We start from the raw sequence: 461373 nt of genomic DNA, 5'->3' as shown, positions 1-461373 counted from the left end.
GCCAACTTCGGCGTGCAGTGGCAGAGCGCGCTCGGCAACAACGCGGTCATCGGCACCAATTCGAGCCTCTCGAGCGCCAACATCCTCGCGCTCACGCAGGCGCTGGCCACGCGCGACGTGGCCAACGTGCGGCCCTCGGCGGGCCTGAACCTCGGCATCGCGGGCAAGATCGGCGGCCAGTACATCCTTGGCGCGATCGCCAACTTCTTCAACAGCGACGGCGATGCCAACGTGCTCTCCACGCCCAACCTGCTGACGCTCGACAACGAGGAGGCCAAGATCGTCATCGGCCAGAACGTGCCCTTCGTCACCGGCCAGTACGCGAGCACCTCGGGCTCGGTGGGCATCAACCCCTTCACCACCGTGGAACGCAAGGACGTCGGCCTGACGCTGCGCGTGCGCCCGACGATCAACGAGAGCGGCACGGTGAAGATGACGATCTTCCAGGAGACCTCGACGGTCGACCAGAACACGGTCAACAACCCGAATGGCCCGACCACCAACAAGCGCTCGATCGAATCGAGCGTGCTGGTGGAGGACGGCGGCCTCGTCATGCTGGGCGGCCTGCTCTCGGACGACTACAACAACACCATCGAGAAGGTGCCCGTGGCCGGCGACATCCCGGTGCTCGGCAACCTGTTCAAGAACGAAGTGCGCTCGCGCAGCAAGAGCAACCTCATGATGTTCCTGCGCCCGGTGGTCATGCGCGACGGCGCCTCGACCGAAGCCTTCGCCTACGACCGCTACGACGAGATCCGCGGCATGCAGCAGCGCGCCCAGCCCACCACCGACAACATCATGCTGCGCGGCGTCGATTCGTCGCCCGTGCTGCCGGCGGCGCCGCTGCCGCGCTCGGGTGCCCGCAGCAGCAGCAACGACAGCGGCGAACGCATCGAGGGCACGCGGCTGATCCCGCCGCCCGCGCCGGCCAGCCCCGCCGCCGACCGCCGCAGCGGCCAGCCGCAGCGCGCATCGGGCACCCTGCGCGGGGCGCTGCCGCCCACGGCCGATCCGAGCACCGCCCGCGAACTGCCCTGAAGCCGAAGCGACCGCCATGCGCCATCCCCTGCCCTACGCATTCGCCCGCAGCCAGCAGCTGCTGCTCGAGGAGGCCGACGACGGCCGCTGCACGCTGTGGATGTCGAGCCAGCCCTCCCGCAGTGCGCTCGGCGAAGTCACGCGCAAGTACGGCGTGCATGCCTTCGAGGTGCTGGATGCGGGTCCGCTCGCGCAGCGCATCAGCGCCGCCTATGCGCAGGGCGAATCGAGCGCCGCCGCGGTCGTGAGCGAGGTGCAGAGCGACGCCGACCTCTCGCGCATGATGCAGGAGCTGCCCGCCGTGGAAGACCTGCTCGAAAGCGCCGGCGACGCGCCGATCATCCGCATGCTCAACGCCCTGCTTACGCAGGCCGCGCGCGACGGCGCGAGCGACATCCACATCGAGCCCTACGAGCGCACTTCGTCCGTGCGCTTCCGCATCGACGGCACGCTGCGCGAGGTGGTGCAGCCCAACCGCGCGCTGCATGCGGCGCTGATCTCGCGCCTGAAGATCATGGCCGACCTCGACATCTCGGAGAAGCGGCTGCCGCAGGACGGCCGCATCTCGCTGCGCATCGGCACGCGCGCGGTCGACGTGCGCGTCTCCACGCTGCCGAGCGCGCACGGCGAGCGCGCGGTGCTGCGCCTGCTCGACAAGACCGAATCGAAGCTCACGCTCGAATCGGTGGGCATGCAGGGCGACACGCTCGAGCGTTTCGAGAAGCTCATTGCGCAGCCGCACGGCATCATCCTCGTGACCGGCCCCACCGGTTCGGGCAAGACCACCACGCTGTATGCGGCGCTGGCGCGGCTCGACGCCAGCCGCAGCAACATCATGACGGTGGAGGACCCGATCGAGTACGAGCTGCCAGGCGTGGGCCAGACCCAGATCAACGCCAAGATCGAGCTCACCTTCGCGAAGGCACTGCGCGCGATCCTGCGGCAGGACCCCGACGTCATCATGATCGGCGAGATCCGCGACTTCGAGACCGCGCAGATCGCGATCCAGGCCTCGCTCACCGGCCACCTCGTGCTCGCCACGCTGCACACCAACGACTCGGTCAGCGCCGTCACGCGCCTCACCGACATGGGCGTGGAGCCCTTCCTGCTGAGCTCGTCGCTGCTCGGCGTGCTCGCGCAGCGGCTGGTGCGCAAGGTCTGCACCACCTGCGGCGGCGCCGGCTGCGACGCCTGCGGCCAGACCGGCTACCAGGGCCGCACCGGCATCTTCGAACTGCTGGTCGCGAACGACGAAGTCCAGGCGCTGATCCACGGCAGGGCCGCCGAGAGCCAGCTGTTCGAGGCCGGCACGCGCGGCGGCCTGCGCTCGATGCGCGACGACGGCGAACGGCTGGTGCAGGCCGGCATCACCTCCCGTGCCGAGCTGCTGCGCGTCACGCGTGAATAGCCGCCGCCGCTGACATGCCCGCCTATTCCTTCGAAGCCATCGATGCCAGCGGCCAGTCGCGCGAAGGCGTGCTCGAGGCCGACACCGCGCGCAGCGCGCGCAGCATGCTGCGCGCACAGGCGCTGATTCCGCTGTCGGTCAAGCCGGTCGGCAGCGAACAGCTCGACGCCAGCGGCCGGCCCACGGGGCTGGCGCGCTGGCTCGGCGGCGGCAAGCGGGTCTTCAATTCCACCGGCCTCGCGGTCTGGACGCGTCAGCTCGCGGGCCTCGTATCCTCGGGCCTTCCGCTCGAACGCGCGCTGACCGCGCTCACCGACGAAGCCGAGTCCGAGCCGCAGCGCAACCTCGTCGCCTCGCTGCGCGCAGAGGTGAACGCGGGCTCGCCCTTCGCGCGTGCGCTTTCCGCGCATCCGCGCGAGTTCTCGCCCATCTACACGGCGGTCATCGGTGCGGGCGAGCAGAGCGGCAACCTGGGCCTCGTGCTCGACCGACTGGCCGACGACCTCGAGGCGCGCCAGGCGCTGCAGCAGAAGCTCGTGGGCGCGGCGCTCTATCCGGCCATCGTCACGCTGGTGGCGATCGTGATCGTCATCTTCCTCGTGAGCTACGTGGTGCCGCAGGTGGCGCAGGTGTTCGCGGGCACCAAGCGGTCGCTGCCCTTCCTGACCACCGTGATGCTCTCGCTGAGCGCCGCGGTGCGCAACTACGGCTGGTGGATGCTCGGCGGCGTGGTGTTCGCGGCCGTCGCCGCGCGCATCGCGCTCGCGCAGGAGGCCTTCCGGCTGAAGTTCGACGCGGCGTGGCTGCGGCTGCCGCTGGTCGGCAAGCTCGCGCGCGGCTACAACGCGGCGCGCTTCGCCAGCACGCTGGCCATGCTCGCGACCGCCGGCGTGCCGATCCTGCGTGCGCTGCAGGCCGCCTCGGAAACGCTCGGCAACCGCGCCATGCGCGCCGATGCGCTCGATGCGTTGGTGCTGGTGCGCGAAGGCGCGCCGCTCGCCTCCGCGCTCGCGCAGAAGAAGCGCTTTCCGGGTCTGGTCTCGATGTTCGCGCGTCTCGGCGAGCAGACCGGCACGCTGCCATTGATGCTGCAGCGCGCCGCCAACCAGCTGGGCGCCGAAGTGCAGCGCCGCGCGATGCATCTCGCCACCATCCTCGAGCCGCTCCTGATCGTCGCGATGGGCGGCGTGGTGATGCTGATCGTCCTGGCGGTGATGCTCCCCATCATCCAGCTCAATCAGTTCGTGAAGTGAGGCAAGGAAACCTGCCATGCCGGTAACCCTCGAAGACAAGCTCGTGGTCGCGATCTCCTCGCGTGCCCTATTCAACCTCGAAGAGGAGAACCTCGTCTTCGAGTCGGGGGACGACGCAGGCTACATGAAGCTGCAGCTCGAGCGGCTCGACGTGCCCGCCGCGCCCGGCATCGCGTACTCGCTGATCCGCAAGCTGCTGCGCTTCAACGACGACGGCGTGCAGCGCGTCGAGGTCGTGATCCTTTCGCGCAACGACCCGGTCTCGGGCATGCGCATCTTCCGCTCGAGCGCCGCGGCCGACATCAAGCTGCAGCGCGGCGTGTTCACGCAGGGCCGGCCGCCCTTCGGCTACCTGCGGCCGCTGCGGGCGCACCTGTTCCTCTCGGTCAATGCGCAGGACGTGCGCGAGGCGCTCAGCGCCGGCTTCCCGGCCGCGCGCGTGCTGGTCGAATCGGTCAAGGCCAGCGACGCCTGGCCCAACGAAGTGCGCATCGCCTTCGACGGCGACGCGGTGCTGTTCTCCGACGAAGCCGAGCGCATCTACCAGGCCCAGGGCCTCGACGCCTTCCAGGCGCACGAACTCAGCAAGGCCGACCTGCCGCTGCCCGAAGGCCCGTTCAAGCCGCTGCTGGCCGCGCTGCACCGCCTGCAGATGGCGGGCAACGCGCAGATGCGCATCCGCACCGCCCTCGTCACCGCGCGCAGCGCGCCGGCGCACGAGCGCGCGATCCGCACGCTGATGAAGTGGAACATCAAGGTCGACGAAGCCATGTTCCTCGGCGGCCTGCCCAAGGGCGAGTTCCTGCGCGAGTTCGAGCCAGACTTCTTCTTCGACGACCAGACCGGCCACGTCGACGCCGCGGCTCGCCATGTGCCGGCGGGGCACGTGTCGAGCGGCATCAGCAACGAAGCGTAGGGGCTTCGCCCGCGGAAGCGGCCGCGCCGCTTCGCTCGCTGCTTGAACACTGGCGCTGTCATGCGCCTGCCGTCGCGATGTCACGGGTGATTCACCGTGACGTCATCGCTTCTCCCTAATCTTCGCCAACGCCGCGCACGTGCCCTTCGGGCACTTTTTTTTGCGCGCGAGGGCCCGTGCCCGCTCTGCCCACGACACCCACCAGAACTCCGATGCGACTGCACCCTCTATCGTCCCCGGCGCTTCCTCGCCGTCTGCTTTCCTGCGCATTTCTGCCACTCGCCGCATCCCTGATGCTCGCCGCATGCGGTGGCGGTGGCGGCGGTGGCGCGGGCTTTGCGCCCATCGCCGTGCCGCCCCCATCGGGCAACAACACCGGCGGCGGAAGCAGCCCGCCTCCAGCGACCTACCAGGGCAAGAGCGGGCCGAAGGCACTCCTGGTCGAGGTCGACGGGCTCACGCACGCCGCGCTCGCCGAGGCGATTGCGCAGAACAGGGCACCCGGCCTGCAGGCGCTGCAGCTCGCGCCAGCCTGGACCGGCGGCGCCAACGGCACGCCGAGCGAACAGCGCACGACGGACCTGCCGGGTTGGGCTTCGCTGGTGACCGGCACCTGGGCCCAGCGGCACACGGTGCGCTGGGACACGGCCGACCAGCGCATCGACGCCACGCTCGCGCCCTCGGTCTTCGCCTACGCGAAGCAGAAGGCCGACGCGGCCTATCTGACCGGCTCGGTCACCACGAACACCGCCTACCCCACGCTGCTCGCGCGTGAGAACGGCACGCTCGATGCCGCGGTCGACTGCGCGGGCGCCGATGCCTGCGTGACCGAGCGAACGGGTCAGCTCATCGACCAGGGCTACGACCTGCTGCTCGCGCAGTACGGCGCACCCGCGGCGGCCGCAGCGGACGGCCTGCGCAGCGAAGGCTACCGGCGCGCGGTGGCCGGCACCGCCGCGGCGGTCGGCGAACTGCTCGCACGCGTCGCGCGGCGCAGCGCCCACGATGCGAAGGAGGACTGGCTGGTGGTGCTCACCACCGGTCACGGCCTCGATGCCTTCGGCGCCGCCACCGGTCTGCAGAACGCCGGGAACAAGACCGTCTTCATCGCGAGCAACAAGGCGCTCGCCGCCCTTCCCGCCGTCGGAGAAGCCGCGCCCGCGGACGTGGCCGCGCTCACGAAACTCGCCGCCGCGACCGACGTCGCGCCCACCGTGCTGCGCCACCTGAATGCCTTGCCCGCCGACGCGGACTACCGCTTCAACGGCCAGGCGCTGCAGGCGCCCACCGCGCTGCGCGGTCTCGTCGCGAAGACCGGTGCCGACAGAAACAGCATCGAACTCTCATGGTCGCTCGCGGGCCAGGCAGACGTGCCGGTGAAGGTGCTGCGCGACGGCAAGCTGGTGGCCACGCTGGCGGCCGGCGCCACCCGCTACGCCGACCCGATCGAGGCCGCGAGCGACGGCCTCTACACCTTCGACTACACCGTGCAGGCGGGCGAAGCCAGCCTTGCGCTGCAGGCACGCATCGCCTACCTGAAGCCCGCGACGCTCGCGCCGACGCTGCGCAACGGCCTGGTCGACTACTACCCGCTCGATGCGCTGCCCGCCGTCGACCGCATGGGCGCTTCGACGCTGGCCCCTTGGGCGGCGGATGCCGACGGCGGCAGCCTCGTCGACGACGGCTTCAAGGCACCCTATAAGGCCAAGGCGCTGCGCGTGGACAGCACCTTGAAGAATGCCGACGGCACTGCCGGCTACCGCCTGCTGCAGACCAACGACGTCGCGACCGCGACCGCGGTCACCGCCTACACCATTGGCTTCTGGATGCGCACCGACGCCACCTGCAGCCAGGGCGTGAGCAACGGCGCCTCGGTGATCGCCAACAAGAACTACACCACCGGCGGCAATGCCGGCCTCGCCATCGGCCTGTTCGGCAGCTGCGAGCTCCGCTTCAACGTCGGCACCGGCAGCGCGCGCGCCGACAGCAACGGCTACCGCATCAGCGCCGGCCAGTGGGCCTATGTGGCGCTGGTGATCGACAAGGCCAACCTGCGCATGACGCCCTACGTGTTCGACGCGACGCGCGCCACGCAGACCGGCAGCGCGACGCTCACCCCGGATCTCGTCGCCAAGCTCGGCGGCCTGAACAACGGCATCGGCCTCAACGAGGACGGCACGGGCCAGTACTACAAGCGCGAAACCAGCTCGCCGCGCGGCGCGATGGATTTCAACGACTTCGCGATCTGGAACCGCGCCCTCACGGCCGACGAGCTCGCCAGCATCTTCAAGTCGGGCCAGCCGCTCTCGGCACTCGCGCCCTGAGCTGCGGCCCCGCCTCTCGACACACAACAACTCCCTGAAAAGAAAGGAATCCCCATGCAACGTTCGCAACACCCGCACCTTCGCCTGCCGCGCCTCGCGCCCGCGCTCCTGCTGGCCTGCCTGCTGTCCGCCTGTGGCGGCGGCAGCGGCAGCGGCGGCGGTTTCTTCGGCGGCCTGCCTGTCGTCGGCAATCCCGGCGCCGGCACGCCCACCTCGCCCGAGCCGACGCCCGAGCCGCCCGCCACCACCGCGCCGGTGATGCGCTGCGCGCCCTGAGTGCTCCCTGGAACGCCCGCACGAAAACACCAAGGACGCACGCGATGACCATGAACTCCCGCCGCCACTTCCTCACCGGCGCCGCCACCACCGGTGCCGCCGCACTCGCGCTCTCGGCCTTTCCGCCGAGCATCCGCCGCGCACTCGCCATTCCGGCCAACAACAAGACCGGCACCATCAAAGACGTCGAGCACATCGTGATCCTGATGCAGGAGAACCGTTCGTTCGACCACTACTTCGGCACGCTCATGGGCGTGCGCGGCTTCGGCGACCGCTTCACCATTCCGCTGCCTAAGGGCATGAACGTGTGGCAGCAGAGCGATGCCAGCGGCAAGGCGATCCTTCCCTACCATCTCGACAGTTCCAGGGGCAACGCCCAGCGCGTGAGCGGCACGCCGCACTCGTGGAGCGACGGCCAGAACGCCTGGGACGGCGGCCGCACCTACCAATGGGCGCGCTACAAGACCAATGCCGCGATGGGCTACTTCAAGGAAGCCGAGCTGCCGTTCCAGTTCGCGCTGGCCAATGCCTTCACGCTGTGCGACGGCTACCACTGCAGCATGCACACCGGCACCAACTCGAACCGCATGTTCCTCTGGGCCGGCACCAACGGTCCGACCGGCGCGGGCGTGGCCACGGTGAACAACGAATGGGACTCGATCGACAGCTCGGCCAAGGGCTACGAATGGAAGACCTACCCCGAGCGCCTGCAGGAGGCCAAGGTCAGCTGGATCGTCTACCAGAACATGCCTGAGAACTTCGGCGACAACCCGCTCGCAGGCTTCAAGCAGTACCGGCTCGCCAACGAGGCCTCCGGCAAGCCCGTGAGCAACGACACGGCCTCCCCGGCCTACGATCCGGCGAGCGACGACGCGGGCAATCCGCTCTACAAGGGCATCGCCAACACCATGAGCGACGGCGGGTTCCTCGAGCAGTTCCGCCAGGACATCAAGAACGGCAAGCTGCCGCAGGTCTCGTGGATCATCGCGCCCGCCACCTACTCGGAGCACCCGGGCCCGTCGAGCCCGGTCCAGGGCGGCTGGTACATCCAGGAGACGCTCGACGCACTCACCGCGGTGCCCGAGGTCTGGAGCAAGACCGTGCTCTTCATCAACTTCGACGAAAACGACGGCTACTTCGACCACTACCCGTCGCCCGCCGCGCCGTCGATCAACCCCGACGGCACGCCCGCCGGCAAGACCACGCTGCCGGTCGAGGCGCTCGCGCCCGAGTACTTCAACCACCCCAAGCCGCCGGGGACCACGAGCCAGCCGGCGCCCGATGGCCGCGTCTACGGTCCCGGCGTACGCGTGCCGATGTACGTGGTCTCGCCCTGGAGCCGCGGCGGCTGGGTCAACTCGCAGGCCTTCGACCACACCTCGGTGCTGCGCTTCATCGAGGCGCGCTTCGGCGTCCAGGAGCCGCAGATCAGCGCGTTCCGCCGCGCGGTGTGCGGCGACCTGACCAGCGCGTTCAATTTCGCGAACCCGAACAACGAGGTGCTGCCCACGCTCGCGGGGCGCACCACGCGCAGCGCCGCCGACCAGTTGCGCAGCGACCAGGAGAAGCTGGCGCAGGTGCCGCTGCCGGTCGATCCGCAACTGCCGCGCCAGGCGACCGGCACACGGCCTTCGCGCGCGCTGCCCTACGAGCTGCATGCCAGTGCGCGCAGCGACCTGGGCACGGGCCAGGTGCGGCTGATCTTCGCGAACACCGGCCGCGCGGCCGCGGTGTTCCACGTCTACGACAAGCTGCACCTCGACCGCCTCCCGCGCCGCTTCATGGTGGAGCCCGGAAAGACGCTCGACGACGCCTGGAACGCGATGAGCGACGACAGCGGCTTCTACGACCTCTGGGTGCTCGGGCCCAACGGCTTCCATCGCCATTTCAAGGGCGACCTCAACCGGCTGCGCGCCGGCGACGCGGCGGTGCCCGAGGTGCGCGTGTGCTACGACATCGCCAACGGCAACGTCTACCTCGAAATGCTCAACGGCGGCAAGAACGGCGCGAAGTTCACGGTGCGCGCCAAGGCCTACCGCGACGACGGCCCCTGGACCGCGACCGTGCAAGGCGGCGCCAAGGCCGAGCTCCACTGGGAGCTCGCCGGGAGCGGCGCGTGGTACGACTTCGTCGTCAGCTGCGATGCCGACGCCAGCTGGCAGCGCCGCTTTGCGGGCCGCGTCGAGACCGGCCGCCACGGCGTGAGCGACCCGGCCCTGGGCATGGTCGACCTGTGAGGCGCACGACCGACATGAACTCCCGTCGCAAGTTTCTGACCGGCGCCGCCACCACGGGCGCCAGCGCACTCGCGCTCTCGGCCTTCCCGCCCAGCATCCGCCGCGCACTCGCCATTCCGGCCAACAACAAGACCGGCACCATCAACGACGTCGAGCACATCGTCATCCTGATGCAGGAAAACCGCTCGTTCGACCACTACTTCGGCACGCTCATGGGCGTGCGCGGCTTCGGAGACCGCTTCACCATTCCGCTGCCCAAGGGCATGAACGTGTGGCAGCAGAGCGATGCCACCGGCAAGGTCATCCTGCCCTACCACCTCGACAGCTCCAAGGGCAACGCCCAGCGCGACGGCGGCACGCCGCACGACTGGGCCGACAGCCAGAACGCCTGGGACGGCGGGCGCCTGTACCAGTGGCCGCGCTACAAGACGAGCAAGGCCATGGGCTACCACAAGCAAGCGGAGATCCCGTTCCAGTTCGCGCTCGCGAATGCCTTCACGCTCTGCGATGCCTACCACTGCAGCATGCACACGGGCACCGATGCGAACCGCGCGTTCCATCTCACCGGCACCAACGGACCGACGGCGAGCAACACCGCCTTCGTCACCAACGAGTGGGACTGGATCAGCGGCCAGCCGGATTCGCCGAACACCGGCTACACCTGGAAGACCTATGCCGAGCGCCTCGAGGCGGCGGGCGTGCGCTGGATCAGCTACCAGAACATGCCCGACGAATGGGGCGACAACATGCTCGGTGCGTTCCGGCAGTTCCGCCAGGCCAACCTCGACTCGGGCTATCCGGTGTCGAGCGGCGGCAAGCCCAACGAGCCCTATGCCAACACCGGGCAGGCGCTGCCCTACAAGGCCTACGACCGCGCCACCGACGACGCGAAGAGCCCGCTCTACAAGGGCGTGGCCAACACGCTGCCGGGCACGAAGCCCGAGGACTACCTCGAGGCCTTCAAGCGCGACATCCGCGAAGGCACGCTGCCGCAGGTCGCGTGGATGAACGCGCCCTCGATCTACTGCGAGCACCCCGGCCCGTCGAGCCCGGTGCAGGGCGCCTGGTTCCTGCAGGAAGTGCTGGACGCGCTCACCGCCGTGCCCGAGGTGTGGAGCAAGACGGTGCTCTTCGTCAACTTCGACGAGAACGACGGCTACTTCGACCACCTGCCCTCGCCTTCCCCGCCGTCGAAGAACGCCGACGGCAGCTACGCCGGCAAGACCACGCTGCCGGCCGATGCGATGGCGCACGAATACTTCAACCAGCCCGCGCCGCCCGGCAGCACCAAGCAGCCCGCGCCGGACGGCCGCGTGTACGGCCCCGGCCCGCGCGTGCCGATGTACGTGATCTCGCCCTGGAGCCGCGGCGGCTGGGTGAACTCCGAGGCCTTCGACCACACCTCGGTGCTGCGCTTCATCGAGGCGCGCTTCGGCGTTCAGGAGCCGAACATCGGCCCGTTCCGGCGCGCGGTCTGCGGCGACCTCACGAGCGCCTTCAACTTCAAGAACCCCAACGACGAAGCGCTGCCCACGCTCGCCGGCCGCGCCACGCGCGCGGAGGCCGACCAGATCCGGCGCAACCAGGAAGCGCTGGCCCAGGTGCCGCTGCCGCTCGATCCGCAGCTGCCGCGCCAGGCCACCGGCACGCGGCCCTCGCGCGCGCTGCCCTACGAGCTGCACACGAGCGCGCGCGTGGCGCCGCTCGACGGCAAGGTGCAGCTGCTGTTCGCGAACACCGGCAGCACGGGCGCGGTGTTCCACGTCTACGACAGGCTCAACCTCGGCCGCCTGCCGCGCCGCTACATGCTCGAGGCCGGCAAGACGCTCGACGACACCTGGAACGCAGCGGCCGACAACAGCGGCTTCTACGATCTGTGGGTGCTCGGACCCAATGGCTTCCACCGGCACTTCAAGGGGGACCTCGGCAGCCTGCGCGCCGCCGATGCGCCGAACCCCGAAGTGCGCGTGTGCTACGACATCGCTAACGGCAACGTCTACCTCGAAATGCTCAACACCGGTTCGAAGGCCTGCAGCTTCACGGTGCGCGCCAAGGCCTACCGCGACGACGGTCCGTGGACCGCGACCGTGCAGCCCGGCGGCAAGGCCGAGCTGCACTGGGAACTGGCATCGAGCGGCGCGTGGTACGACTTCGCCGTCGCCTGCGATGCGGACACCAGCTATGCGCGCCGCTTCGCGGGCCGCGTGGAGACCGGCCGGCATTCGGTGAGCGATCCCGCGATGGGCATGCCCGATCTCTGAGGACCCAGGATGCGCCGCGCGGCGTTGCAGCCTATGCCGTCGCGCGGCGCCTGCCGAAGCCCGTCACCCGGTACAGCAGGAAACTCGCGATCGACACGTTGACGAGGTTCCACGCAATGCCGTTCACGAAGGCCGCGTGGTAGCTGCCCGTGAGGTCGAACACCTTGCCCGACATCCAGCCGCCCAGCGCCATACCGAACAGCGTGAACATCAGCACCGTGCCCACGCGCGCGCCGGCCTCCGAGGCCGGGAAGTGCTCGCGCACGATGATTGCGTAGGACGGCACGATGCCGCCCTGGAACAGCCCGAACAGCGCCGACACCACGTAGAGCGGCACCAGCCCGTCGAAGGGCAGGAACAACAGCAGCGCCACGCACTGCAGCGCACCGCCGAGCAGCAGCGTGCGCAGCCCGCCGATGCGGTCGCAGATCGCGCCCGACACCAGCCGGCTCACCACGCCGAAGGCGAGCATCAGCGAGAGCATCTGCGCGCCGCGCGCCGGTCCATAGCCGAGGTCGCTGCAATAGGCCACGATGTGCACCTGCGGCATCGCCATCGCCACGCAGCAGGCGACGCCCGCCACGCACAGAAGGCCCTGCGCGGTGCCGGTGGACAGGCCGAAGGGCCGCGCGAGATTGCGCACCGTGGCGCCGGCGTTGCCTGCGACGGGTTGAGCGACGACGACCGCGGGCGGCCGGGCGCGGAAGAACAGCGCCAGCAGCGCCATCACGACGCCGCAGAACAGGCCCATGCCGATGTAGGTCTGGCGCCAGCCGACCGTCTCGATGAAGTGCTGCACGATCGGCGGCCACACCGCGCCCGCCACGTAGTTGCCGCTGGCGCACACGGCCACTGCGATGCCGCGGCGCTTGACGAACCACAGCGAGGTGTCGGCCACCAGCGGCGCGAAGGCCACCGAGCTGCCGAGCAGCCCGACGAGCAGCGTCTGCGCGATGGTGAACGACACGATGCCGCCCGCCAGGCCCGAGGCGACGTAGCCGAGCCCGAGGCACACCGCCCCGCCGAGCAGCGGCCACATCACGCCGAAGCGGTCGGCCAGCTTGCCCATCAGCACGCCGCCCACGCCGAAACCGAGCATCAGCAGCGTGTAGGGCAGCGAGGCGTCGGCGCGTGCGATGCCGAACTCGGCCTGCACCGACGGCAGCATCACGGAGACCACGTACATGCCGCTGCTGCCGACCGTCATGACGAGCAGCGTGAGCGCGAGCCGCGCCATGGCGTAGCGGGAGTCGGGCTGGTGTCGGGCGGGGGATGTCTCCATCGTTCCTTCTTCTTGCGCGCCGGGCGCCGGGCGCCGGGAGGGTGGCGTCGAGCATACAAGGCATCGCGCGATGGCGCAGCGAAGCGCCGCGCCGTCGCCTGGACGGCGCTGGCCCTGCCGGGCGAATCAGGCCGCCGAGGGCACAACGACAGCCTGCGCGGCCTTGGGCATCGGCCCGCCGGGCTTCGGCTTGTCGTTGCAGCCTGCGGCCATCAGCCCGAGGCAGCAGAGGAACGCGACGAATGTGCTTCGCATGAGGCGCATGCTAGGCCCGCGGCGCCCGCGGTCAAGTCGGACGTGGCGCCGAGGGCGCTTCAGCGGGCATCGAGCCCATCGAGGCAGGCAGCGGACGAGACCATCGAGCCGCCGCTCAACGCTGCCGCCATTGCTGCGTGCGCGCCAGCGCCCAGTGCCCGGCCAGCGCGAACAAACCGCGGCCGATGGCGGCCGTGAGCATGATCAGCGAAGCCATCGCGGCGGCGGGCGCCACGTCGCCCGCGTCGTCCATGTTGAGCACGGCGATGGCCGCCAGCGTGGTCTGCGGCGAATACAGGAACACGACGGCCGAGACGGTGGTCATCGCGTTCACGAAGAAGTAGCCGGCCACGTGGAGCACCGTCGGCAGCGCAACGGGCAGATGGATGCGCCAGAGCGTGTGCCAGAACGGAATACCCATCGATTCCGACACCAGCTCGTACTCGCGGTCGAGCTGGCGCAGCGCGCTCAGCGAGGTGAGGTGCGCCACCGAGAAGAAGTGCGCCACGGTGCAGACGACCAGGATCGTCATGCTGCCGTAGATGGCGCGCAGCGGATTCGAGGGCGAGATGAAGAAGAAGATGTAGCCCACGCCGAGCACCAGCCCCGGCACCGCGAGCGGCAGGTTCGCCAGAAGGTTCAGCAGCTCGCGCGCCAGGCCGAAGTGGCGCGGCTTCTCGACCAGGTAGGCCGAGACGAAGGTGGCGAGCGCACCCGCCACCGCGGCACAGGCCGCGAGCCGGAGCGAATTGAAGTAGCTGCCCCAGCCGCCGCCGTCCATGTTGCCGAAGTCGTAGTTCTTGAGCGACGGCGTGAGCTTGTAGGGCCAGTAGGTGGCGAGCGATGCGAACACGGCCATGCCGATCATCACGAGGATGGCGCAGGCGACCAGCGCGCAGAAGGCGAGCAGCGCGCGGTCGCGCGCCTTCACCGGCTCGGGCCGGTAGGGCGTGGCGCGCGCCGAGAGCGCGGCGGCCTGCCGGCTGCGCACGTGGCGCTCGACCAGGAACGAGAGCACCGCGGGCAGCAGCAGCACCAGGCCGACCACCGCGCCCATCTGGAAGTTCTGCTGCCCGACGACCTGCTTGTAGATGTCGGTCGCCAGCACGCCGGTCTGGCCGCCCACGACCTTGGGCACGCCGAAATCGGTGATGACGAGCACGAACACGACCATCCCGGCCACGATGAGCCCGTAGCGCGTGGACGGCAGCGTGACGGTGCGGAACATCCGCCAGCGCGAGGCGCCCAGGGTCTGCGCGGCCTCGTAGAGCCGGCCGTCGGAGGTGGCCATGGCGGTGGTCAGGATCAGCAGCGCATGCGGCAGCGTCCAGAACACCGAGCCCAGCACAATGCCGAGCGGCCCGTAGATCGAGGCATCGCCGAGCAGCCCCTTGAACAGGCCTTGGTTGCCGAAGAGATAGACCAGGCTGATGGCCGGCAGCAGCGAAGGCGCGAGCAGCGGCACCAGCGCCACCGCGCGCAGCACGCCCTTGGCCGGCATGCACGACAGCATGAGGCCGTAGGCATACACGTAGGCGATGGCGGTGCAGACGACGGCGCTGAGCGCGGCCAGCCAGAGGCTGTTGAACGCCGACTGCACCAGCGCGGGATTGTCGAGGTAGCGCGCGAAGTTGGCGAGGCCGACGAAGCTGCCCGCGCGGTCGAAGAAGCTCTGCCCGACGAGCGCGCCGACGGGCAGCGCCACCGTCACGAGCAGCAGCGCCACCATCAGCAGCACGGCCGCACCGGTCAGCCAGCGCTCACGGTCGAAGGGACTGGCGGGAACAGCCCTGGCCGGTATCACGGCCAGCGCTTCCATGGTGCTGCTCATGCAGTCCTTCCCGCGGTCCGAAGGCAAAGCCTTATGCCGTTCAATGCGCAAGCACCGACAGCGCGTGCAGCGGCAGCTGGATGTGCACCATGCTGCTCGGCACCAGCGGCGCGTCCGGCGGCAGCTCGGCCTCGATCTCGATGCCGAGCGGCTCGCAGGCCAGCCGCGCCGAGGTGCGGTTGCCGAAGAACTCGGTGTCGAGCAGCCGCGCCGGGAAGCTGTTGGCCCCCATCTCCGCGCCGAAGCGCCTGACCACCACGTGCTCCGGGCGGATGCCCACGGTCGCCGTCGCGCCGACGCTGAGCGGGCCCGGCGCGCAGAAGAGCTCGCTGTCACGCACGCGCACCTTGCCGTCGGCCATCACCGTGGCCGGCAGCATGTTCATGCGCCCGACGAAGCCCGCGACGAAGCGCGTGCGCGGCCGGCGGTAGAGCTCGTCGGGCGTGCCGGCCTGCTCGATGCGCCCGTGGTGCATCAGCACCACGCGGTCGGCCATCGACAGGGCTTCCTCCTGGTCGTGCGTGACCATGATGGTGACGACGCCCAGGCGCTTCTGCAGCGCGCGGATCTCGCTGCGCAGGCTCGCGCGCACCTGCGCATCGAGCGCGGAGAGCGGCTCGTCGAGCAGCAGCAGCCGCGGGTTGGGTGCGAGCGCACGCGCCAGCGCCACGCGCTGCTGCTGGCCGCCCGAGAGCTGCACCGGGTACTTGTCGGCGTGCGCGGCAAGGCCCACGAGGTCGAGCATCTCGCGCGAGCGCTTGGCCATCTCGCGCGCGAGCGCACCGGTGGGATGCAGCCCGTACGCGATGTTCTGCGCCGCCGTGAGGTTGGGAAAGAGCGCATACGACTGGAACACCACGCCGAAGCCGCGCGCCGCAGGCGGCAGGCCCGCGATGTCCTGGCCGCCGAGCAGGAGCTGGCCCCGGTCGGCGCGCTCGATGCCGCAGACGATGCGCAGCAGCGTGGTCTTGCCGCAGCCCGAAGGCCCGAGCAGGCAGACGAATTCGCCGGGTTCGATGTCGAGGTCGATGCCGTCGAGCACGCGGCTGGCACCGAAGGATTTCTCGATGCCCCGCAGGGACAGGAAGCTGGTCATGTCAGTGGTCGTCAGGCTGGGTCGAATGCGGATACCGAACGCAGAGGACGCGAAGGTTTCGCGAAAGTCGCAGAAGTCTTGCGAAGGGAACAGCCCAAAGACATGGATCCCTTCTGCGACCTTTGCGCTCTTTTGTCTTCCTTCTGCGTTCGGCTGTCCGTATTCAGATTCACATCGGCTTCTTTTCCGACTTCGATTCGTAGCGCTTGGACCACTCGGTCAGGATGCGCTCGCGGTTCGCGGCGGCCCAGGTGAAGTCGTTCTTCGCGAGCAGCTTCTCGACGTCGCCCGGCACGAATTCGAGCTTCTCCTGGATGCCCGGCAGCGCGAGCACGGCGAAGTTCTTGGCATAGAGCTCGTTGGCCTGCCGGGTCACGGCCCAGTCGGCGAGTGCCTTGGCGGCCTCCTGCTTCTTGCTGGTCTTGAGGATGCCGGTGGCTTCCATGTCCCAGCCCAGGCCTTCCTTCGGCAGCACGATGTCGATCGGCGCACCGTCGCGCTTGGTCTTGTTGGCGCGGTATTCGAAGGACATGCCGAGCGCGAACTCGCCGGCGCCGGCCTGGCGGCAGGGCTTGCTGCCCGACTGGCTGTAGATGCCGATGTTCTGGTGCAGCGCGTCCATGTACTTCCACGCCTTCTCTTCACCCATCATCTGGATCCAGCCCGAGACCATCAGGTAGCCGGTGCCCGAGGCGGCCGGGTTCGGCATGGTGATCTGGCCCTTGTAGACGGGGTTGGTCAGGTCGGCCCAGCTCGTGGGCTTCGGCAGGTTCTTCTTCTGCGCCTCGGCGGTGTTGAAGCAGAGGGCCGAGGACCACACGTCCATGCCCACCCACTTGGGCGGGTTCGCGGGGTCGCGCATGGTGGGCTTGACCGCATCGAGGCCCTTGGGTGCGTAGGGCTGCAGCATGCCTTCCTTGTCGAGCAGCATCAGCGAGGTGGCGGCCAGGCCCCACACCACGTCGGCCTGCGGATTGGCCTTCTCGGCCAGCAGCTTGGCGGTGACGATGCCGGTGGAGTCGCGCACGAACTTCAGTTCGATCGACGGGTTCTCCTTCTCGAAGGCGGCCTTGTAGGCCTGCACCTGGTCGGCTTCGAGCGCGGTGTAGACCAGCAGCTCGGTACGGCCCTGCGCCGAAGCGGCGAAGGCGAGCGAGAGCAGGGCAGCCGGCACGGCGGCCCAGCGGATGAAACGACGCGACATGGGAATCCTTGAAGGAGGAAGAGAAAGAAGGAAAGAAAGGAAGAAAAGCAGAAGAAAGCGGCACGTGCACGCGACCGTAAACGGGGGCGATGCTCGCAGCCCCGTGTGACAGGCATTTGTCATGGGGCGCGTGCGTTCGTCATGCACATGTCATCGCCGCCGCCCGATGGGCGCCGCCTTTCGGCTTGCGCCCCGTGCTTGTTTCGCTTCCGTGACGGTCGGTGCGGTCCAGCCGCGCACCGCTTCAGGCCCGCTTAAGGAATTTGTCTAGGATGGCTTCCTCACGATCGATCCCCGCGCGCGAGCGCCTTCGAGGAACCCCGCATGTCTTCTCCTTCCGTCAACGAACGCGCCAAGACCTTCGTCCAGGTGCTGCGCCGCGTCCTCCGGCTCGCGGCGCCCTACTTCCAGTCGGAGGAGAAATGGCGGGCACGGATCATGTTCGCGGCGATCGTCGCGCTGAATCTGGCCTACGTGTATGCGCTCGTGCTCTTCAACCAGTGGTACGGGCGCTTCTACGACGGACTGCAGAACAAGGACGCCACCGTGTTCTGGCGCGAGATCCGCGTGTTCTGCGTGCTCGCCTTCTTCAATATCGCGCTGCAGGTGCTCAAGTTCTATGTGACGCAATTGCTGCAGCTGCGCTGGCGCGCCTGGATCACGCGCAACTATCTCGGCCGCTGGATGGCCAACCGCACCTTCTACGAACTGGAGCTCGCGCGCTACGCCGGCAACGACGGCACCACGCCCGACAATCCCGACCAGCGCATCCAGGAGGACATGCACCTCTTCACGAGCGCGACCATGACGCTGTCGATGGGCCTCCTGAATGCCGTGGTCACGCTGGTCAGCTTCGTGGGCATTCTCTGGGGCCTGTCGGGCACGGTGGCGCTGCCGATCGGCGGCAGCACGTATGAGATCGCCGGCTCCATGGTCTGGCTCGCACTCGTCTACTGCGTGATCGGCACGATCATCACGCACTACATCGGCCGGCCGCTGATCGGGCTCAACTTCCGCCAGCAGCGCTTTGAGGCCGACTTCCGGCACCACCTGGTGCGCGTGCGCGAGTACAGCGAGGCGATCGCGCTCGACCGCGGCGAAACGGTGGAACGCGGTCAGCTCGACCTGCGCTTCGGTGCGGTGCTGCGCAACTACCTCGCGCTCATCAAGCAGCAGAAGAACCTCGTGACCTTCACTGCCTTCTTCGGGCAGGCCGCGGTGATCTTTCCCTTCGTGGTCGCGGCACCGCGCTTCTTCAGCGGCGCGATCCAGCTGGGCCAGCTGATGCAGATCTCGACGGCCTTCGGCCGGGTGCAGGATTCGCTGAGTTGGTTCGTCGACAACTATGACAACGTGGCCGCATGGCGCGCCACCGCCGACCGCCTGACCAGCTTCGACGACGCGATCCGCGCGCGCACCGCGCAGGCGCGGGCGCTCGAACGCAGCGACGCCGAGGCCCTCCGCACCGACAGCCTGTCGCTGAGCCTGCCCAACGGCCGGCCGCTGCTCGCTGATGCGGCGCTCTCGGCCGCTGCCGGCGAGAGCGTGCTGGTGCAGGGGCCCTCGGGCAGCGGCAAGTCGACGCTGTTCCGCGCCTTCGCGGGCATCTGGCCGTTCGCGCGCGGACGCGTGCAGGTGCCGGCCGATGCGATGTTCATGCCGCAGCGGCCCTACGTGCCCGACGGGCCGCTGCGCCAGGCGCTGGCCTATCCGGAAGACGCCTCGAAGTACAGCGACGCGCAGCTGCGCCAAGCGCTCGATGACGCGCTGCTGCCCGATCTGGCCGCACGCCTCGACGACAGCGACGCCTGGAGCCAGAAGCTCTCGGGCGGCGAACAGCAGCGCCTCGCGATCGCGCGCGTGCTGCTGAAGAAGCCGAGCTGGATCTTCGCCGACGAGATCAGCAGTGCGCTGGACGCCCCGGCCGAGCGCACGCTCTACCAGCGGCTCTCGGAGATGGTGCGTGGCAAGGGCGGCGCGATGGTGTCGATCGCGCACCGCGCGGCGGTCGGCGAGTTCCACACCCAGCGCTGGACGCTGGTGCCCGACACCGCCGAGGGCGCCGCCGCGCGCTACCGCGTGGAGGTCGCATCGGCGGGCGCGGCCGCCACATAGCGCTCCCACCCCTTCGCGCGCAGCTCGCACGCCGGGCAGCTGCCGCAGCCATAGCCCCAGGCCTGCCGGTGGCTGCGGTCGCCGAGGTAGCAGGTGTGGGTTTCTTCCACGATCAGGTCGACCAGCGGTGCGCCACCGAGCCGGCGTGCCATCTGCCAGGTCTCGGCCTTGTCGATCCACATCAGCGGGGTCTCGATGACCAGGCGGCGCTCCAGCCCGAGCGAGAGCGCGAGCTGCATCGCCTTCATCGTGTCGTCGCGGCAGTCGGGATAGCCGGAGAAGTCAGTCTCGCAGACGCCGGTGACGATCACCTGCAGCCCGCGCCGGTATGCGAGCGCGCCCGCGAGCGTGAGGAACAGCAGGTTGCGCCCGGGCACGAAGGTGTTCGGCAGGCCGTCGGCCTGCATCTCGAAAGCCACTTCCTCGGTGAGCGAGGAGCCGCCGAGCTGGGCCAGGGCCGCGAGCGTGAGCACGTGGTCGGGGCCGAGCCGCGGCGCCCAGTCGGGAAAGCGCTCGCGCATCTTCGCGAGGATGCTGCCGCGCACGTCGAGCTCGACCCGGTGGCGCTGGCCGTAGTCGAAGCCCAGGGTCTCGACCCGCTGGTACTTGGAAAGCGCATCGGCGAGGCAGGTGGTCGAATCCTGGCCGCCGGAGAAGAGGACGAGCGCGGTGGTGTGCAGGGGCATGTCAGTCCGCCGAGGACAACGGCCGGGTAGTTCAAGGGGTCGGCGATTTTCGCCGGCGAAGGCATGCGATGTGGCGTTTATGCCACCAAGTTGTAACGCAATTGCCGTATGTCGGGCAAAATCCTGCGCCTCACACACACAAGGACACGGCCGCGGGGACAGGATGAGCGAGCGCGCGACAGCGATCAGCTTCGAGGCATACCGCGCCACGCGCAACTTCGCGGCGCTCGACGGGCTGCGCGCCGTCTCGGTGTTCCTCGTCTTCAGCGAGCATTTCGGCGGCATCGGCTGGACGCGCTTCTCGGGCTGGCTCGGCGTGCACGCCTTCTTCGTGCTCTCGGGCTTTCTCATCACCACGCTGCTGCTGCGGGAGCGCGACGCCACGGGCCGCATCTCGCTGCAGGCCTTCTACATCCGCCGCGCAACGCGCCTGCTGCCGCTCTACCTGCTGGTCTTCCTCGCGGTGCTGGGCCTGAGCTGGCTCGCGGGCGACGGCAGCTGGGCGCAGATGAAGGCCGCGGCGCCCTACTACCTGAGCCTGCAGAACGAACTCGCCGAACTCGCGCCGCTGCACATGACCTGGACGCTGGCCGTGGAGTGGAAGTACTACCTGGTCTGGCCGGCGCTGCTCGTGGTGTTCGGCACCACGCCGCGCTCGGCGCTGGCGGCCGTCGGCTTCTGCATCGCGGCGCTGGCGATGATCGGCATCGGCGGCCACGAGTGGAAGCTGCTGCTGCCGCAGAACTACATCGGCATGCTGCTTGGCACGGGGCTCGCCATCGCGCTGCATTCGCGCCGCGGCTTCGCGCTGCTCGGCGGGTTGATGAACCACGGCGTGGCGCTCGCGCTGGTCCTGCTGCTGCTCCTGTGGCAGCGCCGCTTTCCGCTCGTGGCCGACCGCATCGGCACGGCCAGCGCCATCGCGGTCTACAGCCTGCTCGTGACGCTGCTGATCCCGGCGCTGGTCGCCCCGCGCACCTGGCTGGCGCGCGGGCTGGCGTCGAAGTGGCTGGTGTTCGTCGGGCATCGCTCGTATGCGATGTACCTGGTGCAGTACGTGGCCGCGAACGCGGTGATCGCGGCGCTGCCGGGGCTGGTGGTCGGCACGCCGCTGCTGCTGCTCTCGTTCGGGCTGGCGCTGCTGCTCTCGCACGGACTGCACCGCGGCTTCGAGAAGCCCATCACCGCCTGGGGCCACCGCCGGGCCGCGGCGGTCAAGCGGTCACCCGCGCCCGCACTGGCCGGCGCTGGCGCCGCGCTGCGGGCCGAGACCGGCCACAGCCCGCTTCTCTAGGGCCTGTTCACAGGCCCTAGAGGAAGCGCTCGAGCAGCTTGCGCGAGGCGCGGTCGAGCGCCTTCGTGTCGGGAATGCGGAACTGCACGCCGTGCGCGCTCGCGATCAGCAGCGCGCCGCCTTCGAGCCGCCGGATGTCTTCCTCGGCCTTGAGCACGAAGCTGGTCTCGCCGCGGTCGGTGCTCACGGTCCAGGTGCTCGGCACGCCGAAGCTCGAGACGCTGTGCAGCTTCAGCAGCGTGGGCGCGAAGTCACGCACCGCGAGTTCCTCTTCGAGCAGCGCGCGCGCAGGCGCCGGCAGTTGCTCGGCGCGGTCGATCCAGACCAGCTCGCGGCCGTCGCCGCCGACCAGCGAAACGCCCTCGCCGGGCGCGCTGAGCGGAAAGGCGCGCACCGGCGTGACGCCGGCATGCTGCTCGCCGTGCGGATCGGTCAGCACGAGCCGGCCGAAACCGTCGCGTGCCAGCGCAAAGCCCTCGAAGGGGGTGATGGTGCTCGTCGCGTTCATTGTTTTTCAGACCTCTCCGGCGGGATGGGCCGCGTGGCTGACCGCCAGCGCCGCCTGGGCGCCCGCGCGCTCCTGGACCGCGCCCTCGCTCGCATCGTCGTCGCCCTGGCGCAGCTGGGCCTGGTAGAGCCGCCAGTAGGCGCCCTGCTTCGCCATCAGCGCGTCGTGCGGGCCGACCTCGACCACCTCGCCGCGGTCCATGACCACGAGCCGGTCGGCCTTGCGCAGGGTCGAGAGCCGGTGCGCAATCGCGATCGTGGTGCGGCCCTGCACGAGGTTGTCGAGCGCCTTCTGGATCTCCTTCTCGGTCTCGGTGTCGACGGCCGAGGTGGCTTCGTCGAGGATCAGGATGCGCGGGTCGATCAACAGCGCGCGCGCGATGCTGATGCGCTGCCGCTCGCCGCCCGAGAGCCCCTGCCCGCGCTCGCCCACGAGCGAGTCGTAGCCGTGCGGCAGCCGCAGGATGAAGTCGTGCGCATGCGCGGCGCGCGCGGCGGCGACGATCTCCTCGCGCGTGGCGTCGGGCTTGCCGTAGGCGATGTTCTGCGCGATGGTGCCGAAGAAGAGGAAAGGCTCCTGCAGCACCAACCCGACGTGGCGCCGGTAGTCGGCCACCGCGAAGCGGCGGATGTCGGTGCCGTCGACCTTGATCGCGCCGTCGGTCACGTCGTAGAAGCGGCAGATCAGGTTGACCAGCGTGCTCTTGCCCGAGCCGCTGTGGCCCACGAGGCCGATCATCTCGCCCGGCTCGATCACGAGGTCGAGGTCGTGGATCACCGCGCGCGAGCCGTAGCGGAAGCCCAGCCCGCTCATCTCGATGCGGCCCTGCACGCGCTCCACCTTCACCGGAATTCGCGGGCTCGGGCACGTTGCTCACATGGTCGAGGATGTCGAAGATGCGCTTGGCGCCCGCCGCGGCCTTCTGCGTGACCGAGACGATGCGGCTCATCGAGTCGAGCCGCGTGTAGAAGCGCCCGATGTAGGCGATGAAGGCCGTCAGCACGCCCACCGTGATGCTGCCGCGCGCCACCTGCCAGATGCCGAAGGCCCAGACCACGAGCAGGCCGATCTCGGTCAAGAGCGAGACGGTCGGCGTGAACAGCGACCAGGTGCGGTTGAGCTTGTCGTTGACCTGCAGGTTGTAGGCGTTGGCGGCGCGGAAGCGCTCGGCCTCGCGGCGCTCCTGCGCGAAGGCCTTGACCACGCGGATGCCGGGAATGGTGTCGGCCAGCACGTTCGTCACTTCGGACCAGACGCGGTCGATCTTCTCGAAGCCGGTGCGCAGCCGGTCGCGCACCACGTGGATCATCCACGCGATGAAGGGCAGCGGCACCAGCGTGACCACCGCGAGCAGCGGGTTGATCGAGAACAGGATGAACGCGGTCATCACGATCATCAGCACGTCGTTGGCGAAGTCGAGCGCGTGCAGCGAGAGGAAGACGTTGATGCGGTCGGTCTCGGAGCCGATGCGCGCCATCAGGTCGCCGGTGCGCTTGCCGCCGAAGTAGTCGAGCGGCAGGGTCAGCAGGTGCTCGTAGGTCGTGGTGCGCAGGTCGGCGCCGATGCGTTCCGAGACCAGCGCGAGCAGGTAGGTGCGCGCCCAGCCCAGCCCCCAGCCGACCAGCGCCGCGCCGAGCAGGCCGCCGAGGTACAGCGCCACGTGCGCGGGGTCGATCTTCTGTCCGTTCTGGAACGGAATCAGGATGTCGTCCATCAGCGGAATGGTCAGGTACGGCGGCACCAGGCTCGCGGCGGTCGAAATCAGGGTCAGGATGAAACCGGCGATCAGCTGCTTGCGGTAGGGCCGGGCAAAGCGGCCGAGCCGCAGCAGCACCCAGGTGGACGGGGGGGTCTGCAGTTCGCTGTCGGTCAGCAGGTCGTCACCGTCGGGCTCGGCTGTCGCCTCGGCGACAGCCGGGCCGCCGCTGCGCTGCCCGAAGAGCTTGAGCAGCTTGAGCGCCGCCGGCTGGCCCGCGAGCGTGTAGCGCCAGCGCGCGAGCAGGCCGCCGGGGGCCGTCAGGTCGAGGGTTCCGACGCCGGCATGGTCGTTCAGGTGCAGCTCGAGATCGGCGTCTGATAGTGACCACTCACGCCACTGCCCTTGCTGGCCCAGCGCGACCAGGCGCCGGTCGGTCAGCGCCACCAGCCCCGAGGTAAACCGAAGTTCTTCGTCGAGGTCAACCGGCAATGTGATCAGAACGTTTTCCGCGGCTGCGAGGCGGCTTTTCAGGGCGTCTGAAGCCGCCGCTGCTTTTTCGCCCTCCCGGGTGCCGACTGGATCGTGATGTTGCATTGTGTTTCTTTGACTCTTGCCCGTCGCGGGCCGCAGGGACCGCGCCATGGCGCCCCGTGTCGGGCGCCGATTCTGACCGATCGCCATGGGCGCGCTTGAAGGCGCCGCGGTACTCGGCCAAAGCACATCGAACGTTTGCATGACCCGTTTCGACGACATCCGCCTGTTGCGCATCAACTATTTGCGCGGCCCCAACCTCTGGACCTACCGGCCCGTGCTGGAAGTCTGGCTCGACCTCGGCGAGCTCGAAGACTACCCCTCGAACAAGATCGAGGGCTTCACCGACCGGCTGACCGGCCTGCTGCCCGCGCTCATCGAGCACCACTGCGGCGTGGGCGAGCGCGGCGGCTTCATCCAGCGCCTGACCGAAGGCACCTGGTCGGGCCACGTGCTCGAGCACGTGGTGATCGAGCTGCTCAACCTCGCCGGCATGCCGACGGGCTTCGGCCAGACGCGCAGCACCTCGGCGCACGGCGTCTACCGCATGGTGTTCCGCGCGCGCGACGAGCAGGTCGCGCGGGTGGCGCTGGCCGAGGGCCACCGCCTGCTGATGGCGGCCATCAACAACGACCCGTTCACCGCCGCCGACGTGCAGAAGGCCGTGGACGCAGTCAAGGCCAAGGTGGAAGACTGCTACCTCGGCCCGAGCACCGCCGCCATCGTGGCCGCCGCCACCGACCGCGGCATTCCGCACATGCGGCTCAACAGCGGCAACCTGGTCCAGCTCGGCTATGGCGCGAACCAGCAGCGCATCTGGACCGCCGAGACCGACTACACCAGCGCCATCGGCGAATCGATCGCTTCCGACAAGGAGCTCACCAAGTCGCTGCTCGCGAGCTGCGGCGTGCCGGTGCCCGAGGGCCAGGTGGTCGAGAGCGCCGAAGAAGCCTGGGAAGCCGCCGAGGACATCGGCGTGCCGGTGGTGGTGAAGCCCTCCGACGCCAACCACGGCCGCGGCGTGTCGCTCGAACTGACGACGCGCGAGGAAGTGATGGCCGCCTTCGCCGTCGCCGAGCCCGAGGGCAGCGACGTGATGGTCGAGCGCTTCATCCGCGGCCACGAGCACCGCCTGCTGGTGGTGGGCGGCGAAGTGGTGGCCGCCGCGCGCGGCGAGATCATCACGGTGACCGGCGACGGCCAGAGCACCGTGGCCGAGCTGATCGACAAGCAGCTCAACAGCGACCCGCGCCGCGGCGCCGAGGAAGAATTCCCGCTCGACGTGATCGTGCTGGCCACCGACGCCAAGCTGCAGCTCGAACTCAAGCGCCAGGACCTCGACGGCAGCTCGGTGCCGGCCGCCGGCCGCGTGGTGACGATCCAGCGCAACGGCAACATGGCGAACGACTGCACCGATCAGGTCCACCCCGAAGTCGCGCACGCCGCCGTGCTGGCCGCGCGCGTGGTCGGGCTCGACATCGCCGGCATCGACCTCGTGGCGCAGGACATCGGCCGGCCGCTCGGCCCGCAGGGCGGCGCGATCGTCGAAGTCAACGCCGGCCCCGGCCTGCTGATGCACCTGAAGCCCGCCGTCGGCTCGCCGCGCCCCGTGGGCCGCGCGATCTGCGACCACCTGTTCCCGAACGACGCGCCGGGCCGCATTCCCGTGGTCGGCGTCGCCGGTTCGCGCGACACCGCGGTGCTCGCGCGGCTCGTGGCCTGGCTCATCAACCTCGGCGGACGCCACACCGGCCTCGCCTGCCGCGACGGCCTGTTCCTCGAGCGCCGCCGCGTCGACGCGCGCGACAGCGCCAACTGGGACGCCGGCCACCGTCTGCTGATGAACCGCGCCGTGCAGGCCGTGGTGATCGAGAACGGCGCCGAAACCATCCTGCGCGACGGCCTGCCCTACGACCGCTGCCAGATCGGCATCGTGACCGACCTCGACGGCGCCGAGGCGCTGACCGACTACGACATCACCGAGAGCGACCAGATGGTCAAGGTGCTGCGCACGCAGGTCGACGTGGTGCTGCCCGAGGGCACGGCCGTGCTCAACGGGGGCGACGAACGCGTGGCCGGCCTCGCGCCGCTGTGCGACGGCGGCGTCATCCTCTATGCCGCCGACGCGCAGTCTCCCGCGCTCGCCGCGCACCAGGCCGCCGGCGGCAAGGCCGTGCTGGTGCGGCAGGACCGCGTGGTGCTGGCCAACGGCAGCAGCGAATCCTTCCTGCCGGGCCTCGGCCGCCTCACGGTGTGGCGTGCCACGCATGCGGGCGTCAGCCTCGAGAGCCTGCTGGCCGCCGTGGCCGCGGCCTGGGCCATGGGCATTCCGCTGAACCTGATCGGCGCCGGCGTGGAGGCCTTCGAGGCCGACCTGCAGGCCGCCCTGGCGTCGCTGCAGCTGTCGCAGACGCCGCCGCTTTCCCTGCAACCCCAACTTGCCTGATGCGCCGCGCCGCCCCATGAAAGTGACCCGCACCCGCGCCCTGCGCGGCCCCAACCTCTGGAGCCGCCACACCGCCATCGAGGCCGTCGTGGCCTGCGAAGGCGACGAGAACGCCATCAGCCGCCTGCCCGGCTTCGAAGCCCGCCTGCGGGCGCGCTTTCCCACCATCGGCGAACTGCATCCGATGGTGCTCGGCCAGCCGATGGCGCTGGCCCACGTGCTCGAGAACGCCGCCGTTGCGCTGCAGGCCCAGGCCGGCTGCGCGGTGAATTTCGGCCACACCTCGCCCACGATGGAGGAAGGCGTCTACCAGGTCGTCGTCCAGTACTCGGAGGAAGAAGTCGGCCGCCGCGCGCTCGCGCTGGCCGAGGCGCTGATCGCCGCCGCGCAGAACGACACCCCCTTCGACGCCACCGCCGCCATCACCGAGCTGCGCGACCTCGACGAATCCGAGCGCCTGGGCCCGAGCACCGGCTCCATCGTCGATGCCGCCGTGGTGCGCGGCATTCCGTACCGCCGGCTCACGAGCGGCAGCCTGGTGCAGTTCGGCTGGGGCTCGCGCCAGCGCCGCATCCAGGCGGCCGAGGTCGACAGCACCAGCGGCGTGGCCGAATCGATCGCGCAGGACAAGGAACTCACCAAGCAGCTGCTCAATGCCGCCGGCGTGCCGGTGCCGCTGGGGCGCCCCGTCGCCGATGCCGACGACGGCTGGGCCGCCGCGATGGAGATCGGCCTGCCCGTGGTGGTGAAGCCGCAGGACGGCAACCAGGGCAAGGGCGTGACGGTCAACATCACCACGCGCGAGCAGCTCGCGGCGGCCTACGAATCGGCCGCGGCCTACGGCGAGGTGATGGTCGAGAAATTCCTGCCCGGCTTCGACTTCCGCCTGCTGGTGGTCGGCGACCGGCTCGTGGCCGCGGCGCGGCGCGACCCGCCGCACGTGATCGGCGACGGCAGCGCCACCGTGCGCCAGCTCGTCGATGCGGTGAACCTCGATCCGCGGCGCGGCGAAGGCCACGCGACCTCGCTCACCAAGATCCGGCTCGACGACATCGCGATCGGCCGGCTCGAGGCCCAGGGCCTCACGCCCGACAGCGTGCCCGAGCGCGGCCAGCGCGTGGTGCTGCGCAACAACGCGAACCTCTCCACCGGCGGCACCGCCACCGACGTGACCGACACCGTGCACCCCGAAGTGGCCGCGCGCGCGGTCGATGCGGCGCAGATGGTCGGCCTGCACATCTGCGGCGTCGACATGGTGTGCGAGAACGTGCTGCGTCCGCTCGAGGAGCAGCACGGCGGCGTGGTCGAGGTGAATGCGGCCCCGGGGCTGCGCATGCACATCTCGCCCTCGTTCGGCCGCGGCCGCGCCGTGGGCGAGGCGATCATGGACACCCTCTTCGCCCCCGGCGACGACGGCCGCATTCCGGTGGTGGCCGTGACCGGCACCAACGGCAAGACCACCACCGCGCGCCTGATCAACCACCTGCTCGCATCGAGCGGCCTGCGCACCGGCATGACCAACACCGACGGCGTGTACGTCGACGGCCGCCAGACCGACAGCGGCGACTGCAGCGGACCGAAGAGCGCGCGCAACGTGCTGATGCACCCCGACGTCGACGCCGCGGTGTTCGAGGTCGCGCGCGGCGGCATCCTGCGCGAGGGCCTGGGCTTCGACCGCTGCCAGGTGGCCGTGGTCACCAACATCGGCAGCGGCGACCACCTGGGGCTGAACTACATCACCACGGTGGAAGACCTGGCCGTGCTCAAGCGCGTGATCGTGCGCAACGTGGCGCCCGACGGCTATGCGGTGCTCAACGCGGCCGACGTGAACGTCGCCGCCATGGCCGCGGGCTGCCCCGGCCACGTGATCTTCTTCGCCGCCGACCGCCAGCATCCGGTGATGGCCACGCACCGCGCGCAGGGCAAGCGCACGGTCTACATCGACAACGACACGCTGGTCGCGGCCGAAGGCTCGTGGCGCGAGCGCATCGCATTGCGCGACGTGCCGATCACGCGCGGCGGCACCATCGGCTTCCAGGTCGACAACGTGATGGCCGCGGTGGCCGCCGCGTGGGGCGTGGGCCTGGACTGGGACACCATCCGCAGCGGCCTCGCGAGCTTCATGAACGACGCGGCCGGCGTGCCGGGCCGCTTCAACGTGATGGACTACCGCGGCGCCACCGTGATCGCCGACTACGGCCACAACACCGACGCGATGCGCGCGCTGGTGTCGGCCGTCGACACCATGCCGGCGCGGAAGCGCTCGGTGGTCATCAGCGGCGCGGGCGACCGGCGCGATTCCGACATCCGCGACCAGACCGCGATCCTCGGCCAGGCCTTCGACGACGTGATCCTCTACCAGGACGCCGCGCAGCGCGGCCGTGCCGACGGCGAAGTGATGGCACTGCTGCGCCAGGGCCTGCAGGGCGCCGCGCGCACGCGCTACATCGACGAGATCCGGGGCGAATTCATCGCCATCGACACCGCGCTCGCGCGCCTGCAGCCGGGCGATCTGTCGCTGATCCTCGTCGATCAGGTCGACGAAGCGCTCGCGCACCTCGCCCAGCGCATCTCCGAGGGCTGAGCCGGCGCTGCCGGATCAGTCCCACACGGATCGGCGAGTCCGGCCGGGGCGGGTGTCTGTGCCGTCCCACAGGCCGCGGGCGGGTCGTGCGCCCACACTGGCGCTCCGGTCGTGCTCCTCGGAGGGTGCGGCCCAACCAGGAGCACCCGATGAGAAGAACAGCCACTGTCCGTTCCCGATCGCCTCTTGCCGCTGCCACCTTTTTCGCGGCATGCGTCTTTCTCGCCGCCGGCGCCTCGGTCGTGCGCGCACAGCCTGCGCAGCAACCAAGCGCCGCGGCTGAGCGCGCCGCCTGCGACGGCGTGCAGCAGGACCGCGCCGCCTGCCTGCGCGAAGCCGGCGCCGCGCGCCAGGAAGCCGCACGCAACGGCCTGACCAGCGCCAGCCCCGGCCGCTACGACGCCAATGCCATGGCGCGCTGCCGCGAACAGCCCGCGGCCGACCGTGCCGACTGCGAGGCGCGCCTGCAGGGCGGCGCCCGCACGAGCACCGAAGGCAGCGTGATGGGCGGCGGCGTGATCCGCAAGACCGTCGCGCCGCTGCCGCCGCAGCCGGCCGCACCCACACGCTGAGCCCCGTCGCGGCCCTGCCGGAGCGGAACCGCCGAGGCCCGGCCGCGTTCCAATCTTTTCCCTCGTTTCAGGTCACTCCAAGGAGCACACCATGAACAGCCTTCGCACCCGTTCGATGATTGCCGCCCTCGTTGCCGCGGGCGGCCTGGCCGCCGTCCTCGCGCCCGCCTCGGCCCAGACGCGCCGCGGCGATTCCACCTACCAGCAGGAGCTCTCGGTCTGCGGACACAATCAGCAGGACCGCGCCGCCTGCATCCGTGAAGCCGGCGCCGCGCGCCAGGAAGCCGCACGCGGCGGCCTGACCAGCGCGCCCGACTACCGCGCCAATGCGCTCGCGCGCTGCAACCTGCAGCCTCCGGCCGACCGCGCCGACTGCGAAGCGCGCGTGCTCGGCAGTGCCGGCAACACCACCGGCGCCGTCGACGGCAGCGTGATGGGCGGCGGCGTGATCCGCGAATCGGTCACCACCGTCGTCATGCCCGCGCCCGCCGCGATGCCGGCTCCGATGCCGGCGCCCTCGCGCGCGCCGGCGCCGATCGTGGCGCCCGTCGAGCGCATGCCGGCGCCGATGCCGGCGCCGGTCCCGGTGCGCTGAGCGGCACAGCGAAGACCAACCCGCCACCTTGCCATCGCCCGCCGCCCGCGGCGGCGATGGCCTTGCATGTCATATTTCTGTCACAAAGCCTGAGAGGCTGATAGCTATAGTTCCCGGTCTCTGCCTACCGAGGAACACTTTCCAATGAATGCCATCAAGGTCGCCCGCCGGTTCATCGAAACGGACCCGGCCAATGAATCGGCCAAGATCCTTGCCCAGCTCGTGCTGGCGCTCGAATCGGAGCGCAGCTTCGAACTGGTCACGCTCTACAACCTCGACTACAAGAGCTTCGAACTCGCGATCGACATCCTGAAGGAATGGCGGCTCGACCGCTACTACGCAAGCAAGTCGAAGCTGTTCGACCTGTCGCTGCAGGTCAGCGAGCTCGAGAAGAGCTGAAGACCTTCCGCTCTCCTCCTCTTCTTTTTTCTTCCTTCAGCGTCCCCAGCGCAGCACCAGCGGATCGAGGCGCTTCGCGGTCTCGATCAGCCCGGCGCGCGTTTCGGGATGCAGCGCCGGCAGCGGATGCCGCGGCGCCTCGCAGGCGATCACACCGCCCTCCTTCATCAGCGCCTTGCATGCGAGCAGCCCCGCCTGGCGGTTCTCGTAGTTGATCAGCGGCAGCCACTGCTGGTAGAGCGCGAAGGCCTTGTCGCGGTCACCGGCGCGGTGCGCTTCGATGATCGGGCGGATGCCGTCCGGATAGCCGCCACCCGTCATCGAGCCGGTGGCACCGGCATCGAGGTCGGGCATCAGCGTGATCGCCTCCTCGCCGTCCCACGGGCCCTCGATCGCATCGCCGCCGAGCCGGATCAGCTCGCGCAGCTTCGAGGCCGCGCCCGCGGTCTCGATCTTGAAGTACGCAACCTGCTCGATCTCGCGCGCCATGCGCGCGAGGAAGGCGGCCGACAGCACGGTGCCGCTCGCGGGCGCGTCCTGGATCATGATCGGAATGCGCACCGCGTCCGAGAGGCCTGCATAGAACTCGTAGATCTGCGGCTCGGGCACGCGGAAGGTCGCGCCATGGTAGGGCGGCATCACCATCAGCATCGCCGCGCCCATGTCCTGCGCGCGCCGGCTGCGCTCGGCGCAGACCCGGGTGCTGTAGTGCGTGGTCGTCACGATCACAGGCACCCGGCCCGCCACATGCTCGAGCACCGTGCGCGTGAGCACTTCGCGCTCTTCGTCGGACAGCACGAACTGCTCCGAGAAATTGGCGAGGATGCACAGGCCGTCGGAGCCGGCGTCGATCATGAAGTCGACGCAGCGCTTCTGGCTTTCGAGGTCGAGCGCGCCCTGTTCAGTGAAGGTGGTGGGCACCACCGGGAAGATGCCGCGGTATCTGGGGGTCATGGTGTGTCGAAGATGTCAGTTCGGGAGCGGGAGCGGATTGCCGGACGCAGAGGACGCGAAGATTCCGCGAAGGACGCGAAAGGGAACAGAAAATTTTGATTTTCTTTTTCGCGCCTTTCGCGAATCCTTCGCGTCCTCTGCGTCCGGCTGTCCGCCTTCATTTCAGTGCGAATGGCGCGGCACGGCCGAGCCTCTGCAGCCGACCAGGAAATCGAAGTCGCAGCCCTCGTCGGCCTGCAGCACGTGGTTGACGTAGAGCTTCTGGTAGCCGCCGCCGCGCGTGCTCATCGGCTGGGTGTCCGAAGCCGACAGCGAAGCGAGGCGCGACGCCAGCTCTTCATCGCTGATGTCCAGATGCAGGCGGCCGGCATCGCAGTCGAGCTCGATCCAGTCGCCGTCGCGCACCGCCGCCAGCGGACCGCGGTCGGCGGCCTCGGGCGCCACGTGCAGCACCACGGTGCCATAGGCGGTGCCGCTCATGCGCGCGTCGGAGATGCGCACCATGTCCTTGATGCCCTGGCGCAGCAGCTTGGGCGGCAGGCCCATGTTGCCGACCTCGGCCATGCCGGGGTAGCCCTTGGGGCCGCAGTTCTTCATCACCAGCACGGAGCTCGCATCGACCTCGAGCGATTCGTCGACGATGCGTTCCTTGTAGTGCTCGAGGTTCTCGAACACCACCGCCCGGCCCCGGTGCTTCAGCAGCTCCGGCGAGGCGGCCGAGGGCTTGAGCACCGCGCCGCGCGGCGACAGGTTGCCGCGCAGGATGCGGATGCCGCCGTCGGCGATCAGCGGCTTGTCGAGCGGGCGGATCACCTCGTCGTCGAGGCTCGGCGCATCGCGCACGTTGTCCCAGAGCGAGCGTCCGTTGACCGTGAGTGCATCGGGATGCGGCAGCAGGCCGTTCTCGCCCAGACGGCGCAGCACCGCGGGCAGGCCGCCCGCGTAGTAGAACTCCTCCATCAGGAAGCGGCCCGAAGGCATCAGGTCGACGATGGTCGGCGTGTGGCTGCCGATGCGGGTCCAGTCCTCGAGTTCGAGCGGCACGCCGATACGGCCCGCGATCGCCTTCAGGTGGATCACCGCATTGGTCGAGCCGCCGATCGCCGCGTTGACGCGGATCGCGTTCTCGAAGGCCTCGCGCGTCAGGATCTTCGACAGCGTGAGCCCCTCCTTCGCCATCTCGACCGCGCGCATGCCCGACATCTGCGCCAGCACGTAGCGCCGCGCGTCGACCGCCGGAATCGCCGCGTTGTGCGGCAGCGAGGTGCCGAGCGCCTCGGCCATGCAGGCCATGGTCGAGGCCGTGCCCATGGTGTTGCAGGTGCCGGCCGAGCGCGACATGCCGGCCTCGGCCGAAAGGAACTGGTGCAGGCCGATCTCGCCGGCCTTGAGCGATTCGTGCAGCTGCCACACGGCCGTGCCGGAGCCGATGTTCTTGCCGTCGAGCTTGCCGTTGAGCATCGGCCCGCCCGTGACCACGATGGCCGGGATGTCGCAGCTCGCCGCGCCCATCAGCAGTGCCGGCGTGGTCTTGTCGCAGCCCGTGAGCAGCACCACCGCATCCACCGGGTTGCCGCGGATCGCCTCTTCCACGTCCATGCTCGCGAGGTTGCGCGTGAGCATCGCGGTGGGCCGCAGGTTCGACTCGCCGTTCGAGAACACCGGGAACTCCACCGGGAAGCCGCCGGCCTCCGAGATGCCGCGCTTCACATGCTCCGCGATCTTGCGGAAGTGCGCGTTGCACGGCGTGAGCTCCGACCAGGTGTTGCAGATGCCGATGATCGGGCGGCCGTCGAACTCGTGGTCCGGGATGCCCTGGTTCTTCATCCAGCTACGGTACATGAAGCCGTTCTTGTCGGCGGAGCCGAACCATTCGGTCGAGCGCAATTTCTTTGTCATGGGATATCAGCGGCGCGGTGCGCGCGAGGTGAAGAAGCGTTGCAGCAGGCAGAAGACGAAGAGCAGCGCGCCGACGACGATGCGCGTCCACCACGAGCTCAGCGTGCCGTCGAACGAGATGAGGGTCTGGATGATCCCGAGCATCAGCACGCCGAACAGCGTGCCGGCCACGTAGCCCACGCCGCCCGTGAGCAGCGTGCCGCCGATCACCACCGCCGCGATGGCGTCGAGCTCGAGGCCCAGCGCATGCAGGCCGTAGCCCGAGAGCATGTAGAAGGTGAAGATCACGCCCGCGAGCGCCGAGCAGAAGCCCGAGAGCGTGTAGACCCCGACCAGCGTGCGCCGCACCGGCAGGCCCATCAGCATCGCCGAATGCTCGCTGCCGCCGATCGCGTAGACCGTGCGACCGAAGGGCGTGCAGTGGGCGATGAAGATCGCCGCGAGCAGCACCGCGACCGCGATCACCGCGCTGATCGAGAGCGAGGCCTCGCCCCAGACCGGGATGCGGACCTGCGAGACCTGGGCATAGAACTCGTTCGTGATGCTGATCGAGTCGATGCTGATGAGATAGCACAGCCCGCGCGCGAGGAACATGCCCGCGAGCGTGACGATGAAAGGCTGCAGCCGGAAGCGCTCGATCAGGAAGCCCATGAAGGCGCCGAAGGCCGTGCCCATCGCGAGCACGAGCGGAATCACGACCGCCGGGCTCCAGCCGTGCTTCTCGACCAGCGCGGCCGACACCATGGTGGTGAGCGCGATCACCGAGCCCACCGACAGGTCGATTCCCCCCGAGAGGATCACGAAGGTCATGCCCACCGCCACCACGATCAGGAAGGCGTTGTCGATGAGCAGGTTCAGGAACACCTGGGCCGAGAAGAAGCCGTCGTAGAACACCGAGCCGAGCGTGGCCATCAGCACGAACAGCGACACCGTGGCCGCGAGCGGCAGGTACTTGGGGTTGAGCCCCTTCCGCCCCGCACCGGGCGCGGACGTGGGCTTTGGCGCCGACGCGCTCTGCATCACGGCGCTCATGCGGCACCTCCGTCGTGCACCGGCCGCTGCACCAGCACGCGCAGCTGCGTGCGGAACTCGGGCGACTGCAGCAGCATCACCGCGAACACCACCACCGCCTTGACCACGAGGTTGATCTCGGGCGGCACGCCCATCGAGTAGATCGCGTAGGTCAGCGTCTGGATGATCAGCGCGCCGATCACGCTGCCCATGAGGCTGAAGCGCCCGCCGGTGAGCGCGGTGCCGCCGAGCGTGACCGCGAGGATCGCGTCGAGTTCGAGCAACTGGCCGGCGTTGTTGCCGTCCGCGCTCTTGACGTTGGAACTGATCAGCAGCCCCGCGACGCCCGCGCAGGCGCCGCAGAAGGCATAGGCGCCGACGACGAGCCGCCGCGACTGCACGCCCGCCACGCGCGCCGCGGTCGGATTGATGCCCACCGCCTGGATGAACAGGCCGAGCGCGGTGCGCGTGATCGCGAGGTACAGCAGCACGAACACCGCCGCCACGATGAAGAGCGAGAACGGCAGCCCAAGCAGGTAACCGCTGCCGAGGAAGAAGAAAGGCTTGTAGTAGATGGTGATGATCTGCCCGTCGGTCACGAGCTGCGCGATGCCGCGGCCCGCCACCATCAGGATCAGCGTCGCGATGATCGGCTGCATGCCCACCTTCGCGACCAGCAGGCCGTTCCAGAGCCCGCAGGCCAGCGCGACGCCGATCGCCGCCAGGATCGCCAGCCACATCGGATAGCGGCTGGTGTCGCCGCCCACCGCGCCGCCGATCATCCACGCGGCCACCGCCGCCGCGATCGCCACCACAGCCCCCACCGAGATGTCGATGCCGCGCGTCGCGATCACCAGCGTCATGCCGAGCGACACCAGCACCAGCGGCGCGGCGCGGTTGACGATGTCGATCAGGCTGCCGTAGAGATGGCCGTCGCGCCATTCGAGGTGCAGGAAGCTCGCGTTGAAGGCGGTGTTGACCGCGAGCAGCAGCAACAGCGTGATGAGCGGCCAGGCGAGGCGATGGCGCATGAGGGATGCAAAGAGGCTCATGTCTTCTGCCTTGCTCCTTCCCCCGCCGGGGGAAGGCTGGGATGGGGGCATGCGGCCTCGAAGACCGCGCGGTAGTGAAGGCCGTGCGCCCCCACCCCTGCCCTCCCCCGGAAGGGGAGGGAGAAAGAAAAGAGATCGCTCGGGTTCATGCGGCGGCAATCATTTCGTAGACCTCGTCTTCCGTCGCGCCGCCCGGCAGTTCGCCCACCTTCTGCCGATCCCGCAGCACCACGATGCGATGCGCCACGCGCACCACCTCGCTCATCTCCGACGAGATGAAGATCACCGCCATGCCCGCGCGCGCGAGCTGCAGGATCTCTTCCATGATCTCCTGCTTCGCCGCCACGTCGATGCCGCGCGTGGGCTCGTCGAGGATCAGCAGCCGCGGCTCGGTCGCGAGCCAGCGCGCGATCATCGCCTTCTGCTGGTTGCCGCCCGAGAGCAGGCCGATCGGCGTCTCGATGCTCGCGGTCTTGATGCCGAGCGCGGCCACGAATCGCTCGGCCATCGTCGCCTGCTCGGCGCGCGAGAGAAAGCGCCGCGTGCCGAGCCGGGCCTGCAGCGCGAGCGCGATGTTCTCGCGCACCGAGAGTTCGGCCACGATGCCGTCGGTCTTGCGCTCCTCGGGACAGAGCGCGAGCCCTTCGCGGATCGCATCCGCGGGGCTCGAGAAGTTCAGCGTCCGGCCGTCGATCCGCAGCACGCCGCGGTCGGGCGATTCGAGTCCGAACAGCAGGCGCGCGAGTTCGGTGCGCCCCGCACCCAGCAGGCCCGCGATGCCGACCACCTCGCCGGCGCGTACGCGCAGGTCGGTCGCCTGCAGCTGGCCGGCCTGCCCCAGCCCTTCGGCTTCGAGCAGCGCCGGCGCGGCCTCGTCGAACGCGGGCAGCGCCGCCGGCCGCGCCGACTGCGCCGCGAGCTCGCGCCCGAGCATCGCCGCGATCAGCGCCTGCGGGCCGAGTTCGGCCGTGCGCCATTCGCCCACCCACTGGCCGTTGCGCAGCACGGTGATGCGGTCGGACACTGCATAGACCTGGTTGAAGAAATGCGTGACGAAGACGATCGCCAGCCCTTCGCCGCGCAGGCGCCGCAGCACCTCGAACAGCTTCTCCACCTCGTCGTCGTCGAGGCTGGAGGTCGGCTCGTCGAGGATCAGCACCTTCGACGACACGCCGAGCGCGCGCGCGATCGCCACCATCTGCTGCACCGCCACCGAATAGCTCGACAGCAGCCGCGTCACGTCGATCGACAGGCCGATGCGCGCGAGCAGTTCCTCGGCGCGCCGGTTCACCGCCGTCCAGTCGATGCGGAAGCCCTGCGCCGCGCCGCGGCGCGGATAGCGGCCCGCGAACACGTTCTCGGCCACCGAGAGGTTCGGGCACAGGTTCACTTCCTGGTAGACGGTGCTGATGCCGAGCTTCTGCGCCTCGAGCGGCGAGCCGGGCGCGATCGTTTTCCCCGCGAGCCGCATCTCGCCGCCGTTCGACGCGAGCACGCCCGTGAGCACCTTGATCAGCGTGGACTTGCCCGCGCCGTTCTGCCCCATGAGCGCATGGATCTCGCCCGCGCGCAGCGTGAGCTGCACGTCGCGCAGCACGGCGATGCCGCCGAACTGCTTGTGGATGCCGCGCAGTTCGAGCACGGGCGGGGCGCTGCCGTCGCTCATGGCCTACTTGTTCTTGTTGTAGACGTCGACGAACACGGCCGCGAGCAGCACCAGGCCCTTGATGACCTGCTGGTAGTCGATGCCGATGCCCATGATCGACATGCCGTTGTTCATCACGCCCATGATGAAGGCGCCGATCACCGCCCCCATGACCTTGCCCACGCCGCCCGAGGCCGAGGCGCCGCCGATGAAGCAGGCCGCGATCACGTCGAGCTCGAAGCCGAGGCCGGCCTTCGGCGTGGCGGTGTTGAGCCGGGCCGCGAACACCAGGCCCGCGAGCGCCGCGAGCGCACCCATGTTCACGAAGGTCAGGAAGGCCAGGCGCTGCGTCTTCACGCCCGACAGCCGCGCCGCCTTCTCGTTGCCGCCGAGCGCGTAGATGCGCCGGCCGACGGTCGTGCGGTTGGTGACGAAGTCGTAGGCCACGATCAGCACCGCCATCACGATCAGCACGTTGGGCAGGCCCCGGTAGGTCGACAGCAGGTAGCTGAAGAACAGGATGATGGCCGCGAAGAACAGGTTCTTCACGAGGAAGAAGGCGAAGGGCTCCGTCTCCATGCCGTGCGCCGCGAGCTTCGAGCGACCGCGCAGCTTGAAGAAGATCAGCGCCGCCGCCGCGACCGCGCCGAGGATCAGCGAGGTGGTGCGCAGGCCGCCGCCCTCGCCGCCCAGCGGATCGGGGATGAAGCCCGAGCTCAGGCGCTGGAAGGCCTCGGGGAACGGTCCGACCGACTGCCCCGCGAGCAGCGCGAGCGTCAGCCCCTTGAACACCAGCATGCCCGCGAGCGTGACGATGAACGACGGAATCTTGCGGTACGCCACGAACCAGCCCTGCGCGGCGCCGATCAGCGCACCGGCCAGGATGCCGACCAGCGCCGCCGGCACGAAGTGCCATTCGTACTCGACCATCAGCACCGCCGCCAGCGCGCCGATGAAGCCGCAGACCGAACCCACCGACAGGTCGATGTGCCCCGCCACGATCACCAGCAGCATGCCCAGCGCCATGATCACGACGTAGCTGTTCTGCAGCAGCAGGTTGGTCAGGTTCAGCGGCCGCAGCAAGGTGCCGTCGGTCAGCACCTGGAACAGCACCATAATCGCGACCAGCGAGATCAGCATGCCGTACTCGCGCAGGTTGTTCTTCAGGAAGCCGGCATGCAGCTTCGGAGGCGTCACCGCCGCGTCGACGGGGGTCATGCCGATGGCTCCACGGGCAGATGGACCGAACTCCCCGCGCTCACGATGGCGTGCATGATGCGCTCCTGCGAGGCCTCGGCCGCCGGAAACTCGGCCACGAAGCGGCCCTCGTTCATCACGTAGATGCGGTCGCACATCCCGAGCAGCTCGGGAAGTTCGGAAGAAATCATGAGAATGCCTTTGCCCTCGCTCGCGAGCTGGTCGATGATGGTGTAGATCTCGTACTTGGCGCCCACGTCGATGCCGCGCGTGGGCTCGTCGAGGATCAGCAGTTCGGGCTGCGTGAAGAGCCATTTGCTCAGCACCACCTTCTGCTGGTTGCCGCCCGACAGGTTGACCACCAGCTGCTCCACGCCCGAACAGCGGATGCGCAGCGCCTTGCGGTAGTCGTTCGCCACCTTGAACTCGCGCGCATCGTCGATCACCGACGAGCGCGACACTGCATCCAGATTGGCGAGGCTCACGTTCTTCTGGATGTTCTCCTCGAGCACCAGCCCCAGGCCCTTGCGGTCCTCGGTCACGTAGGCGATGCCGTGGTCGATGGCCTTGCGCACCGTGCCCACGTCGACCGGCTGGCCGTGCATCAACACCGTGCCGCTGATGCGCTGGCCGTAGGAGCGGCCGAAGATGCTCATCGCGAGTTCGGTGCGCCCCGCGCCCATCAGGCCCGCGATGCCGACGATCTCGCCGCGGCGCACGTGCAGGTCCACGCCCTTGATCTGCTCGCGGTCGGCATGCAGCGCATGGTGCACGCGCCAGTCGCGCACCTCGAACACGGTCTCGCCGATCTTCGGCGTGCGCTGCGGATAGCGGTGCGCCATGTCGCGCCCGACCATGCCGCGGATGATGCGGTCCTCGCTGATCGGCTGCGTGCGGCAGTCCATGGTCTCGACCGTGGCGCCGTCGCGCAGCACCGTGATCGAGTCGGCCACCTTGGCGATCTCGTTGAGCTTGTGCGAGATCAGGATCGAGGCGATGCCCTGGCGCTTGAGTTCGAGCAGCAGCATGAGCAGCGCATCGCTGTCGTTCTCGTTCAGGCTTGCGGTGGGCTCGTCGAGGATCAGCAGCTTCACCTCCTTCGCGAGCGCCTTGGCGATCTCCACCAGTTGCTGCTTGCCCACGCCGAGGTCGGTCACGAGCGTGGTGGGCGATTCGGCCAGGCCCACCTTGGCGAGCAGCTCGCGCGTCTTCGCGTAGGCGGCGAACCAGTCGATCACGCCGCCGCTGGCGATCTCGTTGCCGAGGAAGATGTTCTCGGCGATCGAGAGCAGCGGCACCAGCGCCAGCTCCTGGTGGATGATGATGATGCCGAGCCGCTCGCTGTCGGCGATGCCGCGGAACCGGCGCTGCTCGCCCTCGAAGTGGATCTCGCCGGTGTAGGAGTCGCACGGGTAGACGCCGCTCAGCACCTTCATGAGCGTCGACTTGCCCGCGCCGTTCTCGCCGACCACGGCATGGATCTCGCCCGCGCGCACCGCCAGGTTCACGTTCGAGAGCGCCTTCACGCCCGGGAACGTCTTGGTGATGCCGCGCATCTCGAGGATGCAGGCGGGCCGCTCCGCTGCCATGTCGGTGCTCACTTGACCTGGTTTTCCTTGTAGTAGCCGCTGTCGACCAGCACCTGCTTCCAGTTGCCGCCATCCACGCTGACGGGCTTGAGCAGGTACGAGGGCACCACCTTGACGCCGTTGTTGTAGGTCTTGGTGTCGTTCACCTCGGGCGTCTTGCCCGAGAGCATCGCGTCGACCATGGCCACCGTGACCTTGGCGAGCTCGCGCGTGTCCTTGAACACGGTCGAGGTCTGCTCCTTGCGCAGGATCGACTTGACCGAGGGGATCTCGGCGTCCTGGCCCGAGACCACCGGCATCGGCTGCGAGGCCGAGCCGTAGCCCACGCCCTTGAGCGAGGAGATGATGCCGATCGAGAGCCCGTCGTAGGGCGAGAGCACCGCATCCACGCGGTCCTTGGTGTAGAAGGCCGACAGCAGGTTGTCCATGCGCGCCTGCGCCACCGCGCCGTCCCAGCGCAGCGTGCCCACCTTGTCCATGCCCATCTGCTTGCTGCGCACCACGAGCTTGCCGCTCTTGATGTAGGGGTCGAGCACCGACATCGCGCCGTTGTAGAAGAAGAAGGCGTTGTTGTCGTCGGGCGAGCCGCCGAACAGCTCGATGTTGAACGGGCCCTTGCCGCTCTTCAGGCCCAGCGCCGCCTCGATCGACTGCGCCTGCAGCACGCCGACCTGGAAGTTGTCGAAGGTGGCGTAGTAGTCGACGTTCTTCGAGCCCTTGATGAGCCGGTCGTAGGCGATGACCTTCACGCCCTTGTCGGCCGCCTTCTGCAGCACGTCCGACAGCGTGGAGCCGTCGATCGCCGCGATGACCAGCACCTTGGAGCCCTTGGTCACCATGTTCTCGATCTGCGCGAGCTGGTTCGGGATGTCGTCGTCGGCGTACTGCAGGTCGGTCTTGTAGCCCTTCTCCTTGAAGTACTTGACCATGTTGGCGCCGTCGGCGATCCAGCGTGCCGACGACTTGGTCGGCATCGAGATCGCGATCAGGCCCTTGTCCTGCGCCTGCGCGAGCGGCGCGAGACCCGCGGCGGCGAGCGCGACGACGGCCATCGAGGCCTTGAGGAAGTTGCTACGTTTCATGGCGGGTGCTCGCTCTCGATCAGTACTTTCGGTTGGGGAATTCCTTGGCGGCGACTTCCATCGGGAAGATGCCTTCCTCGGTCACGATGCGCTTGGGCAGCGTCTTGCCGGCCTTGATGTCCTTGACCGCGCTCATGAGCTGCGGCCCGAGCAGCGGGCTGCATTCGACCGACACGTTGAGCTTGCCGGCGATCATGGCCTCGAAGGCGCCCTTGACGGCGTCGATCGAGATGATGGTGATGTCCTTCGCGGGCTTCAGGCCCGCTTCCTCGATGGCCTGGATCGCGCCGATCGCCATGTCGTCGTTGTGCGCGTAGAGCACGTTGATCTTCTTCCCCTCGGCCTTGAGGAAGGCTTCCATCACCTCCTTGCCCTTGGCGCGCGTGAAGTCGCCGGTCTGCGAGCGCAGGATCTTGAACTTGGGGTCGGCCTTGATGATCTCCTCGAAGCCCTTCTTGCGGTCGATCGCGGGCGCCGAGCCCACGGTGCCCTGCAGCTCGACGATGTTGACCTCGCCCTTCTGGTCCTTCATCTTCTCGACCAGCCAGCGGCCGGCCTTGCGGCCTTCCTCGACGAAGTCGGAGCCCATGAAGGTCACGTAGAGCGAATCGTCCTTGGTGTTGACGGCGCGGTCGGTCAGCACCACCGGGATCTTGGCGGCCTTGGCCTCGCGCAGCACCGTCTCCCAGCCCGACTCGACCACCGGCGAGAAGGCGATCACGTCGACCTTCTGCGCGATGAAGGAGCGGATGGCCTTGATCTGGTTCTCCTGCTTCTGCTGCGCATCGGAGAACTTGAGCTCGATGCCGGCCTCCTTGGCCGACGACTTGATCGACTCGGTGTTGGCGGTGCGCCATTCGCTTTCGGCGCCGACCTGGCTGAAGCCCAGGACGATCTTCTTCTGCTGCGCGAGCGCGGCGGCCGGCAGCAGGCTGCCGAGCGAGGCGGCGGCGAGCGCGATGTTGAGTGTGCGGCGGTTGAGTTTCATGGAATGTCTCCTTCGTTATGTCGGCCAGCTGAAAAACATCGATGAGGTGGTCAGGCCCGCATGTAGCCGGTCTTGACCGTCGTGTAGAACTCCGCGGCGTGGCGCCCTTGTTCGCGCGGCCCGTAGCCCGACCCCTTGCGGCCGCCGAAGGGCACGTGGAAGTCCACCCCCGCGGTCGGCAGATTGACCATCGTCATGCCCACTTCGGCATGGCGCCTGAAATGCATCGCGTGCTTGAGCGAGTTGGTGCAGATGCCCGCGCTCAGGCCCGAGGGCGTGTCGTTGCACAGCGCCAGCGCCTCGTCGTAGTCGGCCGCGCGCAGCACGCAGGCCAGGGGGCCGAAGATCTCCTCGCGCGCGATGCGGTGCGCGGGCCGCGCGAGGAAGAGCGCCGGGCTCATGTAATGGCCGGTGGTGGCGCGCACGAGCGGCTCGCCGCCCCAGACGTGCTCGGCGCCCTCCTCGCGCGCGATCTCGACCCAGGCCAGGCTGCGCGCGAGCCGCACCTCGTCGGCCAGCGGGCCGATGTCGACGCCGCGTTCGAGCGCATGGCCGATCTTCAGCGTCTTGAGCCGGTCGCGCAGCTTCGCGACGAAGGCGTCGTGCACCGCGGCCTCGACGATCAGCCGGCTCGATGCGGTGCAGCGCTGGCCGTTCGAGAAGTAGGCGCCCTGCACCGCGCAATCGACCGCATGGTCGAGGTCGGCATCGGCCAGCACCACGAGCGCGTTCTTGCCGCCCATCTCGAGCTGCACCTTGGCGCGACGCGCGGCCGCCGCCTGCAGGATGCGCTCGCCGTTGCGCGCCGAGCCGGTGAAGCTCAGCGCATCGACCAGCGGGCTGTCGACCATGGCCTGGCCGGCCTCGCGGCCGCTGCCCATCACGAGGTTGAACACGCCCGCGGGCAATGCGGCGCGGCTGATGATCTCGGCCAGGGTCCAGCCGCAGGCCGGCACCAGTTCGGCCGGCTTGAAGACCACGCTGTTGCCGTGCGCGAGCGCCGGCGCGATCTTGGTCGCGGGCACCGCGAGCGGCGAGTTCCAGGGCGTGATGAGCCCGGTCACGCCCACGGGTTCGCGCGTCACGTCGACCTGCACGCCGGCGCGCACGGACGCCATGTTCTCGCCGCCCGCGCGCAGCGCCTCGCCCGCGAAGAACTTGAAGATCTGGCCCGCGCGCGTGGCCTCGGCCACCGCCTCGGGCAGGGTCTTGCCGACCTCGCGCGCCAGCAGCAGGCCCAGCTCGTCGCGGCGCGCGAGCAGCTCGGTGCCGATGCGGTCGAGCACGTCGGCGCGGCGCTGCGGCGTGCTGTGGCTCCAGTGGCCGAAGGCGTCGGCCGCGGCGCGGATCGCCGAATCGACCTGCCGCCGGTCGGCCCGTGCGTACTCCGCCACCACTTCGCTGGTGTCCGAGGGATTGGCGCTCACACCCGTGGTCGCGCTGGTTTCCCAGCGGCCATTGATGTACTGCCGCACGTTCTGATGGAGCTCGCCGTGGATCACGGAGCGTTGACCTTGTCTCTCGTTTTTGGAGTGGCGAGAGTCTAGGAACGAATTTGATATCGATCCAATCATTTTTTCGACAAAATGGATATCAATCGCCGGATTCTGGAAAACCCGCGCAGCCCAAAGTTCCAACCCCTTGTCATGAACAACTACAACCACTGGTTCATCCGTGCGCGCCTCAAGACGCGGCAATTGCTGCTGCTCGTGGCGCTGGCGGAGGAAGGCAACATCCACCGCGCCGCGCAGGTGCTCAACATGACGCAGCCCGCGGCGTCCAAGCTGCTCAAGGACCTGGAGGACGTGCTGGAGGTGCCGCTGTTCGAGCGGCTGCCGCGCGGCATGCGGCCGACCTGGTACGGCGAGACCATGATCCGCCATGCGCGCGTGGCGCTCGCGAGCCTGAACCAGGCGCACGACGAGCTCACCGCGCTCAAGGCCGGCCGCTTCGGGCAGGTGAACGTGGGCGCGATCACCGCGCCGGGCCTCACGCTGATGCCGCCCGCGGTGGCGATGGTGAAGCGCGAACAGCCCGACCTGCGCGTCTCGCTCGAGATCGAGACCAGCCCGGTGCTGCTGGAGCGGCTGGAACAGGGCACGCTCGACATCCTGGTGGCCCGGCTCTTCGCCGAGCACGACAAGTCGCAGCTGCGCTACGAGGCGCTGACCGAGGAGCCGGTGTGCGCGCTGGTGCGGCCCGGCCATCCGCTGCTGGGCGTGAGCGGCCTCACGCTGCGCGACGTGGTGGGCGCGGGCTGGATCGTGCCGCCCGCGGGCAGCGTGCTGCGCCACCGCTTCGACCTGATGTTCCAGGAGGAAGGCCTCGCGCCCCCCGCCAACATCATCGAGAGCCCGGCGCTGCTCTTCATCACCCGCATGCTGCAGCAGAGCGACATGGTGGCGGTGCTCGCGACCGACGTGGCGCGCTACTACGCGGCGCACGGCATCGTGTCGCTGCTGCCACTCGACATGCCCTGCCACATGGACGCCTTCGGCATCATCACGCGCACCGACCGGCTGCTGTCGCCCGCGGCCAAGGTGATGATGAAGGCGCTGAAGACGGCGAGCCTGAGCGTGTATGGGCGGAAGCTGGAGATCGATTGAATTCGGGAGCGGGTTTCCGGACGCAGAGGGCGCGAAGGTTTCGCGAAGGACGCGAAAGGAAGACCAATTTTTTGATTCTCTTTTTCGCGCCCTTCGCGAAACCTTCGCGTCCTTCGCGTACGGCTGCCCGACCCCGGCTTCAGAATTTCAAGTCCAGCCCGCGTCCACCGTGAACTCCTGCGCCGTGCACATCCTGGCGTCGTCGGAGGCGAGGAACAGCACCATGTGCGCGATGTCTTCGGGCATCAGCTTGTCGGGCAGGCACTGGTTGCGCTGCAGGGCCTGTTCGCCCTCGGCATCGAGCCACAGGTTGACCTGCCGCTCGGTCATCACCCAGCCGGGCGAGACGGTGTTGATGCGGATGCGGTGCTTGCCCAGCTCCACCGCCAGGCCGCGCGTGAGGCCGTTGACCGAGGACTTCGCGATCGCGTAGCAGGGATAGCCCGAGCCCTTGGTCTGCCAGCCCGTGGAGCCGAGGTTGACGACGGAGCCGAAGCCCAGCCGCTTCATGCCCGGCACCACCGACTGGATCGCGAACAGCGCGGGGCGCTCGTTGATGGCCATGCGGTTGTCGTAGTAGTCCGGCGTGACCGATTCGAGCGTGTGGCGGTCGTCGCTCGCGACGTTGTTGACCAGCACCGCGAAGTCGCCGAGCTCGGCGGCCGCGTCGGCAATGGCCTTCTGCAGCGCCGCGATGTCGCGCACGTCGCAGGTGCGCCACCACGGCGCGGCATGGCCCGCCGCAGCGATGCGCTGCGCGAGCGCGGCGCTCTCGGCCTCGGCGATGTCGACGAAGGCGACGCGCGCGCCCTGCGCCGCGAACGCGGCCACAATGGCCGCGCCGATGCCGCTGCCGCCGCCGGTCACGAAGACCGTGCGCCCCGCGAGGCTGGGATGGATCGCGTGCTGCTGCTGCCGCTGCTGCGAAGAGGCGTTTTCTGTCATTGCAAAATCCATATCAATAGATGCCGAGAATGCTGATTTCTATTATCAATATGCCTTGATACGATCCGCCGCGTCAAGGACGATTCGCCAACAACAACGAAGGAGACAACGCCCATGGCCCTCAGTGCCCCCACCATCCTCGGCACGCCCGAATGCCTCTGGCCCGCCGATGCCGCCCTCGGCGAAGGCACGGTCTGGTCGCAGCGCGAACAGGTGCTCTACTGGATCGACATCCTCGAAGGCCGGCTCCATCGCCACGACCCGCGCGGCGGCGAGCGCCGCAGCTGGCAGTTCGACGAGGAGATCACCGCGCTGGCCGAACGCGCCGAGGCGCCCGGGCTGATCGTCACCATGCGCCGCGGCTTCGCGCTGTTCGATCCGGCGCTGGATGCGGCGCCGCGCTACCTGCACCGGCCCGAGCCCGAGCGCGCCGGCAACCGCTTCAACGACGGCAAGTGCGACCGGCAGGGCCGCTTCTGGGCCGGCAGCATGGACTTCGACTGCCAGGCCCCCACGGGCGCGCTCTACCGCTTCGATGCCGACGGCAGCTGCACGCGCCACGACGACGGCTTCGCGGTGACGAACGGGCCGACTTGGTCGCTCGACGAGCGCACGATGTACTTCAACGCCACGGTCGAGGGCTGCATCTACGCCTATGACTTCGACGCCGCGGCCGGCACGGTGCGCAACAAGCGCGTGTGGCTGCGCTTCGGCGAGGGCGAGGGCCTGCCCGACGGCATGACCACCGACGCGGCCGGCCGGCTCTGGATCGCGCGCTGGGGCGGCCACTGCGTGAGCTGCCACGACCCCGAGAGCGGCGCCGAGCTGGCGCGCATCACGCTGCCCGCCAGCCAGGTGACCGACTGCGCCTTCGGCGGCGAAGACCTCTGCACGCTCTACATCAGCACCGCGCGCACCGGCCTGTCGGACCCAGCGCTCGCGGCCGAGCCGCTCGCGGGCGGCCTGTTCAGCGTGCGCATCGGCAGCCCGGGTCTGCCGGCCGCGCTGTTCGCGGGCTGACGCGCGGCGGCGCGCCGCTCAGAGCGGCGGCAGGTGCTCCGCCGCGAAATCGGCGAACAGCTTCGCGCGCGCGAAACTGCCGCGCGCCGCCGGCCACACCGCATGCAGCGGGAGCGGCGGCGCTTCGAACCCGGTGAGCACCAGCTCGGCCTGCCCGCTGTCGAGCAGCGGCCGGATCTGCCACAGCGGCGTGCGGAACAGGCCCATGCCGGCGGTGACCGCGGCATAGAGCGCGCTCGTGCTGTCGGCGCGGAACCGCCCCGACACCTTCACGCGCGCGAGCCGGCCGTCGACGCTGAAGGGCCAGTGCGCATCGTTGCCGTGCGTGGTGCGCACCAGGCACTGGTGCGATGCCAGGTCTTCCGGGCGCTCGGGCCGGCCGTGCCGCGCGAAGTACGCGGGTGCGCCGAACACCACCAGCCGCAGCGCGCCGAGCCGGCGGGCCGCGAGCTCCGAATCCGGCAGCTCGCCGGCGCGGATCGCAAGGTCGATGTCGCCCTCGATCAGGTCCACGAAGCGGTCGGACGCGGTGAGGTCCACCTCCATGCCCGGATAGCGCTGCATGAACGCCGCCACCAGCGGCACCACGTACGACGCCGCGAACTGCACCGGCGCCGCCACGCGCAGCAGGCCGCGCGGCGCATCGAGCTGGCTGCTGGCCTCGGCGCCCGCCGCGTCGAGTTCGGCCAGCGCGGCCTGCACGCGGCGGTAGTAGCTGCGCCCCACCTCGGTGGTCGACGAACGCCGCGTGGTGCGCCGGATCAGCTGGACCCCGAGGCTGCGCTCGAGCACGCCCAGCGAGCGGCTGATGGACTGCACCGAGCGCCCGAGTTGGCGCGCCGCCGCGCTCTGGCTGCCCAGGTCGACGATGGCGACGAAGGCGCGGATGTCCTGCAGCTGGTCCATGGATTCTCCCGATCTGGATGAAGGTTCTTGGCGCCGCGCACGGATTCTCCGAAGCGGCGGCTTTTTCTATCTTTGGGCTGTCGCGGCAAGGCCGCATTCAAGCAAGCCAGAAAGGAATCATCCATGGAAACAACCACACCCGCCTCCACCGCCATGCGCACGCGCCGGCTGCCGGCGCGCTATGCGGGCATCCTGATGCCGCTGCTGCTCTCGGTCTTCATGTCCTGCATCGTCGCGGGCATCTCCACGCTCAAGAGCGTGGGCTTCCATCCCGGTCTGCTGCCGCAGTGGATGGCGGCCTGGGGCGTCTCGTGGCTGGTGGCCTTTCCCTCGCTGCTCGTGGTGCTGCCGCTGGTGCGTCGGCTCGTGGCGGCGATGGTGCAACCGGCGCCGCGCTGAGCCGCGTCAGCCCAGCACGTCGAAGCGGTGCTCGGTCGCGCTGTGGAAGCGCTCGCCCGGCCGCAGCACGGTGGAGGGAAACTCCGGCCGGTTCGGCGCGTCGGGATGGTGCTGCGTCTCCAGGCACAGGCCCGCGCCGCGGCGCAGCGGCTCGCCGTCCGCGCCGCGCAGGCTGCCGTCCAGGAAGTTGCCCGAATAGAACTGCACCGCCGGCTCGGTGGTGTGCACTTCCATCACGCGGCCGGTGGCCTCGTGTTCGAGCCGCGCAGCGAGCGCCAGGCCGTCCGGCGCCGGCCGATCGAGCACCCAGTTGTGGTCGTAGCCGCCGGCGGCAAGCAGCTGCTCGTGCCGATCGGCCATGCGTTCGCCGATCGGCATGGGCGCGCGGAAGTCGAAGGGCGTTCCCGCCACCGCTGCCGTGCCGAGCGGTATCAGGCCCGCATCCACCGGGCAGAAGCGGCTGGCCGGGATGGTCAGCCGGTGGTCGAGCACCGCACCCTCGCCCGCGAGATTGAAATAGTCGTGGTGGCTCAGGTTCAGCACCGTGGCCCGGTCGGTCTCGGCCCGGTAGTCGATGCGCCAGGTGTTCGCGCGCGTGCTCAGCGCGTAGCGCACCGCGAGCCGCAGCTCGCCCGGGAAGCCCTCTTCGCCGTCCGCGCTGGTGTAGCGCAGCTCGACGGCCACCGCATCCGGCGCGTCGTCCACCGGCGCGATCTCCCAGAAGCGCGTGCCGAAGCCGTGCGTGCCCCCATGCAGCGAATGCACGCCGTTGTTGATCGTCAGCTGGTGCGGCGTGCCGTCGAGCGTGAAGCGGCCGTGCGCGATGCGGTTGGCATAGCGTCCGACGATGGTGCCGAAATGCGGATGCGGCTGCAGGTACTCGGCCAGCGTCGGCAGGCCCAGCACGATGTTCCCGGCCCGGCCGTCGCGGCCCGGCACCCGCAGCGCGGTCACGATGCCGCCGAGGTTGATGGTGCTGAGGCTCAGGCCGCGGCCGTTGTCGAGGGTGTATTCGGTCACGGGGCGGCCGTCGGGCATGTGGCCGAATTCGCGCGTGGCGATGCCGCGGGCGGTCGTGGTCGTGGCTGTCGTGGTGGTCGTCATGGTGTTCATGGGTGCATCGCCTCTTGCGCGCACTGCGCGGCGGTGCGCAGGCCGATGCGGTCCTGCAGGTCGTGGTATTCGGGCGGGTCGGCCGCGTGGGTGCGGATCTCGACGCGGTGGCCCGCGCGCGCGCGACCGCATCGGCGAAGCGCTGCTGCAGGTCGAAGGGCGTGTTGCGGTCCTCGCGGCTGCCGATCAGCACGATGCGTCGCGCGGGGTCGGGCACGATGCCGTCGACGTGCGCGAGCGGGTCGTAGAACTGCGTGCTTCCGGTGGTGTCGCTGCGGCCGCCGCGCGACTTGCCGAGCCGGCGCGCGCGCTCCAGCAGCCCGTAGGCGCCCGAGGTCAGCACCGCGCAGGCGATGCGCTGGCGGCCCAGCGTGAGCAGCGCCGCGCCCGCGGTGGCCCCGCCGCTGTGGCCGAGGATCACGATGCGCTGCAGCCGGTGGCGCTGCATCAGCGCGTCGAGCGCGGCGTCGAGCGCGTGGAACTCGGCAATCTCGCGCCGCCTGCCGTGGTCGCCCGACGACCCATACGTGCCGGGCCGCGCCACGAACACCCACGGCACGCCCGCGCGATCGCGGCTGCGCTGGGCGTCGCGCGTGCGCAGCGCCTCGGTGTTGCCCGGGATCTGCGCGGGCGGCCGCTCCATCAGGCTGTCGCGGTCGCCCGAGAACTGCACGATCGCGAGCCGCGCGCCGTCGAGGTCGCTGCTCGCGAAGTAGCGGACGCAGGCCGGACCTTCGGGCGGCTGCACCCAGAGGTAGCCGGGGCGGTCGGGGCAGGCGGCGCGCGTGGCGGGCTGGTTCCATGCGAGGGGCGCGTCGGCGCTGCGGGCCGCAGGCGTCGGAGCGTCCAGCCCGGCACGCTGCGCGCAGGCGGCTTGCGACAGCGCAAGCAGCAGCACCCATGCGAGCCGGCCCCCGGTGCGGTGGGCGTGGCGTTCGATCATGCGGAGGGGCCGGCGGCAGCCGGGTGCGCCGCGACGCGCCGGATCACGATCGCCGGCGGCTGCTGTTGCTGTTGTTGTTGCTCGTGCAGCTTCGTCATCGCCTTCACGATCCGCCAGAGCTGCATGCCGTTCGACCCCTTGAGCAGCAGCAGGTCGCCGTTGCCGATGGCCTCGAGCAGCATGCCTTCGAGTTCCGCGAGGGTGGCGGGTGCGTGCACCGGCGTGCCCGGCAGGGCCGCCGCGAGCCGTTCGCGCAGGGCCTGCATCTGCGGCCCACGCAGGAAGACCTGCGCGGGGTGGCATTGGGCGATCGATGCGACGAGCGCTTCGTGGTAGCGCGCCGCATCGCGGCCGAGTTCGAGCATGTCGCCGAGCACGAGCAGCTTGCGGCCGCCTTCGGCGCAAGGCTCCTCGGCCACCATGGCGAGCGCCATGGCCATCGACAGCGGATTGGCGTTGTACGTTTCGTCGATGAGCCGAAAGCCGCGTCCGGCGAGCGCGAGGTGCAGCAGCCGTCCGCGCCCGGCCACGGCCGCGAAGGACGCGAGCTGCGCGGGCACCTTCGCCGGGTCGAGCCCGAGCGCATGCGCGACTGCGAAGCACACGAGGCTGTTGACCGCCATGTGCCGCCCCTTCGCACCCAGCAGGTAGGAGAAGCGCCGGCCGCCGTGGCTCGCCGTGACCTGCCCCGTCGCCGCATCGTGCGCCTCGAGCCGGATGTCCGCCGAATCGGCCGTGCCGTAGGTCAGCACTTCGAGCCGTCGCGCGCGTGCGCGCCTGCGCAGATAGTCGAAATGCTCGGTGTCGGTGCAGAGCACCGCGATGCCGCCCGGACACATGCCTTCGAAGATGTTGGCCTTGCGCCGCGCGATGTCGAGCACCGTCTGCCCCTCGGCCAAGTGGGAAGGCGCGATGTTGGTCACGATGGCCAGATCGGGCTGCACCAGTTTGATGTTCTGGAAATCCGGTGCGTTGATACCGCTCACGGCGGTCTCGAGCACGACGAGGTCGGTGTCGGCCGAGACGTTCGCCAGCATCGCGAGCATGCCCACGCGCGAGTTGTAGTTCTCCAGCGTGGAGAAGACCTTGTGCGAGGCCGCGAAGGCGTGCGCCAGCATCCGGCACACGGAGGTCTTGCCCGCGCTGCCGGTGATCGCCACCACGCGGCCGCGCATGCGCTGGCGTGCGGTGGCGCCGAGTTCGATCAGCGCGTGGATCGGGTCGGCGACCTGCAGCACCGGGAAATCGGGCGGAAGCCCGTCGACGGGCTCCGACAGCACGGCACCGGCCAGCCGCGGCTGGAGCCGGGCGAGATGTTGTGACCAGTCCCACTTCAGGCGTTCCCGCGCGACGGCATAGCGTTCGTGCAGCGCACGCACCGGCTCGCCGGAGACGACGAACAGCGAAGGCCCGGGCAGCAGGTCGAGAAAGGTCTCGCTGCGCGGCACCGAGCGCACGAACCAGCCGGGCGGCGGCTCGACCAGCCACGTTCCGCCGGTGGCGGCAGCGACCTGCGCGGCATTCCACACCTGCCCCGCAACGCCGGGCAGGTCGGGCGGCAGGGCTTGGGGCGGTATCGCCCGGTAGCGCGGCGGCGGCGGAAAGCTCTCCAGCGGCTGCGCCGTGGGCCTGCCCTTGCGCGCGGCGAACGAGATCGGCGCACCCACCGGCACGCGCCGGGTGCGGCCCGGCGCCCCGACCAGGCCGACCACGAGCTGCAGCTGCGCGTCGTGCAGCGTCTTGCCGGCGGGCGGGCGCAGGCCGTAGCGGTCGCGGTAGATCACGCCCGGCTGCCACCGGCGGGTGGGCCACATCCAGTCGCAGGGGTCGTGGTCCATGGCGGCGCCCCATGAGGGCATGGTGGCGGGCGGCACCGGCACGGCGCGGATGTCGAGCCGCCAGTCGGTGTCGACCGGCGCATCGATCTGCCAGAAGGTCTCGACGAACAGCAGCCGCCGGCCCACGACGGCATCCGGCGTGGCGCGCAGGCCGAGCAGGCGAAGCGGACCCAATGCGACTGGCGCCGGGAGCCGCGCGTCGGGCGGCACGGCATCCACCTGCCATTCGTCGCGCGGCATCACGACGGGCTGGATCGCATCGGGGCGGAGCGCCGCCTCGGGCACGGGCGGCAGCGTCCGCGGCGCGCGCGGCGGCGGCTGCAGATCGAGCACGCACTGGCCGCCTGGCGCCATGGTGAAGCTCGAACCGAGGTCCGCGGATTTCTGCATGAAGCGGCGCGCCGCGGCGATGCCGCGCTCGCCTTCGAGCTGCACCGTCTGTCCGAAGCCGGTGCCGATGGGCGTGAACATCACGCGCCGGACGCCTTCCTCGCCGAGCTGCAGCGAGAACACGCCGCCTTCGTCGTCGTCGCGCTGGACCGCATCGAACAGGAAGTCGCCGGCGTCGTGGACGATCGGCCGCCCCTGGTGGATTTCGACGCCCTGCAGCATGTGCGCGGACGCGCCCAGCACCGCGTCGGCGCCGGCTTCGATGATGGCGTGGCCGACGGCGATCTCCTCGCCGCCGGGCGCGGGTTCCTGGTTCCGGCCCCAGTGCACGGCCACCAGCACCACGTGCGCCCGGTCGCGCACGGCGGCGATGCGCGGCGCGAGGACATCGAACCATGCCGACGGCGCCGAGAGCGACAGGTACGCGCTGCCGCCGGCGGTCTGCGTGGCGGCGAAGTGCGGCTGGGTCGCGTCGATCGCGAACAGCGCTACGTTGAGCGCACCCACGCGGCGCAGGACCGGCCTGAGCGCGTCGTCGAGCGTGGCGCCGGTGCCGGAGTGGCCGATGCCGGCGGCATCGAGCAGCCGTGCCTGCTCCATCAACGCCTCGACACCGTAGTCGCCGCTGTGGTTGTTGGCGGTGGCGACCACCTCAATGCGGGCCTCGGCCAGGACGCGCAGCATCTCGGGCCGCGCACGGTAGTAGTAGGGCGTGGCCTCGCCCTTCTCGACGCCCTGTGCGCCGACGGTGGCGACCACGCATTCGAGATTGACGATGCGCAGATCCGCCTCGGCGAGCACCGGCACGCCGCCGAGCACGGCAGGCAGGCCCAGTTCCTCGGTGCGGTAGTGCTGCCGGCGGCCGAGGTTCACGTCGCCGCCCCAGGCGACCACCGGCCCCGCGTCGCGCGCCAGCAGCGGCGCGGCAGCGGCCTTCGGCGTCGCCGACGCTGCGATGCGGTCGCCGGGCGCGTCCTTCCCGCCCTGCAGGAACTTGAGGTACGCGACATACCCCGAGAGGTAGTGCTCCACGTCGTCGATGCGCACGCGGAAGCTGTGATGCTTGATGAAGAACGACCCCGTGATGCGGTCGGGGTGGCGGAAGAACATCGCGAGCTCCGGCCAGAAGTACCCGTTGGCGAGGTAGCGCGCGCGGTGTTCGAGTGCGCGGTCGAACTTGGCGCGGTCGAAGCCGTCGAGCAGCACGCGCAGCGCCGGGTCGGCTTCGAGCCGCACCAGCATCTCGCGCGCGGCCATCATCAACTCGAGCAGCGTCGGGAAGGTGGTGATGCGCTCGAGCACGAAGTCGAGGTAGCCCGCCACGTTCTGCAGTCCAAACTCGTAGTAGCGCGTCTCGGGCCGCCAGCGCGTGAGCTCGTTCACGCAGTAGCTCAGCCAGTGGTCGTGCGCCTGCCAGTGCTTCGCGGCGATGAAGTGCTCGAAGGCCTTCTCGACCACCGCGAGCCAGCGGGGATCGCGCGTGAGGCCGTACAGGCGCATCAGGCCGAAGGCCGCTTCGCCGTCGTAGTAGATGACGCGGAAGGCGCTCTTCACGTCGAGCGCCGGGTGATTCAGCACGTGCACGAAGCGGCCGCTCGCCGGGTCCTGCATCGCGCGGATGCCGAGCGCGAGCCGCTCCAGCAGCGGCAGGTACCGGCGGTCGTCCGTGAGCTCGGTGTATTTGACGAAGGCCAGCAGACACACCGCATTGCCGCCGAGCTTGATCTCGTTGCCGACATCGAGCAGGTAGGCGGCGCGCGTGCCGTCGGCGAGCGTCGCCTCGCGGATCAGGCGCTCGGCCACGAAGGCGAGCGAGCGGTCGATCGCCGCCTTCTGGCCGTCGCTGCGCGTCAGTTCCCAGGCTTCGAGCAGCGCATAGGTCGAACTCACATGGCGCAGCGTGTTGTAGGTCGGAATCGGGCGGTCGAAGCAGGGAAACCAGCCGTAATGGAACTCGCCCGTGGGCTTGACCTGCGCCGCGAGGTAGTCGCTCGCGCTGTCGACGAGGCCACGCACCTGCGGTGCGCCCCAGTCCGCAAGCACGCGGTAGCCCGCGGCCTGCCCCTCGGGCGTGATCGGCCAGGCGCCCTCGGCATCCGCATAGGCGGCGCGGGTGGTGAAGCACCACACGGGCGCCGCGTCATCGGCCGGAAACCCGATCTCGCGGCCGAAACGCCGCTTCGCATGCAGGCCCAGGTTGCCCGCGTTCGGCTCGGCATGGTCGACGGTGCCGTTGTAGAAGATCGCGCTGCCGTTGATCTCCTGCGCGAGCAGCGCGGTCTCGAAGCGCACATCGAAGGACACGCCGAGGTGGAAGTAGTTGCGCTTGGTGCGCGCGAGCCGCGCCTTGAGCGCGCCCCAGGTCATCGGCTCCACCCGGTCGACCAGTTCCGCGCGCAGGCGCACGGGCTGCATGCCGATGCGCTTCGCCAGTGCCATCGCCGCGTCGCAGGCGGCGCGCCAGGCTTCCTCGGCGCCGGACCCGCGGCCGCAGACGACACGTGCGCGGCTGGTGCCGTCGCCCAGCGCGATGAGGACCACGCAGCCCGCCTCGTGGGTGGCGGCGGCAGTCGGGAGGGCACCGTCCGTAGCGGTCAGGACCCGCCGTGCGCGCGCGAGCAGTTCCGCGGGAAATGTAAGTTCTTGGCTCATGCAGGCGCGAATGATGACAGGCCGCGCCGACTCCGCAAGTCGTGCGCGCCCGCCTCGCGCTCAGGCCCAGGCTTCCAGCACCGCGCCGCGCACCGCATCCACCGCCGCCGCGTGCCGCCCCTCCCCCGCGAGCCAGCACAGCCAGGTGCGCGAACGCCAGCCTTCCCAGATGGCGAGCTCGCCGTTGCGCCGTCCCTGTTCGGCCTGGTCGAGCCGCATCAGGCCGGCGCCCATGCCGCTGGCGACCATGCTACGGATGGCGCTCTCGTTGTCGGCGGTGCGGCCCTGCCGGTAGGGGCGGCCTGCGCCCGCGAACAGCTTTTCGAGGTGGGTGCGCAGGATGCACGAGGGCGGCGTTCCCACCCAGGGCATCTGCGTGAGTTCTTCGAGCGTGAGGCCGGGCCGCGAGACCGGTGCGGGCAGCGCGACCACGAGTTCCACCGGCACGAGGCGGCGCAGTTCGAGGCCGTCGACCTCCTCGTCGTCGCTGAGGGCATAGGCGCAGTTGAGCTCGCCGTGCTGCACGGCCGCGAGCGTCTCGTACGACAGGCCCTGGCGCAGCTGCAGCGTGACCTGCGGATGCCGCTCGGCCAGCTTGACCAGCACGTCGCCGAGCCGCAGCGCCACCGGGTCGACCACGGTGCCGAAGCGCACCACGCCCTGCGCCGCGCCGCGGATCTGCTCGGCGGCGGAGCGCATGCGCATGGCCGAGTCGAGCGTGCGCTCGGCCTCTTCGCGCAGGCTGCGGCCGGCCGGGGTGAGCACCATGCCGCGGGGCGTGCGTTCGAAGAGCTTGACGCCGAGTTCGTCCTCGAGCGCCTTGAGCTGCGCGCTGACGGCCGGCGCGCTGGTGAACACGCGCTCGGCCGCGCGCGTGAGGCTGCCCTCCTTCGCGATCGCGACGAAGGTCTTGAGTTGGTAGAGCTCCATGCCGCGGATTGTGGGCGCGCGGGTGGATTCCGTCCGTTCGCTTTTTCGGAGCCCCCTGTCCAAAGAAGCGAATGGCCTCGCGCCGCACGAAGGTCGATGCTTCGAGCCATCGACTGATTCCACGCGAGAGGCTTCAAGCACCATGTCCCACACGCATCCACGTCCGCTCGGCATCGCCGCGCTGCTCTTCGCCACCGCCGGCTGGGGTTCCATGTTCCTGGTCGGCAAGGCTGTGCTGCCGCAGGTCGGGCCGGTCTGGCTCACCTTCATCCGCTACAGCGTGTCGGCGCTGCTGTTCGCCGCGCTGCTGCTGCCGCGCGGCGCGGGGCCGTGGCGCAAGTTGCGGCTGCATGCGGGGCCGCTCGCGCTGCGCGGCGGTGCGGGCTTCGGCGTCTTCAGCGTGCTGCTGTTCGTCGGGCTCGCGCACTCGGTGCCTTCGCACGGCGCGGTGATCGTCGCCACCACGCCGATGACCACGCAGCTCGTGCGCTGGGCGGTCGACGGCGTGCGGCCCGCGCGGCTCGGGCTGCTGGCGACGGCGATTGCGCTCGCGGGGGTGGCGATGGTGTCGGGCCTGCTTTTCGGCGCGCCCGCCGCGGCCGGCACCGGCGCGCTCGCGGGCGATGCCATCGCCTTCGTCGGCACCCTCGGATGGATCTGGTACACGCGCGGCGCGGCGCGCCTGCCGGGACTCGACGTGCTCGAATACTCGGCGCTCACGGTGCTCGCCGCGTGGCCGCTGCTGCTGGCCGCCGCACTGCTCGCCAACGCCTTCGGCGTCAGCCATGCGCCGAGCGCCGAAGGGCTGCGCCTCACCTGGCATGCCCTCCTCTTCGTCGGTCTGGTGCCTTCGGCGCTGTGCGTGCTGGCCTTCAACTACGGCGTGCGCACCCTCGGCGCGGTGACCGGCACGGCCTTCCTGAACTTCGTGCCGGTCTCTGCGCTGCTGATGGGCATGGCGCTCGGCAAGCTGCCCTCGGCCAACGAGGCGGCCGGCATGGCGATGGTGGTGGGGGCGCTGCTGCTTCACACCGCGGTGAACCGCGGCACCGCGACAGTCGCCGCCGCACCGGGCCGCCACGGCGCCAAGGCTTGCGGCGCTACAGCAGCATGAAGGCCGCGGCGGCCACGATCGTCGGGCCGAGCGCGCCGAGCAGCAGGCCGCCCGCGCCGATGGTCTCGTCGGAGAAGCCGCGCTTGAGCAGCGCCACGCCCGCGGGGTTCGGCGCGTTGGCGATCACGGTCAGGCCGCCGCCGGCCACCGCGCCCGCGACGAGCATGTACTTGGATTGGTCGGAGATGTTCGCGATCAGCGAGCCGAGGTAGGTGAGCGCGGCGTTGTCGGTGATCGCCGTCAGCCCGAGCGCGCCGAAGAACAGGGCGAGCGGCTCCAGGCCCGAGACGACCGGCTCCAGCCACCAGCGCTGCATGCCGCCCAGCACCACGAGGCCGGCCAGGAAGAAGCCCACGAGCAGCGCCTCCTTGATGATCAGCGGGCTCTGGTGGCGCTCGTAGGCCTGGGTGAAGCCGAGGAACATCAGGAACAGGCCGAGAAAGGCCACCGGATGGTGCGCGAAGAGCACGATGCCCGCGAGCAGCACCAGGTGCGTGGCCGCCACCGTGGCCGGCACGGGCGCCCCGGTCGCGTGGCCTGCCGCCGCCGACGCGGCGGGCAGGTGCCGGCGCAGCACGAAGGTGGCGACGGTGGCGTTGACGACCACGGCCACCGCGGCCTTCCAGCCGAAGGTGGCGAGCATGAAGGCGCTGTCCCACTGCCAGGTCGTGGCCACCATCAGCACCGGCGGCGCGGCATACGAGGTGAGCGTGCCGCCGATCGACACATTGACGAACAGCACGCCGAGCGCGAAGTACTTCACCGCCTCGGGCACCTGCGGCCGGAAGATCTGCGGCGCCAGCATCAGCGCGGCGATGGTCATGGCCGCGGGCTCGGTGACGAGCGAGCCGAGCAGCGGCACCGCCGCCAGGCCGAGCCATGCGGTCGCCATCGGCGTGGGCAGCGGCACCAGCCGCGCGATGGTGTTCACGCCCGACATCACGGTGGCGAGCACCGGCCGCGAGGCCGCCACCACCATGACGACGAAGACGAACAGCGGCTCGGTGTAGTTGCGCGATTCGGCATAGCCGAGCGCCTCCTGGCCGCCGACGAGCAGCGCCATCGCGAGCACGAGCACGATGGCCCAGAAGCCGAAGACGACCTCGACCTCGCCGAGCAGATGGAACAGGCCGGCGTGGCGGGGAAAGCGGTGCGACAGCCGCTCGAACTGCTTGGCGGCGAAGGTGTGGATGAGCGCGATGGCGAACAGGGCCGCGGCGACGTACTGGATGGTGGGCTCTTGCATGGGGAAACAGGCGTGACGGAACTGCGTGGCGGCCCGACCAGCGCATGAACCTGCGAGGCCCTCCCCGGCCTCGCACCCGGGGCCAGTTTAACGGACCCGTGTGCCGGGTCCGCGGCTTCAGGGCTGCTGCAGCCGCTGCAGCAGGTCCAGGCTCGGATAGCCGTCGGCGGGCAGGCCGACGCTGCGCTGGTAGCGGCGCAGCGCATCGCGCGTGGCCGGCCCCATGATGCCGTCGGCCGCGCCGGCCGCGAAGCCGCGCTGGCTCAGCGCGGTCTGCAACTCGACCGTCTGGCTGCGCGAGAGCGCCGCGAGCTCGCGCGGCCATGCGGCCTGCACCCCCGGTCCGCCGCCGAGGCGCTGCGACAGCAGGCCCACCGCGAGCGCGTAGTTGGTCGAGTTGTTGTAGCGCAGGATGGTGCGGAAGTTCGGCCCCACCAGAAAGGCCGGGCCGCGTGCGCCCGCGGGCAGCAGGATGGCGCCGTCGGCCAGGGCCGGCAGCGGCTGGCCGTCGACGGCCGTCACGCCCTCCGCCGCCCATTGCGCCGCGGACTGGCGCACCGCCATGTCGGCGCGGCCGAGGTCGAAGCCAGCGGGCAGCCGGACCTCCACGCCCCAGGGCTGGCCGGCCTGCCAGCCCGAGCGCGCGAGGAAGTTGGCGGTCGAGGCCACGACGTCGGCCATGCTGCCCCAGATGTCGCGCCGGCCGTCGCCGTCGGCATCGACCGCATAGGCGAGGAAGTTCGAAGGCAGGAACTGCGTCTGCCCCATCGCGCCGGCCCAGGAGCCGATCATGCGGTCGCGTGCGATGTCGCCGCTCTCGAGGATCCTGAGCGCCGCGAGCAGTTCGCGCTTCGCCCAGTCCTCGCGCCGGCCGTCGAAGCCGAGCGTCGCGAGCGCATCGATCACCGGGGTGCTGCCGTAATTGCCGCCGTAGTTGCTTTCCATGCCCCAGATGGCGACCACCACGGCGGGCGGCACGCCGTAGCGCGCGGCGGCGGCATCGGCTTCGGCGCGCACCTGCTGCAGCCGCTCCTGGCCCGCGGCCACGCGCTGCGGCGTGACGGTGTTGTCGAGGTACTCCCACACGGTGCGCGTGAACTCCGGCTGGGCGCGGTCGAGCTCGACCACGCGCGGCAGGTACTGCACGCCGGCGAACGCGCTCTGCAGCGTGGCCTCGGCGATGCCAGCGGCGCGCGCGCTGGCGCGGAAGTCCGCCACCCAGGCCGCGAAGCGCTGTTCGACGGCGGCGGCGTCCTGCGCCGCGGGCGCGGGCGCGGCCGGCCGCACCGTCGGCACGGCCGCGGGCGGCGGCTTGGGCGAAGGCGTCGCCGCGGGATCGGACGCGCAGCCGGCGAGGAACACGGCCGCGGCCGCCGCCATCAGCGAAAGCCTGCAGGAAACTGCGAAGGGGAAGCGTGCGGGATGTGGAAGGCGCATGCCTCGATTCTCACCCGGGCGCCGCGGCCGCTCGCCGCGCCCGGCGCGCCACCACGGGACGCACGAACTCGGGATGGAAGCAGCGCTCGCTGCCGTCGGCGAATTCGATCGTGACCGAGACCGCATCGGCGCTGGACACGCTGCCCACGCCGTAGCGCGGCACGCGCACCGCGGCGCCGCGCGCGAAGGCGGTGCGCGGGGCGGCCGCCTTCGCGGCCTCGGGCGACGGCGCGGCACCGGCTTCCGCGGCGGTCGGCTGTTGCTGCTGCTGCTCGCGCTCGTGCTTCGCCAGGCGCACGCAGTTGTCGCAAGCGCCGCAGCGCTGCGCGATCTCGTCTTCGCTGCCGAGGCCGGCGAGCAGCACCTGCCAGCGGCACATGCCGGTGCTCGCGTAGAAGGTCATGCGTTCCAGCGCCGCGCGCTCCTGCTCGCGCTTCTCGCGGTGCGTGCCGAGCAGCGCCTCGAGCCCCGCATCGTCGAGCGGCGGCTTGCGACCCCAGCGCAGCCGGCCTTCGTCGTCGCGGGCGAGCAGCCGCGCCTGCGCGAGCAGGTTCAGCAGCACGCGCAGCTTGCCGCGCGGCAGGCGTGCGCGCTGCGGCAGCTCGGCGGGCTCCCAGCGCGTCTCGGGCGCGGCCGACAGAAGCTGCTGCAGTGCGCGCAGTTCCGCCAGTTCGGGCAGCCAGCCCGCCAGGAAGAACTGCTGCACCGCCTTGTCGCGGCGCAGGTACAGCAGCACGCAGTCGGCGCGCTCGCCGTCGCGGCCGGCGCGGCCCGACTCCTGGTAGTAGGCGTCGAGGCTCGACGGCATCTGGTAGTGCAGCACGAAGCGGATGTCCGGCTTGTCGATGCCCATGCCGAAGGCGTTGGTCGCGACCATCACGCGCAGTTCGCCGGCCATGAAGCGGTCCTGCGCGTCGCGCCGGTCGGCCGCGCGCTGGCGGCCGTGGTAGAGGCCCGCCGATTCGCCCGCGTCCGCGAGCGCGGCGAACAGCGCCTCGGCCGCCTTCACCGTCGCGGTGTAGACGATGCCGCTGCCCTGCAGGCCCGCCACCAGCGCGAGCGCGCGCTGCAGCTTGTCTTCCTCGCGCAGGAAGGGCTCGACGGCATAGTGCAGGTTCGGCCGGTAGGCGCCGGTGTCGACCAGGCCGGCGCGCGGGATGCCGAGCCTTTCCATGATCTCCGCGGCCACCTCGTCGTTCGCGGTGGCGGTGAGCGCCAGCACCACCGGCTGGCCCAGCGCGCGCAGCGCGGCGCCGATTTCGAGGAAAGCGGGCCGGAAGTCGTGCCCCCACTGCGAGATGCAGTGCGCCTCGTCCACCACCAGCAGCGACACCGGCCGCTGCTGCAGCAGCTTGACGAAGCCGGCATCGGCGAGCCGCTCGGGCGTGCTGAAGATCACCCGCGCGCTGCCGTCCGTGATGGCGGCTTCGGCGGCGGCGATCTCGTCGGCGCTGCACTGGCTGTTCAACTGCACGGCGCGCACGCCGAGCGCGTCGAGCTTCTCGCACTGGTCCTTCATGAGCGCGATCAGCGGCGAGACCACCACCGTGCGGCCGCCGGCCAGCACCGCCGGCACCTGGTAGCAGAGCGACTTGCCCGCGCCCGTGGGCATCACCGCGAGCGTCGATTCGCCGGCCACCACGCGGTCGATCACGTGGCGCTGGCCGGGACGCAGCTGCCGGTGGCCGAAGACCTCGCGCAGCACCCGGTCCACGCCCGGGCGGGCACGCGGACGCTGGCGCGGCGCGCTGCGGGCGCTGCCGGCCGGCCGCGCCGCCTGCGACGACGCCCGCGGCCTCATCCGCGCAGGCGGCGCGCGCGTTTGCGCGGCTTCAGGACCATGCAGAGCACGGCCACCGCCGCGATGCCGATCGCGGCCTTGCGCGCCGCGCCCATCGGGTTGTGGCGCAGCTCGGCGCGCCCGCCCATCTCGGCATAGAGGTTCGGCACATGGCCGCGCGCGAGGTCGCTGCACAGCGCCTCGCCCATCTGCACGCGGTCGGCCAGGAGCAGCATCATCCAGTGGCGGATGTCGTTCTCCGAATGCCGGAAGGCCGCGCGCCGCAGCCGGCCGCTCAGGCCCGAGGGCGGCAGCGTGGTGCCGAAGACCGGCGTGATGCCGGGCCGCTCGGTCGAATGCAGCACCTCCACATCGGCGTGCTGCTGCTGCGGCGGCTCGACGGGGTGCGGCAGGCGCGGCGGCGTGCGCTCCTTCGGCACGCCGGGGCGCATGGCGCGGTCGAGGTCGGCGCCCCAGCCGACGATGTGCGCAAAGCGCGCGCGGGATGCGGCGCGGTCTTCGTCGCCGGGCGTGGTGAATGACGTGTTCATGGTGGCGCGCTCCGGAGTTCGGTCATTGCATGGCCGCGGTCGCCGTCGCGACGCGCGGCGCGCCGGGCGGGATCAGCACGGTCTTGATGCAGTTGTCGAGCTTGCTCGAGAACAGGTGGTAGGCGTCGGCCACGTCCGCCAGGTCGACGTGGTGCGTGATCACGCGGCGCGGCTCGATGCGCCCGGCCTGGATGTGCTCGATGAGACGCGGCAGGTGCCGCTTCACGCTGGCCTGGTTCATGCGCAGCGTGAGTCCCTTGTTGACCGCGTTGCCGATCGGAATGGCGTTGAAGGTCGGCCCGTAGACGCCCACGATCGACACCGTGCCGCCCTTGCGGACCGAGTTGATGCACCAGTGCAGCACCGTCGCCGCGCCGCCCTGCAGCTTGAGCTTGATGCCCAGCAGCGTCTGCGCGAAGTTGCCCGCGGCCTCGCAGCCCACGCAGTCGATGCACACGTCGGCGCCCAGGCCGTCGGTGATCTTCTTGATGTGCATCGCCATGTCGCCGACCTGCTTGAAGTCGATGGTCTCGCACTGCGCGTAGGTGCGCACGAAGTCCAGCCGGTATTCGAGGTGGTCCACCACGATCACGCGGCCCGCGCCCAGCAGCCACGCGGACTTGGCCGCGAAGATGCCGATCGGGCCCGCGCCGAAGATCACCACCGTGTCGCCCTCGTCGATGCCGCCCATCTCGGCGGCCTGGTAGCCGGTGGGCAGCGCGTCGGTGAGCAGCACCGCGTCGTCCAGGTGCATGTCGGCCGGGATGACCGTGGGCCCCACGTCGGCCATCGGCACGCGCACGTACTCGGCCTGACCGCCGTCGTAGCCGCCCGCGGTGTGCGAATAGCCGAAGATGCCGCCCACCGCGGTGGCCTCGGGGTTGGTCGCGTGGCAGTTGCTGTAGAGCTCCTTCTGGCAGAAGTAGCAGCTGCCGCAGAAGATGTTGAAGGGCACCAGCACGTGGTCGCCCGGTTTCAGGTGCTGCACGGCCGGGCCGACCGCTTCCACCACGCCGGTGAACTCGTGGCCGAAGGTCGAGCCGATGCGGGTGTCGGGCACCAAGCCGTGGTAGAGGTGCAGGTCCGAGCCGCAGATGCACGAGCGCGTGACCCGCACGATCGCATCGCCGGGATGCTCGATCTCGGGCTCCTGCTTCTGCACGGCGCGGATGCGGTACGGACCGCGGTAGTTCATTGCCAGCATCGCTTGTTGCTCCTTGGAAACAGGAGTCCAAGCATCGGCACGCCGAACCGGCGGCGCGCAAGCACAGACCCCCAGGGCTCGTCGGACAGCGCCCCATCCGGCCCGCCGGCGGCGACAGGCCCTGCTCACGTCCGCATGCGCGCCGCTCCTACACGCGTCGCACACGAGAGGTGGAGCGTTTCAAGAGCCACCCCACGGAGAAAACACATGCCCCACGAAAGCTACGCCGCCTGCATCGAAGCCTGCAATCGCTGCGCCACCGCGTGCAACCACTGTGCCGCGGCCTGCCTGCAGGAAGAGGACGTCGGCATGATGGCGCGCTGCATCGCGCTCGACATGGACTGCGCGGCCGCATGCCAGTTCGCCGCCGCCGCCATGGCGCGCGGCAGCGGGTTTGCCAAGGCCGTCTGCGCGCTGTGCGCGGACGTCTGCGAAGCCTGCGCGCAGGAATGCGGCAAGCATCGCCACGATCACTGCCAGGCCTGCGCCAAGGCGTGCAGCGACTGCGCGCAGGCTTGCCGCGCGATGGCGGGCTGAGCCGCGCCGTATCGCTTCGCCGGCGCGATCAGAGCCTGAACACGCTCACCGCCTGCGAGAGGCCGCCGGCCTGCGCCTGCAGCGAACCCGCCGCGGCGCCCGCCTGCTGCACCAGCGCGGCGTTCTGCTGCGTGACCTGGTCGATCTGCGCGATCGCCTGGTTCACCTGCTCGATGCCGTCGGTCTGCTCGCGGCTCGCGACGGTGATCTGGCCGATGATCTCGGTGACGCGCTGCACGCTCGCCACGATCTCGCGCATCGTGCGGCCGGCCTGGTCCACCAGCGCACTGCCCGCCTCCACGCGACCGACCGAGTCGCCGATCAGGTCCTTGATCTCCTTGGCCGCCGCGGCCGAGCGCTGCGCCAGGCTGCGCACCTCCGAGGCCACCACCGCGAAGCCGCGGCCCTGCTCGCCGGCGCGCGCCGCCTCGACCGCCGCATTGAGCGCGAGGATGTTGGTCTGAAACGCGATGCCGTCGATCACGCCGATGATGTCGACGATCTTCTTCGACGAGCCGTCGATGGCCGCCATGGTGTCGATCACCTGGCTGACGATCGTGCCGCCCTCTGCCGCCACCGACGACGCGGACACCGCGAGCTGGTTGGCCTGGCGGGCGTTCTCCGCGTTCTGCTTGACGGTGGAGGTGAGCTCCTCCATCGACGCCGCGGTCTGTTCGAGCGAGCTCGCCTGATGCTCGGTGCGCGAGGAGAGGTCGCGGTTGCCCGCGGAAATCTGCGCCGATGCTTCGCCGATGCTCGCCGCGCCGCGATGCACCTCGCCCACGAGCCGCGAGAGGCTGGTGTTCATCTCGTGCAGCGCCTGCATCAGCAGGCCGGCCTCGTCGCGGCTGGTGGCCGTCACCTGCGTGCCGAGGTTGCCCGCGGCGACCGACTGCGCCACGCGCACCGCCTCGTTGAGCGGCCGCGTGATCGAACGGGTCAGCCACAGCGCGATGCCGATGCCCAGCGCCAGCGAGAGGCCGCTCAGCACCAGCATCAGCCAGCGCGCCGTCTGGTAGGCCTGCGCTGCCTCGACCGCGGTGCGGTCGGCCCCCTCCTTGAGCGCTTGCTCGAAGCTGCCCACATGCGCGATCACGCGCGTCAGGAGCGGCATGCATTCCTGCGTCAGCGCACGCACGGCCTCTTCGGTCTTGCCGCCGGTCGCGAGCGACACCACCTTGCCCGCGATCACCAGGTACTGCGCCTCGAGCGCCTGCAGCTGCGCGAGCAGGCGCTCCTCTTCTTCCACGGCGCCCGAGCGCGGGTCTTTCAGGATCGCGGCGAGCGACTTCATGCCCTCGTCGATCTCCGACTGCGAGGACCGCACCAGTTCGAGGTCCTTCTTCTGCAACTGCGCATCGCTCACCAGCGCCAGATTGCGCGCCGCGATCGCCCGCGTGCCGATCGCGAAGCGGACCCGGTTGAGCGCGTAGAGCTTGCCGCCGGCCACCTCGTTGACGATGCGGATCTCGTCCGAGAGCCTGCCCATCTGCTGCAGGCCGATCGCGCCGATGGCGAGCAAAAGGAGCAGCAGCAGTGTGAAGCCCATCCCGAGACGGGTGCCGATCTTGAGGTGTCGCATGGAATGTCCGGGAGGAATCAATCTTCGATTTTCCCGGGGGGAGCCGGTTGGCCGATCGGCGGAACAGAGGGGGGAAAGGGGGTCAGTTCGGAGCTTGGTCGAGCTTGATCCCGGCAGCCCGGATCACCTTGCCCCACATGGCGCGGTCGGCGTTGATGAACGCGGTGAACTCCGCGGGTGTGTTGCAGCGCAGCTCGCCGCCGTAGTCACGCCACCTCTTGGCCAGTTCCTGCGACTGGCAGACCTTGCCCATCGCGCCGCTCAGCTTCTCGAGGATGGCGGGCGAACTCCCGGCCGGCGCCAGCAAGCCCTGCCAGGCGATCGGCGTGTAGTCGGGAAGCCCCTGCTCCGCGAAGGTCGGAACGTTGGGGAAGCTGGGATGGCGCTCCTTGCCCGTGATGCCCAGCAGCCGGAGCTTGCCCGCCTGAACGTTGGTGGCCGCGGCGGGCAGCCCGTCGAACATGAGCTGGATCTGCCCGGCCAGCAGGTCTGCATAGGGACTGTTGCTGTTGTAGGGAACGAGGCTGGACTGAACGCCCGCCGCCCGGTTGAACCACACCGCCGAAAGATGCGAGTAGCTGCCGATGCCCTGGGTGGCCACGGTGACGGAATCCGGCCTGGCCTTGAGCTGCGCGATCAGTTCCCTGGCATCCCGGGCCGGGGTGCCCGGGGTGGCGATGAGGCCCGTGTTGAGCACGCCCATCAGGCTGATGGGTGCGAAGTCGCGCTCCGCGTTGAAGGGCGGCTTGGCGTAGAGGTGCGGCACCACCGACAGCGAACTGGTGGTGCCGATGTACAGCGTGTAGCCATCGTTCGGTGCCTTGGCGGCGACTTCCGTTCCGATGATGTTCGAGGCGCCCGGGCGGTTCTCCACATAGAACGGCTGTCCAAGGATCTTCGTGAGTTCGCTCGCCAGTTCCCGCGCATTGGCGTCCGGGCCGCTGCCCGCGGGGAAGGGGGCAACGATCCGCACCGGCTTGGTGGGGTAGGCGATCTGGGCGGCCGCATCGCCCATGGGCCATGCGATCCCGACGGCCGCAGCCAGCGCGGCGGAATGACAGAAGAGTCTTCTGAAGAACGTCATGAATGTCTCCTTATGCGATCACGTGCAAATTGCACGGGTCGAATCATACGAAAATGGCGCCTATTGTCAAAATACGATAATTTGATAGATAATCAAGTCAGACACGCATCGTTCGACGCGAAAATTCTCGATAGGAGAGACAGTGATGCAAATTGATCATCCCTCGGACCTGCGGTTCAGCCACATCGGCCTGTACGTCACGGATCTGCCGCGCATGGCGCGCTTCTACAAGGCGGCGCTGCGCTTCACCCAGACCGACGAAGGCGCGCTGGGCCCCGTGCAGCTGGTCTTCCTGAGCCGCGATCCGGGCGAGCACCATCAATTGGTCCTGGCCACCGGCCGGCCGGCCGACATGGCCTTCAACGTCGTCAACCAGATCTCCTTCCGGGTGCCCGACCTGCAGGCTCTGCGCCGCTTCCACGACCGGTTGCTGACCGAGGGCGCGACGGACATGCACCCCGTGACGCACGGCAACGCCATCTCGGTGTACTGCCGCGACCCGGAGGGAAACCGGCTGGAGCTGTTCATGGACACGCCCTGGTACTGCGACCAGCCGCTGCGCGAGCCGGTCGACCTGGCGCAACCGGACGAGGCCATCCTGGCGCAGGCGGAGGCCATCGCGAAGCGGCTGCCCAGGTTCATGGGCCGCGCGCAATGGCAGGCCGAGATCGCGCGCCGCATGCAGGAGGACCAGAATGCCTGAGCGCGCCGACGCCTACGACGTCGTCATCGTCGGCCTGGGCCCCACCGGAGCCACGCTGGCCAACCTGCTGGGCGCTGCCGGGCGTTCGGTGCTGGTGATCGAGAAGGAGGCAGGCATCTTTCCGCTGCCGCGGGCCATCCACTTCGATGGCGAAGTGCTGCGCATCTTCCAGGCGGCGGGACTGCGCGAGCAGGTACTGGCCATCTCGCGCCCCGGTACGCAGGGCATGCATTTCGTCAACGGCGCCAGCGAGACGATGCTCATCCGCGGCGGCTCCGCCGCCGCCGGCCCGCACGGCTGTGCCAACAACTACTACTTTCACCAGCCTCGGCTGGAAGCCGTGCTGCGCGAAGGCCTGGCGCGCTTCCCCCGGGTGCACGTGCAACTGCGCCACGCGTTGACGGCGGTGGCGCAGGACGCGGAGGCCGCCACCGTGACCTACCGTTCGCTGGAATCCGGGCAGGATCACGTCGCGCGCGCCCGCTACGTCGTGGGCTGCGACGGCGCACGCTCGCCGGTGCGCCAGGCCATCGGCAGCACGATGGTGGACCTGGGCCTGCGCCAGCCCTGGCTGGTGTTCGACGTGCTGCTCGAGCAGGCGGTGGACCTGCCCCCCTACACGGTGCAGTACTGCGACCCGCGCCGGCCGATGACCTACTGCAACGTGGTGGGCGAGCGCCGGCGCTGGGAGATCATGGTGCTGCCCGACGACGACCGCGAAGCGCTCGTGCAGCCCGACAACCTGTGGCGGCTGGTGGCCCCATGGGTGCGGCCGGCGCAGGCGCGCCTGGAGCGGGCGGCCATCTACACCTTCCAGTCGGTGGTGGCCGATGGCTGGCGCGACAAGCGCCTGTTCCTGGCCGGCGATGCCTGCCACCAGACGCCGCCCTTCCTCGGCCAAGGCATGTGCGCCGGCATCCGGGACGCATCGAATCTGGCGTGGAAGCTCGATGCGGTGCTGGCGGGACGCGCCTGCGACACGCTGCTCGAAACCTACGAGTCCGAGCGCAAGCCGCATGTGCGCGCGCTCATCGACCTGGCGGTGCGGCTGGGCAACATCATCCAGACCACCGACCCGGCACTGGCGGCCGAACGCGATGCGAAGTTCGCGGCCGGGCAGCCGGAGGTCTTCGAGTTGCCGCCGCAGCTGCTCGGCGCCGGCGCGTTCGACCCCAGCACGCCCGACCTGGCCGGGCGGCCCTTTCCCCAGCCGCAACTGGACGACGGACGCCTGCTCGACGAACGCCTCGGGCGCCGCAGCGCGGTGATCGGCAGCCGGCAGGTCCTCGACGCGGCAGCGCCTGCCACCGCATCGCGCTGGCGGCACAGCGAGGCCGTCGTCATCGATGCGCCCGATGCGAGCCTGCGCGACTGGCTGCGCTCGCACGACGCCGCTGCCGTGATACTTCGCCCTGACCGCTATATCGTCGGCGTGGCGCGCTCGGGGGCTGATCTGGATCGCATTTCGCAATACCTCCCCGTCGCGCCATGAACCATTCATCGGGGAATCTTCTTGTCAGAATCTTCAACCTCCAGCCTGGAGCGGATGCTCGGGGTGCTCGACCTCTTCGACGACACCCACCTGATGCGAACGGCGGAGGACATCGCCACCGCGCTGGACGTGTCGCTTCCCACCAGCTATCGCTATGTGCGGCTGCTGCTGCAGGCCGGGCTGCTGCAGCGCGTGGAGGACTCGCACTACGCGCTGGGGCCGCGCATCATCATGCTGGACCACTACATCCGGCGGGCCGATCCGGTGCTCAACGCAGGGCTCCCGGTGCTGCGCGAGCTGGTCGCGGCGACCGGCTTCGACTGCGTGCTGACCAGCGTCTTCGGCGTGCAGGTGCTCGACATCTACCGCGAGATGGGCAGTTCGCCGGCCAGCCTCGCCTATGGGCGCGGCCGGCCGAGGCCGCTGTTCCTGGGCGCCGCGCCCAAGGTGCTGCTCGCTTCGTTCGGCTCGACGCAACTGAAGAAGGTCTTTGCATCGCACCACGACGAGCTCGTGCGCTGCGGCCTTCCCGCGGAGTGGCCCGAGTTCCGCCGCCACTACGCGGCCATCCGCAAGGCGGGCCACTACGTCTCCAAGGGCGAGCTGGAGCCGCAACTGGCGGCGGTGGCGGCGCCCATCCCCAAGTCCGATGGCGGTGCATGGGCCGCCATCTCGCTGGTGTTCGATACCTCGCGTCTCGCGATCGTCGACCTTGAAAAGATGGTCCACCTGATCACCGAGTCCGCCATGCGCATCGGGGGTCGGCTGGGCTAGCTCCAACCCGTTCCCCAACCCGCTCCAAGGCATTCTCATGAAACTCATCAGCTATCAATACAACGGCCAAGACAGCTTCGGCGCCGTGATCGGCGACCGCGTGGTCGACCTGGGCGAGATCTACGGCGCACGGGCGCCGGACCTCAAGTCCTTCATCGCCGCAGACCTGATCGCGGACGCCTCGACGAAGATCGCGGCGGCGAAGGCCACACTGCCCTTCAGCGAAGTGAAGCTGCAGCCCGTCATCCCGAACCCCGGCAAGATCTTCTGCATCGGCCTGAACTACGGCGAGCACATCCGCGAAACAGGCAAGGAAGTGACCGAAAAGCCGGTGATCTTCCTGCGCCTGGCCGATTCGCAGCTGGCGCACGGCGAGGACATCGTGCGCCCCAGGGTGTCCGAGCGCCTGGACTACGAAGGCGAGATCGCCATCGTCATCGGCAAGGGGGGTCGGCACATCTCCGAGGCCGATTCGTGGTCGCACATCGCCGGCTACAGCTGCTACAACGATGGCTCGGTGCGGGACTGGCAGCTCCACACCTCGCAGTGGGGCCCTGGAAAGAACTTCTGGAAGACCGGCGCCTTCGGGCCCTGGATGGTCACCGCCGACGAGATCGCGCCCGGCCGGACGATGACGCTCGTCACGCGCCTGAACGGCCAGGAGATGCAGCGCACCACCACCGACAAGATGGTCCACAGCATTCCGCGCCAGATCGCCTACATCTCGGCTTTCCTTCCGCTGGCGGCGGGCGACGTCATCGTGACCGGCACGCCCGGTGGCGTGGGCAACAAGCGCACGCCGCAGGTCTTCATGAAGCCGGGTGACGTCTGCGAGATCGAGGTGGATGCCATCGGCGTGCTGCGCAACGGCATTCGCGACGAATGAGCCGTTGTTGAGCGCCGCCGTCCCTCCCTACTCCACCGTCACGCTCTTCGCCAGATTCCGCGGCTTGTCCACGTCGGTTCCGCGCGCGCAGGCCGTGTGATACGCCAGCAGCTGCAGCGGCACCACGTGCAGCAGCGGCGACAGCGCGCCGTAGTGCTCGGGCATGCGGATCACGTGCAGGCCTTCGCTGCCCTTGATCTGGGTGTCGCCGTCGGCGAGCACGTAGAGCACGCCGCCGCGCGCGCGCACTTCCTGCAGGTTGCTCTTGAGCTTCTCGAGCAGGGTGTCGTTGGGCGCCACCGCCACCACCGGCATCTCGCTCGTGACGAGCGCGAGCGGGCCGTGCTTGAGTTCGCCGGCGGCGTAGGCCTCGGCGTGGATGTAGGTGACTTCCTTGAGCTTGAGCGCGCCTTCGAGCGCGATCGGGTAGTGCAGGCCGCGGCCGAGGAAGAGGGCGTTGTCCTTGCGCGCGAAGTCCTCGGCCCAGCCGATGATCTGCGGCTCGAGCGCGAGCACCGACTGCAGCGCGACGGGCAGGTGGCGCATCTCCTTGAGGTAGCGCGCCTCGTCGGCCTCGCTCAGGCGGCCCTTGCTCTGCGCGAGGGCGAGGGTGAGCAGGAACAGGCCGGCCAGCTGGGTGGTGAAGGCCTTGGTCGAAGCCACGCCGATCTCGACGCCTGCGCGCGTGATGTAGGCGAGCTTGCACTCGCGCACCATCGCGCTGGTGGCGACGTTGCAGATGGTCAGCGTCTGTTCCATGCCGAGCGAGCGCGCATGCTTGAGCGCGGCCAGGGTGTCGGCGGTCTCGCCCGACTGGCTGATGGTGACCACCAGCGTCTTCGGGTCGGGCACGGACTCGCGGTAGCGGTACTCGCTCGCGATCTCGACCTGGGTCGAGATCTTCGCGATGCCTTCGAGCCAGTACTTGGCGGTGCAGCCGCTGTAGTAGCTGGTACCGCAGGCGAGGATCAGGATCTTGTCGATTTCCTTGAAGACGCGGTGCGCGCTGGCGCCGGTGGCGCCGTCCTGCCCGATGCCGTCGAACAGCTCGGGCGCGATGCCGACCACGCCCTCGAGCGTGTCGCCGATGGCGCGCGGCTGCTCGAAGATTTCCTTCTGCATGTAGTGCCGGTACGGGCCGAGCTCGGCCGCGCCGCTGTGCGCCTGCACGGTGCGCACGGTGCGCTGCACCGGCTTGTGCTGGCGGTCGACGATCCAGTACTTGCCGGGCTGCAGATCGACCACGTCGCCCTCCTCCAGGTAGACGATCTGGTCGGTCACGCCCGCGAGCGCCATGGCATCGCTCGCGAGGAAGTTCTCGCCGGCGCCGTCCTTGCCCGCGCCCAGCACCAGCGGCGAGCCGGCGCGCGCACCCACCACGCGCTGCGGCTCGTCGCGCGAGATCACGGCGATGGCATAGGCACCGTGCAGCTGCAGCACGGCGGCCTTGACCGCCTCGAACAGGTCGCCGTCGTAGAGGCTGTCGACGAGGTGGGCGATGACCTCGGTGTCGGTCTGGCTCTCGAACACGTAGCCCTTGGCCTCGAGCGCGGCGCGCAGCGGCTCGTGGTTCTCGATGATGCCGTTGTGCACGAGCGCGATGCGGCCCGGCCGCGCGCCCTGGGCATCGGCGCCGGGGCCGTGGCTGAAGTGCGGATGCGCGTTGTGCACCGCGGGCGCGCCGTGCGTGGCCCAGCGCGTGTGGGCGATGCCGGTCAGGCCCTCGACGCGGTCCTCGCGCACCTGCGTTTCGAGGTCGGCCACGCGCGAGGTGGTGCGCGCCCGCGTGAGGCCGCCCGCGTGCACCGCCACGCCGCAGGAGTCATAGCCGCGGTATTCGAGCCGCTGCAGGCCCTGGACGAGGACCGGGACGATGTTGCGATGGGATGCCGCGCCGACGATGCCGCACATGGGGTTGCCTTTGGAGAGAAGAGGAAGGAACGGGAAAGGGCTCGATGGTAGGCAGGGAGCAAAGAAATATGCAGTCGAAATTCCGATCGATTTGGCTTTTTATTCCATGCAATCATCCATATGGAGTTTTATTCCATAATTCCGCAATTCATGGAATCCTTATCGCTCGATCCCACCGACCTGCGCCTGCTGGACGCCCTCCAGCACGACGCCTCTCAGACCAACCAGCGCCTCGCCGCCGAGGTCGGGATCTCACCGCCCACCTGCCTGCGGCGGGTGCAGCGGCTGCGCGAGGCGGGGCTCATCGAGCGCCAGGTCGCGCTGCTCTCGCCCGACCGGCTCGCGGCGGTGCTGGGCCACGGCCTGCAGGCGGTGGTGGAGATATCGCTCGACCGTCAGGATGCCGCGGCGCTCGACGCCTTCGAGGCGCGCGTGATCGCCGACGAGGCCGTGCAGCAATGCTGGCGCGTCTCGCCCGGGCCGGATTTCGTGCTGGTGGTGGCCGCGCGCGACATGCCGGGCTATGGCGCGCTCGCGCAGCGGCTCTTCACGGCCGACGCGAACGTGCGCAACGTCAAGGCCTTCTTCAGTCTGAAGCGCGCGAAGTTCGAGCCCCGGCTGCCTATTTCTTCTTCTGCGGGCGCTGCCAGTTCGGATAGCTGACCGGCTTGCTGCGCGCGACGGTGAGCGCACCGGGTTCGGTGGACTTGTTGACCGTCGAGCCGCCGCCGATGGTGCCGCCGGCGCCGATGGTCACCGGCGCCACCAGCACGCAGTTGCTGCCCACGTGCACGTCGTCCTCGATCACGGTGCGGTGCTTGTTGGCGCCGTCGTAGTTGGCCGTGATGCTGCCCGCGCCGTAATTGACGCGCCGGCCCACGGTGGCGTCGCCGAGGTAGGCCAGGTGGTTGGCCTTGGCGCCGTCGGCCAGGGTCGAGTTCTTGACCTCGACGAAGTTGCCGATGTGCACCTCGGCGCCCAGCTGGGCCCCGGGGCGCAGGCGCGCGAAGGGCCCGACCAGCGCCTTCTCGCCCACCGTCACGCCGGCCTTCTCGCCGTCGATGTGGGTGAAGGGATGGATCACCGCGCCGGCTTCGATGCGGGCGTTGGCGATCACGCAGTTGGCGCCGATGCGCACGCCTTCGCCGAGGAACACCGCGCCCTCGAACACGCAGTTGACGTCGATCTCGACGTCGGCCTCGCAAGCCAGCGTGCCGCGCAGGTCGAAGCGCGCCGGATCGGCAAGCCGCACCCCCTGCGCCATGAGCGCCTCGGCCTGCCGCAGCTGCCATGCGCGTTCGAGCCCGGCGAGTTGCGCGGGGCTGTTGATGCCGGCCACCTGCAGCGCGTCGTCCGTGACGTGCGCAACCACCGGCACGCCGTCGGCGGCCGCGAGCTTGACGACATCGGTCAGGTAGTACTCGCCCTGCGCGTTGCGGTTGTCTAGCCGGCCGAGCCAGCCCTTCAGCCGCGCCGCGGGCACGGCCATCATGCCGCTGTAGACCTCGCGGATGGCGCGCTGCGCATCGGTGGCGTCCTTCTGCTCGACGATGGCCGTCACCGCCCCGCCCTCCGCCTCGGCACGCACGATGCGCCCGTAGCCGGTCGGATCGTCGACCTCGATGGTCAGCAGCGCGAGCCGCTCGCCCGCGCCGGCGGCGATCAGCGCGCGCAGCGTGTCCTCGGCGATCAGCGGCACGTCGCCCGAGAGCACGAGCACCACCCCGTCGTCGGGCAGCAGCGGCATGGCCTGCTGCACCGCATGGCCCGTGCCGAGCTGCGGCTCCTGGCGCGCGAACTGCAGCGGCCGGCCGTGCATCGCCGCCTCGACCTCCGCCGCGCCGTGGCCGGTGACCACCACCACATGGCGCGCGCCGAGCCGCGCCGCGGTGTCGGTCACATGCGCGAGCAGCGCACGGCCGGCCAAACGATGCAACACTTTGGGCAGCCGGCTCTTCATGCGCGTGCCCTTGCCGGCGGCCATGATGACCACGTCGACCGGGGCCTGGTCCTGTTGGGAAATCTGATCCATGCTTCTTTCTCACCGAATGCGTTGCGTCAATCTGGCGCGGATTATCGGCCTGCTGCTCGCGGCGGCCGCGCTGGGCGCCTGCAGCACGGTGCGGCTGGCCTACAACAACCTGCCCGAATTGAGCTACTGGTGGCTCGACGGCTACCTCGACCTCGACGGCGCGCAGACGCCCAAGGTGCGCGACGAACTGGCCCAGCTGCTCGCCTGGCACCGCCGGAACGAGCTGCCCCGCGTGGCCACGCTGCTGCAGGAAGCCGAGGCGCTGGCGCCGCGCGACGTGACCGCGACGGAGGCCTGCCGCATGGCCGACCGGATCCGCGAACGCCTGCTCGCGGTGGCCGAGCAGGCCGAGCCGGCGGGCACCGAACTCGCGCTGAGCCTGGGCGAGGCGCAGTTGCAGCAGCTCGAACGCAAGTACGCCAAGAACAACGCCGAATACCGCAAGGAATGGCTGGACCGCAGCGCGGCCCAGGTGCAGGAGCGGCGCTACGACAAGTTCGTCGAGCGGCTGGAGGACTTCTACGGCCGCCTGACGCCCGAACAGCGCGCGCTGGTGCGGCAACAGGTGGCGCAGTCGGTGTTCGATCCGCGCCTGGCCGATGCCGAGCGCCGCCAGCGCCAGCAGGAGGCGCTGGCGCTGCTGCGCGGCTTCCAGTCCGCCCGGCCGCCGGCCGCGGAGGCGCGCGCGGCGATCCATGCCTACGTGATGCGCGTCGCCGATCCGCCGCCCGGCCCCTGGCGCGAACACCAGCAGGCGCTGCTGCAGGAGGGCTGCCGCAACCTCGCGGCGCTGCACAACATCACCGCCCCGGGCCAGCGCGAGCAGGCGCTGCGGCGGCTGCAGGCCTACCGGGACGACGTGCGGCAGCTGGTGGCGGCGCGCTGAACGCGGCCTGGGGGCTCAGATCAGCGGCATCGGGCGCATCGGGCGCTCGAAGTAGTCGCCCAGCCGCTCGAGCGCATGCGGCTCGAGGATGCGCAGCCAGCCCGCATCGAGCTTGTAGAAGCCCAGGCTCTGGAGCTTGCGCAGGGTCTTGTTGGTGTGCACCAGCGACAGCCCGAGCGCATCGGCGATGTGCTGCTGGTTGAACGGAAACTCCACCCAGTCGTCGCGCACCATGCCCACGCGCTGGGCGCGGCGGAACAGGTGCATCAGCAGCATGGCGACGCGCTCGACCGCATTGCGGCGGCCGGCGGTCACGAGGTTGTCGTCGACGTGCTTTTCCTCGCGCGCGGCCAGCCAGGTGATGTCGTAGCCGAGCTTGGGCTGCGCATGGAAGAGCTCCCACAGCCGGCCGCGCGAGAAGGCGCAGAGCGTGGCGTCGGTCACGGCCTCGACGCCGTGCGTCTGGCCGTCGGCGAATTCGTCCTGCAGGCCGATGAAGTCGCCGGGCAAGAGGAAGTTCAGGATCTGGCGCCGGCCGTCGCTCAGCGTCTTGTAGCGAAAGGCCCACCCGGCATAGAGGGTGAAGAGCTCGGCGCTCGGCCGGTGCTCATGGACGATCGTTCCGCCTGCCGCCACCCGGCGCGTGCCGATGCGGAACGACTTGATGGTCTGGATTTCCTCGGGTGTGGCCGGCAGGAAGGCCTCGAGCCGGCGCAGCGCGCAGTCGTCGCACGGGTTCGCGCCCGCCGGGGGCGGCGCGGGGTTGGCGTAGTCGTCGAATCTCACGCGCCACTATAGGCTTTTCGGATGTGTCTTTTTACATTTCGTGCGGCGGGCGGATTTCCTAAACTTTGCGGGCCTTTCGCTTCCGCACGCATGACAGAACAACAAGCTCTTCACGAAGTCTTCTACTGCAGCATCCTCACGCAAGACCTGCCGCCGGCCACCGTCGGCGCGATCGTGACCCAGGCCCGCATCCGCAATGCCCAGAGCCAGATCACCGGTCTGCTGGTCTTCGACGGCATGCGCTTCTGCCACCATCTCGAAGGGCCGCAAGCCTCGCTGGAAGCGTTGATGCAGCGCATCGCGCAGGATCCGCGGCACATGGAAGTGCGGGTGCTCTACCAGGGGCCGCTCACCGCGCGCCGCTACAGCGGCTTCGGCATGGGCCTGGCCGAGAGCGAAGGGCCCGATCTGATGGCGGGCGTGCATGCGCTGGAGGGCGAGGCCGCGCTGAAGCACTTCCTGGCGCTGCGGCCGAGCTTCGACATCAACGGCTGAGCCGGCGCAGCGCCAAAACGGAACAGGCAAGAAAAAAGGCGGCCGAAGCCGCCTTCCGTCCGTGGGAAGCGTTGTGCCGCAGGCCGGCGCTCAGGCCGCCGGGTCCCACGAGTACGTGGCGCCGTAGCCGTCCCACGCTTCCATCACGATGCGCTGGCCGGCGGGCACCGCCAGCGACTCGCCCGGGGCGAGCACCAGGTCCTCGCTCGGGGCGGCGGTGCCGGCATCGGCGGTGACCCAGACCCGGCCCTGGCGGACGCGCAGCATGCTGGCCGTCCGCGCCTTCAGGCTCATCGCCTCGCCGGGGGCGATCTGCCAGGCGCCGCGGCGCACGGCCGGCGGGACGGCGGCGGCGGTGGTGGTGCGGGCGGATGCGGGCAGGGATGCGAGCGACGGATTGGTGCAGACGGCGGTGGACATGATCAGACTCCTAGGCTTGGCCGATGCGCGATGACAGGACGGGGCGGTTGCGCAGTTCGGGAATGAATGATCGTTTTTGCGCCGTTGGCAGTCCAATGAAAACGAGGTAGCCTACTGATTCCGGTTCCGCATCAATCGATCCGCAGCCCCGGACCCCTCTCCTCCTCGTCATGCAGCATTCGCAAACCCACCTGCGCTCGCGCCCGATCTCGGCCGGCCACCTGCGCGCCTTCGAGGCCGTGGCACGCCACCTCAATTTCCGCGCCGCGGCCGAGGAGATGGCGCTCACCCAGTCGGCCGTGAGCCGCCAGATCCAGTCGCTCGAAGAAGAAGTGGGCGTGGCGCTGTTCCTGCGCCACACGCGCGCGGTCGAGCTCACCAGCGCCGGCGCCCAGCTGCTGCTCGCGGTGCAGCAGTCGCTGCCGCGCATCGACACGGCCGTGCGGCAGATCCGCCAGAGCGCGGGGCGCAAGAGCGTGTCGCTGACCACTTTTGCGTCTTTTGCATCGATGTGGCTGATTCCGCGGCTCGAGGCCTTCCAGCGCGACAACCCGGAGATCGACATCCGCATCGACGCCAGCGACGTGGCGGTCGACCTCGAGGTGGCCGACGTCGACATCGCGCTGCGCTACGGCCCGCGCGAATCGATGCCCGATGGCGCCGTGCGCCTGTTCGGCGAGACGCTGACGCCGGTGGCGAGCCCCTGGCTGATCAAGAGCAGCCCGCCGATCCGCACGCCGGAGGACATCACGCGCTTCACGCTGATCGAGGCCGGCGACGCGCACCGCACGCACCTCGAATGGCTGACCTGGCGGCGCTGGTTCGAGGTCAACGGGCTGGAGCGCGCGCAGCCGAGGCGCTGGCTCTACTTCAACTACGCCTACCAGATGGTGCAGGCCGCGCTCACCGGCCAGGGCGTGGTGCTGGCGCGCAGCTCGCTGATCGCCGAGAGCCTCGCCAACGGCGACCTGGTCGAGGTGCTGCCGCAGCACCGCATGGATTCGCCGATGGGCTACTGGCTCATCGCGGGGCCGCGGCTGGCGCTGCGGCCGGAGATCAAGGCCTTTTCGGAGTGGCTGCAGGCCCAGGCCGTGACGACACGCGAAACCATCGGGGAAGTGCCCGACCCCGACACCGTCGACAACATCGACTGAAGCCGGTTCCGCGGTGTCCCTGGGCTCTAACCGCACCCTATCCAGGGGATCGGGCTAGCCAACAGGCCAGACCACGCCGTTGTCGTTCAGGATCGCGTCGAGCGGCAGGTCGTGCGCCTCGGGCTGGTACTCGTCGAGAAAGCCGTGGGTGAAGCCCAGGCCCACGGTGAACGGCCGCGGTTCGAGGGCCGCCAGCGTGCGGTCGTAGAAGCCGCCGCCGTAGCCCAGCCGGTAGCCGCCGGCGCTGTAGCCCACGCAGGGCACGAACAGCAGCGTGGGCACGATGAGCTCGGTGTCCTTGGGCTTGGGGATGCCGTAGGCGTCTTCCTCCATCTGGCAGCCGGGATACCAGGCATGGAAGGTCAGGGTCTTGTGGACCTTGTCGATCACCGGCAGGCCGATGCGGCGGCGCTGCGGTTCGTCCATCAGTTCGCCGTCTTCCTTCCAGCGGTGCAGCGCGGGCAGCGGATCGAACTCGCCCTTGATCGGCCAGTAGGCGCCGATCACGGTGTCGGGCCGGCCCACCAGCCAGATCCGCATCACGCGCTGCAGCTGGTCGGCGCGGGCCAGCCGGTCGGGCATGGCCAGGCGCTGTTCGACGAGCGCCTTGCGCAGCTGTTCCTTGAGAAAACTTGCGGTCGCCGAGGTGCCGGCATCCTTTGACTTGTCCATAATCCCCCGATGCAGTTCCCGAGCATTTTGGCACCCATGCACCGACGCCCGCGCCAAAGGGCCTCCGCGCTGGTGTTCTCCACCCTTCTTGCCGCCGCCGCGGCATTGCTCGCGCCGCAGCCCGCACGCGCGCAATCCGGCACCGGCGACGACGTGCTGATCCAGATGAAGCAGGCCTTCCAGCGCGGCGACAAGGCGCGGCTGGCCGCGCTGCTGCCGCAGGCGCGCGGCCATGCGCTCGAACCCTGGGCCGCCTACTGGGAACTGAAGGCCCGGCTGCAGGAAGCCCTGCCGAACGAAGTGCAGGACTTCTTCTCCCGCTACGCCGGCACCTACCAGGAAGACCGGCTGCGCAACGACTGGCTGCTGCTGCTCGGCCAGCGCCGCGACTGGGACGGCTTTGCCGCCGCCCTGCCCGGCTTCCGCATGAACGACGACCCGCAGGTGCGCTGCTACGCGATCCTGGTCGAGGCGCTGCGCACCGGCAGCGCCACCCAGGCGCAGGCCGACGAGGTCCGCCGCAACTGGCTGGCGCAGCGGGACGCCGACGACGGCTGCCTGACCGCGGCCGACCGCATGGTCGCGGCCCGGCTGATGTCGCCCAACGACGCCTGGAAGAAGGCGCGCCTCGCGATGGAAGCCAACCGCGCCCAGGCCGCACGCGGCGCCGTGACCATCGCCGCGCCCGACGCGCTGCCGCTGTTCGACGAAGTCAACGCCAGCGCCGCCAAGTTCCTCGCCGGCCGCGCCTTCGTCGCCGCCAAGTCGCGCAAGGAGATCGTGGTGCTCGCGCTGATCCGCATCGCCATGGCCGATCCGGAGCAGGCCGCCACGCAGCTCGACGGCAAGTGGGGCCCGATGCTTTCGGCCGAGGAGCGCAACTGGCTCTGGGGCACCATCGGGCGCCAGGCCGCGAGCAAGCTCTCGCCGATGGCGGGCAGCTACTTCGCCAACGTCACCAGGAACGGCGACCTGTCGGACGACATGCTCGGCTGGCGCGTGCGCGCCGCGCTGCGCGCCGGCCAGTGGAAGGAAGTGGCGCCCGCGATCAACGCGATGAGCGAGACCGCCCAGCTCGACCCCACCTGGGTCTACTGGAAGGCGCGCGCGCTCGCCGCGCGCGGGGGGCGACGAACGCCGCGCCCAGGCGCGCGAGCTCTACCAGAGCATCGCCGGCACGCGCGGCTTCTACGAAATGCTCGCGCTCGAGGAGCTCGGCCAGCGCATCGTGGTGCCGACGCGTCCCGCGCCGCTCACGCCCGAGGAAAAGAACGCCGCGCGCACCAACCCCTCGCTCAACCGCGCGCTCTACGCCATCGGCATCGGCCTGCGCTCCGAAGGCACGCGCGAGTGGAACTACGCCACCAACCTGCACGACAAGGGCGGCATGGACGACCGGGCGCTGCTCGCCGCGGCCGACCTCGCCTGCCAGCGCGAGGTGTGGGACCGCTGCATCAACACCAGCGAACGCACCAAGGGCACGATCGACGCCGAGCAGCGCTTTCCCATGCCCTTCCACGACACGGTGCTGCGCAAGAGCCAGGACATCGGCCTCGACCCGGCCTACGTCTACGGCCTGATCCGCCAGGAAAGCCGCTTCATCATGGATGCGCGCTCGGGCGTCGGCGCCTCGGGCCTGATGCAGGTCATGCCCGCCACCGCGCGCTGGACCGCGCGCAAGATCGGCATGACCGACTTCTCGCCCGGGCAGATCAACGACCGCGAAACCAACATCACCATCGGCACCAACTACCTGAAGCTCGCGCTCGACGACTTCGACGGTTCGATGGCGCTCGCCGCGGCCGCCTACAACGCCGGCCCGGGCCGGCCGCGCAGCTGGCGCAACGGGCCGTTGCTCGACGCCGCGATCTGGGCCGAGAACGTGCCCTTCAACGAGACGCGCGACTACGTCAAGAAGGTGCTCGCCAACACCACCAACTACGCCGCGCTGATCAGCGGCCGGCCGCAGTCGCTGAAGGAGCGCCTCGGCCGCGTGGGGCCGCGCGACGCCGCGCTGCCCGAACCCAACAAGGACCTGCCTTGAGATGAGCTGGACCGCCGAGGTCCTCGACACCGTCGCGGCCGAGTTCTCGGACGTGGGCGACGTCGCCCAGCTCACGCGCATCGTCGTGCGGCTGATGCTCGCGGCGGTGCTCGGCTTCATGCTCGGCTTCGAGCGCGAGCAGCACGGCAAGGCCGCCGGCGTGCGCACCCACATGCTGGTGGCGATCGGGTCGGCGATGTTCGTGCTGATCCCGCAGCAGTCGGGCATCGAGCCGGCCGACATGAGCCGGGTGATACAGGGCCTGGTCGCGGGCGTGGGTTTTCTCTGCGCGGGCACCATCCTCAAGCAGGTCAGGGACGAACAGCAGGTGCAGGGCCTCACCACCGCCGCCGGCCTGTGGATGACCGCGGCCATCGGCATGGCCTGCGGGCTCGGCCGCGAGGTGACGGCGGTGCTGAGCGCGCTGCTCGCCTTGGCGGTGCTCGCGGTGGTGCCGCGCCTCGTCGCATTGATCGAACGGCTGGTGGGCCCGCCGCGCGACGAAGGCGGCCCCGGCAGTTCACCGCGCGTGATCGCTTCGCCCGAAGACCCGCCGCCGCACTGAACGCAGCGCGCCCTGCGAGCCCGGGGGGCGCATCAATCGGCGCGCGTTTCGGCATCAATCCGGGCCGCGGCGGCGGCTAGCATCGAGGGCTTTCCGTTTCCATCCCATCTTCCGACCCGCAGGATCACACGATGCGCAAGCTCTACATCGGCAACAAGAACTACTCCTCCTGGTCCATGCGGCCCTGGGTGCTCATGAAGCAGGCCGGCATTCCGTTCGAGGAAGTGAAGCTGCGCTTCGACTCCTTCGCGGCCGATTCGCAGTTCAAGCAGGCCATCGCCAAGCTCAACCCGATCGCCAAGGTGCCGGTGCTCGTCGACGACGAACTCGTGATCTGGGACAGCCTCGCGATCGCCGAATACCTCGCCGAGACCTTCCCCGACAAGCAGCTCTGGCCGCGCGCGGCGGCCGACCGCGCCCGTGCGCGCAGCATCTGCGCCGAGATGCACGCCGGCTTCGGCAACCTGCGCACCCTCTGCGGCATGAACATCGAGGCCCGGCTCCCGGATGTGGGCGCGAAGCTGCTCCAGGAGCATCCCGCGCTCGGCGGCGAGGTCGAGCGCATCGTGCAGATGTGGGGCGACCTGCTCGCCGCGCATGGCGGGCCGATGCTGTTCGGCGAGTTCGGCATTGCCGACGCGTACTTCGCACCCGTCGGCACCCGCATCAAGACCTACGGCCTGCCGGTGCCGGCCGCCATCACCGCCTACATCGAGCGGGTGCAGGCGCTGCCCGGCGTGAAGGCGTGGATCGACGACGCCCTGGCCGAGAACGACTTCCTTCCGTTCGAGGAACACTACCGCCAGCAGCGCTGACGCGCCGCCGGCGCGCGCTCAGAACCGGTACGTGGCCGACAGGTAGGTCACGATCGGGTTGAGCTTCAGCCGCGCCTCGCTGGTCGCGATCGGCAGGCCGGTGACCGAGGTGGTCGTGAGCTTGGCCTTGGTCTTGAGCGGGATGTACGAGACCGAGAACGAGATGCCCCAGTTCTTGTCGAGCTGGTAGGAGGCGCCGATGTTGAACACCGGTGCGAAGGAGCTGTCGAGTTCGGCCGTGGTCGAGGTGGACAGCGGCCGCTGGCGCAGCTGGCTGCCGAGCGCGCCCTGCAGACCCGGCGTGAGCTTGATGTCGCTGTACCAGACGTAGGTCGCGCCCAGGCCCACGAACGGGCGGAAGGCGTCGGTGCCCTCGTTGAAGTAGTACTTGCCGAGGATGGTCGGGCTCCACTGCCGCGCCTCGCCGAGTTCGCCCACGCGCGCCAGCGTGCCCTCGCCGTCGAGCTTGAACTTCGGCGGCACGCCGAGCACGCCCTCGACCGCCCAGTGGCTGTCGATGAAGTACACCGCGCTCAGCCCGAGCGTGTCCGAGTTGCCGACCGAGGCGCCCGAGCCCGCGACCACGCTGCGCACCGGCGCTGTCAGCGTCAGCGGCTTGCTCGAATCCTGCGGCGCCAGGTGGATCCATCCGGTACCGATGACCCAGTCTCCGGCCTTCTGCGCCCATGCACTCCCGGACGCGAGCGCACCCAGGGCCGCCAGCGCAAACACTGTTTTCTTCATGGTTTGATTGCTCCTTTGGATAAGAAATTGGTAGTACGCAGCCTCCGCTGTGACAGCGTCTACTTTTGGCGCGGATTGGCGAGGATTCGTCCGATCCGCGCGTGAATTATCGAACGGTCGTTCTATTTTTCCAGTTGGGATATCCCTACCTACACTCGGCGCATGGAAACCTATCTCGTCGGCGGCGCATTGCGCGACCGGTTGCTCGGACGCCCGGTGTCCGACCATGACTGGCTGGTGGTCGGCGCCACGCCGGAGGAAATGACGGCGCGCGGCTACCTGCCCGTGGGGCGCGACTTCCCGGTGTTCCTGCATCCCCGCACGCGCGAGGAATACGCGCTGGCCCGCACCGAGCGCAAGAGCGCCCCCGGCTACCGCGGCTTCACCATCCATGCCGCACCCGACGTCACGCTCGAGCAGGACCTCGCGCGGCGCGACCTCACCGTCAACGCGATCGCGATGCCGGCCGAGTTCGTCGGACCCGACGGGCAGTTCGAGCCCACGCCCGAGCGCCTGGCCGATCCCTTCCACGGCCGCCGCGACCTCGCGCAGAAGCTGCTGCGCCACGTGACCGACGCCTTCCGCGAGGACCCGGTGCGCATCCTGCGCGTGGCGCGCTTCGCCGCGCGCTTCGACGACTTCACGGTCGCGGCCGAGACCATGGCGCTGATGCGGGAGATGGTCGCGGCCGGCGAAGCCGATGCGCTGGTGCCCGAGCGCGTCTGGCAGGAGCTCTCGCGCGGGCTCATGGAGGTGCGCCCCTCGCGCATGTTCGAGGTGCTGCGCGCCTGCGGCGCGCTCGCGGTGCTGCTGCCCGAGGTCGACCGGCTCTGGGGCGTGCCGCAGCCCGAGGCGCACCACCCGGAGGTGGACACCGGCGTGCACCTGATGATGGTGATCGACACCAGCGCGCGGCTCCAGGCGCCGCTGGCCGTGCGCTTCGCCTGCCTGATGCACGACCTCGGCAAGGGCACCACCGACCCCGAAGCGCTGCCGCGCCACATCGGCCACGAGCAGCGCAGCGCCGAACTGCTGCAGGCGGTGTGCGAGCGCTGGCGCGTGCCGGTGGAGATCCGCGAACTGGCCGAGGTGGTGGCGCGCGAGCACGGCAACATCCACCGCAGCGGCGAACTGGGCGCGGCCGCGCTGGTGCGGCTGCTGGAGCGCTGCGACGCCTTCCGCAAGCCCGCGCGCTTCGCCGACGCGCTGCTGGCCTGCGAGTGCGATGCGCGCGGGCGCCTCGGCTTCGAGGACCGCGCCTATCCGCAGCGCGAGCGGCTGCTCGGCGCGCTCGCGGCCGCGGCCGGCGTGGCGACCGACGCCGTCGCGCGCGCCGCGCAGCAGTCGGGCGCCACCGGGCCGCGCATCGGCGAGGCGATCCACCGCGCGCGGGTGCAGGCCGTGGCGGCTTCGATGCGATAGCGGCTTGTCGACACGCGGGCGGCGTTGCCGCGCACGTCCGACTTTGGCCGACACGGGAAACGAAATGCGCGTGGTAAGGTCTTCACCAGATGCCAATGTCTTCCCAGTTGCCTCCTCCGTTGGGCCGAGACAGCGCCCTCTTCCTCGATTTCGACGGCACCCTCGTCGCGCTCGCGCCCACCCCCGAAGCGATCGAGATTCCTTCCGCGCTGCGCCCGTTGCTCGAGGATCTGCGCGACTTGCTCGGCGGGGCCCTCGCCGTGGTCTCGGGCCGCCAGATCGACGCCATCGACCGCTTCCTCGCGCCGCTGCGCCTGCCCGCGGGCGGCGAGCACGGCGTGCAGCGCCGCGACGCCAAGGGCCGCATGCAGGAGCAGCGCGCGCCCGACCTGCTGCCCATCCTCGATGCGGCCAATGAACTCGCCCGCGTGCACGAGGGCCTGCTGGTCGAGCGCAAGCATGCGGCCATCGCGCTGCACTATCGGCTCGCGCCGCAGCTCGAGGCGGTGTGCCGCGACGCCATGTCGCGCGCGATCGCCGGCCGGCCGCAGCTCGAACTGATGCACGGCAAGTTCGTGTTCGAGATCAAGCCCTCGGGCGTCAACAAGGGCATCGCGATCGAGGCCTTCATGAACGAGGAACCGTTCGCGGGACGCGTGCCGTTCTTCGCCGGCGACGACACCACCGACGAGAGCGGCTTCGCGGTGGTGCAGCCGCGCGGCGGCATCGGCATCAAGGTGGGCTCAGGGCCGAGCCTCGCGCTGCACCGGCTCGAATCGCCGCGCGCCGTCTTCGAATGGCTGGTGCAGATGCGCGACCTGCTCGCCGCGTCCCCCGCGCCAAGGAAAGAAGAAAAAGCGAACCGAGGAGAGGTGGATGAGTGAACTGCAGCTGTCGAAGGCGCCCGAGCAACGCGCGGGCACTTCGATCTCGGGCGCGGCCGGCCCTGCCGACCACGCGCCGGTCGACCCGCGCGCCGCCGCGTCGGCCGTGCCGCGCGGCTTCGCGCCGCCGGCCGAGCCCTCGCTCGACGTCGGCGTGATCGGCAACTGCGCGTTCAGCGCGCTCGTCGATGCCCGTGCGCGCATCGTCTGGTGCTGCCTGCCGCGCTTCGACGGCGACCCGGTCTTCAACGCCCTGCTGCACCCCGGCGAGGAAGCCGGCGCCTGGGCCATCGAGATCGAGGACTTCGCCTCCAGCAAGCAGTGGTACGAGCCCAATACCGCGGTGCTGCGCACCCAGCTGTTCGACAGCGCGGGCCAGGGCATCGAGATCACCGACTTCGCGCCGCGCTTCTACAGCCGCTCGCGCTACTTCCGGCCGCTGATGCTGGTGCGCCGCGTGCGGCCGATCGCGGGCGCGCCGCGCGTGCGCGTGGCGCTCGATCCGCGCTTCCAGTGGGGCGCCTCGGCGCCGCTCGAGGTCACGCGCGGCAGCAACCACATCCGCTACGTCGGCCCCGACGTCACCTTGCGGCTCAACACCGACGCCTCGATCTCGCACATCCTCGCGCGCCAGCCCTTCGTGCTCTCGCGCGAGTACAACTTCATGTTCGGCGTGGACGAGACCCTGCTCGACGGCATCGCCGACACCGCGCGCAGCTTCGAGCAGGAGACCATCGCCTACTGGCGCGTCTGGAGCAAGCGGCTCGCGATCCCGTTCGAGTACCAGGACGCGGTGATCCGCGCCGCGATCACGCTCAAGCTCTCGCTCTACGAGGACACGGGTGCGATCGTCGCGGCCATGACCACCAGCATCCCCGAGGCCCCGGGCAGCCAGCGCAACTGGGACTACCGCTACTGCTGGCTGCGCGATGCCTTCTTCGTGGTGCGCGCGCTCAACTCGCTGAGCGAGGTGGGCACGATGGAGGACTACCTGCGCTGGCTCGGCAACGTGGTGATCGGCTCGCACGGCGAGCACATCCAGCCGCTCTACGGCATCGGGCTCGAACGCGAGCTGCCCGAGTCCATCGTCGACCATCTGCCGGGCTACCGCGGCATGGGACCGGTGCGCGTGGGCAACCAGGCGCAGGAGCACTTCCAGCACGACGTCTACGGCAACATCGTGCTCGGCGCGGCGCAGGCCTTCCACGACCACCGGCTGCTGAGCCGCGCGGGGCTGGCGGAGTTTCCGCACCTCGAGGCGGTCGGCGAGCAGGCGATCCGCGTCTACGGCACGCCCGACGCCGGCATGTGGGAGCTGCGCACCCGCGCGCGCGTGCACACGAGTTCCGCGCTGATGAGCTGGGCCGCCTGCGACCGGCTCGCGAAGATCGCGCGCGCGCTCGACCTGCCCGAGCGCGCCGCCTACTGGCACGGCCATGCCGCGCGCATGAAGGAGGAGATCCTCGCCAAGTCCTGGTGCGAGGAGCGCCAGGCCTTCGCCGAGAGCTTCGGCGGCCACGAGCTCGATGCGAGCATCCTGCTGATGGTCGAGGTCGGGCTGATCGATGCGCGCGACCCGCGCTTCATCTCCACCGTCGATGCGATGGAGAAGACGCTCTGCGACGGCCCCTACATGCGCCGCTACGAGGCCGCCGACGACTTCGGCAAGCCCGAGACGGCGTTCAACATCTGCACCTTCTGGCGCATCGACGCGCTCGCCAAGATCGGCCGCAAGGCCGAGGCACGGCAGATCTTCGAGACCATGCTCGCGGCCCGCAATCCGCTCGGCCTGCTCTCGGAGGACACGCATCCCGTCACCGGCGAGATGTGGGGCAACTTTCCGCAGACCTATTCGATGGTCGGCATCATCAACGCGGCGATGCGGCTCTCGGCGCCCTGGGACTCCGCCATATGAGCAGACTCGTCGTCGTTTCCAATCGCGTGGCCGACCCCCGCAAACCCGCGGCCGGCGGCCTGGCGGTGGCGCTCGGCGAAAGCCTGCAGCAGAGCGGCGGTCTCTGGTTCGGCTGGAGCGGCCAGATCGTGGAGGAAGGCCCGACCGGCGAGGGCGAGCTGCACATGCAGCAGGCCGGCAAGGTCCGGCTCGCCACCATCGACCTGAGCCGCGAGGACCACGACAGCTACTACCTCGGCTACAGCAACGACGTGCTGTGGCCGGTGTTCCACAACCGGCTCGACCTGGCGCATTTCGACGCCGGCTTCATCGGCGGCTACCGGCGCGTGAACCAGCTGTTCGCGCGCAAGCTCAAGCCGCTGCTGAACGACGACGACGTCATCTGGATCCACGACTACCACCTGATCCCGCTCGCGGCCGAGCTGCGCGCGATGGGCTGCCGCCAGCGCATCGGCTTCTTCCTGCACATTCCGCTGCCGCCGCAGATCATCATCGCGGCCGTGCCGCAGCACGAATGGCTGATGCGCTCGCTGTTCTCGTACGACCTGATCGGCTTCCAGGCGCAGCAGGACGTGCAGCACTTCGAGCACTACGTGCGCAACGAGGCGCATGGCGAGTACCTCGGCGACGAGATGTACCGCGCCTACGGCCAGACGGTGCGCTGCGCCGCGTTCCCGATCGGCATCGACGTGGACGAGTTCGCGGCGCTCACGCATGCGAAGGAATCGCGCGACATGTTCGAGACCATGAAGCGCGAATACTCGCAGCGGCGGCTGCTGCTGGGCATCGACCGGCTCGACTATTCCAAGGGCATCCCGCAGCGCGTGCGCGCCTTCCGCGAGCTGCTCGCCAACTATCCGGAGAACCGCCGCAGCGCCACGCTGATCCAGATCGCCTCGCCCACGCGCGAGACGGTCGACGCCTACGGCGACATCCGGCGCGAGCTCGAATCGCTGTGCGGCGCGATCAACGGCGACTACGGCGAGCTCGACTGGATGCCGGTGCGCTACATCCACCGCATGGTGGCGCGCAAGCGCGTGCCGGGGCTGTGCCGCGCGGCCGCGGTGGGACTGGTGACGCCGCTGCGCGACGGCATGAACCTGGTCGCCAAGGAATACATCGCGGCGCAGGACCCGGCCGATCCCGGCGTGCTGGTGCTCTCGCGCTTCGCGGGCGCGGCCGAGCAATTGAAGGAAGCGCTGCTGGTCAACCCCTACGACACGCACGGCACCGCCGAGACGGTGCAGCAGGCGCTGCAGATGCCGCTCGAGGAGCGCCGCGAGCGGCACCAGAAGCTGCTCTCGCGCATCCGCGAGCAGGACATCCACTGGTGGCGGCGCAGCTTCCTCGACGCGCTGCGCCACGCGGCAAGCCAGCGCTAGATAGAGGCTAGCTGCCGGTCAGAAGCCGCACCAGCCGCATCACCGGCCGCGGCTCGGCGCGCGCGGACGGCAACGGCGCCGCGGCATGCATCGAGGGCGCATGGATGCGCAGCCGCACCGGCGTCAGCGCGCGCAGCTCGATCCAGCCGCCGCGTTCCAGCCGATGCACCTCACCTTCTTCGAGCATCGTCTTCGCAGTGAACACGGCCTCGCCGAACCACGCGGGCGGTTCCACGAGCTGCGCGCGGCCCTGCTCGATCTGAAGCCAGCTCGCGGGATCGAGCGCGGCGCGCAGGGTGTCGCCCGGCTGCAGGGCGATGGCGGGAGGCGGAGGGTCGAGCGTGATCGGGGGCATGGCGGCTTCCTGGAGTGATGCAGCCATCGTAGGAAAGCCGGCGCCTGCAAAACAGGCACACGGCGGGGCGATTCGCACCGGAACAGCGGCCGTTGCGGGCCATCTGTTATGGTCGTTTTCTCCCGCAACTGCATCTGTTTCCGGATGCGCGATCGAGGGAGCATCGACGCCATGGACTCGCTACCGCTCTACCGCCAGCTCGCCGCGCACTACGTGGACGCGATCCACACCGGCTCGCTCAAGCAGGGCGACAAGCTGCCCTCGCTGCGCCACCTCATGCGCCTGCACGACATCAGCCTGTCGACCGCGCTGCAGCTGTGCCGCACGATGGAGAGCGACGGCTGGGTCGAGGCGCGCGACCGCTCGGGCTACTTCGTGCGCCGGCCCAAGCGGCTCGCGATCGCGCCGATGGAGGAGCCCGCGGCCGGGGTGCCGCCCGATCCGGCGCAGTACGTGGGCATCCATGCCAAGGTGTCGGACTTCGTGGCGCGCCGCCGCCAATTGCCCGAGAAGCTCAACCTCTCGATCGCGCGCGGCGCGCCCGAGCTCTATCCCGCCGAGGCGCTGCGCAATGCGATGACGCGCATGCTGCGCCAGCAGCCCGAGATGCTCACGGTGGCGGCGCAACTCAAGGGCCATCGGCAGTTCCGCGACGTGGTGGCGCAGCGCGCCCTGCGCGTCGGCATGGCGATCTCGCCCGAAGAGGTGCTGGTCACCAACGGCTGCATCGAGGCGCTCAATCTCGCGCTGCGTGCCGTCGCGCAGCCCGGCGACACGGTGGCGGTGGAATCGCCCACCTTCTACGGCCTGCTGCAGATCCTCGAAAGCCTGGGCATGCGCGCGCTCGAGATCCCGACCAGCCCGCAGACCGGGCTGTCGATCGAGGCGCTGGAGCTCGCGATCCGCACCTACGACAACATCAAGGCCGTGGTGGTGGTGCCGCATCTGCAGAACCCGCTCGGGAGCGTGATGCCCGACGCCCACAAGGCCCGGCTCGCGCACCTGTGCGAGCGGCATGCGATTCCGCTGATCGAGGACGACACCTACAGCGAGCTGGTCGATGCGCCGGCCCCGCCGCGCGCGCTCAAGTCATGGGACACCAGCGGCAACGTGATCCACTGCGCCTCGCTGCACAAGATCCTGGCGCCCGGGCTGCGCCTGGGCTGGATCACGGCGGGGCGCTGGCAGGCGCGGGTGGAAATGCTCAAGTACGCGCAGACGCGCAACAACGAGGGCCTGTCGCAGAGCGCGGCCGGGCTCTACATGGGCACCGGCGCCTACGACCGCCACCTGCGCCACCTGCGTGCCTGCCTGAAGACGCAGCGCGAGCAGACCGCCGATGCGATCGCGAGCCACTTTCCGCCGGGCACGCGCATCAACCTGCCGCCCGGCGGGCTGCAGCTGTGGATCGAGCTGCCCGAGCGGCTGTCCTCGCTGCGCGTGTTCGACGCGGCGCTCGCGGAGCGCATCGTGGTGGCGCCCGGCACGCTGTTCTCCAACTCCTCGCGCTTCGACCACTACCTGCGCATCAACTGCGGCTGGCCGTACGGCGAGGCGATCGGCAACGGCCTGCGCCGGCTGGGCCAGATCACCGAAGCGCTGCTGCGCGGCGGCGCGGCCGCGCAGGGCGCCCCACGCCGGCTTCAGTCGAGCAGCGCGAGCGCCGCGTAGTCGCCGATCCTGTCGCCGAGCCCCGCGGGCACCAGCGTCACGCCGCGCGTCAGCGGCTTGAGCCTGCCGTCGATCTGCGCCTGCAGCCGCGGCAGCAGGAAGTCGCCGTGGTGCAGGAACACGCTGCCGCCGAGGCTGATGCGCTGCAGGTCGAGCGTGACCACGAGGTTGTAGAGCATGCGGCCCATCACCCGGCACAGCGCATCGACGATCTCGACCGCATGCGGCTCGCCGCCCGAGGCCGCCGCGAACAGGTCGGGCGCAGGCTGCCCGAAGCGCCGCGCGATCGAGTTGCCGGCCACCAGCGCCTCCACGTCGCCGAGGTTGCCGCAGCCGCAGAGCGCGCCGCTCGCATCGTCGGCCACGAAGCTGTGGCCCGCATGGCCCGCGTTGCCGTTCTTGCCGCGCAGCGCACGGCCGTCCACGCACAGGCCCACGCCCACGCCGGTGCTCCAGGTCACGTAGGCGCAGTGGTCCAGGCCTTGCAGCGCGCCCCACTGGCGCTCGGCCTCGAGCGCGGCGACGGCGTCGTTCTCGACCCGCACGCGGGCGAAGCGCTGCGCGAGCGGCGCCTCGACGATGGCCGTCATCCAGTCGTTGGGCAGGCCGCGCGCGGGGCCGGCGATGCCGCCGCAAATGTTGGGCGTGGCGAGCTCGACCATGCCGTCGCGCAATTCGAAAGGCCCGGTGGACGAGACGCCCACGCGATCGATGTCGGCGGCGGTGATGCCCTGCTCGGCGCAGACCTCGTCGATCATGCGCAGGATCTGCACGGCCACCGCATCGTTGTTGCCGGTCTTGGCGGTCGGCTCGCTGCGGCGGCCGATGAGCGGCGCGTCGCTCGACGCGGAAAGACTCACGGCCACCTTGGTGCCGCCGATGTCTACGCAGGCTCTCATTGCTTCTTCCCTTTCTTCCTTCTGTCTGTCTTGTGTCTCTTGTTCTAGAGCAGGCGCGCCACCAGCGCCGCGATCATGCTGAGCACCACGGTGCTCGCGACGGGCAGCTGCCAGTCGCGGCCGAAGGCGCGGAATTCGAAATCGCCGGGCAGCCGCCCGAAGCCGAAGCGGCGCAGCCAGGCGGTGAGGCCGCTCATGAGCACCAGGGCCAGGACGACGACGATCAGCCAGCGCAGCATGGGAACAGTCTAGAACCTCGTGCCGGGCGCGGCTCAGGCGCCCGCGAGGATGGCCATGGCCTGCCTGTGGAGTTCGGGCGTGGCCGCGGCGATCACGCGGCAGTCGGCGGTGAGCCCGAGCGGCCGGCCCTCCCAGTCGGTGATGACGCCGCCCGCCGCCTCGATCAGGCCGGCGGGGCCCAGGTAGTCGTAGGGCTGCAGCCCGGTCTCGACCACGAGGTCGACGGTGCCGCCCGCGAGCTGGGCATAGCCGTAGCAGTCGCCGCCGAAACGGCGCATCGCGCACTGCCGGCTCAGGCGGTCGAAGGCCTGCCAGTCGGCGGGCGCGAAGATGTCGGGCGAGGTGGTGACGATGCGCGCCTTCGCCACCTCGGTGCAGCCGCTCGTGCGGACCGGCTGGCCGTCGCGCGCGGCGCCCCGGCCGGCCCGGCCGACCCAGCGCTCTCCGAGCACCGGCATGTCGATCATGCCGAGCACGACCCGCCCCGACTCCACCACGCCGATCAGCGTGCCCCAGAGCGGCGAGCCGGTGATGAAGCTGCGCGTGCCGTCGATCGGGTCGAGCACCCAGATGCGGCCGGCATCGAGCCGCTCCTGGCCGTGCTCCTCGCCGAAGATGCCGTCCGCCGCCGCGCGTGCCGCGAGAATCTCGCGCATCGCCGTTTCGGCCGCGCGGTCCGCGAGCGTCACGGGGCTCTCGTCGGCCTTGGTGATGATGTCCAGCGGCGTGCGGAAGTGGCGCATCGACTGCGCCGCGGCGGCATCGGCCAGCGCGTTGGCGATCGACAGCAGATCGGGGGTGGAGGAGCTCATGAGGGGATGCGACGCAAGCGGAAAACTGCGATTAGACCCGAGCCGGCACCGGTTTGACACGCACGGAGCCATCCCTCTAGCATGGGCCGACCATTCCAGACTGTTCGCATGGCCCTCTTCCAAGTCTTTCGCACCGCCCTGCTGGCGCTCCTGTTCGGCACCGCGGCCCTGCTGGCGCAGGCCACGCCGTCCGCTTCGGAGCAGAAGCTCATCGACGGGCTGATCCTGCGCGTCTCGCAAATGAGCAACGTGACCTTCATGCGCAACGGCAAGCCACACGGCGCCGCCGAAGCCGCGAAGCACATGCGCGCCAAGTACGAGCACTTCAAGGAGGAACTCGTCACCGCCGAGGACTTCATCGACCGGTGCGCCTCGCGCTCCGAGATGACGGGGAAGCCCTACAAGGTGAAGCTCGCCAACGGCACGGAGAAGGAGGCGAACGCGTTCCTGAACGGCGAGCTGCGCGCGATGCGGCAGCAACCGCAGAAGCAACAGCAGCCGAAGACGGGCCGCTGAACCGCCATCTCGGGCCCGAAGGTTCAGAAAGGCTCGTCGCCCACGATCGTGGTGCGGTTCAGCCGGCGGCGCAGGTGGTCGGGCGTGCCGGCCGCGAGATGCATCAGCGAGCGGTTGTCCCAGAACACCAGGTCGTGCGGCGCCCAGCGGTGGCGGTAGACGAACTCCGGCTTGACGCTGTGCGCGAACAGCTCGGCCAGCAGGGCATCGCTCTCGGCCTGCGGCAGGCCGACGATGCGCGTGGTGAAGTGCTCGCTGACGAACAGCGCCTTGCGCCCGGTCTCCGGATGCGTGCGCACCACCGGCTGCACGGCGGGCGCGACCTGGTCGATCTGCGCCTGCGACAGCCTGGGCCGCCAGGGGTTCTTGGCACGCAGTTCCTCGTACTTCGCGAGGTAGCTGTGCTCGGCCTTGAGCGGCAGGATGCGCTGCTGCAGTTCGGGGTCGAGCGCTTCCCACGCGAGATGCTGGTCCGCGAACAGCGTGTCGCCGCCTTCGCTCGGCAGCTCCTGCGCATGCAGCAGCGAACCGAGGCTGGGCCTGGGCTTGTACGAGATGTCGGAATGCCAGTAGACGCCCGCATCGCCGAGGCCGATGGGCTCGCCGTTCTCCTTGATGTTCGAGACGATCAGGATCTCCGGATGACCCGCGAGATGGAACTGGTGCAGCACGTGGATCTCGAGCGGGCCGAAGCGGCGGCTGAAGTCGATGTGCTGCTGCGGCGTGATGCGCTGGTCGCGGAAGACCAGCACATGGTGGTCGAGGTGGGCGCGGTGGATGCGCGCAAAGTCGTCGCCGTCGATCGGCTTCGAGAGGTCGAGGCCGAGGATCTCGGCGCCGACCGGGGCGTCGAAGGGGCGGACTTCGAAGTGCTGTGCGGACGCGGCGGCGGGAGTCATGGCAGCGACTGTAGGCGCGGGGGGCGCTTTCGCCAACGAACTCTTCGTTGCTTGCTTATGACCGGGTTCGGCGCCGGCGAAGTCAGAGCGTATGGCTGCGGTCGCCCTCGCGGAAGCCCATCGCCGCCCAGCCCTCGCCCACGGCGAAGCCGACCACCTTGAACAGTTCGCCCATCTCGTGTTCATGGATGAGCCGCGCGGCCATGGCCCGCTCCGCCACCGAGCCCGCCTCCATCCGGGCCAGCAGCCCGCAGTTCAGCAGGAAGCGCGCCTGGCTCGTGTAGCCGAGCACCGACAGCCCCGCATCCTGGCCGGCGAGCGCGATGCCGGTGAAGTCGACGTGTGCGGTGATGTCCTTGTGGCCCACGTCCGAGAGCGGGTCGCCGTCGGCCTGGTGGGCCCGGTGGCACATCACCGTGCCCATGTGGCGCTGCGGGTGGTAGTACTCGGCTTCGGGGAAGCCGTAGTCGATGAAGAACGCGGCCCCCTTCTTCATGCGGTCCGCGAGCGTGGCGACGAAGGCCCGGGCCTGCGGATGGATCTCGGTGAGGTAGTCGTGCGAACCATCCACTTCGACGGGCGGGCGCAGATCGGTCGCGCGGTCGGCCCAGGCCCAGCCGTCGCCGGCGGCGTTGCGGACCACGCCGCGCTCGAACCACTGGCCGCCCGCGCGCGCGAGCAACTGCACCGGCATCGCGTCGAGCACCTCGTTGCCGACCACCACGCCCTCCATGGCCTCCGGCAGCTCGCCGAGCCACTCGACCTGGCCCGCATGGCCCGCGAGCGCCTGCTGCTGGCGCTCGCGCAGCGTGCCGGAGAGATCGACGATGCGGTAGCGCACGTGGCGGTGCCCCGCGGCTTCGAGCCCGTGCAGCAGCTGCACCGCCAGCGCACCCGATCCGGCGCCGAATTCCCACACCGTGTCGGTGCCGGTCTTCTCGAGCGCCTCGGCCACCTGCGCGGCCAGGGTCGCGCCGAACATCGGCGTCAGTTCGGGCGCGGTCACGAAGTCGCTGCCCGAGGACGGCATGTGGCCGAACTTCGCGAGCGTGTTGGCGTAGTAGCCCAGGCCGGGCGCGTACAGCGCAAGCGCCATGAAGCGGTCGAAGCCGATCCAGCCGCCCGCGCGTTCGACGGAACGCGCGATCAGGTGGTCGAGTGCGGTGGGTAAACTGCCGGGGGTCGTGGTCTTCGTCGTCACGGCGCCATTCTCCCCCCAGCCGCACATTCCCTTCCGCCGCATGCGCCCTTCGCCGCCATCCTCCGACCGCCGCACCGTCCTCGTCACGGGCGCGGGCCGCCGGCTGGGCCGCGAGATCGCGCTGGCGCTGGCGGCGGGCGGCTGGCAGGTGGCGGTGCACTACCGCCATTCGCAGGTGGAGGCCGAGCGCACGGTCGCCGACTGCGCGGCGCTCGCGGGCGACTCGGCCCTGTTCGCGGCCGACCTCGAGGACGAGCAGGCCACGCGCGCGCTGCTGCCGCGCGTGGTGGCGCGCTTCCGCGGCGTGGACGCGGTGGTCCACAGCGCCGCGCTGTTCGAACACGACGAGGCCGCCAGCTTCAGCTATGCGCTGATGGAGCGCCATGCGCGCAGCAACACCGGCGCGGCCATCGTGCTCGCGCAGGCGCTGTGCGCGCACGTGGCGGCGCGCGGCGCGCAGGGCGCGGTGGTGCACATGCTCGACCAGAAGCTCTGGAACCCGAACCCCGACTTCCTCAGCTACACGCTCTCGAAGGCCGCGCTCGAAGCCGCCACGCCGATGCTGGCGCAGGCGCTCGCGCCGCACGTGCGCGTGGTGGGCGTGGCGCCGGGCCTCACGCTGCCGAGCCACATGCTCGACGACGCCAGGTTCGCGCAGCTGCACAAGCTTTCGCCGCTCGGCCGCTCGTCCACGCCCGAGGACGTGGTGGCGGCGGTGAAGTTCGCGCTCGAGAACCGCTCGATCACCGGCACCACGCTGCTGGTGGACGGCGGCCAACACCTGATGAAATTCGAGCGCGATTTCTCGCTCATGTGAGGCCCACCATGTCCACCCCCTCGCCATCGACGCCGCCCGCGCAGCAGGGCCGCCAGACGCTCACGCTCCAGGGCCTGCGCTTCGACGCCAACCTCGGCATCCTCGACCAGGAGAAGACCGCGCCGCAGCCGATCCAGGTCGACGCCGAGCTCAACCTCGGCGCCCAGCCGCTGCTGCCGCAGGACGACGACATCTTCCACGTGCTCGACTACCGCAAGGTGCGCCGGATCATCATCGACGAGTGCACCGCCGAGCATGTGAACCTGCTCGAGAGCCTGATCGGCAAGCTGGTGCAGCGCCTGCTGCAGCTGCCCGGCGTGCACGGGGTGCGCGTGAAGATCGCCAAGCTCGAGATCTTCGACGACTGCGAAGTGGCGATCCGCATGGAAGCCGGCGAGTGGTGAACCCCGCCGCCTGAGTCCTCAGCAGGCCGCCGAGCCGCAGGCCCCGGCCGGCCGCGCGGCCACGGGCCACAGGCGCACCGCGAGCGCACCGAGCCCCGACAGCACGCCCAGCAGCGCCACGCCCGACCAGCCCCACTGCGCGAGCACCAGCGCGCCGAGCGCCGATCCGGTGGCCATGCCGATGAACACCCCCGTGAAGAACACCGCATTGAGCCGGCCGCGCGCCGCCGGGTCGATGCCGTAGACCACGGTCTGGTGCGCGATCAGCGCCGCCTGCAGGCCGAAGTCGAAGCCGACGGCGCTGGCAACGATCAGCCCGAGGCGTGCGCCCGGCGCCATCAGCGGCGCGAACAGCATGGCCGCGAACGACAGCGCCGCGAGCGCGGCACCGAGCCGGATCACCAGCTCCGGGCCGCGGCGGTCGGCCAGGCGGCCGGCCAGCGGCGCGGCCAGCGCGCCGGCGGCACCGGCCAGGCCGAAGGCGCCGGCCGCCGCACTGCCCAGGTGGAAGGGCGCGCCATGCAGCATCACCGCCAGCGTCGACCAGAAGGCGCTGAAGCCCACCGAGAGCGAGGCCTGCGCGAAGGTCGCGCGGCGCAGCGCGCCGTGGCGCTGCCAGAGCCTCGCGAGGGAGCCGAGCAGCGCGCCGTAGCCCAGCTGCGTGGTCGGACGCAGATGCGGCAGGCCGCGCGCCGCGGCGGCGCCGATCAGCGCGATGCTGGCGGCGGCCACCACGAACATCGTGCGCCAGCCGAAGTGCTCGGCCACGAAGCCGCTGAGCACGCGCGACAGCAGGATGCCGAGCAGCAGCCCCGTCATCACCGTGCCGACGATGCGGCCGCGGTGCGCCTCGGGCGCCAGGGTGGCGGCGGCCGGCACCACGTCCTGCGCCATCGTCGCGGCCAGGCCGATGACCAGGCTGGCGGCCAGCAGCGGGCCGACCGAGGGCGAGAAGGCGGCGCCGAGCAGCGCGAGCACCAGCACCGTCGCCTTGGCGAGGATGATGCGGCGGCGGTCGTAGCGGTCGCCGAGCGGCGCGAGCAGCAGGATGCCGAGCGCATAGCCGAGCTGCGTCAGCGTCGGCACGAAGCCCACGCTGCGCGCCGAGGCGCCGATGTCGGGCCCGAGCACGCCGAGCATCGGCTGGCTGTAGTAGAGCGCCGCCACCGCGAAGCCTGCGCTGGCGGCGAGCAGCAGGATCAGCGTGCCGGGCAACCGATCATGCGTGGACTGAATGGATGACATGGTAGAAACCCTTAGATTCGAAACGGATGGCCGGAGTGTGCAGGCGGAAGGGCTCGACAGGTAGCCCCGCGGCATGAAGAACTGATATACGCTCCGCGCATGAGCAAGCCCGCACCGCCACCACGTGCCACGCCCGCCCCGGCCGACCGGATTGAACTGATGCAGACCTTCGTGCGCATCGTCGAGGCCGGCAGCCTCTCGGCCGCGGCCGCCCAGATGGGCACCACCCAGCCCACCGTGAGCCGGCGGCTGCAGGCGCTCGAACGCTCGCTCGGCGTGCGGCTGCTGCAGCGCTCCACCCATGCGATGAAGCTCACCGAGGACGGCGAGCGCTGCTTCGAGCGCGCCAAGGACCTGATCCTCGGGTGGAGCGCCTTCGAGGCCGAGCTGCGCGGCGCCGGCGACCAGCCCGAGGGCCGGCTGCGCGTGGTGGCGCCGCATGCCTTCGGCCAGCAATTGCTGGTGGGCCCGCTCGCGGCCTACCTGCACCGGCATCCGCAGGTCACGGTCGAATGGCTGATGCACGATGCGCCGCAGGACAGCACGCCCGATTTCATTGCCGAGGGCGTGGACTGCGCGATCCGCGTCGGCGAGGTGACCGACCCCGCGCTGGTGGCGATCAAGCTGTCGCAGGTGCCGCGCATCGCGATCGCGGCGCCCGCGCTGTTCGAGGGCGCATCGGCGCCGGCCGTGCCCGCCCACCCGCGCGAACTCGAGGCGCTGCCCTGGCTCGCGGCGCGCAACTTCTACCGCACCGAGGTGGCCATGACCCATGAACGCACCGGCGAGGTGGTGCGGGTGCCGATCCGCCCGCGCCTCCTGACCGACAGCCTCTACGCGCTGCGCAGCGCCGCCGTGCTCGGCGTGGGCGCGGGCGTGGTCTCGGCCTGGATGGCGACCGAGGAGATCGCCGCCGGCCGGCTGCTGCACCTGGTGCCGCAGTGGCGCGCGATGTCCGCGCCGGTCTACCTGGCCTACCCCTATGCGCGCTTCTATCCGGCCAAGCTGCGGCTCTTCGTCGAGGCGATGCGCAGCGCCTTCCCGTCCGACTGAAAGGCACCCGGATGGCGGGTGCAACGGGGATCGGGGACAATCGGGGCCTTCCCCCGACTCCCGAAATCAGCCAGCCCATGAACGCCGTCTGGATCGACGATGCGCCCGCCGCCGTCGCCAATTCCCTGAAGATCGAGCGCGAGACGCACAAGCTCGAGAAGCGCCTGTGCCGCGAGGTGGGCCGCGCCATCGTCGACTACAACATGATCGAGGAAGGCGACAAGGTCATGGTCTGCGTCTCGGGCGGCAAGGACAGCTACGGCCTGCTCGACATCCTGCTCAAGCTCAAGGCGCGCGCGCCGATCCACTTCGACATCGTCGCGGTCAACCTCGACCAGAAGCAGCCCGGCTTCCCCGAGGAAGTGCTGCCCAAGTACCTGAGCGAGCTCGGCGTGGCCTTCCACATCGAGAACCAGGACACCTACAGCATCGTCAAGCGCGTGATCCCCGAGGGCAAGACCACCTGCGGCCTGTGCAGCCGGCTGCGCCGCGGCATCCTCTACCGCGTGGCCGACGAGCTCGGCGCCACCAAGGTCGCGCTCGGCCACCACCGCGACGACATGCTGCAGACCTTCTTCCTCAACATGTTCTTCGCGGGCAAGCTCAAGAGCATGCCGCCCAAGCTCGTGAGCGACGACGGCCGGCACATCGTGATCCGCCCGCTCGCCTACGTGGCCGAGAAGGACCTGGTGCGCTGGGCGCAGCACCGCGAGTTCCCGATCATCCCGTGCACGCTCTGCGGCAGCCAGGAGAACCTGCAGCGCAAGCAGGTCGGCGAGATGCTGCGCGAATGGGACCGGAAGTTCCCGGGCCGGCTCGAGAACATGTTCAACGCCATGCAGAACGTGGTGCCTTCGCACCTGCTCGACGGAACGCTGCACGACTTCAAGGGTCTGAAGGCGACGGGCGTGGCCGACGAAGACGGCGACAAGGCCTTCGACCCGCCCGCGTTCGACTTGCTCTCCCAGGCACCTGCTGCCCTGCGCATCGCACAGGGCTGAACCGGGCAACCCAGGGGAATTTGGGGCCGGCAGGCCCGGAGACCCTTTCATGAAGAAAGCTGCATTCCTTGCTTCCGTTCTCGTCCTGACCACGGCCCTGAGCGGCTGCGCCACCCGCTGGGTGGTCGACAGCGACGTGAAGAGCTTCTCCTCGCTCGGCGCCGTGCCGGCGGGGGCCACCTACCGCTTCGAGCGCCTGCCTTCGCAGCAGGCCGATGCCGAGCGGCAGGCCTCGCTCGAAGCCATGGCGGCCGCGGCGCTCGAGAAGGTGGGGCTGCGCCGCGACGAGGCGCGCCCCGCCTACAGCGCCCAGATCTCGGCCCGCGTCACCCTGGGCCTCTCGCCCTGGGCCGACCCGTGGTATTTCGACGGGCCCTGGGGCGGCTACGGCTACGGCTATCCCGGCTACGCGCGCCGCCTCCACAGCCCCTACGGCTACGGCGGCGGCTGGTGGAGTGGCCCGGTCTTCGCGCCGCCCGCCAATCCCTGGTACGAGCGCGAGGTCGGCATCGTGCTGCGCGAGACCGGCTCGAACCGCGTGGTGTACGAAACGCGCGCCCGCAACGACGGGCCGTACAGCAACAGCGCGGCGGTCCTGCCCGTGATGTTCGATGCCGCGCTGCAGGGCTTTCCGAACCCGCCGCAGGGCGAGCGCCGCGTGAACATCGAGCTCGCGCCGGCGAAGAAGAACTGATCGACCGCCTCCTACAATCCGCCCGATGGAAGACATGACCCGCCTGATCGCCGTGCGCCATGGCGAGACCGCCTGGAACGTCGACACGCGCATCCAGGGGCAGCTCGACATCGGCCTCAACGCCACGGGCCTGTGGCAGGCCCGGCGCGTGGGCCAGGCGCTCGCCGACGAGGACATCGGCGCGATCTACGCGAGCGACCTGTCGCGCGCCTGGCAGACCGCGCTCGAGATCGCGAAGCCGCACGGCCTGGTGGTGCAGCCCGAGCCCGGCCTGCGCGAGCGCGCCTTCGGCCGCTTCGAGGGCATGAGCTTCGCCGAGATCGAGGCCACGCTGCCCGAAGAGGCGCGGCGCTGGCGCGAGCGCGATCCCGAATTCGAACCCGAGGGCGGCGAGAGCCTGCTGGTGTTCCGCGAGCGCGTGACGCGCGTGGCATCGGCACTAGCGGCGCGCCACCCGGGACAGCTCGTGGCGCTGGTGGCGCACGGCGGCGTGATGGACGTGCTCTACCGCGCCGCCACGCGCCAGGAACTGCAGGCGCCGCGCACCTGGCAGCTCGGCAACGCGGCCATCAACCGCATGCTCTGGACGCCCGAGGGCTTCAGCCTCGTGGGCTGGAGCGACACGGCGCACCTGGTGGGCGACGCGCTGGACGAAACGACGAGCTGAGGGAGCGGGTTCAGAACGCAGAAGTCGCGAAGGTTTCGCAGAAGTCGCAGAAGGAAAAACCAAAAAATTGATTGGATTCTTCTGCGACTTCTGCGCGACTTTTGTATTTCTTCTGCGTTCGGCTGCCCGCTCCCGCATTCAGGCGTGCGAGTGCGACGCCACCTCCGCCTGCGCCTCCTTCGGCAGATCGACCATCGGCCCCGTGCCGCTGTAGCGGTCGAGCGCGAGGTAGATCGCGGGCGTGATGTAGAGCGTGATCACCTGCGAGAAGATCAGGCCGCCGACCACCGCCACGCCGAGCGGCTGGCGCAGTTCGGCGCCGGCGCCGAGGCCCAGCGCGAGCGGCAGCGCGCCCATCAGCGCGGCCAGGGTGGTCATGAGGATCGGGCGGAAGCGCAGCCGGCAGGCTTCGCGGATCGCGTCGACCGGCTTCATGCCCTCGGTGCGCTGCGCGTCGAGCGCGAAGTCGATCATCATGATCGCGTTCTTCTTCACGATGCCGATCAGCAGCAGGATGCCGATGGTCGCGATCAGCGTCAGGTCGAAGCCGAAGATCTTGAGCGACACCAGCGCGCCCACGGCCGCCGAGGGCAGGCCCGCGAGGATGGTGATCGGATGGATGTAGCTCTCGTAGAGCACGCCCAGCAGCACGTAGATCACGAGCACCGCGAGCACCAGCAGCACCGCCTGGCTCGACTGCGAGCTCTGGAACACCGCCGCATCGCCGCCGTAGGTGGTGATGATCGACGGCGGCATGCTCAGTTCCTTCTTAAACTGGTCGATCTTCGCGGTCGCGTTGCCGAGCGGCACGTCGGGCGCGAGGTTGAACGACACCGTCACCGCCTGCAGCTGCCCCTGGTGGTTGACCGAGGTCGGCCCCACGGTGCGCTTCACGGTCGAGAAGGCCGACAGCGGCACCAGCCGCCCGCTGGTGCTGCGCACCGAGAGGCGCGACACGTCGTCCTCGAACTGGCGGTCGTTGTCGGCCGCCGACAGGATCACCTGGTAGGTGTTGCTGCTGCCGTAGATGCTGCCGATCTGGCGGTCGCCGTAGGCGTTGTAGAGCGCGGTGCGCAGGTCGCCCACCGCCACGCCGAGCACGCCCGCCTTGTCGCGGTCGATCTCGAGCGTGGCCTGCAGGCCGCGGCTCTGCGAATCGCTGGTCACGTCGCGGAAGATCGGATCGGCGCGCATGCGCTCCATCAGCCGCGTGGCCCAGGGCAGCATCTCGCCCGCGTTCACGCTCTGCAGCGTGTACTGGAAGCGCGCCTTGCTCTGGCGCCCGCCCAGGCGCAGGTTCTGCACCGGCTGCATGTAGACCGCGATGCCCGGAATCTCGCGGAAGCGCTGGCGCAGCGACTCGAGCACCTTCGACATCGCGGGCCGTTCGCTGCGCGGCTTGAGCACCGCGAACAGCCGGCCGGCGTTCTGCGTGGCCGTGGGGCCGCCGACGCCGACGAAGGAGCTCACGTAGTCCACGCTCGGGTCGGCCTTGAGCGATTCGGCCACGCGGTCCTGCAGCGCCTTCATCGCGGTGAAGGAGATGTCCTCGGCGGCCTCGGTGGTGATCTGGATCTGGCCGATGTCCTCCTCGGGGAAGAAGCCCTTGGGGATCGACACGAACAGCCAGGCCGTGACGACGAAGGTGGCGCCCGCCATCAGCAGCATCAGCGTGCGGTGGGCCAGCGTCCAGTCGAGGGTGCGCATGTAGCTGCCGTGCACCCAGCGGTAGCCGCGCTCGAAGGCGCGGCCGATCGCGGTGCCGGGCTCGGGATGCTCCTCCTCGTGGTCGAGCGCGCCTTCCTTGCGCGGCACCTGCTTGAGCAGGCGGCTCGCGAGCATCGGCACCAGCGTGAGCGAGACCACCGCCGACACCAGCACCGCCAGCGCCACCACCACCGCGAACTCGTGGAACAGCAGGCCGATCACGCCCGGCATGAAGAAGATCGGGATGAACACCGCCACCAGCGAGATCGAGATCGAGACGATGGTGAAGCCCACCTCGCGCGCGCCGCGCAGCGCCGCGGCCATCGGCTCCATGCCCTTCTCGACGTAGCGCATGATGTTCTCGAGCACCACGATCGCGTCGTCCACCACCAGCCCCACGGCCAGCGTGATGCCGAGCAGCGAGACGTTGTCGAGGCTGTAGCCGAAGGCATAGAGCAGCGCCACCGCGCCGATCAGCGAGATCGGGATGGTGGCGGCCGGGATCAGCGTGGCGACCAGCCGGTGCAGGAACAGGAAGATCACCAGCACCACGAGCGCGATGGTGCCCAGCAGCGTGAGCTGCACGTCGTGCACCGCCTCGCGGATCGAGACCGAGCGGTCGTTCACCATGTGGATCTCGACCGACTGCGGCAGCTCGGCCTTGAAGCGCGGGATCAGCGCGCGCACCGCATCCACGACCTGCACGGTGTTGGCGTCGGGCTGGCGCTGCACCGCCAGCGTGATCGAGCTCTGGCCGTTGAAGCTGCTCGCGGTCTTGACCGATTCGAAGCTGTTCTCGATGGTCGCCACCTCGTCGAGCCGCACCGGCGCGCCGTTGCGCTGGCCGACGATCAGCTTGGCGAAGTCCTCGGCCTTGGTGAGCTGGCGGTTGGCCTGGATGGTGAGCGTCTGGCGCGGGCCGTCGAGCACGCCGACGGGCGTGTTGGCGTTGGCCGAGTTCACCGCGCGCGCGAGTTCGTCGAGCGTGATGTTGCGCGCGTTGAGCAGGTCGGCGTTGGCCTTGATGCGCACCGCGAAGGCCTTGCGCCCGTACACCGCCACCTGCGCCACGCCGTCGATGGTCGAGAGCGTGGGCGAGATCAGGTTCTCGGCGTAGTCGTTGAGTTCCGACGGGTTCATCGACGGCGAGATCAGCGCGATGAACAGCACCGGCGCATCGGCCGGGTTGACCTTGCGGTACGAGGGCAGCTGCGTGAGCTCCTGCGGCAGCTGGCGCTGCGCGCGCAAGAGCGCGGCCTGCACGTCGACCGCCGCATCGTCGATGTTGCGGCTGCTGACGAACTCCAGCGTGATCGAGCTCACGCCCTGTGTGTTGACCGAACTGATCGTCTGCAGGCCCGGGATGGTGGAGAACTGCTTCTCGAGCGGCAGCGCCACCGACGAGGCCATGGTGTCGGGACTCGCGCCGGGCAATTGCGCGTTCACGTTGATGACCGGCGTGTTGTAGCTCGGCAGCGCGGCGACGGGAATGCTGAAGTAGGCGAAGATGCCGGCCACCACCACCGCGGCCGACAGCAGCACCGTCATCGCGGGACGACGGATGCAGAGCTCCGAGATGTTCATGCGCGTTCCCGCGGGGCCGGGGTGTCCGAGGAGGCGGCGCTGCCGGGCGTCACGCCGGTGGTGCCGGGCGGCGCGGCCTTGGCGTCGACGCGCACCTTGCCGCCGGGTCGCACGTTCTGGCTGCCTTCGATGACCACGCGCTCGCCGGCCTCGAGGCCGCTCACCGCCACCTTGGTGCCGAAGGTGTGCAGCACCTGCACCTTGCGCCGCGTGGCGGTGCCGGCCTGGTCGACCACGTAGAGTGTCGCGCCCTCGGGCAGCATCATGAGCGCGGCCGCCGGCACCACGGTGACGCCGGCGAGCGTGCGCACCGTGACGCGCGTGGCGACGAACTGGCCCGGCCACAGCGCCTGGTCGGCATTGGCGAACACCGCCTTGGCGCGCACCGTGCCGATCTGCGGATCGACGGTGTTGTCGACGAAGTTCAGCACCCCCGTGAGCGGCTCCTTGCGGCCGGGCACCAGCGCCTCGATGCGCGCACCGCCGCGCGCGGCGGCCAGCAGGTCCTGCAGGTTCGATTCGGGCACCGGGAAGCTCACGGCGATCGGGTCGAGCTGCGTGATCGTCACCAGCGAAAGCGTGGGCTGCACCAGCGTGCCCGGGTAGATGTTGACGGCGCCGATGCGGCCCGCGATCGGCGCGCGCAGCGTGGCATAGCCCAGCGCCACCTGGGCCGACTGCACCGCGGCGCGATCGGCCGCCACCGCGGCGCGCTGCGCCTCGAGCTGCGAGAGCGTGGCGTCCATCGCGCTCTTGGAGATGAAGTTCTGCGCCACCAGTTCCTGGCTGCGCTTGTACTGGCGCTCGAGGTCGGCCATCGTGGCCTCGTCGCGCTTCTGCTGCGCGCTGGCGCGCGCGAGGTTGGCCTGGTCGGCGCGGTCGTCGAGCGTGAAGAGCAACTGGCCCGCCTTGACGAACTGGCCTTCCTTCACGTGCACCGCCTTCACCGTGTTCGTCACCTGCGGGCGCAGGTCCACGCTGTTGAGCGAGACCACGCTGCCGTTGACCTGCACCGTGACCGGCACGTCCTGCCGCTCGGCGGTGGCCAGCGTCACGAGCGCCGCCGGGGCGCCGTCGGCCGGTGCGCGGCCCGCGGCCGGGGCCTTGGCGGCCTGCGATGCGGCACGGTCGCCCGACCCGCTCCACCACCATCCCGCGACAGCGACGATCAGCACACCGGCGAGGGCGAGAACGAGTTTTTTCTTCATGGGGGTTTGAGCACTTTGGGCTGACAGCGGCTATTGGAGCAGTGGCCGCCCCGCAGTGTCCACGAGTGCCGTAAAGAAAAGTAAAGATGACATGCAATACCCCCTACGCCTTAACAAGCCGCCAGCCCCCTCGTCGGTAGAATCCCTCGTCCACAGCCTCTGGATATAACCCATGAACCGCTGCAAGAAACAACCCACGAACGCTCTCACTTTCATAGCAGCCTGCACGCTGGCAGCGAGCCTCCTGCCGGCCGTTGCCGCCGCCCAGTCCGAGGTGCCCCGGCCCCAGACGCAGAACGAGTCGCTGGTCGGCGGCCGGACCTTCCCCATCGGCACGCTGCGCGGCAAGTTCATGGTCGTCGACGGCGTCGACGTGGAACTCGACGGCAAGCCCGACCGCCTCGCGCCCGGCGCCCGCATCCGCAGCGCGCAGAACATGCTGGTCATGGCCGGCGCGATCACCGGGCAGAAGTACCTCGTCAACTACACGCGCGATGCCGCCGGCATGCTGCGCGAGGTCTGGATCCTCACGCCGGAAGAAGCCGTCGCCCGGCGCGAGTCGCTCGACAAGCCGTTCCTGAACATCTGGCCGTTCACCTCGAACGACACCCTCAACACGCAATAAGAGTGCCAGTGGGCGCCCGCCCGCTGCGCCGCCGCCGCCCGCGCCGCCGGGCCGCACCCGCCTTCGCCCCACCGAAGGCCAGGAGAGTTCCATGAGCAAGAAAGTCTTTATCAAAACCTTCGGCTGCCAGATGAACGAGTACGACTCGGACAAGATGGCCGACGTGCTAAACGCCGCCGAGGGCTACGAACCCACGCAAAACGTCGACGAAGCCGACCTGATCCTGTTCAACACCTGCTCGGTGCGCGAGAAGGCCCAGGAGAAGGTGTTCTCCGACCTCGGCCGCGTGAAGCACCTGAAGGCGCGCGGCGTGAAGATCGGCGTCGGCGGCTGCGTCGCGAGCCAGGAGGGCGAGGCGATCATCGCGCGCGCGCCCTACGTCGACGTGGTGTTCGGCCCGCAGACGCTGCACCGCCTGCCCGAGATGCTCGCCGAGCGCGAGCGCCAGGACCGGCCGCAGGTGGACATCCGCTTTCCCGAGATCGAGAAGTTCGACCACCTGCCACCCGCCCGCGTCGAAGGCGTGACGGCCTTCGTCTCGATCATGGAGGGCTGCTCCAAGTACTGCAGCTACTGCGTGGTGCCCTACACCCGCGGCGAGGAAGTGAACCGGCCGCTCGACGACGTGCTGGTCGAGATCGCCGGCCTCGCGGACCAGGGCGTGCGCGAGGTCACGCTGCTGGGCCAGAACGTGAACGCCTACCGCGGCCGCATGGGCGACACGGCCGAGATCGCCGACTTCGCGCTGCTGATCGAGTACGTCGCAGAGATCCCCGGCATCGAGCGCATCCGCTACACCACCAGCCATCCGAACGAGTTCACGCCGCGGCTGATCGAGGCCTACGCGAAGGTGCCGCAGCTCGTGAGCCACCTGCACCTGCCGGTGCAGCACGGCAGCGACCGCATCCTGATGGCGATGAAGCGCGGCTACACCGCCATGGAATACAAGAGCACGGTGCGCAAGCTGCGCGCGATCCGTCCGGAACTGGCGCTCAGCAGCGACTTCATCGTCGGCTTCCCGGGCGAGACCGAGGACGACTTCCAGAAGATGATGAAGCTCATCGAGGACTGCGCGTTCGACAACAGCTTCAGCTTCATCTTCAGCCCGCGCCCCGGCACGCCCGCGGCCGCGCTGCACGACGACACGCCGCACGAGGTCAAGCTCGCGCGGCTGCAGACGCTGCAGAAGGCGATCGACGCCAACGTGCGCCGCTTCGGCGACGCGCTGGTCGGCAGCACCCAGCGCGTGCTGGTCGAGGGTGCGTCGCGCAAGAACGCGAACGAGCTCATGGGCCGCACCGCCTGCAACCGCGTGGTCAATTTCGAGGGCGATGCCCGGCTGGTCGGCCGGATGGTCGACCTGCACATCACGCGCTCGCTGGCCTACACGTTGCGCGGCGAGGTGCCGACGCGCGAATCGTCGGCCGCGCCGGACTCCGCCGCGCCCAGCGCGGTGGCCGCCTGATGGCGAAGCGGCCGTCGAATCGGGGCTCGTTCCAGCAGCTCCTGCTGTTCGCGTTCTTGCTCATCACCGCGCTGCTGGTGGGCGTGGCGCTGCGCTCGGTGTTCCAGTACGACGCGCTCATGACGCAGAGCCGCGACGCGGCCGCGCGCGCGCTGCGGCTGTCGGGCGCGGCCCAGTCGCTGGCCGAGCGCAGCGCCGCGATGGAGCGCGCCGGACGCCAGTCGCTGGTGCTCAACGACGCGGTGCTCAGGCGCCGCTTCGACGACGCCGCGCGCGAGGCGAACCAGGTGCTCGAACGCATGGAGCGCAACGGCCTCGCGCCCGCGGGCATCGAGATGTGGCGCGCGCAGCTCGGCGTGATCGAGGGCCTGATGAGCGGCAGCGCCGACAGCGCGCTCGCGCGCGAGAGCAGCATGGCGATGCAGTTCCGCGAACTCGACTCGCTCAACACCAACCTCGCGCAGCAGGCCCAGTTCCTGATCGAGCTGCAGAACGACGCGCTCGCCAAGCGCATCGAGAATGCGCGCCGCCGGCTGATGCGCGAGGTGGTGGCGGCCAGCGTGCTCGCGGTGTCGCTGGCGCTGGCCTTCGGGATCTGGCTGGCGCGGCCCTTCAAGCGGCTCGAGCATGCGATCGTCGGCCTGGGCCAGAACCGGCTCGACGAGCCGATCGACATCCGCGGCCCGGCCGACGTGCGGCGCCTGTCGCAGCAGCTCGAATGGCTGCGGCTGCGGCTGACCGAGCTCGATGCCGACAAGGCGCGCTTCCTGCGCCACGTGTCGCACGAGCTCAAGACGCCCCTGGCCGCGCTGCGCGAGGGCGTGTCGCTGCTGGAGGACGGCGTGACCGGTCCGCTGAATCCCGCGCAGCTCGAGGTGGCGCAGATCCTGAACCAGAACACCGTGGCGCTGCAGGGGCAGATCGAGGCGCTGCTGCGCTTCAACGCGGCCGCCTTCGAGGCACGCGAGCTGCGCCGCGAGCGCACCGAGCTGCTGCCGCTGATCGAGGAGCAGATCGAGGCCCAGCGCCTGCAGTGGCAGGCCCACGGGCTGCGCGTCCAGGCCGAGGGCGAACCGATCGCGCTCACCGTCGACCGCACGAAGCTCGGCACGGCCATCGCCAACCTGCTGTCGAACGCGATCCGGTATTCGGCGCGCGGCGGCACGATCACGATCGCGGTCTCGGGCACGCCGTCGGCCGCGTACATCGATGTCAACGACGCCGGTCCGGGTATTGCCGAAGGCGACCGCGACCGCATTTTCGAGCCCTTCTACCGGGGCGAGCGCCAGCCCGAGCATGCCGTCAAGGGCACGGGCATCGGTCTTTCCATCGTGCAGGAGTACATTGCGGCCCATGGGGGACGCATCGCCCTGCAGCCGGACGGGCCCGGCGCGCGCTTTCGCATCGAATTGCCGCGCACGGCCTGAGCCCTCTCCCGTCGAGCCCTCGGCATCATCCAGAAACACCGCCTCTTTTGTCCTTTTTCCGTCGATCCATGCCCTTTCCGTTCGTCCGCAGTTCGACCCGCTCCGCGGCGGTGGCCCTGCCCTTCGCGCTGCTGCTGGCCGCCTGCGCGACGCCGCCCGCGCCGCCCGCCGAGGCCGAGGCGCTGCCGCCGCCGCCCGCCGTGCCGCGCGTGATGCCGGTCGAGGCCGAACCCAAGGCGCCCGCCACGCAGCCGGCCTCGCTGTTCACGCTGCTGACGCAGGGCCCGGTCGCGGCCATGCTGGCCTATGCCGACAAGGTGCGCCCGCTCGGCGGCACCGAGCTCAATGCCGAGATCGCGCGCGCGGGCGACCCGGGCGATTCGCCCACCGCGCAGATGCAGCTTGCGCTGCTGCTCGCGCAGACGCGCGTGCCGGCCGACCTGGCGCGCGCGCTGGGCCTGCTGCAGCGCGTGATATCGAACCCCTCGCCCGAGGCGCAGGCGCTGCACCCGCTCGCACGCGCGCTCGCGGCGCGCTACGTGGAGCAGCGCCGCGTGGAGGACGACCGCGACAAGCAGGTGCAGCAGTTGCGCGAGAGCCAGCGCCGCATCGACCAGCTCAACGACCGCATCGAAGCACTGCGCGCCATCGAGCGCAGCTTCGCGCGGCCCAACACCGCACCGGCGCCGGTCCTGCCCGCACCCGCCGCCCGGCCGACGCCATGAACATCCGACGATCGCGCAAGGAGGATTCCCGATGAGCGTGACCGGCGCGCGCCTGCTGGTGGTCGACGACGATCCGGACATGCTGCGGCTGCTCTCGATGCGGCTCAGCTCGGCCGGCTACCAGGTCACGGCCGTGACCTCGGCCGAGACCGCGCTCACGCAACTCGAGATCGAGCATCCGCAGCTGGTGCTCAGCGACGTGCGGCTGCCCGGGCGCGACGGGCTGCAGCTCTTCGACGAGATCCGCAAGCGCCATCCCACGCTGCCGGTGATCCTGCTCACGGCCCACGGCACCATCCCCGACGCGGTGGAGGCCACGGCGCGCGGCGTGTTCACCTACCTCACCAAGCCCTACGACGGCCGCGAGCTGCTCGACAAGATCTCGCAGGCGCTCGCGCTCGGCGCGCCGTCCAGCACGCCCGCCAAGTCGGGCGACGACAGCTGGCGCGCCGAGATCGTGAGCCGCAGCAACCGCATGTCGGAGTTGCTGGCCGAGGCGCGCATGGTCGCCAAGTCCGATGCCTCGGTGCTGCTGCGCGGCGACTCGGGCGCCGGCAAGGAACTGCTGGCGCGCGCCATCCACCGCGCCAGCGCGCGCGCGGACAAGCCCTTCGTGGCAGTCAACTGCGGCGCCATCCCGGAAGCGCTGCTCGAATCCGAGCTGTTCGGCCACATGAAGGGCGCCTTCACCGACGCCCATGCCAACCACAAGGGCCTGTTCCAGCAGGCCGACGGCGGCACGCTGCTGCTCGACGAGATCGGCGACATGCCGCCCGCGCTGCAGGTCAAGCTGCTGCGCGTGCTGCAGGAGCGTGCGGTGCGCCCGCTCGGCGCCAGCCAGTCGATCGAAGTCGACGTGCGCATCATCTCGGCCACCCACCGCGACCTCGACGCGGCGATGCAGGCCGGCCAGTTCCGCGAGGACCTGTATTACCGGCTCAACGTGGTCACGCTCACGCTGCCGCCGCTGTCGGCGCGGCGCGAGGACATTCCGCTCCTGGCCAACCACTTCCTGCAGAAGCTCTCGACCAAGTACGGCAAGCGGCTCTCGGGCTTCGCGCCCGAGGCGCTCAAGGCGCTCGCGACCGCGGCCTGGCCCGGCAACGTGCGGCAGCTCTACAACGTGGTGGAGCAGGTCTGCGCGCTGTCGAGTTCGCCGCTGGTGCCGCTCGCGCTGGTTCAGCGCGCACTGCGCGTGCCCTCCGTCGAGGTGCTGACCTATGCCGAGGCCAAGCAGCGCTTCGAGCGCGACTACCTGGTCGGGCTGCTCAAGCTGACCGACGGCAACGTCGCCGACGCGGCCCGGCTGGCGGACCGCAACCGCACCGAGTTCTACCGCCTGCTGCAGAAGCACGAACTCACGCCGGGCCACTTCAAGGCCGACGCTGTCGCTCCCGGCGGGGAGCCCGTCGCTGACTAGCGACAGGGCCAAGTCCTTGATTTAAAAGGACATTTTTTCTACGCCGTTGACACTTGTCGGGATTCGGCGACAAAAACGGCGGTTTTGCGGGGGTTTGGCCGGCCCCGCACCCGGAAATGCCCGGCGGATCCTGCTAAGTCGTTGATCTGCAAGCGTTTTTTCAGCCTGGCACAGGGTTTGCCCCTGTACTGGCATGACAGCACTCCACAGCCCATCTTTCGCACTGCGTCCGCAGCGCGACGGCCTGCGTCAAAAGCAGTTTTCCCCCGTGCGGCCCCGTGCCGCCGGGCATTCGCCGGCCGCACTCGCCGGCGCGGGCGGCGCCGAACCGGATTGCGTGGTCAAGCGCTTTCCTGCCATTGGCGACACCCCCTCCACCCTCGACAAGCAACGTTGGTAAATCACATGAAGCCGAACGACTTCTCCCAACTGAACGTGCTGGCCGACACCGATTTCTCGCGCCGCAGCCCGGTGCGCGAAGAGCGCCACCCGAATTCCGTCACCGCACCGCCGGTCAACCGCGGTTCGATGGCGCCCCGCCCCTGGCGCGGCTTCTGGAACAGCATCGGCACCGCCCTGCTCGTGAAGCTCGGCGCCGGCGGCAAGCGCGACAGCGCCGCGCCGGCCGCGGCGCCGCTGCCCTGGGAGCGTGCCGCCGCGCGCCGCCGCAACGCCTTCATGCTGCTCACCGTGCTCAGCACCGTGATCGCCTCGACGCTGTTCGCGGGCGTGCAGCCCGACTACGACAACGTCTGGCTGGAATACGGCCAGATCGGCCTCTACGGCCTGCTCTCGGGCTGGGTCGTCACCGGCTTCGTGACCGCGCTGATGGGCTTCTACGTCTCGCTGCGCGGTGACAAGCACTCGCTCTCGGCCAAGCAGGTGGCGCACCACCCGATGAACCCCGAGGCCCGCACCGCGATCATCATGCCGATCTGCAACGAGGACGTGGCCACGGTGTTCGCCGGCCTGCGCGCCACCTGCGAATCGGTCGCGGCCACCGGCCATGCGAAGCAGTTCGACGTGTTCGTGCTGTCCGACAGCTACAACCCCGAGACGGCCGCCGCCGAGCGCGCCGCCTGGGAAGACCTGCGCGCCGCGCTGGCCGAGAGCCCGAACCAGCCGCAGGTCGAGGTCTACTACCGCCTGCGCACCCGCCGCACGCACCGCAAGGCCGGCAACGTGGCCGACTTCTGCCGGCGCTGGGGCAAGGACTACCGCTACATGGTCGTGCTCGACGCCGACTCCGTGATGAGCGGCGACTGCCTGACCTCGATGGTCAAGCTGATGGAAGCCAATCCGAACGCCGGCATCATCCAGACCGCCACGCAGGCCATCGGCCACGTGACGCTGCATGCCCGCGCGCAGCAATTCGCCTCCCGCGTGACGGGCCGCCTGTTCACGCTGGGCATGCAGTTCTGGCAACTGGGCGAATCGCACTACTGGGGCCACAACGCGATCATCCGCGTCGAGCCCTTCATGAAGCACTGCGCGCTGGCGCCGATCAAGGGCACCGGCGGCATGTCGGGCGGCATCATGTCGCATGACTTCGTCGAGGCCGCGCTGATGCGCCGCGCCGGCTACAACGTCTGGCTCTGCGCCGACCTGGTCGGCAGCTACGAGCAGCAGCCGCCGGACCTGCTGGCCGAACTCCAGCGCGACCGCCGCTGGTGCCAGGGCAACCTGCAGAACGCCCGCCTGATGGCCGAGCCCGGCATCCACCCGGTGCACCGCGCGATGTTCGTGACCGGCACCATGGCCTACGTCTCGGCGCCGCTGTGGCTCGCGTTCCTGACGCTCGGCACCGCGCTCTGGCTCAACGGTTCGAGCCTGATCTCGAGCTGGAGCGTGCTGCCCGCGGAACTCGCCGGCCTCTGGGTCTGGACCCTGTGCCTGCTGTTCCTGCCGCGCGTGCTCGGCATCATCGCCGTGCTGATGCGCAAGGAGCAGCGCCAGTTCGGCGGCCTCTGGGGCCTGGTGAAGAGCTCGGTGCTCGAAAGCGCCCTCGCCATCGTGCAGGCACCGGTGCGCATGCTGGCCCACTCGCTGTTCGTGCTGGTCGCCCTCACCGGCATCAAGCTCGACTGGAAGTCGCCTCCCCGCGAAGCCGCCGCCGTGCCGTGGAAGATCGCTGCCTCCCAGCTCGCACCCATGAGCCTGGTGGTCGGCGCGCTGGCCCTCGGCGTCGCGATGATCGATGCAAGCGCCCTGATGTGGCTCATGCCGGTCGGCCTGCCGCTGCTGCTGGCGATCCCGCTCACGGTGCTCACCAGCCAGATCGCGCTCGGCACCTCGCTGCGCGACCGCGGCTTCCTGCTGATCCCCGAGGAATCGCGCTCGCCCGCCGTGCTGCGCCGCGCCTGGATGCATGCGCTGCGCCTCGCGCGCCCCGCGGCGCTGGCGACGGCCTGATGCGCTGACAGCGGCGCATCCGCTTCATGAAGCCGGCCTCTGCGCCGGCTTTTTTACGGCTGTCGTTCGGGAACGGGAACGGGAGCGGACAGCCGAACGCAGAAGTCGCGAAGGTTTCGCAGAAGTCGCAGAACGATTCCGAGGATTTTTCTTCGGGTTCTTCTGCGACTTCTGCGTCGCTTGTGTCTTCCTTCTGCGTTCGGCTGTTCGCTTTCCGGAACGTCTAGAACGGCAGCTTCGGCCCACCGGGGCCGCCGAGCCCGCCCATGCCCTTCATGCCGCCCATGCGCTTCATCATCTTCATGAGGCCGCCGCCCTTCATCTTCTTCATCATCCCCTGCATCTGCTCGAACTCGTTGAGCAGGCGGTTCACTTCCTGAACCTGCACGCCCGCGCCGGCCGCGATGCGGCGCTTGCGCGTGGCCTTGAGCAGCTCGGGCTTGCGGCGCTCGAGCGGGGTCATGCTGTTGATGATGCCTTCCTTGCGGCGGATGTCGCGCTCGGCGCGGCTCAGGTCGGCCTCGCTGGCCTTGGCGGCCATCTGCGTCGGCAGCTTGTCCATCAGGCTCGACAGGCCGCCCATCTGCTTCATCTGCTGCAGTTGGCCGAGGAAGTCGTTGAGGTCGAAGCCCGCGCCGCTCTTGACCTTGGCCGCGAGCTTCTGCGCCGCCGCCACGTCGACGCCGGCCGTGACCTGCTCGACCAGCGCGACGATGTCGCCCATGCCGAGGATACGGCCCGCGTGGCGCTCGGCGTCGAACACCTCGAGGCCGTCGATCTTCTCGCTCGTGCCGGCGAACTTGATCGGCACGCCCGTGACCTGCCGCACCGACAGTGCCGCACCACCGCGCGAATCGCCGTCGGTCTTGGTCAGGATGATGCCGGTGAGCGGCAGCGCCTCCTTGAACGCCCGGGCGGTGTTGATCGCATCCTGGCCCTGCATCGCATCGACCACGAACAGCGTCTCGACCGGATCGAGCGCGCCGTGGAGCTGCTTGATCTCGTTCATCAGCACTTCGTCGATCGCGAGGCGGCCGGCGGTGTCGACCAGCAGCACGTCGAAGAAGTGGCGCTTGGCGTGGTCGAGGGCGGCGCGCGCGATGTCGAGCGGCTTCTGCTCGGGCGAGCTCGGGAACCATTCGGCGCCGGCCTGCTTCGTCACCATCTTGAGCTGCTCGATGGCGGCCGGGCGGTAGACGTCGCCCGAGACCGTGAGCACCTTCTTCTTGCGCTTCTCGATCAGGTGCTTGGCGAGCTTGGCGGTGGTGGTGGTCTTGCCGGCGCCCTGCAGGCCGGCCATGAGGATCACCGCGGGCGGCTGGGCCGCGAGGTTGATGTCGGAGACGCCCTCGCCCATGGTGGCGGCGAGTTCGCGGTTGACGATGCCGACCAGCGCCTGGCCCGGCTTGAGCGAGCCCAGCACTTCCTGGCCGAGCGCCTTCTCCTTCACGCGGGCGACGAAGTCGCGCACCACCGGCAGCGCCACGTCGGCCTCGAGCAGCGCCATGCGCACTTCGCGCAGCATGTCCTGCACGTTGCTTTCGGTGATGCGCGCCTGGCCGCTCATCGTCTTGACGAGGCGGGAGAACTTTTCTGTGAGGGCGGTGGCCATGAACGGGGTGCCTTGCTGCCCGCTGCGGCGGGCATTGAAGAAAATCGTGAGGGGCGGTGCGGCACGCAGTGCGCACGCCGGAGGGAGATAAACTCCACCTATGATTTTAGCGATCCCCTCCCCACTTGCCGTGGCGCTGGGCATCGCCACCGCGGCCGCCTACGGTTTCGCGGCCGCCGCGGGCGCCCGGCTCAGCCGCCGTGGCACCCAATGGGCGCTCGGGCTCGCGTGGCTGCTGCATGCCGCGGTGCTGGCCCAGGGGCTCGTCGCCGGCCAGCCGCGCTTCGGCTTCGCGCCGGCGCTCTCGGTCACCGCCTGGCTGGTGCTCACGGTCTACGGCATCGAAAGCAGCATGTATCCGCAGCTCAAGGTGCGGCGCGTGCTGGCCTGGCTCGGCGCGGCCGCGGTGCTGCTCGCCCTGGCATTCCCGGGCACGCCGCTGCATGTCTCGGCCTCGCCCTGGCTGCCGCTGCATCTGGCGCTCGGCATCGCGTCGTACGGGCTGTTCGGCGCCGCGGTCGTGCATGCCTGGCTCATCACCCGCGCCGAAAAACAGATCCGGCTCGCGGCCGAGCCGCAGGGCGGCGTGCCGCTGCTCACGCTCGAGCGGCTGACCTTCCGCTTCGTCACCGCGGGCTTCGTGCTGCTGTCGGCCACGCTGCTCGCGGGCCTGCTGTTCAGCGAAACCCTCTACGGCGCTGCGGTGCGCAGCTGGAAGTGGGACCACAAGACGGTGTTCTCGGTGCTCGCATGGCTGAGCTTCGCGGTACTGCTCGGCGGCCGCGCGCGCTTCGGCTGGCGCGGGCGCACGGCCAGGCGCGTGCTGTATGCGGGCTCGGCCCTGCTGCTGCTCGCCTACGTGGGGTCGCGCTTCGTGCTCGAAGTGGTGCTGGCGCGCGGCACGGCATGAAGTACCTGCTGGTCTTCCTGGTGGTCGCGGTGGCGATCTGGCTCTGGCGCAAGAACCGTCGCGAAGAAATGCGCGATGCCCGGCGCGAACAGGCGGCGCGCGCCAGGCCGCGGCCGGAGGCCGGGCCGGCCACGCCGCAGGCCATGCTGCGCTGCGCCCACTGCGGCCTGCACCTGCCCGCGGCCGATGCGATCGCCGGACCCGGCGGCGCGATGTATTGCACCGCCGCGCACCGCCAGGCCGCCGAGCGCGGCTGAGACGCGGGCCGCCTGCGAAACGACGTCGCACCGATGAGCGCTTCCCTGCGGTCGCGAGCCGAGCCCGTCACCGACTGGGACGAGCTCGATCCCGCGCAAGGCCAGAGCGCCGCGCTGCTGCGCCTCTGGCGCGGCTTCATGGCGGCGCGCTGCTTCGTCGCGGCCGTGCTGGTGCTGCTGCAGGGCGTGGCCTTCGCGCTCGGGCAGGCGATGCAGCCGCTCGCGATGGCGCTGTCCGCCGGCTATTTGATCCTGACCTGCCTCGGCGCGCGCTACACCCGCTTCACCCCGCCGATCCGCGCCTTCGCGACGCTCTGGTTCCTGACCATCGGCATCGACCTCGGCACCTTCACCGCGCTGCAGGTGCTGCAGGGCGGCAACATCAACTACACGCCGCTGTTCGCGCTGCCGGTGCTCATGAGCGCGGTGCTCGGTACGGTGACGGTGGGCCTGGGCACCACGGCCGCGGTCACGCTGCTGCTGCTCGCCGACGCGGGCTGGCACTGGCTGCAGCAGCCCGGCGATCCCTCCGCCCGCTTCGTGCAGGCCGCGCTCACGGGGACCGGGCTCTTCGTGGTGGCGCTGCTCGCGCACGAGCTCGCACGCCGGCTCGCGCGCGAGGAAGCCACCGCGCAGCGCAACCGCAGCAGCGCGCAGATGCAGGCGCAGGTCAACGATCTGGTGATCGAGACGCTGAGCGAAGGCGTGCTGGTGATCGACGCCGAAGGCATGGTGCATGCCGCGAACCCCGCGGCCGACGCGATCCTCGGCCAGGGGCTCGCCAAGCGCAGCCTGCCGTTCGCGCTGCACGCGCAGCCCGCCTGGCATGCGCTCGCGGCGCTGGCGCGCCAGACCTTCTCGCGCCGCGCGCCGCAGAGCGAGGAGATCCCGGTCGCGCAGGCACGCGGCGCCGCGCGCGAGGTGCGCGTGCGCACGCGGCTCACGCCCACGAGCGACCAGCGCGGCTACAGCCTCTGCGTGATGTTCCTGCAGGACCTGCGCGAACTCGAGGCGCGCATCCGCACCGAGAAGCTCGCAGCCATGGGCCGCATGTCGGCGGCGGTGGCGCACGAGATCCGCAACCCGCTGGCCGCGATCACCCAGGCCAGCGCGCTGCTCAACGAGGACCTCACCGATCCCGCGCACCGGCAGCTGACGACGATGGTGCAGCACAACGCACAGCGGCTCGCGCGCATCGTGGACGACGTGCTCGACGTGTCCCGGGCGCGCCAGCAGCGCGTGCTGTCGCTCGGCGAGCAGGTGGTGCTCGACCCGGCGGTGCAGGCGCTGGCCGAGGAATGGGTGCGCCAGACCCAGCGCCAGGGCGTGCTGATCGCGCTCGATGCGGCCGAGAGCGAGGTGCGCTTCGACGTCGAGCACCTGCGCCGCCTGCTCGTGAACCTGCTCGACAACGCGGCGCGCTACGCCAGCAACCGCGACGGCGCGATCCAGGTCGTGACCACCACCCAGCGCGGCAGCTCGGGCCGGCCGACGCTGCTGGTGTGGAGCGACGGCGCGCCGCTCGAGCCCGCGGTGCAGCGCCATCTGTTCGAGCCCTTCTTCTCCTCCGAAAGCCGGTCGAGCGGGCTCGGCCTCTTCCTCTGCCGCGAGCTGTGCCGGCGCCATGGCGCGACCATCGGCTACGAGCGGCGCGCGCTGGTCGCGGGCGGCCCGGAGGGGAACGAATTCTTCGTCCGGTTCGCACCCAGCGAGAACCGGCTGACACAATAGCGCCGTGAGCACGACCCCTTCTTCCACGCAGCGTCCGGGCAACATCCTGGTCATCGACGACGAACCGGACCTGCGCACCCTGTACGAACTGACCCTGCTGCGCGAGGGCTATCGCGTCGAGGCCGCCGGCAGCGTGTCGGAAGCCTGGCAGCACCTCGAGGCCACGCAGTTCGATGCGGTGATCACCGACATGCGGCTGCCCGACGGCCAGGGCATGGAGATCATCCAGCGCATCCAGAAGAACCAGCGCAGCGAACGCTGCGTCGTGATGACCGCCTACGGATCGGCCGAGAACGCGGTCGAGGCGCTGAAGGCCGGCGCCTTCGACTACCTGACCAAGCCCGTCGACCTGAAGCAGTTCCGTGCGGTGGTCGCGTCCGCCGTGCAGGCGCAGCAGGCGCAGCCGGTCAAGGCGACGCGCACCGCGCCCGCCGAACCGAGCGAACGCGTCGATGCACCAGCGATTCCGGGCAGCGGCGTGGCCGCGCTCGAGCGGCTGGTCGGCGACTCGGAGCCGATGCGGCTCGTCAAGTCGCGCATCGCCAAGGTCGCGCGCGGCATGGCGCCGGTGCTGGTGCGCGGCGAGTCGGGCACCGGCAAGGAACTCGTGGCGCGCGCGGTGCACGCCTGCAGCCAGCGCAGCGAGGGGCCGTTCATCGCGGTCAACTGCGGCGCCATTCCCGAGAACCTGCTCGAGGCCGAATTCTTCGGCGCGCGCAAGGGCTCGTACACCGGCTCGTCGCAGGACCGGGACGGCTACTTCCAGGCCGCGCGCGGCGGCACGCTGTTCCTCGACGAGATCGGCGACCTGCCGCTCGCGATGCAGTCGAAGCTGCTGCGCGCGATCCAGGAGCGCAGCGTGCGCTCGATCGGCTCCACGCAGGAAGATGCGGTCGACGTGCGCATCGTGAGCGCCACCCACAAGGACCTGCATGCCGAGGTGCAGGCCGGCCGTTTCCGGCAGGACCTGTTCTACCGGCTCAACGTGATCGAGATCGCGGTGCCCGCGCTGCGCGAGCGGCGCGAGGACCTGCCGGCGCTCTGCCATGCGCTGCTCGCGCGCATCGCGCAGGACGGCGGCCTGCCGGTGCCGCACCTGTCCGACGAACTGCTGCGCCGGCTCGCGCAGCATCCGCTCGCGGGCAACGTGCGCGAACTCGAGAACCTGCTGCACCGCGCGGTGGCGCTCAACGACGGCGACGAACTGCACCTCGACCTGATGGGCGCCGGCCCCGGCCAGGCCGGTGCGCCGCCCGAGGCCGCCGCAGCGCCCGCGCCCCCCGCGCCCGCACCTGCCGCGCCCGAAGCCGAACCGCGCCCCGCGCCGGCCGCCGAAGCCCGGCCCGCGCCACCGCTGCCTTCCGACCTGCAGGCCTGGCTCGACCAGCAGGAGCGCGAGATGCTCGTGCGCGCGCTGCACGAGAGCGGCTTCAACCGCACCGCCGCCGCCGCGCGGCTCGGCATGAGCCTGCGCCAGATCCGCTACCGCATCGCGCGGCTCGGCATCACCACGCCCAGCGGCGACGAAAGCGCCGCGCCCCATGGCAGCGACGACTGAATCACCGTCGTCGCCGGCGCCCGCCGACGACGGGCTCTGGCAGTCCGGCTGGTACCGCTTCGCGAAGGCGCTGCGCTCACCGAACTTCGGCCCCCGGCCCGGGCTCGCGCCGACCGACCTGATCGTGCTGCACTCGATCAGCCTGCCGCCCGGCGAATACGGCGGCGAGGCGGTGCAGCAGCTGTTCACCAACCGGCTCGACTGGGATGCGCACCCGTACTTCCAGTCGATCCGCGGGCTCGAGGTGTCCTCGCATTTCTACGTGCGCCGCAACGGCGAGCTCTGGCAGTTCGTGAGCTGCGACGACCGGGCCTGGCACGCGGGCGTCTCGTCGTGGCGCGGGCGCTCCAACTGCAACGACGATTCCATCGGCATCGAGCTCGAGGGCCTCGAAGGCGCGCCCTTCGAGGCGGCGCAGTACGAGACGCTCGCCAGCCTCTGCGCCGCCCTTGCGCAGCACTACCCGATCGCCCACGTCGCAGGCCACGAGCACATCGCGCCGGGCCGCAAGCAGGATCCGGGCGCCGGGTTCGACTGGCGGCAGCTGCGCGACGAACTGGGCTGGGACCGCGCCATGTTCCCTGCGCAGACGATGGGCCGCTAATTTTTTCAATCGCGTCGCCATTCGCGATGCGCGGCGCCGGCGGCGGAGCGAATTCACCATTGCAAACGCCGCGTTCAGCAACCATGCGCCCTGCAAGCCCAAATCGGCCCGCAAGCCACGCGCCATGCGGGTTGCGAGACCATGAACCACTGTTCATGCGGCACCGACGGCCACGGCGCCTTCCGGACCAAAAAACGACGGTGCTTGCAACCACTGGAAAACGCTACATCTAGTGGGTTGTAGCCCCCTCGCACCCTAGATATAGTGTCTCCCTACCGGCCGCCGGCACCGCGCAACGCCCGGCCCGCGCTGCCACCCAACAAGAATTGCCAACCGAGAGGAAGCGAATGCAAACATCCCTGAACACCCCTTCGACCCCGCGTGCCGTCCCCTCCACGCTGCCGCTGCAGCCGCAGGACACCGCCGGCTCGCCCTCCAGCCAGAACCTCGCGAACTACCAGATCATCCGCCGCAACGGCGCGGTGGTGCCGTTCGAGCCGAACAAGATCGCGATCGCGATGATGAAGGCCTTCCTCGCGGTGCACGGCACGCAGGGCGCGGCCTCGGCCAGCGTGCGCGAGACGGTCGATGCGCTGACCCAGGGCGTGATCCGCGCGCTGATGCGTTCGCGTCCGGGCGGCGGCACCTTCCACATCGAGGACGTGCAGGACCAGGTCGAACTCGGCCTGATGCGCGGCGGCCACCACGAGATCGCGCGTGCCTACGTGCTCTACCGCGAGCGCCGCACGCAGGAGCGCTCCAAGCAGGGCGAGCAGCAGGCCCCGGCCGTGCCGGCACTGCACGTGCTGGACCGCGGCGAACGCGTGGCGCTCGACCTGAACGAACTCAAGGGCCTGATCGAATCGGCCTGCCAGGGCCTGGGCGATGGCATCACGGCCGAGCCGATCGTCGCCGAGACGATGCGCAACCTGTACGACGGCGTGCCGCTCGACGAGGTCTACAAGGCCTCGATCCTGGCCGCCCGCACGCTGATCGAGAAGGATCCCGACTACACCTTCGCGACCGCCCGCCTGCTGCTGCACACGATCTTCAAGGAGATCGTCGGCCGCGAGGTCATGCCCGCCGAGCGCGCGCAGACCTATGCCGACTACTTCCCGCAGTTCGTCAAGAAAGGCGTCGAGAACGAGCTGCTCGACGAGAAGCTGCTGCAGTACGACCTGCCCCGCCTCGGCGCCGCGCTCAAGGCCGAGCGCGACAACCAGTTCGACTACCTCGGCCTGCAGACGCTGTACGACCGCTACTTCCTGCACGTGCGCAAGTCGCGCATCGAGCTGCCGCAGGCCTTCTTCATGCGCGTGGCCATGGGCCTGGCGCTCAACGAGATCGACCGCGAGGCGCGCGCCATCGAGTTCTACGAGGTGCTGTCGTCCTTCGACTTCATGTCGTCGACGCCGACGCTGTTCAACAGCGGCACGCTGCGCTCGCAGCTGTCGAGCTGCTACCTGACGACCGTGCCCGACGACCTCGACGGCATCTACGAGTCGATCAAGGAGAACGCGCTGCTGTCGAAGTTCGCCGGCGGCCTGGGCAACGACTGGACCCGCGTGCGCGCGCTCGGCAGCCACATCAAGGGCACGAACGGCGAATCGCAGGGCGTGGTGCCCTTCCTCAAGGTGGTCAACGACACGGCCGTGGCCGTGAACCAGGGCGGCAAGCGCAAGGGCGCGGTCTGCACCTACCTCGAGACCTGGCACCTCGACATCGAGGAGTTCCTGGAGCTGCGCAAGAACACCGGCGACGACCGCCGCCGCACGCACGACATGAACACCGCCAACTGGATCCCCGACCTGTTCATGCGCCGCGTGATGGAAAAGGGCACCTGGACGCTGTTCTCGCCCTCGAACGTGCCCGACCTGCACGACCTGTTCGGCGCCGACTTCGAGCGCGCCTACGTCGCCTATGAAGAAAAGGCCGCGCGCGGCGAGATCAAGCCGAGCCGCACGGTGCAGGCCACCGACCTGTGGCGCAAGATGCTCACGATGCTGTTCGAGACCGGCCATCCCTGGATCACGTTCAAGGACGCCTGCAACGTGCGCTCGCCCCAGCAGCACGCCGGCGTGGTGCACTCGTCGAACCTCTGCACCGAGATCACGCTGAACACCAGCGACACCGAGACCGCGGTCTGCAACCTGGGTTCGGTGAACCTGCTGCAGCACCTGAAGGACGGCAAGATCGACCAGGAAAAGCTCAAGAAGACGATCTCGACCGCGATGCGCATGCTCGACAACGTGATCGACATCAACTACTACGCCGTGAAGAAGGCGCGCGACTCGAACCTGCGCCACCGTCCGGTCGGCCTGGGTCTGATGGGCTTCCAGGACGCGCTGTACGAACTGCGCATCCCCTACGCCTCGCAGGAAGCGGTGCAGTTCGCCGACGAGTCGATGGAAGCGATCTGCTACCACGCCTACTGGGCCTCGACCGAGCTCGCCCGCGAGCGCGGCAAGTACTCGAGCTACAAGGGCTCGCTGTGGGACAAGGGCGTCCTGCCGATCGACACGCTCGACCTGCTCGAGAAGGCGCGCGGCGGCTACGTCGAGGTCGACCGCTCGGCCACGCTCGACTGGGACGCGCTGCGCCAGAAGATCAAGGCCGACGGCATGCGCAACTCCAACTGCGTGGCGATCGCGCCGACCGCGACGATCTCGAACATCATCGGCGTCGACGCCTCGATCGAACCCTGCTTCGGCAACCTCTCGGTCAAGTCGAACCTGTCCGGCGAGTTCACCGTGATCAACCACTACCTGGTGCGCGACCTCAAGCGCCTCGGCCTGTGGGACGACGTGATGGTCATGGACCTGAAGCACTTCGACGGCTCGCTGCGTCCGATCGACCGCGTGCCGCAGGACGTGAAGGCGCTCTACGCGACCGCATTCGAGATCGAGACCACCTGGCTCGTCGAGGCCGCGGCGCGCCGCCAGAAGTGGATCGACCAGGCGCAGTCGCTCAACATCTACATGGCCGGTGCATCGGGCAAGAAGCTCGACGACACCTACAAGCTCGCATGGCTGCGCGGTCTGAAGACCACCTACTACCTGCGCACGCAGAGCGCGACGCACGCGGAGAAGTCCACCGTGCAGTCGGGCCGCCTCAACGCGGTGTCCTCGGGCAGCGGCAGCGATGCGCCCTCGGGCATGAGCGCACTCGAGGCCGCGGCCGCTGCGGCGAAGGCGCAGATGAGTGCGATTCCCGCGACCGACATCGCGTTCTGCGGCGTCGACGATCCGACCTGCGAAGCCTGCCAGTGATGCGTCGCTGAACGCAGCGAAGCGATGCAGAGCACGCGCGAACCCTCAGTCGATCACGGCATCGACTGACATCGCGCGATGCATGAGAGCAACATAACAACCACATAAATGGAGCGCGGCGTGGGCGGGCACTTTGCAACTCACATCGTTGCTCCGATAATTGAGCATTGGATTTTTCTATGTTGACCTGGGACGAAGAAGTCAAGCCCTCCTTGCCAAAGGATATGCAACAAGGATTGCAGCAGCACCACGCATCGACCAGCGGCCTGTCCGTCGGCCGACCGGTGGATGCTCCGACTTCGTCGATCGCGCAGCACACCGTCGCAACGCCCGTTGCCACGCAGCGCGTCAAGGCTTCCGACAAGCGCATCATCAACGGCCAGACCGACGTCAACCAGCTGGTGCCGTTCAAGTACAAGTGGGCGTGGGAGAAGTACCTCGCCACCTGCGCCAACCACTGGATGCCGCAAGAGGTGAACATGACGCGCGACATCGCGTTGTGGAAGGACCCGAACGGCCTCACCGAAGACGAGCGCCGCATCGTCAAGCGCAACCTCGGCTTCTTCGTGACCGCCGATTCGCTGGCCGCCAACAACATCGTGCTGGGCACCTACCGCCACATCACGGCCCCCGAATGCCGCCAGTTCCTGCTGCGCCAGGCCTTCGAGGAAGCGATCCACACGCACGCCTACCAGTACATCGTCGAGTCGCTCGGCCTGGACGAGAGCGAGATCTTCAACGCCTACAACGAGGTGCCGTCGATCCGCGAGAAGGACCAGTTCCTGATTCCGTTCATCGACGCCATCAGCGATCCGAACTTCAAGACCGGCACGCACGAAACCGACCAGACGCTGCTCAAGTCGCTGATCGTGTTCGCCTGCCTGATGGAAGGCCTCTTCTTCTACGTCGGCTTCACGCAGATCCTTGCGCTGGGTCGCCAGAACAAGATGACCGGCGCCGCCGAGCAGTACCAATACATCCTGCGCGACGAGTCGATGCACTGCAATTTCGGCATCGACCTGATCAACCAGCTCAAGCTCGAGAACCCCGGCCTCTGGACCCCCGAGTTCAAGGCCGAGATCAAGGCCCTGTTCCTCAAGGCCGTCGAGCTCGAATACCGATACGCCGAAGACACCATGCCGCGCGGTGTGCTCGGCATGAATGCCTCCATGTTCAAGGGCTACCTGCGGTACATCGCCAACCGGCGTGCGCAGCAGATCGGCCTCGAAACGCTCTTCCCGAACGAGGAAAACCCGTTCCCCTGGATGAGCGAAATGATTGACCTGAAGAAAGAACGCAATTTCTTCGAGACCCGCGTCATCGAGTACCAATCGGGTGGCGCACTCTCCTGGGATTGAGGTTTTTCGACAAGAATCGATGAATTCAAGAATTGCCCTTGCCACCGACCGCGCCGAAGAGCGCGGCATGGACGAGGGCTCAGGTGTTCATGGTGCTGGAGCCTGGTCTCCAACCCCATGAATCGCTTCACGCTACGACGGTGCGAGAAGCGCTTCAATAGGTTGATTTTTTCAACTTGATCAAGGAGAAAACAGAAATGGCAACTGCAAAGAAAGCGCCGGCTAAGAAAGCCGCAGCAAAGAAGGCTCCGGCCAAGAAGGTCGCAGCGAAGAAGGCTCCTGCCAAGAAGGTAGCAGCCAAGAAGGCACCGGCGAAGAAGGTCGCTGCCAAGAAGGTCGCCGCCAAGAAGGCGCCCGCGAAGAAGGTAGCCGCCAAGAAGGCAGCACCGGCCAAGAAGGCCGCTGCGAAGAAGGCGCCTGCGAAGAAGGCTCCTGCCAAGAAGGCCGCGGCGAAGAAGGCGCCGGCCAAGAAGGCCGCTGCCAAGAAGGCGCCTGCGAAGAAGGCTGCCGCCAAGAAGGCGCCTGCGAAAAAGGCTGCGGCCAAGAAAGCCGCGAAGAAGCCCGCTGCCAAGCCTGCCGCTGCTGCCAAGAAGCCGGCTGCGAAGAAGGCTGCCAAGGCACCCGCTGCGGCGCCTGCGCCTGCTGCGCAAACCACGCTGAACCCGCAGGCAGCCTGGCCGTTCCCCACGGCCAGCAAGCCCTGAGTTCCCTCAGCGGCCTTGAAGGCAAAAGCCCGGCACCTCACGGTGTCGGGCTTTTTTCATGGGCGCCGGAGCGCCGGTGGCCTCAGAGGCCCAGCGCCTTGCGGTCGATCTGGTAGTTCTGCGGCCCGCGCTGCGCGATCTTGAGCGCGCCCACGCGATTGCCCAGCGCCGCGCACTGCGCGAGCGGCCAGTCCTTCTCGAGCCCGAACAGCAGCGCGCCGCGCCATGCGTCGCCGCAGCCCGTGGGTTCGACCACCGCCGTCGGCTCCACGCCCGGAACGTGCTCGCGCTCGCCGTCGATCCAGACTTCGCAGCCGTCGGCCGCGAGCGTGACGACCAGGCCGCGCACATGCCGCGAGATCTCGGCGAGGCTCCAGCCGGTGCGCTGCGACAGCATCTTGCCTTCGTAGTCGTTGACCACCACCCAGCTCGCCAGCTCGATGAAGTGCCGGAGCGCCTCGCCGTCGAACATCGGCAGGCCCTGGCCCGGATCGAACACGAACGGAATGCCGGCGGCGGCGAACTGCTCGGCATGCTGCAGCATCGCCTCGCGGCCGTCGGGCGCGATGATGCCGACGCGGATGTCGTCGCGCGCAGCGATCTTCGTCAGGTGCGCCTGCTGCATCGCACCGGGGTGGAAGGCCGTGATCTGGTTGTTGTCGACGTCGTTCATGATCATCGCCTGCGCGGTGAAGGTGTCGTCGAGCTGGCGCACGAACTCGGTGCTGATGCCCAGCGTGCGCATGCGCTCGAGGTAGTCGGCGCCGTCGCTGCCGAGCGTGGCCATCGGCAGTGCCGTACCGCCGAGCGCGTTGAGGCTGTAGGCGATGTTGCCCGCGCAGCCGCCGAAGTCGCGCCGAAGGCCCGGCACCAGGAACGACACATTGAGGATGTGCAGCTGGTCGGGAAGGATCTGGTCGGCGAACCGGCCCTCGAAAGTCATGATGGTGTCGAACGCGAGGGAACCGCAAATCACTGCTGCCATGGTGAGCCCGTTGGGTGAGGGAAGAAGAAAAGGAAAGAAAGACGATGAGCGGGCGGGGCCGGCTCAGGGATAGAACGCTTCCACGCGATAACCTGCGATCGGCGGCAGCGCCGCCGCTTCGCTCGCCGAGAGGCTCAGCGGCAGCGACGCCGCCTGGTCCGCACGCGCCGCAAGCACCGGGGGTGCGCCATAGTCCGCGGCCATCAGCACGCGCCGCACCACGGCACGCTCCTGCGTGTCGAGCAGCGAGAGTTCGATCGCCGGCATCGCGAGCGGCACGGTGGCGCCGTTGCGCAGGGTGAAGCTGAGCCGGTAGTCGCTGCTGCCGGTCTTCTCGCGCGTGAAGGCCGCGCCTTCGATCACGATGTCGCCGATCTGGCGCAGCGCCGTGAGTTCGCAGCCCGTCCATCGGCACAGCGTGGCGAAGGCGGGGCGAAGATTCGGCTGGCGCGCCACGATGCCGTCGCGCTCGTGGCGCAGCACCTGCAGCACGAGCAGCAGCACCGCGAGTACGGACAGCAGCCACATCGCGCGCCGCAGTGCCGGCCGCTGCCAGACACCTGCGCCCTGGCGCTTCGCGCCGTCGTTCTCGAACAGCGGAAGACGCTCGGAATCGGCGTCGTCGTCCTCGCGCAGCGACGGCGGCGGAAGCGGCGACTCGGCGGATTCGGGCTCGCTGGCCTGGCGCACCATCGAGGAAGCGGCCAACTTCTCGGCGGCGCGTTCCTCGCGCGCCTTCGCATGCGCGACCTTGGCCGACTTGATGCGCGCGCGGCGCAGGGCCTTCTGCATCTGCACCTGGTCGCGGTCCTGCGCGAGCTCCTGCGTCTCCGTCTCTTCGCTGGCTGACTCCGCGAGCGCGCGGGCCTTGAGGCGCAGTGCCGGCAACGGCGGCGGTGGTGGTGGCGGCGGCGAAGGCGGTGCCGCGAGGTTCAGATCGATGTTCGGAAACGGCGGCAGCGAACTCGGCGGCGGACGCCACTCGGGCGGGTTGGCATCGAAGTCGGACCACAACGCGTCGGCGAGGATGCCGTGCGCCGGCATGGCGAAGGACGGCGCGGGCGCGGGGGCAGGCGCGGGCTCCGGCGCCTCGGGTCGCGGCGCGGTCGCGGTGTCTTCGGCGACAGCATCGGCCGGCGGTGCAGGCTCGGCCGCAGGCGGCGCTGCGCGGCCGTCGAGTTCGTCGTCGAAGAACTCCGCGTCCTCTGCCGCCTGCGAAGCTGCCGTGGACTCGGGCACCGGCGGCGTGGGCTGCGGCGCAGGCGCCGTGGTGGAAGCGGCAGCAGGCTGCTGCGGCCCGTCCGGCATCTCATGCAGTTCGAGCGTGGCGTCGAACACATGGCTGCAGCGGCCGCAACGAACCCAGCCATCGGAAATGCGGAGCTGATCGCGCACCACCTTGAAGGTGGTGGTGCAGGAAGGGCAGCGCGTGGCGAGGCTCATGACGGGGCGATTGTAGGGTTGCCCCCTCCCCGCGCACGCGCGCAGAAGAAGATCGAAGCGGCGGCGCGAGAAGGCGGCCGCTTCCTCAGCAGCGCGCCGTCATGAGGATCCAGCCGTCCTCGCTGTCGCCGACCTCGAGCGCGGCATAGGGCGCATAGGCCTGCTGGAGTTCTTCCGCCTGGCGCTCGAGGATGCCGGCGAGCACCAGCGATCCGCCCGGCGCCACATGGCTGCGCAACAGCGGCGCGAGCACCTTGAGCGGCGTGGCGAGGATGTTCGCGAGCACCACGTCGTACGCACCCTGCGCCGCCTCGGGCAGTCCGGCCTTCAGCTGCACGCCGTTGGCCTCGGCGTTGCGCATGGTCGACGAGACCGCGGCCTCGTCGATGTCGACGGCATCGATGTCGCTCGCACCGAACTTCGCCGCGCCGATCGCGAGGATGCCGGAGCCGCAGCCGTAGTCGAGCACGCGCCGGCCCGCCAAAGCGCCCTGCTTCGCGATCCAGCGCAGGCACATGCGCGTGGTGGGATGGGTGCCGGTTCCGAAGGCGAGCCCCGGGTCGAGGCGGATCACCCGGCTGGCCTGGGCGGGCGGCTCGTGCCAGGTCGGCACGATCCAGAACTCGGGCGTGATCTCGACCGGCGCGAACTGCGACTGCGTGAGCCGCACCCAGTCCTGATCGGGCACCGGCGCCACGCCGAGCACCGCGCAGCCTTCGAAGAAATCCTGCAGCGCGAGCACCGAGGCGGCCTCCTTCGCGAGCGCCTCCTCGGCGAACAGCGCGATCACGCGCGACCGCTGCCAGCCCTCCTTGGGCGGCGGCATGCCGGGCTCGCCGAACAGCGCCTGCTCGGCATCGGTCTGGGCATCGGCGTCTTCCACCGAGACGCTCAGCGCATCGAGCGCGTCGAGCGCATCGCTGACCATCTCGACCCGGTCTTCCGGCGCCATCAGGCGGAGTTCAAACATCAGAGAAATCCCTCTTCATCAGGAACACCGAGGAACCGGCTTTGCCGGGCCTCCGGTGTTGCCCCCTGCAAGGGGGTTGGCGAAGCGACACGAAGTGCGCGAAGCCTGGGGGTCTTCATCGTTTATGTGCGGCGAGCCACTCTTCGAGGTAGTGGATGTTGGTGCCGCCGCTCATGAACTTGGCGTCGACCATCAGCTCGCGGTGCAGCGGGATGTTGGTCTGGATGCCTTCGATCACGGTTTCGTTGAGCGCCGTGCGCATGCGCGCCATGGCCTGCTCGCGCGTGTCGCCGTAGACGATGATCTTGCCGATCATCGAGTCGTAGTTGGGCGGCACGAAGTAGTTCGTGTAGGCATGCGAATCGACACGCACGCCCGGGCCGCCCGGCGGATGCCACATGGTGATGCGGCCCGGCGAAGGCGTGAACTTCCACGCGTCCTCGGCGTTGATGCGGCACTCGATCGCGTGGCCGCGCATCTCGATCTGGCGCTGGGTGAACGGCAGCTTCTCGCCGGCCGCGACCATGATCTGCGTCTTCACGATGTCGATGCCGGTCGTGGCCTCGGTCACCGGGTGCTCCACCTGCACGCGCGTGTTCATCTCGATGAAGTAGAACTCGCCGTTCTCGTAGAGGAACTCGAAGGTGCCGGCGCCGCGGTAGCCGATCTTCTTGCAGGCCGCGGCGCAGCGCTCGCCGATCTTCTCGATCAGCTTGCGCGGAATGCCCGGCGCGGGCGATTCCTCGATCACCTTCTGGTGGCGGCGCTGCATGGAGCAGTCGCGCTCGCCCAGGTAGACCGCGTTCTTGTGCTTGTCGGCCAGCACCTGGATCTCGATGTGGCGCGGGTTCTGGAGGAACTTCTCCATGTACACGGCCGGATTGTTGAAGGCCGCGCCCGCTTCCGCCTTGGTCATCTGGATCGCATTGACCAGCGCCGCCTCGGTGTGGACCACGCGCATGCCGCGGCCGCCGCCGCCGCCCGCCGCCTTGATGATGACGGGGTAGCCGATGGCGCGCGCGATGCGCTTGTTGGTGGCGGCGTCGTCGGAGAGCTCGCCTTCCGACCCGGGCACGCAGGGCACGCCGGCCTTGATCATCGCCTGCTTGGCCGAGACCTTGTCGCCCATCGTGCGGATGTTGTCGGGCGTGGGGCCGATGAACTGGAAGCCGCTCTGTTCCACGCGCTCCGCGAAGTTGGCGTTCTCGCTCAGGAAGCCGTAGCCCGGGTGGATGGCTTCGGCATCGGTCACCTCGGCGGCCGAGATGATGGCCGGCATGTTGAGGTAGCTCTGCCCCGACGGTGCGGGGCCGATGCACACGGCCTCCTGCGCCAGCTTGACGTACTTCGCGTCGCGATCGGCCTCGGAATAGACCATCACGGCCTTGATGCCGAGTTCGCTGCAGGCGCGCTGGATGCGCAGCGCGATCTCGCCGCGATTGGCGACCAGAATCTTCTTGAACATGGTCACTCGATGATGAACAGCGGCTGGCCGTATTCGACCGCCTGGCCGTTTTCGCCGAGGATCTGGGTGATCGTGCCGGACTTGTCGGCTTCGATTTCGTTGAGGATCTTCATCGCTTCGATGATGCAGACCGTGTCGCCCTCGTTGACCTTGCTGCCGACTTCGACGAAGGCCGGCGCGCCGGGGCTGGACGCGCGGTAGAAGGTGCCGACCATCGGCGACTTGACGACGTGCCCGGTGGGCGCGGCCTCGGGTGCCGGCGCTGCGGGAAGCACCGGCGCGGCGGCGGCGCCGGGTGCCGGCGCGGCGGTGGGCGCTGCCACGGTCTGAACGTATTGCACCGGGGCGGCGCCGCCGCCCTTCACGATGCGAACCTTGCCTTCGGTTTCGGTGATTTCCAGTTCGGAAATATTGGATTCAGACACCAGGTCGATCAGTGTCTTGAGTTTGCGCAGATCCATGAGGCTCCAGTGCCGGCGTTGCCGGGATTAGGAAGTAACTTTGCCAAAAATCGTCGATTTTCAGCGAACAGCGGCGAATGCCGAGGTGTATCTGATTCTAACCGTGAACCAGTTCACGTCGCCAGGCGTCCAGGTCGGCCGGCTCGAGCTTGCCCATTTTACGGGCCGCGACGGTGCCGGACGCGCCCAGCACCAGCGTGAAGGGCAGCCCGCCGCCGGTGTTGCCCAGGCTTTTGACGAGCTCGGTACCCTGCAGGCCCGCCAGGCCAATAGGATAGGCCACCGGCGTCTTCTGCAGGAACTTGCGCACCGCACTCGGCTGGTCGATCGCCAGTCCGACCACTTGCCAGCCGTTGCCGCCGTGATCGCGGAAGAAGCGGTCGATCATCGGCATCTCCTCGACGCAGGGCGGACACCAGGTAGCCCAGAAGTTGAGCAGCAGCGGCTTGCCGCGCAGGCTGGCGAAGAGCAGTTCGCCGCCCTCGGGCCGGTCGAAACGCTGCGCCCAGAAGGCCGGGTCCAGCGTCTCACCGGCGGGCATGCTGCGCTGTTCGCGCCACCATGCGCCGCCCAGGCCTGCCGCAGCGGCCGCAACCGCCACGCCGCCGTACAGCAGGCCGCGCCGTGTGGGCGAAGAAGTCATTCACTTGTCCTTTTCTCTTTCGATCAGCCGCCGCAGCGCGGCGAGGTCGCCGCGCGGCACCCGGCCCTGGGCGTCGGGCCTGAGCGCACCGCGCAGGTCGTCGAGGTCGTAGACCAGCAGATGAACGCCGATCTCCTCGCCGAGCGCGCGGCTTGACGCATGCACGCTCAGGGCCTCGACCTGCTCGCCGTGGAAGCCGGTCACCATGCGCGGTTCGTAGTCCACGTGGTGATCGATCAGGGCGATTTCGGCCGACTTCGAATCATCGCAGAACAATTGAATGTAAATGTCTGACAGGCGCGTGGCCGTGCCGTGCCACACCGCGCCGCCCACGTGCGGCCGGAAGGCGGCCATGCGTTCCATCCATTCGAGCGCGAGCAGGCGCAGGGCGTGCAGTTCCTGCGGCTGGGTGTCGGCGCAATAGAGCGCGATGTAGTCGCGCACCTCGGCTTCGACCTCGTCGTTGTTGGGCAGCGCCGTGCGCGACGAGAGCCCGAGGTCGCGCACGGCGCGGCGCTTGGCGGGGCCGTACTCGAGCCCCTCTTCGACCACGAGGCGAGCGGCTGCCGCGGCGATCTCACGCTTGGAGCTGTCCATCGATGCATTTTGCCCGCAAAGGATGAAGCCCGACAGACTCCCTAGAATCCCTTGATGCACATACATATTCTTGGCATTTGCGGCACGTTCATGGGCGGTCTGGCCGCGCTGGCGCGCGAGGCCGGCCACCGCGTCACGGGCTGCGATGCCGGCGTGTACCCGCCCATGAGCGACCAGCTGCGCGCACTCGGCATCGACCTGATCGAAGGCTTCGGCGCCGACCAGCTCGCGCTCGCCCCCGACGTGTTCGTGGTTGGCAACGTGGTCTCGCGGGCGCGGTTGCCCGACGGTGCGCCGAAGTTCCCGCTGATGGAAGCCATCCTCGACGCCGGCAAGCCCTACACCAGCGGGCCGCAATGGCTGGCGGAGCATGTGCTGCTCGGCCGCCACGTGCTCGCGGTGGCCGGCACCCATGGCAAGACCACCACCACCTCGATGCTGGCCTGGGTGCTCGAACAGGGCGGCAAGGCGCCGGGCTTCCTGGTCGGCGGGGTTCCGCTCGACTTCGGGGTGTCGGCGCGGCTTGGCGACGGCCCGGCCTTCGTGATCGAGGCCGACGAATACGACACCGCCTTCTTCGACAAGCGCAGCAAGTTCGTCCACTACCGCCCGCGCACGGCGGTCCTGAACAACCTGGAGTTCGACCACGCCGACATCTTCGACGACCTCGCGGCCATCGAACGGCAGTTCCATCACCTCGTGCGCACCGTGCCCGCGAGCGGCCGGCTGGTGGTGAACGCCACCGAGCCAAGCCTGCAGCGCGTGCTGGCCCAGGGCTGCTGGAGCGCGCTCGCACGCTTCGGCGCGGGCGGCGAATGGCAGGCGAGCGGCACGCACGACGCCTTCGACGTGCTGCGCCATGGCCAACCCGTGGGCCGCGTCGAATGGGCGCTGTCGGGCCTGCACAACCAGATGAACGCGCTGGCCGCGATCGCCGCCGCCGAACATGTGGGCGTGGCGCCGGCTGACGCGGCCCGCGCGCTCGGCAGCTTCCGCAACGTGCGCCGGCGCATGGAACTGCGCGGCAGCGTCGAAGGCGCGGGCGGCGCGATCACCGTGTACGACGATTTCGCGCACCATCCCACCGCCATCCGGACCACGCTGGACGGCCTGCGCAGCAAGCTCGATGCCGAAGGCCGCCAGGGCGATCGCATCCTCGCGGCCTTCGAGCCGCGCAGCAACACGATGAAGCTCGGCGTCATGGCGGCCCAGCTGCCGTGGAGCCTGGAGGCGGCCGACCTGTCGTTCTGCCACACCGCCGGCCTCGACTGGGACGCGGCGGCGGCGCTGGCGCCGATGGGTGCACGCGCGCAGGTGGCCGATGCCATCGCGCCGCTGGTGGATCGGATCGTGGCCCAGGCACGCCCGGGCGACCACATCGTCTGCATGAGCAATGGCGGTTTCGGCGGCGTGCACGACAAGCTGCTGGCGGCCTTGCGCGCGGCCGCCGCCGCGTCATGAGTGCCATGCGCGCGCGCGAGCTGATCGACGCCCTGCGGCTGCAGCCCCATCCCGAGGGCGGCTGGTACGCCGAGGTCTTCCGCTCCGCAGCGGGCGTGCTGCCCGCCGACGGCCGGGGCGCGCGCAGCGCGCTCACCAGCATCTATTTCCTGCTCGAGGCGGGCCAGCACTCGCGCTGGCACCGCGTGCTGTCGGACGAGGTCTGGGTCCACCTCGAGGGCGTGCCGCTGGCGCTCTGGACCTGCGACGCCGCGATGCGCACCGCGCCGGCGCACCTGCGGCTCGGTCCGATCGACGCGCACGGGACGCGACCCCAGCATGTGGTGCCGGCCGGCCAGTGGCAGGCCGCGCAGCCGATCCAGAGCCACACGCAGGGCGACTACACCCTGGTCGCGTGCATGGTGGGCCCGGGCTTCGACTTCGCCGACTTCTCCCTGGTGGCGCCGGACAGCGACGAAGCCGCCGCCATGCGCCACCACTGGCCCGAACTCGCGCGAATGCTCTGACTCAGCCGCGGCGGCGCTTGACCGCCTGCGACAGCGTATCGAGCACCTGTACCGAATCGTCCCAGCCCAGGCAGGCATCGGTGATGCTCTTGCCGTACTCGAGCCCCGCGATCTGGTCCTTGCCCGGCGTGAACTTCTGCGCGCCCGGCTGCAGGTGGCTCTCGACCATCACGCCGAAGACGCGCTTCGAGCCGCCGGCGATCTGGTCCGCGATGTCCCTGGCGACGTCGATCTGCTTCTGGTGCTGCTTGGAGCTGTTGGCATGGCTGCAGTCGACCATCAGCGTCGGCGGCAGCTTCGCGGCTTCGAGGTCGCTGCAGGCCGCTTCCACGCTCGCCGCGTCGTAGTTCGGCGCCTTGCCGCCGCGCAGGATCACGTGGCAGTCGCGGTTGCCGTTGGTCTGCACGATCGCGACCTGGCCGTTCTTGTGCACCGAGAGGAAGTGATGGCCGCGCGCCGCGGCCTGGATCGCATCGGTGGCGATGCGGATGTTGCCGTCGGTGCCGTTCTTGAAGCCGATCGGCGCCGACAGGCCCGAGGCCAGCTCGCGGTGCACCTGGCTTTCGGTGGTGCGCGCGCCGATCGCGCCCCAGGCGATCAGGTCGCCGATGTACTGGGGCGAGATCACGTCGAGGAACTCGCTGCCCGCGGGCAGGCCGAGCCGGTTGATGTCGATGAGCAGCTGGCGCGCGATGCGCAGGCCCTCGTCGATGCGGTAGCTTTCGTCGAGGTAGGGGTCGTTGATCAGGCCCTTCCAGCCGACCGTGGTGCGCGGCTTCTCGAAGTACACGCGCATCACGATCTCGAGCGTGCCGGCGTACTTCTCGCGCTCCTGCTTCAGGCGCCGCGCGTAGTCGAGCGCCGCGGCCGGGTCGTGGATCGAGCAGGGCCCCATGACCACCAGCAACCGGTCATCCTTGCCCGCCATGATGTTGTGGATGTTGCGGCGGGTGGTGTCGATCAGCGTCTCGACCGGCGTACCGCGGATCGGAAAGAAGCGGATCAGATGTTCGGGAGGGGGCAGCACGTTGATGTCCTTGATGCGTTCGTCGTCGGTCTTGCTGGTCTTTTCGACGTTCGCATACCAGCTGTCGCTGGCCGGGGCAGTGTTCGTGCTCATGGTTGGGTCCTTGTCGTGAAATCTTCAGGGCATAAAAAAACCGCCGGGGGCTTTGGGCCACCGGCGGTTTTGGGAGGGTGTTCGTGTGCGTTTTACGCGCTCGCCTCTCGTCCGCCGGAAACCGGGAACCAAAAGTAGGCAAAGAAAATAAGCGCGGACGGCGGACATAGGGGCGAAATGTAGCACGGAAAAACAAAAGCCGGGCAAGCGCCCGGCTTCGCATGGCTCAGCGGTAGCCCGATTCGTTCGGGTTGTGGATGATCCAGATCAGGTTGCCGCCCGAGTAGTCGCCCATGCCGCCGCCGGCGAAGATCAGCCGGCCCTGCCCCTTGTAGGTCATCTCGTAGCGGTGCCGATCGCTGCCGAAGTAGAACGGGATGAAGGCCTTGCCCGTGACGTAGGCGCCCTGGTCCGTCGGCGGGCCGGCGAGGTCGGTGACCTGCTTCGCGCTCATGCCGATCTGGAGGCGCGCGAACTTGCTGTTGCGCGCCGGGGTGCCGGTGATCTCGCCTTCGTAGCCGTTCAGGCCCTTGACGGTGCGTCCGCTGCCGGCCTCGACCTTCGAGGAATCGACCACGTTGCCGCGCGCATCCATGCCGGCCTTGGCGCCGCCGCGCGATGCGGCCGCGGGCGCCGCAGCCGGTGGTGCGGAAGCCGCCGCGGACTGGCCCTCGGCCGAACCGCCGCGCGAGGCGCAACCGGCCGTCGCCAGTGCCACCGCTGCGGTCACGGCATAGAAAGCCGCGGACGAATTGATCCTGATCCTCATCGAACGCTCCTATTTGTAAACAAATGAAGGAGCGGAGCTTAGCAAGCTCTCAGGCCGTTCCGCCTACGGTCAAACCATCGATGCGCAGCGTGGGCTGGCCCACGCCGACCGGCACGCTCTGGCCTTCCTTGCCGCAGGTGCCCACGCCCGAATCGAGCGCCATGTCGTTGCCGATCATGGTCACGCGCGTGAGCGCATCGGGGCCGTTGCCCACGATGGTGGCGCCCTTCACGGGGTACTGGATCCTGCCGTTCTCGACCCAGAAGGCCTCGCTGGCCGAGAACACGAACTTGCCGCTCGTGATGTCGACCTGGCCGCCGCCGAAATTGGTGGCGTAGAGGCCCTTCTTGATGCTGGCGACGATTTCCTGTGGATCCTTGTCGCCGCCGAGCATGTAGGTGTTGGTCATGCGCGGCATCGGCACGTGCGCATAGCTCTCGCGGCGGCCGTTGCCGGTGGGCTTGACCTTCATGAGCCGCGCGTTGAGCGAATCCTGGATGTAGCCCTTGAGGATACCGTCCTCGATCAGCACGTTGCGCTGGCTCGCATTGCCTTCGTCGTCGACGTTGAGCGAGCCGCGGCGGTCGGCGATGGTGCCGTCGTCGAGCACGGTCACGCCCTTGGCCGCGACGCGCTGGCCGATGCGGCCCGAGAACGCGCTCGAGCCCTTGCGGTTGAAGTCGCCCTCGAGGCCGTGGCCGATGGCTTCGTGCAGCAGGATGCCGGGCCATCCGGAGCCGAGCACCACGGTCAGCTCGCCCGCGGGTGCGGGACGCGCGTCGAGGTTGGTCAGCGCGGCCTTGACGGCCTGGTCGACGTATTCGGCGATCTTTCCGTCGTCGAAGTAGGCCAAGCCGAAGCGGCCGCCGCCGCCGCCCGAGCCCACCTCGCGGCGGCCGTTCTGCTCGGCGATCACCGTCACCGAGAGGCGCACCAGCGGCCGCACGTCGGCCGCGAGCGTGCCGTCGGCGCGCGCCACCAGCACCACGTCGTACTCGCTCGCCAGGCCCGCCATCACCTGCGCCACGCGCGGGTCGCGCGAGCGTGCGAGCTTCTCGACCCGTTCGAGCAGCTGGACCTTGGCCGTGCTGTCGAGCGTGGCGATCGGGTCGATGCCGCGGTAGAGCGAGCGGCTCGAGGCGATCTTCCGCGCCGCGGTCTTCACGCGCGCGGTGCGGCCGGCGGATGAGATCGAACGCACGGTGCGCGCGGCATCGAGCAGCGAGGCCTCGGAGATGTCGTCCGAATAGGCGAAGGCCGTCTTCTCGCCGCTGACCGCGCGCACGCCCACGCCCTGGTCGATGCTGAAGCTGCCGGTCTTGACGATGCCTTCCTCGAGGCTCCAGCCTTCGCTGCGCGTGTACTGGAAGTACAGGTCGGCGTCGTCCACGCGGTGTGCGGTGATCTCGGCAAGCGCCTTGCCCAGGTGCGATTCGTCGAGGCCGAAGGGCGTGAGAAGAAGCTGCTGCGCCGTGGCGAGGCGCTCGATGGTGGGTTCGCGGGAGATCATCGGTCGATTATTGCTCGCGCCGCGCCATCGCGCAGGAACTCGTCGGCGAGCTCGCGCAGGATCGGCAGCGCGGGGGCCTCGGTGCGGCGCGCGAGCGTCACGACGGCGAAGCGCGCCACGCGACGGAGCGCCGGGCGCATGTCCAGCTCCACCAGCCCCGGCGCGGCCGCGCGGATCGCCAGCAGCACCGCATCGCTGGCGTGCGCCACCTCGACCAGGCTCGGCAGTTCCTCGCATTGCAGCGTGACGCAGGCCGCGGGATGCGCCTGCGGGCCGTAGGTCTCCACCAGCGCCGCCGCGACCTGGTCGCTGAGCGGCGTGGAAGCGATCGGATAGCGCTGCACGTCGGCGAAACGGACGCCGCCGCGCGCCGGCCGGCGAGCGGATGGCCCGGGCGGCACATGAACACGCCGCGCATCTCGCGCACGGTGTCGAGCTTCAGGTCGGGCGCGGGCTTGAGGGAGAGCGCGTCCACCACCAGGGCGTCGAGCGTGCGGCTGCGCAGCGCCTGCAGCAGCAGGTCGGTGTGGCCGCGGGCCACCACCACGCGCACCTTCGGATGGCGCTCGGCCATGCGCATCAGCAGGGGCGTCATCAACATCGCGCCCGGGCCCGAACCCATGCCGACGCGCAGTTCGCCACTCTCGGCCTGGCCGGTGAGGCGGCCGCTGTCGTGCAGCTCCTCGGCATCGAGCACCAGCTGGCGCGCACGCTCCACCACCTGCTTGCCGAAGGGCGTGAGTTCGTTGCGGCGTCCCACGCGGTCGAACAGCGGCAGGCCGAGTTCGTCCTCGAGCGCCCGGATGCTGCGGCTGAGCGCGGGCTGCGTCAGGTGCATGGCCTCGGCCGACGCGCTGAAGGAGCCGGTGGCGGCCAGCGAGATCAGATGCCGGAGCTGGACCAGGGTCATGGCTGCAAACGACGAGTTCGATGAGTTCGACTCATGCTAATGCATAGAACAATGCATTGGACGGCGTATTTGCAGCCTCCTACGATCGGTTCCGGCGCCCTCTCCTTCCTCCGCGTGCGCCCCCACAACCCACGGAAAGCGACACATGACGAAGTCCTCGTTCCCGCGCCGGCGAGACCTGCTGGCCTGCGGCCTGCTGGCGGCCACCGGCGCCGCCTCCCTCGCCCAGCAGCCCTATCCCGCCAAGCCCGTGAGCCTCATGGTTCCCTATCCGGCGGGCGGTCCGTCGGACGCGACGGCGCGCATCTTCAACCTGCCGCTGGGCCAGGCGCTCGGGCAGCAGGTGATCGTCGAGAACCTGGGCGGTGCGAGCGGTGCGATCGCCGCGCAGAAGGTGCTTTCGGCGCCAGCCGACGGCTACTACCTGTTCCAGGGCTCGCCCAACGAGGTGATCCTCTCGCCGCTCGCCAACGCGGCCGTGAAGCTCAAGGCCGAGGACTTCCGCCTCGTCGCTCCCGTGGCCGACGCGGTGATGGTGTTCGTCGCGCGCAAGGACCTGCCCGCCAACACCGTGGACGAGCTCATCGCGCTGGCCCGCAGGTCGCCCGCGCAGCCGCTCAGCTACGGCAGCGTGGGCATCGGTTCGCTCTACCACCTGCTGCTCGAGAAGGTGCAGCTGCAGACCGGCATCCAGCTGAACCACGCGCCCTACAAGGGCAACGCGCCGCTGCTGCAGGACCTCGGCGGCGGCCAGGTCGATTTCGCGGTGCTGGTCTACAGCGCGGCCATGGGTGCACTGGCCGAGCAGGGGCGGCTGAAGGTGATCGGCCAACTCGGCGCGCAGCGCTCCGAGCTGCTGAAGAACGTGCCCGCGATGAGCGAGAGCAGGGAACTCAAGGACTTCAACTACAAGACCTGGAGCGGCTTCATGGTGCCGCGCAAGACGCCCGAGGACGTGGTGCAGCGGCTGCACAAGGCGATCGGCGCCACGCTGTCCGACCCGGGCGTGCGCTCGCAGCTGGCCGCGCAGACGCAGACGGCCTCGGCGCCGATGTCGCTGGCCGAGGCGCAGAAATTCTTCGAGAGCGAGACGGCGCGCTACCGCGACATCGCAAAATCCATCCACCTGCAACCGCAATAGGCATCCGCATGCACAACCTGCTTGAAGACCTGCAGCACCACGCCGACGAATTCATCGGCATCCGCCGCGACATCCACCGCCACCCGGAGCTGGCCTTCGGCGAACACCGCACGGCCGCGCTGGTCGCCGAGAAGCTGCAGGCCTGGGGCTACGAGGTCACGCAGGGACTGGGCGGCACCGGCCTGGTGGGCCGCCTGGTGCGCGGCGACGGCACGCGGCGGCTGGGCATCCGCGCCGACATGGATGCGCTGCCGATCGACGAGGCCACCGGCCTGCCCTATGCCAGCTGCAACCACGGCGTGATGCATGCCTGCGGCCACGACGGCCACACCGCGATGCTGCTGGCCGCGGCGCACCACCTCGCCACGCGCGGGCGCTTCTCGGGCACGCTGCACCTGATCTTCCAGCCGGCCGAGGAAGGCGGCGGCGGCGCGCTGCGCATGATGGAGGACGGCCTGTTCGACAGATACCCCTGCGATGCGGTGTTCGCGATGCACAACATGCCGGGCCTGCCGCAGGGCCGGTTCTCGCTGCGCGAGGGCGCGGCCATGGCTTCCTCCGACTACGCCACCGTGGTGGTCGAGGGCGTGGGCGGCCACGGCGCCATGCCGCACCGCACGGCCGACCCGGTGGTCGCGGCCGCGAGCATCGTGATGGCGCTGCAGAGCGTGGTGTCGCGCAACGTCGACCCGCTGCAGATGGGCGTGGTGACGGTGGGCGCCATCCACGCCGGCAAGGCCAACAACGTGATCCCGGCCAGCGCGACGCTGGAGATCAGCGTGCGCGCGCTCGACCGCGACGTGCGCGCGCTGCTCGAAAGGCGCATCAAGGCCGTCATCGCCGCACAGGCCGAGAGCTTCGGCTGCACGGCGCGCGTCGAGTGGCGCAAGGGCTACGCGGTGCTGGTCAACACGCCGGCCGAGACCGCGTTCGCCCGCGAAGTGGCCCTGGAGCTCGTGGGCGCCGAGCGCGTGACGCTGCAGGGCCCGCCGCTCACCGGCAGCGAGGACTTCGCCTTCATGCTCGAGAAGGTGCCGGGCAGCTACCTGCTGATCGGCAATGGCGACGGCGACAGTGCCGGCGCCTGCATGGTCCACAACCCGGGCTACGACTTCAACGACGACAACGTCGCCCTTGGCGCCGCCTACTGGGTGCTGCTGGCCGAGCGCTTCCTGGCCGGCTAGTTCTGGGCCAGCTTCCGGGCCCGGGCGATCGACATCAGGATGCCGAGCCCGAGGCCCAGCGTCACCATCGCCGTTCCGCCGTAGCTGATGAAGGGCAGCGGCACGCCCACGACTGGCAGGATGCCGCTCACCATCCCCATGTTCACGAAGGCGTAGGTGAAGAAGATCATCGTCACCGCGCCGGCCAGAAGCCGCGAGAACAGCGTGGTGGCATTGAGCGCGATGGCGAGGCCCCGGAAGATCAGCAGGATGAAGGCCGCGATCAGCGCGAGGTTGCCCACGAGGCCGAATTCTTCGGAATAGGCGGCGAAGATGAAGTCGGTGGTGCGCTCGGGAATGAACTCCAGGTGCGTCTGGGTGCCCTGCATGAAGCCCTTGCCGCCCACGCCGCCCGAGCCGATCGCGATCATGCCCTGGATGATGTGGAAGCCCTTGCCGAGCGGGTCCTTGCTCGGGTCGAGCAGGGTGCAGACGCGCTGCTTCTGGTAGTCGTGCAGCACGCGCCAGTCCACGCCGTCGACGCACAGCTGCGACTCGAAGCCCACGAGCAGCGTGATGGCGACCGCGCCGATCACCACCGGCGGCACGATCAGCTTCCACGGCAGGCCCGCGAAGAAGATCACGGCCATGCCGGCCGCGAGCACCAGCAGCGAGGTGCCCAGGTCGGGCTGCTTCATGATCAGGCCCACCGGCACCGCGAGCAGCAGCGTCGCGACCACGAAGTCGAGCGGCCGCAGCTGCCCTTCGCGGCGCTGGAACCACCAGGCCAGCATCAGCGGCATGGCGATCTTGAGGATCTCGCTGGGCTGGATCACCACCCCCACGTTGATCCAGCGTGTGGCGCCCTTCTTGGTGATGCCGAACAGCGCCACGGCGATCAGCAGCGCCACGCCCGCGGCATAGAGCGGCACCGCCGCCCACATGAGCTTCTGCGGCGGCACCTGGGCCACCACGAACATGATGAAGCCGGCCAGCAGCATGTTGCGGCCATGGTCGGCGAAGCGCGAGCCGTGGTCGAAGCCCGACGAATACATGGTGAGCAGCCCGGCGAAGGCCAGCAGCAGCACGGCGAAGGCCAGGAGGCCGTCGAAGCCCTGGAAGATGGGCGCGATGCGACGCGCCAGGGAGGGCTGGTTGAACACGGCGGACATGATGGGCACGGATTATCCGCGCCCGGCGCCGCATCTCAGCCCAGCGCGAACTGAACGACCGTGCGCCCCGGTCGGCTTTCGACCCCCAGCCGGGCGCCGATGGCCGCCGAGCGCTGCGCCAGCGCCCGCGGCACCGTCTCGGCGTCGAAGCCCCGGCCGTCGTCGATCACGCGCACCTGCACCGTGGCGGCCACTTTCCGGGCCTCGATCCGCAAGGTCTTCGCGTGGGCATGCTGCATCACGTTGGAGATCGCCTCGAACAGCAGGAACTGCAACTGCCGCATCGCCTGCACGTCGAGCGACTTCAGGATCGGCAGCTCGTCCACCGCCCATTCGAAGGCGATGCCGGCGGCGGCCAGGCGCGGCTCCATGCGGTAGCGCAGCGCCGCCAGTAGCGCACCCACGTCGCCGGGCGGCAGGTGGATGGAGTCGATCGAGAGCTTGAGCTGGTCGAGCGACTCGCTCAGCGTGCGCATCAGCTCGCCCGAGCTCGCCTGCTCCGACTGGAGCTGCCGGATCGCCGAGCTGATGCGCGAGCCAACGCTGTCGTGCATGTCGCGCAGGATGCGCTCCCGCTCCTGCGTGCGCGCCTGGTCCCGCGCCACCTGCTCCAGCGCGGCGAAGGTGGAGGCGAGCTCGCGCTCGCGCTGCGCCACCCGCTCGGCGAGGCTGACGACCCAGCCGCGCGCCTCGGTGCTGGCGGCGTGGAAGCGCCGCAGCACGATCATCAGCAGCGCCAGCCCCAGGAACACCGTCGAATAGCGCACCCAGGCGGTCTCGCCATAGTTCTCGCCCAGGCGGAGCACCTGCCAGTCGCGCAGGCCCAGCCCCACCGTCGCCAAGGCCCCGAACGCGAGCAGCAGCCGCTCGGCGCTCGGCCGCCGGACCATCGCGATGGTGAAGGCGCAGACCATCAGCGCGACGCAGCCGATCTCCAGCGCCAGCCAGGCCGTGAACCAGGCGGGCTGCTCGCGGTAGAACGCCAGCGCGCTCGCGACGATGCTGCCGGCGACCACGCCGGCCGCCACCCAGCGCAGCCAGCGCAGGCGCGCCTCGGCATTCCAGCCCACGAAGTGCAGGCAGAACATGATGGCGGAGGCGATCCAGACGGCGGTGCAGGCGGCCATCAGCACGCCCCAGAGCGGCCAGGCCAGCGGCGGTTCGGCGATCACGCCGTCCGCGACGCGGAGCGCCCATGCGAACTCGGCCAGCGCCGCCCACAGGTACACGCCGTCGCGCCGCGGCTGGCCGGCCGCGTCCATCTCGGCCTGCGTGAACCACAGCGCCATCGAGATCCCGCCGACCACCAGGCCGAAGGCCGCGAGGAGCACCGACCCGACGAAGCGCCAGGCGTGCGCGCGCTCGTACAGCTCGCCGCGCACCACGGCGGCCGGCCCGATGGTCAGGCGGGAGAGTCCCGCGCCGCGGTCGCCGTCGGCCCGGATGCGGATCTGCAGCCGGTTGGCGCCGGCTCTCAGCAGAACGCCGGGCACCGGCACGTAGATCGGCGCCTTGGCATGGTCCGGCCCGTTGCCGCGTGCGAGGTCGCCGTGCGCCTGCAGCAGCGTGCCGTTGAGCCACACCTCCAGCACGTTGCCCGCGCGCGGAATGAAGATGCCCCATGGCGCGCGCGGCTCGGCCTCGAGCGCGAACGGCAGGTCGAAGATGGCCAGGCCCGGGCGCCCCGGATGCCGGCGGTCCCAGTGGTAGGGCAGCACGAGCGGCGCGGTGGCGGTGCGGCCGTCGACCGTGGTCGTCACGGTGCCCTGGCGCAGTTCGATGGGGCGCTCCTCTGCCGTGGCGGCGAAGGCGCCGCTCGCCATCACCCACATCCCGGCCAGCGCCGCGGCACACCACAGCCACAGCGCCGGCAGCGCGTCGTCCGGCCGACCGAAGATCCGCCGGATCACGTGCCTCACCCCGGGTGGGACAGCAGCCCGAGGCGGGTGGCTTCGAACACGGCCTCGCTCTTGGAATGCACGGCCAGCTTGCCGTAGAGGTTCTTGATGTGGGTCTGGATCGTGTGCACGCTCAGCCCCTTGAGGCGCGCGATCTCGGCATAGGAGAACCCGCGCGATATCAGGGTCAGCACCTCGTGCTCGCGCGCGGAGAGCAGGCCCGGCCCGCTGCTGTCGGCCGCGGCCTCGGGCGCCAGCACCGGCATCGCCGCGCCCGACTGCAGGCTGCGGTATTTGGCGAGCACGCGGCGCGCGATCATCGGCGAGATCGGCGACGCGCCGGCCTTCATCTCGACGATGGTCTGCGCGATGTCTTCGGGCGCGGCGTCCTTGTGGATGTAGCCCACCGCGCCGGCCTCGATGCTCGAGAGCACGTTCTCCTCGTCGCCGAAGACCGAGATCACCAGCGGCTCGCAGCCGGGAAAGCGCGCGACGGCATGACGGATCACGTCGAGCCCGCTGCCGTCGGGCATGCCCAGGTCGACCAGCAGCACGTCGGGGATGGTGGCCGTGTCGGCGAGCCACGCGAGGGCCTCGCGCACCGTGCCCGCGCTGCCGAGCCAGAAAAGGCTCGGGCTGCGCTGCACGCTGGCCTCGAAGAAGGCGCGCGCCCGGCTGTCGTCCTCGACCACGAGCACGCCCCAGCGATGCGTATTTCCGGCATCCATGGCCCCGATGTTCATGGGCTGGAGCATAAGCCGCGCGGAAGCCCAAAAGGGGCCGCCAACCTCCCGTTTTCATGGGATGCGAGCAGGCGCAGACAGCTTCGACACTGGTGCGGCCTTGCAGGCAAGGCCCGTTCGCTCGCGCCGCTCGCACCGATGCATTGAGTACTTTCGAACTCGAATGCGCCGCATCCGAATCCGTCGCGGCGTTTTCGGCGTACATGCCAAGCCGATGCCAACCCCCGTCCATGCCAAGAAAGCCCGGCTGGAGTGCCTCGGCGAAGCGCGCGGCCCGTCCGGACGGACCGACCTCATGCAAAATCAACCCCAGCCTTCAACGAAGCCGTGTCGACCGCCCCTCCCTCCGTTCCGCCTCGCATGGATCCACAAACCACCCATCTGCTGTACCTGCACGGCTTCCGTTCCTCGCCGCGCTCCACCAAGGCACGGCTGATGGCCGAGCACGTGACACGGCATCATCCGGAACTGCAATGGTGGTGCCCGCAGCTGCCGCCCTCGCCGCGCGAAGCGATCGACATGGTCATGAAGGGCATCGCGGACTGGCCGCGCAAGTCGATGGCAGTGGTCGGCTCCTCGCTCGGCGGCTTCTATGCCACCTACGTCGCGGGCATGACGCGCTGCCGCGCCGTGCTGCTCAACCCGGCGGTGCATCCGGCGCGCGACCTCGAGCGCTACATCGGCGACCAGACCCAGTGGCACGACCCGGCCGAGCACTTCTACTTCAAGCCCGAGTACATCCAGGAGCTGCGCACCATGGAGGTGGGCGCGCTCACGCGGCCCGAACGCGTGCTGGCCATCATCGCCAAGGGCGACGAGGCGCTCGACTGGCACGAAAGCTCGGCGCGCTATCCCGACAGCAACATCAAGCTGATCGAGGGCGGCGACCACGCGCTGTCCGATTTCGCCGTGAACCACCTCGACGAGGTGATGGCCTTCATCAACCCGATCTAGCCTCCCGCGCCGGCCGTCGCCGGGCGGAACGCGCCCGCCCGCGTGGGAGAATCGCCGGATGTTCGTATTGTTTGAAGAAGCCGGCAAATACCTGGGCGGCCGCGTCCTGTCGGAAGCCGAGGCGTCGGCGCAGGTCGAGCTCGACACCGGCAAGCGCGTCAAGGTCAAGGGCGCCAACATCGTGCTTCGCTTCGAGAAGCCGGCGCCGGCCGAGCTGATCGCCGAGGCGCGTGCGCTCGCCGCCGCGATGGACCTCGACCTGGCCTGGGAATTCGCGCCCGAAGGCGAGTTCGGCTTCGCGGAACTCGCCGCCGAGTACTTCAGCGACAAGCCCTCGCTCGCACAGCAGGCCGCCGCGCTGTTCGCGCTGTTCGAGGCGCCGCACTACTTCCGCCGCGCCGGCAAGGGGCGCTTCAAGAAGGCGCCGGCCGAGATCGTGCAGCAGGCGCTCGCCGCCATCGAGAAGAAGAAGGTCGTCCAGGCGCAGATCGTCGAATGGGCCGGGCAGCTGGCCGAGGGCAGCTGCCCGCCTCCGATCCGCGAGCAGCTCTACAAGATCCTCTTCAAGCCCGACAAGAACGCACCCGAATACAAGGCCGTGGTCGAGGCCGCGCGCGCCACGCAGCGCCCGCCGCTCGAACTGCTGGAGCGCGCCGGCGCGATCGATTCGCCCTACCAGTTCCACTGGCGGCGCTTCCTGTTCGAGAACTTTCCCAAGGGCACCGGATTCCCGCCGCTGGCCGCGCCCGCCATCGCCGAGGAACTGCCGCTCGCCGAAGGCGTGCAGGCCTTCTCGATCGACGACTCGCAGACCACCGAGATCGACGATGCGCTCTCGGTGCAGGGCCTGGGCAGCGGGCGCGTCACCGTGGGCATCCACATCGCCGCGCCGGGCCTCGCGCTCACGCCGGGCAGCCCGATCGACCAGGTGGCGCGCGCGCGCATGTCCACCGTCTACATGCCGGGCCACAAGATCACCATGCTGCCCGACGAGGTGGTGAACGCCTACACGCTGCTCGAAGGCGGCGACCGGCCGGCCGTCTCGCTCTACGCGAGCTTCGACGAAGCCACGCTCGCGCTGCAGTCGACGGAAACGAAGCTCGAACGCGTGCCGATCGTCGCCAACCTGCGGCACGACCAGCTCGACGGCGTGGTCACGCAGGCCTGGCTCGAAGATCCGGCCGCCGCCGGCAACGGCGCGCCCGAGGCCGCCGAAAGGCTGCGTGCGCCGCTGTCCTTCCTGTTCCGTCTCTCGAAGCAGCTCAAGGCCGAGCGCGAGGTGGCGCGCGGCAAGCCGGAGAGCTTCAACCGGCCCGACTACAACTTCCGGCTCATTCGCGCCGCCGGGCCGCCCCAAGGCGCGAATCCCCCCTCGGGGGGCATGGGGGCCCAACAAGATCGGCAACACCGGCGAACCGGAGGGCAACGAGCAGGTGCAGATCACCACGCGCCAGCGCGGCGCGCCGCTCGACCTGATCGTGTCGGAAGCGATGATCCTCGCGAACAGCAGCTGGGGCGGCTGGCTCGGCGAACTCGGCGTGCCCGGCCTCTACCGCAGCCAGGCCAGCCTGGCGCCCGGCATCAAGGTGCGCATGGGCACGCGCGCGCTGCCGCACGCCGGCCTGGGCGTGAAGAGCTATGCCTGGAGCACCTCGCCGCTGCGCCGCTACACCGACCTCGTGAACCAGTGGCAGATCATCGCGGCCGCGCGCCACGGCAAGACCGCCGCGCTCGCGGCGCCGTTCAAGCCCAAGGATGCCGACCTGTTCTCGATCCTCTCGGGCTTCGATGCGGCCTATGCGACCTACAACGCCTACCAGGGCGGCATGGAACGCTTCTGGACGCTCAAGTACCTGGAGCAGCAGGGCATCACCGAACTCGAGGCGACGGTCATCAAGGACATTCCGAACGGCGCGCTGGTGCGCGCCGACACGCTGCCGCTGGTGTTTCCCGTCGCGGGCCAGCAGGCGCGCGGCGCGCGCGTGCGCGTGAAGCTCGGCGAGATCGACGAGATCGCGCTCGACGTGCACGGCACGGTGCTCGAGCGCCTCGATGCGCCGGAAGCCGATGCCGCGGCCGCGGACGAAGAAGGCGACGAGGAAACCGAAGAGGTCGCGGGACCGATCGCGATCGCGGTCGACCTTGGCGACGGCGAGCCGGCCGCCGAAAACGCGCCCGCATGAACCTGGAGGAGCAGCGCCAATGAATCTGAGGGACCTGAGCACGCTGCAGATCGCGCTCGGCGTGTCGGTCATCGCGCACGCCGCGCTGCTGGCCGTGCGCTTCGTGGACCCCGAGTCGTTCAACCGGGTGTTCGCCGAAACGCCGCTCGAAGTGATCCTGGTCAACAGCAAGACCAACGACAAGCCCGACCCCGCCACGCGCGTGATGGCGCAGGCCTCGCTCGCGGGCGGCGGCGATCTCGAACGCGGCCGCGCCACCAGCCCGCTGCCGCCGTCGAGCTTCACGGCCGTCGGCGACTCCATGGAGGAGGCCCGCCGCCAGATGGATGCGATGCAGGCGCAGCAGATGCAGCTGATCGCGCAGCTCAAGCGCGACCTGGCCGCCATGCCCGCCCCCGATCCGCGCGCCGCGGGCGATCCGAAGGACGCCGTCGCCCGCGAGGAGAAGCGCCGCCAGCTCGTGGCGCTGCTGGCCGAGATCGAACGCCGCGTGAACGAGGAGAACGCGCGCCCCAAGAAGCGCTACCTGAGCCCCTCGACGCGCGAGGCGGCCTATGCGATCTACGTCGACACCCTGCGCCGCCGCATCGAGGTGCGCGGCACCGAGAACTTTCCCACCGCCGCCGGCCGCAAGCTCTACGGCGAGCTGAAGATGACGATCACGATCAACCACGACGGCAAGCTGCTCGACACCGTGGTCGACGAAAGCTCGGGCGACACCACGCTCGACCGCCGCGCCAAGGCCATCGTGCACAGCATCGGCAACTTCGGCAAATTCACCGATGCGATGCGCAAGCAGACCGACCAGATCGTGCTGCAGTCGCGCTTCAAGTTCACGCGCGACGAGACCATCGAGCTCTCTTCGCAATAGCCACCGCACGCGCCACGACACCGCCATGGACCTGTACTGCGTCATGGGCAATCCCGTCGAGCACAGCCGCTCGCCGCGCATCCATGCCCGTTTTGCCGAACTCTGCGGCCAGCAGATGGACTACGGCCGCCGGCTCGTGCCGGTCGGCGCCTTCGCCGAAGGCGTGGCGGCCTTCCGGCGCGAGGCCGCCGAGCGCGGCGACACGGCGCGCGGCTGCAACGTCACCGTGCCCTTCAAGTTCGACGCCGCCGCGCTCGCCGACCGCACGAGCGAACGCGCGGTGCTCGCGCAGGCGGTGAACACGCTGCGCTTCGAGGCCGACGGCCGCATCCATGCCGACAACACCGACGGCATCGGCCTCGTCAACGACATCGTGCGCAATGCGGGCGTGCCGCTCGCGGGCCGCGAACTGCTGCTGATCGGCGCGGGCGGCGCGGCCGCGGGCGTGCTCGGGCCGCTGCTCGATGCGGGCGCGTCGCGGATCGTGGTGGCCAACCGCACGATCGGCAAGGCCATGGCGCTGGTGCAGCGGCATGCGGCGCTCGCCCTGCGCCACGGCTGCACGCTCGAGGCCTGGGCGCTCGATGAAGTGCCCGGCGACTTCGACGTCGTGGTCAACGCCACCGCCTCGAGCCTCGCGGGCGATGCGGTACCGGTGCGCGCAGAGGTGCTGCGCCCCGGCGCCCTGGCCGTCGACCTGATGTACGGACCGGCCGCCGCGGGCTTCATGGCCTGGGCCGAGGCGCACGGCGCCGTCGCGCGCGACGGCCTCGGCATGCTCGTCGAGCAGGCGGCCGAGGCCTTCGAACTGTGGCGCGGCGTGCGGCCGCCGGCCGCCGAGGTGCTGGCCGAACTGCGCGCCGCGCTTTCGTGAGCGCCGCCCCGCTGCCGACATGAGGGCCCTGCTCCGACTGATCGCCTGCCTCGTCGTCGCCGGCGTGGCGCTCGAACTCTTCTTCGTCGCGCGCATCGCCGCCATGGTGGTGGTCGATCCGCAGAGCACCGCCTTCCAGCGCTCCGAAGCCTGGCAGATCGCGCTGCAGCAGGGCCGCAAGGGCGCGTGGCGCCAGGAATGGGTGCCCTATGCACAGATCAGCGACAACCTCAAGCGCGCGGTGATCGCGAGCGAGGATGCCGACTTCGTCGACCACAACGGCGTCGAATGGGAAGCCATCGAGCGCGCGCGCCAGCGCAATGCCAGGGCCGAGGAACTCGCGGCCAAGCGCGCGGCGCGGGCCATCGCGCGGGGCAAGCCGGTGAGGCCGGTGCAGCTGCGCGGCGGCTCCACCATCACGCAGCAGCTCGCGAAGAACCTGCTGCTCTCGGGCGAGCGCACGCTGCTGCGCAAGGGCCAGGAGCTGGTGCTCGCGATGACGCTGGAGCTGCTGCTCGACAAGCGGCGCATCCTCGAGATCTACCTCAACAACGTCGAATGGGGCGAAGGCGTGTTCGGTGCCGAGGCCGCGGCCCAGTACTACTTCCGCAAGCCCGCGTCGCGCCTGAGCGCCGCCGAGGCCGCGCGGCTCGCGGTGATGCTGCCGAGCCCCAAGTTCTTCGAGAAGCGCCCGGGCTCGGGCTACCTCGGCAGCCGCGCCTCGACCATCATGGCGCGGATGTCCGCGGCCGAACTGCCCTGAACGCCTGTTCGGCCGCGAGCACGGCCACGAAGCCGATCGCATAGGCCAGCACGTCCCACCCGTCCGCGGTGGCGCCGAGCACGATGCGCAGCGCCCGGTTCGGGATCTGCCATTGCCACGCCGCCGCCAGGTACTGCCCCAGCTCCACCAGCAGCCCCACCGCGAAGGCCGCGAGCGCCAGCGGCAGCACGCGTGCGCCGACGAAGGCCTTGAACAGCAGGTACACCCAGGCCACGGCCAGCACGTCGCCGAGGAAGCTGCGCACCCAGCCCCAGCGCGCCCCCACGGTGGCGAGCAGCGCGAGCACGAGGAACAGGGCCGCGGCCCCGACGAATGAATGAGGATCGAAACGCCATCGCATGGCCCGTATCATCGCGTGCATGCTGGCAAAGCTCGTGGGATGGTTGCTGTTGGGCGTGGTGCGCTTGCTCACCGGTGCCCAGGCACGCTGGTACGGCTGCCCGCCCAAGGCCGAGCAGCGCATCTACTTCGCCAACCATCAGAGCCACGCCGACCTCGTGATGATCTGGGCCGCGCTGCCCGAGGAACTGCGCAGCATCACGCGGCCGATCGCGGCGCGCGACTACTGGGCCAACACGCCGGTCAAGCGCTGGATCACGACCGAGGTGTTCAACGCGGTGTACGTGGAGCGCGCGGCCGGTGCGCCGGCCTCAGCGCCCGAGGCGCCGCCCGCGGCCGACGTCGCCGCCGCGGCGCCGGTGGCCGACGCCATGCCGCCCATCGTCGACATCACGCCCGAGATCCTCGACGAGGTGCAGGGCCGGCTCGACCTGCCCGCGCCGCCACCGCCCCCCGCCGCCGCACCGGCGCCAGCCGCGCCGCCGGCAGCCGAGCCCACCGCCGAGCCCGCACGCGACCCGCTCGCGCCGCTCGTCGAGGCACTCAGGAGCGGCGACTCGATCATCATCTTCCCCGAAGGCACGCGCGGCCACACGGGCGAGCCGCAGAAGTTCAAGTCGGGCCTTTACACGCTCGCGACGCTGTTCCCCGAGGTGGTGCTGGTGCCCGCCTGGATCGACAACGTGCAGCGCGTCATGCCCAAGGGCGAGATCGTGCCGGTGCCCATCCTGTGCTCCGTGACCTTCGGCGCGCCGATCCGCGTCGAGCCCGGCGAGGAGCGCCGCCCCTTCCTCGACCGCGCGCGCGCCGCGGTCATCGCGTTGCGCGACGTGTGAGAAGAAAAAGAAGCAGAAGAAGCCCGCGATGAACCAGTTCCTGCGCAGCCTCAGCCCGACCCAGCAGGTCGCGGCGCTCTTCCTCATCGTCTTCGGGCTGCTCGTGGTCGTGAGCACCACGGCCTTCCTGCTGAGCTTCAAGGAGCGGCGCAACCCGGTGCACGACGCCGCCTGGCAGGCCGAGCTCGCCCACTACCGCAAGCTGCTCGGCACCACCTGGTTCATGGTGGTGGTGTTCTGGATCGGCTGGGCGCTCGGCGAAACCGTGGCCACCGTGCTGTTCGCGCTCATCGCCTTCTTCGCGCTGCGCGAGTTCATCACCCTCTCGCCCACGCGGCGCGGCGACCACCGCAGCCTGATCCTCGCGTTCTTCGTGGTGCTGCCGATCCAGTTCTGGCTCGTGGCCACCGCACGCTTCGACCTGTTCACCGTGTTCATCCCGGTCTACGTCTTCCTCGCGATCCCGGTCGCGAGCGCACTGGCCGACGACCCGAGCCACTTCCTCGAGCGCAACGCCAAGCTGCAGTGGGGCATCATGGTCTGCGTCTACGGCATGAGCCACGTGCCCGCGCTGCTGCTGCTGAGCTTCCCGGGCTACGAGGGCAAGAGCGCCTTTCTCGTGTTCTTCCTGGTGTTCGTGGTGCAGACCTCGGTGCTGGTGCAGCACGTCATCTCGCGCCGCACGCAGCGCAAGCCCTTCGCGCCCCATGTGAGCCGCAGCTTCAACTGGACCAGCTGGGGCATCGGCATCGTGGTCGCGAGCCTGGTCGGCGCGCTGTTCTCGTTCATCACGCCGTTCAGGTTCGGCCAGGCGCTCGCGGTGTCCGTCATCGCGTGCATCGCGGGCTCGATGGGCCACCTCGTGATGAAGGCGCTCAAACGCGACCGCGGCATTCCCAACTGGGGCAAGAAGGGCGTGGGCGTCACGGGCGCCAACGGCCTGCTCGACCGCGTGGATGCGCTGTGCTTCGCGGCGCCGATCTTCTTTCATTCGATCCGCTGGTATTTCGACCTCTGACATGCGGATTCTCGGCATCGACCCCGGCCTTCTCACCACCGGCTTCGGCGTGGTGGATGCGGACGGCCACCAGTTGCGCTATGTCGCGAGCGGCACCATCAGCACGCGACACCTCGGCAGCGGCAACCTGCCGGCGCGGCTCAAGGTGCTGTTCGACGGCGTGGCGGAGATCGCCGCGCGCTACCAGCCCGACGCTTCCGCGGTCGAGATCATCTTCGTGAACGTCAATCCGCAGTCGACGCTGCTGCTCGGCCAAGCGCGCGGGGCCTGCGTGACCTCGCTCGTCAATGCCAACCTCAGCGTGGCCGAGTACACCGCCCTGCAGATGAAGAAGGCGGTGGCCGGCCATGGGCAGGCCGCCAAGGCGCAGGTGCAGGAAATGGTGAAGCGTCTGCTCGAACTGCCGGGCTTGCCGGGCGCCGATGCGGCCGACGCGCTGGGCATCGCGATCACGCACGCGCAGGTGGGACGTTCGGTGGCACGGCTGGCGGAGGCCGCACAGCTGTCGAAGACGCACGCGAGCGCGTACCGCCAGGGCCGCTCGAGGTAGCTACGCGACCCGCTCGGCGATCAGGACCGCGAAGAAGCCGAGCGCCGCGATCAGCGTCCACTTGAGCACGATCCAGCCGATGCGCCGGTACTTGAGCTGCCCCGTGCCCGCATAGAACACGAAGCACACGCCGGCCACCAACAGCAGAAGCAGGATGGCCCAGCGGAACAGAAGCATGGGATGCGTGCGCCGGCCTACCAGGCCCGGGCGACTTCGCCGAAGCCGCGCGGCGCGCGCTTCTCGTCCTCGAAGGTCACGACTTCGTAGGCGTCCTCGTGGGCGAGCAGCTCGCGCAGCAGCTTGTTGTTGAGCGCATGGCCCGAGCGGAAGGCCTTGTAGGCCGCGAGCAGCGGCTTGCCGATGATGTAGAGGTCGCCCATCGCGTCGAGGATCTTGTGCTTCACGAACTCGTCGTCATAGCGCAGCCCGCCCGCATTGAGCACCTTGGTGTCGTCCATCACGATCGCGTTGTCGAGCCCGCCGCCGAGCGCGAGGCCCTTGCTGCGCATGTACTCGACCTCCTTCGTGAAGCCGAAGGTACGGGCGCGTGCGATGTCGCGGCTGTAGGAACCGGTGCCGAGGTCGAACTCCACGCGCTGACCGGTGGAGTTGACCACGCGGTGGTCGAAGTCGATCTCGAAGCTCAGCTTGTAGCCGTGGTAGGGCTCGAGGCTCGCCCACTTCTCGTTGGCGCCCTCGCCTTCGCGCACCTCGACCTTGCGGGTCACGCGGATGAAGCGTCGCGGCGCCTTCTGAAGCTCGATGCCCGCGCTCTGCAGCAGGAACACGAAGGAGGAGGCCGAGCCGTCGAGGATCGGCACCTCGTCGGCCGTGATGTCGATGTAGAGGTTGTCGATGCCCAGGCCCGCGCAGGCGGACATCAGATGCTCGACCGTCTGCACCTTCGCGCCGCCGGTCGAGACGGTGGAGGCCAGCCGGGTGTCGGTCACCGCTTCGGCGGTCATGCGGATGTCGACCGGCTCGGGCAGGTCGACGCGTCGGAAGACGATGCCCGTGTCGGCCGGGGCCGGTCGCAGCGTGAGCTCCACGCGCTGGCCGCTGTGAAGCCCCACGCCCACGGCGCGGCTGATCGACTTGAGGGTTCGTTGTTGCAGCACGCCCGAGATTCTAGGCGCGCGGCGGCCAGGGCGGCCTATGCCCCTCGCTATGGCACCGATAGACATAGGTTCTATGAAACCCGCGCCGGTGGACGCAAGGGGCACGAAGCGAACGCAGTGCCCAGGGCCGGTGGACGTCCCTTTCGGGTCGCCCCCGTGCCCCTTGCGAGCCCTCGTGCCGCGAGCGTCCGGCGGGCTGCGCTCAATCCGCCTGGCGGCGCAGGAACGCGGGGATCTCGAAATCGTCCATGCCGCCCGACGACAGCGCATCGACCTTGGCCGCGGCCATGGTGCGGTTGGTGCGCCACACGCTCGGCACGGCCATGCCGTCGTAGTTGGGCTGGCCGCCGACCGCCGCGTGGCCCGTGCCGCCGAGCGTCGGCACGTTGAACGGGATGTTGTCGGTGCCGGTGCGGATCACTTCGAGCGTCGGCGCCTGGCGGCGCGCGTCGGCGCGCGAGAGGCCGGTGGCCACCACGGTCACGCGCATCTGGTCGCCCAGGCTCTCGTCGTAGGCGGCGCCGTAGATCACGTGCGCGTCGGGCGAGGCGTAGGCGCGGATGGTGTTCATCGCGAGCTTCGACTCGTTGAGCTTCAGCGAGCTCTTCGACGCCGTGACCAGCACCAGCACGCCCTTGGCGCCCGAGAGGTCGATGCCTTCGAGCAGCGGGCAGGCCACGGCCTGCTCGGCGGCGATGCGCGCGCGGTCCGGACCCGCGGCCGCGGCCGTGCCCATCATGGCCTTGCCCGGCTCGCCCATCACGGTGCGCACGTCTTCGAAGTCGACGTTCACGCCGCCGTACTCGTTGATGATTTCCGAGATGCCGCCGACCGCGTTCTTGAGCACGTCGTTGGCATGCGCGAAGGCTTCTTCCTGGGTGATGTCCTCGCCCAGCACGTCGAGCAGCTTCTCGTTCAAGACCACGATCAGCGAGTCGACGTTCGCCTCGAGCTCGGCCAGGCCGGTGTCGGCGTTGGTCATGCGGCGGCCGCCTTCCCAGTCGAAGGGCTTGGTCACCACGCCCACGGTCAGGATGCCCATTTCCTTCGCGACGCGCGCGATCACGGGTGCGGCGCCGGTGCCGGTGCCGCCGCCCATGCCGGCCGTGATGAAGAGCATGTGCGCGCCGTCGATCGCGGCGCGAATGTCGTCGACCGCGGCCTCGGCCGCGTCACGGCCCTTCTCGGGCTTGCTGCCCGCACCCAGGCCGCTCGTGCCGAGCTGGATGATCTTGTGCGCGTTGCTGCGCTGGAGCGCCTGCGCGTCGGTGTTGGCGCAGACGAACTGCACGCCCTGCACGCCGCGGTCCATCATGTGCGCGACGGCATTGCCGCCGCCGCCGCCCACACCGATCACCTTGATCTGAGTGCCTTGGTTGAATTCTTCGACTTCGATCATTTCGATGGCCATTTCTAACTCCTTGAATTTTGCAGTTGCCGTTGTGTATCTGTGAATTGACTTGTTCTGTTGTCTGACGAGATCAACGTGACCGTCGTCGTGGCGGTGGACCTGTGCGCCGCCATCGCTCGTTGAAATGCAGGGGAGGACTTCCGCGCGCGAGCCAGAGTGGGGAATGGTTCATGGTCAGAAGTTCCCCACGATGAAGTCCTTGAAACGTCCGAACGCAGTCTTTACCGATCCGTTCTTCTGCGCCACCTTGAAGCCGCGCATGCGTGCGAAGCGGGCCTCCTCGAGCAGGCCCATCACGGTGGCGGCGCGCGGCTGCGCGACCATGTCCGAGAGTGCGCTCGAATACTTGGGAATGCCGCGGCGCACCGGCTTGAGGAAGATGTCCTCGCCGAGCTCGACCATGCCGGGCATCACGGCGCTGCCGCCCGTGAGCACCACGCCCGAAGACAGCACCTCTTCGTAGCCCGACTCGCGCACCACCTGCTGCACCAGCGAGAAGATCTCCTCGATGCGCGGCTCGATCACGCCCGCGAGCGCCTGCTTGCTCAGCATGCGCGGGCCGCGGTCGCCGAGGCCGGGCACCTCGACCTGGGTGTCGGGGTCGGCCAGCAGCTGCTTGGCATAGCCGTTCTCGACCTTGATGTCCTCGGCGTCCTTGGTCGGCGTGCGCAGCGCCATCGCGATGTCGCTCGTGATCAGGTCGCCCGCGATCGGGATCACTGCCGTGTGGCGGATCGCGCCGTTGGTGAAGATCGCCACGTCCGTCGTGCCCGCGCCGATGTCGACCAGCACCACGCCGAGCTCGCGCTCGTCCTCGGTCAGCACCGCCTGGCTCGAGGCCAGCGGATTCAGCATCAGCTGGTCGACCTCGAGCCCGCAGCGGCGCACGCACTTGATGATGTTCTCGGCCGCGCTCTGCGCGCCGGTCACGATGTGCACCTTGGCCTCGAGCCGCATGCCGCTCATGCCGATCGGCTCCTTCACGTCCTGGCCGTCGATCACGAACTCCTGCGGCTCCACCAGCAGCAGGCGCTGGTCGCTCGAGATGTTGATCGCGCGCGCGGTCTCGACCACGCGCGCCACGTCGGCCGGCGTGACTTCCTTGTCCTTCACCGCCACCATGCCGCTCGAATTGATGCCGCGGATGTGGCTGCCGGTGATGCCGGTGTAGACGCGGCTGATCTTGCAGTCGGCCATCAGCTCGGCTTCCTTGAGCGCCTGCTGGATGCTCTGCACCGTGGCGTCGATGTTCACCACCACGCCGCGCTTGAGGCCGTTGCTCGGCGCCACGCCGAGGCCGGCGAGCTTCAGTTCACCGCCGGCCAGCACCTCGGCCACCACCACCATCACTTTGGCGGTGCCGATGTCGAGTCCGACAACCAGGTCTTTGTATTCTTTGGGCATTGAATGTCCTCGGTATTCGCTGTCTATTTCTTCTTGGGCTTGGCCTTGGGCTCGGCAACCACCGTGCTGACGCCGCGCAGCCGCAGCGCATAGGCATCGTTGTGGCGCAGGTCGGCCGCCTCGACGTCGGCCGGCGTGCGCTGGTACTGGGCCGCGACCTGCGTGACGGTCTTCAGGAACCGCTGCGCGCGCGCCGTGACCTCCTCGGCCTGGCCGCGGCCGAGCTCGATCTCCGCGCCGCTGTCGAGCACCGCCTTCCAGCTCCCCCGGCTCGAGAGCGTGAGCTGCTCCACGCTGAAGTCGTAGGGCTGGAACAGCGGCGCGATCACGCGGTACATGCCCAGCACCTGCCCCGCCTGCTCGACCGGCCCGTCGAGCCGCGGCAGCCGGTCGTCGACCTCGGCCACGTTGGCCTCGAACACCTCGCCGAACCCATTGATCAGCTTCGAGCCCGTCTCGTCGCCCCAGGTCGCCACCGGCACCTGCTCGGTCAGCGTCACGCGCAGCCGGTTCGGAAACTCGCGCCGCACCACGGCCTTGCGGACCCAGGGCACCGACTCGAAGGCCGCGCGCGCGCGGAACAGGTCGACGGTGAAGAAGTTGCCCGCGAGCTGCGGCGCGACGTTGGCGCGCAGCGTCACCGCGTTGTTGTGCGTCACGTCGCCGTCGACCTTGATGCCGCCGATCGGAAAGAAGGGCTGGCGCAGCACCCACCATGCGCCCGCGGCGAGCAGCATGAGGCCCACCGCCGCGAACGCGAGGTTCGAGACGATGTTCATCAGCTTGACGTCGAAGGGCACGGTGGTGCTGCTCATGCGTGTGGCCTGGGTCTCATGGCGACGGCCCGCCCGCGGCGGCATCGAGCGAGGCCGACGCCAGCACGCGCACGCACAGGTCTTCGTAGGGAATGCCCGCGGCGCGCGCCGACATCGGCACCAGCGAATGGCTGGTCATGCCCGGCGAGGTGTTCATCTCGAGCAGGAAGGGCTTGCGATCGCTCGCGCGGATCATCACGTCGGCGCGCCCCCAGCCGCGGCAGCCCAGCGTGCGGTAGGCCGCCAGCGTGATGCGGCGGATCTCCTGCTCCTCGGCCTCGGGCAGCCCGCTCGGGCAGTGGTACTTCACGTCGTCGGTGAAGTACTTGTTCTGGTAGTCGTAGGCGCCTTGGGGCGCGGCGATGCGCACCACCGGCAGCGCATGCGCGTCGAGGCCGCTGCCGAGCACGGCGCAGGTCACTTCCTCGCCTTCGATGAACTCCTCGCAGAGCACGTCGGCGTCGTACTTCGCGGAAAGCGCCACCGCATCCTGCATCTGCGAATAGCCCTCGACCTTGGTGACGCCGATCGACGAGCCCTCGCGCGGCGGCTTCACGATCAGCGGCAGGCCGAGCACGTCGGGCACCGCGCGCACCTGCTCGCGGCTCTGCTGGTCGAAGGCCAGGCGCACGTACTTCGGCGTGGGCAGGCCGTCGGCCTGCCAGATGCGCTTGGTCATGACCTTGTCCATCGCCACGCTCGAGGCCATCACGCCCGAGCCGGTGTAGGGAATGCCGAGCAGTTCGAGCGCGCCCTGCACCGTGCCGTCCTCGCCGTGCCGCCCGTGCAGCGCGATGAAGCAGCGCGCGAAGCCTTCGCGGCGGAGCTCGACCAGGTCGCGCTGCGAGGGGTCGAAGGCGTGCGCATCGACGCCGCGCGCGCGCAGCGCCTCGAGCACGCCCTGCCCGGACATGAGGGAGATGTCGCGCTCGGCGGAGCTTCCGCCGAGCAGCACGGCGACCTTGCCGAATTGCCTTGGATCCTGTTGAAGGCTCATGCTGCCTCCCCTTTGCGCGCAGCGCGCCTGGTTGATGGCGCCGGCGCCGCCGCATTGCCGATCTCGACCACCTTCGCGGGCACGGCGCCGATCGAGCCCGCGCCCATGCACAGCACCACGTCGCCGGCACGTGCGTTGTCGAGGATCGCCCGCGGCATCGCCGCGATGTCGTCGACGAACACCGGCTCCACCTTGCCCGCGACGCGCAGCGCGCGCGCCAGCGTGCGGCCGTCGGCGGCGACGATGGGCGGCTCGCCCGCGGCATAGACCTCGCCGAGCAGCACCGCGTCGGCCTTGCCGATGACCTTGACGAAATCCTCGAAGCAGTCGCGCGTGCGGGTGTAGCGGTGCGGCTGGAAGGCCAGCACCAGCCGGCGGCCCGGAAAGGCGCCGCGCGCGGCGGCGAGCGTGGCGGCCATCTCCACCGGATGGTGGCCGTAGTCGTCGATCAGCGTGAAGCTGCCTGCCGATGCGGCGCCGCCCTCGGCCGGCACCGCCACCTCGCCGTAGCTCTGGAAGCGCCGGCCCACGCCCTTGAAGTCGGCCAGGCCGCGCTGCACCGCCTCGTCGGGAATGCCGAGCTCCACGGCCACCGCGATCACCGAGAGCGCGTTGCGCACGTTGTGCTCGCCGGGCAGGTTCAGCACGATCGGCAGATCGGGCAAGGTGACGCCGTTGCGCCGCTGGGCCGTGAAGTGCATCTGGCCGCCGACCGCGCGCACGTCGACCGCGCGCACCTGCGCGTCCTCGCCGAAGCCGTAGCTCGTGACCGGGCAGGTCACCTGCGCCACGATGTCGCGCACCGCGGGGTCGTCGGTGCACAGGATCGCCACGCCGTAGAACGGCATGCGGTGCAGGAAATCGACGAAGGCCTTCTTGAGCTTCGCGAAGTCGTGCCCGTAAGTCTCCATGTGGTCGGCGTCGATGTTCGTGACCACCGCCATCACCGGCAGCAGGTTCAGGAACGAGGCGTCCGATTCGTCGGCCTCCACCACGATGTAGTCGCCGCTGCCGAGCTGCGCGTTGGCGCCGGCGCTGTTCAGGCGCCCGCCGATCACGAAGGTCGGGTCCAGCCCCGCGGCCGCCAGCACGCTCGCCACCAGGCTGGTGGTGGTCGTCTTGCCGTGCGTGCCGGCGATCGCGATGCCCTGCTTGAGCCGCATCAGTTCGGCCAGCATCAGCGCGCGCGGCACCACCGGGATGCGCTTCTCGCGCGCGGCCAGCACCTCGGGGTTGTCGCTCTGCACCGCGGTCGAGGTGACGACCGCGTCGGCGCCTTCGATGTGCGCCGCCGCATGGCCCACGAAGGTGCCGATGCCCAGGCCCGCGAGCCGGCGCAGCGTGGCGCTGTCGGCCAGGTCGGAGCCGGTGACCCGGTAGCCCAGGTTCAGCAGCACCTCGGCGATGCCGCTCATGCCCGAGCCGCCGATGCCGACGAAGTGGATGTGGCGGATCGCGTGTTTCATTTCGCGAGCTCCTCGCAAGCGCGGACGACTGCTTCGATGGCCTCGGTCTTCTGCATTGCCTTGGCGCGCCGGGCGCGTTCGATCAATTCGGTTCGTTGTGTCTTCTGTAGCAAGTCGGCCAGCAATTCAGGTGTGAGGTCGGCCTGCTGCACCAGCCAGCCGCCGCCCGCGTCGACGAGGAAGCGCGCGTTGGTGGTCTGGTGGTCGTCGACCGCCGAAGGAAAAGGCACGAACAGCGCTGCTGCGCCGACGGCCGCGATTTCTGTGACCGTGCTGGCCCCGGCGCGCGCGACGATGATGTCGGCATCGGCATAGGCCTGCGCGGTGTCCTCGATGAAGGGCGTGAGCTCGCCCTCGACGCCCGCGGCCGCATAGTTGGCGCGCAGTTCGTCGATCTGCCTGGCGCCGCTCTGGTGCACGACGCGCGGCCGGAACTCGGGCGCGATGCGCGCGAGCGCCTGGGGCACCACGGCGTTCAGTGCCTTGGCGCCGAGGCTGCCGCCGACCACCAGCAGCTTCAACGGCCCGCTGCGGCCCGCGAAGCGCGTGGCCGGATCGGGCTGCGAAAGGAAGGCCGCGCGCAGCGGGTTGCCCACCCATTGCGCGTTCTTCAGCACGTTCGGGAACGCGGTGAACACGCGGTCGGCCACGCCCGCGAGCACCTTGTTGGCGAGGCCCGCGACCGAGTTCTGTTCGTGCAGCACCAGCGGCCGGTTGAGCAGCACGCCCATCATCCCGCCCGGGAAGGTGATGTAGCCGCCCAGGCCCACCACCACGTCGGGCCTGACGCGGCGCACCACGCCGAGGCTCTGCCAGAACGCGCGCAGCAGCCGCAGCGGCAGCAGGAACAGCGTGAGCGGCCCCTTGCCGCGCACGCCGCCGAACTGCACCGGCTCGAAGGCGAAGCCGCGCGGCGGCACGAGTTTTTCTTCCATGCTGCCGGGCGCGCCGAGCCAGTGCACGCGCCAGCCGCGCTCGCGCAGCGCCTCGGCCACGGCCAGGCCGGGGAAGATGTGGCCGCCGGTCCCGCCGGCCATCACGAGTGCGGTGCGGCCCGTCATACGCGGCCTCCGCGCATCCGCGGCGCATGCGCGCCGCAGCGCTTCGCGCTGACGCGGTTGTGGCGAAACCGCGTTCTCATACGCGGCCTCCGCGCATGAGGGGCGCATGCGCGCCGCAGCGCTTCGCGCTGACGCGGTTGTGGCGAAACCGCGTTCTCATACGCGGCCTCCGCGCATGAGAACGCGGTTTTCATAATCGATCCGCAGCACCACCGCCAGCGCCACCATGTTCATCAGGATCGCCGAGCCGCCGAAGCTCATCAGCGGCAGCGTGAGGCCCTTGGTCGGCAGCGCGCCGAGGTTCACGCCCATGTTGATGAAGGCCTGGAAGCCGATCCATACGCCCACGCCCTGGGCCACGAGGCCCGAGAACACGCGGTCGAGGGCGATCGCCTGGCGGCCGATGTGCATCACGCGGCGCGTGAGCCAGAGGAAGAGGCCGATGATCAGCAGCACGCCCACCAGGCCGAACTCCTCGCCGATCACCGCGAGCAGGAAGTCGGTGTGCGCCTCGGGCAGCCAGTGCAGCTTCTCGACGCTGCCGCCCAGGCCGACGCCGAAGATCTCGCCGCGGCCGATCGCGATCAGCGAATGCGAGAGCTGGTAGCCCTTGCCGAGCGCATGCTCCTCGCTCCACGGATCGAGGTAGGCGAAGATCCGCTCGCGCCGCCACGGGCTGGTGGCGACGATGGTGCCGAAGGCCACCACCACCAGCGCCGCGATCAGGAAGAACATGCGCGCGTTCACGCCGCCGAGGAACAGGATGCCCATCGCGATCACCGCGATCACCATGAAGGCGCCCATGTCGGGCTCGGCCATCACCAGCATGCCGACCACCACCACCGCGATGCCCATCGGCAGCACGGCGCGGAAGAAGCGTTCCTTGATCTCCATCTTGCGCACCATGTAGCTGGCGGCGTAGAGCACCATCGCGAGCTTGGCGAGCTCCGAAGGCTGGAAGCGCATGAAGCCGAGCGGCAGCCAGCGCCGTGCGCCGTTCACGTTGATGCCGATGTGCGGAATCAGCACCGCCACCAGCAGCAGCAGCGAGACCACGAAGAGCCAGGGCGCGGCGCGCTCCCAGGTCTTCATCGGCACCTGGAAGGCCAGCAGCGCCGCGACGAACGCGAGCGCGACCGAGGCCGCATGGCGCGTGAGGAAGTAGGCCGGCCCGTAGCCCGCGCGCACGAAGCGCGGGTTGTCCGGCAGCGCGATGGAGGCCGAGTACACCATCACCAGGCCCCAGGTGAGCAGCGCCACCGTGACCCAGACCAGCGCCTGGTCGAAGCCGAGCACGCGCACCGGCGCCGCCTTGGTCTGCGCGATGCCGGCGCCGCCCAGCCGCACCGGTAGGTGCACGGGCAGCGCATCGATGCCGCTGCGCGCGCGCCGGAACCAGCCGGTGAAGCGGCTGGTTCTTGCGTTGGGCGTGGCGGCGGGGGCGTTCATGCGGGATCTCCCGAGGCAAAGCCGGCGTCGTTGGCGGAGTCGGACGATGCATCGTCGCGCGGGCCGTCGGCGAGCGCCTGCACCGCCTCGCGGAACACCTCGGCGCGGTGCGCATAGTCGCGGAACATGTCGAAGCTCGCGCAGGCCGGCGACAGCAGCACCGCATCGCCGGGGTTGGCGCGCCGGGCGGCCAGCTGCACGGCCTCTTCCATCGAGCCGGCCTGCATCAGCGACACGCCGGTGGATGCGAGCGCCTGCGCGATCAGCGGCGCATCGCGGCCGATCAGCACCACGGCACGCGCGTACTGGGCCACGGGCGCCGCGAGCGGTTCGAAATCCTGGCCCTTGCCTTCGCCGCCGAGGATCAGCACCACGCGCCGCTCCTCGCCGAGTCCGCTCAGGGCGGCCACGGTGGCGCCGACGTTGGTGCCCTTGCTGTCGTCGAAGTACTCGACCTCGTCGATCAGCGCGACCGGCTCCACGCGGTGCGGCTCGCCGCGGTACTCGCGCAGGCCGTAGAGCATCGGCCCGAGCGGGCAGTCGGCCGCGCTCGCGAGCGCCAGCGCCGCCAATGCGTTCAGCGCGTTGTGGCGGCCGCGGATGCGCAGCGCGTCGGCCGGCATGAGGCGCTGCACGAAGATCTCCTCCTCGACCACCGCGCCGCGCTTGCGCTTCTGCGTCTCGTCGGCCTCGAGCGCGCGCACCAGCCAGGTCATGCCGTTGACGCGCTCGATGCCGTAGTCGCCGGGGCGCTGCGGCATGCCGGCGCCGAAGGTCACGTGGGCGCGAATCTGCGGGCGCTGCAGCTTGATGCGGACCGGCGCGGGCAGCATGGCCATCACGCCCGCATCGTCGCGGTTGAGCACCAAGAGCCCCTGCGTGCCGAAGATGCGGGCCTTCGCCGCGGCGTAGGCCTGCATGTCGCCATGCCAGTCGAGATGGTCCTGCGTGAGGTTGAGCACGGTCGCGGCCGTGGGCTCGAAGCCCTGCACGCCGTCGAGCTGGAAGCTCGAGAGCTCGAGCACCCAGACCTCGGGCAGCGTTCCGGCATCGATGTGCGCGGCCAGCGTGTCGAGCAGCGTGGGACCGATGTTGCCCGCCACGGCCACGGTCTTGCCGGCACGCTCGACCAGCTGGCCGGTGAGCGCCGTGACCGTGGTCTTGCCGTTGGTGCCGGTGATCGCGAGCACCGCGGGCGCGTAGCCCTTGGGCGCAGGCGGCTCCTCGATCGGGACCAGCGGCAGCTGCGGCGTCGGTTCTTCTTCCACCGCGGCCGAGGCCGGGTTGGCGGCGGCGAGTTCGGCCAGCCTCGCGACGAAGGCCGCGGCTTCCTTCGCGGCCGTGGGCACGTAGGCCTTGCCGGCGGCGGGCGTTGCGACCGGAACGCTCAGTGCCGGATCGCGCGGCATGGCTTCGGCCATCGCGGGCGGCGGCGCTTCGGATGACGGTTCGGCGGGTTCGGCGGGAACCTCCGGGGTGTCGGTTGCCGCTGTGGGCTCGACCGGCTCGGCCGGCGGCACAACTTCGGCAGCATCGGCGGCTTCGGGCGCCTCCGGCGTTGCGGGCGCTTCGGGCACCTCGGGCGTTTCGGCAGCCGCTGCCGTCTCCGCGGGCACCGCATCGAGCACGAGCTCGGCCTGCGCCGGCGCTTCCTCGACGACCGGCGCGGCCGCGGCCGCTTCGGGCTCCGGCTCGGGCTCGGGCAGTTCCACCGTGCGCAGATCGAGCAGCGCGCGCGCGAACAGATCGAGTTCGCCGCCCACCGTCAGCCCCACGGCGCGCGCCGCGTCGAGCACCGGCGCGAGCGTGGCGGGCGAAAGCCCCGGCGAGCGGTAGACCGCGCGGATCGGCGTGCCCTCGACCAGCGCGGCCGAGAACGGCCCGCCGATGAAGGCGGCATCGGGCAGCTCGGCCTGGAGCGTCGCCAGCGCGGCGGGCGCCTCGCGCGTGTCCGCCACGGTCACGACCGCGCCGTGGCGCGCGCACCAGCGCGCCATCGCGAGCCCGGACGCGCCGAGGCCGAGGATCAGGACGGGGAGGTCTTGGAGGTGCCGCATCGTGTGTCCGCTAGCGCAGCTTCAGCGTCGAAAGGCCCACGAGGCACAGCAGCATCGTGATGATCCAGAAGCGCACCACCACCTGCGTCTCGCGCCAGCCGCTCTTCTCGAAGTGGTGGTGCAGCGGTGCCATCTTGAGCACGCGCCGGCCCTCGCCGAAGCGCTTCTTGGTGTACTTGAAATAGGTGACCTGCGCCATCACCGAGATCGCCTCGACCACGAAGATGCCGCCCATCACGAAGAACACGATCTCCTGGCGCACGATCACCGCGATGGTGCCGAGCGCGCCGCCGAGCGCCAGCGCGCCCACGTCACCCATGAACACCTGCGCCGGATGGGTGTTGAACCAGAGGAAGGCCAGGCCCGCGCCGGCCATCGCCGAGCAGAACACCAGCAGCTCGCCCGAGCCCGGGATGTTGGGGAACAGCAGGTACTTGGAGTACACCGCGCTGCCCGTGACGTAGGCGAACACCCCCAGCGCAGAGCCCACCATCACCACCGGCATGATCGCCAGCCCGTCGAGGCCGTCGGTCAGGTTGACCGCGTTGCTCGCGCCCACTATCACCAGGTAGGTCAGGATCACGAAGCCGATGCCGCCGAGCGGATAGCTCACTTCCTTGAAGAAGGGCACGAGCAGGTTGATCTTGGGCGGAAAGTCGAGGTCGAAGCCCGACTGCACCCAGGCGAAGAACAGCTGCAGCACGCGCCAGTTCGAGCTTTCCGAGATGCTGAACAGCAGGTAGAAACCGGCGATCAGGCCGACCACCGACTGCCAGAAGTACTTCTCGCGCGAACGCATGCCTTCGGGGTCCTTGCGCACCACCTTGCGCCAGTCGTCGACCCAGCCGATGGCGCCGAAGCCCATGGTCACCCAGAGCACGATCCAGACGAAGCGGTTGGAAAGATCGAACCACAGCAGCGTGGCGAAGGCGATCGCGAACAGCACCAGCACGCCGCCCATGGTGGGCGTGCCGCTCTTGGTCAGGTGCGTCTCCATGCCGTAGCCGCGCACCGGCTGGCCGATCTTGAGCGCGGCGAGGCGCCGGATCACGTACGGGCCGGCGACGAGGCCGACCACGAGCGCGGTCAGCGCGGCCATCAGCGCGCGGAACGTGAGGTACTGGAAGACGCGCAGGAATCCGAATTCCGGCGAGAGTGTCTGCAGCCATTGGGCCAGGCTCATCAGCATCGGGTGTCGCCAGGTGCATGCGTCATGACCGGCCTCCTTGTGTCGTTGTCGTCTTGTCGGCGCCAGCCGGCGATGCCGCGGCAGCCTGTTGTTGTTCGATCGCCTGCACCACGCGCTCCATCTTCATGAAGCGCGATCCCTTGACCAGCACGCTCGCGACCTGCGGCAGCCGGGCGAGCACGGCGGCGTTGAGCGCGTCGATGTCGCCGAAGTGCCGCCCCGCGTCGCCGCCCTGGAACGCAGCGATGCTGTGCGCGCTCTCGGCGCCGAGCGCATGCACGGCCTCGATGCCGCGCTGTCGCGCCCAGTCGCCGATCTCGGCGTGAAACTCGGCCGCGCGGTCGCCGACCTCGCCCATGTCGCCGAGCACCAGCAGGCGCGGTCCGGGCAGGGCCGCGAGCACGTCGATGGCGGCGCGCACGGAATCGGGGTTGGCGTTGTAGCTGTCGTCCACCAGCGTGAGCGAATGGCCGCCGGGCAGCGAGACCGCGCTCGCCCGCGAACGGCCCTTCACCGGCTCGAAGGCCGAGAGGCCGGCGGCGATGGCGTCGAGCGGCACGCCGCCCGCGAGCGCGCAGGCCGTGGCGGCGAGCGCATTCACCACGTTGTGCCGGCCCGCGATGTGCAGCCGCGCATCGAACGCGCCGAGCGGCGTGCGGATGCGGACCTGCCAGCCGCCCTGGCGCCACTCGGCGCTCGCGAGCGAGACGTCGGCATCCTGCGCCTCGCCGAAGTTCATGCAGCGGCGCATCGCGCCGTCGTGCGCCAGGTCGGTCCAGAGGTCGGCGAAGGCGTCGGCATGCGGGAACACCGCGGTGCCGTCGGCCGGGAGCGCCGCGAACACGGCGCCGTTCTCGCGCGCCACCGCCTCGACGGTGGCCATGAATTCGAGGTGTTCGCGCTGGGCGTTGTTGACCAGCGCGATGGTCGGCCGGGCGATGGCCGCGAGGCGGGCGATCTCGCCCGGATGGTTCATGCCGAGCTCGACCACCGCATGCTGGTGCGCCGCGCGCAGGCGCAGCAGCGTGAGCGGCACGCCGATCTCGTTGTTGAAGTTGCCGGCGGTCGCGAGCGCACGCTCGCCGCGGTGCGCGACCAGGATGGCCGCGATCATCTGCGTGACCGTGGTCTTGCCGTTGCTGCCCGTGACCGCGATGAGCGGCAGCTCGAACTGCGCGCGCCAGCCGGCCGCGAGCGCGCCGAGCGCGGCCAGCGTGTCGGGCACTTCGAGGCCCGCGAGGCCCGCGGCTTCGAGCCCCTGGTGCGCGATGGCCGCGACAGCGCCACGCGCCCTCGCGTCGGCGAGGAATTCGTTGGCGTCGAAGCGCTCGCCCTTGAGCGCCACGAACAGGTCGCCCGCGGCGAGCGTGCGGGTGTCGGTGTGCACGCGCGCGACGACGGTGGCGCCGTCGCCCACGAGGCGCGCGCCCGGGATCCACTGCTGCGCCTGGGCCAGCGTGAGCATGAGCGGGGTCGCGGCGCTCATGCCCCACCTCGCTGCGTGAGCGCGTCCAGCGCATGGGTGCGGTCGGCGAACGGGATGCGCCGGCCCGCGATTTCCTGCCAGGCCTCGTGGCCCTTGCCGGCGATGAGCACCACGTCCGCGGGCGCGGCCTGCGCGATGGCATCGGCGATCGCGGCCGCGCGGTCGGGCTGCACCTGCGCGGCCTCGGGGCGCGAGAGGCCGCGCAGCATCTGGCTGATGATCGCGTCGGGGTTCTCGCTGCGCGGGTTGTCGCTGGTCATGACCACGCGGTCGGCCTGGCGTTCGGCCACGGCCGCCATCATCGGCCGCTTGATCGGATCGCGGTCGCCGCCGCAGCCGAACACGCACCAGAGCGCGCCGCCGCGCTGCTGGGCGAGCGGGCGCAGGCCGGCCAGCGCCTTGTCGAGCGCGTCGGGCGTGTGGGCGTAGTCGACCACGGCCAGCGGCGCATGCGCGCCCACGCCGACCCGCTCCATGCGCCCCGGCACGCTGGTGAGCGCCGCGCAGGCGGCCACCGCCTGCGCGAGCGGCAGGCCGAGCGCGCGCAAGGCGCCGATCACGCCCAGCAGGTTGGCGACGTTGTACTGCCCGATCAGGCCGGTCGCGAGGCGCTCGGCCGCCGCGCCGCCCTGCTCGGCCACCGAGAACTGCAGGCCCTGGGCGTCGTAGCCGACGTCGCGCGCCATCAGCCGCGCGGGCGCGCCCGCGGCCGAGACGGTCCAGACGTCGAGCGCGCCGATGCCCGCCTCGATCAGGTTCGCGCACAGGCTGGCGCCGTGCACGTCGTCGATGTTGATCACGGCGGCGCGCAGCCCGGGCCAGCGGAACAGCTCGGCCTTGGCTTCCCAGTAGGCCTCCATGCTGCCGTGGTAGTCGAGGTGGTCCTGCGTGAAATTGGTGAACACCGCCACCGCGATGCGCGCGCCGTCGAGGCGGCGCTCGGCGATGCCGATCGAGGAGGCCTCGATGGCGCAGGCGGCGAAGCCGCGCTCGGCGAGCGCGCGGAGTTCGCGCTGCATCATCACCGGGTCGGGCGTGGTGAGGCCGGTGTACTGTAGTGCGGGCGGCACGCCGATGCCGAGCGTGCCCATCACGGCGCACGGCTTGCCCAGCGCGCCCAGCGATTCGGCCAGCCACCATGCGGTGGAGGTCTTGCCGTTGGTGCCCGTCACCGCCAGCAGGTCGAGCGCGGCCGAGGGGTCGTCGTAGAAGGCCGCGGCGATCGGACCGGTGGCGGCCTTGAGGCCCGGGTAGCTCGCGATGCGCTCGCCGAACGCAGCGCCGTCGTCGAAGCCGAAGGCCTCCACGCCCTCGTGCTCGACCAGGCAGGCCGCGGCGCCCTGCGCGAGCGCCGCCGCCACGTGCTTGCGGCCGTCGGTGGCGGCACCCGGCCAGGCGATGAAGCCGTCGCCCGCGCCCACCGGCCGGCTGTCGGCATGCAGCGCGCCCTGCACGCGCTCCTTGAGCCATTGCGCGGCGAGTCGGGGGGATGTGAGTGTCAGCATGCTCAGAAGCTCTCGTCGACGCCTTGCGTCACGACCAGCGGCTTGACCGCGAGGTCGGGCGGAACGTTCATCATGCGCAGGGTCTGCTGCACGACCTCGCTGAAAACGGGCGCGGCGGCCAGGCCGCCGAAGTACTGGCCGTCGCTCGGCTCGTCGATCATCACGCCGACGATGATCCGCGGCTTGTCGATCGGCGCCATGCCGGTGAACCAGGCGCGGTACTTGTTGCTCGCATAGCCCTTGCCGACCTGCTTGTGCGCGGTGCCCGACTTGCCGCCGACCGAATAGCCGATGGTCTGCGCGCGCGTGCCGGTGCCGCCCGGCCCGGCGGCCATCTGCAGCATCTTGCGCACCGCCTGCGCATTGGAAGGCGAGAACACCCGCACGCCGACCGGCGGCTCGGAGCCCTTGAGGATGGTGACGGGAATGATGGACCCGTCGTGCGCGAAGGCCGTGTACGAATGCGTCATCTGAAACAGCGACGCCGACAGGCCGTAGCCGTAGGCCATGGTGGCCTGCTCGACGGGCTTCCAGGTCTTCCACGGACGCAGCCGGCCGCTCACCGCGCCCGGGAACTGGATCTGCGGCTTCTGGCCGTAGCCGAGCGCGGTGTAGGTGTCCCACATCTCGTGCGGCGACATCTTCTGCGCGATCTTGAGCGCGCCCACGTTGCTCGACTTCTGGATCACGCCCTCGACCGTGAGCGTGCCGTAGTTGTGCGTGTCGCTGATGGTGAAGCCGCCGATCTGGTAGCGGCCCGGGCCGGTCTCGATCAGCGTCGAGGGCTTGATGCGGCCGGCCTCGAGCGCCATCGCGACCGTGATCGGCTTCATCGTGGAGCCGGGCTCGAAGGTGTCGGTGAGCGCGCGGTTGCGCAGCTGCTCGCCGGTGAGGTTCTGCCGTTTGTCGGGCACGTAGCTCGGGTAGTTGGCCAGCGCCAGCACCTCGCCGGTGACGGCGTCGAGCACCACCACGCTGCCGGCCTTGGCCTTGCGCGCGGTCACGGCGTCGCGCAGCTTCTGGTAGGCGAAGAACTGCACCTTGCTGTCGACGCTGAGCTGGATGTCCTTGCCGTCCACCGGCGGCACCTGCTCGCCCACGCCCTCGACCACGCGGCCGAGCCGGTCCTTGATGACGCGGCGCGAGCCGGCCTTGCCGGCGAGGTCCTTGTTGAAGGCGAGCTCGATGCCTTCCTGGCCGTTGTCCTCGACGTTGGTGAAGCCCACCACGTGCGCCGCGGCCTCGCCCTCGGGGTACTGGCGCTTGTATTCCTTGCGCTGGTAGAGGCCCTTGATGTTCAGCGCGGCGATCTGCTTGGCGATCGGCTCGTCGACCTGGCGCTTGACCCAGACGAAGGTCTTGTCCTCGTCCTCGAGCTTCTTGTCGAAGTCCTTCTGCGACATCTCGAGCAGCTTGGCCACCTGCTTGAGCTTGGCGCGCACCTCGGGATCGTCGCGCTCGATGTCCTCCGGGATCGCCCAGATGCTCGGCGCCACCACGCTCGAGGCGAGGATCAGGCCGTTGCGGTCGAGGATGCGGCCGCGGTTGGCCGGCAGCTCGAGCGTGCGCGCGAAGCGCACCTCGCCCTGGCGCAGGAAGAAGCTGTTGTTGAAGACCTGCACGTACGCCGCCCGGCCCGCCAGCACGACGAAGCCGAAGGCGATGCCCGCGACGATGAACTTGCTGCGCCAGACCGGCGTCTTGCTCGCGAGCAGCGGGCTGGTGGTGTAGCGGACGCTGCGCCGGCTCATCGCTGCCCCCTGGCCGGCGGCTTGGGTTCGGGCGGCGGCGCCACCACGGCCGGGATCACGGTGCCGTCCGGCCGCACGTACTGCGTGATCGCCGGCGAGGTGGTGCGCATCTGGAGCTGTTCCTTCGCGAGCTTCTCCACGCGCAGCGGCGTGGCCTGCGCGCGCTTCTCCACCTGCAGGCGGTCGTGGTCGAGCTCGAGACGGCGGGCCTCCTGCTGGGCGCGGTCGAGCTCGGTGTAGAGCTGGCGCGAGCGGTACTGCGTCTGCACGAGATAGAGCGCGGAGGCGATCACCGCGAGCAGCAGGAGCAGGTTGAGGCGGGCCATGCTCAGTGCTCCGCGGTGCGCTCGGCCACGCGCAGGATCGCGCTGCGCGAGCGCGGGTTGCCGGCCACCTCTTCGGCCGAGGGCTTGATCCGCTCGAGCGCGCGCAGCTTCATGGCCTTGGGCGCCGCGAACGGCGCGCGGCGGTCGTAGACCTCCTTCGAATGCTTCGCGATGAACTGCTTCACGATGCGGTCTTCGAGGGAATGGAAGCTGATCACCGCGAGGCGGCCGCCGGGCTGCAGCACCGAGAGGCTCGCCTCTAGCGCCTGTTGCAGCTCTTCAAGCTCGGCGTTGATGAAAATCCGAAAAGCCTGAAATGTGCGCGTTGCAGGGTTCTGGCCCGGCTCGCGGGTTTTGACCGTGCCAGCCACGAGCTCGGCCAGTTCGGTGGTGGTTGAAATTGCGCCCCGTTCTTGTCTGCGAGCAACAATCGCCTTTGCAATCTGAACAGCAAACCGTTCTTCGCCATAGTCACGGATCACCTCTGCAATCTGCTGAAGTTCGGCCGTTGCCAGCCACTCGGCCACACTCTCCCCGCGCGTGGTGTCCATGCGCATGTCGAGCGGGCCGTCGAAACGAAAACTGAAACCGCGCACCGGGTTGTCGATCTGGGGCGAACTCACGCCCAGGTCCATCAGCACGCCCGCGACGCTGGCCTCGGGCAGTTCGCCCAGGGCGCGGAAACCCTGGTGCCGGATGGAAAAACGCGCATCCGAGATGCGCGCTGCTTCGGCCACCGCTTCCGCATCCTTGTCGAATGCGATCAGCCTGCCTTCCGGTGCAAGCCGCGCGAGGATCGCGCGCGCATGCCCTCCGCGCCCGAAGGTCGCATCCACGAAGGTGCCGGCGGCCGCCGTGCTGCCCGAAAGAAGGGCTTCCACCGCTTCGTCCAGCAAGACGGTCGTATGAGTCCACGGGGTGTTCACGGGAGCCCTCAGAACGCGAAGTCCTGGAACACGTCGGGCATCTCGCCCTGGGTGGCCTCGGCCTCCTTGGCCTCGTAGGTCGCCTTGTCCCAGAGCTCGAAGTGGTTGCCCATGCCCAGCAGCAGCGTTTCGCGCGTGATGCCGGTGGCGGCACGCAGCTCGGGCGACACGAGGATGCGGCCGGTGCCGTCCATCTCGACGTCCATCGCGTTGCCGAGGAAAACGCGCTTCCACCACTGTGCCGACATCGGCAGTGCGGCGATGCGCTCGCGGAACTTCTCCCATTCGGGACGGGGGAACACCATCAGGCAGCCGTGCGGATGCTTGGTGACCGTGAGCTGGCCGTTCGCCGTCGCGCTCAGGACGTCACGATGCCGGGTCGGCACGGAGAGCCGCCCCTTGGCATCGAGACTGAGCGATGAAGCGCCTTGAAACACGACCAGAAACCCCTGTTTGGGAGTGCTGCGGCACCTGAAAGAGGCACCACCCGCACTTTTTCCCACTTAAATGCACTTTTTTGCACTGTAGCAGGAAACACTTCGCACGCAACGGGGCTCGAGAGGTATTTTTTGTAATGGAATCAACGACTTAGCGCCGATTTCCAAACCTGGAAACCGGCGAATTTCGTTGAGAATTAAGCACTTAGCTCACGCAATGAATGTGATGCGTGAAGCGCGGCCCCGTTACAGGGGGCCGCAAGCAGCTTCAGAGGATGAAGCGCGAGAGGTCTTCGTCGTGGCTCAGCGCAGCGAGGCGCTCGTCGACGTAGGCGGCATCGATGCGGACGGTCTGGCCTTCGATGCGGGCAGCGTCGAAGCTTACCTCATCGAGCAGGCGCTCCATCACGGTCGACAGGCGGCGCGCACCGATGTTCTCGGTGCGCTCGTTGACCTCGAAGGCGATGGTCGCGAGCCGGGTCACGCCCTCGGGCGTGAAGTCCAGCGTCACGCCTTCGGTGGCGAGCAGCGCCTGGTACTGCTTCACGAGCGACGCGCGCGTCTGCGTGAGGATGCTCTCGAAGTCGGCCACCGAGAGCGACTGCAGCTCGACGCGGATGGGGAAGCGGCCCTGCAGCTCCGGGATCAGGTCGCTCGGCTTGCTCAGGTGGAAGGCGCCGCTCGCGATGAACAGCATGTGGTCCGTGCGCACCACGCCGTACTTGGTGGTGACCGCCGTGCCCTCGACCAGCGGCAGCAGGTCGCGCTGCACGCCCTGGCGCGAGACGTCGGAGCCCTGGGCCTCGCTGCGCGTCGCGACCTTGTCGATCTCGTCGATGAAGACGATGCCGTTCTGCTCGGCATTGGCGATCGCCTGCGCGCGGATCTCGTCCTCGTTGACGAGCTTGGCCGCTTCCTCGTCGATCAGGAGGCGCATCGCCTCGGCGATCTTGAGCTTGCGCGTCTTGCGCTTGCCGCCGCCGAGCTGGCCGAACATGCCGCGCAGCTGCTCGGTCATTTCCTCCATGCCCGCGGGGCCCATGATCTCGAGCGGCGCACGCGTCTCGGCGAGGTCGATCTCGATCTCCTTGTCGTCGAGCTGGTGCTCGCGCAGCTTCTTGCGGAAGGCCTGCCGGGTGGGGTTGGGGCCGTCGAGCGCGGGCTGCGTGCCGTCGCCGCCGCGCGCGGGCGGCAGCAGCACGTCGAGGATGCGCTCCTCGGCCGCGTCCTCGGCCCGCGCGCGCACCTTGGCGCTCTCGGCTTCGCGCGTCTGCTTGACGGCGATCTCGGCGAGGTCGCGCACGATCGAATCGACGTCCTTGCCGACGTAGCCCACCTCGGTGAACTTGGTGGCCTCGACCTTGATGAAGGGCGCGTCGGCGAGCCGCGCGAGGCGGCGCGCGATCTCGGTCTTGCCCACGCCCGTGGGGCCGATCATGAGGATGTTCTTCGGCGTGATCTCGGTGCGCAGCTTCTCCTCGACCTGCTGGCGGCGCCAGCGGTTGCGCAGCGCGATCGCCACGGCGCGCTTCGCGGCCGGCTGGCCGACGATGTGGTTGTCGAGCTCGGAGACGATCTCCTGGGGGGTCATGGACATGGTCAGAGCGCTTCCACGGTGTGGTTCATGTTCGTGTAAATGCAGATTTCTCCGGCGATCGCGAGCGATCTGCGCACGATCTGCTCGGCCGTGAGCTCGGTGTTCTCGATCAGCGCCTTGGCCGCCGACTGCGCGTAGGCGCCGCCCGAGCCGATGGCGATCACGCCGTCCTCGGGCTCCAGCACGTCGCCGTTGCCGGTGATGATGAGCGAGGTGGTGGCGTCGGCCACGGCGAGCATGGCTTCGAGCTTGCGCAGCACGCGGTCGGTGCGCCAGTCCTTGGTGAGCTCGACCGCGGCGCGGGTCAGGTGTCCCTGGTGTTTTTCGAGCTTGGCCTCGAAGCGCTCGAAGAGCGTGAAGGCGTCGGCCGTGGCGCCGGCAAAGCCGGCGAGCACCTTGCCGTGGTAGAGCCGCCGCACCTTGCGCGCGGTGCCCTTGATGACGATGTTGCCGAGTGTGACCTGCCCGTCCCCGCCGATGGCGACCTGGTCGCCCTGGGGGGTCTTGCGGCGCACGCTCACGATGGTGGTGCCGTGAAACTGTTCCATCGAAGCCATCTGGGGACGGGGCGACCCAATGCAACCCCCGGGCGGCCACGGATGGCCGCGGCCGGGCCTCAGTTCTTCCGGACCGCGACCGTGGCGTGGTCGGCGATGCCGACGAGATCGAACAGGCCCGCGATCAGGCGGTGGGCATCGACGAACTGGACCCGCTCGCCCTGCCCGTCGCGCGCGCGCACCCAGGCCAGCAGCGTGCCGGCCGCGGCGAGGTCCATGCGCAGCAGCGCGGCGCACGAAATGACGGGCGTGGTGCTGTTGCGCAGTTCGGCATCGAGCCGCTGCAGGCTGGAATGCGCCTCGCCGCGCAGATCGCCCGCCAGCGCCGCGAAACCGGTGTCGTTGGACGGGAAGCTCTCCGATTCGCCGCTGGAGAGCAGCGACCAGACGGAACTGGGCTGGCCGCCGGACGGCGGCGCCAGCGCGACGCAGGTGCCCTTGGGATCCTGCCACGACGGCGGCGAAACCTCGTAGGTGATGCAGTAGTTGAGCGCCACCAGTTCGAAGTCGTCGGGCATGTTCATCATGCGCAGCGCCGCCAGGTGCAGCTGCCACCAGACGTCCGCCGTGCCGCGCTCGTTGTTGGGCGTGGCCTCGGCCAGCACCGACTGCAGCTTCGTGGAACCGAGGAAGCGCAGCTGCACCGGCGAATCGGCCCAGTGGGCGAACAGCACGCGCAGCGGGGCGGCGGCGTCGGGCTCGATCGCGGTCAGGGCGCGCCAGTCGAGCGTCCACACCGGGCCGGCCTGCGAGAGCGCGCGCGTGAGCTGCACCAGGCCGTCGCGCGCGAGGCGCGCCGGGCAGGCCCAGTCGGCGCCCGCCGGGGCGAGGTCGGCGAATTCGCTCGCCGCCACCGTCCTGACGTTGCGCGCCAGTTCGTCGAGCGGCACCCAGTCGGGGCCCATGCGCTTCATGCGCTGCGCGTAGCGCATGCGCGCGGCGGCGAAGCGGGTGGCGTCGCCGGTGGCGCGGTACAGGTCGAACAGTGCGCGCCAGCGGGCGTCGTCGCGCTCGACGGCGGCCTGGGCCTGGCTGTCGCCTTCGGCGGCCGGGGGGGCGCTCTCGGAGGCCAGGGCCTGCAGAAGAATCGCCTCGGCGCCGGCGTCGTCGCCGTGCGCGAACCGGATCACGGCCTCCTCGAGCGCGCCGTCGCGCGCGAGTCTGGCCGCGCGCAGCGACGCATCGCCGGCGGCGGCCGAAACCGCAGGCGTCGCAGCAACGGCCGGCGCCGGTGCCGGCGCAGGGACGGGTGCCGCAGCCGGCGCCGCGAGCATCCGCGCCAGTTCGCCGGGGTCGGCGGGCGGCGGCAGGGTCTCGGCGCCGGCGTCGGGCGGCGCGGTGGCCAGCGTCTCGCCGTTCGGGCCGCGGCCCTTCCACCATTGCTGCGACATCTGCTCTTCGATCTCGTCGATCTTCTTGAGCGTGAGCGCGCGTCCCTCCGACTTCTCGGTGGTGGTGCTGTTCACGTTGAAGGACGACGGCGTGACCGTTCCCTCGAACGCATGGGCCGCCGCTTCGCGCTGGCGAAGCTTGCGCAGCATGTCGAACTCGCGCCGGCGCACGAAGTCGTTGCGCTGGCGCCGTTCGATGATTTCCTTGAGCATTTCCCGGCTGTAGGCCGGGTCGGGCAGCGTGGAATCGGCGGTCGCATCCAGTTCCGACCAATCCTTGAGCGGATTGCGGACGAATTTCGCCACCTTGGACAGAAGGCGGCCCGACTCTTCCTTTGGCATCGGCGAGCGTTTCGAGGCGAAGCGGCGTCGTCTTCCGCTCAGTCCCCGAACATCTTCTGCTTCAGCTCGCGGCGCTGCTGCGCTTCGAGCGACAGCGTGGCCGTGGGCCGTGCCAGCAGGCGGCCGACGCCGATGGGCTCGCCGGTCTCGTCGCAGTAGCCGTAGTCGCCGTTGTCGATGCGCTGGATCGACTGCTCGATCTTCTTGAGCAGCTTGCGCTCGCGGTCGCGGGTGCGCAGTTCGAGCGCATGCTCTTCCTCGATGGTGGCGCGGTCGGCCGGGTCGGGCACGACGACCGTGTCTTCACGCAGGTGCTCGGTGGTCTCGCCGGCGTTTTCCAGGATGCCGCGCTTGAGTTCGACGAGCTTCAGGCGGAAGAACGCCATCTGCTTCTCGTTCATGTACTCGGAATCGGGCATGGCGATCACTTCGGCGTCGGTCAGTTCGGCAGCCGACTTGGCCTTCCAGTTGTTCGCGAGCTTGGGGTCTTTCTTGATGGACACGGGCGGAGGAGGCACCAGCGCGTTGGAGGGTGCCTGGGAAAAGGAGGATTTGGCCGCGGTGGAAGCCACCGATTGCGGCATGGAGGGCACGGTCAGCTGCGACAGCCGCGACACGCGGCCGCCCTTTGCAGGAGCGGGGGCCGCGGTCTGGGCGGGCGTCGAAGGTGTCGCCGTGGCGGAAGAAGAGGCAGAGGCGGCAGCCGTTTTTTTCATGGGGGTCGGAGGAACAGGGGAAACGGCAGCAGTGCGGCCGGCGGTTTTGGATGGCGACGGGTCCGCCGCCGCAGTCCTTGCCGTGCTCTTGGCCGGAACGGGACTGACGGGCTTGGCGGACTTCTTCGCAACGGTCGCGGACTCGGCCGTCTGCGTTGCTGGCTTCTTGGCAGCGCTGCCCTGCTTCGCGGCCGGGGCCTTGGCCACGGGAGAAACCTTCTTTGCCGCAGGTACAGCCGGCTTGGCGGCCGCCGCTTTCTTGGCGGCGGTCTTGGTGGCTGGCGTGGCCTTGGCGGCGGGTTTCTTCACGGTGACTGGCTCCTTGAACGAACTGGAACGCGCTTTCACTGGGTGTCTCCTCCCGAGGGAGCTGCTGCGGCCTTCAAATTCAGGCCGCGTGGGCTCCACGTCGTCGGAGTGCCCGCAGTGACGAACCCCGGGGTTATACCCCCGAAAGCCCGCCAGAAACCTGCGGCGCCCCGTGCCGCAAGCCGCGTTTCGTCGATCGGACGATGGGCGCGGCTCCCGGAACAGGCGCGCGATTGTATAGAGAACCCGTGTCGAAGTGGGATGTGCCGGACCCCGGTTGCCTCCGGTAGCATCGCCGGCGTTGCCGGAGGGGGCAACGAAGACCGCCGCACATCGGAAACCGCGCGGTCGATCCATCATTTCCAGAAAAGAGAAGCAATCTTGAGCAAAAAAGCAGTTTTGGGCACGCTGGCCGCCGCCATCGCCGTCGCCTACGGAGGAGCCACCTGGTGGGCCGGCTCGAAGATCGAGTCGGCCTATGCCACCGCGCTGGGCGAATTGCCGAAGCAGACCTCGCTGGTCCGCGTCGCCGACCGCAGCTACGAGCGGGGCTTCCTGGGTGCCGTGAGCACCGTGACGCTCGAGATCGGCTGCGCCGCCGACACCGCGGCGGCGCAGGCGCCCGGCGGCCAAGCCCGCCGAGCCCGCCGACGAGGCCGACAGCGACGACGACGCCGGCCCCGTCCCCTTCAAGACGATGCGCATCACCTTCCGCGACAGCATCCGCCACGGCCCGATCGCCGGCGGCACGCTGGCCGCCGCGGTGATCGACAGCGAACTGGTGTTCGACGTGAAGGGTCAGGCCGAGGCCGAGAAGCTCTTCGGCAAGGCCAAGCCGCTCACGGCCCACACCCGCGTCGGCTTCGACGGCGGCTACACCAGCGACCTCGCCGTGGCCCCGGTCAAGCTGGCCGAGGAAGGCAAGGCGCAGTTCGCGTGGCAAGGCGCGCAGGCCCGCATCGAGATGAACGGCGCACGCACCCACGTGCGCTACGAACTCACCATGCCGGGCCTGGACGTGGTCGACGCGCGCACCGGCGCCACGTTCAAGATGGGCAAGATCACCGGCAAGGCCGACATGGACCAGACCGCCGGCTGGATGCTCGCCACCGGCAAGACCGAAGGCCGGCTCGAGAGCCTCGAATTCGCGGCGCCCAAGGGCCTGGGCGGCGCCTCGGGCAAGCCGCTGCCGGCGGTGCTGCTGCAGAACGTCGACCTGCGCGGCGAGGCCACCATCCAGGACGGCCTCTACGCCTCGACCGGCACCCTCAAGGGCACGGGCAAGGTCGGCGACACCAGGATCAGCGGCTTCGAGATGAGCAGCGGCGCACGCCGCATCCATGCCGCGGGCTACAAGAAGCTTGCGGACGCCTGGATGCAGTCGGCGGCCGTCAACGGCTGCGGCAAGGGCGGCGGCAAGGCCTCCCAGGCCGCGATGAAGGCCCTCTTCGATCAGCTCGGCCCGGACCTCAAGGCCATGGCCAAGCACGGGCCCGAATTCGGGCTCGACAAGCTGCAGGTCGAGATCGACGGCAAGCGCGCCGAGCTGAGCTACTCCGTGGGCCTGGCCGGCGTGACCGACGAAGACCTCGCGGCGCCGGGCCAGATGCTGCTGATGAAGCGCGGCGTGCTCAAGGCGAGCGCGCGGCTGCCGATGCAGTGGATCGAGCAGGTCGCCGCCACCGGCGCCGAGAGCGGCCAGACGCCGCCGCCCGAGCTGGTCGCCGGGCTGGTCGAGCAAGGCGAGGCCCAGGGCTTCGTCAAGCGCGACGGCAGCGACGTGACGAGCCAGGTCGAGTTCAGCGAAGGCAGCCTGAAGCTCAACGGCAAGCCCATGGGCGCCGGCATGGCCGGTACGAGCAAATAAGAAGACTGCGCCGATCAGCCGTGAAACACCGCGGAACGGGCTTTGCCCGGCCGCTGGTGTTGCCCCCTGCAAGGGGGTTGGCGCAGCGACACGAAGTGCGCGAAGCCTGGGGGTGGACCTAGACCAGGCATTGTTCGAGCCCCTGCTCGAGGATTTCGCGCGGGAGCTCGATGCCGATGAACACCATGCGGCTCTGGCGTACCTCGTCCTTGCCCCATTCGGGGCCGAGGTCGCTGCCCATGAGCTGGTGCACGCCCTGGAAGATCACCTTGCGCTCGGTGCCCTTCATGTGGAGCACGCCCTTGTAGCGCAGCATGCGCGGGCCATAGATGTTGACGATGGCGCCCAGGAAGTCTTCCAGCCGCGCCGGGTCGAAGGGCCGGTCGGCCTTGTAGACGAAGCTCTTGACGTCGTCGTCCACGTGGTGGTGGTGGCCGTGGCCCTCGTGCTTGTGCGAGGGATGGTCGCAGTGCTCGCCATGCGCGTGGTCATGGTCGTGGTGGTCGTGGTCGTCGGCGCTGAGGAAATCGGGGTCGATGTCGAGCTTGGCGTTCAGGTTGAAGCCGCGCAGGTCGAACACGTCCGCGATCGGCACCTCGCCGAAATGCACCTTCTTCTGCGGCGCGCGCGGATTCATGTGCTTGAGGCGGTGGATCAGCGCCTCCGTCTCGTCGGCGCTCACGAGGTCGCTCTTGCTGATGAAGATCTGGTCGGCAAAACCCACCTGGCGGCGCGCCTCCTGACGGTCGTTGAGCTGCTGCGGCGCATGCTTGGCGTCGACCAGCGTCAGGATCGAGTCGAGCAGGTAGCTCTCGGCGATCTCGTCGTCCATGAAGAAGGTCTGCGCCACCGGGCCGGGGTCGGCGAGGCCGGTGGTCTCGATCACCACGCGGTCGAAGTCGAGCAGGCCCTTGCGCTTCTTCGCGGCCAGCAATTGCAGCGCCTCGCGCAGGTCCTCGCGGATGGTGCAGCAGACGCAGCCGTTGCTCATCTGCACGATCTGCTCCTTCGATTCGGTCACGAGGATGTCGCTGTCGATGTTCTCTTCGCCGAACTCGTTCTCGATCACCGCGATCTTCTGGCCGTGCGCTTCGGTGAGGATGCGCTTGAGCAGCGTGGTCTTGCCCGAGCCGAGGAAGCCGGTGAGGATGGTGGCGGGAATGAGGGCCATGGATGTGCTCCGGAAGCGGAAATGCGGGTTGGAAGGAACGGGCCCGGCAGTTTAGCCAATGCCACTCAGTTGCGTTGGCGCAGGGTCAAGCGGGCTTGCGGACCACCACCAGGCCCTTCAGGTATTCGCCCTCGGGAAACTCGATGGTCATCGGATGGTCGGGCGCGGCGCCCAGGCGTTCGCTGATGTAGCCGTCGACCTGGGCATCGATGCCGGCCGAAGCGACGATCTTGTGAAAAAGATCGGCACTGATGCCGCCGGAGCACGAGAAGGTCAGCAGCACGCCGCCGGGCTCCAGCAGCTTGAGCGCGAGGCGGTTGATGTCCTTGTAGGCCCGCGCCGCGCGCTCGGCATGCAGCGCCGTGGGCGCGAACTTGGGCGGATCGAGCACGATCGCATCGAAGCTGCGGCCCTGGTCGATGAATTCGCGCAGCACGGTGTTGACGTTGGCGTCGAGGAATTCCGCTTTCACGCCCGCCCCTTCGCCCGCGAAGCCGTTGAGCGCGAGGTGGTCACGCGCGCGATCGAGCGCGGGCAGCGAGGAATCGACCGACACCACCTCGGCGCCGTCGAGCGCGCCGGCCGTACGCAGGCCCGCGAGCGCGGCCACCGTGAAGCCGCCGGTGTAGCAGAAGCAGTTGAGCACCCGCCGGAAGCGCCGGTGCGCGGCGAGTTCGGCGAAGCGCTGGCGGCTGTCGCGCTGGTCGAGATAGAAGCCGGTCTTGTGGCCGGTCGCGATGTCGAGCGAGAGCTGCCAGCCGTGCTCGCGGATCGTGAGTTCGGTGGCGCCCTCCCCGCGCAGCCAGCCGGTGACGGGCGCGAGCCCCTCGCGTTCGCGGCCGCTCGCATCGGAACGCTCGTAGAGCTTCTGCAGCCCCGTGGCCTGCAGCAGCGCGTCGGCGATCACGCCCTTCCAGCGCTCCACGCCGGCCGAGAGGAACTGCGCCACCAGCGTGTCGCCGTAGCGGTCGACGATCAGCCCCGGCAGGCCGTCGGCCTCGCCGTGCACCAGCCGCACGCCGTCGCTCTGCAGCTCGAAGAGCCCGCGCGCGGCGACCGCACGCGCGCAGACCATGGCGAAGAAGGCCGGCATCGATGCGCTGCGTTTCGACGAAGCTCCAGGCCCGCGCGCGGATCTTCGAAGCCGGACTGAACGCCGCCCACGCCAGGAAGGCGCCGTCGTGCGACTCGACGCGCACCGTCTCGCCCGCATCGGCCCCGCCGCGCGCGATGGCGGAATCGAAGATCCAGGGATGGCGGCGCTGCAGCGAGCGTTCCTTGCCGGGCTTGAGGCGGAGGGTCTTCATGGTTTGTCGTTGTCCTTGTCGTCCCTGGCCTTGGCACGGGGGTGGGCGGCGTCGTAGGCCTTCGCGAGGTGCTGGAAATCCAGCCGCGTGTAGATCTGCGTCGTCGAGATGTTGGCGTGGCCCAGCAGCTCCTGCACCGCGCGCAGGTCGCTGCTCGACTGGAGCACGTGGCTCGCGAACGAGTGCCGCAGCATGTGCGGATGCACCGGCGCCGCGAGCCCCGCCTTCAGGCTGCGCTGGCGCAGCAGCTTCCACACGGCCTGCGAGGACATCCGCACGCCCGCGGCTGTTGATGAAGAGCGCCGCCGCGCCGTCCGGGTCGCGCTGCGCGGCCGCGCCGAGCGCCGCGCAATCGCCGCGCACCGCGAGCCATTCGCGCAGCGCCTCGGCCGCCTTGGCGCCGACCGGCACCAGGCGCCGCTTGCCGCCCTTGCCGAGCACGTTGGCTTCGAGCGATTCGAGGTCGATCCAGCCGCGCGCGGTGGCGCTCGCCCGCGCGTCGAGGCCGGTGAGTTCGCTCACGCGCAGGCCGCAGCCGTAGAGCACCTCGACGATCGCACCGTCGCGCGCCTCGGTCCAGGGGTCGGCCTCGGCATCGTAGAGCTCGGCGAGCTGCACCGCGTCGTCCACCGCCAGCGCCTTGGGCAGCGGCCGCGCGGCCTTGGGCGCATGCACGTCCTGCACCGGATTGAAGCCAACCCGCCCCTCGTTGCCGAGCCAGCGGTAGAAGCTGCGCCAGCACGAGAGCACGAGTGCGATGCCGCGCGGCTCGCGGCCCGCGCCCGTGCAGCTGCGCCATCCAGCGCCGCACGTGGGCGGTCTGCACCCGGTCGAGCGCGAGCCCGGCCTCGGCGGCGTTGGCCTGGAGCGTCGCGAGATGGAAGGCATAGAGCTCGACCGTGCGCGCCGCGAGCCGGCGCTCCACGCGCACGTGCGCGAGGTACTTCTCGACCCAGCCTTCGGCGCTGTCGGCGGCGTCAGTGGAGGTAGCCATGGAATGCATTGTTCACGACCGCGAGCGGCTCGCGCAACGCGCCCTTGAAGAGCATGCCCCAGCGCCGCCAGCAGCGCGTGCTCGCGGCGGCGTACTGCACGTCGAATTCCCGGTCGAAGCCGCTCGCGCGCACCAGCCTTTCCGCGCGCCACAGGTGGTAGGGCTCCGACACCACGATCACGCTGCGGATGCCCGCCGCCTTCAGCAGCGGCCGCGACAGCGCGAAGTTCAGCCGGGTGGAGGTCGAGGCCGGCTCCAGCAGCAGCGCGCCGGCATGGCCCTGCGCGCGGCGCATGCTGGGCCATGACCTCGGCCTCGATGCGGCCGTCCTCCTTGTCCACGCCGCCCGACAGCACCAGGTGCTGCACGCGGCCCGCCTGCGCGAGCGCGATGCCGGCATCGACGCGGCCCGTGAGGCAGGGATTGGGCTTGCCGCGCAGGTAGGCGCGGTTGCCGAGCACCAGCGCGGCATCGGCCGTGCGCGTGGGCGGGTGCGCGAGCGCCTCGGCGGCGCGGCGCCAGATGACGGCCGCGATCGCGAGGTACGCCAGCAGGCCGGCGATCAGCACCGTCCACAGCACCGGCCGCACGGCCCGCCAGGACCGGCGGCGCGGGCTCAAGGGCGCAGCCGCGAGAGCGCGCCCGAAGCCAGCTGGGCGATGCGCTCGAGGAAGTCGGTGCCCATGTCGGCGTTGAAGCGCTGTGCATCGGGCGAGGCCAGCACCAGCAGGCCGAAGGCCGGCGATTCGGCATCGGCGCGCAGCGGAATCAGCGCGATCGAGGCGGCACCGGCCGGCTCGGGCAGCCAGTTGGCGGCCTCGAAGCCCGAGTTGAGCCCGCAGTACGGCGAGGTCAGCGAGGTGGCGAGCGCCTTCACGTCGTCGCTGACCCACTGCGCGTAGGCCTCGTTGAGATAGTCGGCGCCGCAGTCCCAGACCTTGATGGCCGTCTGCGGCACCAGGAACAGCGACTGCAGGTCGACCGCGATGCGGTACGGCAGGCTGCGCGGGTCGCGCGTGGTCAGCAGGCCCGTGGTCCAGCGCTGCAGGCGGTCGGCGATGACCACGTTCTCGGTGCCGTGGCGCACCATGTCCATCAGGCGGTGCTCCAGCGCCTTGATCTTCTCGCGCAGCATCTCGGCCTGGCGCTCCTGCAGGCTCACGGCACGGTTGCCGTGCGGGCTGGTGAGCTGCACCTGCGCCAGCAGCTGCGCATGGCGTTCGAAGAAGTCGGGCGTGTTCGCCAGGTAGTTCGCGATGTCGTCTTCGGTGATCGGGTTCATGGCGTCGGCGTTGTTGTTGTGCGGGGTCGGAGGGGTCATGGCAGGTCGGGCACCTCGATGTCGCCCTCGAAGACGGTGGTGGCCGGGCCGGTCATCAGCACCGGCTGGCCCTCGCCCTGCCATTCGATCGTCAGGATGCCGCCGTGCGTCTGCACGTCGACGCGGCGGTCCAGCAGGCCGAGCCGGATGCCCGCCACCACCGCCGCGCAGGCGCCGGTGCCGCAGGCCAGCGTCTCGCCGGCGCCGCGCTCGAACACGCGCAGCTTGATGTTCGTGCGGTCCACCACCTGCATGAAGCCCGCGTTCACGCGCTGCGGAAAGCGCGGATGGTGCTCGATCTGCGGGCCCTGCTTGGCGACCGGGGCGGTGTCGACGTCGTCGACCACCTGCACCGCATGCGGATTGCCCATCGACAGCACCGCGACGGCCACGATGGCGCTCTCGGCATGGGTGCCGAGCGCCAGGTGCCAGGTGTGCCAGCCGCCCTCGGGCTGCGCATCGAGGCCGGCGGTGTCGAAGGGCACGCGCTCGGGCTCGAACACGGGCGCGCCCATGTCGACCGTGACGCGCCCGTCCGCGCCCATGCGCGGCTCGATCACGCCGCCGAGCGTCTGCACGCGCACGGCGGTCTTGTCGGTGAGCTTGTGTTCGGCCACGAAGCGCATGAAGCAGCGCGCGCCGTTGCCGCACTGCTCCACCTCGCCGCCGTCGGCGTTGTGGATCACGTACTGGAAGTCGATGCCCTCGGCCGGCGAGGGCCGCACCGTGAGGATCTGATCGGCGCCGACGCCGAAGTGGCGGTCGGCCAGGAAGCGGTATTGCGCGGCGCTGAGGCCCAGCGCGCCGCGCGTTTCGTCGAGCACGACGAAATCGTTGCCGGCTCCCTGCATCTTGGTAAAGCGGATTCGCATGGGCGGATTATCGCCATCGGCGCCGCCCATCACGCCGGCAGGGCCGCCGAGGCGGCCCGCCGGGCTCAGCCCTGGATGAACGCCAGCAGGTCGGCGTTGACCTGCGCCGCATGCGTGGTGCAGGTGGCGTGCGGCGCGCCGGCATACAGCTTGAGCTGGCTGCCCGGGATCATCTCGGCCGCGAGCTTGCCCGTGGCCTCGAAGGGCACCACCTGGTCGTCATCGCCGTGGATCACCAGCGTGGGCACGTCGATCTTCGCCATGTCGGGGCGGAAGTCGGTCTCGGAGAACGCGGTCACGCAGTCGATGGTGGCCTTGATCGAGGCCTGCAGTGCGATCTGCAGCGTCTGCTTGAAGACGCCCTGCGAGACCTTCGTACCCGGCCGGTTGGTGCCGTAGAAGACGGTGCTGAAGTCGTCGAGGAACTGCGCCCGGTCGGCCGCCAGGCCGGCGCGGATGCCTGCGAACACCGAGGCCTCGGGGCCCACCGGATGGTCGGCCGTCTTCGTGAAGAGCGGCGTCACCGCGCTGATCAGCGCGAGCTTGGCAACGCGGGCGCTGCCCTTGCGCGCGATGTAGCGCGTGACGTCGCCGCCCGCCCATCGAGAAGCCCGCGAGCACCACGTCCTTCAGGTCGAGCTTCTCGATCAGCTCGGCGATGTCGTCGGCGAAGGTGTCGTAGCCGTAGCCGGTCCACGGCTGGCTCGAGCGGCCGAAGCCGCGGCGGTCGAAGGCGATCACGCGATAGCCGCGCTCGGCGAAGAACAGCATCTGCGCGTCCCACATGTCGGCGCTGAGCGGCCAGCCGTGGCTGAAGACGATCGGCTGGCCGGTGCCCCAGTCCTTGTAGTAGAGCTCGGTGCCGTCGCGCAGGGTCAGTGTTGTCATGGTTTTTTCCTTGAGGTTGATGAAGGGAAACGAAACTCGCTCAGAGCGAGAGGAAGTGATGCACCTCGGGCCGCCCCGGCCCGACGTGGAAGCGCAGCGCCTCGGCCTGCAGGTCGGCGTCGGCCTGCGACACGCGGTGGTGCTGACGGAGGTGCTCGGCCCACGATGCCAGCAGGAACCATTCCATGATCCGCTCGGGATCGGCCGTGTGCTCGTGCAGGCCCCAGGCATAGGCGCCGTCGCGGCGGCGTTCGAGGGAGAGGCGCTTCATCACGGCCAGGAAGGCCTCGCGGTCGTCCCTGCGGATGCGGTACTCGACCTGCACCATCACGGGGCCCCGGTCGTGCGCCACCGGCTCGGCCACGAGCGGCTCGGGCCAGTGGTTCGAGGGCTGCAGGTCGGCCTCGCCGGTGGGCAGCTTCACGCGGTGGAACGCCAGGCCCGCCATCACCAGCCCGACCGCGCCCGCGACCAGCGTGAACGGCACGCCGATCTGCTGTGCCACCAGGCCCCAGCCCAGGCTGCCGGCCGCCATCGCGCCGTTGAACACCGTGAGGTAGACCGCCAGGCCGCGCCCGCGAACCCAGTTCGGCAGGATCGACTGGGCGACGCCGTTGAGCGTGGTCAGCGCGATGATCCAGCCCAGGCCCAGCAGCAACAGCAGCAGCACCGCGAGCCACTGCGGCGGCGCGAAGACCAGGCTGCTCATCACGCCCGCGGCGAGCAGCGAGGCCAGCAGCAGCATGCCGTCGGCATCGAGCCGCGCGCGCAGCCGCGGCATCACGAGCGCGCCGCCGATGGCGCCCGCGCCCACCGCGCCGAGCAGCACGCCATAAAAGCCCGCGCTGCCGCCGAGCATCTGGCGCGCCACCAGCGGCAGCAGCGCCCAGACCGAGCTCGCGAACACGAAGAACACCGCCGCGCGCAGCAGCACCACGTGCAGCTCGCGGCTGGCGCGGGTGTAGCGCAGGCCGGCCCGGAAGGCGCCGAGGAAGTTCTCGGACAGCCCGCTGTCCACCGCCGCCGGCCGCTTCCACCACAGCAACGCCGCGATCACGAACACGTAGCTCAGCACGTCGAGCCCGTAGGTGACGGCCGCACCGAAGCTCGCGAGGATCAGCCCGCCCGCGGCCGGACCGATCGAGCGCGCGATGTTGATGCCGAGCGAGTTGAGCGCCACCGCGCCCTTGAGGTCGGCGCGCGGCACCAGCTCGGGCACGATCGACTGCCAGGTCGGCCCCATCAGCGCCGCGCCGATGCCGCCCACGAAGGTCAGCGCGATCAGGTACTCGACCGTGAGCGCGCCGGTGTGCGAGAGCACCAGCAGCGCGCCGCTGACCGCCGCGAGCACCAGCTGCACGAAAATCAGGAAGCGGCGGCGGTCGAGGATGTCCGACAGCACGCCCGCCGGAATGGCGAGCAGGAACACCGGCAGCGTGGCCGCGGTCTGGATCAACGCCACCGCGGTCGGGCTCGCCGACAGGTCGGTGACCAGCCACGAGCTCGCCACGTCGCGCATGAAACTGCCGATGTTGCCGAGCACGGTGGCGGCCCAGAGCACCGCGAACACCGGCTGGCGCAGCGGCGCGAAGGCGCCGCGGGAAGCTTCAGCCATGTGCACGCTCCTTCAGGTCGAGCCAGGCGACGAGCAGGAAGCCGCCGACCAGGCCCAGGTGTTCGAAGAAGGCGTTCGCCGCCATGAAGCGCGCCTGCCCCATGGGCATCTGCCAGAAACGCAGCGCCACGAAGGTCGCCATCAGCGTGAAGCCCGCGAGCGCGAGCGCGCCGAGCCAGCGCCAGAAGCCCGCGAGGATCAGCGCCGAGGCGCCGAGCTCCAGCACGATCACTGCCACCGCCATCGGCCCGGCCGGCGACAGGCCGAAGTGGTTCATCTCGACGAGGGCCGCGTCGAAGTCCATCGCCTTGTTCAGGCCGCCCTGCAGGTAGGCCGCGCACAGCAGCAGCAAGGCGACCCAGCGCACGGCGGCGGAAGTGGTCCAGCGCATCGCCATCACACCGCCCAGCAGGCGCAGCCCAGCGCGCCCCAGAAGCTCTTGAGGTCGGCGATCGGCAGCTTGCTGCTCCAGGCCGTGGCGTGCTGGTGGCCGTGCACGTTGCAGTCGTTGGCGCAGGCGCAGGCCATGGCGGCCTTCCGCATCGCCTTCTGCAGCGGCGCGCCCTCGGCCGTGTCGGCCCAGCCCGCATAGCCCGCCGAAGGTGCGCGCGGGCGACCAGTCGGGCATCGCGGGCGGCGGCGCGCCCTCGTCGAGCGCGGCGAAGGGGCCGGCGCCCCAGACCACCTTGCCGCCCACCATCGTGAGCAGCGCGGTGGTGTCGGCGATCTCCGATTCGGCGCAGCCGAAGTAGTCGCGGTCGGGCACCACGAGGTCGGCGAGCTGGCCGGCCTGGATGCGGCCCTTCCTGCCCTCCTCGTTGGAGAACCAGGTCACGTTCTCGGTCCACATGCGCAGCGCCTGCTCGCGGTCCAGGCAGTTGCGCTGCGGATAGAGCTGCATGCCGCCCACGGTCCTGCCCGTGACCAGCCACGAGAGCGAGACCCAGGGGTTGTACGAGGCCACGCGCGTGGCGTCGGTGCCGGCCGAGACCTTGAGGCCGCGCTCCAGCATCTTCTTCACGGGCGGCGTGGCCTCGGCCGCGCCGGCGCCGTAGCGCGCGACGAAGTACTCGCCCTGGTAGGCCATGCGGTGCTGCACCGCCACGCCGCCGCCGAGCGCGGCGATGCGGTCCATCGACTTCTCGGAGATGGTCTCGGCATGGTCGAAGAACCAGTTCAGGCCGGCGAGCGGCGTGTCCTTGTCGACCTTCTCGAACACGTCGAGCGCACGGTCGATGGTCTCGTCGTAGGTGGCGTGCATGCGCCAGGGCCAGCGGTTCTGCGCGAGGATGCGCACCACGCCTTCGAGCTCGCCTTCCATCTCGGGCCCCATCTCGGGCCGCGGCTCGCGGAAATCCTCGAAGTCGGCGGCCGAGAACACCAGCATCTCGCCCGCGCCGTTGTGGCGGAAGTAGTCGTCGCCCTGCTTGTAGGTCGAGTTCGCGGTCCAGTTCAGGAAGTCCTGCTTCTCCTGCTTCGGCTTCTGCGTGAACAGGTTGTAGGCGAGGCGGATCGTGAGCTGGCCGTCGTCGGCGAGCTTCTGGATCACCGCATAGTCGTCGGGATAGTTCTGGTTGCCGCCGCCCGCGTCTATCGCACCCGTCACGCCGAGCCGGTTGAGCTCGCGCATGAAGTGGCGCGTGGAATTGAGCTGGTAGTCGAAGGGCAGCTTCGGTCCCTTGGCGAGCGTGGCGTAGAGGATGGCGGCGTTGGGCTTGGCGAGCAGCAGGCCCGTCGGGTTGCCGTGGCCGTCGCGCACGATCTCGCCGCCGGGCGGCGCGGGCGTGTCCCTGGTGTAGCCCACGGCGCGCAGCGCGGCCGCGTTGAGCAGCGCGCGGTCGTACAGGTGCAGGATGAAGACCGGCGTGTCGGGCGCCACCGCATTGAGTTCGGCCAGCGTCGGCAGCCGCTTCTCCACGAACTGGTGCTCGGTGAAGCCGCCCACCACGCGCACCCACTGCGGCGCGGGCGTGACGGCGACCTGGCGGCGCAGCATGGCCATGGCGTCGGCGAGGCTCCTCACGCCGTCCCAGCGCAGCTCCATGTTGTAGTTGAGGCCGCCGCGGATGATGTGCAGGTGGTTGTCGATCAGGCCCGGCAGCACGCGCCTGCCCTGCAGGTCGATCACGCGGGTGCGGCTGCCGGCGAGCGGCAGCACCTCTTCGGCGCGGCCCACGCGGAGGAAGCGGCCGTCCAGGATCGCCACCGCGTCGGCATTCGGGTTCGCGCGGTCCAGCGTGGTGAAGCGGCCGTTGTGCAGGATGAGGTCGGGGGTCTGGGTCTGGGCCATGGTCGTGGTGGGTGCGAGGGTGGTGGCGGCAAGGGCGCCGAGAGCGCCGAGGAACCGGCGGCGTTGCGGGTCGCCGGCGTTCATGCGTCGCTCCGGTCGGCGGGGCGGGCGGCGGCGGTCCCGCTCGCCGTGGGCTGCACGCAGCGGGGCAGCTCGCCGAACACGTGCGGCTTGACCTGATGATGCAGCCAGGACGTGGCCGCGGGACGCTCGGACAGCTGCTTCACCAGCGGCGGGATCTGCTCGCCGAGCAGGATGCCGAGCAGGCCCACGAGCGCGATCACCGGCGGCGCCGGCGAGCGCACCTGGAACAGCGCGTAGATCACGCCGACCAGCAGGCCCAGCGCAAGGGAGACGAGGTAGGGCTTCATGGCCGGCGCTTCCTGGGGTTTCCGATCAGCCTTCGTGCGCGCCGAACATGCTCTTGGCGTAGTCGATGCCGATGCCGTAGGCGCCGCCCACCTTCTTCGCGATGCCGGTGGTGAGCTCGTAGGTCTCGCCGCGCGCCCAGTCGCGCTGCAGCTCGAGCAGGTATTGCAGCGAGGTCATCGGCCGCGCGCCGGCCTGCACCATGCGCTCCATCGCGCGGTTGTGCGCCTCGGCCGAGACGTCGCCGCTGGCGTCGGCGATCACGTAGACCTCGAAGCCCTGGTCCAGCGCCGACAGCGCCGGGCCCACGATGCACACGCTGGTCCAGAGGCCGGCGAGCACGATGCGCGGCTTGCCGATCTGGTTCACGCGCTCGATCACGGCCGCGTCCTCCCAGGTGTTCATCGAGGTGCGGTCGAGCATCTTCTGGCCCGGGAAGGCCTCGGCGATCTCGCGGAACATCGGGCCCGAGAAGCTCTTCTCGGCCACGGTCGTGAGGATGGTCGGCACCTTGAAGCCGGCCGCCGCCTGCGCCACCAGCGCCGCGTTGTTGCGCAGCGTGACCGCGTCGATCGAATGCGTGGCGAAGGCCATCTGCGACTGGAAGTCGATCATCACGAGCGTGTGGTCGTTGGGGGTCAGCAAGGTGGCGCCGGCGGTGGGGGTGGCCTGGATCTTCGACATGAAAGTACTCCTGAAGTATGAAAAAGGTTCGATTCGATTCACAATCCGCTTCGGGAAGCATTTCCCTCGGCATGGGCTGAATCATCGGGGCCATTCCGACCAGCATCGGCGAAAGTTTTCAGCGTCATCGATCGAATTTTTCGAACGTTGATTCTCCAGGGTTTTCGGTCCTTCTTTTCATGGGGAACGCACGTGCTCAAGCTCAGCCTCGAAGCCATCGAAGTCGTCGACGCCATCGCCCGCCACGGCTCCTTCGCCGCGGCCGCCGCGCGGCTCCACAAGGTGCCCTCCACCATCTCGTATGCCGTGGGCCGTCTCGAAGAGCAGCTCGGCATGCGCTTGTTCGAGCGCAACGGCCCGCGCGTCAACCTCACGCCCGCGGGCGAGGAGATGCTGAAGGAGGGCCGCTGGCTGCTCAACGCGGCCAACGACCTCGAATCGCGCATGCGGCAGATCGCCACCGGCTTCGAGTCGGAGCTGCGCCTGGTGCACGATTCGCTGATCCCCACGCAATCGCTGATGGACGACATCCGCGCCTTCGAGGACCTGCGCTGCGGCACGCGGCTGCGCATCGCCTGCGAGGCGCTCACCGGCAGCTGGGAGGCGCTGCGCGAGGGGCGCGCGGACATCGTCATCGCCGCGGGAGAAGGCCCGGCCGGCGGCGGCTACCAGGCGGTGACGGTCGGCAGCATCGCGTTCGCGTTCTGCGTGGCGCCCAGCCATCCGCTCACGCGCCTGGGCCGGCCGCTGCAGCGCGGCGACCTGCTCGAATGCAACGCCATCGTCGTGGGCGACAGCGCGCGCACGCTGTCGGACCGCACCGTGGGCCTGCTCGCGGGCCAGCCGCGCATCACCGTGCCCTCGATGGCCGCGAAGATCGCCTGCCAGGCGGCCGGCCTCGGCCACGGCTTCCTGCCGCGCGCCTGCATCGCCGGCGAGCTCGCGCGCGGCACGCTGGTCGAGTTGCCGACCGAGGAGCCGCGCGCGCCCGAGCCCTTCTGGCTCGCCTGGAAGACCGGCGCCGAGGGGCAGGCGCTGCGCTGGTGGCGCGAGCGGCTGAACCGCACGCTGGTGCCGGCGCTGCTGCCGCGCTCGATGCTCGTCGGCTGAGCCGAGCGCCTCGGCCGAAGGGCCGGGGCCACACGGCCGAACGGGCTATAGGCGCGGCGCGCGACGCTCACCAGAATGCGTGGCTTCGGATTCGTCCACCACCATTTACCCACGGAGCCTCCCGCGCATGACGCTCAAGTCCGACATCGTCAGTTTCCTCAAGCGCGACCTCAACGTCGCGCGCCTGAATTTCGCCGTGCGGAGCCTGCGCGTCTACCCGAGCGCCTACCAGATCGACGTGGCCGACGCGATCGCGAGCGGCGCCTTCAAGCTCGGCAACGCCGTGTCGAGCGGCGCGGGCGCGAGCTACAACATGGACACCGACATCATCAACCTGCGCGACGGCTTCAGCATCTCGAACGCGAGCGACCAGGCCTTCCTGGTGCACGAGTGCACCCATGCGCACCTCGACATCCAGACCACCGGCAAGCACTCGGGCCACGAGAACGAAGCCGCGGCCTATCTCGCCGAAGCCATGTACCTCGAGGCCGCCGGCCAGCCGCAGATCGGCGGCCAGGCGGTGCGCAACATCGCGCACCCCATCGCGCGCAAGCTGCTCGCGGGACGGTACGCCGTGGAGGAAGCCGACATCCTCGCGCTGACGGCGGCGGTGGCGGCGGTGGATATCTATGCGAAGGAGCCGATCTACACGAGCAACGGCTTCAAGCGCAGCATGTTCTACAACTGGGTGCGCGGCGACTGAGCGGCGCTCAGCCCTTCGCGCGCAGGCGATCGAGCGCCCGGTCCAGGAAGGCCAGCCGGTCCTGGCCCCAGAAGCGCTCGCCGTTCAGGATGAAGGTGGGTGCGCCGAACACGCCGGCCTCGATGGCCTCGGCGCTGTTCGCGCGGTACACCGCAAGCACTTCGGCCGACTGCTCCATCGCCTGCAGCGAGGCGCCGTCGTAGCCGTTCTCGTCGGCGATCGCGATGCGCACCTCGGCCTGTGAGGTGTCGCGTTCCTCGGCCCAGAGCGCGCGCAGCAGCGCGTGCGAGAGCGGCTGCGCATCGAGCCCCTGCAGTTGCGCGGCGATCACCATCCAGCCCGGGTACTTGTTCCAGTTCGGGTCCACCGGCACGCCCTTGGGGTAGTAGGCCGGTTCCAGGTTGAGCGGCATGCCCAGGTGGTCGCGCCAGCGTGCGAGTTCGAGCGCGTGGTAGGTGCGGCGCGGCTCCGGCCGCGTCTTCAGCGGAATGCCGCCGGTCTGCGGCACCACGGCCTGGAAGTCGTAGGGCTTGAGCGCGAGCCGCACGTGGTGGCGGCGCACGATGTCCTGCAGTTGCGGACCGCCGAGGTAGGCCCAGGGCGAGGAAAGGCTGTAGTAGCAGTCGAGCGCGATCGAGGTCTTGGAAGAAATCATCGCGGCATTATCTTCAGCGCTCAGCCGCAGCGCGCGGCCGTGATGCGGCCCTGCGCATCGACATCGAGGTTGAGGCGCTTCGGATCGGCCGGCGCCGGCGGCGGCTCGCCGGCGGCCGAGGTGCGCACCGAGCCCGAGCCGGTGCGCGCGAGCAGTTCCTCGAGCAGCGGCTGCGCCACCGGCCGGCCCAGCGCATAGCCGGCACGCGCAGCCTCGCAGCCGGGGTCGGTGGGCACGGTCACGAAGGTGGGCGGCGGCGGGGCTTCGGAGGTGAGCGGACGGAATTCGGGCTGCGCCTGGCAGGCGGCCAGCAGCAGGACGGCGGCGCCGAGGCATGCCGCGGCGATGCGGCGGCCGCGCCCTCGCATGGCGACGGAGCCCGCGGTTGGCTGCAGTACGGTGGGGCGCATCTCTTGTCCTCCTCGGGTTCTGGAAACGCCGGATCGTAGCGCGGCACCGCGTCGACCCGTGCGGCGCGCCGGCGCAGGACCGATACGACTGTTTCTCTTTTCATCTACCCCGAACAGGGCAGAACGCGCGCCGGTCCGTGGCATGGTGGCAAAGCGCGCATCCGTGCGGTGCGCAGGTTTTCGGGGCCGGCGTTCGACGAGCGCCGTCGATCACGCATTGCAGGGGACTTCCGATGCAGGCTGGGCAAAGGATGCGCACGGTCGCGTGCGTTGCGGGCTGGGCTTATCTGCTCGGCGCGTCGAGTTGCGGCGGGGGTGGCGGTGGGGGCGGCATTCCGATCGTGCCCGTGGCGGCCGTCGCGCCGCCGGCCGAACCGCCCGCCCCCGCGCCCCCGCCACCGCCCCCCGCGCCGCCCGCGCCCGACGTGCCGGCCGCACCGCCGGCCGATGCACCCGCCAGCCGCGTGGTCTCCGCCACGATCGCCTCCAGCAAGACGGGCGCGACCTATGCGCTCGAGATCCATCTGCCCGCCTCGTACGACGGCGGCTCCGCGCGCTACCCGGTCATCTACGCGATGGACGGCGACGGCGTCTTCAACCCGCCGGGCACGCGCTTCGCGAACTTCAAGACCATCCTCGACGAGCGCCGCACGGAGGCGATCCTGGTCGGCATCGGCGGCACGGCACGGCGCGAGCAGGACTACACGCTGCCCGGCGCCACCGCGTACCACGACTTCCTCACGCTCGAACTGGTGCCGTTCATCGAGGCCGGCTATCGCACCGATCCGGCTCGGCGCCTGCTGACCGGCCTTTCGCTCAGCGGCAGCATGGCCGGCATCGCGCTGTTTCTCGAGGGGGCGGCCGGCAGCCTGACCTTCTCGCACTTCCTGGCGTTCGAAGGCGCCTTCGACTTCCAGGCGGCCGAGTACCGCGAACTCGAACAGCGCATGCACGACGCGCTCGGCGACAGGCCGCTTGCCGCGACCCTGCTGCTGACGCGCTGCGACCATCCGACCGAATGCAACTCCGGTCCCGTCGACGGCCTGTACCAGCGGCTCCGGGCGCGCGGCCAGCCAGGGCTGGCCGTGAGCGAGGCGACCTACGCGACGACCCACACCGGCACCGACCTCCCGTCCTTCGCCGATGCGGTCGCGCGGGTGCTGCCGTAGCGAGGCGCTACCAGTTGACCGGCTTGAAGCCCCAGGCCTGCGTCTGGAAGCCCGAGAAGCTGATCGGATTGGCCCACACGCGCGCGCCCGAGGCGTCGTCGCCGAGCGTGATCACCGCTGGCGCCTGCGCGTTGCTCGCGCCGTACTTGCTCTGGATGTACCAGTAGCCGAGCACCTCGGTCGGCTGCAGGCTCCAGAGCTGCGCGTCGGCCTCGATCACCGGCTGCCTGGCCTGCATGACCACCGGCCACTCGCCGGCAGTGCCCAGCGGCAGCACCGTCATGACGAAGCCGGTGTCCATCAGCGTCTCCAGGTACCACCACCCGGGCGCCTCCGGGCCGGCAGGAACGAAGCGCCACTGCTGGTTGCCGGTCTCGGGCAGGTTGACGGCGTAGGCGATGACCGGCGTCTCCGCGTCGGGGCTGTTGCCATCCACGTCGAGCACGAAATGCCCGGCATTCAGCTGCTGGATGTAGTAGGGCCCCAGGTTGAGTTCGCCGGTCGATGGGCTGGCCGACTTGCCGGCCGGAGGCGGGTTCGCCGCGGCCTGGCTCCCGGCTGCGGCCACTGCGACGGGTGCCTCGGCCTGCTCGACCGGGCCGTCGGGCAGATGGTCCCACCAGTAGGCCTCGATCAGCGCCTCCGCATGGGCGGTGTCGGCCTTGTTGCCCTTGTCCTGCAGCAGGTCGATCGCCTGCTGGTAGGTGGTGTTCTCCGGAATGAAGAAGGGCAGCCGGGGATTGATGTTCGCGTAGCGGTCGCCGAGCAGCATGGCCGCGAGCGTGGGCATCAGCTCGGTCGAAGTGCCGTTGAGGCACATGTCGAGCACCGGCCCGGGCTTCGACTGGTTCATCAGGAACGGCGGCGTGCTGTTGAACGGATCGGCCACGCCGTTCATCCACTGATCGGCGCCCCACGGACCGGTGTCGCTCGCGATCCAGTCGTGCATCAGGCCGGTGCCGATGGTGATGGCCACGATGTTCTCGAGCTTGTGCCCCGCGGCCACGGCCAGCGAGATCGCCGCGACCGTCGGGTCGTGGTTGAAGAAGGCGCCGTCGACGTTGCCATCGTAGGAGCCCAGCTGCCCGGGCATCGCGCCGCTCGACGTGGCGGCCTTCGCGATCAGCACGTCGCCGAGGCCGGGCAGCATGTTGGTGTACATCAGCGGCTTCCACGGCGTGGGCGTCTGCACCCCGTCCTTCACCGCGAGCCCGCCGACGTTGAAGGACACGAACAGCACCTTCTTGCGCTCGAGCTCCGAGACCTTCTTCTCGCGGTGCAGCAGGAACTGCGAGGCGAACACCTTCTCGATCGAGTACGCGGGCTGGCGCGGATCGTGGTTCATGTCGTTGTAGAACCCGATCTCGCCCTTCGGCGAGGTGAAGAACTCGATCAGCTCCTTCGGCGTCTTGCCGGCCAGCAGCTCGCTCGTGATGATCGATCCGGTCGAGCACCCGGCGATGAGGTCGGTGTGCTCGATGAGGTGCGGGAAGCGCTCGTGGAGCTTCTGCAGGATCGTGACCGACATCAGGCCCCGTATGCCGCCGCCGACGAACGAAAGAATGGTGAATTGCTTGCCTTTTTCCACGTCCAGCTCCTTTGAAAGTTGACTCCCCCCACTTGGGGAAGCGGAGTCTCTGGCCGCGCCCGCGGAGCGTCTACGCGTGGAATCCCGTTCAATCCATCGATGTACCGCGGCCGGCATGCGCGGCGCGTCGAAAGCAGCCAGCAGCCCGCCGAAACCGGAACGAAGGTGGTCTTTCGCCTGCCTTCGGCGTCAGCCGGCCGAGGCGCGGAACGCATCGAGTGCATGCCTTAGTTCGCGCGCCTCGGCCGAGGTCAATGCGAGCGCCAGCACGCAGAAGTCGCGCTGGTAGCAAGGCAGCATCAGCGCAGCCGCGAGCGCGTCGCTCTCATCGGGGCCCGCCCGCCGCGCGGCGCGGGCATGGCACGCGGCCATGTTGCGATAGACGCCGAGCGCCTGCGCCACGCGGGGCGATGCCCTTGGCGCGGGCGCCTCGTCCTCCTGCGCGACGAGGGCGACGTCCGTCTCGCCGTCGTTGTCGCCGTCGCTGTGGTTGCTGCTGCTGGTTCTTCCGATGCTGTTCATGGCCGGCTCCTGTGGCGCGCGGATGGCGCCCTGGAGCCACTCTAGAGGCGCCTCGGCAAAGCCGGGAGTAACAACATCGTCGTGAAACGCGCAGCGGATCAGTCCGCCGGGCGCCAGCGGCCCGAGTCGGCACACACGCGAACGCGTGCGCCGTTCGCCATCACCTGCGCTTCGCCGAGCTGCGCCGCGGGCGTCGTGTCGAATGCAATGCCGAGCGCACGCGCGACCGCGGCGTGTTCGATCGGCAGCTCCCAGCTCAGGAAGAACTGCGCGCGATCCTGTCCAGCCGCGAAATCGCCCGCATCGAAGCCGCCGCTGCCGCGCCGGATCACCGCATGCGGCTGCGCGGTGTCGAAGACGAAGGCGGTGCCGCGGACGAGCGGAATGCGCTCGCCGGTGCCGGGGAAATGGACCTCGAGCCCCTTGTCCTCGCTCACGAAGAGATTGCAGAAGGCCGCGCCGCCGTACTGCGCTGCGTCATGGTGGTAGCGCGCGCCGCGGCAGGCCATGAGCGCGAGTTCGCTGTCGTCCAGCACGCCCGGCATGCCGAGGGTGGCGAGCCAGTCGGCCATGGCCAGCAGGCACTGCCTGTGCGCCGGCCAGCGGCTGCGCGCACGCGCGAGCGGCAGGGGCTCCACGTCGCCGGGCTCTAGGAAGAGATTTGTCGCCATCTCGTTCTCCCAGTCCGCGACGAGGCGCGCCGACAGCGCGGGAACATCGAGCACCGCCCGAGGTACCCGCGGCCCCACGCCGCGGCTGCGGAACGCGCCGCCACTTCGGAACCAGACGGTCAGGCGGTCTTCCACGGCAGGACACTGAAGCACTCGATGCATCGCAGGCAGTGTAGTGAACGCGGCGCGGCACTGGACGCCGGGCAGAATGCGCCTTCCGCCGGAGGCGGCATCGAGCATTTCTTCAGCGAATCAGAACGGACGAGTCCATGCGCGCAAGGTACCAGCAGCCGAGATCCCGGGCCATCAGCCCTCGACGCCTCCTCATTGCACTCGGCGTCTGTGCATTGATCGCGCTGCTCCTCTATCCGCAGCGTGCCCGACTGGAGGAATATCGCGAGCATTTCTTTGGCAACAGCAAGAGCACTTTCTTCAGTGTCTCGGAGCTCTCCGAAGAATGGACCGAAGCGACCGTGCGGCAGCGGTTTGCTGAACATCCGGTCTGGTGCGGCCGCTACCAGGGCGATCTCCCCGTCGACCGCGCCTGTGGCGTGAAGATCAAGTCCTACAACGGCATTCCCGCGTTGTATCTGGCGCTCTTCTTCAAGGATGCCAAATTGCAGCAGATGGCCATCAGTCTGCCGTGGTGGGCGCAAGGCAAGGCATACCGGAACGTTGTCGCCGAGCACGGCGCGCCGTCTGCGTCTCAGCCGCGATCGTTCTCGGGAGTTCGGCTGCACGGCTGGCGCCTCCCCGATGGCGGCGGGCTGTTCCTCAACCGCGACCGCCCGTTCAACCCCCTCGATACGAACGCGATCTACTGGCGCAGCGCCACCGAGTGCCGGACGCGCGGCTGCTTCTCAGGCGATCACTAGCGGCAACAGCGGCCACCGACTCACAGCCCAGCCACGCCCGTTTCGAGCACGCCATCGCGCGCCACGATGCGCCCGCCCGCCACCACCAGCCGGCGCACCGGCCGCGCGACCACCGCCTGCGCGACGGTCTGCGCATCGACCAGCACCAGGTCGGCCCGGCAGCCGGCTTCGAGGCCGTAGTCGCCGAAGCCGCAGCCGCGCGCGCCCGACTGCGTGACCGTGTCGAGCGCGATCTCGATCTCGTCGTCGCGGCGCAGGTTGTAGCGCATGCCGATGAGCATCGCGCGTTCCAGCATGTCGGGGTTGCCGTAGGGCGACCAGGTGTCGCGGATGCCGTCGTTGCCGCCGCACACCGTCACGCCGGCCTGCCGGCAGGCGATGAGCGGCGGCACGCTGCGCGAGGGCGAGGCGCTGGTGACGAGCACCACGCCGAGCTTCGCCATGCGCGCGAGCAGCGCGTCGCGCTCGCGTTCCGCCAGGTCGCCGAGGCAGAAGCCATGGCTGACGGCCACCCTGCCCTGCAGGCCCAGCGCCGCGGTGCGCTGCAGGATCAGGTCGAGCGAGAACGCGCCCATGGCGCCCGGCTCGTGCAGATGGATGTCGAGCGGGCAGCCGTGCTTGCCGGCCAGCGCGAACAGCAGGTCGAGCGAGCGCACCGGGTCGCCGTCGATCGCACAGGGGTCGAGGCCGCCGAGCACGTCGGCGCCGCGTGCCAGCGCCTGGTCGAGCAGCTCCGCCGTGCCGGGCCGGCCGAGCAGGCCCGACTGCGGGAAGGCAACGATCTGGATCTGCTGCAGCGCGCGCAGCGCCTCGCGCGTGGCGAGCGTGCCTTCGAGATGGCGCAAGCCGGCCTGGGTGTCGATGTCGACGTGCGTGCGCAGCCGCGTGGTGCCGAGCGCGAGAAAGGCCTTCGCGAGCGCGAGCGACTGCGCGCGTGCGTCGTGCCCGCTCGCATGGCGGAAGGCGCGCTCGTTCTCGATCCTGTCGGTGAGCTGCGGGCCGACCTCGTTGCGGTACCAGTCCATGCCCCAGAGCGTCTTGTCGAGGTGGGTGTGGCTCTCGACCAGGCCGGGCAGCAGCAGCGCGCCGCCGCCCTCCTCGACCGGCGTGTCCGCGGGGGCGGCAAGATCCGGGCCGATCTGCGCGATGCGGCCGTCGCGCACGAGCAGGTCGACCGGCGAACCGGGCGCGCGCCCGAAAGGCCGCACGCGGCGCAGCAGCAGCGAGTGGGATGAAGCCATGGCGTCGGTCGCCGCGCAGCGCGGCGAAGAAGGAAGTCGCGAGGATTTCGAGGATACCCGCGTGCACGGCACGCTTCGTCCGCGGCCGAAGTGCGCGCGGCCGATGGCGCCGATCATCGCCGCACCATGCACACCACCCTCCACCCGACACGACCCGCCAACCCGCCGCACCCGATCGTCGAATGGGCCCTGCTCGCGCTGCTCGCCACGCTCTGGGGCGCCTCGTACAGCTTCATCAAGATCGGCGTGGCGACCATTCCGCCGCTCACGCTGGTCGCCGCGCGCACCCTGATCGCCGGTGCGCTGCTGCTCGCGGTGCTGCGCTGGCGCGGCCTGCGGCTGCCGCGCGATGCGGCAAGCTGGCGCCGCTTCACGGTGCAGGCCGCGCTCAACAGCGTGCTGCCCTTCGCGCTGATCGCCTGGGCGGAGCGCAGCGTGGACGCGGGCCTCGCGACGGTCCTCAATTCCACCTCGCCGATCTTCATCTTCCTGCTGAGCCTCGGCCTGGCGGGCGCGGAAAAGCCCACGCCGCGGCGCTGGCTCGGCGTCGGCGCGGGTATGGTGGGCATCTGCCTGATCGTCGGCACCGAGGCGCTGCGCGGGCTCGGCCATTCGCTGCTCGCGCAACTGGCGCTGGTGGCGGCCTCGGTCTGCTATGGCGGCGCCGCGATGTTCGGTCGCGTGTTCAAGGGCCTCGATCCCATGCTGCCGGCCGCGGGCTCGCTGGTCGCGGGCGCGGCGATGCTGCTGCCCGCGAGCCTCGCGATCGAGCGGCCCTGGACGCTCGCGCCCTCGGCCGCCTCGGTGCTCGCGGTGCTGGCGCTCGCGGTGCTCTCGACCGCGCTGGCCTTCACGATCTACTTCCGGCTGATCCGCACGCTCGGGCCGATGTCGACCTCGGCCCAGGCCTACCTGCGCGTGCCCGTGGGCGTGGCGATCGGCGTGCTGCTGCTCGGCGAGCGGCTCGCGCCGACGGCCTGGCTCGGACTCGCGTGCATCGTGGCCGGGGTGATGGCGATGACGCTGCCCGCGCGCGGCGGCCGCGCCCGGGCGGCGCTCAATCGATGCTGATGTTCGCCGCCTTCGCCACCTCGGCCCATTTCACGCGGTTCTCGTGCACGGTCTTCCTGAACTGCGCGGGCGTCTCGATGCGCACGGTGTTGCCCTGGCTCTCGAAGCGCTCGCGCAGCTCGGGCTGCTCGAGCACGGCCTTCACCGCGGCGTTGAGCTTGTCGACGATCTGCGGGTCGGTGCCCTTGGGCGCGAAGATGCCGAACCAGATCGAGCTGTCGAAGCCCTTCGTGCCCGGCAGGCCGCTGGAGGCGATGGTGGGCACCTCCTTCACGGCCGCCACCGGCTTGGCCGTGGTCACGCCCAGCAGGCGCACCTTGCCGGCCTTGTAGTGCGGCAGCACGGTTTGCACCTGGTTCATGATGCAGCAGGTCTCGCCGCGCACCACCGAGGTGATGGCCTCGGGCCCGCCCTTGTAGGGCACGTGCACCATGGTCAGCCCGAGGCGCGAATTGAATTCCGCAAAGGCCATGTGCGTGCCGGCGCCGTTGCCTGTAGACGCATAGTTGTACTTGCCGGGGTTGGCCTTGACGAGATCCACGAACTCCTTCAAGGTCCGCACGTTGATCACCTCGGGGTTGATGGTGAGCACGTTCGAGACGTCGAGCACCGGCGCCACCGGCACGAAGTCGGCCTCCACGTCGAAGGGCAGCTTCTTGTAGAGCGCGGCATTGCTGCCGTGCGTGGCCGCGGTGCCGAAGGAGAGCGTGTAGCCGTCGGGCCTGGCATGCGCCACGTACTCGCTCGCGATGTTGCCGGCCGCGCCCGACTTGTAGTCGATGATCACGGGCTTGCCGAGCTGCTTCGCGAGCGGCTCCTGGATCGCGCGGGCCACCACGTCGACGCCCGAGCCGGCCGGAAAGCCCATGATCAGCGTGACGGGTTGCTGCGGCCAGTCGGCCGGCGCCTGCGCGAGCGCTGAGGCCGACGCGGCCGCGCACAGCACGGCGGCGGTGCCTGCGCGCAGCAGCAGGCCGGAGCGGAAGAATCGCGAGAAGGGTGAATGGATCATGGCGGTCGTCTTTCCTCGAAACGGGCGGTGCGATGCGGGATTGTGGCGCGCGGCTCATGCCGTATGCGGCATGAGCTTATGCAGGGCGCGCCGGGGTGCGGGCGGCATCTCTCCATAATCGCCGCATGGTCCGTCCCACCCAACAACTCCATCCCCGCCGCGAGCCCGTGCCCGTGCGCGCGGCCGCCACGGTGCTGCTGCTGCGCGATTCCGAAGCCGGCATCGAAGTGCTGATGACGCGCCGCTCCGCCACTGCAAGCTTCGCGCCAGGCGCCTACGTGTTCCCCGGCGGCCAGATCGATGCGGCCGACGCGCTGGCCGCCGCGCGCCTCGCCTCGCGGCGCCCCACGCAGGACGAGCTGCAGCTCACGCAGGCCGTCGCCGCGATCCGCGAGGGCTTCGAGGAGCTCGGCGTGCTGCTCGCGCGCCATGCCGACGGCCGCTTCGCGAACGCCGAGGACATCGCTGCGCTCGACCGCAGCCCCGACGCGCCGGTCGCCTTTGCCGAGCAGTGCGCCGCGCGCGGGCTGGCGCTCGCCTGCGACCAGGTGTTCACGCTCGCGCACTGGATCACCGACCGCGACCTGCCGAAGCGCTTCGACGTGCCCTTCCTCGTCGCGCGCATGCCCGAAGGCCAAGTGCCCACCGCGGACGAGAGCGAGCAGTTCGAGCCCTGCTGGGTGCGCCCCGCCGATGCGCTCGCGCGCCATGACGCAGGCAGCTTCTTCATGATCTTTCCGACCGTGCGCACGCTGCAGCGGCTCGCGGCCTACGCCAGCGTGGATGCGGTGCTCGCGGCGTGCGCGGCCCGCGACGGCGTCGAGCGGCCGCTGTGGACCAGCTGCCCGCGCGCCGGGCTGCTGCGCGGGCAGGACGCGCGCTACATGGAAGGCGAAGCGCCCTACGGCGAACTCGCGCTCGTGTGCCCCGACGGCCAGCTGCTGCATGCGCTCGACTGGCAGACCGAGCGCGCCGTGCCGCTGCTGCGCAACGTGCAGCGCCTCACCGCCCCCAATCCGAGCGCCATGACCGGGCCGGGCACCAACAGCTACATCGTCGGCGACGCGGCCACGGGCTACATCGTGATCGACCCGGGCCCGGACGACGCCGCGCACATCCAGCGGCTGTGGCGCGCCACGCAGGGCGACGTGCGCATGATCGTGTGCACCCATTCGCATGCCGACCATTCGCCCGCCGCGGCGCCGCTGCAGGCGCTCTGCACTGCGACGAAGCCGCCGATCCTCGGGCTCTCGTCGGCGGCCACGGCCCGCGCCTCGGCGCGCTTCGTGGCCGAGCGCGAGCTGCGCGACGGCGAGCGCCTGGCGCTCTCGGGCAGCACACCGGGCGGCGAGGCCGTCACGCACACGCTGCGCGCGATCCACACGCCCGGCCATGCGGCCAACCACCTCTGCCTGGTGCTCGAGGAAGACGGGCTGCTGTTCTCGGGCGACCACATCCTCAACGGCAGCACCACGGTGGTCGATCCGCCCGACGGCGACATGAATGCCTACCTCGATTCGCTCGACCGGCTCGACGCGGTCTGCGCGGCCGAAGGCATCGACTTCATCCTGCCCGCGCACGGCTACGTGATCGGCAGCGCGCGCACCGCGATCGCGCAGCTCAAGGCGCACCGCCTGAAGCGCGAGGCCAAGATCGCGCTCGCGATGAAGAAGCTGCCCGAGGGCACGCCCGACGACTGGCTGCCGCTCGCCTACGACGACGTCCCCGAACGCCTGTGGCCGGTGGCCGCGCGTTCGCTCGCCGCGCATGTGGCGCGCATCCGCCAACTGGCGTCCGCGGCACCATGAGCGGCACCTCCGGGGATACCGAAGGCGTGCGGCTGGCCAAGCGCGTGGCCGCGCTGGCGGGCTGTTCGCGCCGCGAGGCCGAGCTGCTGATCGAGAACGGCGCGGTGCGGGTCGACGGCGCGCCGGCGCTGCTGCCGCAGTCGCGCGTGCTGGCGCACCAGCAGGTCGAGATCGAGGCCGGCGCCAGGCCGGAGCCAGTGGTGCCCGTCACGCTGCTGCTGCACAAGCCCGCCGGCATGCCGACCGACGGCGCGCACCAGCTGCTGCTCGCCGCCAACCACCACGAGCCCGAGCGTGCGGGCCTGCGCTTCCTGCCCGCGCATGCGCGGGCGCAGCGCTGCATGACGCCGCTCGAAGCCGGCGCGAGCGGACTGGTCGTCTACACGCAGGAATGGCGCATCGAGCGCAAGCTGCAGGAAGACGCAGGCATCCTCGAGCACGAGGTGATGGTCGACGTGGCCGGCCCCGTCGGCCCCGAGCAGCTCGCGCGCTTCGAGCGCTCGCCCGCGCGCGTGAGCATCGGCCGCCAGGCCGACGACCGCACCGGCCTGCGCTTCGCGATCAAGGGCCCGCGGCCGGGCCAGATCGCGCACCTGTGCGACCAGGCCGGGCTGCGCATCCTCGCGATGCGCCGCATCCGCATCGGCCGCGTGCCGCTGGCCGGGCTGCTGCCCGGGCAATGGCGCTACCTGTCGCCGCACGAACGTTTCTGAGCACCGAGGACGCGTTCAGGGAATGGAACAAGGAGGCAAAGCCATGAAGTTCGGATCCGGGCGCGCTGCCGCGGCGGCCTGCACCGTCGTTCCCCTCGCGCTCGCAGGCTGCAGCTACCTCGCGCCGCTGCTGCCCTCGAGCGAACCGCCACCGCCGCCCGCGCCGCCGCCGGTGGTGTCGCCCAGCGGCCTCGCGCCGATCACCGAGGAACAGGTGGAGCGCATCCGCGAAGCGATCGTCGCCAAGCCGCCGAGCCCGGCCGTGGCGCGCGCGGTGCAGAGCGCCGCGCCCACCATCGAGTCCTTCGTGCGCACCGAAGGCTGCATCACCGCCCGCAACGGCGCCGTGCTCAACCCCTTCGCCGCGCCCGGCCGGCTGTTCGACGGCAGCGGCTTCCAGGGCGGCCCCATGGCCAGCATGCAGTACCACGACCGCACCGCCTGCGTGACGGTCAAGCGCATCCAGAACTGGAAGATGGTCACGCCGAAGCGGCTGCGCTTCGAGGTGGTCTACGTCGGCGACGACGGCGAGGAAAGCGCGGTGCGGCGCCACGAGCTCACGCGGCAGCCGAAGGGCGGGTGGTTGTTCACGCGCTGAGCAGGCACGGCCCGCAGCGGCGGAAACCACGCCGAGCGGATGCGCATTTCCGCACGAATGCGGCATGTCCGTGCGATCTGCGCACCACAACGTCGTAACAGCATGTACGATCCTCGCCGGCCAGAGGCGACCAAAGCCCGGCCGACGCTTCATCGCCTGAGGGCATCCCGCGAGAGAAGCGGGGTGAGGCGATGGATTCGATCCATCTGTTCGAGGGAAACAACCATGTTCGCCATCCGCGGCGCCGCCATTCCGGTGCTGGCATCGTTCATCCTTGCCGGTTGCTCGCACCTGCCGGCCACCCAGCCCGTCAAACGCGAAGTCCTGGTCGCGCTGCAGCCGGTCGAGGTCAACCTCGGCATCCGGCAGCCCGAGCTGTACGCCACCTTCGTGCGCTCCAATGCGGGGGCGACGGGCGCCGCAGCCTGTGGCGCCGTTCCGGGCCTGGGCATCCTGCTGGCCGCGGCCTGCGGCGGCGCGATGGGCGCGGTCGACGCGAGCGTCAACGCCACGCGCGCCAAGGCGGCCGAGGAGAGCGTCCGTCCGCTCAAGGACGAACTGGTCGACCTGAATTTCGACCAGCTCATGCGCGAGTCGCTCGCACAGGAGCTGCAGGCTGTGCCCGGGGTGCGGCTGGCGGATACCGGCGTGACCGTCACCAAGACCACCACCACGGAGGCCTATGAAAAGACCTTCAAGGCCTCGCGTTCGAATGCGGTGATGTTCGTCAATCTCGACTATCACCTCTCGACCGATTTCTCGACGCTGGAGGTCTCGTCGCGCGGCCTGCTCTACCCGCGCGGAACCGCCGCGCGCGAAGCCGCCAAGCTGCCGGCCGCTTTGCCCACCACCTCGTCGGAACCCGTGCTCGCGCTGCAGAACGCGAGCTACCGCAGCAGCATCGTCTACCGCGCGAAGCACCCCGCCGCGAGCGACGACGCGACGAAGAACATCGCGGCATGGAAGGCCGATGGCGCGCGCATGCTGAAGCTCGCGCTGCAGGACGCGATCGCGCAGTCGGCCGCGCTGCTGGCGGCGGATCTGCAGGGCAGGCATCCCGTCTATGCGTCGGCCACGGCACAGGTCAGTGTTCCGCCCGGCCTGAAGGCCAACCTGGTGGCCCAGGGCAGCACGGGCCGGCTGCTGCGCTATCCGGACGGCTCGCTGAACTTCGACGCGGCGCTGGCCAGCGTGGCGGCTGCCGCGCCGGCGGCTCCAGCGGCACCGGCTGTGGCGGCCATGCAGGCGACCTCGGACGCGCCGGCAAAGTGAGGCACTCCCGTGGGCGCCGCGCCGCCTGCGCGGCGCTGGCGGCCTTGCTGCTCGCGAGCGGGTGCGCCTCGGACCGGGTGGCGGGCCTGCGGCGCCCGGGCGCGGGCGCTCCGCAAGGCGCCACGGCGGCGACGCCGGCCTGCGCGTTCTCGCTGGGCGGCATCGACGATCGCCGCGACGCGCAGAGCCTTGGCCAGATGGGGCGCACGCACGTCGACGGTGCGGGCTTCGACGAATGGCTCAGGAACGGCATCGCCTCGATGCCCGGCTACACGCCCGATGCCGCGCCGGCGATCCGCATCACGGTGCTGAAGGCCTATGTGCACGGCCTCCTCACGTTGAAATCGGCCAACCTCGTGGTGCGGGTGCAATTCCCGCCGGACGCCGCGGGCGCGGCAACCAGGACCTACCGCGGCTTCGACGACTCGATGAACTGGTCCTCGTCCGAGTCCGAGATCCAGCAGGCCTTCGATGCCGCGCTGCACAACCTCACGGTGCAGATCGGCGCGGACCTGAACAAGCGCTGCCGAGGCTGAGCGAGCGCGGCGCGTGCCCTGCGCCGCGCCGCGCCGGAAAAAGAAGAAAAGTGTGAAGCCCGCCGATAAGCCGGATTCTGTGCGTCGAAGTTGCCCTCGACGTGACCGCCATTACTCTGGGCCGCCTGTCACCAGACGGCTCGATGCCACCTACCCGCCAGCTCAGCGGAACCACCTCGAAACTGGCCTACTTGGTGTTGCTGCGCGCAGAGATTGCCCGTTTCACCCCCGGTGGTCTGCCTTGCGGCACTCCCCCGGGACTCGTCTCTGTTGCTCTGATCCTCACCTCACGGTGGAGAGCCGTTAGCTCCTGCGCTGTCCTGTGCAGTCCGGACGTTCCTCCAGTGCGGCCTTTCGGCACTTGCACCAGCGGCGGTCTGGCGTGCTTCACGGGCGGGATTATCGCAGCATGCGGCCTACAGCGCGAGCACGCGCGCAATGTCGCGCGCCGCCTCCTGCGGCTCGACGGCTTCGGTGTCGATCACCAGCTCGCCGGGCGGCATCGCGCGTTCGGCGCGCTCGAAATCGTCGCGGAGCCGGCGCAGCAGTTCCAGCGAGCGCAGCTTGCCGAACTCGGCCCGGCTCGCGGTGTCGATGCGCCGCTCCTGTCCGGCGCGCGAGATCGTCAGCCGAACGAAGTGGGTGCTGCCGCCCCCGGCTGCGACGGCCTCGACCGCGCGCCGCGGGAAATCGGCCGCCACGGTCGGCTCCGGCGCGAAGGTGAAGATCGTCGAGCGCCCGACGGCGGCCGCTTCGCGCATCGTCGCGAGCCACATCTGTTCGCGCAGCTTCACGAAGCTTTCGGAACCGAACGGGAACACCGCGCCGACCGCATCGACGACCAGATGGTTGTGGAAGACGGCGAAGCCCGTGAGCGCCCCCAGCGCCCGCGCGACCGTCAGCTTGCCGGAGGCAACCGGCCCGTGGATGAATATCAGCTTCATGCATGCATTCTGCGTTGAGGCGCTGGGACGGCGCGGGTTTCCCACGGACAATGCCCCGTCCGTCCCCTGCATTTCCGACCACCCCCGCATCCAAGGAGATCGCAACATGAAGGCCCAGAACATCCTCCAGACCATCGGCAACACCCCGCACGTGCGCATCAACCGCCTGTTCGGCCATGCGAAGCAGCAGGTGTGGATCAAGTCCGAGCGCGCCAATCCGGGCGGCTCGATCAAGGACCGCATCGCGCTCGCGATGGTGGAGGACGCCGAGCGCTCCGGCGCGCTCCAGCCCGGCGGCACGATCGTCGAGCCGACCTCGGGCAACACCGGCATCGGCCTTGCGATGGTCGCGGCGGTCAAGGGCTACAAGCTGATCCTCGTGATGCCCGACAGCATGTCGCTCGAGCGCCGCCGGCTGATGCTGGCCTACGGCGCCACCTTCGACCTGACGCCGCGCGCGGGCGGCATGAAGGCCTCGATCGCGCGCGCCGAGGAGATCGTCGCCGGCACGCCCGGCGCGTGGATGCCGCAGCAGTTCAACAACCCCGCCAACGTCGACGTGCACGTGCGCACCACGGCCGAGGAGATCGCGGCCGACTTCCCCGAAGGCATCGACGTGCTGATCACCGGCGTGGGCACCGGCGGCCACATCACGGGCGTGGCGAAGGTGCTCAAGAAGAAGTGGCCGAAGCTGCAGGTGTTCGCGGTCGAGCCGGTGGCCTCGCCCGTGATCTCGGGCGGCCAGCCCTCGCCGCATCCGATCCAGGGCATCGGCGCGGGCTTCATCCCGAAGAACCTCGACACCTCGCTGCTCGACGGCGTGCTGCAGGTCGACGCCGAGCCGGCACGCGAGATGGCCCGCCGCTGCGCGGTCGAGGAAGGCATGCTCGTGGGCATCTCCTCGGGCGCCACGCTCGCGGCCATCGCGCAGAAGCTGCCTTCGCTGCCGGCCGACGCGGTGGTGCTCGGCTTCAACTACGACACGGGCGAGCGCTATCTCTCGGTCGAGGGCTTCCTTCCCGGTTGAGGCCGTCGAAAGTGGGCTGACCGGACGCGAAAGGCGCGAAGGTTGCGCGAAGGGCGCGAAAGAAAACCATTTTTTGTTTTTCTCCTTTCGCGTCCTTCGCGCAACCTTCGCGTCCTCTGCGTCCGGCGGTCCGGTCCCGGTCTCAAAGCCCACCGACTAAAATCCGCGGTCTGCTTGATAAACACAAGCCCCACGCCATGCTGAGAATCTCCGAACTCAAACTCCCGCTCGACCACGCGTCCGAGGCGCTGCCTGCGCTGATCGCCAGGACGCTCGACCTTCCCATCGAGGCGATCGCCTCCCACACGGTCTACAAGCGCAGCTTCGATGCGCGCAAGGCCGAGCTGCTCACGGTCTACATCTGCGACGTGCAGCTCGCCGACGACGCGACCGAGGCCGGCCTGCTCGCCAGGCATGCCGCCAACCCGCACGTCCAGCCCGCACCCGACATGCGTTACCTGCCGCCGGTGCACGCGCCCGAGGGCGCGCCGCGGCCCGTGGTGATCGGCTTCGGGCCCTGCGGCATCTTCGCCGCGCTGATGCTCGCGAAGATGGGCTTCCGCCCGATCGTGCTCGAACGCGGCAAGACGGTGCGTCAGCGCACCCGCGACACCTGGGGCCTGTGGCGCAAGAGCACGCTGAACCCCGAGTCGAACGTGCAGTTCGGCGAAGGCGGCGCCGGCACCTTCTCGGACGGCAAGCTCTACAGCCAGATCAAGGACCCGCGCTTCCTCGGCCGCAAGGTGATGGAGGAATTCGTGAAGGCCGGCGCGCCGCCCGAGATCCTCTACGTCGCGCATCCCCACATCGGCACCTTCAAGCTCGTGAAGGTGGTCGAGAACATCCGCGAGCAGATCGTGGCGCTCGGCGGCGAGATCCGCTTCGAGCAGCGCGTGACCGACGTGCACATCGAAAACGGACACCTGCGCGGCCTGACCGTGCGCGACCAGGCCACGGGCCTTTCGAGCGAGCTGCGCGCCGACCACGTGGTGATGGCGCTCGGCCACAGCTCGCGCGACACCTTCGCGATGCTGCATGCGCGTGGCGTGCACATCGAGGCCAAGCCCTTCTCCATCGGCTTCCGCGTCGAGCATCCGCAGGGCCTGATCGACCGCGCGCGCTGGGGCCGCCATGCGGGCGATCCGCTGCTCGGCGCGGCCGACTACAAGCTGGTGCATCACGCGAGCAACGGCCGCTCGGTCTACAGCTTCTGCATGTGCCCCGGCGGCACGGTGGTGGCCGCCACCAGCGAGCCGGGCCGCGTGGTCACCAACGGCATGAGCCAGTACTCGCGCAACGAGCGCAACGCCAATGCCGGCATCGTGGTGGGCATCGACCCGCGCGACTTCCCGGGCTGGGAGAACGGCGCCCAGGGCGACGCGCTCGCGGGCATCGCGCTGCAGCGCCAGCTCGAGAGCAACGCCTTCGTGCTCGGCGGCGGCGACTACCGCGCGCCGGGCCAGCTGGTGGGCGACTTCATCGCCGGCCGGCCCTCGACCGCGCTCGGCAGCGTGCTGCCCTCGTACAAGCCCGGCGTGACGCCCGGCGACCTGCACCAGGCACTGCCGGCCTATGCCATCGAGGCGATGCGCGAGGCCTTCCCCGCCTTCGGCCGCAAGATCAAGGGCTTCGACCTGCACGATGCGGTGCTCACGGGCGTGGAGACGCGCACCTCGTCGCCGATCCGCATCACGCGTGGCGACGACTTCCAGAGCCTCAACGTGCGCGGCCTCTACCCGGCCGGCGAAGGCGCGAGCTACGCGGGCGGCATCCTCTCGGCCGGCGTGGACGGCATCAAGGTCGCCGAAGCCGTGGCGCGCAGCCTGCAGGCCGAGGCCGAGCGGCAGCGCGCCGCCGCGCACTGACCCCCAACCGGACGGCCCGCATGCAGGACGACGAGCGCTTCCACTTCTACGAGCCCGCGCGCGGCCACGGCCTGCCGCACGATCCCTTCAATGCGATCGTCGGTCCGCGGCCGATCGGCTGGATCTCCTCGCGCGACGCGGCGGGCGTGCTCAACCTCGCGCCCTACAGCTTCTTCAACGGCTTCAACTACACGCCGCCGATCGTGGGCTTCGCGAGCATCGGCGCCAAGGACAGCCTGCGCAACATCCGCGAGACCGGCGAGTTCGGCTGGAACCTCGCGACGCGCGCGCTCGCCGAGCCGATGAACCAGAGCTGCGCCACGGTGCCGCCCGAGGTCGACGAGTTCGCGCTCGCGGGCCTCACGCCCGCGCCTTCGCGCTGCATCGCGGCCCCGCGCGTGGCCGAAAGCCCGGTGTCCTTCGAATGCCGGCTGACCCAGATCGTGCAGCTGCAGGCCGCCGACGGCCGCGCCGTCGAGACCTGGCTGGTGCTCGGCGAGGTGGTGGGCGTGCACATCGCGCGAACGCTGCTGCGCGAGGGCATCTACGACACCGCCGCGGCGCGGCCGATCCTGCGCGGCGGCGGCCCGGCCGACTACTTCGAGATCGGGCCCGACAATCTGTTCAAGATGTACCGGCCGCGCTGACGCGCCCGTCGCCGGACCCACCGACTTTCCATCCTTTTCCTCCAGCATCGCGCACCGCGCCGAATTCCGAGCATGACCGACGCCTCCACCACCGACTCGAAGACGAATGCGCGCAAGCCGCGCGGACCCCGCCCCGACCTCGCCACGCAGTTGCAGCAGCAGCTGCGCGGCGGCGCCGAGACCGCGGAGGCCGGCGACACGGCAGGCGATGCCGCGGCCGAACGCGCGCCGCGCGGCGACGGCCAGGCGCAGCAGCGCAACAACCCGCGCCGCCGGCCGCAGAAGCCTCAGCGTGGCCCGGGCGGCCAGGGCGGCGGCCCGCGCGCGCCCGAGGGCGCAGCGAAGGCGCAGCAGCAGCAACAACAGCCGTCGCAGCCCGAGCGCCCGCAGCGCAAGGTCAACCCGGTGCTCGAACGCCTGTTCGAGCTGCATCCGAAGCTGTTCGGCGCGCGCTTCCTGCCGCTCAAGCTCGGCGTCTACGAGGACCTGCTCGCGCGCCATCCCGATGTCTTCAAGGCCGAGGAGCTCAAGATCGCGATGGGCCAGCATGCGCGCTCCACGCGCTACCTCGAGGCCGTGGCCGCGGGCCACCAGCGCCACGACCTCGACGGCAACCCGGTCGAGCCGGTCGCGCCCGAGCATGTGCACCACGCGATCCTCGAACTGCACCGCCGCCGCTCGCAGCGCACCGGCGAGGACCTGCGGCCGCAGCTCGTGACGCGCATCGCGCGCGCAATCGAGGCCTCGGGCCTGGATCGCGAGGCCTACGCCGTGCTCGTGCGCTCGCGCGACGAGAAGGCCAATGCCGTGGTCGACGAGGCGCTGGCCGAGCTGGCTGCCCAGGCCGCCAAGCGCGAGGCGCTGCTGCGCGCCTTCGAGGCCAGCGGCCGCAGTGAGCAGGAGTTCGCCGACATGTACGGCATGAAGCCCGGCGAGGTCACGCGCACGCTGCAGCGCGCTCGCAAGGAGCGCGAAGCGGCCGCGGCACCGGCGGCAGCGCCCGAGGCACCGGCACCGGCGGCCGAGGACGCCGCGCAATAAAAAAAGCCGCCACCCGGAGGTGGCGGCTTTCGATGCGTCTGCAGCCCGCGTTCAGCGCGCGTTCTGCAGCGCCGCGATGCGCTCCTCGATCGGCGGGTGCGTGGCGAACAGCTTGCCGATGCTGCCCGTGATGCCCATGGCCTCGACGGCCTTGGGCAGCTCGCCGGCCGGCAGGCCGCCGAGGCGCGCGAGCGCATTGACCATCGGCTGGCGGTTGCCCATCAGCGCGGCCGATCCGGCGTCGGCGCGGAATTCGCGCTGGCGCGAGAACCAGGCCACCACCATCGCGGCCGCGAAGCCCAGCACGATGTCGAGCACGATGGTGCTCACGTAGTAGCCGATGCCCGGGCCCGAGGAGCGGTCGTCGCCGCGGCGCAGGAAGCTGTCAACCGCATAGCCGATCACGCGCGAGAGGAACACGACGAAGGTGTTCATCACGCCCTGGATCAGCGTCATCGTGACCATGTCGCCGTTGGCGATGTGCGCCACCTCGTGGCCGATCACGGCCTCGACCTCCTCGCGCGTCATGTTCTGCAGCAGGCCCGTGGAGACCGCCACCAGCGACGAGTTCTTGAACGCGCCGGTCGCGAAGGCATTGGGCTCGCCCTCGAAGATGCCGACCTCGGGCATGCCGATGCCGGCCTTGTCGGCGAACTTGCGCACCGTGCCGACGATCCAGGCCTCGTCGGGCGTCTGGGGGTTGTCGATCATGTGCAGGCCGGTCGTCCACTTCGCCATCGGCTTGCTGATCAGGAGCGAGATGATCGCGCCGCCGAAGCCCATGACCAGCGCGAAGCCGAGCAGCGCCGTGAGGTTCAGCCCGTTGGCGGTCAGGAAGCGGTTGACGCCGAGCAGGCTGGCGACGATGCCGAGCACCGCGACGACCAGCACGTTGGTCAGAACGAACAGAAGGATACGTTTCAAGTTGAATTCTCCGTGGGGGAACGCTGCCGTCTAGATGAGGACCGCCGGGTCCTCTTCAAGCCGTGCCGGGCCCGCCTTCCGCTCGTTGTTGTCTTGGGTTCTCTGGAAGCGGCCTGCGCGGCCGGCTGGCGGGTAGAGCGATGATAGGAGCAAAAGTTCTACGGACCGGGGCGGAAGACCTTCGGATCGTCGTAGAAATCGGCCGCCGCGTTCTGGGCGCACCAACCCGGCACGCCCAGCACCGGCAGCGGCACGAAGGGCTTCTGCGCGAGCCGCTCGGCGTCGAGGGCGGCGGCGATCGATGCGTCGTCGAGCGACGCGCCGGGCGGACGCAGCAGCACATGCGCGGTCGCTCGCCTTGCGCGGCGCGGCGAGCTTCTCGAGCAGTGCATGGCCGAACACCACGAGCCGCGCCTCGCGCCAGAGCGCACGCCGCGCCACGAAGAGCGCATGCCAGTCGCGCGCGCACAGCGCCTGCCAGAGCGCCGCGGGCGCATCGAGCAGCGCGCCGTTCTCGTCGAACAGCGTCAGCGCATCGCGCAGCGGCCCGCGCGTGGCGCCGATGCCGAGGCGGGCGATCTCGGCGGCCTGCAGTTCGTTGAGGCGGCGCTTGGCGTCGGGAAAGACGAGCCACACCAGTCCGTTGAAGAAGTCGTGCAGGTTGTCGCGCGTGGGCACGCTGCGGGTCTGGAAGACGTGCGCCTCATAGGCCCTGTCCGGCGGCAACGCCGACTGCGGCACGAAGGCGGGCGTGCGGCCGGGCGTGGCGAACTGCTGCAGCGCATCGGCGACCGGATCACCGGCCCACACCTTCTGCGCGGCCGCTTCGCCGATCGCGCGGTAGGGCGCGAACCAGGGCTGCGCCCAGTCGATCGCCGCCAGGGTCAAGGCGCGGCGGCCCCGGTCCAGCGGATGCGGTCGGGATGCTGCAGCACCGCGAACTCCGCGGGCAGCTTGTCGAACAGCTTGAGCGAACTGCCGTGCTTGCCGAGCAGCCCCGCCGCACGCAGTGCCTGGGCCGCGTCGTTGAGCGGCACCTCGGCGCCGCTGCGCAGCGCGGGCACGGCCTGCAGGATGAACTCGGCCGCCTCGGAGACCGGCCGGGCCTGCGCCGGCTTGGCTGCGGCCGCCTTGGTGGCCTTGGCGGTCTTGCGGGCCGTCGTTTTCGCGGGCGCCTTGGCCGCGGGCTTCGCGGCGGGCGCGGCATCGGCCTTGGCCGGCGCACGCTTGGCGGCGGCCTTGCGGGCCGGCGCCGTGCGCGGTGCGACCGGCGCACCCTGGTGCCGCAGGTCGGTGAAGGCGTCGTAGACCGCCACGGTCTCCTCGCCCGTCTTGCCCTGCTGGCCGAGGCCGCACACGCGGCAGCCCTTCTCGCGCAGGCGGATCACCAGCGGCGCGAAATCGGAATCGGACGAGACCAGCACCGCCACGTCGGGCCGCTCGGCCATCGCGAGATCGATCGCATCGACCGCCAGCGCGATGTCGGTGCTGTTCTTGCCGGCCGAGAGATTGACCATCGGCCGCACCGACAGCCGCTTGAAGAGCGCCTGCTGCTTGAGCGCCGTCTCGGCATTGCAGTAGGCGCGGCGCACATGCACCGCGCCGTACTCGGCGAGGGTGCGCTGCACGGCCTGCTCGATCACGTCGGCCGAGACGTTGTCGGCATCGATCAGCAGCATCACGCGCAGCGCGGGCGTCATGCGAGCCGCCACGCCAGCGTCTCGCCCCCGCGCAGCGGCTTGAGCGTCGCATCGCCGTAGGGCACGGTCTCGGGCACGGTCCACGCTTCGCGCTTCAGCGTGACGGTGCCGCTGTTGCGCGGCAGGCCGTAGAAGTCGGCGCCGTGGAAGCTCGCGAAGCCTTCGAGCTTGTCGAGCGCGCCCGCGTTGTCGAAGGCTTCGGCATAGAGCTCGATCGCGGTCAGTGCGGTGTAGCAGCCGGCGCAGCCGAGCGCATGCTCCTTCAGGTGCGCCGGATGCGGCGCGCTGTCGGTGCCGAGGAAGAAGCGGTCGCTGCCGCTGGTGGCGGCCTCGACCAGCGCCACGCGGTGCGTCTCGCGCTTGAGCACCGGCAGGCAGTAGTAGTGCGGGCGGATGCCGCCGGTGAAGATGGCGTTGCGGTTGTAGAGCAGGTGGTGCGCCGTGATGGTGGCGGCGGTGAAGCGGCCGGCATCGCGCACGTACTGGGCGCCCTCCTTCGTGGTGAGGTGCTCGAACACCACCTTGAGCTCGGGAAAGTCGCGCCGGAGCGGGATCATCACGCGGTCGATGAAGACCGCCTCGCGGTCGAACAGGTCGACGGCCGGGTCGGTGACCTCGCCGTGCACCAGCAGCAGCAGACCGTGCTTCTGCATCGCCTCGAGCGTCTTGTAGGTGTGGCGGATGTCGGTCACGCCCGCATCGCTGTTGGTGGTGGCGCCGGCGGGATAGAGCTTGAGCGCGCGCACGCCGGCCTCGGCGGCCAGCGCGATCTCCTCGGGCGGCAGCCTGTCGGTCAGGTAGAGCGACATCACGGGCTCGAAGCTGCTGCCCGCGGGCAGCGCGGCGCGGATGCGGTCGCGGTAGGCCACGGCCTGCGCCGCGGTGGTCACGGGCGGGCGCAGGTTGGGCATGATCAGCGCGCGGCCGAACTGGCGCGCGCTGTGCGGCACCACGGCCTCGAGGGCGGCGCCGTCGCGCACGTGCAGGTGCCAGTCGTCCGGCCGGGTGATGGTGAGGGTGTCTGTCATGGGAGGGCGATTGTCGCATCGCCCTCCGACAGCCTCCTAGCGCTGGAAGACGCGGTAGGTGCGCGTGGGCACCTCCTGGATCCACTTGAAGTAGCCGACCGAATAGCGCGCGCCCACGTTCGGCGGGCCAGGGGTCGAGGATGCGCAGCGTGGTGCCGCGGCCGCTCGGGTCGTTGTCGCCGCGGATGCCGACGACCGCGATCATGTGGCCCGGGCTGCCGGTGCCGGCGGCGTACTCGTTCGAGCGCCAGAGCATGTCGAACATCAGCGGGCCGGCGCGCAGCGCGTCGCGCAGCATGCCGACCGTCCAGGAGATCGGCGGCCGCACCGTCAGGCCGTGCGCGGCGGCGTAGCGGCGGCCGCCGGTCATCGCGTCGCCGGTTTCGGAGAAGTTGCGCAGCCCGCCATCGGCGGCGATCAGGTCGGGCGGCGTGCGCGCGACCACGGCCGCCACGGTGCTGCGCGTGATCATCGCGGTGCTCGCGGCCCAGCACTGGGTCGGCGTCGGCTGCGGGATCAGCGAGATCGCATGCAGGATAGGCGCGTGGCCTTCGCTGTCGAAGGCCACGTTCTGCGTGCAGGGGCCGGCCTCGCCGTCCTCCACCAGCCAGTTCGCGGCCTGCAGCCGCACCACGGCAGCGCGCGTGCGCGGGCCGAAGTCGCCGTCGGGCACCAGTGCGGGCGAGGGCACGAGCTTGCGGTTCAACGCCTCCTGCAGGCGGCGCACCGGCTCGCCGCGCGAGCCTTGCTTGAGGACTGTCATCGTGGGTTTCCTGCGTCCGCCATCGGGATCCGGCGGGTGCTCGCATTGTGGAAACCGCCCCCTCGGGCGTAAATCCGCCGGACGGCATAGGCGGGAGGTGCGCGCCGGCTGGCACATGTCGTGCTTGGGGAGCAGGCCCTCATTCAACGGAGTTCCTTGTGAAGCGTGCCGCACCCGTCCCCAGCCCGAAGTCCCTGGCCGCCCTCGCGGCCCTCGCCGTCCTTGTCTTCGCCGCCGCGCCGGCCGCGGCGCAGGAGAAGACGCTGCGCATCGCGATGACCGCGGCCGACATCCCGCGCACGCTGGGCCAGCCCGACCAGGGCTTCGAGGGCAACCGCTTCACCGGCATTCCCATCTACGACGCGCTCACGCAGTGGGACCTCTCGAAGGCCGACGCGCCGAGCGTGCTGATTCCGGGCCTGGCGGCCTCGTGGGCCGTCGATGCCAAGGACAGGACCAAGTGGGTCTTCAAGCTGCGTCCGGGCGTCAAGTTCCACGACGGCTCGGCCTTCAATGCCGACGCCGTGGTCTGGAACGTGCAGAAGGTGCTCGACAAGGACGCGCCCCAGTTCGATCCCAGCCAGGTCGGCGTGACCGCCTCGCGCATGCCCACGCTGCGCAGCGCGCGCAAGATCGACGACCTGACGGTCGAGCTCACGACCAGCGAGCCCGACGCCTTCCTGCCGATCAACCTCACGAACCTGTTCATGGCCTCGCCGGCGCACTGGCAGAAGAAGTTCGATGCGGCCGCCGGCGCCACGCCGGCCGACAAGGCCAAGGCGGCATGGACCGCCTTCGCGGCCGACCCCGCGGGCTCCGGCCCGTTCCGCGTCACGCGCTTCGTCGCGCGCGAACGGCTCGAACTCGCGGCCTACAAGACCTACTGGGACGCGAAGCGGGTGCCGAAGATCGACAAGGTGGTGCTGCTGCCGATGCCCGAGGCCAATGCGCGCACCGCCGCGCTGCTCGGCGGCCAGGTCGACTGGATCGAGGCGCCCGCGCCCGACGCGATGCCGCAGATCACGCAGCGCGGCTTCAAGGTCTACTCGAACGCGCAGCCGCACGTGTGGCCGTGGCAGCTGTCGTTCGCCGAAGGCTCGCCCTGGCTCGACAAGCGCGTGCGCCAGGCCGCCAACCTGTGCATCGACCGCGGCGGCATGAAGCAGCTGCTCGGCGGCATGATGGCCGAGCCCAAGGGCACGGTGCCGCCGGGCCATCCGTGGTGGGGCAACCCGAAGTTCGACATCCGCTACGACGTGAAGGCCGCGCAGGCGCTGATGACGCAGGCCGGCTACTCGGCGGCCAAGCCGATCAAGGTGAAGGTGCAGATTTCGGCCTCGGGTTCGGGCCAGATGCAGCCGCTGCCGATGAACGAGTTCGCGCAGCAGTCGCTCAAGCAGTGCTTCTTCGACGTGGAGTTCGACGTGATCGAATGGAACACGCTCTTCACCAACTGGCGCAAGGGCGCGAAGGACCCGTCGGCCAACGGCGCCAATGCCACCAACGTGAGCTTCGCGGCGATGGACCCGTTCTTCGCGATGGTGCGCTTCGTGAGCACCAAGGCCTTCCCGCCGGTGTCGAACAACTGGGGCTACTACGGCAACGCCGAGGTCGACAAGCTGGTGGCCGATGCGCGCACCAGCTTCGACGACAAGGCGCGCGACGCCGCGCTGGCAAAGCTGCATGCGCACATCGTCGACGACGCGCCCTTCGTCTGGATCGCGCACGACGTGGGCCCGCGCGCGATGTCGGCCAAGGTGAAGAACGTGGTGCAGCCGAAGAGCTGGTTCATCGACATCGCCACGATGTCGATGGACTGAAGCCGCACGCCGCCGCCCGCCCATGCTCGCCTACCTCCTGCGCCGCGTGCTCTATGCCGTGCCGATCATGATCGGCGTGGCGCTCGTGTGCTTCCTGCTGGTGCACATCGCGCCCGGCGATCCGCTGGTGTCGATCCTGCCGCCCGATGCCTCGGCCGAGCTGCAGGCGCAGCTGCGCGAGCTCTACGGCTTCAACCGCTCGCTGCCCGAGCAGTTCGCGATGTGGCTGTGGCGCGCGCTGCACGGCGACCTGGGCGTGTCGATCGCGAGCAACCGCGCGGTGGCGGGCGAGGTGTTCACCGCGGTGGGCAACACGCTGCGGCTCGCGGTGGTGGCCACCTTGATCGGCTTCGTGCTCGGCTGCCTGTTCGGCTTCGTCGCGGGCTACTTCCGCGGCTCGTGGATCGACCGCGCGGCCTCGATGCTCTCGGTGCTCGGCGTGAGCGTGCCGCACTACTGGCTCGGCATGGTGATGGTGATCGTGTTCTCGTCGCAGCTCATGTGGCTGCCGGCCACGGGGGCCGGGCCGGGCGGCTCGAGCGACTGGGCCTGGGACTGGGCGCACCAGCAGTTCCTGGTGCTGCCGGCGCTCACGATGTCGGTGATCCCGATGGGCATCATCGCGCGCACGGTGCGCGCGCTGGTGGCCGAGATCCTCGCGCAGGAATTCATCGTCGGCCTGCGCGCCAAGGGCCTGACGCACTTCGGCGTGTTCCGCCACATGGTGAAGAACGCGGCGCCCACGGCGCTGGCGGTGATGGGGCTGCAGCTGGGCTACCTGCTCGGCGGCTCGATCCTGATCGAGACGGTGTTCTCCTGGCCCGGCACCGGTTTTCTGCTGAATTCCGCCATCTTCCAGCGCGACCTGCCGCTGCTGCAGGGAACCATCCTGGTGCTCGCGCTGTTCTTCGTGGCGCTCAACCTGCTGGTCGACGTGCTGCAGACCCTGCTCGATCCGCGCATCGCGCGGGCCTGAAAGACAAGCCATGTCCGCCCTGCTCGCTCCCGCCATCGCCGCCGCCGCACCCGAACCGCTGCCGGCGCAGCGCTCGCGCGGCTACTGGACCTCGGTGCTGCTGCGCTTCGCGCGCGATCCGGTCGCGATGGGCGCGGCCGTGGTGGTGCTGCTGCTGATCGGGCTGGCGGTCTTCGGGCCCTGGCTCGCGCCGAACGACCCCTACGCCGCGTCGATGCTCAAGCGGCTCAAGCCGATCGGCACGGAAGGCCTGTGGCTGGGCAGCGACGAGCAGGGCCGCGACATGCTCTCGCGGCTGATCGTGGGGGCGCGGCTGTCGCTGTTCATCGGCATCACGCCGGTGGTCTGCGCCTTCGTGCTCGGCACGGTGATCGGGATCGTCGCGGGCTATGCGGGCGGGCTGACCAACACGCTGGTGATGCGGACCATCGACGTGTTCTATGCCTTCCCGTCGGTGCTGCTCGCGATCGCGCTCTCGGGCACGCTGGGCGCGGGGGTGGTCAACTCGCTGATCTCGCTGACCATCGTGTTCGTGCCGCAGATCGCGCGCGTGGCCGAGAGCGTGACGACGCAGGTGCGCACGCGCGACTACGTGGAGGCGGCGCGCGCCTCGGGCGCGAACGCGTTCACGATCGTGCGGGTGCATGTGCTGGGCAACGTGCTCGGGCCGATCTTCGTCTATGCCACGAGCCTGATCGCGGTCTCGATGATCCTGGCCTCGGGCCTCTCGTTCCTGGGCCTGGGCGTGAAGCCGCCGGAGCCCGAATGGGGCCTGATGCTCAACACGCTGCGCACCGCGATCTACGTGCAGCCCTGGGTCGCGGCGCTGCCGGGGGTGATGATCTTCATCACTTCGATCTCCTTCAATCTCCTGTCCGACGGGTTGCGGTCGGCGATGGACAACAAGGGGTAGGCATGGCGTGTGCACTGTCTTGGGGGGCGATCTCGCCGACGGGGTACCTTGCTCCGCGAATGTCCCCCGGCCTTCGGCCTCCTCCTTTATTTCGCTGCGCAAGGCACCCCATCGACGAGATCAGGGCGCCGCAGTCGAACCGCCCGCACGAGCGCCGCGCTCATCGTGCACAGGGCACCGGGTGCTCCCCGCAGCGAAATAAAGGAGGAGGCCGCAGGCCGGGGGACATTCGCGGAGGGGAGTACCCGGTGGCCTGTGCACGCGCCCCGAACCACAGCGCCCCTACAACCAAGGAGCGAAAGAATTGAAAGCACTGGATGACATCGGCGGCCCCGCCCAGCCGCTCCTGACCATCACCGGCCTGGTCAAGCACTTCCCGCTCAAGAAGGATCCGCTCGGCCGCGGCGGCGGCGTGGTGCGCGCGGTCGACGGGGTGGACTTCGAGGTGCTGAAGGGCGAGACGCTCGGCGTGGTCGGCGAATCGGGCTGCGGCAAGTCGACCACCGCGCGGCTTCTGATGCAGCTCATCGAACCGACGCGCGGCGAGGTGGTGTTCGACGGCCGCGAGGTCGGCGGGCGCGACCTGCCGCTCAAGGAGTTTCGCCGCCAGGTGCAGATGGTGTTCCAGGACAGCTACGCCTCGCTGAACCCGCGCCTGACGATCGAGGATTCGATCGCCTTCGGCCCGCAGGTGCACGGCGTGGCGCGGCGCGAATCGGTGGCGCGGGCGCGCGACCTGCTCGCGCGCGTGGGGCTGGAGCCGCGGCGCTTCGCCGAGCGCTATCCGCACGAGCTTTCGGGCGGGCAGCGCCAGCGCGTCAACATCGCGCGCGCACTCGCGCTGCAGCCGCGCATGGTCATCCTCGACGAGGCCGTCTCGGCGCTCGACAAGTCGGTGGAGGCGCAGGTCATCAACCTGCTGCTCGACCTCAAGGCCGAGTTCGGCCTCACCTACGTCTTCATCAGTCACGACCTGCACGTGGTGCGCTACGTGAGCGACCGCGTGATGGTGATGTACCTCGGCCAGGTGGCGGAGATCGGGCCGGCCGATGCGCTCTACGACGACCCGGCGCATCCCTACACCCGCGCGCTGCTGTCGTCCATGCCTTCGATGGACCCCGACCACCGCACCGAGGCGGCCGCGCTCGCCGGCGATCCGCCGAACCCCATCGATCCGCCCGCGGGATGCCGCTTCCATCCGCGCTGCGCGCTGGCGGCGCCGGTGTGCCGCGAGGTGGCGCCGGAGCGCATCGTGACCGGTTCGCGCCATGCGGTGAGCTGCCTGGTGCACGAGGCGGGCAGCGGGCATCCGATGGCGCAGCAACGGAGGCAGGCCGCATGAACGACCACGACGACAGCGCACCGATGGTCCGCCTGCGCGACCTTGGCGTCACCTTCACCGGTGGGCGCAGGCCGGTGCATGCGGTGAACGGCGTGAGCCTCGACCTGCGGCGCGGCGAGGTGGTGGCGCTGATCGGCGAATCGGGCTCGGGCAAGAGCGTGACCCTGCGCACGCTGCTGCGGCTGCATCCGGAGCGCCGCACGCGCATGACCGGGCAGGTGCAGGTGGCCGGGCGCGACGTGCTCGCGATGCCCGCGCGCGCGCTCGACGACTTCCGCGGCAAGGTCGCGTCGATGATCTTCCAGGAGCCGCTGCTCGCTCTCGATCCGGTCTATCCGGTCGGTGCGCAGATCGTCGAGTCGATCCGCCGCCACGACCGCGGCGTCACGGCCGCCGAGGCGCGGCAGCGCGCGCTCGCCCTGTTCGAACGGGTGCGCATCCCGAGCCCCGAGCGGCGCCTCGCGGCCTATCCGCACGAGATGTCGGGCGGCATGCGCCAGCGCGCGATGATCGCGCTCGCGCTGGCCTGCCATCCGCAGCTGCTGCTGGCCGACGAGCCGACCACCGCGCTCGATGCCACGGTGCAGATCCAGATCCTGCTGCTGCTGCGCGAGCTGCAGCGCGACCTCGGGCTCTCGGTGATCTTCGTCACGCACGACATCGGCGCCGCCGTCGAGGTGGCGGACCGCATCGCGGTGATGTATGCGGGCCGCATCGTCGAGGAAGGCAGCGCGCGCGAGCTGATCCGCACGCCGCGCCATCCGTACACCATCGCGCTGCTCAAGAGCCGCGCGCACGGCGCGCTCGCGCGCGGCGCCCGGCTCGAGACCATCGGCGGCGCGCCGCCCGATCTCTCGGCACTGCCGGCGGGCTGCGCCTTCGCCGAGCGCTGCGCCCTCGCCACCGACGCCTGCCGCGCCGCCCAGCCGCCGGCCGTCGAGCTGGCGCCGAACCACCGCGTGCGCTGCATCCGCACCGAGGCCGCGGCCGCCATCGCACCCACGCTCGTCGCCTGAAGCGACCACCAATCCTCCCATCGCCATGCCCCTGCACGACCCCGCGCACGCCTTCGTTCCCTACCCCGACGCACCGGTGCCGCATGCGCCCACCGGGCCGCTGGCCGACCTGAGCTTCGCGGCCAAGGACCTGTTCGACGTGGCCGGCTATCCGACCAGCGGCGGCAGCCCGATCGTGCTCGCGATGTCGGGCATCAAGACGCGCACCGCGCCCACGGTGCAGAAGCTGCTGGATGCCGGCGCGCGCTTCGTCGGCAAGACCGTGACCGACGAGCTGGCCTTCTCCATGAACGGCAACAACGCGCATTTCGGCGCACCGCTCAACGGCGCCGCGAAGGACCGCATCACGGGCGGATCGTCTTCCGGCTCTGCCGCGGCCGTGTCCTGGGGCCTGTGCGACTTCGCGCTCGGCACCGACACCGGCGGCTCGGTGCGCGCGCCGGCCAACCACTGCGGCCTCTACGGCCTGCGGCCCACGCACGGCCGCGTGAGCCTCGAAGGCACGCTCGACCTCGCGCCCAGCCTCGACACCTGCGGCTGGTTCGCGCGTGACGCCGACACCTTCGCGCGCGTGGCCGAGGTGCTGCTCGGCGCCGATGCGGCGCCGCTGCCGGCGCGCGTGCGGCTGCTGCGTCCCGAGGACGCATGGTCGCTCGCCGTGCCCGCCGCCGCGGCCGCGCTCGCCGAGGCCGCGGCGCATGTGCAGGGGGTGCTCGGCGAGGCACAGCGCATGGACGTGGCGCTCGAATCCTTCGACACGATGTACTGGAATTTCCGCTATGTGCAGGCGCACGAGGCCTGGCTCACCGACGGGCCGCTGATCGAGCGCTTCGCGCCGCCGCTCGGCCCGGGCGTGGCCGAGCGCTTCGCCTGGTCGCGCGACGTCACCGAGGCGCAGATCGTCGCGGGCCGCGCCTTTCGCAACGCGTTTCGCACCCACCTCGCGGCGCTGCTCGGCCACGACGGCGTGCTGCTGATGCCGACCATGCCCGACATCGCGCCGCTGCGCAGCGAAAGCGAGGCCGGACTCGAGGACTACCGCAACCGCGCGATCCGCATGCTGTGCATCGCGGGCCTGAGCGGCTTTCCGCAGCTCTCGATGCCGCTCGCGCGGCGCGAGGGTGCGCCCCTCGGCCTCTCGCTGCTCGGCCCCGCGCGCTCGGACCGCTCGCTGGTCGCGCTCGCGCAGCGCATCGCCGCGCGCTAGGGCCCGTCGACGCGCACCGGCACGCGCAGCCGGCACACCTCGCAATCGATCGCGCCCGCGGCGCCGCGCTCGATCACGACGAAATCGCCGGCATCGACCGCCAGCAGCGCGTGATGCCAGGTGCCGGGTGCAAGCACCACGCCCTGCTGGCCGTCGGTCGCGAAGGCGGCAAGCTCGCCGGCGCCCGCGGGTGCAGCGCCCGCGCGCGCCACCACGATCACGAAGCGCCGCATGCCCAGCGGCACGAAGGCCTGGCTGCCGAGCGCATGCCGCTCCAGCTCGGCGACCTCGTGCGGAAAGCGCCGGGCCTGGGCGCGGAACAACGCGAGCATCGGGCGGCCGCCGCCGGCATCGAGCCGCAGGTCGGACAGCAGGTCGAAGCGCCGCGCGTTGCCGCCGTTGATCGCGCGGCCCTCGGCGCCTTCGGGCACGGCGATCACGGTGCCGAAGGGCGCGAAGGCCTGCGGCGTCAGCGGCCGTGGCGCGAGCATGGTGGCGGCGCCGCCGGTGGAAGCAGCAACATCGTGTGTCATGCGGCGATCGCAGCAGAAACCGTGCCGCGCGCGAGCGCGAGCTCGTCGCGCCAGCGCGCACAGGCGGCCTCGCGTTCGCCCTCGGGCAGCCGCAGCAGCGCCGACGGATGCAGCGTGACGAACACCGGCCGGCCGTCGGCGCGCTCGTGCAGCCAGGCGCCGCGCTCGGCCTGCACCGCCACCGGCCGGCCGAGCAGCGTTCGCGCGGCCGTGGCGCCGAGCGCGACCAGCGCCTGCGGCTGCACGAGGGCGATCTCGTGCTCGAGCCAGTGCGCGCAGGCCTCGGCCTCGCGCTGGCCCGCGGTCTTGTGGATGCGGCGCTTGCCGCGCAGTTCGTACTTGAAGTGCTTGACCGCATTGGCGAGGTAGACGCCCTCGCGCGCCCAGCCGAGCTGCGCCATCGCGCGGTCGAGCAGCTGGCCGGCCGGACCGACGAAAGGACGGCCGGCCAGGTCTTCCTGGTCGCCCGGCTGTTCGCCGACGAGCATGTGGCTTGGCGCGTGCGGCCCCTCGCCGCAGACCGCCTGCGTGGCGAGTGCGCCGATCGGGCAGGCGCGGCAGGCGTGCGCGGCGGCCCGCAGTTCGTCGAGGCTCGCGGGCGCGGCGCCTTGGGCAGGCAGCGGATGCAGCGCGATCGGCGCGCGGATGCGCCGCGCTGGCGTGGCCGGCGCATCGATCATGGCCTGGCTGCGCGCCGCGGCGGCCTCGGCCAGCGGCTGGATCAGCGCGGCCTCGGGCAGGTTGTGCCAGTAGCGCCGCGGCATCTCGCGCCGCATCATCGCGATCTTGAGCCGCGCGGGATTGAAGATGTGCTCGTAGTAGGTGAGCCAGAGCCGCTCGCCGGCATCGGGCGGCGGGCGCTCGGCGCGGTCGGCGCCCTCGCGGAAGGCCAGCGCGCGGCCGTCCCATTCGACACAACGCCCGGGCGTGAGGATGGCCCAGCGCATCTGCGCGAAGCGGCGCGCGAAGAAGGGCGCATTGGCCTCGACGATGCGGTGCGCGGGCTCGAACCAGGCCACGTGGCGCTCGAGGCCGTCCGCATCGACCACGCGCGTGAAGCGCACGAAGGCGCGCATCTTGTGGATGTCGTGGTGCACCGCCTTGGCCATGCGGCGCGCGCGCAGCATCTCGGCATCGAGCGGATCGTGGCGCAGCGCGGGCTCGTGCGCGAGGCGCCACAGCAGGCGGTAGAGCAGGTCGAAGCGCTGCGCCTCGCGGTGCAGGATCACGTCGGCGCACAGCGCGAGGAAGGACGCGGGCACGGACGGCTGCCGCGCGCCGGCCGCCGCGGGGGCTGCGGTTTCGGCGCCGCAGGCCGCCTCGCCGAACAGGCCGTCCGCGCCGGCCTCGATCCATTCGACCTCGCCGGGCGGCACGCCGCGCGCGAGCAGTTGCCGCGCATGACGGCGGAAGGCATCGAGGTCGACCGGGTCGCCGAGCCGCACGCGCATGCCGCGCCCCTTCAGAACAGCGCGGCCTGCGCCGGCCGTGCCGCGGGCGCGGCGGCGGCCGCCGCCTGCGCCATGGCCGAGGCCGCGGGCCGGTGCCCGTCGGCCACCACGAAGGGCAGCACCTTGCGCGCGGGCACATGCAGCCGGCGCAGGTCGTCGGCACGCACCCGCCGCACGCGGCGCGCCTGCAGCAGCCGCTCGACCGCCTTCACGCCCAGGCCCGGCACGCGCAGCAGCATCTCGCGCGGCGCATGGTTCAGGTCGACCGGAAAGCGCTCGGCATGCGCGAGCGCCCAGGCCATCTTGGGATCGACGTCGAGCCGCAGCAGCCCGTCGGGCGCGGCCACGATCTCCTCGTGGCCGAAGCCGTAGAAGCGCATCAGCCAGTCGGCCTGGTAGAGCCGGTGCTCGCGCAGCAGTGGCGGCGCGGCGAGCGGCAGCGCGCGCGCGGCGTCGGGAATGGGGCTGAAGGCCGAGTAGTAGACGCGGCGCAGCCGGTAGGCGCCGTAGAGCGTGGCGCTGGTCGCGAGGATGCCGCGGTCGTCGGTGGCATCGGCGCCCACGATCATCTGCGTGCTCTGGCCCGCGGGCGCGAAGGGCGGCGGCCTGGCCGGCGCGGGCGTGGCGCCGGGCAGCGCGCGGATCGGCACCACGCGGCGCGCCTCCTCGCGCGTGTGGTCGATCGCCAGCCGCAGCCGCGCCATCGAGCGCCGGATCGCGCTCTCGTCCTTCTCGGGCGCGAGCGCCTGCAGGCCGGCGCTGGTGGGCATCTCGACGTTGATGCTGAGCCGGTCGGCGTAGCGGCCGGCGCGCGCGATCAGCTCGTCGCTCGCGTCGGGAATGGTCTTCAGATGGATGTAGCCGCGGAAGTCGTGGTCCTCGCGCAGCGCGCGCGCGACCTCGACCACCTGCTCCATCGTGTGGTCGGGCGACTTGACGATGCCGCTCGACAGGAACAGGCCCTCGATGCAGTTGCGCCGGTAGAAGTCGAGCGTGAGCTGCACCACCTCCTCGGCGCGGAAGCGTGCGCGCGGCACGTTGCTCGAGGCGCGGTTGACGCAGTAGAGGCAGTCGTACTGGCAGTGGTTGGTGAGCAGCACCTTGAGCAGCGAGATGCAGCGGCCGTCGGGCGCGAAGCTGTGGCAGATGCCCATGCCCTCGGTGGAGCCGATGCCGCGCCCGCCCACCGAGTCGCGCGGCTGCGAGCCGCTCGACGCGCAGGAGGCGTCGTACTTGGCGGCGTCCGCAAGGATGGCGAGTTTGCGCTGGAGGTCCATGGGCGGGAGCGGAAATACTGGATGAATATACAGTTATTTCCGGCCTGTGTCCGCCAGAGACCGTGCGGATTTCCAGACTTCCGCCGCGCGGGCCGTGCGGTTTTCCAGCCCGCCGCGCGCGGGAAAACCACGAGCCGCGCCGGCGATCCCTTTTGAAATCAAGCACTTGCGCGTGCCGCCCGCCATGGCACATCGGTTGCTATCAGGGGCGCCCGGCATCCACAACAAAACGGAGACATTCGCAATGAGCAGTTCGAAACCGACGGCGCGCCTGCGCGCCACACCGGCCCGTGTCAGCACCCTGCTGGCCGCCCTGATCCTGAGCGCCTGCGGCGGCGGAAGCGGCGGCGGTGGCGGCGGTGGCTTCTTCCCGCCGGTGTCGGGCGGCCCTGGCGCCCCCGGCAACCCGGACCCGGGCAACCCGAACAACCCGCCGCCCGGCAACCCCGACCCGGGCACGCCGCCCGGGCCGCCCGAGGCCACGCTCAAGCTGGGCGTGCTGTCCTCCTCGCCGCAGCTCGTGAGCGGCGACGACGCGCTGGTCGAGATCGAGCTGCTGCGCGACCGGCCGATCGAGTCGCTGTCGGTCACGCTCGACGGCCGCGACCTGACCGCCGCCTTCGTGCGCCATCCCGAGACCGGCCGCCTGCTCGGCAAGGTCACGGGCCTGAAGGAAGGCGCGAACGAGGTGGTCGCGAAGTTCGGCGGCTACAGCGCGAAGCTCGCGCTCACGGCCTACCCGGTCACCGGCCCGGTGATCTCGGGCCCGCACGAGCAGCCCTTCGTCTGCGGCTACGCCACCTTCACGCGCATGGGCGGGCAGGTGCTCACGCCGCTGGACGACGGCAAGTGCTCGGTGCAGACGCGGGTGGACTACTACTACCGCACCACCACCGGCAGCAACACGCGCTTCGAGCCCGCGAGCCTCACGGCCTACCCGGCCAACATGGCCTACCTGACGATCGACGGCAAGCAGGTGCCCTACGTGGTGCGGCTCGAGAGCGGCACCATCAACCGCGGCCTCTACCAGTCGGCGATCCTGCACGACGTGCTCAACGAGCCCGCGCCCTCGCCCACCTACCGCACCGCGGGCTGGAAGGGCGGCCTGATCTATCCGCTCGGCGGCGGCTGCCAGGGCGGCTGGTTCCAGCAGGGCAACGACTTCGCGACGCTGATCAACCCGATCTACCAGAGCCGCGGCCTCGCGGTGACGACCTCGACGCTCAACGTCTTCGGCACCAACTGCAACGACCAGCTCTCCTCCGAGACCATCGCGATGGTCAAGGAGCGCTTCATCGAGAACTTCGGCGCGCCCACCTACACCATCGGCACCGGCGGCTCGGGCGGCTCCTACCAGAGCCACCAGACCAGCGACAACTATCCCGGCCTGTTCGACGGCGTGGTGGTGAGCCAGGTGTTCGCCGACGTGACCTCGTCGACCATCTTCAAGCTGCACGACTCGCGCGTGCTCAACAACTACTTCAACGACCCGGCCACGACGGCGCTCAACTACACGACGGCCGAGAAGCAGGCGATCTCGGGCTACCTGCAGATCGGCAACATCGCGAACATGAGCAACAGCGCGAACCGGCTCGATCCCACGGTGTCCTTCCCCGCGGGCGTGCCGGTGGAGCAGCGCTACAACCCGCTCACCAACCCGACCGGCGCGCGCGCCACGGTGTTCGACCACACCGTCAACGTCTACGGCAAGACCGAGGCCGAGGGCTTCGCGCTCCGGCCGATCGACAACGTGGGCATCCAGTACGGCCTCAATGCGCTCAACGAGGGCAAGCTGTCGATCGACAAGTTCCTCGACCTCAACGAGCGCATCGGCGGCGTGGACCGCGACATGAAGCGCACCGCGACGCGCACCGTGGGCGACCTCGACGCGCTGCGCCGTGCCTACCAGTCGGGCCGCATCGTCAACGGCGGCGGCGGGCTCGCCGCGACGGCGGTCATCGACCTGCGCGACTACAACGACGGCGCGGTGGGCGGCGACATCCACACCAAGATCCATTCGTTCTCGATGCGCGAGCGGCTGCGCCGCGCCAACGGCCACATCGACAACCACGTGATCTGGACCATGGGCGGCGGCACCGCCGCGGCCTACGACCAGATGATCCTCTGGCTCACCGCGGTCAAGGCCGACGGCTCCGCACGCACGCCGGCGCAGAAGGTCGCGGCCAACCGCCCGGCCGACCTGAGGGACGCCTGCTGGAACAACGGCCTGAAGTACGTGGAGGAGCAGACCGCCTTCGGCACCGGCGCCTGCAACACCTTCTACCCGGCCGGCACCACGCCGCGCATGGCCGCGGGCGGCCCGCTGGTGGACGACATCGCCAAGTGCCAGCTCAAGCCGCTGAACCCGTCGGACTACCGCGTGATCTTCACGCCGACCCAGTGGGCGCGGCTGACCGCCGCCTTCCCCGACGGCGTGTGCGACTGGACCAAGCCGGGCGTGGGCCAGCAGCCGCTCGCCGGCACCTGGCTCTCGTTCGGCCCCTCGCCCGTGAACCTGCTGTTCGACATCACGAAGAAGCTGGTCTCCAGCTTCCTCTGACCGCCCCGCGCGGGTGCCGGTGCGCCGGCCCCGCGCCTCATTTCCCTGGAGTGAATCTTGAAAGCATCCATGAAGACAAGCCTCGCGCTCGCCGCCGCGCTCTGCACCGCCTCGCTGGCCGCGCAGGCGCAGGACTTCCCGGCCGGCAAGCCGATCACCATCGTCGTGCCCTTCGCGGCCGGCGGCCCGACCGACCGCGTGGCGCGCGACCTGGCCGAAGCCATGCGCAAGCCGCTCGACGGCGTGAGCATCGTGATCGACAACGCCGCCGGCGCCGGCAGCACCATCGGCAACGCCAAGGTGGCGCGCGCCAAGGCCGACGGCTACACCCTGCTGCTCACGCACGTGGGCATGGCGACCACGCCGGTGCTCTACCGCAAGCTGCCCTACGACTACGAGACCGACTTCGAGTACCTGGGCCTGATCAACGACGTGCCGATGACCGTGATCGGCAAGCCCACGCTGGCCGCCGGCAGCTTCAAGGAGCTGCGCGCCTGGATCGCCGCCAACCCGGGCAAGACCAACCTCGGCAACGCCGGCATCGGCTCGGCCTCGCACCTGTGCGGCCTGCTGCTGCAGAGCGAACTCAAGGCCGAGATGACCACCGTGCCCTACAAGGGCACCGCGCCCGCGATCGCCGACCTGATCGGCGGCCAGATCGACCTGCTGTGCGACCAGACCACGAACACCACCGGGCAGATCGAGGCGAAGAAGGTCAAGGCCTACGGCGTGACCACGCTCAAGCGCCTCGGCACGCCGGCGCTGAAGGACCTGCCCACGCTCGACGAATCGGGGCTGAAGAACTTCCAGGTCACCATCTGGCACGGCCTCTATGCGCCCAAGGGCACGCCCGCGCCGGTGCTGAAGAAGCTCAACGAGGCGCTCAAGGTCGCGCTCAAGGACCCGGAGTTCATCAAGAAGGAGGAAGGGCTGGGCGCGGTGGTGGTGGCGGACAGGCGGGTCGAGCCGGCCGAGCACAAGAAGTTCGTGCAGGCCGAGGTGGCGCGCTTCGGGCCCGTCATCAAGGCCGCCGGCGTGTACGCCGACTGATGACCGCGCGGCGTCCGCCGGTCCGTCGCACCGGCGACAGGAAGGGTAATTCCGCCTCCGCGCGGCGGGCGGGCCTGACTACGATCGGGACCCTCCCATGCAGACCACCGGCAGACCGCCGATTCCCGATCCCGTGCCATGGCTCCTCAGGGCAGGCCGCGCCATGCTGAAGCTCTTCGCGCCCTACCGGCCCGGCTTCGCGGGCACGCCGGGCGACCTGCGCGACCAGGCGGTGCTCGCGCGCCTGCACGGCGGCGATGCGCCGGCCGCGGGCACGGCGCAGCTCTCGCGCTGGCGCCGCTGGGCCGCCGTCGGCGTGTGGCTGTGCCTGATCGGCGCCGGCGGCGCGCTCGCCTACCTGGTGGGCGAGCGCGCGGGCATCCGCTCGCTGCAGCAGGGCACGCTGCACCGTCTCGACATCTACTCGACCAGCCTGCGCAGCGAACTGAGCCGCTACGAGTACCTGCCGCAGGTGCTGTCGCTGAGCCCCGACGTGCTGGACCTGCTGCGCAGCCCCGCGGACAGCAGCCTGCAGTTCAACGCCAATGTCTACCTCGAGACCGTCAACGCCCATGCGCAGGCCTCGGCCCTGTACGTGATGGACGCCGCGGGCCTCACGCTGGCCGCGAGCAACTGGAACCAGGCCGGCAGCTTCGTGGCGATGAACTTCTCGTACCGGCCCTACTTCCAGGACGCGCTGCGCGGCGTGCCCGGGCGCTTCTACGGCATCGGCACCGTGAGCCGCGAACCCGGCTACTACTTCTCCTACGGCATCCAGGACGGCGCGCGTCAGCTCGGCGTGGCGACCGTGAAGGTCAACCTCGACAAGCTCGACGCCACCTGGTCGCATTCGGCCGACAAGGTGCTCGCGGTGGACGGCAACGGCGTGGTGTTCCTCTCGTCCGACCCGGGCTGGAAGTTCCGCGCGCTGCGTCCGCTGTCGAGCGAGACGCTGCAGCAGCTCGCGCAGACGCGGCAGTACACCGAGGCCGGCGCGCTCACCCCGATCGACATGCGCGAGCACAAGCCGCTGTCGGGCGGCGACGGCACCGTGGTACAGCTCAGCGCGGGCGAGGCGCTGCGCCAAGCGGCGGGCGAACCCTTCGGCCCCGACTACCTGCTCGACAGCCGGCCGGTGGACGGCACCGACTGGAAGCTCATCATGCTGTCGGACATGAAGCCGGTGCATGCGCTCGCGCGCACCAGCGCCGTGGCCACCGTGTTCGCGCTGGTCTTCCTCACGCTGCTGGTGCTGTACCTGCAGCAGCGCCGCCGCATCGTGCACCAGCGGCTCGCGGCGCGCGAGGCGCTGCAGGGCGCCTACGACGAACTCGAGCACAAGGTGCAGTTGCGCACCGAGGCGCTGAGCGAAGCCAACCACCACTTGCAGACCGAGATCGCCGAGCGCAAGCGCGCCGAGGAGATCCTCAAGAACACGCTCGACGACCTGGTGCAGACCGGCAAGATGGCGGTGCTCGGCCAGATGTCGGCCGGCATCACGCACGAGCTCAACCAGCCGCTGACCGCGCTGCGCACGCTGTCGGCCAACGCGGTGGTGTTCCTCGAGCGCGGCGCCTTCGAGCAGGTCGACCTGAACCTGCGCACCATCTGCCAATTGACCGACCGCATGGGCCAGATCACCGCGCAGCTCAAGAAGTTCGCGCGCCGCTCGGCGGTGTCGCTGCGCTCGGTCGCGCTGGCCGACGTGATCGCCGACGCCGCTCTTCCTGCTCGACCAGCGCATCCGCCAGGAGCGCATCCAGCTCGAGCAGGCGATCGAGCCGCATCTCTATGCGCTGTGCGAGAGCAACCGGCTGGAGCAGGTGCTCGTCAACCTGCTCGCCAATGCCTTCGACGCCACCGCCGCCGGCGGCGCGGCCGTGCGCCGGGTGCGCATCGTGGCGCGCCGCACGCCCGAGGGCACGCTGATCGAGGTGCACGACAACGGCGGCGGCATCGCGCCCGAGGTGATGCCGCGCCTCTTCGAGCCCTTCTTCACCACCAAGGAGCAGGGCCTCGGGCTCGGCCTCGGCCTCGCGATCTCGGCCGGCATCGTGCGCGACTTCGGCGGCCTGCTGCGCGCGGGCGAGAGCGAGCTCGGCGGCGCCGCCTTCATCGTCACCTTGCGCAACGGACCGCGCGGAGCAATCCCCCATGGCTGAAACCCAAGAGCTCGAAGTGCTGTTCGTCGAGGACGACCCCGCGGTGCGCATGGGCAGCACGCAGGCGCTGCAGCTCGCGGGCCTGCGCGTGTCGGGCTTCGGCTCGGCCGAGCAGGTGATGCCGCGGCTCGCGCCGGGCTTTGCGGGCGTGCTGGTCACCGACGTCAAGCTGCCGGGCATGGACGGCCTCGCGCTACTGTCGCAGGCGCTCGCGATCGACGCCACGCTGCCGGTGATCCTCGTCACCGGCCACGGCGACATCACGATGGCGGTACAGGCCATGCGCCTGGGCGCCTACGACTTCATCGAGAAGCCGTTCTCGCCCGAGGAACTGGCCGAGGTGGTGCAGCGTGCGCTCGACAAGCGCGCGCTCTGCCTCGAGGTCGACCTGCTGCGCCGCAAGCTCGCGAGCTACGACTCGATCGAGGCCAAGCTGATCGGCCGCTCGTCGGCGATGCAGCGGCTGCGCCGGCTGGTGCTCGACGTCGCGACCACCGACGCCGACGTGCTGATCCTCGGCGAGACCGGCACCGGCAAGGAGCTGGTCGCGCGCTGCCTGCACGACCACGGCCGCCGGCGCGAGGGCCAGTTCGCGGCCATCAACTGCGGCGGCATGCCCGAGGCGCTGTTCGAGAGCGAGATGTTCGGCCACGAGGCCGGCGCCTTCACCGGCGCGGCCAAGCGCCGCATCGGCAAGATCGAGCATGCGCGCGGCGGCACCCTGTTCCTCGACGAGATCGAGACCATGCCGATGAACCTGCAGGTCAAGATGCTGCGCGCGCTGCAGGAGCGCCAGTACGAACGCCTGGGCTCCAACGAGCTGCGGCCGATGGACAGCCGCGTGGTCGCCGCCACCAAGGCCGACCTGCTCGAAGCCGCGCGCGAGAAGAAGTTCCGCGACGACCTCTACTACCGCCTCAGCGTAGTGGTGCTGCGCCTGCCGCCATTGCGCGACCGGCGCGAGGACATCCCGCTGCTGTTCACCCACTTCGCGATGCAGGCCGCGCTGCGCCACGAGCGCGCGCTGCCCGCCGTCACGCCGCGCCATCTGCAGGCGCTGATGGCGCATGCCTGGCCCGGCAACGTGCGCGAGCTGCGCAACATCGCCGACCGCTTCGTGATCGGCCTGTGGGACGGCGACGAGGGCGTGCAGCGCACCGCGGAAGGCGCCTCGCGCCCGCTCGACGAGCAGATGGCGCAGTTCGAGCGCTACCTGATCCAGGAGGCGCTCGAGGCCTGCGGCGGCAGCGCGGCCGCGGCGGCCGAGCGGCTCGGGCTGCCGCGCAAGACGCTCTACGACAAGATGCGGCGGCTGGGCCCGCTCGATGCGCCGGCCGCCGAGCACGCCCCGGGGCGCGCGTTGCGCAGCGCCTGAGCCGCGGGCCGCGCGCTAGTTCGATTCGGCGGCCGCGCCCGGCGCGCGCACCCGCTCGAGGATGAAGTCGATGAAGGTGCGGATCGCGCGCGTGTGCTGGCGGTTCGGCATGTAGAGCATGAACATCTGGGTGCCGAAGATCGACAGGCGCCAGTCGTCGAGCGTGGTCAGCACCTCGCCGCGGCGCACGTCGTCGTTGACCACGTAGTCGGGCACGAGGCCGATGCCCAGGCCCGCGAGGATGGCCTGGCGCAGGAACAGGAAGTTCTCCGAAATGAGCGTCGGCTCCAGGATCACCTCGCGCCGGGTCTCGCCCTGGTAGGCCGACACGCGCAGCTGCCGCCCGATGACCGCGGCCGTGACCACGGGCGCGCCCTGCAGCCCGTCGAGCTGCGTCGGCAGCGGATGCCGCGCGGCATAGTCGCGCGATGCGCAGGCTACGTAGCGCACCGGGCCGAGTTCGCGCGCCACGAGGTTCTGCGGCGGCTCGGGCATCACGCGGATCGCGATGTCGACCTCGTCGCGCAGCAGGTCCTCGATGCGGTTCTCGAACACCACGTCGAGCACGATGCCCGGATACCGGCGCTTGAAGTCGATCAGCCAGTCGGCCATCACGAGCTGGCCATAGCCGCTCGGCACGCTGAGCCGCACGCGGCCCTGCAGGCCTTCGCCCAGCGTGGTGACCGACTCGCGCGCGGCCAGCAGCTCGCCCTGGATCGCGACGCCGTGCTGGTAGAGGCGCAGGCCGATCTCGGTCGGCTCGGCGCGGCGCGTGGTGCGGCGCACGAGCTGCGCGCCCACCGAGCGCTCCAGCTGGTTCAGGTGGTAGCTGACGTTGGCGCGGCTCATCTTGAGCCGGCGCGCGGCGGCGCTGAGGTTGCCCGCATCGATGATTTCCACCAGCAGGGACAGCGATTGGAGGTCCATGGCGGGGATTCTGTCAAAAGTTCTTTGACAGTCTGTCAACGCCTTATGCAATTGTCAAAGGCCGGCACCCGGCCAAGAATGCGGGGTTCACCCCAGAGCCTCAGGCCCTCGCGCAATTGCAGGGCCTCCAACGCGAGAGACAAAGCACATGGCCAGCACTTCCTCCAGCCCCTCCACGTCTTCCGGTCCCGTCAGCTTCGCGCGCGAAGGCGGGGTGTTCGTCGTCACCATCGACAACCCGCCCGTCAACGCGCTGGGCGTGGACGTGCGCCGCGGCCTCGTGGCCGCGATCGAGGCCGTCGAGGCCGATGCCGATGCGAAGGCGGTGCTGATCGTCGGCGCGGGCCGCAACTTCATCGCGGGCGCCGACATCCGCGAATTCGGCCAGGCGCCGCAGCCGCCCTCGCTGCCCGAGGCCTGCCTGAAGATCGAGAACTGCAGCAAGCCCGTGGTCGCCGCGATCCACGGCGCCGCGCTCGGCGGCGGGCTGGAAGTGGCGCTCTCGGCGCACTACCGCCTCGCCGCGCCCAGCGCCAAGCTGGGCCTTCCCGAAGTGGCGCTGGGCCTGCTGCCGGGCTCCGGCGGCACGCAGCGCGCGCCGCGCCTGATCGGCGTGAAGCCCGCGCTCGAACTGATGCTGAGCGGCCGCCACGCGGGCGCGAAGGAAGCGCTCTCGCTTGGCCTGGTCGACCGGCTCGGCCAGGAGGCCGATGCCCGCGCCGAAGGCCTGGCCTACGCGAACGAGCTGATCGCCGCCCACGCGCCGGTGCGCCGCACGCGCGAGGCCGCGGGCCTGGCCGACAAGGACGCGGCGCGCGCCGCGCTCGAAGCCGCGCGCGCCGAGACCGCGAAGAAGAGCCGCGGCCTGTTCTCGCCGATGAAGATCATCGAGGCGGTCGAGGCCGCGCTCACGCTGCCCTTCGACGAAGGCATGGCGCTGGAGCGCAAGTTGTTCCTGCAGTGCATCGACAGCCCGCAGCGCGCGGGCCTGATCCATGCCTTCTTCGCCGAACGCGAAGTGCTGAAGGCGCCAGAGACCAAGGCCGCGAAGCCGCGTGCGCTCGAATCGGCCGGCATCGTCGGCGGCGGCACCATGGGCGCGGGCATCGCGGTGGCGATGCTCGACGCCGGCCTGCCCGTGACCATGATCGAGCGCGACGACACGCAGCTCGCACGCGGGCGCGCCAACGTCGAGAAGGTCTACGACGGCCTGGTCAAGAAGGGCCGCATGACGGAAGAAGCCAAGGCCGCCGTGATGGCGCGCTTCACGGGCTCGACCGCCTACGACGCGCTCGCGAAGGCCGACATCGTGGTCGAGGCCGTGTTCGAGGACATGGCGGTGAAGAAGGCGGTGTTCGCCGAGCTCGACCGCGTCTGCAAGCCGGGCGCGGTGCTCGCCACCAACACCTCGTACCTCGACATCGACGAGATCGCGGCCAGCATCTCGCGGCCGCAGGACGTGGTGGGCCTGCACTTCTTCTCGCCGGCCAACATCATGAAGCTGCTCGAGATCGTGGTGCCCGCGAAGGTCAGCGCCGACGTGGTCGCCACCGGCTTCGAGCTCGCGAAGAAGCTCAGGAAGGTGCCGGTGCGCGCCGGCGTGTGCGACGGCTTCATCGGCAATCGCATCCTCGCGGTCTACCGCCAGGCCGCCGACCACATGATGGAGGACGGCGCCTCGCCCTATCAGATCGACGAAGCGGTGCGCAACTTCGGCTACCCGATGGGCCCGTTCCAGGTGTCGGACCTCGCCGGTGGCGACATCGGCTGGGCCACGCGCAAGCGCAAGGCCGCCACGCGCGACCCGAAGGCGCGTTACGTGCAGATCGCCGACCGCATCTGCGAGCGCGGCTGGTTCGGCCAGAAGACGGGCCGCGGCTACTACCTCTATCCCGAAGGCGCGCGCACCGGCCAGCCCGATCCCGAGGTGCTCGCGATCATCGACGCCGAGCGCCGGCGCGCCGGCATCACGCCGCGCGCCTTCACCGAGGACGAGATCATGCGCCGCTACATGGCCGCGATGATCAACGAGGGCGCCAACGTGGTGCACCAGGGCATCGCGCTGCGTCCGCTCGACGTGGACGTGACCTTCCTCTACGGCTACGGCTTCCCGCGCCACCGCGGCGGCCCGATGAAGTACGCCGACACGGTCGGCCTCGCGAAGGTGCTGGCCGACATCCGCGAATTCGCGAAGGAAGACCCGCTGTTCTGGCAGCCCTCGCCGCTGCTCGTCGAACTGGTCGAGCGCGGCGCCGACTTCGCGAGCCTCAACCAAGCCGGGTAACCGGCGCCCCCGTCCACCAGGAGCCATTCCCATGCGCGAAGCCGTCATCGTTTCCACCGCCCGCACGCCGCTGACCAAGGCGCACCGCGGCGAATTCAACATCACGCCCGGGCCCACGCTCGCGGCCTTCGCCGTGAAGGCGGCGGTCGAGCGCTCCGGCCTCGACCCGGCGCAGATCGAGGACGCGATCCTCGGCTGCGGCTACCCCGAGGGCACCACCGGCCGCAACATCGCGCGCCAGGCGATCATCCGCGCGGGCCTGCCGATCTCGATCGCGGGCACCACGGTCAACCGCTTCTGCGCCTCGGGCCTGCAGGCGATCGCGATGGCCGCGGGCCGCATCGTGGTGGACGGCGCGCCGGCCATGATCGCGGGCGGCGTCGAGAGCATCTCGCAGATCCGCAGCCGCAGCGCCACCGATGCGGGCGACAGCGGCATGGACCCGTGGATCGTGGAGCACAAGCCCGCGCTCTACATGGCGATGATCGAGACCGCCGACATCGTGGCCCAGCGCTACGGCATCAGCCGCGAGGCGCAGGACCGCTTCTCGGTCGAGAGCCAGCGCCGCACCGAGGAAGCCCAGCTCGCGGGCCGCTACAAGGACGAGATCGTGCCCTGCACCACCACGATGGCGGTGACCGACAAGGAGACGAAGGAAGTCAGCCACCGCGAGGTCACGGCCACCGAGGACAACTGCAACCGCCGCGGCACCACCTACGAGGCGCTGGCCAAGCTCAAGCCCGTGATGGGCGAGGACAAGTTCATCACCGCGGGCAATGCCTCGCAGCTCTCGGACGGCGCCTCGGCCTGCGTGCTGATGGAAGCGAAGGAAGCCGAACGCGCCAACATCAGGCCGCTCGGCGCCTTCCGCGGCCTTGCGGTGGCGGGCTGCGAGCCCGACGAGATGGGCATCGGCCCGGTGTTCGCGGTGCCCAAGCTGCTCGCGCGCCATGGCCTCAAGGTGCAGGACATCGGCCTGTGGGAACTCAACGAAGCCTTCGCCTCGCAGTCGATCTACTGCCAGGACCGGCTGGGCATTCCGTCGGAACTGCTCAACGTGAACGGCGGCGCGATCTCGATCGGCCATCCCTTCGGCATGACCGGTGCGCGGCTCGCAGGCCACGTGCTGATCGAGGGCAAGCGCCGCGGTGCGAAGTACGCGGTGGTCACGATGTGCATCGCGGGCGGTATGGGTGCGGCGGGCCTGTTCGAGATTTACTGAGACCGAGAATTCATGGACCTGAACTTCACCCCCGAAGAGGAAGCCTTCCGCGCCGAAGTGCGCGCCTTCCTCGCCGACAAGCTGCCCGCGCGCCTTTCCGACAAGGTCAAGAGCGGCAAGATCCTCGAGAAGGCCGACATGGCCGAGTGGCACGCGATTCTCAATGCGCGCGGCTGGCTCGCCAACCACTGGCCCGAACAGTACGGCGGACCGGGCTGGACCGCGGTCGAGAAGTTCATCTTCGAGAACGAATGCGCGCTCGCCTTCGCGCCGCGCATCGTGCCCTTCGGCGTGAACATGCTCGGCCCGGTGCTCATCAAGTACGGCAACGAGGCGCAGAAGAAATACTGGCTGCCGCGCATCCTCAACGGCGACGACTGGTGGTGCCAGGGCTATTCGGAACCCGGCGCGGGCTCCGACCTCGCGGCCGTCAAGACCTTGGCCGTGCGCGGCATCGATGCCCAGGGCGACCACTTCATCGTCAACGGCCAGAAGACCTGGACCACGCTGGGCCAGCACGCCAACATGATCTTCTGCCTGGTGCGCACCAACCGCGAGGCGAAGAAGCAGGAGGGCATCAGCTTCCTGCTGATCGACATGAACTCGCCCGGCGTGGAAGTGCGTCCGATCATCACGCTCGACGGCGAGCATGAAGTGAACGAGGTGTTCTTCTCCGACGTGCGCGTGCCGGCCGAGAACCTCGTGGGCGAGGAGAACAAGGGCTGGACCTGCGCCAAGTACCTGCTGACCTACGAGCGCACCAACATCGCGGGCGTGGGCTTCTCGGTGGCGGCGCTCGAGCAGTTGAAGGGCATCGCGGCGAAGCGCATGAAGAACGGCAAGCCGCTGGCGGAAGACCCGGCCTTCGCGGCGCGCATGGCGCGCGTGGAGATCGACCTCGAGAACATGAAGACCACCAACCTGCGCGTGATCGCGGCCGTGGCGGGCGGTGGCGTGCCGGGCGCGGAAAGCTCGATGCTCAAGATTCGCGGCACCGAGATCCGCCAGGAGATCTCCTCGCTCGCGCGGCGCGCGATGGGCGTCTACGGGCGGCCCTTCGTCGCGGAAGCGCTCAAGGACGGCTACGACGGCGAGACCTTCGGGCCCGACTACGCCTCGGCCGCGGCCTCGCGCTACTTCAACAACCGCAAGCTGTCGATCTTCGGCGGCTCCAATGAAATCCAGAAGAACATCATCTCCAAGATGATCCTGGGCCTGTAAGGAGAGATGCCATGAACTTCGAACACACCGAAGACCGGCGCATGCTCGCCGACAGCCTGAACCGTTTCATCGCCGAGCAGTACGCCTTCGATGCGCGCGACCGCATCGCCAAGTCGGCGCACGGCTTCAGCCAGGAGATCTTCCGCCAGTTCGCCGAGCTCGGCGTGATCGGCGCGCTGTTCAGCGAGGCCGACGGCGGCTTCGGCGGCAGCGGCTTCGACATCGCCGTGGTCTTCGAGGCGCTGGGCCGCGGCCTGGTGGTCGAGCCGCTGCTCGGCGCGGTCATGGTCGGCGAGGCGATCAGCACCGCCGGCAGCGAGGCCCAGAAGCAGAAGCTCGGCGCGATCATCAACGGCGAGATCGTCGCGGCCTTCGCGCACGACGAGGCCGACACGCACTACGAGCGCACCCGCGTGCAGACCTGGGCGGAACGCAGCGGCGACGGCTGGGTTCTGAACGGCGCCAAAGCCGTGGTGCCGCAGGGCGAGCAGGCCGACCTGTTCCTGGTCTCGGCGCGCTGCGCGGGCGGCGTGGACGACGCGGCCGGCATCTCGCTCTTCCTGGTGCCCGCGAAGACCGCCGGCCTCACGGTGCGCGGCTGCCCGTCGATCGACGGCGGCCGCGTGGCCGAGCTCTCGTTCGAGGGCGTGAAGCTCGGCGCCGAGGCGCTGCTCGGCAGCGCGGGCGAAGGCCACACAGTGCTCGAACGCGCGATCGGCCGCGGCGTGCTCGCGCTCTGCGCCGAGGCGCTCGGTGCGATGGAAGCGGCCAAGGCCGCGACGCTCGACTACCTGCGCACGCGCAAGCAGTTCGGCCTGCTGATCGGCAGCTTCCAGGCGCTGCAGCACCGCATGGCCGACCTGCTGCTCGAGATCGAGCAGGCCCGCTCGGCGGTCATCAACGCCGCGGCCGCCATCGACGGCAACGACCGCGTGGCGCGCGAACGCGCGCTCTCGGCCGCCAAGTTCAGCATCGGTCGCATCGGCGCGCTGGTGGCGGAAGAAAGCATCCAGATGCACGGCGGCATCGGCATGACCTGGGAGCTGCCGCTGCCGCATTACGCCAAGCGGCTCGTGATGATCGACCACCAGCTCGGCGACGAGGATCATCATCTGCAGCGCTACATCCAACTCGGCAAGGAGATCGCAGCATGAGCGAAGGCAACAAGACCGTTCTCGTGAGCCAGGAAGGCGCTGTGCGCATCCTGACCAACAGCAACCCGGGCGCGCGCAACGCGATCACGCCCACGCTCTACGCGGAACTCTCGGCCGCGTTGGCCGACGCGGAGCGCGACCCCGAGGTCGGCGCGATCGTGTTCACCGGCGCGGGCGACTTCTTCTGCTCGGGCGGCGACCTGAACCTGCTCGCCAAGCGGCGCGAACTGCCGATGGCCGAACGGCGCCAGATCCTCGAAGGGCTCAACAACCTGATCCGCGCGCTGCGCGACTGCGGCAAGCCGGTGATCGCGGCCGTCGAGGGCGGCGCCGCGGGCGCGGGCCTGTCGATGGCGCTGGCCTGCGACATGCTGGTCTCGGCGCGCGATGCCTTCTTCACCGTGGCCTACGTCAAGGTCGGGCTCACGCCCGACGGCGGCGCGACCGCGTTCCTGGCCGAGTTCGTCTCGCGCCAGGTGCTGACCGAGCTCTGCCTGACCGGCGACCGCGTGACGGCCGAGCGGCTCAACCAGCTCGGCGCGGTCAACCGCCTGACCGACAAGGGCCAGGCGCTCGCCGAGGCGGTGGCGCTCGCGGCCCAGGTCGCGACCGGTCCGCAGCGCGCGATGGCGCGCATCAAGTCGCTGTGCCGCCAGGCGCACCATGCCACGCTCGAGCAGCAGCTCGACGCGGAAGCCGTGTCGATGGTCGAGTCGCAGGGCGATGTCGAGGCGGCCGAGGGCATCGGCGCCTTCCTCGGCAAGCGCCGCGCCGACTTCGTCGCGTTGCGGCGCGCGCCGAAGGGCGCGGCCTGACACGGCGGCCGGCATCCCAGATCCACGCCCCGCACGCCCTGCGGGGCTTTTCCGTTTTCCCAAAGTCTTCCTCGCCATGCCTTCCTCACTGAATTCATCGCTGCCGCTCGCCGGCGTGCGCGTGCTCGACCTCTCCCGCATCCTGGCCGGCCCCTGGTGCGGCATGGTGCTGGCCGACATGGGCGCCGAGGTCATCAAGGTCGAGCATCCGGGCCGCGGCGACGACACGCGCGACTGGGGTCTGCGCGTCGGCCAGACCGAGACCGCCTACTTCAACAGCGTGAACCGCAACAAGCGCTCGGTCACGCTCGACCTGCAGACGCCCGAGGGCCAGCAGATCGCGCGCGACCTCGCGAAGCAGTGCGACGTGGTGCTGCAGAACTTCAAGTACGGCGGCATCGACAAGCTGGGCCTCGGCTATGCGCAGCTGAGCCAGGAGAACCCGCGCCTGATCTACTGCTCGATCTCGGGCTACGACCGCACCGGCCCCGAGGCCGCGCGGCCCGGCTACGACCTCGTGGTACAGGGCGAGGCCGGGCTGATGGCGATCAACGGCGAAGCCGACCAGGCGCCGCTGAAGTTCGGCGTGGCGGCGGTGGACCTGTTCACCGGCATGTACTCGGCGCAGGCCGTGCTCGCGGCGCTCTACCAGCGCGAGCGCACGGGCAAGGGCCGCCATGTCGAGATGGCGCTGTTCGACTGCGGCCTGATGATCACGGCCTATTACGGCCTCGAGGCGCTGCTCGCGGGCGAGGACCCGCCGCGCTACGGCAACTCGCATCCCTCGATCGTGCCCTACGGCGTGTTCGACGCGGCCGACGGCCCGCTGGTCATCACGGTGGGCAACAACGCGCAGTTCGCGCGCTTCTGCACCGAGGTGATCGAGCGGCCCGACCTCGCGGCCGACGAGCGCTTCAAGACCAACATCCTGCGTTCGGCCAATCGCGCGGTGCTCTTGCCCGAACTGCATGCCGAACTCGCGAAGCGCCCGCGCGCGCTGCTGCTCGAGAAGCTCACGGCGGCGGGCATTCCCTGCGGCGAGGTGCTGGGCCTGCTCGAGGCGCTGCGCTCGAAGCGCGCGACCGAGGCCGGGCTGGTCACGCGCCAGCCCCATCCGGTGGCCGGCGAGGTCGACGTGCTCGCGCCGCCCTACCGCTTCGACGGCGAGCGCCTGCCGGTGCGCAGCGCGCCGCCCACCTTGGGCGAAGGCACGCGCGACGTGCTCCAGTCCCTGCTCGGCCTGTCGGAAGACAAGCTGGCCGCGCTCAAGTCCGGCGGCGTGATCTGAACCGCGCACGCCGCGCTCCCGTGCATCCCTGATCCCCTGAAACAGCAGTCCATGGCTCTCTCCTCTTCCTCTTTCCGTTCCCTCCGCCATCCCGCACGCCGCGCGCTGCTCGCCGCCGCCCTTGCGCTGACCGCCGGCAGCGCCCTCGCGCAGGCCTGGCCCGCCAAGCCCATCACCTTCGTCGTGCCCTTCCCGCCCGGCGGCCCGACCGACGTGGCGACGCGCATCGTGGCGCAGAAGATGTCGCAGGGCCTGAAGCAGAACATCCTGATCGACAACCGCAGCGGCGCCTCGGGCACCATCGGCGCGGCCTTCGCGGCCAAGGCCGCACCCGACGGCTACACCTTCGTGATGCTCGCCACGCCCACGCTGCTGGCGGCCCACCTCTACGGCCAGACGCCCTACGACATCTTCAAGAGCTTCACGCCCGTGGGCACGGTCTACGACCTGCCGATCGTGATGGTGGTCAATCCGAAGTCGCTGCCGGAAGTCACCAGCCTGCAGGGCCTGATCGCCAAGGCCAAGGCCGAGGGCGGCAAGCTCAACTACACGACCGCGGGCGCCGGCAGCTTCGGCCACTTGACGACCGAGCAGCTCAAGAACATCGGCAAGTTCGAGATGCAGCACGTGCCCTACCGCGGCAGCGCGCCCGCCGTGACCGACCTGATCGGCGGCCAGGTGCCGGCGATGTTCTCCGACCTCGTGGCCGTGACGCCGCACATCCGCTCGGGCACGCTGCGCCCGATCGCGGTCGGCTCCGGCACGCGGCTGCGCCTGCTGCCCGAGGTGAAGACCGTGGCCGAGCAGGGCTTCCCGGGCTTCGACGCCACCTCGTGGGGCGGCCTGCTGGCGCCGGCCGGCACGCCGAAGGACGTGGTCGACCGCGTGAGCGCCGAACTCAAGACCGCGCTCGCCGACAAGGAAGTGCAGGAGAAGCTCGAAGGCGTGGGCTCGTTCGCGGCCTACGCCACGCCCGAGCAGACCGGCCAGCGCATGCGCCAGGACTACGATCGCTGGGGCAAGGTGATCCGCGACAACAAGATCACCGCCCAGTAACCGGCCGCGGCACCAGAAGAAACAGCGCGGCCGTGCGGCCGCAAGGAGACAAGCCATGGCAGCAGCAGACAAGGCCATCGACCACGCCTACCCGCGCCCGGTCGGCGCACCGTTCCGCCCCGCGTTCCCGGTGCGCAGCCTGGCGGACATCCGCCGGCTCGAGCAGACGCCGCTCGAAGAGGCGCTCACGGTGCGCAGCACCTACGAGATCTTCCGCAACGCGGGCCATGCCTTCGGCGCCAAGAACGCGCTGACCTTCCTGCGCACCGGCAACCCGGCCGACGAACCGATCCGCTGGTCGTATGCCGAGCTGCTCGCGCGCATCCACCAGACCGCGAACCTGCTGCATGCGCTCGGCGTGGGGCCGCAGGACGCGGTCGCCGTGCTGCTGCCGGGTTGCCTCGAATACCACCTCGCGCTCTGGGGCGGCGAGGCGGCCGGCATCGTGCAGCCGCTCAATCCGCTTCTGACCGACGAGAAGCTGGTGGCACTGATGACCGCCGGCCGCGCCAAGGTGCTGATCGCCTACGGCTCCGATGCCGAATCGGGCATGTGGTCGAAGGCGATGCGGCTGCGCGGCCAGGTGCCCACGTTGACCACGGTGCTGCGCGTGGCGCCGCACGACGAAGCGCCCGGCGCGGCGGGCGCCCTGCCCGAGGGCGTGGCCGACTTCGATGCGCTGCGCGCGGCGCAGCCTTCGGACCGCCTCGTGAGCGGACGCGACATCGCGCCCGCCGACATCGCGGCCTACTTCCACACCGGCGGCACCACCGGCGCGCCCAAGCTCGCGCGCCACAGCCACGGCGCGCAGGTGTTCACGGCCTGGGCCAGCGTGCAGGTCGCGGGCATGAACGAGAACGGCATCTCGATCAACGGCTATCCGCTGTTCCATGTGGCGGGCGTGCTGCCGGCCTCGCTGGCCTCGCTGTCGGCCGGGGTCGAGGTGATCATTCCCACCACCTCGCTGCTGCGCAACAAGGAGGTGCTCGCCAACTACTGGAAGCTGGTCCAGAAGTACCGGCCGACCTCGCTCTCAGCCGTACCCACGGTGCTCGCGGCGCTGGCCAACGTGCCGCTGGACGGCGCCGACATCTCCTCGATCAGCTACTGCCGCACCGGTGCGGCGGTGCTCTCGCCCGAGCTCGCGGCGCGCTTCGAGCGCCTGTTCGGCCTGCATGTGCACGAGAGCCTGGGCATGACCGAGATGGCCGGCATCTCGACCATCACGCCGCCGGGCGTGGACGGGCCCGCTGGCTGCGTGGGCTTTCCGCTGCCCTACATGCAGATGCGCATCGTCGCGCTCGACGAGAACGGCAACGCCAGCGACCGCGAACTGCCGCCCGGCGAGCAGGGCATGGTGCTTTTCAAGTCACCCAATCTCTTCTCGGGCTTCGTCGATCCGGCCGACAACGCGAAGGCCTTCACCGCCGACGGCTGGCTCGCGACCGGCGACCTGGGCTGGATCGACGCCGAGGGCCGGCTCAACCTCAGCGGCCGCTCGAAGGACCTGATCATCCGCAGCGGCCACAACATCGACCCCAAGGTCATCGAGGATGCGATCGGCGCGCACCCGGCCGTGCAGCTCTGCGCCGCCGTGGGCGCGCCCGACGCCTATGCGGGCGAGCTGCCGGTGGTCTTCGCGACGCTGGTGCCCGGCGCCTCGGCCACCGAAGAGGAGCTGCTGGCCTTCACCGCCGCGCGCGTGGACGAGGCGCCCGCGAAGCCGCGCTCGGTGTTCGTCATCGACACCATGCCGATGACCAACGTCGGCAAGATCTACAAGCCCGAACTGCGCGCCATGGCCGCGAGCCGGGTGGTGGCGGCCACGGTCGCGCAGCTGGGCGCCGAACTCGGCATCGAGGCGGCCGCGCTGCCGCAGGTGCGGACCGAGGGCGAGCGCCTGGTCGAGGTGCGCATCGACCCCGCGGCCGCGGGCGCGCACGCGGCCACGCTGCAGCAGCGCATCGAAGCCGCCCTCGCGCCGCTGCCTTTCAAGACGCGGGTGCACACCGCCTGACAAGAACCACCATCGGAGACATCGACGACATGAAGACCCCCGCCATCCCCCGCCGCGCCTTCCAGCGCGCCACCGCCGCCGCGCTCCTGCTCGCGGCCACGGGCGCCTGGGCCCAGACCTACCCGAGCAAGCCGATCCGCATGGTCGTGCCCTTCGCCGCCGGCGGCGCGACCGACGTGCTCGCGCGCGTGATCGGCGAGAAGATGGCCGCGGGCCTCGGCCAGCCGGTCATCGTCGACAACAAGCCCGGCGCGGCCGGCATCATCGGCACCGACGCCGTCGCCAAGGCCCCGCCCGACGGCTACACGCTGGTGCTGGCGCTCAGCAACTCGCTGCTCACGAACCAGTTCCTCTACACCAAGCTGCCCTACGACACGCAGCGCGACCTCACGCTGGTCTACCAGATCGCCACCGCGCCGCTGGTGCTGGTGGTGCATCCAAGCGTGCCCGTGAAGACCGCGCCCGAGCTGCTGAAGTACGTGGCCGCCAACAAGGGCAAGGTGGCCTACGGCTCCTACGGCGTGGGCGCCTATCCGCACCTGGCCGGCGCGCACATGAGCCTGTCGCAGAAGGCCGAGATGAACCACGTGGCCTACAAGGGCGAGTCGCCGATGCTGCAGGACCTGATCGGCGGCCAGATCCAGATGGCCTTCGCGAGCGCGCTCGTGGCCAAGCCCCACATCGAGGCCGGCAAGCTCAGGGCCGTCGGCGTGAGCGGCGAGCGCCGCATGGCGACGCTCCCCAACGTGCCCACGCTGGCCGAACAGGGCCTGGACGACGAGGCCTACCGCGTGACCGGCTGGCTCGCGATCGCGATGCCCGCCGGCACGCCCAAGCCGATCGTCGCGCGTATCGCCGAGGAAGTCGGCAAGGCCACGCGCCAGCCCGATGTGCAGCAGCGCGTGGCGGCCATGGGCTTCGACCTCAAGGAGAGCTCGCCCGAGGCCTTTTCCGCGGTCTACAGGAAGGAGAGCCCGGTGTGGGAGCGGCTGATCAAGGAGTCGGGCGCGAAGCTCGAATAGCGTCCCCGGGGGGCGCGGAGGGGGCCGCAGCTTAGGAAAACCCCGATGAAGGAAAGGGCATGGATGGCTAACATCCCTCGCTGCTTCCCCCTTTCCCCTCGATGACCACTCCCAACGAGTCCGGCCCGGTGCTGGACGCCGCCAGCCCCCTCCCCCCCGACATCGAAGCCGCCGACGAGCCCACGAAGGTGCCGCTCGCCATCGAGGACTGGCTCACCGTCCTCATCATGGGCGCGCTCGCGCTCATCACCTTCGCCAACGTGCTGGTGCGCTACTTCACCGACTCCTCCTTCGCCTGGACCGAGGAGTTCTCGGTCTTCCTGATGATCATGCTGGCGCTGGTGGCCGGCTCGGCCGCGGTGGCGCGCGACCGGCACATCCGCATCGAATACTTTTCCGAGAGCGGTTCGATGGCGCGGCGCAAGCGGCTCGCGCAGTTCGGGGCGCTGATGATCGCGCTGCTGTTCACGCTGATCGGCGCGCTGAGCATCCGCATGGTGTGGGACGACTGGCGCTTCGACGAGACCACGCCGGGCATCGGGCTGCCGGCCTGGTGGTATTCGATGTGGCTGCCGATCGTCTCCTTCGCGATCGCGCTGCGCGCCGTGGGCCTGATGATCCGTCGCGGTCGCAAGGACGTGCGCACGCACGAGGGCGACGACGGCGGCAAGGACGGCGCCCGGTGATCGCGACGCTGCTCTTCGTCGCCTTCCTGCTGATGATGCTGGTGGGCGTGCCCATCGGCGCTTCGCTCGGGCTCGCGGGCGCGGCCTGCATCGCGCTCGCGAACGCCGACGCCCAGTGGTACGGCCTGCTCGCGGTGCCGCAGAACTTCTATGCGGGCCTGGGCAAGTACCCGCTGCTCGCGATCCCGATGTTCGTGCTCGTGGGCTCGATCTTCGACCGCTCCGGCGTGGCGCTGCGGCTGGTGAACTTCGCGGTGGCGATCGTCGGGCGCGGGCCCGGCATGCTGCCGCTGGTCGCCATTGCGGTGGCGATGTTCCTCGGCGGCATCTCGGGGTCGGGCCCGGCCAACGCCGCCGCCGTGGGCGCGGTGATGATCGCCGCGATGTCGCGCGCCGGCTACCCGGCGCCCTTCTCTGCCAGCGTGGTGGGCGCCGCGGCGGCCACCGACATCCTGATACCGCCCTCGGTGGCCTTCATCGTGTATTCGGTGCTGGTGCCCGGCGCCTCGGTGCCGGCGCTGTTCGCGGCCGGCATGGTGCCTGGCGTGATGGCGGGCCTGGCGCTGATGATCCCGGCCGTGCTGCTCGCGCGCAAGCACAGGATGGGCGCGCTCGAATCGACGCTGCCGCGCCCGCCATTCTGGAAGAGCCTGCGCGATGCGAGCTGGGGCCTGGCGGCGCCGGTGCTGATCCTCGGCGGCATGCGCGCGGGCTGGTTCACGCCCACGGAGGCCGCGGTGGTGGCGGTGTTCTACGGCCTGTTCGTGGGCATGTGCGTGCACCGGACCATCAAGGTGCGCGACCTGTTCGTGATCCTGCGCGAATCGGGCGAGCTCTCGGCCGTGATCCTGATCGTGGTGTCGCTCGCGGGCATCTTCGCGTATTCGCTCTCCACGCTCGGCGTGATCGATCCGGTGACGCGCGCGATCGTCGATTCGGGCCTGGGCGAGTACGGCATCCTCGCGCTGCTGATCCTGCTCTTGATCACGGTCGGCATGTTCCTCGACGGTGTGTCGATCTTCCTGATCTTCGTGCCGCTCTTGCTGCCGATCGTGCAGCACTACAAGTGGGACCCGGTGTGGTTCGGCGTGATCCTCACGCTCAAGGTCGCGCTCGGCCAGTTCACGCCGCCGCTCGCGGTCAACCTGATGGTGTCGTGCCGCATCGCGAAGGTGCGCATGGAAGAGACGGTGCGCTGGGTCGGCTGGCTGCTGTTCTCGATGTTCGTGGTGATGGTGCTGGTGATCGCCTTCCCCGAACTGGCGCTGTGGCTGCCGAGGAAGCTCGGGTATTGAATGCGGGGGCAGAACGCAGAGGACGCGAAGGTTTCGCAGAAGTCGCAAAAGAAAAACCAAATTTTGATTTCTTCTTTTGCGACTTCTGCGTGATCTCTGCGATCTCTGCGTTCGGCTGTCCGATCCTTGATGACAACTGGAGACTAGACAAATGAAGTTCCGCCGCACACTGCTCGGCCTCGCCGCCGTCGCGACCCGCCCTCGGCCTGTTCTCGACCGGCGCCATGGCGCAGGCCGCCTACAAGGCCGAGTACAAGATGTCCCTCGTGCTGGGCCCGCCCACGCCCTGGGGCCAGGCCGGGAAGATCTGGGCCGACCTGGTGAAGGAGCGCACGCAGGGGCGCATCAACATCAAGCTCTATCCGGGCGTGTCGCTGATCCAGGGCGACCAGACGCGCGAGTTCAGCGCGCTGCGCCAGGGCGTGATCGACATGGCCGTGGGTTCGACCATCAACTGGTCGCCGCAGGTCAAGCAGCTCAACCTGTTCTCGATGCCCTTCCTGATGCCCGACTACGCGGCCATCGACGCGCTCACGCAGGGCGAAGTGGGCAAGGACATGTTCAAGACCCTCGAGAAGGCCGGCGTGGTGCCGCTTGCCTGGGGCGAGAACGGCTTCCGCGAGATCACCAACTCGAAGAAGCCGATCAGGTCGCCCGAGGACCTCAAGGGCATGAAGATCCGCGTGGTCGGCTCGCCGATCTACTCCGACATGTTCACCGCGCTCGGCGCCAACCCGACGCAGATGAGCTGGGCCGATGCGCAGCCCGCGCTCTCGAGCGGCGCGGTCGACGGGCAGGAGAACCCGCTGTTCCTGTTCACCGTGCTCAAGATGCAGAATGTGGGCCAGAAGTTCGTGACGACCTGGGGCTACGTGGCCGATCCGCTGGTGTTCGTGGTCAACAAGGAGATCTGGGCCTCGTGGACGCCGGCCGACCAGGCCATCGTGCGCCAGGCCGCGATCGACGCCGGCAAGCAGGAGATCGAGATCGCGCGCAAGGGCCTGGTCGAGGCCGACAAGCCCGTGCTCAAGGACATCGCCGGCATGGGCGTGACCGTGACCCAGCTCACGCCGGCCGAGCGCGAGGCCTTCGTGAAGGCCACGCGGCCGGTGTACGAGAAGTGGAAGGGCACGGTGGGCGCGGACCTCGTCGCGAAGGCCGAGAAGGCGATCGCGGCGCGCAAGAAGTAGGCGCCTCCCAGGCGTGCGCCGGGGCATGGGCGCGACAATCGCACCCATGCCGCACACCCTGATCATCGACACGGACCCCGGCGCGGACGACGTGATCGCGCTGCTGTTCGCCATGGCGGCGCCCGAGGCGCTGAAGCTCGAAGCCCTGACCACGGTGGCCGGCAACGTGCCGCTCGCCAAGACCTCGCGCAATGCGCGCCTCGCCTGCGAATGGGGCGGCCGGCCCGGCATTCCGGTGCATGCCGGCGCCGAGCGGCCGTTGCGGCGCGCAGCGATCCATGCGGACCATGTCCATGGGCAGGAAGGCATCACCGGCGTGGCGGTGCACGAGCCCGCCGTGTCGCTCGCCGAAGGCCACGCGGTCGACCACCTGATCCGCACGCTGCGTGCCGCGCCCGCGCACAGCGTGACGCTCGCGATGCTCGGCCCCCAGACCAACCTCGCGCTCGCGCTCGAACAGGCGCCCGACATCGTGCGCGGGCTGCGCGAACTGGTGCTGATGGCGGGTGCGCATTTCAACGGCGGCAACATCACGCCGGTGGCCGAGTTCAACGTGTTCGCCGATCCGCATGCGGCCGAGGCGGTGCTTCGGCATTGCAGCGGCGTGCCGGTGACGATGCTGCCGCTCGACGTGACGCACAGGATCCTCACGAGCGAGGCGCGGATCGCGCGGCTGCGCGGGCTGGGCAACCGCGCCGGGCGCATCGTGGCGGACATCCTCGACGCCTATGCGCCGCAGGAGATGCGGCACTACGGCCTGCCGGGCGGGCCGGTGCACGATGCGACCGTCATCGCCTGGCTGCTCGCGCCTTCGCTGTTCAGCGGGCGCGCGATCCACGTCGAGATCGACAGCCGCGAAGGCATGGGCTTCGGGCAGACCGTGGCCGACTGGCACGGCAGCCTGGGGCGCGCGGCGAACGTGAACTGGATCGTGGACGGGGATGCGCAGGGCTTCTTCGACCTGCTGACGGCGCACATCGCGCGGCTGCCTTGAAGGCGGGAGCGGGCAGCCGGACGCAGAGGACGCGAAGGGTTCGCGAAGGACGCGAAAAGGACAAAGACAAATAAAAAAGGGAAACCAGAATCACCTGGTTTCCCTTTTGCGATCTTCGCGAATCCTTCGCGTCCTTCGCGTCCGGCGGTCCGTATTCAGTGCTGCAGGATCTTGTCCAGGAAGTCCTTGGTGCGCGGCTGACGGTTCTCGGGGTGGTTGAAGAACTCGTCCTTCGAGCAGTCCTCGAGGATGCGGCCGCCCACGTCGATGAAGATGACGCGGCTCGCGACCTTGCGTGCGAAGCCCATTTCGTGCGTGACCACCATCATGGTCATGCCTTCCTTGGCCAGGCTCACCATCACGTCGAGCACTTCGCCGACCATCTCGGGGTCGAGCGCCGAGGTGGGTTCGTCGAACAGCATCACGATCGGGTCCATGCTGAGCGCGCGGGCGATCGCCACGCGCTGCTGCTGGCCGCCCGAGAGCTGGCCCGGGAACTTGTCCTTGTGCGCCATCAGGCCCACGCGGTCGAGCATCTTGAGGCCGCGGGTCTTGGCCTCTTCGGGCGAGCGGCCGAGCACCTTGATCTGCGCGATCGTGAGGTTCTCGGTCACCGACAGGTGCGGGAACAGCTCGAAGTGCTGGAACACCATGCCCACCTTCGAGCGCAGCTTCGGCAGGTTGGTCTTGGGGTCGTGCAGCGGAATGCCGTTGACGGTGATCTCGCCCTTTTGGAAGGGCTCGAGCGCGTTCACGGTCTTGATGAGGGTGGACTTGCCCGAGCCCGAGGGCCCGCACACCACCACCACGTCGCCCTTGGAGATGCTCACCGAACAATCGTTGAGCACCTGCACGGGGCCGTACCACTTCGAGACGTTCTTGATTTCGATCATTTTTTCAGACATTTCTTTTCTCTCCGGTTAGCCGCGCGATCAACGGATGATGGCGATCTTCTTGTGCAGGCGCTTGACCAGCCAAGAAAGGGCATAGCACATGATGAAGTAGACGACAGCGGCGAGCAGGTAGGCCTCGATCGGGCGGCCGAAGTTCTTGCCCGCGGTTTCGAAGCCCTTGAGCATGTCGTAGGCGCCGATCGCGTAGACCAGCGAGGTGTCCTGGAACAGGATGATGGTCTGCGTGAGCAGCACCGGCAGCATGTTGCGGAAGGCCTGCGGCAGCACCACGAGGCGCATGTTCTGGCCGTAGGTCATGCCGACCGCCTGGCCCGCGTAGACCTGGCCGCGCGGGATCGACTGGATGCCCGCGCGCATGATCTCGCTGAAGTAGGCCGCCTCGAACGCGATGAAGGTGATCACGGCCGAGATCTCGGAGCGGTAGTTCGTGCCGAGCGAACCGAAGCTCGCATAGAACGAAGCCGGCACCAGCAGGAAGAACCACAGGATCACCATCACCAGCGGAATGCTGCGCATGCCGTTGACGTAGATGGCCGCGGGCGCATCGAGCCACTTCTTGCCCGACAGGCGCATCAGCGCCAGGACCGTGCCGAAGATCACGCCGCCGATCGTGGCCACCACCGTCAGCATGATGCTGAAGTAGAAGCCCTTGACGACGAAGTTGCTGATGACTTCCCAGTTGTAGAAGGACAGGTCGAGATTCATCATGTCAGTGCCCCCCGCCGCCGCTGGCCGAGACGATGAAGCCCGGCACGCGGGTCTTCTTCTCGATGAAGGCCATGATGCGGTTGATCGCGAAGGCCGAGATCACGTAGAGCGCGGTGACCGCCAGGTACACCTCGATGCCGCGCGAGGTTTCCTCCTGCGCCTGCATCGCGAACATCGTGAGTTCGGTCACCGACACCGCGAAGGCCACGGACGAGTTCTTGAAGATGTTCATCGTCTCGCTCGTGAGCGGCGGGATGATGATGCGGTAGGCCATCGGCAGGATCACGTAGCGGTAGTACTGCGGCGTGGTGAAGCCCACCGCCATGCCCGCGTAGCGCTGGCCCTTGGGCAGCGCCTGGATGCCCGAGCGCACCTGCTCGGCGATCCGTGCCGAGGTGAAGAAGCCCAGCGCGAGCACCACCAGCACGAAGCTCGGCACGCTCTTCATCGCCGGGATCAGCGCCGGAATCACGTGGTACCAGAGGAAGATCTGCACCAGCAGGGGAATGTTGCGGAACAGCTCGACCCAGGCATTGCCCAGCCGCACCAGCCAGGGGCTGTTGGGCAGCGTTCGCACGATGCCGATCAGCGAGCCCAGCACCAGCGCGACGATGAGCGCCAGCAGGGCCACCGACACCGTCCAGCCCCATGCGGACAGCATCCACTCCCAGTAGGTCGGGTACTTCCCGCCCGGGTCTTGCAAGAAGACCTGCCAATCCCAGTTCGATCCCATAGGGGACTCTCCTTCTTTCCAGATTTCCCGACGCCGCGCGTGCGGGGGTCATGCACGCGCGCCGCCTTGCGAAAACAAACGCCCGCCGGGGGCGGCGGGCGTTGCGCAGGTGACCTTCGTGCCGATTACTTCTTGGCGTACTCTTCCATGGGCTTGTCGTTCGGATTTGCCCAGGCTGCCTTGGTCGCGTCGGACAGCGGCAGGTTGATGGTGACGTTGGCCGGCGGGATCGGCTTCAGGAACCACTTGTCCCAGAGCTTGGCGAGCTCGCCGCTCTTGATCTGCGCCTTGATGCTGTCGTCCACGGCCTTCTTGAAGGCGGGGTCGTCCTTGCGGATCATGATCGCGATCGGCTCGACGCTGAGCACTTCGCCGACGATCTTGTAGTCGGCGGGCGACTTCGACTTGGCGATGTTCGAGGCCAAGATCGAGCCGTCCATCACGAAGGCGTCGGCGCGGCCCGATTCGAGCAGCAGGAAGCTGTCGGAGTGGTCCTTGCCGTAGAGCTCCTTGAAGTCGATGCCGCCGGCGCGCTCGTTCTTGCGCAGCGTCTGCACCGAGGTGGTGCCGGTGGTCGTGGCCACGGTCTTGCCGTTGAGGTCCTTGATGCTGTTGATGCCCGAATTAGCCTTGACCGCGATGCGCACTTCTTCCACGTAGGTGGTCACGGCGAAGGCGACGTCCTTCTGGCGCGCGGCGTTGTTGGTGGTGGAGCCGCACTCGAGGTCGACCGTGCCGTTCTGGACCAGGGGCACGCGGTTCTGCGAGGTCACGGGCTGGTACTTGGTCTCCAGCTTGGCGAGGCCCAGCTGCTTCTGGATGTCCTTGATGATGTTGGTGCAGACGTCGTAATGGAAGCCCGTGTACTGGCCGTTGCCCAGCGTGTACGAGAGGCCCGACGATTCACGCACGCCCTGGGTGACCACGCCCGAGGCCTTGATCTTGGCCAGCGTGTCGTTGGCCTGTGCAAAGGCGCTCCCTGCAGCCAGCGCTGCGACGGCCAATGCAAATACTTGCTTTTTCATACAGAAAACTCCTGATGGTGACAGAAAAAGAGAAACAGAAATAAAACGAAATTCTAGACACTCAGGCCTCGGGGAATACCCGGACCAACCCGGTGCATTCCCGAAGCCCGTGCACCGAACGCAGCCACCGATGCGTCGTCATGGTGCAACGAATGCGAATCGACCGGGATTGTCGGACTTTCATAAAGCAGCCTTTGTGCCCGCCGCCGTTAAAAAAAAGCACGCGTCGACAGCGCGTGCGGACGGCCGTGACGGCAGCCTGAAAAAACTGCCGCGACTGTAGAGACCGCCCGTCGCTCACGCCAATGCCGTTTGTGGAGGGTGCCATGCCCCGCATTTATAGATTGTGCAGTGCACAAAAGGCTCAGCGGGCGGGCTGCGCGCTGACGAGGTACGACCACAGCGCGTCGGCGGTGCGCTTGGGCTGCAGGCTTTCGGAAGGCGGCGCCTTGGCCGGGCGGCCCGCGCCGGCCTTCACGGGCACCGGCGGGCTCGGCCGCTCGCGGTAGGCGCGGATTTCCATCGTCGCCTCGAGGCTGTCGATCTCGGGCGGCAGCGCGCTCACGAGCTTGCGGGCCTTGATCTCCTTGCGCACCGCGCTCTGCGGCAGGAAGGCGATGCCGTGGCCCTCGAGCGCCATCACCTTGAGGCCCTCGGCCATGTCGGTTTCGTAGACCCGGTCGAGGTGGATCGCGGTGCCCGATTCCTTGAGCAGCTGGTCGACCACTCGGCCCAGGTAGGCGCCCGGTGCATAGCCCAGGTAGGGCAGCGGCTGGCCGGGACGGCCCGGCAGCCGGAAGCGTGGGGCGCCCTCGGCATCGGCCTTGACCCAGGGGCTCACGACCTCCTCGCCCAGGCTGACCATCTCGTACTTGTTGGCGTCGAGCTGCAGCGGCTGCGAGGGATGGTGGTAGGCGATCAGCAGATCGCAGCTGCCCTCGACGAGGCGCAGCACGGCATCGTGCACGTTGAGCGCGATGAGCCGGCTCTTGATCGGTCCGAAGTGCTCGCGCAGGCTGGTCACCCACGACGGAAAGAAGGTGAAGGCCAGCGTGTGCGGCACCGCGATCTCGATCACGTCCTGGCCGGCGGCCGAATGGCCGCGCAGCATCGCGCGGGTGCTCTGCAGCGACTGCAGCATCTCGATCGCCTGCCCGTAGAGCGTTTGTCCCGCGGGCGTGAGCCGCGTCGGGTAGGAGCTGCGGTCGACCAGGTCGGTGCCGGCCCAGCCCTCGAGGGCCTGTATGCGCCGCGAGAAAGCGGGCTGCGTGACGTGCCTCAACTGGGCGGAGCGGCTGAAGCTGCGGGTTTCCGCCAGGCTGATGAAGTCTTCGAGCCACTTGGTTTCCATACGCGGCGATTATGTCCGCGCGGCGACGGGCGCGGGCGCCTGGCCGATACTTGCGCCTCCCTGCATTCCCTTGCCCGCCGCCATGCCGACTGCCGACATCCTCGACCTCAGCGCCACGGAACTCTCGCGGCACATCGCGTCGCGCGCGCTTTCATGCCTCGACCTGATGCAGGCCGCGCTGGCGCGCATCGAGGCGCTCAACCCGCGCTTCAACGCGATCGTTTCGCTGCGCGCGCCGGAGGCCCTGCTCGCCGATGCCCGCGAGCGCGATGCCGAGCTCGCGCGCGGCCAGCGGCGCGGCTGGATGCACGGCTTCCCGCTCGCGGTGAAGGACCTGAGCCATGCCGCCGGGCTGCCGACCTCGATGGGCTCGCCGCTCGCACCGCGCTCGCCCGCGCGCGGCGACAGCCTGCACGTGGCGCGCATGCGCGCGGCCGGCGCCATCGTGGTCGGCAAGACCAACACGCCCGAGTTCGGCCTGGGCTCGCACACCTACAACCCGGTGTTCGGCATCACGCGCAATGCCTACGACCCGGCACGCAGCGCCGGCGGCAGCAGCGGCGGCGCGGCCGTCGCGCTGGCGCTCGGCATGCTGCCGGTGGCCGACGGCAGCGACATGATGGGCTCGCTGCGCAATCCGGCGGCCTTCAACAACGTGATCGGCATGCGCCCTTCGCGCGGGCGCGTGCCGGGCGATCCGGAGCAGGAGCTCTTCTTCCAGCAGCTCGGCACCGAAGGCCCGATGGCGCGCAGCGTGGAAGACGCCGCCCGGCTGCTCGCGGTGCAGGCGGGCTTCGATGCGCGCCTGCCGCTCTCCTCGCCGCAGCCGCTGCCCTCGCCCGATGCGCTGCAGATCGAGGGCGAGGTGCGCGGCCTGCGGGTGGGCTGGCTGGGCAGCCTCTGGCCCGACCTGCCGCTCGCGCCCGGCATCCTCGAACTCGGCGAGCAGGCGCTCGACACCTTCCGCGCCATCGGCTGCGAGGTCGAGCCCTGCACGCTCGACGTGCCGCGCGACCACAACTGGAGTGCCTGGCTGCGCCTGCGCCAGCTGCTGGTCGGCGGCAAGCTCGGCGCCTACAGGGCCGACCCGAAGCTGTTCGCGCAGCTCAAGCCCGAAGCGCAATGGGAGGTCGAACAGAGCCGCCACCTCGACGCGGCCTCGCTCTACCAGGCCTCGCTCTGGCGCTCGAACGTGTACCGCGCGTTCGCGAAGCTGTTCGAGCGCTTCGACTTCGTGCTCGCGCCGACGGCGCAGGTGTTCCCGTTCGATGCCGAGCTGCACTGGCCCGGCGAGGTCGCCGGCGTGAAGAGCGACACCTACCACCGCTGGATGGAGATCGTCACGCCCTTCACGCTGGCCGGCCTGCCGACGCTCAACGTGCGCGCCGGCTTCGGCGAGGGCGGCCTGCCGATGGGCATGCAGCTCGCCGGGCCGATCCATGCCGACCTCGAGGTGCTGCGGCTCGGGCATGCGTACGAGCAGGCGTGCGGCTGGGGCGCGCACCGCCCGCCGGTGCTCAGATCGGCGTGAGCACGCCGCGCCCCGCGAAGTGCCCTTCGGCATTCGCGAGGAAATGGTCCACCGAGCGCTGCGTCGCCTCGGGCGACCAGCCCGCCATGTGCGGCGTCAGCAGCACGTTGTCGAGGCCCACCAGCGGCTGGGGCCGCTTCGGCTCGCTCTCGTAGACGTCGAGCCCCGCGCCCGCGATGCGCCGCTCGCGCAGCGCCGCGGCCAGCGCCTCGGTGTCGACCACGCTGCCGCGGCCGATGTTGACCAGGTAGCCCTGCGGCCCGAGCGCGTCGAGCACCTCGGCGTTCACCAGATGCTTCGTCGCGGCCCCGCCGGGTGCGGCCAGGATCAGGAAATCGGCCCAGGCGGCGAGCGACTTCAGATCGCCGAAGTAGCGGTGCGCCACGCCTTCCTTGGGCTTGCGGTTGTGGTAGCCGATCTCCATGTCGAAGGCCGCCGCGCGCTTGGCGATCTTCTGGCCGATGGTGCCGAGGCCGAGGATGCCGAGCTTCTTGCCCGAGACGTTCGGCGGCTGGGGAATGGCTTCGCGCCACACGCCTTCGCGGCACAGCCGGTCGAGCTTGCGGAACTCGCGCACGATGCCGATCAGCAGCCCGAAAGCATGGTCCGCCACGCAGTCGTCGTTGGTGCCCGCGCCGTTCGCCGTGGCGATGCCGCGCGCGCGCGTGACCTCGAGCGGCACGCATTCGTAGCCCGCGCCCATGCAGCAGACCAGTTCCAGCGCCGGCATGGCCGCGATCTCCTCGGGCGTGATGCCGATGACGCCGATGGTCAGCACCGCGCGGAACTTCGCGCCATGTTCCGCGATGGCGGCCGCGCGCTCGGCCTCGCCGAAGGCATAGGTCATGTCGTAGACCTCGGCGATCTGGGCCTGGTGCGCACGCGAAAGGCTGCTGAGCACCAGCAGGGGAATCTTGGTCGACACGTCTGAACTCCTGAAGTGGGTGGTGATGGATGGGGTTGTGAAATCGGACAGCCGAACGCAGAAGGAAGACAAAACCACGCAGAAGTCGCAGAAGAAATCATTGGTGGATCGTTCTGCGTCTTTTGCGAAACCTTTGCGACTTCTGCGTTCGGCCGTTCGTGAATCGAACTAGAGCAGCGGGGCCGCCTCGCTCTTCTGCAAGGCCCACATCTGCGCATAGCGGCCCTGCTTGGCGAGCAGCGCGGCATGCGTGCCGCGCTCGACGATCTCGCCGGCCTCGAGCACCAGGATCTCGTGCGCATCGACCACGGTCGAGAGGCGGTGCGCGATCACCAGCGTGGTCTTGCCCTGCGCGGCGCTCTTGAGTTCCGACTGGATCGCGCGCTCGTTGGCCGAATCGAGCGCCGAGGTGGCTTCGTCGAAGATCACGATCGGCGGGTTCTTGAGCAGCGTGCGCGCGATCGCCACGCGCTGCTTCTCGCCGCCCGAGAGCTTGAGGCCGCGCTCGCCCACCGTCGTCTCGTAGCCCTTGGGCGTGGCGACGATGAAGTCGTGGATGCGCGCGGCGCGCGCGGCGGCTTCGACCTCTTCGCGCGTGGCGCCGGGGCGGCCGTAGGCGATGTTGTATTCGACCGTGTCGTTGAAGAGCACCGTGTCCTGCGGCACGATGCCGATGGCCCGGCGCACGCTGGACTGCTGCACTTCGCGGATGTCCTCGCCGCCGATGGTGATGCGGCCGTGCTGCACGTCGTAGAAGCGGTAGAGCAGCCGCGCGAGCGTCGACTTGCCCGAGCCCGAGGGTCCGACCACGGCCACCGTCTTGCCGGCCGGTATCTCGAAGCTGACGTGCTTCAGGATCGGACGCGCGGGCTCGTAGGCGAAGCTCACGTCCTCGAAGCGCACGCTCGAATCGGTGCCCGCCAGCGGCTGCGCGCCGGGCGCGTCGCGCACCTCGCGCTCCTTCTCCATCAGCACGAACATCTTGTCTAGATCGGTCAGGCTCTGCTTGATCTCGCGATAGATCACGCCCAGGAAGTTGAGCGGGATGTAGAGCTGGATCATGAAGGCATTGACCATCACCAGGTCGCCGAGCGTCATGCGCCCCTCGACCACGCCCGCGGTGGCGCGCCACAGCATCAGCACCAGACTGACCGCGATCAGCAGCTGCTGGCCGGTGTTGAGCATGCTCAGCGTGCGCTGGCTCTTGATGGCGGCCTTGCGGTAGCGCTCGAGGCTGGCGTCGTAGCGGCCGGCCTCGAACTCCTCGTTGTTGAAGTACTTGACGGTCTCGTAGTTCAGCAGCGAATCGACCGCGCGGCTCTGCGGCCACCGAGTCGAGCTCGTTCATGGTCTTGCGGAACTGCGTGCGCCATTCGGTCACGGTGACGGTGAAGCCGATGTAGAGCACCAGCGCGGCCAGCGTGATCCAGACGAAGGCGGCATCGAACTTCACGCCCAGGATGGTGAGCACGAGCACCAGCTCTATCAGCGTGGGCACGATGCTATAGAGCGACATCGAGACCAGCGAATGCACGCCGCGCGTGCCGCGCTCGATGTCGCGCGTCATGCCGCCGGTCTGGCGCTCGAGGTGGAAGCGCAGGCTCAGCGCATGCAGGTGCCGGAACACCTCGAGCGCGATCTGCCGCGCCGTGCCCTCGGTGGCCTTGGCGAAGATCAGTTCGCGCAGTTCGCCGAACAACGAGGTCGAGAAGCGCAGCAGCCCGTAGGCCAGCAGCAGCCCGATCGGGACGATCAGCAGCGCCTGCGCCATGTCGGGGCGCGGCGTCATCGTGTCGATGAGGTTCTTCAGCAGCACCGGCACGCCGACGTTGGCGACCTTGGCGCCCACCATGAACGCGAGCGCGGCCGCCACGCGCCACTTGTACTGCCAGAGGTAGGGGAACAGGCGCCGCAGCGTGGCCCAGTCGGAGCGGTCGCTGCGCGCAGGCGGATGCCCGGCGGCGGGATGGGAGGGGGATGGGAGGGCTTCGCCGCTGCGGCGCATGAGGGACAATCGTGGTTGCTTCAGTTCGTTTGTTCCAGATTGTGCCCATGTCCGACATTTCCAGCACCGCCGCTGCCGCCATCCTCAAGAGCCTGCCCACCGACATGGAGCTGGTGCTGAAGGTCATTCCCATGCCGGCGGACGTCAACGCCAACGGCGACATCTTCGGCGGCTGGGTCATGGCGCAGTGCGACCTGGCCGGCTCGGTGATTCCGGCGCGCTACGCCAAGGGCCGCATGGCCACGGTGGCGGTCAACGAATTCGTCTTCAAGCAGCCGGTGCGGCTGGGCGACATCCTCTCGTTCTACTCGAAGCTGGTGCGCATCGGGCGCACCTCGATCACCGTCACGGTCGAGGTCTTCGCCGAACGCTTCAAGGCGCAGGGCGAATACGTCAAGGTCACCCAGGCCACCTTCACCTACGTCGCCATCGACGACAACGGCCGGCCGCGCCCGATCGAGCAGCCGGCCGGCTGAAGGGCTCAGGCAGCAGCATCCCGCACCCGCTCGAAGCGCTCGAACTCGCGGTTGATCCAGCGCCCGTCGTGCCGCTCGGTGCGGCGGATGTAGACGGTCTGCACGATGTCGCGGGTGTAGGCATCGATCTCGATCGGCCCGCGCGGGCTTTCGAGCTTGAGCCCGCGGAAGGCGTCCACCAGCTTCTCGCCGCTCAGGTTGCGCGCCGAACTCATCGCCGCGTCGGTCGCGGCCAGCGCGTCATGGGCCGCGACGGCGAAATAGCCGGGCCGCAGATGGCTGCCGTACTCGGTCTCGAAGAGGCCCGTGAAGGCCCGGTTGGCCGGCGACTCGTGGGCGAAGGAATAGTGGTGGCTGGTCACGAGGCCGTCGGCGAGTTCGCCGATGCCTTCGAGGTAGTGGTCGTCGGTGGCGTCGCCGGTCGCGAGCAGGCGGATGCCGGTGTCGGCCATGCCGCGGTCGCGCCAGAACTTGAGGAAGGTCGCGGGCATCTGCCCGGAGGGCAGGAAGAAGAACACCGCCTGCGGCTTGAGCTCGCGCAGGCGCAGCATGTAGGCCGAATAGTCGAGCGTGGCGAGCGGCACGCGCAGCATCGCGCCGACCCGGCCGCCGCCCGCGGTGATGCCGGAGACGAAGGCGCTCTCGGCATCCACGCCCGAGGCGTAGTCGGCGACCACGGTGCAGACGTCGCGCAGGCCCTGCTGCAGCGCCCAGCGCGCGAGCGGCAGCGTGACCTGGGAGATGGTGAAGGACACGCGCACCGCGAACGGGCAGCGCGCCGTGATGCCCGAAGACGCCGCGTTCATCACCAGCAGCGGCACCCGCGCCTGCGTGGCGACGGCGCCGACGGCATAGGCGTTGGAGCTGAAATCCAGCCCCGCGAGCAGGTCGACGCGCTCGCTCTCGACGAGGTCCTGCGCATGGCGGCGCGCCTGTTCGGGCGCGCTGCCGGGCACGTCGCGGCGCAGCAGCTCGACCGGCCGGCCGGCGACCAATTGCCGGTGGCCCGCCAGCCATGCCGACATGCCGGCGTCGAACTGGCGCCCGCCGCCCGCGTACGGACCGGACCAGGAGCCGATGAGCCCGATGCGCAGCGGCCGAACGCGCGCCAGGGCCAGCGAAGGCGCTGCCAGCGTGCCTGCGAGCCAGGCCAGGGTGCGCCGGCGCGTGGCGCGGACTGCTACTTTTTCAGTAGCTTCATCGCCTTGCGGGCCGGGCGCTGCGGCCGATCCTGACTTCGAGACTTGCACACCGCGCAGTGTACGCATGCACCGTTCGGGGGCAAGGGTGGAAGCCCCGGCTCAGAGCTTCGAGAAGTCCGGCTTCCGCTTTTCCATGAAGGCGCCGAAGGCTTCGCGCGCGGCCGGCTCGCGCAGCATGCGGCCGAAGCTCGCGCCCTCTTCGTCCATGCGTTCGAGCACGGCGGGCAGCTGCGCCTTCTTGAGCAGGCGCTTGGTCTCGACCAGCGCGGAGAGCGGCTTGGCCGCGAGCTTGCGCGCCTGGCCCTGGGCGATGGCGTTGGCCTCGGTCGGCGGCACGATGCGGTTGACCAGGCCCACTTCGAGTGCGGCCTCGGCCATGAAGGGATCGCCGAGCAGCAGCGCCTCGGCCGCGCGGTGGTAGCCGAACATCTGCGGCACGAGCAGGCTCGACGCGGCCTCCGGGCACAGGCCGAGGTTGACGAAAGGCATGGAGAAGGCCGCGTTGTCGCCCGCATAGACCAGGTCGCAGTGGAACAGCAGCGTGGTGCCGATGCCCACGGCCGGGCCGCAGACGGCGGCGACGATCGGCTTCGGGAACTGCGCGATGCCGCGCAGGAAGCGGAACACCGGCGACTGCTCGCCCGCGGGCGGGGCGTTGAGGAAGTCGCCGATGTCGTTGCCCGCGCTGAAGATCGTCGGGTCGCCCTGGATCAGCACGCAGCGCACCGCGGCATCGCCCTCGGCCGCGGCGAGCGCATCGGCCAGCTCGGCATACATGGCGCTGGTGATCGAGTTCTTCTTGTCGAGGCGGTTGAAGGTCAGGGTCATCACACCGGCTTCGGTGTGGACGAGGATGTCGCTCATGGAAAGAATCCTTGGAGATGAAAACGGTTGGGAGCTGGCGCGCCGCGCTCAGGCCGAGAGCGCCTCGCGCACGAAGTCGAGCCGGTCCTGGCCCCAGAACATCTGGCTGCCGACGAACATGGTGGGCGCGCCGAACACGCCGCGCGCCACGGCCTCCTGCGTCACGGCCTTGAGGCGGTCCTTGGTCTCAGGGGCGCCCGCCAGCGCGAGCACGGCCGCGGCATCGAAGCCCGCATTCTGCAGGACCGCGCCGACGGTGGCGGGGTCGTTCATGTTCTCGGGCTCGACCCACATCGCATGGAACACGGCGTCGACGTAGGCGCCGAAGCGCGCCGGCTCCTTCATCTGCAGCGCGGTGGCGCCGCGCATGAGCAGCAGCGTGTTGACGGGGAAATGCGGGTTGTGCACGAAGGGCACGCCGTAGCGCTTGGCGAAGCGCTGCAGGTCGATCGTCATGTACGGCCCCTTGGGCGCGATCTCGGCCGGCGAATGGTTGCCCGTGGCCTGGAACACGCCGCCGAGCAGCATCGGCTTCCACACCAGCTCGGCGCCGGTGTCGGCACACACGTGCGGCAGCTGCGTGGCCGCGAGGTAGGCGGCGGGGCTGCCGAAGTCGAAATAGAAGTCGACGGACTGGGTCATGGCTTGTCTCCTGAAGCGGTGGGCGCCCGGCCTATTCCTTGTAGTAGACGATCTGGTTCGAGGTCGCGAGCAGCACCCCCTGCCGGCTCCAGAGATGCGCCTGCTGGTCGAAGAAGCCGTTGAAGAACTGCTGCCCCACGGCCCGGCCGAGCAGGTAGTCGGCACCGACCTCGGCGAGCTGCGCGGCACCGGCATGGAAATAGGTCGTGATCGAGACGGTGCCCGCCGGCACGTGCTTCGCGCGCCGCAGCCAGACGCGCGGATAGAACACGTCGCTGAGCGCCGCGAGCGAGGCGAAGTCGAGCGGCCGCCGCTCGGCGTCGCGCAGCCAGAGCCGGCTCTCGCTGTGGCGCAGGTCCTCGTCCCAGCGCGACGGAATGCCGCCGCTCACGGGCCGCATCTCGTAGCGGTCGAGCCAGGCCACGCCGGACGGGCCGATGCTGAAGCGCTCGACCTGCTCGGGCGGGGGCACGTCCGCGGGCATCGGCAGGTCGCTCTCGCCCCAGGTCTGGCGCCGCGCGGCCGTGACCACGGTGGCGGTGGTCGTCATGTTCGGCGCGCCGCCGCCGGTGCCGGGCTGCGTGATCTGCACGGTCCAGTGCTGGGTGGAACGGTTGGTGCGCACCGGCGTGGCCTGCACGTCGAAAGGGCCGGCCTCGAGCGCGGCCGCGAAGTTGACCGTGAGCGCGATCGGCGTGCCCAGCAGGTCGGGATGCAGCAGCACCGACTGCAGCGCGATGGCCGCCGTGACGCCGCCGAACGGCCCCACCATGTTCCAGTAGTCCGGGCTCGTGGCGCCGGTGAAGTGGCCGGCGCGGATGTCGCTGTGCTGCAGCGCCAGGGCCTTGTCGAAGGGATGCGTGCTCATGGTCGCAGTGTGCCTCCGGTCCGGGCGCTCACGCAGTCGTGTGCGGGACGCGGGGCGGCTCGGCCGCGGTGATCGCGGCGAGGCGGTGCAGCTTGTCGACGGTGCTCGGCCACAGGCTGGCGCTGAACTGCTCGCGGAAGAAGCCGAAGTGCCCGATGCGCGGCACCTGCAGGTCGGCCGGCGCGATGCGCTCGATGGCGCGCGGCGCCTGGTCGTAGAAGCTCACGAGGCTGCGCGTGCCGGCCAGCGTCATCAGCTCGTCGTCGGTCATCGAGAGCGCCAGCACCGGAAAGCGCACGCGGCTGAAGCTGCGGGCAGCGCCTTCGCCCTCGGCACCGACGCCGTAGCGCGGGTTCAGGCACCAGCGGCGCCACTGCAGGATCACGCCGCGCGGCAGGTCGCCGATCTTGCGCAGCCGCCGGCCCGGGAAATAGCCCCAGAGCCGCGTGGCGAGCGGCACCAGCACGAACCAGAAGTAGAGGATGCTGCGCCGCACGCGCGGCGCGTTCTCGCGCCAGTAGCCGCTGCCTGCGGCGATGCTGACCATGCCGTCCACCTGCCCGGGCCGCTCGAGGAAGCCCGGCAACTGCGCGCCGAGGCTGTGGCCCAGCAGGTAGAGCGGCTGCGCGGGCAGCGCGGCCTTGGCCGCGTCGATCACCGCCTCGTAGTCGCGCACCCAGTCGAACAGATCGGCCTCGAAGCCGCGCAGCGTGCTCGCGCCCGGGCGCGAATCGCCCGAGCCGCGGTAGTCGAAGGTCCAGACGCGCAGCCCCTGCTGCGCGGCGAGCCAGCGCGCGAAGGGTTCGTAGAACGACTGGCGCACGCCCATGGCGCCGCCGATCACGATGCTGGCGCGCGGCGGGCCCTCGGGCTCGTAGCGGCGCACCGCGAGCCGGGTGGTGGCGTCGACCTGCAGAAACTCGTGTTGCATGCCCGTCTCCTGCGCCAAGCCTTGCCTGGGGTTGCCTCAGACTCTTTCGAAGATCCCCGCGGCGCCCTGCCCCATGCCCACGCACATCGTGACCATGCCGTACTTGAGCTTCTCGCGGCGCAGCGCATGCACCACGGTCGCCGAGCGGATCGCGCCCGTGGCGCCGAGCGGATGGCCGAGCGCGATCGCGCCGCCCATCGGATTGACCTTCGATGCATCGAGCCCGAGCGTGTTGATCACCGCGAGCGACTGCGCTGCGAAGGCTTCGTTGAGTTCGAACCAGTCGATGTCCTCGTGCTTCAGGCCCGCATAGCGCAACGCGGCCGGAATCGCCTCGATCGGGCCGATGCCCATGATGTGCGGCGGCACGCCCTTGCTCGCGAAGCTCACGAAGCGCGCGAGCGGCACGAGGCCGAACTGCTTGACCGCCTTCTCGCTCGCGAGGATCAGCGCACCCGCGCCGTCGGAGGTCTGCGAGCTGTTGCCTGCGGTCACGGTGCCGCGCGCGGCGAACACGGTGCGCAGCTTGGCCAGGCCTTCGAGGCTGGTGTCGGGGCGCGCGCCCTCGTCGAGGTTCACCGTGCGCGTGGTCGCGATCGATTCGCCGGTTTCGAGGTTCGGCGCGCGGTCGGTGACTTCGATCGGCGTGATCTCGTCGGCGAACCGGCCGGCCTTCTGCGCCGCCAGCGCCTTCTGGTGCGAGGCGAGCGCGAATTCGTCCTGCGCCTCGCGGCTCACCTTCCACTGCTGCGCCACCTTCTCGGCCGTGAGGCCCATGCCGTAGGCGATGCCCACGTCGCCGTCGCGCTCGAAGATCGACGGCGACAGCGACGGCGCGTTGCCCATCATCGGCACCATGCTCATGCTCTCGACGCCGGCGGCGATCATCACGTCGGCCTCGCCCACGCGGATGCGGTCGGCCGCCATCTGCACGGCCGAGAGGCCCGAAGCGCAGAAGCGGTTCACCGTGATGCCGCCGACGCTGGTCGGCAGACCCGCGAGCACCGCGCCGATGCGCGCCACGTTCAGGCCCTGCTGCGCCTCGGGGATCGCGCAGCCGCAGATGATGTCCTCGATCGCCGCGGGGTCCAGGCCCGGCACGGCCGCGAGCGCGGCCTTGAGCGTGGTCGCGAGCAGGTCGTCGGGACGGTGGTTGCGGAAGTAGCCGCGGTGCGACTTGCCGATGGGGGTGCGGGTGGCGGCGACGATGTAGGCGTCTTGGACTTGTTTCATGGAAGGCTCCTGGATTGGGCTCCTTCCCCCTCTGGGGGAAGGTTGGGATGGGGGCATGCGGCCGTCAACGCGTGGAGACGGTTGAGGATCGCCTGCAGCACCCCTTCAAAATTGACGAATGGATCGTTCGATCCGAACCGCAGCACGTCGAAACCCTGCGCGCGCAAGAAGGCATCGCGTCGTGCGTCGTAGCCTGCTTGCGCCTGGTGCTGCGATCCGTCGAGTTCGATGACGAGCTTCGGATCGAGGCACGCGAAATCGGCGATGTAGTTGCCAAGAGGGTGCTGCCGGCGGAACTTGACGCCCAGTTGCTCGCCACGCAGTCCGCTCCAGAGCTTGCGCTCGGCGTCGGTCATTTCGCGCCGCAGGATGCGGGCGTTCTGCTGTGCTTTGTGGGACGACTGGTTTTGCATGGCTGCTTGCCCCCATCCCAGCCTTCCCCCAGAGGGGGAAGGAGGAATGCGGGAGCGGGTCAGTTTCTGACCGGCTTCCCCGTGCTCAGCATCCCCATGATCCGCTCCTGCGTCTTGGGATGCACGATCAGCGAGCAGAACGCCTTGCGTTCCAGCGCCATCAGGTATTCCTCGGTCACGAGCGAGCCCGCGTCCACGTCGCCGCCGGTCACGACTTCGGCGATCAGGCTCGCGATGTGGAAGTCGTGCGCGCTGATGAAGCCACCGTCACGCATGTTCACGAGCTGGCCCTTGATCGTCGCGGCGCCGCTGCGGCCCGCGACGCGGAAGCTGCGGCGCAGCGGCGGGCGCCAGCCGGCGTCGGCCATGGCCTTGGCCTGCTGCAGCGCGACGTAGAGCAGCTCGTCCTTGTTCGGCACGATCACGTCGCTGTCGAGCAGGTAGCCGAGCTTCTTCGAATCGAGCGCGCCCGTGCCCACCTTGGCCATCGCGGCGGCCGTGAAGCCTTCGGTCAGGAAGGGCAGCAGGTCGGTGCCGGTGGAGGCGGCCGCGTTCTCGGCCGCGCGGCGTGCGATGTAGGTCAGGCCGCCCGCGCCGGGGATCAGGCCCACGCCCACTTCGACCAGGCCGATGTAGCTTTCCATCGCGGCCACGCGCTTGGCCGAATGGATCGCGAGCTCGCAGCCGCCGCCGAGCGCCATGCCGCGCACGGCCGAGACCACGGGCACGCCGGCATAGCGGATCTTGAGCATCACGTTCTGCAGTTCCTGCTCCGCGCCCTCGACCGCGCCGATGCCCGCGACCACGAAGGCCGGCAGCATCGCCTGCAGGTCGGCGCCGACCGAGAACACCTCGTCGGGCGACCAGATCACGAGACCCTTGTACTCGGCCTCCGCCAGTTCGACCGCGGCGCCCAGAGCTTCCGCCACGTCGGGGCTGATGGCATGCATCTTCGAGTGGATGCTCGCGATCAGCACTTCGCCGTCCAGCGTCCAGACGCGCACGTCGCCTTCGTCGCTGATCGTGGTGCCGGCCGTGTTCGCATCGGGTGCGTTCGCGCCCAGCACGCTCTCGGGGAACAGCTGGCGCGCATGCACCGGCAGGCGGCGCTGCGGCACGAACCTGTTCTGCGATGCGCTCCAGGAGCCCTCGGGCGTGTGCACGCCGCCGGCCTCGGCCACCGGGCCCTCGAACACCCACTTGGGCAGCGGCGCGCTGCTGAGCGCCTTGCCGGCGTCGATGTCTTCCTGCACCCACTTCGCGACCTGCGCCCAGCCGGCTTCCTGCCAGAGCTCGAAGGGACCCTGCTTCATGCCGAAGCCCCAGCGCATCGCGAAGTCGATGTCGCGCGCGCTCTCGGCGATGTCAGCCAGGTGCACGGCGGCGTAGTGGAAGCCGTCGCGCAGGATCGCCCAGAGGAACTGGCCCTGCGGCCCTTCGCTCTCGCGCAGCAGCTTCAGGCGCTCGCCGGCCGGCTTCTTGAGCATGCGGCCATACACCTCGTCGGCCTTGGCGCCGGCGGGCACGTACTCGCCGCTCTTCAGGTCGAAGCGCAGGATGTCGCGGCCGGCCTTCTTGAAGAAGCCGGCCTTGGTCTTCTGGCCCAGGTTGCCGAGTTCGAGCAATTTCGCGAGCACCGGCGGCGTCGCGAAGTTGGCGTAGAAGGGATCGCTCTTCTCGTCGAGGTTGTCCTGCAGCGTCTTCACCACGTGGGCCATGGTGTCCAGGCCCACCACGTCGGCGGTGCGGAAGGTGCCCGAGCTCGCGCGGCCCAGCTTCTTGCCCGTGAGGTCGTCCACCACGTCGGGCGTGAGGCCGAACTTCTCGACTTCCTTCAGCGTGGCCAGCATGCCGGCGATGCCGACGCGGTTGGCGATGAAGTTGGGCGTGTCGTGCGCGCGCACCACGCCCTTGCCGAGCGTGCTGGTGACGAAGGCCTCGAGGTCGTCCAGCACCTGCGGCTCGGTGGTGGGCGTGTCGATCAGCTCCACCAGGAACATGTAGCGCGGCGGGTTGAAGAAGTGGATGCCGCAGAAGCGCGGCTTGAGCGCCTCGGGCAGCGCCTCGCTGAGCCTGGTGATCGACAGGCCCGAGGTGTTCGAGGCCAGGATCGCATGCTTCGCGACGTGCGGCGCGATCTTCTTGTAGAGATCGAGCTTCCAGTCCATGCGCTCGGCGATCGCCTCGATGACGAGGTCGCATTCGGCGAGCTTGTCGAGGTGGTCGTCGTAGTTGGCCTGCTCGATCAGCACCGCATCCGCCACGTCGCCGAGCGGCGCGGGCTTGAGCTTCTTGAGGTTGTCGATGGCGCGGCTCACGATGCCGTTCTTCGGGCCTTCCTTGGCCGCGAGGTCGAACAGCACCACGGGCACGCGCACGTTGACGAGGTGGGCCGCGATCTGCGCGCCCATCACGCCGGCGCCGAGCACGGCGACCTTCTTCACTTGAAATCTGGACATGTTTGGTATTTCTTGGATAGGTTGCGCGCAGGCTTACTGCACACGGTTCCAGGTCTGGGTGCGCCAGAAGGGCCCGAGGTAGCCCCGCACTTCGAGCTTCCTGCCGCCGTCGATCGGCGTGAAGCTCGCGCGGTATTCCTTGCCGTTCTCGGGGTCGAGGATCCTGCCGCCTTCCCAGACGTCCTTGCCCTCGGCCTTCCGGCCGCCGCGGATGATCTCGAGCCCCGCGATCGGCTTGCCCTTGCGGTCGTCGCTGCATTCCTCGCAGACCGCGTCCGGCGCCGTGTCCTTCTTCAGCGACTTCTCGATGCGGCCGACGAGCGCGCCGTTCGCCTCGCCGATGCGGATCTCGGCCTTGGCTTCGCCGGTCTTGTCGTCGACGTTGCGCCACAGGCCCACGGGGGTGGTCTGGGCGATGGCAGCGGCCGAGGCCACGGCGAGAACGAAGGCTGCGAGCGTCGTTTTCATGGTCGGATCAAGCCAGCGCGGCGTCGGTGTCCATCAGCACCTTGCTGCCGGCGCGCGCGGTGCGCATCAGCGTCGCGGTCTCGGGGAACAGCTTGGCGAAATAGAAACGCGCGGTCTGCAGCTTGGCGACATAGAAGGGGTCGGTGTTGCCCGCGGCGATCTGGCGCAGCGCGACCTGGGCCATGCGCGCGAACAGATAGCCGAACACGAAGTGGCCCGCGACGCGCAGGTAGTCCACCGCGGCGGCGCCCACTTCGTCGGGGTTCTGGAAGCCCTTGAAGCCGATCTCGGTCGTGAACTTGGTGAGCTGGTCGCCCAGCCCCGCGATGGGGTTGATGAACTCGGCCATCTTCTCGTTCACGCCCTCTTCCTCCACCAGCTTCGCGACCAGCTTGCCGAACTTCTTGAGCGACGCGCCGTTGTTGCCGAGGATCTTGCGGCCCAGCAGGTCCAGCGACTGCACGGTGTTCGTGCCCTCGTAGATCATGTTGATGCGGTTGTCGCGCACGAACTGCTCCATGCCCCATTCCTTGATGAAGCCGTGGCCGCCGAACACCTGCATGCAGGCGTTGGTCGCGGTATGCCCGTTGTCGGTGATGAAGGCCTTGACGATCGGCGTGAGCAGCGCGACGAGTTCGTCCGCGTCCTTGCGCACCTTCTCGTCGGGATGGTGGTGCGCCTTGTCGAGCAGCAGCGTGCAGAAGATCTGCAGCGCGCGGCCGCCTTCGGCATACGCCTTGGCCGTGAGCAGCATCTTGCGCACGTCGGGGTGCACGATGATCGGGTCGGCTTCCTTGTCCTTCGCCTTCACGCCCGAGAGCGAGCGCATCTGGAGGCGGTCCTTGGCGTAGGCCAGCGCGTTCTGGTAGGCCACTTCGGTCAGGCCCAGCGACTGGTTGCCCACGCCCAGGCGTGCGGCATTCATCATCACGAACATCGCCTGCAGGCCCTTGTTGGGCTCGCCCACCAGCGAGCCGGTCGCGCCTTCGATCACGATCTGCGCGGTGGCGTTGCCGTGGATGCCCATCTTGTGCTCCAGGCCGGCGCAGAAGATCGGGTTGCGCTCGCCGAGCGAACCGTCGGCCTTGACCTTGTACTTCGGCACCACGAACAGGCTGATGCCCTTGCTGCCCTTGGGCGCGTCCGGCAGGCGGGCCAGCACCAGGTGGATGATGTTGTCGGCCAGGTCGTGCTCGCCGGCCGAGATGAAGATCTTGTTGCCGGTGATGCGGTAGCTGCCGTCGGGCTGCGGCTCGGCCTTGGTGCGCAGCAGGCCGAGGTCGGTGCCGCAGTGCGGCTCGGTCAGGCACATGGTGCCGGTCCATTCGCCGCTCGTGAGCTTGCCGAGGTAGGTCTTCTTCTGCTCGGGCGTGCCGTAGGCATGCAGCGCCTCGTAGGCGCCGTGCGAGAGGCCCGGGTACATGGTCCAGGCCTGGTTGGCGCTGTTGAGCATCTCGTACAGGCACTGGTTGACCACGTAGGGCAGGCCCTGGCCGCCGTACTCGGGGTCGCACGAGAGCGCCGGCCAGCCGCCTTCGACGAACTTGGCGTAGGCCTCCTTGAAGCCCTTGGGCGCCTTCACCTCGTGCGTGGTCTTGTCGAGCGTGCAGCCCTCTTCGTCGCCGCTGATGTTGAGCGGGAAGGTCACCTCGGCCGCGAACTTGCCGGCCTCCTCGATCACCGCGTTGATGGTGTCGGCGTCGGTCTCGGCATGGGCCGGGAGTGCCTTGAGTTCGTCGGCGACGTTGAGCACTTCGTGCAGCACGAACTGCATGTCGCGCACGGGCGGGTTGTAGGTAGGCATCCGGGACTCTCCTGGTCGAAGCTGAAAAAGAAAACGAAGAAAGGAAGAAAAAACGGGGCGCTCAGCGCACGGTCTTGAGCCGGCGCGCCGCGGGCTTGGCGGCGGCGGGCGGCGCATCGGGGGTGGCGGCGCGCGCGAGGATGTTGTCGAAGCCGATGTTGGCGCGGGCGATGGAGCCCGGCACCTGCAGGAAGCGCGCCTCGTAGTGCAGCGCGAGGATCAGCCCGTGGATCTCGAAGGCGAGCTGGCGCTCGTCGGCATCGGCGCGCAGATGGCCTTCGCTCTTGGCCTGCACGATCGCCCGCAGCACGGCGGCCTGCCAGATGCTGACCGATTCCACCAGCGCGTCGCGCACCGGGCCGGGACGGTCGTCGAATTCGGAAGCGCCGCTGATGTAGATGCAGCCCGAGTCGATCTCGGCCGAGGTGCGCTTCATCCAGTTGGCGAACATCGCGCGCAGCCGCGGCAGGCCGCGCGGGGCCTCGAGCGCGGGGAAGAACACCTCCTGCTCGAAGCGGGCGTGGTATTCGCGCACCACGGAGATCTGCAGTTCCTCGCGCGAGCCGAAATGGGCGAACACGCCCGACTTGCTCATCTTGGTGATCTCGGCCACCGCGCCGATCGAGAGGCCCTCGAGCCCGATCTGCGCCGCCAGCGCGAGTGCGGCATCGACAATGACGGCCTTGGTCTGCTGGCCCTTCTGGGCGGCGCGCGGCGGCTTGGCGGAGACTGCGGTGACGGACATCGGGAAACCCCAAATAAAACGAACGGTCGTTCTATTTTGCAGGGACTTCCCGGGTTTGCGGTTGATTAACCTTCGTCCGCCGTAGGTTAATCGAGCTGCAGGGGGGCCGCAATGGCCCCCGCCGATCAGAACGCCTGCGACACCGGCCGGAGCACCACTTCGTTGATGTCCACCTCCGCGGGCTGCTCCACGGCATAGACCACGGCGCGCGCGACCGAATCGGCCGGGATCTGGCTCGCCTCGTAGAAGGCCTGCACGCCCGCGGCGGTTTCGGCATCGGTGGTGCCGAACTTGAGTTCCGACTCGACCGCGCCCGGCGAGACGATGGTCACGCGGATGCCCGAGTCGCCCATCTCCACGCGCAGCCCTTCGGAGATCGCACGCACCGCATGCTTGGTGGCGCTGTAGACGGTGCCGATCGGCGTGAACACCTTGAAGCCCGCGATCGACGCCACGTTGACGATGTGGCCGCTGCCCTGCGCCTGCATGCGCGGCAGCACCGCGGCGATGCCGTAGAGCACGCCCTTGACGTTGACGTCGATGGTGCGGTCCCACTCGTCGACACGGAGCTTCTCCATCGGCGACAGCGGCATCACGCCGGCGTTGTTGACCAGCACGTCGATGCGGCCGAAGGCCTCCACGGTCGTCGCGGCGAGCCGCTCGAGGTCGGCGCGCTGTGCCACGTCGGTGGCGACCGCGATGGCCTCGCCGCCGGCCGCGCGGATCTCGGCCACGAGCTTGTCGAGCCGGTCGGTGCGGCGGGCCGCGAGCACCACCTTCGCGCCGCGCGCCGCGAGGTGGCGCGCGGTGGAATCGCCGAGCCCGCTGCTCGCGCCGGTGACGATGGCGACCTTGCCGCGGATGTTGTCTTGAACGGATGTCATGGAATTTCCTTTCGGGTGTGTTGAACGGGTGCATGCAGTGTGGAAAATCCACGCGTTCCCGTAAATGAAACTCTTTGGCCTTCTGAATTCCCAAAACAGGAATACACCATGAGCAACCGCCTCGAAGCCCTGCGCGTCTTCTGCGCCGCCGCCGATGCCGCCAACTTCCGCGAAGCAGCCGTGCGGCTCGCGGTCTCGCCGCAGGTGGTCACGCGCGCGGTGCGCGAACTCGAAGAGACGCTCGGCGAACCGCTGTTCCACCGCAGCACGCGCGGCGTGCAGCTCACCGACTTCGGCCGCCAGCTCGCCGAGCGCGCCCGCGCGGCGGTGGGCGGGGTGGACGCGCTGTTCCACCGCACCGACCGGCGGGCGCTCTCGCAGCATGCGGGCACGGTGCGCGTGACGGCGCCGAACGTGTTCGGCCGCCGGCTGATTCCTCAGGCGCTGGCGCCGATGCTGACCGCGCATCCGGGTCTGGTGCTCGACCTGCGGCTGTCGGAGCAGCATGCCGACGTGGTCGACGAGCAGATCGACATCGGCGTGCGTGCCGGTCCGGTGCGCGATGCGCGCTTCGTCACGCGCGTGGTCGGAAGGATGGCGCTCTACGTGGTGGCCGCGCCGGCACTCGTCGCGCGCACCGGTGTGCCGCAGACGCTGGACGAACTCGCGCGGCTGCCGCTCACGGGCCTGATCGACCGCAGTGCGGGCCGGCCGTGGTCATGGTTCTTCAGCAGGGGGCGGCAGATGCCGGTCACCGCGCCGGCCTTCCTGACCGACGATGTCGATGCCGAATGCGCCGCGGTGCTGGCCGGACTGGGTTTCGGCCAATTGGTGGGCCCGCTGGCCGAGCCGCTGATCGCAGCGGGCACGCTGGTGCCGGTGCTGGCGGCCGAGGCGCCAGAGCCCTGGCCGATCCATGTGTACCGCTCGCAGCGCGCGCCGGTGCCGGCGCGCGTGCGGCTGGTGTACGACGAACTGGTGCGCGCACTGCGCTGAAAGCAGCGCGCGGCGCGCCAGAGGGGCACTCAGAGCTTGAAGGGAATCACTTCCTGGCGCTGCTCGCCCAGGCCTTCGATGCCGAGCGTCATCACGTCGCCCTTCTTCAGGTAGAGCGGCGGCTTCATGCCCAGGCCGACGCCGGGCGGCGTGCCGGTGGTGATCACGTCGCCGGGCAGCAGCGTCATGAACTGGCTCAGGTAGCTCACGATCTTCGCGATGCTGAAGATCATGGTCCTGGTGCTGCCGGTCTGCATGCGCTTGCCGTTGAGGTCGAGCCACATCGACAGCTTCTGCGGGTTGGGCACCTCGTCGCGCGTCACCAGCCAGGGGCCGATGGGGCCGAAGGTGTCGCAGCCCTTGCCCTTGTCCCAGGTGCCGCCGCGCTCGATCTGGAACTCGCGCTCGCTCACGTCGTTGATGGTGCAGTAACCGGCCACGTAGTCGAGCGCGCTCTTCTGCGACACGTAGCGGGCCGTGGCGCCGATGACCACGCCGAGCTCGACCTCCCAGTCGCTCTTGACCGAGTTCTTCGGCAGCATGACCGGATCGTTCGGGCCCTGGATGCAGCTGGTGGCCTTCATGAAGACCACCGGCTCCTTCGGGATCGGCAGGCCCGACTCGGCCGCATGGTCGGCGTAGTTGAGGCCGATCGCGATGAACTTGCCGACGTTGGCCACCGGGCAGCCGAAGCGCGGCTTGCCGCGCACCAGCGGCAGCTTGTCGGTCTTGAGCTTCTGCAGCTTCGCGAGCGCGGCATCGCCGAGCTGGCCGGGGCCGATGTCCGCGACCACGGCGCTGAGGTCGCGCAGCTGGCCGTTGGCGTCGATGAGGCCGGGCTTCTCCTTGCCGGGGTTGCCGTAGCGAACGAGTTTCATGTTGTCCTTTCTTGGGGGAAGCGAAAAAAGCGGATCAATACGTGGAGCGGCCGCCCGACAGGTCGAACACGGCGCCGGTGGAGAACGAGCAATCCTCGGTGCAGAGCCAGCCGACCATCGCGGCCACCTCCTCCACGGTGCCGAAGCGGCCCATGGGTATTTTCGACAGCATGAAGGCGATGTGCTCGGGCGTCATCTGGTCGAAGATCGCGGTCTTCACGGCGGCGGGCGTCACGCAGTTGACGCGGATGCCGGTGTCGGCGAGCTCCTTGCCCAGCGACTTGGTGAGCGCGATCACGGCGGCCTTGCTCGCACTGTAGGCGCTGGCGTTCGGATTGCCCTCCTTGCCCGCGACCGAGGCGATGTTGACGATGCGGCCGTAGCCCTGCGTGCGCATGTGCGCGACCACGGCGCGACAGCAGAGGAACACGCCGTCGATGTTGACCGCCATCACCTGGCGCCAGTCGTCCACCGGGTAGTCCCAGAGCTTGACGTTCGGACCGGTGATGCCGGCGCTGTTGACGAGCGCGTCAATGCGCGGCGCGTGCGCGAGCGTCGCGGCCAGGGCGCGTTCGACCGACTCGGGCTGCGCCACGTCGACCTGCACCGCGAAGGCCTTGTCGCCGAGCGCTGCCGCGGCCCCGGCCGCAGCGCCTTCGTCGCGGTCCCACAGCGTGACGCTGCCGCCCGAGGCGAGCAGCCGCTCGGCGATGCCCAGGCCCAGCCCGGCGGCCCCGCCCGTGATCACCGCATGCCGGCCCGCGAAGTCGAGCCGGTTCATATGGTGATGCCGCCGTCGACCGTGAAGGCCTGGCCGGTGGCGAACACCGATTCGTCGCTCGCGAGGAAGACAACCACGGGCGCGATCTCCTCGGCCTGCGCGAGCCGGCCCATCGGCTGGCGCGCGATGAAGGCGCGGCGTGCGGCCTCGGGGTCGGCATTGGCATTGATGCGCTCGCCGAGCGAGGGCGTGTCGACCGTGCCGGGGCACACCGCATTGCAGCGGATGCCGCGCGCCACGTAGTCGGCCGCCACGCTCTTGGTGAGACCGAGCACCGCGGCCTTGGTGGTGCCGTAGACGAAGCGGTTGGGCAGGCCCTTCATGCTCGAGCACACGCTCGCCATGTTGATGATGCTGCCGCGGCCGGCCGCCAGCATGCCGGGCAGCGCGGCCTGAATGGTCCAGAACTGCGCGCGCACGTTGAGCTGGAACGCGAACTCGAGGTCGCGGTCGGTGGCGTCCAGCACGGTGCCGTTGTGCACCACGCCCGCGCAGTTGAACAGCACGTCGAGCGTGGGCACCTGCTGGAAGAAGCCGTCGATCGCCGCCTTGTCGAGCACGTCGAGCCGGGCGGTGCGCACGTTGGCGACGCCCGCATAGCGCTCCAGCAGCTGTTCGTTCACGTCGGTCGCCCAGACCTGCGCGCCTTCGGCCGCCATGGCGAGCACGCTCGCGTGGCCGATGCCTTGTCCGGCGGCCGTGACGAGCGCGGTCTTGCCTTTGAGTCTCATGCATGTCTCCTGGGGAAAGTGGAAAGCGGCCGTTCAGGGTTTGGCCCGATGGCGACGGCGCGGTGCGGCCCGTATTCTGAATTGGCCTTACCACTTGTCCAATTCAGGACAACCCTTAACAACCTCCACCGTGCCCCTCCAGACCGTCGAGCCCCAGCGGCTGTACCGCCAGATCGCCGACCAGCTTCGCGGGCTGATCGGCCAAGGCGAGTTCGCCGTCGGCGCGCGCCTGCCGGCCGAGCGCGACCTGGCCAAGCAGCTCGGCGTGAGCCGGCCCTCGGTCCGCGAAGCGCTGATCGCGCTCGAGGTGGAGGGCTGGGTCGAGGTGCGCACCGGTTCGGGCGTGTACGTGCTCGACCGCACCCACCGCGCGAGCACGCCGGTGGCGCCCACCGAATGGGGGCCGCTGGAGCTGATCCGCGCGCGCCGCGTGATCGAGGGCGAGACCGCCGCGATCGCGGCCGCACTCGGCAAGCGCAAGGACGTGGATGCGATGACGCGCGCGATCAAGACCATGCGCGAGCTCGCCGACCGCGAAGTGCTGCCGCTCGAGGGCGACCGCGCCTTCCATGTGGCGATCGTCTCGGCCGGCGGCAATGCGGTGCTGGTGGAGACGGTGCAGAGCTTCTGGGACTCGCGCAACGGCCCGATCTTCACGCGCCTGGGCGGCTACTTCGAGACCGTGGCCTCGTGGCGCTCGGCGATCGCGGAGCACGAGGCGATCCGCGACGCGATCGCCGCGCACGACGCCGAGGCCGCGCGCGCGGCGATGCACCTGCACATGGACAACTCGCACCAGCGATTCAGCGCGAGCTGGCGCCGCGCCAAGGCGGCCTGAACGCGCCGGCGCATTTCTTCTTTTTTTCACAGCCAACGAACGGAGACAAACGATGAACAGCAAACGCCACATCCTCAAGGCCATCGCCGCCTGCGCCATGGCCGCCGCCGCGCTGGGCACGGCCGGCATCGCGAGCGCGCAGACCAAGCTCAAGTGGGCCCACGTCTACGAGACCTCCGAGCCCTTCCACAAGTACTCGGTCTGGGCCGCGGAAGAGATCAAGAAGCGCACCAACGGCAAGTACGACATCCAGGTGTTCCCGGCCTCCAGCCTGGGCAAGGAAGCCGACATCAACCAGGGCCTGACGCTCGGCACGGTCGACATCATCCTCTCGGGCGCGAGCTTCGCGGGCCGCAGTTATCCGCCGCTCGCGGTCTCGTACTTCCCGTTCATCTTCCGCGACGCCGAGCACCAGCTGAAGTACGCGAAGAGCGACGTGTTCAAGGAACTCGCGAAGGGCTACGACGACAAGACCGGCAACCACATCACCGCGCTCAACTACTACGGCGCGCGCCACGTCACCTCGAACGCAGCGCGGCCGGTGGCCAAGCCCGAGGACATGAAGGGCCTGAAGATCCGCGTGCCCGACGCGCCGGCCTACCTCGCCTTCCCGAAGGCGCTGGGCGCGAACGCGACGCCGATCGCCTTTGCCGAGGTCTACCTCGCGCTGCAGAACAACACGGTGGACGCGCAGGAGAACCCGCTGCCGACCATCGAGGCGAAGAAGTTCTACGAGGTGCAGAAGAACATCTCGCTCACGGGCCACATCGTCGACTCGCTGCTGACCATCGTCTCGGGCCCGCTCTGGGGCAAGCTGTCGGCCGACGAGAAGAAGATCTTCTCCGACGTGATGCAGGAGGCGGCCGAGAAGACCGGCCGCGAGATCATCGCCTCGGAGGCGCGCCTGGTCGAGGAGTTCAAGAAGAAGGGCCTGAACGTGATCACGGTCGACAAGAACGCGTTCCGCGAGGCGGTGCTGAAGAACACCAAGCCGACCGACCACGGCTATCGCCAGCAGGACTACGACCGCATCACAAGTATCAAGTGACCACCCCCGTATCGGCTCACTTCGTGTAGCCGAGTACCCCCTCGAGGGGGCAACACCAGCGGCCCGGCAAAGCCGGTTCCGCGGTGTTCCCGAACGGGCTTCGCTTCGCTGGCCGAGGCGCTCAGGAGACTGTGTGACTGAAGAAAAAATCATCGATGACGAGGGGCATTTCCATGCCCAGGACGAGGCCGTGGACCTGTCGGACACGATCGCGGAGGGCTGGATCGCGCTCGCGATCTTCTGGGCGCTGGGGCTCACGGTGTTCTACCAGTTCGTCACGCGCTACGTGATGAACGACTCGGCCGCATGGACCGAGGAGGTGGCGCGCTACATGCTGATCGGGCTGGTGTTCATCGGCGCGGCGATCGGGGTGGCGAAGAACAACCAGATCCAGGTCGACTTCTTCTACCGCCACATGCCGGCGGCGATGGGGCGCTGGCTGTCGCGCGCGGTGGACGTGCTGCGCATCGCCTTCTTCGTGGCGGCGGCGGTGATGACGGTGCAGATGATGCTCAAGATCGGCAGCAACACGCGCATGACCATCGTGGACGCGCCGATGAACATCGTCTACGCGCTCTGCCTCTTCGGCTTCGTGGCGATGACGTGGCGCTCGGTCCAGGTGGCGCGCATCCACTGGCGGCGCGGCTACAGCGTGCTCGAACGCCCCGAAACCACCATGGCCGATCGCTGAGCCGGAAACCACCGCATGCTGAAAATATTCTTCCTGATCTTCATGGCCGGCGGCATCCCGGTCGCGATTGCGATGGCCGGCGCCTCGCTGGTCTACATCGTGCTGAGCGGCAACCTGCCGCCCTTCGTGGTGATCCACCGCATGGTGAGCGGCATCGACAGCTTCCCGCTGCTGGCCGTGCCCTTCTTCATCCTCGCGGGCAACCTGATGAACAACGCGGGCATCACGACCCGCATCTACAACTTCGCGCTCGCGCTCGTGGGCTGGCTCAAGGGCGGCCTGGGGCATGTGAACGTGCTCGGCTCGGTGATCTTCGCGGGCATGAGCGGCACGGCCATCGCCGATGCGGCGGGCCTGGGCACGATCGAGATCAAGGCCATGAAGGAGCACGGCTACGCGACCGAGTTCGCGGTCGGCGTGACCGCGGCCTCGGCCACGCTCGGGCCGATCATTCCGCCGAGCCTGCCGTTCGTGATCTACGGGATGATGGCCAACGTCTCGGTGGGCGCGCTGTTCCTCGCGGGCATCCTGCCGGGCGCGCTGCTCACGGTGCTGATGATGCTCACGGTGGCCTACTTCGCGCACCGCAACGGCTGGGGCGGCGACATCAAGTTCTCGCAGACGCGCTTCTTCAAGGCGATGTGCGAACTCGCCGTGGTGATCGGCTGGCCGCTCGTGGTGTGGCTGCTGGTCGCCAAGCTCGGCACGCCGCCGCAGCTCACGGTGTTCGCGGGGCTGGCCTCGCTGTTCGTGCTCGACCGCATCTTCCGCTTCGAGGCGCTGCTGCCGATCATGACGCCGGTGCTGCTGATCGGCGGCATGAGCACCGGCCTGTTCACGCCCACCGAGGGCGCGATCGCGGCCTGCGTGTGGGCGATGATCCTGGGCTTCGCGTGGTACCGCACGCTGTCGTGGAAGATGTTCGTCAAGGTCTGCCTCGACACCATCGAGACCACGTCGACGGTGCTTTTCATCGTGGCCGCGGCCTCGATCTTCGGCTGGATGCTCACGGCCACCGGCGTGACCACCGACATCGCGAGCTGGGTGCTGGGCTTCACCAAGGAGGCCTGGGTGTTCCTGCTTCTCGCGAACCTCTTGATGCTGTTCGTGGGCTGCTTCCTCGAACCCACGGCGGCGATCACGATCCTGGTTCCGATCCTGCTGCCGATCGCGACCCAGCTCGGCGTGGACCCGATCCACTTCGGGCTGGTGATGGTGCTGAACCTGATGATCGGCCTGCTGCATCCGCCGATGGGCATGGTGCTGTTCGTGCTCGCGCGCGTGGCGGGCCTGAGCTTCGAGCGCACGACGATGGCGATCCTGCCGTGGCTGGTGCCGCTGCTGCTCGCGCTGATCACGATCACCTACGTGCCGTCATTGGTACTGTGGCTGCCGAAAATGTTCTTCTAGCCGACTCCGAAGAAAACTCCCACGATGAACCCCTTCATTCGCCTTCATCCTGCCGACGACGTCGTGATCGCGCGCAGCCAGCTGGTCGGCGGCGCCACCGTCGAGAACATCGCCGTGCGCGGCCTGATCCCCGCCGGCCACAAGGTGGCGGCGCGCGCCATCGCCGCGGGCGAGCCGGTGCGCCGCTACAACCAGATCATCGGCTTCGCGAGCCGGCCCATCGCGCCGGGCGAGCACGTGCACACGCACAACCTCGACATGGGCCCCGACAAGGGCGACTTCGCGCGCGACTACGCCTTCGGCGCCGACGTGAAGCCCGCGCCCGCGAAGCGCGAGGCCAGCTTCATGGGCATCCGCCGCGCCGACGGCCGCGTGGCGACGCGCAACTACATCGGCGTGCTCACGAGCGTGAACTGCTCGGCCACGGCCGCGCGCGCGATCGCCGACCACTTCTCGCGCCGCACCAACCCCGCGGCCCTCGCCGCGTACCCGAACGTCGACGGCGTGGTCGCGCTCACGCACGGCACGGGCTGCGGCATGGACACGCAGGGCATGGGCATGCAGATCCTGGAGCGCACGCTCACGGGCTATGCCACGCATGCGAACTTCGCGGGCGTGCTGGTGGTCGGCCTGGGCTGCGAGGCGAACCAGATCAACGCCTGGCTCGCGACCGGCCACCTGGCCGAGGGCGAGAACTTCCGCACCTTCAACATCCAGGACACCGGCGGCACGCGCAAGACGGTCGAGAAGGGCATCGCGCTGATCAACGAGATGCTGCCGCGCGCCAACGCGGTGAAGCGCGAGCCCTGCAGCGCGTCGCACATCACCATCGGGCTGCAGTGCGGCGGCTCCGACGGCTATTCGGGCATCAGCGCGAATCCGGCGCTGGGCGCCGCGGTCGACCTGCTGGTGGCGCACGGCGGCACCGCGATCCTCAGCGAGACGCCGGAGGTCTACGGCGCCGAGCACCTGCTGACGCGGCGCGCGGTGCGGCGCGAGGTGGGCCAGAAGCTGGTCGACCGCATCCACTGGTGGGAGCGCTACACCCGGATCAACGAAGGCGAGATGAACAACAACCCGTCGCCCGGCAACAAGGCAGGCGGGCTCACCACCATCCTCGAGAAGTCGCTCGGCGCGGTGGCCAAGGGCGGCACCAGCAACCTCGAGGCGGTGTACGAATACGCCGAGCCCGTGACGGCGCACGGCTTCGTCTACATGGACACGCCGGGCTACGACCCCGTGAGCGCCACCGGGCAGGTGGCGGGCGGCGCCAACCTGATCTGCTTCACCACGGGCCGCGGCTCGGCCTACGGTTGCGCGCCCTCGCCCTCGCTCAAGCTCGCGACCAACTCGGCGCTGTGGCAGCGGCAGGAAGAAGACATGGACATCAACTGCGGCGAGATCGTCGACGGCACGGCCTCGATCGAGGAGATGGGCCAGCGCATCTTCGAACTCGTGCTCGCGACCGCGTCGGGCCAGGCCTCCAAAAGCGAGCAGCACGGCTACGGCCAGAACGAATTCGTACCGTGGCAAGTCGGTGCAGTGATGTAGCTCGCCCCCAGGCTGCGCGCACTTCGTGTCGCTTCGCCACCCCCCTACCGGGGGCAACACCTGCGGCCCGGCAAAGCCGGTTCCGCGGTGTTCCACGAACGGGCCGGCTGCGCGGCCCTTGAACGAACCCCTCAGGAGATTTTTGATGTCCCAGACCCTTGCTGCCGCGGTGCTGCGATCGCACTGCGCACGCATCCTCGAAGCCGCGGGCAGCTCGCCCGCCGAAGCCGAACAGGTGGCTTCCAACCTCGTGCTCGCGAACCTCAGCGGCCATGACTCGCACGGCGTGGGCATGCTGCCGCGCTACGTCGATGCGGTGGCCGAAGGCGGCCTGGTGCCCAACGCGGCGGTGCGGGTGGTGACCGACATCGGCACGCTGCTCGCGCTCGACGGGCAGCATGGCTACGGGCAGGTGGTGGGCGTGCAGGCGATGGCGCTCGGCATCGAGCGCGCGAAGCAGCACGGCAGCTGCATCTTCACGCTCGCGAGCGCGCACCACCTGGGGCGCATCGGCCATTTCGCGGAGATGGCGACGGCCGAGGGGCTGGTCTCGATGCACTTCGTCAACGTGCTCTCGCGCCCCGTGGTGGCGCCCTGGGGCGGCGGCGACGGGCGCTTCGGCACCAATCCCTGCTGCATCGGCATTCCGCTCGCGGGCGCGGCGCCCTTCCTGCTCGACTTCGCGACCAGCCGCGTGGCGCAGGGCAAGATGCGCGTGGCGCACAACAAGGGCGAGCGCGTGCCCGACGGCTACCTGATCGACGAACACGGCGCGCCCACCAACGACCCCGGCGTGGTGGTGGTGCCGCAGTCGAACGGGCTGTTCGGCGCGCTCATGACCTTCGGCGAGCACAAGGGCTACGGCATGGCGATGGCCTGCGAACTGCTCGGCGGCGCGCTCACGGGCGGCGGCACCTGGCACCGGCCGGCCGACACCGCGCGCACCGTGCTCAACGGCATGCTGACGGTGCTGATCGATCCGGCGAAGCTGGGCACGCAGCAGCGCTTCGACGAGGAAGCGCGCGCCTTCGTCGACTGGCTGCGCCAGAGCCCGCCGGGCGCGGGCTTCGAGCAGGTGCAGATCGCGGGCGAGCCCGAACGCGCGGCGCGCGTGGCGCGCGAGCGCGACGGCATCTGGCTCGACGACGCGACCTGGGGCGAGATCGTCGCGGCGGGCGCCAAGGTGGGCGTGGCCGTCGCCTGAAGCTCAGGCCCGAACGCGCCGCGACTTCTGCGCCAGCACCAGTGCGATGCCGCCGAGGATCGCCACCGAGGCCGCCGCCAGCCGGGGCGTGATCGCTTCCGACAGGAACAGCACACCGCCGAAGGCTGCAAGCAGCGGCACCGAAAGCTGTACCGTGGCGGCGCGCATGGGCGTGAGCCGCGCGAGTGCCGCATACCAGACGACGTAGCCCAGGCCGGAAGTCAGCGCGCCTGAGGCGATGGCGAGCGCGATGCCCTTCGCATCCACGCGAAAGGCCGCGATGCACGCCAGACTCAGCGCCAGTGCGAGCGGCACGGCCCGCGTGAAGTTGCGCGCGGTGGCGGCCAGTGGATCGGCCACGCCGCGGCCGCGCAGCGAGTACACGCCCCAGGCCACGCCCGCAGCCGCCATCATCATGGCGCCCAGGAGCGGCGGCGCGGCGAGCCCCGGCGAGACGAGGTAGACGAGACCGCCCACGGCCAACGCCAGGCCGGTCCAGGCGAGTGGTCCGAAGCGCTCCCCACCCGCGCGCAGGCCGGCGCCGAACATCGTCAGCTGGACTGCACCGAACAGGATCAGCGCGCCGGTGCCGGCGGACAGGCTCAGGTAGGCGAACGAGAAGAACGCGACGTAGCCGAACAGCATGAGCGCGGCGATCCAGTCGGCCCGCGTGGACGCGGCAGGCGCAGGCTTGGCGCGCAGCCGCACGACGAGCCCCAGCGTCAACGCACCGGCCACCAGCCGGACGCTGCCGAAGCTCGCCGGATCGATGCCGGCCTGCTGCAGCGCGAGCCGGCACAGGAGCGAATTGGCCGCAAAGGCGAGCATGGCGACCGCCGTGAGGGCGGCGGTCCACAAGAGCGGCTGCGGCTCCATCGGACCGGACATGCGGTGGCTCATCGGACCTCCTCGGAGACGGCGGCGCAGAAGCTGCCGTCGAGGGGCCGGCGACAGCCGCGCACCGATCCTACGCTCCGCGCGGCTGCGCGGCGAGGGCTCCGGCGGCGGCCGTGCGGTTCATCAGCTCCGGCTCGCGTCGTGCGCCGGCTTGCCGACCTGCACGCTGACTTCCTCGCCCTTGATCTTCGCCTGCACCGCGCGGATCGCCTGCTCGAGGCGCGCGCCGTAGTCGGCATCGGCCTGGCGGAAGTAGCTCACGGCGCGGTCGATGATGTCCTGCCGCGTCACCGCGCCCAGTCCGCCCGCGATGTTGTTCACGAGCCGCTGCTTGGCGGCTTCGTCCATCAGCCGGTAGAGGTCGCCGGCCTGCACGAAGTCGTTGTCCTCGGGATGCTTCTGCCACTGGTGGCTGCCGGTCCAGCCGTGGATCTCGAGCGGGGCGTACACGGGCTCGTTGCTCTGCTTGGGCGCATCGCTGAAGCTGTTGGGCTCGTAGTTGGGGCCGCGGCCGCCGTTGCCGTCGCCGCGCATCGCGCCATCGCGGCCGTAGTTCTGCGCCGTGGTGGCGCGCGGGCGGTTCACCGGCAGCTGGGTGTGGTTGATGCCGAGGCGGTAGCGCTGGGTGTCGCCGTAGCTGAACAGGCGGCCCTGCAGCATCTTGTCGGGCGAGGGACCGATGCCCGGCACGAAGTTGGCGGGATTGAACGCGGCCTGCTCGATCTCGGCGAAGTAGTTGTCGGGGTTGCGGTTCAGCGTGAGGATGCCGATGTCGATCTTCGGATAGTCCTTGTGCGACCAGACCTTGGTGAGGTCGAAGGGATTGAAGCGGTAGGTCTGCGCCTCGGCCACCGGCATGATCTGCACCTGCACGCGCCAGCTCGGGAACTCGCCGCGCTCGATCGAATGCAGCAGGTCGAGGTGATGATGGTTCGGGTTCTCGCCGCCCACGCGCTGCGCTTCCTCGGCCACGAAGGTCTCGATGCCCTGAAGGGTCTTGAAGTGGTACTTGACCCAGAAGGCCTCGCCCTTCGCGTTCACCCACTGGAAGGTGTGCGAGCCGAAGCCGTCCATGTGGCGGTAGCTCCTGGGAATGCCGCGGTCGCCGAAGAGCCAGGTGAACTGGTGCGTGGCTTCGGGCGAGTGCGAGAAGAAGTCCCAGGCGTTGTTGGGCTCCTGCACGTGGCTGTAGGGATCGCGCTTCTGCGAGTGGATGAAGTCGGGGAACTTGAGCGGATCGCGGATGAAGAAGATCGGCGTGTTGTTGCCGACCAGGTCGTAGTTGCCCTCTTCCGTGTAGAACTTGATCGCGAAGCCGCGCGGATCGCGCACGGTGTCGGCCGAGCCGAGTTCGAGCGCGACGGTCGAGAAGCGCACCAGCACCTCGGTCTTCTTGCCGACCTCGCCGAGGAACTTCGCCTTGGTCCATCGCGAGACGTCGGCCGTGACCTCGAAGCTGCCGTAGGCGCCCGAGCCGCGCGCATGCACCACGCGCTCGGGAATGCGTTCGCGGTCGAAGCGCGCGAGCTTCTCGATGAGGTGGTGGTCCTGGATCAGCACCGGGCCGGCGGGGCCGGCGGTCTGGGATTGCTGGTTGTTCTCGACGGGGGCGCCGTTCTCGGTGGTGAGCGCGCGGTTCTGGGGCATGGGGCTTTCCTCTTCAGTTGCGGGAGCCCATGCATTCTGTCAATGAATACCAGCTGCTTCTATGACATTCGGCTATCGCGCCGATAGCAGCGCGGGAGGATCAGACGATCAGCGCGATCGTGGCGTCGAGGTGTTCCGACGGCGAGCGGCGGAAGCCCGAGCGCGCGAAGCGCTGCAGCTGGCCCACCACGAAGGCGGTGAGCGCGGCGGCCCGCACCTGCGCATCGACCGTGGGCGTGGCCGAGCCCTCGGCGGCGGCCGCGCCGCGCAGCACCTGGCGCAGCGTGGATTCGATCTTGTCGAAGAACTGGTTCATGCGCTGCTGCAGCCGCTCATTCTCGAACACGAGTGCATCGCCCACCATGACGCGCGTCATGCCGGGATTGCGCTCGGCGAACTGCACGAGCAGCGTGAGGATGCGCGCGGCCTGCTGCGCGCCGGTGGCGCCTTCGCGTTCGAGCACCTGGTTGACCAGCGTGAAGACGCTCTGCTCGATGAAATCGATGAGGCCCTCGAACATCTGTGCCTTGCTCGCGAAGTGGCGGTAGAGCGCGGCCTCGCTGACGTCGAGTCGCGCCGCCAGGGCCGCGGTGGTCACGCGCTCGGCACCGGGCTGCTCGAGCATGGCGGCCAGTGCCTGCAGGATCTGCACGCGCCGCTCCCCGGGCTTGGGACGCTTGCGCACCGGCGCGGCGGCCGTGGGGAGCGTCTCGGGCTGGGCTTCGACACCCGGGTAGCTTGTCTCTTCGTTTTGCATGGGAGCACGGCAAAGATGTAATCAATTGATTCTCGCACAGGGCCGCGCAGTGAGCGCGCGCACACCCGCCAAGGGAAAGCTCGTAGAGAATCGGCCGCTCCACGGCATAGAAAGTTCTCATGGCTTCCCCCCACGTTCTGGTCACCGGCGGTGCAGGCTTCATCGGCAGCCACACCTGCGTGGCTCTCGCCGAAGCCGGCTATGTGCCGGTGATCCTCGACAACCTCTGCAACAGCGACGCCCGCGTGCGCGAGCGACTGCAGCGGATCACGGGCAGCACGCCGAGGCTGATCGAGGGCGACGTGCGCGACCGCGCCCTGCTCGACCGCGTGCTGGGCAGCGAGGCGTTCTCAGCGGTGATCCACTTCGCGGGCGTGAAGGCGGTGGGCGATTCGGTCGCCGATCCGCTCGGCTACTACGACAACAACGTGCACGGCAGCCTGGTGCTGGCCTCGGCGATGCGGCAGGCCGGCGTGCGCACGCTGATCTTCTCGTCCTCGGCCACCGTCTATGGCGAGCCCGACCACTCGCCGATCCCCGAAAGCGCCCCCTGCCGGCCCGCCAACCCCTACGGCCGCTCCAAACGCATGGTCGAAGAGGCGCTGGCCGACCTGCAGCAGTCCGAGCCCGGGTGGCGGATTGCGCTGCTGCGCTACTTCAATCCCGTGGGTGCGCATGAGAGCGGCCTGATCGGCGAGCACCCGCAGGGCAAGCCGAACAACCTGATGCCCTTCGTGTGCCAGGTGGCGGTGGGCCTGCGTGAGAAGCTCGTGATCCACGGCGACGACTACCCCACGCCCGACGGCACGGGCGTGCGCGACTACGTGCACGTGATGGACTTGGCCGAAGGCCACGTCGCCGCCCTGCGGCATGCCGAACGACAGCCGGGGCTGGCGACGCTGAACCTCGGCACCGGCCGGGGCGCCTCGGTGCTGGAGGTGGTGCGGGCCTTCGAGCGCGCATGCGGGCGTCCGCTGCCGTGCGAGGTGGGCCCGCGGCGGCCGGGCGACGTGCCGGCCTACTGGGGCGACCCGTCGCTCGCGCAGGCCACGCTGGGCTGGCGCGCGCGGCGCGGGCTCGACCAGATGTGCGCCGACAGCTGGCGCTGGCAGCAGGGCAATCCGAACGGCTACGCGCCGTAGCGGGCGCGCTCAGCGCGCGCGGATCATGGTGCCGTAGGCCTGGTCGGTCAGGATCTCGAGCAGCATCGCGTGCGGCACGCGGCCGTCGATGATGTGCACCGCGTTCACGCCGCTCTTGGCGGCATCGAGCGCGCCTTCGATCTTGGGCAGCATGCCGCCCGAGATGGTGCCGTCGGCGAACAGGTCGTCGATCTCGCGCGCGCTCAGGTTGGTGAGCAGCTGGCCGTCCTTGTCGAGCACGCCCGGCGTGTTGGTCAGCAGCATGAGCTTCTCGGCCTTGAGCACGGTCGCGAGCTTGCCGGCGACGACGTCGGCGTTGATGTTGTAGCTCTCGTTCTCCTCGCCGAAGCCGATCGGGCTCACGACGGGGATGAAGGCGTCGTCCTGCAGCGCCTTGACCACGCTCGGGTCGATCGAGACGATGTCGCCGACCTGGCCGACGTCGTGCTGCAGGTTGGGGTCGTTGCGGTCGGCCATCTTGAGCTTCTGCGCGCGGATCAGGCCGCCGTCGCGACCCGTCAGGCCCACGGCCTTGCCGCCGGCCTGGTTGATCAGGCCCACGATGTCCTGCTGCACCTCGCCGGCCAACACCCACTCGACCACTTCCATGGTTTCGGCATCGGTCACCCGCATGCCCTGGATGAAGCTGCCCTTCTTGCCCAGTCGGTTGAGCGCCGCCTCGATCTGCGGGCCGCCGCCGTGCACCACCACCGGGTTCATGCCGACCAGCTTGAGCAGCACCACGTCCTCCGCGAAGTCGGCCTGCAGCGCCGGGTCGGTCATGGCGTTGCCGCCGTACTTGATGACGATGGTCTTGCCGTGGAACTTGCGGATGTACGGCAGCGCCTGGGCCAGGATCTCGGCCTTGTCGCGCGGAGGAATGTTGAGGACGGGATCGGTCATGGGCGGGCAGGCTCCAAAACGGTGGACGATGGGTGAAGGTTGCTGTTCAAATTCTCGCGCATCCGGCTGACCGGCGGCTGTACGGCGCGCCGCTCAGGGCCGCAGCCAGCGCGGCACCTTGAAGCGCACGATCATCAGGTACGCGACCACGTAGGTGGTGACGAACAGCAGGCAGAACAGCATCAGCACGACGGTGTTGTTCCAGAACAGCACGGCCGGCACCACCGACAGCGCGGCGAACATCCAGAGGTAGGGCGAGGTCCGGTTGTTGCGCGCGAGCAGTTGCCGCGCCTCGTCGTCCGCGAAGGCCACGCGCACGATGCGGCGGAAGATCAGCTGGTGGAAATGCAGCGCATCGGCGGTGCCGGGCGACTGGCCGCGTGCGAGCTTGCGGTAGATGGAGAACAGCGTCTCCCACACCGGGTAGATCAGCAGCAGCATCGGGAACCAGGGCGAGACCACGCGGTGGCGCTGCACCAGGGTCACGCAGGCCAGCGCGATCACCATGCCCCAGACGTAGGCGCCGCCGTCGCCGGCGAAGATCTTGCCGCGCGGGTAGTTCCAGATCAGGAAGCCGAAGGTCGCGCCGACCAGGCAGACCACCATGGCCGCGAGCTGGCGGTCGCCCACCTGCAGCGCCACGTGCGAGATCGCGAGGCACACGAGCACGGCGACGGTGCCGGCCAGCCCGTTGTAGCCGTCGATGATGTTGAAGGCATGCGGCAGGCCGCCGATGGCCAGCGCCGCGAACAGCACGGTGGCGTAGGGCACCATCGCCAGCGCCTGGTCGACCGCGTCGATGCCGGTGCGGGCCAGGCCGAGGCCCAGGGCCCAGCACGCCAGCAGCGCGGAGCCGATGGTGAGCGCGAGCCGGTAGCGCACCTTCACGTTCTGCGTCACGTCCTCGACGATGCCGCCGACCACCGCGGGCAGGATGCACAGCAGCGTGAGCATCGAGGTCTTGACGGGCCAGGAGACGTTGAACGGGTCGGTGCCCGTGATGCCGGCCGCGAGCCAGGCTACGCCCATGCCGAGCACGATGCCTGCGCCCCCGAGCCGCGGCACATGGCCCTTGTGGAAGCGCTGGGGCATGTCGGCGCCATAGAGCCGCGCATGCCGGCGCGCGCGGCGCATGAACAGCTGCACCGCGAAGGCGGAGACGAAGAAACTGATGACGATCAGGGCAATCATGGGGGATGTGGGGGAACCCTAGAATTCCCGAGCGAAATTAGACCATGCCAGCGCCCTCCCCCTCTTCCCCCCCGATCACCGTCTCGATCGTCAGCCACGGCCAGCTCGCGCTGGTGCGTCCGCTGCTCGAGGAGCTCGACCGCTACAGCCGGGGTTCGATCGCGAAGGTCGTGCTCACGCTGAACATTCCCGAGCCCGACGTGCTCGCGGGGCTGCGGTGGGGGTTTCCGGTCGAGCGCATCGAGAATGCCGCCCCCAAGGGCTTCGGCGCCAACCACAACCAGGCCTTCGGCCGCTGCGGGACGCCGTGGTTCCTGGTGCTCAACCCCGACATCCGCGTCGACGCCGACGTGCTCGCGCCGCTCGTGGCCCAGGCGGCGCCGGACGCCGGCCTTCTGACGCCGCGCATCCTCGAGCCCGGCAAGCGCGATCCGGAGCAGCACCGCGCGATCATCACGCCGCTCGAGATCCTGACCCGGCGCCGCCCGGCCTATGCCCGGCCGGCGGTTCCGGCGTGGATCCCCGGCCTGTTCATGCTGTTCCGCAGCGACGCCTACCGCCAGGTCGGCGGCTTCGACGAGCGCTTCTTCATGTACGGCGAGGACTTCGACATCTGCGCGCGCACGCAGCTGGCAGGCTGGCGGCTGCAGGTCGGCGAGGAACTGCTCGCGCGCCACGAGGCGCAGCGCGCGAGCCGCAGCAGCAGAAAGCATCTGTACTGGCACGTGACCAGCCTGCTCAAGGTGTGGACCTCGGCGGCGTTCTGGCGCTACCTGCTCGCGCGGCCCCGCCGCGGCTGAGCCGGCAGAAACCCTTCGATACGTTTCGAAGACAATCCGGGGCCGGGAAGCCGAGACCGGGGCGCTTCCCTTCCCCACCCGACGACGATGACGACCACGAGCAGCCTGACGACACCCACGCAGGAGCAGCCGCACCTGCTGCATCCCAAGTACCGACCCGACATCGACGGCCTCCGCGCCGTGGCGGTGCTCTCGGTGCTCGGCTACCACGCGTTCCCGCAGTGGGTCAAGGGCGGCTTCATCGGCGTCGACATCTTCTTCGTCATCTCGGGCTTCCTGATCACCACCATCATCCTGGGCAGCTTCGAGGGCGAGGGCTTCAGCTACCGCGAGTTCTATGCGCGACGCGTGAAGCGCATCTTCCCCCGCCCTGGTGCTGGTGCTGGCGGCGACCTTCGCGTTCGGCTGGTATTCGCTGCTGCCGCACGAGTGGGAGCAGCTCGGCAAACACGTGGCCGCGGGCGCGGGGTTCGTCTCGAACTTCGCCTTCTGGAGCGAGGCCGGCTACTTCGACAACGCGGCCGAGACCAAGCCGCTGCTGCACCTGTGGTCGCTCGCGATCGAGGAGCAGTTCTACATCTTCTGGCCCGTGCTGCTCGGCCTCGCGTGGAAGCGCAAGTGGCGCGTGCTCTGGGTCGTGGGCGCAGTGGCGGCGGCATCGTTCCTGCTCAACGTCACAACCATCCACAGCCACCGCACGGCCGCCTTCTACTCGCCGCTCTCGCGTTTCTGGGAGCTGATGATCGGCGGCATGCTGGCCTACATGCGGCTGCACCGGCCGCTGCCGAAGCCGGGCTGGGGGCGGCATGCGCAGTCAATCGCGGGCCTGGTGCTGATCGTGCTCGGGCTCGCACTCATTCGCGGCGGCAAGGCCTTCCCGGGCTTCTGGGCGATCCTGCCGACCCTCGGCGCCTTCTATTGCATCGCGGCCGGCCCCACCGGCGTGCTGAACCGCTACGTGCTCGCGTCCAAGCCGATGGTGTGGGTCGGGCTCATCAGCTACCCGCTCTACCTCTGGCACTGGCCGCTGCTGGCCTACGCGCGCATCCTCGAAGGCAAGCTGCCCTCCGACGGCATCCGCGCGCTGATGCTCGTGGCCTCGTTCGTGCTCGCATGGCTCACCTACCGCTTCGTCGAGCGCTACACGCGCCGGACCGAGAACCCCACCGTGACCGCGGGCCTCGTGGCGGTGATGGCCGGCTTCGTCGTGCTGGGCCTCCTCGCCACCACGCGCTACTACGTCGGCCGCCACAGCGACCCCTACTTCAACAAGACCGCCGCCGCGGCCAAGGACTGGGCGTACCCCGACGGCCTGAGCCCCATCAAGGTCGACGGCGAGGTGCTGCAACAGATCGGCCACGGCAAGCGCCGCGTGCTGCTGTTCGGCGACAGCCACATCGAGCAGTACGGGCCGCGCGCGGTGGAACTGAGCAAGATGGCGCCGGAGAGGCTGGATTCGTTGTCGTTTGCGACGTGGGGCGCCTGCCCGCCGATCCCCAACGTGGTCGACGAACAGAACAAGCTTTGCGCAGAACGCCGCGACGGCTACATGCGCCTCGCGCTCAGCGACAAGTTCGACGCGGTGGTCTTCGGTGCCTGCTGGAATTGCTATTTCTCCGAAACCGGCAAGCCCAATGCGGACAACGCCGCCGCCGATCGTTACTACTATTTCGACGGCAAGACCCAGCGCCGCTTCATGGGCGGCGGCGGCGCGGATTTCGCGCTCAACATGCTGGAGGTCGTCATGACGAACCTGGCGAAGCACAAGCAGGTGTACCTGGTGCTCGACAACCCCGTCGGCGAAGGCTTCGGGCCCGAGGAATTCGTCAAGGGCGGGCGGCTCGGCAACATGACGGTCGGACGCATGACGCCCAGGGCCCCTTGGGCTTCGTCGCAGCAGGTGCTGCACGAGCGCATGCGCCAGATGGCGCTGCGCGCGGGCGCGATCGTGATCGATCCGATCCCGACGCTGTGCGAGAAGGGCTGGTGCACGCGGGCGGATGCGGATGCGACGCCGATCTACAAGGACTCGGGGCACCTGCGCGCCGGCTATGTCCGCCAGTTCTCGAGCTATATCGATCCCGCGATCACGACACCGAAGCAGTCGCCACCTGCCAGTCGCTAGACGGAAGGGTCCGTCAGTTCTTGTAGATGCGGCGCAGGCCGCGGATACCCGGCAGCTTCGTCAGTGCGCCCACGAAGCGCACCATGCCCGGCGTGCTGTGGCGCAGCAGGAACAACGTGATCCAGAGGCGAAGCTTCTTCTTGCGACCCACATAGGGATTCGCGAAGACGATGGCCGCGTACTCGGCCAACACCGCGCTCATTTCGTCTCGGTATTGATCGTCCCTCTTGATGGACTCGATGGCCTCGTTCACAAAGAACAGCTGGAAACGCGGCATTAGGGAGTCGCGCAAGTAGTACCGTCCACGCTGGGGCTCGTCGGGGAACATCTGCAGCAGCTTCTTGAAGTACTTGAAGCGGCTCCGAACCATCCGGATGCCGAACGAGGTGCTCGCCGTGTGGATGCACCACACCGTCACCGCCTTGTCCACGAAGTGATTGCTGTACCCCTTGCGGAAGATCCGCAGGAACAGATCGTCGTCCTCGTACCCCATGAACTGCGGATCGAAGCCGCCGACCGCTTCGAAGGCTTTGCGGCTGATGAGGCTGGCGGAAGGCAGCACGAACATGTCGTACCGCAGCAGGTCGAAGATGCTGCGCTTCGGATGCCTGGCATGGTCCTTGACCACGTCGGTCCGTATCACGTTGCCGTCCGCGTCGGCTTCGAAAAGGTCGGCATAGACATAGCCGAACAGCCGGTCGTCGGACGGTATGGATTTGACGAGCGTCTCGATGTGGTTCGGCAGATAGAAGTCGTCCTGGTCCAGGAAGCAGAGATATTCGGAACTCGAGGCCGCGACCCCGGCATTGCGGGCGGAGCCCTGTCCACCGTTTTCCTTGTCGACGATGCGGAACGGATAGCGCAGCGCCAGCGCGTCCAGAGCCGCCCGCTCCTCCGGACGCGAGCCGTCGTTGACCACGATCACCTCGTCGGCGGGCATCGACTGCTCGAACACGCTGCGGACGGAGCGTTCGATGAAATCGGCGCCGTTGTAGAACGGGATGACGACCACCACGTTCGAGGACGCGTTCGTGGTGCCGGCGGCGGATGCGGGAGGAAGGTTCGTGGAGCTCATTTGTTTTTTTGAAGTTTCGCGACGTCCGCGGGAGGAAGCCTAAACCGATTCGAAAAGGTCGCGGACCACCCCGCGGAAACCCCGGCCGAACTTGTCGTAGCGTCCGGTCATGGCCTCGCGCAGGATCGGAACGCAACGTGCCACCCGTGAGGCTGGCAGGCCGGCGCGGAAGCGCTGGTGCTCGATCTTGCTGCGCACCTTGTCGATGATCTCGGGAGACACCCGGTCGCCGAGTTGCAGCAGCCGCGCGAGAAGGAGCTCCGCCTTGACCGCCCGCTCGACATGGATGGTGCCTCGCGACGCCAGTGCCTTGCGAACTTTTTGCGCGAAGGTATCGCGGCGCGCGCCGATCTGATTGGATTCGTGTTGACGGTACTCGATGAGCGGCTGCTCGAGCAGGTCGACCCGCCCCGTGGTCGACGCAATGATGCCCAGCCATTCGTCGTGCACCCATTCGACCGGAAGCGGCAATGCGTCGGCGAGCAGCCGGCGCCGGAAGACGGTGGTGGCCCCGGTCACCAGGTTGCGCCGCAGCAGCACGTCGAAGGCACGTCCCGCGTGAACGCGTGCCAGTTCCGAAGGCGTGACTTCGAGCGCATGGAAAAGCGTCCCGCCCAGATCGCGGCGCTGCGAATCGACCAGGCGCGCATCCGTGTGAAGCAGCAGCAGATTCTCATCCTGCTCGAACCGGACGGCCATCTGCGCCAGGCGATCGGGCATCCAGACATCGTCCTGATCGCTCAATGCGATCAGTTCGCCACTGCAGGCACTGATGGCCTGCTCGAAGTTCTTCACGACGCGCAATGCGGGCCGGTTCTCGAAAACGCGCAGCGCCACGGGATGATCCGGCCGCTCGGCGGCACATTCACGGACGGCAGCACGCACCACTTCGACCGAATCGTCCGTGGATGCATCGTCCGAAAGGATGATCTCCATCGGCGGCAAGGTTTGCCGGCAGATGCTTCGCACCTGATCGCGAAGGAAGCGCGCGCCGTTGTGGGTGCACAGCGCAACGGAGATCTTGAAGGGACGGGACGAAATCATGGCTGGCTCGCACTGGCGAGCGGATTTATGCGACAAGGCGCCGAAAGGCAGTCAGGGGTGGCTCAGCCCCCTCTCGGCGGCCAAAGGTAAAATTATCCGCTGGTTCACATCCGACCCGATAAAGTGCACCCCGCCTTCGTGCCTGCGCGGGGGAGCAAGCGGCAGACGATGCCGGCCGGCCGGCCGTGCCGGAGTTGGCCGGATGTCGGAAGATCCGGCGGCGACCCTGCATGCGGCGATACGGAACCGACACTGCAATATCATCACCAATGCACAGTGCACCGAGCCAGATCCGCCCCCGTCGGGCCAACCCGGTCCAAGACCTGACTTTCCTCGGCAAGCATCGCAACACCCCTTCAAAGAGAAACGTCGATTGACCAACATCGGTAAAGAGGAACTGGTGCTCATCGCAGCCCGGCAACAAGAAATCCAAGGGGGGGCCCGCCTCGCCTCCCTGACAAATACTTCCGGCCGCCCATGAGCCAAGTTCATTCCAATTTGCATCGCAGTTCATGGTCGGATTGGTGGGAAGGTACCCGCCGCACGGACATCTGGTGGACGCTCGCATGGTTCGACGTGGTGCTGCGCTATCGCCGCTCCATGCTGGGCCCGCTGTGGCTCACGCTGAGCATGGGCGCCATGATCGGCGGCATGGGACCGCTTTACAGCTCGCTGTTCGGCACGGAGCTTTCCAAGTTCTTCCCCCACCTCGCGCTCGGCATCATCTTCTGGGGCTTCTTCTCGAGCGTCGTGACGGAGTCCTGCAATGCATTCGTCGGCTCGTCCAACTACCTCAAGCAGGGCTATTTCCCCATCAGCCTCTTTGTCTGGCGAAGCATCGCGCGCAACCTGATCCAGTTCGCGCACCAGATCGTGCTGTATATCCCGGTGGCACTTTGGGCGGGCATTTCGCTGTCCTGGTCCGCGCTGCTGGTCGTCCCGGCCATGGCGATCGCCGTGATCAACGCCCACGCATTGGGCTTGTTGCTCGGCCTCATCTGCACCCGCTTTCGCGACGTCACGCAGATCGTGACGAGCGTCATGCAGATGCTGATGTTCCTCACGCCGGTCTTCTGGCTGCCCGAGAGCCTGCCGGACCGCGCGCAATACATTCTGTGGAATCCCTTCGCACAGATGCTCGACCTTCTGCGCACGCCGCTGATGGGCGGCATCGCGACGTCGCACAGCTGGCTCGGCATCATGGGCTGGACGGCGCTGACCCTCATTGGTTCCGCACTCCTGTTTTCCCGGTACCGTCGACGCGTCGTCTATTGGCTCTGATTCATGGCTTCCATTTCCCTCAAGAACGTTGCGGTCAATTTCCCGATCTATGGTGCCGGCGCCGCCTCGTTGAAGAAGACGCTGGCTGCCTCCGTGACCGGGGGGCGATTCGGCAAGGAAACCGGCGTCACCGTCGTTCAGGCGCTCAGCGACATCAACATCGAACTCAAGAGCGGAGACCGGCTCGGCTTGATCGGGCACAACGGCGCCGGCAAGTCGACGCTGCTGCGCACGCTCGCCGGCGTCTACGAACCTTCCGCCGGCGAGTTCAGGCGCGAAGGAACGGTTTCGAGCCTGATCGACCCCTCGCTCGGCATCGAGCCTGATGCAACGGGCGTTGAGAACATCATGCTGCGCGGCCTCGTCATGGGCCTGAGCAAGAAGGAGATCGACCGCCGCACACCCGAGATCTGCGAATTCAGCGGGCTCGGGCAGTACGTGAACATGCCTGTGCGCACCTACTCCACCGGCATGATGATGCGGCTCGCCTTTTCGATCTCCACCAGCGTCGAAGCGGACATCCTCCTGATGGACGAATGGCTGTCGGTGGGCGACGCCGAGTTCACCGAAAAGGCGGAAAAGCGCATGCGCGACGTCGTATCCAAGTCCGGCATCCTGGTTCTGGCTTCTCATTCGCCAGCGCTCATCGCGAAGGAATGCAATAAGGTGGTGAAGCTCAGCCATGGCCGGCTGGAACCCTACGACATGGCCCTCCTCGAGGCTCCAGAACTCGATGATCGCCCCTGAAGAGAGCGGTCGGCTCCAAGCACATTCGACACAGTTGTAAAACCTTTCTCTTCCAGGGCAGAATCCAGGGCAGCACGCATCAGCCTCCCACGTGCGGAACTCCCGGCTTTCCTTGGAAGAAAGAAGGTTTCATGAAGAAACATGCGGTCGTCACTGGCATCACCGGGCAAGATGGTGCCTATCTGGCCGAGTTGCTGCTGACCAAAGGGTACGTCGTCTACGGGGCGTATCGCCGCACGAGTTCGGTCAATTTCTGGCGCATCGACGAACTCGGCATCCGGGAGCACCCCGATCTCCACTTGGTCGAACACGACCTGACCGACCTCGGCAGTTCGATCGCCTTGATCCGGGATGCGGCGCCCGTCGAGGTTTACAACCTGGCGGCCCAGAGCTTCGTGGGCGTCAGCTTCAACCAACCGCTCACGACTGCACAGATCACCGGCGTCGGCACCCTGCACTTGCTGGAAGCCATTCGCATCATCAATCCGAGAATCCGCTTCTATCAAGCTTCGACTTCGGAGATGTTCGGCAAGGTGCAGGCCGTTCCGCAAACAGAGGAAACACCCTTCTATCCGCGAAGTCCGTACGGGGTTGCGAAGCTCTACGCGCACTGGATGACGATCAACTACCGGGAAAGCTACGGAATTTTCGGCTGCAGCGGCATCCTCTTCAATCACGAGAGCCCGCTGCGCGGGCGTGAGTTCGTGACCCGCAAGATCACGGACGGTGTCGCGAAGATCAAGCTGGGAAAACAGCAGGTGCTCGAACTCGGCAATCTGGACGCAAAGCGAGACTGGGGCTTTGCGAAAGAGTATGTCGAAGGCATGTGGAGGATGCTGCAGGCGGGCGAGCCCGAGACTTATGTGCTCGCCACGAATCGCACGGAAACGGTACGCAACTTCGTGGAGTTGGCTTTCAAGAGTGCCGGCATCGAACTCGAGTTTCAGGGCAAGGGCGACTCGGAATCTGCCGTGGACATTGCCACGGGAAAAACCGTCATGCGCGTCAATCCCACGCTCTATCGCCCCGCGGAAGTGGAGCTTCTGATCGGAGATCCCGCCAAGGCCAGGGCCAAGCTCGGCTGGGAGCCCACCACCACGCTGGAGCAGCTCTGCCAGATGATGGTGGAAGCGGATCTGCGGCGGAACGCCTCCGGGATGCCGTATCCGAGTTCTTTCTGAACTCCGACGTCAAAGGCCCTCTTTAGGAATCCTTACGATCTTGTACCGTGCGCTCCCGCCGCGAGAATCACCTCGATGGCCTTGAGCCATCGAACGGCCTTGGTCTCCAGCGTTCGGTGGGCTCTTACGTAAGAGAACGCGTTCTCCGACAGCGTCCGTCGTAGGGCCGAGTCGTCTGCCAACAGTGCCAGAGCATCTCGCCACGCTTGGCGATCTGCGGGAACGAGCAGCCCGTTCTGCTTGTCGACAACCGTCTCGGAATAACTCTGGGTGGCGCTGTAGATTCCCGGAATTCTGTTCAGCGAATAGTCGAGAAATTTGACGTCGGATTTGCACCGGTTGAACTCGGAGTCGATCAAGGGCGCGATGGCGAAATCCCAATCGATCTCGCGCTGCATCCATTTCATGAAAGCCGGGTACTCGACTCGACCATCGGGAACCTTGACCACGGAAACCGGCAAGCCATCGAAGAGGCCTCTGATCAGCGCCTCGTCTCCGATGCCCACGATCTCCATGCGCATCGAGTCCCTGCGCTCACGAAGAATCCCCCTCAGCGGCTCCACAATCGCCAGCAGATCTTCCAGATGAGAATAGGTCCCCATGTACCCGATGACCAAGCCAGCGCGCTTCGCATCCGCCCGCTGCTCGGATTTGGCGTTCACGAGATCGAAATCGAAGAGCCGCTCGTCCAGGCAGTTTTCGACCACCTCGATGTTCGAGTTCAGCCTCGTCATCCGATGCTTCAGTGGAAGGGTCGAAACGATGAGCCCCGCCGCATTTCTGGCGAACCTCATGATGATCTGGCGCTGCTCCGGACTTGGATAGCCGGGAGCGCCAGGTCCGGAATTCAGATCAAGCAGGTTGTCGTCGATCTCGTAGATGTATGGAGTCCCGGAGGCCGAGAGGTATTCCAGCAGGCGTGCCTGCTCGGACAACGTGGCGTTGTGTCGCCATCCACGCTCCACGATGACCACATCCACGCTGAAATCAGGCATGTCCGTCCCATGGCTGAAGCTGACTTTGTCCTGGAGGCTGGGGTGCGAAAGCGGGCACAACAAGCGGATATGGCCCGCGCCATAGGGAATGCCGTCCAGCCCGTGCTCGAACAGTACATGAACACGCTTCTTCATTGGTGCGCCTCCGGTTTCCCCTCGTCGGGGAAAAGCTGCTGCATCAATGCCAATGCCGAGCGGTCCGGGAATAGCGCCGAGGTTTTCTCAACGCCCGCCGCCCCCAGGCGTCGCCTCAATTCCGAATCGTCGATCAAGCGCAGACAGGCCTCGAGGCATTTGTTCTCATCATGGGTATCAACGAGGAGCCCTGACTCTTCATCAACAACGATTTCCGAAAGTCCGCCGTTCACCGGTCCTACGATCGTCGCGCCACTTGCCATGGCTTCCAGGCAGGTGAGTCCCATCGCTTGGTATGCCGATAGATCAATGAAGACATCGCTCCGTTTCATCAACGCCTCTACCTCTGCCGAATTCAGTTCGCCATGGTGACGATAGTGTGAGAGCAATTTCAAGTTGTCCAGAATGGGCTCCGTCGCCACACAACCGAAGGTGCGCACCTCGATCGAATCGGGACGCGCCATCAGCAGGCGATGTAGAACGTTGACCGTCAGTTGGGGTGCACGTCGAGGGGTCGATGGCCGAACCATGGCGCAAAGGACGACCCGGTCGGAATTTCGCTGCGTTGAAGGCGGGGCGAATCTCGACCAGTCGAAACTCGGCCCAACCAGGGCCGGAGACTTACCGACCTTCTCCGCCACCATCTTCCGGGTCCACTGGGTCTTTGCCACCAGCGTCATCGGCGCTACCTCATAACTGGCGAGCGCCTGCTGATAGCCCTCGCTACCTTCCGAGTAGAAATCCGGCTCAAAGTCCTGAATGTAGTAACCCACTAAGGGCCGACGCTGCACCTTCTCCAATGCGGCCTTGATCCAGAACACGGACAAATAGAGGGTCGCGAGGACGGCGTCGTAGAGATGGAGGTGCTCCGACAACTGACTCCAGTCGGAGAGCCATAAGGTGGCGACGCGGCAATCAGGATATGAATCCTCAAATGCCCCCCGAGAAGTTTCCAGGTTTGCGACGACCACATCGACGCCGCATTCCTGCAAGACAGAGGCCTCGCTCAACACCACATTGGCACCACCACCGGCATGGCCAACCGGCAAGACGATCAGAACTCGCTTTCCCTCGAACTTCCGTCGAATTTGCTCGCGCATGCACAGCCGATCGGTCATTGCCTGAAGCCGTGTGCGCGCAGCCAGCAGTCCCAGGTTGTACTGCGTCAACTCGAGTTGCCGCAGGATGGGAGCGCTTCCGTGCTTGCGATGCAGCGTTTCGTCTGCCGCCTCGACGAGCTTCATTCTGCGTTCCGTCGAGTAACTCTTGGATTGCGCATGGAATACATACACATCGTCCGCGACGGCCAGTTGCCATCCGTTCGAGAACGCTCGAACACACATGTCGTTTTCTTCGCCATACCCCCGACCGAAACCCTCTTCGTCGAAAAGGCCGACGTCCGACAACTGCTCGCGGCGAATCAGCAGGCAAAAGCCGTTGAGGAAGCCGACGCGCGGATAGGACCGGCGTGATGCCATGGCCACCCACTGCGCCATTGCCGAGATCGACAGACCCGGCGGCAAGGGATTCGATGACCAGTCTCCGTCGTCATCGAAGATGTGAGGAACGGATTGCCAGGAAGCGGTATTGCTCAGCGGCCCCACCATTCCGATTCGCGGGTCCGACATGGCGCACGCCACCATCCGGTCGAGCCATTGCGCAGAGACAACCGTGTCACTGTTCAGCAGGACCACGAATTCGGCATCGGATGCTCTCATGCCTGCATTGGCGGCCAGCGTATATCCTTGGGCGACCTCATGGCGCACCAGAACGCCACCTTGGTCCCTGATGAACTCGGCGAGATAGTTCTTTGTATCCTCGTCACTGCCATCATCGACCACGATGATTCGATAGGGCGGCAAGGTGTTGGCGACCACCGAACTGAGACAGTTCTTGACGTCGGCCAAGGCGTTGTGGACGCAGACAATCACATCCACTGTGGCGTGGCGCCGCTCGAGGGTGTAGTGGATCTTCCGCTGCTCCAGTACCGATCCCATATCTCCCGCTTCGGGAGCTTGACCCATAGCGACGATGCGCCGCTTCAATCCCGGAAAACCCTCCTGCGCGACCACTCGGCATACGCTCGTCAACAAACTCCATGGCCCTCCGGCACTCTGGCTCGCCGGCAGAATCAGCCTTTTGACAGTGCGCAGATTGGCGAGCTGGCGCCCGCTCCATCGGATCGGACCGGTCACCCTCCAACTTGTCGACGTCCAAACTTCGTGCAAGGAAGCTTCCAACTCCGTTTCACGCTGCCTGGCATAAGCAAGTTGCGACTGAAGGGCCGCACGCTCCTCTTCCAGTCGGATCCGCTGCGACTGCCTCGACCTGCTTTGACTTTCCAGTTGTTTGAGGTATCGACCCATCTCCGAGATGCGCGCATCACCCGCTTTGACTTGCGCCTCCAGCGCTGCGGACATCTCGACGATCTCCCGCTCTAGCTCGAGCTTGCGACCAAGTGCGGCAAACAAGCGGGTGATGTAGGAGAAGCCGGCTTCAGTACCAAATGCTTGCAGCAGCGAGGCTGCTACTCCGCTTTGATCAGGACCAAAGAACAACACGCCCAGCCCATGCGAATGGGTGAACTGGATCGTCGGACAGTCGACGGACAACTCTCGCCACAAACGCCAGACTCCGAAATCCCGCTCACGGACGCCGATGTCATGAAAAAGCACGATGGCACGCGACGAAAGCTTTGGCCGCCAATGCTCGAAATCGTGTTTGACGGCCTCGTAGGAGTGGCAGCCATCGATGTGCAAGAAATCGATGCTGGCGTCCGAAAAGAGAGCGGCCGCATCGTCGAACGTCATCCGCAGCAAGCGAGAAAATTGCTGGAAGCGATGATTCGTTCTTTGAACGCCTTCGAAGACCTCCTCGCCATAGACTCCGGCATGCTCATCGCCTTTCCACAGGTCGACGGCATAGCATCTGCAGTCCAGTCCGGCGCGGTCTACTGCCTGACAGAACGAGAAGTACGAGTGCCCGTGATGGGTGCCCAACTCCACCAGCACACGTGGCCGGGTCGATTCGACAAGCCACGCACCGAAAGGTGCATGGCCGATCCAGGCGCTCGGTTGAGGAGGGAGTTCGATTTCCTTCAGCGCGGCGCCGAAATCAAGTTCAGACATAGGATTGGTTTTGTTTCGATCGCACGCGACCCGCAGCTTCGCTGGGAAGCCACTTCCAGTTTCTCAGCCGACGCTGAATCACGCGGCGAAGATCTCGGCCTCGCTCAGGGCCATCCCGGCCGCGTCCTTTGTCGAAAGCAACGGCGCCATCGCGATGTCGGGCCACGCAATCGCCAGGTCCGGATCGTTCCATGCGATGCAACGCTCGTGCGCTGGCGCATAGTAGTCGGTCGTCTTGTACAGGAATTCCGCGATTTCACTCACCACGAAAAAGCCGTGCGCAAATCCCTCGGGCACCCACAGCTGCCTGTGGTTTTCCTCACTGAGTTCCACTCCAACCCAGCGACCGAAAGTCGGTGAAGACCTGCGGATATCGACGGCGACGTCGAATACCGAGCCTCGGACCACGCGCACGAGCTTTCCCTGCGGCTGCTGAATCTGATAGTGCAGGCCACGCAGCACACCTTTGGCCGATCGCGAATGGTTGTCCTGAACGAACTCGACGTGCCGGCCGACGGCTTCGTCGAAGGCCTTGTTGTTGAAGCTTTCGTAGAAGAAGCCGCGCGCGTCACCGAATACCTTCGGTTCGATGATCAGCACATCGGGAATTGCAGTCGGCGTGGCTTTCATGAGCGCAGTTCCTCTGTGAGGAGGTGGTTCAGATATTTGCCGTAGCCGTTCTTCTGCAGCGGTGCAGCCAACTTCGCCAGCTGCTCCCGATCGATGAACCCATTGCGCCACGCAATCTCTTCCGGACACGCGATCTTAAGCCCCTGCCGGTGCTCCAGCGTCGCGATGAACTGCCCCGCCTCCAGCAGGCTCTCGTGCGTGCCCGTGTCCAGCCACGCATAGCCGCGCTGCATGATCTGCACGTTGAGCTGCCCGCGGTCGAGGTACGCCTGGTTCACCGCGGTGATCTCCAGTTCGCCGCGCGTGCTGGGCTTCACGGCCTTGGCGATGTCGACGACCTGGTTGTCGTAGAAGTAGAGGCCCGTGACGGCATAGCTGCTCTTCGGCTTGGCCGGCTTTTCCTCGATGCTGCTCGCCTTGCCCTGCGCATCGAAGGCCACGACGCCGTAGCGCTCGGGATCGTGCACGTGGTAGGCGAACACGGTCGCGCCTGCCGTTTGCTCATCGGCGCCCGAAAGCAGGTGCGCGAAATCGTGGCCGTAGAAAATGTTGTCGCCGAGCACGAGCGCGCTCGGGTCGTTGCCCACGAACTTGTCGCCGATGATGAAGGCCTGCGCCAGCCCGTCCGGACTCGGCTGCACCGCGTACTGCAGGTTGATGCCCCACTGGCTGCCATCACCCAGCAACTGCTGGAAGCGCGGCGTGTCCTGCGGCGTGCTGATGATCAGGATGTCGCGCATGCCGCCGAGCATCAGCGTGCTGAGCGGGTAATAGATCATCGGCTTGTCGTACACCGGCAGCAGCTGCTTGCTCATCGCGAGCGTGGCGGGATGCAGGCGGGTGCCGGAGCCGCCCGCCAGGATGATGCCCTTGCGTTTCGTCGTGGTGGTCATGGGGTCGTTTCTTCCCTTTTTTATGTTCAGAGCGTCTCGCGCAGCATCCGTGCCACGCCTTCCTGCCACGGCGGCAGGCGCAGCCCGAAGGCCGATTGCAGCTTGCTGGTGTCGAGGCGCGAGTTGTGCGGGCGCTTGGCGGGGGTGGGGAAGGCGCTCGTCGGCACCGGGTCGACCGCGTCAGGGCCGGCCTTGAGTTCGACGCCGGCGGCCTTCGCCTGCTCGATCACGAAGCGCGCGTAGCCGTGCCAGGTGGTCACGCCGCCGGCCACCAAGTGATAGAGCCCGGCCTTCGCAGGATCCTGCAGGGTCGCGCGGATCGCGTGTGCGGTGACATCGGCCAGCAGCTCCGCACCGGTGGGCGCGCCGAACTGGTCGTCGATGACGGTCAACCGATCACGCTCCTTCGCGAGGCGCAGCATGGTCTTCGCGAAGTTGCCGCCGCGCGCCGCATACACCCAGCTGGTGCGGAAGATCAGGTGCTTCTCGCAATGCGCGGCGACCAACTGCTCGCCTTCGAGCTTGGTACGGCCGTAGACGCTCAGCGGCCCCGTCGCATCGTCTTCCTTCCAGGGCGTGCTGCCGCTGCCGTCGAAGACGTAGTCCGTCGAGTAGTGCACCATCAGCGCGCCGATCTGCTGCGCGGCTTCGGCCACCGCTCCCGGCGAGGTGGCGTTGAGCTTGCGCGCGAACTCGGGTTCGCTCTCTGCCTTGTCGACGGCGGTGTGCGCGGCGGCATTGACGATGACGTCGGGGCGCACCTTGAGCACCGTCTCGGCCAGTTGCTCCGGCCGGCTGAAATCGGCGTGGAAGTCGGTGCTGTCGAAGTCGAGCGCAACCAGTTCGCCCAGTGGCGCGAGGCTGCGCTGCAGCTCCCAGCCGACCTGTCCGCCCTTGCCCAGCAGCAGCAGTTTCATGCGCCAGCCTTCGTGTCGTCGTACTGCTTGGCGACCCACTCGCGGTAGGCGCCGCTTTGCACGTTCTGCACCCACTCGCCGTGGGCCAGATACCACTCGACGGTCTTGCGGATGCCGGTGTCGAAGGTCTCGGCGGGCTTCCAGCCGAGTTCGCGCTCGAGCTTGCGCGCGTCGATCGCGTAGCGGCGGTCGTGGCCGGGGCGATCGGTCACGTAGGTGATCTGTTCCTTGTACGGCTTGCCGTCGGCGCGCGGACGCAGTTCGTCGAGCAGGGCGCAGACGGTGTTGACGATCTCGATGTTCGGCTTCTCGTTCCAGCCGCCGACGTTGTAGGTCTCGCCGAGGCGGCCGGCCTCGAGCACGCGGCGGATGGCGCTGCAGTGGTCCTTGACGTAGAGCCAGTCGCGCACCTGCATGCCGTCGCCGTACACGGGCAGCGGCTTGCCGGCGAGCGCATTGACGATCATCAGCGGGATCAGCTTCTCGGGAAAATGGAAGGGCCCGTAGTTGTTCGAGCAGTTGGTCGTGAGCACCGGCAGGCCGTAGGTGTGGTGCCAGGCGCGCACAAGGTGGTCGCTCGCGGCCTTGCTGGCCGAGTAGGGGCTGTTGGGCTCGTACTTGTTCTCTTCGGTGAAGGCGGGGTCGGTCTTCGAGAGCGAGCCGTAAACCTCGTCGGTCGAGACATGCAGGAACCGGAAGGCCTCCTTCTGATCGGCCGGCAGCGCGTTCCAGTATCCGCGCACCGATTCGAGCAACCGGAAGGTGCCGAGCACGTTGGTCTGCACGAAGTCCTCGGGGCCGTGGATGGAGCGGTCGACGTGCGACTCGGCGGCGAAGTTCACGACCGCACGCGGCTTGTGCTCGGCCAGCAGGCGATCGACGAGCGCGCTGTCGCCGATGTCGCCCTGCACGAAGACGTGGCGCGCGTCGCCCTTGAGCGAAGCGAGGGTCTCGAGATTGCCCGCGTAGGTCAGTTTGTCGAGGTTCACGACCGGTTCGTCGCTCTGCGCGAGCCAGTCGAGTACGAAGTTGGCGCCGATGAAGCCGGCGCCGCCGGTGACCAGAATCATGAGTTCCCTCGAAGTTTTCAGAAGCCGCCGTCAGGGCGAAGCAATGGTTAATTATCCCATTCGTCCGATAGGCCGAATCCGGGGTTGTCGCAATGTGTCTCTCCCACCTAGAATGACGGGACTGCAGGAGAGCGAGTAGTACTTTCAACTACTCCACCGAAGGCGCAAACTCCCATAAACGCTCAGGTCGGCCGACGAATTCTTGAAGTTCTTTCAAAGAGTTTCGAGCCCTGTACTGCAGTACTGACACGCCGTCTGGAGAGCCATCACCCCGCGTGATGCGCCGAAGGAGCAAGCCCGCTGCGGGTGCAGCGGGTGAATCTCTCAGGTACCGAGGACAGGGGGAGCGGCAACTTGGACGGCGATCGTCCGGTTGCTCTGCCATCGCCAAAACACAGCGATGGCATGCCGCCCCGCCGCCATTCAAGCGCACTCACTCGAAAGAAGTACCTGCAATGCGCGTGATCGTTCTCGGCGCCGGCCTGCTCGGCGTCACCTCGGCCTACTACCTCCAGCAACTCGGCCACGAAGTGACCGTGATCGACCGGCAGGCCACGCCGGCCGCCGAAACCAGCTTCGCCAACGGCGGGCAGATCTCCGTGAGCCATGCCGAACCCTGGGCCAACCCCGGCGCCCCGCTCAAGGTGCTGCAATGGCTGGGCAAGGAAGACGCCCCGCTGCTCTTCCGCCTGCGCGCCGACATGCGCCAGTGGCTCTGGGGCCTGCAGTTTCTGCGCGAATGCACACCGGCGCGCACGCGCCACAACATCGAACAGATCGTGCGCCTCGGCACCTACAGCCGCGAGGCGCTGCAGCAGCTGCGGCGCGACACCGGCATCGCCTACGACCAGCGCACGCAGGGCATCCTGCACTTCTACACCACGCAGAAGGAGTTCGACGCCGCGCTCGCACCGGCCGAGCAGATGCGCGCGCTCGGCTGCGAGCGGCAGGTGATCTCGGCCGACGAGGCCGTGAAGATCGAGCCTGCGCTCGCCCACATCCGCCCGAAGCTCGCGGGCGCCACCTACACGGCCGAGGACGAATCCGGCGACGCCAACCTGTTTGCGCGCGAACTCGCGCAACGCGCCGCGGCGGCGGGGGTCAGGTTCCTCATGAGCCACACGGTCACCGCCTTGCGAGAGGCCGGCGGCCGGCTCGATCACGTCGAGGCCACGGACGACGAGGGCCGCTTCCAGCGCATCCGCGGCGACGCCTTCGTGCTCGCGATGGGCTCGCTGAGCCCGCTGCTCGCGGCGCCGCTCGGCATCCGGCTGCCGATCTACCCGGCCAAGGGCTATTCCGTCACGCTGCCCGTCAAGGACGCTTCGAAGGCCCACCAGGTCTCGCTCACCGACGACGAATTCAAGCTCGTGTTCTCGCGCTACACCTCGGCATCGGGCGACCGGCTGCGCATCGCCGGCACGGCCGAGCTCAACGGCTACGACCGCGACCTGAACCGCGTGCGCTGCGAGGCGATCGTGCGGCGCGTCGAAGAACTGTTCCCCGGCGCCGGCGATACCGCGCAGGCCCAGTTCTGGACCGGCCTGCGTCCCGCCACGCCGAGCAACGTGCCGCTGATCGGCAAGACGAAGCTGCCCAACCTCTACCTGAACACCGGCCACGGCACGCTGGGCTGGACCCATGCCTGCGGCTCGGGCAAGTCGATCGCGCGGATCGTGAGCGGGCTGGCGCCCGAGGTGGATTTCGCATTCGCGGGCATGGCCGACAGCAGGCCCGGGGTCGCACAACCCGCGCTCGGCTGACGCGTCAGTCGGCGGCAGCGAACACCGTCAGCACACCGGTGTACCCATACAACCGGTGCCTCGCGATCTCCCCCGCCGCAAAGAACCCCACCAGCGGCACGTCCCCCAGCGCATGCCGCACGATCTGCAGCTCGGCGCCCGGCGCGCCGAAGTGCGGGCCGCCGCGGCCGGAGCAGCTCACGTAGACCGCGCCCGCGATGCGGCGGGCCGGATGCGGCGCCGCCTCGGCCTCGCCGGCCGCCACGGCGCGGGCGGTGGCGAGGGTCTGTTCCTCGGGTTCGAGCTCTTCGCGGATCTCCGCGCAGATGCGCATCAGGTCGGCGCGCGCGGCCTGCGCATTGCGGCGGCAGAAGCTCAGGCGCATGCCGGCTTCGGCCACGTCGGCGATCGCGATGCCGCGACGCGTCGGGTCGAGGCCGATGATGTGGCGCACCAGCACGTCGGCGCCCAGGTCGCCGGTGCGGCGGATGCCGTCGCTGCCGGCGTCGGCCAGGCCCACCAGCGTGTTGCGCACCGCATCGATGGCTTCCTGCGGCCGCTCGAGCGACACCTGGAGTTCCGCGAGCAGCACGTCGAGCGCCGGTTCGCCGTCGAGCTTGAGCAGCAGGTTGCCGTCGGCCTCGGTGATCTCGCGCTCGCGCCCGGCGCCTGCGCGCAGCGGCTGGCAGCCCTGCGTGACGCGCGACACCAGCCGCACGCCCTCGCCGAACACCACGCCCGAGAGGCCGCCCGAGAACACGCCGCCCGCGGCGCCGTGGCCGCGGATGTTGCCGTTGCCGCCGACCGCGAACTGCAGCGCGCCCGCACGGCCCGACGAGAGCCCGCCGAACAGGTAGCCGGTGTCGGTGCGGCCCGCCATTTCGCCGATGAGCTCGGCCAGGTCGGGCGTGGCCGGGTCGGCATGCACCAGCGCGGTATGGGCCTCGAAACCGCTCATCTCGGAGCTGCCGAGCGGCGCCACGCCGGAGAACACGCGGTACTGGTCGCTCGGCAGCGCGCAGAGCATCAGGCTCATGCCGGGCTCGTCGAAATACTCGGCATTGTTGGCCGCCACGCCGATGCCGACGGTGCCCGACCAATCCGTCACCTCGGGCAGTTCGGCGCTCAGGTGATCGAGGATGTCCTGTGCGTGCGCCGCGTAGTGGTCGGTGATGTAGAGCAGCCCGAGCGTCGGCGAGGCCGCGTAGTCGGGCAGGGCCATCTGCGCGCGCAGTTGCGCCAGCACGAGGCCGGCGGCCATGCGCCATTGCGGATGGGTGGCATGGCCGGAAGGAAACAGTTTCATGATGCGTGCCATCCCTGGACAGCGAACGATGTGTGTGAGTGAGGCGTCAGCGCCGGGCGGCGCTGCGCTTGCGCGCGGCGGACGGCGCCTTTTTTCCGGGGGCGGCCTTGTTGGCCGGTGCCGACTTCCGCGATGCCGCGGGCGCCAGCGAAGCAGCCTTGCCGGAGGCGTCGGCCGACGGCTGGACCATGGCGGGCATCTTGAGCTGCGCCGCGTCCTGCAACGCCGAACTCGCGATCTGCTGGAACTGTTCGGTCAGCGCGCCCCACCACTGCATCGGATCGACCACGCCCGCGGCAGCCGGCGCGGCGGACTCCGCATTCGTCCTGCTGCCGCGCGGCTGCTTCTTCGCCGGTTGCGGCGCGGGCGCTTCCTCGGCCGGCGCGGGGGCCTCGGGCGCCGGCGCCGGTGCCCCGGCCTGCTTCGCGGCGAAGGCGCTCGCGATGTCCTCCATGCGCACGTTCATGCCGCGCAGTGTCGAGAGCGTCATCTTCTGCACTTCGAGCGCCTGGATCGTGGCCTTCAGCGCATGGCCGTTCTGCTCGAGCCAGTACTGCACGGTCTTGAGCTCCTGGATGCGCTTGTCGACCTCTTCCACGCTGAGCGTCGGCGCGACCCAGCTCGCGAGGCTCGGCAGTCCGGGCACCGCGCCGGCGCCGGCCGTGCCGGTGCCCGCGAGGTTCTTGAGGAAATCGAATCCGGGAACGAACTGGCTGAAGTCGAAAGGCTGGCTGGCGTTGCTCATGCGGCGGTCTCCGGATCGGGTTGTCCTGTCGCGCCAGCTTACTCCAAGCCCGTGCCTCGCCGCCCGCGGCGAGCCCGCGTTCCCGCCAGTGTCAAAGCTCGGCGCGCACCTTGCTGAACACCTTCCAGAAGGTCGCGTCCTGCGAGGTCGCGAAGTTGATGCGCATCATCGTGCTCGGCGGCCGCCGCGCATGGAACAGCGAGCCCGGTGCGAGCAGGTAGCCCTGGTCGAGCATGCGCTGCGTGAGCGCGTCGGTGTCGACCCCCGTGTCGACCCAGCCGAACAGCCCCGCAGGCTCCGACGCGAAGCTGCAGCCATGCGCCATCGCGAGCTTCACCGCGCGGCCGCGCGCGCCGTCGAGACGGATGCGCACGCGCTCCGAGTGCCGGCGCAGCTGCCCCTGGTCGATGCACCACGACAGCGCCCGCTCGAACAGCGTGGGCGTGGTCAGCGTGGCGAGCAGCTTGGTTTCGAGCAGCCGCTCCTTCAGCGCCTCCGAGGCGGCGAGGAAGCCGATGCGCCAGTTGGGCGCCAGGATCTTCGCGAAGCCGCTCACGTAGATGGTGCGCTGCAGCCCGTCGAGGGCGCAGAGCCGGGTCGCATGCTCGGGCGCGAGGTGGCTGTAGGTGTCGTCCTCGACGATGTGGAAGTCGTACTCGTTCGCGAGCTTCAGCACCCGGTGCGCGCTGCCGGGCGTGAGGCTGTAGCCGGTCGGGTTGTGCAGCACGCTCACGCTCACGAACAGCTTGGGGTTGTGCAGCGCGCAGTACTGCGCCATCACCTCCAGATCGGGCCCGTCGGCGCGCCGCGGCACGGGCAGGATGCGCATGCCCAGCGCCTCGAGCCGCGCGAATTCGAGCGCCCAGCCCGGCTCCTCGACCATCACCGGATCGCCCGCGCGCAGCAGCGTGCGGCTCACGATGTCGAGCGCATGCGTGGCGCCGACGGTGGTCACGATCTGGTCCGGCGCGGCGGGCACGTTGATGCCGACCAGCTTGTTCGACAGGCTGCGCCGCAGCGCCGCGTCGCCCGATGGCTCGCCGTACTGCAGCGAGAGATCCTGCAGCGCGGCGGTGCCGGTCATGCGCCGCACGGCCGTGGGCATGAAGGTCGACGCCATCCAGTCCGGCGGGAACACGCCCATGCCGGGCTGCGGCTTGTCGCTCGGGCGGTGGAACATGCTGCGGATCAGCGAGCTCGCGTCGGCCGGCACGCGCGAGGCCATCATCTGCATGACCATGGGCGCCGCGTTGGGCGGGCGGCCTTCGGGCACGGGCGCCGCGTCGCGCACGTAGAAGCCGCGCTGCCGCCGCGCCTCGACCAGTCCCTGCGCGAGCAGCTGGTCGTAGGCCGCGACCACGGTGTAGGGGCTCACGCCCTGCTGGCGCGCGCACTCGCGCACCGAAGGCAGACGCGCGCCGGGCGGCAGCAGCCGGGTGCGGATGCGTTCCGCCAGCCGGTCGGCCAATTGCCCCGTGAGCGACTGGGTGGAGGTTCGTGTCAACATGCGCAGGGGGCTTCTGTGTCGAGGGCAAGACCAATACAGTTTTTGCGGATGTACGCTCAACTGTATTGGAACTGTAATGGTCCCAAAGTTTAGAGTGTATGCAATGAACTGGCAAGAATTCACCGCGCTGCTGGTGCTGGCCACCGCGATGAGCTTCTCGCCGGGCCCCAACACCACGCTCTCCACCGCCCTCGCGGCCAACGGCGGCCTGCCGCGTGCGATGCGCTTCATCGTCGCGGTGCCGGTCGGCTGGACGCTGCTGCTCGTGCTGTGCGCGGCCGGCATCGGCGCGCTGGTGGTCGCGGTGCCTCCGCTCCGCCTCGCCATCAAGGCGCTCGGCGTGGGCTATCTGCTGTGGCTCGCCTACAAGCTCAGCGGCAGCGCCACGCTCGGCAGGGCCGATGGCGAGCGGCTCTCGGTCGGCTTCGCCCAGGGCGTGATGCTGCAGTTCGTCAACATCAAGGCCTGGCTGCTCGCGCTCACGCTGGTGGCCGGCTGGATCGCCGGCCAGCCCGACGCGCTCGGTCGTTTCGCGATCGTCGCGCCGGTGATGCTGGTCTTCGCCTTCGCGAGCAACTTCGCCTATGCGCTGGCCGGCGCGCTGCTGCGCGCATGGCTCGCCAAGGGCCGGCGCCTCTTGTGGTTCAACCGCGCGATGGGGCTGGTGCTGGTGCTGACGGCCTGGTGGATGGTCGGGGTATGAGCCGGCCCCGCACCGCCATCAGGAAGGAGACGCTGGGCATGTGGCTCGGCGTGATCGGCGTCGCGCTGTTCGCGATCACGCTGCCGATGACGCGGCTCGCCACCGGCACGCAGGCCGCGCCGCAGCTGTCGCCATGGTTCGTCACGCTCGGACGCGCCGCGCTCGCGGGGCTGCTGTCGACGGTGTTCCTGCTCGCCACGCGCTCGCCGCGCCCGGCGCCGCACCAGTGGAAGCCGCTCGGCATGGCCGTGCTCGGCAACGTGATCGGCTATCCGCTGCTGCTCGCGTATGCGCTGCGCGTGGTCTCGGCCAGCCATGCGGCGGTGGTGACGGCGCTGCTGCCGCTCGTCACCGCGGCCGTCGCGGCCTGGGTGCTGCACCAGCGCGCGCGGCTCGGCTTCTGGCTCTGCGCCATCGCCGGCAGCGTGCTGGTGGTGCTGTTCTCGCTGCTGCGCGCCAGCCAGCAGGGCCACGGCTTCGGCTTCGAATGGGCCGACCTGCTGCTGGTCGGGGCGGTGGTCGCGGCATCGTTCGGCTACATCTACGGCGCGCAGGTCACGCCCTCGCTCGGCGCCGAGCGCGTGATCTGCTGGGTCTGCGTGATGGCGCTGCCGGTCACGCTGCCCGCCACGCTCGCGCTCTGGCCGCAGGAGGCCATTGCCGTCACGGCCTGGGCCGGCTTCGTCTACGTCGGGGTGTTCTCGATGTGGATCGGCTTCTTCGCGTGGTATCGCGGGCTCGCGCTCGGCGGCGCGCTGCGCGTGAGCCAGACCCAGCTGCTGCAGCCCTTCCTCTCGATCCTCGCCTCCATTCCGCTGCTCGGCGAACCGCTCGACGTGGTCACGCTGGGCTTCGCCGCCGCCGTGGTCTGCACGGTGGTGCTCGGCAAGCGGCTGTCGCAGCCACAGCCCTCGCTCGCCGCCACGCCACGCGCTGCTGCGCGCGCCGAACGATCCTGACATCGCCCCCACACCCACCGCCCTGAAAGAAGAACCCCATGAACTGGAAGCTTGCCGCCCGCGCCACCAAGATGAATCCCTCGGTGCTGCGTGAAATCCTCAAGGTCACCGAACGGCCCGGCATCATCAGCCTGGCCGGCGGCCTGCCCTCGCCGAAGACCTTCCCGATCCAGGCCTTCGCCGACGCCTGCGCCGAGGTGCTGCACAACGACGGCCAGGCGGCCCTGCAGTACGCCGCCAGCGAAGGCTACGCGCCGCTGCGCCAGGCGGTGGCCGACATGCTGCCGTGGAACGTCGATCCCGCGCAGGTGCTCATCACCACCGGCTCGCAGCAGGGCCTGGACCTCGTGGCCAAGGTGCTGATCGATCCGGGCAGCAAGGTGCTGGTGGAAACGCCGACCTACCTGGGCGCGCTGCAGGCCTTCGGGCCGATGGAGCCGGTTCCCGCGAGCGTGGCGAGCGACGACGAAGGCGTGGTGGTGGACGACCTCGTCGCCAAGGCGAAAGACGCGCGCTTCGTCTACCTGCTGCCCAACTTCCAGAACCCCACCGGCCGCACCATGACCGAGGCGCGCCGCGCCGCCGTCTCGGCCGCCGCCGCCGAAGCGGGCCTGCCGATCGTCGAGGACAACCCCTATGGCGAGCTCTGGTTCGACCAGGCCCCGCCGCTGCCGCTGGCCGCGCGCAACCCCGAGGGCGTGATCTACCTCGGCTCGTTCTCGAAGGTGCTGGCGCCGGGGCTGCGCCTGGGCTTCCTGGTCGCGCCCAAGTCGATCTATCCGAAGCTGCTGCAGGCCAAGCAGGCGGTCGACCTGCACACGCCGATCTTCACGCAGCGCATGGTCTCGGCGGTGATGAAGGACGGCTTCCTCGATCGCCACGTGCCGACGATCCGCGCGCTCTACAAGCGCCAGCGCGATGCCATGCTGGCCGCGCTCACGCGCGAGATGAAGGGTCTGGACGTGAAGTTCAACGCGCCGCTCGGCGGCATGTTCCTCTGGGTGCGGCTGCCCGAAGGCATCGACACCGTGGCGCTGCTGCCCAAGGCGGTCGAGCGCAACGTGGCCTTCGTGCCCGGCGCGCCCTTCTATGCCGGCGAGGGCGATCCGCGCACGCTGCGGCTGTCGTTCGTGACCGCCAGCGTCGAGGACATCGACACCGCCATTGCCGCGCTCGCGCTCACCGTGCGCGAGGAACTGGCGCTGCTCGGCAAGCGCTCGCTCGCGCCCGAACCCGTCTGAACCGCCGCGCAGCCGGGCTCCCACGATGCACATCGCCATCCTCACCTTCGACGGCTTCAACGAGCTCGACTCGCTGATCGCACTCGGCGTGCTCAACCGCGTCAAGCGGCCGGGCTGGCGCGTGACGCTCGCCGCGCCGAGCGCCACGGTCACCTCGATGAACGGCGTGACCGTGCATGCGAGCTCGACGCTCGAGGCCGCCTGCGAGGCCGAGGCGGTGCTCGTGGGCAGCGGCATCCGCACGCGCGAGGTCGCGGCCGACCCGGCCATCATGGGCGTGCTGCGCAGGCTCGACGCCACGCGCCAGCTGATCGGCGCGCAGTGCTCGGGCACGCTGCTGCTCGCCAAGCTCGGCCTGCTGGGCACGGTGCCCGCCTGCACCGACCTCACGACCAGGCCCTGGGTGCAGGAAGCCGGCATCGAAGTGCTGGCGCAGCCCTTCTTCGCCAGGGGCAACGTGGCGACGGCGGGCGGCTGCCTCTCCTCGCCCTACCTCGCGGCCTGGTTCATTGCGCGCAGCGAGGGCCTCGAGGCCGCGAAGAGCGCGCTGCACTACGTCGCCCCCGTGGGCGAGAAGGACGACTACGTGGCGCAGGCGCTGCGCAACATCGAACCGCACCTGCCATGATCAGCCTCGCCACGCTCGCGCTCTTTCTGCTCGCGGTGCTCGCCCTGTTCCTGTCGCCCGGACCCAACATGGCCTTCGTGCTGTCGCACGGCGTGGCCCACGGTCCGCGCGGCGGCTTCGCGGCGGCGCTCGGCATCTCGGCGGCCGACCTGGTGCACACGCTCTTCGCCGCCAGCGGCGTGACGGCGCTGGTCGCGGCCTGGCCGCCCTCCTTCGATCTGCTGCGCTACGCCGGTGCGCTGTACCTGCTGTGGCTGGCGGTGCAGGCGCTGCGCGCGAACGGCGCGGGCCACGCACTCGCCGCGGGCGCCCGCGCCGAGCCCGCCGCCTTCGCGCGCATCGTGCGCATGGCGTTCCTGAACAACCTGGTCAATCCGAAGGCGCTGCTGTTCTTCATGGTGTTCCTGCCGCAGTTCACCGAGCCGGCGCGCGGCAGCGTGCCCTTGCAACTGGTGCAGCTCGGCGTCATGCTCTCGGCCGCCGCGCTCGCGTTCAACGCGCTGCTCGGTGCCTGCAGCGGACAGCTCGGCCGCTGGCTGCGCCGCCGCCCCGGGGCCGAGAAGTTCCAGCGCGGCCTGCTGGCGCTGGTGATGGCCGGCTTGGCGATCCGCCTGCTGCTGCTCGAGCGTCCGTCCGCGCCGTCCATCCTGTCCGCCACATCCGTCCAAGGAAGCTGAAGAACATGCTCAACATCTGGGGCCGCATCAGTTCGATCAACGTGCGCAAAGTCGTCTGGTGCGCGCAGGAGCTCGGGCTCGACTTCCAGCGCACCGAGGCCGGCGGCCGGTTCGGCGTGGTGCAGACGCCGGAATACCTTGCGCTCAACCCGAACGCGATGGTGCCCGCCATCGACGACGGCGAAGGCAGCGAGCGGGTGACGCTCTGGGAATCGAACGTGATCGTGCGCTACTTGTGCGCGAAGCATTCGCACGGCCGGTTCTATCCGAGCGAACTGCCCGCGCGCTTCGATGCCGAGCGCTGGATGGACTGGCAGCAGACCACGCTCAACCGCGCGAGCCGCGACGCCTTCATCCAGTGGGTGCGCACCCCGCCCGCCGAGCGCCAGCCCGCGCTGATCGCGGCCTCCGTGCATGCGAGCGAGGCGCTGTTCGCCCTGCTCGATGCGCACCTGGCGCGGCAGCCCTTCATGGCGGGCGAGCATTTCACGATGGCCGACATCCCGATCGGCTGCGAAGCCCACCGCTGGTTCGGCCTGCCGCCGGCCGAGTACCAGCGCCCGGCCTGGCCGAACCTCGAGCGCTGGTACGGCCAGCTGCTTTCCCGGCCGGGCGCGCGCGGCGTGCTCGACCTGGGCCTCGAATGACGCACCCTCCTTCCCTCCGGATCCGATGAAAACCCGCCCCTTCAAGCAAGTCGACGTGTTCACCGCCACGCCCTACCGCGGCAATCCGCTCGCGGTGGTGCTGGACGGCAGCGGGCTCGACGACGACGCGATGCAGCGCTTCGCGCAGTGGACCAACCTGTCCGAGACCACCTTCCTGCTGCCGCCCACCGAGCCCACGGCCGACTACCGCGTGCGCATCTTCACGCCGGGCGGCGAGCTGCCCTTCGCGGGCCATCCGACCATCGGCAGCTGCCACGCCTGGCTGCAGGCCGGCGGCAAGCCGCGCGCCCGCGGGCGCATCGTGCAGCAATGCGCCGTGGGCCTGGTGGCGCTGCGCCGTGAAGAAGGCGGCCGCCTCGCCTTCTCGGCCCCGCCGCTGCGGCGCAGCGCGCCGAGCCCGAGCCTGCTCGCCAAGGTGGCGGGCGCGCTGGGCCTGAAGGCGCAGCAGATCGTGGCGGCGCAGGTGCTCGACAACGGACCGGTCTGGTTCGGCCTGCTGCTCAGCGACGCCGACACCGTGCTCGGCCTCGCGCCCGACCACGGCCTGCTGAAGGCGCTGGGCGTGAAGGTCGGCGTCGCGGGCGTGCCGGCCGCGCCCGAGGAGCCGATGCTGATCGGCCGCTCGAACCGCGAAGCGCGCGCCTTCGGCGGCCGCGCCCCGGCGGCGACGGCCGACGAAAGCCAGGGCGACGGCGCGAAGATCGACCTCGAAGTGCGTGCCTTCGCCGCCCCCATCGGCGTGGAGGAAGACCCGGTCACCGGCAGCCTCAACGCCGGCCTCGCCGAATGGCTGATCGCCGACGGCCACGTGCCCGCGCGCTACCTCGCCGCGCAGGGCCAGTGCCTCGGCCGCGCCGGGCGCGTGCACATCGAGCGCGATGCCGACGGCACGGTGTGGGTGGGCGGCGACGCCGTCACCTGCATCGACGGCGAGGTCAGTCTCTAACGCCAGCCGACGCACCGACATGCCACACGCACAACTCGACCATCTCGTGATCGCCGCCGCCTCGCTTGACGAGGGCGTGGCCTGGTGCGAGGCCACGCTCGGCGTGACGCCGGGGCCGGGCGGCGTGCATCCGCTGATGGGCACGCACAACCGGCTGCTGAACATCACCAGCGCGGCCTTTCCGCGCGCGTACCTCGAGATCATCGCCATCGAGCCCGGCAAGAAGCCCTCGCGGCCCGGCACGCGGCGCTGGTTCGACCTCGACGATCCGGTGCTGCAGGCGAGCCTGGCACGGCGCGGACCGCGGCTCGTGCACTTCGTCGCGAGCGTGGCCGACGCAAGCGCCGCGGTGCAGGCGCTCGCGCGCGACGAGCGCATGCACATCGACCGCGGCGCGCTGCTCGCGGCCTCGCGCGAAACGCCCGCGGGCCGGCTCGAATGGCAGATCACCGTGCGCGACGACGGCCAGCGGCTCTTCTACGGCGCGCTGCCCACGCTGATCCAGTGGGGACCGGCGCATCCGACCGATGCGATGCCGGCCTCCGGCCTTTCGCTCCGGTCGCTGCAGGCCGCGCATCCCCGCGCGCCCGAACTCGCGGCCGCGCTCTCGCGCATCGGCATGCAGGGCCTGGCGGTGCAGCCGGGCGCGCCCGACCTGGTCGCGGTGCTCGACACGCCGCGCGGCCCCGTCACGCTGCACTCCGAAGGAATCTGACCATGCTCAGCCTGACCGAAATCGCCTGGTTCGCACTCGCCTCGATGGTGCTCGCGCTCACGCCGGGGCCGAACATGATCTATTGCGTCTCGCGCACGCTGGTGCAGGGCCGGCGCGCCGGGCTGGTGTCGCTCGGCGGCGTGCTGGCGGCCTTCCTCGTGCACCTGTTCGCCGCCGCGCTCGGGCTCACGGCGCTGCTGCTGGCGGTGCCGCTCGCGTTCGACGCGATCCGGCTCGCGGGCGCGGCCTACCTGCTGTGGCTCGCTTGGCAGGCGGTCCGGCCCGGCGGCAGCGCGCCCTTCGAAGCGCGCGCACTGCCCGCCGATCCGCCGGGCAGGCTGTTCCGGATGGGCTTTCTCACGAACCTGCTGAATCCGAAGGTGGCGATGTTCTATCTCTCCTTCTTCCCGCAGTTCATCCACCCCGAGCGCGGCTCGGTGCTGCTGCAGAGCATGCAGCTCGGCGCGGCGCAGATCGCGAGCAGCGCCGCCGTCAACACGCTCATGATCCTCGGCGCCGCGAGCATCACGGCGGTGCTGTCGCAAAGCGCGGGCTGGCTGCGCGCGCAGCGCTACGTGATGGGCAGCGTGCTCGCGGCGCTCGCCGTGCGCGTGGCGCTGACCGAACGCAAATAGGCAGAGACCCGAGGAACACCCCCGTGAGATTCACCCGCGAAGAGATCGAAGCCGCCCAGCGCACGGTGCGCGCGGCCATGCCGCCCACGCCGCAATACGCCTGGCCGCTGCTCGCGCAGCGCCTGGGCTGCACCGTCTGGGCCAAGCACGAGAACCACACGCCCGCCGGCGCCTTCAAGATCCGCGGCGGGCTGACCTACTTCGACACGCTGATGCGCGAGCAGCCCGGCGTGCGCCATGCGATCAGCGCCACGCGCGGCAACCATGGCCAGTCGGTCGGCTTCGCGGCGCGGCGCCACGGCATCGGGGCCACCATCGTGGTGCCGCATGGCAACTCGGTCGAGAAGAACGCCGCCATGCGTGCGCTCGGGGTCGAGCTGGTCGAGCACGGCGACGACTTCCAGGCCGCCGCCGAACATGCGGCCATGCTCGCGGAGCGCGACGGGCTGCACCGCGTGCCCTCGTTCCACCGCGAGCTGGTGCGCGGCGTGTCGACCGCGTACGTCGAATTCTTCGAGGCGCTGCGCGATGCGCCGCCCGACGTGCTGTTCCTGCCCATCGGCCTCGGCTCGGGCTTTGCCGCGGCGGCCGCGGCACGCGCGCACTGCGGCGTGTCGACCCGGCTCGTCGGCGTGGTGTCGGCCCATGCCACGGCGTACCGCGATTCCTTCCGCGCCGGCCGGCCGGTGGCGTCGCCCGTGAGCACGCGGCTCGCCGACGGCATGGCCTGCCGCATGCCGGTGCCCGAATCGGTGGACGTGATCCTGCGCGAGGCCGACGACGTGATCGCGGTCACCGACGACGAAGTGGGCGAGGCGATGCGCATCCTCTTCAGCGACACGCACAACGTCGCCGAAGGCGCGGGGGCGGCGGCGCTCGCCGGCGCGCTCCAGCAGCGCGAACGCTGGCGCGGCAAGACGGTCGGCATCAGCGTGAGCGGCGGCAATGTGGATTCGTCGATGTTTGCGGAAGTGCTGGCCGGGGGTTGATTCTTCAGGCCGCTGAAGACGGGTACCGGACGCAGAGGACGCGAAGGTTTCGCGAAGGGCGCGAAAGGAAAACCAATATTTTGTTTTTTCTTTTTCGCGTCCTCTGCGGAATCTTCGCGTCCTCTGCGTCCGGCAGCCCGCTTTCCAAGCCACACGCCGGCTAAACCAGCGGCCCCGTGTTGGCGGTGCTGAGCGGCAGCCGGGAGACCTCGTCGAGCAGCAGCGCCAGCTGCCGTGCGGCGGTGTCGATCACCGCCTGGCCGGCCTGCGCGGTCGCGGCGGCCGCATTGCCTGCGGCGCCTTCGGCGTTGTAGTCCTCCATCGCCCAGCCGAGCTTCGCGCTGCGGCCGTTGCCGAGGATCTCGTAGCCGGCCGCGCGCGCCTCCGACGTGGAGCGGAAATCCTTCGCCGCCTGCATGCGCACCTGCTGCGGCGCGAGCGCCAGCATCATCGAGGTCTCGATCTGGCCGGCATGCACGCCGAAGCGGTGCTCGCCGGCGCTGAACTGCGCGCCCGCATCGCCGAGCGGCAGGTTGAACCAGCTCACGCTGTAGACGATGAGGCCGTGCGCGGCGCGCAGCTCGCGCGCGACGATGTCCATCGCGCCCACGTGGCCGCCGTGCGCATTGAAGAGCACCAGCTTCCTCACGCCGGCCCGCGCCACGCCGGCGCCGATCTCGTTCCAGACGCGGATCAGCGTCTCGGCCGAGAGCGTCAGGGTGCCCGCGAAGCGCGCATGCTCGGGGCTCAGGCCGATCTGCTGCGTCGGCAGGAACAGCACCGGCAGCTCGGGCGCGAGCAACGGCAGCGCGGCGGCGACGATGCCGTCGGCCAGCACGCTGTCCACGCCCAGCGGCAGGTGCGGCCCGTGCTGCTCGGTGGCGCCGAGCGGCAGCACCGCCACCGTGGCTGTCACATCGAGCGCCGCGAAGTCGCGCGTCGTGAGCTGAGACCAGAAGCGGGGCAGGGATACCGGGGATGCGTTCATCCGGCGATCTTAGAGCGGTGCTTCAATCCACGCGACCCCGCCGCCGGCCGCGACCGGCCGGTCCCCTCCTCCACGCCACCCAAGGACACTCCCCATGGATCTGCAGCTCCAGGACCAGCACGTACTCATCACCGGCGGCAGCAAGGGCATCGGCCTCGCCTGCGCGCTCGGCTTCCTGCGCGAAGGCGCGCGCGTGAGCCTGGTTTCGCGCGAGCTGCAGAACCTGCAGCAGGGCCGCCGCACGCTCATGGAGGCCTTCGCGTCGGCCGAGGACCGCGTCGCGGTGCATGCGGCCGACCTCAAGGACCCCGCCGGCGCGGTGGCTGCGCTCGATGCGGCCGAAAAGGCCTTCGGCCCGGTCGACGTGCTCGTCAACTCCGCGGGCGCCGCGCGCCGCACGCCACCCGACGAACTGGACCCCCGCGCCTGGCACGACGCGATGGACGCCAAGTACTTCACCTACATCCACATGATCGATCCGGTCGTCAAGCGCATGGGGCAGCGCGGCCGCGGCGCCATCGTCAACGTGATCGGCCAGGGCGGCAAGGTCGCGAGCCCGGTGCACATGGCGGGCGGCGCGGCCAACGCGGCGCTGATGCTGGTGAGCGCCGGCATGGCCTCGGCCTATGCGGCCAGGGGCGTGCGCGTGAACGCGGTGAACCCCGGCCTCACGTTGACCGAGCGGCTGCAGGAAGGCATGAAGGCCGACGCCAGGCTCCAGGGCATCGACAGCGACGAGGCGCTGCAGCGCGCCAAGGCGCGGCTGCCGCTCGGCCGCATCGCGGCGCCGGAGGAGATCGCCAACGCGGTGGTGTTCCTCGCGTCGCCGAAGGCGAGCTACATCACCGGCGCGATCCTCGCGATGGACGGCGCGGTGACGCCGCTCATCTGAGCGGCGCTTTCCCGCCCAAGTACTACGCTGGTCGAGGTCTATTGAGCGTGGTCGCGGTGGTGTGGACCATCGCTTCATGATTTTTCTCTTGAGGCAGCGAGAGTCAGCGCCGCTGCGATAGCAGGCATTAATGCCGCCTCGAAAGGCTTACTCTTCTTTTTATTTCAAATTTGAGACTTTTTACCGAGAACGCCTCAACAACGAACATTTCCGCGAGAAAACCCCTGCGCACAAATTAGACTAGCGCGGAAGGCAGGGAGTTCGATGGACATTGATTTAACAATAGTACTCAATTGTCATAACGAGGATAACTACATCACGCGGACCCTGAGCTCCGTGGAAGAAGCTGCAATGTATGCAGAAGCCCTGGGCATAGCGCTTGAACTCGTTATCGTCCTCGACAAACCGACCAACTCGATCAGAAGTATTGCCGAAAGCACAATGCCCGCAGGCTTCAAACAAAAGAAGGTCATTGAGGTTGAAAACGGGTCGCTCGGATTGTCTCGCAATGATGGAGCGGCGGCGGCCTGTGGCGAATGGCTTTTTTTGCAGGATGCCGATGATCTGATTTCCTACAATGGCTTCGCCGAGATTTTCTTTTCAACTCAACGACATGGGCCGCGCAGCATTCATATATGCGAAACATTGATCGCGTTTGGAGTTGATTCCTACGTTGTCACGTATTTTGACGCCAAGACCATCACGCCACTCCCATTCGTCGATTGCCATCCGTTCGTTTCGAGAATTTGCTGCCCCCGTCGTCTCCTGGAGGAGTTGCCGTTCGCGGATTTGCGGCTTACCAAAGGGTATGCCTATGAAGATTGGTTCTTTAATGCCGAGGCACTATCCAAAGGCTACAGCTTTCATGCTGCGCCAAACGCCATCTTTTTTTACAGGCAGCGCGACAACAGTCTTTTGAGGCAGGCAAACGCTCTATCGGCCAGGCAGATCCCTCCATCGGGGCTATTCAAGCCACTGTTGTTTCTGCGCTTGGCCGCGGAAGGGTATGCGCGCTTCAAAAGCGCCCCGGCCTGGCGTGAGCGGCTTATCGCTCAGCAAACGGATGTCAACAATCCTGTGATCTTCGACCTTTGTGTGGCAGCCAACCGTATTGATCCTCAAATCCATCCGGCGGAGATTGCCGCGTCACCTCAATACAACAACCTGAGCTTCTGCAACGTACAGATTGGGATCGCTTACTACGAGATGTGCCGACTCATCGGCGGCAAGAGGTTCGACGATGTGTTTGTATTGCCGTCGATGGGGGTAGGCGGCGGCGAGCGCTACCTGCTGGACGTGATGCACGCGCTCAATGCGACCGGGGCCACCGCGAATTCATTGGTTTTCCTGGGACAGTCTCGCCGCGGTTCGAACTGGCTGGACAGGTTGCCGACCAACTCCACCGTCATCGACTTCGAGCTGATTTGCCCTGAACTGGACGAGGGAGCTCGGATCCTCCTGACGCTCAAGGCGATCGAGGCCTGCGCAGGGCGGGCTCGCCTGCACTTGAAGCAAAGCCAATACGCACATGCCTTCGCTCGCCGATACCTGCACCTGTTGAAGCAGTGCACGCGCATCTATTACCGGTTTGCGGATGAATGCAACTTCGTCCACGGACGAGCACTCAGCCTCCACCATGGATTCGAACTCGTTTCGGCGCTCATTGATGAGATCGATATCGTGGTGGCGGACAACCAATTCATCATCGACGAGGACAGGCGGCGGCTTGGCCGGCACCAGGATCGGTGGTGCCTGCTGTACGCGCGGGAACCCGCAAGGACAGACAAGTCTGCACTTGCGGAGTCAATCGGCTGCGCGGCACCTGCAGTGGCATGGGCGGGTCGGCTCGATCATCAAAAGCGTCCTGGTCTGTTGCCCTTAGTTGCCGCCCGCTTGAGGGAGCGTCAATCCGAACTGACGCTACATATCTTCGGCACCCCGGTTCTGAACCATTTTTGTGCCGACGCGCTGATGATGCACGCGAACGTGCGATTGCACGGCGAGTTCGCCAGCTTCGAGCAAGTGCTGAGCGTGGAACCGATGTGTTTTCTGCTCACCAGCCTCTTCGAAGGCGTTCCGAATGTGCTTCTCGAAGCTACAGCGCGAGGCTTGCCCATCGTGGCGCCGGACGTCGGCGGCGTCAGCGAGGTCGTTGAGCATGGTCTTACCGGAATCCTCCTGCCCTCGCTGGCCGACGACGACTCGATGGCTAACCTGATCGCGGACGCTTTGATTGCGTACGCTGACCATCCGCAACAGCGCGAAGAACACGCCTCCAATGCATTGACACGCTTGCAACAAAGAAACGGTCCTCAAGCCTACGCAGCCCGTATTGCGGAAATTTTCTTCACAAAGAATGATTGAACGACTGCACTTCAACACGGGTATGGCATACGAGTCCATGCTGGCGGCGGAACATCTGTCGCGTTATAGGCTGCTCAGCGAAGCTTGCAAGGGCAAGCGTGTCCTGGATGTTGCCTGCGGTGAAGGTTACGGGAGTTCTCTATTGAAGAAGTGGGGGGCCGATTCAGTCGTTGGTGTCGACATCTCGCAGGATGCGATTACCGTTGCGAACGAGCACTTTGCGAATTCAGGCATAACGTTTCGAACGGGCGATGCCTGCAACTTGGACCGCCTGCTGTCCGGAGAGGAACCATTCGATCTCATCGTTAGCTTCGAGACCATTGAGCATGTGCGGGATGTGTCGTCTCTTCTGCGCAGTATCCGTGATCGGCTGGCCCTCGGAGGGATGATAGTAATCAGTTGCCCCAACGATTCGGGAGTGGCTGGCGGCGAACGCAATGAGTTCCATCTAAAGACCTATACGTTTGCGGAATTCCGGCATGCGACGACTGGCGTGCTCGGAGATGCTGCGCAGTGGCTGTTGGGTATGCCAGTGATCGGTTTCGGAATCTGCGACGCGAGCGATCGCTGGGCGCAGCGGGCCGGCACTCATCTGTCCACGCTTGTCGAAGGCAGTGATGCGGTGGCGTCGCAGTTCCTGCCGGCTCAACTCGGCCATGAGGTGGATTTTGAGAAGGCCAGCTTTTATGTGGGCGTCTGGGGGGCACCCTTGCCGCGCGTGCTGATTGCAGCGCCCATTTCGCATCGAGCCTACGTGCGTCCGTGGGCCAGTTGGCTCGCTGCGAAAGCCGAGAACAAGCGCTTGCAAAACGAGCTCGCTCAACACGGCGCCAAGCACTCCGTCGAGCAGCAATCAGGTACAGAGAATGCTGTCTTACCGGCAGTGGGATTCGATGCCGAGGGAAGGGAAATACAGAGACTCAGGAGTGAAATCCACCTCTACAAAGCGCAGATCACTTTCGAGCGAAACGCAAGGCTCCTTTTGGCTTCGAAGCTTCACGAGCGAAGTACGGACAGCCGCTCCCGACTCGAGAGGTTCGAGCAGGAATCCGAGGAGCTGCGTGCGGCGCAGGCAATGAACGCTTGCATCCTGACCGAGCGAAATGCGTTGAACGACCGACTGCATGCGATGACTTCATCGCGCGGGTACCGGATGGTGGAGCGCTACTACTTCCTCTACGAGCACGGTGCAACACGTTGGTTCATGCGTCCCGCGCGTCGGCTGGCTAGCGCTATTTGGCGCGCTCTGAAACCTCGCAGAAGGGGCTGACAACGGTGCTCGGGCGGCGTTTATGAAGTGTTTCGATCGCCTCGGCCAGTTTCAGTCCAGGTCATAGTTTCTCTCGTTCGGCATCCTGTTGAGCCGCATGTTGACTCCAGCGGTGGATCTGATCAAAACCTGATTCGAGGTAGCGTGCGGCTCGCTCGAGCTATCGGAGCGGATGCGAGTCTGGAAACTCAAGCGCCTCGAACCTTCCGGCCAGGAAGTCCACCAGCGCGCGCACCCGCGCCGGCACGAAGCGCCCGCTCGGCAGCAGCGCATGCAGCGGATAGGGCTCGGTCTCCCATTCGGGCAGCAGATGCACCAGCCGGCCGCTCGCGATGTCGTCGCGCACGTCGAGCGCCGACTTCAGCGTGATGCCGTGGCCCGCCACGGCCCATTCGCGCGCGAGCGAGGCGTCGTCCACGCTGCGGTCGCCCTTCACGCGCACTTCGGTCCACTGCCCGTGCTGCGCGAAACGCCAGGTACGGTGGCGCCGCCCGCCGCGGTTGAAGGTGAGGCAGTTGTGGTGCACCAGCTCCTGCGGCGCCTTGGGCGCGCCATGGCGGCGCAGGTAGGCGGGCGAGGCGGTGAGCAGCGGGCTGGTCTGCGCGAAGGGCCGTGCGACCAGGCGCGAATCGGCCAGCGTGCCGTAGCGCAGCGCCACGTCGACCTCATCGCGCATCACGTCCAGCAGCCGGTCGCCGACCGACAGCGAGAGCTGCAGCCCGGGATGCAGCGCGAGGAATTCGTCGAACCACGGCAGCAGCGTGCTGCGCGTGAGGTCCGACGGCGCGGCCACGCGCAGGGTGCCGACCAGTTCGCCGCGGTCGGCCGTGACCAGCGACTCGCCCTCGTCGAGCAGCTCGAAGGCGCGCACCGCATAGTCGAGCAGCGTCTGGCCCTGCGGCGTGAGCCGCATCGCGCGCGTGGAGCGCTCGAACAGGCGCGCGCCGAGCTGCGTCTCCAATCGTTTGAGCGTGGCGCTGGCGGCCGCGGGCGTCAGGCCCAGCGCATGGGCGGCGGCCGTGAGCGTGCCGCCGCGCGCGGTCTGCACCAGCACCTGCAGGTCCGACAGATTTTCAATTTTCATTTGAAGCTGTTGCTTTTCTCTGCCAGCTTATCAAACCCCGATTGCGCCTCTAAAGTTCGTCCATCGCATCACCTCCAAGGACCGGCACCATGAAAGCCATCGGCTACTACCAATCCCTTCCGATCGACGACCCCGAATCGCTCCAGGACATCGAACTGCCGGCCCCCACGCCCGGCCCGCGCGACCTGCTGGTGCGCGTGCAGGCGGTCTCGGTCAACCCGGTCGACACCAAGGTGCGCCGCAACATGGCGCCGGAGGCCGGCCAGCCCAAGGTGCTGGGCTGGGACGCCGCGGGCACGGTCGAGGCGGTCGGTGCGCAGGTGAAGAACTTCAAGCCCGGCGACCGCGTGTACTACGCCGGCTCGATCGTGCGGCCCGGCGCCAACGCGGAGCTGCATGCGGTGGACGAGCGCATCGCCGCGCTCGCGCCGAAGAGCCTCGACGACGCGCAGGCCGCCGCCCTGCCGCTGACCACCATCACCGCCTACGAGCTGCTGTTCGACCGCCTGCGCGTGCCCAAGGGCGGCGGCGCGGGCCAGACACTGCTGGTCACGGGCGGCGCCGGCGGCGTGGGCTCGATCCTGATCCAGCTGGCGCGGCAGCTCACGCAGTTGCGCGTGATCGCCACCGCCTCGCGTGCCGAGACGCGCGCCTGGTGCCTGGCCCTCGGCGCCCATGCGGTGATCGACCATTCGAAGCCGCTTTCGGCCGAGCTGCGCGCCGCCGGCATCGGCGAGGTCGACATGGTCGCGAGCCTGACGCAGACCGAGCAGCACTACGCGCAGATCATCGAAAGCCTCAAGCCCCAGGGCCAGCTCGCGGTGATCGACGACATGAAGACGCTCGACGCGATGCCGCTCAAGACCAAGTCGCTCTCGCTGCACTGGGAGATGATGTTCGCGCGCTCGCGCTTCGAGACGCCCGACATCGCACAGCAGGGCGCGCTGCTGGCCGAGGTGGCCGCGCTGGTCGACGCCGGCCGCATCCGCACCACGGCGAACGCGAGCTTCGGCACCATCAACGCCGAGAACCTGCGCCGCGCGCATGCGCTGATCGAGAGCGGCAAGGCGCAGGGCAAGGTGGTGCTGGCGGGCTTCTGAGCACAATCGGTCGCATGACCGACGGTGCCCCGCTCCCACGCCCTCTCATCGAGTTCGACACCCCGCGGCTGCGGCTGCGCCAGTGGTGCGAGAGCGATCTCGCGCCCTTTGCCGCGCTCGCGGCCGATCCGCAGGTGATGGCCTTCCTGCTGCCGCTGCCCGCGCGCGCCGACAGCGACGCGTTCGCCGAACGCATCCAGGCGCGCATCGCGGCGAACGGCTGGGGCTTGTGGGCCGTCGAGCGCAAGGGCTCGGGCGAATTCCTCGGCTTCACGGGCCTCAACGTGCCGCAGGTGGCACTGCCTTTTTCGCCCTGCGTGGAGATCGGCTGGCGCTTCGCGCGCCACGCCTGGGGCCACGGCTTCGCGAGCGAGGCCGCGCGCGGTGCGCTGCAGGTGGGTTTCGAGCAGCTCGGGCTGGCGGAGATCGTGGCGTTCACCGCCGCCGGCAACCTGCGTTCGGCTGCGGTGATGGCGCGCATCGGCATGCGCGAGGACGCTGCCGGTGCCTTCGACCATCCTTCCGTCCCCGAAGGCCATGCGCTGCGCCGCCACCGGCTCTTCCGCATCGCCCGCGCGGCATGGCCGCAGGCCGGGCGCCGGTCTTCAGAATGAATGCAGCAGCAGCGCGGCGCCGGACACGATCGCGAAGACCTGCACGAAGATCCGCAGCGCGCGGCCATTGATCCGGCGATGCACGATGCGGCTCAGCACCGCGCCGGCGACGAGTGCGGGCAGCAGCCACGCCGCCGCCTCGAGCTGCGCACCGTCGATGCGGCCCGTCGCCATCAAGGTGGCGAGCGACACCAGTTCGCCCACGAGGAAGCAGAGCGCGATCGTCGATCGCATCGTGGGCGGCGGCTGGTGCTGGTAGACCAGCGCCAGCGGCGGGCCGCCGATGCCGGTCGCGGTTTCGGTCACGCCGGTGATGAGGCCGGCCGACACGAAGGCGGTGCGACCCGGCGAGAAGGCCGGCATCATCAGCGTGACCAGCGCCGCCGCGATGGTCGAGATGCCGACGAAGAGCGCGAGATGCGTCGCGCTCAATGCCGCCAGCACCCAGAGCCCGCCGGCCGTGCCGACCACGCGCCCGCCGCTGATCCAGCCCGCACCGATGCGGTCGATGGCGCCGCGCTCGCGCCACAGCACGTAGAGGTTGAGCGGCAGCATCAGCACCAGCACGCACACCGGCAGCAGCTCGGGCCGCACGATGCCGATCACCGGCGCGGCGATCAGTGCGAAGCCCACGCCGGTCGCGCCCTGCACGAAGGCGGCGAACAGCACGGCGAGCGACACGAGAAAGAGGTGCTGCGCGCTCACTGCAGAGCCCGTCCCTGGCGCGCAACCGCCGACAGGCGACGGTGCTCGGCCGCCGGCGGATGCAGCCGCACGATGGGCGCGCGGTCCATCGCCGCATGGGCCACGCGCGCCAGCTCGCGCTGCAGTGCGCGCGCGTCCCAGTCGGGCGGCCAGCCTTCCCAGAGGCGCAGCCGGCCGTCGACGAACACCGCCTGGATCTGGTCGCGGTTGCCCAGGCGCACGAGGTCCCAGGTCAGGTCGACGGAGGTGCACATCTCGGGCGTGTCGACGTCGACGATCAGGAAATCGGCCGCCTTGCCCACCGCGATCTCGCCGGTGCGGTGGGCCAGGCCTGCCGCGCGTGCGCCCTCGTGCGTGGCATGGTCGAACCAGGTCCAGCCGCCGCCGCTCGACGCATCGCCGGTCGCCAGGCCGAAGGCCAGCTTCTGCGCCGCCTCGGCCGCGTCCATCAGCCGGAAGCCGTCGCTGCGCGTGGCGTCGGTGCCCAGGCCGAAGCGGATGCCCATGGCCGCCATCAGGTTCGCGGGTGCCACCGCATTGCCCTTCCACTGGCTCGCGACGGGGTTGTAGCTCACGGCCGTGTCGGTGTCGCGCAGCAGCATGAGCTCCGACGGCGTGACCAGCGTGCCGTGCGCGATCAGCACCTGCGGACCGAGCGCGCCCAGCCGGGCCAGCAGTTCGAGCGGCCGCAGGCCGCGCTGCACCACCGAGCGCTCGACCGAGGCGAGGTGCTCGTTGACGTGGGTCTGGAACACGGCGCCCGCTTCGGCGCACAGCGCCGACACCGCCACCAGCATCTCGTCCGATGCGGCCTCGGGCACCGAGATCGCGAGCGAGGGATGCACCAGCGGCGTGTCGGACCAGCGCTGCAGGAAGCGCGCGGCGCGCGCGCGGATCGCCTCGCGCTCGGCCGCGCTGCTGTCGTTGCCGCCGTCGTTGCAGATCAGGCCCAGCACGCAGCGCAGCCCGGCCTCCTGCACGGCGGTGGCGACGGCGCCGATGTCGCCCGGCGCGCGCGTGCCCGCATCGCACACGGTGGTGAAGCCGCCGCGCAGCGATTCGAGCGCCGCGAGCTTGGACGCCATGTAGACGAACTCGTCGTCCAGGCTGCTTTCGAGCGGCACCCACACGCGCCGGAAGATCTCCGAAGGCTCGCCATAGGCCAGCGACTTGCCGAAGGACTGCGTGAGGTGGTGGTGCGCGTCGATCATGCCGGGCATCAGCAGCCGGCCGGGCAGGTGCAGCGGCGTGAGATGCGGGTGGCGCGCGGCGAGCGCTTCGGCCGGGCCGACGTCCTGGAAACAGCGGTTCGCGACGCGCACGGCATGGCCGCTCACGGGGCCGTCGCGCAGCATCAAATGGTCGGGAACGAGCAGCAGCTCGTCGGCCGCGAAGAACGCGGCATCGAGGTCAGGAGACATGGTGGGAAGGAACGGAAAAGAAGAAAAAGGAAACGCGCGGCGCCTCAGTGCGGCGCGGGCGCTGCCGCGGGGCCTTCGGCCCCTTCGGCATGCACGCGGTTGAACACCATGTTGAGCACCACCGCCGTGAGCGAGCCCATCGCCAGGCCGTTGCCCAGCACCAGCTGCAGCGTGTCGGGAAAGCGGCTGTAGAGGCCCGGCACCAGGATCGGCAGCAGGCCCATGGTCAGCGCGCCGGCCAGCACGAACATGTTGCCGCGCTCGTGCAGGTCGACCTTGCGCAGCATGTCGATGCCCATGGTGCCGATGATCGCGAACACCACCATTGCGGTGCCGCCGACCACGGCCGAGGGAATGGCGCTCGCCAGCCGGCCGAGCGGCGCCGACAGCGCGATGAGGATCAGGATCACGCCCGCGGCCGCCGTCACGTAGCGCGAGCGCACGTTGGTGGCGCGCACGATGCCGATGTTCTCGCCGCTGGTGATGATCATCGAGGTGCCGAAAAAGCCGCCCGCGAGCGACACCACCGCGTCGCCGCGGATGGTGCGCGGCACCACGTCGCGCGCATCGATCCTGCGGCCCACCACGTCGGCCACCGCCACCGTCTGTCCGGTGGCCTCGACCATCGAGATGATGCTGAAGATCAGGAGCGGCACCGCCGCCACGATGTCGAAGCGCGGCATGCCGAACGGCAGCAAGGTCGGCGCGCTCCAGAACGGCCCCGCCGCCACCGCGCTCGCATCCATCAGCCCGAAAGCCGCCGCGAGCAGCGTGCCGGCCAACAGCCCGAGCAGCACCGCGAGCTGGCCGAGCGTGCCCTTGAACACGCGTGCGAACAGCACGGTGAAGCCGATGGTCGCGAGCGCGAGACCGATGTTCACCGGGTCGGCGAAGGTGGCCGAGCCCGCCTTGCCCGCGATGATGCCGCCGTAGACCTTCACCAGATTGACGGACACCAGCAGCAGCAAGGTGCCGATGACGATCTTCGGAAAGTAGCGCAGGCAGCGTGCGAACACCGGCAGCACCAGAAAGTAGAACAGCGCCGTCAGGATCACCGCGCCCGAGGCGGTCTGCAGGTCGCGCTGCTGGGCGATGGTGACGAACATCAGGATCGGCGCGCCGCCCGGCACCATCACGAAAGGCAGCCGGGCGCCGAACTTCCACGGCCCGAACGACTGCAGCAGCGTGCCGATGCCGCAGAGCAGGAAGGTGGCGCTGATCAGGTTGACCGTGAGCGCGCCGGGCAGTCCCAGCGCCTTGGCCACCAGGAACACCGAGGTGATCGGCACGGCCGCCATCACCAGCACATGCTGCAGGCCGAACAGCAGCAGTTGCGGGAACGGCAGCATCGCATCGACCGGGGCCGTGCCGGCCGGCGTGGCGGCGGGCGACGGCGAGGAGGCAGAGGGAAGCACAGCAGAGGCGTCGGGAACACGGGACATGAGTGAATCCTTGAACCGGATCGCGCCCAAATCGATTTGGGCACACTGGCAAAAAAAGCCGCCGAGGCGGGTGAAGTACATTCCGTGGCAGCGAGCCCCAAAACGATTTGGGAATTGAATCACCGCTTTTTGAAAAGGTCAACGGGATGAGCACCCACCCCACGCCCCGCGCCAACATCAAGGACGTGGCGCGCGAAGCGGGCGTGTCGCCGACCACGGTGTCGCATGCGCTCAACGCGCGCGGCCAGGTCGATGCCGAGACCCGGGCGCGCGTCGAGCAGGCGGCGCTGAAGCTCGGCTACCGCCCGAACCGCAACGCGCAGCGGCTGCGCACCGGCGAGGCGCACATGATCGTGCTGCTGTCGTCGATGCCCTTCGCGGTGGCGGGCGGCCCCTCGCGGCTCGGCTTCCTGATGGAGGTGGCGGCCGTGGCGGCCGCCGAGGCGCTGGACCGCCGCCTGGCGCTGGTGCTGGCGCCGCCGATGGAGAACGGGCGCGTGCCGATGGAACTGCTCGACGTGGACGGCGCGCTGGTCATCGAGCCCTCGGCGGACGACCCGAACCTGGCCTACCTGCAGCGGCGCGGCCTGCCGGTGGTGGCGATCGGCAAGCCGGCGGTGGATGCGCAGGGCGCGTCCGCGCCGGACGAGGCGGCGCTGCCGCCCTACGTCGACATCCACTCGGGGCCGACGACGACGCTGCTGCTCGACCACCTGCATGCGCAGGGCGCGCGCAGGATCGCGATGATCCTCGGCGCGGCCCGGCGCAACTCGTATGTGGAAGCGCGCGCGGCCTACCTGGCGTTCGCCGCCGCGCAGGGGCAGGCGCCGCTGCTGTCGCTGGTCGACGAGGCCGAGGGCGAGGGCGGCGGGCGGCGAGCCGCGCTGGCCTTGCTCGAGGCCCATCCCGACATCGATGCCTTCTGCGTGCCGGTGGACGCCTTCGCGACCGGCGCGGTGGCGGCCGCGCTCGCCGCCGGCCGGCGCATTCCCGAGGACGTGATGGTCGCCACGCGCTACGACGGCCTGCGCGCGCGCACCAGCGTGCCGCCGCTCACGGCCGTGGACCTGCACCTGGACCAGGTGGCGCAGCAGGCCATCGCGCTGCTGTTCGACCATCTGCGCGGCGACACCGGCCGGCGCCGGGTCGACGGGCCGGCGGCGCAGCTGGTGCCGCGGCTGTCCTCGGCGCGCCGCAGCTAACCGCTCTCAGTTGGGCGTGCCGCGCGACACGCGCCAGACCGTGTTGCCCACGTCGTCGGCCACGAGCAGCGCGCCGCCCTTGTCGAGCGCCACGCCCACCGGGCGGCCCTGGGCCTTCTCGTCGGCCGAGAGGAAGCCGGTCAGCACGTCGACCGGCTGCCCGTTCGGCACGCCGCCGACGAAGGGTACGAACACCACCTTGTAGCCCGACTTGGGCTTGCGGTTCCACGAGCCGTGCTCGCCGATGAAGGCGCCGCTCGCGAACTCGGGCGGCATGCCGCGGGCGTCGGAGAACACCAGCCCGAGCGGCGCGACGTGCGAGCCGAGCGCGTAGTCGGGCACCACGGCCTTGGCGACCATCTCGGGGTTCGGCGGCTGGACGCGGGCGTCGACGTTGGCGCCGAAGTAGCTCCAGGGCCAGCCGTAGAAGGCGCCCTCCTTCACCGAGGTCAGGTAGTCGGGCACGAGGTCGCTGCCGATCTCGTCGCGCTCGTTGACCACGGTCCACAGCGCCTTGGTGGTGGGCTCCCAGGCCAGGCCGTTGGGATTGCGCAAGCCGGTCGCGAAGAGCCGCTTCTCGCCCGTCTTCGCATCGACCTCCCAGATCGCGGCGCGGCCCTCCTCGGCGGCCAGGCCGTTCTCGCCGATGTTGCTGTTGGAGCCGACCGTGACGTAGAGCTTGGTGCCCTCGGCGTTCGCGATCACGTTCTTGGTCCAGTGGTGGTTGATGCCCGCGGGCAGCGGCGTCACCACCGTGGGCGCGGCGGTGGCGGCGGTCTGCCCCTCGGTGTAGGGCACCTTGACGAGCGCATCGGCATTGGCGATGAAGAGTTCGTTCCCCACCAGCGCCATGCCGAACGGGGACTGCAGGTTCGAGAGGAACACCTGCCGCACCTCGGCCGCGCCGTCGCCGTCGGCATCGCGCAGCAGGGTGATGCGGTTCGGGCTCGGCACGTTGGCGCCGGCGCGGCCCATGACCTTCTTCATCACCCAGCCGCGCACCTTGCCCATCAGCCCGCCGCCGCCGTCGCTGGCGCCCTCGGGCTTGGGCGGCTTGTTGCTTTCGGCCACCAGCACGTCGCCGTTGGGCAGCGTGTAGACCCAGCGCGGATGCGACAGCCCGCGCGCCAGCGCGCCGACGCGCAGGCCCGGCGCGGCCTTGGGCGCGGCGGTGTCGGTCCAGCCGACGGCTTCGGCGACGTTGACGGTGGGAATCAGGGTCTTGTTCGGCTCGGCCAGCCGCGGCCGCGGCCCGGTGGTGGCCTCGGGCGCCAGCTTGGCGGCCTCGCCGCAGCCGGCCAGCGCCAGCACCGCGGCCAGCGAAGCCGCGCAGACGGGGGAAATGGCGACATTCGATACCTTCATGCACGATCCTCCGTGAATCCGGCCGCAGGCCGCATACCGCCGCATCATGCGGCCGGGGCCGCCAAGGGCTGTCGGCCGTGGGCGCTTTTTGGCGTGGGCGCGCCCCGTTCGCGCATCGCCGCTACCATCGGCCGCATGACCGACGACCTGTTCCGCGCCGACGCCTACCTGCGCGCCTGCGACGCCCGCATCCTGCGCATCGACGATGCCGGCATCGTGCTCGACCGCACCGTGTTCTATCCGCTGGGCGGCGGGCAGGCGGGCGACAGCGGGGAACTGGTGCTCGCGAACGGGCGCGCGCTGGCGATCGCCGACACGCGCAAGGCGAAGGACGAGGCCGGCCAGCCCACGCGCGAGATCGTCCACGTGCCCGCGCCGGACCAGGCCGAACTGCTCGCCGCGCTGAAGCCCGGCGACGCCGTGACCGCGCGCCTGGACTGGGAGCGCCGCCACCGGCTGATGCGCTTCCACACCGCGAGCCACCTGCTCTGCCACCTCGTGCCGGTGCCGGTGAACGGCTGCTCGATCACGTCCGACTACGCGCGCATCGACTTCCACATGACCGACCCGCTCGACAAGGAGGCGCTGACCGCCGGCCTGGCCCGGCTGGTGGAAGCCGCCCATCCGCTGGCCGTGGGCGCGATCACCGACGAGGAGCTCGACGCCAACCCGGCGCTGGTCAAGAGCATGAGCGTGCAGCCGCCGCGCGGCACCGGCACCGTGCGCACCATCCGCATCGGCGCCGAGGGCGCGGCGCAGATCGACTTCCAGCCCTGCGGCGGCACGCACGTGGCCAACACGGCGGAGATCGGCGCGGTGATGGTCACCAAGATCGAAAAGAAGAGCGCGAACACCCGCAGGGTGGTGCTGGGCTGGGCCGCTTGAGCCACGCCCGGAACTTCGCTCCGCCCGCCTGCTCCGACTGACGGCATGATCTTTCCCCGTTTCCTCTCGGCTACCTTTCTGGTAGCAGCTGCCGCAGCCTGCATGCCGGCCGTGGCGCAATGGACTTCCGCACCGGGCGCCGTGGTCACCACGCCGCACGTGCGCGCCGAACTGGTCGCGCATGCGCCGCAGGGCGTATCGCCGGGTGCCCCGGTGTGGCTCGGGCTCAAGATCGAGCACCAGCCCGAGTGGCACACCTACTGGAAGAACGCGGGCGATTCCGGCCTGCCCACCGAGCTGAACTGGACCCTGCCGGCCGGCGTCTCGGCCGGCGAGATCGCATGGCCGGTGCCGCGCAAGATCCCGGTCGGCACGCTGGCCAACTACGGCTACGAAGGCACGGTGCTGCTGCCGGTGCCGCTCGAGGTGCCGAGCACCTTCCAGCCGCCGCTGGCCATCGGCAGCGGCACGCCGGCGCTCGACGTCCGCCTCAAGGCCAGCTGGCTGGTCTGCCGCAAGGAGTGCATCCCGGAGGAAGGCGAGTTCAGCCTGGCGCTGCCGCTTTCGGGCTCGACCGCGCTGCACAAGGCCGAGTTCGACGCGGCGCGGGCCGCGACACCGCAGGCGCTCGCCAAGCCCGGCGCCGTCGAGGTCAGCGGGCACCAGCTGCAGGTGCGCGTGGAGGGGCTGCCGGCCTCCGCCCACGGCAAGACCCTGGAGTTCTTCCCCGAAACGCCCGAAGTCGTGCGCACCGCCGCGGTCGCGGGCAAGGACTGGACGCAGCGCTGGCAGGACGGCGTCTGGACCGCCACCGTGCCGCTGGCCGAGCAGCGTAGCGCGAGCCCCTCGACCCTGCCGCTGGTGGTGGCGCTCGCCGAGGGCGACCGGCAGCCCGGCCAGCCGGTCGCCTGGCGCGCCGAGGCACCGGTCAGCGGCACCTGGCCCGCCGCCGCGCCGCGCGCCGAGGTCTCGCCCGCGCTGCAGGCGGCGCTGGCGGCCAATGCGGCCGATGCGGCCCGCCCAGGTGCAGCGGCCGCCACGGACGCCTCCGAGCCGCCGCCGCAGCCCACCGCCACCTTCGTCGCCGCGCTGTTCGGCGCGCTGCTCGGCGGGCTGCTGCTGAACCTCATGCCCTGCGTGTTCCCGATCCTCGCGATCAAGGTGCTCGGCTTCGCGCGCCAGGCGGGCGACCGCAGCGCGCACCGCACCGCGGGCCTCGCCTACACCGCGGGCGTGATGCTCTCGTTCCTCGCGCTGGGCGGCGCCATGCTCGGGCTGCGCGCCGCGGGCGCCCAGCTCGGCTGGGGCTTCCAGCTGCAGTCGCCGGCCGTGGTGGCGGCGCTGGCGGCGCTGTTCACGCTGATCGGGCTCAACCTGGCGGGCATGTTCGAGTTCGTCCGTGCGGTGCCGTCCTCGGTGTGCTCGGCGCAGGCGAAGCATCCGGTCGCCAACGACTTCCTCTCGGGCGTGCTGGCGGTGGTGATCGCCTCGCCCTGCACCGCGCCGTTCATGGGCGCCTCGCTCGGCTTCGCGATCGGGCTTCCCGCCGCCCAGGCGCTGCTGCTGTTCGCGGCGCTGGGCCTGGGGCTGGCGCTGCCGTACCTGGTGGCGGGCTTCGTGCCCGCGGTGGCGCACCTGCTGCCGAAGCCGGGTCCGTGGATGGGCACGCTGCGCCGGCTGCTCGCGTTCCCGATGTTCGCCACCGTGGCCTGGCTGGTCTGGGTGCTGGGACAGCAGAGCGGCATCGACGGCGCCGGAACGCTGCTGGCGCTGCTGGTGTGCCTGGCAGCGATCGTCTGGGCGTTCACGCTGCGCGGCCGCACGCGGCTCGTGATCGCCTCGGTGCTGATCGCGTTCACGGCCGTGCTCACGGCGGCGATCGGCCGCAACGTGCTGCAGACCGTCGAGCCGGCGAAGCTCGCCGCCACCCATGAACAGCGCTGGCAGCCCTGGTCGGCCGAGCGCGCCGGCGCACTGCTGGCGGCGGGGCAGCCGGTGTTCATCGATTTCACGGCGGCCTGGTGCGTGACCTGCCAGTACAACAAGAAGACCACGCTGGCCGATGCCGCGGTGCTGGCCGATTTCGACGACCGCAAGGTCGCGATGCTGCGGGCCGACTGGACGCGCCGCGACCCCGCCATCACGGCCGCGCTGAATGCGCTCGGGCGCAGCGGCGTGCCGCTGTACGTGCTGCAGGCGCCCGGCAAGCCGCCGGTGATCCTGACCGAGATCCTCGGCAAGGACGAGGTGCGCGCCGCGCTGGCCGCGCTCTAGGGTCGCGGGCGGGGAAACAAAGCCTTACCCGCCGCCCGACCGGGGTTGTCACATACACATGAAAAAAGCGTTCTAAGCTCTCGCCGTTGTTCGTTTTCTTCTGAAACTGGAGTTCAAGCTGGCCATGTCTTCCCTGCCATCGTCCGACTCTCGATCCGTCCGCGCCGCGCGCCAGGCCCGCGCCGCCCTGAGCCGCGCCTCGCGCCGTGCCGTGGTGGCCGCCGCCGTCGCGCTGGGCGCCACCTTCCTCATGGGCAACAACGCCTTCGCCGCACCCGCCGTGGGGCAGCAGGCGCCCGATTTCGTCGCCGTGGACACCACCGGCACCAAGCACAAGCTCTCCGACTTCGCGGGCAAGTTCGTGGTGCTCGAATGGACCAACCCCGGCTGCCCCTTCGTGCGCAAGCACTACCACAGCGGCAACATGCCGGCCACGCAGAAGGCCGCGACCGACAAGGGCGTGGTGTGGCTCGCGGTCAATTCCACCGAGCGCGCGGCCAGCGACTACCTGCAGCCCGCCGCGCTCGATGCCTGGATGAAGTCGCAGAAGGCCGCGCCCACCGCGGTGCTGATGGACGAGGACGGCGTGATCGGCCAGGCCTACGGCGCGCGCACCACGCCGCACATCTTCATCATCGATCCCAAGGGCACGCTGGTGTATGCGGGCGGCATCGACAGCATCGCCTCGGCCCGGCCCGACGACATCAAGACCGCGACCAACTACGTGAACCAGGCGCTCGGCGAGGCCTTCGGCGGCAAGCCGATCTCGGCGGCCTCGACGCGGCCGTACGGCTGCTCGGTCAAGTACAAGAGCTGAGCGCGCGCGGCGCGGTGACAGCTACCTGACCACGGCAGTCAGGCCGCGGTCGGGCAGCCCGGCCTACCCTCGGCGCTCACCAACGCCAAGGGGACAACCAGATGCATCCTGCGCCATCCGCCGCGCGCGAGCCGGGCGCCGCGCCGTCGCCCTCCACTTCCAGGTTCGCCACCGTGCTGCGCGTCACGGGCGGCAACTTCATGGAGATGTTCGACTTCTTCCTGTTCGGCTTCTACGCCGCGCAGATCTCGAAGGCCTTCTTTCCCGCGGGCGACGAGTTCGCCTCGCTGATGCTGACCTTCATGACCTTCGGCGCGGGCTTCCTGATGCGACCGCTCGGTGCGATCGTCCTCGGCGCCTACGTCGACCGCGTGGGCCGGCGCCGCGGCCTGATCGTCACGCTCGCGCTGATGGCGCTCGGCACGCTGCTGATCGCCTGCGTGCCGGCCTACGCGACCATCGGCCTCGCGGCGCCGCTGCTGGTGCTGATCGGGCGGCTGCTGCAGGGCTTCTCGGCCGGCGTGGAGCTCGGCGGCGTCTCGGTCTATCTGTCGGAAATGGCCACGCCCGGGCGCAAGGGCTTCTACGTGAGCTGGCAGTCGGCGAGCCAGCAGGTGGCGATCATCGTGGCGGCGGCACTCGGCTGGTGGCTCAACGTGCGCTTCACGCCGCAGGAGATCGGCGACTTCTACTGGCGCGTGCCATTCTTCGTCGGCTGCCTGATCGTGCCGGCGCTGTTCGTGATCCGCCGCTCGCTGCAGGAGACCGACGCCTTCCTCGCGCGCAGGCACCGGCCCGGCGCGCGCGAGATCTTCCGCTCGATGGTGGCGAACTGGGGGCTGGTGGTCGCGGGGATGCTGCTGGTGTCGATGACCACCGTCTCGTTCTATCTGATCACGGTCTACACGCCCACCTTCGGCAAGGCCGTGCTGCACCTGAGCACGACCGATGCGCTGGTCGTCACGCTGTGCGTGGCCGTCTCCAACTTCTTCTGGCTGCCGGTGATGGGCGCTCTGTCGGACCGCGTGGGGCGCAAGCCGCTGCTGGTCGCGTTCACCGTGCTGACCATCCTCACCGCGTACCCGGCGCTCCAGTGGCTGGTGGGCGCGCCGAGCTTCGCGCGCATGCTCGAGGTCGAGCTGTGGCTCTCGTTCCTCTATGCGAGCTACAACGGCGCGATGGTGGTGGCGCTCACCGAGCTGATGCCGGTGGACGTGCGCACCGCGGGCTTCTCGCTCGCCTACAGCCTCGCCACCGCGCTGTTCGGCGGTTTCACGCCGGCGATCGCCACCGGCCTGATCGGGATGACCGGCGACAAGGCCGCGCCCGGCCTGTGGATGACGGCCGCCGCCATCTGCGGGCTGGCGGCGACGCTGGTGCTGTACCGGCGCCAGGCGCATCCCGCGGAGGCCGCCCGGGTGCCGGCGGTCTGACGCCGCGGCGCGGCGCCCTGCGACAATCGCACGATGCCCTTCGCCCCACTGCAAAACGACACTTTCCTGCGGGCCTGCTGGCGCCAGGCCACCGACCACACCCCCGTCTGGCTGATGCGCCAGGCCGGCCGCTACCTGCCCGAATACGTGGCCACGCGCGCGAAGGCGGGCAGCTTCATGGGGCTCGCGACCAACGTCGACTACGCCACCGAGGTCACGCTGCAGCCGCTCGCGCGCTATCCGCTCGACGCGGCGATCCTCTTTTCCGACATCCTCACCGTGCCCGACGCCATGGGCCTGGGCCTCTCGTTCGAGGCCGGCGAGGGACCGCGCTTCGCTCGGCCGGTGCGCGACGAGGCCGCCGTGGCCGCGCTCGAAGTGCCCGACCTGCAGAAGCTGCGCTACGTGTTCGACGCCGTGGCTTCCATCCGCAAGGCGCTCGACGGCCGGGTGCCGCTGATCGGCTTCTCGGGCAGCCCCTGGACCCTCGCCTGCTACATGGTCGAAGGCGCGGGCTCGAGCGACTACCGGCTCGTGAAGAGCATGCTCTACGGCCGGCCCGACCTGATGCACCGCGTGCTCGCGGTCAATGCCGATGCGGTCGCCGCCTACCTCAATGCCCAGATCGACGCCGGCGCGCAGGCGGTGATGGTGTTCGACAGCTGGGGCGGCGTGCTCGCCGACGGCGCGTTCCAGGAATTCAGCCTCGCCTACACCGCGCGCGTGCTCGCCGGTCTCAAGCGCCAGGGCGCCGACGGCCAGCCGGTGCCGCGCATCGTGTTCACCAAGGGCGGCGGCCTCTGGCTCGAGGCCATGCGCGCGCTCGACTGCGAGGTGCTCGGCGTCGACTGGACCGTGAACCTCGCGGCCGCGCGCCGGCTCGTGGGCGAAGGCGACGACGGCAAGGCCAAGGCCCTGCAGGGCAACATCGATCCCAATGTGCTGTTCGCGCCGCCCGAGCGCATCGCCGCGGAGGTCGCCAAGGTGCTGCAGGGCTTCGGCAAGCCGCATGCCGACCTGCAGCGCCAGGGGCCGACGCACATCTTCAACCTGGGCCACGGCATCAGCCAGTTCACCCCGCCCGAGCATGTGGCCGCGCTGGTCGAGGCGGTGCATGCGCAGTCGCGCGCGCTGCGTGCGTCCTAGTCACGGTCGGTGAGCCGGGCCGCCCGGCGCGGCTCCGCTGGGGCTTGCGCAGGCCGTTTGTCAAGCGAAAAAACGACCTTGCGGACCCGACTTATGCACAAAACGCGTGTTGCACTGCGCAAACTGATCTGAGCCGGCTTCTTCTTTGCTCCCAAAGGGATAGCGACGCTAAGTTGTTGATTCGTATAGGTTTTGGGTTTTGCTTTTTTTACGGGCAATCCAGTCGAAGCCTTGATTTGCAAGGCTCCGCGAGGTGTTGAGCCCTGTTGTCAACAAAGTTATCCACACAAACTCTGGATGAGCGGCAAAGCGCTGGCAAATCAACAACTTAAGCTCGTTTGCTCCAAGTAGCCTTAACAATTTACCCAGAGAGGGAGAACGGCCTATCTCCAACGGCAGCCCACCCCGGGCGCGGGATTCCGCGATGACGGCGACCACCACCACCGGCACGGCCGATGGCGGCCTCGCCGCGCCCGCGCCGCCGGGCGCCCTGCCCTGGCGCGTCGACGTGGCGGTGCAGACGCCGGCGCACAGCGCGCTCGGCGACCTGCTGAGCTATGCCGGCGCGGCACCGCTCGTGCCCGGCGCGCTGGTGCGGGTGCCGCTCGGCCGGCGCGAAGTGCTGGGCGTGGTCTGGAACGAGCCCGCGGCCCGCGACGCAGCGGACGCCGACATGGCGCTCAAGCCCGTCGGCGCCGTGCTCGACGGCCTGGCGCCGCTCGGTGCGCCCTGGCGCGACCTGGTGGCCTTCGCGGCGCGCTACTACCAGCGCTCGATCGGCGAGATCGCGCTGGCTGCGCTGCCGCCGCAGCTGCGCGACCTGAGCGCGGCGCAGCTCGCACGCCGGCTCAAGCGCCGCTCGGCCGCCGGCCCGGTCGCCCGCACCGCCGAATCGGCGCACCCCGTCACGCTGAGCGCGGAGCAGTCGGCGGCGCTCGCGCGCATCGAACAGGCCGCTGCCGGCACCTTCCTGCTCGCCGGCAGCACCGGCAGCGGCAAGACCGAGGTCTACCTGCGCTGCGTGGCCGACCTGCTGGCGGCCGATCCCGAGGCGCAGGCGCTGGTGATGGTGCCCGAGATCAACCTCACGCCGCAGCTCGAAGCCCGCTTCAAGGCCCGCTTCGGCGAGGAGGCCGTGGTGTCGCTGCACAGCGGCATGACCCATCCGCAGCGGCTGGCGAGCTGGCTCGCGGCGCACGGCGGCGCCGCGCGCATCGTGCTGGGCACCCGCATGGCGGTGTTCGCGTCGATGCCGGGGCTGAAGCTGATCGTGGTCGACGAGGAACACGACCCGAGCTACAAGCAGCAGGAGGGCGCCCGCTATTCGGCGCGCGACCTCGCCGTCTGGCGCGGGCAGCGCGAAGGCGCGAAGGTCATCCTCGGCTCCGCCACGCCCTCGCTCGAGAGCTGGCACCAGAGCCGCCCCGCCGCGGGCGACGATCCCGGCGGGCGCTACCTGCGCCTCGCGATGCCTTCGCGCATCGGCACGGGCGAACTGCCCGCCGTGCGGCTGGTGGACATGAACCTGCAGCCGCCGAAGACGGTGCTCTCGGCCGCGCTGCTGGACGCCATCGGCCAGCGCATCGCGCGCGGCGAGCAGAGCATGGTGTTCCTCAACCGGCGCGGCTATGCGCCGGTGCTCGCCTGCGCCGACTGCGGCTGGAAGAGCGAATGTCCGCACTGCAGCGCCTACCGGGTGTTCCACAAGATCGACCGCACGCTGCGCTGCCACCACTGCGGCTTCACCGAGCGCGTGCCGCGCGCCTGCCCCGCCTGCGGCAATCCCGACATCGCACCCGTGGGCCGCGGCACCGAGCGGCTGGAGGAGCACCTGGGCGAACTGTTCGCCGCGGTCCGGCGCCCGGACGGCAGCGCCGTGCGCATCGCACGCATCGACGCCGACAGCACGCGCAAGCAGGGTGCGCTCGAATCGCAGCTCGCCGCCGTGCATGCGGGCGAGGTCGACGTGCTCGTCGGCACGCAGATGATCGCCAAGGGGCACGACTTCCGGCGCATCACGCTGGTGGCGGCGGTGAACCCCGACGGCGCGCTGTTCTCGAGCGACTTCCGCGCGCCCGAGCGGCTGTTCAGCCTGCTGATGCAGTCGGCCGGCCGCGCGGGCCGCGATGCGGCCTACCTGGCCGCGCAGGGCACCACGGCCGAGATGTGGATCCAGACGCACCATGCGCAGCATCCGCTCTTTGCCGCGCTGCGCCGGCACGACTACGAAGCCTTCGCGCGCCAGCAGCTCGAGGAACGCGCCGCCGCGGGCATGCCGCCCTTCGCCTTCCAGGCGCTGCTGCGTGCGGATGCGCGCACGCAGGAAGCCGCGCAGGCCTTCCTGAACGCCGCGAGCGAGGCGGCCGACGCGCTCGAGGGCGCCGACCGCGTGCTGCGCTACCCGGCCGTGCCGCTCGCGATCCAGCGCGTGGCCAACGTGGAGCGCGCGCAGATGCTGATCGAGAGTCCTTCGCGCGCCGCGCTGCAGCGGCTGCTCGCGCAATGGCAGCCGCTGCTGCACGCGCTGCGCCGCGCGCCGGAGGGCAAGGGCGTGATCCGCTGGCTGGTCGACGTCGACCCGCACAGCATCTGATCCGCGCAACGGCGCGGCGCACCGCATCCGGCCGTGCCCCGGCCAGGCGGGGGGATTGGCGGGCGCTCAGCCCTTTCCCATGTCGACGTAGCGCAGCTCGCCGCTGCCGCGCCGCCGCGCCACGCTCGCCGGCCAGGCGAACACCAGCAGGCTCAGCGCGCCCAGCGCGAGCGAGGTGCCGTTGCCGAGCACGCCGGCGTGCCACAGCCAGCCTGCACCGGCGATCCACGCGAGCCACACCAGGATGCGAACAAGTATTGCCATCGTGCTACCCATTCATCCGTTGATCCGCAAACACTCTAGCAGGACATTAGCAAACACAAGTATTCATCCTAAGTGATAACAATGGCTATGCCATAAGACTTGGCATCCGGCGTGGAAAGTTTCTGAAACAGGTGTGGTGCGGGCCGTGCGGTCCGCGGCGGCTCAGCGCAGCAGCTTGACCGCGAGCGGAAAGCTGAAGAAGGTCGCGACCGTGGTCCACAGGATGATGCGCGCGATGCGGCCGTTGTCGGCGCCGAAGCGCTCGGCCAGCATCGACACGTTGCTCGCACTCGGCAGCGCCGCCACGAGCACGACCACCACCAGCGCCTCGGCCGACAGCGGCAGGCCGAGCGCGACCGCGCCCTGCGCGAGCGCCCACACCAGCAGCGGATGCACCAGCAGCTTCACCAGCACCACCGGCGCCACGTCGGCCAGCGGCGCGCGCGCCGGCAGCCGCGCGCGCGTGCCCATGGCCGCGGCCACCGCCGCGCTCGCGCCGTGCTCGCGCGCGAGCAGCGCCGAGCGCGCCAGCACCGCGCCGATGGTGAAGAGCGCGACCGGCGAGGCCGCGTCCGCCAGCATCGCGATCGTGCGGTCCACCGGCCCCGGCAGCTGCCAGCGGGCGGCCGACAGCAGCACGCCGAGCAGGATCGACCACGGCATCGGATTGACCAGCACGCCGCGCAGCGCCTGGCGCGCCGCCTGCCGCGGACCCTGGTGCCCGGCGCCGGCGCCGTCCAGGCGCGACAGCGCGATGCACAGCGACGAGGTCACGACCAGGTCGAAGGCGATGGTGATGATCATCGGCCCCGCCGCCTGCGCGCCGAGCAGCGCCACCAGCAGCGGCACGCCCATGAAGCCGGTGTTCGGAAAGGCCGCGACCAGCGCGCCGAAGGCGGCGTCGTTCCAGCCGATGCGGGCATTGCGCGTGAACAGCACCACGCCCGCCACCACCGCCAGCGCGCTCAGGCCCCAGACCAGCGCCACGCTGCCGTCGAGCAGCTGCCCGATCGGCGTGCCGGCGCCGAAGCGCAGCAGCATGCACGGCAGCGCGAAGTACAGCACGAAGGTGTTGAGGCCCGGGATCGCGTCCAGCGGCAGGATGCGGGCGCGGCCTGCGCCGTAGCCGGCGGCGATGAGCGCAAAGAAAGGAAAAGTAACGAGAAGGATGGACAGCACGGGGGCGATTGTCGCCGCGTCCCGCATCGTGAACTCTGGCGGGCCTCGCGCGGGAGCGGTCCCCGTATCATTGCCCGCTTTCGCGCCTGTCGTGGCCTTCGCGGCCTTCCGTCCCCACTCCCCATGTCCTCCGGTCTCAATCTCGCGCAACAAGAAGCTGTCAACTACATGCACGGCCCCTGCCTGGTGCTCGCGGGCGCGGGCTCGGGCAAGACGCGCGTGATCACGCACAAGATCGCGCGGCTGATCCAGGCCGGGCTCGAACCCAAGCGCATCGCCGCGATCACCTTCACCAACAAGGCCGCGAGCGAGATGCGCGAGCGCGCCAAGGGGCTGATCGGGCGCGACGCCAAGCATGTGGTGATCTGCACCTTCCATGCGCTGGGCGTGCGCATGATGCGCGAGGACGGCGCCGTGCTGGGCCTGAAGCCCGCCTTCAGCATCCTCGACAGCGACGACGTCACGAAGATCCTCAAGGACGCCGGCGGCACCACCGATGCGGCCACCGCGCGGATCTGGCAGTGGACCATCAGCAAGTGGAAGAACATGGGTCTGAACGCGGCCCAGGCCGAGGCCGCCGCCGTGGACGACAACGAGCGCATCACCGCGCGCATCATGGCGCGCTACGAGGAGCGGCTCGCGGCCTACCAGAGCGTGGACTTCGACGACCTGATCGGCATGCCGCTCAAGCTGCTGCGCGATTTCGACGAAGTGCGCGCCAAGTGGCAGGCCGCGCTCGGCCACATCCTGGTGGACGAATACCAGGACACCAACGCCACGCAGTACGAGGTGCTCAAGGCGCTGGCCGGCACGCGCGGCCAGTTCACCGCGGTGGGCGACGACGACCAGTCGATCTACGGCTGGCGCGGCGCCACGCTCGACAACCTGCGCAAGCTGCCGGTGGACTACCCCACGCTCAAGGTCATCAAGCTGGAGCAGAACTACCGCTCCACGAGCGCGATCCTGCGCGCCGCCAACAACGTGATCGGCCCCAACCCCAAGCTGTTCCCGAAGACGCTGTTCTCCGAGCTCGGCGAGGGCGAACCGGTGCGCATCGTCGATGCCGACTCCGAGGCGCACGAGGCCGAACGCGCGGTGGCGCGCATCATCAGCCTGCGCGCCGGCGACGCCACCGCGCAGGGCAAGCAGTACAAGGAGTTCCGCGACTTCGCGATCCTCTACCGCGCCAACCACCAGGCGCGCGTGCTCGAGCAGGCATTGCGCAAGGCGCAGATCCCCTACAAGGTATCGGGCGGCCAGAGCTTCTTCGACCGCGCCGAGATCAAGGACCTGTGCGGCTGGTTCCGGCTCTGGGTCAACAACGACGACGACCCGGCCTTCCTGCGCGCCGTCACCACGCCGAAGCGCGGCATCGGCCACACCACGCTCGCCGCGCTCGGCACCTTCGCGAGCCAGTACAAGCTGAGCCTGTTCGAGGCGCTCTTCAGTTCGTCGCTGCCGAGCGTGATGCCCAAGCGCGCGCTCGAAGGCCTGCACGAGTTCGGCCGCTACATCAACGACCTCGAATACCGCGCCCGCCGCACCATGGGCGCCGAGGACTCGCGCACCTTCATGCTCGAATGGCTCAAGGAGATCGAGTACGAGAAGCACCTCTACGACGGCGAGGACAGCGAACAGGCCGCGGCCGCGCGCTGGACCAACGTGATCGAGTTCGTCGACTGGATGTCGCAGCGCGCGGGCGGCGCGCTCGACGATGCCTCGGGCGCCGACGGCGCCGCCGCCGAGGGCGAGCGCAAGAGCCTGCTCGAGGTGGCGCAGACCATCTCGCTGCTCTCCACCATCAGCGAGCGCGAGCAGGACCAGAACGTGGTCACGCTCTCGACGCTGCATGCCTCCAAGGGCCTGGAATGGCCGCACGTGATGCTGATCGGCGTGACCGAGGGCCTGCTGCCCTTCAAGCTGGAGGACGACAACGGCCGCCAGCAGAAGGTCAGCGAGGACACGCTGCAGCGGCTGCAGGAGGAGCGCCGGCTCATGTACGTGGGCATCACGCGCGCGCAGCGCAGCCTCGCGGTGAGCTGGACCAAGAAGCGCAAGCAGGGCCGCGAGATGGTGCCCTGCGTGCCGAGCCGCTTCATCGCCGAGATGGGCCTGGACAAGGCCACCACGCGCGAGGACCCGCGCGAGAAGCTCAAGGCGCTGCGCGCCGAGTTCGCGCGCAAGGCGCAGGACAGCGCGGCGGCCGCAGCGGCCGCCGCCGCCGCGCCATGAAGGCGGCGCTGCTGCTGCTCCTCGGCACGGCCGCGCTCGCGGCGGGCTGTGCCGCGCCCGGACCGCCGCCCGGCTGCCCCGCGAACGCGCGCGAGCTGCCGGTCGAGGCGCTCTACGGCGACTGGCAGGCGCGCATCGAGGGCGAGCCGGGCGTCGTGTCGGTGCGGCTCGGCCGCCATCCCGAATACGCCGGCGTGCGCGGCACCGTCACGCGCGCCGACGCCTCGGTCGCGCAGGTCGCGGGCGACGTCGACGACGAAGGCACGCTCGCGCTCGACGAGTCGCGCGACGGCCGCAGCATCAGCGGCGTCTGGTCGGGCACCTTGCGCGTCGATGCGTGCGGCCGCGCGTTCACCGGCACCTGGCGCGACGCGGCCGACGACAGCACCCATTCCTTCACGCTCACGAAGACGGAACGGACCGCAGAGAAATGAACACCATCACCCCCCGATACACCGCCATCGCCGCCGCCCTGCTGCCGCTGGCCGGCTTCTTCGCGCCACCGGCGGCCGCGCAGGCCGTCGACAAGCCCGCGAGCCCGCTCGCCGATGCGCAGCTGACCTGGCAGCAGTGCGCCGCGCTCGGCAACAACAACGAGGCGCGGCTGGCCTGCTTCGACCGCTGGGCCCAGCAGCAGACGCTGCCCGCGGTGTCGGTGCCGGTGGCGCCGCCGGTGCTGGCGAGCACGCAGCCCGCGCCGCCGGTGGACGCATCGATCCCCGCGACCCGCGTGGTCTCGGTCGCCACCAGCGAGGGCTGCCGCGATCGCCAGTACTCGGTGCTGTCGCGCTTCTGGGAACTCGAGAACGGCAGCGACTGCGGCACCTTCGTGTTCCGCGGCTACCGGCCGCTCAACGTGTCGGCCTCGGCCGCCAGCAGCAAGCCCGACACGCCCACCTCCCCGTCCGAGGGCCACACCGCCACGCCGGTGGCCTACCAGGCCAACGAGATGCGCATCGGCCTGTCGGTGCGCACCAAGCTCGCGCAGGGCCTGCTCACGCAGAACGACCCGGTCAGGAAGGATTCGCTGTGGTTCGCCTATTCGCAGCAGTCGACCTGGCAGCTCTTCAACGGCGACATCTCGCGCCCGTTCCGCACCACCGACCACGAGCCCGAGCTGATCTACGTCTATCCGCTCGACTTCGGCCTGCCGGGCGGCTGGCGCTGGCGCTATGCCGGCGTCGGGCTGGTGCACCAGTCCAACGGCCAGAGCCTGCCGCTGTCGCGCAGCTGGAACCGCGTCTACCTGATGGGCGGCGCGGAGCTCGACGACCGCTTCAGCATCACCGGCCGCATCTGGCAGCGGCTCTCGGAAGACGCCGCCAAGGACGACAACCCCGACATCTCGAGCTACATCGGCCGCGCCGAGGTCACGGGCCGCTGGAACTTCAACCGCGACAACACGCTGGCGCTCACGGTGCGCAACAACCTGCGCGACAGCGGGCGCGGTTCGGTGCGGCTCGAATGGCTCAAGGCGATCGGCGACCCGACCAAGAGCAACCTGCGCTTCCACACGCAGCTCTTCCACGGCTACGGCGATACGCTGGTGGACTACAACCGCAAGCGCACTGTGCTGAGCATCGGCCTGAGCCTGGTGGACTTCTAATCCGCCCGGAAAGGACCCGATCATGAACGATGACCAACTGGCTCCCGTCGACGCCGTGCAGCGCGGGATCATCGAGAAGCTGCAGGTGGCGCCGGTCTTCGATGCCGCGCGCGAAGTCGAGCGGCGCATCGCGTTCCTGGCCGACTACCTGCGCGGCGCGGGGCTGAAGTCGCTGGTGCTGGGCATCAGCGGCGGCGTCGATTCGCTGGTCGCGGGCTGCCTCGCGCAGCGCGCGGTGCAGCGGCTGCGCGCCGAAGGGTATGAGGCGAGCTTCATCGCGATGCGGCTGCCCTACGGCGTGCAGAAGGACGAGGCCGAGGCGCAGCGTTCGCTCGCGGTGATCGCGCCCGACCGCACGCTCACGGTCGACATCCGCCCGGCCGCCGACGCGATGCTCGCGGCGCTGAAGGCGGGCCAGCTCGGCTTCCGCGACGCGGCGCACGAGGACTTCGTGCTCGGCAACATCAAGGCGCGCCAGCGCATGATCGCGCAGTTCGCGGTGGCCGGCGCGAACGACGGCCTCGTCATCGGCACCGACCATGCGGCCGAGGCGCTGATGGGCTTCTTCACCAAGTTCGGCGACGGCGCGGCCGACGTGACGCCGCTCACCGGCCTCAACAAGCGCCGGGTGCGCGCGCTCGGGCAGCAGCTCGGCGCGCCCGACGAACTGGTCTTCAAGGTGCCGACGGCCGACCTCGAATCGCTGGTGCCGCAGAAGCCCGACGAGGACGCCTTCGGCGTGAGCTACGCGCAGATCGACGACTTCCTCGAAGGCAAGCCCATCGCCGCCGCGGCGCGCGAGATCATCCTTGCCACGCACCGCAAGAGCGCGCACAAGCGCGCGCTGCCCGTCGAGCCGGCCTAGGTCGGCCCCGAGCGCGCGGTCGGTTCGAGCAGCCGCTCGAGCAGCGCCGTGAGCTTGTCGACGTCCACCGGCTTCGTCAGGTGGGCCGTGAACCCGGCTTCGAGGCTGGTGTCGCGGTCGCTGGCCTGGCCGTAGCCGGTCACGGCGATCAGCGGCGGCGGATTGATCAGCTCGGCGCGCAGCCGGCGCGCGACCTCGTGGCCGTTGAGGTCGGGCAGGCCGATGTCCAGCAGCACCACGTCGGGATCCTGCGCGCGCACCGCCGCGATCGCGCTCAGCCCGTCGTGCACGACGCTGGACTTGTAGCCCAGCGCCTCGAGCAGCAGCGCCATGGTCTCGGCGGCATCCCTGTTGTCGTCCACCACGAGCACGCGCTGCTCGCCGGCCGGCCGGGGCTCGGCGTCGAGCGTGGTGGCGGGCGCCTGCGTGGTCGGGAACTGCACCACGAACTCGCTGCCCTCGCCCACGCGCCCGGTGCTGAACGCGCTGACCCGGCCGCCATGCAGCGTGACCAGCTGCTGCACCAGGCTCAGCCCCAGGCCGAGCCCGCCCTGCGAGCGCGCCATGTCCTGCTCGCCCTGCACGAACAGGTCGAAGATGCGCTGCAGGTCCTTGGGGTGGATGCCGGGCCCGTCGTCGCGCACGCTGACGTCGGCCGCGCTCTCGGTCTGCGAGAGGGTGACGTGGATGTTGCCGCCAGCCTGGGTGAACTTGGCCGCGTTGTGGATCAGGTTGCTGAGGACCTGGACCACGCGCGCGCTGTCGCCCGTGATCCACGGGTCGTCCCCGGGCGCCGGCGGATGCAGGGTCTGCGACTTGCTCTCGATCAGCGGCCGCACCGCCTCGGCGGCCTGCGCGATCGCGTCGCGCAGGCGCACCGGCTTGCTCTCGAGGTGGATCTTGCCGCTGGTGATGCGGCCCACGTCGAGCAGGTCGTCCACGAGCCGCGTCATCTGCCGCAGCTGCCGGCCGATGATGTCGCGCGTGTGCAGCACCACGGCCGATTCGGTCTTCTCGCGCTTGAGCAGTTCGAGCGCGTTCGAGATCGGCGCGAGCGGATTCCGCAGCTCGTGCCCGAGCATGGCAAGGAAGTTGGTCACGCGGCGCCCCTCGTCCTCCAGCGCGGTGACGCGGCGCCGCTCGGTCAGGTCGCGCGTGACCTTGGCGAAGCCGCGGTGGCGCCCGCTCGCATCGTGCAGCGCGGTGATCACCACGCTGGCCCAGAAGCGGCTGCCGTCCTTGCGGATGCGCCAGCCCTCGTCCTCGAAGCGGCCGTCGCGCAGCGCGTTGCGCAGTTCCTGCTCGGGCCAGCCGATGGCGGCGATCTCGGGCGGATAGAACTTCGAGAAGTGCTGGCCGATGATCTCGGAGGCCTCGTAGCCCTTGTTCTTCTGCGCGCCGAGGTTCCAGCTCACCACGTGGCCGCCCGGATCGAGCATGAAGATCGCATAGTCCTTCACGCCCTCCACCAGCAGCCGGAAGCGCTCCTCGCTCATGCGCAGCGCCTCGTCCTGGCGGCGCCGCTCGCTGAGGTCGCGGCAGATCATCGAGAAGCCGCGCACCTCGCCGTTCGGTCCGTCCACGCGCGTGACCACGATGCTGGCCCAGAAGCGCGTGCCGTCCTTGCGCAGGCGCCAGCCTTCCTGCTCGACGCGGCCGTCCTTGCGGGCGGTCTCGAGTTCCTGCTCGGGCTTGCGCTGGTCGAGCAGCTCGCTCGGGTAGAACAGCGAGAAGTGCTTCCCGAGCACTTCGGGCGCCTCGTAGCCGTTGAGCATGCGGGCGCCGTCGTTCCAGCTGACGACGACGCCGCCCGGGTCCAGCATCGCGATGGCGTAGTCGGTGACCGTATCGACCATCAGCCGGAAGTCGGCGTCGGTCAGCGTGCGTGGGTTCAGGGGTGCACTGCCACCGCCGTGATCTGCCATAGCGCTTCTTCCTCCTGGGCCCGCGCTTCGATGCAGGCGGCCTGTGCGCCAACGAGTCACGGTGGCGCCAATTTAGGGCAGCGGCACGTACTTCCGGCGTAGGACAAGGCCCAGACCACGCCGCGCGCGCTCAGGCGCCGGACGGCCCCTGCCGCGGCCAGGCGGATGCACCGCCCGGCGGCACGGGCCGCGATGCGGCCATCACGAAGCGGTTGCGGCCCTCCTTCTTGGCCACGTACAGCGCGGCGTCGGCGCGCGCCATCAGCGCGGGAAAGTCCTCCTCGGGCTCGGCCATCGCGACGCCGATGCTGGTGGTGACCTGCAGGGTGCGGCCGGGCAGCTGGAACGCGGGCCGCATGGCCGCCAGCACCTTGCCGGCGACCGTCTGCGCCTCGGCCGCGCCCGACACCGCCTCCAGCAGGATCACGAACTCGTCGCCCGCGTAGCGCGCCGCCATGTCGGTCTCGCGCACGTTCTGCCGCAGCCGCTGCCCGAACTCCCGCAGCACCGCGTCGCCTGCCGCATGGCCGAGCGAATCGTTGATCGTCTTGAAGTAGTCGACGTCGAGGAACATCAGGCAGACCGGCAGCCCCGACCTGCGCGAGCGTGCGATCGCGTCGCGCACGTGCTCCTCGAAGGAGCGGCGGTTCGGCAGCCCCGTCAGCGCATCCTCGCGCGCAAGCGCATCGAGCTGCATCTGCTGGCGCTTGAGCTCGGTCACGTCGTTGGCGAGGATGTACAGGCCGATCACCGCGCCGGCGGCATCGAGCTGCGGCAGGTAGGTGGTCTGCAGCACGCGCTCGCCGATCAGCAGGCTGACGGGCTGCTCGAAGCTCACCACCTCGCCCGCGAAGGCGCGCGCCAGCAGCGGCCTGCGCTGCTCGTACTGGGCCTCGCCGAGCGCCTCGCGCAGCGGGCGGTTGACGAGCGCGGCCGGCGCGACGCCGAGCCAGGTCAGGTAGCGGCCGTTGCAGAAGACCACGCGCTCCTGCAGGTCCACTTCGGTCAGCAGCACCGGCACGCTGTCGGTCAGGCCGCGCAGGCGGCGCTCGCTCTCGGCGCTGCGGACCTCGGCCTGCTTGCGCTTGGTGACGTCGAAGGTCATCACGTAGTAGCCCGCGAGCTCGCCGTCCTCGCGGATGTCGGGCGCGAGGTGGCACTCGAAGAAGCCCTCCTTGCCGCGGCGGTCGTAGGTGCCCTCGGTGCGCGAGGGCGTGCCTTCGAGCACCTTCGCGATCTGCGGCTCGAGCTGGCGGTACACCGCATCGGGCAGCGATTCGCGCATGGTCATGCGGCCGATGTCGGCGCGCGTGCGGCCGCGCATCGCGAGCCCGGCCTGGTTGGCGAACAGGCAGCGCTGGTGGCGGTCAAAGTAGGCCACCACCGCCGGCAGGTGGTCGGTCACGTCGCGCAGGAAGCGCTCGCTGTCGGCGAGCTTGCGCTGCGCGGCCTGCCGCTCCAGCATCAGCAGGTCGAAGGCGAGCGCGAGGTCGCCGACCTCGTCCTTCGGCGGCGCCTCCTTCATCGGCGCGTAGTCGGCGGCGGTGCGCGCGACCTGCATGTGCTCGCGCAGCCGCGCGAGCGGCGCGAGCTGGGCGCGCGCGGTGACGAAGGCGAGCCCGCCGGCCAGCAGCGTCAGCAGGCAGGTGCCGAGCCAGGCGAAGCGCTCGATGCGCGCAATGCGCGCGAAGGCCTCGTCGCGCGGGTACATCGCGCCGAGCACCCAGTCGGTCGCGCGGATGCGCTTGAAGGCATAGAGGCCGTGCGCGCCGCCGCGGTCGGTGGTCTCGAAGCTGCCCTCGAAGCCGCCGAGCGCGCGCTCGACGGCCCCAGCGTGCGGCCCCTCGGCCGCGCGCCCCAGCAGCCGCGACTTGTCGGGATCGTGGATCACGACGCCCCGGGTCGTGGTGATGAACATGTAGCCGCTGTCGCCGAACTTCACGTCGGCGAGCCGGCCGAGGAAGTTGTGCTCGCCCAGGTTCACGAAGGCAGAGATGACGTAGGCCACCTCGCCCGCCGGATCGAGCACGGGCTCGGTCAGCACGATCTGCGCGAGCCCGTTGAGGCGGTTGCGGAAGGGCTCGGAGATCACGCCCGCCTTCGCGGCCACGGTGCGGCGGAAGTACTCGCGGTCGCTGACGTTGACCGTGCCGATCCGGTGCGCGCCGTTGTAATTGGCCACGAGCTCGCCCGCAAGATCGGTGATGGCCACGTTGTCGAAGGCCTCCTTGAGCGCCGGATGCCGCGTGACGAAGTCCTGCAGCCCGAGGCCGGTCTCCAGGCGGTGGGTCTCCAGGCTGTCGCCGAAGGTCTTGAGCAGGGTGCGCCGGCTCTGGAACTTCTGGTCCACCGCATCGGCCATTTCCGAGATGCGTTCGAACTCCTCGCCGGCGACGGCCTCCTCCATGTTGCGCTTGACGAAGTAGAGCGCCGCGGCGGTCACGCTCATCGCCGTGAGGAAGACGATCGCGGCCACGCCCACCGACATGCGCGCGCGCAGGCTGAAGCGGGGCGGGCCGGAAGGTCGGGGGGCGCATCATGGATGCTTCGGGCGAGACCGGGCGGCGTTCAGCTCGCCATCTCGACGTCCAGCTGCGCCTCGAACTGCTCGAGCGGCACCGGCTTGCTGAACAGATAGCCCTGGCACAGCATGTCGCCGTGGGCCTGGAGGAACTCGAACTGCGACTGCGTCTCGACGCCTTCGGCGACGATCTCCAGATCGAGGTTGCGCGCCATGCCGATGATGGCCTGGATGATGAGCTGCACCTTCGGGTCCATGCCGATGCTCTGCACGAAGAACTTGTCGACCTTGATCTGGTTCAGCGGCAGCTGCGTCATGTACGACAGCGACGAGAAGCCGGTGCCGAAGTCGTCCATCGAGAAGCGCACGCCGAGCGTGGCGAGCGCCTGCATCTTCTCGATGGTCTCGGTCACCTTGTCCTGCAGCAGGCTCTCGGTGAGCTCCAGCTCCAGCCGCGTGGGGTCGGCGCCGGTGCGGTGCAGCACGTCGCGCACGCGGTCGACGAAGTCGTCGGTGCGGAACTGGCGCGCGCTCACGTTGACCGCGAGCCGCAGGTGCCGGCGCCGCGGATCGTGGCTCCAGCGCTCGAGCTGCCGGCAGGCGGTCTCGAGCACCCACATGCCGATCGGCACGATCAGCCCGGTCTCTTCCGCCAGCTCGATGAAGCCGCCGGGCTGCACCAGGCCCCGCGCCGGATGGTGCCAGCGGATCAGCACCTCGGCGCCGACGATGTGGCCGTCGGAGCGCACCTGGCTCTGGTAGTGCAGCACGAACTGCTCGCCCTCGATGGCCGCATGCAGCTCGCTCTCGAGCGTGGCGCGCGCGGTGATGGCCGTCTGCATCGCGGCCTCGAAGAAGCGCAGCGCATTGCCGCCCGCGGACTTGGCGTAGTACATCGCGATGTCCGCCTGCTTCAGCAGGTCTTCGAGCGACTGGTGCGCACCGCTGAACACCACGGCGCCGATGCTGCAGGTGCTGTGGTACTGGTGGTCGCCGAGCTGGAACGAGCGGTTGATGCTCGTGAGCACGGCCTCGCCGACGGCGTTGGCCTGCATCGCCGCGACGGCGGGGTCGTCGCTGAGGTTCTCGAGCAGCACCACGAACTCGTCGCCGCCGAGCCGCGCGACGGTGCCGCCCTCGGCCAGGCAGTCCTGCAGGCGCACCGCGACCTGCTTGAGCAGCCCGTCGCCGGTGGCATGGCCGAGCGCGTCGTTGAGCGTCTTGAAGTCGTCCAGGTCGAGGAACAGCAGCGCGCCGTGGCGCATCCGCCGGATGTTGGCGTCCACCGTGGACTGCAGCCGGTGCAGCAGCAGCCGGCGGTTGGGCAGGCCCGTGAGGATGTCGTAGAAGGCCAGGTGCTCGATCTCGCGCGCGGCGAGCTTGGCTTCGGTGATGTCGCGCAGGATCACGATGAAGCGCGCGGCCGCGCCCTCGCCGATCAGCTTGCGCGACACCGAGATCTCGAACCAGGTGGTGCCGCGCGCGGCGCGGTTCTCGAACTGCCGGCCCGAGGAGAAGCCGGTCTCGAAGGCGTCGCGCAGCGCCACCATCACCTCGGCGGCGGCGTTCTTCGGCAGCAGGTCCGACATCAGCTTGCCGACCGGCTCGCGCACCTTGATCGAGGGCCGCGGGCGGCGCGGCGAATGGAAGCGGTAGCAGCGGCCGTCGATGCCGGCCTCCAGCAGCACGTCGGGCAGCGCGTCGAGCGTGGCCTGCAGCTGCGCCTTGCCCTCGAGGATGTCGGCGACGTGGCGCTTCTTCTCGGTGACGTCGCGGTAGACGCACACCATGCCGCCGTCGGGCGTGGGGCTCTTCACCACGAGGATCACCTGGCCGCTGAGCATGGTGAGTTCCTGCTCGTTCTGCCCCAGCAGGTGGCGGGCGTTCTCCTCGTCGATGTCCTTGAAGGGTGCGAGCGGCGCCATCAGCGGCTCCACCCAGGGGAAGTAGTCGACGAAGCGGCGGTTCCACGTCAGCACCCGGTCCTGCGGATCGAGCAGCACGAAGCCGTCGACCATCGATTCGAGCGCCTGGTCCAGCGTGGCCTTCGAGCGGATCAGCTCCACGCGCGCGCGCCACTGCCGCCGCAGCTGCACATGCGCGAAATAGCTGATCGCGAGGATCAGCAGCGCGAACGCGAGCGCGACGCCGACGATGAAGTTGCGCTCCCGGCGCCAGCCTTCGAGCGCGGCATCGAGCGGGATGCTCGCCACGATCATCAGGTTGCGATAGAGCCCGGGGCGGGCGGCCACCACGGCAGGCTTGCCGCTGAGCCGAGAGAGCATGCGGTGCGGCCGGCCGTCGCTCGCCCGCTCGCTCAGGATCGGGCTCAGCGTGCGGCCGGCGAGGTCGTCGCGCGGCGGCATGCTCGCGAGCAGCGCGCCCGACTCGCGTTCGAGCGTGACCTCCAGCCCGCGGATGTTGGCGCCTTGCGCGAGGATCGTGGTCAGCATCGAGACCTGCACCTCGGCCACCGCCACCAGCCGGCTGCCGTCGGCGAGCCGGAGCACGCGCGCGAAGTACAGCACCTGCTGCGAGGTGGCCGCGCTGGTGGCGGGCGTGCTGATCGCGAGCATCGAGCCGGGGCGGTCGAGCAGCTCCTTCAGGAACCGGTCGGGCAACTGCACCGCGAGCTGCGCGCCGCGGCGGTCGGAGGAGCCGACCACCTGGCCGTCGGGCGTGAGGAAGGCGATGTAGCGCACCAGCAGGCTCTGGCGCACCACGGTCTCGATCAGCTGCGCGGCCTCCGGGTGCGAGATGTCGCGCGCGATGCTCGCCCCGGTGGAGTTGCGCAGGAACTGGCCGAGGCCCGCGAGCAGCACGTCCACACCCAGCAGGCTGCGATTGAGCGCGGCCTCGGAGCTGCCGACGAAGCGGACCGCCTCGGTCTCGGCGTCGGCGATCGCCTTCTCGCGCATCTGCCAGGTCATGAAGCCGGCGATCGCGGACACGGCGACGAGAAACACCGCCGCCACGCCATAGACGAAGCCGGTGATGCGGCGGGGCAGCAGCTTGGTCACTGCGGTATGGCGGACGCCTTGATGCCGACGACGGGGCCGACGGTCTGCTCCCACACCTCCGCGCAGACGCGCCCGCAGCGCTGCATCCAGCGCGGCAGCACGCTGGCGGCGAAGATCTCGCGCCGGCGCCGGTCGTCCTCGGCGGAAGGATGCGACTCGACCATGGCGCCGCGGGTGCCCTTCGTGCAGCCGGCGGCGCCGGTGTTGCACGCGATGCCGTTGCCGGTGTCGCGCTCCGACTCGCTCCAGACCGCGGCCTCGAGCTTCGGCAGCTCGGCCTTCAGCAGCGCCTGGAGGTCCGGCGGCAGCGCGTTCCAGGCATCCGCGTTGGCACCGAAGACCGCCAGGCCCCAGTTGATCGGCATGGTGTAGATCGACCGGGTCACGAGGTGCAGGCCGATGGTGTTGCCCGACATCGCGCCGGTGATCGCGCACTGGGTGTTCTCGGAGCGCATGTTGGCCATGACTTCCGAGAACTCGGTGGGCACGGGAATGCCGCGCAGCGCCCGGATGAAATCGGCCTGGCTGTTGCTCGACACGCGCACGCGGCGCCCGGCCAGGTCGGAAAGCTGCTTCACCGGCTGCTTGCAGAAGATCACCTGCGCCGGATAGGCATACACCGCGAGCAGCTCGACGCCGTGCCGCTCGCGCAGGTTCTTCTCGAGATACGGCCGGAAGGCGGTGATGACCCGCCGCAGCGACGGCATGTCGGGATTGAGGCCGGCGATGTCGGGCGTGCCGAGCTCGGGATATTCGGAGCTCACCTGGCTCAGCAGCGCGGTGCCGAACGGAATGACGCCCAGCCGCATCAGGTTGAGCATCTCCTGCCCCGGCACGCCGGCCTGGTCGAAGGGCACGATGGTGGCGCTGTACTTGCCGCCGCTCAGGCGCCGCAGGTCCTCGTTCCAGAAGCGGGATTCATGCAGCGTGAACTGACTGATGGCGCCCAGGCCGCCGACGATCCGCAGCCGCGGCGCGGACGCGGACGGCTGCGCCCCGCTGCTCGTCGCCGCGAAAGCCAGAATGAGAGCGGCAACATGCACCCCGAGGGTATGTCGCCAAGCAAAAGATGCTTCGCCGGACTTCATGGCTCGGATCATGATGCCGAATAGTGCTTCAAGTCACAACTTTTTTACACAAGTACCGGTTTTCCCGCACTGTCGCCCAATTGCTACGCAGCCCTCGTTGCGTCCAGAGCACAGGCCTACCATCCGGCGCCCGAATCCCCTCTTCCCGCCCACCGCTTCCGGACCCCCGCCCATGCCCGCAGCGCCCGACCTTTCCAGCCGCCAGTTGCGCGCCTTCGTGGCGCTGGCCGAGCAGCGCAACTTCACGCGCGCGGCGCAGACCTGCCACCTGTCGCAGCCCGCGTTCAGCGCGCTGATCCGGACACTGGAGGAAACCCTTGGCACGCGCCTGTTCGACCGCGACACCCGCAGCGTGCAGCTCACGCCCGAGGGGCGGCTGTTCGAGCCCTCGGCCCGCCGGCTGCTCGACGACATGCAGGACGCCATCGGCGACCTGGCCGACCATGCCCAGCGCCGCAAGGGCCGCGTGAGCGTGGCGGCGCTGCCGTCGCTCGCGGCAGGCTGGCTGCCGCCGGTGCTGGCCGAGTTCATGCAGGCCTGGCCCGGCATCACGGTCGAGTTGCACGACGCGCTCTCCGACGCCTGCATCGCCCAGCTGCGCAGCCACCAGGCCGACTTCGCGCTCGCGGCCAGCGGCGCCGGCGCGGCCGCGGCCAGCGACCTGCGCGGTCGCAAGCTCTGCGACGACCGCTTCCACCTCGTGTGCCGCAGCGACCATCCGCTGGCCACGGTGCGCCGGCTCACGGCCCGGCAGCTCGCGCCCTGGCCCTTCATCCAGATGGCGCGCCACAGCAGCGTGCGCCAGTCGCTCGATGCGGCACTGCATCCGCTGCGGCTCAACGCCGTCTTCGAGGTCGAGCACCTCGCCACGGTCACGGGGCTGGTGGAGGCCGGCATCGGCATCAGCGTGGTGCCGGCGCTCACGCTGTTCCACTTCCGGCGCGAGACGCTGGTGACGCGGCCGCTGCCGCTGCCCGGGCTGACGCGCAGCATCTACCTGGTGCAGCGGCGCGAAGGCAGCCTGTCGGTGGCGGCGCAGACGCTGCACGACCTGATCCTGGCGCGCCTCGGCGCGCGGGGCTGAGCCCGCCACCAAAAGAAAACGGCCCGCGAGGGCCGTCTTCGTCGGACGCAGCCCGCAGGCCGCGGCAGTGCTTCTTACTTCTTGGCGGCCTTCTTGGCGGGAGCGGCCTTCTTCGCCGGTGCGGCCTTCTTGGCTGCAGGCTTGGCGGCGGCCTTCTCGGCCTTGCGCTTGGCGGCCTTCGGGTCGATCGCAGCCTTGAAGGCGGCGCCCGGCACGAACTTCGGCACCTTCTGCGCGGCGATCTTGATCTTGGCGCCGGCTTGCGGGTTGAAGCCGGTGCGTGCGGCGCGGGCCACTTGCTTGAAGGTGCCGAAGCCGATGAGCTGCACGGGGTCGCCCTTCTTCACGGCGGCGATGATGGAACCGGTGACGGTTTCCACGATGCGGGCGGCTTCGGCCTTGCTGACGTTGTGGGCGGTGGCGATCTTTTCGACCAGTTCGATACGGTTCACTTGAAAAATTTCCTTAGGATTGTTCTCGTCATGTTGCCAATGACGGCGCAGCGCTCGACACGGCTGCAAGCGGCGCGGAGTGTAGCGCACGCGCGATGCGCACTTTCGAAGCGCGCTCACGCGGCGGCCTTGACCGCATCGGCAAGAAAGCGCACGAAGGCCTTGCCCGCGTCGGGCAGCGCGCGGCCCGCGAGGGTCTGGATCTCGAGGTGGCGCTCGTTCATCTCGCGGTCCCGGAGCGCGATCGCGACCAGCGCCTTCGACTTCAGCTGGGTGCGGATCGACAACTCGCCATAGAACGCGATGCTGCCGCCGCCCGCGGCCGCGAAGCTCACGAGCGCGTTCGCATGGTTGCTCGACATCGCCTGCACGTACTGCAGGCCCTGGCGGCTGCAGCTGGTGTCGAGCAGTTGGCGTATCGAGGTGTCGCGCGGCGGCAGGCCCAGCGGATGGGCCACCACCTGCCGCAGCGACAGCTGCTGCTGGGTCGCGAGCGGATGGTCGCTCGCCATCACCGCGAGGATCGGGCTCGGATGGCGCAGTTCGACGCGGATGCCCGGCTCGGGCAGCGCGCTCAGCGTGATGCCCACGTCGGCCTCGCCGTCGCGGATGCGCGTGGGCACGTCGGCCGGCGGGCACACCTCGAGGTGGAAGCGGATGCCCGCATGCCGGCTGCGGAAGCGCGCGATCAGCGTGGGCAGGAAATCGAAGGCGAAGCCCTCGGTGCTCGCGATGCGCACCCGACCGCTGCGCAGCCCGCGCAGGCCTTCGATCTCGCCCGCGACCCGCTCGATGTCCTGCTGCACGCGCTTGGCGTGCGCGGCGAGCAGCTCGCCGGCCGCGTTGGGCACCATGCCGCGCGCATGGCGGTCGAACAGCAGCGTGTCGAGTTCGCGCTCCAGCCGCGCCACCTGCCGGCTCACCGCCGAGGGCGCCACGTTGAGCTTGAGCGCCGCCTCCTTCACCGAGCCCGTTCGCACGACCTCGAGAAAGTACCGGACCGCGGTCTCCTGCAATGCGTTCAGTCCCATCGATCCCTCCTGGCATGCGTCGGCCTCGATTGCCGATTCGGCAATCGACAATTCTAAACATTGCGCTTGTGGCAGCGCAGCCGCCCTCCTAGGATGAAAGCGCCCGGCACGCTGCCGGCCGGCTTCCGCTTCACAGGAGTACCCGATGACAGCTGCTCTCTCCGCATGGGCCCGAACCGCGGCGCTGGCCGCGTGCCTCGGCGCCGCGATGCCGCTCGCGGCGCTGGCCGCGGACGGCGGCTTTCCGTCTCGGCCCGTCACGCTCGTGGTGCCGTTTCCGCCGGGCGGCGCCACCGATGTGAACGCCCGCGTGATCGCGCAGCGCCTCGGCAAGGCGCTCGGCCAGTCGGTGGTGATCGAGAACCGCGCGGGCGCGGGCACGGTGATCGGCGCCGCCTACGTGGCGAAGGCGGCGCCCGACGGCCACACGCTGCTCGTGAGCTCGGGCACCACCTTCACCGTCAATCCGGCGATCCGCAGCAACCTGCCCTACGACCCGGTCAAGAGCTTCGAGCCGATCGGGCTCGCGGGCCGCGTGGGCATGATCCTGCTCGCCAACGCCGAGGTGCCGGTGCAGACCATGCAGCAGTTCGTCGCGCATGTGAAGGCCGCGCCCGGCAAGTATTCGTATGCCTCCTACGGCACCGGCACCACCGCGCAGTTCGCCGGCGAGACCCTGCTGCATGCCGCGGGACTGCGGATGACGCACGTGCCGTACAAGGGCAGTGCGCCGGCCATGACCGACCTGATGGGCGGCCAGATCCCGTTCGCCATCGACACTGTGAGTGCGGCGGTCCCGCAGCTCAAGAGCGGCAAGATCAAGGCCATTGCCGTGACCACCGCGAGGCGCTCCACGCTGCTGCCCGACGTGCCGACGATGGCCGAGAGCGGCTACCCGGGCATCGACATGGACACCTGGCTCGCGCTCGCCGCGCCCCGCGGCCTGCCGCCCGAGGTCAAGGCCACGCTCGAGAAGGCGCTGGCCGCGACCATCGCCGATCCGGAGACGCGCGCCAAGCTCATGGCCCAGGGCCTGGAGCCGGGGTATGCCGACGGCGCCGCGGTGAGCGAGCTGATCGGCCGGGAGCTGCCCCTGATGCGCGCGGTGGCCGCGCGCGCCAACATCACCGCCGATTAGCGCGCCCGCCGCCCTTGCACAGACCATGACCCTCGTCGAACATTCCGCGGTCGAACTGCGCCGCCTCATCGGCCGCAAGGCGGTCTCGCCGGTCGAGCTGCTCGACGCCTGCATCGCGCGCATCGAGCGCGTGAACCCCTTCGTCAACGCCGTGACCGCGACCTGCTTCGAGCGCGCGCGCACCGAGGCCCGCGCGGCCGAGGCGGCGGTGATGCGCGGCGAGCCGCTGGGCCTGCTGCACGGCCTGCCGCTCGGCGTGAAGGACCTCGAACCCACCGAGGGGCTGCTCACCACCTGGGGCTCGGCGATCTTCCGCGACCACGTGCCCACGGAAGACATCGAACTCGTGGCACGGCTGCGCCGGGCCGGCGCGATCGTCGCGGGCAAGACCAACGTGCCCGAGATGGGCGCGGGCGCCAATTCGCGCAACGAAGTCTGGGGCGCCACCGGCAACCCGTTCAATCCGAACCTCAATGCGGGCGGCTCCTCGGGCGGCTCGGCGGCGGCGCTGGCCTGCGACATGCTGCCGGTGTGCACCGGCTCCGACACCGGCGGCTCGCTGCGCATTCCCGCGGCCAAGTGCGGCGTGGTGGGCTTCCGGCCATCGCCCGGCATCGTGCCGAGCGTGCGCAAGCCGCTCGGCTGGACGCCGATCTCGGTGGTCGGCCCGATGGGCCGCACGGTCGCCGACGCCTGCCTGCAGATGGCCGCCTCGGCCGGCATGCATGCGGGCGACCCGCTGAGCCATCCGCTCGATCCGCTGTCGTTCCTGAATCCGCCCGAGGTCGACCTGGGCCGGCTGCGCGTGGCCTGGACAGAGGACTTCGGCGTGTGCGCGGTGGACGAAGGCATCCGCGCCACCCTGCGCCACAAGATCGGCGCGATGCGGCACCTGTTCGCGCGCTGCGATCCGGTCTCGCTCGACCTGGGCGAGGCGCACCGCTGCTTCGACGTGCTGCGCGCCGAGGCCTTCGTGGCCGGCATGCAGGCCGCCTACGAGCGCGATCCGTCGAGCCTCGGGCCCAACTCGCGCGCCAACTACGAGATGGGCGCGCGCATGAGCCTGCTCGACAGCGCCTGGGCACAGGCCGAGCAGACGCGGCTGCTCAAGCGCTTCCAGGCCGTGTTCGCGGACTACGACCTCGTCCTGTCGCCCACCACGCCGGTGACGCCGTTTCCGTGGACGCAGCTCTACGCCGACACCGTCGAGGGCGAGCAGCAGCCGAACTACTACCGCTGGCTGGCGCTGACCTACGTGGTCACGCTGACAACGCATCCGGCCATCGCGCTGCCCTGCGGGCTCGACCATGCGGGCATGCCCTTCGGGCTGCAGGTGGTGGGCGGCTTCCGCGCCGACCGCGAACTGCTCGGCGCGGCACAGGCGATGGAAAGCGCCTTCGCGGCCGATGCGCAGCTGCGCCGCCCGCGGCCCGACCTGGCGGCGCTGCGCGCGGCCGAGCCGGCGCTCACCTCGATCGTCACTGCGCCGCCGGGCGGCAGCCGGGGCCGCACGACGGGCGCGGCCGCCACCTCGGCCGTCTGACGCGCGCATCCGGGCGGCGCGGCGGCGCCGGGCGGCGGCTTGACATTCACACGATGTCAAGCCTGACACTGCGGTTCTTCGAAGGAGAACCCGGATGAACGACACGCGCCATCCCCCGCACGCGGATCACGCGGATCACGCAGATCACGAGGGCCACCACGGGCATCGCCACCACCATCCCGCCGCGCCCGCGGCAGCCGCCCCTGCGCCCGCCGGCACCGTCTACACCTGCCCGATGCATCCGGAGATCCGGCAGGACCATCCGGGCCACTGCCCCAAATGCGGCATGAGCCTGGAGCCCGAGATGCCGGGCCTGACCGACGAGGGCGAGGAAGACCCCGAGCTGCGCGACTTCAAGCGGCGCTTCTTCTGGACCCTGCCGCTCACGGTCGCGGTCGCCGTGCTCGCGATGGCGGGCCACCGGCTGCAGTGGTTCGACATGGCCACCCAGAGCTGGATCGAGCTGGTGCTGTCGCTGCCGGTCGTGCTGTGGGCGGGCTGGCCCTTCTTCGTGCGCGGGGCGCAGTCGGTGGTCCACCGCAGCCCGAACATGTGGACCCTGATCGGCCTCGGCACGGCCGCGGCCTTCGTCTACAGCGTGGTGGCGACGGTGGCGCCCGGCGTGTTTCCGCGGTCGTTCATGTCGATGGGCCGCGTGGCGGTGTACTTCGAGGCGGCGGCGGTGATCATCTCGCTCACGCTGCTGGGCCAGATCCTCGAACTCAAGGCGCGCTCGCAGACCTCGGCCGCCATCAAGTCGCTGCTCGGGCTGGCGCCGAAGACCGCACGCCGCATCGGTGCCGACGGCAGCGAGCAGGACGTTCCCATCGCGCACGTGCACGTGGGCGACCGGCTGCGCGTGCGGCCCGGCGAGAAGGTTCCGGTGGACGGCGTGGTGGTCGAGGGCGCGAGCGCGGTGGACGAATCCATGCTCACCGGCGAGCCGCTGCCCGTGAGCAAGCGCCCGGGCGACAAGCTCATCGGCGCCACGCTCAACTCCAGCGGCGCGCTGGTCATGCAGTCGGAGAAGGTGGGCTCGCAGACGGTGCTCGCGGGCATCGTGCAGATGGTGGCCCAGGCACAGCGCTCGCGCGCGCCGATGCAGCGCATGGCCGACCGGGTGGCGGGCTACTTCGTGATGGCGGTGATCGGCATCGCGCTGGCGAGCTTCTTCGCCTGGGGCTTCTTCGGCCCGGCGCCGAGCTGGACGCACGGGCTCATCAACGCGGTGGCGGTGCTCATCATCGCCTGCCCCTGCGCGCTCGGCCTGGCTACGCCGATGTCGATCATGGTCGCCACGGGCAAGGCCGCCACGCAGGGCGTGCTGTTCCGCGACGCGGCCGCGATCGAGAACTTCCGCAAGGTCGACACGCTCATCGTCGACAAGACCGGCACGCTGACCGAGGGCCGCCCGCGCTTCGAGCGCGCGGAGGCCGCCGAAGGCTTCGGCGAGGACGAGGTGCTGCGCCTCGCGGCCAGCCTCGACCAGGGCAGCGAGCATCCGCTCGCGCAGGCCATCGTGAATGCGGCGCGCGAACGCAGGCTGCCGCTGGACGCGGCGGAAGGCTTCGAGTCCGCCAGCGGCATCGGCGTGAGCGGCAGCGTCGGCGGCCGCCGGCTCGCGCTCGGCAACACCGCGCTGATGGCGCGGCTCGGCGTGGCGGTCGATGCGCTCAAGCCGCGCGCCGAGGCCCTGCGCAGCGAAGGCGCGAGCGTGATGTTCCTCGCGGTCGACGGCCGGCCGGCCGGGCTGCTCGCGGTGTCCGATCCGGTGAAGGCGAGCACGCCAGAGGCCCTGGCGGCGCTCAAGGCCTCGGGCCTGCGCGTGATCATGGCCACGGGCGACGGCCACACCACCGCGCGGTCGGTGGCCGCCAGGCTGGGCATCGACGAGGTGCACGGCGAGGTCAAGCCGGCCGACAAGCTCGCGCTGGTGGAAAAACTGCAGCGCGAGGGCCGCATCGTTGCGATGGCGGGCGACGGCATCAACGATGCGCCCGCGCTCGCCAAGGCCGACGTGGGCGTGGCCATGGGCACCGGCACCGACGTGGCGATGAACAGCGCCCAGGTCACGCTGGTCAAGGGCGACCTGCGCGGCATCGCCGAGGCGCGCCTCGTGTCGGAGCAGACCATTGCCAACATGAAGCAGAACCTCGGCTTCGCCTTCGTCTACAACGCGCTCGGCATTCCGCTCGCGGCCGGGGTGCTGTTCCCGTTCACCGGCTGGCTGCTGTCGCCCATGGTCGCGGCGCTCGCGATGAGCCTGAGTTCCGCGTCGGTGATCGGCAATGCGCTGCGGCTGCGCGCTGCGGGCCGGCGTGCGGCCTGAAGTCGCGCAGCATTCGAAATCGGCCTACAGACAGCGGACGCGGCCGGGTGCACCTTGGGGCGATGACCCAACCCATCGAACTCATCGTCGAGGAGCCCGCGGTGGGCTCCTATGTGTGGCGCCTGCTCGAGACGGACGCGAACGGCACCCATCCCAAGGTGCTGCGCGACGCCTTCGATCCGGCGGACACCTACGAAGCCGCGCTCGCTGCAGGGCAGCGCGCGCTGCAGAGCGAGATCCGCCGCCGCACGGCGCCGGCCCAGGCCGCCGGCAGCGCCTGACGCGAAGCGCGCTAGGAAGGCGCAGTCAGCCCGACTGCGCCCATCAGCCAGCGGAACACCCAGGCCACGAGCGCGAGCGCACCCACGCTCGCGAGCCAGATCGCGGCCAGCCACCCGAAGCGCCGCAGCCACCTGCCGCGCGTGCGCTCGCGCTCAGTGGTACCCGTCGCCATGGCGCACCTTGCCGCGGAACACCCAGTAGCTCCAGGCCGTGTACATCAGGATCACCGGAATGATCAGCAGCGCCCCCACCAGCGCAAAGCCCAGGCTCTGCGGCGGCCCCGCCGCCTCCCAGATGCTGATCGCCGGCGGCACCACGTTCGGCCACAGGCTGATGCCCAGCCCCGTGTAGCCCAGGAACAGCAGCGCCAGCGTCAATACGAAAGGCGAGGCATGCCCCTCGCCCTTCAACCCGTGCAGGAGGCGCCAAGTCACCAGCCCCACCAGCAGCGGCACCGGCGAGAACCACAGCAGGTTCGGCCAGCTGAACCAGCGCTTCGCGATCGCCGCGTGCGCGAGCGGCGTCCAGAGGCTGATCGCCACCACCACCGCCAGCATCAGCCACACCAGCGGCCGCGCCAGCGCGCGCATGCGGTCCTGCAGCCGGCCCTCGGTCTTCATCACCAGCCACGTCGCCCCCAGCAGCGCATAGGCCGCCACCAGCGCCAGGCCCGTGAAGAGCGAGAACGCCGACACCCAGTCGAAGGCCCCGCCCGCGTAGTTGCCATCGACCACCGGCACCCCGTCCAGGAAGGCCCCGAGCGTCACGCCCTGGAAAAAGGCCGCCGTCACCGAGCCGCCGATGAAGGCATGGTCCCACCAGCGCCGCCTGCCCGCGCGCGCCTTGAAGCGGAACTCGAAGGCCACCCCGCGGAAGACCAGCCCGACGAGCATCAGGATCAGCGGCAGGTAGAACGCGCTCAGGATCACCGCGTACGCCAGCGGGAAGGCCGCCAGGAGCCCCGCCCCGCCCAGCACCAGCCAGGTCTCGTTGCCGTCCCAGACCGGCGCGACCGTGTTCATCAGCACGTCGCGGTCCTCCTTCGCCGGCACGAACGGAAACAGGATCCCGATGCCCAGGTCGAAGCCGTCCATCACCACGTACATCATGATCCCGAACAGGATGATCACGGCCCAGATCAGCGGCAGGTCAATGCCCATGGCGCTCGTCCTCCTTGGCATGCGCCGCGACCGGGGCGGCATCGTCTTGTGCATCGTCTTGCGCATCCGCCGCCGACAGTGGCCGCGCCGGCGTGCGTGGCGCCCCCGGCCCGCCGCGTGCCGGATGCGCGGCCTCGTCGCTCGCCGGCCCCTTGGCGATCAGGCGCAGCCCGTAGGCCGTGCCCGCGCCGAAGACCACGAAGTACACGATGACGAAAAGCGCCAGCGTGAACCCCACCTGCGCGGCCGAATGCTGCGGCGAGGCCGCCTCGGCCGTGCGCATCAGGCCCTGCACGATCCAGGGCTGGCGCCCGATCTCGGTGGTGTACCAGCCCGCGAGGATGGCCGCGAGCCCCGCGGGCGACATCGCGAGCGCGAAGCGCAGGAAGCCGCGCTTCGCATAGAGCCGCTCGCCGCGGCGCAGCCACAGCCCCCAGAAGGCGAGCGCGATCATCAGCAGGCCCAGGCCGACCATGGTGCGGAAGGTCCAGAACACGACCGTGGCGTTGGGCCGGTCTGCGGGCGCGAAGTCCTTGAGCGCAGGGATCTGGCCGTCCCAGCTGTGGGTGAGCAGCAGGCTGCCCGCGCGCTGGATCTCCAGCGCATAGCGCGTGGTCTCGGCGGCCATGTCGGGCCAGCCGAAGAGGATCAGCGGCACGCCCTCGCCTTCAGGGGCGCGCTCCCAGTGGCCTTCGATGGCGGCGAGCTTGGCGGGCTGGTGCTCGAGGGTGTTGAGGCCGTGCTGGTCGCCGATCACGGCCTGGATCGGCGCGGCCGCGAGCAGCATCCACAGCGCCATCGAGAGCATGGTGCGCACGCGGGTGTTGTCGTTGCCGCGCAGCAGGTGCCAGGCCGCGCCGCCGGCGACCATGAGCGCGGTGGCGATGTAGGAGGCGACCACCGTGTGGGCCAGGCGGTAGGGGAAGGAAGGGTTGAAGATGACCTGGAACCAGTCCACGGGGACGACGCGCCCGTCGATGATGGCGTGGCCCTGGGGGGTGTGCATCCAGCTGTTGGAGGCGAGGATCCAGGTGGCGGAGACGAGGGTGCCGAGGGCGACGGCGAGGGTGGAGACGAAGTGCAGTGCGGGGCCGACGCGCTGGCGCCCGAACAGCATGACGCCGAGGAAGCCCGCTTCGAGGAAGAAGGCGGTGAGCACTTCGTAGGCGAGCAGCGGGCCGGTGATGCCGCCTGCGAAGCGCGAGAAGTTGCTCCAGTTGGTGCCGAACTGGTAGGCCATGACGAGGCCGGAGACCACGCCCATGCCGAAGGCGACGGCGAAGACCTTGATCCAGAACTCGTAGAGATCGAGGTAGACCTGGCGCTGCGTGCGCAGCCACAGCGCCTCGAGCACGGCCAGATAGCTCGCCAGCCCGATGGTCAGCGCCGGGAAGATGATGTGGAACGAGATCGTGAAACCGAACTGGATTCTGGCGAGCAGGAGGGCATCCATGCAGCTGTTACCTTTCCGTTTGCGTCCCGAGCGGGCGTCACGACCATCGCATGCACCGCGGCTTCGCCGCGTAGGCGCAGCGCCCGTCCGCGCGCCACGGCATTCTGCGCCGCATGGCGGATCTGGCAATGCCATGCGCGCACCGTCCTTAAGATCGCGGCGGCCGCAGCCCGCGGCCGATCCACCCTGACGAACGGAGACAGACCGCCCATGCAGAACGATGACGACAACTTTCTTCCTCTTGCGCGCCGCCGCTTCCTGCGCGGCGCCGCGGGCGCCGGCCTCGCCGCCTTCGCGGGCGGCGCGCTCGCGCAGTCCTTCGAGTTCAAGCCGAACCAGCGCTATCCCGATCCCTCGGTGCTGATCCTCGATCCCAGCTTCGCGAAGTACCGCATCTACAGCAGCACCGTCGAGCAGCTCGGCACCGGCATGCGCTGGGCCGAGGGGCCGGTGTACTTTCCCGAGGGCGGCTACCTGCTGTGCAGCGACATCCCGAACAACCGGCTCATGAAGTACGACGAGAAGACCGGCAAGTTCACGGTGCACAAGCAGAACGTCAACTACACCAACGGCAATGCACGCGACCGCCAGGGCCGGCTGATCAGCTGCGAGCACTCGGTCACGCGCCGCGTGGTGCGCACCGAGCGCGACGGCCAGCTGACCGTGCTGGCGGACCGCTTCGAAGGCAGGCGCCTCAACGCGCCCAACGACGTGGTGGTGCGCGGCGACGACAGCGTGTGGTTCACCGACCCGACCTTCGGCATCAACGGAGAGTGGGAAGGCACGAAGGCCACGCCCGAGCAGCCCACCACCAACGTCTACCGCATCGCGAGCGACGGCCGGATCACGGCCGTGATCACCGACCTCGTGAACCCCAACGGCCTCGCCTTCTCGCCCGACGAGAAGAAGCTCTACGTCGTCGAGTGGAAGGGCACGCCCAACCGCAGCATCTGGAGCTACGACGTGTCGGCCGACGGCGCGAGCGTGTCGAACAAGACCAAGCTCGTCGATGCCGACGGACCGGGCGCGCTCGACGGCTTCCGCGTCGACCGCGACGGCAACCTCTGGTGCGGCTGGGGCTTCACGGGCGCCTTCTCGCCCGAACCCACCGACGTCGGCGGCGGCATGAAGGCGCACCTGCCGCTCGGCAAGTCCGAGGAGATGGACGGGGTGAAGGTCTTCAACCCGCAGGGCAAGCCGATCGGCTTCATCCGCCTGCCCGAGCGCTGCGCCAACCTCGCCTTCGGCGGACCGAAGCGCAACCGCCTCTACATGACGAGCAGCCATTCACTCTATGCGCTGTACGTGGAGGCGCACGGCGCGGTCTAGCCGCAGGCGCGCGCCGCGCCCGCCGACTGGGTCAAACTGCACGGATGCCGATCGTCACAGCGCCGTCCGAACCGCAGCGGCTCGTCGCCCTCCTGCTCGCCGCGCTCGAGGCTGCGCCGCGCCGCTTCAGGATGCCGGCACTGCCGGCCGACGCAGCGGCTGCCGCCGCCGCGGGCGATGCGGCCACGGCGCTCGCCTTCGCGATCGACGCTGCACGCCGCGCGGATGAAACCCATGCGCCGCCGCCCGCGGACGCGCAAGTTCTCTTCACGCAGGCGCTGGCGCGGCTGATCGAGGAAGCGCTCGCGCCCGATGCGGGCGATCCCGCCTTCCAGGCCGCGCTGATGCTGGCAGAGGATGCGGCCGTCGCCGAGCATGTGCGCCTCGCCGCCCAGCGCGCGGCCGACCTGCGTGCGGTCCGTGCCGCGGTGGATGCGATCGCCCACCCCGGCAAGCTGCGCCCGGTGCCGGCCGGCGCCTCGCGCGATGCGCTCGCGCAGCTGCATGCGCTCTCGCTCGCGGGCGAATGGGCGCAGCTCGCACAGGCGATCGCCCGACAGCAGCCCGCGCTTGGCAAGCTTGCCTGGGATGCCGCGCTGCAGCGCCTCGTGCGCGGCGATGCGCTGCTGCAGCTTGCGAACGTGCAGCGCTACCGCACGCTCGCGCAACGGCGCGGACCGCCCGCCGGCAGCGATGCCGCCGCGGCGCGCGGCCGGGCCGCCGCCAGCGAGGGCGCGCAGGCCGAACGGGTCTGCGTCGAAGCACTGCGCGACATCGCCCAGATGCTGAACCACGGCGACAGCGGATTCAGCGTCGTGCGCGGCCTGCGCACGCCACGCGGCTTTCCGGGCATCGCGAGCAAGGCGAAGGAAGAGTGGGACGCCGCGATCGTGCGCCACCTTGGTCGCTCCGACGGCGCGCTCGAACTCGTGCTGCTGGCCGAGATCAAGGCCTCGCCGGCCGCGGCCACCTCCGACCTCCCGCGCCTGCTGCGCGGCCTGCGCCGGCTCGCCGAGGCCGATGCAGAGACCGCCTATGCATTCGGCTCGACCGACGGCGAAGTGCGCCTGCTTGGCAGTGCGCTGCGCGGGCTGCGGCCCATCGGCCATGCCTTGCCACCGCGCGTGATCTACTGCTGCGCCGCGGCCACCGAGCCGCGTCCGCCCGCGCTGCTGAGCGCGGCGACCAGGACCGTGCTGCTCGCCGAGCCCGCAAGCCGGGCGCATGCGCAGCGGCTCGCGCGCGACGAGGCACCGCCGCCGCACGAATCGCTGCTGCCGGTCTGGCAGGCCCTCGTCACCGCACCGCGGCTGCGCGCCGCGCTCCACCAGTACGAGACCGCGTGCACGGCGCGCGAGGCGATGCTGCATCCGGACGATTTGCGGGCCGCCGTCTTGGGGCGTGCAGGCGGCGGCTAGTGGACGCCGAGCGCTTCGGAGGCACCGTGTGCTTCCCGATTGCCTCGCCCGGAGCCCTCACCCTCCCGCGCCGGCGCGGCCCGAACTGCGGGCGACGTGGATCTCGGGATACTTGTCGTCGTAGAACGCCATGCGGTCCTTGAGCGCGAGGTGCTCGTCGAAAGGGTCTTCGTACGACCAGACCGAGTCCTCGAGGCGACGCTCGCCCAGCCCCAGGCTGTAGTAGCTGGCCGTGCCCTTGAACGGGCACTCCGAGGTGGTGGGCGACGGCGCGAGCTTCTCCATCCGCACGTCCGCACGCGGGAAGTAGTACCGGTCCGGTGCCTTGTCTTCGATCACTTTGATCACGTCCTGCGAGCTCGCAACCACGACGCCCTCGACCTCGACTTCCATCGGCTCGCGAAGCCGCTCTTCGCGAATGTGGTGATCGGGCCATCGGCGATGGCCGGGTGATGGTCGGCTCATAGGCATGCCTTTCCGCGGAATGAGGAAAGCCCAGCTTATTGTTCGCCGGCCGGCCCGCTGTAGGGTCGGGCGCACATCGATGTAGGCAGAGCGGCGCGTTGCATCTTGAAAGACAAAAAGGAACGCTTTGCCATCGCTATCGATCGGCTCGGCAGCGGAAGGCGCCGGACCAGTTGAGCGCCCCCAAAGACAAAGGCGCTGCAACTTCGTCAGTTGCAGCGCCTTGCGGATTTGGTGGCCTGGGGCGGAATCGAACCACCGACACGCCCACAGCCTCGCTAGCCCATTGATTGATTGAGTTTTTTCAAAACTGAAACAGGCTTAGTGTACCGCCTCGGCGTACCCTCGTGCTCAGGCGACATTCGGTTCAGTCCACCGACCTCAAGCCCATGCCAGCACAGTGACCCGTGCGGCAAGTCGTCGAGCCACGCAGCAGCATGGCAACGCGAGTGCGAAGCCAACGGGATAGTCGCGGCCGTGCCGATCCAAGACCCTGATCTTTTGAGCATGCTCGCCTCTCTTGAGAAGGTCTGTGCGGACATCTTGGCCACCGTGAACTTGATGAATATGTGTCCGCGCCGAAGTAGAACTGAGCCCCCCTTGGCTCCCTTTCCGGTCGGCGCCAACATGTGGTTGAAAAATCTGGGGTCGATGAGCCCATGGGACCCAGTCGGACCGTGCATCGCATTGTTCAAAATTCTTGGACCAAGCATCGGTGCACCGCCGCGCTCTCCCGGTAGGGCCTACCTTTCGGCTCGGGAGGCCGCTGTAGCTCCACGAATCAGCTACGATGGACGATCAAACGCGTCCAGTACGAGGAGAGGCATGGGCAAAACGTCGCAGCTTGGAGCGCACGGGTCGGTTGGCGCGAGCCCCGACGTCCGGCGATGACCGACAACGAAGTGCTCTTGAAGCGAGCATTGCGGGTTTTCCGCAATGGGATGGTGCAGCACATCCGCGAGCGCCTTAACGACAAGTTCGCCGAGAAAGCCGAAGAGCAGCTCGCAAGCCTGTTCGGGAAGAAGGATCCGGAGTCCGGCCTCACGCAGTGGGAGCGGATGACGATCAACGCGGAGCGGGCGCGAGCGAGCCTTGAAGTTTCCACGGTCGTCATGGACGGCTATGAGCTCTTGGGCGTCTCCGACTTCTTCGGCGTCTTCGAGAAGTTCCACGACGCGTTGACCCTGTCGCCGCCGGCCGACATGCCGCCGCAGGCCGCCGGAGAGCGCAAGAAGGGCCTGTTGCGCTGCCTGCAACAGGTCAAGGTCTTCCGCGACCCCAACGCTCACGACGTCACAGAAAGCATCAGCCACGATTCGCTGCTGCTCTGCTTGATCAACTGCAAACTTGTCTGCGGCGAGGTCGGGCTCGCCAGCACCCAACAAGCCCTCGATGAACTCCACAAGGAAATCGCCGCCGCGTCAGTTGCAAAGCATGCGACGGTGGTGCGCGTTACCGACGAGACCTCGGCATACGACCTCGGGTTGCGGTGCCTCACGCTCTCCGGCGCCTCGATGGATGTTCGAGACTTCAGCAGCTTCGAACCGGGCGCATTTGGCGCCTCTATCGCAAGCTCTCAAAACTGCGTGATTATCGCTGCCGCCGCCACCCCCGGACAGCTCTCCGAGAGCGAGATCGACGCCCTCGGAGAAGCATTGATCGGCTGCGACAAAGGAGGCCAGTTGCCGATCGTGCTTGTGGCGCAGGACTTGACTGAAGCTCACATCGAAGGCGCTCTCGTGCCTTTGGCAGCGGCGGTGTTCAAGCGCTCCGAGCGGTTGCCCCTCGTTCCGGCCTATGCCGAGGCGACCGCGGGGAAGCTGTCGCGATTGATGAAGTCAGGGCTGCCGGTCCGGCCGCGCCCCGCCCCCGTGCAGCCCGTCTCGGCGGCGCGGGCGGTTCACGACGACAAGCTAGCGCCGATGGTCTTCTCGATGATGAAGGATCCGCAACTAGTCACGGCCCGCATCGTGGCGCCGTTCGCCACCGACATGTCCTATGGGGCCCTAGGGCCCATTTCCACCGCGATGATCGAGGCGCGCAAGCGCGGCTGCCGCGTCTGCCTAGTAACGCGACCTCCCAGCCCCAAAGACGACGACTTGGCGGCCAAGAAGCACCTCCTGCAACTGCTGCACTCCGAGGATATTGAGCTCTACGTCAACCCGAGGCTACATTCCAAGGTCTACCTGTTCGAAAGAGAGGCGCAGAGGCATTTCTGGGCGGTGGGCTCGCACAACTTCACCAACCTCGCGCACAACGGCAAGAGCCTCGAAACCTCGATGGTCGGATACAGGGCGCAGGAATTCGAAGAGGCGCAGACATCCTTCGAGCGCGCTCGTCGTCACGTGGACACCCTCAACTTCGACACATGGGCCTCGCAGCAGATGCGAGCCGACAACCAATCACAATAAGGCTGACATGGACAACCAACAACTTCTTCATAAGAGCTGCTTCGCCCGGGCCCCCTTCCATGTCGTGCCCGTCGACAACAACATAGTCTGGGCGGGCTCGACGACGATCAAGACCGAGCTGCTTCGGATCGTCAAGGAGGTCCGGCACTCCCAGTTGGAGCTCTCGCACTTGGCTTTGATCTATGGCGAATACGGGTCCGGCAAGACGCATGCGCTCAAGTACCTCCGCGACCACTTGAAGCGAGAGGGCCGCTCGCTGGTCGCCTACTTGGACAAGCCGAAGGTCGAGAAGAAGGGATCCTTCCACGGCATCGTCAAGGAGGTCATCAAGCAGATTGGAAAGAACCCGCTTCGCGCCGCGGTGGAGCCAATCGTGAAATACATCCACGATGAGACTCAGCGCGAGCTTCCAGAGATGATCAAGAAGGCGAGCCCGCAGGAAACGCAGGATATGGGCAACTTCGTGAAGCGAGCCCAAGCCGAGTGCAAGAGCAACATCCAAGAGACGCTCTACCCACGCTTTCCCGAGATTTTCAACGTCTTCGAGGCGCTCGTCCAAGACGACGGACAAGCTTGGAACTACTTCGCGTCCAAGGCCACTCCGGCGGCGCTCAAAGCCTTCGACCTAAACTCCGGCATTGAGGACGACCATGACGCGCTCCGAGCGTTGGCGGCGATCTACACGGTCCTCACCACCAAGTATCCGGAGATTCCCGGCACGCCGGTCTTCGACGCCGCCTACCTTCTCGTCGACGAGATGGAGCAGTTCCTGGAAATGAAGGCCGACGAATTCGTCAGCATTCGGACGGGTCTGCGCGACCTCTTCAACAGTTGCACCGAGCACTTCGCCCTGTTCCTGAGCGCGACGGCGGAGAACGCCAGCCTATTTCATGGCATTCTGGAAGAGGCCATCATGGTCCGAGTGACCGCCAACCCCATCCACATGAGCTCGCACGACGAGGTGGACGACGGCTCGCGATTTCTCACCGAGCTCATGAAATACGCCCGCAATGGCACACAAGCGCCATCCCCCGAGCATCCCTTCACCGTGGACGGCTTGAAGGAAGTCGTCGAGCGGACCACGGCACCCAGAACCGCCCGCAAGTTGATTCAAAATGCCAACAGGGCGTGGCAAGGGGCCGCTGACGTGGTTCTCAAAGGCGGTCAGATCGACGTGTCGGATATGCAGAACATCCAAGGACTCACTTGACGTCGGGCGACTTCCGGAAAAGGTAGGCGAGCCTTCCCTGTCGGTTGCGGCCGAAGCCATATTGGTCAGGATGGCGAGCGGGAATGCTCGTGTCGCCCGTGATCGAGGGCCCCAAGTCGACGACGGGTTTGCCGTCCCAAAGGAAGCCGAAGAACAAGGCTTGGCGCAGCGGCGAGAGCATAGCTTCCGGAATGCCGGTGACGCGCACGGCATCGAACGCGCGGTCGAAGCGCTCCTTCAACTCGGTGTCTCGCGGCGTGTAGGAGCCGGCTCGCTCCAGCGTCAAGGTCGCGTTCTCCCAGAACGCGTCTTCGACGGCAACGCCCCATAACTCTTTGGCCTCGGACGCTTCCAGCCGAAAGCAGTCCGAGAGCGTGTCCACGCTAGGCGGGATGCTCAGCACCGGGCCCCTGAGATGCTGGCGAAAATAGTGCAGCAGCGATTCGCCAGTGGCGGACAGTCGCGTGCCACGCCCCTGCCGCTGTTCTGCCAGTCCGAGCGATTCAAGCCAAGCGCGGCAACGCGCGAAGTGATGTTCAAGAGTCTTCGACTCTCCGACGGCGCCTCCTCGCGAGGCATTGGTGCCCGGCGACGACTTCGCGTTGGACCGCAGCGAGTCCAGCAGATGCTTGGACGCTTTGCGCCGCTGCGCTTGCAGAGCCTCCAACGTGAAGCTTCCGTCGCTGATCGCTCCCTGCTCCCCAAAGATGGACTTCTTGCGAGCGATCACCGATTGGCGATAGGCGTCCCACTTCGACCCGCTCTGCCCCGTCGGAAGTTGATCGACCTTGGCTTGCGCCATCTTGTGGACGAGGTCGCGAAACACTGCGACCGGGGTCGCCGGCTCATGATCCCTCTCCAGCGCCGCCATGGCCTGCAAGAGGTAGTCGCCATTAGCCTCGAACATCGGCCTAAGGAATAACTGCCGCCTGCGAGCCGGTAGGGTCCAATCGCGGTGCCCGCGCATGGCGTTCACAACCCGCCCTTGGTCGTCGAGGAGGAACTTACGATGCTGCAACGTCGGCCCCGGAACCGAAGCGATTAACCCGAGCGCCGCCGCCTCGTCCACGCTAACGGACGCCACCTTGATCGTGCAGCCGGAGCTGTCCACGATTTTCTGAATGAGCTCCGCCGCGGTGCGGACCTCCCTACCGACGAAGAGCTCCAATGCGTTCGAGAAGTGCTCGGGAACGTTCGTGGAAACGCCGCCGATGGTGCCGACGAAGCGGATCGACTCCTGCGTCGTGAGACGCTGGAGCGGATCGAACGCCGTTTTCACAGCAGCGGCTCCCCGCCGCCGTGCGGAGACACTCGCGGTCTCAGCCGGAGAATGAAGGTTCTGCTCGCCTCGGAGTCCGAAAGCAGCGCTTCGCCCGGCGACAGTTCGCGCACCAACAGCTTGGGGTCTGAAATGTCCTTCTCCCGGATCCGGGTCGTGCTTGGCAGCGGCGCCGGGAGCCTCGCTGTCGCGGCGGCGATGTCCGCGTCGATCGTCAGCTTGTGAAGAATGGTCAGATCGACTTGGCTGATCGCGGACGCGTCGATCGCCGAAGGCTGCTGAGTGGCCAGCACGAGGGACAGCCCCGCGTCCCGCCCTCGCTTCACATAGTCGACGACCACCTCGTTGGCGGATGTCTTGTCCGCCGCGGGGCACACCAAGTGGGCCTCGTCGATCATCACCCACATCCTGCTGGGCTTCGACCGATCCTCCGGGCCGCCCGCTCGGGCGGCGACCTTGCGCTGCTGGTGATGGCGCGACATCGCCCGCTCGATTTGCCGCATCAATACCGCGACCGTGACCGCTTTGAGGTCTTCAGGCAAGTCCCGCATGAGGACAATCGAGCACTGGTCCGGCCGCAGCAGTTCGTCCAAGACGGACTCGCCGGCGCGGAACAGCCCCATCTCCGCAATCGCCAACAAACGCCAGATGACGGCGTCGAATGTTTGCTGCTGGAAGGACGCGAGATCTTGATACTGCTGCGGCCTTTGCAGAATCGCCACCAGATCCGACACCTCGAAGTTCGGCTTGGTGCGCACCGCGATCTGCCGGCACGTCGCGATGGCTTGCCCCATCGCCTCGAAGCGCTTGGTCCCCAAGAGCGAGAGCCAATCGGGGAGCTCCAACGAGCTTGGCGGCACCGTCAACGGCCGCTCTGTCCCCGTGATCGGCTGCGAGCCCACGGGCAGGAAGAGCACTGGGGCCCGAACCTCGCCTTTCAGGTTCCACTTCGACAGCTTCTCGATCTGAGCCGCGTCCGCGGGCATCTGGCTGTTGAGGCCTCCGCCCAGCGCCCAAAATTGACTTTGAAGATCGAAAAGGACGGAGGAGAAGCCCTCGGGCCGCTGGGAGAAGTTTCCGCTGGTGGCGCTGAGGCCTTCGAGCAGAATGCCGAGGTCGTAGCTCTTCCCGCTTCCGCGCTTGCCGGCGATGAAGACGACGTGTGGAAACTCGGCGTCCAGCCAGACGTTGTAGTCGAAGTATTCGGTCGAAGGCACGCGCTCGGCGACCTTGCCCACGAACAACGAAGCCCCCGAGCGCCGGGACTGCTCGCGCTGCCCCACCACTAGGTGCTTGCCTGCGGCGTCCACGAAAACGCCCTCGATGGGCTCCTTGCCTCGATAGGCGTTCCCTCCGATGGGTTTGATTGCGTCGCTCATGAGGCTCCTCAACGTGTCAGCAGGTCTCCACGGTCCAACGACCCAGCGAGTCCAAGTTCAGTATGGCGGATGGGGCGAGCGCGGAGAGCACCGGCTCTCGGCGTGGCCCGGCTATGAACGCGGTCACGCCCAACTCCCGAGCCGTCTTGGCCACGTTCTTCGAGACGATGGCGGCGGTGGTGTCGTCAAGCACCGAGCAGAACTCGTCGATGATCCACACAGGCTTTCGCGACGCGATCATTCGCGCGATCGCGAGGCGATGGCGCTGGCCCGCGCTGAGCATCCGGGGTTGCTTGAAATACAGGGCAGCCTCCGAGAGGCCGGCCGCGTTCATGCTGAACAGGCAGTGGGCTAGCTCGGTCGAGCCGACCTGTTCGATGGAGGGCCTGTTGTCGAAGTCCAAGGAGAAGACCGCGCAGTCCTTCGGCTTGATCCCCTTCAACTTGCCCGAAGTGGCCTTGCGAGCTCCCATAAGCACTTCCAGGAATCCTGTCTTGCCGGAGCCCGACGGGCCCCACACATAGACGACGCTTCGAGGCGCCACTTCCATCGTCAAGCCGCTGACGCCGGTATGCGAGTTGACGGCGAGCTCGATGCCGAAGGCTTCTTGTATGGCGTTGGCCCACGAGCTGGGCGTGATGTCGTAGGAGTAGGCGATCGTCAACTCCGAGATGGCGATGGTCTCCCGCAGCGGCGGGTCGGGCCGGACTTGGTCGATGACGGGCGCAGGCGTTGCGGGAGGATTCTCCGACAGGCGTTTGGACAAGAAGGCGATCGAGTCCTTGGTCAAGCCGGCCATATAGGTTGGCTTCGGAAACCGCAGAAGCGAGGAGAGGAGACCATACGCCGTCGGCGACATGCCGTCGGCGGTGTCCGCCGAGAGGAAGACGGACAGCATTTGATCGACATCGAGGTTCTGTTCGGCGGCGATCTTTCGAATGCGATCCACGTCCCCGCGCTGCTTCTGGAGCATCGACTTCGCGTTGGCGGAGAACACGGAGTGGCTCTCCTTGTCGCGCAGCCCGCCTTCGATGTCCGAGAGGACGCGGTTCAAGTAGCGCTGGTCCTTCTGGACGCGGTCGATGTTCCCGGAAGTGGTTCCGATGAAGGTCATGCCCGCGCTCTCGGCGAAGGGCACGAACTTCAACATGTCCGCGGTGATTTCCAGAAAGAGGGGCTTCATCCGCGAGATGTGCCAATGGGACTTGCAGTAGTCGATGGCGGCTTCGCAGAGCAACACGCCAAGCCCGGCCCCGCGGAACTCAGGATGGACCACGCAGCGGCCAATGCGGGCGATCGCGTTGAGATATACCCCGCGGGCATTCATGTCCCACCGCTTCCAGCCGATACCCGAGGCGTCTTCGAATTCGGCGTCCAACAGGTCGTTCCGGGACTTGTGACCCGCGAACGTGTTGCTCAGTTCAAGGTAGCCTACGAGGCTTTCGCGGCCCTCGCGCTCCAAGTAAGCCACCAAGACCGCCTTTCGGCCGAAGCTCTGGTTCGCCCGATAGTGGTAGGAAGCGAGCCGCTCGTAGCCTTCCATGTCCGCCGCGTCCTTTGCCTCGCGGATGACGACGCGTGCGCCAAGCGCGGGGAGCGGATGCGTGCTTCGGAAGGCCGGCAGGACCGCCGCAGTCCCGTTTCTGCACAGCGCGTCGACCCTGAGCCGGCCCGAGCGCCTTGTCACGCGAAGCTCGTCACCCACACCGACGCAGCACGCGCGGTGGACTTCAAGCTCGAAGCCGTCGGTCAAAACCAAGGTGCGCCCGTCAGGGCGGGTGCGAACCTTCTCGACGGTTCCGGTGAAGTCGAGCGGGGCGGAGGGCAGCGGGATGGCCTGCGACAGGCGGTTCATCGAACGAATTTCTTGTGCAAAAGGACTGACGTGAGCCTACCGGGAATGACACCTTTGGTCCAGGTACGAAAAGGTTGGCAAGATTCCATAGATTATCGTGGCCCCCTGACCTCGCTCGGGAGCCGAGCACAATCGTGTCCATGGGAAAAGCTGAACCGAGCGTGCTCGTGGTGGCACCCGCCAACCGTGGGGAGGCTGACCTCGCAGCTTTCGTGGCTCTCGTAGTCAGTTGCGGCGAGGTCGCACGTGGCAGGCCGCGTCAAGAGGGCAAACTCTCGCGCTCTCGCGCTCTTGCGCTCTTGCGTGACGGCGAGAAGGTGATCGGCGTCGCGGGTTTGAAGCATCCTTCGACGAAGTATGTTCCGAAAGGCTCCGACCTCGATCCAGTTCAATGTCATTCCATTGCTTGACATATCGCCGATACATGCGGAGCAAGGCTTCACGGATATAGCCGTCAGTCAACACCGTTCCATGCTCGGATAGCTCGAACGGTCACCCCAAGGACGCTCGTCAATCCATATTCGCCTTGCTCACAATAGTCAACTCCTCTGTGTCTCGACGCCCCATTCTCGGCCGGACGAACGAGCAAAAAATGAGCTGCGTATCCGAGCCTCCACCTACAAGACTCTGAACTCTGCAGCCCCCCCTACCCCTCGCCGAATCCCGTGCCGGCCTAACCTCACCCAATGAGCCCACGGATCACGCCCCGCCGACCCCGCGGCAGGCGGAAGAGTTATCTGTAGGCTCCCGTGTCCGCCACTGCTCCGCGCACCGCTCTGCCCGCCTGCAGCGTTAGCTGGGTGAGGATCAGCACTGCGCCGGAAGAGTGAGCGGAGAAGATGAACTGCCGCTGTGAACAGAAGTGTCCACACAAACCGGGCAGAAGGAATCGCGGATCGACATTGCTAGTTAGGCCCCCCAGAACCAAACGCTACCCAATACCTAACAGCACCGCCAACCAGTACAGACGCCCTGATCGTCCAAAATCGACCGTATACGGCCCGAACTGCTGTCAACGCTCAACGCCGAAGGCCTGCTCAAGGAACCACCATTTGGAGCCCGACGCCCTCTTTCGCGCGCCCGCTCTCCGCGTTCCGCAGCAAGGTCCGAAAAGAGAGAGTTCATCCCTGCCTACGCCAAGGCGCAAAACGTCGATTCTCAGGCGACGCCCTGCGAGCGGCCGTGGTTTGCGCCCCCTCTAAATGCATCGCGGTGGTATCAGACCACCTAAGTGAACACACCACGTTCGCCGCGCCAGTCTGGATTGCAGCTCGTTCGCGCAGCGCACTTGACTGCCTGCGTCCAGTCATGCCGGCCTCGCAACGCCGTCACGTCATCGAGTACCGCAGACCATTTCGCTCCGCTCCAGCCCCATTGCTCATTCTTTGGGCACCGATCTGCGCTTTTCGCGCAGTTTCATCGGGCTGGAACCCGCATGAATGCTGGTTTTCCGGCGTTCCCCCTGATTTTGAAAGGAACATGTTTGCAGAACAAGACTGTCACTCGGTCCTACCGGACCGAGAAGCTGGACGCACGAACCCTTGCCATCCTGTCCGTCTCGAAGACCAAGGCCGGAACCATTCGCTCGATATGCGAGTACGTGGACCTCGCAACGGGAGAAATCATCCCCGCAGACGAGTTGGATGTCCGCACCCTTAACCTTTCCACCATCTTGCCCGCCCGCGCCAAAGCGCTGAATTCCTTAAGGCCCGAAGTCCGCCGGTTTGCGGCCTTCGTTCTGAAGTTTGCGAACCGGCGTCGCGACATCACGCCAGGCATCGACACACTTTGCCGCTGGTATGCAGACCTCAATAACAAGAGGTCTAGCGATGTGCGGCGATACATTCCGGCGCTAAAACAGGCTGGCATCCTTGCTGGAGATACGCTGCTAGGCAGGCCCTTCCAACGGACGGCAACGACATCAACGGAAGTGATGGGAGAAGAAGTTGATGCCTCAACGAAGTACCTGCTCATGCGTAGGCATGCGCAAGACAAAAGCATTTCCAGTCGCCAAGGCCGCGCGGCACCGTCGTGGCTCGTGGACGAAACGGTAGCTGCACTAGAGGCGGAACTACAGGCAGAGGAAGCGGCTTACGCTGCAATACAGAAAGCTGCGACGACACTCATGCCGGAACTCTCTCTGGAAACAGCCTAACCACTCCTTCTGCTCAGGCGAGCAACCGCACGCCTGGGCTTACCCCCTTTGACGCAGTCGCTAGCCGTAAAGAGCATAGGCCGCCTCGGCCAAAGCCTCTACAGATGGGTAACGAGCAATTTCGGCAGCCATACGCACCAGCGGCATTTGCCCATAGTCGCGCGCCACCATTCCAGCCCCGGCGTGACCAGTGATCGCGTCGTGTACGTCTTCAGGAATGCCTACCTCGCGGCATAACGTCTTGAACGTGTGGCGGAAGCCATGCGAAGGGCTGACTGAAGTATCCAAACCCACCACATCACGCAAATATGCCGCCCAGCGCTTGCCGAAGTTCGCTCCGTAAAAGCCAGCGGGACTTGGCTTCAGCTTGGGGAACAACTGCCCACCCTTCGGGACACTTTGCGCGTATTCGAGAAACCCTCGCTCCACCAAATCAGGATGGAGCGGAATCATCCGCCGACTTCCTTCCGTCTTCACTCCGCGGTCTGGGTCATCCTCATCTGGCATCGCAAGGATGCTCAGACAGGGAATCCCCTCGCTGCTGATCCGCACGTCCCTCGCGGCGAGTTGTGCCAGCTCTTCGCGTCGCGCCCCCGTGTAGTACATCAGCAGCGGCATCCAGTACCATGCCCTACCGAAATCCGCGCGAGGCGCAGACCATCCCGCCTCGGTAAAGATCGGGCTCATGAAGATTCGGCGCAGTTCATCCTTGGTGTAGTCCTTGCGCCGCCGCGATGCAGCACCGCGACTGCCAGCAGCCTTCGCTGCAGCCCTGCCGATGCCACCTGCGATGACCGGATTTTCCGCCAGCAACCCCAGCCTCACGCCGTGACTGAGTACAGCGGATAGAGCACGCAGCTTGTTTCGGATGGTTGGCGCAGAAACTTTGGGCAACCCTTCGGCTTCGGCTTTTGCAAATTAGTTGCTTTGCCGATAGCTTGCGAATGCCGTCGCCCTTTGCGGGCATCTGAGCCAGATAGGCCCGATACGCACGGACGGTTTCGCGGCTGATCTTCTCGATTGGAAGATCGCCGCAGAGTTCGATGAACTGCTTAAGCGTTGCTTCGTAGCCGTCCAGCGTCTTGCGCACACCCCGCGTGTCGCCATCGTTGAGCTTCTTGTCAGCGCTGTAGGTCTCGAACAGACCGAGCAGTTTTGTGTGCTGCTTCGACACCTTTCGCTTGGCCTCAATCATCAGCGGCTCATGCGGCAGAACATCGGGCTGGGCCGTCCAGTTACCTTCGTAGCGCTTGAATGCGAGGTCTGATAGCTTGAGCCAGTGTTCACGAAATGCCGCTTCAAGGCGCGCTCGCCGTTCGGCGTCTGCGGGCAAAGGCACTCCACTGGACCGCAGCGTGGCCGCGACATTGCGAGTCACACGAGAAGCGAAGTCATGCTCTTCCAGGAACCCTTCGTCCAACGCCTGCCGAGCACCAGCAAGCCGAGTGTGTTCGACGTGCTGATCGCCCAGTTCATTGATCCATCTCTCGGCTTCAAACAGCCAAACAACGAAGTTACCTGACGCTTCAAGCTTCTGCGCCTCGGCCCGAAACCATCGCGCGGCCAGCTGCTGGGTGTCTCGCTCACCCAGGGCGTCGAGACCTTTTGATTGAGCCCGAGCAAGCGCGAAAGCATCGTCCGATCTCGCCCACTCCTCGGCAAATCTCGTCTTCGCTTCGGACGGGTCGCGGGTCTTGAGCGATCTCTTGTACTCGTGGCCGAGCGCAGATCGCAACTCGGGTGGCACCTTGCGGCGCAACTGATAGATCCCAGTCGGGGACTTGAACGGCTGGGCCATGAACGAGCGTCGGCGAGCAGTTGATGCGCCGCCGATTCTATGGAGCGAAGAGGCCACGGTGTACCTGCTTGGTGTACCAAATCAAGCGGATAGCGAAGCGCCACAACTGAAAAGCCCCTGATTCCGTTAAGAATCAAGGGCTTAGAAGAGTGGTGGCCTGGGGCGGAATCGAACCACCGACACGCGGATTTTCAATCCGCTGCTCTACCAACTGAGCTACCGGGCCTTGGTATGGAGCCTTAAATTATACAGCGCTTCTGCGGCCTCTGGAAAGATCGACGCCAAGTTGTTTGAGTTTGCGATACAGATGGGTGCGCTCCAGCCCGGTCTTCTCGGCCACGCGGGTCATGGAGCCGTTCTCCATCGCGAGGTGGAACTCGAAATAGGCCTTCTCGAAGCCGTCGCGCGCGTCGCGCAGCGGGCGGTCGAGGTCGAAGCTCTGGGTCGATTGCGGGCCGGCATCGGGCACGGGCACCGAGGCGAGCGAAGCGAGCAGCAGGCTGTCGCCGGTGGTGGTGATGGCGGCGGGCTGGTTGGCGCCGGAGGCCGGCGGCACGATGCCGGCGGCCACGCGGCGTGCGTTCTCGCGCGCGAGGCCCTGCTCCACGTTCTTGAGCAGCTTCTGCATGGTGATCGGCTTCTCGAGGAAGGCGAAGGCACCGATGCGCGTCGCGTCGACGGCGGTGTCGATGGTCGCGTGGCCGCTCATCATGATGACGGGCATGGTCAGGAGGCCGGCGGCGGACCATTCCTTGAGCAGCGTGACGCCGTCGGTGTCGGGCATCCAGATGTCGAGCAGCACGAGGTCGGGCCGGGCGCGCTGGCGCGCGGCACGCGCTTCGGAGGCGTTCTCCGCAAGCTCCACGTTGTGGCCTTCGTCATTGAGAATTTCGAAGAGCAGGTCCCTAATGCCCAGCTCGTCATCGACCACGAGAATGTTTGCCATGAGTGCTGTGTGTTGTCCGCGCCGGTGTCTGCAATGTGTGTAGCGTCGCCAGTCAGCCATCGCCGGTGCGCGAGGGGGTTCTTTCGCGCTCAGGCGGCGGAAGACTTCGAATCTTCGGTGTGAGCGACCGCTGCTTGCGAGTCGCCTGCCAGCGCGAATGATAGCGAGACTTGCGCCCCCGCTACAGCCCCATCGACAACGCGGTTGGAAAGCTCGATGCGCGCGCCGTGCTCGTCGGCGATCTTCTTCACGACCGCGAGCCCGAGACCTGTACCTTTTGTTTTCGTGGTGACGTAGGGCTCGAAGGCGCGCTTGAGAATGTGCTCGGCAAAACCGGGGCCGCTGTCCTGCACCGTGAGGCGCACGCGCTGCCCCGAGTCGCCGAGCCGGGTGCGGATGACCACCTCGCCGGCGCGGCCGGTGCTGCTGGCGGCGGTCTCGGCCGCATCCTGCGCGTTCTGCAGCAGGTTGTGGATGACCTGGCGGATCTGCTGCGCGTCGCCGCGGATCGGCGGGCAGCGCTCGTCGAGCTCGGAACGCAGCGCGATCGGCGCGTTCTCCGCGTGGTAGAGCTGCAGCACGTCGACGAGCAGCGCGTTGAGATCGACGGGCTTGAGGTCGGCCGCGGGCAGGCGCGCGTAGTCGCGGAATTCGTTGACCAGCCGCTTCATCGCATCGACCTGGTCGACGATGGTCTTGACCGACTTGACGAGCACGGCCTGCTCGGGCGCGGCGACCTTGCCCGAGAGCTTCATCTCGAGCCGCTCGGCCGAGAGCTGGATCGGCGTGAGCGGGTTCTTGATCTCGTGTGCGAGCCGGCGCGCCACTTCGCCCCAGGCCTGCGCGCGCTGGGCCGAGACGATCTCGGAGATGTCGTCGAACACGAGCAGCCGCGCGGCCCCGGGCAGTTCGGCGCCGCGCGCGACGATGTTGATGGCGCTGCTGCCCTGCTGCGGCAGGTCGGTGCCGGTGGCATGGAGCTCGAAGGCATGCTGCCAGTGGTCGAGGCCGTGCTGCAGGCGCTCGACCTGGAACTCGTCGAACTGCTGCTGCACGCTATTGCCGAAGTCGGCGAGGCCCGGCACCTCGGCCAACGGCATGCCCTCGTAGGCGGCCAGCGGCGCGCGCAGCACGCGCGTGGCGCCGGGATTGGTGGACAGGATGGTGCCCTGCGCATCGAGCACGATCACGCCGGAGGTGAGGTTGTCGAGGATGGTCTGCAGGTTGGCGCGCGCGGCGTCGAGCTGGCCCATGGTCTTCTCGACCGCGCCGCGCGCTTCGGCGAGCTGCTGGGTCATCACGGCGAACGAGCGCGTGAGGCCGCCGAGCTCGTCCTTGCCCTGCAGCACCGCGGTCGGTCGCAGGTCGCCCGCGGCCACCTGGCGCACGCCGTCGGCCAGCACGAGCAGCGGCCGCGCGAGCTGGTTGCCGAACAGCACCGCAAGCAGCACAGCGCCGAACACCGCGAGGAAGAGGCTCAGCGTGAGCGTGCCGATGTACATGCGCCTGAGGCCCTCGCGGGCCAGGGCGCGCTCCTGGTATTCGCGATTGGCTTCCTGCACCGCGAGGGCATTGGCCACCACCGCGGGCGGCAGCGGCTGCGTGACCTGCAGGAAGCGCGGCGCGGTGTCGAAGTCGAAGCCGGGGCGCTGCACCATCGCGAGCGCGCGCACGCTGGCCGGCGGCAGGTTGGCGCCGGGCGGTGCGGTTTCGTCCAGCCCTTCGATGTGCGCGATCACGCGGTCGGCGCGCACCTGGCGCAGCTGCTGGATGGTGGGCCGCTCGGGGCTGAGCTGGAAGCGCGAGGTGCCGGCACTGGCCACGAGCTGGCCGGTGTTGTTCCAGAGGATGACGTCGCTCGCCTGCAGCTGGTCGCGGATGCGCTCGAGCACGAGGCCGGCGCTGGCGTCGGGCACCTGCACCAGCTGCGCGCTCGCGACGCGCGTCTTGGCGGCGAGGTCGTCCGAGAGCGAGTCGAGCGTGGCGCGCCCGAGGTTCAGGCCCGCGTCGAGCGCGCCCTCGACCTTGACGTCGAACCAGCTTTCGATCGAGCGCGCGACGAACTGGTAGGAGACCACGTACACCAGCGCGCCCGGCACCACGCCCACGAGCGCGAAGATGGCGGCGAGCTTGATGAGCAGCCGGCTGCCGAACTTGCCCTGCCGCAACCGCCGCAGCAGCCGGAACGCGACCCAGCCGATCACGAGCACGAGCAGCACCGCCACCACGACGTTGATGCCGAACAGCCGCACGTAATAGCGTTCGTAGAGCGCGCGGTTGTTGGTGGCCTGCGCGAGCAGGAACATCAGCACCAGGCCGATGGCCGTGACCAGCGCGGCGCCGACGCCGATGGCCCAGCGCATTGCGCGCGCGCGGCGCGCGGCGGGCGTGGCCGCTGCGCCGCTGCGCGGTTTGCCGGTCACCGCTGCTTCTCCAGCGGCAGCCGCGCGGCGCGTTCGGCCACGATGTTCCAGTCGGCCTGGCCGACCACGCCGATCTGGAACGGGCGCGGCAGCTGCGAGGTGTCGAGCCGAAAGCGGAACACCACCTGGTGCAGCGACTCGTCGCCGATGTCGGCCGCGTCGCCCAGCCGCAGCCGGCCGATGCGCTTGACCGCATCCATGGCGTCGCCGAGGCTGTCGAAATTCTGGTTCAGCGACACCGCGAAGCCCGCGGTGCCGGTGATCGGCACCGGCGACACGTTGAGCCGCCAGCGCCGCGTGAGCGGCTGGTAGGCCAGCCGCATGTGGCGGGTGACCTGCGCGACCTTGCGGTCGGTCCAGTACCAGCGTTCCTGGAACACTTCCGCCTCGGCGACGAAGTAGACGGCAATGCCCTTGTCGAGCACCTCCTCGACCAGCGAGGGCAGCTCGAACTGCACGGCCGCGGTGAGATAGATGCCGTCGTCGGCCTGCTCGAGCCGCATCTGCGTGACCGACGCGCCCGCCCGCCCCTGCGCGGCGGCGCCGAACGGCAGCCAGCTCAGCAGCAGCACCCCGACGAGCATCAGCACGGCCAGCGGCGCCAGCATGCGCCGTCCGCGAACGTCAGTGCGGGCGTTTTTCAAGCAGGGCGTAGAAGAAGCCGTCGTGGTCACCCGAGGGATTGTCCGGGACGGCGCGGGCAATCGCCCCGCTTTGAGGGAGCAAATGGCCCGGCGAGGGGGCCAATCGGGCGTCGGTGTTGTGCGCAAGAAACGCATCGATTTGCTGCGAACCCTCTTCCCTGAACACCGAACAGGTGCAATAAAGCAGCCGGCCGCCGGGCCGGACGAGCGGCCACAGCGCCGCCAGCAGGGCCGCCTGCTGCGCCGCGAGCTGGCCGGTGTCGCTTTCGCGGCGCAGCCAGCGCACGTCGGGATGGCGCCGCACGATGCCCGAGGCGGTGCAGGGCGCGTCGAGCAGGATCGCGTCGAAGGGCGTGCCGTCCCACCAGGCGGCCGGGCGCGCGGCATCGGCCACCACGACCTTCGCCGACAGGCCGAGCCGGCCGAGCGTGTCGTCGATGCGGCGGGCGCGGGCCGCGTCGACCTCCAGCGCCGTCACCTCGATGGCCGCCGGGCCGGCGAACTCGATCAGGTGCGCGGTCTTGCCGCCGGGCGCGGCACAGGCGTCGAGCACGCGCAGCGGCGCGGCGCCGGGCTCGACGGCCCGCATGCCTTCGAGCAGCAGCGGCGCCGCCATCTGCGCCGCGGCGTCCTGGACCGAACATTCGCCCTCGGCGAAGCCGGGCAACTGCTGCACCGGTCGTGCGCGCACGAGCTGGAGCCCGTCCGCGCCCACCGGCACGCCGTCGAGGCCCACGGCCTGCAGGGCCAGCCGGTACGCGGCCACGCTGGTCTTCAGCCGGTTGACGCGCAGCGTCATCGGCGCCTGGGCGTTGTCGGCCGAGAGCACGCGCTGCCAGTCGCGCGGATGGTCGCGCTTGAGCCGCTCGATCCACCAGCGCGGATGGTTCCATTGCGCCACGGGTTCATGGTCGGTGGCGGCGACGAGCTCGTCGCGTTCGCGCAGGAAGCGCCGCAGGCAGGCGTTGATGAAGCTTGCCTGCGCGCGCGTGGCCGGGTTGCGCTTGGCGGCCTCGACGGCCTGGTCGACCAGAGTGAAGGGTTCGTAGGGCGAATGCTGCGCATCCCAGGCGAGCGCCAGGGCGGTGCACAGCAGCGCATCGGGCAGCGGCGGCGGCGTGCGCTTGGCCAGGTGGCGGCGCAGCGCCTCGGCGCGGCCGAGCCAGCGCAGCACCTGGAAGCCCAGCGCCTGCACGCCCGGGCGCAGCGCGGGTTCGACCGCATCGAATGCGACCGAGCCCGAGCTGCCGGCGCGGATCGACGCGAGCGCGGCCGCGGTCAGCTGCAGCTGGCGCCACAGCGGCGGCTGTGCCGCCGGCGCCGCCTCGGGGTGGTGATCGGAAGGTAGGTGTGGCAAGTTGGGAGCGATGGTAACGGGGCAGGCAATGGGGGTCAGAGCAGCGGTGCCGCGGGACGCAAACGCACCATCCATGCCACGAGCAGCGCCGGAAACTGCGTGATCGCGGCGTTGTACTGCGCCACCGCGAGGTTGAACTGGCCGCGCGCGATCTCCGCCGCGGCCGAGGGCTCAGGCCACGCCATCGGCTCCGCGGCGACGGCGACCGCCGGGGCGGAGCCGGCCGGCGACAGCGGCACGGGCCGCGAGAGCGTGCCGTCGGGCTCGAACACCGTCACCGCATCCGGGTACTGGCGCTGCCACGCGCTGATCAGCACCTGCAGCGCCGTGCCCAGCGCCGCCATGCTGCCGGGCTCCAGCGGACGCTGCCGCGCCGCGCCCAGCAGCGTCGCGAGTTGCGTGGTGGCGGCCTGCAGCGGCGCGACGGCCGCGGCAAAGGACGGCGGCGGCGCAGCAGACGACGGCGACGCCGAAGCAGCATCGGCCGTGGTGTGCGCGCCCTCCTCCACGCCGCGCGTGATGCGGGCCTGCACGAACTCCAGCTGCCTGCCGAGCGCGGCATCGAGCGTGGCGTAGGCCTGCAGCACGGCCGAGCGCAGACGCACGAGCCGGTTGTACGCGCCCACGAACCAGAACAGCAGCACGGCCAGCACGACCCAGCCGGCCATCGAATCGGGCAGCAGGCTCATCGACGAAGAGGTTTCACAACAAGGGGCTCTGGAAATGAAAACGCCCCCCGGCCGGATCGGTCGGGGGGCGTCGGATACCGGTCATGCCGGCGATGCTAACGCGTTATTCGGACGCGGCGCCTTCGCTGGCGTCGGCCGTGCTGGACACATCGCTGGTCGAACCGGCCAGTTCCGCGGCTTCGGACTCGGCGATGGCGCGGCGCTCGGCCTCGTCCATCTCGTCCTTGGCCTTGCGCGCCTGGTGGTACGCCAGGCCGGTGCCCGCGGGGATCAGGCGGCCGACGATGACGTTTTCCTTCAGGCCGCGCAGCTCGTCGCGCTTGCCCATGATCGCGGCTTCGGTCAGCACGCGCGTCGTTTCCTGGAACGAAGCGGCCGAGATGAACGAGTCGGTCGAGAGCGATGCCTTCGTGATACCGAGCAGCAGGTTCGTGTACGTCGCGGGGATCTTGCCTTCGGCGCGCAGGGCGTCGTTGGTGTTGAGCATTTCGCTGCGTTCGACCTGTTCACCCGAGATGTAGCTGGTGTCGCCCGGGTTGTCGACCACGACGCGGCGCAGCAATCTGGCGAACGATCACCTCGATGTGCTTGTCGTTGATCTTCACGCCCTGGAGGCGGTACACGTCCTGCACCTCGTCCACGATGTAGCGCGCGAGCTCTTCCGAGCCCAGCAGGCGCAGGATGTCCTGCGGGTCCGCCGGACCGTCGACCACGCTTTCGCCCTTGTTCACCACCTGGCCTTCGTGCACCAGGATGTTCTTTTCCTTCGGCACGAGTTCTTCCCAGACCTTGCCGTCCGGATCGGTGATCTGCAGGCGGATCTTGCCCTTCGTCTCCTTGCCGAACGACACGGTGCCGGTCATCTCGGCCAGCATGCCCTTGTCCTTCGGCGAACGGGCTTCGAACAGCTCGGCCACGCGCGGCAGACCGCCGGTGATGTCGCGGGTCTTCTGGCCTTCGACCGGAATGCGCGCCAGCACTTCGCCGGGGCCCACGTCCTGGCCGTCACGCACCTGGATCAGCGCGCCGATCGGGAAGCCGATGGTCACCGAGTGGTCGGTGCCGGGGATCTTCACCTCGGCGCCGGAGGCGTCGATGAGCTTCACCTGCGGACGCACGACCTTCGCAGCGCCGCGGCGCTTCGGGTCGATCACGACCAGGGTCGAGAGGCCGGTGACCTCGTCGACCTGCTTCGCGACCGTGAGGCCTTCCTCGACGTTCTCGAACTGCGTCTTGCCGGCGAACTCGGTGATGATCGGGCGCGTCAGCGGATCCCAGTTGGCGAGCACGTGGCCGGCCTTGATCTGCTGGTCGGCCTTGACCGTCAGCGTCGCGCCGTACGGCACCTTGTGGCGCTCGCGCTCGCGGCCGTGCTCGTCATGGATGACGATCTCGCCCGAACGTGCGATCACCACCAGCTCGTTCTTGCTGTTGGTCACGTAGCGCATCGTGGCGTTGAAGCCGATCACGCCGTTCGACTTGGCCTCGACGCTCGAAGCGACCGCCGCACGCGATGCCGCACCGCCGATGTGGAAGGTCCGCATCGTGAGCTGCGTGCCGGGTTCGCCGATCGACTGCGCCGCGATCACGCCGACCGCTTCGCCGTTGTTCACCAGGCCGCCGCGGCCGAGGTCGCGGCCGTAGCACTTGGCGCAGATGCCGAAGCGCGTGGCGCAGGTCAGCGCGGTGCGCACCTTGACTTCGTCGACGCCGTCGGACTCGAGCGCATCGATGGTGTCCTCGTCGAGCATCTCGCCGGCCTGCACCAGCACGGCGCGCGTCTCGGGATGCACCACGTCTTCGGCCGCGGTACGGCCGAGGATACGTTCGCGCAGCGACTCGATCACTTCACCGCCTTCGACGATCGCGCGCATCACGGCGCCGTCGTGCGTGCCGCAGTCCTGCTCGATCACGACGAGGTCCTGCGTCACGTCGACCAGGCGGCGCGTCAGGTAGCCCGAGTTCGCCGTCTTCAGCGCCGTGTCGGCCAGACCCTTTCGGGCACCGTGGGTGGAGATGAAGTACTCCAGCACGTTCAGGCCTTCGCGGAAGTTCGCGGTGATCGGCGTCTCGATGATCGAGCCGTCCGGCTTGGCCATCAGGCCCCGCATGCCGGCCACCTGGCGGATCTGCGCAGCGGAACCGCGCGCGCCCGAGTCGGCCATCATGTAGATGGAGTTGAAGGACTCCTGCTCCACTTCCTTGCCGTGGCGGTCGACGACCTTCTCCTTCGAGAGCTTGGCCATCATCACCTTCGACACTTCGTCGCCGGCCTTGCCCCAGATGTCCACCACCTTGTTGTAGCGTTCACCGGCGGTCACGAGACCCGAGACGTACTGCTGCTCGATCTCCTTCACTTCCTTGGCCGAGCGGTCGATGATGCCGTGCTTCTCGGACGGCACCAGCATGTCGTCGATGGCGATCGAGATGCCGGCCTTGGTCGCGAGGCGGAAGCCGTTCTGCAGCAGCTTGTCGGCGAAGACCACGGTCTCCTTCAGGCCGCACTTGCGGAACGAGGTGTTGATGAGCTTGGAGATCTCCTTCTTCTTCAACGCCTTGTTGATGTTGGAGAACGGCAGGCCCTTGGGCAGGATCTCCGACAGCAGCGCACGGCCCACGGTGGTGTCCACGAGCGAGGTCGACGGCTCGAATTCGCCGCTTTCCTTGTTCCTGGTGTACTCCGTGATGCGAACCGCCACGCGGGCGGTCAGCTCGACCTCGCCGGCGTCGAGCGCGCGCTGGACTTCACCGATGTCGGAGAAGACCAGGCCCTCGCCCTTGCCGTTGATGCGGTCGCGGGTCGTGTAGTACAGACCCAGCACCACGTCCTGCGAAGGCACGATCGACGGTTCGCCCGAGGCCGGGAACAGCACGTTGTTGGAGGCCAGCATCAGCGTGCGGGCTTCCATCTGCGCTTCCACCGACAGCGGCACGTGGACGGCCATCTGGTCGCCGTCGAAGTCGGCGTTGAAGGCCGCGCAGACCAGCGGGTGCAGCTGGATCGCCTTGCCTTCGATCAGGATCGGCTCGAAGGCCTGAATGCCCAGACGGTGCAGCGTCGGAGCGCGGTTCAGCATGACCGGGTGCTCCTTGATGACCTCTTCCAGGATGTCCCAGACCACCGGCGTGCCGGATTCGACTTCCTTCTTGGCGGCCTTGATCGTGGTCGCGATGCCCATGGCTTCGAGGCGCGAGAAGATGAAGGGCTTGAAGAGTTCGAGCGCCATCAGCTTCGGCAGGCCGCACTGGTGCAGCTTGAGCGTCGGGCCCACCACGATGACCGAACGGCCCGAGTAGTCGACGCGCTTGCCCAGCAGGTTCTGGCGGAAGCGGCCGCTCTTGCCCTTGATCATGTCGGCGAGCGACTTGAGCGCGCGCTTGTTGGCGCCCGTCATGGCCTTGCCGCGGCGGCCGTTGTCGAGCAGCGAGTCGACGGCTTCCTGCAGCATGCGCTTCTCGTTGCGCGCGATGATCTCCGGCGCCTTGAGTTCGAGCAGGCGACGCAGGCGCGAGTTGCGGTTGATGACGCGGCGGTACAGGTCGTTCAGGTCGGAGGTCGCGAAGCGGCCGCCGTCCAGCGGCACCAGCGGACGCAGGTCCGGCGGCAGCACGGGCAGCACGTCGAGCACCATCCATTCGGGCTTGATGCCCGACTTGCGGAAGGCCTCGAGCACCTTGAGGCGCTTGGAGTTCTTCTTGACCTTGACTTCGGAGCCGGTCAGGTCGCCGCGCAGCTTCTCGATCTCGCTGTCGAGCTCGATGCCCTCCAGCAGGTCCTTGATGCCTTCGGCGCCCATCTTGGCGATGAACTCGTCACCGTATTCCTTGCGCTTCGCGTCGTAGTCGTCCTCGGACATGATGCTGAACTTCTTCAGCGGGGTCATGCCGGGGTCAGTGACCACGTAGGCTTCGAAGTACAGCACGCGCTCGATGTCGCGCAGCGTCATGTCGAGCACCAGGCCCAGACGCGACGGCAGCGACTTCAGGAACCAGATGTGCGCGCAGGGCGCGGCCAGGTCGATGTGGCCCATGCGCTCGCGGCGCACCTTGGTCTGCGTGACTTCGACGCCGCACTTCTCGCAGATCACGCCGCGGTGCTTGAGGCGCTTGTACTTGCCGCACAGGCACTCGTAGTCCTTGATCGGGCCGAAGATCTTGGCGCAGAAGAGACCGTCGCGCTCTGGCTTGAACGTGCGGTAGTTGATCGTCTCGGGCTTCTTCACCTCGCCGAAGGACCACGAACGGATCTTCTCGGGCGAAGCCATGCCGATCTTGATGGCATCGAAATGCTCATCGGGTGTGAACTGCTTGAACAGGTCGAGTAGCGATTTCATGTGACTCTTTCCTCTTCTGATTACGAACGCTCGAGCTCGATGTCGAGACCCAGCGATCGGATTTCCTTGACCAGCACGTTGAACGACTCCGGCATGCCGGCTTCGATCGTGTGCTCGCCCTTGACGATGCTTTCGTAGACCTTGGTGCGGCCCTGCACGTCGTCGGACTTCACGGTCAGCATTTCCTGCAGCACGTAGGCGGCGCCGTAGGCTTCGAGCGCCCACACTTCCATTTCACCGAAGCGCTGGCCGCCGAACTGCGCCTTGCCGCCCAGCGGCTGCTGGGTGACGAGCGAGTACGGGCCGGTCGAACGGGCGTGCATCTTGTCGTCCACCAGGTGGTGCAGCTTCAGGAAGTGCATGTAGCCGACGGTGACGGGACGCTCGAACTGGTCGCCGGTGCGGCCGTCGAACAGGTAGGCCTGCGTGCGGCTGTCGGTCAGGCCCTTGAGCTTGGCGATGTCGTCCGGATAGGCGAGCTTCAGCATGCCGCGGATTTCCTCTTCCGAGGCACCGTCGAACACCGGCGTCGCGAAGGTCGCGCCGCTCTGCAGGTTGGCCGCCATCTCGAGCAGCTCGGCGTCGCTCAGCTTGCTGAGGTCTTCCTTGCGGCCCGAGCCGTTGTAGAGCTGCTCCATGAACTTGCGCAGCTCGGCCACCTTGGCCTCCTGCTGCAGCAGGTCGCCGATGCGCTGGCCGATGCCCTTGCCGGCCCAGCCCAGGTGCACTTCGAGCACCTGGCCCACGTTCATCCGCGAGGGCACGCCCAGCGGGTTCAGGCAGATGTCGCACGGCGTGCCGTCGGCCATGTGGGGCATGTCCTCGACCGGAACGATCTTCGACACCACACCCTTGTTGCCGTGGCGGCCGGCCATCTTGTCGCCGGGCTGCAGGCGGCGCTTGACGGCCAGGTAGACCTTGACCATCTTGAGCACGCCCGCGGGCAGCTCGTCGCCCTGCGTGAGCTTCTTGCGCTTCTCTTCGAACGCGAGGTCGAAGCTGTGGCGCGTCTGCTCGAGCGAGTTCTTGATCGACTCGAGTTGCGAAGCCACTTCGTCGTCCGCCGGGCGGATGTCGAACCAGTGGAACTTCTCGACCGACGACAGGTACGCCTTGTCGAGCTTGGTGCCCTTGGCGAGCTTGTTCGGGCCGCCGTTGGCGACCTTGCCGGTCAGCAGCTTCTCGATACGGTCGAACGCGTCGGCTTCGACGATGCGCAGCTGGTCGTTCAGATCGAGGCGGAAGCGCTTGAGCTCGTCGTCGATGATCTGCTGGGCGCGCTTGTCGCGCTGGATGCCTTCGCGGGTGAACACCTGCACGTCGATCACGGTGCCCTGCGAGCCCTGGTCCACGCGCAGCGAGGTGTCCTTCACGTCGGAAGCCTTCTCGCCGAAGATCGCGCGCAGCAGCTTCTCTTCCGGCGTCAGCGTGGTCTCGCCCTTCGGCGTGACCTTGCCCACCAGCGTGTCGCCCGGCTGCACTTCGGCGCCGACGTAGATGATGCCGGACTCGTCGAGGCGGTTGAGCTGCTGCTCGGCCAGGTTCGGGATGTCGCGCGTGATTTCCTCGGCGCCGAGCTTGGTGTCGCGGGCCATCACCACCAGTTCCTCGATGTGGATCGAGGTGTAGCGGTCTTCGGCCACGACGCGTTCCGAGATCAGGATCGAGTCTTCGAAGTTGTAGCCGTTCCACGGCATGAACGCGATCAGCATGTTCTGGCCGAGCGCCAGTTCGCCGAGGTCGGTCGATGCGCCGTCGGCCACCACGTCGCCCTTGGCGATCTTGTCGCCGCGCTTGACGATCGGACGCTGGTGGATGTTGGTGTTCTGGTTCGAACGCTGATACTTGATCAGGTTGTAGATGTCCACACCGACTTCACCGGCCGCCGCCTCGTCGTCGTTCACGCGCACCACGATGCGGGTCGCGTCGACGTAGTCGACGATGCCGCCGCGCGAGGCCGTGACCACGGTGCCGGAGTCGACCGCGGAAACGCGCTCGATGCCGGTACCGACCATCGGCTTCTCGGGGCGCAGCACGGGCACGGCCTGGCGCTGCATGTTGGCGCCCATCAGCGCGCGGTTCGCGTCGTCGTGCTCGAGGAACGGCACGAGCGAGGCGGCCACCGACACGATCTGTGCGGGCGACACGTCCATGTACTGGATGCGCTCGGCGCCCACCAGGATCGATTCGCCGGCTTCACGCGCCGAGACCAGGTCGCCGGTCAGCTTGCCGTCCTTGTCCAGGGCCGCGTTGGCCTGGGCGATGACGTACTTGCCTTCCTCGATGGCCGACAGGTAGTCGATCTCGTTCGTGACCTTGCTGTCGACCACGCGGCGGTACGGCGTCTCGATGAAGCCGTATTCGTTGAGGCGGGCGTACAGGGCCAGCGAGTTGATCAGGCCGATGTTCGGGCCTTCAGGCGTTTCGATCGGGCACACGCGGCCGTAGTGCGTGACGTGCACGTCGCGCACTTCGAAGCCGGCACGCTCGCGCGTCAGACCACCCGGGCCAAGGGCCGAGACGCGGCGCTTGTGGGTGATCTCGGACAGCGGGTTCGTCTGGTCCATGAACTGCGACAGCTGCGAGGCGCCGAAGAATTCCTTCAGTGCGGCCGAGATCGGCTTGCTGTTGATCAGGTCGTGCGGCATGAGCGGTTCCTGCTCGGCCTGGCCCAGACGTTCCTTCACGGCCTTCTCGATGCGCGCGAGGCCGGTGCGGTACTGGTTCTCGGCCAGTTCGCCCACGCAGCGCACGCGGCGGTTGCCGAGGTGGTCGATGTCGTCCACTTCGCCGTTACCGTTGCGCAGGTCCACGAGGATCTTGACCACGGCGAGGATGTCCTCGTTGGTCAGCACCATCGGGCCGGTCGATTCGTCGCGGCCGACCTTGGCGTTGAACTTCATGCGGCCGACGCGCGAGAGGTCGTAGGTGTCGGGGTTGTAGAACAGGCGCTGGAACAGGGCCTGCACCGCGTCTTCCGTCGGCGGCTCGCCGGGGCGCATCATGCGGTAGATGGCCACGCGCGCGGCGAATTCGTCGACCGTCTCGTCGATGCGCAGGGTCTGCGAGATGTACGCGCCCTGGTCGAGTTCGTTCGTGTAGATGACCTGCAGGTCCTGCACGCCGGCCGTGCGCAGCTTCTTCAGCAGCGCTTCGGTCAGCTCGTCGTTGGCCTTGGCAAGGATCTCGCCCGAGTCGGCATCGACGATGTTGCGTGCGATCACGCGGCCGATCAGGAAGTCTTCCGGCACGCTGATGTGCGTGGTGCCCGACTGCTCGAGTTCGCGCGTGTGGCGCGCGGTGACCCGCTTGTCCTTCGCGACCACGACCTTGCCCGACTTGTCGGTGATGTCGAAGCGCGCGACTTCGCCGCGCAGGCGCTCGGGAACGAATTCCATCTGCGCGCCGCTGTCCATCAGGCGGAAGTTGTCGTTGACGAAGAAGTTCGCGAGGATCGATTCCGGGTTCAGGCCGATGGCCTTCAGCAGGATCGTCACCGGCATCTTGCGGCGGCGGTCGACGCGGAAGTACAGCATGTCCTTCGGATCGAACTCGAAGTCGAGCCACGAACCGCGGTAGGGGATCACGCGGGCCGAGAACAGCAGCTTGCCCGAGCTGTGCGTCTTGCCCTTGTCGTGCTCGAAGAACACGCCCGGCGAACGGTGGAGCTGCGAGACGATCACGCGCTCGGTGCCGTTGATGATGAACGAACCCTTGTCGGTCATGAGCGGCACTTCGCCCATGTAGACCTCTTGCTCCTTCACTTCCTTGACCACCTTCGACTGCGAGGTCGACGACTCGCGGTCATAGATGATGAGCTGCACCTTGGCGCGCACGGCCGAGGCGAAGGTCAGGCCGCGGGTCTGGCACTCGCGCACGTCGAAGGCCGGCTTCGCGAGGTTGTACTCGAGGAACTTCATCTCGACGAAACCGTTGTGCGAGACGATCGGGAAGGCAGCGTCGAACGCGGCCTGCAGGCCTTCGACGGTGCGTTGCTTCGGCGGAACGCCGGCCTGCAGGAACGCGGTGTACGCGTCTTTCTGCATCTGCAGCAGGTAGGGGATTTCGACGACGCTGTCGCGATTGCCGAAACTTTTTCGGATGCGCTTGCGTTCGGTGTAACTGTACGCGGACGATTGGGCCATGAGAGCTCCGGTGCTTGAGATCTTCAGCGACTTGTCAGCAGTGCCGAGGCACCACTGCTTGGCGGCTGGCCACTACCAGCCGTTGGCGGACAGCGATGCGTTGCACATCGCCCGAACCAAGGGGTCTTCTGCAGTCGGGGTCAGAAGACACTCGAAAGAAGCCCCGGCCGGGCAACTTTCGGGTGCGCTCTGAAAGCGGCAAAGGCTGGAGGGCCTTTTCAGGCACCTCCAGCCCTCCAGGGGGTCTGAATTACTTCAGTTCCACCTTGGCGCCGGCGTCTTCCAGCTTCTTCTTGGCAGCTTCGGCGTCAGCCTTCGACAGGCCTTCCTTGACGGCCTTGGGAGCGGCTTCCACCAGGTCCTTGGCTTCCTTGAGGCCCAGGCCGGTGATTTCGCGCACGGCCTTGATCGCCGAAACCTTGTTCGCGCCAGCGTCCATCAGCATGACGTTGAACTCGGTCTTCTCTTCGACGGCAGCAGCAGCGGCACCGCCACCACCAGCAGCCGGGGCGGCCATTGCAGCGGCGCTCACGCCGAACTTCTCTTCGATGGCCTTCACCAGGTCGTTGAGTTCCAGGACCGTCATGCTGTCGAGCGCGGTCAGAAATGCGTCTTTATCGAATGCCATTTTTGTTTCCTAACAATTGGGTTGAATGTTTCAAACGCAAGGCTCAAGCGGCCTGCGCTTCTGCCGGTGCATCGGCGGGTGCAGCTTCGCCACCACCGCGCTTCTCGGCCAGCGCCGCGAGCACGCGGGCGGTACGAGAGATCGGGGATTGCATCAAGCCCAGCAATTGCGCCAGCAGCACTTCCTTCGAAGGGATGTTGGCCAGTTGCTTCACGCCCTCGACGTCCAGGGCCTTGCCACCGAAGGCGCCGCCGCGGATGACCAGCTTGTCGTTGGTCTTCGCGAAATCGGCCACCACCTTGGCGGCGGCCACAGCGTCTTCGGAGAAGCCGTAGATCAGCGGACCGGTCATCTGGTCGCCAACAATCTCAAACGCGCTACCGGCGACAGCACGGCGGGCCAGGGTGTTCTTCAGAACACTCAGGCTCACACCCTTGCTGCGCGCTTCGTTGCGCAGTTTGGTCATGTCGGCCACCGTGATGCCACGGTATTCCGCCATCACGAGCGTTTGAGCTTTTGCGGCGAGGCTGGTCACATCACTGATGACCGCTTCTTTCTCACTGCGATTCAGACTCAAGGTCTACTCCTTTTAATGCGACCCTCGGCCGGAGCCTCGGATCGCGCTTCATGCAGCGACCAACTGTTCGGAACAAAAAACTCGTTGCCTTGCAGCGGGATCGCCATCTGCGCTGGCCGCCGGGCGGGAAGGCCCGGCGATTAAGTGCAGCACCCTGCACACCAGCGGTCTTGGATGGCCCGCGGCAACCGAAGCCGCCGCGACCCACCACATCCGCCCCACCCTTGCGAGGTGGAGCAAATCTCTTTAGCTCGCCGAGATGGTTTGCGTGTCCACGCGGACACCCAGACCCATGGTCGACGACACGGCCACCTTGCGCAGGTAGACACCCTTGCTGGTCGCGGGCTTGGCCTTGACCAGGGCGTCGATCAGCGCGGCGAGGTTGCCCTGCAGCTTGTCGTTGTCGAACGAACGGCGGCCGATCGTGCCGTGCACGATGCCGGCCTTGTCGACGCGGAACTGGACCTGGCCGGCCTTGGCGTTCTTCACGGCCGTGGCGACGTCCGGGGTCACGGTGCCGACCTTCGGATTCGGCATCAGGCCGCGCGGGCCGAGGATCTGACCGAGCGTACCGACCACGCGCATGGCGTCCGGCGCGGCGATCACGACGTCGAAGGGCATGTCGCCCGCCTTGACCATCGCAGCCAGGTCGTCCATGCCGACGATGTCGGCACCGGCGGCCTTGGCTTCCTCGGCCTTGGCGCCCTGGGCGAACACGGCGACGCGCTTGGTCTTGCCGGTGCCGTTGGGCAGCACGACGGCGCCGCGCACGACCTGGTCCGACTTCTTGGCGTCGATGCCGAGCTGCACGGCCACGTCGATCGATTCGTCGAACTTGGCGGTGGCGGCTTCCTTGACGAGGTTGATCGCGTCACCCAGCGGGTACAGCTTGGTGCTGTCGACCTTGCCTTCGAGCGACTTCTGCTTCTTGGTGATCTTGGCCATTTACACGCCCTCCACATTCACGCCCATCGAACGGGCGGTGCCGGCGATGGTGCGGACCGCGGCGTCCATGTCGGCGGCGGTCAGGTCCTTCATCTTGGTCTTCGCGATCTCTTCGAGCTGCGCGCGCGTGATCTTGCCCACCTTGTCGGTGTGCGGACGTGCCGAGCCCTTCTCGAGCTTGATCGCCTTCTTGATCAGCACGCCGGCGGGCGGCGACTTGATGATGAAGGTGAAGCTCTTGTCGGCGAAGGCGGTGATGACCACCGGCAGCGCCAGACCCGGCTCGTAGCTCTGCGTCTGCGCATTGAACGCCTTGCAGAACTCCATGATGTTCAGACCACGCTGGCCCAGTGCGGGACCGATGGGTGGTGACGGGTTGGCCTTACCAGCTGGCACTTGCAGCTTGATGAAGCCGACGATTTTCTTCGCCATGCTTTGCTCCTTGCGGGTGATATCGCCGCGGTTTTTGCCGCGGCTCCCCGGGGTTGAACGACTCTTCGATCAAGGCCGCGCGCCGAGTCGGATAGCGCGGGGCCGGTGAATCAGTGGCGGACGGGGCACGCAGCGCGCGCCCCCGCTCCGCCGGGGCATCAGGTTTTTTCGACCTGACCGAATTCGAGCTCCACGGGCGTCGCGCGGCCGAAGATCATGACCGACACGCTGACCTTGCTCTTCTCGTAGTTGACTTCCTCGACGGTGCCGTTGAAGTCGGTGAACGGGCCTTCCTTGACGCGCACGAACTCACCCACGGTGAACTCGACCTTGTGGCGCGGCTTCTCGGTGCCCTGCTGCATCTGGCTGACGATGTCCTCGACCTCTTTCTGCGAGATCGGGGCCGGACGGTTCTTGGCGCCGCCCACGAAGCCCGTCACCTTGTTGGTGTGTTTCACCAGGTGCCAGCTCTCGTCGTCCATGATCATCTCGACCAGCACGTAGCCTGGGAAGAAGCGCCGCTCGGTGGTGCGCTTCTGGCCGTTCTTGATCTCGACCACTTCTTCGGTCGGCACCAGGATGCGGCCGAACTTGTCCTGCATGCCGGCGCGGTTGATGCGCTCGGTGATGTTGCGCTCGACGGCCTTTTCCATGCCCGAATAGGCATGCACCACGTACCAACGCAGATCGGGGTTGGCGGCAGGCGCCAGCACGGAGGCGTTTTCCTCCGGCGGGGTGGTTTCAACAGCGTCGTCGGTCATCGTTCTTACTTTCTCCAGCCCAGAATGAGGTCGAAAAACACCCATTCGAGCGTCTTGTCGGTGAGCCAGAGGAAAACGGACATGATCGCCACGAAGGCGAACACGTAGGCCGTCATCTGCATCGCTTCCTTGCGGGTCGGCCAGACGACCTTCTTGACCTCGCGCCAGGAGTCGCGGCCGAAAGCCCACAGCTGGCGGCCATTCTCCGAACTGCCGAAGGCGGCCACGGCCGCAGCCAGGCCGACCAGCAGCGCAGCCCATTGCACCAGCGAGCCCTGGCGCGCGAGCAGGTAGAACGCGACGATCGCGCCCACCGCCAGCAGCACCGCCGCGGCCAGCTTGGCCTTGTCGGCACCCGTGCTCACGGTTTCGATTTGAGAAGTGGCCATGTTTGGCTGATTTCCTGTGGCCTCGCGGCCTTCCATTCAATGCGCCTCTTGAGACGCCGAAGCCCATCGGGTCGCGATGGGCTTTTCGAGCTGCCCGCCGGGAGGCGGCGGGCTTTGCGGGGTGCCACCTAGGTGGCAGGGGCAGTAGGAATCGAACCTACAACCTTCGGTTTTGGAGACCGACGCTCTGCCAATTGAGCTATACCCCTCCGCTCGTCAAACTTAGATGTCGAGGATCTTGGCCACGACGCCCGAACCCACGGTACGGCCGCCTTCACGGATGGCGAAGCGCAGGCCTTCTTCCATCGCGATCGGGTTGATCAGCTTCACGGTGATGCTGACGTTGTCGCCAGGCATGACCATTTCCTTGTCCTTGGGCAGCTCGATCGCGCCGGTCACGTCCGTCGTGCGGAAGTAGAACTGCGGACGGTAGTTGTTGAAGAACGGCGTGTGACGGCCGCCCTCGTCCTTCGACAGCACGTACACCTCGGCGGTGAAGTGCGTGTGCGGCTTGATCGAACCGGGCTTGCACAGCACCTGGCCGCGCTCGACTTCTTCGCGCTTCGTGCCGCGCAGCAGCACGCCCACGTTGTCGCCAGCCTGGCCCTGGTCCAGCAGCTTGCGGAACATTTCCACGCCGGTGCAGGTGGTCTTGACCGTCGGGCGGATGCCCACGATCTCGATTTCCTCGCCGACCTTGATCACGCCGCGCTCGACGGCGCCGGTCACGACCGTGCCGCGGCCCGAGATCGAGAACACGTCTTCCACAGGCATCAGGAAGGTGCCGTCCACGGCGCGCTCGGGCGTCGGGATGTAGGTGTCCAGCGCTTCGGCCAGCTTCATGATCGAGCCTTCGCCGAGCTCGCCCTTGTCGCCTTCGAGGGCGAGCTTGGCCGAGCCGTGAATGATCGGGGTGTCGTCACCAGGGAACTCGTACTTGTCGAGGAGTTCGCGCACTTCCATTTCGACCAGCTCGAGCAGCTCCTTGTCGTCCACCATGTCGCACTTGTTCAGGTAGACGATGATGTAGCCCACACCCACCTGGCGCGCCAGCAGGATGTGCTCGCGGGTCTGGGGCATCGGGCCGTCGGCGGCCGAGCACACGAGGATGGCGCCGTCCATCTGGGCGGCACCGGTGATCATGTTCTTCACGTAGTCGGCGTGGCCGGGGCAGTCGACGTGCGCGTAGTGGCGGTTGGCCGTCTCGTACTCGACGTGGGCGGTGTTGATCGTGATGCCGCGCGCCTTTTCTTCGGGCGCCGCGTCGATCTGGTCGTAGGCCTTGGCTTCGCCGCCGAACTTGGCCGACAGCACCGTGGCGATCGCCGCCGTCAGCGTGGTCTTGCCGTGGTCGACGTGACCGATCGTGCCCACGTTCACGTGCGGCTTGGTGCGGGTGAATTTACCTTTTGCCATTTTTCGACTCCGAAAAGAACGATTTCAACGTATGCAGATGGGCTGCAAACGGGCCGTTGCAACCCCCAAAAACTGGTGCCCTTTGCGGGAATCGGACCCGCGACCTCTCCCTTACCAAGGGAGTGCTCTACCACTGAGCCAAAAGGGCTTTTGTCTAACCAATCGCTTCCGGCGCCGAACCGGGTCTCTGGAGCGGGAGACGGGAATCGAACCCGCGTCATCAGCTTGGAAGGCTGGGGTTCTACCATTGAACTACTCCCGCATCGGGGGCACTCCAAGGCACCCAAAGCGCTAGATCCAATCGCTCTTAGAAACCAAATTCATCGCTGGTGGAGAGGGCTGGATTCGAACCAGCGTACTCGTTAGAGGGCAGATTTACAGTCTGCTGCCATTAACCACTCGGCCACCTCTCCGGCGAACCTCGAAATATAGCACGGTTTTGTGACTACGCGGAACCCTGCTTCAAGAAGAGAAGAAGCCGGGAACCGCCCGAGGCGTGAACGCCCGGCATTATCCCCGAATTTCGCCCTCTTCCTGATGGGCGAGCCGCCAGGCGCGCGCTTCGCCGAAATGACCACATCCGATGAAGGGAACGGGCGGGCGCAGCGCCGAAAGCGGCGAGGGATGGTTCGACATCAGCACCTTATGGCGCCCAACGTCGATCAACGCGCGCTTACTCTGCGCATGCGAGCCCCAGAGCATGAAAACAACGGGTCTGGGACCGTCCGACACATGGCGGATCACTGCGTCCGTCAGCACCTCCCAGCCGCGGCCGGAATGGCTGGCCGGCTGCGCTTCCTCGACCGTGAGGCAGGTGTTGAGCAGCAGCACGCCGTGCGTGGCCCATTTCACGAGGCTGCCGCCGGGATCGGGAAACGGCGGCGGCGGCGTGCCGAGGTCGCGCTGGAGTTCCTTGAAGATGTTGCGCAGCGACGGCGGCAGCGCCACGCCGGGCGCCACCGAGAAGGCGAGCCCTTCGGCTTGGCCGCGGCCGTGGTACGGGTCCTGCCCGAGGATCACCACGCGCACTTCTTCGGGCGGCGTGAGTTCGAGCGCGCGCAGCGGTTGCGGCGGAAAGATCACGGCCCCGGCGTCGAGCCGCTCACGCAGGAAGCTGCGCAGCTTCTGCCCCACGATGCCGGCGAAGAAGCCGTCCACCAGCGGCTGCCAGCCCGGCGCCACGGGCCAGTCGGCAGGATCGCTGCTCGACAGCTGGTCGGGCCGGTTCATCGGAACAGCGTGGCGAGCGCCTCGCCGGGTTCCTTGGCGCGCATGAAGGCCTCGCCGACGAGAAAGGCGTGCACGCCCGCGGCGCGCAGCGTTGCCACGTCCTCGCGCGTGGCGATGCCCGATTCGGTCACGGCCAGCCGATCGGCCGGCAGCTTCGGCAGCAGGTCGATGGTCGACTGGATCGAGACCTCGAAATTGCGCAGGTTGCGGTTGTTCACGCCGACCAGCGGCGTCTTGAGCCGGAGCGCGCGCTCGAGCTCGGCCGCGTCGTGCACCTCGACCAGCACGGCCATGCCGAGCCCGCGCGCGATGGCCTCGAAATCGGCCATCTGCGCATCGTCGAGGCAGGCCGCGATCAGCAGGATCGCGTCGGCGCCGATCGCGCGCGATTCGTACACTTGGTACGCGTCGACGATGAAATCCTTGCGCAGCACCGGCAGGTCGCACGAGGCGCGGGCCTGCTTCAGGTAGTCGATGCCGCCCTGGAAGAACTGCCGGTCGGTCAGCACCGACAGGCAGGCCGCGCTGACCGTGCCGTCGCCTTCGGCGTAGCTCTGGGCGATATCGGCGGGGATGAAATCCTCCCGCAGCACGCCCTTGCTCGGGCTGGCCTTCTTGACTTCGGCGATTACGGCGGCGTGGCCGGCGGCGATCTTGGCGCGCAGCGCACCTTCGAAGTCGCGCGTCAGCACGCGACTTTCGGCGTCGAAGCGCACCGCTTCGATCGGGCTTCGCTTCTTCGCCGCGGCCACTTCCTGGTGCTTGACCGCGACGATCTTGTCGAGGATGTCGGACATGTTCTGTGCTTTCTCCGTTGCTGCTGCAGGGGTCAGACGGTGGCAGAGATGCGGACCAGCTCGTCGAGCTTGGCGCGCGCCGCGCCGGACGCCACGGCCGCGCGCGCCCGTTCGATGCCCGCCGCCATCGAATCGGCCACGCCGGCCGCGTACAGTGCCGCGCCGGCGTTGAGCAGCACGATGTCGAGCGCGGGCCCGGCCTGGTTCTCGAGCACGCCGATCAGCATGGCCTTCGACTGCTCGGGCGTCTCCACGCGCAGCGCGCGGTTGCTCGACATCTGGAAGCCGAAGTCTTCCGGATGCAGCTCGTACTCGCGGATCTCGCCGTCCTTGAGCTCGCCCACCATCGTGGCGGCACCGAGCGAGATTTCGTCCATGCCGTCGCGGCCGTACACCACCACCGCATGCTCGGTGCCCAGGCGCTGCAGCGCGCGCACCTGGATGCCCACGAGGTCGGGATGGAACACGCCCATCAGGATGTTCGGCGCGCCCGCCGGATTGGTCAGCGGTCCGAGGATGTTGAAGATCGTCTTGATGCCGAGCTCCTTGCGCACCGGCGCGACGTTCTTCATGGCCGGGTGATGGTTGGGCGCGAACATGAAGCCGATGCCGCAGGCCTCGATCGAGCGCGCGATCTGCTCGGGCTTGAGGTTGATGTTGACGCCGAGCGACTCCAGCACGTCGGCGCTGCCCGACTTGCTCGACACGCTGCGCCCGCCGTGCTTGCTGACCTTGGCGCCGGCCGCGGCCGCGACGAACATCGAGCAGGTCGAGATGTTGAAGGTGTGCGAGCCGTCGCCGCCGGTGCCGACGATGTCGACCAGATGCGTGAGGTCCTTGACCGGCACCTTGGTCGAGACCTCGCGCATGACCTGCGCGGCCGCGGTGATCTCGCCGATGGTTTCCTTCTTCACGCGCAGGCCCGTGATCAGCGCCGCCATCATCACCGGCGAGCATTCGCCGCTCATGATGAGCCGCACGATGTGCAGCATCTCGTCGTGGAACACCTCGCGGTGCTCGATGGTGCGCTGGAGCGCTTCCTGGGGGGTGATCATGGTGACTCTCCTCGGTGGTTTTTCAGTGGCGGCCCGGCGCGTCGGTGAATGCGAGCCTGAGGCCGAAGCCGATGAACAGCACGCCCGCGGTGCGGTCGAGCCAGTGCATGCCCTTTCGCACCGCGCCGCGGCGCGCCATCCAGCCCGCGGCGGCGGCCCAGCCCATCACCACGGGGGCCGAGTTGAAGATGAACAGCACGCCGAGCAGCGCGAAGTACAGGCTCTTGTGCTCGGCATCGGGCGCGATGAACTGCGGCACGAAGGCCAGGAAGAACAGCGCGACCTTCGGGTTCAGCACATTGGTCCAGAAGCCGCCGAGGAAGATCTGGCGCAGGCTGCGCTCCGCGGCGCCTTCGGCCGCGGCCGCGAGGCCCATGTCGGCGGACGGCTGCGCGCGCGACAGCAGCATGCGCAGGCCGATGTAGACCAGGTAGGCCGCACCCGCGTACTTGAGCACCGTGAAGGCCGCCGCCGAGGTGGCGAGCAGCGTGCCCACGCCCACCGCCGCCGCGAACACGTGCACGAAGCAGCCCGAGAGAATGCCCAGCCCGCCGACGATGCCGGCGCGCACGCCCGCACGCAGCGAGTTCGTCACGATGTAGAGCACGTCGGGGCCCGGCGTGAGGTTCAGCAGCCAGCCGGCGGCGATGAAGGCCAGCAGATGCGGCAGGTCGGGCATGGGCGGCGCTCCCGTTCAGTGCTGGAGAAAGAAGGCGCGGATCGCGGCGATGGCGCGGTCGACGCCGGGCGCATCGACGTCGAGATGCGTCACGAAGCGCAGCCGGTAGAGGCCGGTCGCGAGGATGCCCTGCCGGTTCAGGCTCTGGAGCAGCTCGGCCGAGCGCGCCTTGGCCGCGCCTTCGAGGTCGACGAACACGATGTTGGTGTGCGGCGCCTCGACCGTGAGCCCCTCGATGCCTTCGAGCCCCGCGGCCAGGCGCCGCGCGAGCGCATGGTCGTCGGCGAGGCGATCGACGTGATGGTCGAGCGCATGCGCGGCCGCCGCGGCGAGCAGGCCCGCCTGACGCATGCCACCGCCGGCCATCTTGCGGATGCGGTGCGCCCGCGCGATGAACTCGCGCGAGCCGAGCAGCGCCGAGCCGACCGGCGCACCCAGGCCCTTGCTGAAGCAGACCGAGACGCTGTCGAAGCACTGCGCGATGCGGCGCGCCTCGGCCCGCACGTCGCCGCCGCCGGCAGCCGCCGCCTGTGCGGTGGCCGCATTGAAAAGCCGCGCGCCGTCGAGGTGCCGCTGCAGCCCCCTGCGCTTCGCGAGCTCGGTCGCCGCCTGCACGTAGTGGAAGGGCAGCAGCTTGCCGCCGAGCGTGTTCTCGAGCGCGAGCAGGCGGGTGCGCGCGAAGTGGGCGTCGTCGGGCTTGATGGCGGCCTCGATCTGCGCGAGCGGCAGCGTGCCGTCGGACGCATGGTCGAGCGGCTGCGGCTGAACGCTGCCGAACACCGCCGCGCCGCCGCCTTCCCAGCGGTAGCAGTGCGCCTGCTGGCCGACGATGTACTCGTCGCCGCGACCGCAATGCGCGAGGATCGCGCAGAGGTTGCTCTGCGTGCCCGTGGGCACGAACAGCGCCGCCTCGAAGCCGAGCAGCGCGGCGATCTTCTCCTGCAGCGCATTGACGGTCGGATCGGTGCCGAACACGTCGTCGCCGAGCGGGGCGGCCATCATGGCCTCGCGCATCGCGGACGTGGGTTGCGTGACGGTGTCGCTGCGCAGGTCGACGATGGCGGTGCGGTCGGTCATGGGCGTCGGTCGTTCAGTTCAGGAAGTTCCGGAGCATCGCATGGCCATGCTCGGTGAGTATCGATTCGGGATGGAACTGCACGCCTTCGATGCGCACGTCGTGCGCGAAGCCGGTGTGCCGCACGCCCATGATCTCGCCGTCGTCGGTCCACGCGGTGATCGCCAGCGCCTCGGGGCAGCTCTCGCGCTCGATCGACAGCGAGTGGTAGCGGTTGACCACGAACTTCTCGGGCAGCCCCGCGAACACGCCTTCCTGCGTGGTCGTGATCTCGCTGGTCTTGCCGTGCATCAGCTGCTGCGCGCGCACGATCCTGCCGCCGAAGGCCGCGCCGATCGCCTGATGCCCCAGGCACACGCCGAGGATCGGCAGCTTGCCGGCAAAGGCCTCGATGGCCGCCACCGACACGCCCGCTTCCGCGGGCGAGCACGGTCCCGGCGAGACCACGAGCCGCGTGACGCCCGAGGCGATCAGCTCGCCGATCTGCGCGACGGTGATCTCGTCGTTGCGATGCACCTGCACGTCGGCGCCCAGTTCACCGAAGTACTGGACGATGTTGTAGGTGAAGCTGTCGTAGTTGTCGATCATCAGGAGCTTCATTTCGAACCTTTCGAAAACGGACTTCCGGACGCAGAGGACGCGAAGGTTTCGCGAAGGACGCGAAAGGAATACAGGAAGGACTGAAAGGGAAACGCGGGCGAGGCACTCATAGCTTGTTCACCATTCTCTGGATGCCCTTGACGACGGGGAAGGCATGGAAGTTGATCAACAGGCCGAGCTTCAGGCCCGAAAGGCGCAGGTAGGAGAGCAGTTGGGCACGGTGCAGGTCGGCCACTGCGTCGATCGCCTTGAGCTCCAGGATCACGGAGCCCTCGACCACGAAGTCGGCCCGATAGGCAATGCCCACGTTGCGGCCTTTGTAGAACGCGGAGACCGGCACCTCGCGCTCGAAGCGCAGCTCCCGCTCGTTCAGCTCGACGGCCAGCGCTGCCGCATAGGCACTCTCGAGCAGGCCGACGCCGAGCACCCGCTGCACTTCCACCGCCGCGCCGATGATGTCGTGCGAGAAGTCGTCTTCAAAATTTTTGTCTTCCTTTTGCGTCCTTCGCGAATCCTTCGCGTCCTCTGCGTCCGGAAGCCCGTATTCAGCAGCACTCATTCCAATCCCTCCTCCACCAGCTCCGCCGCCCGCAGCAGCGCGCGCGCCTTGGCTTCGGTTTCCTTCCATTCCAGTTCGGGCACCGAATCGGCCACCACCCCCGCCGCCGCCTGCACGTGCAGCATCTGGTCCTTCACGATGCCGGTGCGGATCGCGATGGCGACGTCCATGTCGCCGGCGTAGCTGATGTAGCCGCAGGCGCCGCCGTAGAGGCCGCGCTTGGTGGGTTCGAGCTGGTCGATGAGTTCCATCGCATGCACCTTGGGCGCGCCGGTCAGGGTGCCGGCCGGGAAGGTGGCCTTGAGCACGTCGATCGCGGTCATGCCGTCCTTCAGCGTGCCTTCGACGTTGCTCACGATGTGCATCACGTGGCTGTAGCGCTCGACCGCGAAGGCTTCGGTCACCTTGACCGTGCCGGTCTTCGCGATGCGGCCGATGTCGTTGCGCGCGAGGTCGATCAGCATCACGTGCTCGGCGCGTTCCTTCGGGTCGTTGATGAGTTCTTCCTCGGCGGCCTTGTCGAGCTCGAGCGAGGCGCCGCGCGGTCGCGTGCCCGCGAGCGGCCGGATGGTGATCTTCTGTTCGCCGTCGCCGGTGTTCTCCTGCCGCACCAGGATCTCGGGCGAGGCACCGACCACGTGGAAGTCGCCGAGGTCGTAGTAGTACATGTAGGGCGACGGGTTCAGCGAGCGCAGCGCGCGGTACAGCGACAGCGGCGACTCGGTGTAGCGCTTGCTGATGCGCTGGCCCACCTGCACCTGCATGAAGTCGCCCGCGGCGATCATCTCCTTCGCGCGCTCCACGGCCGCGAGGTAGTCGGCCTTGGCGAAGCTGCGCTCCGGCGGATGCGGCTGCGTGGGCTTCACGATCGGCGCGCTGACGGAGTACTTGAGCTTCTCCTTCAGTTCGCGCAGGCGGCGCTTGGCGGCGGCATAGGCCTCGGGCTGCTTCGGATCGGCATAGACGATCAGGTAGAGCTTGCCCGAGAGGTTGTCGATGACGGCGAGTTCCTCGCACTGCAGCAGCAGGATGTCGGGGCAGCCCAGGGCGTCGGGCGGGCAGCTCTTCTCGAGCTTGCGCTCGATGTGGCGCACGGTGTCGTAGCCGAAGTAGCCTGCGAGCCCGCCGCAGAAGCGCGGCAGCCCCGGGCGCAGCGCCACCTTGAAGCGCTGCTGGTACTGCGCGATGAAGTCCAGCGGATTGCCCGCGGCGGTCTCGACCACGCGGCCGTCGGTCACGACCTCGGTCACGGCATCGGCGCCGAAGCCGCTGGCGCGCAGCAGGGTGCGCGCGGGCAGGCCGATGAAGCTGTAGCGCCCGAAGCGCTCGCCCCCGACCACGGATTCGAGCAGGAAGCTGTGCTTGCCGCCGCCCTGCGCGTGGGCGAGTTTCAGATACAGGGACAGCGGGGTCTCGAGGTCGGCAAAGGCCTCGGCCATCAGCGGAATGCGGTTGTAGCCCTGGGCGCTGAGGCTCTTGAATTCAAGTTCGGTGATCACGGGTGCGTTCTCCAGTTGCCTGCGGCGCGTCTTGGCGGCCGGGGGCAAGGTCATTCACGGGATGGTCCGGCGACATGGGGGCATGCCGGAACCGCGGGCGCACGGCGTGCGCCGTGCCAATCAAACAGGCAGCGATGTATGGCGACGCCAGGGCCAGGCTCCCCGGCTGCCTTCACCTGTTTGATGGATGTGATGAACGAACATGGAAGGCGGAGTTTAGCCCACGAAAAAGACAGCTGGCATCGAAGGCCCGGCTTTTCAGGGTTCGCCCGGACCCGGCATATAGAACGAATAGATACATTCGAACGATCGTTCGCAAATTCCAAGGAGGCTCGCTTGTCCGCTCTTTCCTGCATCCTGTTCTTCCGCCCGGCCCTGCTCGCCTGCGCAGCGGCCGCCGCCATCGGCGCCTCCGCCGCGCAGGTCGAGGTGGCGGGCGTGAAGCTCGACGACGCACTCGAACTGCGCGGCAGCGCGCTGCGCCTCAACGGCGCGGGCGTGCGCTACAAGGCGGTCTTCAAGGTGTACACGGCCGGGCTCTACCTGGGCAAGAAGGCGGCCACGCCCGAGGAGGTGCTGGCGGCGCCCGGCCCCAAGCGCATGGCCATCACGATGCTGCGCGACATCGATGCGAACGAGCTCGGCAAGCTGTTCACCAAGGGCGTGGAAGAGAACTCGCCCAAGGCCGAGATGGTCAACCTGATCCCGGGCCTGCTGCGCATGGGCCAGATGTTCGCCGACCAGAAGCAGCTCAAGGCGGGCGACACCTTCACCATCGACTGGCTGCCCGGCACGGGCACGCTGATCACGGTGCGCGGCGTGCCGCAGCCCGATCCGGTCAAGGAGCCGGCCTTCTACAACGCGCTGCTGCGCATCTGGCTCGGCCCGGCGCCGGCCGACTGGAAGCTCAAGGACGCGCTGCTCGGCCGGCAGCCGTAGCCGTCTTCCCTTCCGTCTTCGTCAGCCGGGCGCGGCGCCGAGTTCGGCCAGCGAATCGACGAAGCCGTCCGCATCCACCGCGCGGATCGGCTCGCCATGGTTGTAGCCGTAGGTCACGAGCACCACGGGGCAGCCCGCGGCGCGTGCGGCCCTGGCGTCGTTGCTCGAATCGCCGATCATCAGCGTGCGTTCCGGCGCGGTGCCGAGCGCCTCGCAGGCGCGCCGCAGCGGCAGCGGATCGGGCTTCTTGCGCTCGAAGGCATCGCCGCCGAAGGCGAAGTCGAAGAAGCCCTCGAGCCCCTTCGCGGCCAGCAGCGGCCTGGCGAACGCGCCGGGCTTGTTCGTGAGGCATGCGAGGCGCAGGCCCCGCGCCCGCAGCGCGGCCAGCCCTTCGAGCACGCCCGGGTAGAGCGCCGAATGCTGGCCGTTGATCGCGAGGTAGTGGTGCTGGTAGCGGTCCCAGGCGCGATCGAACAGCGCCTGCGCGCGCGCCTGCAGCGCGTCGGCGCCCTCGTGCGCGAACGCGCTCGCCGGCGAGGCCAGCACATGCGCGAGCGCCGAAAGGATCAGGTGCTCCGAGCCCTTGCCGACCATGCGCTCGATGGCCGCCGATGGAATCGGCGGCAGCGAGAGATCGCCGAGCATCTGGTTGAGCGACACGGCGAAGTCGCCGAGCGTGTCGACCATCGTCCCGTCGAGGTCGACGATGGCCGCGTCGAAGCGGGAGAGGTCGAGGCGAGGAGCGTTCAAGAGGAGCCAGCAGAGTTCAGAAATCGGGCTCTACTTTATCCACCCCTCAGGCGGCCAGCACCTGCAGGTTGCCGCTGCCCGGCAGCGCGCGCAGCGTGGCGGCCGTTCTCGCCGAATAGTCACGGCTCAGCACCGTGCTGACCTCGACGTACTCGCAGCGCGCCTCGCCCGGCGTCAGGGTCAGCACGGCATACCCGCGCTTGCTGGTCTGGGCGTAGCGCAGGTCGTCGATCATGCGCAGGAAGGCGTCGGGCAGCAGGTCGGCGGCGATCAGCGGCAAGGCCCGCTCGAAGCCGGGCGACGATACCGACGAGGTTCCGAATTCCACGCCCACCCGCTGCCCCGACGCATCGGTCAGGTTGCCGGCCCAGGCGTTGTGCGTGTCGCCTGCGAGCGAGACCAGGTTCTTGCCCTGGTTTCGCGCCATGGCGAGCACGGTGTCGCGCGCGGCCGGGTAGCCGTCCCATGCGTCCAGGTTGTAGGGCACCTTCTGCTGGGCGAGCAGGGCGCGCTGGCTGTCGCTGCGGGAAGCCTCCGGCAGCGCCTGCGCGGCCACGTAGGCGGCCAGCGTCTCGGCGTTGAAGTCGTTGGCAATGCTCAGCGGGATGGTCATGCGCATCATGAGCACCTGCTGGCCCAGCACCTGCCAGGTCGCGGCCGAGGCGGCCATGCGCGCGGAGAGCCAGTCCACCTGCGGCTGGCCCAGCAGCTGGCGCGTGGGCGCGGCCGCTTCGCCGGCCAGGTATTGGTCGAGCGTGAGCTGCCGCTCGCGGCCGACGAGCCGCGTGTCGAGCATGTGCAGGGAAGCCAGCGTGCCGAAGTCGAACGAGCGATAGATCAGCAGCGGGTTGGCCGCGTCAGGCAGGCGCGTGGGCAGCCATTCGTTATAGGCCTGCACGGCAGCCGCGCGCCGTGCCGCAAAGCTGCCCTCGCTCGCTTCGTCGTGGTTGGCCGCGCCGCCCGACCATGCGTTGTCGGCCAGGTCGTGGTCGTCCCACACGGCGATCATGGGAAAGCGCGCATGCAGGGCGCGCAGGTCGCCGTCGGTGCGGTATTGCGCGTGGCGCTGGCGGTAGTCCGCCAGCGTCAGGATCTCATGGTCGGGGGTCGATTCGCGGTCGATGGCAATGGCGAGCTGCGAGGCATAGCCCACGCGGCCGTACTCGTAGATGTAGTCGCCCAGATGCAGCACCACGTCGATGTCGGTGCGCTTGGCGATGTCGGCATAGACGTTGAAGTAGCCGCTGGGAAAGTTGGAGCACGACACCACCGCCAGCCGCGCCTGCGAGACGCCGCCCACCGGCAGCGTGCGGGTGCGGCCGATGGGCGAACTCTCGTCGCCCACCAGGAAGCGATAGAAGTAGGTGCTGGCCGGCTGGAGCCCGGTGGCGTCCACCTTGACCGTGTAGTCGCGCTCCGGGCCGGTGCTCACCGTGCCGCGGCCGACGATGACGCCGAAACGCTCGTCGCTCGCCACTTGCCATTCGACGTTGAGGGTGCCCGGCGCAGGCGCCGTCACGCGGGTCCAGAGGATCACCCGGTCCGACAAGGGGTCGCCGCTCGCGACGCCATGCTTGAACAGAGGTCCGGTGCTCTCGGGCGGAATGCCGCCGCCTCCGCCGATCCCTCCGCCGCCGCCCCCGCCTCCACCACCGCCTCCGCAGGCCGTCAGGCTGACCCCGCTGGCCGAGAACATCGCGAACAGCACCGCGCTGCGTATCAGCGCGCGTCGCGTGGTGCCGGTCAGGGTTTGACTGGGGATCCGTGGCGCCGCCGTCGTCGGCGGTCTGGCTTGCCTCGTCGTTCTTCTTGTCGTTGTCGCTGCGCATGGCTGTCTCCTGATCCGCCGAAGGCGAGACGCACCGCACGCCTCAATCCCTTTCGACGTCGGCGCCATTGAAGTTGGAGACTTTGGTTTTCAGCGTAGGTTTGTACCTATGCGCGCGTCAGCCGGCAGCTAACGAAAGAGCGATGCCGGGCGCCCATTCCGCGGGCCGCCCGGCTTGCTTGCTTACTTGCTGGCGCGCAGTTCGTCGCGCAGGCGCCTGATCTCGTCGTGGTTGCGCTGGGCACCGTCGGCCTGCTGCTGGATCAGCGCGCGCACGTCGGCGGGCAGGTCTTCCTTCAGCGCCTTGCGGTAGCGCGCCACCGCCGCGTCTTCGCCGCGCTCGCATTCCTCGAGCATCGACAGCGCGCTGTCGGCGCCGAGCGTGCCCTTCACGTGCACCCAGCCGCGGTGCATGGCGCCGCTCACCGAGCCGCCGTCATCGGGCGAGCCGCCGAAGCGACGGATGAGCTGCACCAGCTCGCCCGCGGCGCGCGCGCATTCGGCCGAGCGGTTCTGGAAGACCTGCTTGAGCTGCGGCGACTCGACCTCTTCGGCGCAGGCGCGGAAGCCGTACTCGCCATCGCGCGCGTTCTCGAGCAGGTCGTTCAGCACCTCGACGACATCCTCGGCGTTCGCGGTGTCGGCGGTGTTCGTGTAGTTGGCCATGTCAAAGACTCCTTCGTGTGCCTCGGGGTCCGAGGCGGGTTGGAAAAGAAAAAATTCACCGGTTCATCACGCATGGTGGGTGCGCCGATCGGTGACCGTGTCGGCATCGCCTGACGTCGGCTGTAAGCCTTCTTCGGGCTGCCGCGCCCGGGCGGCTCATTCCTCGCGCACCGGCTTTTCGGGCAGGCCGCGCTGGCTGTAGGGCGAGCTGCCGTGGTTGTCGGTTTCGCCCACGCCGGCGTCGCCGGGACGTGGCGCGGCTTCTTGCGATCGGTGATCGCGGGGCCGTCGTTCGGACCCACGGGTTCGCCGTTTTCTGCCGCCGTCTTCGCTTCGCGCTTCATGCTGCGCTGCGCGGGCATCGGCTGGCCATAGGTGGCGGCGGTCTTCGCCTGCGGATCGTCCGCCGGGCTGCGCGCCGGCGGGTTGGAGGGACTGTTCACGCGGGACTCCTTCGTGCTTCGAAACACCCACCGTGCACGCGCTGAAAAAACCCGGACGTAGGAAAGCGGCGCGTCTTCGGCGCCCATCCGCGCAGGCAGGCGCGCACCGTCGCGGGAATGCTGTTCCTGCCTACAAGCGCGCGCCGCGCATGCGCGAGAAAGAAGGCTGCAGAGCATTCTTCTTTTTCCGAGGACTCCCCATGCCCCAAGATTTCATGCGCTCCCATGCCCGCCGACTCATCCATGGCGGCCTCGCGGCAGCGGCTTCCCTGATCGCGCTGGCCGCAGCAGCCCAGCCCGCGGGCAATCCCAAGGGCACCGTGACGCCGCCCGGCAGCGACGCACAGAAGGCGCCGGCCACCCGGCCGGCGGAGAGACCCTCGGGCACGATGGACCAGGGCCCGCTCGGTGCGGACAAGGGACCGGCCAGCGCGCGAACGCAGACCTCGCGGCCGCCCTCGGCGGGCACCCCCGGCGGCCTCGCGCCCTCGCGCGACGGCGACCCCGCCCAGCAGCAGCGCGACGACGGCAGCAAGCGCCATGCACGCCCCGCGCCCCAGTAACAGGCGCCAGGAACGCACGCCATGACATCCACCCCTACGCAGATGGACGCCCGCATCGTGGGCCCGGTCGAGTTCCGCGCCGGCGACGGGCCGCAGCTGAAGATTCCCGAAGGCGACTGCCAGGCGATGATGGCCGACGACAGCGTGGTCCTGACGTGGACCGAGGACGGCCAGTCGCTGACCGCCGCCATTCCGAAGATCGAGTTCGACCGCTACCTGCAGAGCGGCGCGATCGTGCTGGGCCGGCCCTGAGGCGGCGCGCCGCGCGGGACCGTCATTCCTCGCGCAGGCTCGCGCGCGCATCGAGCGCATGCGCGTACGTGGCCGCTTCCTCGGGCGTCATCGCGCCTTCGAGCTCGGCCAGTTCGAGCCGCTCGAAGTCGTACGAGATCCACTCGAACAGATGCGACTTCGGCATGTCCTCGAGCGTGTCGCTGTCGCTCCACGACTGCAGCCGCGCGGGCGCGCTCTCGAGCAGCATGCGCAGGTAGAGCGCGCGTCCCACCTTGAGCTGCGCGATCTGGCGCGGATCGTCGATGCGCAGGCGCAGCTCGGCGAGCGCCTGCTCGCAACGCAGCACGCGGTGGTCCGCCTCGCTGCTGCCTTCCGCTGCCGGATTCGCCCGCGCATTCCAGACGCGCTGGAACTCGCGCGCGATGCGTGCGTGGGCGAGCTGCTGGAGGCTCTGGAGAACGCAATCGAGATGGGTCGGCATGGCGTGTTTCCGTCTCGGGCCCGGTTTTCTCGCCACCCGGCCTCAGTCGCGGTCGGCTTCGGCGTCCTCGGGGTCGCCCTCGTCGCTGTCGGCCAGCGCGTCCACGATGCCCATGCTGTCGGGCAGGATGTCCGCGTCGGGCTGCGTGGGCGGCGCGTCGGCGGAGGCGCGTTCGCCGGTGCCGGCGGCATCGGTGCTGCTGTCGTGCGCGATCGGGATCGCGCCCTCCGCCGCATCGTCGGGAATGGCGCTGCGTTCATGCGCGGTGCGCACGTCGCTCCCGCTGTCGCTGCTGTCGCTCGGTCCCAGGCTGTCGACGTCGGTACCCGCGGGTTCCACCGGCGGCCGTTCGCCGCCCAGGATGCTGCTCGTGGCCATGGCTTCCTTCATTCCGTTGTTCGTTGCAGAAGGCTTCAGGCTGCGCACTCGCCACCGGGCCCTGCGTAGGAATTGCGCGCATACGGGCAGCAGTCATTCACGGAGATTCCGCGTGCGGCGCAGGCGGAGCGAACCGCGATGCGGCGACGGCCGCATGGGCGCTCTTCCTACGCGCCGGCCGGGGCCGACCGCTAGCCTGTGCGCATGAAGAACCACTACCGCTATCTCCTGCTCGCCGGCGCGCTCGCGCTGGGCGCCTGCGCCAACACCAACACCTCGACGGCGCCGGGCGGCGGCGCGGCGGCCTCGGCCGACAACCGCCCCGATCCGACGATCCTGCTGGTGCCCGTGCGCATCGAGGACCCGGCGCTGGCCTCGGGCTGCTGGGCGCAGTTCTACACCGGGCGCAACTTCCAGGGCGACATGCTCACGCTGGTCGGCCCGGCCGAAGTGCAGAGCATGGACCGCGGCACGGCGCGCCAGCTCAAGCGCGACGTCGACAGCGTGAGCGTCGGCCCGCGCGCGCGGCTGCAGGTGTTCGAGCACGCGATGTTCCGCGACCGCACGGTGGAATTTCCGGCCAACAGCCGCGAAGGCGGCCTGATGCGCAAGCTCGGCTTCGGCGGACGCATCGAGGCGATGAAGCTCAGCTGCTCCTGAGCATCGGACCGGCGACGGCGCGCGGCCCGGTGGCCGCTGCCGTCAGGCCTGCGCCTCGGTCAGCGCCTGCGCGGCCACGACCGCCTCGGTGCGGTTGCGCACATTGAGCGCGCGGAAGATCGCCGCGAGGTGGATCTTGACCGTGCCTTCGCTGATGCCCAGGCTGCGGCCGATGAGCTTGTTGGGCTTGCCCTGCGAGAGCAGCTGCAGCACTTCGACCTGCCGCTCGGTCAGCACGCTGCGCAGGTGTTCGAGCGTCTGCGAGGGCGGCGTTGCCGCCGCGCGCGGCTCGCCCGTGGGGCCCGGTGCCACGCCGGCCACGATGCCGGGCGGCAGCGCGGTGAGCATCATCGGCGGCACGTAGACGCCGCCCGCGAGCACCAGCCGCACGGCCGAGAGCATCACCTCGGGCGAATAGGCCTTGGGAATGAAGCCGAGCACGCCGCGTTCGAGCGCGCTGCGCATGATCGCGGGGTCTTCGTAGCCCGAGAGCACGATCACGGGCACCGCCGGATGGCGGCGCCGGATCTCGTCGATGTGGGCCTGGCCGTCGGCGCCGGGCATGTTGAGGTCGATCAGGGCCAGGTCGAGCTCGTCGGTCGCGCCCGCCAGCAGTTCGTCGACGCTCATCGCCAGCACGAACTCGATGCCGGGCTCCAGCTCCGACAACTTGGCTTTGACCGCCTCGATGACGAGCCGGTGGTCGTCGGCGATCAGGATTTTCATGGCATGTCCCAGCGTGGGTTGAATTCAGCGGATGCCGAAGATACCGGCGAATGCCGCGCGCAGCAAGGCCGCCCCGCCCCACGAACGGCATAGACCCCAAGCGGTATGGCGCCGGCCGCGGCGCGTTTGGAAGAATGGGCGCTCACTCGAAGGGGCCGGGGACATGGGCATGTGCCAACGCAGCAGAGACCGGTGCAGGGCATCCTTCGCACTGCGGGCGCGTTGAGCGGGCGCGGTCCATGGCCCGGTTGCTCGACTGCTTCTCCGCCTTCGTTTCCTTCGGCCTCGCCCTCGACGCATCGATCGCCGCCGGCCGCGCCGAACCGTCGCGCGGCAGCGCACGGCAGGAGGCCCACCGGCTGCTCGATGCGGCACGCGCCTGCGCGGCGGACAAGCCGCAGGCGCAGATCGAATCCGCGGCCTTCGCGATGGTGGCGTGGATCGACGAGATCCTCGCGCGCCATCCCGCCGGCATGGGCGCGGTGCCGCTCCAGGTGGAACTCTTCAACTCCAACAACGCGGCCAGCGAGTTCTTCCACCACCTCTCGGCACTCGGGCCGAATGACGACGAACTGCGCGAGGTCTACTGGCATGCGATGGTGCTCGGCTTCAAGGGCCAGTACTACTTCGAGAGCGGGGACCAGGGCGAGCTCGGCAAGCTCAAGGAGCTGCATGGCCGCCAGCTGCGGCTGCGTCCGCTGGCGCTCGGCAGCCTGGCGCAGGACCGCATCACGCCGCAGCCCTACGGCGTGCCGGACCCGCCCGGCCCGCACGACACGCGCGGCCGCGACCGTGCGCTGCTGCGCGCCAGCGGCGCGCTCGCGCTGCTGCTGCCGCTGGCCTACCTGCTGTGGTGGATGTGGCTTCCCGGCCCGAGCGTGCGCGAGCCCGGGCTCGGCCACCGCATCGAGCAGCACCTGCAGGGCTATGCCTGCGCCGACCTGGCCGCCGCCGCGGACCGCGACGGCCGCGTGCGCGTGAGCGGCTTCGTCTCGCTGCCGGCAGACCTGGCGCGCATCGAAAGCGAGGTGGCGGCCATGCCCGGGGTGCAGTCGGCCAGCTTCGACGTCGCGCTGCGCGCGTGGCCGCACTGCGAGGTGTTCGCGATCCTCAAGCCCTACCAGCAGCGCAACCGCGACAAGGCCTACGCGCTCGACGTGCAGTCGCCCACCGCGCACGATGCGCGGCTGCGCGAAGGCGACAGCGTGCGCGTGGAAGTGACCGCGCCCGGCCACGACAGCTATGTATGGGTGGACTACTACACCGCCGACGGCGCCGTGATGCACCTGAACGCCGGCCGCGCGCCGACGCGGCTGCGCGCGGGCGAGCGGCTGGAGCTGGGCCGCGACATCCCGTCGAGCTGGCTCGTGGGCCCGCCCTTCGGCAGCGTGCTCGTCACCGTGCTCTCGTCGCCCCTGCCCTTTCCCGAGACCGCTGACCGGCCGCCGTTCGAACTGGCATCGGCCTACCTGCTGCGCCTGCGCGAAGCGCTCGCGGCCAACCGCGGCGGCGAGCGGCTGATCGCGGACTTCGTCGCGCTCGAAACCGTCGCGCGCTGAACCGCCACCCACGCCGAGCCCTGCCGATCCCATGAGCGCACTGTCCCCCGTCCACCTCTTCTGGCTGCTGCTCGCGCTGTGCCTGGCCGGCTTCGCGCTGCTCTACGCCACGGTGCGCGATGCCGGCCGCGGGGCGCGCAGACGTGCGCTGCGGCGGCGCATCGCGGCGCTCGGCCCGCCCGCGGCCGACGACGACGAAGCCGCCGTCGACATGCTCCGGGAGACCATGGCGCAGGCGCGCCAGGCGCTGCGGCAGCCGCCGCGGCCGCGCGATGCGACAGTGCCTTGGTTCCTGTTCTTCGGCGACGCGGCCGCCAACCTGCCCGGCCTGCTGTCCGCCGCGCGGGCCGACGCCGTGGCGCCGCCTGCGGCCGGCGCCGCCCTCGGCGTGCCCTACTGGCGCTGGTGGCTCGGCCGTTCGATGGTGGCCATCGAACTCCATCCCACCGCCGTCGGCGAAACGGCCGGCACGCCGCACGCGCGCATGCTGTGGCTGCATGCGCTGCTCGCGCTCGCGGAGCGCCGCGAACGCGTGCCGCTCCACGGGCTGGTGGTGTGCCTCGCCGCCGGCGAGCTGCCGCAGCAGGCCGGCGGCGCGGGCGCGAAGCCGCTGCACGCGGCAAGGCTCCGGCGGCTGCTCGACGAGGCGAGCGACACGCTGCGCCTGCAGCTGCCCGTCTACCTCGTCGTGACCGGGCTCGAGCAGCTGCCCGGCTATGCCACGCTGCGCCGCGCGCTGCCGCCCGAGGTGCTGGCCCAGGCCATCGGCCACCGCATGCGCGAGCCGCTTGCCGCGGGTGAATCGGCCGCCGCGCGGCTCGATGCGGTGTTCGACCCGCTCGCGCAGCAATTGCGCGCGCTGCGCATGGCGCTGCTGCGCGAACAGCCCGGTCCCTCGGGACGGCTGGCGGTGCATGAATTCATCGAAGCGGTGCGCGCGCTGCAGGCGCCGCTGCGCCACGTGGCCGAAGCGCTGTTCGCGTCGCAGGGACGCGGTGCGCGGCCGCCGCGCTGGCGCGGCCTCTACTTCACGGCGGCCGCATCGGAGCGCGCCGGGGCCGCCTTCGCGAACGACCTGTTCGAGCGCTTCCTGCCCGCCGACCAGCCGCTCGCGCGGCCCGGGCGCGCATCGTCGTCACCGAACCCGGCCCCTTGAAGAAGAATCGCCGGTCGGCCTACTTGCCGTCGATGCGGATCTGGCGCGCGCCGAAGTTCACGGTCAGCGTCTGCGCCTTGCCGGGCTGCACCGCACGCACTTCGCGCCAGCGCGCACGGTCGAGGTCGCGGAAGGCCGCCATCACGCCGATGGCCTTGGCATCGGCGGGCAGCGTGAGCTCGAGCTTCCGGCTTTCGCCGGGGCGCAGCAGCATCTCCTCGCGCTGCACGAGCTCGGCGCCGAGCGTGGCCTGGTCCTTCTCGAACAGCGAGAAGAAGTCCGCGCCCTCGAACGGGCCGGGCGACTTCAGCGCATAGACGCGCACCGTGAGCGGCGAGGCACGGCCGCGCGCATCGGGGTTGGCATCGGCACCGGCCATGAGCGTGATCGACACCGGCGTGACCACGGGCTTGCTCGCGCAACCGGCCATCAGCACCCCGGCACACGCAAGGCCGCAGGCCAGCGCGAAGCGCCGCGAACCTGCAGCAGGAGAGCGTCCATAGGACGAATGGCGTGTACCGAGCGTGCGCATGCTATTCCCTTCGTTGCATTGACCGGTTTTGGAGGCATCTTTGATTATCACCAGCCAACTCGAACAGGCAACATGCTGACCAACGAACTTGTCGAAGCCCTGCTCACGCCCATCGGCGAGGCATCGCCGTGCGGCGACGATCTCGAATACGACGCGGCCTTCACCGCGCTCGCGGCGGCATCGCAGGGCAAGCCCGAGCAGCAGTTCGGCGACACCGTGATTCCCGCGGTGGAGCCGGAGTGGCGCGAAGTGGCCGAACAGGCCGACGCGATCCTGCGCCGCAGCAAGGACGTGCGCGCCGCCGTGCTGCTGCTGCGCGCCGCGACGCGGCAGCAGGGCGTGCCCGGCTTCGCCGCGGGGCTCCAGTTGCTGATCGGCCTGCTCGACCGCTTCTGGGACGGCATACATCCAATGCTCGATGCCGACGACGACAACGACCCCACCATGCGCCTCAACGCGCTGGCACCGCTCGCCGACGAGGCCATGGTGCTGCGCGACCTGTACGACGCGCAGGTCGGCGTGGCGCCCGGCGTCGGCCCGATCCGCGTGCGCGACGTCGCGATCGCGAGCAACGCGCTGACCGCCGTCGGCGGCGAGCCCACCTACTCGATGTCGCAGATCCAGGGCGGCCTGGAAGCGATCCAGGCCGAGCGGCCCGAACTGCTGCAGGCCGCCATGGGCACGCCCGCGCTGGTCGACCAGCTGCAGGCGCTGCTGGTCGAGCGCACCGGCCGCGGCGACGCGATCGATCTGAGTGCATTGCGCGGCATCGCACGCATGCTGCAGAAGGCATGCAGCTTCGCGACCGGCACGCCCGACGCAGCGGCCGATGCGGACGACGCCGCCGCCGCTGGCGATGCAGCGGCGCAGGCCGCGGGCGGCGCGCCGCGCGCAGGCGCGATGCGCGGCGAGATCCAGAGCCGGCAGGACGCACTGCAGATGCTCGACCGCGTGATCCGCTACCTCGAGCAGACCGAGCCCGGCAACCCCGCGCCGCTCCTGATCGAGCGCGCCAAGAAGCTCATCGGCGTGAGCTTCCTCGAGATCATGGCCAACCTCGCGCCCAACGCGCTGGACACCATCGAGACCGTGACCGGCAAGCGCGCGTCCGAGTAGGCCCTTCCGTCGTTCCCGTTCCGTTCCTTTTCTTTCGTTTCACCGACCCGCCCCTCCCACATCCGCAAGGAGCATCTCCATGGCCAAGAGCAGTCAGAAATTCATTGCCAGAAACCGCGCGCCCCGCGTGCAGATCGAGTACGACGTCGAACTCTACGGCGCCGAGAAGAAGATCCAGCTGCCCTTCGTGATGGGCGTGCTGGCGGATCTTTCCGGCAAGCCGGCCGATCCGCTCGCACCCGTGGCGGACCGCAAGTTCCTCGAGTTCGACGTCGACAACTTCGACTCGCGCATGAAGGCCATGAAGCCGCGCGCAGCCTTCGCGGTCGAGAACTCGCTCACCGGCGAGGGCGAACTCAAGGTCGAGCTGACCTTCGAGAACATGGAGGATTTCTCGCCCGCCGCGGTGGCCCGGAAGATCGGCGCGCTGAACAAGCTGCTCGAGGCGCGCACCCAGCTGTCGAACCTCGTCACCTACATGGACGGCAAGAACGGCGCCGAGGAACTGCTGGCCAAGGTGCTGGAGGACCCCGCGCTGCTGCAGTCGCTCGCGGCCACCAAGAAGCCCGACGACGCCGCCGCGCCGCCGGCCGCCTGAGCCTTGTCCCGACATTCCGCCTTCCACATTCCGGTTCACGAGGAGTAACCCACCATGGCCGAAGCACTCGAACAGAGCGCGTTGAAAGACGTCGCATATGCCGGCAGCGACTTTTCGTCGCTGCTGCAGAAGGAATTCAAGCCGCGCAGCGACGAAGCCAAGAGCGCGGTCGAAGCCGCCGTGCTCACGCTGGCCCAGCAGGCGCTGGCCAACACCACCGTCATCGGCAAGGACGTGACGAAGTCGATCCAGGCCATGATCGCCGCGATCGACGCCAAGCTCACCGAGCAGGTCAACAAGGTCATCCACCATCCCGAGTTCCAGAAGCTCGAGAGCGCATGGCGCGGCCTGCACTACATGGTGAACAACACCGAGACCGACGAGCACCTGAAGATCCGCGTGATGGACATCTCCAAGCAGGAGCTGGCCAAGACGCTGAAGAAGTTCAAGGGCGCGGCCTGGGACCAGAGCCCGATGTTCAAGAAGATCTACGAGCAGGAGTACGGCCAGTTCGGCGGCGAGCCCTTCGGCGCGATCGTGGGCGACTACCACTTCGACCAGAGCCCGCCCGACGTCGAGCTGCTCGGCGAGATGGCGAAGATCGCCGCCTCGGCGCACGCGCCCTTCATCACCGGCGCGAGCCCGAACCTGATGCAGATGGAGTCGTGGCAGGAACTCGCCAACCCGCGCGACCTGACCAAGATCTTCCAGACGCCCGAGTACGCCGGCTGGCGCACGCTGCGCGAATCGGACGACTCGAAGTACCTGGGCCTTTGCATGCCGCGCTTCCTGGCGCGCACGCCCTACGGTGCCAACACCAACCCGGTGGAGGAGTTCGACTTCGAGGAAGACGTGGCCGGCGCCGACCACAGCAAGTACGCCTGGGCCAATGCCGCCTATGCAATGGCCACCAACATCAACCGCTCCTACAAGCTCTACGGCTGGGGCTCGCGCATCCGCGGCATCGAGTCGGGCGGCGCGGTCGAGAACCTGCCGCTGCACACCTTCCCGAGCGACGACGGCGGCGTGGACCAGAAGTGCCCGACCGAGATCGCCATCAGCGACCGGCGCGAAGCCGAGCTCTCGAAGGCCGGCCTGCTCTCGCTGATCCACCGCAAGAACTCGGACTTCGCGGCCTTCATCGGCGCCCAGTCGCTGCACAAGCCCGCCGAGTACGACGATCCCGACGCCACCGCCAACGCCAACCTGGCCGCGCGCCTGCCCTACCTGTTCGCCTGCAACCGCTTCGCGCACTACCTCAAGTGCATCGTGCGCGACAAGGTCGGCAGCTTCAAGGAGAAGAGCGACATGGAGCGCTGGCTCAACAAATGGATCATGAACTACGTCGACGGCGACCCGGTCAACTCCTCCGAGGAGACCAAGGCGCGCAAGCCGCTCGCGGCCGCCGAGGTGGTGGTGGAAGAGGTCGAGGGCAACCCCGGCTACTACAGCTCCAAGTTCTTCCTGCGCCCGCACTACCAGCTCGAAGGCCTCACGGTCTCGCTGCGGCTGGTCTCCAAGCTGCCCTCGGCCAAGGGCGGCAAATAAGAAATGAAGAACGGGCGGCGCGGTGTTTTGAAAAAGGCGCCGCTCGCTCGTTATCAGGACAGCTCCCGGGCACCACGCTGAACAAGAAGCACCGCACGGAAGCCCATTTTTTCCAACTGACTCACTCACACACCACTGAAAGGCAAGCATCATGGCTGCAGACATGTTTTTGAAGCTCGAAGGCGTCGACGGCGAATCCAAGGACGACGGGCACAAGAAGGAGATCGACGTGCTCTCGTGGAGCTGGGGCGCCAGCCAGTCGGGCACCGGCCACGTCGGCGGCGGCTCGGGCGCCGGCAAGGTGAGCGTGCAGGACCTCTCGGTCACCAAGTACGTCGATTCGTCCTCGCACCTGCTGCTGCTCGACTGCTGCAACGGCCAGCACATCAAGAAGGGCGTGCTCACCGTGCGCAAGGCCGGCGCCACGCCGCTCGAATACATCAAGCTCACGATGGAAGACATCCTCGTGACGCACATCAGCACCGGCGGCAGCGGCGGCGAAGACCGCCTGACCGAGACCATCACGCTGAACTTCTCGAAGTTCAAGTACGAGTACACGCCCCAGAAGGCCGACGGTTCCGGCGACGGCACCAAGGAAACCGGCTGGGACATCGCGGCCAACAAGAAGGTCTGAAGAAGAAGCGCTTCGCGCGACCTTCCTCCCCGGAGAACGGCGGCCACGGATTCGACATCCCGGCCGCCGTTGTCTTTTCGATCGACGAACGAAGAGAGAGAAAGCGAGCAGCGCCATGCACGTCTCCAAGCCGCCCTTCGCCTGGAACCAGACCGCCGCCTACGACTTCCCCGCCTTCTGGAGCACGCTGCAGCGCGTGCACCCGTGGGAGCACCCGGTCTCGTACTTCATGCTGGCCGTGATCTGCTTCGAGGAGACCGGCTTCTGCAACATCCAGCAGGCCGAGACGCCCACGGGCCTGGGCGTGGGCTTCGGCCAGCTCGAGGTGAAGAACCCCGAGAAGAAGGCCTTCTACGAATGGGCCGGCATCGAGACCGACTACCGCCGGCTCGCCAAGGAGATGCTCGGCGACCGCGAGTTCTCGCTCGGCGTGCACTGCCAGTTCTTCCAGTACCTCACCGAGGTGCGCGGCCTGCGCCTCGACGGCTGCCTGGCCGCCCAGGTCGGCCGGCACGTGCAGTACATCCCGCTGTTCAAGCAGGGCGCCGCGATGCTCGAGGATGCCTTCAATGCCAACGACCGCGCGGCCTACATCCGTGCGCTCAACCATGCGCGCAGCAACAGCCCCAAGAAAGAACGGCGTCCCCGAGAGCCTGTTCAAGGACTACTGGGCATTCATCCTGCCGCAGAGCTGGTTCGACTACGGGTTCTGATCGCCGCCCGCGGCCGGCTCCAGTGCCGCCATCAGCCGCGTCGCGTCCTCGTCTTCCGCATCGGGAATCACCCACAGCGTGAGCGCCGTGTAGTTGTCATGGCCGGGCTTGGCGCGCGCCCTGATCTGCACGTCGAGCTGCTCGGTCCACTGGCTGGGCGTGCGCGAGGCATGCAGCGTGTCGACCAGGCATTCGTCGCCGAGCGGCTCCCAGACGCCGTCGCTGCACAGCAGCAGCACGTCGCCCGGCAGCAGGCGCATGCGGTCGGATACCGTGATGTCGGGCGCTTCCTCGACCGAGCCCAGCGCCGACAGCAGCATGTTGCGCTGCGGATGCAGCCGTGCGCCCTCTTCGTCGAGCATGCCGCCGGCCACCATCTGCTGCACCAGGCTGTGGTCGGTGGTGCGCGCGACGATCGCGCCGCCGCGGAACAGGTAGGCGCGGCTGTCGCCGCTGTGCACCCAGGCGAGCGCATGGTCCTCGAGGTCGATGGCGGCGAACACGATGGTCGAGCGCATGCCCGCGAGCTTGCCGCCCTCGGCCTGGCGCGCCACCACGTCGCGGTTGGCCTGCTCGACCAGGATGCGCAGCACGCCCGCGTCGAGGCTGGGCCCGGCCGAGAAGGCGCCGAGCACGCTCGCGCGCACCGTGGCCGCCGCCACGTCGCCGCCGCCGTGGCCGCCCGCGCCGTCGGCCACGAGGCAGGCGACATAGCGCTCGTCGTGCCAGTGGCCATGCACGTCTTCGTTGTAGCTGCGGCCGCCCTGCCGGGACAGCGTGACGATTTCGATTTCCAAGCGGATGCCTTTTGCTTCTCTTGCTGCGGTCTTGGGGATGCGGTCAGTGGCCGGACGGCTGCTCGCCCTTCAGGCGCGCCATCTGTTCTTCGTAGGCTTCGAGGAAGGCCTTGCCGAAGAGATTGTGGAAATCGTCCTCCGCCTCGCTCGCGATGCCGCCGTAGAGCGCGACGAACTGGTCCCAGAGCTTGGCCTTGCGGTTGGCCGCGAACAGCGCGTCGAGCGCCGACTTCGCGCTGATCTTCTGCTCGAGCGCGCCGGGCTCGAAACGCGCGATCACATGCGCGAGCGCCGCGCGCATGCCCACCATCACGCCGAACTGGTGCGCGCGCAGGTCGTCGAAGGCGTCGCGCATCGCCGCTTCCGCGGGCATGAAGCCGCGCACGCCGGGCCCGAGCAGATGCGCGAGCGCGACCTCCACCGTGGGCGAGAACTTCAGCGGGTTGTTGGCCTGGGCCGCGATCATGGTGACCTCGGCGCGCACCTCGCGCTTGAACTCCTGGCGCGTGAGCAGCAGCTGCAGCGTGCCTTCGGTGGCGCTGCGCAGCATGGTGCCGATGCGCTCCATCAGGCCCGGCGTGAGCATCGCGGGCGGCTGGTGCAGGTTGCCGAGGCCGCGCAGCAGCGCGGCGAGCAGCTCGTCGTCGGTGGCGGTGCGCGCCGGATCGACCGGCGCGGCGGCGGGGCGTTGCACGGGCGCGGGTGCGGGCGCCGGTGCGAAGGCCGCCGGTGGCGGCGGGGCCGGCAGCGGCGGCAGTTCGCGGCCCGCGGTGTCGGGCCCGCTGATGCGGATCGGCTGCCCCGTGATGTCGTCGAACTGCGGCAGCAGCTCCGCGGGCGCAGCAGCAGCAACAACATCGACGGCCGGCGCCGGCGGCGGTGTCACGGCCCTGGGCGGCGTGAAGCCGAACTGGTCGATCGGCAGGTGGTCCGCGCGCGGCGTGGGTGTCGGCGGTGCCGCGCTCTGCAGCGCCGCGAGCGGATCGGCGGCCGAAGCGGTGTTGGGCTGCAGCAGCGGGTCGGCCAGCGGCGAGAGCGCCAGCGGATCGCCGCCGATGCCGCCGCCGCCCGTCGCGCCACCGAAGAGCTCGTCGATGCTCGCCGCCTTGCCATGCGCGGGCGGCGCGCCCAGGTCGGAGAAATCGTCGAGCGCACCGAGGCCGGTGGCCGGTGCGGAGACGGGATCGGGGCCGAGCAGGTTCGCGAACGGATCGATCTGCGCCGCCTGCGCGTTGCGCGAGCCCGTGGCCATCGGATCGGGAAAGAGCAGCGGGTCGGCCGGCGCAGCCTTCGCAGGCGCCGCTGCCGCGGCGGGCGCCGGCGGCGGCGCCAACCCCGCGAGCAGGTCGGCGAAAGGGTCGTCGCTGCTGCTCGCCGGGAGCGGTGCCGCCGCGGCTGCCGGTGCCGACATCACGGTGTTGGGAATGGCGAGCGCGGGCGGTGCCGCGGCCGTCGCGCGCACCGCGAGCTCGAAGCTGCCGATCACGAGGCGCGCGCCGTCCGTGAGCGGCGCCTCCTTGCCCGCGCCCAGCGAGACGCCGTTGCACTGCATCGGGTTGCTCCCGCGGTCGATCACGAAGTACTGGCCGTCGCGGCACAGCACCTGGGCATGCACGCGCGAAACGGTACGGTCGGGATCGACGAGCACGAGCGTGTTGGTGTCGGCGCGGCCGATGGTGCCGCCGTTGGGGCCGAAGTCGGCCGCGATGGCCTGCCCCGCCGGGGCGCCCTGCCGGGTGACGACAGCGATGTGGATCATGAATCGGCCTCCAAGGCTGCTACGCCCGAACACGACGGCCCGCTTGCAGGCGGGCGAAAAACTCGCAAGGAGTATTCATTCCGGGGGGCGTGTTGGCAATCTCACCGGAAGAGGTATGCCGGTATGCCATGCCTCATGGCGCCCCCCGTGTGCCGCCGGGGCGTCGGCTACGGAGCGAGCAGCACGACGTTCGCCTGGCTCGGAACCATGCGCACGCCTGGGCAGTTGGTGCTGTTCTGCATCGTCATGCTCGTCAGGCGTGACGCGGGCAGGCCCTGGAACAGGACCGTGAACGATCCGGTGACGTGGCGGCTCGGTCCCATGACCGTGCCGGAAGCCACGCCCAGGTTCACGCCCGCGTTGTCGCCATTGGTCATGGGAATGGTGGTTCCCAGGTTGTGCGCAGGCGTACCCATGATGAGGACACAGGTGCAGTTCGGCACCGCCGTTGGCCCCATTGCGATGTTGGGATACGGAATCGGCACCGGTCCCGCAGGTGTGGGCGTGAGGCAGACATCGGGGAATCCCATGTCGGTGCCCATCATCTGGCAATTGGCAAACATGACGCGCTCTCAACCCAGATGGATCTGCCCACCGCGCGCCTTGACCAGCTTGCGCCCGTTGGCGATCACATGTTCACCAGAAAGACGCATCAGTTGCTTCGCCTCGCGCTCCAGGTTGTCCGCCGCCACGCGATCGATGCCCCGGGTGGTGCGCAGATACTGGTGGCTGAAATGCTGCACGCGCTCGAACACGCTCGACAAGGTCGTGCCGACCACCTTCAGTGCAGATGCCGCAAGCCGCAACTGCCTGGCAGCGAGGTCGCCTTCGTCGACCATCAGGCTTGCGGCGCGGGCATCGATCCTGAGCCTGCCCGTGCGCATGCCGAGCGCGTCGGCTTCGATCTGCAGATCGCCCCCGTGCACCTGCCACCGGGTGGGTCCCTCGGAGCGAAGCAACTGCGGTGCGCCAGGCTCCCGCGCCAGTACCGAGGTGACCCACATCTCGTCCGGCGCCACGCGCAAGCATGCGACCGTATCGCCCGCTGCGGGTTGCAACAGGCAGCTCGAGGCAATGCGCGCGAAGGTGCGCAGGCGGCCGCTCTGCAGTTCGACGAGCGGCCGATCGCCACGGCCCGACGGGGACTCGTCAAGTGCGATGACGATGCCTACGCAATACTGCGCGGCCAAGGCGTCGGTGGGCGACACGGTCTCGGCCTGCGTCGGTCGCCCGGGCCGCGCGAGGTGGAAGCCAGTGTGCGCCGCGGCCTTGGGCGTGCGCTTTCTTTCGACGGTATTCATTCCTGCTCCTTTGGCTGGCTGTTCAATCACTGGACCTGCGGTGCCCACTGCTCGGCGGCCTGCAGATCGGCATCGGTTTCGAGCGCGCTGCCGCGGTCGGTGAATTCCGCCCCTTCCGTGCGGGTCGCATGCAGGCAGGTGCGAAACATCCGGGCGCCACTCGCATCGACTCGTCGAAGATCGGCGTGCCGGAAATCCGCATAGCTCAACTCGCAGTCCCCGAGATGGGCGTTCGCCAGCATCGCTTGCCCGAAGTGCGCCTGATGAAGATCCGCGCCGCGGAACAGCGCGCCGGGCAGCTGCGCACCCGTGAACAGCGCCTGTCGAAGTTCGGCACCGGAGAAGTTCACGCGTGCGCCCCTGGCCGAGCAGAACAGCGCCTGCGGCGCCCGGATCTTCGAGAAATCCGCATCGTCGAGCAGCGCGTCCTGGAAATTGCAGCGGGCAAGCGCTGCACCGGCGAAGCGCGCCCCCGTCAGGTCCGTGCCGCTGAAGAGGCAAGCGTCGAGCGACAGGCCGGCGAACGACATGCGCGCCAGCACAACCTTCTGGAACACCGTGCGCGTCATTCGCGCCCTGGCCCAGGTCGATTGGGCCATGTCGCAGCCGTCGACGATCGCATGCAGCCAACGCGTGTCGTCCGCATTGACGTCGCGCAGCGAGGATTCGCTGATGACCGCCGAATCGAGTTCTGCGCCGGCCAGACTCGCATGATCCAGCCCGCATTGAAAGAAGGTCACCATCGAAAGCAGCGTTTCGCCCAGCTGTGCATGGGACAGAACGCACTCCGAAAAGGTGGCACCGTGCAGGTTGGCTTTCCGGAAATTGACGTGGTCCAGATTGCAGCGATTGAAGACGGCGCTGCGAAGCGCGGCGCTGTCGAAAAGCGCGCCGCGAAGGTCGCAGTTGTCGAAGGTCGTCTCGCGCAGGTCCGAGCCTCGAAAATCGCAGCCCGCCAGACAGGCATTGACGAAGACCCCCCCGCCCAGACAGAGACCGCTGTAGGCCTTCTGCGCGAGATCATCGCCTGCGATGGGCTCGCCGAGCAGCACCGCGGTACACAGCAGTTCAGGGCTCACTGAGCGGCCTCCTCTGGCGTGAGGCGCGGCCAGGTGCGCGCGCGCTGAAGAAGCGCCCGCTCCAGGCGGACATCGCCATCGAGCCTGGCGCGCGAAAGATCGGCCGCGAAGAGATTCGCATCTCGCAGGTCGCTGCCTCGGAGGTCGGCATGCTGGAGGATCGCGTCCTTGAGATTCGCTCCCGCCAGCCGGGCCTTGCACAACCGCGTCCGGCGCATCAAGGCGCCCCGCAGGCTGGCAAGGCGCACATCCGCCGCTTCAAGGTTGGTTCGCACCAGACAGGCGCCGTCGAGACGCGCGCGCACGAGGCTGGCCCCTTCGAGATTCGCGCCCTGCAGATTGGCTGATGCGAGGCTGGCCTGCGCGAAGGAGGCCTGGCGCAGCGTGCATTCCGGCGAGAAGACCGCCCCATCCAGCCGGGCTGCGTCCATCCGCACGCCATCGAGATCGCAGCCCAGGAAATTGGCACCTTGCAGCATCGCTGCGCGCAGATCCACATCCTTCAGCTTGCACTCGTTGAAGACCGCCCCGGCCAGCTGCGCCTCCGTCAACACGACGCCGCTCAGATCGAGCTTGTGAAACAAGGCATTCGGTGAAACGATGCCGCTCCAGTCGGACACGCCCCAGGTGCTTTCCAGCCACCTGGCATCGGTGAGGTCTGCGCCGCGCATCTGGGTCTCGGCGAGGGCCGATCCGTCGAGCGTTGCACCGCGCAGCGAGGCGCGGTCGAAGGTCGCGCCCGCCAGTTGCGCCCCCCCCAGATTGGCCATCGACAGATCCGCTTCGACACCGATCACACCCCGCAGATTGGCGTGCGCAAGCACGGCGCCCATCAGCTTGCAGGCCGATAGGTTCGAGCCCGCCAAGTTGGCGCTCTCGAGCCAGGCGCCTGTCAGGTCGGCGCCGCGCAGATCCAGTCCGGACAGATCCGCGCCGGTGAAGTCCATGCCGGCGAAGTAACGCAGGCCATGCGCCAGCATCCAGCGCAGCTCCTCGCGTTCGCGGCGGCTGCGTTCGTGCTCCTGCGCGAGCGCCGGCGGTTGCAGATGCGCCGACTGAAGATAGTTGATCCGTTCGATCGTTTCCTTCATTTTGAGCTGGGGAAAAGCCTGGTTCACGTCGAGCGCGTGGCCGGCCGCCTGCAGGTCGCGCAAGTGCTGGTCGGCCCGGTACGTCGGTGGCCCGCGATGCACTTGCTCCTCCAGCTGCTGCGGCGTCACGGCGCCGTCGCGCACCAGGGCGACCGCGCGGTCCAGGTGATCGAGCAGGTCACTGACCTCTTGCCACTGCTGCTCGTCCATCTGCTTCTTTCGTGCCTTCAGATAGGCCGGCAGTTCGGCCGGAGAGGGGGGCGTCTCCCTCGCGGGCATGACCACGCCGAGCGCGTCGGGATCGCCCCCCTGCTGCACGATCTTCTGCCGCATCGCGAGGACCTCCACTTCGGCACGTCGGCGTTGCGCCTCTGCCTGCAGCCCCTCGATCACGAAAGCCGCCTCGGCGCTCTGCTGGTCGGGGTCCGCCGTATCGATGCCGGCGGGCAGCAGGTCTGCGTCGTTGAGGCTTTCCACTGCGCCGTACTCCACGTCGCGCCGGCGACGCAACACTTCGATGTAGTGCTCGTCCGCGCGAACTTCGCCGCTGCGCTCGACCGCGCCCAGCAACCCAGCGATATCGGAAGCGTCGTCTTCCTGGACTTCGGCCAGTCCATGGAACACGAGAACCATGCGCTCGGCATGCGGAAAGAACCACACCGTGGTGAGGCGCATCGGCACCTCACGCAAGAGGCCAGGCTCGGACGGCCCGCCGACCGGCTCCGGCCCTGTGCCGTAGTCGGCAAATACGCGCACCCTGAGACCGGGAAGCTGGCCTTCGATGCGAGGCTGTTGCGGATGCATGTGTTCGAGCACGAACGCCTCGTCCCCCGCGAGCGGGCCCGGGAGCCACTGGTCACGGGGTGCGAGATTGAAGCAGTTCCAGTCCATGTCCGGGGGAAATCCCGGGGAGTGAAGTTTCAGATAGTCGCCGTCGTAGCTTCCCTGGAGTGCACGCCGTTGTGGATGCAGCACATCGAGCGCGCCGAAGCCGGCGGGCGCCGCAGCCTGGTCGGCACACAGCAGACGTTGTCCGGGAAGCTCCAGATTGGGCAGAAACAGGAGGTCGTCGACCTTGGCCCGGCCGCGGCCGGCGGGGTTCGCTGCGAAGTCGGCACCACCATAGGCCCGCGACCAGTCGAGCGGCATGCGTTCAAAGGGCGCCGGCGCGCTGGGCGTGGTCGCGTCGTGCCAATGTCGGTCCCCGATCACGAGCAAGGTCTTCTCGACCGTTCCCAGCCGCGCGCGAACGGCGCAGCCCGTCGACGCCCCCCCCGGTGGATAGGCGCTGCCATGCACCAGGAACTCCGGCGTGACCTTCGCCACGCCTTCGTCGATCAGCGGGGATGCCATTTCCTGCGCCAGGAACTTCCACATCGACTGCTCGCCCCAGAGGGAACCCGCGTCCGCCCGCGCGAAGGGAACGTGCAGGTAGCCGGAGACGCACAGGCCGAAGCGCTTGCGGAACTCTATCGCTCGAAAGGACAGTCCCAGCTGAGCGGGCTTGTGTATTTGCATGGTGCGGCGTGACGAACTCGCTGGCGGGGGAACTCAGTAGGACAGGTTGCCGGAGGGATTCTTCGGTCCCGCGCCCTCGTCGCCGAAGCTGCCGCCGGTCGAGCGGGTCACGGGTCCCTGCGGCGCCAACGGATGGGGCGAGGCGGCAAACCGGATCATTTCGAGCCGCTTCGCGATCTCCGGCTTGCCGGCACGCTCGGCCTGCCCGATGAGCTCGGTCAGCTGATTGCGCACCGCGTTGCGAGTTTCCTGCGAGGATTTCTCCAGGCGCTTCTTCAGGTCTTCCTTGGCCTTGTTCTTGTCGGCCTCCGAAGGCCCGAAGAAGCTCTGCTGGCTGGCTTGATAGACACCCACGCCCAGCGACCCCACCGCGCCGAGCAGCATGATGAGGTCCGGGCCCATGGACTTGGCGAACCCAGCCAGCGAGCCAGCCGTTGTGGGTGCGCCGGCCCCCGCTCCCGCGCCGGGCATGAATGAAGTGATCGTCGACTGATGTGCCTTGGCGGTGAGCCGCTCGATCTTCGGTCCCACGACGGAATTGAGCTGCAACCCGATCTTGTTGTCGATGGTCACCGATATCGTGGTCTTCGACTGGCCGCCGATGAAAGTCTCGCCATAGAGCCCGGCGACGGTCTTCGTGAAGAAACCCGCCGTGAAGGAGCTCTTGGTCGAGAACGACACCTCGTCGGCCTTGGTCAGAGAGGTGGACTTGACCGTCTGCGCGATCAGGTCGATGTTGCCGGACATCGTTCCCACCAGGATGTTCGAGTCGCTCGAGACCGTCATCGGCCCCCTGGAGTGCGTGCCGCTCTTTCCTCCCACCGACAGCGTGTAGTCCCCCTGGCTCCCCAGGGCCATCGTGCCGGCGGCCACCGTCAGGGCCCCACCGATATTCATCGTGACCGTCATCGCCGACAGCGTGTAGCCGTCACTCACCCACACGAGCTGGTTGCCCGTGACGAAGCTGTTCTTGTCCCCGGCTTTCACCACCAGCTTGTGCTCGCCCTTGGTGATCTCCGTTTCCTCGCCGTTCGAGACCAGCTTGGTGCGGTGCCCGTCGACCGTCAGGCCGTCGTCGAGCTGGACATAGGTCGAGCGGTGGCCGTTGACGACGTAGTCTTCGTTGCCGTCCTCCACGACCACCGATCGGTACTTCCCCACCGAAGTCCATTGGTGGTTCTTGACCGTGATGTTCTGGTCATGGCCGACGGAGGTCGAATCATCGTTCTCCACCGAGCGCGACATGTCCTTCTCGGCGTGGATATTGACCAGCTCCTCCCCCTTCTTGTCCTCGAACATGATCTCGTTGTAGTTCGCGGGACCACCGCCCGGCGTGGAGCGCGTCTTGAAGCCGCTCTGCGTTGGCGACTTGTACGGGATCGGCTGGTCGTCGTTGTAGACCCGTCCGGTGATGATCGGGCGATCGGGGTCGCCATTCATGAACTCGACGATCACCTCCTGGCCGATGCGCGGCACGAAGTAGGCGCCCCAGTTCTTGCCGGCCCAGGGCTGCGAGCAGCGGATCCAGCAGGTGGCCTTCTCGTCGCCGTCGTTGTAGCGGTCCCAGTGGAAATGGACCATCACGCGGCCCTCGTCCACGTGGAGCTCCTTGCCCTCGGGGCCGCAGACGATCGCGCTCTGCGGTCCAGGCATCGTCACGCGCGGCGTGAGGCGCGGCGGATGGAAGGTGCTCTCCATCGGCAGTGCGGTGACGAGGAAGGCGCTGTTGCCTCGCAGGCCGGTGCGCAGCGCCGGATGCTGCTCGATCAGCTCGACGAAGGCGGCCATGGCGTCGGCGTTGACCGCGTCGTCGCGGATGGCTTCGTGCAAGAGCGCATTGAGCGACTGCGGCGGCTCGGATTCGTCGGTGCCCTCGTAGCCCGTGTGGCTGACCACGAAGACGCAGCCGCCGATCACGTACTCGCCGTCGCGCAGGCCGTCGCGGTCGCCCTCGAACTTGAAGCTGCGGCCCGCCGCGACGTCGGGCCAGCGGGTGAAGCCCCAGTGGCGTTCGCGGCGTCCGTCGAACTCCTCGAGGTGCAGCTTGGCCGATGCGTCGGCCTCCTCGCCCTTGAAGTAGTTGCCCGGGTATTCGAACACCTCCAGGTCGGAGAGCTCATGGCTTTCCGACACGTCGACTTCCACGCTCAGGAGCTTCTTGATCGCCTTGTAGTCCACGTCGCGCGACGCGTACTTGCCGCTGTCGAGCCGATGCACGTCGATCCACTCGCTGATCTCGTTGAAGCGGGCCTCGCTCACGTTCGAGGGCACGAAGCGCAGCTTGGAATCGACCGCGAGCTTCTCGTGCGCGATGCCACTGGCGTCCGACAGGTGCATCGTGCCCGGCGCGTCATGCGCGTCGAACCAGTAGTAGATGCCCTCGGCCTCCATCAGGCGCGAGAGGTAGTTGTAGTCGCTCTCCTGGAACTGCACGCAGTAGCGCCGCGGCGGGTGCGTGCCCACCACGTTGTCGCTGCGGAGCTTCTTCACGCGCTTGATCGGGCTGTCCTCGAGCACCGCGTTGACGATCTCGAGCACCGGCTTGTCCTGCAGGATGCGCGAGTTGGCGCGCTTGGTGAGCAGCCAGAACCACGAGCGCAGGCAGATCTGGTAGCGGAAGTAGCGCCCCACCTGCCGCCCGCGCGTGAAGCGCACCGCATGCCCCTGGCAGTGCCGCTCGTGCTTGTTACCGTCGACGTCGAGAAACCCGATCACCACGTCGAAGGCGTGGCCGAGGATGTCGTTCGCCTTGATGTAGGCGTTCTCCGAAAGCACCGTGAGCTCGTAGGTCGATGGCCGTGCGAGGGCCTCGTGGCCCGCGATGGTCCAGAACATCAGATCGTCCTTCGCAGGCGAATCGCTCTCGATGCGGAATTCGTGGTCAGCCATGTGTGGTTCTCTTCGGGGGCATGCGTCCGATCGGTTGGAAGCTCAATCGAAGGCGTAGGTGAAGTCGGCATCCTTCACGTCCAGCGCCACGCGGCGGATCTCGCCGCCCGACGCGAGGCGTTGCAGGTACTCGACGGAGATGGTCGGCAGCACGGTGTTGGTCAGGATCGCGTCGATCACGCGGCCGCCCGACTCCGGGTCCTGGCAGCGCGCGACAACCTGCTCGACCACCGCGTCGCTGTACTCGAAGGGCACGCCGTGGTTGGTCTCGACGCGCTTCTTGATGCGGCCCAGCTGCAGCCGCACGATCTTCTTCATCATCTCGGGCGAGAGCGGGTAGTACGGGATCGTGACGATGCGGCCCAGCAGCGCGGGCGGGAACACCTTCATCAGCGGCGCCTTGAGCGCATCGGCGAGCGCGTTCGGATCGGGCAGCAGCTCGGGGTCGCGGCACATGCTCATCACGAGCTCGCTGCCGGCGTTGGTGGTGAGCAGGATGATCGTGTTCTTGAAGTCGATCATGCGGCCCTCGCCGTCCTCCATCCAGCCCTTGTCGAAGACCTGGAAGAAGATCTCGTGCACGTCGGGGTGCGCCTTCTCGACCTCGTCGAGCAGCACCACGCTGTAGGGGCGCCGCCGCACGGCCTCGGTCAGGATGCCGCCCTCGCCGTAGCCCACGTAGCCCGGGGGCGCGCCCTTGAGCGTGGAGACGGTGTGCGCCTCCTGGAACTCGCTCATGTTGATGGTGATGATGTTCTGTTCGCCGCCGTAGAGCGCCTCGGCCAGCGCAAGGGCGGTCTCGGTCTTGCCCACGCCCGAGGTGCCGCAGAGCATGAACACGCCGATCGGCTTCTGCGGGTTGTCGAGCCGCGCGCGGCTGGTCTGGATGCGGCGCGCGATCATCTCGAGGCCGTGCTTCTGGCCGATGACGCGCTGGTTGAGCGTGTCGGCGAGCTTGAGCACCGCCTCGACCTCGTTCTTGACCATGCGGCCGACGGGGATGCCGGTCCAGTCGGCAACGACCGAGGCCACGGCCTGCTCGTCGACCGAGGGCAGGATCAGCGGCGACTCGCCCTGCACCGCGTGGATCTTGGCCTGCAGCGCATGCAGCTCCTCGAGCAGTGCCGCCCGGTCTTCGCTCCCTCCCCCGCTGGGGGAGGGTTGGGGTGGGGGCGGCGGCGCATCACTGGCCGACGGTGATTGCGAGGCCGTCGCGCCCCCACCCCTGCCCTCCCCCAGCGGGGGAGGGAGTGCAGTGTCGACGGGCTTGTTGCCTGCGCGCAGCTTGCCGCGCAGCTCCAGCAGCCGGTCGACCAGTGCCTTCTCCTCCTGCCAGCGCGCATTGAGCGCTTCGAGCTGCGTCTTCGATTCGTCGAGCAGCGCCGCCACCTGTGCAGCGCGCCTGGTCACGTCGATGCCGATCGCTTCCTCGCGGCCGATGATCTCCTGCTCGACCGTGAGGCCCTCGATGCGGCGCATGCAGTCCTCGACCTCGGGCGGGGTCGCATGCTGGCTCACGGCCACGCGCGCGCAGGCGGTGTCGAGCAGGCTCACGGCCTTGTCGGGCAATTGCCGCGCCGGAATGTAGCGGTGGCTCAGCTTGACGGCGGCCTCGATCGCCTCGTCGAGCAGCTGCACGCGGTGGTGCTTCTCGAGCACGCTGGCCACCCCGCGCAGCATCAGGATCGCCTTGGTCTCATCGGGCTCGGGCACCTGCACCACCTGGAAGCGCCGCGTGAGCGCCGGGTCCTTCTCGATGTACTTCTTGTACTCGGCCCAGGTGGTGGCGCCGATGGTGCGCAGGTTGCCGCGCGCGAGCGCGGGCTTGAGCAGGTTGGCCGCATCGCCGGTGCCGGCCGCGCCGCCCGCGCCCACCAGCGTGTGGATCTCGTCGATGAACAGGATGATCGGCGTCGGCGAGCTCTGCACCTCATCGATCACCTGGCGCAGCCGCTGCTCGAACTCGCCCTTCATGCTCGCGCCGGCCTGCAGCAGGCCGATGTCGAGCGTGAGCAGCTTCACGTCCTTGAGCTGCGGCGGCACGTCGCCGCGCGCGAGGCGCTGCGCGAAGCCCTCGACCACGGCCGTCTTGCCGACGCCGGCCTCGCCCGTGAGCAGCGGGTTGTTCTGGCGCCGGCGCATCAGGATGTCGACGATCTGGCGGATCTCCTCGTCGCGGCCCGTGACCGGGTCCATCTCGCCCTTCTTCGCCTTCTCGGTCAGGTCGACCGCGAACTTCTTGAGCGCATCGCCCTTGCCCATGGCGGCCGGCGCCATCGCGCCCGAATCCTCGCCCGGTGCGCCGCTGCCCATCCCGGTGCCGTCCTGCGCGCGCATCTGCGCCTCGGGCGAGGCATCGCAGATCTTCGCGAAGTTGTCGCACAGGTCCTCGAGCTTGACCTTCTCGAACTGCTTCGACAGGCCGAACAGCGGGTTGCGCAGGCTCTGCGTCTTGAGCATGCCGACGATCAGGTAGCCGGTGCGCACCTGGGCCTCGCCGAACTGCAGGGTGGCGTAGGTCCATGCGCGCTCGATCGCGTTCTCGATGTGCGGCGAGAAGTCGCTGATCGCGGTGGCGCCGCGCGGCAGGCGGTCGAGCGCGGCCGTCATGTCCTTGGCGATCACCGAGACGTCGAGCCCGTAGTGCTGGATCACGCGGTGCAGGTCGGAGTCCTGCGCCTGCAGCAGCTGGGCGAACCAGTGCTCCAGCTCGACGTACGGGTTGCCGCGCATCTTGCAGAACACGGTGGCACCTTCGATGGCCTTGTACGCCAGCGAATTGAGCTTGCCGAAAAGGGCCGTGCGGCTGATTTCACTCATGGAGGACTCCGTATCTCTTCAAGACGAACGAGGGGTGTTTCATTGAAAGGCCAGCGGTGCGGAAATCGCTTCACCGGCGGCGGGGGCGGCGCGGCCGGCGCGGCGGCCGTCGACGCGCACGTCGCTCGCGTCGTGCGCACGCGTGCGCTCGCCGAGCCAGGCGATCCAGCCGAGCCGCGGGGCGTTGCCCTTGGCGCTGCCGAGCCGCGCGGCCGGCACCTGCGCCTTCTGCAGCACGAGCTCGGCATCCCATTCGAGCGCGTCGCCGAGCAGCTGCGACATCCAGCGCGCGAGCACCGGCTGCGCATCGCCGATCGGCAGGAACATGCGGTACTGCGCCAAGTCGAGCGGGCCGATGTGCAGCCGCACGCGGTGCTGGCGGTCCCAGGCGCGGGTGCCGAGCATCGCGCCCATGCCCATCGCGCGCGAACTCTCGCCCTGCCCGAGCCGTGTGAGCTCGCCCGCGGGCAGCTGCATCCAGTGGCCGACCCAGCGCTCGAGCTTCACCGGCACGCCGAAGTAGCTGCAAAGCACCGCCTCCACGCTCTCCGCGTTGTGCACGCGGCGCGCGAGCCAGCCCGAGAAGTGCAGCCGCGCGTCGTCATGGATCTCGTCGCGGTCGATGCGCCCCGGCGTGCCGATGCCCACGAGCGCCCCGACCTGCAGCCGGAAGCGGTCTTCGTTCGGCCGGTCGAGCGCGACCGCGGGCCGGGCCTGCGCCCAGGCGCGGTAGAAGTGCAGCGAGAAGCGGTGCAGGAAGCTGTCGAGGAAGGCGAGCCAGGTCGGGTCGCCGTGGTTCAGGCTGCGCTCGCGGATGAAGTCGCTCAGGTGCACCGGCAGCGGCCCGTTGGGGCCGATGTAGGCGAAGAAGTGCTGGCGCAGCCGCGGCGGCGAATGCGGGCCGGCGGGCTCGAAGCGGCTGAAGGCGGCCGGCGCGAACGAGAGCGAAGGCTCCTGGCCCACCCGCACCGGCTCGGCGCTCGGCAGCAGCGCGCGGCCCCAGCGCGGCGTGGTGGCGGCGGCCGATTCGAGCCGCCGCAGCACCGCGAAGTAGTCGTAGGCCCAGGGCTCGGCCGACCAGCCGGCGAGCGCCGCGTCGACGCGCGCGGCCACCGTGCCGGGGGCGGTGCCCGCGGCTAGAGGATCTGGCGCGTCCCGCACAGCGGCCTCCAGCGCATGTTCTCGCCCTTGCCCGCGATGCGCACCACGGTCTCGACGAAATGGTTGACCTCGACATGGCGCGCGAGGTAGCGCGCCAGCACCGCGCCGAACAGGAACACGCTATGGCCGTGGAAGGCGTCCTTGTCGACCTCCAGCGTGACCTCGAGCCCGCGCCCGAAGGCGATCGGCCCCTTCATCGGCAGGCGGCGCGCGACCGGCCGGCTCTTCACCGAGAGCAGCCCCCGCACCTGGCCCTGGCGCATCTCGTCGGCATGCACGGCATAGAGCATCAGCGTTTCGCGCAGCGCGGCGGCGCCCTGCTGCGGCGTGCTGTCGGAGATCGACAGGTAGTTGAGCGCGAGGTGGTCGAGCACGCGCCAGCCCAGGCCCTGGCTCACCACCGGCGACACCGGCCGCGAGGGCCCGCGCACCATGCGCACGCGCTGCGCGGGAAAGGAGTCCACGCAGTCGAAGTCGTTGTCGCGGCCCATCGGCAGCAGGAGCGGCAGGTCGCGGTTGGTGCACAGCGCCGACACCGCGAGCTGGCGCAGCGTGCCCGCATACGGCGCATGCTGCGGATCGACGATCTGCATGTAGACCTCGGAGCCGATGTGGCTGCTGCGGTGCCCTTCGGTGCGCTGGCGCACCGACAGCATGCGCGGCTCGCGCGTGGTCGTGTAGTAGGCGGGATGGCTGTGGCGCGTACCGTGGAAGGCCGAATAGAAGGGCCGGAACACCTGTTCGGCCGCCGCCGCGTTCGCGCCCGGCGCGCCATGGCCGACGACCTCGGTCACGGTGTGCACCTCGAAGTCCTGCGGCCGGGTGCGGTCGGGCACCAGATGGAATTGGCTCACGCCTTCGTTCAGCGGCACGCGGTCGAGCCGCTTGTTGAACAGGTTGACCGCGGGCACGCAATGCAGCTGCACGTTGTCGGCGCTCACGAGCTTCTCGAGCGCCGGATCGCCGCGCGAGAACAGCAGCACGATCTCGACCTGCGTCACGGGCATCGAAGGCAGCACCGACTGCAGCCCGCCGATCCGCAGGAACTGGAAGCGCTGCGGGAACGCGAAGTACTCCTGCAGCAGCCGGAAGCCCGAGAAGCCGGTGGCCGTGACCGGCAGCAGCGCCTCCTCGTCCTCGAAGCCCACCGCGCCGATGGCGCTGGCTGGCAGGCTGCGCGCCTCGCCCTGCAGTGCGCCGCCGGCGCCCAGCGGACGCACCAGCACGCCCACCGGCTGGCCGAGCGCGCATTCGTGCAGCTGCCAGGCCACGTCCTCGGCGCCGCCGAGGTGCAGCACCAGTTCGTCGAGCGCGATCTGGCTGAAGTTCAGGCCCGCGGTGGTGCGCAGCACCATGCGCAGGCCGCCGCGGATCGCGCGCGACTGCGGATGGTTCGCGAGCGGCAGGTCGGGCGCGTAGGTGAAGTACTGCGCGCGCTGCACCTCCAGCGGCCAGAGCCGCATCGCGGCCGAGGTGCGGAATTCGCAGTAGGTGTTCTGGCCCACGGCCTGGCGCGCGCGCAGGCCCGCGCCGCGCGGCAGCGTGGGGCCGGTGGCGAGGTTGGCGTCGTCCGGATCGTGCGCGAACGAGACCACCGCCATCGCGGGCGTGGGCGCGAGGAAGTGCGGGTAGACGATGTCGAGCAGATGGCCGGTGAAGCGCGGGTACTCGGCATCGAGCTTGAGATTCACGCGCGCCGAGAGGAAGGCCGTGGCCTCGATCAGCCGCTCCACGTAGGGATCGGCGACCTCCTGGCCCTCGATGCCGAGGCGGTTCGCGATCTTCGGAAAGGCCCGCGCGAACTCCGACGAACTCTCGCGGAAGTAGCGGAGCTCCTGCTCGTACAGGCTCAGCAGCCGGGGGTCCATGTCGTCGCGCTACCGTGATGCGGCCGAGGGGCTCATGGTTTTGACATGTCCTCGATCTCGATGCGTCCCTCTTCCAGGTCGACGCGGCTGCGCATCAGGAACTCGACGGGCACGGGCTGCGCCCACAGCATGCCGCGGATCTGCAGTCCGATGCTGTTGTGCGAATCGAGCGCGGGGCCTTCCATGACGAGTTCCACTTCGAGGGTGCGTGACAGGATGCGAGGCTCGAACTGCAGGATCGCGTTCTTCAGAGCCTGCTCCATGCTGACACGCTGCACCGACGAGGTGAACTGGCCAGACAGCATAGGCAATCCGTAGTTGATGACCGAGCGCGCTGCATTCGGATAGGTCTTGTCGTCCATCGCCAGGCCGTAGCCGGTGGCATTGAACAGCCAGCTCAGGTCGCGCAGCACGGCCGCGCGCAGCGCCTGCTTGGTGAGGGTGCGCTTGTCGTCGCCCTCGCGCTTCTCTTCCGGCGCATGGTCGACGAGGCGGTCGAGCAGCGAGGGCTGCAGCCGCTCCTGCGCGCCGAGCTCAGCCACCGTCGCCGCCCTCCGCGGCCACTGCAGCCGGTGCGGGGGTGAAGACGATCTCGCGCACGTCCATGATCGCGTACTCGCCCTGGTCGCTGCCGAGCACCCGCTGGCCATGGCCGGCCCAGACCTCGGGCCGCAGCTCGCGCCATTCGGTCTTGCGCGCGAGCCGCAGCTCGCCGTCCTCGCAACGCTCGGTGCCCTCGTAGCGCGTGGGGATCAGCGCGAGCGTCTCGCCGCCGTTCTCGAATTCGAGGTGCGCGGGCATCCACACGCAGTCGCGCAGGTCCTCGGGCGGCTCGATGCGGATGCGCGAGAGCCGCGCGTAGGGAACCCAGTAGTACTTGCCGTTGACGAAGGCTTCGAGCACCGGGCCCAGCCGCATGTCGGCATCGGCCAGCCATTCGAAGGGCTGGCCGTCGATCGTGCCGCCGATGGCCGGGGCCGCGTCGAAGGCGCGCTGGCGCAGGTCTTCGGCCAGCGCCGCTTCGCCGCGCCCCTGGCGCAGCAGCGACTCGATCAGCAGCGCCAGCCATTCGTCCGGCTGGCCGAAGATCATCGGCGTGCGCGTGCCGGCGAACACCTCGGCACGCAGCCCCTCGCAGCGCACGGCCTCGCCGTACACCTGCTTCATCGGCACGGCGAGCGCATCGAGCTCGGCCGCGACCGTGAGCTGGTTGAGCGCGCGCTCCCACTGGCCGAGCACGCACAGGAGCTGCGCCATGAACACGCGCGGCTTGCTGTCGGCAGGCCTGGCGCGCACGTCGTCGCTCAATGCCTTGAGGGCGCCGGCGGGGTCGGCGGACTTGAGGAGTTCGGCGGCGGTGCTCATCTCATGCCTCGACGAAGGTGCAGGTGCGGACCGCGCCTCTCGCGCCGGTCTGCTGCTGCGGCGCCGAACGCACCTCGAGCTTGCGGTAGCTGAAGAAGATGATGTCGCAGGGCCGCTTGGGCTGGCCGCCGGTGACGATGGCATGGCACTGCACGCGCGCGCCTTCCATCACGAACTCCAGGTGCGACTGCAGGTCCTTCGAACTGTCGCCGCCGGCCTTGAAGACCGAGACCGTGACCTTGAGGTCGGCATCCTGGTTCTTCAGCAGGCTCGCGATCGACGCGGTCGCGGCATCGCAGTCGCGGATCACGATGAAGGGGTAGTTGCGCAGCTTGCCCTTGGTGGCGCCCGGCGGCGTGACCACGTCGGTCTTGTACGAATAGCCGCCGATGTCCATGCGCTGCTTGCCGTCTTCGTAAGTGCGCTTCGATTCGCCCTCGATCGGCGAGCCCTTGCTCTCGATCATCATCGCGAAGTCGTTGCCCGATTCGCCCGAGAGGTGATCGAGCAGGCGCAGGGCCTCATCGGGGTCCAGTTTTCCGTCGTAAGTCCAGCTCATGTCGATCTCCTGAGAACAAAAACAGCAGTCATCGCGCGGCCGGACGTTCGCCCGGCCAGCGCACCATCGCGGCATAGGTCTGCCGCGTCTTGTCGGAATGGGGTTGGCCGCGCAGCCGCAGCTCGGCCGCCGCGGGCTCCGGCGGCGCGGCGCCGAAGAGCCGCGGCGTGGTGTACGCGCCGGCCACGGTGGCGAGCACGAGCAGGCGGCCGTCCGGCGCCGCGAGCCACGGCAGCTCGAAGCGCTTGGCCGCCGGCGCCTCGCGCGTGCCGCGCTCGAAGCGGTTGGTCTCGCCCGGATCGTCGGGGTACACGGCACGCAGCCGGCCCTCGCCGTCGATGCCGACCACCACCATGTCGATCGAATGGCCGCTCGCGTTGCGCACGTGCAGCGCCGCGCGTTCGCCCTCGCGCAGCGGCAGCAATTGGCCGGCGCCGGCGCGCTGTGCGGGCTCGCTGCGCTGCAGGCGGTCGCCGCGCCACACTTCGAGCACGGCCTCGAACCCATCGACCGGCGCGCCGGCGGCGTGGCCGACGGCGAGCAGCTGGTTCCACCACTTGAGGCGCGCGAGCGTTTCGATGCGGCGGCGCGCGGCGGCCGCATCGGGCAGCAGCACCGTGCCTGCACCGAGCGCGGGCGAGAGGACGTCGATGCGCTGGCCCGCGGCGCCGAGGTCGCTCCACTGCACGTCGGGCGGCGCGCCGTCGCCGGCGCCGCCCGCCGGCACGACCGACGCCGGATAGTCGAGGTTGAAGCGCTGCTGCGGCAGCAGCCCGCGTTCGCCGCCGCGCACGCGCAGTGCGAATGCGGCCGGGGCGGCGAGCGGCGAGGCGCTCCAGAGCGCCGCACCCGGCAGCTCGCGCAGCGCCGCGGGCACGCCGACGCGGGCGGCGTCGAGATCGACCTCGCGCAGCCGGGCCTGCGCGCTGCGCACGGTGCCGTCGTCGAGCGTCGCTTGCAGGCGCACTTCCTGCTGCGGCTGCAGGCCGTCGACCAGCCCGGCCTGCAGCATCAGCTGGTCACCGCTGCGCTGCGCGCGCCACGACGGGCGGGTGGATGCGGCGCCGGGCGCGTTGGCGAACAGCGGCGCATCGAGGTTGCCTTCGGCCACCGGCGAAGGCAGTTCGCGCGTGGGAAAGCGCTGCGCCAGTTCGTCGATGACGGGTGGATAGAAGGACAGCACGCCGTCGAACAGCGCGCGCCAGGTGGCGGGCCGCCGTTCGAGCGCGCTGGCCAAAGCCCAGGTGAGCAGGCCCTGCGGCTGCGCACCGCGGGCCTTGCGCGGCAGGCGCAGCTCGGGCGTGATCTGGTGGCTCTCGGACGCGAAGAACGCGACGTAGCGTGCGCGCGCGACGCGCTCGGCCGGCGGCGGCGGCGACACGGCCTGCGCCGCCTCGGCCGTGGCGCGCAGCTGCACCGCGCGCAGGCCGCGCCAGCGCACCTCGTCGTCGGGCGGTCCGTCGGCCACGGTCGCCGCAGCGACGCTGCCGCTGCTGCGCGTCATCGAGGTGGCGGCGCAGGTGTCGAACACCGACCACACGAACACGCCGCGCGCGAGGAAGGCCTGCACCCAGGCGTCGAAATCGACGTCGCGCACGCCGCCCGCGAGCGCACTGTCCGCACCGAGCGTGCCGCGCACGTCGCGCGCGAGAAAGTTCTCGGCCAGGCCGTCGGGCTCCTGGTAGCGCTTGGCGGCATCGCGCCAACGCGTGCCGTGGCCCGAGAAGTAGAGCAGCACGAAGTCGCCGCTCTTCGACCGCGCGAGCAGGCGGCCGAAGGCGTCGTGGATCGCACGCGCCTCGGGCAGCGCCGCGCCGGCCACCCCGTCGGCCAGCAGCACGATGTCCTCGGGCGCGAAGCCCTGCTTCCGCAGCGCGTCGCGCATCAGCATCACGTCGTTGCGCGGCGCCTGCAGCCAGAGCGACTGCGGCTGGTTGACCAGCTCGGAGACGCCGACGAGCAGCGCGCGCTGAGCGGCGAAGGCGGGCACGGCGAGGACGAACAGCGTGGCGAGCAGGAGGACATGCAGCCCGAGACTCCTTCCCCCCCTGGGGGAAGGCAGGGATGGGGGCCGCGGCGCCACCAGCGAGCGCCGCGTGCCCCCACCCCCGCCCTCCCCCGGGGGGGGAGGGAGCAAGACGGGGAGCCGCGCGCCATGGTTCATGGCCGCTCCGGCGCCCGCGCGGCGGTCTCGACCAGCGGCGATGCGGCCAGCACCTCGAGGCCCTTCTGCGCATCGGGCACGCGCAGGCGCCACACGCCGTTGCTGCCCGGGCCGCCCACCACCTCGGCCGCCACCGACTGCAGCAGCCGGTCGGCCTCGTCCATGCGCACGCCGTCCTTCCAGCGCACGACGATGTCGGCGGCGGGCGCGGCGGGTGCGGTGGGCACGGCGCGGAAGCGCACCGCGTCGTCCTCGGCGCCGCGCCCGGCCAGCAGGCCCGCGTTCTGCACCACCACGACCAGCGCGAGCACGCCGAGCGCGGGCCGCATCCAGCCGTCGGCGCCGAACCAGCGGCGGATGCTGCCCCACCAGCCGTCGAACGGGCGCGGCTGCGGCTGCGCGCGCGGCGCGGCCGCCGATGCGCCGCCGGCCTGCGCAGGCCGCAGGGCCGCACCCAGCTGCGAGGCGGCGGTGCGATAGAGCTGCTGGTAGTCGGCGCGCGGGTCCTCGGGCCCGAGCGGCGTGCCGCACAGCACCGGGAACACGCCGCCGACGGTGCGCAGGGCGATGTGGCCGGGCTCGGGCGCGATCGAAAGCGGCACCTGCGCCGCCCATTCGTCATGCACCGCGCGGATCGCGGCGAGCCGCGTGGCCGAGACCTCGCCGAGCACGCGCGCGCAGAGCTGCGGGCCGGGCTCGAGCGTGACCACGTTCCAGGCCTGGATCAGTCCGAACGCCGGCTCGAAAGGCTCGTCCTCGGGTTCGAGCAGCACGTCGTGGGCGCCGGCCCAGTCGGCCTCGCCCGCGGCCATCCAGCCTTGCCACGACTGGCCGTGGACGCAGCGGTCGAGCAGCACGCCGAGCAGGCGCCCCTCGTGCACCACGCTCACGAGCCGTCCCGGCGCCCAGCGCGCGGGAAAGCCGCGGCGCGCCACGGCCTCGCGCCGCACCGCGAGTTCGTGCAGGGGCAGCAGCAGGTCGAGCACGGCCCGGGGCGCGGCTGCGGCTGCCGCGGCAGCGCCCGGCATCGCGACGACGGCGGGCGCATCGTGCGCGGGCGCCGGGGCGGGCGCGGCGCCCGGCGCCTCGAAGGCGCTGCGGATCACGCTGAGGGGGGGCCAGAGTTCGGTGTGCATGGCGGTCTTCTGTTCCTGAATGGCTATGTCTTCAGGCATAAGACGCTTCAGCGCCGAGGATTTTGAAAACCTGCAGGATCGCGGCCATGTTCTCGCGCTCGATCGCGATGCCCAGCGTCTGCGCGATCCAGCCGCCGAGGCGCGTGCGGGCGTAGTCGGCCGTGAGCGCCTCGCGCTTGTGCACCAGGCCCAGCCGGCCGGCGCGGTAGTGGTAGGAGGCGATCGCATGCCGCGAGGCGATGCCCGAGAGCCCGCCCTCGGCCTCCTTGCCGAAGCCTTCGCACAGCAGCAGGCGCTCGGGCTCGTCCAGCCCGGCGATGAAGTCGCGCGCCGCCTGCTGCACGCGCGCCGCGCTCAGGCCGTGCTCGGCCAGGCAGGCGTCCATGTCCTCATCGGCGCCGAGCGCCTCTTCGAGCTGCGCCTCGGTCACCTGGTCGCCGATCGAGAGCTTGCGGCGGAATGCGCTGGCGCGGGTGCAGTCGATCAGGTAGCGGCGGAAGTACGCGCACAGCGCGAAGGCGCTCGACGGCGCGCTGTGGCTTGCGCGCTCGTCGGCCTCGTCGGGGTCGGCATCGAGGCGCAGCACCTTCACGTAGATGAACTGCGCCACCAGCTCCTGCCGCCCTTCGCCGAGCACCTGCAGCTCCGGCGGATTGCAGGCCACGAGCGCGTCGCCGACGATGCGGTACATCGTGCCCATGTCGCCGGGCGACAGCGTCTGGCGCCGGCGCCAGAGGCGCACGAGCTCCGCACTTTCCAACGGCGACAGCGTCTCCTGCATGGGCCTAGTCGTCGACGCAGACGCCCTCGGTCGGCACCAGGCACTGGGGCAGGCCGGCGCCCACGGCGGCGCCGCGCGTGCGGATGGCCGAGGACACCGCCGCCTGCGCCACCGCAAGCCCGCGCGGCAGCAGGATCCAGAGCTGGCCGCGCTCCTTCATGCGGCGCGCGTTGTTCGCGGCCTGCTGGCCGTTGCCGAAGAAATAGTCGGCCCGCACCGCGCCGCGGATCGCGCCGCCGGTGTCCTGCGCGATGGTCAGGCGCTGCATCGGCGCGCCGGTGCCGGGCGCGCGCGTGGAGACGAACACCGGGTAGCCCAGCGGCGTGCTGCGCGGATCGACGGCGATCGAGCGGCCCGCCGACAGCGGCACGCCGAACGCGCCCACCGGTCCGCCCGAGGGCGACGGCGACTCCTTGAAGAACACGTAGCTCGGATCCTTGATGCCGGAACCGCTCACGGCGCCGGTGGTGCGGCGCCCCGGCACCACCACGGCCCCGCTGGTGGCGGGCCGCGCGAGCGTGAAGCCGCGCGTGCGGATGGTGCCGGTGTCGGTCGCCGCATCGTCCTCGTCGCCGTCGTCGAGTTCGAGTTCGATCGATGCGCCGCGCACCTTCACCGGACTGCGCGGCTTGCCGTTGGGCGCCTGCGCGAGCGTGGGACGGAAGGGCTGGCCGTTCTGCTCGGCATAGGCGACGCGGATGATGTCGCCGTTGGCGAGCTTGATGCGGCCCGAGCCCTGGATCTGCATCTCGTAGAGCGCCGTGGCGCTGGAGACGAAGGCCAGCACCTTGGCGTTGGGCGCGCCCTTGGTCTCGATCTCCTCGCGCGTGTAGTACGGCAGCAGCTGCTTGCCCTCGATGCGCAGGCGCACCTTGCGGTCGAGCGTGTCGCGCGTGATGCCGGAGAGGTCAAGCGCGTAGAGCCCCGGCGCGCCCATGTCGCGCGTGCTCAGGCCGGTCTGCACCACCACGTTGCGGCCCTCCACGCGCGCGGCCACGGTGCCGCTGCCGGCCGGCAGCTTGCGCGCGTCGGCGAACAGCATGTCCTCGGGCTGGCCGTAGACGGGGTAGATGTAGGGCGGCGCGTACTGCCGGCTGCCCGGGATCTCGGGTTCGAAGTAGCCGGTGACCACGCCGTCGGGGCGGCGGTCGTCGTCGCGGATCTGGTAGGCCGAGAACTCCTGCTCGAAGAAGGCGCGGATCGCGGTGTCGTTGCGGCTGTCGACCTTGAGCGCGCGCGCGCACACCTCCCGCCACTCGGCGCCGCGGCCGGTGAGCACCTTGCAGCTCGTGAGGAAGGCGGGCCAGCTCTCGGAGAAGTCGTCGCGCCGCCAGCCGGGCACGGCATCGAAGCTCACCGCGGTGTAGGTGGCGAGCTGGGTCGAGAAGGTGCGCGCCTGGCCCGCCACGCTGGCGCCGGGCGCGGGGCGCGATGCGGACGTGTCCGGCGCGGCCGTGGTGGCGGCGGTGGGCGCCGCGGCGGTGTCGGCGGCCGGCGGCGTGTTGGCGCAGCCCGCGGCGAGCATGGCCGCCGCGGCGGCGGCCCAGCGCAGCGCGGCATGGAAGATCGGCAACCGTGTGTTCATGAAAGCCTCCTGGTCGTGAAAGACGGACGGGCCCCCGGGGCCCACGCTCTGCAGACGATTACTTCTCGACGATTTTGAAATTCGCGACGCCATAGGCGTCCTTGCACGGCGCGCCGGGCGCGCACACCGGCTTGCCCAGCAGCGGCGACGGACCGGTGCCGCGGCTGGCCTCGAGCGCAGCCAGCACGGGCAGCGGGAACTGCGGGAACACGCCGTCGCTGCGGACGCCCGCATCGCCGAAGTCGCGCTCGTGCTCGCTCACGAGCACCGCGAACTGGTTGGTGCCGGCCGGACCGCCGGCATCCATCGGCCAGGAGGCGCGCGGCAGCGAGAGCGAGCCGCCCGCGGCGATCCTGTTGTGCTTGTCGAGCAGGTTCGGGAACAGCAGGAACATCTCGCCGCCGCTCGACAGCAGGAACACGTAGACGAAGCCGTCGCGCTTGCTCCGGACGTCGAAGCCGAGCCTGTCCTTGCCGATCGCGACCTCGGCCTTCTTCGGCGCGGCCGTCACCTCGAAGTCCGGCGCGGCGCCGGCCGCGAGCGACTGCAGCGATTCGAGCGGCGTGCGCGGCTTGGGGGGTGGTGGCGGCGGCGGCGGCGGGGCCTCGGCCGGCCGCGTCTCGGGCGGTGGCGGCGGCGCCGTGGCGACCACCTGGGTGCCGCTGCCGGCCGAGGCGCCGGTGTCCGCGCCGCGGCCCTGGAACCACCACCAGCCGCCGCCCGCCACCGCGGCCAGCACCGCGACCGAGGCGATCGCGGCCACGGCCTTGCTGCTGCTGTTGTTGTTGCTGCTGCTGCCGTCCTTGATGTCCCGGCCCGCGCCGCCGGGCGGCGGGGGTGCGGGCATCGCCTTGCCGCGGCCGATGGTGGTCGGCAGGTCGGCGCGCGCATGGCCCGCCGCCGGCGGCGAGGTGCGCGGCGTCGGCGCGATGCTGTGCGTGGCCTCGAGGTCGAGCGCCGCGCGCAGTTCGGCCATCGACTGCGGCCGCGATTCGGGCCGCACGCCCAGGCCCGCGTCGATCGCCTGCAGGAGCCGCAGGCTGTAGCGCTGGCGCAGGATCTCGTTGCCCGCGAGCGGCACGTAGCTGTCGGACAGCAGCCGCGCCACCGACGGCGGCGGCGCGCGCCCGCAGACCGCCACGTGCATCACGGCCGCGAGCGCATACACGTCGGTCCAGGCGCCCTGCGACATGTCGGGCATCTCGGCGTACTGCTCGATCGGCGCGTAGCCGGGCTTGAGGATGACGGTGATCGCCTGCGTCTTGTCGGTGATCACGCGCCGCGCGGCGCCGAAGTCGAGCACCACCGGCCGGCCCGAGCCTTCGAGCAGGATGATGTTGTCGGGCGCGATGTCGCGGTGGTAGCAGTTGGCGCCGTGCATCACCGCGAGCGCCTGCGTCACGCCGTCCATGATGCGGATCAGCCAGGCTTCGTCCACGCCCGCGGGAATGGACACCAGCGCCTGGCGCAGCGTGTCGCCGCGGTAGAACGGCATCACCATGTAGGTGGTGCCCTTCTCCTGCCAGAAGCGGTAGACCTTGAGCAGCGAGGGATGGTCGAACTGCGCGAGCAGCCGGGCCTCGTTGATGAAGCTGCGCATGCCGAGGTCGAAGGTTTCGCGGTGCCGCTCCGACAGCGGCACCACCGTGCCGTCCTGCTGCCGCGTCGAGAGCGAGGTCGGCAGGTATTCCTTGATCGCGACCACGCGCTCGAGCGTGTGGTCCCAGGCCTCGTACACCACGCCGAAGCCGCCCTGACCGATGACGCGCGTGATCTCGAACTCCGCGAGGCGGCTGCCGACCGGAAGCAGGCCGGCTTCGTGCGCGCCGGTGGCGGGGGTGGTGACGGGATGGGGCGACAGGCTGGTGCTGCCGGCGGTGATGACGGTGGCGGTGGTGTCGCCTTCGGTGGTGGTGGTCGTCGTCGGCGGCGGTTCGGGCGCGCGTGGGACGACGCGGGTGCGGTCTTGGTCGGAGTCGGTCATTGACTGGCTCCTTGATTGGCTTGCGTGTGGGTTTGTTTGCCGGGGCCGGGTCTCGCCCCGGCGGGCGACTCACTTTCTTTGCTTCGCCAAAGAAAGTAAGCAAAGAAAGGCGACCCTACTGTCTGTGTCCCTCCGCTTCGCTGCGGGCAACCTGCGGTGCTCGACTCCGGCGGGGGTCCGCAGAACTCGCTCCGCTGCGCTGCGCTCAGACAGCTGCGGCCCTGATCCCGCCTCCGTCTCCGCTCCTCGGCACAGCCAGAAGGGAGTGGGAGCCCAGCCGGGCCGTCGCTTCGCTCGGCCCCAAACACAAGCGTGCACGCTCCGCGTGCGCGCGTTGCTGGCCGAGCGAAGCGATGGCCCGTCGGTTTCGCTCCCCCTCTGGCTGCGCCGAGGAGCGGAGCGTTTCGCGGATCAGGGCTCGCAGCTGTTTGAGCGAAGCGAGTTCTGCGAGACCCCGCGAAACGCGAGCACCGCAGGTTGCCCCGTAGCGCAGCGAAGGGGTCGCAGACAGTGGGGGTCGCCTTTCTTTGCTTACTTTCTTTGGCGAAGCAAAGAAAGTAAGTCGCCCGCCGGGGCGAGACCCGGCCCCGGAACAAAAACCCACCAGCGCTCCTCATTCCCCACCCCCCAGAAACAGCGCCTCGAACTGCTCCCCAGAAGGCAAGCCCCGAACCACCATCCGAGCCGATGGCCCATCCCCCGGATCTGTCATCCAAACCGACTCCCCGTGCCCAGGCAGCACGACCGGAGCGCCGGTCTCCGCAGCCGCAGAAGCAAACTCCCGCCCCAGCACCGCATCGAACCGCTCCGGATCGAGGTCATCCTCCAGCCCCTCCAGCGCCGCCCGCGTCGCAAGCCCCCACCACTGGACCGCATCCCCCCAAGCCGCCCCCGCCAGCGTGAACGGAAAGTACCGCCCCACCCCGTCGACCGAAGGCATCATCACGCCGATCCACGCCGCGTCGCCGGCCACACCAGGCCCGAGCGCGAAGCACCACACCGGCGCCTCCAGGTAGTGCGCGGTCCAGTCCGCATGCCGGTCGCGCAGCCGCGCCATGCCGCGCTGCAGCCAGGCGTCCCACACCGAACGGAAGGAGTCGGGCAGCCGCCGGTGCGCGAAGTCGCCCATGCCGGGCAGCTTGCCGAACCAGCCGGGCAATGCATGCGCGCTCACAAGCCCTCCGGACAGGAGAACTCGCGCAGCTCCTTGAGGCGGATCGGATGCTGCACGCTGTTGGTCGTCACCTCGAAGCGGGTCTTGCGCGCGCCGATCTGGAAGGTGATGAAGAACTTCTCGGGCGCGTCGCCGGCTTCGAGCTGGCCGTCGTCGAGCGCGCGGAACAGCGCCCAGGGTCCGTCGACCGCGGCGCCCGAACTGCCGGTGGCCGAGGGCGGGCTGACCTGGATGCGCACCTGATTGCTGCCCTTGGGGCCGGGCCACTGCACCGCCATCGGCACCACGGGGCCGTGCGCGTACTTCACGAGCTGGCCGTCCACGTCGAGGATGAACTGGGTGATGCCCGCGTCCATCTCCACCGGCTTGAAGTCCAGCCGCATCGAGGGGCCGCGGCCGCCGGCGCGGAAGAAGATGTCCTTGATGCGCGCGGCACGCTCGAACTGCGCGAGCGCCTGCGTGGTGACGGCGCCGCGCTCGGCCACGGGCTTGTAGCGCCACGGGCGCGTGCTGGTGTCGACCAGCGACGCGAGCCGCTTCTGGAAGAACTCGTCCATCAGCCCGCCGGCGCCGAACATCTGGCCGAAGTCCTCGGGCAGCACGTCGCGCTTGCTGCTGCCCACGAAGGGATAGCGGCCCGCGATCGCGCGGTTGCAGAACTCGGTCACCGGGCGCAGGTCCTGGCTCAGGTTGCCGCGCTCGGCCACCTGCGCCTGCGCGGCGCCGGTCTGGCTCAGGTTCTCGACCATGGTGCGCACCGGCTCGGGCAGGCGGCCGGCATCGGACTTGAGCTTGCCCGCCACGTCGCCGGGCGGCGGCGAGGTGCGGCCCTTCACCGCGGTGTCGACCGCGTTGAGGTAGACGTAGACCTCGTTGAAGAGCTTGAGCGCATCGTCGATCGGCGCGGGCTGGCCCGGCGCGGCGGGCGTGACCAGGCGGCGCAGCGGTTCGAAGCGGTCGTCGACGATGCTCTCGATGCGCTTGCCGCTCGCCACCGGCTTGTTCGGATCGCCGCCGAACAGCTCCTCCAGCCCCTTGCGCGTGTTCGCGACGGTGGCGCTGGCCTTGCTCACCACGTCCTTCGGCTGGTCGGCCGGGATCAGCGTGGTCTCCTTCACCACCGCGCGCAGGAAGTTCGCGAGCGGCGAGCCCACGCCCGAGAGGATGCGCGCGGCCTCGATGTTCTTCTCCAGGCCCGAGGCGCGGATCAGCCGCACGTCGGCCAGCAGCGCTTCCCACTGCTTGACGTACTCGGCGAGATACAGCCGGCGCACGCGGTCGGTCAGCGCGCCGATCGCGGCGGCGTCGCGCAGGCGGTCGGTGGCGCTGCGGTCCTGGCCCAGCACCCACGGGTCCTCGGCGGCGAGCAGGCCGGTGAGCACCACCACCTCGTTCTGGAAGCGCTTGTGGTAGCCGTCGTAGGTGAACATGCCCGGCACGCCCTCGGTCAGCGGCTTGCCGCTGATGCGCTCGAACACCAGCGGCGCCGAGGGGCCGGCGGCGGTGGCGATGCTGAAGGCCGGGATGTCCTTGGTGGCGCGCTGGCGCTTGAGGCGACTGAACACGCGCTGCTCCAGCGGATAGCTCGCGAGCACGGCGCGCACGCTGCGCACCAGGTTCTCGTCCATCTTGAGCGGCGAGCGCGGGGGCCCCTGCGCGATCAGCACGTCGAGCTGGTCCTCGAGCGCCTGGCGCTGGTCCTCGGGAATGCCGCGGTCGAGGCTGCGCGCCCAGTCGAGCGTGATCCAGGCCTTGAGCGCCTCGGCGTCGAAATGCTCGGGCTGGTAGAGCATCAGGTAGCTCTTGAGCGCCTCGTAGGTGAATTCGAGGTTGTCGCGCTGCGCGGTGCGCAGCTGGTCCTCGATGCGCTTGGCGATCTGCGGCAGGAAGGCGTCATTGAGCGCGCGCTGGTGCGTGAGCATCGCGGCGGCGTCGAGCTTGTCGCCCTGGTAGAGGCCGAGCGTCATCGCGAGCGGCTCGTCGCCCTGGCGGTTCTCGGGCGTCTTCCAGATGTCGCGCAGGCCCTGCAGCACCGGCGCCACCTCGACCAGGTTCTGCACCCGCGCGGGCAGCGCGGCGAGGTTCTGGCGCGCGGGCTCGACGCGGGCCTCGACCGACTTCAGGTACTCGACGTTGCGCATGGCGCTCCAGCCCCAGCCCGCGAGCAGCCCGAGCGTGAGCAGCGTCATCGCGGCCACGCCCGCCACGCGCAGTGCGTGGCGGCGGCGCTCGAGCTTCACGTTCGCACCGGCCAGGCGCTGCTCCGGGAACACCACCTCGCGCAGCAGCGCGGTGAGGAAGTAGCTGCGGCCGCTCGACTTCTGCGGCGCGAGCATCGCGCGCTCGATGCCGAAGCTGCGCGCGAGGCTGCCCATCACGCGGTCGATGGGGCTGCCCTCCTGCGTGCCGCTGGTGAAGTACACGCCGCGCACCCACGGCGGCTGCGCGAAGCGCGAGCCGGTGAAGACCTGGTCGAGCAGGTCCGACAGCGTGGCGCCGATCGCGCCGAACTGCGCCGGAAAGCCGAAGATCGCGGCGCGCCGCGTGCCGTCGGTCTCGCGCTGCATGCGTGCGATCAGGCCGTCGTTGAGGCGGTTGTGCAACAGCGCGAACTCGCGCTGGAACGACGCCGACAGTCCCTTCTCGTCCACCTGCGCGCCCTCTTCGGGCGGCAGCGTGAAGCCCAGCACCTGTGCGCGCTGCTCCTTGCCCAGGTCGTCGAAGTAGTCGGTGAAGCCATAGAGCAGGTCGCTCTTGGTGACAAGCACGTACACCGGCAGCCGCGTGGTGAGCTTCTCGTCGAGTTCGAGCAGCCGCGCGCGGATCGAGGCCGCGAGCTGGGTGCGCTGCTCGGGCCCCTGGCTCAGCAGGTCCGCCACGCTGACGGTGAGGAACACGCCGTTGAGCGGACGCCGCGGACGCACCTTGCGCAGCAGGCCGAGAAAGCCTTCCCAGGCGCTCTTGTCCTCGGCCTGGTGACTGTCCTGCGTGGTGTAGCGGCCCGCGGTGTCGATCAGCACCGCCTCGTCGGTGAACCACCAGTCGCAGTTGCGCGTGCCGCCGACGCCGCGGATCGCGCCCGGTCCGAACTTCTCGGCCAGCGGAAACGAGAGCCCCGAGTTGACCAGCGCCGTGGTCTTGCCCGCGCCCGGCGCGCCGATGAACACGTACCACGGCAGGTCGTAGAGGTAGCTGCCGCCCGAGATCGAAAGCCAGTCGCGCCAGCCGGGCTTCTTGCCCGCGGCATGCAGCTTCATCTGCCGGAGCGTGGCCACGGCTTCGTTGAAGCGGGTGTCGAGGATCTTCTGCTCGCCGTCGACCGGCGCGCCGGCCTTCGGTGCGGGCGCCTTCATCAGGCCGTCGGTCAGGTGCTGGCTCGCACGGCGCGCGGCGCCAGCGGCGCCACAGCGCGCGCAGCACCACGAGGAGCACGAGCACGCCGATCAGCACGCCGCGCGCGAGCTCGGTCTCCAGCGGCGCGAGCGCGCCGATCTTCACCAGCGGCCCGATCCACCAGATCAGCAGCGAGACGACGACGAGCGCGAGGACGGTCAGCAGCAGCGGGCTGAACAGAAAGCCGAATATCTTCTTGATCATTTCGTCACTCCCGCCGCCGCAGAAGCCGCGTCAGGCGCGGCCAGCAGCACGACCTCGACGCGCCGGTTGCGCGCGCGGTTCGCCGGCGTGTCGTTGGGCGCCACGGGCTCGGCGTCGGCCTTGCCGTCGGCGCGCATGCGCGCGGGCTCGACCAGCGTGGTGAGTGCGCCCTTCACCGCATCGGCGCGCGCGGCCGAGAGGTGCCAGTTCGAGGGGTAGCGCAGCGAGCGGATCGGCTGGTTGTCGGAATGGCCGGTGATCAGCACTTCGCCCTTGACCTCGGCCAGCGCCTGGCCGATGCGGCGCAGCACCGGCAGCGAGGCCGCCATGGGCTCGGCGCTGCCGGAGCCGAAGAAGGAATCGCCGCGCAGGCGCACCACGCTGCGGTCGGCCTCGTCGGTGACGGTGACCAGGCCCTGCCTGATCTCGGGCTCGAGGAAGCGCGCGAGCCGCGGCGCCTTGGCGGGCGCGGCTGGCGGCGCGATCTGGATGTTGGGCACGCGCAGGCTCGAGACCGCGGCGTAGGTGGTGTCGGAGCGGTGGTTGAGCGCGAGCCGCAGTCCGAACCAGGCGAGCGCGAGCAGCAGCGCGAAGCCGGCCGCGAACACCCACAGCGGCAGCGACTCGCGCAGCCGCACCGTGCCCGCGCCCTGCCCGCGCCAGTGCGGCGAGAGCTCGGCCTCGACCGGCGGGCGGTCCTTGGCGATCAGGTCGGCCAGGCGCTGGCGCACCGCGTCGAGCTGCGCGCGGCCGTTGTCCACCACGCGGTAGCGCCCTTCGAAGCCGAGCGCGAGCACGCTGTAGATCAGCTCCAGCAGCTGGCGGTGCGTGGGCACGTCCTGCGCGAGCTTGGCGAGCAGCTGGAACACCTTCTCGCCGCCCCAGGTCTCGTTGTGGAACTGCACCAGCAGGCTCTGCTTGTTCCAGCCCGCCTGCACGCCCCAGGGCGTGTTGGCCACGGCCTCGTCGAGCGCGGTGCACAGCACGTAGCGCGCGGCCAGCACCGATTCGTTGCTCACGCCCGCGCGGCGCGCGTTCTGGTCGAACTGGTTCACGGCCTCGGCGGTCGAGGCGCGCAGCGCCGGCACGTTCGGCGGCTGCGCCAGGCTGCGCAGCTTGGCCGTCAGCACCAGCAGCTTGCCCGCGGCCGACACCAGCGGATTGAGCAGCCCGAGCTCGCCGATCTCGGCCGGCGCCGGGTCGGTGGCCGGCACGAAAGGTGCGGGCGCGGGCGCGGCCGGTGCGCTGCCGGCCGGCGTGCGCGGCTTGGGCTTGATGACCGTGCGCTCGGACTCGAACGCCGCGAAGGGGTCGGGAGGTGTGCTCATGATCTGATCGCCCAGAACTGCAGGTCGAGGCCCGGGAAGTCGCCCGCGATGTGCATCGCCACGCCGCCCGACTGCTCGAGCTGGCGCCACAGGTCGCTGTTGCGGGTTTCGAGCTCGAAGTAGTTGGCGCCCGCATGGAACGGGATCTGCCGCGGCGCCACCGGCAGCGGCGTGAGCGTGACGCCCGGCAGCGCGAGGTTGACGAGGTCGCGGATGCGCTCGACCGGGCCGATCTTGACCTGCGTGGGGAAGCGCGCGCGCAGCGCCTCGCTCGGCATGTGGGCGTTCACGGCCAGCACGAAGGTGGCATTGCGCTGCAGCTCCACGTCGCTCACCACCGCCACGCGCACGCCGTGCTTGCGGTCGTGCAGGTCGATGCGGATCGCCGACTGCTCGAGCACCATCGAGAGGCTGCGGCGCAGGTCGTCCATCACGGGGCGGAAGCTGGCCGCGAGGTCGTCGTGGATGTAGGGGCCGAAGCGCGCGACCCGGCGCGAATCGCGGAAGCTCGCGAGGTCGCCCGCGAGCGCGAGCGCATGTTCGAAGAAATGCTGCGGGTGCAGCATCGCGCTCTTCGCAAGGTGCGCGAACACCGCCTCGTTGCGGTTCACGGCCTGCAGCAGCATGAAGTCGGCGATCTCGGCAACGCCGCCGGTGCCGCCCTGCGTCATGCGGCCGGCCAGCGCCTCGCCGCGCTGGCGCAGCAGGCCCAGCAGTTCGTCGAGCCAGGACCGGATCACCGCATGGGCCGCCACGTCGAGCAGCGGCGGCAGCATCGCGCGGTCGAGCTGCACCTGGTTGTCGACGCGGCGCTCGACCACGCGCGCCACGCCGAGCGTGGTCCAGGCGTCGGTGGCTTCGCTCGCGCGCATCAGGCGGGTGTGGAGCTGGCCGAGCTGCAGCATGGCGGTGCGCTCGCCGGCGGTGTTGGAGTCCGGCACCTCCGACTCGAGCACGCGGTGGCGCACCAGTTCCTCGTATTCCTCTGCATCGGCCTCGCGCGCGCCGGCACGGCGCAGCGGCAGCGCGAGCACCACGGCCTCGTCGCGCATCGCGGGCGGAATGTCGATCGGGTCCGGCAGCGGATCGACCGCCGGCATGTCGAACACGGTGCCGTCGCCGAAGACGCCCACCGCGCGCACGAGCGCGAGCTTGCCGAGCGTGAGCGCGGCGGCATCGACCTCGATCTCCGCGAAGCCCCAGGCGTAGGGCGTGGTCGAGCGCAGCAGCACGTGCCGCGCATGGTCACCATGACGCTCGCTCTGCTGCAGGTGCTGGGGCTGCAGCAGCATCCCCTCGCTCCAGACCACTTTTGTTCGCCAACTCATCCGCACTCCGTCAAAGGCAAGGGCTGCCCGAATGGCCCCCGAAGGGGATCGGGCCAGGTGGAAGAGCCACATTCGCCCGAGGAAGCCGGGAGTTTCCGGCGCGCGGCACGGCGGGCAAATCCGCCTAACGGCCTAGAGGCGGGCTTTTGGAGCTACGGCGAAGGGAGTAGACGGGCGCGCCCGGCGCCCGGTCAGCGCGCGGCGGGGGCGGCGGCGCGCAGCAGCTCGACCTGGTCCTTGTAGGTCTGCTCGATGCGCTGCAGGCGCCGGGCGCGCGCCGCCTCGTTGACCCAGGATGCGGCCATGGCGTTCTGCCTGCCGAGCTGGTATTCCAGCTGCGCCTCCGGCAGGAGCGCGCTGTCGTCGGCCGCGGCATAGCCGTGGGCCGCGCGCAAGGTCTTGAGCACCTCGCGCTCGGCGTCGGCGCGCGGGCCCTTGCCCTGGCCGTAGCCCGCCAGGAAGGCCTGCACCCGGGCCTGGAACGCGGGCGGATAGTCGCGCCGCAGCACCATCTGCGCACCGGGCGGCGGCTCGGACTCCCAGACGATGTGCAGGCGCGCGGCCTCGACCGGGAACTGTTCCCTGAAGCGCTCGAAGTCGGTGGTGTTGTTGGTCGCCGCGTCGGCATCGCCGTTGGCCACCGCGAGCGCCGTGGCCTGGTGGGTGCCGATGACCTCGCCGCGGAAGCGCGTTTCCATCGCGATGCCGCGCGGCAGGAAGAGCTGGCTCTGCGGAATCAGGAAGCCCGTGACCGAACGGTTGTCGCCGCGCGCGAGGCGCCAGCGCTCGGGCTCGGCCAGCACTGCCTCGAGCGTGCTCGGCGTGCCGGTGCGGCGCGTCAGCAGCACCGCGCGGTGGGTGGGCATGCCGGGCCGGCGCGCGATCTGCGCCACCACCCGCATGCGGCGCTGCATCACCGCCTCGAGCGCGATCCTGGCCGACAGGAAGGCCATGTCGATCTCGTCGCGCTGGATCGCACGGTCGAGCTCCTCGTAGGAGGCCGCGGAGTGCACGCTGACCGGCACGCCGAGGGCGCGGCTCATGTCGTCGAGCAGCGGCATCCACAATGCGCGCGACTCGACCGCGCCGCCGAGCGGCAGCACGCCGAAGCGCACCGGGCCAGCCGGCGCGTCCGCGCGCGCGCCGCCCTGCGCCAGCGCGCCGGTGGCGACGGCCGCCGCCAGTGCCAGGCCCGCGGCCAGCAGGCGCGCGGCCCGGCAGAGAAAGAAGAAGAAGAAGGCCGCCGCCGGCATCGCTCAGGGCGAGATATCGCGCAGCACCGCGGCCTGCTCCGCGTAGGCGCTTTCGACGCGCGAGAGGCGCGCCTGCCGCGCGGCCTCGTTGACCCACTGCGCGGTCATCGCGTTCTGCTTCGCAAGCTGGTAGGCGAGCTTGGCCGCGGGCTGCAGCGAACTGTTGTCGGCGGCCACGAAGCCAGCGAGGTCGTGCAGCGACTTGAGCACCGCGCGCTCCGCCTCGCCCTGCGGCCCTTTCGCGCGGCCGTAGTTGACGAGGAAGGCCTGCACGCGGCTGCGCAGTTCGGGCGAATACTCGCGCCGCACCACGATCTGCGCATGCGGAATCAGGTCCGACTCCCACAGCACCTGCAGGCGCTTCGCCTCGGCCGGGAAGCGCTGCTTGAAGCGCTCGAAGTC

General features: G+C 69.2%; 382 protein-coding genes, 5 tRNA genes, 1 other RNA gene, 16 pseudogenes and 2 riboswitches (2 of these 406 running past the window's edge). Of the genes and pseudogenes, 173 read left to right on the top strand and 231 right to left on the bottom strand.

The genetic code is table 11. The features are described 5' to 3' along the window. The 8 genes from gspD to M2165_RS14245 form a co-directional block, all read left to right on the top strand. Positions 1-1038 carry the 3' end of a type II secretion system secretin GspD gene (gene gspD / locus M2165_RS14280; protein ID WP_280815269.1) on the top strand. 1284 nt of this gene lie to the left of the window's left edge, so 1038 of the gene's 2322 nt are visible here — the last part of the coding sequence; its start codon lies off the left edge, out of view; its stop codon occupies positions 1036-1038. Between the two features lie 16 nt (positions 1039-1054). After that, positions 1055-2446, top strand: coding sequence for an ATPase, T2SS/T4P/T4SS family (locus tag M2165_RS14275; RefSeq protein ID WP_280815268.1), 1392 nt, complete (start codon positions 1055-1057; stop codon positions 2444-2446). Between the two features lie 14 nt (positions 2447-2460). Continuing rightward, on the top strand, positions 2461-3699 hold the full coding sequence (gspF, locus tag M2165_RS14270; protein WP_280815267.1) for a type II secretion system inner membrane protein GspF: 1239 nt from the start codon (positions 2461-2463) through the stop codon (positions 3697-3699). Positions 3700-3715: 16 nt separating this feature from the next. Beyond that, entirely contained in the window at positions 3716-4615 is a 900-nt protein-coding gene (locus M2165_RS14265; RefSeq protein WP_280815266.1) for a 5'-nucleotidase, read from the top strand. A gap of 293 nt (positions 4616-4908) precedes the next feature. Further along, positions 4909-6939, top strand: a complete 2031-nt coding sequence (locus tag M2165_RS14260; protein WP_280815265.1) for a LamG-like jellyroll fold domain-containing protein — start codon at positions 4909-4911, stop codon at positions 6937-6939. A gap of 54 nt (positions 6940-6993) precedes the next feature. Next, entirely contained in the window at positions 6994-7215 is a 222-nt protein-coding gene (locus M2165_RS14255; RefSeq protein ID WP_280815264.1) for a hypothetical protein, read from the top strand. Between the two features lie 50 nt (positions 7216-7265). Further along, positions 7266-9452 (top strand): phospholipase C, phosphocholine-specific, encoded by a 2187-nt coding sequence (locus M2165_RS14250; RefSeq protein ID WP_280817539.1) that lies wholly within the window; start codon positions 7266-7268, stop codon positions 9450-9452. Between the two features lie 14 nt (positions 9453-9466). Further along, on the top strand, positions 9467-11713 hold the full coding sequence (locus tag M2165_RS14245; protein ID WP_280815263.1) for a phospholipase C, phosphocholine-specific: 2247 nt from the start codon (positions 9467-9469) through the stop codon (positions 11711-11713). A gap of 31 nt (positions 11714-11744) precedes the next feature. Here the strand turns inward: M2165_RS14245 and M2165_RS14240 are convergent, their stop codons facing one another. The 5 genes from M2165_RS14240 to M2165_RS14220 form a co-directional block, all read right to left on the bottom strand. Next, on the bottom strand, positions 11745-12995 hold the full coding sequence (locus M2165_RS14240; protein ID WP_280815262.1) for an MFS transporter: 1251 nt from the start codon (positions 12993-12995) through the stop codon (positions 11745-11747). A gap of 126 nt (positions 12996-13121) precedes the next feature. Next, positions 13122-13250, bottom strand: coding sequence for a hypothetical protein (locus tag M2165_RS14235; protein WP_280815261.1), 129 nt, complete (start codon positions 13248-13250; stop codon positions 13122-13124). Between the two features lie 115 nt (positions 13251-13365). Then, on the bottom strand, positions 13366-15081 hold the full coding sequence (locus M2165_RS14230; RefSeq protein ID WP_280815260.1) for a putative 2-aminoethylphosphonate ABC transporter permease subunit: 1716 nt from the start codon (positions 15079-15081) through the stop codon (positions 13366-13368). Positions 15082-15121: 40 nt separating this feature from the next. Beyond that, on the bottom strand, positions 15122-16177 hold the full coding sequence (locus M2165_RS14225) for an ATP-binding cassette domain-containing protein (protein WP_280815259.1): 1056 nt from the start codon (positions 16175-16177) through the stop codon (positions 15122-15124). Positions 16178-16346: 169 nt separating this feature from the next. After that, complete coding sequence (locus M2165_RS14220) at positions 16347-17381, bottom strand: putative 2-aminoethylphosphonate ABC transporter substrate-binding protein (protein WP_280815258.1); 1035 nt, start codon at positions 17379-17381, stop codon at positions 16347-16349. A 324-nt stretch (positions 17382-17705) separates the two neighbouring features. Between M2165_RS14220 and M2165_RS14215 the strand changes: the two genes are divergently transcribed. Next, complete coding sequence (locus M2165_RS14215) at positions 17706-19496, top strand: ABC transporter ATP-binding protein/permease (protein ID WP_280815257.1); 1791 nt, start codon at positions 17706-17708, stop codon at positions 19494-19496. Here the strand turns inward: M2165_RS14215 and queC are convergent. Beyond that, the gene (gene queC, locus M2165_RS14210; protein ID WP_280815256.1) at positions 19454-20182 is read right to left on the bottom strand and encodes a 7-cyano-7-deazaguanine synthase QueC; all 729 of its coding nucleotides are present in this window, start codon (positions 20180-20182) and stop codon (positions 19454-19456) included. The genes M2165_RS14215 and queC overlap by 43 nt on opposite strands. Before the next feature lie 163 nt (positions 20183-20345). Between queC and M2165_RS14205 the strand changes: the two genes are divergently transcribed. After that, positions 20346-21476, top strand: coding sequence for an acyltransferase (locus tag M2165_RS14205; RefSeq protein WP_280815255.1), 1131 nt, complete (start codon positions 20346-20348; stop codon positions 21474-21476). Between the two features lie 16 nt (positions 21477-21492). Here M2165_RS14205 and M2165_RS14200 read toward each other — a convergent pair whose 3' ends face one another. Together M2165_RS14200 and M2165_RS14195 are read right to left on the bottom strand one after the other, a co-directional pair. Further along, positions 21493-21984 carry a DUF1854 domain-containing protein gene (locus tag M2165_RS14200; RefSeq protein WP_280815254.1) on the bottom strand — a complete coding sequence of 164 codons (492 nt, stop codon included), beginning with the start codon at positions 21982-21984 and terminating at the stop codon, positions 21493-21495. A 6-nt stretch (positions 21985-21990) separates the two neighbouring features. Beyond that, positions 21991-24277, bottom strand: a pseudogene (locus M2165_RS14195) (ABC transporter ATP-binding protein). A 139-nt stretch (positions 24278-24416) separates the two neighbouring features. On the opposite strand from M2165_RS14195, the gene cphA (M2165_RS14190) reads away from it, so the two are divergent. The 5 genes from cphA (M2165_RS14190) (at position 24417) to M2165_RS14170 (ending at position 30810) form a co-directional block, all read left to right on the top strand. Beyond that, on the top strand, positions 24417-26660 hold the full coding sequence (cphA, locus tag M2165_RS14190; RefSeq protein WP_280815253.1) for a cyanophycin synthetase: 2244 nt from the start codon (positions 24417-24419) through the stop codon (positions 26658-26660). A 16-nt stretch (positions 26661-26676) separates the two neighbouring features. Beyond that, positions 26677-29244, top strand: a complete 2568-nt coding sequence (cphA, locus tag M2165_RS14185; protein ID WP_280815252.1) for a cyanophycin synthetase — start codon at positions 26677-26679, stop codon at positions 29242-29244. A 242-nt stretch (positions 29245-29486) separates the two neighbouring features. Further along, positions 29487-29816, top strand: coding sequence for a hypothetical protein (locus M2165_RS14180; RefSeq protein ID WP_348541051.1), 330 nt, complete (start codon positions 29487-29489; stop codon positions 29814-29816). 91 nt (positions 29817-29907) lie between these two features. Then, positions 29908-30411 carry a hypothetical protein gene (locus tag M2165_RS14175; protein WP_280815250.1) on the top strand — a complete coding sequence of 168 codons (504 nt, stop codon included), beginning with the start codon at positions 29908-29910 and terminating at the stop codon, positions 30409-30411. A gap of 144 nt (positions 30412-30555) precedes the next feature. Further along, positions 30556-30810 (top strand): hypothetical protein, encoded by a 255-nt coding sequence (locus M2165_RS14170; protein WP_280815249.1) that lies wholly within the window; start codon positions 30556-30558, stop codon positions 30808-30810. Between the two features lie 36 nt (positions 30811-30846). On the opposite strand, the gene M2165_RS14165 is transcribed toward M2165_RS14170, so the two are convergent. The 10 genes from M2165_RS14165 to M2165_RS14120 form a co-directional block, all read right to left on the bottom strand. After that, positions 30847-31764: a dihydrodipicolinate synthase family protein gene (locus tag M2165_RS14165; RefSeq protein WP_280815248.1), complete on the bottom strand. Its 918-nt coding sequence runs from the start codon at positions 31762-31764 to the stop codon at positions 30847-30849. A gap of 162 nt (positions 31765-31926) precedes the next feature. Further along, positions 31927-33663: an IlvD/Edd family dehydratase gene (locus tag M2165_RS14160; protein ID WP_280815247.1), complete on the bottom strand. Its 1737-nt coding sequence runs from the start codon at positions 33661-33663 to the stop codon at positions 31927-31929. Between the two features lie 6 nt (positions 33664-33669). Beyond that, on the bottom strand, positions 33670-34695 hold the full coding sequence (gene yjfF, locus M2165_RS14155; protein WP_280815246.1) for a galactofuranose ABC transporter, permease protein YjfF: 1026 nt from the start codon (positions 34693-34695) through the stop codon (positions 33670-33672). Further along, the gene (locus M2165_RS14150; RefSeq protein ID WP_280815245.1) at positions 34692-35726 is read right to left on the bottom strand and encodes an ABC transporter permease; all 1035 of its coding nucleotides are present in this window, start codon (positions 35724-35726) and stop codon (positions 34692-34694) included. Before M2165_RS14150 ends, yjfF begins: the two co-directional genes overlap by 4 nt. Before the next feature lie 145 nt (positions 35727-35871). After that, entirely contained in the window at positions 35872-37392 is a 1521-nt protein-coding gene (locus M2165_RS14145; RefSeq protein WP_280815244.1) for a sugar ABC transporter ATP-binding protein, read from the bottom strand. 3 nt (positions 37393-37395) lie between these two features. After that, positions 37396-38589, bottom strand: coding sequence for a multiple monosaccharide ABC transporter permease (gene mmsB, locus M2165_RS14140; RefSeq protein ID WP_280815243.1), 1194 nt, complete (start codon positions 38587-38589; stop codon positions 37396-37398). Next, positions 38586-40157 carry a multiple monosaccharide ABC transporter ATP-binding protein gene (mmsA, locus tag M2165_RS14135; RefSeq protein ID WP_280817538.1) on the bottom strand — a complete coding sequence of 524 codons (1572 nt, stop codon included), beginning with the start codon at positions 40155-40157 and terminating at the stop codon, positions 38586-38588. The genes mmsB and mmsA overlap by 4 nt, the downstream gene beginning before the upstream one ends. Before the next feature lie 8 nt (positions 40158-40165). Next, positions 40166-41239 (bottom strand): multiple monosaccharide ABC transporter substrate-binding protein, encoded by a 1074-nt coding sequence (gene chvE, locus M2165_RS14130; RefSeq protein WP_280815242.1) that lies wholly within the window; start codon positions 41237-41239, stop codon positions 40166-40168. Between the two features lie 19 nt (positions 41240-41258). Next, entirely contained in the window at positions 41259-42227 is a 969-nt protein-coding gene (locus tag M2165_RS14125) for an ABC transporter substrate-binding protein (RefSeq protein ID WP_280815241.1), read from the bottom strand. Positions 42228-42277: 50 nt separating this feature from the next. After that, a complete protein-coding gene (locus M2165_RS14120) occupies positions 42278-43729 on the bottom strand; it encodes an aldehyde dehydrogenase family protein (RefSeq protein WP_280815240.1) in 1452 nt (483 codons plus the stop codon). A 144-nt stretch (positions 43730-43873) separates the two neighbouring features. On the opposite strand from M2165_RS14120, the gene M2165_RS14115 reads away from it, so the two are divergent. Continuing rightward, the gene (locus tag M2165_RS14115) at positions 43874-44833 is read left to right on the top strand and encodes a LysR family transcriptional regulator (RefSeq protein ID WP_280815239.1); all 960 of its coding nucleotides are present in this window, start codon (positions 43874-43876) and stop codon (positions 44831-44833) included. Positions 44834-44980: 147 nt separating this feature from the next. Here the strand turns inward: M2165_RS14115 and M2165_RS14110 are convergent, their stop codons facing one another. Beyond that, the gene (locus M2165_RS14110; RefSeq protein ID WP_280815238.1) at positions 44981-45778 is read right to left on the bottom strand and encodes an SDR family oxidoreductase; all 798 of its coding nucleotides are present in this window, start codon (positions 45776-45778) and stop codon (positions 44981-44983) included. Between the two features lie 114 nt (positions 45779-45892). Here M2165_RS14110 and M2165_RS14105 point away from each other — a divergent pair, with 114 nt between their 5' ends. After that, on the top strand, positions 45893-46798 hold the full coding sequence (locus M2165_RS14105) for an SMP-30/gluconolactonase/LRE family protein (RefSeq protein ID WP_280815237.1): 906 nt from the start codon (positions 45893-45895) through the stop codon (positions 46796-46798). 18 nt (positions 46799-46816) lie between these two features. Here the strand turns inward: M2165_RS14105 and M2165_RS14100 are convergent, their stop codons facing one another. Then, positions 46817-47704 (bottom strand): LysR family transcriptional regulator, encoded by an 888-nt coding sequence (locus M2165_RS14100; protein WP_280815236.1) that lies wholly within the window; start codon positions 47702-47704, stop codon positions 46817-46819. Between the two features lie 123 nt (positions 47705-47827). Here M2165_RS14100 and M2165_RS14095 point away from each other — a divergent pair, with 123 nt between their 5' ends. Beyond that, positions 47828-48103 (top strand): DUF2798 domain-containing protein, encoded by a 276-nt coding sequence (locus M2165_RS14095; protein WP_280815235.1) that lies wholly within the window; start codon positions 47828-47830, stop codon positions 48101-48103. Between the two features lie 6 nt (positions 48104-48109). Here the strand turns inward: M2165_RS14095 and M2165_RS14090 are convergent, their stop codons facing one another. Further along, positions 48110-49207, bottom strand: coding sequence for an aldose epimerase family protein (locus M2165_RS14090; protein ID WP_280817537.1), 1098 nt, complete (start codon positions 49205-49207; stop codon positions 48110-48112). Between the two features lie 362 nt (positions 49208-49569). Here M2165_RS14090 and M2165_RS14085 point away from each other — a divergent pair, with 362 nt between their 5' ends. Further along, positions 49570-49932 carry a hypothetical protein gene (locus M2165_RS14085; RefSeq protein ID WP_280815234.1) on the top strand — a complete coding sequence of 121 codons (363 nt, stop codon included), beginning with the start codon at positions 49570-49572 and terminating at the stop codon, positions 49930-49932. A 223-nt stretch (positions 49933-50155) separates the two neighbouring features. Here M2165_RS14085 and M2165_RS14080 read toward each other — a convergent pair whose 3' ends face one another. Continuing rightward, on the bottom strand, positions 50156-54928 hold the full coding sequence (locus M2165_RS14080) for a CapA family protein (protein WP_280815233.1): 4773 nt from the start codon (positions 54926-54928) through the stop codon (positions 50156-50158). 171 nt (positions 54929-55099) lie between these two features. Then, entirely contained in the window at positions 55100-55969 is an 870-nt protein-coding gene (locus M2165_RS14075) for a LysR family transcriptional regulator (RefSeq protein ID WP_280815232.1), read from the bottom strand. A 142-nt stretch (positions 55970-56111) separates the two neighbouring features. Between M2165_RS14075 and M2165_RS14070 the strand changes: the two genes are divergently transcribed. Beyond that, positions 56112-57083 carry a DMT family transporter gene (locus M2165_RS14070; RefSeq protein ID WP_280815231.1) on the top strand — a complete coding sequence of 324 codons (972 nt, stop codon included), beginning with the start codon at positions 56112-56114 and terminating at the stop codon, positions 57081-57083. On the opposite strand, the gene M2165_RS14065 is transcribed toward M2165_RS14070, so the two are convergent. The 5 genes from M2165_RS14065 to M2165_RS14045 form a co-directional block, all read right to left on the bottom strand. Next, entirely contained in the window at positions 57070-58329 is a 1260-nt protein-coding gene (locus tag M2165_RS14065) for a putative Na+/H+ antiporter (protein WP_280815230.1), read from the bottom strand. The genes M2165_RS14070 and M2165_RS14065 overlap by 14 nt on opposite strands. A gap of 117 nt (positions 58330-58446) precedes the next feature. Then, entirely contained in the window at positions 58447-59766 is a 1320-nt protein-coding gene (locus M2165_RS14060) for a lytic murein transglycosylase (protein ID WP_280815229.1), read from the bottom strand. Between the two features lie 10 nt (positions 59767-59776). Next, positions 59777-61567 (bottom strand): RecQ family ATP-dependent DNA helicase, encoded by a 1791-nt coding sequence (locus M2165_RS14055; protein ID WP_280815228.1) that lies wholly within the window; start codon positions 61565-61567, stop codon positions 59777-59779. Further along, positions 61564-62097, bottom strand: a complete 534-nt coding sequence (locus M2165_RS14050; RefSeq protein WP_280815227.1) for a hypothetical protein — start codon at positions 62095-62097, stop codon at positions 61564-61566. The genes M2165_RS14055 and M2165_RS14050 overlap by 4 nt, the downstream gene beginning before the upstream one ends. A gap of 22 nt (positions 62098-62119) precedes the next feature. Continuing rightward, positions 62120-63301, bottom strand: a complete 1182-nt coding sequence (locus M2165_RS14045) for a zinc-dependent alcohol dehydrogenase (RefSeq protein WP_280815226.1) — start codon at positions 63299-63301, stop codon at positions 62120-62122. Between the two features lie 207 nt (positions 63302-63508). Between M2165_RS14045 and M2165_RS14040 the strand changes: the two genes are divergently transcribed. Further along, complete coding sequence (locus M2165_RS14040; RefSeq protein WP_280815225.1) at positions 63509-63838, top strand: four-helix bundle copper-binding protein; 330 nt, start codon at positions 63509-63511, stop codon at positions 63836-63838. A gap of 28 nt (positions 63839-63866) precedes the next feature. Here M2165_RS14040 and M2165_RS14035 read toward each other — a convergent pair whose 3' ends face one another. Beyond that, complete coding sequence (locus M2165_RS14035; protein WP_280815224.1) at positions 63867-65420, bottom strand: methyl-accepting chemotaxis protein; 1554 nt, start codon at positions 65418-65420, stop codon at positions 63867-63869. A gap of 82 nt (positions 65421-65502) precedes the next feature. Beyond that, entirely contained in the window at positions 65503-66504 is a 1002-nt protein-coding gene (locus M2165_RS14030; protein ID WP_280815223.1) for a tripartite tricarboxylate transporter substrate binding protein, read from the bottom strand. Between the two features lie 145 nt (positions 66505-66649). Here M2165_RS14030 and M2165_RS14025 point away from each other — a divergent pair, with 145 nt between their 5' ends. Genes M2165_RS14025 through M2165_RS14010 form a run of 4 tightly spaced genes read left to right on the top strand, consistent with a single transcriptional unit; the run spans position 66650 to position 70359 of the window. Next, positions 66650-67207: a VOC family protein gene (locus M2165_RS14025; protein WP_280815222.1), complete on the top strand. Its 558-nt coding sequence runs from the start codon at positions 66650-66652 to the stop codon at positions 67205-67207. Further along, positions 67200-68699 (top strand): bifunctional 3-(3-hydroxy-phenyl)propionate/3-hydroxycinnamic acid hydroxylase, encoded by a 1500-nt coding sequence (locus tag M2165_RS14020; RefSeq protein ID WP_280815221.1) that lies wholly within the window; start codon positions 67200-67202, stop codon positions 68697-68699. The genes M2165_RS14025 and M2165_RS14020 overlap by 8 nt, the downstream gene beginning before the upstream one ends. 21 nt (positions 68700-68720) lie before the next feature. Next, positions 68721-69473 carry an IclR family transcriptional regulator C-terminal domain-containing protein gene (locus tag M2165_RS14015; protein WP_280815220.1) on the top strand — a complete coding sequence of 251 codons (753 nt, stop codon included), beginning with the start codon at positions 68721-68723 and terminating at the stop codon, positions 69471-69473. A gap of 37 nt (positions 69474-69510) precedes the next feature. Beyond that, positions 69511-70359: a fumarylacetoacetate hydrolase family protein gene (locus M2165_RS14010; protein WP_280815219.1), complete on the top strand. Its 849-nt coding sequence runs from the start codon at positions 69511-69513 to the stop codon at positions 70357-70359. A 27-nt stretch (positions 70360-70386) separates the two neighbouring features. Here the strand turns inward: M2165_RS14010 and glmS are convergent, their stop codons facing one another. Continuing rightward, on the bottom strand, positions 70387-72270 hold the full coding sequence (glmS, locus tag M2165_RS14005) for a glutamine--fructose-6-phosphate transaminase (isomerizing) (protein ID WP_280815218.1): 1884 nt from the start codon (positions 72268-72270) through the stop codon (positions 70387-70389). A 150-nt stretch (positions 72271-72420) separates the two neighbouring features. On the opposite strand from glmS, the gene M2165_RS14000 reads away from it, so the two are divergent. Further along, positions 72421-72933, top strand: a complete 513-nt coding sequence (locus M2165_RS14000; protein ID WP_280815217.1) for an Lrp/AsnC family transcriptional regulator — start codon at positions 72421-72423, stop codon at positions 72931-72933. Here the strand turns inward: M2165_RS14000 and glmU are convergent. After that, positions 72893-74302 carry a bifunctional UDP-N-acetylglucosamine diphosphorylase/glucosamine-1-phosphate N-acetyltransferase GlmU gene (glmU, locus tag M2165_RS13995; RefSeq protein ID WP_280815216.1) on the bottom strand — a complete coding sequence of 470 codons (1410 nt, stop codon included), beginning with the start codon at positions 74300-74302 and terminating at the stop codon, positions 72893-72895. The two genes, M2165_RS14000 and glmU, sit on opposite strands and share 41 nt — an antisense overlap. A gap of 16 nt (positions 74303-74318) precedes the next feature. On the opposite strand from glmU, the gene M2165_RS13990 reads away from it, so the two are divergent. Further along, on the top strand, positions 74319-75188 hold the full coding sequence (locus tag M2165_RS13990; RefSeq protein ID WP_280815215.1) for a DUF6279 family lipoprotein: 870 nt from the start codon (positions 74319-74321) through the stop codon (positions 75186-75188). Between the two features lie 15 nt (positions 75189-75203). Here M2165_RS13990 and M2165_RS13985 read toward each other — a convergent pair whose 3' ends face one another. Then, the gene (locus M2165_RS13985; protein WP_280815214.1) at positions 75204-75974 is read right to left on the bottom strand and encodes a Crp/Fnr family transcriptional regulator; all 771 of its coding nucleotides are present in this window, start codon (positions 75972-75974) and stop codon (positions 75204-75206) included. Positions 75975-76064: 90 nt separating this feature from the next. Between M2165_RS13985 and M2165_RS13980 the strand changes: the two genes are divergently transcribed. Further along, positions 76065-76469 carry a BLUF domain-containing protein gene (locus M2165_RS13980; protein WP_280815213.1) on the top strand — a complete coding sequence of 135 codons (405 nt, stop codon included), beginning with the start codon at positions 76065-76067 and terminating at the stop codon, positions 76467-76469. A 90-nt stretch (positions 76470-76559) separates the two neighbouring features. Here the strand turns inward: M2165_RS13980 and M2165_RS13975 are convergent, their stop codons facing one another. Beyond that, complete coding sequence (locus tag M2165_RS13975) at positions 76560-76889, bottom strand: DUF2917 domain-containing protein (RefSeq protein WP_280815212.1); 330 nt, start codon at positions 76887-76889, stop codon at positions 76560-76562. 170 nt (positions 76890-77059) lie between these two features. Between M2165_RS13975 and M2165_RS13970 the strand changes: the two genes are divergently transcribed. After that, complete coding sequence (locus M2165_RS13970; protein ID WP_280815211.1) at positions 77060-78043, top strand: LysR substrate-binding domain-containing protein; 984 nt, start codon at positions 77060-77062, stop codon at positions 78041-78043. 54 nt (positions 78044-78097) lie between these two features. On the opposite strand, the gene M2165_RS13965 is transcribed toward M2165_RS13970, so the two are convergent. Next, positions 78098-78715 (bottom strand): 5-formyltetrahydrofolate cyclo-ligase, encoded by a 618-nt coding sequence (locus M2165_RS13965; protein ID WP_280815210.1) that lies wholly within the window; start codon positions 78713-78715, stop codon positions 78098-78100. Between the two features lie 36 nt (positions 78716-78751). On the opposite strand from M2165_RS13965, the pseudogene M2165_RS13960 reads away from it, so the two are divergent. The 3 genes and pseudogenes from M2165_RS13960 to M2165_RS13950 all read left to right on the top strand — a co-directional run bounded on the left by M2165_RS13960 (position 78752) and on the right by M2165_RS13950 (position 82139). Then, positions 78752-80759 (top strand): annotated as a pseudogene (locus M2165_RS13960) (transglycosylase SLT domain-containing protein). A 1-nt stretch (position 80760) separates the two neighbouring features. Further along, positions 80761-81324: an MgtC/SapB family protein gene (locus M2165_RS13955; protein WP_280815209.1), complete on the top strand. Its 564-nt coding sequence runs from the start codon at positions 80761-80763 to the stop codon at positions 81322-81324. 131 nt (positions 81325-81455) lie between these two features. Beyond that, entirely contained in the window at positions 81456-82139 is a 684-nt protein-coding gene (locus M2165_RS13950; protein WP_280815208.1) for a glutathione S-transferase family protein, read from the top strand. Positions 82140-82157: 18 nt separating this feature from the next. Here M2165_RS13950 and M2165_RS13945 read toward each other — a convergent pair whose 3' ends face one another. Further along, positions 82158-82883: an OmpW family outer membrane protein gene (locus M2165_RS13945; protein ID WP_280815207.1), complete on the bottom strand. Its 726-nt coding sequence runs from the start codon at positions 82881-82883 to the stop codon at positions 82158-82160. Between the two features lie 162 nt (positions 82884-83045). On the opposite strand from M2165_RS13945, the gene M2165_RS13940 reads away from it, so the two are divergent. The 4 genes from M2165_RS13940 to otsA all read left to right on the top strand — a co-directional run bounded on the left by M2165_RS13940 (position 83046) and on the right by otsA (position 88486). After that, positions 83046-84305 carry a multifunctional CCA addition/repair protein gene (locus M2165_RS13940; protein WP_280815206.1) on the top strand — a complete coding sequence of 420 codons (1260 nt, stop codon included), beginning with the start codon at positions 83046-83048 and terminating at the stop codon, positions 84303-84305. 95 nt (positions 84306-84400) lie between these two features. Continuing rightward, positions 84401-85189 carry a trehalose-phosphatase gene (gene otsB, locus M2165_RS13935; RefSeq protein WP_280815205.1) on the top strand — a complete coding sequence of 263 codons (789 nt, stop codon included), beginning with the start codon at positions 84401-84403 and terminating at the stop codon, positions 85187-85189. Next, complete coding sequence (locus M2165_RS13930) at positions 85182-87104, top strand: glycoside hydrolase family 15 protein (RefSeq protein ID WP_280815204.1); 1923 nt, start codon at positions 85182-85184, stop codon at positions 87102-87104. Before otsB ends, M2165_RS13930 begins: the two co-directional genes overlap by 8 nt. Then, the gene (gene otsA / locus M2165_RS13925) at positions 87101-88486 is read left to right on the top strand and encodes an alpha,alpha-trehalose-phosphate synthase (UDP-forming) (protein ID WP_280815203.1); all 1386 of its coding nucleotides are present in this window, start codon (positions 87101-87103) and stop codon (positions 88484-88486) included. Before M2165_RS13930 ends, otsA begins: the two co-directional genes overlap by 4 nt. Positions 88487-88493: 7 nt before the next feature. Here otsA and M2165_RS13920 read toward each other — a convergent pair whose 3' ends face one another. Then, positions 88494-88841, bottom strand: a complete 348-nt coding sequence (locus tag M2165_RS13920; RefSeq protein WP_280815202.1) for a hypothetical protein — start codon at positions 88839-88841, stop codon at positions 88494-88496. Between the two features lie 171 nt (positions 88842-89012). Here M2165_RS13920 and M2165_RS13915 point away from each other — a divergent pair, with 171 nt between their 5' ends. After that, positions 89013-90512, top strand: coding sequence for a PLP-dependent aminotransferase family protein (locus tag M2165_RS13915; protein WP_280815201.1), 1500 nt, complete (start codon positions 89013-89015; stop codon positions 90510-90512). Here the strand turns inward: M2165_RS13915 and M2165_RS13910 are convergent. From M2165_RS13910 to hisN, 3 genes are read right to left on the bottom strand one after another with little or no spacing between them, the layout of a single operon-like run. Beyond that, positions 90485-91411 (bottom strand): ROK family protein, encoded by a 927-nt coding sequence (locus M2165_RS13910; RefSeq protein ID WP_280815200.1) that lies wholly within the window; start codon positions 91409-91411, stop codon positions 90485-90487. The two genes, M2165_RS13915 and M2165_RS13910, sit on opposite strands and share 28 nt — an antisense overlap. A 44-nt stretch (positions 91412-91455) precedes the next feature. Further along, positions 91456-91650, bottom strand: a complete 195-nt coding sequence (locus M2165_RS13905; protein ID WP_280815199.1) for a DUF2905 domain-containing protein — start codon at positions 91648-91650, stop codon at positions 91456-91458. A 33-nt stretch (positions 91651-91683) separates the two neighbouring features. Then, a complete protein-coding gene (hisN, locus tag M2165_RS13900; protein ID WP_280815198.1) occupies positions 91684-92463 on the bottom strand; it encodes a histidinol-phosphatase in 780 nt (259 codons plus the stop codon). Positions 92464-92571: 108 nt separating this feature from the next. On the opposite strand from hisN, the gene M2165_RS13895 reads away from it, so the two are divergent. Beyond that, positions 92572-92979, top strand: a complete 408-nt coding sequence (locus tag M2165_RS13895) for a DUF5329 family protein (RefSeq protein ID WP_280815197.1) — start codon at positions 92572-92574, stop codon at positions 92977-92979. A 23-nt stretch (positions 92980-93002) separates the two neighbouring features. On the opposite strand, the gene M2165_RS13890 is transcribed toward M2165_RS13895, so the two are convergent. Together M2165_RS13890 and M2165_RS13885 are read right to left on the bottom strand one after the other, a co-directional pair. After that, the gene (locus M2165_RS13890) at positions 93003-93878 is read right to left on the bottom strand and encodes a TauD/TfdA family dioxygenase (RefSeq protein ID WP_280815196.1); all 876 of its coding nucleotides are present in this window, start codon (positions 93876-93878) and stop codon (positions 93003-93005) included. Between the two features lie 82 nt (positions 93879-93960). Beyond that, positions 93961-95079: an SAM-dependent methyltransferase gene (locus tag M2165_RS13885; RefSeq protein ID WP_280815195.1), complete on the bottom strand. Its 1119-nt coding sequence runs from the start codon at positions 95077-95079 to the stop codon at positions 93961-93963. A gap of 40 nt (positions 95080-95119) precedes the next feature. Between M2165_RS13885 and M2165_RS13880 the strand changes: the two genes are divergently transcribed. Together M2165_RS13880 and M2165_RS13875 are read left to right on the top strand one after the other, a co-directional pair. Next, a complete protein-coding gene (locus tag M2165_RS13880) occupies positions 95120-95896 on the top strand; it encodes an SDR family oxidoreductase (protein WP_280815194.1) in 777 nt (258 codons plus the stop codon). 8 nt (positions 95897-95904) lie between these two features. Beyond that, positions 95905-96300: a dihydroneopterin aldolase gene (locus tag M2165_RS13875; RefSeq protein WP_280815193.1), complete on the top strand. Its 396-nt coding sequence runs from the start codon at positions 95905-95907 to the stop codon at positions 96298-96300. 18 nt (positions 96301-96318) lie between these two features. On the opposite strand, the gene M2165_RS13870 is transcribed toward M2165_RS13875, so the two are convergent. Then, complete coding sequence (locus M2165_RS13870) at positions 96319-97545, bottom strand: MFS transporter (protein WP_280815192.1); 1227 nt, start codon at positions 97543-97545, stop codon at positions 96319-96321. Between the two features lie 99 nt (positions 97546-97644). Here M2165_RS13870 and M2165_RS13865 point away from each other — a divergent pair, with 99 nt between their 5' ends. From M2165_RS13865 to M2165_RS13850, 4 genes are all read left to right on the top strand, one after another. Continuing rightward, positions 97645-98598, top strand: a complete 954-nt coding sequence (locus M2165_RS13865) for a LysR family transcriptional regulator (protein ID WP_280815191.1) — start codon at positions 97645-97647, stop codon at positions 98596-98598. A 77-nt stretch (positions 98599-98675) separates the two neighbouring features. Further along, the gene (ttcA, locus tag M2165_RS13860) at positions 98676-99599 is read left to right on the top strand and encodes a tRNA 2-thiocytidine(32) synthetase TtcA (protein WP_280815190.1); all 924 of its coding nucleotides are present in this window, start codon (positions 98676-98678) and stop codon (positions 99597-99599) included. 49 nt (positions 99600-99648) lie between these two features. After that, positions 99649-100293, top strand: a complete 645-nt coding sequence (locus tag M2165_RS13855; RefSeq protein WP_280815189.1) for a DUF4136 domain-containing protein — start codon at positions 99649-99651, stop codon at positions 100291-100293. A gap of 25 nt (positions 100294-100318) precedes the next feature. Next, positions 100319-100960 carry a histidine phosphatase family protein gene (locus M2165_RS13850; protein WP_280815188.1) on the top strand — a complete coding sequence of 214 codons (642 nt, stop codon included), beginning with the start codon at positions 100319-100321 and terminating at the stop codon, positions 100958-100960. A gap of 138 nt (positions 100961-101098) precedes the next feature. On the opposite strand, the gene M2165_RS13845 is transcribed toward M2165_RS13850, so the two are convergent. Both M2165_RS13845 and M2165_RS13840 read right to left on the bottom strand, forming a co-directional pair. Further along, positions 101099-104251, bottom strand: a complete 3153-nt coding sequence (locus M2165_RS13845; protein ID WP_280815187.1) for an efflux RND transporter permease subunit — start codon at positions 104249-104251, stop codon at positions 101099-101101. Then, positions 104248-105459 carry an efflux RND transporter periplasmic adaptor subunit gene (locus M2165_RS13840; protein WP_280815186.1) on the bottom strand — a complete coding sequence of 404 codons (1212 nt, stop codon included), beginning with the start codon at positions 105457-105459 and terminating at the stop codon, positions 104248-104250. Before M2165_RS13840 ends, M2165_RS13845 begins: the two co-directional genes overlap by 4 nt. A gap of 274 nt (positions 105460-105733) precedes the next feature. Here M2165_RS13840 and M2165_RS13835 point away from each other — a divergent pair, with 274 nt between their 5' ends. From M2165_RS13835 to mdoH, 6 genes are all read left to right on the top strand, one after another. Continuing rightward, positions 105734-106084, top strand: a complete 351-nt coding sequence (locus tag M2165_RS13835; protein ID WP_280815185.1) for a hypothetical protein — start codon at positions 105734-105736, stop codon at positions 106082-106084. A 91-nt stretch (positions 106085-106175) separates the two neighbouring features. Then, on the top strand, positions 106176-107549 hold the full coding sequence (gene miaB / locus M2165_RS13830; protein WP_280815184.1) for a tRNA (N6-isopentenyl adenosine(37)-C2)-methylthiotransferase MiaB: 1374 nt from the start codon (positions 106176-106178) through the stop codon (positions 107547-107549). After that, entirely contained in the window at positions 107549-108976 is a 1428-nt protein-coding gene (locus tag M2165_RS13825; protein ID WP_280815183.1) for an ATP-binding protein, read from the top strand. Before miaB ends, M2165_RS13825 begins: the two co-directional genes overlap by 1 nt. Positions 108977-109044: 68 nt before the next feature. Beyond that, positions 109045-109701: a hypothetical protein gene (locus M2165_RS13820; RefSeq protein WP_280815182.1), complete on the top strand. Its 657-nt coding sequence runs from the start codon at positions 109045-109047 to the stop codon at positions 109699-109701. 31 nt (positions 109702-109732) lie between these two features. Further along, positions 109733-111121: a sigma 54-interacting transcriptional regulator gene (locus M2165_RS13815; protein WP_280815181.1), complete on the top strand. Its 1389-nt coding sequence runs from the start codon at positions 109733-109735 to the stop codon at positions 111119-111121. A 405-nt stretch (positions 111122-111526) separates the two neighbouring features. Then, positions 111527-113533 (top strand): glucans biosynthesis glucosyltransferase MdoH, encoded by a 2007-nt coding sequence (gene mdoH / locus M2165_RS13810; RefSeq protein WP_280815180.1) that lies wholly within the window; start codon positions 111527-111529, stop codon positions 113531-113533. 223 nt (positions 113534-113756) lie between these two features. On the opposite strand, the gene ffh is transcribed toward mdoH, so the two are convergent. Then, complete coding sequence (ffh, locus tag M2165_RS13805) at positions 113757-115145, bottom strand: signal recognition particle protein (protein ID WP_280815179.1); 1389 nt, start codon at positions 115143-115145, stop codon at positions 113757-113759. A gap of 100 nt (positions 115146-115245) precedes the next feature. On the opposite strand from ffh, the gene ccsA reads away from it, so the two are divergent. From ccsA to M2165_RS13765, 8 genes are all read left to right on the top strand, one after another. Then, positions 115246-116055: a cytochrome c biogenesis protein CcsA gene (gene ccsA, locus M2165_RS13800; RefSeq protein WP_280815178.1), complete on the top strand. Its 810-nt coding sequence runs from the start codon at positions 115246-115248 to the stop codon at positions 116053-116055. Further along, complete coding sequence (locus tag M2165_RS13795; protein ID WP_280815177.1) at positions 116052-116312, top strand: PP0621 family protein; 261 nt, start codon at positions 116052-116054, stop codon at positions 116310-116312. The genes ccsA and M2165_RS13795 overlap by 4 nt, the downstream gene beginning before the upstream one ends. Before the next feature lie 33 nt (positions 116313-116345). Continuing rightward, on the top strand, positions 116346-118043 hold the full coding sequence (locus M2165_RS13790; RefSeq protein WP_280815176.1) for an ATP-binding protein: 1698 nt from the start codon (positions 116346-116348) through the stop codon (positions 118041-118043). Positions 118044-118047: 4 nt separating this feature from the next. Beyond that, positions 118048-119601 (top strand): sigma-54 dependent transcriptional regulator, encoded by a 1554-nt coding sequence (locus M2165_RS13785; RefSeq protein ID WP_280815175.1) that lies wholly within the window; start codon positions 118048-118050, stop codon positions 119599-119601. Beyond that, positions 119585-120205 carry a 1,6-anhydro-N-acetylmuramyl-L-alanine amidase AmpD gene (ampD, locus tag M2165_RS13780; protein WP_280815174.1) on the top strand — a complete coding sequence of 207 codons (621 nt, stop codon included), beginning with the start codon at positions 119585-119587 and terminating at the stop codon, positions 120203-120205. The genes M2165_RS13785 and ampD overlap by 17 nt, the downstream gene beginning before the upstream one ends. 347 nt (positions 120206-120552) lie before the next feature. Next, on the top strand, positions 120553-123474 hold the full coding sequence (locus tag M2165_RS13775) for a ribonucleoside-diphosphate reductase subunit alpha (RefSeq protein WP_280815173.1): 2922 nt from the start codon (positions 120553-120555) through the stop codon (positions 123472-123474). Between the two features lie 179 nt (positions 123475-123653). After that, positions 123654-124832 (top strand): ribonucleotide-diphosphate reductase subunit beta, encoded by a 1179-nt coding sequence (locus tag M2165_RS13770; RefSeq protein ID WP_280815172.1) that lies wholly within the window; start codon positions 123654-123656, stop codon positions 124830-124832. 197 nt (positions 124833-125029) lie between these two features. Continuing rightward, complete coding sequence (locus M2165_RS13765; protein ID WP_280817536.1) at positions 125030-125536, top strand: histone H1-like DNA-binding protein; 507 nt, start codon at positions 125030-125032, stop codon at positions 125534-125536. Positions 125537-125618: 82 nt separating this feature from the next. On the opposite strand, the gene M2165_RS13760 is transcribed toward M2165_RS13765, so the two are convergent. From M2165_RS13760 to M2165_RS13730, 7 genes are all read right to left on the bottom strand, one after another. After that, positions 125619-126521, bottom strand: coding sequence for a carbohydrate kinase family protein (locus M2165_RS13760; RefSeq protein WP_280815171.1), 903 nt, complete (start codon positions 126519-126521; stop codon positions 125619-125621). A gap of 63 nt (positions 126522-126584) precedes the next feature. Next, positions 126585-127964 (bottom strand): zinc-ribbon and DUF3426 domain-containing protein, encoded by a 1380-nt coding sequence (locus M2165_RS13755; protein ID WP_280815170.1) that lies wholly within the window; start codon positions 127962-127964, stop codon positions 126585-126587. 85 nt (positions 127965-128049) lie between these two features. Further along, positions 128050-128934 (bottom strand): 50S ribosomal protein L11 methyltransferase, encoded by an 885-nt coding sequence (gene prmA, locus M2165_RS13750; protein WP_280815169.1) that lies wholly within the window; start codon positions 128932-128934, stop codon positions 128050-128052. A 115-nt stretch (positions 128935-129049) separates the two neighbouring features. Continuing rightward, the gene (gene accC / locus M2165_RS13745) at positions 129050-130399 is read right to left on the bottom strand and encodes an acetyl-CoA carboxylase biotin carboxylase subunit (protein WP_280815168.1); all 1350 of its coding nucleotides are present in this window, start codon (positions 130397-130399) and stop codon (positions 129050-129052) included. A 2-nt stretch (positions 130400-130401) separates the two neighbouring features. Continuing rightward, positions 130402-130860, bottom strand: coding sequence for an acetyl-CoA carboxylase biotin carboxyl carrier protein (gene accB, locus M2165_RS13740; RefSeq protein ID WP_280815167.1), 459 nt, complete (start codon positions 130858-130860; stop codon positions 130402-130404). A 97-nt stretch (positions 130861-130957) separates the two neighbouring features. Then, positions 130958-131503: a TlpA disulfide reductase family protein gene (locus M2165_RS13735; RefSeq protein ID WP_280815166.1), complete on the bottom strand. Its 546-nt coding sequence runs from the start codon at positions 131501-131503 to the stop codon at positions 130958-130960. Further along, on the bottom strand, positions 131504-132100 hold the full coding sequence (locus M2165_RS13730) for a hypothetical protein (RefSeq protein WP_280815165.1): 597 nt from the start codon (positions 132098-132100) through the stop codon (positions 131504-131506). It lies immediately after the preceding gene. Positions 132101-132154: 54 nt separating this feature from the next. Here M2165_RS13730 and mpl point away from each other — a divergent pair, with 54 nt between their 5' ends. Further along, on the top strand, positions 132155-133561 hold the full coding sequence (mpl, locus tag M2165_RS13725; protein WP_280815164.1) for a UDP-N-acetylmuramate:L-alanyl-gamma-D-glutamyl-meso-diaminopimelate ligase: 1407 nt from the start codon (positions 132155-132157) through the stop codon (positions 133559-133561). Then, entirely contained in the window at positions 133558-134067 is a 510-nt protein-coding gene (locus M2165_RS13720; protein ID WP_280815163.1) for a cupin domain-containing protein, read from the top strand. Before mpl ends, M2165_RS13720 begins: the two co-directional genes overlap by 4 nt. A 1-nt stretch (position 134068) precedes the next feature. Here M2165_RS13720 and M2165_RS13715 read toward each other — a convergent pair whose 3' ends face one another. The 4 genes and pseudogenes from M2165_RS13715 to M2165_RS13700 all read right to left on the bottom strand — a co-directional run bounded on the left by M2165_RS13715 (position 134069) and on the right by M2165_RS13700 (position 138376). Then, positions 134069-135187, bottom strand: coding sequence for a 3-deoxy-7-phosphoheptulonate synthase (locus M2165_RS13715; protein WP_280815162.1), 1119 nt, complete (start codon positions 135185-135187; stop codon positions 134069-134071). Between the two features lie 226 nt (positions 135188-135413). Beyond that, complete coding sequence (locus M2165_RS13710; RefSeq protein ID WP_280815161.1) at positions 135414-135956, bottom strand: hypothetical protein; 543 nt, start codon at positions 135954-135956, stop codon at positions 135414-135416. 49 nt (positions 135957-136005) lie between these two features. After that, positions 136006-137466 carry a metalloprotease TldD gene (gene tldD, locus M2165_RS13705; protein ID WP_280815160.1) on the bottom strand — a complete coding sequence of 487 codons (1461 nt, stop codon included), beginning with the start codon at positions 137464-137466 and terminating at the stop codon, positions 136006-136008. Continuing rightward, positions 137463-138376, bottom strand: a pseudogene (locus M2165_RS13700) (LysR family transcriptional regulator). Before M2165_RS13700 ends, tldD begins: the two are co-directional and overlap by 4 nt. Positions 138377-138521: 145 nt before the next feature. Between M2165_RS13700 and M2165_RS13695 the strand changes: the two are divergent. Both M2165_RS13695 and M2165_RS13690 read left to right on the top strand, forming a co-directional pair. Further along, positions 138522-139517 (top strand): tripartite tricarboxylate transporter substrate binding protein, encoded by a 996-nt coding sequence (locus M2165_RS13695; RefSeq protein ID WP_280815159.1) that lies wholly within the window; start codon positions 138522-138524, stop codon positions 139515-139517. An 8-nt stretch (positions 139518-139525) separates the two neighbouring features. Beyond that, the gene (locus M2165_RS13690) at positions 139526-140701 is read left to right on the top strand and encodes a M20 aminoacylase family protein (RefSeq protein WP_280815158.1); all 1176 of its coding nucleotides are present in this window, start codon (positions 139526-139528) and stop codon (positions 140699-140701) included. Here the strand turns inward: M2165_RS13690 and rodA are convergent. From rodA to M2165_RS13675, 3 genes are read right to left on the bottom strand one after another with little or no spacing between them, the layout of a single operon-like run. Beyond that, positions 140698-141852 carry a rod shape-determining protein RodA gene (gene rodA / locus M2165_RS13685; RefSeq protein ID WP_280817535.1) on the bottom strand — a complete coding sequence of 385 codons (1155 nt, stop codon included), beginning with the start codon at positions 141850-141852 and terminating at the stop codon, positions 140698-140700. The genes M2165_RS13690 and rodA overlap by 4 nt on opposite strands. A gap of 35 nt (positions 141853-141887) precedes the next feature. Continuing rightward, on the bottom strand, positions 141888-143771 hold the full coding sequence (locus tag M2165_RS13680; protein WP_280815157.1) for an ATP-binding protein: 1884 nt from the start codon (positions 143769-143771) through the stop codon (positions 141888-141890). Beyond that, entirely contained in the window at positions 143768-144505 is a 738-nt protein-coding gene (locus M2165_RS13675) for a response regulator transcription factor (RefSeq protein ID WP_280815156.1), read from the bottom strand. Before M2165_RS13675 ends, M2165_RS13680 begins: the two co-directional genes overlap by 4 nt. Before the next feature lie 348 nt (positions 144506-144853). On the opposite strand from M2165_RS13675, the gene M2165_RS13670 reads away from it, so the two are divergent. From M2165_RS13670 to mtgA, 5 genes and pseudogenes are all read left to right on the top strand, one after another. Further along, positions 144854-145447 carry a YqiA/YcfP family alpha/beta fold hydrolase gene (locus tag M2165_RS13670; RefSeq protein WP_280815155.1) on the top strand — a complete coding sequence of 198 codons (594 nt, stop codon included), beginning with the start codon at positions 144854-144856 and terminating at the stop codon, positions 145445-145447. Positions 145448-145505: 58 nt separating this feature from the next. Continuing rightward, a pseudogene (locus M2165_RS13665) lies at positions 145506-147630 on the top strand (RNB domain-containing ribonuclease). 19 nt (positions 147631-147649) lie between these two features. After that, a complete protein-coding gene (locus tag M2165_RS13660; protein ID WP_280815154.1) occupies positions 147650-148501 on the top strand; it encodes an energy transducer TonB in 852 nt (283 codons plus the stop codon). A 25-nt stretch (positions 148502-148526) separates the two neighbouring features. Continuing rightward, positions 148527-149375, top strand: a complete 849-nt coding sequence (gene aroE, locus M2165_RS13655; protein WP_280815153.1) for a shikimate dehydrogenase — start codon at positions 148527-148529, stop codon at positions 149373-149375. A 19-nt stretch (positions 149376-149394) separates the two neighbouring features. Continuing rightward, entirely contained in the window at positions 149395-150138 is a 744-nt protein-coding gene (gene mtgA / locus M2165_RS13650) for a monofunctional biosynthetic peptidoglycan transglycosylase (RefSeq protein WP_280815152.1), read from the top strand. Here mtgA and M2165_RS13645 read toward each other — a convergent pair. After that, complete coding sequence (locus M2165_RS13645; RefSeq protein WP_280817534.1) at positions 150104-150511, bottom strand: DUF2809 domain-containing protein; 408 nt, start codon at positions 150509-150511, stop codon at positions 150104-150106. The two genes, mtgA and M2165_RS13645, sit on opposite strands and share 35 nt — an antisense overlap. Positions 150512-150518: 7 nt before the next feature. Between M2165_RS13645 and M2165_RS13640 the strand changes: the two genes are divergently transcribed. From M2165_RS13640 to ruvC, 3 genes are read left to right on the top strand one after another with little or no spacing between them, the layout of a single operon-like run. Continuing rightward, positions 150519-151334, top strand: coding sequence for a lysophospholipid acyltransferase family protein (locus M2165_RS13640; RefSeq protein WP_280817533.1), 816 nt, complete (start codon positions 150519-150521; stop codon positions 151332-151334). Between the two features lie 28 nt (positions 151335-151362). Continuing rightward, positions 151363-152352, top strand: coding sequence for a phosphatidate cytidylyltransferase (locus M2165_RS13635; RefSeq protein WP_280815151.1), 990 nt, complete (start codon positions 151363-151365; stop codon positions 152350-152352). A 1-nt stretch (position 152353) separates the two neighbouring features. Continuing rightward, positions 152354-152902 (top strand): crossover junction endodeoxyribonuclease RuvC, encoded by a 549-nt coding sequence (gene ruvC, locus M2165_RS13630; RefSeq protein WP_280815150.1) that lies wholly within the window; start codon positions 152354-152356, stop codon positions 152900-152902. Here ruvC and M2165_RS13625 read toward each other — a convergent pair whose 3' ends face one another. From M2165_RS13625 to dksA, 21 genes are all read right to left on the bottom strand, one after another. Continuing rightward, the gene (locus M2165_RS13625; RefSeq protein WP_280815149.1) at positions 152903-153079 is read right to left on the bottom strand and encodes a hypothetical protein; all 177 of its coding nucleotides are present in this window, start codon (positions 153077-153079) and stop codon (positions 152903-152905) included. Positions 153080-153096: 17 nt separating this feature from the next. Then, positions 153097-154020, bottom strand: coding sequence for a UDP-3-O-acyl-N-acetylglucosamine deacetylase (gene lpxC, locus M2165_RS13620; protein WP_280815148.1), 924 nt, complete (start codon positions 154018-154020; stop codon positions 153097-153099). A gap of 202 nt (positions 154021-154222) precedes the next feature. Continuing rightward, complete coding sequence (gene ftsZ / locus M2165_RS13615) at positions 154223-155431, bottom strand: cell division protein FtsZ (RefSeq protein ID WP_280815147.1); 1209 nt, start codon at positions 155429-155431, stop codon at positions 154223-154225. A 174-nt stretch (positions 155432-155605) separates the two neighbouring features. Next, the gene (gene ftsA / locus M2165_RS13610; protein ID WP_280815146.1) at positions 155606-156835 is read right to left on the bottom strand and encodes a cell division protein FtsA; all 1230 of its coding nucleotides are present in this window, start codon (positions 156833-156835) and stop codon (positions 155606-155608) included. Positions 156836-156858: 23 nt separating this feature from the next. Next, positions 156859-157650: a cell division protein FtsQ/DivIB gene (locus M2165_RS13605; RefSeq protein WP_280815145.1), complete on the bottom strand. Its 792-nt coding sequence runs from the start codon at positions 157648-157650 to the stop codon at positions 156859-156861. Between the two features lie 16 nt (positions 157651-157666). Further along, a complete protein-coding gene (locus M2165_RS13600) occupies positions 157667-158647 on the bottom strand; it encodes a D-alanine--D-alanine ligase (RefSeq protein ID WP_280815144.1) in 981 nt (326 codons plus the stop codon). Next, a complete protein-coding gene (gene murC, locus M2165_RS13595; protein WP_280815143.1) occupies positions 158644-160113 on the bottom strand; it encodes a UDP-N-acetylmuramate--L-alanine ligase in 1470 nt (489 codons plus the stop codon). The genes M2165_RS13600 and murC overlap by 4 nt, the downstream gene beginning before the upstream one ends. Next, positions 160110-161174, bottom strand: a complete 1065-nt coding sequence (murG, locus tag M2165_RS13590) for an undecaprenyldiphospho-muramoylpentapeptide beta-N-acetylglucosaminyltransferase (RefSeq protein ID WP_280815142.1) — start codon at positions 161172-161174, stop codon at positions 160110-160112. Before murG ends, murC begins: the two co-directional genes overlap by 4 nt. Before the next feature lie 156 nt (positions 161175-161330). Next, on the bottom strand, positions 161331-162623 hold the full coding sequence (gene ftsW / locus M2165_RS13585) for a putative lipid II flippase FtsW (protein ID WP_280815141.1): 1293 nt from the start codon (positions 162621-162623) through the stop codon (positions 161331-161333). Further along, on the bottom strand, positions 162620-164680 hold the full coding sequence (gene murD, locus M2165_RS13580) for a UDP-N-acetylmuramoyl-L-alanine--D-glutamate ligase (RefSeq protein WP_280815140.1): 2061 nt from the start codon (positions 164678-164680) through the stop codon (positions 162620-162622). Before murD ends, ftsW begins: the two co-directional genes overlap by 4 nt. 10 nt (positions 164681-164690) lie before the next feature. Next, positions 164691-165869: a phospho-N-acetylmuramoyl-pentapeptide-transferase gene (mraY, locus tag M2165_RS13575; RefSeq protein WP_280815139.1), complete on the bottom strand. Its 1179-nt coding sequence runs from the start codon at positions 165867-165869 to the stop codon at positions 164691-164693. 22 nt (positions 165870-165891) lie between these two features. Next, complete coding sequence (gene murF, locus M2165_RS13570; RefSeq protein WP_280815138.1) at positions 165892-167355, bottom strand: UDP-N-acetylmuramoyl-tripeptide--D-alanyl-D-alanine ligase; 1464 nt, start codon at positions 167353-167355, stop codon at positions 165892-165894. Beyond that, positions 167352-168860 (bottom strand): UDP-N-acetylmuramoyl-L-alanyl-D-glutamate--2,6-diaminopimelate ligase, encoded by a 1509-nt coding sequence (locus M2165_RS13565; RefSeq protein WP_280815137.1) that lies wholly within the window; start codon positions 168858-168860, stop codon positions 167352-167354. The genes murF and M2165_RS13565 overlap by 4 nt, the downstream gene beginning before the upstream one ends. 2 nt (positions 168861-168862) lie before the next feature. Then, positions 168863-170611, bottom strand: coding sequence for a penicillin-binding protein 2 (locus M2165_RS13560; protein WP_280815136.1), 1749 nt, complete (start codon positions 170609-170611; stop codon positions 168863-168865). Next, entirely contained in the window at positions 170608-170937 is a 330-nt protein-coding gene (gene ftsL, locus M2165_RS13555) for a cell division protein FtsL (RefSeq protein WP_280815135.1), read from the bottom strand. Before ftsL ends, M2165_RS13560 begins: the two co-directional genes overlap by 4 nt. A 2-nt stretch (positions 170938-170939) precedes the next feature. Then, positions 170940-171863 (bottom strand): 16S rRNA (cytosine(1402)-N(4))-methyltransferase RsmH, encoded by a 924-nt coding sequence (rsmH, locus tag M2165_RS13550; protein ID WP_280815134.1) that lies wholly within the window; start codon positions 171861-171863, stop codon positions 170940-170942. A gap of 8 nt (positions 171864-171871) precedes the next feature. After that, a complete protein-coding gene (mraZ, locus tag M2165_RS13545; RefSeq protein WP_280815133.1) occupies positions 171872-172300 on the bottom strand; it encodes a division/cell wall cluster transcriptional repressor MraZ in 429 nt (142 codons plus the stop codon). A 268-nt stretch (positions 172301-172568) separates the two neighbouring features. Then, positions 172569-173897 carry an ATP-dependent protease ATPase subunit HslU gene (gene hslU / locus M2165_RS13540; protein WP_280815132.1) on the bottom strand — a complete coding sequence of 443 codons (1329 nt, stop codon included), beginning with the start codon at positions 173895-173897 and terminating at the stop codon, positions 172569-172571. Positions 173898-173899: 2 nt separating this feature from the next. Then, a complete protein-coding gene (hslV, locus tag M2165_RS13535) occupies positions 173900-174445 on the bottom strand; it encodes an ATP-dependent protease subunit HslV (protein WP_280815131.1) in 546 nt (181 codons plus the stop codon). A gap of 68 nt (positions 174446-174513) precedes the next feature. After that, complete coding sequence (locus tag M2165_RS13530) at positions 174514-176151, bottom strand: STAS domain-containing protein (RefSeq protein ID WP_280815130.1); 1638 nt, start codon at positions 176149-176151, stop codon at positions 174514-174516. Between the two features lie 74 nt (positions 176152-176225). Then, on the bottom strand, positions 176226-177212 hold the full coding sequence (gene dksA, locus M2165_RS13525; protein ID WP_280815129.1) for an RNA polymerase-binding protein DksA: 987 nt from the start codon (positions 177210-177212) through the stop codon (positions 176226-176228). A gap of 261 nt (positions 177213-177473) precedes the next feature. Between dksA and M2165_RS13520 the strand changes: the two are divergent. Both M2165_RS13520 and M2165_RS13515 read left to right on the top strand, forming a co-directional pair. Beyond that, positions 177474-177761 (top strand): annotated as a pseudogene (locus M2165_RS13520) (DUF945 family protein); the annotation flags it as partial. A 148-nt stretch (positions 177762-177909) separates the two neighbouring features. Then, complete coding sequence (locus M2165_RS13515; RefSeq protein ID WP_280815128.1) at positions 177910-179079, top strand: DUF945 family protein; 1170 nt, start codon at positions 177910-177912, stop codon at positions 179077-179079. Between the two features lie 118 nt (positions 179080-179197). On the opposite strand, the gene M2165_RS13510 is transcribed toward M2165_RS13515, so the two are convergent. The 13 genes and pseudogenes from M2165_RS13510 to M2165_RS13450 all read right to left on the bottom strand — a co-directional run bounded on the left by M2165_RS13510 (position 179198) and on the right by M2165_RS13450 (position 190590). Next, positions 179198-180250, bottom strand: coding sequence for a GTP-binding protein (locus M2165_RS13510; RefSeq protein ID WP_280815127.1), 1053 nt, complete (start codon positions 180248-180250; stop codon positions 179198-179200). A gap of 85 nt (positions 180251-180335) precedes the next feature. Beyond that, positions 180336-181557, bottom strand: a pseudogene (locus tag M2165_RS13505) (class I SAM-dependent methyltransferase). After that, positions 181554-182551: pseudogene (locus tag M2165_RS13500) on the bottom strand (tyrosine recombinase XerC). Before M2165_RS13500 ends, M2165_RS13505 begins: the two co-directional pseudogenes overlap by 4 nt. Next, positions 182535-182846 (bottom strand): YdcF family protein, encoded by a 312-nt coding sequence (locus tag M2165_RS13495; protein ID WP_280815126.1) that lies wholly within the window; start codon positions 182844-182846, stop codon positions 182535-182537. Before M2165_RS13495 ends, M2165_RS13500 begins: the two are co-directional and overlap by 17 nt. 49 nt (positions 182847-182895) lie before the next feature. Continuing rightward, positions 182896-183012, bottom strand: a pseudogene (locus M2165_RS13490) (YdcF family protein); the annotation flags it as partial. Between the two features lie 155 nt (positions 183013-183167). Beyond that, complete coding sequence (locus M2165_RS13485; RefSeq protein WP_280815125.1) at positions 183168-183872, bottom strand: DUF484 family protein; 705 nt, start codon at positions 183870-183872, stop codon at positions 183168-183170. Further along, positions 183869-184744: a diaminopimelate epimerase gene (gene dapF / locus M2165_RS13480; RefSeq protein ID WP_280815124.1), complete on the bottom strand. Its 876-nt coding sequence runs from the start codon at positions 184742-184744 to the stop codon at positions 183869-183871. Before dapF ends, M2165_RS13485 begins: the two co-directional genes overlap by 4 nt. Before the next feature lie 65 nt (positions 184745-184809). Further along, positions 184810-185632, bottom strand: a pseudogene (locus M2165_RS13475) (alpha/beta hydrolase). Between the two features lie 40 nt (positions 185633-185672). Further along, the gene (locus M2165_RS13470; RefSeq protein ID WP_280815123.1) at positions 185673-187247 is read right to left on the bottom strand and encodes an MFS transporter; all 1575 of its coding nucleotides are present in this window, start codon (positions 187245-187247) and stop codon (positions 185673-185675) included. Next, complete coding sequence (locus M2165_RS13465; protein WP_280815122.1) at positions 187240-187638, bottom strand: DoxX family protein; 399 nt, start codon at positions 187636-187638, stop codon at positions 187240-187242. Before M2165_RS13465 ends, M2165_RS13470 begins: the two co-directional genes overlap by 8 nt. A 5-nt stretch (positions 187639-187643) precedes the next feature. Then, positions 187644-189537, bottom strand: a pseudogene (locus M2165_RS13460) (amidohydrolase). Between the two features lie 80 nt (positions 189538-189617). Beyond that, complete coding sequence (locus M2165_RS13455; RefSeq protein ID WP_280815121.1) at positions 189618-189908, bottom strand: DUF1427 family protein; 291 nt, start codon at positions 189906-189908, stop codon at positions 189618-189620. A 25-nt stretch (positions 189909-189933) separates the two neighbouring features. Then, positions 189934-190590: a hydrolase gene (locus M2165_RS13450; protein ID WP_280815120.1), complete on the bottom strand. Its 657-nt coding sequence runs from the start codon at positions 190588-190590 to the stop codon at positions 189934-189936. Positions 190591-190782: 192 nt separating this feature from the next. Between M2165_RS13450 and M2165_RS13445 the strand changes: the two genes are divergently transcribed. Together M2165_RS13445 and M2165_RS13440 are read left to right on the top strand one after the other, a co-directional pair. After that, a complete protein-coding gene (locus tag M2165_RS13445; protein ID WP_280815119.1) occupies positions 190783-191700 on the top strand; it encodes a LysR family transcriptional regulator in 918 nt (305 codons plus the stop codon). 127 nt (positions 191701-191827) lie between these two features. After that, a complete protein-coding gene (locus M2165_RS13440) occupies positions 191828-192403 on the top strand; it encodes a hypothetical protein (protein ID WP_280815118.1) in 576 nt (191 codons plus the stop codon). Between the two features lie 7 nt (positions 192404-192410). Here the strand turns inward: M2165_RS13440 and M2165_RS13435 are convergent, their stop codons facing one another. Then, on the bottom strand, positions 192411-193058 hold the full coding sequence (locus M2165_RS13435) for a 2-hydroxychromene-2-carboxylate isomerase (protein ID WP_280815117.1): 648 nt from the start codon (positions 193056-193058) through the stop codon (positions 192411-192413). A gap of 20 nt (positions 193059-193078) precedes the next feature. Then, a complete protein-coding gene (locus M2165_RS13430; protein ID WP_280815116.1) occupies positions 193079-193468 on the bottom strand; it encodes an I78 family peptidase inhibitor in 390 nt (129 codons plus the stop codon). Positions 193469-193719: 251 nt separating this feature from the next. Here M2165_RS13430 and M2165_RS13425 point away from each other — a divergent pair, with 251 nt between their 5' ends. Next, complete coding sequence (locus M2165_RS13425) at positions 193720-194637, top strand: alpha/beta hydrolase-fold protein (protein WP_280815115.1); 918 nt, start codon at positions 193720-193722, stop codon at positions 194635-194637. Between the two features lie 7 nt (positions 194638-194644). Here M2165_RS13425 and M2165_RS13420 read toward each other — a convergent pair whose 3' ends face one another. From M2165_RS13420 to M2165_RS13410, 3 genes are all read right to left on the bottom strand, one after another. Beyond that, a complete protein-coding gene (locus M2165_RS13420; protein WP_280815114.1) occupies positions 194645-196225 on the bottom strand; it encodes a patatin-like phospholipase family protein in 1581 nt (526 codons plus the stop codon). 189 nt (positions 196226-196414) lie between these two features. Then, complete coding sequence (locus M2165_RS13415) at positions 196415-196747, bottom strand: hypothetical protein (protein WP_280815113.1); 333 nt, start codon at positions 196745-196747, stop codon at positions 196415-196417. A gap of 98 nt (positions 196748-196845) precedes the next feature. Then, positions 196846-197553, bottom strand: a complete 708-nt coding sequence (locus M2165_RS13410) for a hypothetical protein (protein ID WP_280815112.1) — start codon at positions 197551-197553, stop codon at positions 196846-196848. A 212-nt stretch (positions 197554-197765) separates the two neighbouring features. Between M2165_RS13410 and M2165_RS13405 the strand changes: the two genes are divergently transcribed. Continuing rightward, positions 197766-198293, top strand: coding sequence for a hypothetical protein (locus M2165_RS13405; RefSeq protein WP_280815111.1), 528 nt, complete (start codon positions 197766-197768; stop codon positions 198291-198293). 20 nt (positions 198294-198313) lie between these two features. On the opposite strand, the gene M2165_RS13400 is transcribed toward M2165_RS13405, so the two are convergent. After that, entirely contained in the window at positions 198314-199534 is a 1221-nt protein-coding gene (locus M2165_RS13400) for an amidohydrolase family protein (protein ID WP_280815110.1), read from the bottom strand. Between the two features lie 126 nt (positions 199535-199660). On the opposite strand from M2165_RS13400, the gene M2165_RS13395 reads away from it, so the two are divergent. Then, on the top strand, positions 199661-200605 hold the full coding sequence (locus M2165_RS13395) for an EamA family transporter (protein ID WP_280815109.1): 945 nt from the start codon (positions 199661-199663) through the stop codon (positions 200603-200605). Here M2165_RS13395 and M2165_RS13390 read toward each other — a convergent pair. Further along, on the bottom strand, positions 200592-201617 hold the full coding sequence (locus M2165_RS13390; RefSeq protein WP_280815108.1) for a tripartite tricarboxylate transporter substrate binding protein: 1026 nt from the start codon (positions 201615-201617) through the stop codon (positions 200592-200594). The genes M2165_RS13395 and M2165_RS13390 overlap by 14 nt on opposite strands. 125 nt (positions 201618-201742) lie before the next feature. On the opposite strand from M2165_RS13390, the gene M2165_RS13385 reads away from it, so the two are divergent. From M2165_RS13385 to M2165_RS13365, 5 genes are all read left to right on the top strand, one after another. Further along, entirely contained in the window at positions 201743-203425 is a 1683-nt protein-coding gene (locus M2165_RS13385) for an MBL fold metallo-hydrolase (protein WP_280815107.1), read from the top strand. Beyond that, entirely contained in the window at positions 203422-204138 is a 717-nt protein-coding gene (locus M2165_RS13380) for a S4 domain-containing protein (RefSeq protein WP_280815106.1), read from the top strand. Before M2165_RS13385 ends, M2165_RS13380 begins: the two co-directional genes overlap by 4 nt. Positions 204139-204181: 43 nt before the next feature. Beyond that, positions 204182-204736, top strand: a complete 555-nt coding sequence (locus tag M2165_RS13375) for a hypothetical protein (RefSeq protein WP_280815105.1) — start codon at positions 204182-204184, stop codon at positions 204734-204736. Positions 204737-204961: 225 nt separating this feature from the next. Then, positions 204962-206008, top strand: a complete 1047-nt coding sequence (locus M2165_RS13370) for a hypothetical protein (protein ID WP_280815104.1) — start codon at positions 204962-204964, stop codon at positions 206006-206008. Beyond that, positions 206005-206544, top strand: coding sequence for a hypothetical protein (locus M2165_RS13365; RefSeq protein WP_280815103.1), 540 nt, complete (start codon positions 206005-206007; stop codon positions 206542-206544). The genes M2165_RS13370 and M2165_RS13365 overlap by 4 nt, the downstream gene beginning before the upstream one ends. A gap of 50 nt (positions 206545-206594) precedes the next feature. On the opposite strand, the gene rnpB is transcribed toward M2165_RS13365, so the two are convergent. Continuing rightward, an RNA gene (gene rnpB, locus M2165_RS13360) (RNase P RNA component class A) lies at positions 206595-206933 on the bottom strand. Between the two features lie 27 nt (positions 206934-206960). Beyond that, a complete protein-coding gene (locus M2165_RS13355; RefSeq protein WP_280815102.1) occupies positions 206961-207488 on the bottom strand; it encodes a shikimate kinase in 528 nt (175 codons plus the stop codon). Between the two features lie 106 nt (positions 207489-207594). On the opposite strand from M2165_RS13355, the gene cysK reads away from it, so the two are divergent. From cysK to M2165_RS13335, 4 genes are all read left to right on the top strand, one after another. Beyond that, a complete protein-coding gene (gene cysK / locus M2165_RS13350) occupies positions 207595-208515 on the top strand; it encodes a cysteine synthase A (RefSeq protein ID WP_280815101.1) in 921 nt (306 codons plus the stop codon). A gap of 197 nt (positions 208516-208712) precedes the next feature. After that, positions 208713-210380, top strand: a complete 1668-nt coding sequence (locus M2165_RS13345) for an NAD(P)/FAD-dependent oxidoreductase (RefSeq protein ID WP_280815100.1) — start codon at positions 208713-208715, stop codon at positions 210378-210380. 20 nt (positions 210381-210400) lie between these two features. Beyond that, a complete protein-coding gene (locus M2165_RS13340; protein WP_280815099.1) occupies positions 210401-211027 on the top strand; it encodes a flavin reductase family protein in 627 nt (208 codons plus the stop codon). Between the two features lie 72 nt (positions 211028-211099). Beyond that, entirely contained in the window at positions 211100-212068 is a 969-nt protein-coding gene (locus tag M2165_RS13335; protein ID WP_280815098.1) for a ProQ/FINO family protein, read from the top strand. A 51-nt stretch (positions 212069-212119) separates the two neighbouring features. Here M2165_RS13335 and htpX read toward each other — a convergent pair whose 3' ends face one another. From htpX to pyrC, 4 genes and pseudogenes are all read right to left on the bottom strand, one after another. Beyond that, positions 212120-212992 carry a protease HtpX gene (gene htpX / locus M2165_RS13330; RefSeq protein WP_280815097.1) on the bottom strand — a complete coding sequence of 291 codons (873 nt, stop codon included), beginning with the start codon at positions 212990-212992 and terminating at the stop codon, positions 212120-212122. A gap of 158 nt (positions 212993-213150) precedes the next feature. Then, a pseudogene (locus M2165_RS13325) lies at positions 213151-213733 on the bottom strand (DUF3025 domain-containing protein). Positions 213734-213876: 143 nt separating this feature from the next. Further along, on the bottom strand, positions 213877-214692 hold the full coding sequence (locus M2165_RS13320) for an NYN domain-containing protein (protein ID WP_280815096.1): 816 nt from the start codon (positions 214690-214692) through the stop codon (positions 213877-213879). Further along, positions 214689-215720, bottom strand: coding sequence for a dihydroorotase (gene pyrC / locus M2165_RS13315; RefSeq protein ID WP_280815095.1), 1032 nt, complete (start codon positions 215718-215720; stop codon positions 214689-214691). Before pyrC ends, M2165_RS13320 begins: the two co-directional genes overlap by 4 nt. 185 nt (positions 215721-215905) lie before the next feature. Here pyrC and M2165_RS13310 point away from each other — a divergent pair, with 185 nt between their 5' ends. The 7 genes from M2165_RS13310 (at position 215906) to M2165_RS13280 (ending at position 223757) form a co-directional block, all read left to right on the top strand. Then, the gene (locus tag M2165_RS13310; RefSeq protein ID WP_280815094.1) at positions 215906-216073 is read left to right on the top strand and encodes a hypothetical protein; all 168 of its coding nucleotides are present in this window, start codon (positions 215906-215908) and stop codon (positions 216071-216073) included. Positions 216074-216641: 568 nt separating this feature from the next. Further along, on the top strand, positions 216642-218303 hold the full coding sequence (locus M2165_RS13305) for an ABC transporter substrate-binding protein (protein WP_280815093.1): 1662 nt from the start codon (positions 216642-216644) through the stop codon (positions 218301-218303). 22 nt (positions 218304-218325) lie between these two features. Next, positions 218326-219279 (top strand): ABC transporter permease, encoded by a 954-nt coding sequence (locus M2165_RS13300; RefSeq protein ID WP_280815092.1) that lies wholly within the window; start codon positions 218326-218328, stop codon positions 219277-219279. A 10-nt stretch (positions 219280-219289) separates the two neighbouring features. Beyond that, complete coding sequence (locus M2165_RS13295; protein WP_280815091.1) at positions 219290-220192, top strand: ABC transporter permease; 903 nt, start codon at positions 219290-219292, stop codon at positions 220190-220192. A gap of 304 nt (positions 220193-220496) precedes the next feature. Then, the gene (locus M2165_RS13290; protein WP_280815090.1) at positions 220497-221534 is read left to right on the top strand and encodes an ABC transporter ATP-binding protein; all 1038 of its coding nucleotides are present in this window, start codon (positions 220497-220499) and stop codon (positions 221532-221534) included. Continuing rightward, a complete protein-coding gene (locus M2165_RS13285) occupies positions 221531-222550 on the top strand; it encodes an ABC transporter ATP-binding protein (protein ID WP_280815089.1) in 1020 nt (339 codons plus the stop codon). The genes M2165_RS13290 and M2165_RS13285 overlap by 4 nt, the downstream gene beginning before the upstream one ends. 25 nt (positions 222551-222575) lie before the next feature. After that, positions 222576-223757, top strand: coding sequence for an amidase (locus tag M2165_RS13280; protein WP_280815088.1), 1182 nt, complete (start codon positions 222576-222578; stop codon positions 223755-223757). On the opposite strand, the gene M2165_RS13275 is transcribed toward M2165_RS13280, so the two are convergent. The 3 genes from M2165_RS13275 to M2165_RS13265 are packed head-to-tail and all read right to left on the bottom strand — an operon-like array spanning position 223754 to position 227018. Further along, complete coding sequence (locus M2165_RS13275) at positions 223754-224290, bottom strand: ureidoglycolate lyase (protein WP_280815087.1); 537 nt, start codon at positions 224288-224290, stop codon at positions 223754-223756. The two genes, M2165_RS13280 and M2165_RS13275, sit on opposite strands and share 4 nt — an antisense overlap. Next, positions 224287-225741, bottom strand: a complete 1455-nt coding sequence (locus M2165_RS13270; protein ID WP_280815086.1) for a UdgX family uracil-DNA binding protein — start codon at positions 225739-225741, stop codon at positions 224287-224289. The genes M2165_RS13275 and M2165_RS13270 overlap by 4 nt, the downstream gene beginning before the upstream one ends. Before the next feature lie 11 nt (positions 225742-225752). Then, entirely contained in the window at positions 225753-227018 is a 1266-nt protein-coding gene (locus M2165_RS13265; protein ID WP_280815085.1) for a putative DNA modification/repair radical SAM protein, read from the bottom strand. Positions 227019-227262: 244 nt separating this feature from the next. Here M2165_RS13265 and M2165_RS13260 point away from each other — a divergent pair, with 244 nt between their 5' ends. The 5 genes and pseudogenes from M2165_RS13260 (at position 227263) to M2165_RS13240 (ending at position 234165) form a co-directional block, all read left to right on the top strand. Then, positions 227263-229578, top strand: a complete 2316-nt coding sequence (locus tag M2165_RS13260; protein WP_280815084.1) for a DUF6351 family protein — start codon at positions 227263-227265, stop codon at positions 229576-229578. Between the two features lie 69 nt (positions 229579-229647). Continuing rightward, positions 229648-230628: a tripartite tricarboxylate transporter substrate-binding protein gene (locus M2165_RS13255; protein ID WP_280815083.1), complete on the top strand. Its 981-nt coding sequence runs from the start codon at positions 229648-229650 to the stop codon at positions 230626-230628. A gap of 97 nt (positions 230629-230725) precedes the next feature. Further along, a pseudogene (locus tag M2165_RS26115) lies at positions 230726-232285 on the top strand (two-component sensor histidine kinase); the annotation flags it as partial. 166 nt (positions 232286-232451) lie between these two features. Continuing rightward, on the top strand, positions 232452-232790 hold the full coding sequence (locus tag M2165_RS13245; RefSeq protein ID WP_280817532.1) for an ATP-binding protein: 339 nt from the start codon (positions 232452-232454) through the stop codon (positions 232788-232790). Further along, positions 232783-234165 carry a sigma-54 dependent transcriptional regulator gene (locus M2165_RS13240; RefSeq protein ID WP_280815082.1) on the top strand — a complete coding sequence of 461 codons (1383 nt, stop codon included), beginning with the start codon at positions 232783-232785 and terminating at the stop codon, positions 234163-234165. The genes M2165_RS13245 and M2165_RS13240 overlap by 8 nt, the downstream gene beginning before the upstream one ends. 15 nt (positions 234166-234180) lie before the next feature. Here M2165_RS13240 and M2165_RS13235 read toward each other — a convergent pair whose 3' ends face one another. Beyond that, positions 234181-235092 (bottom strand): LysR family transcriptional regulator, encoded by a 912-nt coding sequence (locus M2165_RS13235; RefSeq protein ID WP_280815081.1) that lies wholly within the window; start codon positions 235090-235092, stop codon positions 234181-234183. A gap of 148 nt (positions 235093-235240) precedes the next feature. Here M2165_RS13235 and M2165_RS13230 point away from each other — a divergent pair, with 148 nt between their 5' ends. The 13 genes and pseudogenes from M2165_RS13230 to M2165_RS13170 all read left to right on the top strand — a co-directional run bounded on the left by M2165_RS13230 (position 235241) and on the right by M2165_RS13170 (position 251336). After that, positions 235241-237376 (top strand): 3-hydroxyacyl-CoA dehydrogenase NAD-binding domain-containing protein, encoded by a 2136-nt coding sequence (locus tag M2165_RS13230; RefSeq protein WP_280815080.1) that lies wholly within the window; start codon positions 235241-235243, stop codon positions 237374-237376. A gap of 31 nt (positions 237377-237407) precedes the next feature. Then, entirely contained in the window at positions 237408-238598 is a 1191-nt protein-coding gene (locus M2165_RS13225; protein ID WP_280815079.1) for an acetyl-CoA C-acyltransferase, read from the top strand. Positions 238599-238610: 12 nt separating this feature from the next. Further along, positions 238611-239819 (top strand): acyl-CoA dehydrogenase family protein, encoded by a 1209-nt coding sequence (locus M2165_RS13220; RefSeq protein WP_280815078.1) that lies wholly within the window; start codon positions 238611-238613, stop codon positions 239817-239819. 11 nt (positions 239820-239830) lie between these two features. Beyond that, a complete protein-coding gene (locus tag M2165_RS13215) occupies positions 239831-240973 on the top strand; it encodes an acyl-CoA dehydrogenase (protein ID WP_280815077.1) in 1143 nt (380 codons plus the stop codon). Then, on the top strand, positions 240970-241788 hold the full coding sequence (locus M2165_RS13210) for an enoyl-CoA hydratase (protein ID WP_280815076.1): 819 nt from the start codon (positions 240970-240972) through the stop codon (positions 241786-241788). The genes M2165_RS13215 and M2165_RS13210 overlap by 4 nt, the downstream gene beginning before the upstream one ends. 76 nt (positions 241789-241864) lie before the next feature. Continuing rightward, entirely contained in the window at positions 241865-243076 is a 1212-nt protein-coding gene (locus M2165_RS13205; protein WP_280815075.1) for a CaiB/BaiF CoA-transferase family protein, read from the top strand. 51 nt (positions 243077-243127) lie between these two features. Next, on the top strand, positions 243128-244132 hold the full coding sequence (locus M2165_RS13200) for a tripartite tricarboxylate transporter substrate binding protein (protein WP_280815074.1): 1005 nt from the start codon (positions 243128-243130) through the stop codon (positions 244130-244132). A gap of 55 nt (positions 244133-244187) precedes the next feature. Then, positions 244188-246149: an acyl-CoA synthetase gene (locus M2165_RS13195; protein WP_280815073.1), complete on the top strand. Its 1962-nt coding sequence runs from the start codon at positions 244188-244190 to the stop codon at positions 246147-246149. Positions 246150-246178: 29 nt separating this feature from the next. Then, positions 246179-247171, top strand: coding sequence for a tripartite tricarboxylate transporter substrate binding protein (locus M2165_RS13190; RefSeq protein WP_280815072.1), 993 nt, complete (start codon positions 246179-246181; stop codon positions 247169-247171). 101 nt (positions 247172-247272) lie between these two features. After that, positions 247273-247857 carry a TRAP transporter small permease gene (locus M2165_RS13185; protein ID WP_280815071.1) on the top strand — a complete coding sequence of 195 codons (585 nt, stop codon included), beginning with the start codon at positions 247273-247275 and terminating at the stop codon, positions 247855-247857. Continuing rightward, a complete protein-coding gene (locus M2165_RS13180) occupies positions 247854-249152 on the top strand; it encodes a TRAP transporter large permease (protein ID WP_280815070.1) in 1299 nt (432 codons plus the stop codon). The genes M2165_RS13185 and M2165_RS13180 overlap by 4 nt, the downstream gene beginning before the upstream one ends. Positions 249153-249303: 151 nt before the next feature. Further along, a pseudogene (locus M2165_RS13175) lies at positions 249304-250342 on the top strand (DctP family TRAP transporter solute-binding subunit). 46 nt (positions 250343-250388) lie between these two features. Further along, entirely contained in the window at positions 250389-251336 is a 948-nt protein-coding gene (locus M2165_RS13170) for a nucleoside hydrolase (RefSeq protein WP_280815069.1), read from the top strand. Positions 251337-251491: 155 nt separating this feature from the next. Here the strand turns inward: M2165_RS13170 and M2165_RS13165 are convergent, their stop codons facing one another. The 5 genes from M2165_RS13165 to M2165_RS13145 form a co-directional block, all read right to left on the bottom strand. Then, positions 251492-252229, bottom strand: coding sequence for an amino acid ABC transporter ATP-binding protein (locus M2165_RS13165; RefSeq protein ID WP_280815068.1), 738 nt, complete (start codon positions 252227-252229; stop codon positions 251492-251494). A gap of 39 nt (positions 252230-252268) precedes the next feature. Then, on the bottom strand, positions 252269-252958 hold the full coding sequence (locus tag M2165_RS13160) for an amino acid ABC transporter permease (RefSeq protein ID WP_280815067.1): 690 nt from the start codon (positions 252956-252958) through the stop codon (positions 252269-252271). 1 nt (position 252959) lies between these two features. Then, a complete protein-coding gene (locus M2165_RS13155; RefSeq protein ID WP_280815066.1) occupies positions 252960-253691 on the bottom strand; it encodes an amino acid ABC transporter permease in 732 nt (243 codons plus the stop codon). 125 nt (positions 253692-253816) lie between these two features. Continuing rightward, positions 253817-254716, bottom strand: coding sequence for a transporter substrate-binding domain-containing protein (locus tag M2165_RS13150; RefSeq protein ID WP_280815065.1), 900 nt, complete (start codon positions 254714-254716; stop codon positions 253817-253819). A 364-nt stretch (positions 254717-255080) separates the two neighbouring features. Next, positions 255081-256067, bottom strand: a complete 987-nt coding sequence (locus tag M2165_RS13145; RefSeq protein WP_280815064.1) for a LysR substrate-binding domain-containing protein — start codon at positions 256065-256067, stop codon at positions 255081-255083. An 82-nt stretch (positions 256068-256149) separates the two neighbouring features. Here M2165_RS13145 and M2165_RS13140 point away from each other — a divergent pair, with 82 nt between their 5' ends. Further along, a complete protein-coding gene (locus M2165_RS13140; protein WP_280815063.1) occupies positions 256150-257598 on the top strand; it encodes an amidase in 1449 nt (482 codons plus the stop codon). Here M2165_RS13140 and M2165_RS13135 read toward each other — a convergent pair. Continuing rightward, positions 257585-258523 (bottom strand): 2-hydroxyacid dehydrogenase, encoded by a 939-nt coding sequence (locus M2165_RS13135; RefSeq protein ID WP_280815062.1) that lies wholly within the window; start codon positions 258521-258523, stop codon positions 257585-257587. The genes M2165_RS13140 and M2165_RS13135 overlap by 14 nt on opposite strands. 168 nt (positions 258524-258691) lie before the next feature. Continuing rightward, positions 258692-260528: pseudogene (locus M2165_RS13130) on the bottom strand (ABC transporter ATP-binding protein/permease). A 47-nt stretch (positions 260529-260575) separates the two neighbouring features. On the opposite strand from M2165_RS13130, the gene M2165_RS13125 reads away from it, so the two are divergent. Further along, positions 260576-261004, top strand: coding sequence for an acyl-CoA thioesterase (locus M2165_RS13125; RefSeq protein ID WP_280815061.1), 429 nt, complete (start codon positions 260576-260578; stop codon positions 261002-261004). 5 nt (positions 261005-261009) lie between these two features. On the opposite strand, the gene M2165_RS13120 is transcribed toward M2165_RS13125, so the two are convergent. The 12 genes from M2165_RS13120 to M2165_RS13065 all read right to left on the bottom strand — a co-directional run bounded on the left by M2165_RS13120 (position 261010) and on the right by M2165_RS13065 (position 273517). Further along, entirely contained in the window at positions 261010-262158 is a 1149-nt protein-coding gene (locus M2165_RS13120; protein ID WP_348541060.1) for an ABC transporter substrate-binding protein, read from the bottom strand. 147 nt (positions 262159-262305) lie between these two features. Beyond that, positions 262306-263070 (bottom strand): enoyl-CoA hydratase, encoded by a 765-nt coding sequence (locus tag M2165_RS13115; RefSeq protein ID WP_280815059.1) that lies wholly within the window; start codon positions 263068-263070, stop codon positions 262306-262308. A gap of 48 nt (positions 263071-263118) precedes the next feature. Further along, complete coding sequence (locus tag M2165_RS13110) at positions 263119-263712, bottom strand: 2-hydroxychromene-2-carboxylate isomerase (RefSeq protein ID WP_280815058.1); 594 nt, start codon at positions 263710-263712, stop codon at positions 263119-263121. A gap of 31 nt (positions 263713-263743) precedes the next feature. Beyond that, a complete protein-coding gene (locus tag M2165_RS13105) occupies positions 263744-264580 on the bottom strand; it encodes a thioesterase family protein (RefSeq protein ID WP_280815057.1) in 837 nt (278 codons plus the stop codon). Between the two features lie 28 nt (positions 264581-264608). Next, on the bottom strand, positions 264609-265511 hold the full coding sequence (locus tag M2165_RS13100) for an alpha/beta fold hydrolase (protein WP_280815056.1): 903 nt from the start codon (positions 265509-265511) through the stop codon (positions 264609-264611). Between the two features lie 36 nt (positions 265512-265547). Continuing rightward, a complete protein-coding gene (locus tag M2165_RS13095; protein ID WP_280815055.1) occupies positions 265548-266744 on the bottom strand; it encodes an acetyl-CoA C-acyltransferase in 1197 nt (398 codons plus the stop codon). Then, positions 266741-267157 (bottom strand): endonuclease domain-containing protein, encoded by a 417-nt coding sequence (locus M2165_RS13090; protein ID WP_280815054.1) that lies wholly within the window; start codon positions 267155-267157, stop codon positions 266741-266743. The genes M2165_RS13095 and M2165_RS13090 overlap by 4 nt, the downstream gene beginning before the upstream one ends. Positions 267158-267216: 59 nt before the next feature. Next, on the bottom strand, positions 267217-269616 hold the full coding sequence (locus M2165_RS13085) for a 3-hydroxyacyl-CoA dehydrogenase/enoyl-CoA hydratase family protein (protein WP_280815053.1): 2400 nt from the start codon (positions 269614-269616) through the stop codon (positions 267217-267219). Positions 269617-269649: 33 nt separating this feature from the next. Beyond that, entirely contained in the window at positions 269650-270084 is a 435-nt protein-coding gene (locus M2165_RS13080; RefSeq protein WP_280815052.1) for a DUF2147 domain-containing protein, read from the bottom strand. A 7-nt stretch (positions 270085-270091) separates the two neighbouring features. After that, positions 270092-271888 (bottom strand): acyl-CoA dehydrogenase C-terminal domain-containing protein, encoded by a 1797-nt coding sequence (locus M2165_RS13075; protein ID WP_280815051.1) that lies wholly within the window; start codon positions 271886-271888, stop codon positions 270092-270094. A gap of 61 nt (positions 271889-271949) precedes the next feature. Beyond that, entirely contained in the window at positions 271950-272633 is a 684-nt protein-coding gene (locus tag M2165_RS13070) for a TetR/AcrR family transcriptional regulator (RefSeq protein WP_280815050.1), read from the bottom strand. A 125-nt stretch (positions 272634-272758) separates the two neighbouring features. Next, the gene (locus M2165_RS13065) at positions 272759-273517 is read right to left on the bottom strand and encodes an SDR family oxidoreductase (protein ID WP_280815049.1); all 759 of its coding nucleotides are present in this window, start codon (positions 273515-273517) and stop codon (positions 272759-272761) included. A 108-nt stretch (positions 273518-273625) separates the two neighbouring features. Between M2165_RS13065 and M2165_RS13060 the strand changes: the two genes are divergently transcribed. Beyond that, the gene (locus M2165_RS13060; RefSeq protein WP_280815048.1) at positions 273626-274513 is read left to right on the top strand and encodes a LysR family transcriptional regulator; all 888 of its coding nucleotides are present in this window, start codon (positions 273626-273628) and stop codon (positions 274511-274513) included. Positions 274514-274542: 29 nt separating this feature from the next. Here the strand turns inward: M2165_RS13060 and M2165_RS13055 are convergent, their stop codons facing one another. From M2165_RS13055 to M2165_RS13045, 3 genes are read right to left on the bottom strand one after another with little or no spacing between them, the layout of a single operon-like run. Beyond that, a complete protein-coding gene (locus M2165_RS13055; protein WP_280815047.1) occupies positions 274543-275391 on the bottom strand; it encodes a fumarylacetoacetate hydrolase family protein in 849 nt (282 codons plus the stop codon). Between the two features lie 34 nt (positions 275392-275425). Further along, the gene (locus M2165_RS13050) at positions 275426-276172 is read right to left on the bottom strand and encodes an SDR family NAD(P)-dependent oxidoreductase (RefSeq protein WP_280815046.1); all 747 of its coding nucleotides are present in this window, start codon (positions 276170-276172) and stop codon (positions 275426-275428) included. Beyond that, the gene (locus M2165_RS13045) at positions 276169-276903 is read right to left on the bottom strand and encodes an SDR family oxidoreductase (protein ID WP_280815045.1); all 735 of its coding nucleotides are present in this window, start codon (positions 276901-276903) and stop codon (positions 276169-276171) included. Before M2165_RS13045 ends, M2165_RS13050 begins: the two co-directional genes overlap by 4 nt. Positions 276904-277033: 130 nt before the next feature. Between M2165_RS13045 and M2165_RS13040 the strand changes: the two genes are divergently transcribed. The 6 genes from M2165_RS13040 (at position 277034) to M2165_RS13015 (ending at position 283645) form a co-directional block, all read left to right on the top strand. Beyond that, positions 277034-277741 (top strand): FadR/GntR family transcriptional regulator, encoded by a 708-nt coding sequence (locus tag M2165_RS13040; protein ID WP_280815044.1) that lies wholly within the window; start codon positions 277034-277036, stop codon positions 277739-277741. A 52-nt stretch (positions 277742-277793) separates the two neighbouring features. Next, positions 277794-278789: a sialic acid TRAP transporter substrate-binding protein SiaP gene (locus M2165_RS13035; protein ID WP_280815043.1), complete on the top strand. Its 996-nt coding sequence runs from the start codon at positions 277794-277796 to the stop codon at positions 278787-278789. Between the two features lie 133 nt (positions 278790-278922). Next, a complete protein-coding gene (locus tag M2165_RS13030; protein ID WP_280815042.1) occupies positions 278923-279480 on the top strand; it encodes a TRAP transporter small permease in 558 nt (185 codons plus the stop codon). A 15-nt stretch (positions 279481-279495) separates the two neighbouring features. Then, entirely contained in the window at positions 279496-280890 is a 1395-nt protein-coding gene (locus tag M2165_RS13025; protein WP_280815041.1) for a TRAP transporter large permease, read from the top strand. A 24-nt stretch (positions 280891-280914) separates the two neighbouring features. After that, positions 280915-282441, top strand: a complete 1527-nt coding sequence (locus M2165_RS13020; RefSeq protein WP_280815040.1) for an altronate dehydratase family protein — start codon at positions 280915-280917, stop codon at positions 282439-282441. 145 nt (positions 282442-282586) lie between these two features. After that, positions 282587-283645 (top strand): malate/lactate/ureidoglycolate dehydrogenase, encoded by a 1059-nt coding sequence (locus M2165_RS13015; protein WP_280815039.1) that lies wholly within the window; start codon positions 282587-282589, stop codon positions 283643-283645. A gap of 3 nt (positions 283646-283648) precedes the next feature. Here M2165_RS13015 and M2165_RS13010 read toward each other — a convergent pair whose 3' ends face one another. From M2165_RS13010 to slmA, 3 genes are all read right to left on the bottom strand, one after another. Continuing rightward, positions 283649-284545, bottom strand: coding sequence for a DMT family transporter (locus M2165_RS13010; RefSeq protein WP_280815038.1), 897 nt, complete (start codon positions 284543-284545; stop codon positions 283649-283651). A gap of 120 nt (positions 284546-284665) precedes the next feature. Beyond that, positions 284666-286189 (bottom strand): catalase, encoded by a 1524-nt coding sequence (locus tag M2165_RS13005; protein ID WP_280815037.1) that lies wholly within the window; start codon positions 286187-286189, stop codon positions 284666-284668. Between the two features lie 100 nt (positions 286190-286289). Beyond that, the gene (gene slmA / locus M2165_RS13000; protein ID WP_280815036.1) at positions 286290-286946 is read right to left on the bottom strand and encodes a nucleoid occlusion factor SlmA; all 657 of its coding nucleotides are present in this window, start codon (positions 286944-286946) and stop codon (positions 286290-286292) included. Between the two features lie 119 nt (positions 286947-287065). On the opposite strand from slmA, the gene galE reads away from it, so the two are divergent. Beyond that, complete coding sequence (galE, locus tag M2165_RS12995; RefSeq protein ID WP_280815035.1) at positions 287066-288088, top strand: UDP-glucose 4-epimerase GalE; 1023 nt, start codon at positions 287066-287068, stop codon at positions 288086-288088. A 9-nt stretch (positions 288089-288097) separates the two neighbouring features. Here the strand turns inward: galE and argB are convergent, their stop codons facing one another. Together argB and M2165_RS12985 are read right to left on the bottom strand one after the other, a co-directional pair. Next, positions 288098-288991 (bottom strand): acetylglutamate kinase, encoded by an 894-nt coding sequence (gene argB / locus M2165_RS12990; protein ID WP_280815034.1) that lies wholly within the window; start codon positions 288989-288991, stop codon positions 288098-288100. Between the two features lie 93 nt (positions 288992-289084). Beyond that, positions 289085-290182 carry a glycosyltransferase gene (locus M2165_RS12985; protein WP_280815033.1) on the bottom strand — a complete coding sequence of 366 codons (1098 nt, stop codon included), beginning with the start codon at positions 290180-290182 and terminating at the stop codon, positions 289085-289087. 44 nt (positions 290183-290226) lie between these two features. Here M2165_RS12985 and M2165_RS12980 point away from each other — a divergent pair, with 44 nt between their 5' ends. Both M2165_RS12980 and M2165_RS12975 read left to right on the top strand, forming a co-directional pair. Next, entirely contained in the window at positions 290227-290982 is a 756-nt protein-coding gene (locus tag M2165_RS12980; protein WP_280815032.1) for a glycosyltransferase family 2 protein, read from the top strand. Between the two features lie 87 nt (positions 290983-291069). Continuing rightward, positions 291070-293107: pseudogene (locus M2165_RS12975) on the top strand (acyltransferase family protein). Positions 293108-293120: 13 nt separating this feature from the next. Here M2165_RS12975 and M2165_RS12970 read toward each other — a convergent pair. Continuing rightward, positions 293121-294182: a glycosyltransferase family A protein gene (locus tag M2165_RS12970; protein WP_280815031.1), complete on the bottom strand. Its 1062-nt coding sequence runs from the start codon at positions 294180-294182 to the stop codon at positions 293121-293123. A 39-nt stretch (positions 294183-294221) separates the two neighbouring features. Continuing rightward, positions 294222-295226 (bottom strand): glycosyltransferase family 2 protein, encoded by a 1005-nt coding sequence (locus tag M2165_RS12965; RefSeq protein ID WP_280815030.1) that lies wholly within the window; start codon positions 295224-295226, stop codon positions 294222-294224. 477 nt (positions 295227-295703) lie between these two features. Here M2165_RS12965 and M2165_RS12960 point away from each other — a divergent pair, with 477 nt between their 5' ends. The 3 genes from M2165_RS12960 (at position 295704) to gmd (ending at position 298435) form a co-directional block, all read left to right on the top strand. Beyond that, on the top strand, positions 295704-296507 hold the full coding sequence (locus M2165_RS12960) for an ABC transporter permease (protein WP_280815029.1): 804 nt from the start codon (positions 295704-295706) through the stop codon (positions 296505-296507). 3 nt (positions 296508-296510) lie between these two features. Continuing rightward, complete coding sequence (locus M2165_RS12955) at positions 296511-297254, top strand: ABC transporter ATP-binding protein (RefSeq protein WP_280815028.1); 744 nt, start codon at positions 296511-296513, stop codon at positions 297252-297254. Positions 297255-297385: 131 nt separating this feature from the next. Next, on the top strand, positions 297386-298435 hold the full coding sequence (gene gmd, locus M2165_RS12950) for a GDP-mannose 4,6-dehydratase (RefSeq protein ID WP_280815027.1): 1050 nt from the start codon (positions 297386-297388) through the stop codon (positions 298433-298435). Between the two features lie 32 nt (positions 298436-298467). Here the strand turns inward: gmd and M2165_RS12945 are convergent, their stop codons facing one another. The 6 genes from M2165_RS12945 to rfbB form a co-directional block, all read right to left on the bottom strand. After that, complete coding sequence (locus tag M2165_RS12945) at positions 298468-299565, bottom strand: hypothetical protein (protein ID WP_280815026.1); 1098 nt, start codon at positions 299563-299565, stop codon at positions 298468-298470. After that, positions 299562-302693: a class I SAM-dependent methyltransferase gene (locus M2165_RS12940; RefSeq protein ID WP_280815025.1), complete on the bottom strand. Its 3132-nt coding sequence runs from the start codon at positions 302691-302693 to the stop codon at positions 299562-299564. The genes M2165_RS12945 and M2165_RS12940 overlap by 4 nt, the downstream gene beginning before the upstream one ends. Before the next feature lie 78 nt (positions 302694-302771). Further along, complete coding sequence (rfbC, locus tag M2165_RS12935; protein WP_280815024.1) at positions 302772-303323, bottom strand: dTDP-4-dehydrorhamnose 3,5-epimerase; 552 nt, start codon at positions 303321-303323, stop codon at positions 302772-302774. Beyond that, positions 303320-304216 (bottom strand): glucose-1-phosphate thymidylyltransferase RfbA, encoded by an 897-nt coding sequence (rfbA, locus tag M2165_RS12930; protein ID WP_280815023.1) that lies wholly within the window; start codon positions 304214-304216, stop codon positions 303320-303322. Before rfbA ends, rfbC begins: the two co-directional genes overlap by 4 nt. 26 nt (positions 304217-304242) lie before the next feature. Next, positions 304243-305133: a dTDP-4-dehydrorhamnose reductase gene (gene rfbD, locus M2165_RS12925; RefSeq protein WP_280815022.1), complete on the bottom strand. Its 891-nt coding sequence runs from the start codon at positions 305131-305133 to the stop codon at positions 304243-304245. Next, positions 305130-306203, bottom strand: coding sequence for a dTDP-glucose 4,6-dehydratase (rfbB, locus tag M2165_RS12920; protein WP_280815021.1), 1074 nt, complete (start codon positions 306201-306203; stop codon positions 305130-305132). The genes rfbD and rfbB overlap by 4 nt, the downstream gene beginning before the upstream one ends. 113 nt (positions 306204-306316) lie before the next feature. Further along, positions 306317-306411, top strand: a riboswitch (glycine riboswitch). Between the two features lie 37 nt (positions 306412-306448). Further along, positions 306449-306554: riboswitch (glycine riboswitch) on the top strand. A gap of 104 nt (positions 306555-306658) precedes the next feature. Here rfbB and M2165_RS12915 point away from each other — a divergent pair. After that, positions 306659-307966 carry a D-amino acid dehydrogenase gene (locus tag M2165_RS12915; RefSeq protein ID WP_280815020.1) on the top strand — a complete coding sequence of 436 codons (1308 nt, stop codon included), beginning with the start codon at positions 306659-306661 and terminating at the stop codon, positions 307964-307966. Between the two features lie 4 nt (positions 307967-307970). Here M2165_RS12915 and M2165_RS12910 read toward each other — a convergent pair whose 3' ends face one another. The 3 genes from M2165_RS12910 to M2165_RS12900 all read right to left on the bottom strand — a co-directional run bounded on the left by M2165_RS12910 (position 307971) and on the right by M2165_RS12900 (position 311503). Further along, the gene (locus M2165_RS12910) at positions 307971-309251 is read right to left on the bottom strand and encodes an FIST N-terminal domain-containing protein (RefSeq protein WP_280815019.1); all 1281 of its coding nucleotides are present in this window, start codon (positions 309249-309251) and stop codon (positions 307971-307973) included. Between the two features lie 46 nt (positions 309252-309297). Beyond that, positions 309298-309996, bottom strand: coding sequence for a PhaM family polyhydroxyalkanoate granule multifunctional regulatory protein (locus M2165_RS12905; protein WP_280815018.1), 699 nt, complete (start codon positions 309994-309996; stop codon positions 309298-309300). 91 nt (positions 309997-310087) lie between these two features. Next, positions 310088-311503 carry a PLP-dependent aminotransferase family protein gene (locus M2165_RS12900; RefSeq protein WP_280815017.1) on the bottom strand — a complete coding sequence of 472 codons (1416 nt, stop codon included), beginning with the start codon at positions 311501-311503 and terminating at the stop codon, positions 310088-310090. Positions 311504-311606: 103 nt separating this feature from the next. Here M2165_RS12900 and M2165_RS12895 point away from each other — a divergent pair, with 103 nt between their 5' ends. From M2165_RS12895 to M2165_RS12850, 10 genes are read left to right on the top strand one after another with little or no spacing between them, the layout of a single operon-like run. After that, positions 311607-312206, top strand: a complete 600-nt coding sequence (locus M2165_RS12895) for a LysE family translocator (RefSeq protein ID WP_280815016.1) — start codon at positions 311607-311609, stop codon at positions 312204-312206. Continuing rightward, positions 312203-313165, top strand: coding sequence for a DMT family transporter (locus M2165_RS12890; protein ID WP_280815015.1), 963 nt, complete (start codon positions 312203-312205; stop codon positions 313163-313165). The genes M2165_RS12895 and M2165_RS12890 overlap by 4 nt, the downstream gene beginning before the upstream one ends. 38 nt (positions 313166-313203) lie before the next feature. Next, complete coding sequence (locus tag M2165_RS12885) at positions 313204-314406, top strand: PLP-dependent aminotransferase family protein (RefSeq protein ID WP_280815014.1); 1203 nt, start codon at positions 313204-313206, stop codon at positions 314404-314406. Between the two features lie 25 nt (positions 314407-314431). Further along, positions 314432-315034, top strand: coding sequence for a DJ-1/PfpI family protein (locus M2165_RS12880; RefSeq protein WP_280815013.1), 603 nt, complete (start codon positions 314432-314434; stop codon positions 315032-315034). Continuing rightward, positions 315031-315711 (top strand): LysE family translocator, encoded by a 681-nt coding sequence (locus M2165_RS12875; protein ID WP_280815012.1) that lies wholly within the window; start codon positions 315031-315033, stop codon positions 315709-315711. The genes M2165_RS12880 and M2165_RS12875 overlap by 4 nt, the downstream gene beginning before the upstream one ends. 5 nt (positions 315712-315716) lie before the next feature. Next, complete coding sequence (locus M2165_RS12870) at positions 315717-316358, top strand: glutathione S-transferase (RefSeq protein WP_280815011.1); 642 nt, start codon at positions 315717-315719, stop codon at positions 316356-316358. Positions 316359-316383: 25 nt separating this feature from the next. Continuing rightward, positions 316384-317325 carry a PhzF family phenazine biosynthesis protein gene (locus M2165_RS12865; RefSeq protein WP_280815010.1) on the top strand — a complete coding sequence of 314 codons (942 nt, stop codon included), beginning with the start codon at positions 316384-316386 and terminating at the stop codon, positions 317323-317325. 19 nt (positions 317326-317344) lie between these two features. Then, positions 317345-318040, top strand: coding sequence for a VOC family protein (locus M2165_RS12860; RefSeq protein ID WP_280815009.1), 696 nt, complete (start codon positions 317345-317347; stop codon positions 318038-318040). Between the two features lie 2 nt (positions 318041-318042). Continuing rightward, on the top strand, positions 318043-318675 hold the full coding sequence (locus M2165_RS12855) for a LysE family translocator (RefSeq protein ID WP_280815008.1): 633 nt from the start codon (positions 318043-318045) through the stop codon (positions 318673-318675). A 23-nt stretch (positions 318676-318698) separates the two neighbouring features. Then, positions 318699-319664, top strand: a complete 966-nt coding sequence (locus tag M2165_RS12850) for a threonine dehydratase (RefSeq protein WP_280815007.1) — start codon at positions 318699-318701, stop codon at positions 319662-319664. Positions 319665-319824: 160 nt separating this feature from the next. Here M2165_RS12850 and M2165_RS12845 read toward each other — a convergent pair whose 3' ends face one another. Then, positions 319825-320652: a creatininase family protein gene (locus M2165_RS12845; protein ID WP_280815006.1), complete on the bottom strand. Its 828-nt coding sequence runs from the start codon at positions 320650-320652 to the stop codon at positions 319825-319827. A 94-nt stretch (positions 320653-320746) separates the two neighbouring features. Here M2165_RS12845 and M2165_RS12840 point away from each other — a divergent pair, with 94 nt between their 5' ends. The 3 genes from M2165_RS12840 (at position 320747) to M2165_RS12830 (ending at position 325178) form a co-directional block, all read left to right on the top strand. Further along, positions 320747-321544, top strand: coding sequence for an SDR family oxidoreductase (locus M2165_RS12840; protein ID WP_280815005.1), 798 nt, complete (start codon positions 320747-320749; stop codon positions 321542-321544). A 264-nt stretch (positions 321545-321808) separates the two neighbouring features. Continuing rightward, the gene (locus M2165_RS12835) at positions 321809-323908 is read left to right on the top strand and encodes a glycosyltransferase (protein WP_280815004.1); all 2100 of its coding nucleotides are present in this window, start codon (positions 321809-321811) and stop codon (positions 323906-323908) included. After that, on the top strand, positions 323901-325178 hold the full coding sequence (locus M2165_RS12830; RefSeq protein WP_280815003.1) for a class I SAM-dependent methyltransferase: 1278 nt from the start codon (positions 323901-323903) through the stop codon (positions 325176-325178). Before M2165_RS12835 ends, M2165_RS12830 begins: the two co-directional genes overlap by 8 nt. A 160-nt stretch (positions 325179-325338) precedes the next feature. On the opposite strand, the gene M2165_RS12825 is transcribed toward M2165_RS12830, so the two are convergent. Continuing rightward, the gene (locus tag M2165_RS12825; RefSeq protein ID WP_280815002.1) at positions 325339-326262 is read right to left on the bottom strand and encodes a LysR family transcriptional regulator; all 924 of its coding nucleotides are present in this window, start codon (positions 326260-326262) and stop codon (positions 325339-325341) included. Positions 326263-326351: 89 nt separating this feature from the next. On the opposite strand from M2165_RS12825, the gene M2165_RS12820 reads away from it, so the two are divergent. Together M2165_RS12820 and M2165_RS12815 are read left to right on the top strand one after the other, a co-directional pair. Further along, positions 326352-327362 (top strand): zinc-binding alcohol dehydrogenase family protein, encoded by a 1011-nt coding sequence (locus M2165_RS12820; protein ID WP_280815001.1) that lies wholly within the window; start codon positions 326352-326354, stop codon positions 327360-327362. Positions 327363-327376: 14 nt separating this feature from the next. Then, on the top strand, positions 327377-327976 hold the full coding sequence (locus M2165_RS12815; RefSeq protein ID WP_280815000.1) for a GNAT family N-acetyltransferase: 600 nt from the start codon (positions 327377-327379) through the stop codon (positions 327974-327976). Here M2165_RS12815 and M2165_RS12810 read toward each other — a convergent pair. Genes M2165_RS12810 through M2165_RS12800 form a run of 3 tightly spaced genes read right to left on the bottom strand, consistent with a single transcriptional unit; the run spans position 327968 to position 331451 of the window. Next, the gene (locus M2165_RS12810; RefSeq protein ID WP_280814999.1) at positions 327968-328681 is read right to left on the bottom strand and encodes a sulfite exporter TauE/SafE family protein; all 714 of its coding nucleotides are present in this window, start codon (positions 328679-328681) and stop codon (positions 327968-327970) included. The genes M2165_RS12815 and M2165_RS12810 overlap by 9 nt on opposite strands. Beyond that, a complete protein-coding gene (locus tag M2165_RS12805; protein ID WP_280814998.1) occupies positions 328678-330102 on the bottom strand; it encodes an amidohydrolase family protein in 1425 nt (474 codons plus the stop codon). Before M2165_RS12805 ends, M2165_RS12810 begins: the two co-directional genes overlap by 4 nt. Positions 330103-330146: 44 nt before the next feature. After that, on the bottom strand, positions 330147-331451 hold the full coding sequence (locus tag M2165_RS12800; RefSeq protein ID WP_280817531.1) for a solute carrier family 23 protein: 1305 nt from the start codon (positions 331449-331451) through the stop codon (positions 330147-330149). 239 nt (positions 331452-331690) lie between these two features. Here M2165_RS12800 and M2165_RS12795 point away from each other — a divergent pair, with 239 nt between their 5' ends. Next, entirely contained in the window at positions 331691-332746 is a 1056-nt protein-coding gene (locus tag M2165_RS12795; RefSeq protein WP_280814997.1) for a LacI family DNA-binding transcriptional regulator, read from the top strand. Positions 332747-332752: 6 nt separating this feature from the next. Here the strand turns inward: M2165_RS12795 and M2165_RS12790 are convergent, their stop codons facing one another. Further along, the gene (locus M2165_RS12790) at positions 332753-334111 is read right to left on the bottom strand and encodes a sorbosone dehydrogenase family protein (protein WP_280814996.1); all 1359 of its coding nucleotides are present in this window, start codon (positions 334109-334111) and stop codon (positions 332753-332755) included. A 135-nt stretch (positions 334112-334246) separates the two neighbouring features. Here M2165_RS12790 and M2165_RS12785 point away from each other — a divergent pair, with 135 nt between their 5' ends. The 6 genes from M2165_RS12785 to M2165_RS12760 all read left to right on the top strand — a co-directional run bounded on the left by M2165_RS12785 (position 334247) and on the right by M2165_RS12760 (position 343259). Further along, positions 334247-334996 carry an alanyl-tRNA editing protein gene (locus tag M2165_RS12785; RefSeq protein ID WP_280814995.1) on the top strand — a complete coding sequence of 250 codons (750 nt, stop codon included), beginning with the start codon at positions 334247-334249 and terminating at the stop codon, positions 334994-334996. Between the two features lie 102 nt (positions 334997-335098). Further along, positions 335099-337270 carry a protein-disulfide reductase DsbD domain-containing protein gene (locus M2165_RS12780; RefSeq protein WP_280817530.1) on the top strand — a complete coding sequence of 724 codons (2172 nt, stop codon included), beginning with the start codon at positions 335099-335101 and terminating at the stop codon, positions 337268-337270. Positions 337271-337394: 124 nt separating this feature from the next. Then, positions 337395-338087 (top strand): thioredoxin family protein, encoded by a 693-nt coding sequence (locus M2165_RS12775; protein ID WP_280814994.1) that lies wholly within the window; start codon positions 337395-337397, stop codon positions 338085-338087. 101 nt (positions 338088-338188) lie between these two features. Further along, a complete protein-coding gene (locus M2165_RS12770) occupies positions 338189-339520 on the top strand; it encodes an MFS transporter (protein ID WP_280814993.1) in 1332 nt (443 codons plus the stop codon). A gap of 33 nt (positions 339521-339553) precedes the next feature. Continuing rightward, positions 339554-340666, top strand: a complete 1113-nt coding sequence (gene hemE / locus M2165_RS12765; protein ID WP_280814992.1) for a uroporphyrinogen decarboxylase — start codon at positions 339554-339556, stop codon at positions 340664-340666. A 490-nt stretch (positions 340667-341156) separates the two neighbouring features. Beyond that, entirely contained in the window at positions 341157-343259 is a 2103-nt protein-coding gene (locus M2165_RS12760) for a primosomal protein N' (protein WP_280817529.1), read from the top strand. A 66-nt stretch (positions 343260-343325) separates the two neighbouring features. Here M2165_RS12760 and M2165_RS12755 read toward each other — a convergent pair whose 3' ends face one another. Both M2165_RS12755 and M2165_RS12750 read right to left on the bottom strand, forming a co-directional pair. Beyond that, positions 343326-343523 (bottom strand): hypothetical protein, encoded by a 198-nt coding sequence (locus M2165_RS12755; protein ID WP_280814991.1) that lies wholly within the window; start codon positions 343521-343523, stop codon positions 343326-343328. Between the two features lie 162 nt (positions 343524-343685). Then, positions 343686-344702 carry an AEC family transporter gene (locus tag M2165_RS12750; protein ID WP_280814990.1) on the bottom strand — a complete coding sequence of 339 codons (1017 nt, stop codon included), beginning with the start codon at positions 344700-344702 and terminating at the stop codon, positions 343686-343688. A 123-nt stretch (positions 344703-344825) separates the two neighbouring features. Between M2165_RS12750 and M2165_RS12745 the strand changes: the two genes are divergently transcribed. The 4 genes from M2165_RS12745 to nadE are packed head-to-tail and all read left to right on the top strand — an operon-like array spanning position 344826 to position 349405. After that, positions 344826-346934, top strand: coding sequence for a UvrD-helicase domain-containing protein (locus M2165_RS12745; protein WP_280814989.1), 2109 nt, complete (start codon positions 344826-344828; stop codon positions 346932-346934). After that, the gene (locus M2165_RS12740) at positions 346931-347368 is read left to right on the top strand and encodes a hypothetical protein (protein ID WP_280814988.1); all 438 of its coding nucleotides are present in this window, start codon (positions 346931-346933) and stop codon (positions 347366-347368) included. Before M2165_RS12745 ends, M2165_RS12740 begins: the two co-directional genes overlap by 4 nt. After that, entirely contained in the window at positions 347365-348540 is a 1176-nt protein-coding gene (locus M2165_RS12735) for a phospholipase A (RefSeq protein ID WP_280814987.1), read from the top strand. The genes M2165_RS12740 and M2165_RS12735 overlap by 4 nt, the downstream gene beginning before the upstream one ends. A 22-nt stretch (positions 348541-348562) precedes the next feature. Continuing rightward, entirely contained in the window at positions 348563-349405 is an 843-nt protein-coding gene (nadE, locus tag M2165_RS12730; protein WP_280814986.1) for an ammonia-dependent NAD(+) synthetase, read from the top strand. On the opposite strand, the gene M2165_RS12725 is transcribed toward nadE, so the two are convergent. The 4 genes from M2165_RS12725 to M2165_RS12710 form a co-directional block, all read right to left on the bottom strand. Further along, a complete protein-coding gene (locus M2165_RS12725) occupies positions 349402-351330 on the bottom strand; it encodes a PAS domain S-box protein (RefSeq protein ID WP_280814985.1) in 1929 nt (642 codons plus the stop codon). The two genes, nadE and M2165_RS12725, sit on opposite strands and share 4 nt — an antisense overlap. A 130-nt stretch (positions 351331-351460) precedes the next feature. Next, positions 351461-353818, bottom strand: a complete 2358-nt coding sequence (locus tag M2165_RS12720) for a diguanylate cyclase (protein WP_280814984.1) — start codon at positions 353816-353818, stop codon at positions 351461-351463. Positions 353819-353898: 80 nt separating this feature from the next. Further along, positions 353899-356871 carry an EAL domain-containing protein gene (locus tag M2165_RS12715; RefSeq protein ID WP_280814983.1) on the bottom strand — a complete coding sequence of 991 codons (2973 nt, stop codon included), beginning with the start codon at positions 356869-356871 and terminating at the stop codon, positions 353899-353901. Continuing rightward, positions 356868-357914, bottom strand: a complete 1047-nt coding sequence (locus M2165_RS12710) for a TRAP transporter substrate-binding protein (RefSeq protein ID WP_348541050.1) — start codon at positions 357912-357914, stop codon at positions 356868-356870. The genes M2165_RS12715 and M2165_RS12710 overlap by 4 nt, the downstream gene beginning before the upstream one ends. A gap of 217 nt (positions 357915-358131) precedes the next feature. Here M2165_RS12710 and M2165_RS12705 point away from each other — a divergent pair, with 217 nt between their 5' ends. Then, positions 358132-359043 (top strand): LysR family transcriptional regulator, encoded by a 912-nt coding sequence (locus M2165_RS12705; protein ID WP_280814981.1) that lies wholly within the window; start codon positions 358132-358134, stop codon positions 359041-359043. A gap of 74 nt (positions 359044-359117) precedes the next feature. Here the strand turns inward: M2165_RS12705 and M2165_RS12700 are convergent, their stop codons facing one another. Beyond that, entirely contained in the window at positions 359118-359495 is a 378-nt protein-coding gene (locus tag M2165_RS12700) for an HU family DNA-binding protein (protein WP_280817528.1), read from the bottom strand. Positions 359496-359611: 116 nt separating this feature from the next. Continuing rightward, complete coding sequence (locus tag M2165_RS12695) at positions 359612-360526, bottom strand: LysR family transcriptional regulator (RefSeq protein ID WP_280814980.1); 915 nt, start codon at positions 360524-360526, stop codon at positions 359612-359614. 145 nt (positions 360527-360671) lie between these two features. Between M2165_RS12695 and M2165_RS12690 the strand changes: the two genes are divergently transcribed. The 4 genes from M2165_RS12690 (at position 360672) to M2165_RS12675 (ending at position 365817) form a co-directional block, all read left to right on the top strand. Beyond that, positions 360672-361664: a tripartite tricarboxylate transporter substrate binding protein gene (locus M2165_RS12690; RefSeq protein WP_280814979.1), complete on the top strand. Its 993-nt coding sequence runs from the start codon at positions 360672-360674 to the stop codon at positions 361662-361664. 25 nt (positions 361665-361689) lie between these two features. Further along, entirely contained in the window at positions 361690-363207 is a 1518-nt protein-coding gene (locus M2165_RS12685; RefSeq protein ID WP_280814978.1) for an amidase family protein, read from the top strand. Positions 363208-363301: 94 nt separating this feature from the next. Continuing rightward, positions 363302-365536 (top strand): copper-translocating P-type ATPase, encoded by a 2235-nt coding sequence (locus M2165_RS12680; RefSeq protein WP_280814977.1) that lies wholly within the window; start codon positions 363302-363304, stop codon positions 365534-365536. 62 nt (positions 365537-365598) lie between these two features. Then, positions 365599-365817 (top strand): hypothetical protein, encoded by a 219-nt coding sequence (locus M2165_RS12675; RefSeq protein WP_280814976.1) that lies wholly within the window; start codon positions 365599-365601, stop codon positions 365815-365817. Positions 365818-365828: 11 nt separating this feature from the next. Here M2165_RS12675 and M2165_RS12670 read toward each other — a convergent pair whose 3' ends face one another. The 3 genes from M2165_RS12670 to M2165_RS12660 are packed head-to-tail and all read right to left on the bottom strand — an operon-like array spanning position 365829 to position 368431. Then, a complete protein-coding gene (locus tag M2165_RS12670) occupies positions 365829-365990 on the bottom strand; it encodes a DUF2474 domain-containing protein (RefSeq protein WP_280814975.1) in 162 nt (53 codons plus the stop codon). Next, complete coding sequence (cydB, locus tag M2165_RS12665) at positions 365971-366978, bottom strand: cytochrome d ubiquinol oxidase subunit II (RefSeq protein ID WP_280814974.1); 1008 nt, start codon at positions 366976-366978, stop codon at positions 365971-365973. The genes M2165_RS12670 and cydB overlap by 20 nt, the downstream gene beginning before the upstream one ends. Further along, on the bottom strand, positions 366968-368431 hold the full coding sequence (locus M2165_RS12660; RefSeq protein ID WP_280814973.1) for a cytochrome ubiquinol oxidase subunit I: 1464 nt from the start codon (positions 368429-368431) through the stop codon (positions 366968-366970). Before M2165_RS12660 ends, cydB begins: the two co-directional genes overlap by 11 nt. A 210-nt stretch (positions 368432-368641) precedes the next feature. Between M2165_RS12660 and M2165_RS12655 the strand changes: the two genes are divergently transcribed. Together M2165_RS12655 and M2165_RS12650 are read left to right on the top strand one after the other, a co-directional pair. After that, on the top strand, positions 368642-369760 hold the full coding sequence (locus M2165_RS12655; protein ID WP_280814972.1) for an SMP-30/gluconolactonase/LRE family protein: 1119 nt from the start codon (positions 368642-368644) through the stop codon (positions 369758-369760). 44 nt (positions 369761-369804) lie between these two features. Next, positions 369805-371178 (top strand): hypothetical protein, encoded by a 1374-nt coding sequence (locus tag M2165_RS12650; RefSeq protein WP_280814971.1) that lies wholly within the window; start codon positions 369805-369807, stop codon positions 371176-371178. Positions 371179-371235: 57 nt separating this feature from the next. Here M2165_RS12650 and M2165_RS12645 read toward each other — a convergent pair whose 3' ends face one another. After that, positions 371236-371643, bottom strand: coding sequence for a DUF427 domain-containing protein (locus M2165_RS12645; protein ID WP_280814970.1), 408 nt, complete (start codon positions 371641-371643; stop codon positions 371236-371238). An 887-nt stretch (positions 371644-372530) separates the two neighbouring features. Here M2165_RS12645 and M2165_RS12640 point away from each other — a divergent pair. Beyond that, the gene (locus M2165_RS12640) at positions 372531-374054 is read left to right on the top strand and encodes a phospholipase D-like domain-containing protein (RefSeq protein ID WP_280814969.1); all 1524 of its coding nucleotides are present in this window, start codon (positions 372531-372533) and stop codon (positions 374052-374054) included. Between the two features lie 7 nt (positions 374055-374061). Next, the gene (locus tag M2165_RS12635) at positions 374062-375264 is read left to right on the top strand and encodes a hypothetical protein (RefSeq protein WP_280814968.1); all 1203 of its coding nucleotides are present in this window, start codon (positions 374062-374064) and stop codon (positions 375262-375264) included. Here the strand turns inward: M2165_RS12635 and M2165_RS12630 are convergent. The 3 genes from M2165_RS12630 to M2165_RS12620 are packed head-to-tail and all read right to left on the bottom strand — an operon-like array spanning position 375257 to position 379777. Then, positions 375257-376543, bottom strand: a complete 1287-nt coding sequence (locus tag M2165_RS12630) for a hypothetical protein (RefSeq protein WP_280814967.1) — start codon at positions 376541-376543, stop codon at positions 375257-375259. The genes M2165_RS12635 and M2165_RS12630 overlap by 8 nt on opposite strands. Continuing rightward, on the bottom strand, positions 376540-377922 hold the full coding sequence (locus M2165_RS12625; RefSeq protein ID WP_280814965.1) for a DUF87 domain-containing protein: 1383 nt from the start codon (positions 377920-377922) through the stop codon (positions 376540-376542). The genes M2165_RS12630 and M2165_RS12625 overlap by 4 nt, the downstream gene beginning before the upstream one ends. A gap of 16 nt (positions 377923-377938) precedes the next feature. Further along, a complete protein-coding gene (locus tag M2165_RS12620) occupies positions 377939-379777 on the bottom strand; it encodes a GNAT family N-acetyltransferase (RefSeq protein WP_280814964.1) in 1839 nt (612 codons plus the stop codon). A 1435-nt stretch (positions 379778-381212) separates the two neighbouring features. On the opposite strand from M2165_RS12620, the gene M2165_RS12615 reads away from it, so the two are divergent. Next, positions 381213-381932 carry a hypothetical protein gene (locus tag M2165_RS12615; protein ID WP_280814963.1) on the top strand — a complete coding sequence of 240 codons (720 nt, stop codon included), beginning with the start codon at positions 381213-381215 and terminating at the stop codon, positions 381930-381932. A gap of 60 nt (positions 381933-381992) precedes the next feature. On the opposite strand, the gene M2165_RS12610 is transcribed toward M2165_RS12615, so the two are convergent. The 29 genes and pseudogenes from M2165_RS12610 to trpE form a co-directional block, all read right to left on the bottom strand. Next, the gene (locus M2165_RS12610) at positions 381993-382619 is read right to left on the bottom strand and encodes a site-specific integrase (RefSeq protein ID WP_280814962.1); all 627 of its coding nucleotides are present in this window, start codon (positions 382617-382619) and stop codon (positions 381993-381995) included. Positions 382620-382635: 16 nt separating this feature from the next. Then, a complete protein-coding gene (locus M2165_RS12605) occupies positions 382636-383730 on the bottom strand; it encodes a DUF6538 domain-containing protein (protein WP_280814961.1) in 1095 nt (364 codons plus the stop codon). 150 nt (positions 383731-383880) lie between these two features. Then, a tRNA-Phe gene (locus M2165_RS12600) sits at positions 383881-383956 on the bottom strand. An 18-nt stretch (positions 383957-383974) separates the two neighbouring features. Next, entirely contained in the window at positions 383975-384676 is a 702-nt protein-coding gene (locus M2165_RS12595; RefSeq protein WP_280814960.1) for a response regulator, read from the bottom strand. 89 nt (positions 384677-384765) lie between these two features. Next, positions 384766-387099, bottom strand: coding sequence for an ATP-binding protein (locus M2165_RS12590; RefSeq protein ID WP_280814959.1), 2334 nt, complete (start codon positions 387097-387099; stop codon positions 384766-384768). Then, positions 387096-387707, bottom strand: a complete 612-nt coding sequence (locus tag M2165_RS12585; protein WP_280814958.1) for a DUF4390 domain-containing protein — start codon at positions 387705-387707, stop codon at positions 387096-387098. The genes M2165_RS12590 and M2165_RS12585 overlap by 4 nt, the downstream gene beginning before the upstream one ends. Positions 387708-387723: 16 nt before the next feature. Next, positions 387724-389100: a 16S rRNA (cytosine(967)-C(5))-methyltransferase RsmB gene (gene rsmB / locus M2165_RS12580; protein ID WP_280814957.1), complete on the bottom strand. Its 1377-nt coding sequence runs from the start codon at positions 389098-389100 to the stop codon at positions 387724-387726. Positions 389101-389135: 35 nt separating this feature from the next. Continuing rightward, positions 389136-389789: a lema family protein gene (locus M2165_RS12575; RefSeq protein WP_280814956.1), complete on the bottom strand. Its 654-nt coding sequence runs from the start codon at positions 389787-389789 to the stop codon at positions 389136-389138. A gap of 103 nt (positions 389790-389892) precedes the next feature. Next, positions 389893-394123, bottom strand: a pseudogene (gene rpoC, locus M2165_RS12570) (DNA-directed RNA polymerase subunit beta'). A 20-nt stretch (positions 394124-394143) separates the two neighbouring features. After that, positions 394144-398268 carry a DNA-directed RNA polymerase subunit beta gene (gene rpoB, locus M2165_RS12565; protein ID WP_280814955.1) on the bottom strand — a complete coding sequence of 1375 codons (4125 nt, stop codon included), beginning with the start codon at positions 398266-398268 and terminating at the stop codon, positions 394144-394146. Between the two features lie 250 nt (positions 398269-398518). Continuing rightward, positions 398519-398896, bottom strand: a complete 378-nt coding sequence (gene rplL, locus M2165_RS12560; protein ID WP_280814954.1) for a 50S ribosomal protein L7/L12 — start codon at positions 398894-398896, stop codon at positions 398519-398521. 43 nt (positions 398897-398939) lie between these two features. Next, complete coding sequence (gene rplJ / locus M2165_RS12555) at positions 398940-399473, bottom strand: 50S ribosomal protein L10 (protein WP_280814953.1); 534 nt, start codon at positions 399471-399473, stop codon at positions 398940-398942. A 246-nt stretch (positions 399474-399719) separates the two neighbouring features. Further along, positions 399720-400418 (bottom strand): 50S ribosomal protein L1, encoded by a 699-nt coding sequence (gene rplA / locus M2165_RS12550; RefSeq protein WP_280814952.1) that lies wholly within the window; start codon positions 400416-400418, stop codon positions 399720-399722. Further along, positions 400419-400850: a 50S ribosomal protein L11 gene (gene rplK / locus M2165_RS12545; RefSeq protein WP_093206996.1), complete on the bottom strand. Its 432-nt coding sequence runs from the start codon at positions 400848-400850 to the stop codon at positions 400419-400421. A 158-nt stretch (positions 400851-401008) separates the two neighbouring features. Beyond that, a complete protein-coding gene (gene nusG, locus M2165_RS12540; protein ID WP_280814951.1) occupies positions 401009-401611 on the bottom strand; it encodes a transcription termination/antitermination protein NusG in 603 nt (200 codons plus the stop codon). A gap of 5 nt (positions 401612-401616) precedes the next feature. After that, on the bottom strand, positions 401617-402000 hold the full coding sequence (gene secE, locus M2165_RS12535; protein ID WP_280814950.1) for a preprotein translocase subunit SecE: 384 nt from the start codon (positions 401998-402000) through the stop codon (positions 401617-401619). Positions 402001-402133: 133 nt separating this feature from the next. Further along, a tRNA-Trp gene (locus M2165_RS12530) sits at positions 402134-402209 on the bottom strand. Between the two features lie 13 nt (positions 402210-402222). Beyond that, a complete protein-coding gene (gene tuf / locus M2165_RS12525) occupies positions 402223-403416 on the bottom strand; it encodes an elongation factor Tu (protein ID WP_280814130.1) in 1194 nt (397 codons plus the stop codon). Between the two features lie 73 nt (positions 403417-403489). Next, positions 403490-403564 (bottom strand) — tRNA-Thr (locus M2165_RS12520). A 40-nt stretch (positions 403565-403604) separates the two neighbouring features. After that, positions 403605-403678, bottom strand: a tRNA-Gly gene (locus M2165_RS12515). 65 nt (positions 403679-403743) lie between these two features. Then, positions 403744-403829, bottom strand: a tRNA-Tyr gene (locus tag M2165_RS12510). Positions 403830-403926: 97 nt separating this feature from the next. Then, positions 403927-404646 (bottom strand): uracil-DNA glycosylase, encoded by a 720-nt coding sequence (locus M2165_RS12505; protein WP_280814949.1) that lies wholly within the window; start codon positions 404644-404646, stop codon positions 403927-403929. Continuing rightward, entirely contained in the window at positions 404643-405443 is an 801-nt protein-coding gene (gene trpC, locus M2165_RS12500; RefSeq protein WP_280814948.1) for an indole-3-glycerol phosphate synthase TrpC, read from the bottom strand. Before trpC ends, M2165_RS12505 begins: the two co-directional genes overlap by 4 nt. Before the next feature lie 32 nt (positions 405444-405475). Then, positions 405476-406498 (bottom strand): anthranilate phosphoribosyltransferase, encoded by a 1023-nt coding sequence (gene trpD, locus M2165_RS12495; protein ID WP_280814947.1) that lies wholly within the window; start codon positions 406496-406498, stop codon positions 405476-405478. A 22-nt stretch (positions 406499-406520) separates the two neighbouring features. After that, a complete protein-coding gene (locus M2165_RS12490) occupies positions 406521-407177 on the bottom strand; it encodes a LysE family translocator (RefSeq protein WP_280814946.1) in 657 nt (218 codons plus the stop codon). 15 nt (positions 407178-407192) lie between these two features. Further along, positions 407193-408254, bottom strand: coding sequence for a low-specificity L-threonine aldolase (gene ltaE, locus M2165_RS12485; RefSeq protein ID WP_280814945.1), 1062 nt, complete (start codon positions 408252-408254; stop codon positions 407193-407195). 13 nt (positions 408255-408267) lie between these two features. Further along, entirely contained in the window at positions 408268-408852 is a 585-nt protein-coding gene (locus tag M2165_RS12480; protein WP_280814944.1) for an aminodeoxychorismate/anthranilate synthase component II, read from the bottom strand. A gap of 106 nt (positions 408853-408958) precedes the next feature. Beyond that, entirely contained in the window at positions 408959-409411 is a 453-nt protein-coding gene (locus M2165_RS12475; RefSeq protein WP_280814943.1) for a GxxExxY protein, read from the bottom strand. After that, positions 409408-410910 (bottom strand): anthranilate synthase component I, encoded by a 1503-nt coding sequence (gene trpE / locus M2165_RS12470; protein WP_280817527.1) that lies wholly within the window; start codon positions 410908-410910, stop codon positions 409408-409410. The genes M2165_RS12475 and trpE overlap by 4 nt, the downstream gene beginning before the upstream one ends. Before the next feature lie 336 nt (positions 410911-411246). Between trpE and M2165_RS12465 the strand changes: the two genes are divergently transcribed. After that, on the top strand, positions 411247-411849 hold the full coding sequence (locus tag M2165_RS12465) for a chalcone isomerase family protein (RefSeq protein ID WP_280814942.1): 603 nt from the start codon (positions 411247-411249) through the stop codon (positions 411847-411849). A gap of 21 nt (positions 411850-411870) precedes the next feature. Here M2165_RS12465 and gph read toward each other — a convergent pair whose 3' ends face one another. The 3 genes from gph to M2165_RS12450 all read right to left on the bottom strand — a co-directional run bounded on the left by gph (position 411871) and on the right by M2165_RS12450 (position 415093). Beyond that, positions 411871-412599 carry a phosphoglycolate phosphatase gene (gph, locus tag M2165_RS12460; protein ID WP_280814941.1) on the bottom strand — a complete coding sequence of 243 codons (729 nt, stop codon included), beginning with the start codon at positions 412597-412599 and terminating at the stop codon, positions 411871-411873. Between the two features lie 46 nt (positions 412600-412645). Beyond that, positions 412646-414307 carry an alkaline phosphatase D family protein gene (locus tag M2165_RS12455; RefSeq protein ID WP_280814940.1) on the bottom strand — a complete coding sequence of 554 codons (1662 nt, stop codon included), beginning with the start codon at positions 414305-414307 and terminating at the stop codon, positions 412646-412648. A gap of 303 nt (positions 414308-414610) precedes the next feature. Beyond that, positions 414611-415093: a PA2169 family four-helix-bundle protein gene (locus M2165_RS12450; protein WP_280814939.1), complete on the bottom strand. Its 483-nt coding sequence runs from the start codon at positions 415091-415093 to the stop codon at positions 414611-414613. Positions 415094-415736: 643 nt separating this feature from the next. Here M2165_RS12450 and M2165_RS12445 point away from each other — a divergent pair. Continuing rightward, positions 415737-416099 carry a translation initiation factor IF-2 gene (locus M2165_RS12445; protein ID WP_280814938.1) on the top strand — a complete coding sequence of 121 codons (363 nt, stop codon included), beginning with the start codon at positions 415737-415739 and terminating at the stop codon, positions 416097-416099. 21 nt (positions 416100-416120) lie between these two features. Next, on the top strand, positions 416121-416351 hold the full coding sequence (locus M2165_RS12440; RefSeq protein WP_280814937.1) for a hypothetical protein: 231 nt from the start codon (positions 416121-416123) through the stop codon (positions 416349-416351). 22 nt (positions 416352-416373) lie between these two features. On the opposite strand, the gene M2165_RS12435 is transcribed toward M2165_RS12440, so the two are convergent. After that, entirely contained in the window at positions 416374-416814 is a 441-nt protein-coding gene (locus M2165_RS12435) for a hypothetical protein (RefSeq protein ID WP_280814936.1), read from the bottom strand. Positions 416815-416856: 42 nt separating this feature from the next. After that, entirely contained in the window at positions 416857-417192 is a 336-nt protein-coding gene (locus M2165_RS12430; protein ID WP_280814935.1) for a hypothetical protein, read from the bottom strand. Positions 417193-417396: 204 nt separating this feature from the next. Here M2165_RS12430 and M2165_RS12425 point away from each other — a divergent pair, with 204 nt between their 5' ends. Continuing rightward, positions 417397-417852 carry a beta/gamma crystallin domain-containing protein gene (locus M2165_RS12425; protein WP_280814934.1) on the top strand — a complete coding sequence of 152 codons (456 nt, stop codon included), beginning with the start codon at positions 417397-417399 and terminating at the stop codon, positions 417850-417852. 42 nt (positions 417853-417894) lie between these two features. Here the strand turns inward: M2165_RS12425 and M2165_RS12420 are convergent, their stop codons facing one another. Further along, positions 417895-418578 carry a response regulator transcription factor gene (locus M2165_RS12420; RefSeq protein WP_280814933.1) on the bottom strand — a complete coding sequence of 228 codons (684 nt, stop codon included), beginning with the start codon at positions 418576-418578 and terminating at the stop codon, positions 417895-417897. 239 nt (positions 418579-418817) lie between these two features. Between M2165_RS12420 and M2165_RS12415 the strand changes: the two genes are divergently transcribed. Both M2165_RS12415 and M2165_RS12410 read left to right on the top strand, forming a co-directional pair. After that, a complete protein-coding gene (locus tag M2165_RS12415) occupies positions 418818-420137 on the top strand; it encodes a DotU family type IV/VI secretion system protein (RefSeq protein ID WP_280814932.1) in 1320 nt (439 codons plus the stop codon). Positions 420138-420168: 31 nt separating this feature from the next. Continuing rightward, a complete protein-coding gene (locus M2165_RS12410; RefSeq protein ID WP_280814931.1) occupies positions 420169-421293 on the top strand; it encodes a type VI secretion system protein in 1125 nt (374 codons plus the stop codon). 19 nt (positions 421294-421312) lie between these two features. Here M2165_RS12410 and tssJ read toward each other — a convergent pair whose 3' ends face one another. Continuing rightward, positions 421313-421825, bottom strand: coding sequence for a type VI secretion system lipoprotein TssJ (gene tssJ / locus M2165_RS12405; RefSeq protein ID WP_280814930.1), 513 nt, complete (start codon positions 421823-421825; stop codon positions 421313-421315). Between the two features lie 72 nt (positions 421826-421897). On the opposite strand from tssJ, the gene tssA reads away from it, so the two are divergent. The 4 genes from tssA to M2165_RS12385 all read left to right on the top strand — a co-directional run bounded on the left by tssA (position 421898) and on the right by M2165_RS12385 (position 425721). Next, the gene (gene tssA, locus M2165_RS12400) at positions 421898-422941 is read left to right on the top strand and encodes a type VI secretion system protein TssA (protein ID WP_280814929.1); all 1044 of its coding nucleotides are present in this window, start codon (positions 421898-421900) and stop codon (positions 422939-422941) included. Positions 422942-423020: 79 nt separating this feature from the next. Next, the gene (gene tssB, locus M2165_RS12395; RefSeq protein ID WP_280814928.1) at positions 423021-423539 is read left to right on the top strand and encodes a type VI secretion system contractile sheath small subunit; all 519 of its coding nucleotides are present in this window, start codon (positions 423021-423023) and stop codon (positions 423537-423539) included. A 54-nt stretch (positions 423540-423593) separates the two neighbouring features. Then, positions 423594-425087, top strand: coding sequence for a type VI secretion system contractile sheath large subunit (tssC, locus tag M2165_RS12390; RefSeq protein ID WP_280814927.1), 1494 nt, complete (start codon positions 423594-423596; stop codon positions 425085-425087). A 151-nt stretch (positions 425088-425238) separates the two neighbouring features. Beyond that, on the top strand, positions 425239-425721 hold the full coding sequence (locus M2165_RS12385) for a type VI secretion system tube protein Hcp (protein WP_280814925.1): 483 nt from the start codon (positions 425239-425241) through the stop codon (positions 425719-425721). Positions 425722-426421: 700 nt separating this feature from the next. Here M2165_RS12385 and M2165_RS12380 read toward each other — a convergent pair. The 24 genes from M2165_RS12380 to phnD form a co-directional block, all read right to left on the bottom strand. Next, the gene (locus M2165_RS12380; RefSeq protein WP_280814924.1) at positions 426422-427231 is read right to left on the bottom strand and encodes a serine/threonine-protein phosphatase; all 810 of its coding nucleotides are present in this window, start codon (positions 427229-427231) and stop codon (positions 426422-426424) included. 43 nt (positions 427232-427274) lie between these two features. Next, positions 427275-428990 carry a type VI secretion system-associated FHA domain protein TagH gene (gene tagH, locus M2165_RS12375; protein ID WP_280814923.1) on the bottom strand — a complete coding sequence of 572 codons (1716 nt, stop codon included), beginning with the start codon at positions 428988-428990 and terminating at the stop codon, positions 427275-427277. A gap of 167 nt (positions 428991-429157) precedes the next feature. Then, positions 429158-429553 carry a DUF4150 domain-containing protein gene (locus tag M2165_RS12370; protein WP_280814922.1) on the bottom strand — a complete coding sequence of 132 codons (396 nt, stop codon included), beginning with the start codon at positions 429551-429553 and terminating at the stop codon, positions 429158-429160. Positions 429554-429562: 9 nt separating this feature from the next. Further along, a complete protein-coding gene (locus M2165_RS12365; RefSeq protein WP_280814921.1) occupies positions 429563-430291 on the bottom strand; it encodes a DUF3540 domain-containing protein in 729 nt (242 codons plus the stop codon). A 26-nt stretch (positions 430292-430317) separates the two neighbouring features. Continuing rightward, a complete protein-coding gene (locus M2165_RS12360) occupies positions 430318-431370 on the bottom strand; it encodes a pentapeptide repeat-containing protein (protein WP_280814920.1) in 1053 nt (350 codons plus the stop codon). Beyond that, a complete protein-coding gene (locus tag M2165_RS12355) occupies positions 431367-433979 on the bottom strand; it encodes a DUF2169 domain-containing protein (RefSeq protein ID WP_280814919.1) in 2613 nt (870 codons plus the stop codon). The genes M2165_RS12360 and M2165_RS12355 overlap by 4 nt, the downstream gene beginning before the upstream one ends. Before the next feature lie 33 nt (positions 433980-434012). Then, positions 434013-436868: a type VI secretion system tip protein TssI/VgrG gene (gene tssI / locus M2165_RS12350; RefSeq protein ID WP_280814918.1), complete on the bottom strand. Its 2856-nt coding sequence runs from the start codon at positions 436866-436868 to the stop codon at positions 434013-434015. A 42-nt stretch (positions 436869-436910) separates the two neighbouring features. Then, positions 436911-439688 (bottom strand): type VI secretion system ATPase TssH, encoded by a 2778-nt coding sequence (gene tssH / locus M2165_RS12345; protein ID WP_280814917.1) that lies wholly within the window; start codon positions 439686-439688, stop codon positions 436911-436913. A 39-nt stretch (positions 439689-439727) separates the two neighbouring features. Beyond that, the gene (gene tssG, locus M2165_RS12340; protein ID WP_280814916.1) at positions 439728-440849 is read right to left on the bottom strand and encodes a type VI secretion system baseplate subunit TssG; all 1122 of its coding nucleotides are present in this window, start codon (positions 440847-440849) and stop codon (positions 439728-439730) included. Continuing rightward, the gene (gene tssF / locus M2165_RS12335; protein ID WP_280814915.1) at positions 440825-442717 is read right to left on the bottom strand and encodes a type VI secretion system baseplate subunit TssF; all 1893 of its coding nucleotides are present in this window, start codon (positions 442715-442717) and stop codon (positions 440825-440827) included. The genes tssG and tssF overlap by 25 nt, the downstream gene beginning before the upstream one ends. 32 nt (positions 442718-442749) lie before the next feature. Continuing rightward, the gene (gene tssE / locus M2165_RS12330; RefSeq protein ID WP_280814914.1) at positions 442750-443259 is read right to left on the bottom strand and encodes a type VI secretion system baseplate subunit TssE; all 510 of its coding nucleotides are present in this window, start codon (positions 443257-443259) and stop codon (positions 442750-442752) included. After that, positions 443252-444082, bottom strand: coding sequence for a type VI secretion system accessory protein TagJ (locus M2165_RS12325; RefSeq protein ID WP_280814913.1), 831 nt, complete (start codon positions 444080-444082; stop codon positions 443252-443254). The genes tssE and M2165_RS12325 overlap by 8 nt, the downstream gene beginning before the upstream one ends. Position 444083: 1 nt before the next feature. Continuing rightward, entirely contained in the window at positions 444084-444641 is a 558-nt protein-coding gene (locus tag M2165_RS12320; protein WP_280814912.1) for a type VI secretion system tube protein Hcp, read from the bottom strand. Between the two features lie 28 nt (positions 444642-444669). Then, on the bottom strand, positions 444670-446631 hold the full coding sequence (locus M2165_RS12315; RefSeq protein ID WP_280814911.1) for a caspase family protein: 1962 nt from the start codon (positions 446629-446631) through the stop codon (positions 444670-444672). Positions 446632-446801: 170 nt separating this feature from the next. Next, positions 446802-447941 carry a hypothetical protein gene (locus M2165_RS12310; RefSeq protein WP_280814910.1) on the bottom strand — a complete coding sequence of 380 codons (1140 nt, stop codon included), beginning with the start codon at positions 447939-447941 and terminating at the stop codon, positions 446802-446804. A gap of 31 nt (positions 447942-447972) precedes the next feature. Beyond that, a complete protein-coding gene (locus M2165_RS12305) occupies positions 447973-448722 on the bottom strand; it encodes a hypothetical protein (RefSeq protein ID WP_280814909.1) in 750 nt (249 codons plus the stop codon). A gap of 4 nt (positions 448723-448726) precedes the next feature. Continuing rightward, entirely contained in the window at positions 448727-450307 is a 1581-nt protein-coding gene (locus tag M2165_RS12300; RefSeq protein ID WP_280814908.1) for an MltA domain-containing protein, read from the bottom strand. Positions 450308-450365: 58 nt separating this feature from the next. Further along, complete coding sequence (locus tag M2165_RS12295) at positions 450366-452291, bottom strand: serine/threonine-protein kinase (protein ID WP_280814907.1); 1926 nt, start codon at positions 452289-452291, stop codon at positions 450366-450368. 613 nt (positions 452292-452904) lie between these two features. Further along, entirely contained in the window at positions 452905-453465 is a 561-nt protein-coding gene (gene tagF, locus M2165_RS12290) for a type VI secretion system-associated protein TagF (RefSeq protein WP_280814906.1), read from the bottom strand. Continuing rightward, positions 453462-456818, bottom strand: a complete 3357-nt coding sequence (tssM, locus tag M2165_RS12285; protein ID WP_280814905.1) for a type VI secretion system membrane subunit TssM — start codon at positions 456816-456818, stop codon at positions 453462-453464. Before tssM ends, tagF begins: the two co-directional genes overlap by 4 nt. Before the next feature lie 240 nt (positions 456819-457058). Next, the gene (locus M2165_RS12280) at positions 457059-458390 is read right to left on the bottom strand and encodes a DotU family type VI secretion system protein (RefSeq protein WP_280814904.1); all 1332 of its coding nucleotides are present in this window, start codon (positions 458388-458390) and stop codon (positions 457059-457061) included. Then, positions 458387-459718 (bottom strand): type VI secretion system baseplate subunit TssK, encoded by a 1332-nt coding sequence (gene tssK, locus M2165_RS12275; RefSeq protein WP_280814903.1) that lies wholly within the window; start codon positions 459716-459718, stop codon positions 458387-458389. Before tssK ends, M2165_RS12280 begins: the two co-directional genes overlap by 4 nt. Positions 459719-459909: 191 nt before the next feature. Next, positions 459910-460971 (bottom strand): phosphate/phosphite/phosphonate ABC transporter substrate-binding protein, encoded by a 1062-nt coding sequence (locus tag M2165_RS12270; protein WP_280814902.1) that lies wholly within the window; start codon positions 460969-460971, stop codon positions 459910-459912. Between the two features lie 3 nt (positions 460972-460974). Beyond that, positions 460975-461373, bottom strand: the end of a protein-coding gene (phnD, locus tag M2165_RS12265; protein ID WP_280817526.1) for a phosphate/phosphite/phosphonate ABC transporter substrate-binding protein. It continues 603 nt past the right edge of the window; the window shows 399 of its 1002 coding nt (coding positions 604-1002); the start codon falls outside the window, past its right edge — the gene reads right to left on this strand; the stop codon is at positions 460975-460977.

The sequence above is a fragment of the Variovorax sp. TBS-050B genome (assembly GCF_029893635.1).
GTDB lineage: Bacteria > Pseudomonadota > Gammaproteobacteria > Burkholderiales > Burkholderiaceae_C > Variovorax.
This window is presented reverse-complemented; position numbering and strand designations above follow the sequence as displayed.

What these genes read in the sequence shown, in the direction of transcription:
- M2165_RS14275 (WP_280815268.1), top strand. Translation starts at nt 1,055, where the DNA reads ATGCGCCATCCCCTGCCCTACGCATTCGCCCGCAGCCAGCAGCTGCTG.
- gspF (WP_280815267.1), top strand. Translation starts at nt 2,461, where the DNA reads ATGCCCGCCTATTCCTTCGAAGCCATCGATGCCAGCGGCCAGTCGCGC.
- M2165_RS14265 (WP_280815266.1), top strand. Translation starts at nt 3,716, where the DNA reads ATGCCGGTAACCCTCGAAGACAAGCTCGTGGTCGCGATCTCCTCGCGT.
- M2165_RS14260 (WP_280815265.1), top strand. Translation starts at nt 4,909, where the DNA reads ATGCTCGCCGCATGCGGTGGCGGTGGCGGCGGTGGCGCGGGCTTTGCG.
- M2165_RS14255 (WP_280815264.1), top strand. Translation starts at nt 6,994, where the DNA reads ATGCAACGTTCGCAACACCCGCACCTTCGCCTGCCGCGCCTCGCGCCC.
- M2165_RS14250 (WP_280817539.1), top strand. Translation starts at nt 7,266, where the DNA reads ATGAACTCCCGCCGCCACTTCCTCACCGGCGCCGCCACCACCGGTGCC.
- M2165_RS14245 (WP_280815263.1), top strand. Translation starts at nt 9,467, where the DNA reads ATGAACTCCCGTCGCAAGTTTCTGACCGGCGCCGCCACCACGGGCGCC.
- M2165_RS14240 (WP_280815262.1), bottom strand. Translation starts at nt 12,995, where the DNA reads ATGGAGACATCCCCCGCCCGACACCAGCCCGACTCCCGCTACGCCATG.
- M2165_RS14235 (WP_280815261.1), bottom strand. Translation starts at nt 13,250, where the DNA reads ATGCGAAGCACATTCGTCGCGTTCCTCTGCTGCCTCGGGCTGATGGCC.
- M2165_RS14230 (WP_280815260.1), bottom strand. Translation starts at nt 15,081, where the DNA reads ATGAGCAGCACCATGGAAGCGCTGGCCGTGATACCGGCCAGGGCTGTT.
- M2165_RS14225 (WP_280815259.1), bottom strand. Translation starts at nt 16,177, where the DNA reads ATGACCAGCTTCCTGTCCCTGCGGGGCATCGAGAAATCCTTCGGTGCC.
- M2165_RS14220 (WP_280815258.1), bottom strand. Translation starts at nt 17,381, where the DNA reads ATGTCGCGTCGTTTCATCCGCTGGGCCGCCGTGCCGGCTGCCCTGCTC.
- M2165_RS14215 (WP_280815257.1), top strand. Translation starts at nt 17,706, where the DNA reads ATGTCTTCTCCTTCCGTCAACGAACGCGCCAAGACCTTCGTCCAGGTG.
- queC (WP_280815256.1), bottom strand. Translation starts at nt 20,182, where the DNA reads ATGCCCCTGCACACCACCGCGCTCGTCCTCTTCTCCGGCGGCCAGGAT.
- M2165_RS14205 (WP_280815255.1), top strand. Translation starts at nt 20,346, where the DNA reads ATGAGCGAGCGCGCGACAGCGATCAGCTTCGAGGCATACCGCGCCACG.
- M2165_RS14200 (WP_280815254.1), bottom strand. Translation starts at nt 21,984, where the DNA reads ATGAACGCGACGAGCACCATCACCCCCTTCGAGGGCTTTGCGCTGGCA.
- cphA (WP_280815253.1), top strand. Translation starts at nt 24,417, where the DNA reads ATGACCCGTTTCGACGACATCCGCCTGTTGCGCATCAACTATTTGCGC.
- cphA (WP_280815252.1), top strand. Translation starts at nt 26,677, where the DNA reads ATGAAAGTGACCCGCACCCGCGCCCTGCGCGGCCCCAACCTCTGGAGC.
- M2165_RS14175 (WP_280815250.1), top strand. Translation starts at nt 29,908, where the DNA reads ATGAACAGCCTTCGCACCCGTTCGATGATTGCCGCCCTCGTTGCCGCG.
- M2165_RS14170 (WP_280815249.1), top strand. Translation starts at nt 30,556, where the DNA reads ATGAATGCCATCAAGGTCGCCCGCCGGTTCATCGAAACGGACCCGGCC.
- M2165_RS14165 (WP_280815248.1), bottom strand. Translation starts at nt 31,764, where the DNA reads ATGACCCCCAGATACCGCGGCATCTTCCCGGTGGTGCCCACCACCTTC.
- M2165_RS14160 (WP_280815247.1), bottom strand. Translation starts at nt 33,663, where the DNA reads ATGACAAAGAAATTGCGCTCGACCGAATGGTTCGGCTCCGCCGACAAG.
- yjfF (WP_280815246.1), bottom strand. Translation starts at nt 34,695, where the DNA reads ATGAGCGCCGTGATGCAGAGCGCGTCGGCGCCAAAGCCCACGTCCGCG.
- M2165_RS14150 (WP_280815245.1), bottom strand. Translation starts at nt 35,726, where the DNA reads ATGAGCCTCTTTGCATCCCTCATGCGCCATCGCCTCGCCTGGCCGCTC.
- M2165_RS14145 (WP_280815244.1), bottom strand. Translation starts at nt 37,392, where the DNA reads ATGAGCGACGGCAGCGCCCCGCCCGTGCTCGAACTGCGCGGCATCCAC.
- mmsB (WP_280815243.1), bottom strand. Translation starts at nt 38,589, where the DNA reads ATGACCCCCGTCGACGCGGCGGTGACGCCTCCGAAGCTGCATGCCGGC.
- mmsA (WP_280817538.1), bottom strand. Translation starts at nt 40,157, where the DNA reads ATGGCAGCGGAGCGGCCCGCCTGCATCCTCGAGATGCGCGGCATCACC.
- chvE (WP_280815242.1), bottom strand. Translation starts at nt 41,239, where the DNA reads ATGAAACGTAGCAACTTCCTCAAGGCCTCGATGGCCGTCGTCGCGCTC.
- M2165_RS14125 (WP_280815241.1), bottom strand. Translation starts at nt 42,227, where the DNA reads ATGAAACTCAACCGCCGCACACTCAACATCGCGCTCGCCGCCGCCTCG.
- M2165_RS14115 (WP_280815239.1), top strand. Translation starts at nt 43,874, where the DNA reads ATGAACAACTACAACCACTGGTTCATCCGTGCGCGCCTCAAGACGCGG.
- M2165_RS14110 (WP_280815238.1), bottom strand. Translation starts at nt 45,778, where the DNA reads ATGACAGAAAACGCCTCTTCGCAGCAGCGGCAGCAGCAGCACGCGATC.
- M2165_RS14105 (WP_280815237.1), top strand. Translation starts at nt 45,893, where the DNA reads ATGGCCCTCAGTGCCCCCACCATCCTCGGCACGCCCGAATGCCTCTGG.
- M2165_RS14100 (WP_280815236.1), bottom strand. Translation starts at nt 47,704, where the DNA reads ATGGACCAGCTGCAGGACATCCGCGCCTTCGTCGCCATCGTCGACCTG.
- M2165_RS14095 (WP_280815235.1), top strand. Translation starts at nt 47,828, where the DNA reads ATGGAAACAACCACACCCGCCTCCACCGCCATGCGCACGCGCCGGCTG.
- M2165_RS14090 (WP_280817537.1), bottom strand. Translation starts at nt 49,207, where the DNA reads ATGACGACCACCACGACAGCCACGACCACGACCGCCCGCGGCATCGCC.
- M2165_RS14085 (WP_280815234.1), top strand. Translation starts at nt 49,570, where the DNA reads ATGCGCTGGCGGCCCAGCGTGAGCAGCGCCGCGCCCGCGGTGGCCCCG.
- M2165_RS14075 (WP_280815232.1), bottom strand. Translation starts at nt 55,969, where the DNA reads ATGGAGCTCTACCAACTCAAGACCTTCGTCGCGATCGCGAAGGAGGGC.
- M2165_RS14070 (WP_280815231.1), top strand. Translation starts at nt 56,112, where the DNA reads ATGTCCCACACGCATCCACGTCCGCTCGGCATCGCCGCGCTGCTCTTC.
- M2165_RS14065 (WP_280815230.1), bottom strand. Translation starts at nt 58,329, where the DNA reads ATGCAAGAGCCCACCATCCAGTACGTCGCCGCGGCCCTGTTCGCCATC.
- M2165_RS14060 (WP_280815229.1), bottom strand. Translation starts at nt 59,766, where the DNA reads ATGCGCCTTCCACATCCCGCACGCTTCCCCTTCGCAGTTTCCTGCAGG.
- M2165_RS14055 (WP_280815228.1), bottom strand. Translation starts at nt 61,567, where the DNA reads ATGAGGCCGCGGGCGTCGTCGCAGGCGGCGCGGCCGGCCGGCAGCGCC.
- M2165_RS14050 (WP_280815227.1), bottom strand. Translation starts at nt 62,097, where the DNA reads ATGAACACGTCATTCACCACGCCCGGCGACGAAGACCGCGCCGCATCC.
- M2165_RS14045 (WP_280815226.1), bottom strand. Translation starts at nt 63,301, where the DNA reads ATGCTGGCAATGAACTACCGCGGTCCGTACCGCATCCGCGCCGTGCAG.
- M2165_RS14040 (WP_280815225.1), top strand. Translation starts at nt 63,509, where the DNA reads ATGCCCCACGAAAGCTACGCCGCCTGCATCGAAGCCTGCAATCGCTGC.
- M2165_RS14035 (WP_280815224.1), bottom strand. Translation starts at nt 65,420, where the DNA reads ATGCGACACCTCAAGATCGGCACCCGTCTCGGGATGGGCTTCACACTG.
- M2165_RS14030 (WP_280815223.1), bottom strand. Translation starts at nt 66,504, where the DNA reads ATGACGTTCTTCAGAAGACTCTTCTGTCATTCCGCCGCGCTGGCTGCG.
- M2165_RS14025 (WP_280815222.1), top strand. Translation starts at nt 66,650, where the DNA reads ATGCAAATTGATCATCCCTCGGACCTGCGGTTCAGCCACATCGGCCTG.
- M2165_RS14020 (WP_280815221.1), top strand. Translation starts at nt 67,200, where the DNA reads ATGCCTGAGCGCGCCGACGCCTACGACGTCGTCATCGTCGGCCTGGGC.
- M2165_RS14010 (WP_280815219.1), top strand. Translation starts at nt 69,511, where the DNA reads ATGAAACTCATCAGCTATCAATACAACGGCCAAGACAGCTTCGGCGCC.
- glmS (WP_280815218.1), bottom strand. Translation starts at nt 72,270, where the DNA reads ATGTGCGGCATCGTCGGCGCGGCATCCCATCGCAACATCGTCCCGGTC.
- M2165_RS14000 (WP_280815217.1), top strand. Translation starts at nt 72,421, where the DNA reads ATGGAATCCTTATCGCTCGATCCCACCGACCTGCGCCTGCTGGACGCC.
- glmU (WP_280815216.1), bottom strand. Translation starts at nt 74,302, where the DNA reads ATGGATCAGATTTCCCAACAGGACCAGGCCCCGGTCGACGTGGTCATC.
- M2165_RS13990 (WP_280815215.1), top strand. Translation starts at nt 74,319, where the DNA reads ATGCGTTGCGTCAATCTGGCGCGGATTATCGGCCTGCTGCTCGCGGCG.
- M2165_RS13980 (WP_280815213.1), top strand. Translation starts at nt 76,065, where the DNA reads ATGACAGAACAACAAGCTCTTCACGAAGTCTTCTACTGCAGCATCCTC.
- M2165_RS13975 (WP_280815212.1), bottom strand. Translation starts at nt 76,889, where the DNA reads ATGTCCACCGCCGTCTGCACCAATCCGTCGCTCGCATCCCTGCCCGCA.
- M2165_RS13970 (WP_280815211.1), top strand. Translation starts at nt 77,060, where the DNA reads ATGCAGCATTCGCAAACCCACCTGCGCTCGCGCCCGATCTCGGCCGGC.
- M2165_RS13965 (WP_280815210.1), bottom strand. Translation starts at nt 78,715, where the DNA reads ATGGACAAGTCAAAGGATGCCGGCACCTCGGCGACCGCAAGTTTTCTC.
- M2165_RS13955 (WP_280815209.1), top strand. Translation starts at nt 80,761, where the DNA reads ATGAGCTGGACCGCCGAGGTCCTCGACACCGTCGCGGCCGAGTTCTCG.
- M2165_RS13950 (WP_280815208.1), top strand. Translation starts at nt 81,456, where the DNA reads ATGCGCAAGCTCTACATCGGCAACAAGAACTACTCCTCCTGGTCCATG.
- M2165_RS13945 (WP_280815207.1), bottom strand. Translation starts at nt 82,883, where the DNA reads ATGAAGAAAACAGTGTTTGCGCTGGCGGCCCTGGGTGCGCTCGCGTCC.
- M2165_RS13940 (WP_280815206.1), top strand. Translation starts at nt 83,046, where the DNA reads ATGGAAACCTATCTCGTCGGCGGCGCATTGCGCGACCGGTTGCTCGGA.
- otsB (WP_280815205.1), top strand. Translation starts at nt 84,401, where the DNA reads ATGTCTTCCCAGTTGCCTCCTCCGTTGGGCCGAGACAGCGCCCTCTTC.
- M2165_RS13930 (WP_280815204.1), top strand. Translation starts at nt 85,182, where the DNA reads ATGAGTGAACTGCAGCTGTCGAAGGCGCCCGAGCAACGCGCGGGCACT.
- otsA (WP_280815203.1), top strand. Translation starts at nt 87,101, where the DNA reads ATGAGCAGACTCGTCGTCGTTTCCAATCGCGTGGCCGACCCCCGCAAA.
- M2165_RS13920 (WP_280815202.1), bottom strand. Translation starts at nt 88,841, where the DNA reads ATGCCCCCGATCACGCTCGACCCTCCGCCTCCCGCCATCGCCCTGCAG.
- M2165_RS13915 (WP_280815201.1), top strand. Translation starts at nt 89,013, where the DNA reads ATGGACTCGCTACCGCTCTACCGCCAGCTCGCCGCGCACTACGTGGAC.
- M2165_RS13910 (WP_280815200.1), bottom strand. Translation starts at nt 91,411, where the DNA reads ATGAGAGCCTGCGTAGACATCGGCGGCACCAAGGTGGCCGTGAGTCTT.
- M2165_RS13905 (WP_280815199.1), bottom strand. Translation starts at nt 91,650, where the DNA reads ATGCTGCGCTGGCTGATCGTCGTCGTCCTGGCCCTGGTGCTCATGAGC.
- hisN (WP_280815198.1), bottom strand. Translation starts at nt 92,463, where the DNA reads ATGAGCTCCTCCACCCCCGATCTGCTGTCGATCGCCAACGCGCTGGCC.
- M2165_RS13895 (WP_280815197.1), top strand. Translation starts at nt 92,572, where the DNA reads ATGGCCCTCTTCCAAGTCTTTCGCACCGCCCTGCTGGCGCTCCTGTTC.
- M2165_RS13890 (WP_280815196.1), bottom strand. Translation starts at nt 93,878, where the DNA reads ATGACTCCCGCCGCCGCGTCCGCACAGCACTTCGAAGTCCGCCCCTTC.
- M2165_RS13880 (WP_280815194.1), top strand. Translation starts at nt 95,120, where the DNA reads ATGCGCCCTTCGCCGCCATCCTCCGACCGCCGCACCGTCCTCGTCACG.
- M2165_RS13875 (WP_280815193.1), top strand. Translation starts at nt 95,905, where the DNA reads ATGTCCACCCCCTCGCCATCGACGCCGCCCGCGCAGCAGGGCCGCCAG.
- M2165_RS13870 (WP_280815192.1), bottom strand. Translation starts at nt 97,545, where the DNA reads ATGTCATCCATTCAGTCCACGCATGATCGGTTGCCCGGCACGCTGATC.
- M2165_RS13865 (WP_280815191.1), top strand. Translation starts at nt 97,645, where the DNA reads ATGAGCAAGCCCGCACCGCCACCACGTGCCACGCCCGCCCCGGCCGAC.
- ttcA (WP_280815190.1), top strand. Translation starts at nt 98,676, where the DNA reads ATGAACGCCGTCTGGATCGACGATGCGCCCGCCGCCGTCGCCAATTCC.
- M2165_RS13855 (WP_280815189.1), top strand. Translation starts at nt 99,649, where the DNA reads ATGAAGAAAGCTGCATTCCTTGCTTCCGTTCTCGTCCTGACCACGGCC.
- M2165_RS13850 (WP_280815188.1), top strand. Translation starts at nt 100,319, where the DNA reads ATGGAAGACATGACCCGCCTGATCGCCGTGCGCCATGGCGAGACCGCC.
- M2165_RS13845 (WP_280815187.1), bottom strand. Translation starts at nt 104,251, where the DNA reads ATGAACATCTCGGAGCTCTGCATCCGTCGTCCCGCGATGACGGTGCTG.
- M2165_RS13840 (WP_280815186.1), bottom strand. Translation starts at nt 105,459, where the DNA reads ATGAAGAAAAAACTCGTTCTCGCCCTCGCCGGTGTGCTGATCGTCGCT.
- miaB (WP_280815184.1), top strand. Translation starts at nt 106,176, where the DNA reads ATGAGCAAGAAAGTCTTTATCAAAACCTTCGGCTGCCAGATGAACGAG.
- M2165_RS13825 (WP_280815183.1), top strand. Translation starts at nt 107,549, where the DNA reads ATGGCGAAGCGGCCGTCGAATCGGGGCTCGTTCCAGCAGCTCCTGCTG.
- M2165_RS13820 (WP_280815182.1), top strand. Translation starts at nt 109,045, where the DNA reads ATGCCCTTTCCGTTCGTCCGCAGTTCGACCCGCTCCGCGGCGGTGGCC.
- M2165_RS13815 (WP_280815181.1), top strand. Translation starts at nt 109,733, where the DNA reads ATGAGCGTGACCGGCGCGCGCCTGCTGGTGGTCGACGACGATCCGGAC.
- mdoH (WP_280815180.1), top strand. Translation starts at nt 111,527, where the DNA reads ATGAAGCCGAACGACTTCTCCCAACTGAACGTGCTGGCCGACACCGAT.
- ffh (WP_280815179.1), bottom strand. Translation starts at nt 115,145, where the DNA reads ATGGCCACCGCCCTCACAGAAAAGTTCTCCCGCCTCGTCAAGACGATG.
- ccsA (WP_280815178.1), top strand. Translation starts at nt 115,246, where the DNA reads ATGATTTTAGCGATCCCCTCCCCACTTGCCGTGGCGCTGGGCATCGCC.
- M2165_RS13795 (WP_280815177.1), top strand. Translation starts at nt 116,052, where the DNA reads ATGAAGTACCTGCTGGTCTTCCTGGTGGTCGCGGTGGCGATCTGGCTC.
- M2165_RS13790 (WP_280815176.1), top strand. Translation starts at nt 116,346, where the DNA reads ATGAGCGCTTCCCTGCGGTCGCGAGCCGAGCCCGTCACCGACTGGGAC.
- ampD (WP_280815174.1), top strand. Translation starts at nt 119,585, where the DNA reads ATGGCAGCGACGACTGAATCACCGTCGTCGCCGGCGCCCGCCGACGAC.
- M2165_RS13775 (WP_280815173.1), top strand. Translation starts at nt 120,553, where the DNA reads ATGCAAACATCCCTGAACACCCCTTCGACCCCGCGTGCCGTCCCCTCC.
- M2165_RS13770 (WP_280815172.1), top strand. Translation starts at nt 123,654, where the DNA reads ATGTTGACCTGGGACGAAGAAGTCAAGCCCTCCTTGCCAAAGGATATG.
- M2165_RS13765 (WP_280817536.1), top strand. Translation starts at nt 125,030, where the DNA reads ATGGCAACTGCAAAGAAAGCGCCGGCTAAGAAAGCCGCAGCAAAGAAG.
- M2165_RS13760 (WP_280815171.1), bottom strand. Translation starts at nt 126,521, where the DNA reads ATGGCAGCAGTGATTTGCGGTTCCCTCGCGTTCGACACCATCATGACT.
- M2165_RS13755 (WP_280815170.1), bottom strand. Translation starts at nt 127,964, where the DNA reads ATGAGCCTCGCCACGCGCTGCCCTTCCTGCACCACCACCTTCAAGGTG.
- prmA (WP_280815169.1), bottom strand. Translation starts at nt 128,934, where the DNA reads ATGTTTGAACTCCGCCTGATGGCGCCGGAAGACCGGGTCGAGATGGTC.
- accC (WP_280815168.1), bottom strand. Translation starts at nt 130,399, where the DNA reads ATGTTCAAGAAGATTCTGGTCGCCAATCGCGGCGAGATCGCGCTGCGC.
- accB (WP_280815167.1), bottom strand. Translation starts at nt 130,860, where the DNA reads ATGGATCTGCGCAAACTCAAGACACTGATCGACCTGGTGTCTGAATCC.
- M2165_RS13735 (WP_280815166.1), bottom strand. Translation starts at nt 131,503, where the DNA reads ATGACTTCTTCGCCCACACGGCGCGGCCTGCTGTACGGCGGCGTGGCG.
- M2165_RS13730 (WP_280815165.1), bottom strand. Translation starts at nt 132,100, where the DNA reads ATGGACAGCTCCAAGCGTGAGATCGCCGCGGCAGCCGCTCGCCTCGTG.
- mpl (WP_280815164.1), top strand. Translation starts at nt 132,155, where the DNA reads ATGCACATACATATTCTTGGCATTTGCGGCACGTTCATGGGCGGTCTG.
- M2165_RS13720 (WP_280815163.1), top strand. Translation starts at nt 133,558, where the DNA reads ATGAGTGCCATGCGCGCGCGCGAGCTGATCGACGCCCTGCGGCTGCAG.
- M2165_RS13715 (WP_280815162.1), bottom strand. Translation starts at nt 135,187, where the DNA reads ATGAGCACGAACACTGCCCCGGCCAGCGACAGCTGGTATGCGAACGTC.
- M2165_RS13710 (WP_280815161.1), bottom strand. Translation starts at nt 135,956, where the DNA reads ATGAGGATCAGGATCAATTCGTCCGCGGCTTTCTATGCCGTGACCGCA.
- tldD (WP_280815160.1), bottom strand. Translation starts at nt 137,466, where the DNA reads ATGATCTCCCGCGAACCCACCATCGAGCGCCTCGCCACGGCGCAGCAG.
- M2165_RS13695 (WP_280815159.1), top strand. Translation starts at nt 138,522, where the DNA reads ATGACGAAGTCCTCGTTCCCGCGCCGGCGAGACCTGCTGGCCTGCGGC.
- M2165_RS13690 (WP_280815158.1), top strand. Translation starts at nt 139,526, where the DNA reads ATGCACAACCTGCTTGAAGACCTGCAGCACCACGCCGACGAATTCATC.
- rodA (WP_280817535.1), bottom strand. Translation starts at nt 141,852, where the DNA reads ATGTCCGCCGTGTTCAACCAGCCCTCCCTGGCGCGTCGCATCGCGCCC.
- M2165_RS13675 (WP_280815156.1), bottom strand. Translation starts at nt 144,505, where the DNA reads ATGCTCCAGCCCATGAACATCGGGGCCATGGATGCCGGAAATACGCAT.
- M2165_RS13670 (WP_280815155.1), top strand. Translation starts at nt 144,854, where the DNA reads ATGGATCCACAAACCACCCATCTGCTGTACCTGCACGGCTTCCGTTCC.
- M2165_RS13660 (WP_280815154.1), top strand. Translation starts at nt 147,650, where the DNA reads ATGAATCTGAGGGACCTGAGCACGCTGCAGATCGCGCTCGGCGTGTCG.
- aroE (WP_280815153.1), top strand. Translation starts at nt 148,527, where the DNA reads ATGGACCTGTACTGCGTCATGGGCAATCCCGTCGAGCACAGCCGCTCG.
- mtgA (WP_280815152.1), top strand. Translation starts at nt 149,395, where the DNA reads ATGAGGGCCCTGCTCCGACTGATCGCCTGCCTCGTCGTCGCCGGCGTG.
- M2165_RS13645 (WP_280817534.1), bottom strand. Translation starts at nt 150,511, where the DNA reads ATGATACGGGCCATGCGATGGCGTTTCGATCCTCATTCATTCGTCGGG.
- M2165_RS13640 (WP_280817533.1), top strand. Translation starts at nt 150,519, where the DNA reads ATGCTGGCAAAGCTCGTGGGATGGTTGCTGTTGGGCGTGGTGCGCTTG.
- M2165_RS13635 (WP_280815151.1), top strand. Translation starts at nt 151,363, where the DNA reads ATGAACCAGTTCCTGCGCAGCCTCAGCCCGACCCAGCAGGTCGCGGCG.
- ruvC (WP_280815150.1), top strand. Translation starts at nt 152,354, where the DNA reads ATGCGGATTCTCGGCATCGACCCCGGCCTTCTCACCACCGGCTTCGGC.
- M2165_RS13625 (WP_280815149.1), bottom strand. Translation starts at nt 153,079, where the DNA reads ATGCTTCTGTTCCGCTGGGCCATCCTGCTTCTGCTGTTGGTGGCCGGC.
- ftsZ (WP_280815147.1), bottom strand. Translation starts at nt 155,431, where the DNA reads ATGGCCATCGAAATGATCGAAGTCGAAGAATTCAACCAAGGCACTCAG.
- ftsA (WP_280815146.1), bottom strand. Translation starts at nt 156,835, where the DNA reads ATGCCCAAAGAATACAAAGACCTGGTTGTCGGACTCGACATCGGCACC.
- M2165_RS13605 (WP_280815145.1), bottom strand. Translation starts at nt 157,650, where the DNA reads ATGAGCAGCACCACCGTGCCCTTCGACGTCAAGCTGATGAACATCGTC.
- M2165_RS13600 (WP_280815144.1), bottom strand. Translation starts at nt 158,647, where the DNA reads ATGAGCCTTCAACAGGATCCAAGGCAATTCGGCAAGGTCGCCGTGCTG.
- murC (WP_280815143.1), bottom strand. Translation starts at nt 160,113, where the DNA reads ATGAAACACGCGATCCGCCACATCCACTTCGTCGGCATCGGCGGCTCG.
- murG (WP_280815142.1), bottom strand. Translation starts at nt 161,174, where the DNA reads ATGACGGGCCGCACCGCACTCGTGATGGCCGGCGGGACCGGCGGCCAC.
- ftsW (WP_280815141.1), bottom strand. Translation starts at nt 162,623, where the DNA reads ATGAACGCCCCCGCCGCCACGCCCAACGCAAGAACCAGCCGCTTCACC.
- murD (WP_280815140.1), bottom strand. Translation starts at nt 164,680, where the DNA reads ATGCGGCACCTCCAAGACCTCCCCGTCCTGATCCTCGGCCTCGGCGCG.
- mraY (WP_280815139.1), bottom strand. Translation starts at nt 165,869, where the DNA reads ATGCTGATGAGCCTGGCCCAATGGCTGCAGACACTCTCGCCGGAATTC.
- murF (WP_280815138.1), bottom strand. Translation starts at nt 167,355, where the DNA reads ATGAGCGCCGCGACCCCGCTCATGCTCACGCTGGCCCAGGCGCAGCAG.
- M2165_RS13565 (WP_280815137.1), bottom strand. Translation starts at nt 168,860, where the DNA reads ATGCTGACACTCACATCCCCCCGACTCGCCGCGCAATGGCTCAAGGAG.
- M2165_RS13560 (WP_280815136.1), bottom strand. Translation starts at nt 170,611, where the DNA reads ATGAGCCGGCGCAGCGTCCGCTACACCACCAGCCCGCTGCTCGCGAGC.
- ftsL (WP_280815135.1), bottom strand. Translation starts at nt 170,937, where the DNA reads ATGGCCCGCCTCAACCTGCTCCTGCTGCTCGCGGTGATCGCCTCCGCG.
- hslU (WP_280815132.1), bottom strand. Translation starts at nt 173,897, where the DNA reads ATGTCCATGACCCCCCAGGAGATCGTCTCCGAGCTCGACAACCACATC.
- hslV (WP_280815131.1), bottom strand. Translation starts at nt 174,445, where the DNA reads ATGGAACAGTTTCACGGCACCACCATCGTGAGCGTGCGCCGCAAGACC.
- M2165_RS13515 (WP_280815128.1), top strand. Translation starts at nt 177,910, where the DNA reads ATGCGCATCACCTTCCGCGACAGCATCCGCCACGGCCCGATCGCCGGC.
- M2165_RS13510 (WP_280815127.1), bottom strand. Translation starts at nt 180,250, where the DNA reads ATGGCCCTCATTCCCGCCACCATCCTCACCGGCTTCCTCGGCTCGGGC.
- M2165_RS13495 (WP_280815126.1), bottom strand. Translation starts at nt 182,846, where the DNA reads ATGCGCCGCGCGCAGGGCCATGCCGGCGCGCTGCTGCTGGAGCCGGCC.
- M2165_RS13485 (WP_280815125.1), bottom strand. Translation starts at nt 183,872, where the DNA reads ATGACCCCTCCGACCCCGCACAACAACAACGCCGACGCCATGAACCCG.
- dapF (WP_280815124.1), bottom strand. Translation starts at nt 184,744, where the DNA reads ATGCGAATCCGCTTTACCAAGATGCAGGGAGCCGGCAACGATTTCGTC.
- M2165_RS13470 (WP_280815123.1), bottom strand. Translation starts at nt 187,247, where the DNA reads ATGGCTGAAGCTTCCCGCGGCGCCTTCGCGCCGCTGCGCCAGCCGGTG.
- M2165_RS13465 (WP_280815122.1), bottom strand. Translation starts at nt 187,638, where the DNA reads ATGCGCTGGACCACTTCCGCCGCCGTGCGCTGGGTCGCCTTGCTGCTG.
- M2165_RS13455 (WP_280815121.1), bottom strand. Translation starts at nt 189,908, where the DNA reads ATGAAGCCCTACCTCGTCTCCCTTGCGCTGGGCCTGCTGGTCGGCGTG.
- M2165_RS13450 (WP_280815120.1), bottom strand. Translation starts at nt 190,590, where the DNA reads ATGTCGAAGATCCAGGCCACCCCCACCGCCGGCGCCACCTTGCTGACC.
- M2165_RS13440 (WP_280815118.1), top strand. Translation starts at nt 191,828, where the DNA reads ATGACGCTCAAGTCCGACATCGTCAGTTTCCTCAAGCGCGACCTCAAC.
- M2165_RS13435 (WP_280815117.1), bottom strand. Translation starts at nt 193,058, where the DNA reads ATGATTTCTTCCAAGACCTCGATCGCGCTCGACTGCTACTACAGCCTT.
- M2165_RS13430 (WP_280815116.1), bottom strand. Translation starts at nt 193,468, where the DNA reads ATGCGCCCCACCGTACTGCAGCCAACCGCGGGCTCCGTCGCCATGCGA.
- M2165_RS13425 (WP_280815115.1), top strand. Translation starts at nt 193,720, where the DNA reads ATGCGCACGGTCGCGTGCGTTGCGGGCTGGGCTTATCTGCTCGGCGCG.
- M2165_RS13415 (WP_280815113.1), bottom strand. Translation starts at nt 196,747, where the DNA reads ATGAACAGCATCGGAAGAACCAGCAGCAGCAACCACAGCGACGGCGAC.
- M2165_RS13400 (WP_280815110.1), bottom strand. Translation starts at nt 199,534, where the DNA reads ATGGCTTCATCCCACTCGCTGCTGCTGCGCCGCGTGCGGCCTTTCGGG.
- M2165_RS13395 (WP_280815109.1), top strand. Translation starts at nt 199,661, where the DNA reads ATGCACACCACCCTCCACCCGACACGACCCGCCAACCCGCCGCACCCG.
- M2165_RS13390 (WP_280815108.1), bottom strand. Translation starts at nt 201,617, where the DNA reads ATGATCCATTCACCCTTCTCGCGATTCTTCCGCTCCGGCCTGCTGCTG.
- M2165_RS13385 (WP_280815107.1), top strand. Translation starts at nt 201,743, where the DNA reads ATGGTCCGTCCCACCCAACAACTCCATCCCCGCCGCGAGCCCGTGCCC.
- M2165_RS13380 (WP_280815106.1), top strand. Translation starts at nt 203,422, where the DNA reads ATGAGCGGCACCTCCGGGGATACCGAAGGCGTGCGGCTGGCCAAGCGC.
- M2165_RS13375 (WP_280815105.1), top strand. Translation starts at nt 204,182, where the DNA reads ATGAAGTTCGGATCCGGGCGCGCTGCCGCGGCGGCCTGCACCGTCGTT.
- M2165_RS13370 (WP_280815104.1), top strand. Translation starts at nt 204,962, where the DNA reads ATGTTCGCCATCCGCGGCGCCGCCATTCCGGTGCTGGCATCGTTCATC.
- M2165_RS13355 (WP_280815102.1), bottom strand. Translation starts at nt 207,488, where the DNA reads ATGAAGCTGATATTCATCCACGGGCCGGTTGCCTCCGGCAAGCTGACG.
- cysK (WP_280815101.1), top strand. Translation starts at nt 207,595, where the DNA reads ATGAAGGCCCAGAACATCCTCCAGACCATCGGCAACACCCCGCACGTG.
- M2165_RS13345 (WP_280815100.1), top strand. Translation starts at nt 208,713, where the DNA reads ATGCTGAGAATCTCCGAACTCAAACTCCCGCTCGACCACGCGTCCGAG.
- M2165_RS13340 (WP_280815099.1), top strand. Translation starts at nt 210,401, where the DNA reads ATGCAGGACGACGAGCGCTTCCACTTCTACGAGCCCGCGCGCGGCCAC.
- M2165_RS13335 (WP_280815098.1), top strand. Translation starts at nt 211,100, where the DNA reads ATGACCGACGCCTCCACCACCGACTCGAAGACGAATGCGCGCAAGCCG.
- M2165_RS13320 (WP_280815096.1), bottom strand. Translation starts at nt 214,692, where the DNA reads ATGACGCCCGCGCTGCGCGTGATGCTGCTGATCGATGCCGACAACGTC.
- pyrC (WP_280815095.1), bottom strand. Translation starts at nt 215,720, where the DNA reads ATGACAGACACCCTCACCATCACCCGGCCGGACGACTGGCACCTGCAC.
- M2165_RS13310 (WP_280815094.1), top strand. Translation starts at nt 215,906, where the DNA reads ATGCCGACGACCGCGATCATGTGGCCCGGGCTGCCGGTGCCGGCGGCG.
- M2165_RS13300 (WP_280815092.1), top strand. Translation starts at nt 218,326, where the DNA reads ATGCTCGCCTACCTCCTGCGCCGCGTGCTCTATGCCGTGCCGATCATG.
- M2165_RS13295 (WP_280815091.1), top strand. Translation starts at nt 219,290, where the DNA reads ATGTCCGCCCTGCTCGCTCCCGCCATCGCCGCCGCCGCACCCGAACCG.
- M2165_RS13285 (WP_280815089.1), top strand. Translation starts at nt 221,531, where the DNA reads ATGAACGACCACGACGACAGCGCACCGATGGTCCGCCTGCGCGACCTT.
- M2165_RS13280 (WP_280815088.1), top strand. Translation starts at nt 222,576, where the DNA reads ATGCCCCTGCACGACCCCGCGCACGCCTTCGTTCCCTACCCCGACGCA.
- M2165_RS13275 (WP_280815087.1), bottom strand. Translation starts at nt 224,290, where the DNA reads ATGACACACGATGTTGCTGCTTCCACCGGCGGCGCCGCCACCATGCTC.
- M2165_RS13270 (WP_280815086.1), bottom strand. Translation starts at nt 225,741, where the DNA reads ATGCGCGTGCGGCTCGGCGACCCGGTCGACCTCGATGCCTTCCGCCGT.
- M2165_RS13265 (WP_280815085.1), bottom strand. Translation starts at nt 227,018, where the DNA reads ATGGACCTCCAGCGCAAACTCGCCATCCTTGCGGACGCCGCCAAGTAC.
- M2165_RS13260 (WP_280815084.1), top strand. Translation starts at nt 227,263, where the DNA reads ATGAGCAGTTCGAAACCGACGGCGCGCCTGCGCGCCACACCGGCCCGT.
- M2165_RS13255 (WP_280815083.1), top strand. Translation starts at nt 229,648, where the DNA reads ATGAAGACAAGCCTCGCGCTCGCCGCCGCGCTCTGCACCGCCTCGCTG.
- M2165_RS13240 (WP_280815082.1), top strand. Translation starts at nt 232,783, where the DNA reads ATGGCTGAAACCCAAGAGCTCGAAGTGCTGTTCGTCGAGGACGACCCC.
- M2165_RS13235 (WP_280815081.1), bottom strand. Translation starts at nt 235,092, where the DNA reads ATGGACCTCCAATCGCTGTCCCTGCTGGTGGAAATCATCGATGCGGGC.
- M2165_RS13230 (WP_280815080.1), top strand. Translation starts at nt 235,241, where the DNA reads ATGGCCAGCACTTCCTCCAGCCCCTCCACGTCTTCCGGTCCCGTCAGC.
- M2165_RS13225 (WP_280815079.1), top strand. Translation starts at nt 237,408, where the DNA reads ATGCGCGAAGCCGTCATCGTTTCCACCGCCCGCACGCCGCTGACCAAG.
- M2165_RS13220 (WP_280815078.1), top strand. Translation starts at nt 238,611, where the DNA reads ATGGACCTGAACTTCACCCCCGAAGAGGAAGCCTTCCGCGCCGAAGTG.
- M2165_RS13215 (WP_280815077.1), top strand. Translation starts at nt 239,831, where the DNA reads ATGAACTTCGAACACACCGAAGACCGGCGCATGCTCGCCGACAGCCTG.
- M2165_RS13210 (WP_280815076.1), top strand. Translation starts at nt 240,970, where the DNA reads ATGAGCGAAGGCAACAAGACCGTTCTCGTGAGCCAGGAAGGCGCTGTG.
- M2165_RS13205 (WP_280815075.1), top strand. Translation starts at nt 241,865, where the DNA reads ATGCCTTCCTCACTGAATTCATCGCTGCCGCTCGCCGGCGTGCGCGTG.
- M2165_RS13200 (WP_280815074.1), top strand. Translation starts at nt 243,128, where the DNA reads ATGGCTCTCTCCTCTTCCTCTTTCCGTTCCCTCCGCCATCCCGCACGC.
- M2165_RS13195 (WP_280815073.1), top strand. Translation starts at nt 244,188, where the DNA reads ATGGCAGCAGCAGACAAGGCCATCGACCACGCCTACCCGCGCCCGGTC.
- M2165_RS13190 (WP_280815072.1), top strand. Translation starts at nt 246,179, where the DNA reads ATGAAGACCCCCGCCATCCCCCGCCGCGCCTTCCAGCGCGCCACCGCC.
- M2165_RS13185 (WP_280815071.1), top strand. Translation starts at nt 247,273, where the DNA reads ATGACCACTCCCAACGAGTCCGGCCCGGTGCTGGACGCCGCCAGCCCC.
- M2165_RS13170 (WP_280815069.1), top strand. Translation starts at nt 250,389, where the DNA reads ATGCCGCACACCCTGATCATCGACACGGACCCCGGCGCGGACGACGTG.
- M2165_RS13165 (WP_280815068.1), bottom strand. Translation starts at nt 252,229, where the DNA reads ATGATCGAAATCAAGAACGTCTCGAAGTGGTACGGCCCCGTGCAGGTG.
- M2165_RS13160 (WP_280815067.1), bottom strand. Translation starts at nt 252,958, where the DNA reads ATGATGAATCTCGACCTGTCCTTCTACAACTGGGAAGTCATCAGCAAC.
- M2165_RS13155 (WP_280815066.1), bottom strand. Translation starts at nt 253,691, where the DNA reads ATGGGATCGAACTGGGATTGGCAGGTCTTCTTGCAAGACCCGGGCGGG.
- M2165_RS13150 (WP_280815065.1), bottom strand. Translation starts at nt 254,716, where the DNA reads ATGAAAAAGCAAGTATTTGCATTGGCCGTCGCAGCGCTGGCTGCAGGG.
- M2165_RS13145 (WP_280815064.1), bottom strand. Translation starts at nt 256,067, where the DNA reads ATGGAAACCAAGTGGCTCGAAGACTTCATCAGCCTGGCGGAAACCCGC.
- M2165_RS13140 (WP_280815063.1), top strand. Translation starts at nt 256,150, where the DNA reads ATGCCGACTGCCGACATCCTCGACCTCAGCGCCACGGAACTCTCGCGG.
- M2165_RS13125 (WP_280815061.1), top strand. Translation starts at nt 260,576, where the DNA reads ATGTCCGACATTTCCAGCACCGCCGCTGCCGCCATCCTCAAGAGCCTG.
- M2165_RS13115 (WP_280815059.1), bottom strand. Translation starts at nt 263,070, where the DNA reads ATGAGCGACATCCTCGTCCACACCGAAGCCGGTGTGATGACCCTGACC.
- M2165_RS13110 (WP_280815058.1), bottom strand. Translation starts at nt 263,712, where the DNA reads ATGACCCAGTCCGTCGACTTCTATTTCGACTTCGGCAGCCCCGCCGCC.
- M2165_RS13105 (WP_280815057.1), bottom strand. Translation starts at nt 264,580, where the DNA reads ATGAGCACGCATCCCTTCGACAAGGCCCTGGCGCTGCAGCACAGCGAC.
- M2165_RS13100 (WP_280815056.1), bottom strand. Translation starts at nt 265,511, where the DNA reads ATGCAACACGAGTTTCTGCAGGTCGACGCCACCACCCGGCTCGCGGTG.
- M2165_RS13095 (WP_280815055.1), bottom strand. Translation starts at nt 266,744, where the DNA reads ATGAAACAAGTCCAAGACGCCTACATCGTCGCCGCCACCCGCACCCCC.
- M2165_RS13090 (WP_280815054.1), bottom strand. Translation starts at nt 267,157, where the DNA reads ATGCAAAACCAGTCGTCCCACAAAGCACAGCAGAACGCCCGCATCCTG.
- M2165_RS13085 (WP_280815053.1), bottom strand. Translation starts at nt 269,616, where the DNA reads ATGTCCAGATTTCAAGTGAAGAAGGTCGCCGTGCTCGGCGCCGGCGTG.
- M2165_RS13080 (WP_280815052.1), bottom strand. Translation starts at nt 270,084, where the DNA reads ATGAAAACGACGCTCGCAGCCTTCGTTCTCGCCGTGGCCTCGGCCGCT.
- M2165_RS13075 (WP_280815051.1), bottom strand. Translation starts at nt 271,888, where the DNA reads ATGCCTACCTACAACCCGCCCGTGCGCGACATGCAGTTCGTGCTGCAC.
- M2165_RS13070 (WP_280815050.1), bottom strand. Translation starts at nt 272,633, where the DNA reads ATGTCCGTCACCGCAGTCTCCGCCAAGCCGCCGCGCGCCGCCCAGAAG.
- M2165_RS13065 (WP_280815049.1), bottom strand. Translation starts at nt 273,517, where the DNA reads ATGACATCCGTTCAAGACAACATCCGCGGCAAGGTCGCCATCGTCACC.
- M2165_RS13060 (WP_280815048.1), top strand. Translation starts at nt 273,626, where the DNA reads ATGAGCAACCGCCTCGAAGCCCTGCGCGTCTTCTGCGCCGCCGCCGAT.
- M2165_RS13055 (WP_280815047.1), bottom strand. Translation starts at nt 275,391, where the DNA reads ATGAAACTCGTTCGCTACGGCAACCCCGGCAAGGAGAAGCCCGGCCTC.
- M2165_RS13050 (WP_280815046.1), bottom strand. Translation starts at nt 276,172, where the DNA reads ATGAACCGGCTCGACTTCGCGGGCCGGCATGCGGTGATCACGGGCGGG.
- M2165_RS13045 (WP_280815045.1), bottom strand. Translation starts at nt 276,903, where the DNA reads ATGAGACTCAAAGGCAAGACCGCGCTCGTCACGGCCGCCGGACAAGGC.
- M2165_RS13035 (WP_280815043.1), top strand. Translation starts at nt 277,794, where the DNA reads ATGAACAGCAAACGCCACATCCTCAAGGCCATCGCCGCCTGCGCCATG.
- M2165_RS13025 (WP_280815041.1), top strand. Translation starts at nt 279,496, where the DNA reads ATGCTGAAAATATTCTTCCTGATCTTCATGGCCGGCGGCATCCCGGTC.
- M2165_RS13020 (WP_280815040.1), top strand. Translation starts at nt 280,915, where the DNA reads ATGAACCCCTTCATTCGCCTTCATCCTGCCGACGACGTCGTGATCGCG.
- M2165_RS13015 (WP_280815039.1), top strand. Translation starts at nt 282,587, where the DNA reads ATGTCCCAGACCCTTGCTGCCGCGGTGCTGCGATCGCACTGCGCACGC.
- M2165_RS13010 (WP_280815038.1), bottom strand. Translation starts at nt 284,545, where the DNA reads ATGAGCCACCGCATGTCCGGTCCGATGGAGCCGCAGCCGCTCTTGTGG.
- M2165_RS13005 (WP_280815037.1), bottom strand. Translation starts at nt 286,189, where the DNA reads ATGCCCCAGAACCGCGCGCTCACCACCGAGAACGGCGCCCCCGTCGAG.
- slmA (WP_280815036.1), bottom strand. Translation starts at nt 286,946, where the DNA reads ATGCAAAACGAAGAGACAAGCTACCCGGGTGTCGAAGCCCAGCCCGAG.
- galE (WP_280815035.1), top strand. Translation starts at nt 287,066, where the DNA reads ATGGCTTCCCCCCACGTTCTGGTCACCGGCGGTGCAGGCTTCATCGGC.
- argB (WP_280815034.1), bottom strand. Translation starts at nt 288,991, where the DNA reads ATGACCGATCCCGTCCTCAACATTCCTCCGCGCGACAAGGCCGAGATC.
- M2165_RS12985 (WP_280815033.1), bottom strand. Translation starts at nt 290,182, where the DNA reads ATGATTGCCCTGATCGTCATCAGTTTCTTCGTCTCCGCCTTCGCGGTG.
- M2165_RS12980 (WP_280815032.1), top strand. Translation starts at nt 290,227, where the DNA reads ATGCCAGCGCCCTCCCCCTCTTCCCCCCCGATCACCGTCTCGATCGTC.
- M2165_RS12970 (WP_280815031.1), bottom strand. Translation starts at nt 294,182, where the DNA reads ATGAGCTCCACGAACCTTCCTCCCGCATCCGCCGCCGGCACCACGAAC.
- M2165_RS12965 (WP_280815030.1), bottom strand. Translation starts at nt 295,226, where the DNA reads ATGATTTCGTCCCGTCCCTTCAAGATCTCCGTTGCGCTGTGCACCCAC.
- M2165_RS12960 (WP_280815029.1), top strand. Translation starts at nt 295,704, where the DNA reads ATGAGCCAAGTTCATTCCAATTTGCATCGCAGTTCATGGTCGGATTGG.
- M2165_RS12955 (WP_280815028.1), top strand. Translation starts at nt 296,511, where the DNA reads ATGGCTTCCATTTCCCTCAAGAACGTTGCGGTCAATTTCCCGATCTAT.
- gmd (WP_280815027.1), top strand. Translation starts at nt 297,386, where the DNA reads ATGAAGAAACATGCGGTCGTCACTGGCATCACCGGGCAAGATGGTGCC.
- M2165_RS12945 (WP_280815026.1), bottom strand. Translation starts at nt 299,565, where the DNA reads ATGAAGAAGCGTGTTCATGTACTGTTCGAGCACGGGCTGGACGGCATT.
- M2165_RS12940 (WP_280815025.1), bottom strand. Translation starts at nt 302,693, where the DNA reads ATGTCTGAACTTGATTTCGGCGCCGCGCTGAAGGAAATCGAACTCCCT.
- rfbC (WP_280815024.1), bottom strand. Translation starts at nt 303,323, where the DNA reads ATGAAAGCCACGCCGACTGCAATTCCCGATGTGCTGATCATCGAACCG.
- rfbA (WP_280815023.1), bottom strand. Translation starts at nt 304,216, where the DNA reads ATGACCACCACGACGAAACGCAAGGGCATCATCCTGGCGGGCGGCTCC.
- rfbD (WP_280815022.1), bottom strand. Translation starts at nt 305,133, where the DNA reads ATGAAACTGCTGCTGCTGGGCAAGGGCGGACAGGTCGGCTGGGAGCTG.
- rfbB (WP_280815021.1), bottom strand. Translation starts at nt 306,203, where the DNA reads ATGATTCTGGTCACCGGCGGCGCCGGCTTCATCGGCGCCAACTTCGTA.
- M2165_RS12915 (WP_280815020.1), top strand. Translation starts at nt 306,659, where the DNA reads ATGCGCGTGATCGTTCTCGGCGCCGGCCTGCTCGGCGTCACCTCGGCC.
- M2165_RS12910 (WP_280815019.1), bottom strand. Translation starts at nt 309,251, where the DNA reads ATGAAACTGTTTCCTTCCGGCCATGCCACCCATCCGCAATGGCGCATG.
- M2165_RS12905 (WP_280815018.1), bottom strand. Translation starts at nt 309,996, where the DNA reads ATGAGCAACGCCAGCCAGCCTTTCGACTTCAGCCAGTTCGTTCCCGGA.
- M2165_RS12900 (WP_280815017.1), bottom strand. Translation starts at nt 311,503, where the DNA reads ATGTTGACACGAACCTCCACCCAGTCGCTCACGGGGCAATTGGCCGAC.
- M2165_RS12895 (WP_280815016.1), top strand. Translation starts at nt 311,607, where the DNA reads ATGAACTGGCAAGAATTCACCGCGCTGCTGGTGCTGGCCACCGCGATG.
- M2165_RS12890 (WP_280815015.1), top strand. Translation starts at nt 312,203, where the DNA reads ATGAGCCGGCCCCGCACCGCCATCAGGAAGGAGACGCTGGGCATGTGG.
- M2165_RS12885 (WP_280815014.1), top strand. Translation starts at nt 313,204, where the DNA reads ATGAACTGGAAGCTTGCCGCCCGCGCCACCAAGATGAATCCCTCGGTG.
- M2165_RS12880 (WP_280815013.1), top strand. Translation starts at nt 314,432, where the DNA reads ATGCACATCGCCATCCTCACCTTCGACGGCTTCAACGAGCTCGACTCG.
- M2165_RS12875 (WP_280815012.1), top strand. Translation starts at nt 315,031, where the DNA reads ATGATCAGCCTCGCCACGCTCGCGCTCTTTCTGCTCGCGGTGCTCGCC.
- M2165_RS12870 (WP_280815011.1), top strand. Translation starts at nt 315,717, where the DNA reads ATGCTCAACATCTGGGGCCGCATCAGTTCGATCAACGTGCGCAAAGTC.
- M2165_RS12865 (WP_280815010.1), top strand. Translation starts at nt 316,384, where the DNA reads ATGAAAACCCGCCCCTTCAAGCAAGTCGACGTGTTCACCGCCACGCCC.
- M2165_RS12860 (WP_280815009.1), top strand. Translation starts at nt 317,345, where the DNA reads ATGCCACACGCACAACTCGACCATCTCGTGATCGCCGCCGCCTCGCTT.
- M2165_RS12855 (WP_280815008.1), top strand. Translation starts at nt 318,043, where the DNA reads ATGCTCAGCCTGACCGAAATCGCCTGGTTCGCACTCGCCTCGATGGTG.
- M2165_RS12845 (WP_280815006.1), bottom strand. Translation starts at nt 320,652, where the DNA reads ATGAACGCATCCCCGGTATCCCTGCCCCGCTTCTGGTCTCAGCTCACG.
- M2165_RS12840 (WP_280815005.1), top strand. Translation starts at nt 320,747, where the DNA reads ATGGATCTGCAGCTCCAGGACCAGCACGTACTCATCACCGGCGGCAGC.
- M2165_RS12835 (WP_280815004.1), top strand. Translation starts at nt 321,809, where the DNA reads ATGGACATTGATTTAACAATAGTACTCAATTGTCATAACGAGGATAAC.
- M2165_RS12830 (WP_280815003.1), top strand. Translation starts at nt 323,901, where the DNA reads ATGATTGAACGACTGCACTTCAACACGGGTATGGCATACGAGTCCATG.
- M2165_RS12825 (WP_280815002.1), bottom strand. Translation starts at nt 326,262, where the DNA reads ATGAAAATTGAAAATCTGTCGGACCTGCAGGTGCTGGTGCAGACCGCG.
- M2165_RS12820 (WP_280815001.1), top strand. Translation starts at nt 326,352, where the DNA reads ATGAAAGCCATCGGCTACTACCAATCCCTTCCGATCGACGACCCCGAA.
- M2165_RS12815 (WP_280815000.1), top strand. Translation starts at nt 327,377, where the DNA reads ATGACCGACGGTGCCCCGCTCCCACGCCCTCTCATCGAGTTCGACACC.
- M2165_RS12805 (WP_280814998.1), bottom strand. Translation starts at nt 330,102, where the DNA reads ATGTCTCCTGACCTCGATGCCGCGTTCTTCGCGGCCGACGAGCTGCTG.
- M2165_RS12800 (WP_280817531.1), bottom strand. Translation starts at nt 331,451, where the DNA reads ATGCTGCCGTTCCCGCAACTGCTGCTGTTCGGCCTGCAGCATGTGCTG.
- M2165_RS12795 (WP_280814997.1), top strand. Translation starts at nt 331,691, where the DNA reads ATGAGCACCCACCCCACGCCCCGCGCCAACATCAAGGACGTGGCGCGC.
- M2165_RS12790 (WP_280814996.1), bottom strand. Translation starts at nt 334,111, where the DNA reads ATGAAGGTATCGAATGTCGCCATTTCCCCCGTCTGCGCGGCTTCGCTG.
- M2165_RS12785 (WP_280814995.1), top strand. Translation starts at nt 334,247, where the DNA reads ATGACCGACGACCTGTTCCGCGCCGACGCCTACCTGCGCGCCTGCGAC.
- M2165_RS12780 (WP_280817530.1), top strand. Translation starts at nt 335,099, where the DNA reads ATGCCGGCCGTGGCGCAATGGACTTCCGCACCGGGCGCCGTGGTCACC.
- M2165_RS12775 (WP_280814994.1), top strand. Translation starts at nt 337,395, where the DNA reads ATGTCTTCCCTGCCATCGTCCGACTCTCGATCCGTCCGCGCCGCGCGC.
- M2165_RS12770 (WP_280814993.1), top strand. Translation starts at nt 338,189, where the DNA reads ATGCATCCTGCGCCATCCGCCGCGCGCGAGCCGGGCGCCGCGCCGTCG.
- hemE (WP_280814992.1), top strand. Translation starts at nt 339,554, where the DNA reads ATGCCCTTCGCCCCACTGCAAAACGACACTTTCCTGCGGGCCTGCTGG.
- M2165_RS12755 (WP_280814991.1), bottom strand. Translation starts at nt 343,523, where the DNA reads ATGGCAATACTTGTTCGCATCCTGGTGTGGCTCGCGTGGATCGCCGGT.
- M2165_RS12745 (WP_280814989.1), top strand. Translation starts at nt 344,826, where the DNA reads ATGTCCTCCGGTCTCAATCTCGCGCAACAAGAAGCTGTCAACTACATG.
- M2165_RS12740 (WP_280814988.1), top strand. Translation starts at nt 346,931, where the DNA reads ATGAAGGCGGCGCTGCTGCTGCTCCTCGGCACGGCCGCGCTCGCGGCG.
- M2165_RS12735 (WP_280814987.1), top strand. Translation starts at nt 347,365, where the DNA reads ATGAACACCATCACCCCCCGATACACCGCCATCGCCGCCGCCCTGCTG.
- nadE (WP_280814986.1), top strand. Translation starts at nt 348,563, where the DNA reads ATGAACGATGACCAACTGGCTCCCGTCGACGCCGTGCAGCGCGGGATC.
- M2165_RS12725 (WP_280814985.1), bottom strand. Translation starts at nt 351,330, where the DNA reads ATGGCAGATCACGGCGGTGGCAGTGCACCCCTGAACCCACGCACGCTG.
- M2165_RS12720 (WP_280814984.1), bottom strand. Translation starts at nt 353,818, where the DNA reads ATGTCGGTGGGCGTGGCCGCGATCGTCTTCCTCACGGCGATGAGCGTG.
- M2165_RS12705 (WP_280814981.1), top strand. Translation starts at nt 358,132, where the DNA reads ATGCCCGCAGCGCCCGACCTTTCCAGCCGCCAGTTGCGCGCCTTCGTG.
- M2165_RS12695 (WP_280814980.1), bottom strand. Translation starts at nt 360,526, where the DNA reads ATGGGACTGAACGCATTGCAGGAGACCGCGGTCCGGTACTTTCTCGAG.
- M2165_RS12690 (WP_280814979.1), top strand. Translation starts at nt 360,672, where the DNA reads ATGACAGCTGCTCTCTCCGCATGGGCCCGAACCGCGGCGCTGGCCGCG.
- M2165_RS12685 (WP_280814978.1), top strand. Translation starts at nt 361,690, where the DNA reads ATGACCCTCGTCGAACATTCCGCGGTCGAACTGCGCCGCCTCATCGGC.
- M2165_RS12680 (WP_280814977.1), top strand. Translation starts at nt 363,302, where the DNA reads ATGAACGACACGCGCCATCCCCCGCACGCGGATCACGCGGATCACGCA.
- M2165_RS12675 (WP_280814976.1), top strand. Translation starts at nt 365,599, where the DNA reads ATGACCCAACCCATCGAACTCATCGTCGAGGAGCCCGCGGTGGGCTCC.
- M2165_RS12670 (WP_280814975.1), bottom strand. Translation starts at nt 365,990, where the DNA reads ATGGCGACGGGTACCACTGAGCGCGAGCGCACGCGCGGCAGGTGGCTG.
- cydB (WP_280814974.1), bottom strand. Translation starts at nt 366,978, where the DNA reads ATGGGCATTGACCTGCCGCTGATCTGGGCCGTGATCATCCTGTTCGGG.
- M2165_RS12660 (WP_280814973.1), bottom strand. Translation starts at nt 368,431, where the DNA reads ATGGATGCCCTCCTGCTCGCCAGAATCCAGTTCGGTTTCACGATCTCG.
- M2165_RS12655 (WP_280814972.1), top strand. Translation starts at nt 368,642, where the DNA reads ATGCAGAACGATGACGACAACTTTCTTCCTCTTGCGCGCCGCCGCTTC.
- M2165_RS12650 (WP_280814971.1), top strand. Translation starts at nt 369,805, where the DNA reads ATGCCGATCGTCACAGCGCCGTCCGAACCGCAGCGGCTCGTCGCCCTC.
- M2165_RS12645 (WP_280814970.1), bottom strand. Translation starts at nt 371,643, where the DNA reads ATGAGCCGACCATCACCCGGCCATCGCCGATGGCCCGATCACCACATT.
- M2165_RS12640 (WP_280814969.1), top strand. Translation starts at nt 372,531, where the DNA reads ATGACCGACAACGAAGTGCTCTTGAAGCGAGCATTGCGGGTTTTCCGC.
- M2165_RS12635 (WP_280814968.1), top strand. Translation starts at nt 374,062, where the DNA reads ATGGACAACCAACAACTTCTTCATAAGAGCTGCTTCGCCCGGGCCCCC.
- M2165_RS12625 (WP_280814965.1), bottom strand. Translation starts at nt 377,922, where the DNA reads ATGAGCGACGCAATCAAACCCATCGGAGGGAACGCCTATCGAGGCAAG.
- M2165_RS12620 (WP_280814964.1), bottom strand. Translation starts at nt 379,777, where the DNA reads ATGAACCGCCTGTCGCAGGCCATCCCGCTGCCCTCCGCCCCGCTCGAC.
- M2165_RS12615 (WP_280814963.1), top strand. Translation starts at nt 381,213, where the DNA reads ATGAATGCTGGTTTTCCGGCGTTCCCCCTGATTTTGAAAGGAACATGT.
- M2165_RS12610 (WP_280814962.1), bottom strand. Translation starts at nt 382,619, where the DNA reads ATGAGCCCGATCTTTACCGAGGCGGGATGGTCTGCGCCTCGCGCGGAT.
- M2165_RS12605 (WP_280814961.1), bottom strand. Translation starts at nt 383,730, where the DNA reads ATGGCCCAGCCGTTCAAGTCCCCGACTGGGATCTATCAGTTGCGCCGC.
- M2165_RS12595 (WP_280814960.1), bottom strand. Translation starts at nt 384,676, where the DNA reads ATGGCAAACATTCTCGTGGTCGATGACGAGCTGGGCATTAGGGACCTG.
- M2165_RS12585 (WP_280814958.1), bottom strand. Translation starts at nt 387,707, where the DNA reads ATGCTGGCGCCGCTGGCCGTGCTGATGCTCGTCGGGGTGCTGCTGCTG.
- M2165_RS12575 (WP_280814956.1), bottom strand. Translation starts at nt 389,789, where the DNA reads ATGAGCCTGCTGCCCGATTCGATGGCCGGCTGGGTCGTGCTGGCCGTG.
- rpoB (WP_280814955.1), bottom strand. Translation starts at nt 398,268, where the DNA reads ATGGCCCAATCGTCCGCGTACAGTTACACCGAACGCAAGCGCATCCGA.
- rplL (WP_280814954.1), bottom strand. Translation starts at nt 398,896, where the DNA reads ATGGCATTCGATAAAGACGCATTTCTGACCGCGCTCGACAGCATGACG.
- rplA (WP_280814952.1), bottom strand. Translation starts at nt 400,418, where the DNA reads ATGGCCAAGATCACCAAGAAGCAGAAGTCGCTCGAAGGCAAGGTCGAC.
- rplK (WP_093206996.1), bottom strand. Translation starts at nt 400,850, where the DNA reads ATGGCGAAGAAAATCGTCGGCTTCATCAAGCTGCAAGTGCCAGCTGGT.
- nusG (WP_280814951.1), bottom strand. Translation starts at nt 401,611, where the DNA reads ATGACCGACGACGCTGTTGAAACCACCCCGCCGGAGGAAAACGCCTCC.
- secE (WP_280814950.1), bottom strand. Translation starts at nt 402,000, where the DNA reads ATGGCCACTTCTCAAATCGAAACCGTGAGCACGGGTGCCGACAAGGCC.
- tuf (WP_280814130.1), bottom strand. Translation starts at nt 403,416, where the DNA reads ATGGCAAAAGGTAAATTCACCCGCACCAAGCCGCACGTGAACGTGGGC.
- M2165_RS12505 (WP_280814949.1), bottom strand. Translation starts at nt 404,646, where the DNA reads ATGAACCGGCCCGACCAGCTGTCGAGCAGCGATCCTGCCGACTGGCCC.
- trpC (WP_280814948.1), bottom strand. Translation starts at nt 405,443, where the DNA reads ATGTCCGACATCCTCGACAAGATCGTCGCGGTCAAGCACCAGGAAGTG.
- trpD (WP_280814947.1), bottom strand. Translation starts at nt 406,498, where the DNA reads ATGATCACCCCCCAGGAAGCGCTCCAGCGCACCATCGAGCACCGCGAG.
- M2165_RS12490 (WP_280814946.1), bottom strand. Translation starts at nt 407,177, where the DNA reads ATGCCCGACCTGCCGCATCTGCTGGCCTTCATCGCCGCCGGCTGGCTG.
- ltaE (WP_280814945.1), bottom strand. Translation starts at nt 408,254, where the DNA reads ATGACCGACCGCACCGCCATCGTCGACCTGCGCAGCGACACCGTCACG.
- M2165_RS12480 (WP_280814944.1), bottom strand. Translation starts at nt 408,852, where the DNA reads ATGAAGCTCCTGATGATCGACAACTACGACAGCTTCACCTACAACATC.
- M2165_RS12475 (WP_280814943.1), bottom strand. Translation starts at nt 409,411, where the DNA reads ATGAGTGCTGCTGAATACGGGCTTCCGGACGCAGAGGACGCGAAGGAT.
- M2165_RS12450 (WP_280814939.1), bottom strand. Translation starts at nt 415,093, where the DNA reads ATGGCCAACTACACGAACACCGCCGACACCGCGAACGCCGAGGATGTC.
- M2165_RS12445 (WP_280814938.1), top strand. Translation starts at nt 415,737, where the DNA reads ATGCCCCAAGATTTCATGCGCTCCCATGCCCGCCGACTCATCCATGGC.
- M2165_RS12440 (WP_280814937.1), top strand. Translation starts at nt 416,121, where the DNA reads ATGACATCCACCCCTACGCAGATGGACGCCCGCATCGTGGGCCCGGTC.
- M2165_RS12435 (WP_280814936.1), bottom strand. Translation starts at nt 416,814, where the DNA reads ATGCCGACCCATCTCGATTGCGTTCTCCAGAGCCTCCAGCAGCTCGCC.
- M2165_RS12430 (WP_280814935.1), bottom strand. Translation starts at nt 417,192, where the DNA reads ATGGCCACGAGCAGCATCCTGGGCGGCGAACGGCCGCCGGTGGAACCC.
- M2165_RS12425 (WP_280814934.1), top strand. Translation starts at nt 417,397, where the DNA reads ATGAAGAACCACTACCGCTATCTCCTGCTCGCCGGCGCGCTCGCGCTG.
- M2165_RS12420 (WP_280814933.1), bottom strand. Translation starts at nt 418,578, where the DNA reads ATGAAAATCCTGATCGCCGACGACCACCGGCTCGTCATCGAGGCGGTC.
- M2165_RS12415 (WP_280814932.1), top strand. Translation starts at nt 418,818, where the DNA reads ATGGCCCGGTTGCTCGACTGCTTCTCCGCCTTCGTTTCCTTCGGCCTC.
- M2165_RS12410 (WP_280814931.1), top strand. Translation starts at nt 420,169, where the DNA reads ATGAGCGCACTGTCCCCCGTCCACCTCTTCTGGCTGCTGCTCGCGCTG.
- tssJ (WP_280814930.1), bottom strand. Translation starts at nt 421,825, where the DNA reads ATGCGCACGCTCGGTACACGCCATTCGTCCTATGGACGCTCTCCTGCT.
- tssA (WP_280814929.1), top strand. Translation starts at nt 421,898, where the DNA reads ATGCTGACCAACGAACTTGTCGAAGCCCTGCTCACGCCCATCGGCGAG.
- tssB (WP_280814928.1), top strand. Translation starts at nt 423,021, where the DNA reads ATGGCCAAGAGCAGTCAGAAATTCATTGCCAGAAACCGCGCGCCCCGC.
- tssC (WP_280814927.1), top strand. Translation starts at nt 423,594, where the DNA reads ATGGCCGAAGCACTCGAACAGAGCGCGTTGAAAGACGTCGCATATGCC.
- M2165_RS12385 (WP_280814925.1), top strand. Translation starts at nt 425,239, where the DNA reads ATGGCTGCAGACATGTTTTTGAAGCTCGAAGGCGTCGACGGCGAATCC.
- tagH (WP_280814923.1), bottom strand. Translation starts at nt 428,990, where the DNA reads ATGATCCACATCGCTGTCGTCACCCGGCAGGGCGCCCCGGCGGGGCAG.
- M2165_RS12370 (WP_280814922.1), bottom strand. Translation starts at nt 429,553, where the DNA reads ATGTTTGCCAATTGCCAGATGATGGGCACCGACATGGGATTCCCCGAT.
- M2165_RS12365 (WP_280814921.1), bottom strand. Translation starts at nt 430,291, where the DNA reads ATGAATACCGTCGAAAGAAAGCGCACGCCCAAGGCCGCGGCGCACACT.
- M2165_RS12355 (WP_280814919.1), bottom strand. Translation starts at nt 433,979, where the DNA reads ATGCAAATACACAAGCCCGCTCAGCTGGGACTGTCCTTTCGAGCGATA.
- tssI (WP_280814918.1), bottom strand. Translation starts at nt 436,868, where the DNA reads ATGGCTGACCACGAATTCCGCATCGAGAGCGATTCGCCTGCGAAGGAC.
- tssH (WP_280814917.1), bottom strand. Translation starts at nt 439,688, where the DNA reads ATGAGTGAAATCAGCCGCACGGCCCTTTTCGGCAAGCTCAATTCGCTG.
- tssF (WP_280814915.1), bottom strand. Translation starts at nt 442,717, where the DNA reads ATGGACCCCCGGCTGCTGAGCCTGTACGAGCAGGAGCTCCGCTACTTC.
- M2165_RS12325 (WP_280814913.1), bottom strand. Translation starts at nt 444,082, where the DNA reads ATGAGCACCGCCGCCGAACTCCTCAAGTCCGCCGACCCCGCCGGCGCC.
- M2165_RS12320 (WP_280814912.1), bottom strand. Translation starts at nt 444,641, where the DNA reads ATGAGCTGGACTTACGACGGAAAACTGGACCCCGATGAGGCCCTGCGC.
- M2165_RS12310 (WP_280814910.1), bottom strand. Translation starts at nt 447,941, where the DNA reads ATGCACACCGAACTCTGGCCCCCCCTCAGCGTGATCCGCAGCGCCTTC.
- M2165_RS12305 (WP_280814909.1), bottom strand. Translation starts at nt 448,722, where the DNA reads ATGCAGGAGACGCTGTCGCCGTTGGAAAGTGCGGAGCTCGTGCGCCTC.
- M2165_RS12300 (WP_280814908.1), bottom strand. Translation starts at nt 450,307, where the DNA reads ATGAACACACGGTTGCCGATCTTCCATGCCGCGCTGCGCTGGGCCGCC.
- M2165_RS12295 (WP_280814907.1), bottom strand. Translation starts at nt 452,291, where the DNA reads ATGACCGACTCCGACCAAGACCGCACCCGCGTCGTCCCACGCGCGCCC.
- tssM (WP_280814905.1), bottom strand. Translation starts at nt 456,818, where the DNA reads ATGAAGGCGCCCGCACCGAAGGCCGGCGCGCCGGTCGACGGCGAGCAG.
- M2165_RS12280 (WP_280814904.1), bottom strand. Translation starts at nt 458,390, where the DNA reads ATGAGCACACCTCCCGACCCCTTCGCGGCGTTCGAGTCCGAGCGCACG.
- tssK (WP_280814903.1), bottom strand. Translation starts at nt 459,718, where the DNA reads ATGAGTTGGCGAACAAAAGTGGTCTGGAGCGAGGGGATGCTGCTGCAG.
- M2165_RS12270 (WP_280814902.1), bottom strand. Translation starts at nt 460,971, where the DNA reads ATGCCGGCGGCGGCCTTCTTCTTCTTCTTTCTCTGCCGGGCCGCGCGC.